At 62.1% G+C, this 454,209-nt stretch carries 430 protein-coding genes, 3 tRNA genes and 3 pseudogenes (1 of these 436 only partly in view); 208 read left to right on the forward strand and 228 right to left on the reverse strand.

Going from position 1 to position 454,209, the window contains the following annotated elements; translation table 11 throughout:
- Positions 1 to 974 (reverse strand): annotated as a pseudogene (locus tag V3C85_RS05885) (IS3 family transposase); the annotation flags it as partial.
- A gap of 356 nt (positions 975 to 1,330) precedes the next feature.
- Here V3C85_RS05885 and V3C85_RS05890 point away from each other — a divergent pair.
- Positions 1,331 to 1,879 carry a hypothetical protein gene (locus tag V3C85_RS05890; RefSeq protein ID WP_331794167.1) on the forward strand — a complete coding sequence of 183 codons (549 nt, stop codon included), beginning with the start codon at positions 1,331 to 1,333 and terminating at the stop codon, positions 1,877 to 1,879.
- Between the two features lie 363 nt (positions 1,880 to 2,242).
- Here V3C85_RS05890 and V3C85_RS05895 read toward each other — a convergent pair whose 3' ends face one another.
- Complete coding sequence (locus V3C85_RS05895) at positions 2,243 to 2,596, reverse strand: H-NS histone family protein (protein ID WP_331794168.1); 354 nt, start codon at positions 2,594 to 2,596, stop codon at positions 2,243 to 2,245.
- Between the two features lie 61 nt (positions 2,597 to 2,657).
- Here V3C85_RS05895 and V3C85_RS05900 point away from each other — a divergent pair, with 61 nt between their 5' ends.
- On the forward strand, positions 2,658 to 3,380 hold the full coding sequence (locus V3C85_RS05900; protein ID WP_331794169.1) for an ArdC family protein: 723 nt from the start codon (positions 2,658 to 2,660) through the stop codon (positions 3,378 to 3,380).
- Here the strand turns inward: V3C85_RS05900 and V3C85_RS05905 are convergent.
- Both V3C85_RS05905 and V3C85_RS05910 read right to left on the reverse strand, forming a co-directional pair.
- Positions 3,329 to 3,619: pseudogene (locus V3C85_RS05905) on the reverse strand (DUF3883 domain-containing protein); the annotation flags it as partial. The gene V3C85_RS05900 and the pseudogene V3C85_RS05905 sit on opposite strands and share 52 nt — an antisense overlap.
- Before the next feature lie 349 nt (positions 3,620 to 3,968).
- Positions 3,969 to 4,058, reverse strand: a tRNA-Ser gene (locus tag V3C85_RS05910).
- A gap of 195 nt (positions 4,059 to 4,253) precedes the next feature.
- Here V3C85_RS05910 and V3C85_RS05915 point away from each other — a divergent pair.
- The 7 genes from V3C85_RS05915 (at position 4,254) to V3C85_RS05945 (ending at position 12,464) form a co-directional block, all read left to right on the forward strand.
- Positions 4,254 to 5,126: a hypothetical protein gene (locus tag V3C85_RS05915; RefSeq protein ID WP_331794170.1), complete on the forward strand. Its 873-nt coding sequence runs from the start codon at positions 4,254 to 4,256 to the stop codon at positions 5,124 to 5,126.
- A 24-nt stretch (positions 5,127 to 5,150) separates the two neighbouring features.
- A complete protein-coding gene (locus tag V3C85_RS05920) occupies positions 5,151 to 6,272 on the forward strand; it encodes a hypothetical protein (protein WP_331794171.1) in 1,122 nt (373 codons plus the stop codon).
- Between the two features lie 263 nt (positions 6,273 to 6,535).
- The gene (locus tag V3C85_RS05925; RefSeq protein ID WP_331794172.1) at positions 6,536 to 8,638 is read left to right on the forward strand and encodes an ATP-binding protein; all 2,103 of its coding nucleotides are present in this window, start codon (positions 6,536 to 6,538) and stop codon (positions 8,636 to 8,638) included.
- Positions 8,639 to 9,011: 373 nt separating this feature from the next.
- Complete coding sequence (locus tag V3C85_RS05930) at positions 9,012 to 10,472, forward strand: PAS domain-containing sensor histidine kinase (protein WP_331794173.1); 1,461 nt, start codon at positions 9,012 to 9,014, stop codon at positions 10,470 to 10,472.
- Between the two features lie 93 nt (positions 10,473 to 10,565).
- Entirely contained in the window at positions 10,566 to 10,967 is a 402-nt protein-coding gene (locus V3C85_RS05935) for a response regulator (protein WP_331794174.1), read from the forward strand.
- A gap of 142 nt (positions 10,968 to 11,109) precedes the next feature.
- On the forward strand, positions 11,110 to 12,084 hold the full coding sequence (locus V3C85_RS05940) for a response regulator (protein WP_331794175.1): 975 nt from the start codon (positions 11,110 to 11,112) through the stop codon (positions 12,082 to 12,084).
- A 44-nt stretch (positions 12,085 to 12,128) separates the two neighbouring features.
- Positions 12,129 to 12,464, forward strand: coding sequence for an Hpt domain-containing protein (locus V3C85_RS05945; RefSeq protein WP_331794176.1), 336 nt, complete (start codon positions 12,129 to 12,131; stop codon positions 12,462 to 12,464).
- A 17-nt stretch (positions 12,465 to 12,481) separates the two neighbouring features.
- On the opposite strand, the gene crtB is transcribed toward V3C85_RS05945, so the two are convergent.
- Together crtB and V3C85_RS05955 are read right to left on the reverse strand one after the other, a co-directional pair.
- Positions 12,482 to 13,486, reverse strand: a complete 1,005-nt coding sequence (crtB, locus tag V3C85_RS05950; protein ID WP_331794177.1) for a 15-cis-phytoene synthase — start codon at positions 13,484 to 13,486, stop codon at positions 12,482 to 12,484.
- Complete coding sequence (locus tag V3C85_RS05955; RefSeq protein ID WP_331794610.1) at positions 13,483 to 15,033, reverse strand: phytoene desaturase; 1,551 nt, start codon at positions 15,031 to 15,033, stop codon at positions 13,483 to 13,485. The genes crtB and V3C85_RS05955 overlap by 4 nt, the downstream gene beginning before the upstream one ends.
- A 67-nt stretch (positions 15,034 to 15,100) precedes the next feature.
- Between V3C85_RS05955 and crtA the strand changes: the two genes are divergently transcribed.
- The 4 genes from crtA to bchO are packed head-to-tail and all read left to right on the forward strand — an operon-like array spanning position 15,101 to position 19,537.
- The gene (gene crtA / locus V3C85_RS05960; protein WP_445941983.1) at positions 15,101 to 15,901 is read left to right on the forward strand and encodes a spheroidene monooxygenase; all 801 of its coding nucleotides are present in this window, start codon (positions 15,101 to 15,103) and stop codon (positions 15,899 to 15,901) included.
- Positions 15,898 to 16,968 carry a magnesium chelatase ATPase subunit I gene (gene bchI / locus V3C85_RS05965; protein ID WP_331794179.1) on the forward strand — a complete coding sequence of 357 codons (1,071 nt, stop codon included), beginning with the start codon at positions 15,898 to 15,900 and terminating at the stop codon, positions 16,966 to 16,968. The genes crtA and bchI overlap by 4 nt, the downstream gene beginning before the upstream one ends.
- A gap of 1 nt (position 16,969) precedes the next feature.
- The gene (locus tag V3C85_RS05970) at positions 16,970 to 18,655 is read left to right on the forward strand and encodes a magnesium chelatase subunit D (RefSeq protein WP_331794180.1); all 1,686 of its coding nucleotides are present in this window, start codon (positions 16,970 to 16,972) and stop codon (positions 18,653 to 18,655) included.
- Between the two features lie 3 nt (positions 18,656 to 18,658).
- Positions 18,659 to 19,537: an alpha/beta fold hydrolase BchO gene (gene bchO / locus V3C85_RS05975; protein WP_331794181.1), complete on the forward strand. Its 879-nt coding sequence runs from the start codon at positions 18,659 to 18,661 to the stop codon at positions 19,535 to 19,537.
- Here bchO and idi read toward each other — a convergent pair.
- The 6 genes from idi to V3C85_RS06005 form a co-directional block, all read right to left on the reverse strand.
- Positions 19,504 to 20,037 carry an isopentenyl-diphosphate Delta-isomerase gene (gene idi, locus V3C85_RS05980; protein WP_331794182.1) on the reverse strand — a complete coding sequence of 178 codons (534 nt, stop codon included), beginning with the start codon at positions 20,035 to 20,037 and terminating at the stop codon, positions 19,504 to 19,506. The two genes, bchO and idi, sit on opposite strands and share 34 nt — an antisense overlap.
- Positions 20,034 to 21,215 (reverse strand): geranylgeranyl diphosphate reductase, encoded by a 1,182-nt coding sequence (locus V3C85_RS05985; RefSeq protein WP_331794183.1) that lies wholly within the window; start codon positions 21,213 to 21,215, stop codon positions 20,034 to 20,036. Before V3C85_RS05985 ends, idi begins: the two co-directional genes overlap by 4 nt.
- Position 21,216: 1 nt before the next feature.
- Complete coding sequence (locus V3C85_RS05990) at positions 21,217 to 22,515, reverse strand: BCD family MFS transporter (RefSeq protein ID WP_331794184.1); 1,299 nt, start codon at positions 22,513 to 22,515, stop codon at positions 21,217 to 21,219.
- Positions 22,512 to 23,411 carry a chlorophyll synthase ChlG gene (chlG, locus tag V3C85_RS05995; protein ID WP_331794185.1) on the reverse strand — a complete coding sequence of 300 codons (900 nt, stop codon included), beginning with the start codon at positions 23,409 to 23,411 and terminating at the stop codon, positions 22,512 to 22,514. The genes V3C85_RS05990 and chlG overlap by 4 nt, the downstream gene beginning before the upstream one ends.
- 164 nt (positions 23,412 to 23,575) lie before the next feature.
- A complete protein-coding gene (gene ppsR / locus V3C85_RS06000; RefSeq protein WP_331794186.1) occupies positions 23,576 to 24,952 on the reverse strand; it encodes a transcriptional regulator PpsR in 1,377 nt (458 codons plus the stop codon).
- A gap of 102 nt (positions 24,953 to 25,054) precedes the next feature.
- A complete protein-coding gene (locus V3C85_RS06005) occupies positions 25,055 to 25,807 on the reverse strand; it encodes a cobalamin-dependent protein (RefSeq protein WP_331794187.1) in 753 nt (250 codons plus the stop codon).
- Positions 25,808 to 26,133: 326 nt separating this feature from the next.
- On the opposite strand from V3C85_RS06005, the gene bchF reads away from it, so the two are divergent.
- From bchF to V3C85_RS06115, 22 genes are all read left to right on the forward strand, one after another.
- Positions 26,134 to 26,634: a 2-vinyl bacteriochlorophyllide hydratase gene (gene bchF, locus V3C85_RS06010; protein ID WP_331794188.1), complete on the forward strand. Its 501-nt coding sequence runs from the start codon at positions 26,134 to 26,136 to the stop codon at positions 26,632 to 26,634.
- Positions 26,631 to 27,911 (forward strand): ferredoxin:protochlorophyllide reductase (ATP-dependent) subunit N, encoded by a 1,281-nt coding sequence (locus V3C85_RS06015; RefSeq protein ID WP_331794189.1) that lies wholly within the window; start codon positions 26,631 to 26,633, stop codon positions 27,909 to 27,911. Before bchF ends, V3C85_RS06015 begins: the two co-directional genes overlap by 4 nt.
- Entirely contained in the window at positions 27,908 to 29,443 is a 1,536-nt protein-coding gene (gene bchB / locus V3C85_RS06020; protein ID WP_331794190.1) for a ferredoxin:protochlorophyllide reductase (ATP-dependent) subunit B, read from the forward strand. The genes V3C85_RS06015 and bchB overlap by 4 nt, the downstream gene beginning before the upstream one ends.
- Positions 29,433 to 33,020, forward strand: a complete 3,588-nt coding sequence (locus tag V3C85_RS06025) for a magnesium chelatase subunit H (RefSeq protein WP_445941984.1) — start codon at positions 29,433 to 29,435, stop codon at positions 33,018 to 33,020. The genes bchB and V3C85_RS06025 overlap by 11 nt, the downstream gene beginning before the upstream one ends.
- 91 nt (positions 33,021 to 33,111) lie before the next feature.
- Entirely contained in the window at positions 33,112 to 34,014 is a 903-nt protein-coding gene (bchL, locus tag V3C85_RS06030; RefSeq protein ID WP_331794191.1) for a ferredoxin:protochlorophyllide reductase (ATP-dependent) iron-sulfur ATP-binding protein, read from the forward strand.
- Positions 34,014 to 34,682, forward strand: coding sequence for a magnesium protoporphyrin IX methyltransferase (gene bchM, locus V3C85_RS06035; protein ID WP_331794192.1), 669 nt, complete (start codon positions 34,014 to 34,016; stop codon positions 34,680 to 34,682). The genes bchL and bchM overlap by 1 nt, the downstream gene beginning before the upstream one ends.
- Positions 34,679 to 36,112: a PucC family protein gene (locus tag V3C85_RS06040; RefSeq protein WP_331794193.1), complete on the forward strand. Its 1,434-nt coding sequence runs from the start codon at positions 34,679 to 34,681 to the stop codon at positions 36,110 to 36,112. Before bchM ends, V3C85_RS06040 begins: the two co-directional genes overlap by 4 nt.
- A 15-nt stretch (positions 36,113 to 36,127) precedes the next feature.
- Positions 36,128 to 36,895, forward strand: coding sequence for a photosynthetic reaction center subunit H (puhA, locus tag V3C85_RS06045; RefSeq protein WP_331794194.1), 768 nt, complete (start codon positions 36,128 to 36,130; stop codon positions 36,893 to 36,895).
- Positions 36,896 to 36,956: 61 nt separating this feature from the next.
- Positions 36,957 to 37,598, forward strand: a complete 642-nt coding sequence (gene puhB / locus V3C85_RS06050; RefSeq protein WP_331794195.1) for a photosynthetic complex putative assembly protein PuhB — start codon at positions 36,957 to 36,959, stop codon at positions 37,596 to 37,598.
- A gap of 12 nt (positions 37,599 to 37,610) precedes the next feature.
- Positions 37,611 to 38,078 carry a photosynthetic complex assembly protein PuhC gene (puhC, locus tag V3C85_RS06055; protein ID WP_331794196.1) on the forward strand — a complete coding sequence of 156 codons (468 nt, stop codon included), beginning with the start codon at positions 37,611 to 37,613 and terminating at the stop codon, positions 38,076 to 38,078.
- 12 nt (positions 38,079 to 38,090) lie between these two features.
- Entirely contained in the window at positions 38,091 to 38,387 is a 297-nt protein-coding gene (locus tag V3C85_RS06060) for a hypothetical protein (RefSeq protein ID WP_331794197.1), read from the forward strand.
- A gap of 71 nt (positions 38,388 to 38,458) precedes the next feature.
- Positions 38,459 to 39,484: a magnesium-protoporphyrin IX monomethyl ester (oxidative) cyclase gene (acsF, locus tag V3C85_RS06065; protein ID WP_445941991.1), complete on the forward strand. Its 1,026-nt coding sequence runs from the start codon at positions 38,459 to 38,461 to the stop codon at positions 39,482 to 39,484.
- Positions 39,485 to 39,584: 100 nt separating this feature from the next.
- Positions 39,585 to 40,406, forward strand: coding sequence for a putative photosynthetic complex assembly protein PuhE (puhE, locus tag V3C85_RS06070; RefSeq protein WP_331794199.1), 822 nt, complete (start codon positions 39,585 to 39,587; stop codon positions 40,404 to 40,406).
- Positions 40,407 to 40,411: 5 nt separating this feature from the next.
- Complete coding sequence (hemA, locus tag V3C85_RS06075) at positions 40,412 to 41,623, forward strand: 5-aminolevulinate synthase (protein ID WP_331794200.1); 1,212 nt, start codon at positions 40,412 to 40,414, stop codon at positions 41,621 to 41,623.
- A 62-nt stretch (positions 41,624 to 41,685) separates the two neighbouring features.
- Complete coding sequence (locus V3C85_RS06080) at positions 41,686 to 42,141, forward strand: c-type cytochrome (RefSeq protein ID WP_331794201.1); 456 nt, start codon at positions 41,686 to 41,688, stop codon at positions 42,139 to 42,141.
- Positions 42,142 to 42,396: 255 nt separating this feature from the next.
- The gene (locus tag V3C85_RS06085) at positions 42,397 to 43,986 is read left to right on the forward strand and encodes an ABC transporter substrate-binding protein (protein WP_331794202.1); all 1,590 of its coding nucleotides are present in this window, start codon (positions 42,397 to 42,399) and stop codon (positions 43,984 to 43,986) included.
- 59 nt (positions 43,987 to 44,045) lie between these two features.
- Positions 44,046 to 45,110 carry an ABC transporter permease gene (locus V3C85_RS06090; RefSeq protein WP_445941985.1) on the forward strand — a complete coding sequence of 355 codons (1,065 nt, stop codon included), beginning with the start codon at positions 44,046 to 44,048 and terminating at the stop codon, positions 45,108 to 45,110.
- On the forward strand, positions 45,107 to 46,012 hold the full coding sequence (gene nikC, locus V3C85_RS06095; RefSeq protein ID WP_331794204.1) for a nickel transporter permease: 906 nt from the start codon (positions 45,107 to 45,109) through the stop codon (positions 46,010 to 46,012). Before V3C85_RS06090 ends, nikC begins: the two co-directional genes overlap by 4 nt.
- Positions 46,009 to 46,842 carry an ABC transporter ATP-binding protein gene (locus tag V3C85_RS06100; RefSeq protein WP_331794205.1) on the forward strand — a complete coding sequence of 278 codons (834 nt, stop codon included), beginning with the start codon at positions 46,009 to 46,011 and terminating at the stop codon, positions 46,840 to 46,842. The genes nikC and V3C85_RS06100 overlap by 4 nt, the downstream gene beginning before the upstream one ends.
- Entirely contained in the window at positions 46,835 to 47,593 is a 759-nt protein-coding gene (locus V3C85_RS06105) for an ABC transporter ATP-binding protein (RefSeq protein ID WP_331794206.1), read from the forward strand. Before V3C85_RS06100 ends, V3C85_RS06105 begins: the two co-directional genes overlap by 8 nt.
- A gap of 96 nt (positions 47,594 to 47,689) precedes the next feature.
- Entirely contained in the window at positions 47,690 to 48,748 is a 1,059-nt protein-coding gene (locus V3C85_RS06110; RefSeq protein WP_331794207.1) for a dipeptidase, read from the forward strand.
- Positions 48,749 to 48,812: 64 nt separating this feature from the next.
- Positions 48,813 to 49,880 (forward strand): YeeE/YedE family protein, encoded by a 1,068-nt coding sequence (locus tag V3C85_RS06115; RefSeq protein WP_331794208.1) that lies wholly within the window; start codon positions 48,813 to 48,815, stop codon positions 49,878 to 49,880.
- 89 nt (positions 49,881 to 49,969) lie between these two features.
- Here V3C85_RS06115 and V3C85_RS06120 read toward each other — a convergent pair whose 3' ends face one another.
- The 13 genes from V3C85_RS06120 to V3C85_RS06180 all read right to left on the reverse strand — a co-directional run bounded on the left by V3C85_RS06120 (position 49,970) and on the right by V3C85_RS06180 (position 61,766).
- Positions 49,970 to 50,923 carry an MBL fold metallo-hydrolase gene (locus V3C85_RS06120; RefSeq protein WP_331794209.1) on the reverse strand — a complete coding sequence of 318 codons (954 nt, stop codon included), beginning with the start codon at positions 50,921 to 50,923 and terminating at the stop codon, positions 49,970 to 49,972.
- On the reverse strand, positions 50,920 to 51,831 hold the full coding sequence (locus V3C85_RS06125; RefSeq protein ID WP_331794210.1) for an MBL fold metallo-hydrolase: 912 nt from the start codon (positions 51,829 to 51,831) through the stop codon (positions 50,920 to 50,922). Before V3C85_RS06125 ends, V3C85_RS06120 begins: the two co-directional genes overlap by 4 nt.
- 63 nt (positions 51,832 to 51,894) lie before the next feature.
- Positions 51,895 to 53,157: an NAD(P)/FAD-dependent oxidoreductase gene (locus tag V3C85_RS06130; RefSeq protein ID WP_331794211.1), complete on the reverse strand. Its 1,263-nt coding sequence runs from the start codon at positions 53,155 to 53,157 to the stop codon at positions 51,895 to 51,897.
- A 54-nt stretch (positions 53,158 to 53,211) separates the two neighbouring features.
- Positions 53,212 to 53,922, reverse strand: coding sequence for a c-type cytochrome (locus V3C85_RS06135; RefSeq protein WP_331794212.1), 711 nt, complete (start codon positions 53,920 to 53,922; stop codon positions 53,212 to 53,214).
- Between the two features lies 1 nt (position 53,923).
- Complete coding sequence (locus tag V3C85_RS06140) at positions 53,924 to 55,063, reverse strand: c-type cytochrome (RefSeq protein WP_331794213.1); 1,140 nt, start codon at positions 55,061 to 55,063, stop codon at positions 53,924 to 53,926.
- Positions 55,047 to 56,318 (reverse strand): sulfite dehydrogenase, encoded by a 1,272-nt coding sequence (gene soxC / locus V3C85_RS06145; protein WP_331794214.1) that lies wholly within the window; start codon positions 56,316 to 56,318, stop codon positions 55,047 to 55,049. Before soxC ends, V3C85_RS06140 begins: the two co-directional genes overlap by 17 nt.
- A gap of 23 nt (positions 56,319 to 56,341) precedes the next feature.
- On the reverse strand, positions 56,342 to 58,036 hold the full coding sequence (soxB, locus tag V3C85_RS06150; protein ID WP_331794215.1) for a thiosulfohydrolase SoxB: 1,695 nt from the start codon (positions 58,034 to 58,036) through the stop codon (positions 56,342 to 56,344).
- A 126-nt stretch (positions 58,037 to 58,162) separates the two neighbouring features.
- On the reverse strand, positions 58,163 to 59,026 hold the full coding sequence (soxA, locus tag V3C85_RS06155; RefSeq protein WP_331794216.1) for a sulfur oxidation c-type cytochrome SoxA: 864 nt from the start codon (positions 59,024 to 59,026) through the stop codon (positions 58,163 to 58,165).
- Positions 59,027 to 59,057: 31 nt separating this feature from the next.
- The gene (gene soxZ / locus V3C85_RS06160) at positions 59,058 to 59,387 is read right to left on the reverse strand and encodes a thiosulfate oxidation carrier complex protein SoxZ (RefSeq protein ID WP_331794217.1); all 330 of its coding nucleotides are present in this window, start codon (positions 59,385 to 59,387) and stop codon (positions 59,058 to 59,060) included.
- 25 nt (positions 59,388 to 59,412) lie between these two features.
- Positions 59,413 to 59,832 carry a thiosulfate oxidation carrier protein SoxY gene (soxY, locus tag V3C85_RS06165; RefSeq protein ID WP_331794218.1) on the reverse strand — a complete coding sequence of 140 codons (420 nt, stop codon included), beginning with the start codon at positions 59,830 to 59,832 and terminating at the stop codon, positions 59,413 to 59,415.
- 28 nt (positions 59,833 to 59,860) lie between these two features.
- A complete protein-coding gene (gene soxX / locus V3C85_RS06170; protein WP_331794219.1) occupies positions 59,861 to 60,334 on the reverse strand; it encodes a sulfur oxidation c-type cytochrome SoxX in 474 nt (157 codons plus the stop codon).
- A gap of 119 nt (positions 60,335 to 60,453) precedes the next feature.
- On the reverse strand, positions 60,454 to 61,011 hold the full coding sequence (locus V3C85_RS06175) for a SoxW family protein (protein WP_331794220.1): 558 nt from the start codon (positions 61,009 to 61,011) through the stop codon (positions 60,454 to 60,456).
- Positions 61,012 to 61,028: 17 nt separating this feature from the next.
- A complete protein-coding gene (locus V3C85_RS06180) occupies positions 61,029 to 61,766 on the reverse strand; it encodes a cytochrome c biogenesis CcdA family protein (RefSeq protein WP_331794221.1) in 738 nt (245 codons plus the stop codon).
- Between the two features lie 89 nt (positions 61,767 to 61,855).
- Between V3C85_RS06180 and V3C85_RS06185 the strand changes: the two genes are divergently transcribed.
- From V3C85_RS06185 to V3C85_RS06195, 3 genes are all read left to right on the forward strand, one after another.
- Positions 61,856 to 62,206: a thioredoxin family protein gene (locus V3C85_RS06185; RefSeq protein WP_331794222.1), complete on the forward strand. Its 351-nt coding sequence runs from the start codon at positions 61,856 to 61,858 to the stop codon at positions 62,204 to 62,206.
- Positions 62,207 to 62,359: 153 nt separating this feature from the next.
- Positions 62,360 to 62,662 carry an ArsR/SmtB family transcription factor gene (locus V3C85_RS06190; protein ID WP_331794612.1) on the forward strand — a complete coding sequence of 101 codons (303 nt, stop codon included), beginning with the start codon at positions 62,360 to 62,362 and terminating at the stop codon, positions 62,660 to 62,662.
- A 42-nt stretch (positions 62,663 to 62,704) separates the two neighbouring features.
- Entirely contained in the window at positions 62,705 to 63,751 is a 1,047-nt protein-coding gene (locus tag V3C85_RS06195; protein ID WP_331794223.1) for a YeeE/YedE family protein, read from the forward strand.
- Positions 63,752 to 63,773: 22 nt separating this feature from the next.
- On the opposite strand, the gene V3C85_RS06200 is transcribed toward V3C85_RS06195, so the two are convergent.
- From V3C85_RS06200 to V3C85_RS06225, 6 genes are all read right to left on the reverse strand, one after another.
- Positions 63,774 to 64,793, reverse strand: coding sequence for a GGDEF domain-containing protein (locus V3C85_RS06200; RefSeq protein WP_331794224.1), 1,020 nt, complete (start codon positions 64,791 to 64,793; stop codon positions 63,774 to 63,776).
- The gene (locus V3C85_RS06205; RefSeq protein ID WP_331794225.1) at positions 64,790 to 65,362 is read right to left on the reverse strand and encodes a heme NO-binding domain-containing protein; all 573 of its coding nucleotides are present in this window, start codon (positions 65,360 to 65,362) and stop codon (positions 64,790 to 64,792) included. The genes V3C85_RS06200 and V3C85_RS06205 overlap by 4 nt, the downstream gene beginning before the upstream one ends.
- Before the next feature lie 90 nt (positions 65,363 to 65,452).
- Complete coding sequence (locus V3C85_RS06210; RefSeq protein WP_331794226.1) at positions 65,453 to 67,162, reverse strand: DUF4153 domain-containing protein; 1,710 nt, start codon at positions 67,160 to 67,162, stop codon at positions 65,453 to 65,455.
- Between the two features lie 114 nt (positions 67,163 to 67,276).
- Positions 67,277 to 68,833, reverse strand: coding sequence for a trimethylamine methyltransferase family protein (locus tag V3C85_RS06215; protein ID WP_331794227.1), 1,557 nt, complete (start codon positions 68,831 to 68,833; stop codon positions 67,277 to 67,279).
- A gap of 110 nt (positions 68,834 to 68,943) precedes the next feature.
- Positions 68,944 to 69,636 carry an HAD family hydrolase gene (locus tag V3C85_RS06220; protein WP_331794228.1) on the reverse strand — a complete coding sequence of 231 codons (693 nt, stop codon included), beginning with the start codon at positions 69,634 to 69,636 and terminating at the stop codon, positions 68,944 to 68,946.
- A gap of 52 nt (positions 69,637 to 69,688) precedes the next feature.
- Complete coding sequence (locus tag V3C85_RS06225; protein ID WP_331794229.1) at positions 69,689 to 69,970, reverse strand: DUF3572 domain-containing protein; 282 nt, start codon at positions 69,968 to 69,970, stop codon at positions 69,689 to 69,691.
- Positions 69,971 to 70,106: 136 nt separating this feature from the next.
- Here V3C85_RS06225 and V3C85_RS06230 point away from each other — a divergent pair, with 136 nt between their 5' ends.
- Complete coding sequence (locus V3C85_RS06230) at positions 70,107 to 71,513, forward strand: diguanylate cyclase (RefSeq protein ID WP_331794230.1); 1,407 nt, start codon at positions 70,107 to 70,109, stop codon at positions 71,511 to 71,513.
- Between the two features lie 35 nt (positions 71,514 to 71,548).
- On the opposite strand, the gene V3C85_RS06235 is transcribed toward V3C85_RS06230, so the two are convergent.
- The 4 genes from V3C85_RS06235 to V3C85_RS06250 form a co-directional block, all read right to left on the reverse strand.
- Positions 71,549 to 72,064 carry a periplasmic heavy metal sensor gene (locus V3C85_RS06235; protein WP_331794231.1) on the reverse strand — a complete coding sequence of 172 codons (516 nt, stop codon included), beginning with the start codon at positions 72,062 to 72,064 and terminating at the stop codon, positions 71,549 to 71,551.
- Entirely contained in the window at positions 72,061 to 72,438 is a 378-nt protein-coding gene (locus V3C85_RS06240; protein ID WP_331794232.1) for a dihydroorotate dehydrogenase, read from the reverse strand. Before V3C85_RS06240 ends, V3C85_RS06235 begins: the two co-directional genes overlap by 4 nt.
- 1 nt (position 72,439) lies before the next feature.
- On the reverse strand, positions 72,440 to 73,036 hold the full coding sequence (locus tag V3C85_RS06245) for an RNA polymerase sigma factor (RefSeq protein ID WP_331794233.1): 597 nt from the start codon (positions 73,034 to 73,036) through the stop codon (positions 72,440 to 72,442).
- A gap of 83 nt (positions 73,037 to 73,119) precedes the next feature.
- Positions 73,120 to 73,680, reverse strand: a complete 561-nt coding sequence (locus V3C85_RS06250) for an EF-hand domain-containing protein (RefSeq protein WP_331794234.1) — start codon at positions 73,678 to 73,680, stop codon at positions 73,120 to 73,122.
- Positions 73,681 to 73,888: 208 nt separating this feature from the next.
- Between V3C85_RS06250 and V3C85_RS06255 the strand changes: the two genes are divergently transcribed.
- Together V3C85_RS06255 and V3C85_RS06260 are read left to right on the forward strand one after the other, a co-directional pair.
- Positions 73,889 to 74,326, forward strand: coding sequence for a DUF983 domain-containing protein (locus tag V3C85_RS06255; protein ID WP_445941986.1), 438 nt, complete (start codon positions 73,889 to 73,891; stop codon positions 74,324 to 74,326).
- A gap of 7 nt (positions 74,327 to 74,333) precedes the next feature.
- A complete protein-coding gene (locus tag V3C85_RS06260; protein ID WP_331794235.1) occupies positions 74,334 to 74,939 on the forward strand; it encodes an NUDIX hydrolase in 606 nt (201 codons plus the stop codon).
- Between the two features lie 7 nt (positions 74,940 to 74,946).
- Here the strand turns inward: V3C85_RS06260 and V3C85_RS06265 are convergent, their stop codons facing one another.
- Positions 74,947 to 75,837, reverse strand: coding sequence for a fatty acid desaturase (locus V3C85_RS06265; RefSeq protein ID WP_331794614.1), 891 nt, complete (start codon positions 75,835 to 75,837; stop codon positions 74,947 to 74,949).
- Between the two features lie 181 nt (positions 75,838 to 76,018).
- Here V3C85_RS06265 and V3C85_RS06270 point away from each other — a divergent pair, with 181 nt between their 5' ends.
- The gene (locus V3C85_RS06270; protein ID WP_331794236.1) at positions 76,019 to 76,870 is read left to right on the forward strand and encodes a helix-turn-helix domain-containing protein; all 852 of its coding nucleotides are present in this window, start codon (positions 76,019 to 76,021) and stop codon (positions 76,868 to 76,870) included.
- Here the strand turns inward: V3C85_RS06270 and V3C85_RS06275 are convergent.
- The 3 genes from V3C85_RS06275 to V3C85_RS06285 all read right to left on the reverse strand — a co-directional run bounded on the left by V3C85_RS06275 (position 76,864) and on the right by V3C85_RS06285 (position 79,027).
- Entirely contained in the window at positions 76,864 to 77,367 is a 504-nt protein-coding gene (locus tag V3C85_RS06275; protein ID WP_331794237.1) for a lipocalin family protein, read from the reverse strand. The two genes, V3C85_RS06270 and V3C85_RS06275, sit on opposite strands and share 7 nt — an antisense overlap.
- Complete coding sequence (locus V3C85_RS06280; RefSeq protein ID WP_331794238.1) at positions 77,355 to 77,906, reverse strand: hypothetical protein; 552 nt, start codon at positions 77,904 to 77,906, stop codon at positions 77,355 to 77,357. The genes V3C85_RS06275 and V3C85_RS06280 overlap by 13 nt, the downstream gene beginning before the upstream one ends.
- Before the next feature lie 77 nt (positions 77,907 to 77,983).
- Entirely contained in the window at positions 77,984 to 79,027 is a 1,044-nt protein-coding gene (locus V3C85_RS06285) for an aldo/keto reductase (protein ID WP_331794239.1), read from the reverse strand.
- A gap of 108 nt (positions 79,028 to 79,135) precedes the next feature.
- Between V3C85_RS06285 and V3C85_RS06290 the strand changes: the two genes are divergently transcribed.
- From V3C85_RS06290 to V3C85_RS06300, 3 genes are all read left to right on the forward strand, one after another.
- Positions 79,136 to 79,762: an ImuA family protein gene (locus V3C85_RS06290; protein ID WP_331794240.1), complete on the forward strand. Its 627-nt coding sequence runs from the start codon at positions 79,136 to 79,138 to the stop codon at positions 79,760 to 79,762.
- An 88-nt stretch (positions 79,763 to 79,850) separates the two neighbouring features.
- Positions 79,851 to 81,569, forward strand: coding sequence for a methionine--tRNA ligase (gene metG / locus V3C85_RS06295; RefSeq protein WP_331794241.1), 1,719 nt, complete (start codon positions 79,851 to 79,853; stop codon positions 81,567 to 81,569).
- Positions 81,566 to 82,276: an acylneuraminate cytidylyltransferase family protein gene (locus tag V3C85_RS06300; RefSeq protein ID WP_331794242.1), complete on the forward strand. Its 711-nt coding sequence runs from the start codon at positions 81,566 to 81,568 to the stop codon at positions 82,274 to 82,276. The genes metG and V3C85_RS06300 overlap by 4 nt, the downstream gene beginning before the upstream one ends.
- Here the strand turns inward: V3C85_RS06300 and V3C85_RS06305 are convergent.
- The 8 genes from V3C85_RS06305 to V3C85_RS06340 form a co-directional block, all read right to left on the reverse strand.
- On the reverse strand, positions 82,263 to 83,588 hold the full coding sequence (locus V3C85_RS06305) for a 3-deoxy-D-manno-octulosonic acid transferase (RefSeq protein WP_331794243.1): 1,326 nt from the start codon (positions 83,586 to 83,588) through the stop codon (positions 82,263 to 82,265). The two genes, V3C85_RS06300 and V3C85_RS06305, sit on opposite strands and share 14 nt — an antisense overlap.
- Positions 83,585 to 84,817, reverse strand: a complete 1,233-nt coding sequence (locus V3C85_RS06310) for a 3-deoxy-D-manno-octulosonic acid transferase (protein ID WP_331794244.1) — start codon at positions 84,815 to 84,817, stop codon at positions 83,585 to 83,587. The genes V3C85_RS06305 and V3C85_RS06310 overlap by 4 nt, the downstream gene beginning before the upstream one ends.
- Positions 84,818 to 84,848: 31 nt before the next feature.
- Positions 84,849 to 85,970 carry a UDP-N-acetylglucosamine 2-epimerase gene (neuC, locus tag V3C85_RS06315; RefSeq protein ID WP_331794245.1) on the reverse strand — a complete coding sequence of 374 codons (1,122 nt, stop codon included), beginning with the start codon at positions 85,968 to 85,970 and terminating at the stop codon, positions 84,849 to 84,851.
- A gap of 42 nt (positions 85,971 to 86,012) precedes the next feature.
- Positions 86,013 to 86,786 (reverse strand): hypothetical protein, encoded by a 774-nt coding sequence (locus V3C85_RS06320; protein ID WP_331794246.1) that lies wholly within the window; start codon positions 86,784 to 86,786, stop codon positions 86,013 to 86,015.
- A 3-nt stretch (positions 86,787 to 86,789) separates the two neighbouring features.
- Complete coding sequence (locus tag V3C85_RS06325) at positions 86,790 to 88,268, reverse strand: capsular polysaccharide export protein, LipB/KpsS family (RefSeq protein ID WP_331794247.1); 1,479 nt, start codon at positions 88,266 to 88,268, stop codon at positions 86,790 to 86,792.
- Positions 88,269 to 88,272: 4 nt separating this feature from the next.
- Positions 88,273 to 89,070: a glycosyltransferase family 25 protein gene (locus tag V3C85_RS06330; RefSeq protein ID WP_331794248.1), complete on the reverse strand. Its 798-nt coding sequence runs from the start codon at positions 89,068 to 89,070 to the stop codon at positions 88,273 to 88,275.
- Positions 89,052 to 90,080, reverse strand: coding sequence for an N-acetylneuraminate synthase family protein (locus tag V3C85_RS06335; RefSeq protein ID WP_331794249.1), 1,029 nt, complete (start codon positions 90,078 to 90,080; stop codon positions 89,052 to 89,054). Before V3C85_RS06335 ends, V3C85_RS06330 begins: the two co-directional genes overlap by 19 nt.
- A 155-nt stretch (positions 90,081 to 90,235) precedes the next feature.
- Positions 90,236 to 90,697, reverse strand: a complete 462-nt coding sequence (locus V3C85_RS06340) for a nucleoside deaminase (protein WP_331794250.1) — start codon at positions 90,695 to 90,697, stop codon at positions 90,236 to 90,238.
- Positions 90,698 to 90,795: 98 nt separating this feature from the next.
- Between V3C85_RS06340 and V3C85_RS06345 the strand changes: the two genes are divergently transcribed.
- The 10 genes from V3C85_RS06345 (at position 90,796) to dtd (ending at position 101,392) form a co-directional block, all read left to right on the forward strand.
- Complete coding sequence (locus V3C85_RS06345) at positions 90,796 to 92,004, forward strand: pseudouridine synthase (RefSeq protein ID WP_331794251.1); 1,209 nt, start codon at positions 90,796 to 90,798, stop codon at positions 92,002 to 92,004.
- Between the two features lie 210 nt (positions 92,005 to 92,214).
- On the forward strand, positions 92,215 to 93,084 hold the full coding sequence (locus tag V3C85_RS06350; protein WP_331794252.1) for a 5-bromo-4-chloroindolyl phosphate hydrolysis family protein: 870 nt from the start codon (positions 92,215 to 92,217) through the stop codon (positions 93,082 to 93,084).
- A gap of 22 nt (positions 93,085 to 93,106) precedes the next feature.
- Positions 93,107 to 94,276: a toxic anion resistance protein gene (locus V3C85_RS06355; RefSeq protein ID WP_331794253.1), complete on the forward strand. Its 1,170-nt coding sequence runs from the start codon at positions 93,107 to 93,109 to the stop codon at positions 94,274 to 94,276.
- A 39-nt stretch (positions 94,277 to 94,315) separates the two neighbouring features.
- Complete coding sequence (locus V3C85_RS06360; RefSeq protein WP_445941987.1) at positions 94,316 to 95,233, forward strand: DUF2927 domain-containing protein; 918 nt, start codon at positions 94,316 to 94,318, stop codon at positions 95,231 to 95,233.
- A 29-nt stretch (positions 95,234 to 95,262) separates the two neighbouring features.
- Positions 95,263 to 96,363 carry an SPFH domain-containing protein gene (locus V3C85_RS06365; RefSeq protein ID WP_331794255.1) on the forward strand — a complete coding sequence of 367 codons (1,101 nt, stop codon included), beginning with the start codon at positions 95,263 to 95,265 and terminating at the stop codon, positions 96,361 to 96,363.
- A 125-nt stretch (positions 96,364 to 96,488) separates the two neighbouring features.
- Positions 96,489 to 97,589, forward strand: a complete 1,101-nt coding sequence (locus V3C85_RS06370; protein ID WP_331794256.1) for a primosomal protein N' (replication factor Y) - superfamily II helicase — start codon at positions 96,489 to 96,491, stop codon at positions 97,587 to 97,589.
- Between the two features lie 84 nt (positions 97,590 to 97,673).
- Positions 97,674 to 98,924 carry a lytic murein transglycosylase gene (locus tag V3C85_RS06375; protein WP_331794257.1) on the forward strand — a complete coding sequence of 417 codons (1,251 nt, stop codon included), beginning with the start codon at positions 97,674 to 97,676 and terminating at the stop codon, positions 98,922 to 98,924.
- A 66-nt stretch (positions 98,925 to 98,990) separates the two neighbouring features.
- Entirely contained in the window at positions 98,991 to 99,977 is a 987-nt protein-coding gene (locus tag V3C85_RS06380) for a phosphoribosylaminoimidazolesuccinocarboxamide synthase (RefSeq protein ID WP_331794258.1), read from the forward strand.
- Between the two features lie 60 nt (positions 99,978 to 100,037).
- Positions 100,038 to 100,961, forward strand: coding sequence for a carbohydrate kinase family protein (locus tag V3C85_RS06385; protein WP_331794259.1), 924 nt, complete (start codon positions 100,038 to 100,040; stop codon positions 100,959 to 100,961).
- Positions 100,958 to 101,392, forward strand: coding sequence for a D-aminoacyl-tRNA deacylase (dtd, locus tag V3C85_RS06390; RefSeq protein WP_331794260.1), 435 nt, complete (start codon positions 100,958 to 100,960; stop codon positions 101,390 to 101,392). The genes V3C85_RS06385 and dtd overlap by 4 nt, the downstream gene beginning before the upstream one ends.
- Before the next feature lie 12 nt (positions 101,393 to 101,404).
- Here the strand turns inward: dtd and V3C85_RS06395 are convergent, their stop codons facing one another.
- On the reverse strand, positions 101,405 to 101,851 hold the full coding sequence (locus V3C85_RS06395; RefSeq protein WP_331794261.1) for an NUDIX domain-containing protein: 447 nt from the start codon (positions 101,849 to 101,851) through the stop codon (positions 101,405 to 101,407).
- Positions 101,852 to 101,929: 78 nt separating this feature from the next.
- On the opposite strand from V3C85_RS06395, the gene V3C85_RS06400 reads away from it, so the two are divergent.
- From V3C85_RS06400 to V3C85_RS06420, 5 genes are all read left to right on the forward strand, one after another.
- Complete coding sequence (locus V3C85_RS06400; protein WP_331794262.1) at positions 101,930 to 102,697, forward strand: esterase/lipase family protein; 768 nt, start codon at positions 101,930 to 101,932, stop codon at positions 102,695 to 102,697.
- Between the two features lie 92 nt (positions 102,698 to 102,789).
- Positions 102,790 to 104,568 (forward strand): aspartate--tRNA ligase, encoded by a 1,779-nt coding sequence (gene aspS, locus V3C85_RS06405; protein WP_331794615.1) that lies wholly within the window; start codon positions 102,790 to 102,792, stop codon positions 104,566 to 104,568.
- Positions 104,569 to 104,685: 117 nt separating this feature from the next.
- Entirely contained in the window at positions 104,686 to 106,047 is a 1,362-nt protein-coding gene (locus tag V3C85_RS06410; RefSeq protein ID WP_331794263.1) for a DUF1800 domain-containing protein, read from the forward strand.
- Positions 106,048 to 106,051: 4 nt separating this feature from the next.
- Entirely contained in the window at positions 106,052 to 107,236 is a 1,185-nt protein-coding gene (locus tag V3C85_RS06415) for a DUF1501 domain-containing protein (RefSeq protein ID WP_331794264.1), read from the forward strand.
- Between the two features lie 76 nt (positions 107,237 to 107,312).
- Positions 107,313 to 108,026, forward strand: coding sequence for a GNAT family N-acetyltransferase (locus V3C85_RS06420; protein WP_331794265.1), 714 nt, complete (start codon positions 107,313 to 107,315; stop codon positions 108,024 to 108,026).
- A 9-nt stretch (positions 108,027 to 108,035) separates the two neighbouring features.
- Here V3C85_RS06420 and V3C85_RS06425 read toward each other — a convergent pair whose 3' ends face one another.
- Positions 108,036 to 108,752, reverse strand: coding sequence for a response regulator (locus V3C85_RS06425; protein WP_331794266.1), 717 nt, complete (start codon positions 108,750 to 108,752; stop codon positions 108,036 to 108,038).
- A gap of 147 nt (positions 108,753 to 108,899) precedes the next feature.
- Here V3C85_RS06425 and mce point away from each other — a divergent pair, with 147 nt between their 5' ends.
- The 3 genes from mce to V3C85_RS06440 are packed head-to-tail and all read left to right on the forward strand — an operon-like array spanning position 108,900 to position 110,091.
- Positions 108,900 to 109,304 carry a methylmalonyl-CoA epimerase gene (gene mce / locus V3C85_RS06430; RefSeq protein ID WP_331794267.1) on the forward strand — a complete coding sequence of 135 codons (405 nt, stop codon included), beginning with the start codon at positions 108,900 to 108,902 and terminating at the stop codon, positions 109,302 to 109,304.
- A complete protein-coding gene (locus V3C85_RS06435; protein ID WP_331794268.1) occupies positions 109,301 to 109,585 on the forward strand; it encodes a DUF1467 family protein in 285 nt (94 codons plus the stop codon). Before mce ends, V3C85_RS06435 begins: the two co-directional genes overlap by 4 nt.
- Positions 109,585 to 110,091 (forward strand): GNAT family N-acetyltransferase, encoded by a 507-nt coding sequence (locus V3C85_RS06440; RefSeq protein WP_331794269.1) that lies wholly within the window; start codon positions 109,585 to 109,587, stop codon positions 110,089 to 110,091. Before V3C85_RS06435 ends, V3C85_RS06440 begins: the two co-directional genes overlap by 1 nt.
- On the opposite strand, the gene V3C85_RS06445 is transcribed toward V3C85_RS06440, so the two are convergent.
- The 3 genes from V3C85_RS06445 to V3C85_RS06455 are packed head-to-tail and all read right to left on the reverse strand — an operon-like array spanning position 110,067 to position 112,689.
- Positions 110,067 to 110,927 (reverse strand): DMT family transporter, encoded by an 861-nt coding sequence (locus V3C85_RS06445; RefSeq protein WP_331794270.1) that lies wholly within the window; start codon positions 110,925 to 110,927, stop codon positions 110,067 to 110,069. The genes V3C85_RS06440 and V3C85_RS06445 overlap by 25 nt on opposite strands.
- A gap of 41 nt (positions 110,928 to 110,968) precedes the next feature.
- A complete protein-coding gene (locus V3C85_RS06450; protein ID WP_331794271.1) occupies positions 110,969 to 111,595 on the reverse strand; it encodes an aminotransferase class IV in 627 nt (208 codons plus the stop codon).
- A complete protein-coding gene (locus tag V3C85_RS06455) occupies positions 111,553 to 112,689 on the reverse strand; it encodes an aminodeoxychorismate synthase component I (protein WP_445941992.1) in 1,137 nt (378 codons plus the stop codon). Before V3C85_RS06455 ends, V3C85_RS06450 begins: the two co-directional genes overlap by 43 nt.
- 186 nt (positions 112,690 to 112,875) lie before the next feature.
- Here V3C85_RS06455 and carB point away from each other — a divergent pair, with 186 nt between their 5' ends.
- Positions 112,876 to 116,205 (forward strand): carbamoyl-phosphate synthase large subunit, encoded by a 3,330-nt coding sequence (gene carB, locus V3C85_RS06460; protein ID WP_331794273.1) that lies wholly within the window; start codon positions 112,876 to 112,878, stop codon positions 116,203 to 116,205.
- 50 nt (positions 116,206 to 116,255) lie between these two features.
- On the opposite strand, the gene V3C85_RS06465 is transcribed toward carB, so the two are convergent.
- Positions 116,256 to 116,726, reverse strand: coding sequence for a BrnA antitoxin family protein (locus V3C85_RS06465; protein WP_331794274.1), 471 nt, complete (start codon positions 116,724 to 116,726; stop codon positions 116,256 to 116,258).
- A 277-nt stretch (positions 116,727 to 117,003) separates the two neighbouring features.
- Between V3C85_RS06465 and V3C85_RS06470 the strand changes: the two genes are divergently transcribed.
- On the forward strand, positions 117,004 to 118,368 hold the full coding sequence (locus V3C85_RS06470) for a DEAD/DEAH box helicase (RefSeq protein WP_331794275.1): 1,365 nt from the start codon (positions 117,004 to 117,006) through the stop codon (positions 118,366 to 118,368).
- Here V3C85_RS06470 and V3C85_RS06475 read toward each other — a convergent pair.
- Positions 118,361 to 118,813: a hypothetical protein gene (locus tag V3C85_RS06475; protein ID WP_331794276.1), complete on the reverse strand. Its 453-nt coding sequence runs from the start codon at positions 118,811 to 118,813 to the stop codon at positions 118,361 to 118,363. The genes V3C85_RS06470 and V3C85_RS06475 overlap by 8 nt on opposite strands.
- Positions 118,814 to 119,173: 360 nt before the next feature.
- On the opposite strand from V3C85_RS06475, the gene V3C85_RS06480 reads away from it, so the two are divergent.
- Positions 119,174 to 119,752 (forward strand): thymidine kinase, encoded by a 579-nt coding sequence (locus V3C85_RS06480; RefSeq protein ID WP_331794277.1) that lies wholly within the window; start codon positions 119,174 to 119,176, stop codon positions 119,750 to 119,752.
- A 6-nt stretch (positions 119,753 to 119,758) separates the two neighbouring features.
- On the opposite strand, the gene V3C85_RS06485 is transcribed toward V3C85_RS06480, so the two are convergent.
- Positions 119,759 to 120,703, reverse strand: coding sequence for a DMT family transporter (locus V3C85_RS06485; protein ID WP_331794278.1), 945 nt, complete (start codon positions 120,701 to 120,703; stop codon positions 119,759 to 119,761).
- Positions 120,704 to 120,799: 96 nt separating this feature from the next.
- Here V3C85_RS06485 and V3C85_RS06490 point away from each other — a divergent pair, with 96 nt between their 5' ends.
- On the forward strand, positions 120,800 to 122,419 hold the full coding sequence (locus tag V3C85_RS06490) for an AMP-binding protein (RefSeq protein WP_331794279.1): 1,620 nt from the start codon (positions 120,800 to 120,802) through the stop codon (positions 122,417 to 122,419).
- A 52-nt stretch (positions 122,420 to 122,471) separates the two neighbouring features.
- On the forward strand, positions 122,472 to 123,518 hold the full coding sequence (locus V3C85_RS06495) for a hypothetical protein (protein WP_331794280.1): 1,047 nt from the start codon (positions 122,472 to 122,474) through the stop codon (positions 123,516 to 123,518).
- Positions 123,519 to 123,581: 63 nt separating this feature from the next.
- On the opposite strand, the gene V3C85_RS06500 is transcribed toward V3C85_RS06495, so the two are convergent.
- The 7 genes from V3C85_RS06500 to V3C85_RS06530 all read right to left on the reverse strand — a co-directional run bounded on the left by V3C85_RS06500 (position 123,582) and on the right by V3C85_RS06530 (position 130,599).
- Complete coding sequence (locus tag V3C85_RS06500; RefSeq protein WP_331794281.1) at positions 123,582 to 124,748, reverse strand: SPOR domain-containing protein; 1,167 nt, start codon at positions 124,746 to 124,748, stop codon at positions 123,582 to 123,584.
- 78 nt (positions 124,749 to 124,826) lie between these two features.
- Complete coding sequence (upp, locus tag V3C85_RS06505; RefSeq protein WP_331794282.1) at positions 124,827 to 125,459, reverse strand: uracil phosphoribosyltransferase; 633 nt, start codon at positions 125,457 to 125,459, stop codon at positions 124,827 to 124,829.
- A gap of 2 nt (positions 125,460 to 125,461) precedes the next feature.
- A complete protein-coding gene (locus V3C85_RS06510) occupies positions 125,462 to 126,439 on the reverse strand; it encodes an adenosine deaminase (protein ID WP_331794283.1) in 978 nt (325 codons plus the stop codon).
- Between the two features lie 51 nt (positions 126,440 to 126,490).
- On the reverse strand, positions 126,491 to 127,693 hold the full coding sequence (locus tag V3C85_RS06515) for a phosphopentomutase (RefSeq protein ID WP_331794284.1): 1,203 nt from the start codon (positions 127,691 to 127,693) through the stop codon (positions 126,491 to 126,493).
- The gene (locus tag V3C85_RS06520; RefSeq protein WP_331794285.1) at positions 127,690 to 129,000 is read right to left on the reverse strand and encodes a thymidine phosphorylase; all 1,311 of its coding nucleotides are present in this window, start codon (positions 128,998 to 129,000) and stop codon (positions 127,690 to 127,692) included. Before V3C85_RS06520 ends, V3C85_RS06515 begins: the two co-directional genes overlap by 4 nt.
- Positions 129,000 to 129,392, reverse strand: a complete 393-nt coding sequence (locus tag V3C85_RS06525; protein ID WP_331794286.1) for a cytidine deaminase — start codon at positions 129,390 to 129,392, stop codon at positions 129,000 to 129,002. Before V3C85_RS06525 ends, V3C85_RS06520 begins: the two co-directional genes overlap by 1 nt.
- A gap of 94 nt (positions 129,393 to 129,486) precedes the next feature.
- Positions 129,487 to 130,599, reverse strand: a complete 1,113-nt coding sequence (locus V3C85_RS06530; protein ID WP_331794287.1) for a cupin domain-containing protein — start codon at positions 130,597 to 130,599, stop codon at positions 129,487 to 129,489.
- A gap of 144 nt (positions 130,600 to 130,743) precedes the next feature.
- Between V3C85_RS06530 and V3C85_RS06535 the strand changes: the two genes are divergently transcribed.
- From V3C85_RS06535 to V3C85_RS06550, 4 genes are all read left to right on the forward strand, one after another.
- Positions 130,744 to 133,035, forward strand: coding sequence for an NADP-dependent malic enzyme (locus tag V3C85_RS06535; protein ID WP_331794288.1), 2,292 nt, complete (start codon positions 130,744 to 130,746; stop codon positions 133,033 to 133,035).
- A gap of 300 nt (positions 133,036 to 133,335) precedes the next feature.
- The gene (prpE, locus tag V3C85_RS06540) at positions 133,336 to 135,231 is read left to right on the forward strand and encodes a propionate-CoA ligase PrpE (RefSeq protein ID WP_331794289.1); all 1,896 of its coding nucleotides are present in this window, start codon (positions 133,336 to 133,338) and stop codon (positions 135,229 to 135,231) included.
- A 55-nt stretch (positions 135,232 to 135,286) separates the two neighbouring features.
- A complete protein-coding gene (locus tag V3C85_RS06545) occupies positions 135,287 to 135,829 on the forward strand; it encodes a hypothetical protein (RefSeq protein WP_331794290.1) in 543 nt (180 codons plus the stop codon).
- On the forward strand, positions 135,830 to 137,245 hold the full coding sequence (locus V3C85_RS06550) for a sigma-54-dependent transcriptional regulator (protein WP_331794291.1): 1,416 nt from the start codon (positions 135,830 to 135,832) through the stop codon (positions 137,243 to 137,245). It abuts the gene before it with no gap.
- On the opposite strand, the gene V3C85_RS06555 is transcribed toward V3C85_RS06550, so the two are convergent.
- Positions 137,242 to 138,006 carry an NAD kinase gene (locus tag V3C85_RS06555; protein ID WP_331794292.1) on the reverse strand — a complete coding sequence of 255 codons (765 nt, stop codon included), beginning with the start codon at positions 138,004 to 138,006 and terminating at the stop codon, positions 137,242 to 137,244. The two genes, V3C85_RS06550 and V3C85_RS06555, sit on opposite strands and share 4 nt — an antisense overlap.
- 203 nt (positions 138,007 to 138,209) lie before the next feature.
- Here V3C85_RS06555 and glyA point away from each other — a divergent pair, with 203 nt between their 5' ends.
- Positions 138,210 to 139,505 (forward strand): serine hydroxymethyltransferase, encoded by a 1,296-nt coding sequence (glyA, locus tag V3C85_RS06560; protein WP_331794293.1) that lies wholly within the window; start codon positions 138,210 to 138,212, stop codon positions 139,503 to 139,505.
- 81 nt (positions 139,506 to 139,586) lie between these two features.
- Here the strand turns inward: glyA and V3C85_RS06565 are convergent, their stop codons facing one another.
- Complete coding sequence (locus V3C85_RS06565; protein WP_331794294.1) at positions 139,587 to 139,958, reverse strand: hypothetical protein; 372 nt, start codon at positions 139,956 to 139,958, stop codon at positions 139,587 to 139,589.
- 91 nt (positions 139,959 to 140,049) lie between these two features.
- On the opposite strand from V3C85_RS06565, the gene V3C85_RS06570 reads away from it, so the two are divergent.
- A complete protein-coding gene (locus V3C85_RS06570; RefSeq protein WP_331794295.1) occupies positions 140,050 to 140,820 on the forward strand; it encodes an alpha/beta fold hydrolase in 771 nt (256 codons plus the stop codon).
- On the opposite strand, the gene V3C85_RS06575 is transcribed toward V3C85_RS06570, so the two are convergent.
- Together V3C85_RS06575 and V3C85_RS06580 are read right to left on the reverse strand one after the other, a co-directional pair.
- Positions 140,817 to 141,308, reverse strand: a complete 492-nt coding sequence (locus tag V3C85_RS06575) for a cytochrome b (RefSeq protein WP_331794296.1) — start codon at positions 141,306 to 141,308, stop codon at positions 140,817 to 140,819. The two genes, V3C85_RS06570 and V3C85_RS06575, sit on opposite strands and share 4 nt — an antisense overlap.
- A gap of 71 nt (positions 141,309 to 141,379) precedes the next feature.
- Positions 141,380 to 141,556 (reverse strand): CTP synthetase, encoded by a 177-nt coding sequence (locus tag V3C85_RS06580; RefSeq protein ID WP_331794297.1) that lies wholly within the window; start codon positions 141,554 to 141,556, stop codon positions 141,380 to 141,382.
- Between the two features lie 169 nt (positions 141,557 to 141,725).
- Between V3C85_RS06580 and pepT the strand changes: the two genes are divergently transcribed.
- The 11 genes and pseudogenes from pepT to lpdA all read left to right on the forward strand — a co-directional run bounded on the left by pepT (position 141,726) and on the right by lpdA (position 153,270).
- Positions 141,726 to 142,958 (forward strand): peptidase T, encoded by a 1,233-nt coding sequence (gene pepT, locus V3C85_RS06585; protein WP_331794298.1) that lies wholly within the window; start codon positions 141,726 to 141,728, stop codon positions 142,956 to 142,958.
- Positions 142,955 to 143,638, forward strand: a complete 684-nt coding sequence (locus V3C85_RS06590; RefSeq protein WP_331794299.1) for a class I SAM-dependent methyltransferase — start codon at positions 142,955 to 142,957, stop codon at positions 143,636 to 143,638. The genes pepT and V3C85_RS06590 overlap by 4 nt, the downstream gene beginning before the upstream one ends.
- Before the next feature lie 222 nt (positions 143,639 to 143,860).
- Positions 143,861 to 145,054, forward strand: a complete 1,194-nt coding sequence (gene sucC / locus V3C85_RS06595) for an ADP-forming succinate--CoA ligase subunit beta (RefSeq protein WP_331794300.1) — start codon at positions 143,861 to 143,863, stop codon at positions 145,052 to 145,054.
- Between the two features lie 5 nt (positions 145,055 to 145,059).
- Positions 145,060 to 145,260: a hypothetical protein gene (locus V3C85_RS06600; protein ID WP_331794301.1), complete on the forward strand. Its 201-nt coding sequence runs from the start codon at positions 145,060 to 145,062 to the stop codon at positions 145,258 to 145,260.
- 82 nt (positions 145,261 to 145,342) lie between these two features.
- Complete coding sequence (gene sucD / locus V3C85_RS06605; protein WP_331794302.1) at positions 145,343 to 146,227, forward strand: succinate--CoA ligase subunit alpha; 885 nt, start codon at positions 145,343 to 145,345, stop codon at positions 146,225 to 146,227.
- Positions 146,228 to 146,239: 12 nt separating this feature from the next.
- Entirely contained in the window at positions 146,240 to 146,392 is a 153-nt protein-coding gene (locus V3C85_RS06610; protein WP_331794303.1) for a hypothetical protein, read from the forward strand.
- Between the two features lie 70 nt (positions 146,393 to 146,462).
- Positions 146,463 to 149,420: a 2-oxoglutarate dehydrogenase E1 component gene (locus V3C85_RS06615; RefSeq protein WP_331794304.1), complete on the forward strand. Its 2,958-nt coding sequence runs from the start codon at positions 146,463 to 146,465 to the stop codon at positions 149,418 to 149,420.
- Between the two features lie 75 nt (positions 149,421 to 149,495).
- Positions 149,496 to 150,701, forward strand: a pseudogene (gene odhB / locus V3C85_RS06620) (2-oxoglutarate dehydrogenase complex dihydrolipoyllysine-residue succinyltransferase); the annotation flags it as partial.
- Positions 150,702 to 150,708: 7 nt separating this feature from the next.
- Positions 150,709 to 151,398, forward strand: coding sequence for a hypothetical protein (locus tag V3C85_RS06625; RefSeq protein WP_331794305.1), 690 nt, complete (start codon positions 150,709 to 150,711; stop codon positions 151,396 to 151,398).
- Between the two features lie 7 nt (positions 151,399 to 151,405).
- Positions 151,406 to 151,801: an MAPEG family protein gene (locus V3C85_RS06630; RefSeq protein WP_331794306.1), complete on the forward strand. Its 396-nt coding sequence runs from the start codon at positions 151,406 to 151,408 to the stop codon at positions 151,799 to 151,801.
- A gap of 80 nt (positions 151,802 to 151,881) precedes the next feature.
- Positions 151,882 to 153,270 carry a dihydrolipoyl dehydrogenase gene (gene lpdA, locus V3C85_RS06635; protein ID WP_331794307.1) on the forward strand — a complete coding sequence of 463 codons (1,389 nt, stop codon included), beginning with the start codon at positions 151,882 to 151,884 and terminating at the stop codon, positions 153,268 to 153,270.
- Between the two features lie 31 nt (positions 153,271 to 153,301).
- On the opposite strand, the gene V3C85_RS06640 is transcribed toward lpdA, so the two are convergent.
- The 4 genes from V3C85_RS06640 to V3C85_RS06655 all read right to left on the reverse strand — a co-directional run bounded on the left by V3C85_RS06640 (position 153,302) and on the right by V3C85_RS06655 (position 156,585).
- Positions 153,302 to 154,048, reverse strand: a complete 747-nt coding sequence (locus V3C85_RS06640; RefSeq protein WP_331794308.1) for a hypothetical protein — start codon at positions 154,046 to 154,048, stop codon at positions 153,302 to 153,304.
- A gap of 4 nt (positions 154,049 to 154,052) precedes the next feature.
- Complete coding sequence (locus V3C85_RS06645; protein ID WP_331794309.1) at positions 154,053 to 155,129, reverse strand: glycosyltransferase family 61 protein; 1,077 nt, start codon at positions 155,127 to 155,129, stop codon at positions 154,053 to 154,055.
- A gap of 67 nt (positions 155,130 to 155,196) precedes the next feature.
- Positions 155,197 to 155,847 carry a GntR family transcriptional regulator gene (locus V3C85_RS06650; protein ID WP_331794310.1) on the reverse strand — a complete coding sequence of 217 codons (651 nt, stop codon included), beginning with the start codon at positions 155,845 to 155,847 and terminating at the stop codon, positions 155,197 to 155,199.
- 33 nt (positions 155,848 to 155,880) lie between these two features.
- Positions 155,881 to 156,585, reverse strand: coding sequence for a M48 family metallopeptidase (locus V3C85_RS06655; RefSeq protein WP_331794311.1), 705 nt, complete (start codon positions 156,583 to 156,585; stop codon positions 155,881 to 155,883).
- Between the two features lie 135 nt (positions 156,586 to 156,720).
- Between V3C85_RS06655 and V3C85_RS06660 the strand changes: the two genes are divergently transcribed.
- Positions 156,721 to 157,053 carry a TIGR02300 family protein gene (locus V3C85_RS06660; protein ID WP_331794616.1) on the forward strand — a complete coding sequence of 111 codons (333 nt, stop codon included), beginning with the start codon at positions 156,721 to 156,723 and terminating at the stop codon, positions 157,051 to 157,053.
- A gap of 103 nt (positions 157,054 to 157,156) precedes the next feature.
- Positions 157,157 to 157,232: transfer RNA gene (locus tag V3C85_RS06665), tRNA-Ala, on the forward strand.
- A gap of 72 nt (positions 157,233 to 157,304) precedes the next feature.
- Here the strand turns inward: V3C85_RS06665 and V3C85_RS06670 are convergent.
- The 9 genes from V3C85_RS06670 to V3C85_RS06710 all read right to left on the reverse strand — a co-directional run bounded on the left by V3C85_RS06670 (position 157,305) and on the right by V3C85_RS06710 (position 168,957).
- Positions 157,305 to 159,380 (reverse strand): exonuclease domain-containing protein, encoded by a 2,076-nt coding sequence (locus tag V3C85_RS06670; protein WP_331794312.1) that lies wholly within the window; start codon positions 159,378 to 159,380, stop codon positions 157,305 to 157,307.
- An 18-nt stretch (positions 159,381 to 159,398) separates the two neighbouring features.
- Positions 159,399 to 159,788 carry a response regulator transcription factor gene (locus V3C85_RS06675; protein WP_331794313.1) on the reverse strand — a complete coding sequence of 130 codons (390 nt, stop codon included), beginning with the start codon at positions 159,786 to 159,788 and terminating at the stop codon, positions 159,399 to 159,401.
- A gap of 12 nt (positions 159,789 to 159,800) precedes the next feature.
- A complete protein-coding gene (locus V3C85_RS06680) occupies positions 159,801 to 160,322 on the reverse strand; it encodes a hypothetical protein (RefSeq protein ID WP_331794314.1) in 522 nt (173 codons plus the stop codon).
- A gap of 9 nt (positions 160,323 to 160,331) precedes the next feature.
- Entirely contained in the window at positions 160,332 to 162,158 is a 1,827-nt protein-coding gene (locus tag V3C85_RS06685) for a DUF294 nucleotidyltransferase-like domain-containing protein (protein WP_331794315.1), read from the reverse strand.
- A gap of 61 nt (positions 162,159 to 162,219) precedes the next feature.
- Positions 162,220 to 163,962 (reverse strand): sodium:solute symporter family protein, encoded by a 1,743-nt coding sequence (locus V3C85_RS06690; RefSeq protein ID WP_331794316.1) that lies wholly within the window; start codon positions 163,960 to 163,962, stop codon positions 162,220 to 162,222.
- A gap of 15 nt (positions 163,963 to 163,977) precedes the next feature.
- Positions 163,978 to 164,235, reverse strand: a complete 258-nt coding sequence (locus V3C85_RS06695) for a DUF4212 domain-containing protein (protein ID WP_331794317.1) — start codon at positions 164,233 to 164,235, stop codon at positions 163,978 to 163,980.
- 63 nt (positions 164,236 to 164,298) lie between these two features.
- Positions 164,299 to 164,967 (reverse strand): adenylate kinase, encoded by a 669-nt coding sequence (locus V3C85_RS06700; RefSeq protein WP_331794318.1) that lies wholly within the window; start codon positions 164,965 to 164,967, stop codon positions 164,299 to 164,301.
- Positions 164,968 to 164,983: 16 nt separating this feature from the next.
- On the reverse strand, positions 164,984 to 166,948 hold the full coding sequence (gene acs, locus V3C85_RS06705; protein WP_331794319.1) for an acetate--CoA ligase: 1,965 nt from the start codon (positions 166,946 to 166,948) through the stop codon (positions 164,984 to 164,986).
- 368 nt (positions 166,949 to 167,316) lie between these two features.
- On the reverse strand, positions 167,317 to 168,957 hold the full coding sequence (locus V3C85_RS06710; protein WP_331794320.1) for a SulP family inorganic anion transporter: 1,641 nt from the start codon (positions 168,955 to 168,957) through the stop codon (positions 167,317 to 167,319).
- Positions 168,958 to 169,032: 75 nt separating this feature from the next.
- Between V3C85_RS06710 and V3C85_RS06715 the strand changes: the two genes are divergently transcribed.
- On the forward strand, positions 169,033 to 169,524 hold the full coding sequence (locus tag V3C85_RS06715) for a pyridoxamine 5-phosphate oxidase (RefSeq protein ID WP_331794321.1): 492 nt from the start codon (positions 169,033 to 169,035) through the stop codon (positions 169,522 to 169,524).
- Between the two features lie 33 nt (positions 169,525 to 169,557).
- Here the strand turns inward: V3C85_RS06715 and V3C85_RS06720 are convergent, their stop codons facing one another.
- From V3C85_RS06720 to V3C85_RS06735, 4 genes are all read right to left on the reverse strand, one after another.
- Positions 169,558 to 171,846: a glycosyl hydrolase family 28-related protein gene (locus V3C85_RS06720; RefSeq protein ID WP_331794322.1), complete on the reverse strand. Its 2,289-nt coding sequence runs from the start codon at positions 171,844 to 171,846 to the stop codon at positions 169,558 to 169,560.
- 120 nt (positions 171,847 to 171,966) lie between these two features.
- Complete coding sequence (locus V3C85_RS06725) at positions 171,967 to 173,106, reverse strand: glycosyltransferase (RefSeq protein WP_331794323.1); 1,140 nt, start codon at positions 173,104 to 173,106, stop codon at positions 171,967 to 171,969.
- Between the two features lie 141 nt (positions 173,107 to 173,247).
- Positions 173,248 to 174,894, reverse strand: coding sequence for a chaperonin GroEL (gene groL / locus V3C85_RS06730; RefSeq protein ID WP_331794324.1), 1,647 nt, complete (start codon positions 174,892 to 174,894; stop codon positions 173,248 to 173,250).
- Between the two features lie 46 nt (positions 174,895 to 174,940).
- A complete protein-coding gene (locus V3C85_RS06735; RefSeq protein WP_331794325.1) occupies positions 174,941 to 175,228 on the reverse strand; it encodes a co-chaperone GroES in 288 nt (95 codons plus the stop codon).
- A gap of 237 nt (positions 175,229 to 175,465) precedes the next feature.
- Between V3C85_RS06735 and V3C85_RS06740 the strand changes: the two genes are divergently transcribed.
- The 7 genes from V3C85_RS06740 to V3C85_RS06770 all read left to right on the forward strand — a co-directional run bounded on the left by V3C85_RS06740 (position 175,466) and on the right by V3C85_RS06770 (position 181,551).
- Entirely contained in the window at positions 175,466 to 176,476 is a 1,011-nt protein-coding gene (locus tag V3C85_RS06740) for a TraB/GumN family protein (RefSeq protein WP_331794326.1), read from the forward strand.
- Positions 176,477 to 176,533: 57 nt separating this feature from the next.
- Positions 176,534 to 177,454, forward strand: a complete 921-nt coding sequence (locus V3C85_RS06745) for a manganese-dependent inorganic pyrophosphatase (RefSeq protein WP_331794327.1) — start codon at positions 176,534 to 176,536, stop codon at positions 177,452 to 177,454.
- A 178-nt stretch (positions 177,455 to 177,632) separates the two neighbouring features.
- Positions 177,633 to 178,508 (forward strand): TIGR01459 family HAD-type hydrolase, encoded by an 876-nt coding sequence (locus V3C85_RS06750; RefSeq protein WP_331794328.1) that lies wholly within the window; start codon positions 177,633 to 177,635, stop codon positions 178,506 to 178,508.
- Positions 178,509 to 178,637: 129 nt separating this feature from the next.
- A complete protein-coding gene (locus V3C85_RS06755) occupies positions 178,638 to 179,081 on the forward strand; it encodes a MaoC family dehydratase (RefSeq protein ID WP_331794617.1) in 444 nt (147 codons plus the stop codon).
- 29 nt (positions 179,082 to 179,110) lie between these two features.
- Positions 179,111 to 180,034, forward strand: coding sequence for a bifunctional riboflavin kinase/FAD synthetase (locus V3C85_RS06760; protein ID WP_331794329.1), 924 nt, complete (start codon positions 179,111 to 179,113; stop codon positions 180,032 to 180,034).
- 48 nt (positions 180,035 to 180,082) lie between these two features.
- On the forward strand, positions 180,083 to 180,526 hold the full coding sequence (locus V3C85_RS06765) for a YcgN family cysteine cluster protein (RefSeq protein WP_445941993.1): 444 nt from the start codon (positions 180,083 to 180,085) through the stop codon (positions 180,524 to 180,526).
- The gene (locus V3C85_RS06770; RefSeq protein ID WP_331794331.1) at positions 180,526 to 181,551 is read left to right on the forward strand and encodes a threonine aldolase family protein; all 1,026 of its coding nucleotides are present in this window, start codon (positions 180,526 to 180,528) and stop codon (positions 181,549 to 181,551) included. Before V3C85_RS06765 ends, V3C85_RS06770 begins: the two co-directional genes overlap by 1 nt.
- A gap of 8 nt (positions 181,552 to 181,559) precedes the next feature.
- Here V3C85_RS06770 and V3C85_RS06775 read toward each other — a convergent pair whose 3' ends face one another.
- Positions 181,560 to 182,156: a 2-hydroxychromene-2-carboxylate isomerase gene (locus V3C85_RS06775; RefSeq protein WP_331794332.1), complete on the reverse strand. Its 597-nt coding sequence runs from the start codon at positions 182,154 to 182,156 to the stop codon at positions 181,560 to 181,562.
- Positions 182,157 to 182,247: 91 nt separating this feature from the next.
- Here V3C85_RS06775 and V3C85_RS06780 point away from each other — a divergent pair, with 91 nt between their 5' ends.
- Positions 182,248 to 183,267, forward strand: a complete 1,020-nt coding sequence (locus V3C85_RS06780) for a ribose-phosphate pyrophosphokinase (RefSeq protein WP_331794333.1) — start codon at positions 182,248 to 182,250, stop codon at positions 183,265 to 183,267.
- 92 nt (positions 183,268 to 183,359) lie between these two features.
- Here the strand turns inward: V3C85_RS06780 and V3C85_RS06785 are convergent, their stop codons facing one another.
- The 7 genes from V3C85_RS06785 to V3C85_RS06815 form a co-directional block, all read right to left on the reverse strand.
- On the reverse strand, positions 183,360 to 183,710 hold the full coding sequence (locus tag V3C85_RS06785; RefSeq protein ID WP_331794334.1) for an H-type lectin domain-containing protein: 351 nt from the start codon (positions 183,708 to 183,710) through the stop codon (positions 183,360 to 183,362).
- Between the two features lie 106 nt (positions 183,711 to 183,816).
- On the reverse strand, positions 183,817 to 184,209 hold the full coding sequence (locus tag V3C85_RS06790; RefSeq protein ID WP_331794335.1) for a F0F1 ATP synthase subunit epsilon: 393 nt from the start codon (positions 184,207 to 184,209) through the stop codon (positions 183,817 to 183,819).
- Positions 184,210 to 184,218: 9 nt separating this feature from the next.
- Positions 184,219 to 185,661: a F0F1 ATP synthase subunit beta gene (atpD, locus tag V3C85_RS06795; protein ID WP_331794336.1), complete on the reverse strand. Its 1,443-nt coding sequence runs from the start codon at positions 185,659 to 185,661 to the stop codon at positions 184,219 to 184,221.
- Positions 185,662 to 185,679: 18 nt separating this feature from the next.
- A complete protein-coding gene (locus V3C85_RS06800) occupies positions 185,680 to 186,546 on the reverse strand; it encodes a F0F1 ATP synthase subunit gamma (protein ID WP_331794337.1) in 867 nt (288 codons plus the stop codon).
- 20 nt (positions 186,547 to 186,566) lie between these two features.
- Positions 186,567 to 188,105: a F0F1 ATP synthase subunit alpha gene (gene atpA, locus V3C85_RS06805; RefSeq protein WP_331794338.1), complete on the reverse strand. Its 1,539-nt coding sequence runs from the start codon at positions 188,103 to 188,105 to the stop codon at positions 186,567 to 186,569.
- A complete protein-coding gene (locus V3C85_RS06810) occupies positions 188,105 to 188,665 on the reverse strand; it encodes a F0F1 ATP synthase subunit delta (protein WP_331794339.1) in 561 nt (186 codons plus the stop codon). The genes atpA and V3C85_RS06810 overlap by 1 nt, the downstream gene beginning before the upstream one ends.
- A gap of 322 nt (positions 188,666 to 188,987) precedes the next feature.
- Positions 188,988 to 189,740: a class I SAM-dependent methyltransferase gene (locus V3C85_RS06815; RefSeq protein ID WP_331794618.1), complete on the reverse strand. Its 753-nt coding sequence runs from the start codon at positions 189,738 to 189,740 to the stop codon at positions 188,988 to 188,990.
- A gap of 61 nt (positions 189,741 to 189,801) precedes the next feature.
- Between V3C85_RS06815 and gloB the strand changes: the two genes are divergently transcribed.
- The 3 genes from gloB (at position 189,802) to V3C85_RS06830 (ending at position 194,017) form a co-directional block, all read left to right on the forward strand.
- Positions 189,802 to 190,569 carry a hydroxyacylglutathione hydrolase gene (gene gloB, locus V3C85_RS06820; protein ID WP_331794340.1) on the forward strand — a complete coding sequence of 256 codons (768 nt, stop codon included), beginning with the start codon at positions 189,802 to 189,804 and terminating at the stop codon, positions 190,567 to 190,569.
- 179 nt (positions 190,570 to 190,748) lie between these two features.
- Positions 190,749 to 193,067 carry an ATP-dependent Clp protease ATP-binding subunit ClpA gene (clpA, locus tag V3C85_RS06825; protein ID WP_331794341.1) on the forward strand — a complete coding sequence of 773 codons (2,319 nt, stop codon included), beginning with the start codon at positions 190,749 to 190,751 and terminating at the stop codon, positions 193,065 to 193,067.
- Positions 193,064 to 194,017, forward strand: a complete 954-nt coding sequence (locus V3C85_RS06830) for a M23 family metallopeptidase (protein WP_331794342.1) — start codon at positions 193,064 to 193,066, stop codon at positions 194,015 to 194,017. The genes clpA and V3C85_RS06830 overlap by 4 nt, the downstream gene beginning before the upstream one ends.
- Here V3C85_RS06830 and V3C85_RS06835 read toward each other — a convergent pair.
- The 3 genes from V3C85_RS06835 to V3C85_RS06845 form a co-directional block, all read right to left on the reverse strand.
- Positions 194,014 to 195,636 (reverse strand): peptidoglycan -binding protein, encoded by a 1,623-nt coding sequence (locus V3C85_RS06835; RefSeq protein WP_331794343.1) that lies wholly within the window; start codon positions 195,634 to 195,636, stop codon positions 194,014 to 194,016. The genes V3C85_RS06830 and V3C85_RS06835 overlap by 4 nt on opposite strands.
- A gap of 2 nt (positions 195,637 to 195,638) precedes the next feature.
- On the reverse strand, positions 195,639 to 196,832 hold the full coding sequence (locus V3C85_RS06840) for a biopolymer transporter ExbB (RefSeq protein WP_331794344.1): 1,194 nt from the start codon (positions 196,830 to 196,832) through the stop codon (positions 195,639 to 195,641).
- Between the two features lie 97 nt (positions 196,833 to 196,929).
- Positions 196,930 to 197,454 (reverse strand): gamma-glutamylcyclotransferase, encoded by a 525-nt coding sequence (locus V3C85_RS06845; protein WP_445941994.1) that lies wholly within the window; start codon positions 197,452 to 197,454, stop codon positions 196,930 to 196,932.
- A 94-nt stretch (positions 197,455 to 197,548) separates the two neighbouring features.
- Here V3C85_RS06845 and V3C85_RS06850 point away from each other — a divergent pair, with 94 nt between their 5' ends.
- The gene (locus V3C85_RS06850) at positions 197,549 to 198,526 is read left to right on the forward strand and encodes a DUF2125 domain-containing protein (RefSeq protein WP_331794345.1); all 978 of its coding nucleotides are present in this window, start codon (positions 197,549 to 197,551) and stop codon (positions 198,524 to 198,526) included.
- Here the strand turns inward: V3C85_RS06850 and V3C85_RS06855 are convergent.
- The 7 genes from V3C85_RS06855 to V3C85_RS06885 form a co-directional block, all read right to left on the reverse strand.
- On the reverse strand, positions 198,523 to 199,446 hold the full coding sequence (locus V3C85_RS06855; RefSeq protein WP_331794346.1) for an extensin-like domain-containing protein: 924 nt from the start codon (positions 199,444 to 199,446) through the stop codon (positions 198,523 to 198,525). The two genes, V3C85_RS06850 and V3C85_RS06855, sit on opposite strands and share 4 nt — an antisense overlap.
- Positions 199,446 to 200,387: a prephenate/arogenate dehydrogenase family protein gene (locus tag V3C85_RS06860; protein WP_331794347.1), complete on the reverse strand. Its 942-nt coding sequence runs from the start codon at positions 200,385 to 200,387 to the stop codon at positions 199,446 to 199,448. Before V3C85_RS06860 ends, V3C85_RS06855 begins: the two co-directional genes overlap by 1 nt.
- Positions 200,384 to 201,469, reverse strand: coding sequence for a histidinol-phosphate transaminase (gene hisC / locus V3C85_RS06865; protein ID WP_331794348.1), 1,086 nt, complete (start codon positions 201,467 to 201,469; stop codon positions 200,384 to 200,386). The genes V3C85_RS06860 and hisC overlap by 4 nt, the downstream gene beginning before the upstream one ends.
- Before the next feature lie 134 nt (positions 201,470 to 201,603).
- Positions 201,604 to 202,224: a 30S ribosomal protein S4 gene (gene rpsD, locus V3C85_RS06870; RefSeq protein WP_331794349.1), complete on the reverse strand. Its 621-nt coding sequence runs from the start codon at positions 202,222 to 202,224 to the stop codon at positions 201,604 to 201,606.
- A 191-nt stretch (positions 202,225 to 202,415) separates the two neighbouring features.
- A complete protein-coding gene (locus tag V3C85_RS06875; protein ID WP_331794350.1) occupies positions 202,416 to 203,489 on the reverse strand; it encodes a Hint domain-containing protein in 1,074 nt (357 codons plus the stop codon).
- 141 nt (positions 203,490 to 203,630) lie between these two features.
- A complete protein-coding gene (locus V3C85_RS06880) occupies positions 203,631 to 204,641 on the reverse strand; it encodes a GlxA family transcriptional regulator (protein WP_331794351.1) in 1,011 nt (336 codons plus the stop codon).
- Positions 204,642 to 204,759: 118 nt separating this feature from the next.
- On the reverse strand, positions 204,760 to 205,191 hold the full coding sequence (locus V3C85_RS06885; protein WP_331794352.1) for a DUF1489 family protein: 432 nt from the start codon (positions 205,189 to 205,191) through the stop codon (positions 204,760 to 204,762).
- Positions 205,192 to 205,318: 127 nt separating this feature from the next.
- On the opposite strand from V3C85_RS06885, the gene V3C85_RS06890 reads away from it, so the two are divergent.
- Entirely contained in the window at positions 205,319 to 207,595 is a 2,277-nt protein-coding gene (locus tag V3C85_RS06890) for an adenosylcobalamin-dependent ribonucleoside-diphosphate reductase (RefSeq protein WP_331794353.1), read from the forward strand.
- A gap of 225 nt (positions 207,596 to 207,820) precedes the next feature.
- Here the strand turns inward: V3C85_RS06890 and mprF are convergent, their stop codons facing one another.
- Entirely contained in the window at positions 207,821 to 210,415 is a 2,595-nt protein-coding gene (mprF, locus tag V3C85_RS06895) for a bifunctional lysylphosphatidylglycerol flippase/synthetase MprF (protein ID WP_331794354.1), read from the reverse strand.
- A 125-nt stretch (positions 210,416 to 210,540) separates the two neighbouring features.
- Positions 210,541 to 210,927 (reverse strand): tol-pal system-associated acyl-CoA thioesterase, encoded by a 387-nt coding sequence (ybgC, locus tag V3C85_RS06900; protein ID WP_331794620.1) that lies wholly within the window; start codon positions 210,925 to 210,927, stop codon positions 210,541 to 210,543.
- A 176-nt stretch (positions 210,928 to 211,103) separates the two neighbouring features.
- Between ybgC and V3C85_RS06905 the strand changes: the two genes are divergently transcribed.
- Positions 211,104 to 211,577 carry a CreA family protein gene (locus V3C85_RS06905; RefSeq protein ID WP_331794355.1) on the forward strand — a complete coding sequence of 158 codons (474 nt, stop codon included), beginning with the start codon at positions 211,104 to 211,106 and terminating at the stop codon, positions 211,575 to 211,577.
- Positions 211,578 to 211,583: 6 nt separating this feature from the next.
- Here V3C85_RS06905 and V3C85_RS06910 read toward each other — a convergent pair whose 3' ends face one another.
- Positions 211,584 to 212,207 (reverse strand): hypothetical protein, encoded by a 624-nt coding sequence (locus V3C85_RS06910; RefSeq protein ID WP_331794621.1) that lies wholly within the window; start codon positions 212,205 to 212,207, stop codon positions 211,584 to 211,586.
- A 138-nt stretch (positions 212,208 to 212,345) separates the two neighbouring features.
- Here V3C85_RS06910 and dnaG point away from each other — a divergent pair, with 138 nt between their 5' ends.
- The 4 genes from dnaG (at position 212,346) to V3C85_RS06930 (ending at position 217,771) form a co-directional block, all read left to right on the forward strand.
- Positions 212,346 to 214,322, forward strand: a complete 1,977-nt coding sequence (gene dnaG, locus V3C85_RS06915) for a DNA primase (protein ID WP_331794356.1) — start codon at positions 212,346 to 212,348, stop codon at positions 214,320 to 214,322.
- 144 nt (positions 214,323 to 214,466) lie between these two features.
- Positions 214,467 to 216,479, forward strand: a complete 2,013-nt coding sequence (gene rpoD / locus V3C85_RS06920) for an RNA polymerase sigma factor RpoD (protein ID WP_331794357.1) — start codon at positions 214,467 to 214,469, stop codon at positions 216,477 to 216,479.
- A gap of 473 nt (positions 216,480 to 216,952) precedes the next feature.
- On the forward strand, positions 216,953 to 217,423 hold the full coding sequence (locus V3C85_RS06925) for a DUF3592 domain-containing protein (protein ID WP_331794358.1): 471 nt from the start codon (positions 216,953 to 216,955) through the stop codon (positions 217,421 to 217,423).
- Positions 217,424 to 217,498: 75 nt separating this feature from the next.
- Positions 217,499 to 217,771 (forward strand): HlyU family transcriptional regulator, encoded by a 273-nt coding sequence (locus V3C85_RS06930; protein WP_331794359.1) that lies wholly within the window; start codon positions 217,499 to 217,501, stop codon positions 217,769 to 217,771.
- 299 nt (positions 217,772 to 218,070) lie between these two features.
- On the opposite strand, the gene V3C85_RS06935 is transcribed toward V3C85_RS06930, so the two are convergent.
- Positions 218,071 to 218,997 (reverse strand): LysR substrate-binding domain-containing protein, encoded by a 927-nt coding sequence (locus V3C85_RS06935; protein ID WP_331794360.1) that lies wholly within the window; start codon positions 218,995 to 218,997, stop codon positions 218,071 to 218,073.
- Positions 218,998 to 219,164: 167 nt separating this feature from the next.
- Between V3C85_RS06935 and V3C85_RS06940 the strand changes: the two genes are divergently transcribed.
- On the forward strand, positions 219,165 to 220,310 hold the full coding sequence (locus V3C85_RS06940; protein ID WP_331794361.1) for an aromatic ring-hydroxylating oxygenase subunit alpha: 1,146 nt from the start codon (positions 219,165 to 219,167) through the stop codon (positions 220,308 to 220,310).
- Between the two features lie 227 nt (positions 220,311 to 220,537).
- Here the strand turns inward: V3C85_RS06940 and V3C85_RS06945 are convergent.
- From V3C85_RS06945 to V3C85_RS07000, 12 genes are all read right to left on the reverse strand, one after another.
- A tRNA-Phe gene (locus V3C85_RS06945) sits at positions 220,538 to 220,613 on the reverse strand.
- A gap of 127 nt (positions 220,614 to 220,740) precedes the next feature.
- Positions 220,741 to 220,920 carry a DNA gyrase inhibitor YacG gene (locus tag V3C85_RS06950; RefSeq protein ID WP_331794362.1) on the reverse strand — a complete coding sequence of 60 codons (180 nt, stop codon included), beginning with the start codon at positions 220,918 to 220,920 and terminating at the stop codon, positions 220,741 to 220,743.
- On the reverse strand, positions 220,917 to 221,969 hold the full coding sequence (locus V3C85_RS06955) for a ribonuclease E/G (RefSeq protein ID WP_331794363.1): 1,053 nt from the start codon (positions 221,967 to 221,969) through the stop codon (positions 220,917 to 220,919). The genes V3C85_RS06950 and V3C85_RS06955 overlap by 4 nt, the downstream gene beginning before the upstream one ends.
- The gene (locus tag V3C85_RS06960) at positions 221,966 to 222,541 is read right to left on the reverse strand and encodes a Maf family protein (protein WP_331794364.1); all 576 of its coding nucleotides are present in this window, start codon (positions 222,539 to 222,541) and stop codon (positions 221,966 to 221,968) included. The genes V3C85_RS06955 and V3C85_RS06960 overlap by 4 nt, the downstream gene beginning before the upstream one ends.
- Positions 222,538 to 222,756, reverse strand: coding sequence for a translation initiation factor IF-1 (infA, locus tag V3C85_RS06965; protein ID WP_108434436.1), 219 nt, complete (start codon positions 222,754 to 222,756; stop codon positions 222,538 to 222,540). The genes V3C85_RS06960 and infA overlap by 4 nt, the downstream gene beginning before the upstream one ends.
- A gap of 117 nt (positions 222,757 to 222,873) precedes the next feature.
- On the reverse strand, positions 222,874 to 223,749 hold the full coding sequence (locus V3C85_RS06970) for a carbon-nitrogen hydrolase family protein (protein WP_331794365.1): 876 nt from the start codon (positions 223,747 to 223,749) through the stop codon (positions 222,874 to 222,876).
- On the reverse strand, positions 223,746 to 224,327 hold the full coding sequence (locus V3C85_RS06975; protein ID WP_331794622.1) for a GNAT family N-acetyltransferase: 582 nt from the start codon (positions 224,325 to 224,327) through the stop codon (positions 223,746 to 223,748). The genes V3C85_RS06970 and V3C85_RS06975 overlap by 4 nt, the downstream gene beginning before the upstream one ends.
- A 20-nt stretch (positions 224,328 to 224,347) precedes the next feature.
- Positions 224,348 to 224,785, reverse strand: a complete 438-nt coding sequence (locus tag V3C85_RS06980) for a ketosteroid isomerase-related protein (protein ID WP_331794366.1) — start codon at positions 224,783 to 224,785, stop codon at positions 224,348 to 224,350.
- Positions 224,786 to 224,884: 99 nt separating this feature from the next.
- Complete coding sequence (locus tag V3C85_RS06985) at positions 224,885 to 225,349, reverse strand: arsenate-mycothiol transferase ArsC (RefSeq protein ID WP_331794367.1); 465 nt, start codon at positions 225,347 to 225,349, stop codon at positions 224,885 to 224,887.
- Between the two features lie 4 nt (positions 225,350 to 225,353).
- The gene (locus V3C85_RS06990) at positions 225,354 to 225,833 is read right to left on the reverse strand and encodes a UPF0262 family protein (RefSeq protein WP_331794368.1); all 480 of its coding nucleotides are present in this window, start codon (positions 225,831 to 225,833) and stop codon (positions 225,354 to 225,356) included.
- A 74-nt stretch (positions 225,834 to 225,907) separates the two neighbouring features.
- Positions 225,908 to 227,209 carry a histidinol dehydrogenase gene (gene hisD / locus V3C85_RS06995; RefSeq protein WP_331794369.1) on the reverse strand — a complete coding sequence of 434 codons (1,302 nt, stop codon included), beginning with the start codon at positions 227,207 to 227,209 and terminating at the stop codon, positions 225,908 to 225,910.
- Positions 227,210 to 227,276: 67 nt separating this feature from the next.
- Entirely contained in the window at positions 227,277 to 227,933 is a 657-nt protein-coding gene (locus V3C85_RS07000) for a glutathione S-transferase family protein (RefSeq protein WP_331794370.1), read from the reverse strand.
- A gap of 385 nt (positions 227,934 to 228,318) precedes the next feature.
- On the opposite strand from V3C85_RS07000, the gene ppk2 reads away from it, so the two are divergent.
- From ppk2 to V3C85_RS07020, 4 genes are all read left to right on the forward strand, one after another.
- A complete protein-coding gene (gene ppk2 / locus V3C85_RS07005) occupies positions 228,319 to 229,245 on the forward strand; it encodes a polyphosphate kinase 2 (protein WP_331794623.1) in 927 nt (308 codons plus the stop codon).
- Between the two features lie 117 nt (positions 229,246 to 229,362).
- Positions 229,363 to 230,031: a DUF1007 family protein gene (locus V3C85_RS07010; RefSeq protein ID WP_331794371.1), complete on the forward strand. Its 669-nt coding sequence runs from the start codon at positions 229,363 to 229,365 to the stop codon at positions 230,029 to 230,031.
- The gene (locus tag V3C85_RS07015; RefSeq protein ID WP_331794372.1) at positions 230,016 to 230,927 is read left to right on the forward strand and encodes a nickel/cobalt transporter; all 912 of its coding nucleotides are present in this window, start codon (positions 230,016 to 230,018) and stop codon (positions 230,925 to 230,927) included. Before V3C85_RS07010 ends, V3C85_RS07015 begins: the two co-directional genes overlap by 16 nt.
- A 37-nt stretch (positions 230,928 to 230,964) precedes the next feature.
- Positions 230,965 to 232,335, forward strand: coding sequence for an MATE family efflux transporter (locus V3C85_RS07020; protein ID WP_331794373.1), 1,371 nt, complete (start codon positions 230,965 to 230,967; stop codon positions 232,333 to 232,335).
- Between the two features lie 6 nt (positions 232,336 to 232,341).
- Here V3C85_RS07020 and V3C85_RS07025 read toward each other — a convergent pair whose 3' ends face one another.
- Entirely contained in the window at positions 232,342 to 233,244 is a 903-nt protein-coding gene (locus V3C85_RS07025; protein ID WP_331794374.1) for an NAD-dependent epimerase/dehydratase family protein, read from the reverse strand.
- A gap of 149 nt (positions 233,245 to 233,393) precedes the next feature.
- On the opposite strand from V3C85_RS07025, the gene parE reads away from it, so the two are divergent.
- The 3 genes from parE to V3C85_RS07040 all read left to right on the forward strand — a co-directional run bounded on the left by parE (position 233,394) and on the right by V3C85_RS07040 (position 236,742).
- Positions 233,394 to 235,349 (forward strand): DNA topoisomerase IV subunit B, encoded by a 1,956-nt coding sequence (gene parE, locus V3C85_RS07030; protein ID WP_331794375.1) that lies wholly within the window; start codon positions 233,394 to 233,396, stop codon positions 235,347 to 235,349.
- An 8-nt stretch (positions 235,350 to 235,357) separates the two neighbouring features.
- Positions 235,358 to 236,116: a hypothetical protein gene (locus V3C85_RS07035; RefSeq protein ID WP_331794376.1), complete on the forward strand. Its 759-nt coding sequence runs from the start codon at positions 235,358 to 235,360 to the stop codon at positions 236,114 to 236,116.
- Between the two features lie 494 nt (positions 236,117 to 236,610).
- On the forward strand, positions 236,611 to 236,742 hold the full coding sequence (locus V3C85_RS07040; protein WP_331794377.1) for a hypothetical protein: 132 nt from the start codon (positions 236,611 to 236,613) through the stop codon (positions 236,740 to 236,742).
- Positions 236,743 to 236,850: 108 nt separating this feature from the next.
- Here the strand turns inward: V3C85_RS07040 and V3C85_RS07045 are convergent, their stop codons facing one another.
- The 8 genes from V3C85_RS07045 to V3C85_RS07080 form a co-directional block, all read right to left on the reverse strand.
- On the reverse strand, positions 236,851 to 237,258 hold the full coding sequence (locus V3C85_RS07045; protein ID WP_331794378.1) for a c-type cytochrome: 408 nt from the start codon (positions 237,256 to 237,258) through the stop codon (positions 236,851 to 236,853).
- A gap of 61 nt (positions 237,259 to 237,319) precedes the next feature.
- On the reverse strand, positions 237,320 to 237,997 hold the full coding sequence (locus tag V3C85_RS07050; RefSeq protein WP_331794379.1) for an ABC transporter ATP-binding protein: 678 nt from the start codon (positions 237,995 to 237,997) through the stop codon (positions 237,320 to 237,322).
- Positions 237,990 to 239,273: a lipoprotein-releasing ABC transporter permease subunit gene (locus V3C85_RS07055; protein WP_331794380.1), complete on the reverse strand. Its 1,284-nt coding sequence runs from the start codon at positions 239,271 to 239,273 to the stop codon at positions 237,990 to 237,992. Before V3C85_RS07055 ends, V3C85_RS07050 begins: the two co-directional genes overlap by 8 nt.
- Positions 239,274 to 239,369: 96 nt before the next feature.
- Positions 239,370 to 240,035: a PAQR family membrane homeostasis protein TrhA gene (gene trhA / locus V3C85_RS07060; protein ID WP_331794381.1), complete on the reverse strand. Its 666-nt coding sequence runs from the start codon at positions 240,033 to 240,035 to the stop codon at positions 239,370 to 239,372.
- Between the two features lie 142 nt (positions 240,036 to 240,177).
- Positions 240,178 to 241,518, reverse strand: a complete 1,341-nt coding sequence (proS, locus tag V3C85_RS07065; protein WP_331794382.1) for a proline--tRNA ligase — start codon at positions 241,516 to 241,518, stop codon at positions 240,178 to 240,180.
- A gap of 210 nt (positions 241,519 to 241,728) precedes the next feature.
- Entirely contained in the window at positions 241,729 to 242,238 is a 510-nt protein-coding gene (locus V3C85_RS07070; RefSeq protein WP_331794383.1) for a helix-turn-helix transcriptional regulator, read from the reverse strand.
- Positions 242,235 to 242,915, reverse strand: a complete 681-nt coding sequence (locus V3C85_RS07075) for a cytochrome b/b6 domain-containing protein (protein ID WP_331794384.1) — start codon at positions 242,913 to 242,915, stop codon at positions 242,235 to 242,237. The genes V3C85_RS07070 and V3C85_RS07075 overlap by 4 nt, the downstream gene beginning before the upstream one ends.
- A 1-nt stretch (position 242,916) precedes the next feature.
- The gene (locus tag V3C85_RS07080; RefSeq protein WP_331794385.1) at positions 242,917 to 243,180 is read right to left on the reverse strand and encodes a PepSY domain-containing protein; all 264 of its coding nucleotides are present in this window, start codon (positions 243,178 to 243,180) and stop codon (positions 242,917 to 242,919) included.
- A 204-nt stretch (positions 243,181 to 243,384) separates the two neighbouring features.
- Between V3C85_RS07080 and V3C85_RS07085 the strand changes: the two genes are divergently transcribed.
- The 9 genes from V3C85_RS07085 to V3C85_RS07125 all read left to right on the forward strand — a co-directional run bounded on the left by V3C85_RS07085 (position 243,385) and on the right by V3C85_RS07125 (position 252,309).
- Positions 243,385 to 244,467 carry an AI-2E family transporter gene (locus tag V3C85_RS07085; protein ID WP_331794624.1) on the forward strand — a complete coding sequence of 361 codons (1,083 nt, stop codon included), beginning with the start codon at positions 243,385 to 243,387 and terminating at the stop codon, positions 244,465 to 244,467.
- On the forward strand, positions 244,464 to 245,141 hold the full coding sequence (locus V3C85_RS07090; protein ID WP_331794386.1) for a chromosomal replication initiator DnaA: 678 nt from the start codon (positions 244,464 to 244,466) through the stop codon (positions 245,139 to 245,141). Before V3C85_RS07085 ends, V3C85_RS07090 begins: the two co-directional genes overlap by 4 nt.
- Before the next feature lie 43 nt (positions 245,142 to 245,184).
- Positions 245,185 to 247,365 (forward strand): RNA degradosome polyphosphate kinase, encoded by a 2,181-nt coding sequence (locus tag V3C85_RS07095; RefSeq protein WP_331794387.1) that lies wholly within the window; start codon positions 245,185 to 245,187, stop codon positions 247,363 to 247,365.
- 62 nt (positions 247,366 to 247,427) lie between these two features.
- Positions 247,428 to 248,993, forward strand: coding sequence for a Ppx/GppA family phosphatase (locus V3C85_RS07100; protein ID WP_331794388.1), 1,566 nt, complete (start codon positions 247,428 to 247,430; stop codon positions 248,991 to 248,993).
- Complete coding sequence (locus V3C85_RS07105; RefSeq protein WP_331794389.1) at positions 248,980 to 249,585, forward strand: VOC family protein; 606 nt, start codon at positions 248,980 to 248,982, stop codon at positions 249,583 to 249,585. Before V3C85_RS07100 ends, V3C85_RS07105 begins: the two co-directional genes overlap by 14 nt.
- Entirely contained in the window at positions 249,582 to 250,070 is a 489-nt protein-coding gene (locus tag V3C85_RS07110; protein ID WP_331794390.1) for a GNAT family N-acetyltransferase, read from the forward strand. Before V3C85_RS07105 ends, V3C85_RS07110 begins: the two co-directional genes overlap by 4 nt.
- A gap of 31 nt (positions 250,071 to 250,101) precedes the next feature.
- A complete protein-coding gene (locus V3C85_RS07115; RefSeq protein WP_331794391.1) occupies positions 250,102 to 250,818 on the forward strand; it encodes a molecular chaperone DjiA in 717 nt (238 codons plus the stop codon).
- Entirely contained in the window at positions 250,815 to 251,861 is a 1,047-nt protein-coding gene (locus V3C85_RS07120) for an endonuclease/exonuclease/phosphatase family protein (RefSeq protein ID WP_331794392.1), read from the forward strand. The genes V3C85_RS07115 and V3C85_RS07120 overlap by 4 nt, the downstream gene beginning before the upstream one ends.
- Before the next feature lie 43 nt (positions 251,862 to 251,904).
- Positions 251,905 to 252,309, forward strand: coding sequence for an AAA+ family ATPase (locus tag V3C85_RS07125; RefSeq protein WP_445941988.1), 405 nt, complete (start codon positions 251,905 to 251,907; stop codon positions 252,307 to 252,309).
- Between the two features lie 122 nt (positions 252,310 to 252,431).
- Here the strand turns inward: V3C85_RS07125 and scpA are convergent, their stop codons facing one another.
- Complete coding sequence (gene scpA / locus V3C85_RS07130) at positions 252,432 to 254,561, reverse strand: methylmalonyl-CoA mutase (protein ID WP_331794393.1); 2,130 nt, start codon at positions 254,559 to 254,561, stop codon at positions 252,432 to 252,434.
- Positions 254,562 to 254,629: 68 nt separating this feature from the next.
- On the opposite strand from scpA, the gene V3C85_RS07135 reads away from it, so the two are divergent.
- Complete coding sequence (locus V3C85_RS07135; protein ID WP_331794394.1) at positions 254,630 to 255,109, forward strand: DUF4174 domain-containing protein; 480 nt, start codon at positions 254,630 to 254,632, stop codon at positions 255,107 to 255,109.
- Between the two features lie 78 nt (positions 255,110 to 255,187).
- Here V3C85_RS07135 and V3C85_RS07140 read toward each other — a convergent pair whose 3' ends face one another.
- The 6 genes from V3C85_RS07140 to V3C85_RS07165 form a co-directional block, all read right to left on the reverse strand.
- Positions 255,188 to 257,188, reverse strand: coding sequence for an acetyl/propionyl/methylcrotonyl-CoA carboxylase subunit alpha (locus V3C85_RS07140; protein ID WP_331794395.1), 2,001 nt, complete (start codon positions 257,186 to 257,188; stop codon positions 255,188 to 255,190).
- Positions 257,189 to 257,376: 188 nt separating this feature from the next.
- Complete coding sequence (locus V3C85_RS07145; RefSeq protein WP_331794396.1) at positions 257,377 to 257,598, reverse strand: hypothetical protein; 222 nt, start codon at positions 257,596 to 257,598, stop codon at positions 257,377 to 257,379.
- Positions 257,599 to 257,914: 316 nt separating this feature from the next.
- Positions 257,915 to 258,316, reverse strand: coding sequence for a hypothetical protein (locus tag V3C85_RS07150; protein WP_331794397.1), 402 nt, complete (start codon positions 258,314 to 258,316; stop codon positions 257,915 to 257,917).
- Between the two features lie 81 nt (positions 258,317 to 258,397).
- Positions 258,398 to 258,535, reverse strand: coding sequence for a hypothetical protein (locus V3C85_RS07155; protein WP_331794398.1), 138 nt, complete (start codon positions 258,533 to 258,535; stop codon positions 258,398 to 258,400).
- Positions 258,536 to 258,749: 214 nt separating this feature from the next.
- A complete protein-coding gene (locus V3C85_RS07160) occupies positions 258,750 to 259,145 on the reverse strand; it encodes a DUF6497 family protein (protein ID WP_331794399.1) in 396 nt (131 codons plus the stop codon).
- Positions 259,146 to 259,208: 63 nt separating this feature from the next.
- Positions 259,209 to 260,741 carry an acyl-CoA carboxylase subunit beta gene (locus tag V3C85_RS07165; protein ID WP_331794400.1) on the reverse strand — a complete coding sequence of 511 codons (1,533 nt, stop codon included), beginning with the start codon at positions 260,739 to 260,741 and terminating at the stop codon, positions 259,209 to 259,211.
- 366 nt (positions 260,742 to 261,107) lie between these two features.
- On the opposite strand from V3C85_RS07165, the gene V3C85_RS07170 reads away from it, so the two are divergent.
- On the forward strand, positions 261,108 to 261,842 hold the full coding sequence (locus V3C85_RS07170; protein WP_331794401.1) for a hypothetical protein: 735 nt from the start codon (positions 261,108 to 261,110) through the stop codon (positions 261,840 to 261,842).
- 441 nt (positions 261,843 to 262,283) lie between these two features.
- Here the strand turns inward: V3C85_RS07170 and V3C85_RS07175 are convergent, their stop codons facing one another.
- Complete coding sequence (locus V3C85_RS07175; protein ID WP_331794402.1) at positions 262,284 to 263,018, reverse strand: pseudouridine synthase; 735 nt, start codon at positions 263,016 to 263,018, stop codon at positions 262,284 to 262,286.
- Positions 263,019 to 263,212: 194 nt separating this feature from the next.
- Between V3C85_RS07175 and V3C85_RS07180 the strand changes: the two genes are divergently transcribed.
- The gene (locus V3C85_RS07180; RefSeq protein ID WP_331794403.1) at positions 263,213 to 264,424 is read left to right on the forward strand and encodes a multidrug effflux MFS transporter; all 1,212 of its coding nucleotides are present in this window, start codon (positions 263,213 to 263,215) and stop codon (positions 264,422 to 264,424) included.
- Positions 264,425 to 264,519: 95 nt separating this feature from the next.
- Complete coding sequence (locus V3C85_RS07185) at positions 264,520 to 265,917, forward strand: helix-turn-helix domain-containing protein (RefSeq protein ID WP_331794404.1); 1,398 nt, start codon at positions 264,520 to 264,522, stop codon at positions 265,915 to 265,917.
- Positions 265,918 to 265,966: 49 nt separating this feature from the next.
- Here the strand turns inward: V3C85_RS07185 and V3C85_RS07190 are convergent, their stop codons facing one another.
- From V3C85_RS07190 to betI, 5 genes are all read right to left on the reverse strand, one after another.
- The gene (locus tag V3C85_RS07190) at positions 265,967 to 266,218 is read right to left on the reverse strand and encodes a YdcH family protein (RefSeq protein WP_331794405.1); all 252 of its coding nucleotides are present in this window, start codon (positions 266,216 to 266,218) and stop codon (positions 265,967 to 265,969) included.
- 82 nt (positions 266,219 to 266,300) lie between these two features.
- Complete coding sequence (locus tag V3C85_RS07195) at positions 266,301 to 266,978, reverse strand: thermonuclease family protein (RefSeq protein ID WP_331794406.1); 678 nt, start codon at positions 266,976 to 266,978, stop codon at positions 266,301 to 266,303.
- An 88-nt stretch (positions 266,979 to 267,066) separates the two neighbouring features.
- A complete protein-coding gene (betA, locus tag V3C85_RS07200) occupies positions 267,067 to 268,716 on the reverse strand; it encodes a choline dehydrogenase (RefSeq protein WP_331794407.1) in 1,650 nt (549 codons plus the stop codon).
- Positions 268,717 to 268,789: 73 nt separating this feature from the next.
- Complete coding sequence (betB, locus tag V3C85_RS07205; protein ID WP_331794408.1) at positions 268,790 to 270,244, reverse strand: betaine-aldehyde dehydrogenase; 1,455 nt, start codon at positions 270,242 to 270,244, stop codon at positions 268,790 to 268,792.
- Positions 270,241 to 270,825 carry a transcriptional regulator BetI gene (gene betI, locus V3C85_RS07210; protein ID WP_331794409.1) on the reverse strand — a complete coding sequence of 195 codons (585 nt, stop codon included), beginning with the start codon at positions 270,823 to 270,825 and terminating at the stop codon, positions 270,241 to 270,243. The genes betB and betI overlap by 4 nt, the downstream gene beginning before the upstream one ends.
- A gap of 84 nt (positions 270,826 to 270,909) precedes the next feature.
- Here betI and choX point away from each other — a divergent pair, with 84 nt between their 5' ends.
- The 4 genes from choX (at position 270,910) to V3C85_RS07230 (ending at position 274,407) form a co-directional block, all read left to right on the forward strand.
- A complete protein-coding gene (choX, locus tag V3C85_RS07215; protein WP_331794410.1) occupies positions 270,910 to 271,839 on the forward strand; it encodes a choline ABC transporter substrate-binding protein in 930 nt (309 codons plus the stop codon).
- A 92-nt stretch (positions 271,840 to 271,931) separates the two neighbouring features.
- On the forward strand, positions 271,932 to 272,768 hold the full coding sequence (gene choW, locus V3C85_RS07220) for a choline ABC transporter permease subunit (RefSeq protein WP_331794626.1): 837 nt from the start codon (positions 271,932 to 271,934) through the stop codon (positions 272,766 to 272,768).
- Positions 272,765 to 273,826: a choline ABC transporter ATP-binding protein gene (gene choV, locus V3C85_RS07225; RefSeq protein WP_331794411.1), complete on the forward strand. Its 1,062-nt coding sequence runs from the start codon at positions 272,765 to 272,767 to the stop codon at positions 273,824 to 273,826. The genes choW and choV overlap by 4 nt, the downstream gene beginning before the upstream one ends.
- Entirely contained in the window at positions 273,823 to 274,407 is a 585-nt protein-coding gene (locus V3C85_RS07230) for a peroxidase-related enzyme (protein WP_331794412.1), read from the forward strand. The genes choV and V3C85_RS07230 overlap by 4 nt, the downstream gene beginning before the upstream one ends.
- Here the strand turns inward: V3C85_RS07230 and topA are convergent.
- Together topA and dprA are read right to left on the reverse strand one after the other, a co-directional pair.
- Positions 274,404 to 277,154: a type I DNA topoisomerase gene (topA, locus tag V3C85_RS07235; RefSeq protein WP_331794413.1), complete on the reverse strand. Its 2,751-nt coding sequence runs from the start codon at positions 277,152 to 277,154 to the stop codon at positions 274,404 to 274,406. The two genes, V3C85_RS07230 and topA, sit on opposite strands and share 4 nt — an antisense overlap.
- A gap of 95 nt (positions 277,155 to 277,249) precedes the next feature.
- The gene (gene dprA, locus V3C85_RS07240; RefSeq protein ID WP_331794414.1) at positions 277,250 to 278,407 is read right to left on the reverse strand and encodes a DNA-processing protein DprA; all 1,158 of its coding nucleotides are present in this window, start codon (positions 278,405 to 278,407) and stop codon (positions 277,250 to 277,252) included.
- A 187-nt stretch (positions 278,408 to 278,594) separates the two neighbouring features.
- On the opposite strand from dprA, the gene V3C85_RS07245 reads away from it, so the two are divergent.
- The 5 genes from V3C85_RS07245 to V3C85_RS07265 all read left to right on the forward strand — a co-directional run bounded on the left by V3C85_RS07245 (position 278,595) and on the right by V3C85_RS07265 (position 282,268).
- Positions 278,595 to 279,869: a 4-aminobutyrate--2-oxoglutarate transaminase gene (locus V3C85_RS07245; protein ID WP_331794415.1), complete on the forward strand. Its 1,275-nt coding sequence runs from the start codon at positions 278,595 to 278,597 to the stop codon at positions 279,867 to 279,869.
- A gap of 134 nt (positions 279,870 to 280,003) precedes the next feature.
- A complete protein-coding gene (locus tag V3C85_RS07250; RefSeq protein WP_331794416.1) occupies positions 280,004 to 280,264 on the forward strand; it encodes a glycine zipper 2TM domain-containing protein in 261 nt (86 codons plus the stop codon).
- Between the two features lie 118 nt (positions 280,265 to 280,382).
- On the forward strand, positions 280,383 to 281,126 hold the full coding sequence (locus V3C85_RS07255; RefSeq protein WP_331794417.1) for an energy-coupling factor ABC transporter ATP-binding protein: 744 nt from the start codon (positions 280,383 to 280,385) through the stop codon (positions 281,124 to 281,126).
- Positions 281,101 to 281,697, forward strand: coding sequence for a CbiQ family ECF transporter T component (locus V3C85_RS07260; protein WP_331794418.1), 597 nt, complete (start codon positions 281,101 to 281,103; stop codon positions 281,695 to 281,697). Before V3C85_RS07255 ends, V3C85_RS07260 begins: the two co-directional genes overlap by 26 nt.
- Positions 281,698 to 281,725: 28 nt before the next feature.
- The gene (locus V3C85_RS07265) at positions 281,726 to 282,268 is read left to right on the forward strand and encodes a biotin transporter BioY (protein ID WP_331794419.1); all 543 of its coding nucleotides are present in this window, start codon (positions 281,726 to 281,728) and stop codon (positions 282,266 to 282,268) included.
- Here the strand turns inward: V3C85_RS07265 and V3C85_RS07270 are convergent.
- From V3C85_RS07270 to metF, 5 genes are all read right to left on the reverse strand, one after another.
- Positions 282,265 to 283,338: a thiolase family protein gene (locus V3C85_RS07270; RefSeq protein WP_331794420.1), complete on the reverse strand. Its 1,074-nt coding sequence runs from the start codon at positions 283,336 to 283,338 to the stop codon at positions 282,265 to 282,267. The genes V3C85_RS07265 and V3C85_RS07270 overlap by 4 nt on opposite strands.
- Positions 283,329 to 284,540 (reverse strand): AMP-binding protein, encoded by a 1,212-nt coding sequence (locus V3C85_RS07275; protein WP_331794421.1) that lies wholly within the window; start codon positions 284,538 to 284,540, stop codon positions 283,329 to 283,331. Before V3C85_RS07275 ends, V3C85_RS07270 begins: the two co-directional genes overlap by 10 nt.
- Positions 284,533 to 285,309: an HpcH/HpaI aldolase family protein gene (locus V3C85_RS07280; RefSeq protein WP_331794422.1), complete on the reverse strand. Its 777-nt coding sequence runs from the start codon at positions 285,307 to 285,309 to the stop codon at positions 284,533 to 284,535. The genes V3C85_RS07275 and V3C85_RS07280 overlap by 8 nt, the downstream gene beginning before the upstream one ends.
- Positions 285,306 to 285,746, reverse strand: a complete 441-nt coding sequence (aroQ, locus tag V3C85_RS07285; RefSeq protein ID WP_331794423.1) for a type II 3-dehydroquinate dehydratase — start codon at positions 285,744 to 285,746, stop codon at positions 285,306 to 285,308. The genes V3C85_RS07280 and aroQ overlap by 4 nt, the downstream gene beginning before the upstream one ends.
- 137 nt (positions 285,747 to 285,883) lie before the next feature.
- Positions 285,884 to 286,750 carry a methylenetetrahydrofolate reductase [NAD(P)H] gene (gene metF / locus V3C85_RS07290; protein WP_331794424.1) on the reverse strand — a complete coding sequence of 289 codons (867 nt, stop codon included), beginning with the start codon at positions 286,748 to 286,750 and terminating at the stop codon, positions 285,884 to 285,886.
- 86 nt (positions 286,751 to 286,836) lie between these two features.
- On the opposite strand from metF, the gene V3C85_RS07295 reads away from it, so the two are divergent.
- The 3 genes from V3C85_RS07295 (at position 286,837) to V3C85_RS07305 (ending at position 289,364) form a co-directional block, all read left to right on the forward strand.
- A complete protein-coding gene (locus tag V3C85_RS07295) occupies positions 286,837 to 287,745 on the forward strand; it encodes a LysR family transcriptional regulator (RefSeq protein ID WP_331794425.1) in 909 nt (302 codons plus the stop codon).
- A gap of 163 nt (positions 287,746 to 287,908) precedes the next feature.
- Positions 287,909 to 288,382, forward strand: a complete 474-nt coding sequence (locus V3C85_RS07300; protein WP_331794426.1) for a L,D-transpeptidase — start codon at positions 287,909 to 287,911, stop codon at positions 288,380 to 288,382.
- A 190-nt stretch (positions 288,383 to 288,572) separates the two neighbouring features.
- On the forward strand, positions 288,573 to 289,364 hold the full coding sequence (locus V3C85_RS07305; RefSeq protein WP_331794427.1) for an inositol monophosphatase family protein: 792 nt from the start codon (positions 288,573 to 288,575) through the stop codon (positions 289,362 to 289,364).
- 13 nt (positions 289,365 to 289,377) lie between these two features.
- Here V3C85_RS07305 and V3C85_RS07310 read toward each other — a convergent pair whose 3' ends face one another.
- Positions 289,378 to 290,118, reverse strand: a complete 741-nt coding sequence (locus V3C85_RS07310) for a rhomboid family intramembrane serine protease (RefSeq protein ID WP_331794428.1) — start codon at positions 290,116 to 290,118, stop codon at positions 289,378 to 289,380.
- A gap of 134 nt (positions 290,119 to 290,252) precedes the next feature.
- The gene (gene putA, locus V3C85_RS07315; RefSeq protein WP_331794429.1) at positions 290,253 to 293,699 is read right to left on the reverse strand and encodes a bifunctional proline dehydrogenase/L-glutamate gamma-semialdehyde dehydrogenase PutA; all 3,447 of its coding nucleotides are present in this window, start codon (positions 293,697 to 293,699) and stop codon (positions 290,253 to 290,255) included.
- 104 nt (positions 293,700 to 293,803) lie between these two features.
- Here putA and V3C85_RS07320 point away from each other — a divergent pair, with 104 nt between their 5' ends.
- Positions 293,804 to 294,265, forward strand: coding sequence for an Lrp/AsnC family transcriptional regulator (locus V3C85_RS07320; RefSeq protein ID WP_331794430.1), 462 nt, complete (start codon positions 293,804 to 293,806; stop codon positions 294,263 to 294,265).
- A 9-nt stretch (positions 294,266 to 294,274) separates the two neighbouring features.
- Here the strand turns inward: V3C85_RS07320 and lhgO are convergent, their stop codons facing one another.
- The 4 genes from lhgO to V3C85_RS07340 all read right to left on the reverse strand — a co-directional run bounded on the left by lhgO (position 294,275) and on the right by V3C85_RS07340 (position 298,929).
- Positions 294,275 to 295,471: an L-2-hydroxyglutarate oxidase gene (gene lhgO, locus V3C85_RS07325; protein WP_331794431.1), complete on the reverse strand. Its 1,197-nt coding sequence runs from the start codon at positions 295,469 to 295,471 to the stop codon at positions 294,275 to 294,277.
- Positions 295,468 to 295,812: a DUF1850 domain-containing protein gene (locus V3C85_RS07330; RefSeq protein ID WP_331794432.1), complete on the reverse strand. Its 345-nt coding sequence runs from the start codon at positions 295,810 to 295,812 to the stop codon at positions 295,468 to 295,470. Before V3C85_RS07330 ends, lhgO begins: the two co-directional genes overlap by 4 nt.
- A gap of 8 nt (positions 295,813 to 295,820) precedes the next feature.
- The gene (locus V3C85_RS07335; protein ID WP_331794433.1) at positions 295,821 to 297,896 is read right to left on the reverse strand and encodes a TRAP transporter permease; all 2,076 of its coding nucleotides are present in this window, start codon (positions 297,894 to 297,896) and stop codon (positions 295,821 to 295,823) included.
- 73 nt (positions 297,897 to 297,969) lie between these two features.
- Positions 297,970 to 298,929: a TAXI family TRAP transporter solute-binding subunit gene (locus tag V3C85_RS07340; protein WP_331794434.1), complete on the reverse strand. Its 960-nt coding sequence runs from the start codon at positions 298,927 to 298,929 to the stop codon at positions 297,970 to 297,972.
- A gap of 424 nt (positions 298,930 to 299,353) precedes the next feature.
- Here V3C85_RS07340 and V3C85_RS07345 point away from each other — a divergent pair, with 424 nt between their 5' ends.
- Positions 299,354 to 301,645, forward strand: a complete 2,292-nt coding sequence (locus tag V3C85_RS07345) for an arginine/lysine/ornithine decarboxylase (RefSeq protein ID WP_331794435.1) — start codon at positions 299,354 to 299,356, stop codon at positions 301,643 to 301,645.
- A 111-nt stretch (positions 301,646 to 301,756) separates the two neighbouring features.
- Here V3C85_RS07345 and V3C85_RS07350 read toward each other — a convergent pair whose 3' ends face one another.
- The 6 genes from V3C85_RS07350 to V3C85_RS07375 all read right to left on the reverse strand — a co-directional run bounded on the left by V3C85_RS07350 (position 301,757) and on the right by V3C85_RS07375 (position 307,228).
- On the reverse strand, positions 301,757 to 302,623 hold the full coding sequence (locus V3C85_RS07350; protein ID WP_331794436.1) for a dioxygenase family protein: 867 nt from the start codon (positions 302,621 to 302,623) through the stop codon (positions 301,757 to 301,759).
- 25 nt (positions 302,624 to 302,648) lie between these two features.
- Positions 302,649 to 303,968: a TRAP transporter large permease gene (locus V3C85_RS07355; RefSeq protein ID WP_331794437.1), complete on the reverse strand. Its 1,320-nt coding sequence runs from the start codon at positions 303,966 to 303,968 to the stop codon at positions 302,649 to 302,651.
- Entirely contained in the window at positions 303,965 to 304,528 is a 564-nt protein-coding gene (locus tag V3C85_RS07360) for a TRAP transporter small permease (RefSeq protein ID WP_331794438.1), read from the reverse strand. Before V3C85_RS07360 ends, V3C85_RS07355 begins: the two co-directional genes overlap by 4 nt.
- Before the next feature lie 6 nt (positions 304,529 to 304,534).
- Positions 304,535 to 305,611: a C4-dicarboxylate TRAP transporter substrate-binding protein gene (locus V3C85_RS07365; RefSeq protein WP_331794439.1), complete on the reverse strand. Its 1,077-nt coding sequence runs from the start codon at positions 305,609 to 305,611 to the stop codon at positions 304,535 to 304,537.
- A 76-nt stretch (positions 305,612 to 305,687) separates the two neighbouring features.
- A complete protein-coding gene (locus V3C85_RS07370) occupies positions 305,688 to 306,356 on the reverse strand; it encodes a malonic semialdehyde reductase (protein ID WP_331794440.1) in 669 nt (222 codons plus the stop codon).
- Positions 306,353 to 307,228: a fumarylacetoacetate hydrolase family protein gene (locus tag V3C85_RS07375; protein ID WP_331794441.1), complete on the reverse strand. Its 876-nt coding sequence runs from the start codon at positions 307,226 to 307,228 to the stop codon at positions 306,353 to 306,355. Before V3C85_RS07375 ends, V3C85_RS07370 begins: the two co-directional genes overlap by 4 nt.
- A gap of 102 nt (positions 307,229 to 307,330) precedes the next feature.
- Here V3C85_RS07375 and V3C85_RS07380 point away from each other — a divergent pair, with 102 nt between their 5' ends.
- Genes V3C85_RS07380 through V3C85_RS07390 form a run of 3 tightly spaced genes read left to right on the forward strand, consistent with a single transcriptional unit; the run spans position 307,331 to position 310,509 of the window.
- Positions 307,331 to 308,620: a malonyl-CoA decarboxylase domain-containing protein gene (locus V3C85_RS07380; RefSeq protein ID WP_331794442.1), complete on the forward strand. Its 1,290-nt coding sequence runs from the start codon at positions 307,331 to 307,333 to the stop codon at positions 308,618 to 308,620.
- The gene (locus V3C85_RS07385) at positions 308,617 to 310,089 is read left to right on the forward strand and encodes an AMP-binding protein (protein WP_331794443.1); all 1,473 of its coding nucleotides are present in this window, start codon (positions 308,617 to 308,619) and stop codon (positions 310,087 to 310,089) included. Before V3C85_RS07380 ends, V3C85_RS07385 begins: the two co-directional genes overlap by 4 nt.
- Before the next feature lie 21 nt (positions 310,090 to 310,110).
- A complete protein-coding gene (locus tag V3C85_RS07390) occupies positions 310,111 to 310,509 on the forward strand; it encodes a YciI family protein (protein ID WP_331794444.1) in 399 nt (132 codons plus the stop codon).
- A 154-nt stretch (positions 310,510 to 310,663) separates the two neighbouring features.
- Here V3C85_RS07390 and V3C85_RS07395 read toward each other — a convergent pair whose 3' ends face one another.
- The 5 genes from V3C85_RS07395 to V3C85_RS07415 all read right to left on the reverse strand — a co-directional run bounded on the left by V3C85_RS07395 (position 310,664) and on the right by V3C85_RS07415 (position 317,685).
- Positions 310,664 to 313,075: an FAD-dependent oxidoreductase gene (locus V3C85_RS07395; protein ID WP_331794445.1), complete on the reverse strand. Its 2,412-nt coding sequence runs from the start codon at positions 313,073 to 313,075 to the stop codon at positions 310,664 to 310,666.
- Positions 313,076 to 313,100: 25 nt separating this feature from the next.
- Complete coding sequence (locus V3C85_RS07400) at positions 313,101 to 314,654, reverse strand: trimethylamine methyltransferase family protein (RefSeq protein WP_331794446.1); 1,554 nt, start codon at positions 314,652 to 314,654, stop codon at positions 313,101 to 313,103.
- A 92-nt stretch (positions 314,655 to 314,746) separates the two neighbouring features.
- Positions 314,747 to 315,667, reverse strand: coding sequence for a LysR substrate-binding domain-containing protein (locus tag V3C85_RS07405; protein ID WP_331794447.1), 921 nt, complete (start codon positions 315,665 to 315,667; stop codon positions 314,747 to 314,749).
- A gap of 123 nt (positions 315,668 to 315,790) precedes the next feature.
- On the reverse strand, positions 315,791 to 316,555 hold the full coding sequence (locus V3C85_RS07410) for a class II aldolase/adducin family protein (protein ID WP_331794448.1): 765 nt from the start codon (positions 316,553 to 316,555) through the stop codon (positions 315,791 to 315,793).
- Complete coding sequence (locus V3C85_RS07415; protein ID WP_331794449.1) at positions 316,552 to 317,685, reverse strand: TauD/TfdA family dioxygenase; 1,134 nt, start codon at positions 317,683 to 317,685, stop codon at positions 316,552 to 316,554. Before V3C85_RS07415 ends, V3C85_RS07410 begins: the two co-directional genes overlap by 4 nt.
- A gap of 111 nt (positions 317,686 to 317,796) precedes the next feature.
- Here V3C85_RS07415 and V3C85_RS07420 point away from each other — a divergent pair, with 111 nt between their 5' ends.
- Positions 317,797 to 318,693, forward strand: coding sequence for a LysR substrate-binding domain-containing protein (locus V3C85_RS07420; protein ID WP_331794450.1), 897 nt, complete (start codon positions 317,797 to 317,799; stop codon positions 318,691 to 318,693).
- Positions 318,694 to 318,738: 45 nt separating this feature from the next.
- On the opposite strand, the gene V3C85_RS07425 is transcribed toward V3C85_RS07420, so the two are convergent.
- From V3C85_RS07425 to V3C85_RS07445, 5 genes are all read right to left on the reverse strand, one after another.
- Entirely contained in the window at positions 318,739 to 322,107 is a 3,369-nt protein-coding gene (locus V3C85_RS07425; RefSeq protein WP_331794451.1) for an ATP-binding protein, read from the reverse strand.
- On the reverse strand, positions 322,107 to 323,360 hold the full coding sequence (locus tag V3C85_RS07430; protein WP_331794452.1) for a metallophosphoesterase family protein: 1,254 nt from the start codon (positions 323,358 to 323,360) through the stop codon (positions 322,107 to 322,109). The genes V3C85_RS07425 and V3C85_RS07430 overlap by 1 nt, the downstream gene beginning before the upstream one ends.
- A gap of 218 nt (positions 323,361 to 323,578) precedes the next feature.
- Positions 323,579 to 323,806, reverse strand: coding sequence for a thioredoxin family protein (locus tag V3C85_RS07435; RefSeq protein ID WP_331794453.1), 228 nt, complete (start codon positions 323,804 to 323,806; stop codon positions 323,579 to 323,581).
- Positions 323,807 to 323,817: 11 nt separating this feature from the next.
- Positions 323,818 to 324,816, reverse strand: coding sequence for a permease (locus V3C85_RS07440; protein WP_331794454.1), 999 nt, complete (start codon positions 324,814 to 324,816; stop codon positions 323,818 to 323,820).
- Positions 324,813 to 325,088, reverse strand: a complete 276-nt coding sequence (locus tag V3C85_RS07445; RefSeq protein ID WP_331794455.1) for an ArsR/SmtB family transcription factor — start codon at positions 325,086 to 325,088, stop codon at positions 324,813 to 324,815. Before V3C85_RS07445 ends, V3C85_RS07440 begins: the two co-directional genes overlap by 4 nt.
- Before the next feature lie 227 nt (positions 325,089 to 325,315).
- Here V3C85_RS07445 and V3C85_RS07450 point away from each other — a divergent pair, with 227 nt between their 5' ends.
- Positions 325,316 to 326,299: an OmpA family protein gene (locus V3C85_RS07450; protein ID WP_331794456.1), complete on the forward strand. Its 984-nt coding sequence runs from the start codon at positions 325,316 to 325,318 to the stop codon at positions 326,297 to 326,299.
- A 78-nt stretch (positions 326,300 to 326,377) separates the two neighbouring features.
- Here the strand turns inward: V3C85_RS07450 and V3C85_RS07455 are convergent, their stop codons facing one another.
- The 15 genes from V3C85_RS07455 to V3C85_RS07525 all read right to left on the reverse strand — a co-directional run bounded on the left by V3C85_RS07455 (position 326,378) and on the right by V3C85_RS07525 (position 344,161).
- On the reverse strand, positions 326,378 to 327,130 hold the full coding sequence (locus V3C85_RS07455) for a DUF1028 domain-containing protein (protein ID WP_331794457.1): 753 nt from the start codon (positions 327,128 to 327,130) through the stop codon (positions 326,378 to 326,380).
- A 3-nt stretch (positions 327,131 to 327,133) separates the two neighbouring features.
- Positions 327,134 to 328,921, reverse strand: coding sequence for a gamma-glutamyltransferase family protein (locus V3C85_RS07460; protein WP_331794458.1), 1,788 nt, complete (start codon positions 328,919 to 328,921; stop codon positions 327,134 to 327,136).
- A gap of 17 nt (positions 328,922 to 328,938) precedes the next feature.
- Positions 328,939 to 329,799 (reverse strand): ABC transporter permease, encoded by an 861-nt coding sequence (locus V3C85_RS07465; protein WP_331794459.1) that lies wholly within the window; start codon positions 329,797 to 329,799, stop codon positions 328,939 to 328,941.
- Positions 329,796 to 330,743, reverse strand: coding sequence for an ABC transporter permease (locus tag V3C85_RS07470; protein WP_331794460.1), 948 nt, complete (start codon positions 330,741 to 330,743; stop codon positions 329,796 to 329,798). Before V3C85_RS07470 ends, V3C85_RS07465 begins: the two co-directional genes overlap by 4 nt.
- 105 nt (positions 330,744 to 330,848) lie before the next feature.
- Positions 330,849 to 332,354, reverse strand: a complete 1,506-nt coding sequence (locus tag V3C85_RS07475) for an ABC transporter substrate-binding protein (RefSeq protein ID WP_331794461.1) — start codon at positions 332,352 to 332,354, stop codon at positions 330,849 to 330,851.
- Positions 332,351 to 333,439, reverse strand: a complete 1,089-nt coding sequence (locus tag V3C85_RS07480) for an ABC transporter ATP-binding protein (RefSeq protein WP_331794462.1) — start codon at positions 333,437 to 333,439, stop codon at positions 332,351 to 332,353. The genes V3C85_RS07475 and V3C85_RS07480 overlap by 4 nt, the downstream gene beginning before the upstream one ends.
- Positions 333,436 to 334,428 (reverse strand): ABC transporter ATP-binding protein, encoded by a 993-nt coding sequence (locus V3C85_RS07485; RefSeq protein WP_331794463.1) that lies wholly within the window; start codon positions 334,426 to 334,428, stop codon positions 333,436 to 333,438. The genes V3C85_RS07480 and V3C85_RS07485 overlap by 4 nt, the downstream gene beginning before the upstream one ends.
- Positions 334,415 to 335,116, reverse strand: coding sequence for a FadR/GntR family transcriptional regulator (locus V3C85_RS07490; RefSeq protein ID WP_331794464.1), 702 nt, complete (start codon positions 335,114 to 335,116; stop codon positions 334,415 to 334,417). The genes V3C85_RS07485 and V3C85_RS07490 overlap by 14 nt, the downstream gene beginning before the upstream one ends.
- A 473-nt stretch (positions 335,117 to 335,589) precedes the next feature.
- Positions 335,590 to 336,483: an FAD:protein FMN transferase gene (locus V3C85_RS07495; RefSeq protein WP_331794465.1), complete on the reverse strand. Its 894-nt coding sequence runs from the start codon at positions 336,481 to 336,483 to the stop codon at positions 335,590 to 335,592.
- Between the two features lies 1 nt (position 336,484).
- Positions 336,485 to 337,042, reverse strand: a complete 558-nt coding sequence (locus V3C85_RS07500; RefSeq protein ID WP_331794466.1) for a nitrous oxide reductase accessory protein NosL — start codon at positions 337,040 to 337,042, stop codon at positions 336,485 to 336,487.
- The gene (locus tag V3C85_RS07505; protein ID WP_331794467.1) at positions 337,039 to 337,860 is read right to left on the reverse strand and encodes an ABC transporter permease; all 822 of its coding nucleotides are present in this window, start codon (positions 337,858 to 337,860) and stop codon (positions 337,039 to 337,041) included. The genes V3C85_RS07500 and V3C85_RS07505 overlap by 4 nt, the downstream gene beginning before the upstream one ends.
- Complete coding sequence (locus tag V3C85_RS07510) at positions 337,857 to 338,753, reverse strand: ABC transporter ATP-binding protein (RefSeq protein WP_331794468.1); 897 nt, start codon at positions 338,751 to 338,753, stop codon at positions 337,857 to 337,859. The genes V3C85_RS07505 and V3C85_RS07510 overlap by 4 nt, the downstream gene beginning before the upstream one ends.
- A complete protein-coding gene (locus V3C85_RS07515) occupies positions 338,719 to 340,050 on the reverse strand; it encodes a nitrous oxide reductase family maturation protein NosD (RefSeq protein WP_331794469.1) in 1,332 nt (443 codons plus the stop codon). The genes V3C85_RS07510 and V3C85_RS07515 overlap by 35 nt, the downstream gene beginning before the upstream one ends.
- A gap of 2 nt (positions 340,051 to 340,052) precedes the next feature.
- The gene (nosZ, locus tag V3C85_RS07520) at positions 340,053 to 341,984 is read right to left on the reverse strand and encodes a TAT-dependent nitrous-oxide reductase (RefSeq protein WP_331794470.1); all 1,932 of its coding nucleotides are present in this window, start codon (positions 341,982 to 341,984) and stop codon (positions 340,053 to 340,055) included.
- A gap of 11 nt (positions 341,985 to 341,995) precedes the next feature.
- On the reverse strand, positions 341,996 to 344,161 hold the full coding sequence (locus V3C85_RS07525) for a 4Fe-4S binding protein (RefSeq protein WP_331794471.1): 2,166 nt from the start codon (positions 344,159 to 344,161) through the stop codon (positions 341,996 to 341,998).
- A 752-nt stretch (positions 344,162 to 344,913) separates the two neighbouring features.
- On the opposite strand from V3C85_RS07525, the gene V3C85_RS07530 reads away from it, so the two are divergent.
- Entirely contained in the window at positions 344,914 to 345,675 is a 762-nt protein-coding gene (locus V3C85_RS07530) for a cyclic nucleotide-binding domain-containing protein (protein WP_331794472.1), read from the forward strand.
- A gap of 125 nt (positions 345,676 to 345,800) precedes the next feature.
- On the opposite strand, the gene V3C85_RS07535 is transcribed toward V3C85_RS07530, so the two are convergent.
- A complete protein-coding gene (locus tag V3C85_RS07535; protein WP_331794473.1) occupies positions 345,801 to 346,211 on the reverse strand; it encodes an RrF2 family transcriptional regulator in 411 nt (136 codons plus the stop codon).
- Between the two features lie 108 nt (positions 346,212 to 346,319).
- On the opposite strand from V3C85_RS07535, the gene V3C85_RS07540 reads away from it, so the two are divergent.
- From V3C85_RS07540 to V3C85_RS07575, 8 genes are all read left to right on the forward strand, one after another.
- A complete protein-coding gene (locus tag V3C85_RS07540; protein WP_331794474.1) occupies positions 346,320 to 346,802 on the forward strand; it encodes a hemerythrin domain-containing protein in 483 nt (160 codons plus the stop codon).
- 32 nt (positions 346,803 to 346,834) lie between these two features.
- Positions 346,835 to 347,485, forward strand: a complete 651-nt coding sequence (locus tag V3C85_RS07545) for a 5-formyltetrahydrofolate cyclo-ligase (RefSeq protein ID WP_331794475.1) — start codon at positions 346,835 to 346,837, stop codon at positions 347,483 to 347,485.
- On the forward strand, positions 347,482 to 348,009 hold the full coding sequence (gene ubiT, locus V3C85_RS07550) for a ubiquinone anaerobic biosynthesis accessory factor UbiT (protein ID WP_331794476.1): 528 nt from the start codon (positions 347,482 to 347,484) through the stop codon (positions 348,007 to 348,009). Before V3C85_RS07545 ends, ubiT begins: the two co-directional genes overlap by 4 nt.
- The gene (ubiU, locus tag V3C85_RS07555; RefSeq protein ID WP_331794477.1) at positions 348,006 to 349,004 is read left to right on the forward strand and encodes a ubiquinone anaerobic biosynthesis protein UbiU; all 999 of its coding nucleotides are present in this window, start codon (positions 348,006 to 348,008) and stop codon (positions 349,002 to 349,004) included. Before ubiT ends, ubiU begins: the two co-directional genes overlap by 4 nt.
- Positions 349,005 to 349,008: 4 nt before the next feature.
- Positions 349,009 to 349,920 (forward strand): ubiquinone anaerobic biosynthesis protein UbiV, encoded by a 912-nt coding sequence (gene ubiV, locus V3C85_RS07560; RefSeq protein WP_331794478.1) that lies wholly within the window; start codon positions 349,009 to 349,011, stop codon positions 349,918 to 349,920.
- A gap of 22 nt (positions 349,921 to 349,942) precedes the next feature.
- A complete protein-coding gene (locus V3C85_RS07565) occupies positions 349,943 to 351,151 on the forward strand; it encodes an NnrS family protein (protein ID WP_331794479.1) in 1,209 nt (402 codons plus the stop codon).
- 34 nt (positions 351,152 to 351,185) lie between these two features.
- On the forward strand, positions 351,186 to 351,584 hold the full coding sequence (locus V3C85_RS07570; RefSeq protein ID WP_331794480.1) for a hypothetical protein: 399 nt from the start codon (positions 351,186 to 351,188) through the stop codon (positions 351,582 to 351,584).
- A 125-nt stretch (positions 351,585 to 351,709) separates the two neighbouring features.
- The gene (locus V3C85_RS07575; protein ID WP_331794481.1) at positions 351,710 to 352,111 is read left to right on the forward strand and encodes a c-type cytochrome; all 402 of its coding nucleotides are present in this window, start codon (positions 351,710 to 351,712) and stop codon (positions 352,109 to 352,111) included.
- 35 nt (positions 352,112 to 352,146) lie between these two features.
- Here V3C85_RS07575 and V3C85_RS07580 read toward each other — a convergent pair whose 3' ends face one another.
- From V3C85_RS07580 to V3C85_RS07625, 10 genes are all read right to left on the reverse strand, one after another.
- Positions 352,147 to 352,338, reverse strand: a complete 192-nt coding sequence (locus V3C85_RS07580; RefSeq protein WP_331794482.1) for a hypothetical protein — start codon at positions 352,336 to 352,338, stop codon at positions 352,147 to 352,149.
- A 25-nt stretch (positions 352,339 to 352,363) separates the two neighbouring features.
- Positions 352,364 to 353,908 (reverse strand): cytochrome D1 domain-containing protein, encoded by a 1,545-nt coding sequence (locus V3C85_RS07585; protein ID WP_331794483.1) that lies wholly within the window; start codon positions 353,906 to 353,908, stop codon positions 352,364 to 352,366.
- Entirely contained in the window at positions 353,883 to 355,100 is a 1,218-nt protein-coding gene (gene nirJ / locus V3C85_RS07590; protein WP_331794484.1) for a heme d1 biosynthesis radical SAM protein NirJ, read from the reverse strand. Before nirJ ends, V3C85_RS07585 begins: the two co-directional genes overlap by 26 nt.
- Positions 355,100 to 355,588, reverse strand: coding sequence for a siroheme decarboxylase subunit beta (gene ahbB / locus V3C85_RS07595; RefSeq protein WP_331794485.1), 489 nt, complete (start codon positions 355,586 to 355,588; stop codon positions 355,100 to 355,102). The genes nirJ and ahbB (V3C85_RS07595) overlap by 1 nt, the downstream gene beginning before the upstream one ends.
- Complete coding sequence (locus V3C85_RS07600; RefSeq protein ID WP_331794486.1) at positions 355,585 to 356,064, reverse strand: Lrp/AsnC family transcriptional regulator; 480 nt, start codon at positions 356,062 to 356,064, stop codon at positions 355,585 to 355,587. Before V3C85_RS07600 ends, ahbB (V3C85_RS07595) begins: the two co-directional genes overlap by 4 nt.
- Positions 356,061 to 357,041, reverse strand: coding sequence for a siroheme decarboxylase subunit beta (ahbB, locus tag V3C85_RS07605; protein ID WP_331794487.1), 981 nt, complete (start codon positions 357,039 to 357,041; stop codon positions 356,061 to 356,063). Before ahbB (V3C85_RS07605) ends, V3C85_RS07600 begins: the two co-directional genes overlap by 4 nt.
- Positions 357,042 to 357,043: 2 nt before the next feature.
- Positions 357,044 to 358,201: a cytochrome D1 domain-containing protein gene (locus V3C85_RS07610; RefSeq protein ID WP_331794488.1), complete on the reverse strand. Its 1,158-nt coding sequence runs from the start codon at positions 358,199 to 358,201 to the stop codon at positions 357,044 to 357,046.
- Between the two features lie 3 nt (positions 358,202 to 358,204).
- Entirely contained in the window at positions 358,205 to 358,501 is a 297-nt protein-coding gene (locus V3C85_RS07615; RefSeq protein ID WP_331794489.1) for a c-type cytochrome, read from the reverse strand.
- On the reverse strand, positions 358,494 to 359,297 hold the full coding sequence (gene cobA / locus V3C85_RS07620; RefSeq protein ID WP_331794490.1) for a uroporphyrinogen-III C-methyltransferase: 804 nt from the start codon (positions 359,295 to 359,297) through the stop codon (positions 358,494 to 358,496). The genes V3C85_RS07615 and cobA (V3C85_RS07620) overlap by 8 nt, the downstream gene beginning before the upstream one ends.
- Before the next feature lie 124 nt (positions 359,298 to 359,421).
- Positions 359,422 to 361,182, reverse strand: coding sequence for a cytochrome D1 domain-containing protein (locus V3C85_RS07625; RefSeq protein WP_331794491.1), 1,761 nt, complete (start codon positions 361,180 to 361,182; stop codon positions 359,422 to 359,424).
- A 129-nt stretch (positions 361,183 to 361,311) separates the two neighbouring features.
- On the opposite strand from V3C85_RS07625, the gene V3C85_RS07630 reads away from it, so the two are divergent.
- The 9 genes from V3C85_RS07630 (at position 361,312) to V3C85_RS07670 (ending at position 370,433) form a co-directional block, all read left to right on the forward strand.
- Entirely contained in the window at positions 361,312 to 363,357 is a 2,046-nt protein-coding gene (locus tag V3C85_RS07630; RefSeq protein WP_331794492.1) for a 4Fe-4S binding protein, read from the forward strand.
- Positions 363,354 to 364,229 carry an FAD:protein FMN transferase gene (locus V3C85_RS07635; protein WP_331794493.1) on the forward strand — a complete coding sequence of 292 codons (876 nt, stop codon included), beginning with the start codon at positions 363,354 to 363,356 and terminating at the stop codon, positions 364,227 to 364,229. The genes V3C85_RS07630 and V3C85_RS07635 overlap by 4 nt, the downstream gene beginning before the upstream one ends.
- A 105-nt stretch (positions 364,230 to 364,334) precedes the next feature.
- Positions 364,335 to 364,787, forward strand: a complete 453-nt coding sequence (locus tag V3C85_RS07640) for a c-type cytochrome (RefSeq protein WP_331794494.1) — start codon at positions 364,335 to 364,337, stop codon at positions 364,785 to 364,787.
- Between the two features lie 10 nt (positions 364,788 to 364,797).
- Positions 364,798 to 366,162, forward strand: coding sequence for a cbb3-type cytochrome c oxidase subunit I (locus tag V3C85_RS07645; protein WP_331794495.1), 1,365 nt, complete (start codon positions 364,798 to 364,800; stop codon positions 366,160 to 366,162).
- Positions 366,163 to 366,167: 5 nt separating this feature from the next.
- Positions 366,168 to 366,974, forward strand: coding sequence for a CbbQ/NirQ/NorQ/GpvN family protein (locus V3C85_RS07650; protein WP_445941989.1), 807 nt, complete (start codon positions 366,168 to 366,170; stop codon positions 366,972 to 366,974).
- A gap of 8 nt (positions 366,975 to 366,982) precedes the next feature.
- Complete coding sequence (locus tag V3C85_RS07655; protein WP_331794497.1) at positions 366,983 to 368,938, forward strand: nitric oxide reductase activation protein NorD; 1,956 nt, start codon at positions 366,983 to 366,985, stop codon at positions 368,936 to 368,938.
- Entirely contained in the window at positions 368,935 to 369,492 is a 558-nt protein-coding gene (locus V3C85_RS07660) for a cytochrome c oxidase subunit 3 (RefSeq protein ID WP_331794498.1), read from the forward strand. The genes V3C85_RS07655 and V3C85_RS07660 overlap by 4 nt, the downstream gene beginning before the upstream one ends.
- Before the next feature lies 1 nt (position 369,493).
- The gene (locus tag V3C85_RS07665) at positions 369,494 to 369,745 is read left to right on the forward strand and encodes a hypothetical protein (RefSeq protein ID WP_331794499.1); all 252 of its coding nucleotides are present in this window, start codon (positions 369,494 to 369,496) and stop codon (positions 369,743 to 369,745) included.
- A gap of 4 nt (positions 369,746 to 369,749) precedes the next feature.
- Entirely contained in the window at positions 369,750 to 370,433 is a 684-nt protein-coding gene (locus tag V3C85_RS07670) for an NnrU family protein (protein WP_331794500.1), read from the forward strand.
- Positions 370,434 to 370,447: 14 nt separating this feature from the next.
- Here the strand turns inward: V3C85_RS07670 and V3C85_RS07675 are convergent, their stop codons facing one another.
- The 3 genes from V3C85_RS07675 to V3C85_RS07685 all read right to left on the reverse strand — a co-directional run bounded on the left by V3C85_RS07675 (position 370,448) and on the right by V3C85_RS07685 (position 372,687).
- The gene (locus V3C85_RS07675) at positions 370,448 to 371,146 is read right to left on the reverse strand and encodes a Crp/Fnr family transcriptional regulator (protein ID WP_331794501.1); all 699 of its coding nucleotides are present in this window, start codon (positions 371,144 to 371,146) and stop codon (positions 370,448 to 370,450) included.
- Positions 371,147 to 371,425: 279 nt separating this feature from the next.
- Complete coding sequence (locus V3C85_RS07680; protein ID WP_331794502.1) at positions 371,426 to 371,755, reverse strand: chaperone modulator CbpM; 330 nt, start codon at positions 371,753 to 371,755, stop codon at positions 371,426 to 371,428.
- Positions 371,752 to 372,687 carry a J domain-containing protein gene (locus tag V3C85_RS07685; protein ID WP_331794503.1) on the reverse strand — a complete coding sequence of 312 codons (936 nt, stop codon included), beginning with the start codon at positions 372,685 to 372,687 and terminating at the stop codon, positions 371,752 to 371,754. Before V3C85_RS07685 ends, V3C85_RS07680 begins: the two co-directional genes overlap by 4 nt.
- Before the next feature lie 206 nt (positions 372,688 to 372,893).
- Between V3C85_RS07685 and V3C85_RS07690 the strand changes: the two genes are divergently transcribed.
- From V3C85_RS07690 to V3C85_RS07700, 3 genes are read left to right on the forward strand one after another with little or no spacing between them, the layout of a single operon-like run.
- Positions 372,894 to 374,048: an efflux RND transporter periplasmic adaptor subunit gene (locus V3C85_RS07690; protein WP_331794504.1), complete on the forward strand. Its 1,155-nt coding sequence runs from the start codon at positions 372,894 to 372,896 to the stop codon at positions 374,046 to 374,048.
- Positions 374,048 to 375,253, forward strand: a complete 1,206-nt coding sequence (locus V3C85_RS07695) for an ABC transporter permease (RefSeq protein WP_331794505.1) — start codon at positions 374,048 to 374,050, stop codon at positions 375,251 to 375,253. The genes V3C85_RS07690 and V3C85_RS07695 overlap by 1 nt, the downstream gene beginning before the upstream one ends.
- Entirely contained in the window at positions 375,250 to 375,927 is a 678-nt protein-coding gene (locus V3C85_RS07700) for an ABC transporter ATP-binding protein (RefSeq protein WP_331794506.1), read from the forward strand. The genes V3C85_RS07695 and V3C85_RS07700 overlap by 4 nt, the downstream gene beginning before the upstream one ends.
- 233 nt (positions 375,928 to 376,160) lie before the next feature.
- On the opposite strand, the gene V3C85_RS07705 is transcribed toward V3C85_RS07700, so the two are convergent.
- The 7 genes from V3C85_RS07705 to V3C85_RS07735 form a co-directional block, all read right to left on the reverse strand.
- The gene (locus V3C85_RS07705; RefSeq protein WP_331794507.1) at positions 376,161 to 377,156 is read right to left on the reverse strand and encodes a C45 family peptidase; all 996 of its coding nucleotides are present in this window, start codon (positions 377,154 to 377,156) and stop codon (positions 376,161 to 376,163) included.
- 7 nt (positions 377,157 to 377,163) lie between these two features.
- Positions 377,164 to 378,624 (reverse strand): biotin carboxylase, encoded by a 1,461-nt coding sequence (locus V3C85_RS07710; protein WP_331794508.1) that lies wholly within the window; start codon positions 378,622 to 378,624, stop codon positions 377,164 to 377,166.
- A 14-nt stretch (positions 378,625 to 378,638) separates the two neighbouring features.
- Complete coding sequence (locus tag V3C85_RS07715) at positions 378,639 to 381,374, reverse strand: aminotransferase class I/II-fold pyridoxal phosphate-dependent enzyme (RefSeq protein ID WP_331794509.1); 2,736 nt, start codon at positions 381,372 to 381,374, stop codon at positions 378,639 to 378,641.
- Between the two features lie 79 nt (positions 381,375 to 381,453).
- Entirely contained in the window at positions 381,454 to 382,443 is a 990-nt protein-coding gene (locus tag V3C85_RS07720; protein ID WP_331794510.1) for a carbon-nitrogen hydrolase family protein, read from the reverse strand.
- A gap of 61 nt (positions 382,444 to 382,504) precedes the next feature.
- Positions 382,505 to 382,933, reverse strand: coding sequence for a universal stress protein (locus V3C85_RS07725; RefSeq protein ID WP_331794511.1), 429 nt, complete (start codon positions 382,931 to 382,933; stop codon positions 382,505 to 382,507).
- A 14-nt stretch (positions 382,934 to 382,947) separates the two neighbouring features.
- Positions 382,948 to 385,707: a TRAP transporter permease gene (locus tag V3C85_RS07730; protein ID WP_331794512.1), complete on the reverse strand. Its 2,760-nt coding sequence runs from the start codon at positions 385,705 to 385,707 to the stop codon at positions 382,948 to 382,950.
- A gap of 152 nt (positions 385,708 to 385,859) precedes the next feature.
- Positions 385,860 to 386,822, reverse strand: coding sequence for a TAXI family TRAP transporter solute-binding subunit (locus tag V3C85_RS07735; protein WP_331794627.1), 963 nt, complete (start codon positions 386,820 to 386,822; stop codon positions 385,860 to 385,862).
- Positions 386,823 to 387,207: 385 nt separating this feature from the next.
- Between V3C85_RS07735 and V3C85_RS07740 the strand changes: the two genes are divergently transcribed.
- Positions 387,208 to 387,852, forward strand: a complete 645-nt coding sequence (locus V3C85_RS07740) for a cupin domain-containing protein (protein WP_331794513.1) — start codon at positions 387,208 to 387,210, stop codon at positions 387,850 to 387,852.
- Between the two features lie 301 nt (positions 387,853 to 388,153).
- On the opposite strand, the gene cobA (V3C85_RS07745) is transcribed toward V3C85_RS07740, so the two are convergent.
- The 11 genes from cobA (V3C85_RS07745) to V3C85_RS07795 form a co-directional block, all read right to left on the reverse strand.
- Positions 388,154 to 388,945 (reverse strand): uroporphyrinogen-III C-methyltransferase, encoded by a 792-nt coding sequence (gene cobA / locus V3C85_RS07745; protein ID WP_331794514.1) that lies wholly within the window; start codon positions 388,943 to 388,945, stop codon positions 388,154 to 388,156.
- Positions 388,942 to 391,578 carry a molybdopterin-dependent oxidoreductase gene (locus V3C85_RS07750; RefSeq protein ID WP_331794515.1) on the reverse strand — a complete coding sequence of 879 codons (2,637 nt, stop codon included), beginning with the start codon at positions 391,576 to 391,578 and terminating at the stop codon, positions 388,942 to 388,944. The genes cobA (V3C85_RS07745) and V3C85_RS07750 overlap by 4 nt, the downstream gene beginning before the upstream one ends.
- A 5-nt stretch (positions 391,579 to 391,583) precedes the next feature.
- Positions 391,584 to 391,922 carry a nitrite reductase small subunit NirD gene (gene nirD, locus V3C85_RS07755; protein ID WP_331794516.1) on the reverse strand — a complete coding sequence of 113 codons (339 nt, stop codon included), beginning with the start codon at positions 391,920 to 391,922 and terminating at the stop codon, positions 391,584 to 391,586.
- The gene (nirB, locus tag V3C85_RS07760; protein WP_331794517.1) at positions 391,919 to 394,351 is read right to left on the reverse strand and encodes a nitrite reductase large subunit NirB; all 2,433 of its coding nucleotides are present in this window, start codon (positions 394,349 to 394,351) and stop codon (positions 391,919 to 391,921) included. The genes nirD and nirB overlap by 4 nt, the downstream gene beginning before the upstream one ends.
- Positions 394,351 to 395,997, reverse strand: a complete 1,647-nt coding sequence (locus V3C85_RS07765; protein WP_331794518.1) for an ABC transporter ATP-binding protein — start codon at positions 395,995 to 395,997, stop codon at positions 394,351 to 394,353. Before V3C85_RS07765 ends, nirB begins: the two co-directional genes overlap by 1 nt.
- A gap of 5 nt (positions 395,998 to 396,002) precedes the next feature.
- Positions 396,003 to 397,094, reverse strand: coding sequence for an ABC transporter permease (locus tag V3C85_RS07770; RefSeq protein ID WP_331794519.1), 1,092 nt, complete (start codon positions 397,092 to 397,094; stop codon positions 396,003 to 396,005).
- Between the two features lie 60 nt (positions 397,095 to 397,154).
- Positions 397,155 to 398,516, reverse strand: coding sequence for a CmpA/NrtA family ABC transporter substrate-binding protein (locus tag V3C85_RS07775; RefSeq protein WP_331794520.1), 1,362 nt, complete (start codon positions 398,514 to 398,516; stop codon positions 397,155 to 397,157).
- Positions 398,517 to 398,754: 238 nt separating this feature from the next.
- Entirely contained in the window at positions 398,755 to 399,900 is a 1,146-nt protein-coding gene (locus V3C85_RS07780; RefSeq protein WP_331794521.1) for an ABC transporter substrate-binding protein, read from the reverse strand.
- Positions 399,897 to 400,481 carry an ANTAR domain-containing response regulator gene (locus V3C85_RS07785; protein ID WP_331794522.1) on the reverse strand — a complete coding sequence of 195 codons (585 nt, stop codon included), beginning with the start codon at positions 400,479 to 400,481 and terminating at the stop codon, positions 399,897 to 399,899. The genes V3C85_RS07780 and V3C85_RS07785 overlap by 4 nt, the downstream gene beginning before the upstream one ends.
- Before the next feature lie 980 nt (positions 400,482 to 401,461).
- Positions 401,462 to 402,847, reverse strand: a complete 1,386-nt coding sequence (locus V3C85_RS07790; RefSeq protein ID WP_331794523.1) for a CBASS cGAMP synthase — start codon at positions 402,845 to 402,847, stop codon at positions 401,462 to 401,464.
- Positions 402,831 to 403,874: a CBASS cGAMP-activated phospholipase gene (locus tag V3C85_RS07795; RefSeq protein ID WP_331794524.1), complete on the reverse strand. Its 1,044-nt coding sequence runs from the start codon at positions 403,872 to 403,874 to the stop codon at positions 402,831 to 402,833. Before V3C85_RS07795 ends, V3C85_RS07790 begins: the two co-directional genes overlap by 17 nt.
- Positions 403,875 to 404,193: 319 nt before the next feature.
- Between V3C85_RS07795 and V3C85_RS07800 the strand changes: the two genes are divergently transcribed.
- Positions 404,194 to 405,450, forward strand: a complete 1,257-nt coding sequence (locus V3C85_RS07800) for a tyrosine-type recombinase/integrase (protein ID WP_331794525.1) — start codon at positions 404,194 to 404,196, stop codon at positions 405,448 to 405,450.
- Between the two features lie 17 nt (positions 405,451 to 405,467).
- Here V3C85_RS07800 and V3C85_RS07805 read toward each other — a convergent pair whose 3' ends face one another.
- Positions 405,468 to 406,064 carry a hypothetical protein gene (locus tag V3C85_RS07805; RefSeq protein WP_331794526.1) on the reverse strand — a complete coding sequence of 199 codons (597 nt, stop codon included), beginning with the start codon at positions 406,062 to 406,064 and terminating at the stop codon, positions 405,468 to 405,470.
- Between the two features lie 274 nt (positions 406,065 to 406,338).
- Between V3C85_RS07805 and V3C85_RS07810 the strand changes: the two genes are divergently transcribed.
- The 6 genes from V3C85_RS07810 (at position 406,339) to V3C85_RS07835 (ending at position 410,229) form a co-directional block, all read left to right on the forward strand.
- On the forward strand, positions 406,339 to 407,337 hold the full coding sequence (locus V3C85_RS07810) for a helix-turn-helix transcriptional regulator (protein WP_331794527.1): 999 nt from the start codon (positions 406,339 to 406,341) through the stop codon (positions 407,335 to 407,337).
- Between the two features lie 310 nt (positions 407,338 to 407,647).
- A complete protein-coding gene (locus V3C85_RS07815; protein WP_043133696.1) occupies positions 407,648 to 407,896 on the forward strand; it encodes a helix-turn-helix transcriptional regulator in 249 nt (82 codons plus the stop codon).
- A complete protein-coding gene (locus V3C85_RS07820) occupies positions 407,896 to 408,159 on the forward strand; it encodes a hypothetical protein (protein ID WP_331794528.1) in 264 nt (87 codons plus the stop codon). Before V3C85_RS07815 ends, V3C85_RS07820 begins: the two co-directional genes overlap by 1 nt.
- A complete protein-coding gene (locus V3C85_RS07825; protein ID WP_331794529.1) occupies positions 408,156 to 408,551 on the forward strand; it encodes a VRR-NUC domain-containing protein in 396 nt (131 codons plus the stop codon). Before V3C85_RS07820 ends, V3C85_RS07825 begins: the two co-directional genes overlap by 4 nt.
- Complete coding sequence (locus V3C85_RS07830) at positions 408,548 to 409,555, forward strand: helix-turn-helix domain-containing protein (RefSeq protein WP_331794530.1); 1,008 nt, start codon at positions 408,548 to 408,550, stop codon at positions 409,553 to 409,555. Before V3C85_RS07825 ends, V3C85_RS07830 begins: the two co-directional genes overlap by 4 nt.
- A complete protein-coding gene (locus V3C85_RS07835) occupies positions 409,552 to 410,229 on the forward strand; it encodes a hypothetical protein (protein WP_331794531.1) in 678 nt (225 codons plus the stop codon). The genes V3C85_RS07830 and V3C85_RS07835 overlap by 4 nt, the downstream gene beginning before the upstream one ends.
- A 58-nt stretch (positions 410,230 to 410,287) precedes the next feature.
- Here the strand turns inward: V3C85_RS07835 and V3C85_RS07840 are convergent, their stop codons facing one another.
- Positions 410,288 to 410,791 carry a very short patch repair endonuclease gene (locus V3C85_RS07840; RefSeq protein WP_331794532.1) on the reverse strand — a complete coding sequence of 168 codons (504 nt, stop codon included), beginning with the start codon at positions 410,789 to 410,791 and terminating at the stop codon, positions 410,288 to 410,290.
- 67 nt (positions 410,792 to 410,858) lie between these two features.
- Here V3C85_RS07840 and V3C85_RS07845 point away from each other — a divergent pair, with 67 nt between their 5' ends.
- The 7 genes from V3C85_RS07845 to V3C85_RS07875 all read left to right on the forward strand — a co-directional run bounded on the left by V3C85_RS07845 (position 410,859) and on the right by V3C85_RS07875 (position 422,795).
- Positions 410,859 to 412,412, forward strand: coding sequence for a DNA cytosine methyltransferase (locus tag V3C85_RS07845; RefSeq protein WP_331794628.1), 1,554 nt, complete (start codon positions 410,859 to 410,861; stop codon positions 412,410 to 412,412).
- A gap of 73 nt (positions 412,413 to 412,485) precedes the next feature.
- On the forward strand, positions 412,486 to 413,979 hold the full coding sequence (locus tag V3C85_RS07850; protein WP_331794533.1) for an ATP-binding protein: 1,494 nt from the start codon (positions 412,486 to 412,488) through the stop codon (positions 413,977 to 413,979).
- Entirely contained in the window at positions 413,976 to 416,711 is a 2,736-nt protein-coding gene (locus tag V3C85_RS07855; RefSeq protein ID WP_331794534.1) for a Z1 domain-containing protein, read from the forward strand. The genes V3C85_RS07850 and V3C85_RS07855 overlap by 4 nt, the downstream gene beginning before the upstream one ends.
- Complete coding sequence (locus V3C85_RS07860) at positions 416,698 to 417,672, forward strand: PD-(D/E)XK motif protein (RefSeq protein ID WP_331794535.1); 975 nt, start codon at positions 416,698 to 416,700, stop codon at positions 417,670 to 417,672. Before V3C85_RS07855 ends, V3C85_RS07860 begins: the two co-directional genes overlap by 14 nt.
- Positions 417,669 to 419,738, forward strand: a complete 2,070-nt coding sequence (locus V3C85_RS07865; protein WP_331794536.1) for an AIPR family protein — start codon at positions 417,669 to 417,671, stop codon at positions 419,736 to 419,738. Before V3C85_RS07860 ends, V3C85_RS07865 begins: the two co-directional genes overlap by 4 nt.
- A gap of 457 nt (positions 419,739 to 420,195) precedes the next feature.
- Positions 420,196 to 421,455: a site-specific DNA-methyltransferase gene (locus tag V3C85_RS07870; protein WP_331794537.1), complete on the forward strand. Its 1,260-nt coding sequence runs from the start codon at positions 420,196 to 420,198 to the stop codon at positions 421,453 to 421,455.
- Positions 421,452 to 422,795, forward strand: a complete 1,344-nt coding sequence (locus tag V3C85_RS07875) for a site-specific DNA-methyltransferase (protein WP_331794538.1) — start codon at positions 421,452 to 421,454, stop codon at positions 422,793 to 422,795. Before V3C85_RS07870 ends, V3C85_RS07875 begins: the two co-directional genes overlap by 4 nt.
- A gap of 53 nt (positions 422,796 to 422,848) precedes the next feature.
- Here the strand turns inward: V3C85_RS07875 and V3C85_RS07880 are convergent, their stop codons facing one another.
- From V3C85_RS07880 to V3C85_RS07905, 6 genes are all read right to left on the reverse strand, one after another.
- Positions 422,849 to 423,403, reverse strand: a complete 555-nt coding sequence (locus tag V3C85_RS07880) for a DUF3489 domain-containing protein (RefSeq protein WP_331794539.1) — start codon at positions 423,401 to 423,403, stop codon at positions 422,849 to 422,851.
- An 11-nt stretch (positions 423,404 to 423,414) separates the two neighbouring features.
- The gene (locus V3C85_RS07885; protein WP_331794540.1) at positions 423,415 to 423,555 is read right to left on the reverse strand and encodes a hypothetical protein; all 141 of its coding nucleotides are present in this window, start codon (positions 423,553 to 423,555) and stop codon (positions 423,415 to 423,417) included.
- Positions 423,545 to 423,772, reverse strand: a complete 228-nt coding sequence (locus tag V3C85_RS07890; RefSeq protein WP_331794541.1) for a hypothetical protein — start codon at positions 423,770 to 423,772, stop codon at positions 423,545 to 423,547. Before V3C85_RS07890 ends, V3C85_RS07885 begins: the two co-directional genes overlap by 11 nt.
- A gap of 102 nt (positions 423,773 to 423,874) precedes the next feature.
- The gene (locus tag V3C85_RS07895; protein WP_331794542.1) at positions 423,875 to 424,171 is read right to left on the reverse strand and encodes a hypothetical protein; all 297 of its coding nucleotides are present in this window, start codon (positions 424,169 to 424,171) and stop codon (positions 423,875 to 423,877) included.
- Between the two features lie 9 nt (positions 424,172 to 424,180).
- Positions 424,181 to 424,402, reverse strand: a complete 222-nt coding sequence (locus V3C85_RS07900) for a hypothetical protein (RefSeq protein WP_331794543.1) — start codon at positions 424,400 to 424,402, stop codon at positions 424,181 to 424,183.
- 14 nt (positions 424,403 to 424,416) lie between these two features.
- On the reverse strand, positions 424,417 to 424,617 hold the full coding sequence (locus tag V3C85_RS07905; RefSeq protein ID WP_331794544.1) for a DUF6900 domain-containing protein: 201 nt from the start codon (positions 424,615 to 424,617) through the stop codon (positions 424,417 to 424,419).
- 128 nt (positions 424,618 to 424,745) lie between these two features.
- Here V3C85_RS07905 and V3C85_RS07910 point away from each other — a divergent pair, with 128 nt between their 5' ends.
- Genes V3C85_RS07910 through V3C85_RS07950 form a run of 9 tightly spaced genes read left to right on the forward strand, consistent with a single transcriptional unit; the run spans position 424,746 to position 432,743 of the window.
- Complete coding sequence (locus tag V3C85_RS07910) at positions 424,746 to 425,282, forward strand: hypothetical protein (protein WP_331794545.1); 537 nt, start codon at positions 424,746 to 424,748, stop codon at positions 425,280 to 425,282.
- Entirely contained in the window at positions 425,230 to 427,272 is a 2,043-nt protein-coding gene (locus V3C85_RS07915; RefSeq protein WP_331794546.1) for a phage terminase large subunit family protein, read from the forward strand. Before V3C85_RS07910 ends, V3C85_RS07915 begins: the two co-directional genes overlap by 53 nt.
- Position 427,273: 1 nt before the next feature.
- Positions 427,274 to 427,489 (forward strand): phage head-tail joining protein, encoded by a 216-nt coding sequence (locus tag V3C85_RS07920; protein WP_074555978.1) that lies wholly within the window; start codon positions 427,274 to 427,276, stop codon positions 427,487 to 427,489.
- Positions 427,489 to 428,985: a phage portal protein gene (locus V3C85_RS07925; protein ID WP_331794547.1), complete on the forward strand. Its 1,497-nt coding sequence runs from the start codon at positions 427,489 to 427,491 to the stop codon at positions 428,983 to 428,985. Before V3C85_RS07920 ends, V3C85_RS07925 begins: the two co-directional genes overlap by 1 nt.
- A complete protein-coding gene (locus V3C85_RS07930) occupies positions 428,985 to 430,307 on the forward strand; it encodes a S49 family peptidase (RefSeq protein ID WP_331794629.1) in 1,323 nt (440 codons plus the stop codon). The genes V3C85_RS07925 and V3C85_RS07930 overlap by 1 nt, the downstream gene beginning before the upstream one ends.
- 43 nt (positions 430,308 to 430,350) lie before the next feature.
- Positions 430,351 to 430,731 carry a head decoration protein gene (locus V3C85_RS07935; RefSeq protein WP_331794548.1) on the forward strand — a complete coding sequence of 127 codons (381 nt, stop codon included), beginning with the start codon at positions 430,351 to 430,353 and terminating at the stop codon, positions 430,729 to 430,731.
- Between the two features lie 44 nt (positions 430,732 to 430,775).
- Positions 430,776 to 431,798 (forward strand): major capsid protein, encoded by a 1,023-nt coding sequence (locus tag V3C85_RS07940; protein WP_331794549.1) that lies wholly within the window; start codon positions 430,776 to 430,778, stop codon positions 431,796 to 431,798.
- Positions 431,799 to 431,808: 10 nt separating this feature from the next.
- Positions 431,809 to 432,123, forward strand: a complete 315-nt coding sequence (locus V3C85_RS07945; protein ID WP_331794550.1) for a head-tail joining protein — start codon at positions 431,809 to 431,811, stop codon at positions 432,121 to 432,123.
- Positions 432,120 to 432,743, forward strand: coding sequence for a DUF6441 family protein (locus V3C85_RS07950; protein WP_331794551.1), 624 nt, complete (start codon positions 432,120 to 432,122; stop codon positions 432,741 to 432,743). Before V3C85_RS07945 ends, V3C85_RS07950 begins: the two co-directional genes overlap by 4 nt.
- Before the next feature lie 21 nt (positions 432,744 to 432,764).
- On the opposite strand, the gene V3C85_RS07955 is transcribed toward V3C85_RS07950, so the two are convergent.
- Entirely contained in the window at positions 432,765 to 433,244 is a 480-nt protein-coding gene (locus V3C85_RS07955) for a hypothetical protein (RefSeq protein ID WP_331794552.1), read from the reverse strand.
- 3 nt (positions 433,245 to 433,247) lie between these two features.
- Positions 433,248 to 433,784, reverse strand: coding sequence for a hypothetical protein (locus V3C85_RS07960; RefSeq protein ID WP_331794553.1), 537 nt, complete (start codon positions 433,782 to 433,784; stop codon positions 433,248 to 433,250).
- Positions 433,785 to 433,869: 85 nt separating this feature from the next.
- Between V3C85_RS07960 and V3C85_RS07965 the strand changes: the two genes are divergently transcribed.
- From V3C85_RS07965 to V3C85_RS08025, 13 genes are all read left to right on the forward strand, one after another.
- Positions 433,870 to 434,292 carry an acyl-CoA transferase gene (locus V3C85_RS07965; protein ID WP_331794554.1) on the forward strand — a complete coding sequence of 141 codons (423 nt, stop codon included), beginning with the start codon at positions 433,870 to 433,872 and terminating at the stop codon, positions 434,290 to 434,292.
- Between the two features lie 25 nt (positions 434,293 to 434,317).
- A complete protein-coding gene (locus tag V3C85_RS07970; RefSeq protein ID WP_331794555.1) occupies positions 434,318 to 435,256 on the forward strand; it encodes a phage tail tube protein in 939 nt (312 codons plus the stop codon).
- 2 nt (positions 435,257 to 435,258) lie between these two features.
- Entirely contained in the window at positions 435,259 to 435,696 is a 438-nt protein-coding gene (locus V3C85_RS07975) for a hypothetical protein (RefSeq protein WP_331794556.1), read from the forward strand.
- Between the two features lie 83 nt (positions 435,697 to 435,779).
- The gene (locus V3C85_RS07980) at positions 435,780 to 435,926 is read left to right on the forward strand and encodes a DUF7697 family protein (protein WP_445941995.1); all 147 of its coding nucleotides are present in this window, start codon (positions 435,780 to 435,782) and stop codon (positions 435,924 to 435,926) included.
- A complete protein-coding gene (locus V3C85_RS07985; RefSeq protein ID WP_331794557.1) occupies positions 435,919 to 438,345 on the forward strand; it encodes a phage tail tape measure C-terminal domain-containing protein in 2,427 nt (808 codons plus the stop codon). The genes V3C85_RS07980 and V3C85_RS07985 overlap by 8 nt, the downstream gene beginning before the upstream one ends.
- The gene (locus tag V3C85_RS07990; RefSeq protein ID WP_331794558.1) at positions 438,345 to 438,971 is read left to right on the forward strand and encodes a DUF2460 domain-containing protein; all 627 of its coding nucleotides are present in this window, start codon (positions 438,345 to 438,347) and stop codon (positions 438,969 to 438,971) included. The genes V3C85_RS07985 and V3C85_RS07990 overlap by 1 nt, the downstream gene beginning before the upstream one ends.
- The gene (locus tag V3C85_RS07995) at positions 438,968 to 439,852 is read left to right on the forward strand and encodes a DUF2163 domain-containing protein (RefSeq protein WP_331794559.1); all 885 of its coding nucleotides are present in this window, start codon (positions 438,968 to 438,970) and stop codon (positions 439,850 to 439,852) included. Before V3C85_RS07990 ends, V3C85_RS07995 begins: the two co-directional genes overlap by 4 nt.
- Entirely contained in the window at positions 439,852 to 440,283 is a 432-nt protein-coding gene (locus V3C85_RS08000) for an NlpC/P60 family protein (RefSeq protein ID WP_445941996.1), read from the forward strand. The genes V3C85_RS07995 and V3C85_RS08000 overlap by 1 nt, the downstream gene beginning before the upstream one ends.
- Before the next feature lie 10 nt (positions 440,284 to 440,293).
- Positions 440,294 to 444,265, forward strand: coding sequence for a baseplate multidomain protein megatron (locus tag V3C85_RS08005; RefSeq protein ID WP_331794561.1), 3,972 nt, complete (start codon positions 440,294 to 440,296; stop codon positions 444,263 to 444,265).
- 26 nt (positions 444,266 to 444,291) lie between these two features.
- Positions 444,292 to 446,253 carry a DUF2793 domain-containing protein gene (locus V3C85_RS08010; RefSeq protein ID WP_165053979.1) on the forward strand — a complete coding sequence of 654 codons (1,962 nt, stop codon included), beginning with the start codon at positions 444,292 to 444,294 and terminating at the stop codon, positions 446,251 to 446,253.
- 11 nt (positions 446,254 to 446,264) lie between these two features.
- Positions 446,265 to 446,573, forward strand: coding sequence for a hypothetical protein (locus V3C85_RS08015; protein ID WP_165053976.1), 309 nt, complete (start codon positions 446,265 to 446,267; stop codon positions 446,571 to 446,573).
- A gap of 75 nt (positions 446,574 to 446,648) precedes the next feature.
- Positions 446,649 to 447,323: a YcbK family protein gene (locus V3C85_RS08020; protein ID WP_165053973.1), complete on the forward strand. Its 675-nt coding sequence runs from the start codon at positions 446,649 to 446,651 to the stop codon at positions 447,321 to 447,323.
- Positions 447,323 to 447,574, forward strand: coding sequence for a hypothetical protein (locus V3C85_RS08025; RefSeq protein ID WP_165053971.1), 252 nt, complete (start codon positions 447,323 to 447,325; stop codon positions 447,572 to 447,574). Before V3C85_RS08020 ends, V3C85_RS08025 begins: the two co-directional genes overlap by 1 nt.
- Positions 447,575 to 447,974: 400 nt before the next feature.
- Here the strand turns inward: V3C85_RS08025 and V3C85_RS08030 are convergent, their stop codons facing one another.
- Positions 447,975 to 448,349 (reverse strand): hypothetical protein, encoded by a 375-nt coding sequence (locus tag V3C85_RS08030; protein WP_165053968.1) that lies wholly within the window; start codon positions 448,347 to 448,349, stop codon positions 447,975 to 447,977.
- A gap of 2 nt (positions 448,350 to 448,351) precedes the next feature.
- Positions 448,352 to 448,954, reverse strand: coding sequence for a TetR/AcrR family transcriptional regulator (locus V3C85_RS08035; protein ID WP_331794562.1), 603 nt, complete (start codon positions 448,952 to 448,954; stop codon positions 448,352 to 448,354).
- Between the two features lie 80 nt (positions 448,955 to 449,034).
- On the opposite strand from V3C85_RS08035, the gene V3C85_RS08040 reads away from it, so the two are divergent.
- From V3C85_RS08040 to V3C85_RS08055, 4 genes are read left to right on the forward strand one after another with little or no spacing between them, the layout of a single operon-like run.
- A complete protein-coding gene (locus tag V3C85_RS08040; protein WP_331794563.1) occupies positions 449,035 to 449,523 on the forward strand; it encodes a cytochrome b in 489 nt (162 codons plus the stop codon).
- Positions 449,524 to 449,526: 3 nt separating this feature from the next.
- Positions 449,527 to 450,672, forward strand: a complete 1,146-nt coding sequence (locus V3C85_RS08045; protein WP_165053964.1) for an efflux RND transporter periplasmic adaptor subunit — start codon at positions 449,527 to 449,529, stop codon at positions 450,670 to 450,672.
- A complete protein-coding gene (locus tag V3C85_RS08050; RefSeq protein WP_028030780.1) occupies positions 450,669 to 451,802 on the forward strand; it encodes an ABC transporter permease in 1,134 nt (377 codons plus the stop codon). Before V3C85_RS08045 ends, V3C85_RS08050 begins: the two co-directional genes overlap by 4 nt.
- Positions 451,803 to 451,805: 3 nt before the next feature.
- Positions 451,806 to 452,498 (forward strand): ABC transporter ATP-binding protein, encoded by a 693-nt coding sequence (locus tag V3C85_RS08055; protein WP_165053962.1) that lies wholly within the window; start codon positions 451,806 to 451,808, stop codon positions 452,496 to 452,498.
- 619 nt (positions 452,499 to 453,117) lie between these two features.
- Here V3C85_RS08055 and V3C85_RS08060 read toward each other — a convergent pair.
- Positions 453,118 to 454,209, reverse strand: the 3' portion of a protein-coding gene (locus V3C85_RS08060; RefSeq protein ID WP_331794564.1) for a TrlF family AAA-like ATPase. The gene runs 1,728 nt beyond the window's last position; 1,092 of the gene's 2,820 nt are visible here — the last part of the coding sequence; its start codon lies beyond the right edge, outside the window — the gene reads right to left on this strand; the stop codon is at positions 453,118 to 453,120.

Consider the following 454,209-nt stretch of genomic DNA (forward strand, 5'->3'; position numbering starts at 1 on the left):
CCCTGGTCCGCTGCCCGGCAGCGGTTTGCCTTCAAACCGCGAGAGGGGGAGTGCACATAGACCTTGGTCTTTGGCTTGCGACGCCAGACGGCCATCAGCAGGGCTTGCAGCGGCAGATCGGTGTAGGCGCGGCCCTGCATCGACCAGCCGATGACCCTCCGAGAAAACAGGTCAATCACGACGGCCAGATATAGGAACCCTTCGTGGGTGCGGATATAGGTGATGTCGCTCGACCATTGTTCTCGAACCAATGGCGAACAAGGTCTCGCCCCAGAACTGGTCCGGAGCGTTGACATCGAACTCGCGGTTCAGCGTATTGTCGGCCACGACGGCGGGGCTGCCACCATAAGAGCCCGGCTTCTTTTTGTAACCAATCTGGGCCCTTATGCCCGCCAGACGGGCCAGACGCCAAGCCCGGTTGGGGCTGATGTCTTCGCCGAGATCACACAGATCATCGTGCAGCTTGCGGTATCCATACACCTCGCCGCTGTCATCCCAAGCCTGCTTTCAGCAGCACGGTTTGACGCTGATCCTCCAACGCTCGTTGGGAAAGGGGTTCACGCAGCCATGCATAGAACCCGCTCGGATGAACCAACAGCATCCGGCACATGGCCCGAACGGCAAACACCAGCCGGTTCTCGGCAATGAACGCATACCTCACGTTCGGCATGGCCCTCGAACCAGTGGCGGGCTCATGCCTCACCCCTGGCGAAGTATGCGGTCGCCTTTTTTAGGATATCCCGCTCCTCCGTCGCCCGCGCCAAATCGCGCTTGAGGCGACGGATCTCATCGGCCTGGGCATCGACCTCTTGGATCACTTTCACAGGGCGCGAAAACAGACGCTGCCATGTGTAGATCGACTTGGTGCTGATCCCCAAACGCTCAGCCACCTCGCGCACAGGGTATCCCCGATCAACAACCTGTGCGACCGCATCGCGCTTAAACTCGTCCGTAAACCAATCCTGCTTACCCATCTTGTGTCTCTCCTTGCTTCCAAAGTTACCAAGCAAGGCGTCTGCAAATCTAGGGGCTATTCAATGGCATACAAGACTGTTGTGCACCGCGCATCGAAGCTCTGGCCGCTCGCCATCCCGTCAGACGACGGGGAGGAGGAGTGGGAGCCCGAGACGCGCACGATACGTGACGTGACACCTGCCGCCGTGCCACGTGGGTGCGCTGCCGCACTTGATGCACTTGCTGACACTATGTGAAAGGAGGTGATCTAGTATCTGCGAAAGCCCCGCTCCGGCGGGGCTTTTTGCTGGTTAGGCCTTGGCCAGGCCGCTGACGCTGTGTAGGGTCGCACCAAACATAGACTTGTGAGGCGTCGATGACAGCAGATGTAGCGTTTAACGCGATTCAGGCACGGCGTGTCAGACCGTGGGTGAATGAGGAAGAGGTCCGTTTGGGCTGGATCTCTGCGCTGGAAAACGCACCGTATTTCGCCATTTACAATGTCGGACCATACACGTTCCAACCCTGGAAAGTGGTATGGCCGGAAATGTCGTCGAAATTCTTTGCCGCCGTCGCCGGATCTTCTGTTGTTCCAGGTGTTGGGTTGAGGCCGTTTGTGCCTGACCACAAAATCTATTTTGCGTCCTTCAACGACAGGGAGCCGGCTTACTATCTATGCGCACTTTTGAATGCGCCTATGGTGAAGGAGTGGATCGAGGCACACAATGTCTCTATCCAGGTTGGCGATGTGTTCAAACACATGAACTTGCCCGAATACGACCCGGCAGACCCGCTGCATATGCAGATGGCGCAGTTGTCGGAACAGGCACACCAGACGCACAATGCGGCACAGCGCGCTGCTATCGTGGCGCAGATCCTACCGCTCACAACGGCCGTTCTTACGGCATGGGTGAACCGTCCCTAACCTGACTACCCCATCGCCGCTGCTGGATACAGGCAGCGACGGAGGGGTGTCATGGAATGCGAGCGAGCGTGGCTAGAGTGGGTTTTCGAGCGAAAGGTGCCGCCCCCATCGATACAGGGCGAGGCCTTGGAGGGTGTGGGGCGGTTTCTTGAAAACCTGCCATCCAATCGATTGATACCGCTGATAACGCGGAACAGGGCCTTGCCAGATGTCTTCAGACTTTTGAGGGCATATCGATCGGAAGGGGTGGACGCCGAATTGGTCAGAGACTTCTTCACTCAGTCACCACGCGATGTGCGAGACGCGTTCGACCAGTTGAGACAGCAGAAATGAAGAGGCCGGGGTATTTCCCCGGCCTTTCTTTTATTCTTGAAAGCGGAAATCTTCCCGGTTCCGTCCTTCTGCTTCATAGACCGTGAGCCAGCGCGCCGTTCTGCCGATGCCCGTCCATGTGTTCTCTGGGTTGGCGGGGTCACGGTATTTCACTGATACAGGCGCGCGCTTGCCTTTTTCTTTTGCCGGCTTGACCGAAGAGATCGGAGGGGCTTGGTAGCGCGATGGGAAAATATCATCAACGCTGAAACCGGCGTCTTCGATCAGCTTGATCGCTTTTTCCTTTATTTCTACCCGTTCCTGCTTCCGCTTGTCTTCTGCGAACGAGCGAGCCTTTGCGGCGAGTTCGTCCAGTTCTTTGGCCGTGAGTTTAGAAAGATCCATTCAAGGGATCCTTACCTCTGTCTGTTTTTCGTTGCTGAAAACAGACAGAGGTCAAGAGAAAATGAGTGTCTATGATGACGTGACGCGTAAAATTGTTGAAGCCATTGAAAAAGGCGCAGCGACCGGCAACGGTTGGAAAATGCAGTGGCACAGCATGAGCAGCCGGCCTGAAAATGTGATGACCGGAAAAGCATACCAGGGCGTGAACACGCTACATTTGTGGATCGAGGCGCAGGCGCGGTGTTTTTCCGGTGCAAAGTGGGGCACCTTCAAACACTGGTCCGAGGTAGGGGCGAAGGTCAGGAAGGGCGAGCGCGGTAGTCTTGTGGTCTTCTTGAAGCCGATCATGAAGGCCGCTGAAGGTGAAGAGCAAGACGACAAGAAATTCATCTTGCGCACTTCGGTTGTTTTCAACGCTGAGCAGGTGGAAGGCTACAACCCGCCACTCGAATTCGTGCAGCCGGTTGAGCGGTTGGACGAGGTTGATATGTTCGTTCAGGCCGTGCCAGGTCTGCAAGTAAGGCACGGCGGCGATCGGGCGTTCTATCACACGACGCGCGATTACATTCAAATGCCTGAACGGGGCGATTTCTTCTCTATGCACGGCTACTACTCAACGTTGCTTCACGAGTGCGCGCATTGGACCGGCCACGAGTCGCGCCTGAACCGGGAATTCGGGAAGCGTTTTGGTGACCAGGCATACGCGTTGGAAGAGTTGGTCGCAGAACTGAGTGCAGCGTTCAGCGCTAGCCAACGCGCCACGGCATCCACCAGCGTCATCTGAAAATTGAAGGCAGGCTTGTAGCCCGTGATCCAATCCTCGCCGAGCCCCTTCAACACGGCGCTGATGTTCTGGTGCTTGAACTCGACCGATCCCTCGGACCGATCATTCAACAGCGGCAGAAGCCCGCGCCGATGCTCGGCCTTGTTGTAGGGGCGACCAGATACGTCGTCGGCCAGCATCGCGAAGTAATCCGCGACGATCAGGTCGTTCTCTTGATCGGTCCAGGCCCCGTTCGACATCGCGCCAGGCTAGGGGCGCAAACTGCGTTTGTCATCAGAGACTTCGCGCAAAACTACCAAGACATACCAACCACCACGCCGCCCGTGTCGCGCCTTCGTCTGTTTTGAGACAAGCCGGAACCAGCGAAACATGGGCGCAGCGCGATCCGGTCAGTTCTCTGAAATATATGGGGATTTTGAACCCGTCTCGCCGAGAGCGAGGGGCGGATGGAAAGAGTCGGTGGGCGTTTGGAGACCGATCTCGCGCAGTCGGCCAGTCTCCGAAGGGCGGATTGTTCCTGCAAACCCCTTTGGCACATAAAGAAAAAGGCCCCGCGAGGGACCTGTTTTCGGGTTAGCAATGTGCAAGTGGCGGAGAGGGTGGGATTCGAACCCACGGAACGCTTGCACGCTCAACGGTTTTCGAGACCGCCCCGATCGACCACTCCGGCACCTCTCCGCATTTGGTGTGGTCTTCGTGGCGCGGTTCCTATCCGCCCTGCGCGGCGCTTGCAAGTCCCCTCGAACAACTTTCTTGCGGTATTTCTTTCGGCAGTGTCCCGCCGTTCACGAGGGCGTGCGTCAATGTGGCTTGGCACAGGGCAGAGAAGCCCTTAGCTCTTAGGCAACGCCCTTCAGCGAACCGGAATTGTAAATGTTTTTGCCCCCCCTCGCCCGTTCTGTCCTGCTGGTCATCGGCCTGGCCTTGCCTGCAAGCGGTGCTTTGTCTGAAACACCGCAAGCGGTGCAGGTTCTGCCTGCAGATCCAGCCGTTGTGGCCTTGGCCGATACGATGCTGATGGATGACATCATCGCGGTGATGCGCGAGGAAGGCATCGCCTATGGCCAGACGCTGGAAGATGAGATGTTCCCCGGCAGCGGTGGCGCGCGGTGGGATGCGATCGTGGCCACAATCTACGACAGCGTTGCCATGCGCCAGGCGTTTGACGCCGCCCTGTCGCGTGAACTGTCCCAAGACCCTGCGATGCTGGGCCAGATTCAGTCGTTCTTCGCCTCGGCCCAAGGCCAGACGGCGCTAAAACTGGAAATCGAGGCCCGTCGCGCCCTGCTTGACCCGGCGGTGGAAGACGCAGCCAAAGTGGCCTGGCAGGATATGCAGGCCAATGATGACCCACGCGTGGCTCAATTGCAGCAATTCGCCCAGACGAATGATCTGATCGAGTCGAATGTGATGGGGGCGTTGAATGCCAATCTTGCCTTTTACAAAGGCATGGCCAGCACCGGCGCCTTTCCCGAAGACATGACCGAAGATCAAATGCTGTCGGACGTCTGGTCGCAAGAGGCCGATGTGCGGGCAGAAACCGAAGATTGGTTGTTCCCCTTCCTTGCGCTTGCCTATCAACCGCTCAGCGATAACGACCTGGCCGCCTATATCGCCTTTTCCGAAAGTGACGCCGGGCAAAGGATCAATGCAGCCCTTTTTGCGGCCTTTGACGATGTATTCACACGCATTTCCGGCTCTTTGGGGGCCGCGGCGGCGCGACAAATGCAGGGTGATGACATCTAAAGGGCGGCTCATTCCCGCTTTTGCATGGCCCATCGCTCGGGTGGTGCCTCAAAAGGGCCTGCTGTCAGGCCCTTCATCCTGCCCATTTACGGCGTGAATGAGATCAGGTTGGCCACCTTTGCCATGTTTCCGCCACATTTGTCTTTTATTTACCATAATGGGTGGCGGGCGTCCTCAAAGATGCCAGGTTCTGCAATGTCTAATTCGGTTCCCTTTGACCACACTGCCGGCCAGTTTGCCGCGGTGGATGAGTTGGCACATGCCTTATTTGAAAGCATGACCAAAACGCCGAAATCCGACGCCCAACTTTCCGTGCGCGTGAAAACGGGTCTGAAACCCATTGACGACGCCATGCTGGATCTTGCAAGTCGTGAGGACTTGGCCGAACCCATATCTGTGCCAACCATCGAGATGACGGTGCAGGATATCTCGTCGCTGCGCAGGATTGCGCTGACCAAGGGCAAAGACTCAGGCATCCTGATTGTCGATACAGGGCAAGAGCAACTGAAAGACGCGGTGTCGCATCCGTCTGCGCGGCGCACAATTACCCGCCCGCACAACTACTTCTCCCTTCCCGAAGGCATCGAACCCCTGCAAGGCAAGCCACATGACTATGTCGAGGCCGAGGTGATGGCCAATATTCGCCAGATTATGGTTGAACAAAAACGAGAACTCAGTCTGCGCGCGTTCCCAGCCATCAAAGAGATCGCTTCAGATCAAACAGCTCCTCCTCCATCGCCGTTGGACGCGCCGCCTGAATCTGCAGTAGAACTGCTGGTCAAAGAATGGCAATCGTTCTTCAAAGGCTTGGTGAAGGACAGAAAGGTTTCTGTCTATGCTTTCTGGGCAGCCTTTGTCCTGATCATCGCAGGGTTATTCAGCGCACATCTTGCACAGATCCTGATCATCTCGGCTGTGTGCTTTGTGTTCGGGCTTTGCGCCCATCTGGTGATCGAATTCCTGCGCGATGTGGCTGGGCTGATCTGGAACAACCTTCGGTCCCTGCCCAAGGCCCTGCCTCGAGCCGACGTAGCCGACGCGTTCAAAGCAAAAGCAAATGCCCTAACGGCGGTTGTCAGGCCGATTCTGGCGCCTATGGCCAACTTGGCACGGCTGAAGCGGCCTTTGTCGGCGCTGAAACGGTAGGCCCCCACCCTGCCCAGCCGTGCCGCTGTTCCCATTGAGCCAACGGTCAACTGGCCACACCCCCACCAGATTGGCCCAAGCAGTGGCATCTCGAGATGATGAATGATGTATTTTTGTTCCAAAATTCTTCTGTCTTCTGCCAAGGCAACCTGATTTTCCCCTAAAGGTTGCAATGCACCTCCGAAAAATGGCATGAAGCAGGGATTGACAGCATGAATTTGGGGGTGACCAAGACAAAACGATCGGCCTTTTGCTGACAGACCATGTCTTCGACACTTCCCGACAGCCTGCACGTCAATGCGACAAAAAGACGAATGCATGAGGGCAGTGTAGTGATGAAGAAGACGGGGCGCGCCAAGCTCTTTGGTCTTGATCTGTTGATCGTAACGATCGTGTTTACAGGTGCCTTTCTTTTCGAAGCCGAAGATCGCGAACATACAGTCGCCGACATCCATCAAAACCTGCTAGAGCGTGGCACGCTGCTTTCGGGTCAAATCAGCGCTGAACTGACCAAGCGCCGTATGATCGGCAGCACATTGGCCACCGCGCTGCAAGAATACCCTGACATGACAGACAGCCAGTATCAGTCTTTTGCTGCGTCCTTGCGCGAAGACATGCTGGATATCCGCAACATCGCTCTTGTCCAGAATCTGGTCGTTACGCGCATTTATCCCATTGCGGGCAATGAGACGGCCTTGGGGGTGGATTTTCAGAATAATCCGGACATGCGGTTTGGGATAGAACGGGCGCTGAACCAGCAGCGGACCACCTTTGTCGGGCCAATGGAACTGGTGCAAGGCGGGCAAGGATTGATTCTGCGCGTGCCGGTTCCGGGCGGGCGCGACAATGATATTGTCTCTATCGTGCTGGATGCCCCGGCATTTTTTACAGCATCGGGCCTGACAGCCAAGCTTGACGACCTGAAAATCGCCATTCGCCGGCAAGAGCAGGCGGCCGGCAGTCCGGCGCATATCTTGGGCGATCAGGCGATTTTTGATCAGGATGCCGTGACCCTGCCTTTTGGTGTCGAATCTGAAACCTGGGAATTGGGCTTGGTGCCCGTGGCGGGATGGCCGGCGGTTGGCAACAACCTTGTCGTGATCACCCTGTTGTCCACGCTTTTTGCCGGGCTTGCCATGATCGCAAACCATGTGCTGCATCACTTTCGCCACAAGGGTCAGGTGGCCCAGCAACAGCTTGCCGATGCCGTTGAAACCATTGACGGCGGTTTTGCCCTGTTTGATGCCGAAGACCGACTGGTCATGTGCAATTCGAAATATCGTGAGATTTACAAAAAGTCGGCCGATGTGTTGCAGCCGGGCCGCCCCTTTCGCGACATTCTGATCAGCGGTCTTGACCACGGGCAATACCCCGAGGCCGTCGGGCGCGAGGCAGATTGGCTGGAAGAGCGCCTGGCCGCCCACCAGCGTGCCGACAGGATCATCGAGCAAAAGCTGGATGATGGCACATGGCTGCGGGTGTCAGAAAGCAAGACCTCGGACGGTGGGATCGTGGGCTTTCGTGTCGATATCACCGATCTGAAACATGCCCGCGAAGAGGCCGAAGCGGCCAACCGCGCAACATCGGAATTCCTGACCAATATCAACCATGAAATCCGCACCCCGCTGTCATCTGTCATCGGCTTTGTCGCGTTTCTGGCGGCCCCCGGCAAACTGCCAAGCCACAAGGCGCTGATGAAAGCCCTGGATGACCCTGACATCCCAAAATCAGATCTGCGCCCCCGGATAGAGTCGTTTCTGAACGAAACCGAACAATATGCGCAGCGGGCGCAGGCCTCGGCCAAGCATCTGCTGGATCTGGTCAACGACACTTTGGATCTGGCCAAGATCCACAACGGTGGCTTGAACCTAGCCCCCGAGGCGGTCGAACTCTGCCCGATGATCAGAGAATGCCTGCTGCAATTCTCGACTCTGGCCAGTCAAAAGGGGCTGACACTGGTTGACGATTGCACGCCCAAGATGGTCTGGGTGGATCGGGTCCGCTTTCGGCAGGTCATGCTTAATCTGATCGGAAATGCGGTAAAATTCACCGACTCGGGTCATGTGCGCGTCAGCAGCCGCTGTGAAGGTGACAGGGTGCGGATCACCGTGGAAGACACCGGCCCCGGCATCGCCCCGAAATACCGCGACCGTATCTTTGACAGGTTCTGGCAGGCCGATGGCTCTGTCACGCGCAAGCATGGCGGATCGGGGCTTGGCCTTGCCATCACCCGAGAGTTGGTCGAACTGCACGGCGGCAAGATCGCCTGTGACACCGAAGAAAACCAAGGCAGCCGCTTTACGATTCTGCTTCCCACGACTGGGGCTGCAACGGGCTTTTCGGTGCAATCCAAACAGGTTGCCTGACGGCAGGCTTGGTTAAGAAACCTGCCGCCAAAACGCCACAAACACGACCCAAAGTTGTCTGGGTGCAAGGCTATACCCACAACGGGAAGACCATTGATGACCTTTCGGTCGGGCTTCTTGTGCATAGGGGCAATTCGCAATGCAACGTATTGGACACAACAGGACTTTTAGCGTCGCGATCATTTTGATCGCCGCCGCCACGACAATCGCAGCTTTCAGCGCAATCCTTTTTGGGGGGCCTGCGGCGTCTCAGATCAAGGTTTTGCTGGCAAACAATTCGACTGAACTTTTCGTTTTTTACTTTCTGCTCATCTCAACCCTTGGGCTGGCCTTGCGCCGCCGGACAGACATCCTGCGACTGCAAACCTCGTTGATGGAACATCAAGCTGTCGAATTTGATCTGCAAGATCGGGCTTTGCAGGCCCATGCGATCGTCAGCGTCACGGATCGCGATGGCATTTTGCTGATGGTGAACGAAAACTTTGAAAGCGCCTTCGGCAAAACACGCGACCAGTTGCTGGGCATGTCAGAGGCCGATTTGCACTGGGACGGGCGCGACGATCAGACCTTTCTCGACATGCAGCGCCAACTACAGTCAGGCCAAACCTGGACAGGCGAAAGCCGGGTTCGGGGGGCAGATGGCAGCATGCTGTGCATGCAGGGCACTGTTGTGCCATTTCACGACAAAAGTGGCCGCCTGATCAAGAATGTGGCGATCCGCACCGATGTTACAAACGCCCGCAAGGCCAAGGATGCGCGGTTTCTCAAGACGCTGTTCGACCAGTTGCATGATGAAGTCTATATCTACGACGTCGATACCCTGGCGATCCGCTATATGAATCTGCGGGCCATGGATCGGTGCAACATGTCGCCGGAAACCATCACCTCAAAGCGGATCTCGGATTGCGATCCGGCATTCGAGGAAGGCGCCTTCCGGGCCTATGTGGCCCCCCTGTTCACCAAAGAGACCGAGTCCGTAACGGTCGAAGTCGATCAGGCCAAAGGGCCGGTCGAAGTGAAAACCCGCATCTACACGGCCGACGACGGGCAAGAGCTGTTCGTTTCGGTGCTGCGCGATATTACCGAGCGCAAACGCATCGAACGCGCCCGACTGGAAACCGTGTCGGTGGTCAGCCATGAACTGCGCACGCCGCTGACGTCGATCAAGGGCGCGCTGCGGCTGTTGAAATCCGGGGTTCTGGGCCCGATCAGCGATGAGATGCGCCCCATTCTTGAAATCGCAGACCGCAACAGTGAACGGCTGTTGCTTGTGGTCAACGACATCCTGGATCTTGAGAAAATCCGCGCCGGAAAGATGGATTTCACGCCCAAGCCAACCGACCTTGTGGCCTTCTTGTCTGACGCTGTTTCGATGAACAAAGGCTATGGCGACGAACACAATGTGCGCTTTGCGCTTGAAACATCCCTGCAGTCTGCCACCGCAGACATCAATTACGATCGCATGATGCAGGTCATGTCGAACCTGATGTCCAATGCCGCGAAATTTTCACCCACGGGCGGCACCGTGCGGATCGGGTTGGAGCAGCGGAAAAACCGCTTTCGGGTGACGGTCAGCGATGATGGCCCCGGCATTCCGGAAAGCGCCCGCCAGGCTGTGTTCGAAAGCTTTGCCCAGTTGGATAATGTGGACACCAGCAAACGCAAAGGCACCGGGCTTGGCCTGACCATTTCCAAAACCATCGTCGATGCGCATCGGGGGAAACTTGATTTCCATAGCACCGTTGGCAAAGGCACCACCTTTTTTGTCGATCTTCCGATCAGTGTGGCATCACAACAGGATGACACCGGCAGCACCGCAATTGCTGCCGAATAAGGCACAGCTTTTGCCACATTGATTTCCTACTTTTGAACATATTCATTTCTATTGTTTTTTGATGCGGGCTTACCCCGCAGGGGAGTGAGAAGTATGAGAGAATTGTGTAAAGTCCTTCATGTCGATGATGACGATGATATCAGAATGATTGCCAGAATGGCGCTTGAGGTGGTCGGCTCGCTCGACGTTCATCAGTGCGCCTCTGGGCCGCAGGCCATTGCCGATGCCGCAGCCTTTGCCCCCGACCTCTTCCTGCTTGACTACATGATGCCCGAGATGAGCGGCGAAGACACGCTGCGCGCTTTGCGCAAGATCCCGGGGCTAGAGCATGTGCCAGCCATTTTCATGACAGCCCGCGTGCAGCCCGATATTGCCAAGGCGCTGTTGGACGATGGGGCCTTGGCCGTGATTCCAAAACCCTTTGACCCGATGGAACTTGGCACGCAATTGCACGCCGCCTGGCAATCGCAGCAGGTGGTCAGGCTGCGGGCCTGACCACGCAATTGCACCGCCCTTTCCGCATTCTTGCCACAATACGATGCAACCCTAAGAAGAAGCCGCCCAGAACACCGTGATCAATGATCGCAAACGGCATGGCGGTTCAGGCAATCGACGTGACGACGCAAGGATGACCGCGATGAGACTGCTGGCAGTAGACGACGACCACTTCGCCCGTGACCTGTTGTTCGGGGCCCTCGCCAGCTCTGGCTATGACGATCTGGTGATGGCGGCTTCGGGGCACGAGGCGCTTGATATTCTTGTCAAGACAAGCCGTCCCTTTGATGCCTTTCTTCTCGACATTCGGATGCCCGGCATGGACGGGATCGAGCTTTGCGCGCGCATTCGCGGCATGGATCAGTATCGCAATGCCCCGATCCTGATGATCACGGCGATGTCAGAACGCCACTATATCGACGGCGCCTTTGCCGCCGGTGCGTTGGACTACATCAGCAAACCGTTCGAGGCGCTTGAACTGGGCGCGCGTCTGCGGACGGTGGAACGGATCGTGCGCCAAAACCATCTGGTCGCCCAAGGCAATTGCGAAATCGATCGTCTGCGCTCGGCGCGCGAACCAGGCATGGCATTTGATGTCGATGGCCCGGTTGAGATCGTCGATGTGCCGCGCGTCGTGGGTCTGGTTGCGATGGAAAACTATCTGCTGCGCCTGACCCGCTGGATGACATGGCAAAGCGAATCCGTGGCCTTTACCATCGACGGTTTCGACACCATGACGCGCTTCGCCACACCGGTCGAAATCTATGACATCTTGTCAGATACCGCTGATGCCATCGTGCGCGGGCTCAAGCGCGACAATCACCTTGTCACCTATGTGGGCAACGGCACCTTTGTCGCGGTCTTGCACCGCAAATCCAGCGTCAGCGACCCCGACACGCTGATGACCATTCAAGCCCTTCTTGATATGGCCGAGCCCAGCCTGGACAGCGGCGTTCCCTGCCCACTGAACCTGCGGGTGGGGCCAGTGTATCGCCCCAGCCTGATCGCCGCGGGCAATCCGCTTGCCCTTTTGACCATGCCCGGCAAAACCCGTGCCACCACGCGGTCGCCAAGGGCTGATGCGGTGCAGCCCAAACTCGTGCGCGGCTTTGCATGACGATGGTGGACCACAGTCACCCCCCCCAGCCCCTGAACGACGCCATGGCCCGATCGGTGGCGGCCGTTCGCGGGCGCTTTGTCGCCAGTCTGGCCGACCGGGCCGCCGAACTGGATGCGCTGATGGTGCTTGCCGAAACCGAACCTGACGCGCGCAGGTTCTTTCTGCGGGCCGTCGAGATCGTGCACCGCATTGCCGGGGTGGCCCGAACGCTGGGTTTTTCCGATCTGGGCGATCTGGCCTTTGAGGCTGAACGCAGGCTTGGCACCGCCCTGCCCCCTGCTGCTGTCACCACGGCGGCAGAAACGGCCATCGAGGCCGTGGATCATGTGGTCAGTTGCATTGATCAGATCACCCTATCGGGCCAGACCGCCGGCTGACCTACGGCAGCGCCCGGCTACGCCAGACCGCGCGACCGGGCCTCAAGCTGGGCCAGAACGTCAAACAACGCCTCTGACCGGCCCCGCGCCGCCGTGCGGCGGGTGGCGGCCTCTACCAGAAAGGCGACCTCGGGTTCTGCCCGCGCATGCAACCGGGCCGAGGCTGGCATCACCAGACTGACGCCCACCTGCGCCATCGCAAGCGCCAAGAACCCCAGCTTTTGCGGGCGTGAGGTGCGCGCACGGTGGCTGATACTGTCAAAGCCCCTGTGCCCGATCTGCGCCCCGATCGCAGAATAGATATGGCCCGCCGCATAAATTGCCGCCCGGCAATCCAAAGGCAGCCGCGCCACCCCCGTGGCCGCGCGCCAATAAAGACCGTCTGCCCGCCGCAACAAACGCCTTGTGCAGCGGCGGATGCCTTCAGATGGCTGTGGGTCGCGCAAAAAGGCAGCCGGATCAATGCCTTCCGCATGCAGCCACTCCAGCGGCAAAAACAGCCGCCCGGCCCGCGCGTCCTCGCCCACATCCCGGGCGATATTCGTCAATTGCATCGCCAGGCCCAGATCGCAGGCCCGCGCCAGCGCATCCTCATCCCTGACCCGCATCAGCACACACATCATCGCCCCAACCGACCCCGCAACCCGCGCCGCATAGGCCTGCAACTGCGACAGGTCGTCATAGCGCCGCCCCAGCGAATCCCACGCCAAGCCCTCCAGCAAGGCCTCGGGCAATGCGCGCGGCATGTCAAAGGCATCAACCACCGCCGAAAATGCCCGATCCGATGGGGCATTGCGGGGCTTGCCCGCATAGATCAGGTCCAACCGGTCGCGCAGCCGCAACACGGCCCCCGCCTTGTCGTGGCCTTCATCCACCTCGTCATCCGCCACCCTGCAAAAGGCGTAAAGCGCAAGGGCAGGATCACGCACACGCGCCGGCAAAGCACGCGAGGCCGCATGAAACGACAGGCTGCCCGTGCGGATCATGGCCCGGCAGGCCTCTATGTCAGCGGCGGCAATCATTCGGCCGCCAGCCTTGGCGCGCTTGCCGCGTGGCGGGGGGCATCGGGCACCACCTGGCCCAGAATTTCGGCCGTGCCAATCACCCCCGGCACCCCGGCACCGGGATGCGTGCCCGCCCCAGCCAGATACAGGCCCGGCAGTTCCTCTGACACGTTATGCGGCCGAAACCATGCCGATTGCAGAATCCGCGGCTCGATCGAAAAGCCCGCACCAAAGGGCGAAAGATAGCGCGCACGAAACGTCTCGGGCGTGAAGACAAGGCTTTCGCTGACATGGGCAGACAACCCCGGCAGCAACCGGCTTTCCAGCATCGCCAGCATTTTCTGACGGTAAGGCTCGGCCTCGGTCTGCCAATCAACAGCCCCCGCATGGCCCAGATGGGGCACGGGCGACAGCACATAAAAGGTGTCATCCCCCGCCGGCGCACAGCTTGGGTCTGTGACGCTGGGTCGGTGGACATACAGGCTCATGTCATCGGCCAGACGCCCGCGGATGAAGATATCCTTGATGTGCTGGCGATAGCGCGGCCCCACAACAATCGAGTGATGACCGACATCGCGCCACTTCCGGCCTGTGCCCCTGGTGCCGAAATACCAGACAAACAACCCCATCGACCAGCGCGACCGCCGCAACCGGGCGGGGGTCCAGCGTTTGCGCGGGGCATTGCGCAACAGCCGGTCATAGGTGTGGCCCGCATCGGCGTTTGACACCACCACCTGCGCGGGCAGCACCGTGCCATCGACCAGCTTTGCCCCGCCCGCGCGACCATTGCGCAGCACGATCTCATCCACCTCGGCGCCTTGTAACACGCGCCCGCCCTGATCGGCGATCACCCGCACCATGGCCTCGGCAATCGCCTGCACGCCACCCATGGCGTAATGCACCCCAAAGGCCTTTTCCAGATGGCTGACAAGGATATACATCGACGTCACGTTGAACGGATCGCCCCCAATGAACAGCGGGTGGAACGACAGCGCAAAGCGCAGATGTTCATCGCGCACCCGCGCCGCCGCATGGCCATAAACCGACCGATCCGCCCGCAGCGCCGCAAAGCGCGGGATCACTTTCAACGTCTCCCACAGCTTGTCCATCGGGCGCTTGCCCAGATCTTCATAGCCAAAGTGATAGCGGGCCTCGCTGTCGCGCAAAAAGCGCTGATAGCCCTTGGCATCGCGCGGGCTGATCCGCGCCACCTCGGCCTGCATGGCGGCATCGTCTTGCCGCGCGGTAAAGGTTTGCCCATCGTGAAAGCGGATTTCATAGAACGGGTCCATCGGCACCAGCCGCACATCGCGGTCAAAATCGCGCCCGCAGGCCTGCCACAAATCGCGCAGGCCCTGCGGCACGGTCACGATGGTGGGCCCCAGATCAAACCGATGCCCGCCCTGGCTGATCGACGACCCGCGCCCGCCGGGGCGATCCAGCCGGTCAAGCACTGTCACCTGCCAGCCCTTTGCCCCCAGCCGCATGGCCGAGGCAAGCCCCCCCAACCCCGCACCGATCACGATGGCTTGGCCAGTTCCTGCGGGGTCTTTGATGGGGTGCATATGTGTCATTGCCCCACGATAAACCGTCTATTCAGATTTACAACTCTCCTTTTTATTGCCGCTTTGATTGGCTTTTCTTCTTTCTTCATGCGCCAATAAGTGTAACACTAAACTTACACATCCATGCGGAGGATCTCCCATCTCGCTCGCGACTCTCAGCCTGTTCCGCTTTCCCGACATGGCTTCGCGGCTGTGGGTGATCGGACAAATGGCCTTGGCGCGACGGCATTTGGGCCGTGAACCGGGCCTTGGCTTTTACAAGCTGTGCGGATCAGGCACGGGCGAAGGCTTTACCCCGCGCCCCAATTGGCAGGTCTGGGCGATTCTGGCGGTCTGGCAGGATCAGGCTGCCGCGCGCCGGGGCATCGCCGAAAGCCCGGTCTGGCACGGCTGGCGCAACCGCGCTGCCGAAAGCTGGACCCTGTTTCTGGACCCATGCTCTGCACGCGGCCACTGGGCGGGACAATCGCCCTTTGCCCCCAGCCTGCCCGCGGGGGGCAAAGGGGCCGATGGGCCGATGGCCTTTCTGACCCGCGCCACCGTGCGCCCCCGCCATGCGCTACGCTTTTGGCGCCGGGTGCCGCAGATTTCAAACGCCATCGGCTCAGACCCGAATGTGGTGTTCAAGATCGGCATTGGCGAGGTGCCCTTGTTGCATCAGGTCACCTTTTCCATCTGGCCCGATGCCAAGACCATGGCCAGCTTTGCCCATGCCGATGGCCCCCATGCGCAGGCCGTGCGGGCCGTGCGGGCGGGTGACTGGTTTTCCGAAGAACTTTACGCGCGGTTCCGGGTCATCGGCACCGCGGGCACATGGGGTGGCCATGATCGGCTGGCCCATGCCAACAGCAAAAGGGATGCCGCATGACCGCCGCCACCGCCGCCCCCCATTCGTCGCGCAGCCATCTGCGCCCCCTTGCCGAACGCCCCCGGCGCCAACCCTTTCCCTTTTCCGCCATCGTCGGGCAAGACGATATGAAGCTGGCCCTGATCCTGACGGCCATCGACCCCGGCATTGGCGGGGTTCTGGTCTTTGGTGACAGGGGCACCGGAAAATCCACCGCCGTGCGCGCCCTGGCCGCGCTGCTGCCCCCGATCGAGGCGGTTGAAGGCTGCCCCGTAAACTCAGCCCGGCCCGAGCATTGCCCCGACTGGGTCACCCTGCCCGCAACCACGCTGATTTCCAAACCCACGCCGATGGTCGATCTGCCCTTGGGGGCCAGTGAAGACCGGGTTGTGGGGGCGCTGGATATTGAACGCGCCATCGGGCGCGGTGAAAAGGCCTTTGAGCCGGGGCTGCTGGCCCGCGCCAACCGCGGTTATCTTTACATCGACGAAGTCAATCTGCTGGAAGATCACATCGTTGATCTGCTGCTGGATGTGGCCCAATCGGGCGAGAATGTGGTAGAGCGCGACGGCCTGTCGATCCGGCATCCGGCCCGGTTCGTGCTGGTCGGCTCGGGCAACCCCGAGGAAGGCGACCTGCGGCCCCAATTGCTTGATCGCTTTGGCCTGTCGGTCGAGGTGACCAGCCCCCGCGACATTGACACCCGCGTGGCGGTGATCCAGCGCCGCGATGCCTATGACACCGACCCCGACGCGTTTCTGGCCGAATGGCACCCGCAGGATGCCGCCTTGCGGGACAGCATTCTGTCGGGCCGGGCGGCCTTGGCCGGGGTCAAGACACCCAACACCATCTTGCACGATTGCGCCGCCCTGTGCATCGCGCTGGGGTCTGATGGGTTGCGCGGGGAACTGACGCTGCTGCGCGCCGCGCGGGCCTTGGCCGCCAGTGAAGGCGCGCCCGAGATCCTGCGCGCCCATTTGCGCCAGGTGGCGGGCATGGCCCTTGGGCACCGTCTGCGGCGCGACCCGCTGGACGAGGCCGGGGCCGGGGCCCGCGTGGCCCGCACTGTTGCAGAAACGCTTCCGTGATATGGAAGACACCCCCCTCTGGTCGGCGCTTTGTGTGCTGGCGGTGGACCCGGTTTCGGTTGGTGGCCTGTGGCTGCGGGGCCGGGCCGGGCCCGTGCGTCAACGCCTGACCGAGGCTTTGGCCGCCCTGCCCTTGCCGCTGCCGCTGCAAAAGCTGTCGCCCAACATCGGCGATGACGCACTTTATGCCAGCCTTGATACGGCCTCGAGCCTGCGCGCGGGCCGCCCCGTCCTGCGGCAGGGGCTGCTCGACAAAGCCTCGGTTCTGGTGCTGCCGATGGCGGAACGCTGCCAACCGGGGCTGTCGGCGCGCATCGCGCAGGCCATGGATCATCATCGCCATGCGCTGATTGCACTGGACGAAGCCGCCGATGACGGCGAAGGCCTGACGCCCTGCCTTGCCGATCGGCTGGGGCTGTTTGTCGATCTGGATCAGATCCGCCTGCCCGACCCGCTGCTGTTGCCCCCCGTCACCCAGATCGAGGCCGCGCGGCAACTGCTGCCGTCGGTCAAGGTGGCGCATCAAACGGTGACCGATGTGGTCAAGGCCTGTGCAGAACTGGCGATCATCAGCGCACGCGCGCCGATCCTGACCTTGGCGGTCTCGCGCTGTCTTGCGGCACTGGCAGGGCGGCAGGTGGTAGAACTGGCCGATCTGCAACGGGCTGCGGCCCTGACACTGGCGCATCGCGGCATCGCCCCGGCCGAAAGCCAGCCCACACCGCCCCCAGAAACCCCGCAAGACCCCCCGCAAGATCCAAGTCCGGGGGATCAGCCCGCAGATCCCCCCCCTGGCCCAAGCGACCCCCTGCCCGCCGAAGTGATCGTCGAGGCAGCCCGCGCCGCCTTGCCGCAAGACCTGCTGGAACGGCTTGCGCAGTCACGCGCCCAACGGGCGGCGCGGGGCGCATCGGGCAGCGGGGCTGCGCGCATCGGCAATCACCGGGGGCGACCGATCCCGTCGCGCAAGGGGCGCCCGCAATCGGGCAACCGGCTTGATCTGATCGCCACCCTGCGCGCGGCAGCGCCCTGGCAGGCCATCCGCCGACAGGCCAACCCGCAACGGGCGGCACAGGCGTTGCTGGTCGATCCGGGTGATCTGCACATTCGCCGCACCAAGACCCTGTCTGACCGGGTGCTGATCTTTGCCGTTGACACCTCGGGCTCTGCTGCCTTTTCCCGGTTGGCCGAGGCCAAGGGGGCGGTGGAACTGCTGCTGGCCCGCGCCTACAGCCGCCGCGACCATGTGGCCTTGCTTACCTTTCGCGGCCATCAGGCCGAGTTGGTGCTGCCCCCGACCCGCAGCCTTGTGCTGACCAAGAACCGCCTGCGCAGCATGCCCGGCGGCGGCGCGACACCTTTGGCCGGGGCGCTGAAGCTGGCCTATGTAACCGCCCTGCGCGCCAAGGCGCGCGGCATGACGCCCACCATCGCCATCCTGACCGACGGGCGCGGCAATATCGCGCTTGACGGCCAGCCGGACCGCACCTTGGCCGAACAGCAATCCGTGCAACTGGCCCGCGCGATCCGTGCTGCGGGCACCGCTGCGCTGGTGATCGACGTTGCACAACGCCCGCAGCCCCGGCTGGCCGAGCTTTCGCTTTGCATGGGCGCGCAGTATATTGCCCTGCCCCGCGCAAGTGCCGGGCGCCTTGCGCAGGTGCTTGAGGCCAGCTTGGAGAGTTAGGCCATGGACCCCCGCGACTTGCCCGAAACCTGGCCCTACCGGTCTGCTGGCAGATCGGTCAGGGTGGGGCCGCACCGCTGGTGGGTGGTTGATACCGGCCCTGCCACGGCCCCGTGCCTGCTGCTGTTGCATGGTTTGGGTGCCTCGGGGCACAGCTTTCGCAACCTGATGCCGCTGCTGGCGGCCCATTGGCGGCTGATTGTGCCCGACCTGCCCGGCCAAGGGGCCAGTCAGACCGGGGCGCGCCACCGTATTGCGCTTGCCCCGCTGGCCGCGGATCTGGGCCAGTTGTGCACCGCGTTGCAAATCCAGCCTGCCGCCGTGGTCGGCCATTCGGCGGGCGGGGCAATTGCGCTGCAAATGGCGCTGACCACGCCGGGCCTGCCCGTGATTGGCATCAATGCCGCCCTGGGCCATTTCGAGGGCGCAGCCGGGGTGCTGTTTCCGGTGATGGCGCAGGCCCTGTCCGCCATGCCCTTTGCCGCGACGGGCTTTTCCCGCCTGTGGGGCAATGCGCGCACCATCAACCGCCTGCTGGCGGGCACCGGATCGCAGATCGACGCCACAGGGCGCGAACAATATCTGCATCTGGTGCGCGACCCCAGCCATGTGCGGGGCGCGCTGGACATGATGGCGAACTGGCGGCTTGACCCGTTGTTGGCCGATCTGCCCAAGATCAACGCCCCGGTGCTGTTGCTGGCGGGGCAGGATGACAAGGCCGTTCCCCCCCGTGTATCACATGAGGCGGCACAGGCGATACCCGGCGCAACCTGTCAGCCGATTGTCGGCGGGCATCTGGTGCAGGAAGACAAGGCAGATCTTGTGGCCGCTGCCATCCAGAACTGGCTTCAGGCCAAGGGGGCCTCGGCAAAGATCAGGTGACGATAGTGGGCCATGTAGATCTGCATCCAGGGCGTATAAAGCTCGGGCCGGGCCGCAAGATCGGCCAGCAATTCCCCAATCCCCATCCAGGCCACGGCTGCCACCTCATCCGGGTTTGGCACGGGTTCCAGCCCTTGGGGGGCCTCGGCGATGAAAATATCCACCACCTCATGCTCGGTCAGCCCGCCAAACACATCGGCGCGATATTCCACGCCCCCTGCCCGCCGCAACACCAGACCCGCAAGGCCCATTTCCTGCCTCAGCCGCCGTGCCGCACAGTCATGGGGCGCTTCCCCCCAGAACGGATGGGTGCAGCAGGTGTTCGTCCACAGACCGGGCGTGTGGTATTTGCCAAGCGCGCGCTGCTGCATCAGCACCTGATCGCCGCGCATCACAAAAACCGAAACCGCCGGATGGCGCAGCCCGCGCTGGTGCACCTCCAGCTTGTCCACCGGGCACAACTGGCCCCCGACAAAGGCCGGGATCAGCGCCCCGGTCATGTCCACTCCGGGGCAACAAGGCCCAGCAGATGGGCAAGGTTCTTGACGCCGATCTTGACATGGGCCAAGGGCTTTGCCGCCACCAGACGCTTGTTCATATAGGCGTCAAAGGTCAGGCGCTGCACATCAAGGTCATGACACAGGCTGACAAAACGCTCGCGCCGGTCATCGCTGCGGTAATAGGCATCCTGCATTGATCGCAGCACCTTGAACACAGTGCCATGATCTTTCAGAAACAGCCGCCGCGCCAGTTTCAGATCGGCCGCCCGCCCGCTGCGCAGAAAGGCTTGGGCGGCGGTGGCGGCGACCCGGCCCCCGGCCATGGCATAATAAATCCCTTCGCCCGACGACGGCGCCACAACACCCGCCGCATCGCCCGCCAGAACCACATCGCGGCCATTGTCCCAACGGTCCAGCGGTTTCAGCGGGATCGGCGCGCCCTCTCGGCGCAGGGTTTTACAGCCTGTCAGCCCCGCCATATCGCGCAGGGCGGCAGTGGCCTGCTTCAGATCAATGCCATCCACCTCAGTTCCCATCCCAACGCTGGCACGCGTGCCATGCGGAAAGACCCAGCCATAGAAATCGGGCGAGATGCGGCCATCATAGATCACGTCGCACCGGTCTGGATCATAGCTGGCATTGGCGGCAGGGGCGGCGATGATCTCCTGATAAGCGATGACATAGGGAATGCTGGCCCCGCCCGGCACCTCGGCCCGCGCCACAGCCGAACGGGCCCCATCGGCCCCCACCACCAGCCGTGTCGGCGACCGGGTTTCCTGACCGCTGGTCTTGTCACGCCAGACGACATGGGTGCCACTGGCATCCCGCTCGACGCGCAGAAACGTGCCGGTCAACCGCGTGGCCCCATGCATGGCGGCACGGTCGCGCAGATATTCGTCAAAATCCTCGCGGTCCACCATGCCGACAAAGCCGCCCTCGATATGAATATCGACGGCCCGCCCTTTGGGAGAGATCATGCGCGCACAGCGGATCTTGGCGACGATCAGATGATCGGGGATGGCGAAATCAGCAATCATCCGGGGCGGCACCGCACCACCGCAGGGCTTGATCCGCCCTGCCCTGTCCAGCAGCGCCACGCGCAGGCCGGCGCGGGCCAGATCTTCGGCAGCCGTGGCCCCCGATGGGCCACCGCCCACAACAAAAGCATCATATTTCATGTCATTTCCCCCCTGTGGCCGCGGCACCCAACGGCGCAGGGCGGCTGACAACAACTTGCATCGCCATAGCGGCGGCACCCAAAAACAGCAGGGCTTCGGCCAGAAAGACCACGCCAAAGGCCGTGGCATCGGGCAGGAACAGCCGGAACAGATCGGCCGCGGCCGCCCCCAGCAACCCGCCAAAGCCGGCGGCCAGGGCCTGCGCGGCCCCCCAAAGGCCCATGCGCGTGCCCTCACGCGCTAATCGCCCCTCGCCCGCCAGTGCCATCATGGCCCCAATGGCCGCCACCGCAAAAACACCGTTGAAAAAGCCCAAGGCCACCACCGCGGGCACCAGCAGATCAAGGCCCAGCAGGCCCAGTTGCGTGATGGCCACCAAGGCCGCCGCAGATCCGACACAGCCCGTCACGACCCAGGCGCGCAAGGTGCCAAGGCCCAGCCAAGACAGCGCCGCCCCCACCACCAACATGCCCAGAAACACGCCGCCATTCTGCGCACCAGACAATTGGGTGGATTGGCCGGGGTTGAAGCCAAAGACCAGCCCCGCATAGGGCTCAAGGATCAGTTCTTGCAAGAAATAGGCCACCATCGACAGGAAGATGAAGATGGTGAAGTCCCGCGCGCGCCGCTCGGCCCAAACCTCTGCCAAGGCGGGGGCCAAGGCAAGGCGCTGGTGCCGGGGGGCGGCGTCGGCTGGCACGACAATCACCCGCCGCTCGACACCCCAGATGGCAAGCGTGGTCAGCACCACGGCCCCCGCGCCCAGACAGGCCACGATCAGCAAAAGACGCTCGGGCCGATAGGGTTGCAGCAGGCTGCCCACCACCCCCGCTGTCACGGCAATGCCAAAGATCATCATCAACCAGGTGATCGTGGCTGCCGCTGCCCGCCGCCTTGGCGCGGTTGCCGTGGCAATCAGCGCCAAAAGCGACGTGCCCGATGCGCCAACGCCCACCCCGATCAGCGCATAGGCCAAGATCGACAGCGCCAGCCCGGCCCAAAACTGCCCCGCCATCAGCGTCAGCGCGCAAGAGGCCAGAAAGGCCCCCAGGGCCAGCCCAGCCATGCCGCCGATGATGAACACACTGCGATTGCCTTGGGTATCTGACCGGTAACCCCAGGCCGGGCGGCTGATCTGAATGCCGTAATGCAGCGCAACCAAGGCACCCGGCAACACCGCCGGCAGCGCCAGCTCTACCGCCATCAACCGGTTCAACGTGCTGGTCGTCAGCACGACGATCGACCCAAGGCACAGTTGCACCAGCCCCAGCCGAAAGATCTGCCCCCAGCCCAGCATCATGCCATCCCCCGCAGCGCAAAGGCCGCAATCATCATGCCGCTGACATAGAAGACGACGCCCGTGCCGTTATACCACGGCGCCTTGGCCTTGGGGTCTTTCATCAAGACCCGCATGGCTAGCCCCTGCGCCACAACCAAGGCCAGCACCGCCAGCCCATGCACCGGCTTGCCCCAGATCAGCAGCAGCGCCACGATCAGAAGCTGCGCCAACACCATCACGGTGCAGGCAATGCGCGCCGCCACCTCGGGGCCCAGAACCACCGGCAAAGACCGCACACCATGCAGGCGGTCACCCTCTAGCGCTTTGAAATCATTCAGCGTCATGATCCCATGCGCGCCAAAGGCATAGAGCGCCGCAATCGCGATATTTTCAAAACCGGGGGGCCCGGCCAACAAGACCGCCGCGCCGGTAAACCACGGCAAGCCTTCGTAAGACAGGCCCACCAGCCCCGGCCCCCACCAGCCCGACCGCTTCAGCCTGACAGGCTCTGCCGAATAGGCCCAGGCCGCCAGCACCCCAACAACCGTTGCCCCAAGGCCCCAGGGCCCCAGCAGCGCCCCCACCCCAAGGGCAAGCGCCGTCATGGCCAGCGCAACCCACAGGCCCCAACGGCCCGGCACCCGGCCCGACGGGATGGGGCGGTCAGGTTCGTTCACCGCATCGACATGGCGATCGCACCAGTCATTCGCGGCCTGACTCATGCCGCAGACGACGGGGCCTGCCAGCACCATGCCCAGCCCGACGATGGCCGCATTTTCCCAGATTGGCACACCCGACGACACCGCCCCGCACAGATAGGCCCAGACCGGGGGAAACCAGGTGACGGGTTTGATCAACCGCAGCAAGGCACGCGGTTCGGGCAAGGTTCGGGGGGGAAGAAGGTCAAGGGCGCTCATGGCGCAAGTAAACAGAACAAACCAGAGTCGGGCAAGAAAAATGTAAACTTATGTTGACAGTCTTGGCGCAATTTACAGCTTACACACCCATGCAACGCCCCCCTTAACGCAAATGGCCGGGCCAAGGCCCAGCCATTGTCTATCGCGCCGAACAGGTCGTGGGGTCAGTCCACTTCCTTGCTCAGCAACCCGAATTTGCGCAGTTTGACATACAGCGACTGCCGCGACAGGCTTAGCAACTCGGCCGCCGCAACCCGGTTGTTCCCGGTCAGCTCAAGCGCGGTTTCGATGCACATCTTTTCAATGATCTCGGTGGTTTCCGCCACTATGTCGCGCAGGGTGGAATAGCCCACAAGCTGCATCACGTTTTTCAGACCTTCGTTCCCGGCCACATCTGCGGGCCAGCGTGTGGCTTCGGCCACGCTGGAATCGCGGATCACCAGTCCGATGCAGGGGCTGGCGCGGTCACCGAACCAGGTGGCCGACAACTCAACCGCCACCTGGCCCGAATAATCGGTGTTCAGGCGGGTTGCGAAATGCCGCAAGTGGCCCACGCGGCGCACGTTATCAATCAGCACCCGCAAATCGATGCTGCCCCGGGCCAGAAACTCGGCGAAAGAGCGGCCCTGCACCATGGCAAGGCTGCTGCTGTCGGTCAGGTTCAGAAAGGCGTCATTGGCCGTCTTGATCGCGCCATCGCCATCCAGAAAGACCACGGCATCAATGCCTTTGTAGAACAGGCGTTCCATCATGTCAGACAGATCGCTGACCTGCGCTTTCCCGGTTTCGCCAAGCGCGATCCGGCAAAGCAACAGACGGTCGCCCGCCGCGCGGAAAATGGTGCTGCTGACCGACACCTTGCGCTTGTTGCGCTTGACGGTCAGTTCCAGACTGCCGCTGGTCTCGGCGCCCGAAAGATTGGCCAGGCTGTCCAGCAATTCGCCCCGGCGACGGCCCTCAAACTCTTGCGCCAGGGGGGCGTCGATCAGATCAGACCGTGACAGGCCGATCAATTCCGCCGTTGCGGCATTCACGTCCACGATCTTGCCGCTGGACATTGAAATGATCATCACAGGCGTCGGATACAGTTCCATCAACACGCGATAGCGCGTTTCAAGCTCTCGCTGCGCCTCGTAATCACGCTCAAGCGACAGATGCGCCTTGACCAGTTGCTGCTGCAACTCGGCCAGGGGGCGCTGGTCGCGGCCACACATCAGGATCGAGCCATCGGCACTGGTGCGGGTGATGGCATAGCTGATCGGGAACTGGAAATTGGAATCATCCGCATGGGTCAGCTCGACAACCATGGGCCGATGCGTGTCAAGCTCGGTCCCGGCCAGCCGGGACTCAAGCTTTGACCAGCTTTCCGGGGCCAGCAGATCGGCCAGTCGGGCCCCCTGCCAATGTGCGACTTTTGCGCCAATTCCCATCTGGGGGTTGACCAAAACCGTTTCCACAACATGTTCGCGTGAGACAACCAAGGCAACATCACAAGACGACGTCACGATATCGACCAGCACGTCAGGAGGAACCTCTGGCAAGGTCCCCCTTCTTAGCAAAAATCGCCCATCTGAAGTCACAGCCAAACCTTTCATCGGTGCGTATACAGAACGCACCCGTCGCATTTCGCGCAGGGCCCTTTGTCAAAGCCCGAATTCTGTCACGACCATCGATATGTCGTTCGTTACCAAATCTGCTCCCGCGCCCACAAGCGCTTCGCGACATGTTTCGGCCACTGCCCCCCCGACAGCAACTTTCAAAGTCCCTTTCGTCATCTGTTTAAGGGTCTTTACCAGTTTTGCACACATTTCAAGCCTGTCGCGGCTTCCCAATGTGATCAAGGCGGCATCAAAGCGTTTCTCTGCCAGCAAGACCGTCAGGTCTGACAACCCCGGCGAGAATTTCATGCCCACCGACACCCCCCTGCGCCGAAACATCGAGGCCGCAACCATGATGCCCAAGGTGTGCTGCTCTGCCGGCGGCACGATCATCAGAACGGCGGCGGTGCTGTGGCGGTTGGCGGCCTCGGCGATCAGGCCATCCTGCACCAGATGCAACAATTCATGCAGCCGCGTCATGCCCACCGTCACATCGGCAAAGCTGGCCGTATCGTTCAGCCATGCCTCACCCAAAGACCGTGCTGCCTCAGGAATGTAGAAATCTATGATCTGCTCGGGTGCGATGCGCGCCGCGCGGAACTGGCCCAGCAACGCGGCAAGCGATGCGTCCTCCTTCGCCCTGGTGGCTTCGACCAACCGACTAAGCAATACCTGCTTCAGATGCCCGACTCCTTCGCTGCGCCGCGCGGCAAGACGCCCAATCACCTCGAAAGCAAGCCCGAAATGTCCACGCAAAGCGTCGCGGTCGTTTCTGGTTATGCTTCCGTCGTCACGCATCTTAGCACCATGGCAAGAGCGGTGAGCACCGGGCCATCCCTAGCACGCACAGCCGAGACTGAAAAGGGTCAGACTCCCCTATACACATCACACCCCGACTTGCCAAAAATGTCTAGGAAAATTGACACTTGATCGGATTTAATTGGAAATCGTCGGGCATATACCTGAAATTACGCCATTTTTCATATGCGGAACCAGGCGCAACAGGCGATCAAACCCCGAATCGGCCAGCAGAAAGCGCGCGTCAATGTGTAAGTTTATATTGACACTTTCGCCCCGACGTCTAACGTCAAACCCATCGCTCCTAAAGCAAAGCCCGCACCGCCATGCCGCATCCTTCTGCAAAATCAACACGCAAGGCGCTGTATACCCCGGCAGAGCGGGCACGCCGCGATGCGTCAGGGTGGACAGTTGTGCAAGGCATCCTTGCGCCGCTGCAATTTCTGGCCTTTGCCGTGTCCCTTGGGTTGGTGCTGCGCTTTCTGGTGACAGGCCAAGGTTACACTTTGGCCACCTTGTCCATTCTGGTGAAGACGGGCTTTTTGTTCGTGATCATGGTCACCGGTGCCATCTGGGAAAAAGTGGTCTTTGGCCAATACCTTTTCGCCCCCGCCTTCTTCTGGGAAGATGTGTTTTCCTTTGCCGTCATCGCCCTGCATATCGCCTATCTTGGGGCGCTTTGGGCGGGCAACCTGGCCCCGACCGGGCTGATGATTCTGGCACTGGCGGCCTATGCCACCTATGTGGTGAATGCGGGCCAGTTCTTGTGGAAACTGCGTCAGGCGCGGCTTGATATGGCCCGCACCGATCTGGGGGTTCCGGCATGAGCCTCGATCACCCCGCCACCGGCTGCACCTCGCCCCCCGTTCTAAAGCAGCGTGGCCAGCGCGAGGTGTTTTGCGGGCTGACCGGTATCATCTGGCTGCACCGCAAGATGCAAGACGCGTTCTTTCTGGTGGTGGGCAGCCGCACCTGCGCGCATCTGCTGCAATCGGCGGCGGGGGTGATGATCTTTGCCGAACCACGTTTCGGCACCGCCATTCTGGAAGAAAAAGATCTGGCCGGTCTGGCCGATGCCAATACCGAGCTGTTGCGCGAGGTAGAGCGCTTGCTGACTCGTCGCCCCGATATTCGCCAGTTGTTTCTGGTCGGGTCTTGCCCGTCCGAAGTGATCAAGCTGGATCTGGCCCGTGCGGCAGAGCTGCTGAATACCATCCATGCGCCGCATGTGCGGGTGTATAACTACTCTGGCTCGGGCATCGAGACGACCTTTACCCAAGGCGAGGACGCCTGCCTTGCCGCGATGGTGCCCAGCCTGCCGACGACCGAGGCAAAGGAGTTGCTGGTGGTCGGGGCCTTGCCGGATGTGGTTGAAGATCAGTGCCTGGCACTTTTGGCGGCCATGGGTGTTGGCCCGGTGCGGATGCTGCCGGCGCGTCGCGCCGCAGACATGCCCGCCGTGGGCCAGAACACCCGCTATATCCTGACCCAACCCTTTCTGGCCGACACCTCGGCCGCCCTTGCGGGGCGCGGGGCGCAGCGGATCGAGGCGCCCTTTCCCTTTGGCGAAGAGGGCACAACGCTGTGGCTGCAAGCCGTGGCCGATGCCTTTGGCGTCTCGGCGGCGCAATTTGATGCGGCAACCGCCGCGCCACGCGCCCGGGCCCGCAAGGCCGTGGCCGCCCATGCCGCCACCCTGTCGGGCAAAAGCCTGTTTCTGTTCCCCGACAGCCAGCTTGAAATCCCCCTCGCCCGGTTTTTGGCCCGCGAATGCGGCATGCGCCCGCTTGAGGTTGGCACCCCCTATTTGCACCGCGCCCTAAGCGCGCCGGATCTGGCCTTGCTGCCCGAAGGGCCGGTGATTTCCGAAGGCCAGGATGTGGATCTGCAACTTGATCGCCACGCAGCCCTTGCCCCCGATCTGACGGTTTGCGGCCTTGGCCTTGCCAACCCGCTAGAGGCGCAGGGCCATACCACGAAATGGGCCATCGAACTGGTGTTCACCCCGGTGCATTTCTACGAACAGGCCGGTGATCTGGCCGGGCTGTTCAGCCGCCCGCTGCGCCGCAAGGCCCTGCTGGCTGGCGGGGGGGCCGCAGCATGAAACTGACCCTGTGGACATATGAAGGCCCGCCCCATGTGGGGGCCATGCGCGTGGCCACGGCGATGAAGGGCCTGCATCTGGTGTTGCATGCGCCGCAGGGCGACACCTATGCCGATCTTCTGTTCACCATGATCGAACGGCGCGACCACCGCCCGCCCGTCACATTTACCACCTTTCAGGCCAGCGATCTGGGGGCCGATACGGCCAGCCTGTTCAAATCGGCAGCTCAGGCCGCCCATGCCCGGTTTCAACCACAGGCGATGATCGTCGGTGCGTCTTGCACGGCAGAACTGATCCAGGATGATCCGGGCGGGCTGGCACAGGCAATTGGCCTTGATTGCCCGGTGATTGCGCTGGATCTGCCGTCTTACAGTCGCAAGGAATGCTTTGGCGCAGATGAAACGCTGCATGCGCTGGTGCGTGCGCTGGCGGTGCCGATGCCACGAACCCAAGCCATCACCTGCAACCTGCTGGGGGCCACGGCTCTGGGCTTTCGCCACCGCGACGATGTGGCCGAGATCACCAAGCTGTTGGGCCAGATGGGCATTGCGGTCAATGTCTGCGCGCCGCTGGGGGCCAGCCCGGATGATCTGCGCCGCTTGGGGCAGGCCCATTTCAACGTGCTGCTTTACCCCGAAACCGGCGAAAGCGCCGCCCGGTATCTGGAGCGTGCCTGCGGCCAGCCCTATACCAAGACCGTGCCCATCGGCGTGGCCGCAACCCGTGATTTTCTGCGCGAAGTGGCCCAGATCACCGGGCTTTGCGCACAGGTTGACGAAACGGGCCTGCGCCTGCCGTGGTGGTCGGCCTCGGTTGACAGCACCTATCTGACCGGAAAGCGCGTTTTCCTGTTCGGCGACGCCACCCATGTGATCGCCGCAGCCCGCATCGCCGCCACCGAGATCGGTTTTACCGTCGTCGGCATGGGCTGCTATAACCGCGAACAGGCCCGCGCCCTGCGCACCGCCGCCGCCCTTTACGGCGTCACACCGCTGATCACCGATGACCATCTGGAGGTCGAGGCCGCCATCGCCGAGGCCGCGCCCGAACTGATCCTGGGCACCCAGATGGAGCGCCATATCGGCAAGCGTCTGGGCATTCCCTGCGCTGTCATCTCCTCGCCCGTCCATGTGCAGGACTTCCCCGCCCGCTATTCCCCGCAAATGGGGTTCGAGGGCGCGAATGTGATCTTTGACACTTGGGTGCATCCGCTGGTCATGGGGCTGGAGGAACATCTGCTGACGATGTTCCGCGAAGATTTTGAATTTCACGATGCCGCCGGGCCCAGCCATCACGGCGCCAAGGCCACGCCGCTGGACCCGGAAACGCCGACACCCGTGGCACAAGTGCCGGTCGTGCTGCCCTCGGGCGCAGTGCATTGGCTGCCCGAGGCCGAGCGTGAGTTGAAAAAGATCCCGTTCTTTGTGCGCGGCAAGGCCAAGCGCAACACCGAGCTTTATGCAACCGACAAGGGCGTTGCCGCCATTTCGGTCGAAACCCTTTACGAGGCAAAGGCCCATTATGCGCGATGATCGGTTTCCATCGCCCGACATGACAGCGCCCGCCAAGGCCGACGGGGTGTATCGGTTTGTGGTCATCACGCTGGATGCCCATGCGGCAGGCCCCGCCACGCGCGTCACCCCGCGCCTGGCCAAGGATTTTCCGGGCATCGAAATCTCGATCCATGCCGCCGCAGAATGGGCCGAAAACCCGGCCGCCCTGGCTGCGGCCAAGGCTGCGGTGGCCACGGCCGATATCGTGGTGGCCAATCTATTGTTCATCGAAGAGCATCTGACCGCCATTCTGCCCGAACTGACCGCCGCTCGGGCGCGGGTCGATGCCTTTGTCGGGCTGATCGCCGATCCTTCGGTGGTCAAGCTGACGCGGATGGGCGATCTGGATATGTCCAAGCCCGCCAGCGGGGCCATGGCGATGCTGAAAAAGCTGAAGCCTGCGAAAGAGAAATCCGGCTCGGGCAAGGACCAGATGGCGATGCTGCGCCGTCTGCCCAAGATCTTGCGGTTCATTCCCGGCAAGGCCCAAGACCTGCGGGCCTGGTTCTTGTCGATGCAATATTGGCTGGGCGGGTCTGACGACAATATCGAACAGATGATCCGCTTTCTGATCGGGCGCTATGCGCCGCGCGCCGGGTGGAAAGGGGCGCCCGCCAAGGCCCCCATTGATTACCCCGATGTCGGGCTGTATCACCCGGCCCTGCCCCAGCGCATCACCACCACGCTGGCCGATCTGCCCCGCCCGCCGCAGGCCAGGGGCACAGTCGGGCTGATGCTGCTGCGATCCTATATTCTGGCATCGGATTTCGCGCATTATGATGCCGTGATCGCGGCGCTGGAGGCACAGGGGCTTGCCGTCATTCCGGCCTTTGCCGGGGGCCTTGATGCCCGCCCGGCGGTCGATGCCTACTTCCACGATGCCACGGGCCCAAAGATTGACGCGCTGGTGTCGCTTTCGGGGTTTTCGATGGTGGGCGGGCCCGCCTATAACGACAGCCCGGCTGCCGTGGCCGCCCTGAGGGCGCTGAACGTGCCCTATATCGCGGCCCATCCGCTGGAGTTTCAGACCTTGGGCCAATGGGCGGCCTCGGGCACCGGGCTTGGCCCGGTGGAAACCACGATGCTGGTGGCCCTGCCCGAAATCGATGGCGCCACCAACCCCACGGTCTTTGCCGGCCGCCACGGGCAAGAGGGTTGCCAGGGATGCGCCCACAAGTGCCAGCCCAAGGCCGACTCCAAGGCTATGGCACCTTGCCATGAACGCATCACCTCTTTGGCCGAAAAGACCGCCCGCATGGTGCGCCTGCGTCGCACGGCCAATGCCGACAAGAAGGTGGGGGTGGTTCTGTTCGGCTTTCCGCCCAATGCCGGGGCGGCGGGAACGGCAGCCTATCTGAGTGTGTTTGAAAGCCTGCACAACACCCTGACTGCCCTGAGAGATGACGGGTATACCGTCACCGTGCCCAAAACGGTGGACGATTTGCGGGCCGCGGTTCTGAAGGGCAATGCCGCAACCTATGGTCAGCCTGCCAATGTGGCGGCCCTCGTTACGGCCGAACAGATTGTGCAGCACACGCCAAACCTGCAAGAGGTAGAGGCCGTCTGGGGCCCGGCCCCGGGGCGCGTGCAAAGTGACGGGCGCGGCGTCTTTGTGCTGGGCCAGCAGTTTGGCAATGTCTTTGTCGGGTTGCAGCCCCTGTTCGGCTATGAGGGCGATCCGATGCGCCTGCTGTTTGAACGCGGCTTTGCCCCCACCCATGCCTTCGTGCAGTTCTACCAGTGGCTGCGCAATACCTTTGCCGCCGATGTGCTGCTGCATTTCGGAATGCATGGGGCGCTGGAATTCATGCCGGGCAAGCAAACCGGCCTTGGCGCGCAGGATTGGCCCGATCGACTGATTGGCGAGATGCCCAATGTCTATCTTTACGCCGCCAACAACCCCTCAGAGGCGACGCTGGCCAAGCGCCGGTCCAATGCCATCACCATCACCCACCTGACCCCGCCCTTGGCGCAATCGGGCCTGTATAAGGGGCTGGTCGATCTGAAAGACAGCCTGACCCGCCTGCGCGCCCTGCCCCCTGATGCGCCCGAAGCGGTGGATCTGGCCGGGTTGATCGCGGATCAAGCCAAGGCTGTGGATCTGGAAACCGATGATCTGAACAGCCTGTGGCTGAAACTGCTGGAAACCGAAGGCGCCCTGATCACCGATGGCCTGCATGTCGTAGGCCGCCCCTATGCGCCCGCGGCCCGGGCCCAGTTGCTTGCGCTGCTGCCCCCCGATGCCGACCGCGCCCGCGCGGATGCCCTGCTGCAAGAAGATGCCGAGATCCCGGCCCTGTTGCGCGCCCTGTCGGGCAAGTTCATCGCGCCGGTGCCCGGTGGCGATCTGATCCGCAGCCCCGAGATCTTGCCAACGGGGCGCAACATTCATGCCTTTGATCCGTTCCGCATGCCAACCGCCTTTGCCTTGCAAGACGGCGCGGCCCAGGCCAAGCGACTGCTTGATGCCCATGCCAGCCTGCCCCATTGCGTGGCGCTGGTGCTGTGGGGGTCAGACAACATCAAATCCGATGGCGGGCCGATTGCACAGGCGCTGGCCCTGATCGGCGCGCGGCCCCGGTTCGACCATTACGGCCGGCTGTGCGGGGCCGACCTGATCCCCCTGGCCGAACTGGGCCGGCCGCGCATTGATGTGGTGATGACGCTGTCAGGCATCTTCCGCGATCTGTTGCCGCTGCAAACCCGCATGCTGGCCGAGGCCGCATGGAAGGCCGCCAGTGCCGAAGACGAGCCGCTGTCGCAAAACTTTATCCGCGCCCATGCGCTGGCCTATTCCCAAGAGATGGGCGTCGATCTGGAAACAGCGTCCTTGCGCGTGTTTTCCAATGCCGAAGGCGCCTATGGGTCGAATGTGAATGTGCTGGTCGGCTCTTCGGCCTTTGGGCAGGAAGACGAACTGGCCGATGCCTACGAGTCGCGCAAAAGCTTTGCCTATGGCCGCAACGGCAAACCCATCAAGAACGCTGCGCTGCTGCAAAAGGCGCTGAAAGACGTGGATCTGGCCTATCAGAACCTTGAGTCGGTCGAATTGGGCGTCACTTCGGTGGACCATTACTTTGACACACTGGGCGGCATTGCCCGGGCCGTCAAACGCGCGCGCGGCGGGCAGGATACGCCGGTTTATATCGGCGATCAGACCCGCGGCGGCGGCACGGTGCGCAGCTTGAAAGACCAGATCGCGCTGGAAACCCGGTCGCGCAGCCTGAATCCGAAATTCTATGAAGGGCTGCTGAAACACGGCGCCGAAGGCGTGCGCCAGATCGAGGCCCATGTGACCAATACCTTGGGCTGGTCCGCCACCACGGGCCATGTCGAGCCTTGGGTCTATCAGCGCCTGTCCGAAACCTTTGTGCTGGATGACGCCATGCGCAAACGGCTGGCCGGGCTGAACCCCGAGGCCAGCAACCGCATGGCCCAGAAACTGCTGGAAGCCTCTGACCGCAACTATTGGCAACCCGACGCGGACACCTTGGCCGCGCTGCAACAGGCTGCGGATGAACTGGAAGACCGGATGGAAGGGATCGCCGCCGAATGACCAACCCTTGCACCAGCTTGACCCGAAAGACCGGGGGGCCAGCCCCCCGGCCCCCCCGGGATATTTATGAACAGATGAAAGGGGCCACAGCATGAGCCCGCGTGACGAAATTCCCGACCTGCGAGGCCTTGATGGCGAAGGATCGGTTCAGGTCAGCCAAGACCCCAGTCTGAAGATCGAAGGGGCCAAGGTCTTTTCGGTTTATGGCAAGGGCGGGATCGGCAAATCCACCACCTCGTCCAACCTGTCAGCGGCCTTTTCCATGCTGGGCAAGCGGGTGCTGCAAATTGGCTGCGACCCCAAGCATGACAGCACATTTACCCTGACGGGCAAGTTGCAGCCCACGGTGATCGACATTCTGAAGGGGGTTGATTTCCACCCCGAAGAGCTGCGCCCCGAGGATTATGTGACCGAAGGCTTTAACGGTGTGAAATGCGTCGAGGCCGGCGGCCCCCCGGCAGGCACCGGCTGCGGCGGCTATGTCGTGGGCCAGACCGTCAAGCTGTTGAAGCAACATCACCTGCTGGAAGACACCGATGTGGTGATCTTTGACGTCTTGGGCGATGTGGTCTGCGGTGGCTTTGCCGCCCCCTTGCAGCATGCCGACCGCGCCGTGATCGTCACTGCCAATGATTTTGACAGCATCTATGCGATGAACCGCATCATCGCGGCGGTGCAGGCCAAATCGGGCAATTACAAGGTGCGGCTGGCCGGCTGCGTGGCCAACCGGTCGCGAGACACCGATGAGGTGGACCGCTACTGCGCGCGCGTCGGGTTCAACCGCATCGCCCATATGCCCGACATTGATGCCATCCGCCGCTCGCGTCTGAAGAAAAAGACGCTGTTCGAGATGGATGACAGCGAAGACATCGTGATGGCGCGGGCCGAATACATGCGGCTGGCCGAAAAGCTGTGGCGCTCGGTCGCCGAGGAAGGGCTGACGCCTGACCCGCTGCCTGACCGCGAAATCTTTGAATTGCTGGGGTTTGACTGATGCCCGATTACGCCATCACCCGCGACCGTGTCGAAGAATATTTCGACCGCACGGCCACCACGGCCTGGGCGCGGCTGACCACGGATGCCAAGGTCAGCCGGATCCGGCAGACGGTGCGCGCAGGCCGCGACCGGATGCGCGCCACCATGCTGGCGCGTCTGCCCGAGGATCTGACAGGGATGCGGGTGCTGGATGCCGGATGCGGCACCGGGGCCATGACGGTGGAACTGGCGCAGCGCGGCGCACAGGTGCTGGCGGTGGACATCTCGCCGCAACTGGTGCGGATCGCCCAAGACCGCCTGCCCGACACCTTGCGCGGCAATGTGCGGTTTCACGCGGGCGACATGACAGATGAGGCCCATGGCGCCTTTGACTTCGTTTTGGCGATGGACAGCATGATTTACTACACGGCCCCCGATATTGCCGCGATCCTGGCGCGCATGGCCCCGCGCACCGATCAGGCCATTGTCTTTACCCTTGCCCCGCGCACGGCGCTGCTGATGGCCTTTTGGGGCCTTGGCAAGCTGTTTCCCCGCTCTGACCGCTCGCCCGTGATGGTGCCCCATGCGCTGCCCGCCTTGCGGGCCCATGTCGGCAGCGGGCTGGACAGGGTCGCGCGGATCAGCAGCGGGTTCTACATCAGCGAATGCCTGGAGTATCGGCCATGATCCTGGGAAAGAACCAGATTGCCCGGCTGGGGGCGGAATGGATGCCCTTTGCGCAGGCCTCGTCCGCTGAGTTGCCGATGGCGCAATTGCTGCGCCTGTCGCTGTTCCAGATCTCGGTCGGGATGGCGCAGGTTCTGCTGTTGGGCACGCTGAACCGGGTGATGATTGTCGAGCTTTCGGTGCCCGCACTGATCGTGGCCAGCATGATTGCCATTCCGGTTCTGGTGGCCCCGTTCCGCGCGCTGCTGGGCCATCGGTCAGACACCCATGTCAGTGCGATCGGCTGGAAGCGCGTGCCTTATCTGTGGTTTGGCAGCCTGTGGCAGATGGGGGGGCTGGCGGTGATGCCCTTTGCGCTGATCGTGCTGTCGGGCGACCAGTATCACGGCCCGGCCTGGGCCGGAGAGGTCTTGGCGGCCCTGGCGTTTCTGATGGCAGGCTTGGGCATGCATATGACCCAGACGGCGGGTCTGGCCCTTGCCGCAGACCGCGCCAGTGATGAAACGCGGCCGCGTGTGGTGGCGTTGCTTTACGTCATGTATCTGGTGGGCATGGGCTTTTCGGCCATCGTCGTCGGCTGGCTGTTGCGCGACTATGATCCGCTGACGCTGGTGCGGGTGGTGCAGGGCTGTGGCCTTGCCACGCTGGTTCTGAACGTCATCGCCCTGTGGAAGCAGGAAAAGCTGAGCCCGATGACCGCCGCCGAGCGTGCGGCCCCGCGCCCGTCTTTTGGGGCAGCCTGGGCCGGGTTGATGGCTGAACCGGGGGTGCGGCGCCTGCTGTGCGTTGTGGGCTTTGGCACCCTCGCCTTCAACATGCAGGATGTGCTGCTGGAACCCTATGGCGGCCAGATTCTGGGCCTGTCGGTTGGGGCCACCACCTTGCTGACCGCAACATGGAGCGCGGGGGCCTTGCTGGGCTTTCTGATCTCGGCCCGCCAACTGGCCCAAGGGGCCGATCCGTGGCGGCTGGCGGCCAAGGGGGTGCTGTTCGGCATTGCGGCCTTTACCGCCGTGATCTTTGCCAGCCCGATGCAAAGCGCCCCCCTGTTCTATGCCGGGGCGGCCCTGATTGGCCTTGGCGGGGGCACCTTTGGCATTGCCACGCTGACGGCCGCCATGACCCTGCCCTGCCAGACGGCGGCGGGGCTGGCCCTGGGGGCTTGGGGGGCGGCGCAGGCCACGGCCGCGGGGCTGTCGATCTTTGCGGGCGGGGCCTTGCGCGACCTTGTCGATCATGGGGTGGGGCGCGGGCTGTTTGGCCTGATGCATGACCCGGCCCTTGGCTATTCGGTCGTCTATCACATCGAAATCGGACTGCTTTTTCTGACTCTTGTCGTGTTGGGCCCCCTGGTCCGGCTTGGCAAGATTGACCCAAACCAGACGGAACGCGGCGCTGCCCCTTCGGGCCTTGCCGAGTTCCCGACCTGACAGCGGAGGACCAAAATGGTCGGCGTCAACTTTTTCGGCAATTTCGATCTGGCCAGCCTTTCGATCTGGCTGTTCTGGGGCTTTTTCGCCCTGTTGATCTATTACCTGCAAACAGAAAACATGCGCGAAGGCTATCCTTTGGAAACCGAGGACGGGCTGCGCGCGCCCAATCAGGGGCCGTTCCCGGTGCCTGGCCCCAAGACCTTTGCCCTGCCGCATGGCCAAGGCACTGTGACCGTGCCCTCGGTCGAGAATGAAGACAGCCACCGCCGCACCGATCTGGCGATGGCGCGCACCGCCAAATCCGAAGGCTTTCCGCATCTGCCAACCGGGGACGCGATGAAAGACGGTGTTGGCCCGGCGTCCTGGGTGCCGCGCCGCGATGTGCCGGAACTGGATGGCCATGGCAAAGCCAAGATCATTCCGATGGCGCAGGCGGCAGATGTGCATGTTTCAGCCGGGCGTGACCCGCGCGGCATGCCGGTGCAGGCGGGCGATCTGGAAGTGGTGGGGCGCGTGGTGGATCTGTGGATCGACGCCCCCGAGCAACTGGTGCGCTATGTCGAGGTCGAGTTGAATTCAGGCTCGCGCCGCTTGATCCCGATGACCCTGTGCAAGATCTGGTCTGACAGGGTGCGGGTCGGTGCCCTGACGGCTGATCTGTTCGAGGCCATTCCGGCCACCAAATCCCTGACCCAGGTGACGAAACTGGAAGAAGACAAGATCTCTGGTTATGTGGCCAGCGGTTGGTTCTATGCCAAGGGCCGCAAGCGCGGCCTGTGACGGACGGGGATCGGCGCGCGCCCGCGCCGGTCTGACGTATATCCAACACGGAGGGTCTGCCATGTCAGACCGCGATTTCAACTTTGAATACAAGCCGGGCCTGCCCGCGCCGCTGCCTGCCGGAGAAGACATCCTGTGGCAAGGCAAGCCCGACACCGCCACCCTTGCGCGTGAGGCGTTCAAGATCCGCTGGATCACCGGCTATATGCTGGTGCTGGCCCTGTGGCAGGGCGGATCGGCCTATGCCGATGGCGGGGCGGGTTATGCGATCGCCCGGCTGATCCCTTATCTGGTGCTGGCCGTTGCAGCCTATGGCGTTGTCTATGGGTTGGCCTGGATGCAGGCACGGGCCGCGATCTATACCATCACCAATGCCCGCGTGATCTTGCGGGTGGGGGCGGCGCTGCCCATCACCTATACCCTGCCCTTTACCTGCATCGAGACGGCCTCTCTGGCCTCGGACGGGATCAAGGGCACCGGCACCTTGGCGCTGCAAACCAAGGGCAACATGCGGCTGTCTTATGCGGTGCTGTGGCCCCATGTGCGGCCCTGGCACATCCGCCTGCCACAACCGGCCCTGCGCGCCATTCCCGATGCCACGCAAGCTGCGCGCATTCTGGCCGATGCTGCCCAGGCCAAGATCAACGAGCCCCGCATCAGCCGCACCGCGCCGCAAGACGCCGGTCTTGTGGCCGCGGAATAGGGGGGAAAGGCCATGCCGCAGCATCCTGTAACCCCCGCTCTGCCCACCAACCGCGAGCGTGAGATGATCCCGCGCACCTTGCTGTGGGCCATGTTTGCGCTGGCCTTGGCCAGTCTGGCGCTGGCCAGCTTTTCGGTGGTGTCGAACCGCCCGCATGTGGGTGTGCCCGTGCCCGGCAAGATCGTGGCCCAGCGCAGCTTTATCCTCGAAGGGCTCAGCGCACAGGCCGTTGTGGTGCGCGATCCCGATGGCACGGTGCTGATGGACATGCCCCATGGCGGTTTCATCACGGTCATTCAATCGGCCATGGCCCGCGCGCGTGAGGTGGCCCGTGTGGACGGAAACCCACCGATGCAGGTGGTGAAATACGACAACGGCCGCCTTGTGGCCCAAGACCCCGTCACCGGCTGGAGCGCCGAGCTTTACGCCTTTGGCAATGACAACAAAGCCGCGTTTGAACGGCTGCTTGACACAAAATAGGGAACCAGAACCATGCCACTTTTTACCCGCACGAAAGAACAGGTGCCTTGCACCGTCGAAGTCTCGCATCGATTTGAAAGCCTGCATGCCCATGTCCGCTTTGACAATGGCGCCGTCATCCATCCGGGGGATGAGGTGCTGGTGCATGGCGCGCCCGTCATGGCGGCCTATGGCGAACTGATCGTCGAACACCGCGAAGCCACGATCACCCGCGCCAGCACCCTAGAACGCTGGTGGACCCGCCTGACCGGCGATCTGGAGTTCATGGAGCTTTGCGAATTTTCCTTCAGCGAGGAGTTGACGGTATGAAAGACCTGACCCACGACAGCAGCCATGACGAGTTGCACGCCGAAATCGCCGACCGGTTCGACACCACGGCGATGGCCACCGAAACCACCCTGCTGAACCCCCGGTTCTACACCACCGACTTTGACGAGATGGACAAGATCGACGTCACCCCGGTGCGTGAGGCCTGGGACAAATTGCTGGCGCAGATGAAGTCTGACCCGAACAAGGGCCATTTCAAGAAGAACGCCGATTGGGACAAGGTGGATTGGGAAGGCATGGACCCGGCCCTGCGCGCCGAGTTCATCGACTTTCTGGTGTCATCCTGCACGGCCGAATTCTCGGGCTGCGTGCTGTATAAGGAAATGAAGCGCCGCGGCAGCAACCCCGATATCTGCGAATTGTTCAGCTATATGAGCCGGGATGAGGCGCGCCACGCCGGTTTCATCAACGATGCGCTGCGAGAGGCCGGGGTGGCCGTGAACCTGGGCTTTCTGACCAAGGCCAAGAAATACACCTATTTCCGGCCCAAGTTCATCTATTACGCCACCTATCTGTCGGAAAAGATCGGCTATGCCCGTTACATCACCATCTTTCGCCACCTAGAGGCGCATCCCGAGCACCGGTTCCACCCGATTTTCAAATGGTTCCGCGAATGGTGCAATGACGAGTTCAGCCATGGCGAGGCCTTTGCCCTCTTGATGCGCACCGACCCCAAGCTGACCACCAGCTTTGCCAACAAGCTGTGGATCCGGTTCTTTCTGACGGCGGTCTATTCCACGATGTGGGTGCGCGACCATGCCCGCAAGGATTTTCACAACGCCCTTGGCGTGGATATCGACTGGTATGACCAAGAGGTGTATCGCAAGACCAGCATCATCGCGCGTCAGGTGTTCCCGATCGAGTTGGACATCGACCACCCGCGCTGGATCCCCAACCTGCGGCGCATGAACGATGGCATGATCGCCATGGAACAGGCCAACAAACAAGGCGGCCTTGCAGGCTGGCTGCGGCACAAGGCCGGGGCGGCACGGGCGCTGATGGCCTTTGCAACTCTCTATCTGATTCCGGTCAAAAAGACGGTGCCCCCCGCCAATGTGCGGCTGGAACCGTCGTTTTGATCCTGATCCCCCATACTGTCGCTGCGGCGATGGTTTGGACCGAAGCGATGGGCGCGTCCTTCGGTTCGGTGCGGCATCCCAAGCAATTGGGGTGCCGCACATGACCAATCCCTGGCTGGCCGTTCTGTCTGCGCTGTTCTTGTGGTGGTTTTCCACCGGGGCCATCCTGTGGCGCGTGCGCCGGGCCGATCAGGGTGGGCCAGATGCGCATATCTGGTCGGTTCTTCTGGGTCTGCCCCTGCTGCTGGGGGGCTTTCTGGGCCTGCACAGCACCAGCACTGACGCCAGTGTCACCGGGGTCTATCTGGCCTTTCTGTCTGCCTTGGCGGTCTGGGGCTGGATCGAACTGGCCTTTCTGTCTGGCCTGATCACCGGGCCTAATCTTGCGCCCTGCCCGGCCGACACGCCCTTGGGCGAACGCTTTGTGCGCGCCACCGGCACGGTGCTGTGGCATGAACTGCTGCTGTTGGCGGCCCTGCTGGTGATCGCCAAGATCACGCTGGGGCAGGCCAATGCCTTTGGCCTTTGGGCCTTTGGCGTGCTGTTCTTTGCCCGCATCTCGGCCAAGCTGAACCTGTTTCTGGGGGTGCCGCGCATCCATACCGAATTTCTGCCCAAGCCGCTGGCGCATCTGGCCAGCCATTTCCGCTTTGCCCCGATGAACGGCCTGTTTCCCCTGTCGATCACCGGGCTGACCTTTGCCTCGGCCTGCTGGCTGGAACGCGCAATTTCGGCCCCCGGCCCGGCCAGCCTGATCGGCCATGTGCTGCTGCTGACGCTGACCCTGCTGGCCCTGCTAGAGCATTGGTTCATGGTTTTGCCGCTGCCCGATGAAAGACTGTGGCGCTGGATGCTGCCAGCCCCCCCGCCCAAACCCGACCCGACCCTGCACAGCGGCCCTGCCCTGCAAGCCAGAAAGTGACTGCCATGGATTTCCAAACCTTTTTCGAAGACCGCCTGACCGCCCTGAAGTCCGAAGGGAATTACCGTGTCTTCGCCGATCTGGAACGCCGCTGTGGCACCTTTCCGCAAGCCGGGCGCCATAAGGCGGGCGCGGTGCAGGATGTGACCGTGTGGTGCAGCAATGATTATCTGGGCATGGGCCAGCACCCTGCCGTTGTCGCCGCCATGATCGACACGGTGCAAAGCTGCGGCACCGGGGCGGGCGGCACACGCAATATCGGCGGCAACACCGTGCACCATCTTCGGCTGGAACGTGAACTGGCCAGTCTGCACGGCAAGGAAGCCGCCTTGCTGTTCACCTCGGGCTATGTGTCGAACTGGGCTGCCCTGTCCACCCTTGGGTCCAAGATCCCGAATGCAGTGATCCTGTCCGATGAAATGAACCACGCCAGCATGATCGAAGGCATCCGCCACAGCCGCGCCGACAAGGTGGTGTGGAGGCATAACGATTGGCGCGATCTTGACCGCAAGCTGCATGCCGTGGGCGACCGGCCCAAGATCGTGGCCTTTGAATCGGTCTATTCGATGGATGGCGACATCGCCCCGATCCGCGAGATTGTCGAGGTCTGCAAGGCGCATGGCGCGCTGTCTTATATCGACGAGGTGCATGCCGTGGGCATGTATGGCGATCACGGCGGCGGCGTGACCGAGGCCTTGGGGCTGGCCGACCGCATTGACCTGATCGAAGGCACCTTGGGCAAGGCCTTTGGTGTGGTGGGGGGCTATATCACCGGCACCACTGCGATGGTCGATTTCATCCGCTCTTTCTCCAGCGGGTTCATCTTTACCACCGCCCTGCCGCCTGCCGTGGCTGCCGCCGCCACCGCCTCGATCGGGCACCTGCGGCAGTCGGGCGCCGAACGGGCTGCCCAGCGGGCCAATGTGGCGCGGGTGCGCGCGCGGCTGGACAAGGCCGGCATCCCGCATCTGGCCAATGACAGCCACATCATTCCCGTCATGATCGGCGATCCGGTGAAATGCCGGATGATCAGCGACATCCTGCTGGAGGACTGGAACATCTATGTCCAGCCCATCAACTACCCCACCGTGCCCAAAGGCACCGAGCGGTTGCGCATCACCCCCGGCCCGCTGCACAGCGAGGCTGATATCGACCGGTTGGTCAACGCCCTGTCTGCCCTGTGGCACAGATGCGCTTTGGCCCATGCAGTCGCATGACAGTGATTTGACTTTCTGTCTTGGCAAGACAAATGACTACCACACCAGAAAGGGAGGTTTCTATGAACCTGAAACTCGTGATTGCCGCCGTGCTGACCGCCTTTGTCGCCTTTCCTGCCCTTGCCCAAGACGCCACCGCCGCAGCCCCCACCGGGGATGCCGAAGCCGGCGCCAAGGTCTTTGCCAAATGCCAGACCTGCCATGTTGTCGCCAATGACGCTGGCGAAACCCTGGCCGGCAAGAATGCCAAAACCGGCCCCAACCTTTATGGTCTGGCTGGCCGCGCGGCAGGCACCTACCCCGAGTTCAAATATGGCGAGTCGATCGTTGCTCTGGGCGCAACCGGCTTTGTCTGGGATGAAGCCAGCTTTGTCGAATATGTGGCCGACCCGGCGAAATTCCTGAAAGCCAAGCTGGATGACAAGGGCGCCAAGTCGAAAATGAGCTTCAAGCTGGGCAAGGAAGAAGACGCCAAGAACGTCTGGGCCTTCCTTGTATCATTGGACCCGCAGACCTGATCCGGCCCAACTGCACCCACGGTCAGCGCACCGCGTGCAGATGAAACTGATCCAAGGCCACCCCGTATTCCGCCGGGTGGCCTTTGTTTTGGTCAAGCCTTTGTTTCTGAACTGCCTTTTCTTTTGGCGATCTGCCCTGCTGGCCCACCACAAAGGGCGGACTTGACCAAATGATCAAGTTTTCGCTTTCCAAGCCCCGCAACTGCGCTAAGCTGCCCGGAAAAACAGCAAACCAACCGGGAGCTTACCATGAAGATGACCCACGGACTGACCTCGGCGGCACTGGCCGCCTTGCTAAGCTGCACCGCCCCAGCCGCGCTGTTTGCCGAAACCCCGGCAGATACGTTGGTTGTGGCAGATGCGATTGATGACATCGTTTCGATCGACCCGCATGAAGCCTTTGAATTTTCGGGCGTTGATCTGAACAACAACCTTTACGACACGCTGGTCGAGCTTGACCCGACCAAAGAGGGCGAACTGGTGCCCGGCCTTGCCGAAAGCTGGTCGGTTGACGATGACGGCGTGACCTATCGCTTCAAGATTCGCCCCGGCGTGACGTTTTCCAGCGGCAATCCTGTAACGGCCGAAGATGCCGCAGGATCGCTGCGCCGCGTGGTCAAGCTGAACAAGACCCCGGCCTTTATCCTGACCCAGTTCGGCTTTACCCCCGAAAACGTCGATCAGCTGATCACCGTCGAAGGCGATACGATGGTGTTGAAGACCGACAAGCCCTATGCGCCGACCTTTGTGTATAACTGCCTGACTGCCGGTGTTGCCAATATCGTCGACATGACCACCGTCATGGCGAATGAAGTCAACGGCGACATGGGCAACGAATGGCTTAAGGCCAATTCCGCCGGCACCGGCGCCTATGTGCTGAAATCCTACAAGCCGAACGAAGGCTATATCCTTGAGGCGCGGGCTGGCCATTGGCGCGGGGATGCGCTGATCAAGAACGTGTTCATGCGCCACATTCCAGAACCCGCCACCCAGCGCCTGTTGCTGGAAAAAGGCGATATCGACATTGCCCGCGGCCTGACGCCGACTGATGTCGAAGGTCTGGCAGGCAATGCTGATGTGCGCATTCAAGATGATGTCGGCGGGCAGCTTTACTATCTGGCGATGAACCAGAAAAAGCCCGAACTGGCCAACCCCAAGGTGCTAGAGGCCATGCGGTGGGCCGTCGATTATCAGGGCATGGCCGACACCATCCTGAAAGGCCAGTGGGGCGTGCATCAGGCCTTCTTGCCCAAAGGCTTTCTGGGGGCGCTGACCGACACGCCCTACAGCCTTGATGTGGAAAAGGCCAAGGCGTTGCTGGCAGAATCGGGTGTGACCCTGCCGCTTGAGGTCAGCCTGACGGTGCGCAACGATCAGGAACGGATGGATATTGCCCAGTCGGTGCAAAACACCTTTGGCCAGATCGGCATCAACCTGACGTTGGATGTGGGCGACGGGTCAACCGTGCTGGGCAAATATCGCGCCCGCCAGCATGATATCACCCTGCAAACCTGGGGCCCGGATTACCCCGATCCGCATACCAATGCCTCGACCTTTGCGATGAACCCCGACAACAGCGACGAAGCAGGGGCCACCGGCTTTCTTGCATGGCGCACGGCATGGGATCCGGCCGAACTGGGCCCGATGACCGAGGCCGCGGTGGTTGAAAAAGACGGCGAAAAGCGCAAGGCGATGTATGAGGAAATTCAGCGCAAGCATCGCGACACCTCGGCCTTTGTGCTGATGTTCCAACAGCAAAGCCAGACCGGCCTGCGCAATGCCGTGCAGAACTTCTACACCGGTGGCGCGACCGACTCGGTCGTGTATTGGCTGGTCACGAAGTAAGGCCCAGCCGCCGCGCCAGGGGACACACCCTTGGCGCGGCGGCGCGCAATTTGCCCCGGATGCCCCCCGTGCCCCAAGCCCCCGCCACCGCGCACAGCCGCGTCCTTTTGCGTCAGATCGCAGGGGGGCTGGTCACGCTTGCCATCACCCTGTTGGGCCTGTTGCTGGTCACCTTTTTCATTGGCCGCGTGGTGCCGATCGACCCGGTGCTGTCGATCGTCGGTGAACGCGCCACCGCCGCCCAATACGAGGCCGCGCGTCAGGCGCTTGGGCTGGACGAACCGCTGTGGAAGCAGTTTGCCATCTATGTCTTCGATGCGATGCAGGGCGATCTGGGCACCTCTATCCGCACCGGCGCACCCATCGCGGGCGAAATCGCGCGGTATTTCCCGGCCACACTGGAACTGGCCACCCTTGGCACGATCATCGGTGTTCTGGTCGGCGTGCCCGCAGGCGTTCTGGCCGCCACCCGCCCCGGCAGCATCGCCGATCAGATCGTGCGGCTGGTCGGGCTGATGGGCTATTCCATGCCGGTGTTCTGGTTGGGGCTGATCGGCCTTTTGGTGTTCTACGGCCATCTGGGCTGGGTCGGCGGCCCCGGACGGCTGGACCCGGTCTATGAGATGATGCTGGAATTCTCGATGACGCAATATACCGGGGCCATCCTGATCGACACCGCCCTGAATGGCGCGTGGGATGTGTTTGCCAATGCCCTGTCGCATATCATCCTGCCGGCGGGCCTGCTGGGCTATGTCTCGATGGCCTATATCAGCCGCATGACCCGCAGTTTCATGATGAATGAACTGGGGCAGGAATATATCACCACCGCCCGCGTCAAGGGCATGCCGGAATGGCGGGTGATCTGGGTGCATGCGATGAAAAACGTGGCGGTGCCGCTGATCACGGTCATTGCCCTGTCTTATGCCTATCTGCTGGAAGGATCGGTCCTGACCGAGACGATCTTTGCCTGGCCCGGACTGGGCAGTTATATCACCGATGCCCTGTTCACCGCCGATATGCCCGCCGTGCTGGGGGGCACCATTGTGGTGGGGGTGGTCTTTGTGACCCTGAACATGCTGTCCGACATCCTTTACCGTCTGGTCGATCCAAGGGCCCGCACATGACCACGCTGACCCAATGGCTGACCAACCCCAACCCAACCTCTCGCCGTCAGGCCCGGCTGGGCCAGATGTGGCTGGCATGGCTGCGCCTGCGCCGCAACCCGCTGGCGATGACGGGGCTGACGATCATCACCGTTCTTCTGGCCATGGCCGCCTTTGCACCAATATTTGCGACCCATGACCCGATCACGCAAAACCTGTCGCAACGCCTGCTGCCCCCCGGCAGCCCCGGCCATTGGCTGGGCACCGACGATTTCGGCCGCGATATCTGGAGCAGGATCGTCTACGGCTCTCGCATCACCTTGTATATCGTGGCGCTTGTCGCGCTGACGGCCCCGGCCCTTGGCCTGCTGATCGGCACGGTGGCTGGCTATTTTGGCGGCTGGGTCGATACCGTGCTGATGCGGCTGACCGATATCTTTCTGGCCTTCCCCCGGCTGATCCTGGCGCTTGCCTTGGTGGCCGTGCTTGGCCCCGGCATCTTCAACGCCGTGCTGGCCATCGCGCTGACCGCCTGGCCCCCCTATGCCCGCGTCGCCCGCGCCGAAACGCTGACGGTGCGCAATTCCGACTATATCGCCGCCGTCCGCCTGCAAGGCGCCGGTGCCGGCCGGATCATCTGGGGACATGTGATGCCCATGTGCCTGCCTTCGGTCATCATCCGCGTCACGCTGGATATGGCGGGCGTGATCCTGATCGCGGCGGGCCTTGGCTTTCTGGGCCTTGGCGCGCAACCGCCGCTGCCCGAATGGGGGCTGATGATCAGCTCGGGCCGCAAGTTCCTGTTTGAACAATGGTGGGTCGCCACCATGCCGGGCCTTGCCATCTTCATCGTCTCGCTGGGCTTTAACCTGTTGGGCGACGGATTGCGCGATGTGCTTGACCCGCGGAGTGCAACGCGATGACCCTTTTGACCGTTGAAAACCTGCGCGTCACCTTTGAAACCGAGACAGGCCCGGTGCAGGCCGTGCGCGGTGTTTCGTTCAGCCTTGATCGTGAACGCCTTGGCATTGTCGGCGAAAGCGGATCGGGCAAGACCATGACTGGCCGTGCCGTGCTGCGGCTGATCCGACCGCCCGGCCATATCGCCGCCGACCGGATGCAGTTTGACGGCCAGAACCTGCTGACCGCCAGTGAAAAAGACATGCGCGCCCTGCGCGGGCGTCGCATCGCCATGGTCATGCAAGACCCGAAATATTCGCTGAATCCGGTGATGCGGGTGGGCGATCAACTGACCGAAGGCCTGCGCCAGCGTGACCGCCTTGGTGCCGCCGAGGCCCGGCGCAAAGCCATCGCGGCGCTGAACGCCGTTCAGATCCGCGACCCCGAGCGCGTGATGGAGGCCTATCCGCATGAGCTTTCGGGCGGCATGGGCCAGCGCGTGATGATCGCCATGATGCTGATCCCCGAACCTGATCTCTTGATCGCGGATGAACCCACCAGTGCGCTGGATGTCACCGTTCAGGCCGAGGTGCTGTCGATCCTTGACAGCCTTGTGCGCGAACGCGGCATGGGGCTGATCTTCATCAGCCACGATCTGCGCCTTGTCGCGCGCTTTTGTGACCGGGTTCTGGTGATGTATAAGGGCCGGGTGGTCGAGGAACTGGCCGCCCGCGACCTGATGGCCGCCAAACACCCCTATACGCAGGGCCTGTTGAACTGCCTGCCCCGCATCGGCGGCAACCGCCAGCCGCTGCCGGGGCTGGATCGCACAGGGGATTGGGCACATGACTGATCTGATCGAGATCGAAAACCTGTCTGTCACCTTTGATGCCAAAGGCCGCAAGGTCCGCGCTGTCGAAGAGGTCAGCCTGACCGTGCGCGCCCACGAAAGCTATGGACTTGTGGGCGAAAGCGGATCGGGCAAATCCACCATCCTGCGCGCGATCTGCGGCCTGGCCCCCGTGTCGGGCGGCACCATCCGCATCGGGGGGCAGGTGCTGCCCACACCGCGCGGCCGCGCCTTTTCGGCCCGTGTGCAAATGGTGTTCCAAGACCCCTATGCCAGCCTGCATCCCCGCCACACCATTGACCGCACCCTGTCCGAACCCCTGGCCATCCACGGCCAGACCGGATCTGACGCCCGCGTCATGCGCGCGCTTGAAGATGTCGGCCTGCCCACCAGCTTTCGCTTCCGCTATCCGCACCAACTCTCTGGTGGCCAGCGGCAGCGCGTGGCCATTGCCCGCGCCCTGATGCTCGAACCCGAAATCCTGCTGCTAGACGAACCGACCTCGGCCCTTGACGCATCGGTGCAGGCCGAGGTGCTGAACCTGCTGACCCGCCTGCGTGAAGACCGTGGCCTGACCTTTCTGATGGTCAGCCATGACCTTGCCGTGATCGACCATATGTGTGACCGCATCCTTGTCATGCAACATGGCCGCGCCGTAGAAGAACTGGCGCGCGCCGATCTTGCCTCGGCCAGCATGAAAACCGACTATGCCCGCAGCCTCTTTGATGCCTCCGCCGACAGGATGCTGGCATGACGCCCCTTCCCCCCTTCATCTGTTTCTAAATATCCCGGGGTCCGGGGCAGAGCCCCGGCGGCCGGCACACAGCACCACAACCGGATCACAGCACCCATGACCCCCATTTTCGACGGCCATAACGACATCCTCTTGCGCCTGCGTCTTGCCCCGGAAAAGCGCGACGAGATCTGGCTGACCGGCGAAGGCAAGGGCCATCTGGATCTGCCCCGGATGCAGGCGGGTGGGTTTGTGGGCGGGTTCTTCGCGATCTATCTGCCATCGCCCGTCGCACATGACTCGGCCAGCTATATGGCGGCGATGGAAACCCCGCCCTACAGCCTGCCCTTGCCTGATCTGATCACCGCCCAAGACGGCCTTGCCGATGCCTTCGCCGAGGCCAGCTTGCTTTTGTGGATGGAGCGCGCCGCGAACGGGGCCTTCAAGCTCTGCCGCACGGCGGCCGAGGTGCGGGCCTGCATCGCCCAAGGCGTGATTGCCGGCATCATGCATATGGAAGGCGCCGAAGCCATTGATGAAGGGCTGGACAGCCTGCATGCCTTTCATGCCATGGGCCTGCGCTCGCTTGGCCCGGTCTGGAGCCGCCCGACCATCTTCGGCCATGGCGTGCCCTTTGCCTATCCCGCCTCGCCCGATACCGGGCCGGGGCTGACGGATGCGGGCAAACGGCTGGTGCGCGAATGCAACCGGCTGAAGATCATGATTGACCTCAGCCATATGAACGAGGCCGGGTTCAACGATGTGGCGGCCTTGTCTGACGCGCCGCTGGTCGCCACCCATTCCAACGCCCATGCGCTTTGCCCTTCGTCGCGCAACCTGACCGACCGTCAGTTGGACATGATCCGCGACAGCGGCGGCATGGTGGGGCTGAATTATGCGGTCGGCTTTCTGAATGCCGATGGCCGCAAGACCACCGATTGCGGCTGGCAGCCGATGCTGCGCCATCTTGACTATCTGATCGACCGGCTGGGCGAAGATCATGTCGGCCTTGGCTCGGACTTTGACGGGGCCGAGATCCCGGATGTCTTGGGTGATGTGGCGGGCCTGCCGCGACTGGTCGCGGCGATGCAGGCCCATGGCTATGATCAGCCCCTGATCGCCAAGATCTGCCACGAAAACTGGCTGGCCACCCTTGATCGCAGCTGGGGCGGCTGACCCAGATCAAGGCACGCGCGGCGATCCTGCCCTATTGTCGCTGGCAATATGGGAGGACGCACGCATGGATCTGACAGGTCTGCTGGAATACCTTGACGAAGCCCCGCTGGCGGCGCTGTTCGGTTTGTTGACCGGGGCCGTCTTCGGCGTGGCGGCCCAACGGTCTTCGTTCTGTCTGCGGGCCGCGGCGGTTGAGTTCGCGCGGGGCAGTCTTGGGCCCAAGGTGGCGGTCTGGCTGCTGACCTTTTCAACGGCAGTGATCTGGGTGCAGGGCGCGCAGATGCTGGGCCTGTTCCGCGCAGGCGATGCGCGGATGATGGCAGTCACCGGATCGTGGTCTGGCGCGGTCATCGGGGGGCTGATGTTCGGCGTGGGCATGGTGCTGGCGCGGGGCTGCTCGGGGCGGCTTTTGGTGCTGGCGGCAACGGGGAACCTGCGCTCGCTGGTGTCGGGGCTGATCTTTGCCGTGGTCGCGCAGATGGCGCTGCATGGTTGGCTGGCACCAGTGCGGCAGTATCTGGCGGGGCTGTGGGTCACGCCGGGGGGGCAGAATGTCGATCTGCTGGCCGCGCTGTCCTTGCCGTCTCAGGCGGGCATCGTGATCGGCCTGATCTTTGCCGCCCTCGCCTTCGCGCTGTCGGCGCGGCATCAGATTGGCTGGACGAAACTTGTCTTTGCCTCGGGTGTCGGATTTGCCGTGGCCTTGGGATGGGTGTTGACCTTCCAGCTCAGCCTCGTGGCCTTTGAGCCGGTCAGCGTGACCTCGGCCACCTTTTCGGGGCCCTCGGCCAGCACGCTGATGTTCGTGCTGACAGAAAATCCGGTGCTTGATTTCGATATCGGGCTGGTGCCGGGGGTGGTGATCGGGGCGTTTGCGGCCTCTGTTTTGCGGCGCGAGTTTCAGTTTCAGGGCTTTGATGGCGAGAGCCAGATGCGGCGGTCGATGTTCGGGGCTGTCTTGATGGGCTTTGGGGCGATGCTGGCGGGGGGCTGTGCGATCGGGGCCGGGGTGACGGGCGGGTCGATCTTTGTGGGCACGGCCTGGTTGGCCCTGTTTTGCATGTGGGTCGGGGCGGCCGTGGCGGATGCCTTGATCGACCAGCGGGCAGCAGGGCAAGCGGCGGCGGTATAAGCCGCCCCTGTCTCTGGCAGAGACAGGGCGCCCGCCCAACAAAACCATGGCTTTGGGCGCGCGGAATAACCGCGCGTTAAGCTTTGGGCCTATTCAAACTCCATCTCGGCAAAGACGACACCGGCGTTCTTGGTTGCCAGTTCCTCGAATGTGTCAAGATGCGCCCAGTTTGACTGATCGACGTAATAGGCCCCAGCCAGATCGCCGCCTTCGTCGATATGCGCCCCGATCTTGGCCCGCAGATCGGCCACATAATCGCGGGTATAGCGTGTGACCTGCGCCAGATTGGTCGGGTGGCCATGGCCGGGGATCACATAGGTGGGATTCAGCGGCGCAAAGGCCGTTTCCCATGTCTCGATCCAGCAGCTTGTGCAGGTGCCTTCAAAAATCGGGGGCATCCGTTCGTGAAAGGCGATGTCGCCCGCGATCATCATCGACCATTCGGGAATCCAGACCTGGGTATCACCGGGGCTGTGGGCGGGGCCAAGGTGCAGAACCTCGACCGTCAGCCCCCCCATTTCGACCACCTTTCTGTCGGTAAAGGTTTCGGTCGGCGTGACCAGATCGGTGCCTTCGGCATTTTCGCGGGCATAGGCGCGCAACGCGATCAGGGAATTGTCGCCAGTCTGTTCAAATTCTGCCGCCGCATCGACATGGGCAAGGATCGGCACGCCCTGCGCCGCCCAATAGCTGTTGCCCAGCATCGAATGGCCCTGCCCGTTTTCATTGACGATCAGCTTGACCGGCTGATCTGTCACGGCTCGAATCTCGGCATGCAGCGCCTCGGCCAGTTTCCAGCTGGCCCCGCCATTGACAACGATCACCCCATCGCCGGTGACGATGAACGAGAGATTGTTGTTATGGCCCGCATTTTCATAGGTGGGCGGCGCGGTGGCCCCGATGGCCGAAAACACATGCGGGATCACCTCGACCGGTTTGGAATACAGCACCGATTGCGGGTATTGGTCAGGAATATCCTCGGACGCATGGGCCGGCAGGAGAAAGGCGGGGCTGGCGAGCAGCGCAAGGGCAAGCGTTTTCATGTTTCGATGAACCTGTAGCCGGTGTCCGATTTCTCGGCGCGGCCGATGCCGCCACCGGGCAAGTGATAGCCGATCAGCGCGATCTGTTCGGCGGCCAGACGATCCAACAGGCTGACACGGGTGGCGGCGGCCATATCCTTGTCTTGATCCGAGCCAGAGGCCCAGTCGGGCCGTTCAAAGGCCACATGGTGATTGCCGATGCTGTCGCCCACCACCATCACCGACTCGGAGCCCGAGCGGATTTCATAGGCCATATGCCCCGGTGTGTGGCCCGGCGTCAGATGGGCCGCGACGCCCGGCAAAACCTCGGCCCCGTCGGCGATGAATTCGATCTGTTCGGCAATCGCCTGAAGCCTGCGCTGTGCGCCCACGGCAAAGGTTGTGCGCGCCTCGCCGATGGTGTTCACCGTGTCGGGGTCCATCCAGTAGTCAAACTCGGCCTGCCCGATCATATAGGCGGCATTGGCGAACATCGGTTCGTCAAATTCATCCAGAAGGCCCCAGATATGATCAGGATGGGCATGGGTGAACAGAACATGGGTCACGTCATCGGGGGACAGGCCAAGGGCATCAAAGGCGTCAAGCAACTTGCCGGCCGATGGTTGAAAATCGGGGCCGGCGCCCACGTCGAACAGCACCGTGTTGGTGCCATCGCGCAAAAGCGTGACATTGCACGGCGGGGTCAATTGATCGGTGGGCAAGCCGTATTTGGCCACGATGGCCTGCATTTCCTGTTGCGGCATACCGCCAAGGATAAAGTCGCCGGGCAGCGTCAGCGTGCCATCTGACAGGGTGTCAATCTGGGTGCTGCCCATGGTGACACTGGCCCCGGCCCAAAGGCGGCGGGGCAACAACGGGCTGGCAAGGGCTGCGGTGGCGGTGGTCAGGATCTGGCGTCGGGTCAGCATGGCGGGCCTGTCTTGCAAAAGGGCGGCGGGCCCCCGAAAACCGGGCGCCCGCCGGGGGAAGGGTCAGCCGAACATGTCGGCGGTGATGCCGGCATACCAGCCCAGCGATTCCTCATAGGTGGCTTTGCGCAGGGCGGCATCTTCGCCCGTGGCGCTGACAAAGCTTTCGACGCTGGCGATCTTTTCGGGCGTGGGTTCATAGCTGGCGCCAACCTTGACGCCATCGTCGGGCGCGATCAGCGACCAGCAGGTGTTGGAATATTTGGCCGGGAACACCTTGGAGCCGGTCAATTCACCGCGAATGGCCATGGCCGCGACCTTGGCCTGACTGTTGGCCGAGAAGCCGGATTTCGGCATATCGCCCTGTGAGCTGGAATCGCCCAGAACGAAGATGTTTTCATCCAGTTTCGACTTCATGCTGTCGGGATGAACCGGGGCCCAGCCTGTGTCATCTGTCACCCCGGCGGTGGCGGCGATCTGGCCTGCGATCTGGCCGGGGATGACGTTGCAGCAATCAACCTTGGTCACTTCGCCGTCGATCACCACTTCCATCGTGGCCGGCCGCACCTCGGCCTTGTCGCCGCCGAAATCGGGGCCGACGCGTTCGATCATGGTGCCGTAATGCTTTTGCCAGCCTTCCTCGAACAAGGCCTGTTTGGAGTATTTGTCCTTGGGGTCCACCAGCAGGATCTTGGCCGTGGGGTTCATTTGCGTCAGCATATGGGCGATCATGCTGATCCGCTCATAGGGGCCGGGCGGGCAGCGATAGGGGTTGGGCGGTGCGATCATGGCAAAGGTGCCGCCTTGGGGCATCGCCTCGACCTGGGCTTTCAGAAGTTGGGTCTGGGGACCGGCCTTATAGGCATGGGGCATAATCTCCATATCGGCCAGCGACCAGCCGGGGACCGAGCCTTCCTTGAAGTCGATGCCGGGAGACAGCACCAGACGGTCATAGGCCAGCACCTGCCCGCCTGCGGTGGTGACGGTGCGGGCGGTCGTGTCGATGCCGGTGGCCATGTCGGTGACAACGCTGATGCCCATATCCGAAAGTTTGGCATAGCCATGTTGCAGGCTTTCAAAGTCGCGAAAGCCCCCGAGGTAGAGGTTGGAGAAAAAGCAGGTGGTGTAGATCGGGTTCATCTCGACCAATGTGATGTCAAGCGCCTGGCCCGCATCCTTGGCCAGATAGCGCGCCACAGTGGCGCCGCCTGCCCCGCCGCCGATGATGACGACGCGGGGTTTGGTCTGGCCCAGCAGCATGGGGGCCTGAAGGATCACCCCGGTGGCAAGCGTGGTTGAAATGAATGTGCGTCTGGTCAATGTCATGGCCATTCCTCCCTGAATTGGCGATGGGTGGGGCGGTTTGGCCGCCCTCTGGTCTTAGTCGATCGTCTCGAAATAGGCGGCAAGGGCGGCGATTTCGTCATCGGACAGGCGGCCCGCCATCATCTGCATCACCGGATGCGGGCGCAGTTTGCGTTTGTAGGCATGCATGGCGACGACGAAATCTTCGGCGGGCCAGTTGGTGATCGAGGGGATGCCCTGATCGGTGCCGTCGCGCTGATGGCAGGTGGTGCATTCGGATGAAAGGTAGGCACCATATTCGGGGTCGCCCTGAATGGCCAGGATCGCCGAGTCAAGATCGTGGTCGGTCTTGCGCGCGGTGGGTTCGGCCTCGGGGATGTCGCGCGGCTTGTCGGAATAGCTGCGCAGATAGGCCATCAGATCGGCGCGGGCCTGATCATCCTTCAGGCCGCGATAGTTCATCCGGGTGCCCGAGATCAGCGCCTTGGGATTTTCGATATAGGCGTCAAGGGTTTCCAGCGTCCAGGTCAGACCGTCGGCCCCCATGCGGGCCATGGATTTGGAATAGGTGAACCCGTCCACCGACCCGGCACGGCGACCGAACAGCCCGGTCAGGCGGGGGCCGACGCGGTTTTCGGCCTCGGGGCCGATGCGGTGGCAGGCGTAGCATTGCTTTTGAAACAGGTCAGCGCCGCGCTGGGCGTCGCCAATGGCCTCGGCCGCTGCCAGACCCGGTCCGGCAGCGATGAGGGCCAGCGTGGATGCGATCACACGCCAGCCCGTCATGTCACTCTCCAAAACTTGCCAGATAGGCAATCACGGCGGTGCGGTCTTCCTCGCTTTTCAGACCTGCGAACGACATCTTGGTGCCTTTCATAAAGCCGCGCGGATTTTCAAGGAAGGCATGCAGATTGGCGTCATCCCACACCAGCCCCCCAGCCGCCATGTCGGTCAGCACCTTGGAGTATTTGAACCCGTCGATGCTGCCCGCAGCCCGGCCCACGATGCCATTCATCATCGGGCCAACCGCGTTCTTGGCGCCTTCACCCACCTTGTGACAGGCGGCGCATTTCTTGAACACCTTTTCGCCCGCAGCAATCAGCGCAGGGTCGGCGGCCGCCAGTTCGGCGGCAGGTTCCGCAGCCGCGGCCTCGGCTGCCGGTTCTGCCACAGGTTCTGCCACAGGTTCTGCAACAGTTTCTGCGGCTGCCGTTTCGGTTGCGCCAGCCTCGGCCGGGGCTTCGGCTGATGCCTGGAACAGCGGCGGGATGGTGCCGGCAGGCTTGCCGTCGGCATCCTTGGGCGTCACGTTCAGCTCGATCGCGCGCTTGGTCACCTGAACCGGGCCGTCGATGCAATTCGACATGCAGGCCGCCGCACTGAACAGCGGATATTCGGTTTCGGCGCGGTCATCGGGGTAAAAGCCATCGACATTCGGCATGGTGATTTCGGTGAAATTGTCTTTCGACAACACGAAATCATCCTCAACCAGCCCGTTGGAATAGAGCAGGAAGGCCGCAATGGCATAGGCCTCGTCATTCGAGATGGTCTGCGCGCTGCCAAAGGGCATCGAGCGGTGCACATAATCGAAAACGGTTGAAAGATATGGCCAGTAGCTGCCGATGGTTTTCACCGGGCGCATGTCGCGCAGGGTGCCCTGCCCGCCCGCCAGCACAGGCCAGCTGTCCAGGCCTTCGGCAAAATCGCCATGGCACGAGGCGCAGGCGTCGGCGAACACCTCTTCGCCGGTCAGCACATCGCCCGACCCTTCGGGCAGGCCGGTGCCATCGGGCAGCACGGCCACATCCCAGGCCTCAATCTCTTCGGGCAGGGCCTCGCGGCCCAGACCCAGTTGTTCGGCCATGGCCGGGGCGGCCAGCACCGAGGCCAGCGCGGATGCGAGCAGCAGATTACGCGATTTCGACATTTTCGACCTCCCCATCGGCGTGAACCCACCAAGTCTGGATGCCGTTGTTGTGATAGACGTTGTTGTTGCCACGGATGGCCCGCAGCGCATCCTTGGTCGGCTGGACATAGCCGGTTTCATCGGTGGCGCGGGATTGCAGATACATCTCCTCGCCGTTCCAATCGATATCAAGGTGGAAGCGCGTCAGCGCCTTGGGCTTGGCATCGCCGGAAATCCGCGCCGGGGTCCAGTTGCGCCCGCCATCCAGCGAGACATCAACCTGGGTGATGCGGCCATTGCCCGACCATGCAAGGCCGGTGATGACCAGCGGGCCCTTGCCATGGTGAATCGGCACCTGCGGGCTGGGTGAGGTGATCACCGATTTGGCATCCATCACCCATGTCCATTTGCGGGCGCGGCCATCGGGCATCAGATCGGTGTATTTCGAGGTTTCCTCGCGGCTTTCCACCGCCTGGTCATAGACCCCGATGCGGCGGACCCATTTGACCCACATATTGCCCTCAAAGCCCGGCACGACCAGACGCACGGGGTAACCATGCTCTTTGCGCAGGGCCTCGCCATTGGCGTAAAAGGCCACCATGACATCATCCAGCGCCTTTTCCATCGGGATCGAGCGGCCATTCGACGAGGCATCGGCGCCTTCGACGTAAACCCATTTCCCCTCGGGCTGGACACCAGCCTCGGCCAGCAGGTCGCGCAGCATGACGCCGGTATATTCCATGTTGTGGATCATACCTTGGGTGAACTGGCAGCCTTCCAGCTGTGCGCCGCCCCATTCCATGCCGCCATTGGCCGCACATTCGCAGAAGGCGGTGGTCACATGGCGCGGAAAGCGCGTCAGGTCTTCGTAGGTAAAGACCAGCGGCTTATCGACCAGACCGTTGATCATCAGCCGGTAATCGGCTTTCGACAGCTCAATGGCGCCCGAATGGTGGCGTTCAAACGCGCAGCCCTGCGGGGTGATCGTGCCTTCCAGCGCGTGGATCGGCGTAAAGTTGATCGACGAGGCGGTGCTTTCGGTCAGCCATTCGACATTGCGGCGCACCACATGGTTTTCAAATTCGATGGGCATGCCGTAAGGCGTGGCATCGACCGCATCGCCGAATTCCGAGGCCCAAGGCTGAACTTCGGTGATCAGCGGATCGGGCGTTTGGGCGCGAGCGGCGGTGGCGGCCAGCATTCCGGCCCCTGCGGCGGCAGTGCCCCGCAGGAAAGCGCGGCGCGAATGGCCTTCTTTGACGGGTTCGTCGGTCATTTGGCGAACTCTCCTTGAGGTTATCAGATACCGGTCACTTTGACCGAATTGGTCGGGTCAACCTTCACGGTGCCCTGTTTCTTGATGTAACTTTCCACCACATCCCAGATTTGCGGGCCTTCGGTGCCTTCGTTGACCGAAGCCCAGCCTGCGACGGTGTAGGTTTTGGCCGCATCAATCGCCTCGCCCGTATCGACCAATGTCATCTCGGTGATGCGCTGGCCGATGGGTTTGGTCACATCAATGGCAAAGCCAAGGCCACCAAGGCGCACCATATCGCCGCCCTGCTGGTAATAGGGATCGGGGTTGAACAGGTTGTCAGCCACGTCTTCCAGAATGGTGTGGATGAATTCGCCTGTCATTTCCGTGCGATAGCACTGGCCGTAGGTCATCGAGGTGACGTTGTGGATGTCTTCGCGGGTGATCGCATCGCCCGGCATCAGGCTGGCGCCCCAGCGCACGCCCGGTGACATGGCGATCTGGGCATCGCGTTCGCTGCGGATGGCGTCGCAGATCAGGTCATCCCAGGTGCCCTGGAAATTGCCACGACGATACAGCAGCGATTCCGTGGTGCCGATTTTCTCTTCCAGCTGGTCCTTGAACGGCGCGCGTTCGGCGTCGATCAGGCTGGCCATATCGGCATCGGGGGTAATCACATCCGAGAAGATCGGGATCAGCTTGTGGCGGAAGCCCATCATCCGGCCATCGCGCACGTCAAGGTCAACCCGGCTGATGAACTTGCCGTGGCTGCCCGAGGCGATCAGGATGGTTTCGCCCACCAGCACCGGTTCGGGCACGGCGTCATGGGTGTGGCCGGTCAGGATCACGTCGATGCCCTTGACGCGGGACACCATCTTGCGGTCCACGTCAAAGCCGTTGTGCGACAGGCAGACCACCAGCTCGGCCCCTGCGGCGCGGACTTCATCCACCATTTCCTGCATGCGCTCTTCGCGGATGCCAAAGGAATATTCGGGGAACATCCAGCGCGGGTTGGCGATGGGCATATAGGGGAAGGCCTGGCCGATGACGGCAATCTTGATGCCGCCGCGTTCAAAGAACTGATAGGGTTCAAAGGCCGGCTCATCCCATTCGGCATCAAAGATATTCGCGCCGAGGAAGGGGAAATTCAGTTGCGTTTCAACGATTTCCTTGACGCGCTCGGTGCCATAGGTCCATTCCCAATGGCTGGTCATCGCCTCGACGCCCAGGGCATTCATCACATTGACCACATCCTGCCCCTTCGTCAGGAAGCTGGTCATCGACCCGTGCCAAGTGTCGCCGCCATCCAGCAGCAAAGCTTCGGGCCGGGCGGCGCGGATGGATTTGACGACGGTGGCCACCCGGTCCATGCCGCCCATCTTGCCATAGGTTTTGCCCAGCGACACAAAGTCTTCGTAGGTCAGCGCATAGGCATCGGGGGATTGCGGCGTCAGGTTGAACATCTTGATGAAGTCCTGCCCCACGACATGCGGCGGAACCCCCTTGGCCTCGCCCACACCGATGTTCCATTCGGGCTCGCGGAACCAGATCGGTTTCAACTGGGCATGGATATCGGTGATGTGGATCAGCGTGACATTGCCGAAATCATCAAACTGCAACAACTGGTCCTGGGTCAGCGCCTGTTGCGCGGCCAGTTTCGACCAGTTGCCAAAGCCTGAAACCCCATAGATCGCCGATGCGGCCACCGAGGCTTGCAGGAATTCGCGCCTGCTGATCATTCCGATACTCCTTGGTCTTCGGCAATGCAAAGCCAGTCGCGGAAATCCGCGTCAGGCCGACCGCCCATGGTAAGAAAAGTGACAAACGAATAGCGGTCGCCGCCAGTGGGGCGGCGACCGGTAAGATCAGTGACGGACGCCGACGCCTTCGATGGTCAGGCCGTTGCCGCGCGAGGCGACGTAAAGTTCAAGCGCCTTGAACTCATCCGAGCCTGCCTTGAAGGTTTCAGCCCGCGTGTCGCGGACACAGCCGACAAAACGCTGCTGCGCCGACACAAGACCTGCATCCTTGAGACGATAGACCGGGAAGCCCGAAAGCTGGCCCTGCGACAGGTGGTCTGCGCGGATGTAATTGCCATAATTGTCTTCGTGGCAATTGGCGCAAGACATCTCAAGCTGGCCATAGCGGGTGTAGTAGATCTCTTTGCCCTTGGCATAGTAATCCGCCGCAGGCCCGTCGATCGCCACATTCTGAACCTCGCCGCGCGATTGCATCGAGATCAGCGCCAGCATGTTCTTCATGTCATTCGAGGTCACACCCCAGGCTTCCTGACCCATACGCTCGGTCACGCAGCCGTTGATGTAATCTTCCATGATCATCAGCTTGCCGGTGGTGGCATCAACCCGCGGCAGCACCGCGCGCAGACCCGCCATCGACTCGGGGCCCTGATGGCACCCGGCGCAAGATTCGCCGTTTGACCCGAAGGCCTCGTTCCACTTGTCGGTGGCGACATCGACAAAGATCATGCCCGGATTGTCGAAATCATCCTTTTGCATGGCCCGCGTGTCGTCGTCGCGGAACAGCCAGCCCGAATAGATCTCGGTCAAGGCCCCGTCCAGATGGGCGGGGGCGGCGGCTGTGGTGGTCAGGGTGATTTCGCCATCATCGGTGGTGACCGTCAGCGTGTCTTCGGCCGGGTTGGCATAGGCCGCGCCCGCAAGGGCAAGGCCAAGGGCCGTGGCGGCCATGGTTTTCGTGATGCGTTGCATTCTGTCTCCTCCCTCGAGTTTCATGCCCCGCTCAGGCGATTTCGATCGGCTTGGAATCTTCGTAAACCGAGCCGTCGTCATCATACCAGGTGAACTTGAATTCACCGGCGGCATCTACCTTAGCGTCGAATTCGAAATAGGGGTTGGTCGAGATTGCGGGATCAAGCGCCACATCAATCACGTTCACACCGTTCAGATCGCAGGTGAAGCGGTTGATGATCGACCGCGGGATGATCTTGCCATCCTTGTCCTTGCGCTGACCGGATTCCATCTGGTGGCTGATCAGGGCCTTGATCGTGATCGATTCGCCGGCAGCAGCCGACTTCGGAACTTTCACGCGGGGTTTTGCGTCATTTGCCATTGTCGTATCTCCTGTTGCCTGTGGATCAGCCGCCGCAGCCGCCGATGGTGACCTTGACGGTGGTCGAGGCCTGAACGACCGACCCATCGGCCATCTTGGCGAGGGCGATCACATCCTGGGTGGTGGCCAGACGGATGCGGGTGGCGGCCATCTGGCTGCCTGCGGCCGGGCCGAAGTTGAAGGTGCAGACGGCCGGCGTCGGGTTGCCCGCGGCCAGCAGCATGATCGACACGGCACCGGGGGCGCTGACCGACACCGGAACGGTGTTGCCGTTTTCAGCGATTTCCGGCGCGGTCAGGGTGATCCCTTCGCTGCCCGGCGTGGCCCCACCGGTAAAGGTGGCCGACAGTTCTTCGACCGTCGCGGCGAACAGCGGGTTGGCAAGGGTGGCTGCGGCAATGCCGCCAAGCCCGGCCCAGAGGGCGTCTCTTCTGGAAAGTTTCATCGTCATCTCCTTGATCTCTTTGGGCCCATCACTCTTTGAGAGTGACAAGATAGGCCACGACATCTTCGATCTGCTGCGCCGTCAGCACCGGCGGCAGGTTTTCAGGGGCGGCCTTGCCGGTATAGGCATCACCGGGGCGGACAAAGCCGTCGGTCTTGTAAAAGGCCGGCATGAAGGTGCCTTCGAAGGTCATCTTTGCATTGGCCACAAGGCCGCGCAGTTGCGCTTCGTCGTAGCGGTCGGCCACACCGTCGAGCGGCGGGGCGATGTCGCCCTGAAACGGCACTTCGGGCATGGCGCCGATGGCGTGGCAGGCCACGCAGTTGCCCAAGGCATTCGTCGTCATGATCTTGGCGCCCGACGCGGCATCGCCCGGCGCACCGCTCAGCGACTCGGCCACTGCGCCTTCGACATAGACCACATCCGAGGGGGCCGTTTCACTGAATGCCGGCGTAACGGCGGCACAGGCCAATACCGAAGCCAGCCATAGGTGACGTGTCATTGCGATCCTCCCAAATCACTCCCTTTGGCAAACGATAACCCCGGCATGCCGCTGTACGCAATAGAAATATATGTATCCGTGAATATTCCTATACCTACAGTTTTTTCAAAGGCTTATGGTCAATTGTTCGCGTTCATGCGGCTGGCCAGATACTTTTGAAAGTGCTCGCCATTCTCATATCCGTGGTCACGAACCCAGGTCAAAAGCGCCTCGGTCGTGCCTTTGCCAAAGGCGCCCGGCATCATCGCAACCGCCGATTCTGCGGCCGTTTTGCCCGCGTCCACCTGCTCGGGCAAAAAGATCATGGTGGGGGTGAACATCACCCCCCAGCGGGTGGCCATTTCCTTTTCAGGCAGCACCGTGCCGTCGAAATCGGTCACTTCGACATCGCCGAAAAGGTTGATCTGCACCACGAAATAATGGTCGCGGATCAGTTGGTCGATGGCCGGATCGGGATACACCTCCTCGTGCATCTTGGTGCAATAGATGCAGCCGCGCTGTTCGACCATGATCAGCAGGCGCTTGCCCTCGGCATTGGCCTCGGCCAGATCCTCGCTCAGATCCTTGAAGGTTTCGCGCAGCCACTCGGGCTTGTGCAGGCCATCGTCGCCCAGTTGGGCCGCCTGCAACGGCAGGGCCAGCAACAGGGCGGCGGCGAAGGTGCGGATATGGAACATGACGTGACCCTCCCAAGTCATTTCAATGTGGCAGACCAGTCGAAATTGCGAATCATCCAATCGGCGATGATGTTGACGGAGTTGGTGGCGATCAACAGACCAAAGACGATCAGCATCACCCCCATCGCCTTTTCCACATGCCCCATCAGGGCGCGGTGGCGGGCGACCCAGCCCAAAAACGGGCCCGCGAAAAAGGCGGCAACGACAAAGGGCAAGGTCATTCCAAGGCCATAGACCAGCAAAAGCAGCCCGCCGCGCCACAACTCTCCCATGCCGCTGGCCACCATCAGAATCGCAGCCAAGGCAGGGCCAACGCAGGGCGTCCAGCCAAAACCGAAGGCCAGCCCCATGACATAGGCGCCCAGCAGGGTCGTGGGCTTCGACTCGGTCTGCACCCGTGCCTCGCGGTAGAACAGCCCGATCTTCAGCACCCCCAGGAAATGCAGGCCAAACAGGATAAGAACCCCGCCCGCCACCCAAGACAGCGTATCGCGCCATTGCAGGAACACCCGGCCCAGCGCCGTGGCCCCCATGCCCAAAAGCACAAAGATGGTGGTCACGCCCAGCGCAAAGGCCAGCGCCTGCACGATCAACCGCCGCTGTGCGCCCGGGGCCACGGCCCCGCCCTCGCGCAATTCCTTGACCGACAGGCCCGCCATATACGACAGGTAGAACGGCACCATCGGCAGGATGCAGGGCGACAAGAACGACAGCAGGCCCGCCAGCAGCGCGCCGCCAAAACTGATTTCCAGCATGAACCCCCTCCAGGGCGGACCGGCACAAATGCTTGCCGCTACGCTTCAATTATATTAGCATATTTCAATCTATCCATAAGGCTGTCAACATGGCTCGTCTCGCCCTTGCCCTGCTTACCGTTCTGGCGACTGCAAGCGCGGCCTTGGCCGAAGTGCAATTGCTGATGTTTGAACAGGCAGGCTGCATCTATTGCGCCCGCTGGCACGAAGAGGTGGGGCCGGAATATCCGCTGACTGACGAAGGCAAGGCCGCCCCGTTGCGCCCGCTGCAATTGCGTGCGCCCCTGCCCGACGATCTGACCATCGTCAGCCCGCCGATCTTTACCCCAACCTTTGTTCTGGTGCAGGACGGCCAAGAAAAAGGCCGGATCGAGGGCTATCCGGGCGAAGACTTCTTCTGGCCGTTGTTGGCAAATCTGCTAAAGACGCTGGAGGACTAGGCACAAGGGGCCAAGATGACCGACGGAACGCTCCCGCTACCATGGTTTCGCTTGTCGTCCGAAGGCAGGTCTTTCACAACTGATGCGCGCGCAAAGGGCGGGGATGATCGCTTGGCCGATGGGGTATCAGCACATGACGGTGACAGCGCCCCCGTGGGCCTGCCTGCGCTTGTGACCCATGCCAATGACGCTGCCACCTTTCTCAAGGCGCTGGGGCATGATGGCCGCCTGACCATTCTGTGCCATTTGCTGTCTGGCCCCAAAAGCGTGACCGAGCTGGAAAACCTGCTGTCGGCCCGGCAGGCCGTGGTCAGCCAGCAGCTTGCCCGCCTGCGGCTGGAAGGCATTGTCAGTGCCCGCCGCGAGGGCCAGGCCATCTTCTATTCAATCCTTGACCCGAAAGTGGTTGAAGTCTTGTCCGTTCTGTCGAAACTGTTTTGCAAGCCGACGGAATGATCGGCACCCCACCTGCGGGGGACAAGCAAAAAGGGGACTGCAATGGAGGAGCTGCCATATGGCCTGCTGGCGGCCTTGATTGGCCTGGTCGGCGGCATCGTGCTGGGGTTGGCTGCGCGTCTGGGCGAGTTTTGCACCTTGGGCGCGCTTGAATCTGCGATCTATGGCCAAGACCAAAAGCGGCTGCGGCTGTGGGGCATTGTGCTGGGGGTGGCCATTCTGGGCACCCAATTCGGGGCGCTGGGGGGCTGGGTCGATCTGTCGGCCAGCTTTTACCACGCACTGGCCTGGAGCCCGATGGCATCCATCTTTGGTGGGCTGATCTTTGGCTATGGCATGGCCTTGGCGGGCAATTGCGGCTTTGGTGCGCTGGTGCGCTTTGGGGGGGGCGACCTGCGGTCGCTGGTTGTGGTGGTGGTGATGGGCATTTTCGGCTTTGTCGCCCTGTCTGGCCCGCTGGCCCCGCTGCGCGTGGCGCTGTTCCCCCAGCCCGAGGCCACGGAGCCACAGGGCATTTTGCCCGACCTTATGGGCCTGACCGGCCTGCCTGCCCAAGTGCTGATTCTGGCCTTGGCGGCCATCGCCTTTGGCTGGGCGCTGTCTTACGGCCCCCTGCGCGCCCGGCGCGACATGATCGCCTGGGGCGTGGCGGCGGGGCTGGCCGTGGTCTGGTGCTTTGTCGGCACCACTTGGGTTTATGAACAAAGTTTCGGGGAAATCGGGGTCGAGGGGCCATCGTTCACCGCCCCCGTGGGCCGCACGCTGATCTTTTTGATGACGTCAACGGCCGGGGGCATCACCTTTTCGGTGGGGGCCGTGGTGGGCGTGATGGCCGGGGCCCTGCTGGGATCAACCATTCGCGGCCTGTTCCGCTGGGAGGCCTGCGAAGACCCGCGCGAGTTGGGCCGCCAGGTGGGCGGGGCCGCGCTGATGGGGATTGGCGGCGTGATCGCCATGGGCTGTTCGGTCGGCCAAGGTGTGACCGGCTTTGCCACGCTGGCCTGGTCGGGCCCAGTGACTCTGGCGGCGATTGGGCTGGGGGCCTATGTCGGGTTGCGGCAGTTGATCAGCGGCTTTCAGCCGGAATAGGCCGCCGGATCAGGCCACCGGATCAGGCCGCAGGCGTGGCTTGCGCGGGCGCACCCTCGGGCGGCATGCCATCGCTGGCTTGGGCCAGTCTGGCCTGCCCGCGCCCGGCGTTTTTCGCGGCATATAGGGCCAGATCGGCCTGATGCAGCAGGTGCGCGGGATCAGGCCGATCCTGCATCTGAGAGGATGTGATACCGATGCTGGCCCCGATCTGGCAGGGCGCACCGTCCCAGTCCATCGGGCGGCCCAAGCGCGCGACCAGTCGCCCCGCCAGCGCCATCAGCGCCGCCTGATCCGTCATCGCTGGCAACAGGATGACGAATTCATCCCCGCCCACCCGCGCCACGGTATCGCCAGCACGGGTTTCCGCGCGCAAGGTTTGCGCCACCTGACGCAGGATATGGTCGCCAGCAGCATGGCCCAAAGTGTCATTCACCTGTTTGAACTTGTCGAGATCCAGATGCATCAGGCCAAAGGCCTGCCGGCCGGCACAGGCGCGGCCCAGTGCCAGATCAAGTGCGCGGCGATTGCGCAGGCCGGTCAGCGGATCGGTCAGCGATTGCTCCTCTGCCTCAGAGCGCGCGCCTTCGAGACGCAGGCTAAGGCGGCGGAATTCATCAAGCACGGCATTCTTGGCCTCAACCAGATACAGCATTTCCACCGCCAGATCGGTGGGCGCGAAATCCGCCGCGGTCAGGGCGTGCTGGCGCACAGCCTCTATCACATTCAGACCGAACGACAGGTTCAGGATGGCGCCACCATCCTTGACCGGCACGATCTGGCCGCGCCAGGCGGCGGCGGGCTGCAGGCGGGGCGACAGGGTCAACTGCTCGCCCGCATGGCGCAGCAGGGCCGCCATCTGCATGAGGCCGGTTGGCCGCGTGATGTGGAACAGATCAAAGACCGACTGCCCTTTGATCTGGCCCAGAATATGGATCAGAGTTGGCCCGGCACGCCGGATCTGGCCCTGCGCATCCAGGTGCAGATGCAGCGGCATCAGCCGATCCAGCGCGCGGCCCGAAACGGTTATGTCGGCGGTCATGGGGCCCCCACCGCCAGATCGAACTGACGCGCCTCGGCATGGGTGGCATCCAGCAACTGAATGGTAATCGCGCCATCCCCCCCGTCGATCAGCACCAGCGCGCCGTAATCATCGGCCATTGCCCGCAAGATACCCATCACCAGATGATGTGCCCCGGCAAAGGGATCTTGCACTTGCAGGCAAAAAGCGCCCTCGCCCAGATCACGCAGGCGCATGTCGGGCAGTTGAAAGTCGGGCAGCGCCAGACGGGCGCGGCCGGGCAATTCTTCCAGCGAATGCAGAAAATCGAGAAAGCGCAAGCCACCAAAGCGCAGCAAGCGGCGCAATCGCCCGTCAGACCGGGGCGCCACCAGCCAGGTGCCTAGATCTTCCAGCACCGTATCGCGCGGGCGGTGCAGGATTTCGGCCGCTGCGGCAATCACCCGGTCAGTCAGATCGGGGGGATAATCCAGCAAGGGTTCGAACCGATCAAAGCCAAGGCCCGCGCGTTGGGCGATGGTTTGCCATTGCGCCGCGCCATAGGTGCTGCGCAAAAAGCCTTCCAAGGCGTAATTGACCAAACCATTCATCTGCCAGCCCCTGCCGCACCCCATCGGGCGACATTCGTGGCGATCAGCCTAGGGCCTGAGGGTTGAACAAACCCTTAACGGCGGCCTGCGCTATTCCAGAACCATGATCCCCGAGCCGACCAGCCGGTTCACGCGCGCGGGTTCAACGGCTGGCGGGGCGGCCTGCCAAGTGCGGATCAGTGCGGCGGCCTCATCGCCAAAGGGCAGCGTGCCGCTGGCCGCGCGCAGCACCGGGTCAAACCGGCCCCGGCCCTGCACAAGGCCCTCAAACTGGGCAAAGCCATAGCCCTGCCATTGCGCCAGCACCGCTTCCTCTCCGGGGGCATCGGGCAAGAGATCGGCCACCACCATGACACAGCCCTTGCCGCCCCCCGGCAAAACCGTTTCACAGGCCTGCAGCAGGCCTTGCAGGCCATAGACGTCAAATTCTGCCAAAAACAGATCGCGTGTGGCGGTGGCGGTTTCAGGCTGCAACGGCAAAGCGGCCTGCACCTGCGCCAGCAGATCGGCCGAAGGGGCCGGGCTGTCATAGGGGGCGGCCAGCCGGGCGGCCAAGGCCTCATTCCCCGGGGTCTTGGCGCGGTCGGTCAGGCTGGCCAAAGCCTCGGCCCCGGCAAGGCCCCAGCGGCCAAGGGCCCCGGGGTCCACCTGTTCGGGGGGCAAGGCCCCAGAGACATAGCGCGCCAGATGGCTGCGCGCGGAAATCGCCTCGGCATTCAGCAGCGGCGTCAGGCTGACGGCGGCCAGCACCATCAACGCCAGCGCCATGGTGATATTGGCCTGACGGATGCGCGCCATCCACCCTGCCCCACGCGCCACCGCCAGCGCATAAAGCGCCCCATAGCCAAGGCCCAGCGCGGCCACCTGCGCGGCAAACAGGCGGTCGGGTGTCCAGCCATGCTGGGCAATGCGCAGCCAGACCGCCCAAGCCCCGCCCCCCGCCAGAACCGGCACCAGCAAGGCCATGCCGCGCGCCGACCAGATCAGCACCGCGCTGTGGGTGGCCTGCGCCTCATCCTGATCGACAGCGGTGGTCACCAGCGTGGCCCCCACCCCAGCCATGGCCAGCATGACCAGCGCCACCGACAGGCCATCGAACAGGCCCGACACCCCTTGCAGGGGCAGGGCCACCAGAAAAACCAGCGTCACGGCCACAACCACCGGCAAGATCAGCCGCAGCATCCGCAGCAACAGATAGGGGCTGACGTAATCCTGCAACTCCTGCACGACCGACAGGCCAAGCCCCAGAATCGCGCCGGTGATCAGAAACGGCATCGCCCCCAGTTCCAGCAGATCGCCAATCGCGCTGACCCCGACAATTCCCAGCAGCGCATCTGACAGATAGATCACGGCCCAGACCACGGCGGCAAAGGTCCAGCCGATGGCATAGCGCACGACGATCGACCAGGATTCGGCAAAAAGCAGCGGATAATCGCGCCAGCGGCCAAGGGCGCGCGCGATCCAGAACGGCATCGGCACCGTGGCCAGCACCAGACCGGCCAGAATGATATGGGGCTGGCCCATGTCGTCCACATTGGCAAAGCGCAGCGAGGCCAGCATCAACAGCCCCGTGGTCAGCACCGCAATGCCCGCCGCGCCCAGCGCCGCCGACATCAGGCGCAAAGGCCCGGCCATGATCAAGAGCGCGCCAAAGAAAACACCCGTCAGCACAAAGACGGCCAGCAAAAGCCGCTGCGGCAGCAGATCTGTCTGCGCCAATTCAGTCAGACCATAAAGCGCAAGGCCCGCCAGCGCCCCAAGCAAAGACATGCTTACCCGCCGCGTCATCATCGCCGTCATCCCGCCCCCTTTGGCCCATCAGGCCCATGGTCTTGCGGGGCCAAGCTATGTCTTGCGCGCGCAAAGGACCAGAGGCTTGGCGCATCCCCCCACCCCGCGATCAAGGAGCCGCGTCTAGAAATCGGTGGGGGCGCCGCCCTCTTGCTTGCGGCGGGCGACAAAGCGCGTCAACTCCTCCAGATGGTCGCCGTTGATCGCCGGAGGTTCGAATTCCGCGATGATCTGTTTGTAGATGCGGTGCGCGCGTTCCGGCGTCCAGACCGCACCGTCGATCTGCCATGCCTCATAATTGCGCCAATCGCTGACAAACGGAGAGTAGAACGCGGTCTGATAGCGGTCTTGCGTGTGTTGGCAACCAAAGTAATGGCCCTGCGGCCCCACCTCGCGGATGGCATCCAGCGCGATGTCATCTTCGGTGGTGGCAAAGGTGGCTTCTTCAAAATAGCGCTGGATCATTTGCAGCACTTCGCAATCCATGATGAACTTTTCGGGGCTGGCGATCAGCCCGCCCTCAAGCCAGCCTGCCGCGTGATAGACCATGTTGGTGCCAGACTGCACCGCCGCCCAAAGGCTGTTCGAGGTTTCCCACATCGCCTGCCCATCCGGCACATTGGCCGCGCAAACGCCGGACGAGCGCATGGGCAGGCCGTAAAAGCGCACCAACTGGCCGGTCATCTGCGTGGCGCGCATATATTCGGGCGTGCCAAAGGCGGGGGCACCCGACTTCATATCGACATTGCTGGTAAAGGTGCCGATGGCGACGGGGCAGCCGGGATTGATATATTGCAGCAAGACCACGGCGGCCAAAGCCTCGGCAATCGACAGGGCCACGGCCCCCGCCATGGTCACCGGCGCCATGGCCCCCGCCAGCGTAAAGGGGGTGACGACGACGGGCTGGCCGCGCCGGGCCAGACGCATCGCGCCATCCAGCATCGGGTAGTCGTGTTTCAGCGGGCTGACCGAGTTGATGTTGGTATACATGCGCGGCTTGGCGTCGAATTCGTCCTGTGTCAGACCGGCGGCAAGGCGGGTCATCTCCATCACGTCTTCCACCCGCTCGGCCCCCAGCGAATAGGCGTGAACCACCTTGTCGGACAGGGTCAGCTTTTCAAACAGGCAATCCAGATGGCGCACGCTGGGGTGAATGTCGATCGGTTCAACCGGATAGCCGCCCGCGATATGGATGCAGTTGAAATACTGCGTCAGCTTGATGAATTCCTTGAAGGTTTCAAAGTCGCCCGACCGCTTGCCCCGCTCCAGATCCCAGGCGTTGGGGGGCGATGAGACGTTCACGAACAGCATGTGCTTGTCGCCCATGATCAGCTCGCGGTCGGGGTTGCGCGGGGTCATGGTAAAGCTGGCCGGAGCATGGCCCAGCATTTCCATCACAAAGGCCTCGTCCATGCGCACATTGGTGCCGTTGACGATGCAGCCCGCCTTGCGCAGGATCTCGGCCGCTTCGGGGTTCAGAAACTCGATCCCGATGTCGGACAGGATCTTCATCGCACCCTTGTGGATGCGCTGCACCCCATCGGCATCCAGCGGTTCGGTCGGGCGGTCGGGGTTGACGGGCACACGCCAGGGCATCTGGTCGATCACAGCCGTTCCTGCCCGTGCCTTGTTTCCGGCCCGCCCCCCGGCGCGGCGCTTGCGGCCCTGATCATCGTTCATGTGACACTCTCCTTCTCTGCCCCAAGGCAGCACCCTTGGCGGCAGGATGACGGAAAGCAGATGCGAATGGGCACCTTATTCGCGACGCAAATGTGTCGTTTTTGGCTGACCTAGCTGTCAAGCCACGCGGGAATGGCCCCGATATCGGGCAAAACCACATCAGCCGCGGGGGCCAGATCGGCGCGTTCGGCCACCCCGGTCAGCACGGCGATGGTCTGCATGCCAGCTGCCTTGCCCGCATGCAGATCATGCAGGCTGTCGCCCACCATGGCGCAGCGCGCCGCCGAAAGGCCGGTGTGATGGGCAAAGGCTCGGCACATGCCGGGGCCGGGTTTCGGGCCATGGCCAGAATCGTATCCGGCGATGAAATCGAACAGATCAATGATGCCATGGGCGTGCAGATGCGCCCGCGCCGGGGCCTCGGTGTCATTGGTGGCAAGGCCGATCTTTAGCCCGCGCGCCCGAAGTGCCATCAGCAAGGGGCGCAGAGGCACGGCGGGGGCCATGGGGGCCATCGCGGCGGCGGCATTGATATGACCGGTGATCTGCGACACCGTCTGCCCCGGCAGGTGACGCGACAGGGCAAGGGCGATATCGGCGGCGGTGGCGGCAATCACCGGGCTGTCGGGGGCGAATTCGCCCGTCGGCAGGTCATAGCCGATGGCTTGGCCCAACTGATGGGCATGGGCATCGTCCTGCGCCATCTGCACCAGCAGCCCCTTGGCCCAGCCCCCCCAGCTTTTGCGGAAATCGAACAGCGTGCCGTCCTTGTCGAAAACCAAACCGTCAATCGCGCGCGCCATACCGCCCCCCCCTGTTTCGCGGCATCGTGGCGAAAGCGCCGGGAAAGTGCAATCACGTCCAGTGGTGCTGCGCCCCCCCCGGAAAGGCCGCCCGGGCCGCCATGAGAGAGGGATAGGGCAGGCCTTGGGCATCGCAACAGGCAATGATCCACGAATCGTCCATCAGCAGAAAATCCAGAACCGAGGCCAGAAAGACCGGATCCCCCGCCCCCTTGGCCAGGTCCGACAGGTCTGCGCCGGTCGAGCCCAGAAAGACCGGCAACAACTCCTCGTTACCCACAAGCCAGGTCAAGGCCTGCAGCGCGACCATTTCAGCGTTTTCTTGCGCATGCATGACGTTCCCCCGGCGGATTGTCCCCGTTGACGATGTATTTAGGCAAATGAGCACGAATCTGTTATTGATTCAGCAACGTTTCTTTAACCAAATAGTCAGATCACGTTAAGGTAACTCGTAGCACAGGTTTGTGGTTATGGACGGCAGCATTCTTATCGTTGATGACGTCGCGACAAACCGTATTGTCCTGAAGGCCAAGCTCAGCGCGGCGCGATATCACCCCATTCTGGCCGCTTCGGGCAGCGATGGCCTGCGCATGGCCCGGCAAGACCCGCCCGATCTGATCATGCTGGATCTGCGCCTGCCCGACATGTCGGGGATCGAGGTGCTGACGACGCTTCGGGCAGATCCGCTGACGCGCAACATTCCGGTCATTGTGCTGTCGGCGACCACCAGCCTGCAAGACCGGCTGGATGCCTTTGCCGCTGGCGCGGATGAGGTGTTTCCAAAGCCGTGCCCGGATGGCATCTTGTTGGCGCGGGTGCGCAATCTGCTGCGCGGCCAGCAGGAATTGGCCGCGTTGAACGAAACCCGCCATGATGGCGTCTTTGGTCTGGCCGAAGAGGCCCCTGCCTTTCAGCCGCCCGGCGTGCTGGCCATCGTGACCGACCGCAAGGATGTGGCCTTGCGATTGCGCCGCGATCTGGCGCCGTTGATGCGCGACCAGATCATCAGCCTTGGCACCGCAGATGCCTTGGGCGACCCCGACACCCCGCAAGCAGTGCCCGATATCTATCTGGTGGATGGGGCAACCGACCCGGCCGGGGAATGGGGGCGGCGGCTGTTGTCAGATCTGCGCAGCCGTGGCCCCACCCGCAATGCCGCAATCTGCCTGATGGCGCGCCGCGACGGTGTGGGCGGCGAGGCCGGGATGGCCTTTGATTTAGGGGCAAATGACATCATTGATCCCAGCATGGGCCCGCCCGAGATGGTGGCGCGGTTGCGCACCATTCTGCGGCGCAAGCGTCTGGCCGACAAACGCCGCGAAACCGTGCAAGACGGCCTGCGGCTTGCGGTGATTGATCCGGTCACCGGCCTGCACAACCGCCGCTATGGTCTGGCACGGCTGACAACAATGGTGCAGGAACACGCCAACCGACAGCAACCGATTGCCGTGATCATCGCGGATCTTGATCATTTCAAACAGGTGAACGACCGCTTTGGCCATGCGGCGGGCGACCATGTTCTGGTCGAAGTGGCCCGCGCCCTGCAAGGCGATCTGCGTCAGCAGGATTTGCTGGCCCGCCTTGGCGGCGAGGAGTTTCTGATCGCCCTGCCCGATACCCGTCTGCAAGAGGCTGGGCTGATTGCCCAAAGGCTGCGCCTGCGGCTGGAACAGCACCCCATCCGCCTTGCCACCGGCAAGAACGTGCAGGTGACGGCCTCGTTCGGGCTGGCGGTTGTGGAGGAATCGACCGCCGCCACGCGGCACGAGGCCGAGCACCTGGCGCTGGAACTGATCGAAGAGGCCGATACCGCCCTGTTGTCGGCCAAGGCCACCGGGCGCAACATGGTGATCATCGCCCGAAAAGATGTGGCCTGAGCACAGGCTGCGCGCGGGCCGGGCGGTAGGGCGCGTCAGTCGCGGGGGGGGCGGCGCTTTTTGACCCGTTGTTCCAACTGCCGGGCAAAGTCTGCCCTCTCGGCATCCGACATGGCGGCCACCAGATCGACCAGCGCGCGGCGGCCATCGTCCACCCGGCGCGACAGGCGGTTGCTCTGGGCCTCTAGCGCGCGGCGAAAGCTGTCGGCGTCAAAGGGATCACTGCGCAGGGCCAGCAAGACAGCGTCAAGATCGGCCCGCAATTCTTGCTGAATTTCGCGCAGACCGGGGCCATCGGCTGTCATCTTGCGCATCATGTCGCGGCGCTGGTCGCGGCTCAGCGCCTCGGTATAGGGGCCAAAGGCCAGATCGCGAGAGGCCACACGATCCCCGCCATCGCGCCGGAATTTCAGGGCCGACCCCGCCACAACCCCGGCCACGCCCAGGTTGATCGCCAGCGACACGGCCAGTGCGATCTTGATCCAGCGCCCACTGCCGGGGGCCTTGTCCGCCGGTGGCGGGGGCGTCATGGGTTGGGTCGGGTCGGTCATTCTGAGGACTCCACTGACAGCAGGCTGTCGTATCCGGTCATAAGATCAAGGCTGGCGGTGCTGGCTGTGGCAAGGCCATAGCTGTCGGCAAGGGTCATCAACGGCTCGGGCTGGACATAGCCCAGCACCAGCCCAGCCATCGCAGCCGAACTGACACCCGCCACCGCCGCAGCCCCGCCCAAGGCCGCCATCAGACGCGCCACCAGCCCCACAGGGCGGGCGACCGCAGGCACCACAGGGCGCACAATCGGGGCCGGTTGCGGCTGATGGGCAGCGGCATCGGCCAGAACCCGGGCCATGAACTCGGGCGAAGGCGCCACAGGCTTGGCCTGTGCCTCGGCAAACAGATCATTCAGAAGATCGCGTTCGGTCATTTTACTCTCCTTCCCCATAGCCCAAATCCTGCCGACGTCCCGACAACAGCGCGGTCAGCGCCCGTTTGCCACGGGCCGTCAGACTTTCCACCGCCTCAACCCCCACCCCCAAAATCTGCGCGATCTCTGGGTTTGCAAGGCCTTCGATATGGCGCAAGACCACGGCCTGCCGTTGGCGTTCAGGCAAGGCATCCAGCGCGGCCTGAAGGGCGGTCATCCGGTCTGCCTCGATCATCGTTTGCAGCGCACCGGGCTGGCCATCGGCCACTTCGGGCGCATCATCCAGCGTTGTGGCCCGCCGCCGCCCCCGTTGGCGCACGCGGTCGGTGGCCAGATTGGTGGCCACTCGGTAAAGCCAGGTCGTGACCTGCGCTTCGCCGGGCCGCCAGTCGGGCGCCATACGCCACAGCCGCAGCATGGCCTCTTGCGCGACATCCTCGGCCTCGGCCCGGTCACCCAGCACCCGCTGGGCATAGGCCATGACCTTGGGGGCCAGACGCTCGGTCAGGTGACGTGCGGCATCGCGATCCCCATTGGCATAAAGGATCAGCAGCGCATCATCCGACAGGGGCGCAATGGTATCGCGGGGCATGTCCATCCTGTTGGGCTTATCGGCTTTTCACCACCTTCGAAAGGCCCGCGCCGCCATGACAGCGGCGCGGAAGCCGTCTTCTGCCGGGATCAGTTGTTGTCGCGGCCCCGACCATCGCGGTCACCACCGCGCTTGTGCTTGCGGCCGCCATCGGCCATCCGCTCTTTGGCGGCATCCAGCTCGGCTTGGCTGACAGCGCCATCATTGTCGGTATCCAGCCGGTCGATCAGACCCGTCGGCACCGGGCGCGAGGCCAGTTCGGCCGCCGAAAGCTTGCCGTCGCCATCGGTATCCATCCGTGCAACCATCTGGGCGGCGCGATCCTTGACGCGGGTCTCCATGGTTTTCATCTGCATGGCGGCCAGTTCCTCGGCATTCACAAAGCCATCGCCATCGGCATCCAGCGCCTTGGCCTGGGCGGCGCGCCAAGCGGTCATCTCGGCCTCGGTGATCTTGCCATCGGCATCGGCATCAACCGTGGCAAAGTCGAAATCCGCCATCGGGCCCATGCCCCGTTCCATCCCACGCTCCATACGGCCACCGTCGCCGCGGTTCATCGAATGGCCACGGTCGGCCAGTGCGGTGGTGGCAACCAAAGCGGTGGCCAGCGTTGCCATGGTCAGGGCGGTCAGTTTCATCGTGCGTGTCATCTGGTTCATCCTTCTGCTCTGACCCGACGCCTTGTGTCGGGCCTTGTGCATCTGATACGCAGCCTGCCCCGGCTTCCGTCGCAGATTTTTTTCGGCCTTGCGACAAAGGCGCACAAGGAAAAGATGCAGACTCCTAAACAGGGCCCGTTTGCGCTATCCGCTTTGCTCTGCGATATAGCACCCAGCAAACCGCCAAAGGCTGGCCGGAATGACCGCTGACGAACAAGAGGCAGGAATGACCACGATGGACAGTCACGCCATGGCAGATACCGAAGACCGCCCGCTGAAGCCCGCTCTGTTGCGCGGATGGCGGCGCAAATGCCCCAATTGCGGGGCAGGCCCGCTGCTGAGCGGTTATCTGAAGGTGCGCGACAACTGCACCGTCTGTGGGCAGGAACTGCACCACCACCGCGCCGATGATGGCCCCGCCTATCTGACCATCCTGATCGTGGGCCATCTGATGGCGCCGCTGATCCTGTATGTGTTCACCCATTTCCGGCCTGACCCGCTGGTGCTGGCATCGGTCTTTTCGGTGGGCACGGTGGCGCTGTCCTTGTGGCTGCTGCCCCGGCTCAAGGGGGCGGTGGTGGCGATTCAATGGGCCAAGCGGATGCATGGCTTTGCCGAACTGACCCCGGCGGCCTGACCCGCGCATGACCAACGCCCCGATCCGATCTGCCGCGACGGTGATCTTGTGGCGCCGTCACAGGGACGTGGTAGAGCTGCTGATGGGCCAGCGGGGGGCTGGTGCGGCCTTTATGCCATCGAAATATGTGTTTCCGGGCGGCGCGGTTGATCCGGGCGATGATCTGGCACAGGTGCCGATGTCGGAAACCTGCCTGCGCAGGCTGGGGCTGTGCTGCCCGGACGATGCACCCCGCCCTGCCGCCCTTGCCGGGGCGGCCTTGCGCGAATTGCGCGAAGAAACCGGGCTGCATCTGGCTGCCACCGACGCGCCCGCCTTGCGGTTCTTCTTTCGCGCCATCACCCCCCCCGGCCGGACGCGCCGCTTTGACGCGCGGTTTTTTCTGGCCGATGCGGCGGGGGTTGCGGGTGATCTGAACGATTTCTCAGAGGCCGAGGATGAGCTGAGCCATCTGCACTGGATCGGCCTGCCCGAGGCCAAGGCTCTGGACCTGCCCTTTATCACCGAGGTGGTTCTGGCCGAGGTAACGGCGCATTTTGCGGGCGCACCAGACCGGGGCGTGCCCTTCTTTGACAATTCGGGCGACACACCGCTGTTTCGTCGCCTGGTTTAGGGCCGGATCAGGGTTGCGCCACGCCCGGTGGGGCTGTTGGCAGGGGCGCTTGGCCCGCGGGCATCAGCGGATGTGGCACCGGATCTTTGGCGCGCAGCAGATAGGCGCGGATGATCTGGGCGTAAGAGCGATAGACATAGCCCTCATTGCGGTCCAGCACCTGGGCGCGTTGCGCCGCATAAAGGCCCGGCAGGCGATACCACGGCACATTCGGGTGACAGTGATGCACCGCATGGAAATTGTTGTTCAGAAACAGCAAGGCCAGCGGGCCACGATCCTCGATCACCACAGTGCGGGCGCGGGCCTGTTGATGGGCGCGGTGTTCCAGAAACGTGCGGATTTTCAGCAAGGCATGGCCCAGATAGGCCGCCAGCCCATAGGCCCACCACGGCATCGCGGCCCAACCAAGCCACAGGGCCACCAGACCAAGCCCCCCCAGATGCAGCAGCCAATCGCGCCGCACACCGGGGGTGCCCGCGATGATCAGCAGCGCCTCGGTCCGCAACCACAAAAGATTGCCCAGGATCGGGCCCAGAACCACCCGGCCCAACAACGTGTTATTGGCCCGCAGCAGCGCCTGAACGGCCCAAGGCAACCCGGCCCAGACCTGCGGATCAAGATAGTTCGACTCGGGGTCGTCATAGGGATCAGTCAGATTGGGGTCGTGGTGATGGGCCAGATGGGTATCGCGAAAGCGGCCATAGGGCACCGTCAGGCAGACAGCGGGAAAAACCAGCGCCTCATTCAGCCAGCGGCTGCGAAAGGGGTGGCCGTGCAGCGCCTCGTGTTGCAGGGATGAGAATTGGGCAATGGCAATCCCCGTCACGATCACGCCCAACAGCGGCAGCACATCATAAAGCCATGTCGTGCCAAGGCCCAAGGCCAGATAAGTGGCCAAGAGCAGCGCCAAGGTGGGCCATTCCAGCGCCGGGGTCGAACGATCAAAGGGGGCTGCGGTCACAAAGGCCTCGGCGCAAGGGGTTACAGGGTTGTGAATATCACTTGCCAGCGGGGCCGAGAATGCCAAGGATACGCACCATAAAGTCACCTTTGTTGAATTTATAAAACATAGGCAAGATATGATCGACAAACGCGACCGCGCCATTCTGTTTCGCACCCGTCTGGCCGATGCGATGGCAGACAGGGGTCTGTCGCAGGCTGATCTGGCGCGGGCCACGCGGGTGGATCGGTCCACCATCAGCCAATTGCTGCAAAGCGACAAACGCCTGCCCAATGCCCAGCTTGCCGCCGATTGTGCCAGCGCCTTGGGCGTGTCGGCCGATTGGCTGTTGGGCCTGTCGGGCCGGCCCGAGCCCTTGGCCGATCTGCTGGCCACACAACTGACCGAAACCGAGGCGCCACGCGCTTTGATTGACGAGGCGATCTTTGACTGGCACCGCGAGGCAGCGGGCTACAAGATCCGCCATGTGCCCGCCACCTTGCCCGACATGCTGAAAACCCGCCGCATGGTGCAATGGGAATATGCCCCCCAACTGGGGCGCACCGCCGATCAGGCGATTGGGGCCTTTGAAGACCGGCTGGCCTGGATGCGCGGGGCGCGGTCAGATTATGAAATGGCCCTGCCCCTGCATGAAGTGCAGGCCTTTGCCAGTGGCAGCGGCTATTACGCCGGCCTGCCGATCGACATCCGGCTGGACCAGATGGACCGGATGATCGAGCTGACCGAAACGCTGTATCCGTCGCTGCGGCTGTATCTGTTTGATGCACGGCGGGTGTTTTCGGCACCGATCACGGTTTTTGGCCCGATGCTGGCGGTGCTGTATCTGGGCCGCCATTACCTTGCGTTTCGTGACAGCGCGCGCGTCGAAAGCTTTGGCCGCCATTTCGACTGGCTGGTGCGCGAGGCCGATCTGGGCGCGCGCGACGTGCCCGGTCATTTGCGCAGCCTGCGGTCACGGATGGGTCAATAGGCGACCAGCCGCGACACGTCATAGCCGTTGAAATCAAAGATCTCACGCGCAGCCCGCAGCCGGTCGGGCGGCAGCGGCCCGCCCCGGTTCAGGATGAACCCATAGGCGCCCGAAGGCGTGGCGATGGCAAGGGTGCGATAATCGGTATCGACCCAGATCACCCACCATTCCTGCCCCGCCACGGCAAAGCGCCCCGGCCCGATAGGCTGCATCGGCCCGGCCAGCCGGGTTTCGGCCCCGCCCAGACACAGCCGGGCCGCCAGGGTCGGCGCGCTGGACGGGCCGGTGATCTCGGCCCCACCGGGACGGCAGGGTTCATCGCCCACCGGCGCAAAGCCCGCCGCTTGCTGCCAGCGGCCCGGCAGGCGCGACAGATCGAACTGCGCATTCGACCACATCGGCGCCCCGGCCTTGCGAAACGACTGCACCGGGGATGGCGTCTTGGCCGCACATCCCATCACCGCCAGCGCCGCCAGAAAGGGGATCAGTTGACGCATTGGGTCAGCATCCGGCCTGCTTCGTTCAAGATGTCCTGACAGCCGAACATCGGCGTCACCGGCGCGCAGGTCAGCGACCGGGCCAGACAATAGCCCTGACAATCGGTCGAGGCGCGGCAGGATTTTCCGCCATCGCGGGTGACGCTTTGGCAAAAGAAGGCCGAACCCGAGCCTGCCGTTGTCCAGACGCCCTTTTTCTTTTCGCAGGCCAGTTGCGCCGCTGATTTGACGACGACCGGCGCAGGGGCAGCCTGCGGCGGTTCTGCTGTGCCAGGGTCAGCTGCGGAAAGGTCTGCCGGGGCAGGTTCTGCGGCTGCGGGCGCGGCGTCTGGCGGGGCGGGTTCCGATGCGACGGGTTTCGTTGCAGCCGGCTTTGATGCGGCGGGTTTAGATGCGGCGGGGGCGTCCAGACTGGTCACCTCGACCGCGTCGCCGATGATGGGGTTGGCGGCCGCGGGCGCTGTATCCCGCCCCGGCAGTGCAATCTGGCACGCAGCCAGCATACCCACCCCCAGCAATGCCCCAATCAGCCTGCGCATGTCACCCCCGTTGGTTCCTGCCCCGCACAAGGCCTGAAACCGCCCCGCGATGCAAGCCCGGAAGCCGCCCCTTGCGATCAATAGGGCATCGGGAATTGCCGATGGGCCAGCGCAATATCCGACAGCACGGCCTCGCTCAGGTGCAGGTCGGCGGCACCGATGTTGATCTGCAATTGATCCAGACTGCTGGCCCCGATGATCGGGATGCAGGGAAAGGGCCGCGTCAGGCAAAAGGCGATGGCCATCTGGCACGGGTCCAGCCCGTGTTCGGCCGCAATGCCCAGATAGGCCGCCACTGCCGGAAACACCTGCGATGTGATCCGCCCACCCAGATCGGGGGTAAAGCTGCGCCTTGTGCCATCGGGGGTCACATCGCCCGCATATTTGCCCGACAACAGCCCCACCGCCAAAGGCGAAAAGGCCAGCAGGGGCATATCCTCGGCCATGCTGAATTCGCACCAATCGGTATCAAATTGGCGGCACAGCAGCGAATATTCGTTTTGCACACTGGCCATGCGCGGCAGGCCATGCACCTGCGCCAGATGCAGCCACAGCCCCGCACCCCAGACGCTTTCATTCGACAGGCCAATGGCACGGATCTTGCCCGCCTCAATCAGCGTCTGCGCGGCCTGCAACACCTCAATCATATGGGCCTCAACCTCGGCCCGATCCGTGACGCGCGGATGAAAGCGCCAAGCCTGACGAAAGTGATAGCTGCCACGGTTTGGCCAATGCAGTTGATACAGGTCGATGTAATCGGTGTTCAGCCGCTGCAAAGACGCCTCAACCGCCGCAATCAGGCCAGCCCCGGTGATCGGCGCGCCATCGCGCACCATTTTTTGCCCGGCCCCCGTGATCTTGGTGGCAATCTGCAACCGCGACCGCCCGCCCCGCGCTTTCAGCCAGCTGCCGATGATGCGCTCGGTATCGCCCACGGTTTCGGCCCGCACCGGATTGGTCGGATACATCTCGGCCGTGTCCCAAAAGGTGATGCCCTGCGCCAAGGCCAGATCGGCCTGGTCATGGCCCTCGGCCTCGGTGTTCTGGCTGCCCCATGTCATGGTGCCAAGGCACAGCTGCGAAACTTCGATGCCTGTGCGGCCCAAAAGCACCCGATCCATCGCCCGTCCTTTCGTCTTGTTGCTGGCACGCAACCTAACCGCTTGGGCCGTCGCGGCAAGGCCATCAAGAGGATTGAGAACGAAAAGTGAACGAATTACCCTGTGCCCATGATCTTGCCGATTCCCAACAGTCAGGGCCCCCGCGCCCTGCCCCCCCATCCGCTGCCCGGGCAAATTCTGCCGGGGCTGATCCGGGGACGGATTCACGAAATCTGCGGGCCTGCGCGGGTGGCCTTGGCGCTGATGACGCTGGCCCTGTCTGACGGGCCGGTGATCTGGGTGGCGCCGTCTTGGCTGCCCGAGCGGCTGTATACCTGCGGCATCCGCGATCATCTGCATCCGGGGCGGCTGGTTCTGGTGCAATGCCGCCGGGCCGAGGAAATTCAATGGGCAGCAGAAGAGGCGCTGCGGTCGGGCACGGCCCCGGCCGTGGTGGCCGAATACCCCAGCCCCCCCGGCCTGACCGCCGTGCGCCGTCTGCATCTGGCCGCCGAAACGCCGGGCCAGTCGGGCCACCCTGCCCCGCTGGGTCTGGTGCTGACCGCAGGCGATGGCGGCGCGCAGGGGGTGGAAAGCCGCTGGCAAGCCCATGCCCTGCCCTCGCCTTCGGGCCTGCGCGACGAGGCCGGGGTTGCCCTTGGCATCACCTTGCTGCGCGCCCGACAGGCGGCCCCGGCCCGCTGGCGCCTGATCCGGCCCGCCAAGGGCCCCACCAGCGCCACCCCCGCCCCTTGATGCCCCCCCCCCGCTGTCACACCCATGCCCCTTTGCACGGGCTGGAAAGACGCGCTAAAGGGGCAGAACACAGTCAGGAAGGCGCATCATGGCACGGATTCTCATCACCTCGGCCATTCCCTATATCAACGGGATCAAGCATCTGGGCAATCTTGTCGGCAGCCAGCTTCCGGCCGACCTGTTCGCCCGCTACATGCGCGCGCGTGGCCATGAGGTGATGTTCATCTGCGCCACCGATGAACATGGCACCCCGGCCGAACTGGCCGCGGCCAAGGCCGGCAAACCTGTGGCCGACTACTGTGCCGAAATGCACGACGTGCAGGCCGAAATCGCGCGCGGCTTTCGGCTGTCCTTCGATCATTTCGGCCGGTCCTCCAGCCAGCGCAATCATCACCTGACCCAGCATTTCGCAGGGCGGCTGGCCGATCAGGGCCTGATCCGGGAAGTCACGGAAAAGATGATCTTTTCCATCGACGACAACCGCTTTCTGCCCGATCGCTATATCGAAGGCACCTGCCCCAATTGCGGCTATGACAGCGCGCGCGGCGACCAGTGCGACAACTGCACCAAGCAGCTTGACCCGACCGATCTGATCAACCCGCATTCGACGATTTCGGGCAGCACCAATCTGGAACAGCGCGAGACAAAGCACCTGTATCTGATGCAGCGCGCCCTGCGCGACAAGCTGGAGGCCTGGATCGATTCAAAGACCGACTGGCCCGTGCTGACCACCTCGATCGCCAAGAAATGGCTGAACGACGGTGACGGGCTGCAAGACCGCGGCATCACCCGCGATCTGCATTGGGGCATTCCGGTGAAAAAGGGCGATCAGCCCTGGCCGGGGATGGAGGGCAAGGTTTTCTACGTCTGGTTCGATGCCCCCATCGAATATATCGCAGGCACCGCCGAATGGGCCGATGCCAACGGGCTGGATGATGCCGCGTGGGAACGCTGGTGGCGCACCGACAAGGGCGCGGATGACGTGACCTATTACCAGTTCATGGGCAAGGATAACGTGCCCTTCCACACCCTGTCCTTCCCCGCCACGATCCTCGGCTCGGGCGAGCCGTGGAAGCTGGTCGATTACCTCAAGTCCTTCAACTATCTGAATTATGACGGCGGCCAGTTCAGCACCTCTCGCGGGCGGGGGGTGTTCATGGATCAGGCGCTGTCGATCCTGCCCAGCGATTACTGGCGCTGGTGGCTGCTAAGCCATGCGCCGGAATCCTCGGATGCCGAATTCACCTGGGAAAACTTCCAGCAATCGGTGAACAAGGATCTGGCCGATGTCTTGGGCAATTTCGTCAGCCGTGTGACCAAATTCGCCAAGTCGAAACTGGGCGAAACCGTGCCCGCAGGCGGCGAATTCGGCCCGCAGGAAACCGCGCTGATTGCCGATCTGGGCGCGCGCATCCGCGACTATGAGGCGCTGATGCAGGCGATGGAGGTGCGCAAGGCCGCAGCCGAGTTGCGCGCGATCTGGGTGGCGGGCAATGAATATCTGCAAGCCGCTGCCCCTTGGGCCACGATCAAGACCGATCCGGCCCAGGCCGAGGCACAGATCCGTCTGGGCCTGAACCTGATCCGGCTTTACGCGATCTTGTCGCAGCCCTTTATCCCCGATGCCGCCGCCACGATGATGACGGCGATGGGCAGCGACGACTGGTCATGGCCCGAACATGCCAGCGACGCCCTGCGCGCCCTGCCGCCGGGCCATGGCTTTGCGGTGCCCGACAACCTGTTCCGCAAGATCACCGATGAAGAACGCACCGAATGGCAGGCGCGCTTTGCTGGGGTGCGGGCATGATCCTTGGGCATATCGGGGCACGCAAGGGGTCAAAGGGCGTGCCGGGCAAGAACTTTCGCCCCCTGTGCGGCAAGCCGCTGATCGACTGGTCGCTGGACCAATTGTTCGCCAATCCGCGCGTCGGGGCGGTGGTTGTCTCTACCGATGACGAGGCGATTTACGACCATGCCGTGAAACGCGGCGCGCTGGACATTGGTCTGCGCCCTGCCGAACTGGCCACCGATACCGCGCCGAAATGGGGGGTCTGGCAGCATGCGCTGGCGGCATCCGAGGCCAAGGCTGGGCCGGTTTCAGCCTTTCTCGATCTTGACTGCACCTCTCCTCTGCGCATTCCCGAAGATATCGACGGGGCGCTGGATCTTTTCATAAACGAACATCCAGACATGGTGATGAGTGTTTGTGAGGCCCGAAAGAATCCCTATTTCAACCTTGTCGAGCCTGATGCCGCCGGCGCGCTGCATGTATCAAAACCGCTGCCCGGCGGGGTTTGGGCGCGGCAGGATGCACCGGTGGTTTATGAACATGTGGGCGTGGTCTATGTGGTGGCCCCGGATTACCTGCGCAAGGCCAAGACCATTTATGAGGGCCGCGTCGTGCCCTATGTGCTGCCGTCAGACCGCTGCCACGACATCGACACGCCCTATGATTTCCGGCTGGTCGAATTCCTGCTGAATGAACAGCTGGCGGCGGGTGTCAGAAAGGTCTGACCGCCGCCAACAGCCGTGGAATGGCCGCAAGGGTGCGGTCAGTGGCCTGCACCTGGCTGGCCACAAAGGCCGCAATGGCCGCAGGGTCAGGCTGATGGTTGGCCACCAGCAGCCGGGTCAGATCATTCCCTCCAGTGGCCTTGATGGCCACCCCTGCCGCTTCGGCCTCGGCAAAGGGGAATTCGATGGTCTGCACATGCGGGCCGGTCATCACCGGCTTGCCCAGCACCAACGCCTCGGAAATGTTATGTGACCCTTTGGGGGTAAAGCCCCCACCCACCACGGCCTGATCGGCCATTGCAAGATAGCCATACATCTCGCCCAGACTGTCGCCCAGAAACACATCCGGCGTCGTTTCAACCCTGCCCCACTGCGCCGGATCAAACGCCGGGCCCAAAGCCGACCGGCGCAAAAGACGCAGGCCCGCGTCTTCCAGCGTGCGCGCCACCAGATCAAAGCGTTCAGGCCGACGCGGCACATAGACGACCAGCGGTGGCGGCAGATCATGGGCCGCATGATGCTGGCGCAGCGCCTTGATCGCCTGAATATAAAGCGCGTCCTCGCCCTCGATCGCGCTCGCAATGCAGATCACCCGCCTGTGTGTCGCACCGATCCACAGCCGCGCCGCCTGCCCCGCCACCACCTGCGCCTGCGGCACCGGCTGGTCAAACCGCAACTCGCCCGTCACGGCAATGTTGCGCACCCCCACCCCGGCAAAGCGCGTGGCCTGCAAATCGGATTTCACCAGCGCCCCGGCAAAGCCCTGCATCACCTGCTGACGCAACCGCAGCCCACGGGAATCGCGGGCCAGTGAATCCTGGGGGTATTGCGCATTGCACATGAACAACGGCACCCCCCGCGCCCGTGCGGCAAACACCATGCGCGGCCAGATCTCGATCTCCATCACCAGACCATAGGCCGGGCGAAAGGCGCGAAAGAACCCGGCAAAGGCCCAGCCGGTCTCCAATGGCACCCAGACCGCCTGCAATTGCCCCAAGGCAATCTCGGGGCCAAAGGCGCGCAAGGCCTCGGCCCGGCCTGCGGGGGTGAAATGCGTGGTCACAACCTGATGCCCTGCCGCCAGCAGCCCCCGGATCAGCGGCACGGCGGATCGCATCTCGCCCAGAGAAACCGCATGCACCCAGATGGCACCCGGCATGGGCCGGGCATAGCGGCCAAAGCGTTCCGGCAAAGCCGCCAGATAGGCCGGATCCTTGCGCCCGCGCCGCCACAGATACAGCAGCACCACTGGCAGACCCAGCGTCCAAAGCGCCGACCACGCCAGCAAGAACAGGCGCAACGCCAGGCTCATGGCGCGCCCTCGGCCAAGGCCAACAAGTGGCTTGCCAAGGGGGCAAGGCTGCCTTGGGCGTGGTCAGCCGCTGCCTTGGCACGGGCGCCCACCTGTGCCAGATCGGGCCGCACCACGGCCTTGGCCAACGCCCCCGGCGCCACGGCCACCGCCGCATCCTGACCGTCCAGCAGCGCGTAATCGGCCGCGAAATTCGCCGTATCGGGGCCATGCAGCACTGCGCAACCCAGAATTGCGGCCTCCCACGGGTTATGGCCGCCGATCTGATCAAAGCCGCCCCCCACCAGCGCCACCTTTGCCAGCCGATACCACAGCCCCAATTCGCCATAGCTGTCGGCCAGCCAGACCGGCACATCCGGCCCCGGCACCTGCCCCAGACTGCGGCGGGCAAAGGCGATACCGCGCGCGTCAAGGGCCTGGGCTATCGCGCCCGCCCGGCCCACATCGCGCGGCGCAAGGATCAGCAGATGGCCCGGCAGATCGGGCAGTGCCGCCAACACCTCGGCCTCATCGCCCGGATGGGTCGAGGCCGCGACCCAGACCCGGCGCGCGGCAAGGCTAAGGTGCAAGCGGGCCAGTTCATCCGCATCACAGCCCAAGGGCGGGGCAGCGGCCTTCAGCGCCCCCGTCACCTGCACATCGCGCGCCCCAAGCGCCGTCAGGCGGGTGGCGCTGGCCTGATCTTGTGCGGCGATCAGCGCAAACCGCGCCAAAAGATCGGCAAACAGACCCTGTGCCTTTTGCCGACGCGCGGCACTTGCCGCGGTGATCCGGGCATTGACCAAAGCCAGCGGAATGCCCCGCGCCTGCGTGGCCACAACAGCCCCCGGCCACAGCTCTTGCTCGGCCCAGACCGACAGGCAGGGCTGCCAATGATCCAGAAAGCGGGCCAGATAGCCCGGCGCATCCAGCGGCAAAAACTGATGCTGCGTGCGCGGCGGCAGGTTGGCCGTCATCACCTGGGCCGAAGAGCGCGCGGTCGAAGTGACCAGAAACGACAGATCGGGCGCCTGCCGGGCCATTTCGACGATCAGGCCGCGCAGGGCCAGCACCTCACCCAACCCCACGGCATGCATCCAGACCACAGGCCCCGGCGGGCGCACGGCCCCTGCAAAGCCCAACTTTTCGCGCCAGCGTGCCGGGTCTTCCTTGCCGCGCGCAAGCCTGCGCCGCAACACCAGCGGGGCAGCCAGCGGAATCAGGCGGCTGGCCAGCAAATAGGCGCGCAACGCGCCCCCCAAAGGCCCCTGATGCCGCCGCCTAGCCAATGTCTTGAAAGGCCTTTTGCAGCCCACGCGCCCAGAAATCCGCCTTGGCCAGTGTTTGGGCAAAGCGGTCGGCCGCCCGGCCCTCGCCAAAGCCCGTATGCGGCGGGTGGCGGTGCCCCCATTCGCGCGACAGGAAATCAGCAATCGCCCCGCCGTCACTGGCCGCGCAGGAATGAACCGAGGCCGCTTGCGCGCGGTTGGTTTGCCGCGTGCCGATATCCAGCGACGGGATGCCCAGAAACGGCGCCTCACGCACCCCGGCACTGGAATTGCCCACCATGCAGGCGGCGTTTTTCATCAGTTCGGAGAAATGCGAAAAGCGCATTGAGGGGATCAGGCGAAACCGGTCTTTCGGCAAGCGATCCAAGGCGGCAAAGATCGCCTCGGACCCCGGATCGTTGTTCGGCGCGATCACCACAAAATTGCGCCCCGAGCGGTCAAGCGCACCAAACAGCGCATCGGCCTGCGCGCCCATCGTGGCCTGTTCACTGGTCACGGGATGAAACACGGCGATGCCATAATCGGAAAAGCCGATGTCATAGCGCGCGCGCACATCATCCAGCGTAACCCCAGAGGCGGCCGCATGAAAATCAAGCTCGGGCGAGCCAATGACATGGATCGAACTTTCCGGCTCGCCCAGCGCCATCACACGCCGCGCGGCCTGATCAGAGGAAACAAAATGATGCGTGGCCAGCTTGGTGTTGCAGTGGCGAAACACCTCATCAATGGTGCCCGAAACCTCGCCGCCTTCGATATGGGCCGAGGGGATGTAATTTGTCGCCGCCACCAGCGCACCCGCCAAAGCCTCGATCCGGTCCCCATGGATCACGATCAGATCGGGGCGGTTTTCCATCACATAATCGGAAAAGCCCATCACCGTCTTGGCCAGCACCACATCCTGACCATCGCCCGCGCGCTGGTTCAAAAACTCATGCACACCCACGCCGGGCATGCGATGCACCTCTAGCTTGGTCAGCCCATAGCGCTGCATCACATGCATACCGGTGACAAAAAACGTCACACGATGCCCCGCATCACGCGCCGCAGCGGCCAAAGGCTCCAGCTTGCCGAAATCGGCACGGGTTCCGGTGAGGAAGAGAAGTGAACGGGTCATGATCCGCTCCTGATCATAAGATGGGCATTTAGACCTTCGGGATCATGGCAAGGTGCCGCCATTGTCAAGCCAATAGCGGGCCATCCATGAAACCCTGCCATGGCCCAAATGGGGAAATCGGTCCCAAAACAGTTTCTCGCGACTGATCAGGTCAATCGGGCGAGGTGTTCCGTGAAAGGCCAGCACCTTTGTGCCCTGCGGCGGAGCCTTGGGTTCAATTACCAGATCGATGCCGATCGGACGCCGCAGTTTTCGTTTGAAACTGATGACCCAATCATCGGGCCAATAGCTGATGTCTGGCAGGGTTGCGGCTGTATAATCCTGTTCGGTGCGAAATCTGTTCAGGATTTGCGGCTTGTTTGCGGTAAACTCTTCGGCCAATTGCGGCAAAGATCCTGCGTCAAAAGCGATAATCGCGGAGCAGAGTTTGGGCGCGCCCTTCGGATCACGCCCCCAAGCCGAGGTTTCGTTGATGCCAATGAAAGTGCCCGGCAGATCAAAAAACGCATCAAGATCGCTGACGATAACCATATCAAGGTCGATGAACAGGCAGCGTCCGGTCATGCCGTGCAGGCGGCGATCATAAATCCCCAATTTCGGCCAGATACCGCCGCGATACCATTCTTGTTGGGTAAGCCCGACATCCGGGATGGGCAATGCCTCGATCCCCTCGACCAGCCCCTTCGGATCATCGGTCAGACAAACAAACCGAAAACTGCCCCGCATGGCCTTGCGGCATGCGTTGTACAAGACATTCACATAATCGGCTGGGTAGCGTGTTCCATATTTCAGGCTGAGGATGATGCGTTCGGTCACGATTTACCCTTTCGCTCCAGAGCCGAAGGTGACGGGAACGCGATCCTCCAGCAAATCCAGAATGCCTTTCGCCGCGACCTGGGCATTGGCCTCTTCGTCCAACGCCTCTTTCATTCGGGAATACAGAAGTTCGATCACACCGTCATGGCAGCGGGCAATCAACTGACCAGCGGCATGCTCCAAACCTTCATGCTCAAAGGCCGTGTTGGCCACGGCTTGCAAGTCCACACCTTCATGAAACCGTGTGACGCCGGGAAAAGACTTCCACCACCCCCCCCCAAAGACCAGCGCTGGACGGCCCTTGATCAACGCCTCCCAGCCAGCGGTGCCCGCCACTGTCGCGGTCAACTGGGCGCGCGCCGTCAATTCATGGGTTGGTGCATGCGACGGCAAAATCTGCACATCCGGCAACCGCATCACCCGCTGCCAGAACAGCGGTCCGCGCGCAAAGGCGTTTTGTCGGGGGTTTTCCTTAACGTAGATTTTCCATCCCTCGGGCAAATGGCGCGCCACCGTTTCGATCACCAATGCCTGATCACGAAACACTCCGCCAAGGGCCGAAGTCGACATCTCAGGCTGATTGTGGAGCGGAAGATAGACAAACTTCGCCTCATAATCGACCTTTTGGCCTTCGCAACTTGCCAGCATTTCGTAATACGGCATTTCATTGCGGTGAAAAAACTTGGCAAAGGGGTCGCGCCATTCGGGCAAGGCACCGTAGATCCGCGCAATGCGACGCAAATCAGCCACCATGACATCGGGGCGCAGCAGTGATTTCGGGTCGCGCAGCACGATGTGCTTTAGGTAATTCTTGATTGCACCCGCAGTGATCCGCCCACGGGGGCCCTCTTTTTGCCAGCGATCATCCATATAAAACAGATCGGGCTGATCGCCCTTCTTGATTGGCAAAGGAGGCGCATGACCGACAGAGGGGTCGAAAACCCCCATATCCTCGATCCGCTGCATCGAAAAAAAGCGGTCAGAATAGGTGGTCTGGCACAGAACCAATGTTTTCAGGCCAAGGCTGCGGGCCACCTGATACAACATCGTATCATAGCCCAGATGTGGCATGTTCATGAACAGGGCATGTGTTGCCCCGGCTGCCGTGAGCTGATCGGCAAGGGCCTGTGTCACCACATGATAGTAATCAAGATAGTCCTGAAGGTTCACAAGGTTGTGCGCGCGGTAGTTGTAGTATTTTGATCCGCGATGCATCTGGTCGACCGCCGTCGCCATCAGGTTCTGGAAGTCGGGCGAGGCCAGCAAATGCATGTCAGCGCCTTTGGTCAGGTGGTCGCGCAGCAAATGCCCTTTCTTGCCGTTGCGCACTTCCATGCGTTGCAGGCAGGCGGCGTGGAAATCGGCATCGCGGTCGCCAAGATGCAACACCACTTCGACATTGCCGCCTGATTGCGCCACCAGCGCATCAAGGATACGACGACGCAAAGGGCCGCGACCGTCAACTGCCAAACGAATTGTCATCCACTCACCCTTTCTTTGACTGCAATCTTGGCATCAGCATCCCACGCCGCAACAGCCACCAAAAGCGCCGAAAATAATTTCCCGTCTTCAAGCGATAGTGCGGCAACCGGCGATACCACTTGAACTTTTTCACATCAGAAAAACCGGTGCCTGTGATTGTGCTGACCCCACCGTCATCAGGATGGCTAGACCACGGCTCGAGGCCCAATTGACGGAAATCATGCAGGAAAAAACGGTTCAATTCATGGTCCAGCGCACGGGTTTGCGGCCACAGCCTGGGCAATAGACGGGCAGCAACATCGCGATGAATCAGATAGGTTGCGTTGCCCGTGAACGGACCGACATAAGCGTTCAGGCGGTAGCGTCCCAACTGTGCCTGGGTCACAGGCATCTTGGCCCGGATGCAGTTGAAACGCACCAGATCCCAGGCGTCATCATGGGCCAAGGCTGTCTCAACCGCTGTCAGGAAGTCGTCATGGAACACGACATCATCTTCAAGGATGAGTGCGACCTTGCAAGGGCTGTCCAGAAAATCCTGCCAAACCGCCAGATGGCTGGCATAGACCCCCAGCTTGCCCGGAAGCAGCGGACTGCCCATGTTGCGGGCATAAGCTTCGGCATCCGCCCGAAGGCGAAGATCTGCTTCGTTCGCACGCCCGTCGATGGCCGGAAACAAGCGCCAAGACAGCCCCATGGCCGACAGCTGGCTTTCCATCCTTTGCCGCCGCTCTGTATCGCGCGGCAAGTTGATCAGCCAGATCCCAATGTCGGCCCGGCTCAGGGTCACGCCAAATCCCCCCATTTCAACTGCGTGTTGCGTGTCACGGCGCGGGTCAGGCGTTTGCCCACCACCTTGTCAAAGTCATAGGCCGCAATCTCGCCCGACCCCGGGCGGCGGGCCCAGATGTCGGCCTCGGTGATCAGATGGCCCTCGGGCAGATCAGCATCGGCCACGACAGACCCACGGGCAAAGCGATAGACGTCTTCTTCCGGCGCGCTGCGTTGCTTGGGGTTGTTCGCCGCGATCCAGATTTCGCGGCTGCGGTCGATCAGGAATTTCAGCTCGGCCGGGTCCATCGAGTTGATGATATCGGGGCCCTTGCGATAGCGGGTGTCGGTATAGTGCCGCTCAAGGATGCAGGCCCCCAAGGCCACACTGGCCAGCGCCATTTCAGGGCCGATGGAATGGTCGGAAAAGCCCACGACCGCACGCGGAAAGGCCTGTTTCAACTCGGTCACGCCCCGCAAAGACACGATCTCGGCAGGGCTGGGATACAGGTTGGTGCATTCCAGCAGCGCATAATCCACCCCGGCATGATCCAGAATTTCGACACTGGCGCGCAGCGTTTCAATCGTTTGCATCCCGGTGGACATGATCACCGGTTTTCCCTTGCGCGCGATATGGCGGATCAGCGGCAGGTTGTCGGCCTCGCCCGAGCCGATCTTGTAGGCCGGCACATCCAGCGTTTCCAGAAAATCAGCCGCCGCCCGGCTGAACGGGGTCGAGATCCAGATCATCCCCAGGTCTTCGGTGTAACGCTTGAGTTCCGCCTCATCCTCCAGCGACAGCGCGCAACGCTCCATCACATGCCAGATCGACACATCGGCATTGGGCGGGAAGATCGACTTCGCCTCATCCGTCATTTCGTCTTCCAGAATGTGGGTCTGATGCTTGATCAGCTCACAGCCCGCAAGGGCCGCCTGGCGCACCATTTCCTTGGCAACACCAAGGTCGCCCCCGTGGTTGATGCCGATCTCTGCGATCACCAATGGCGGATGCCCGGGCCCGATAGAGCGATTGCCGATTTTCATCATGACCCCCTTGATGGTCTAATCCAGCGATGTCGCCTGAAATACCCAGTGCCACGCCACAAGGAAAGCCGGAATTGCACCAAGGCCTTGCGCAGGCTGGGTTGGCCGGCTCTTTGCCCCCAGTCGGGATAAGGGTGATGGCCGAAACGCCCCGGTCAGCCGCCGCCATCGCGGCGGGCGCGAAAAAAGGCCAGCAGCAGTTGTTCGGCCTGCGCGGCGCCGATGCCGTCGTAAACCTCGGGCACATGGTGGCATTGCGGGTGCTGAAACACCCGCGCGCCCACGGCAACCCCCCCGCTTTTCGCATCCGCCGCACCGTAATACAGCCGCCCGATCCGTGCGTTCGAAATGGCGGCGGCGCACATCGGGCAGGGTTCCAGCGTGACATACAGATCATGGCCGACCAGCCGTTCGGTGCCAAGCGCCGCACAGGCCGCCCGGATCGCCACGATCTCGGCATGGGCGGTCGGGTCGTGCCATTCGCGCGTGCGGTTTCCGGCCTGCGCCACCACTTTGCCCGCGGGCGAAACGACCACCGCCCCCACCGGCACCTCGCCCCGATCCGCGGCGGCCCGCGCCTCTTGCAGCGCGATCTCCATGAACGACCGGAATGCCACCTTGCCCGCCACCTTGCTATGGACCCCGTTCCCAAATACTGTTCGGGGCCCGGGGCAATCTGCCCTTGGGTCTCTCTCTGCGCCAAAGGTCGCTTTCCATGCCCGAAAAGACAAGCCCCCGCAAAGGCGCAGCCGCCAAGCCCGCTGCCGTCAAACCTGATGCCGCGCAAACCCCCGAAGGCGACCGCATCGCCAAGGTGCTGTCGCGCGCCGGCATCGCCTCGCGGCGTGAGGCGGAACGGCTGATCGAGGCCGGAGAGGTCAAGGTGAATGGCAAGCTTGTCACTTCGCCCGCGCTGAATGTCACCGGCAGCGACAAGATCACCGTGTCGGGCCAGCCGGTTGGTGCGCCAGAACCAGCGCGACTGTGGCTGTATTACAAGCCCGAAGGCCTTGTCACCTCGGCCTCGGATGAAAAGGGCCGCGAGACGGTGTTTGATCACCTGCCCGAGGATATACCGCGCGTCATGTCGGTGGGCCGGCTTGACCTGAATTCCGAAGGCTTGCTGTTGCTGACCAATGACGGCGCGCTGAAACGCCAGCTTGAATTGCCTTCGACCGGCTGGCTGCGCAAGTATCGCGTCCGCGTCAAAGGCAATCCGACAGACCCCGAGCTTGACCCGCTGCGCAAGGGCATCACGGTCGAGGGAGAGCGGTTTCAGCCGATGGAGGTGGTGCTTGACCGCCATCAGGGGGCCAATGCCTGGCTGACGGTGGGCCTGCGAGAAGGCAAGAACCGCGAAATCCGTCGGGCAATGTCGGCCATCGGGGTGACGGTGAACCGGCTGATCCGCATCAGCTATGGCCCGTTCCGCCTGAATGATCTGAAACCCGGCGAGGTTGAGGAAATCCGCGCCCGCGTGCTGCGCGACCAGTTGGGCGCCCTGATCGAGGGCGGCGAGGCCGCCGAGGGCGCGCCAAAGGCAAAGCTGACGCGCGCGCCCCGCAAGCCGGGGCCTGCGAAAAGCACCGATGCCCCCGGTTTTGGCCAAAAGCGCATGGGCGCGGCCGACCGCCCGGATCACACCGCCGCCAAGCGCACAGGCCCCAAGCCTGCCAGCCGCTGGCGGTCAGATGACGCGGGGGCCGAGCCACGCGCGCGCCCTGCCCCAGCAGCCCGACGCGAGGCAGCCGAGACGGAAGCGCCGTCAAAACCGCGCGCGCCCCACAAACCCGGCCCCAGCCAAACCCGTAACAGCCCATCCCGCAACAGCCCAACCCGCAACGCCGGGCCCCAAAACGCAGGCCCAAAGGACGCCAAGCCCGGCCCACGCGGCCCGATGGGCGGCCCGAAACGCGGGCGCTAGGCCCGGATTTGGGGGGAAAGCCGTGTTCCGCTTCCCCCCAGCTTCTACTGGCAAGACCGCGCCCCATCACTTATAGTTGGGTGCAACAGGGGGCGCGCGTTGGGCCCCGACGCAAGAAAGGGCAAGAATGTCCGGTAAAGGGTTGCAGAACCTGTCATTTCTGATGCTGTTCTGCCTGACACTCTATGTGGCCTTTGGGGCGGGTCTGTAATGGCACAACGGTTTGGCGGCAAATACAGCCCCGATGCTGCGCAAACGCCCCCCCCGGCGGCGCATCGGTTTGACAATCTGCGCCCGGTCAAGGCGGGCGCCCGGTCTACCTTGCTGTTTTTTGTGGCACTTTTCTTTCTGCCCATGGCCTTTACCGGCTCTCCCCGCAGTCTGCTTCTGGGCCTTTGCGCCTCGGCGGTGATGCTGCTGGGCGCTTGGCTGACGCGCGAAGGCCTGCTGGCCCAAGCGGGCTATGAGGCGCGCGCCATCGCCCGCCGCCCGGCCATTCCGCGCAAGATCTTTGGCGCGGTGCTGACGGGCCTTGGCCTTGGGCTGGGGGCGCTGATGCATCATGACGGGCTGCTTTATCCGGTGTTGTTCGGAATTCTGGGCGCGGCGCTGCACTTGGGCAGCTTTGGCCTTGATCCGCTGCGCGACAAGGGGGCCGAGGGCATCGACAGCTTTCAGACCGACCGCGTGGCCCGCGCCGTGGATGAGGCGGAAAAGCATCTGTCGGCGATGCGCGACGCCATCCTGCGTGCCCGCGATCGCCAGCTTGAGGCCCGCGTCGATCGCTTTGCGGCCGCCGCACGCGGCCTGTTTCGCACGGTCGAGCAAGACCCGCGCGACCTGACAGCCGCGCGCAAATATCTGTCGGTCTATTTGATGGGCGCGCGCGACGCGACGGTGAAATTCGCCGATCTTTACGCCCAGACCCGCGATGCCAAGGCCCGCGCCGATTATGAAACCCTGCTGACCGATCTGGAAACCACCTTTGCCGACCGCTCGCGTCGCCTGCTGGATGACAATCGCAGCGATATGAATGTGGAAATCGACGTGCTGCGCGAACGCCTGCAGCGCGAAACCTGACCTTGCCAATTGTGAGAGTGCCATGACCCAGACCACCCGTGAACAGGCCGCCCAGACCCTTGCTCAGGTAGAGGCCGTAACGGCTGTCATTCTGCCCGAACCGGGCGGCGAGATCGTGCCGCTAGAGGCTGCGCCCACCGAAAAGGCCGCCGAAATCCGGCAGCGTATGGCCGAACTGGATATGGCCAACACCCAGTCGATCATTTCGTTCGGGTCAAAGGCGCAGGCGGAATTGCAGGTCATCAGCCAGGAAATGCTGGCCGATGTGAAGAACAAGGATGTCGGCCCCGCGGGTGACAGCCTGCGCCAGATCGTGACCACGATCCGGGGTTTTTCATCGTCAGAGCTTGATCTGCGGCGCGACCGCAGCTGGTGGGAAAAGCTGATTGGCCGGGCCGCCCCTTTTGCAAAATTCGTGGCGCAATACGAAGATGTGCAGGGCCAGATCGACAAGATCACCGAAAGCCTGTTGTCGCATGAACACAAGCTGCTGAAAGACATCAAGTCGCTGGATGTGCTTTACGCCAAGACGCTGGATTTCTACGACGAACTGGCCCTGTATATCGCCGCCGGAGAGGCCAAGCTGGCCGAAATCGACGCGCGCGACATTCCCGCCAAAGAGGCCGAGGTCAAGGCGGCCCCCGAAGCCGATCAGGTGATGAAGGCGCAGGAATTGCGCGATCTGCGCGCGGCCCGCGACGATCTGGAACGCCGGGTGCATGATCTGAAACTGACCCGTCAGGTCACCATGCAATCGCTGCCCTCGATCCGTCTGGTGCAGGAAAATGACAAATCCCTTGTCACCAAGATCAACTCGACCCTGGTGAACACCGTGCCGCTGTGGGAAACCCAGCTTGCCCAGGCCGTGACGATCCAACGCTCGCGTGAGGCGGCCGATGCGGTGCGCGATGCCAATGATCTGACCAATGATCTGCTGACCAAGAATGCCGACCATCTGCGCGAAACCAACCGGATCGTGCGCGAAGAGATGGAGCGCGGGGTGTTTGACATCAACAGCGTCAAACGCGCCAACGAACAGCTGATCGCCACCATCAACGACAGCCTGCAAATCGCCGACGAAGGCAAGGCGCGCCGGGCCGCGGCCGAAGCCGAATTGCAGCATATGGAGGCGGAACTGCGCGACACGCTGGCGTCGGCCAAGGCGCGCAATCCCGCCCCTGCGGCTGGCTGACCGGCTGTGCGGGGGGGCGTCTTTCCACGGCCTTTGGCCTTGATCCCGGCGCTGGCGCTGGCCCTGTCGGCCTGCGTCAGCCCACAGGCACCGCGCAGCTCGCCCCCCTCTGCCCCGCGCCCCGCCGTGCAAAGCCCGGCCCCGGCACCTTCGGCGGCCTCGGTGGCGGTGCGTCAGCATTTTGAACGCGTGCAGACCGAATTGCTGGCCATGGGCCTGCTGCGATCAGACGGTGGCGGGCGTGACACCCCGTTCAACGACCGCCAACTGGCCGAGAATTTCATCCGTATTGCGCTTTATGATGAATATGCGCGTGGCCCCAACGGCCCGGTGCAGCGCCAGACCGAAAGCCGCCTGCGCCGCTGGGAACAGCCCGTGCGCGTGGCGCTGCGCTTTGGGCCGGGGGTTTCGGCCACCTCTCGCGCTACAGATACGGCGCGCATCCGGTCTTACCTTGCCCGGCTGTCGCGCCTTACCGGCCACCCGATCACGCTGGCGGATCAATCGGCGAATTTCACCATCCACATTGTCAACGAAGACGAACGTCGCGCACTTGGCCCAGTCATCCAGCAATCGCTGCCCGGCCTGACCTCGGGCGAGGTGGCGGGCATCACCCAGATGCCGCTGTCCACCTATTGCCTGGTCTATGCGATGTCTGACGGCGATTCGGGCCGCTATACCCGCGCAGTGGCGGTGATCCGGGCCGAACATCCCGATCTGTTGCGGCTGTCGTGCATGCATGAAGAAATCGCCCAAGGCCTTGGCCTTGCCAATGACAGCCCCCGCGCCCGCCCCTCAATCTTTAACGACGATGAGGAATTCGCCCTGCTGACCGGGCAGGATGAATTGATGCTGCGCATGCTGTATTCCCCCGAACTGCGCCCCGGCATGACCGAGGCCGAGGCCCGCCCGATCATCCAAAGCCTTGCGAAACGCCTGATCGGCGGCGAAAGTTAACTGCCACCATTGGCATAAAGGAGAGGCCCATGGTCTTCGATTTTCTCAAAGGCGAATTCATTGATGTCATTTCCTGGCTGGATGATACGCGCGACACGATGGTCTGGCGGTTCGAACGGCGCGGGCAGGCGATCAAATACGGGGCCAAGCTGACGGTGCGCGAAGGTCAGGCGGCGGTCTTCGTGCACGAAGGGCAGTTGGCCGATGTCTTCGGCCCCGGCCTTTACATGCTTGAAACCAACAACATGCCGATCATGACCACCCTGCAACATTGGGATCATGGCTTTGACAGCCCGTTCAAATCGGAAATCTATTTCGTCAACACCACGCGGTTCAACGATCACAAATGGGGCACCAAGAACCCGATCATGTGCCGTGATCCCGAATTTGGCCCGGTGCGCATCCGCGCCTTTGGCAGCTATTCGATGCGGGTCAGCGATCCGGCCCTGTTTTTGCGCGAAATCGTGGGCACCGACGGCGAATTCACCGCAGATGAGGTTTCGGACCAGATCCGCAACATCATCGTGCAGGAATTCAGCCAGACCATCGCCAAATCGGGCATTCCGGTGCTGGATATGGCGGCAAACACCCGCGATCTGGGCCGCCTGATCACCGATGCGATCAACCCTGCCGTGGCCGCCTATGGGCTAAGCCTGCCAGAGTTTTACATCGAAAACATCAGCCTGCCTGAAGAGGTGGAAAAGGTGCTCGACAAGCGCACCTCGATGGGAATTGCGGGCGATCTGAACAAATACATGCAGTTCAACGCGGCCGAAGGTCTGGCCAATCCGGCCAGCGGCGCGGGCGCCATGATGGGCGCGGGCATGGCGGCGGGCATGGGCGCGGCCATGGCCCAGAATGTCGGGCCATGGGGTGCGGCCCCGCAGGCAGGCCCCACCCCGCCGCCCCCGCCACCGCCCCCCGCCGCCACGGTCTGGCATCTGGCCGAAAACGGCGCGACCAAAGGCCCGTTCGACGAGACGACGCTGGCGCAGATGGTGGCCTTGGGCCAGGTGTCGCGGGCCAGCATGGTCTGGACTGCCGGGCAAGACGGCTGGAAAATGGCCAGCGACACCGCGCTGAAGCGGCTGTTCGACCAAGTGCCGCCGCCGCCCCCGCCGGGTATCTGATCGCGCCGGGTGCCTGATCGCTTCGGGTATCTGATCGCTCTGGGTATCTGATCGCACTGGGTATCTGATCGCTCTGGGGGCCAGCAGCCCCCGCCCCCCCTGACCACGGCAACAAGAGAGCCCCCATGGCAGCCGAAGACCACCGCTGGCCCTGCGCGCAATGCGGCGCCGATCTGCGCTTTTCCCCCGGTGACACGGCGCTGAAATGTGACCATTGCGGCCATGTTCAGCCCCTGCCCGATGCCCCGCCCGCCCGGCAAAGCGCGTTGCGCGAACTGGATCTGGCCGATGCGCTGCAAGATGGCCTTGCCCCCAATGACATGGAGCAGGTGCGCATCACCCCCTGCCCCAATTGCGGCGCGCAGGTCGAATTCCAGGGCGCGACCCATGCCACCGAATGCCCCTTTTGCGCCACCCCCGTGGCCATCGGCACCGGGACCGAGCGCAAGATCAAACCGCAGGCCGTACTGCCCTTTGCCATTGACGAACGCCAGGGGCGCGAGGCGATGGTGAACTGGCTGGGCAATCTGTGGTTTGCCCCGGGGGGCTTGGTCGAATACGCCCGCAAGGGGCGGGCCTTGTCGGGCCTGTATGTGCCCTATTGGACCTTTGATGCCGCCACGCGCAGCCGCTATGCCGGGGCGCGGGGCGAGTATTATTACGAAACCCGCATGGTCACCGTGCAGGTCAATGGCCGCAACGAACGGCGGCAAGAACGGGTGCGCAAGACGCGCTGGCATGCGGCGGCAGGCTGGGTCAGCCGGCGGTTCGATGACCTGCTGGTGCTGGCCAGCCAATCGCTGCCCCGCCGCTATACCGATGCGCTGGCCCCGTGGGATCTGGGGGCTTTGCGCCCCTATTCGGCCGATTATCTGGCGGGCTTCACCGCCGAGGGCTATACCGTCAGCCTGTCCGACGGGCAGGTGATCGCGCGCCAGATCATGGCCGCCCAGATCAACCGCGATGTGCGGGCCGACATCGGCGGCGATGAACAAAGGGTTGATCGGATCGACACCGCCTATTCCGCCGAAACCTTCAAACACATCCTGCTGCCGATCTGGATGGCCGCCTATAAATACAACGGCAAGACCTATCGCTTTGTGGTCAACGGCCAGACCGGCAAGGTGCAGGGCGAGCGTCCCTATAGTGCATGGAAGATCGCCTTTGCCGTGCTGTTGGCCGCTGCGATTGGCGCGGCGGTGTTCTATATCAGTCAGAACAGCTAGGCCGTTTTCCCCACCCGACCTTTCGGATGGGGAAACAATCGTTTAGCATACCGAAACAATCGCCGCCGCAGCAGGAGCCTCAAGATGCCCATCACCCGACGTTCCTTTGGCCTTGGGCTGATCGCGCTTGCCTTGCCCGGCTGTGTCGGCGGGGGCGGTGGGGGCGGGCCTGTGCTGTCCTCGGGCCCCGGCCCCGGCATGTCGCCGGTGCCCGATGCAGGCTATGACGCCTGGGTGCAGGGCTTTCGCGCCCGCGCGGCGGCGCGCGGCATTTCGGGCAGCACGCTGGATGCCGCCTTTCGCGGCGCAGGCTTTCTTCCCGGCGTGATCGAGAGGGACCGCAACCAGACCGAATTCACCCGCACGCTGGAAGATTATCTGGCCATCGCGGCCAGCCCCGAGCGGGTCTCCAAGGGGCGCGCGGCCCTGGCCCGCCACAACGGCACCCTGCGCGCCATCGAGGCCCGCTATGGGGTTGAGGCCGAAGTGGTGACCGCCGTCTGGGGGCTTGAAAGCCAGTATGGCGAACGGCGCGGCGATATCAACGTGATCTCGGCCCTGTCCACCCTGGCCTATGAAGGGCGGCGCGGCGCGTTTTTCGAAAGCCAGTTGATCGCGGCCCTGCGCATTCTGGCCAATGGCGACACCGCCCCCCGCACGATGACGGGCAGTTGGGCGGGGGCGATGGGCCATACCCAGTTCATCCCCACCAGCTATCTGGAATTTGCGGTTGATTTCACCGGCGACGGCCGCCGCGACATCTGGTCAGACGACCCGACCGATGCGCTTGCCTCGACAGCGGCCTATCTGTCGCGCTCGGGCTGGCGCAAGGGCCAGCCCTGGGGCATCGAGGTGCGGCTTCCCTCGGGGTTCAACACCGGCCTTGCAGGGCGCGGCAAGGGCAAATCGGTGGATGCCTGGTCTGGCCTTGGCGTCACCACAGCCGATGGTGGCCGCCTGCCCAACCATGGCGCGGGCTCGATCCTGCTGCCGCAAGGGGCCAATGGCCCGGCCTTTCTGATCTTCAACAATTTCAATGCCATCGCCCGCTATAACAACGCGGTCAACTATGTCATCGGCGTTGGCCATCTGTCTGACCGGCTGCGTGGCGGCGGGCCGATCAAAGGCAGCTTTCCCCCCGATGCCCAGGGGCTGACACTGGCCGACCGGCAAGAGTTGCAGCGCCGCCTGACCGCCGCAGGCTTTGACACCGAAGGCGCCGATGGCGTGATCGGGGGCAAGACCCGCGCCGCTATCGAGGCGTTTCAGCGCGCCCGTGGCCTGCCCGTGACGGGCGAGCCCAGCCTGGCGCTTTTGCAGCTTCTGCGGCGCTGACGGGCCTTTTTCGTTGACTTGGCCCAGCCAAGGCGCGATAGCCCCCGCACCCGACCGGAGGCCAGAATGACCCGTCAGCTCGACCTGTCCCGCGTATTGCCCCACGCCCGCATCCCGGAACTGCCGAACCCCTATTTCGGCAAGGTCCGCGATTGCTATGACCTGCCCGCCACCGACCAGCACCCCGGCGGCACCCGTATTCTGGTGTCGTCCGACCGCATCAGCGCCTTTGACCGCATTCTGGCGGCCATCCCGTTCAAGGGCCAGGTGCTGACACAAACCGCGCGCTTCTGGTTCGACCAGACCGCCGATATCGTGCCAAACCATGTGGTCGCCTATCCTGATCCCAACGTGGTGATCGGCAAAAAGGTTGATATCCTTCCGGTCGAAATCGTCGTGCGCGGCTATCTGGCGGGCAGCACATCGACCTCGATCCTGACGCAATACAAGAACGGCGCGCGGCAGATGTATGGCCACAGCCTGCCCGATGGCCTGCGCGACAACCAGGCCCTGCCCAAGGCCATTCTGACCCCCACCTCCAAGGCCTTTGACGGCGGCCATGACGAACCGCTGACCCCGGCCGAAATTCTGGATCAGGGCCTTTTGACCGCCGCCCAATGGGACGAGGTTTCGGGCTATGCCTTGGCGCTGTTTGCGCGGGGGCAAAAAATGGCGGCCGAGCGGGGGTTGATTCTGGTCGATACCAAATATGAATTCGGTCTGGACGATCAGGGCCGGATCATCATCGCGGATGAAATCCACACCCCCGATTCCAGCCGCTATTGGCTGGCCGATGGCTATCAGGCCGCCTTTGAAACAGGCAGCCGCCCGCCCAGCTTTGACAAGGATGTGATCCGGTCCTGGGTCGTGGCGCGCTGCGACCCCTATCACGACCCCATCCCCGAAATCCCGGCCGAGATGATTGCCCAGACTGCAAATGTCTATATCGACGCCTATGAGGCGATCACCGGCCAGACATTCCGCCCCGATTTATCAGGGCCAACGCCGCTTGATCGCATCCGGGCAAACCTGTCGCCCTGGTTCGCGGCCTGACTGTTTGCGCTAACACCGCGCTTTCGGCTATAGTCCACGGCAAGGACGAGGGGGGTTACCATGATTCTCAGCTGCGGCGAAGCCTTGATCGACATGCTGCCACGCCTATCAACCCAAGGTGAGGCAGCCTTTGCCCCCTATGCGGGGGGGGCGGTGTTCAACACCGCGATTGCCCTTGGCAGGCTTGGCGCCCCTTCGGCGTTTTTCTCGGGTGTCTCGACCGACATGCTGGGTGATCTGCTGGCCGATACGCTGGCCGCGTCACATGTCGATACGCGATATATGGCGCGCTGCGACAGGCCGACAACCGTGGCCTTTGTCAAATTGGTGAACGGTCAGGCCACCTATGCGTTCTATGACGAAATGACCGCCGGGCGCATGCTGTCGGTGGATCAACTGCCCGATCTGCCGCCCGACGTGGATGCACTGTTCTTTGGCGGCATCAGCCTGGTGAACGACCCCGCCGCCAGCACCTATGAGGCGCTGCAAGCCCGCGAATGCGCCACGCGCGTCACCATGATCGACCCCAACATCCGCCCCGGTTTCATCGCCGGCAAAGAGGGCGAGTATCGGTCGCGGATCGAACGGATGATGGGGCGCGCCGATATCGTCAAACTGTCGGACGAAGATCTGCACTGGATGGAAGGCCCGGGCGATGTGGTCACGCTGGCGCGCAAGATCATTGCCGCCGGGCCGAAGCTGGTGTTCATCACCGAAGGGGCCAGCGGGGCCCGCGCCGTGACCGCCACGCAAGACTGCTTTGTGGCTGCCACCAAGGTCACGGTGGCCGATACCGTGGGGGCGGGCGATACCTTTAACGCGGGCGCCTTGGCCGCGCTGCATGACGCAGGCGTCTTGACCAAACACGCATTGTCGGCCCTGTCCGATCAGGTGTTGGATGCGGCCCTGTCGCTGGGCACCCGCGCCGCCGCCGTCACCGTCAGCCGCCCCGGCGCCAACCCGCCTTGGGCGCACGAATTGTGAGGGCCGTTCTGCAGCGCGTCAGCCGCGCGTCGGTAACGGTGAACGGGCAGATCACCGGCGAAATCGGGCCGGGCCTGCTGATTCTGGTCTGCGCCATGCAGGGCGATGACACCGCCAAGGCCGATCAACTGGCCGCCAAGATCGCCAAGATGCGCATCTTCAAGGATGACGCGGGCAAGATGAACCTTTCGGTCCGCGATATTGGCGGTGCGGCCCTGATCGTCAGCCAGTTCACCCTTGCCGCCGATCTGCGCGGCAACCGCCCCGGCTTTTCCACCGCCGCCGCCCCGGAGGACGGCAAAAGGCTGTATGAATACTTCACCACCCGCATGCAGGCCGAGGGCGTGCCCACAGCCAATGGCATCTTTGGCGCCGATATGGATGTGTCACTGAACAATGATGGCCCCGTGACCATCTGGATGGATGTCTGATCTGGCCCGCGCCTAGCGCACGATCACTTCCAGCGGATCATAGATGATCTCGTCGCCCCAGGCCGCGCGGATCAGCGAGGATGGCTTGAACCGGATCGTCGCCATTTCGGCGCGCGAAAAGAACCGCCGCCGCGTCACCACGCCTTCGGGGTCGCGCCAATCGGCCGTGACCTGACCAAAGGTGATCTCGGCCTTGAAAAACATCTCAACCTGATGAAATCCGGTTTTTGGGTCGTGAAATTCATTCACCAGACAGGGCAAGCCCACCTCGATGCCAAGGCCGGTTTCCTCTTGCACCTCGCGTTGCAAATTTTCGGTCAGGCTTGTCCCCGGCTCTACCCCGCCACCGGGCGCGCACCACAGATCAGACCGGGGGCCCGCATAGGCGTTGACCAGCAACAACCGGTCATCGGCCATGATCAACGCACGAACGGCAAGGCGGGGCATCGGGGATCTCATGCCTGTCAGACTGTGACGCAGCGGCGGATTTGTCCACCGCCTCTTTTCATCGGCGCGCGTCCACAGCACAGTGCAGCGATGATCCGCCCGCACCCCCACACCCTGCGCCAGCTTGCCCTTTTGCTGGCATCCGTCATGGCCCTGGGCCTGCCCGCCCCGGCCCGCGCCGATTGCGTGGTGCTGCTGCATGGGCTGGCCCGCAGCGACACCTCGCTTGCGATCATGGCCAAAACGCTGGCCGACCGGGGCTTTCGCACCGTCAATCAGGATTACCCCTCAACCGAGGAACCGATCGCCGATCTGGCGGGCTTTGTCGGCCGGGGCGAGCAGGCCTGTGCGGTGCAACCGGGCGAATCCTTGCATTTTGTCACCCATTCCATGGGCGGCATTCTGGTGCGCCTCTATCTCTCGCAGCACCGCCCGGCGCAGCTTGGCCGCGTGGTCATGCTAGCCCCGCCCAATCAGGGGTCGGAACTGGTGGATGCGCTGAAAGAGCTGGAGCCCTTTGCCTGGATCAACGGCCCCGCCGGGGCGGAACTGGGCACTGATCCCGCGTCAGTGCCGCATCAATTGCCGCCCGCAGACTATCCCTTGGGCATCATCGCAGGCGACCGGTCGCTGAACCCGGTCTATTCCGCCCTGATCCCCGGCCCCGATGATGGCAAGGTTTCCGTCGCCTCGACCAAGATGCCGGGCATGACCGCGCATCTGACCCTGCCGGTCACCCATACCTTTCTGATGCTGAACCCGATCGTGCTGGATCAGACCGCGCTGTTCCTGCGCACCGGCCGGTTTGACCCCGAGATGACCTATTATCAGGCCGTCCAAGACCTGTTCGCCCCCTGATCGGGCAGAACGGCTTGACTTCGCCCGCGCCAAGGGGTGTATCGGGCCGGATGAATTCTGCCCCGGAACGGGCCCCGACAAAGGGAAAGACGATGCACGCCTATCGCAGCCATACCTGCGCCGCCCTGAACAAGGCCCATGTGGGCGAAACCATCCGCCTTTCGGGCTGGGTGCATCGCGTCCGCGACCATGGTGGGGTGTTGTTCATCGACCTGCGCGATCATTACGGCATCACCCAAGTGCTGGCCGACAGCGACAGCCCGGCCTTTGCCGCGCTGGAAAAGGTGCGCGCCGAATGGGTCATCCGCATTGATGGCCGGGTCAAGGCCCGCGACGCCGCCCTTGTGAACCCGAAAATCCCGACCGGCGAGATCGAAGTTTACGCCACCGGCATGGATGTGCTGGGCGCCTCCGAAGAACTGCCGATGCCCGTGTTCGGCGAGGCGGACTATCCCGAAGAAACCCGCCTGACCTATCGCTTCCTCGATCTGCGCCGCGACACCATGCACCAGAACATGATGCTGCGGTCCAACGTGGTGCGCTGGCTGCGCGAGGCGATGTGGGGTCAGGGCTTTACCGAATTCCAGACGCCGATCATCACCGCCTCCAGCCCCGAAGGCGCGCGCGACTTTCTGGTGCCCTCGCGCCTGCATCCGGGCAAATTCTATGCCCTGCCGCAGGCCCCCCAGCAGTTCAAGCAGCTGATTCAGGTGGCGGGCTTTGACCGCTATTTCCAGATTGCGCCGTGCTTTCGCGACGAAGACCCGCGCGCCGACCGCAGCCCCACCGATTTCTACCAGCTTGATGTCGAGATGAGCTTTGTGACACAGGACGACGTCTTCGCCGCCGTCCAGCCCGTGTTGCAGGGCCTGTTTGAACATTTCGGCAAAGGCCGCAAGGTTTATGCCGACTGGCCGCGCATCGCCTATCGCGACGCCCTGAAATGGTATGGCAGCGACAAGCCCGATCTGCGCAACCCGATCAAGATGCAGGACGTGTCCGACCACTTCCGCGGCTCGGGCTTTGCCATCTTTGCCAAACTGCTGGAAACCGAAGGCACCGAGATTCGCGCCATCCCCGCCCCAACCGGCGGCAGCCGCAAGTTCTGCGACCGGATGAATGCCTTTGCCCAACAGCAGGGCCTGCCGGGCATGGGCTATATCTTCTGGCGCAAGGCCGAAGACGGCAGCATGGAGGCCGCAGGCCCCCTGGCCAAGAACATCGGCCCCGAACGCACCGAAGCAATCCGCACCCAGCTTGGCCTGAACGAAGGCGACGCCGCCTTCTTCCTGGGCGGCCGCGCCGAGCAGTTCGAGGCCGTCGCCGGACGCGCCCGCAATGTGATTGGCGAGGAACTGGGGCTGACCGAAAAGGATTGTTTCCGCTTCGCCTGGATCGTCGATTTCCCGATGTATGAGAAAACCGACGACGGCAAGATCGACTTCAGCCACAACCCCTTCTCGATGCCGCAAGGCGGGATGGAGGCGCTGCAAGGCGACCCGCTGCAGGTTTACGCCTATCAATACGACCTTGCCTGCAACGGCTATGAGGTGATCTCGGGCGGCATCCGCAACCACAAGCCCGAAATCATGTATCGCGCCTTTGAACTGGCCGGATACCCCAACAGCGAGGTGGACAAGCGCTTTGGTGGCATGGTCAAGGCATTCAAATACGGCGCGCCCCCCCACGGCGGCTGCGCAGCGGGCATCGACCGTCTGGTCATGCTTTTGGCCGATACCTCGAACATCCGCGAAGTCATCATGTTCCCGATGAACCAGCGCGCCGAAGATCTGCTGATGAACGCCCCGTCGGAACCGACGAACGAACAGCTGCGCGAATTGCGCCTGCGCGTCCTGCCCAAAGAGGCGTGATCCAGCCCCTTCCGCCCCCGTCTTGCATGGGGGCGGAAGATTGCCGATGCCCGCGCATTGTGATCTGACAAACCAACGGCTTGCCGCCATACTTTGGGCAACGCGGGGGGTGCGACCATGCCAGATCCTGTCATCGCTGCCTTCCGCTTTGGCTTTGGCCTGCCGCTGCCCGATGCAGCCCCGACCAGCCCGCAGACCATGCTGGCCGCCCTGTCCGGCCCCGACAGCCAGCTTCTGGCCCATCCCGGCCCCACAACGGCGCAGATCTTCCCGCTGATGGCCGCCGCCACGGCGGCGCAAAAGGCCCGCCGTCAGGCCCCGCCCGATCAGCAACCGGCCGCCACGGCCGCCTATCGCGCCGCGCTGGCCCCGATCAACGCACTGGCGCTGGGGGCGGCCAAGGGGGCCTTTGCCCGCGCCCTCGATGCGCCCGACGGGTTTCGCGAACGGCTTGCCCTGTTCTGGGCCGACCATTTCACCACCCGCGCCCGCGCCCGCGATCAGGCCGCCCTTCCCGCCGCCCTGATGGACGAGGCGATCCGCCCCCATCTGACCGGCCGCTTTGCCGATCTGCTCAGCGCCGCCATCCTGCACCCGGCCATGCTGGCCTATCTGGATCAGGGCGCCAGCATGGGCCCCAATTCCCGCGCAGGCCAGCGCCGGGGCCGGGGCCTGAACGAAAACCTTGCCCGCGAATTGCTGGAACTGCACACGCTGGGCGTCGGCGCAGGCTATGACCAGACCGATGTGCGCGAATTGGCCAAGGCGCTGACCGGCCTGATCATCGGCCCCGCGGGGCAAGATTTCTCTGCCGCCCGCGCAGAACCGGGGGCCGAGGTGGTGCTGGGCACCCGCTATGACGGCCCCGCGCTGGCCCCCATCCGCGCCGTGCTGCACGATCTGGCCGTGCATCCCCAAACCGCCCGCCACATCGCCCAAAAGCTGGCCGTGCATTTCGTCAGCGACAGCCCCGATGCCGATCTGGTCGCGGCACTGGAGCAGGCCTTTCTGACCACCCAAGGCGATCTGATGGCCGTCTATGGCGCCCTGCTGCACCACCCCGCCGCCTGGCGACCACAGGCGGCAAAAGTGCGCCAGCCCTTTGAATTCATGGTCGCCGCCCTGCGCGCCCTTGGGGTCAGCGGCCTGGATGTGATGCAGATGACCGACCGCCACTTTCGCCGCCGGCTGCACAACCCGCTGCGCGCCATGGGCCAGCCCTGGCAACAGGCCCCCGGCCCCGATGGCTGGCCCGAAGCGCCAGACCGCTGGATCACCCCGCCGCATCTGGCCGCGCGCATTCTCTGGGCGATGCAGGCTGCCACGATCTGGAACCACACGCCCGATCCGCAGGCGCTGCTGACCCGCGCCCTTGGCCCCCGCGCCAGCCCGGCGCTGGTCTGGGCCGTGCCCCGCGCCGAAACCACCGCTCAGGCGCGGGGTCTTGTGTTGGCCTCGGCCGAATTCAACCGAAGGTAGCCCAATGGACCGCCGCCACTTTCTGCGGGGCCTTGCCACCGCCGCCTGTTCCGCCGCAGCGCATCCCTGGCTGACCACCGTCACGCTGGCCGGGTCTGATGGCAGCGCGGTGCTGGGCGACAACCGCCTTGTCGTCGTCATCCTGCGCGGGGCGATGGATGGGCTTGATCTGTGCCGCCCCACCGCTGATCCGATGCTGGCCCGCCTGCGCCCCACCCTTGCCGATGGCGGTCTGCCCCTGGGTCAGGGCTTTGCCCTGCACCCCCAGCTTGCCGCCCTGATGCCGCTGTGGCAGGCACGCGAACTGGCCTTTGTGCAGGCCACCTCTACCCCCTACCGCGACAAACGCTCTCATTTCGATGGGCAAGATATTCTTGAGGCCGGCACCGGCCTTGACCTGCCCGATGCCGCCATTCGCGATGGCTGGCTGAACCGGATGCTGCGCGCACTGCCCGGCCTGACGGCGCAAACCGCCTATGCGGTCGGGCGCGATGCGATGCCCATTCTGGCCGGGCCCGCCCCCAGCGCCACATGGTCGCCCGAGGTGCAGCTGGATCTTTCGGCCCAAAGCCGCTTGCTGCTGGATCATATCTACCACGACGATGATCTGTTCCGCCAAGCCGCGGCCAATGCGCTGTCGCTGACCGCAAACCCCGCCCCCAACTCTGGCACCACGGCCAAGGGCGCGCTGGCGGGCATCGACCGTCTGGTTGATTTCGCCGCCAGCCGCCTGCATCAAGACACCCGCATCGCCACCTTTTCGCTGACCGGATGGGACAGCCACCGCAACCAGCCCAGCGCCCTGCGCGGGCCCCTGTCACAGCTGGAACGGGTGATCTTGCGCCTGCGCGATCAATTGGCCCCACCGATCTGGGGCAAGACGCTGCTGCTGGCCATGACGGAATTTGGCCGCACCGTGGCCGAAAATGGCAGCCGGGGCACCGACCACGGCACGGGCGGCGCCATGGTGCTGGCCGGTGGGGCGCTGAAGGGCGGGCGCATTTTGGGCCAGTGGCCGGGGCTGGACGAAGCCGCGCTTTATGCCCGGTGCGACCTGATGCCCACCTCTGACGTGCGCGATTGGGCGGCCTGGGCCATGCGGGGGCTGTTCGGGCTGGATCGCAGCCTGCTGGAAACCACCGTCTTTCCGGGCCTGACGCTCAGCCCCGACCCCGGCCTGTTGCGCTGATCCGCCCGGCGCAGTTGCCCCTTGCCCTTGGCCCCGGTTCAGGCACAAAGGCACAACAGGGTTTCAGGGGGCGATCATGGGCGACACCAACCGAATGGGCCAGCTGCTGCCCGCATGGCAGCCCCCGCCGCGCCCGCAGGCTGCGGTTCTGCAAGGCCAGCATTGCCGGCTGGAACCCCTGGATGCCGACACCCATGCGGCAGACCTGTTCCGCGCCTTTTCCGGCCATGATGGCCTGTGGGATTACATGCCCTACGGCCCGTTCTCCTCGGCCAGTGCCTATCATCGCTGGGTCAAGGACCATCAGGCCCGGCCCGACCCCATGTTTTACGCCATCCGCGCGCAGGCCACGGGCCATGCCGAAGGCGTGGCCAGCTTTTTGCGCATCACGCCCGAGGCAGGGTCGATCGAACTGGGCCACATCTGCCTGTCGCCCGCCCTGCAACACAGCATCGCCGCAACCGAGGCCATGGCCCTGATGATGGGCTGGGCCTTTGGCGCGGGCTATCGGCGCTTTGAATGGAAGTGCAACGCGCTGAACCTGCCGTCACGCCGGGCGGCGCAACGGCTGGGGTTCAGCTTTGAAGGCGTGTTTCGCCATCACATGGTGGTCAAGGGCCGCAACCGCGATTCGGCGTGGTTTTCGGTGATCGACAGCGAATGGCCCGCCCTGACCGAGGCGTTTTCGGCCTGGCTTGCGCCCAGCAATTTCGATGCACAAGGCCTGCAGAAAGAACGCCTGTCCGATCTGACGCGCCTTGTGCGGCAGGCCAGCGACCCCGCGCTTTAGCCCCTGCCCTCAGATCACATCCCCCTGGCCCAGACGCGCGCGCAACACCGCCCGCAACCGGCCCGCATCCCCCTGTTCGGCCATGTCGCGCGCCGCCTTGGCCAGCACCACATCGCCCGTGCTGCGCGCCAGCCCCGCCAGAAAGCCCATCAGATAGCGCCGCCCATCGCCCGCATCGGGCTGCGCCAACACCTCGGCCGCGTGGCGAAAATCATCGCGCAGTGCCAAAGGATCGGCCACCGCCCGCCCGCCATCGGTTGAAACCAGCGCAAACCGGCCCGGCAGATGCGACAGGATCAGCCGTTGAAACGCCGCCAGCCCCGGCAGCGGCTTGTCCATGAATTCATCCGCCCCCGCCCGCAGCGCCGCCGCGCGCCGGATCGGGTCGCCACTCATGGCCAGCACCACGCAATCCTTGCCCGCAAGCTGGCTGATCAGATCCTCGCCCCGCCCATCCGGCAGGCCCAGATCAACAATCACCACATCGGGCCGATAGGTGCGCAGATGCGCCCGCGCCCGCACCAGCGTTTCGGCCCGCCGCATCCGCGCGCCCGACCGCTGGCACAACAGGCGCAACGCATCCGATGTAAAGCGGCTGTCTTCCACCAACAGCACCGTCAGCCCCGACAACGGCAAGGCCCCCCGGTCAGGGGCCGCCATCCCCCGCGGCATATGCACAAAGCCCAGCACCGAACGCATCGAACCAACAGGCGGATCTGGCGGCATCATAACCCCTTTCGCATCCAAGGCTTTGCCCCATCACAGCCCGAAACCCGCTAATATCCGGTTAATCCCGCCCCCTGCGGCAGCCTGCCCCTTGCCGCGCGCGGCCCGGATGCCCATAACCCAGACGAAACCCAGCAGGAGAACCCCATGATCGGCCGCCTGAACCACGTCGCCATTGCCGTTCCCGACCTGACCGCCGCGTCCGAGCAATATCGCAACACCCTTGGTGCAAAGGTCGGCGCGCCGCAGGATGAACCCGATCACGGCGTGACGGTCGTTTTCATCGAATTGCCGAACACCAAGATCGAACTGCTGTATCCGCTGGGCGAAAACTCCCCCATCAAGGGCTTTCTCGACAAGAACCCCGCCGGCGGCATCCATCACATCTGCTATGAGGTGGACGACATTCTGGCCGCCCGCGACCATCTGCAAGCCTCGGGCGCCCGCGTTCTGGGCAGCGGAGAGCCGAAGATCGGCGCCCATGGCAAACCGGTGCTGTTCCTGCACCCCAAGGATTTCAACGGCTGTCTGGTGGAGCTTGAGCAAGTATGACCATCACCGCAGCCATCGTCCTTTATGCCGTCACCTGGTTCATGACCTTCTTCATCGTCCTGCCCCTGCGCCTGAAAACCCAAGGCGACATGGGCAGCGTCGTGCCGGGCACCCCGCGCGGCGCACCGCATGATGAACATGTGGGCCGCAAAGCCAAGATCACCACGGTGTTCGCCACCATCATCTGGGCGATTCTGGCCGGCATCATCATCTCGGGCGTCATTTCCGTGCGCGATTTCGATTGGCGGCACGTCATGCCCCCGGCCAGCGACAGCCAGTGATGCAGATCCGCGCGCTTGATCCGGTGGCCGACCGCGCCGATGTTGCGGCCCTGCTGACCAAGGCACAGGATTACTACCTGCTGTGGAAGGGCTATCCCCCCGGTGCCGAAGAGGTGGATGATGTCTTCATCGGCGGCCCACCGGGCTGCGATCCGGCGCAATCGCATCGGCTTGGCCTTTATCTCGATGATCCGTTGGCGGGACTGCAGCTTTCGGGCGTGGCCGAACTGTCCTTTGGCTTTCCCGAACCACAGGATGCCTATCTGGGCCTGATGATTCTGGCGCCCTCTGCCCGGTCAGGCGGCCATGGCGCGGCCTTCCTGGCCCATGTCGAAGGCCTGGCCCGCGCCCGCGCCGCCCGCACGCTTTATCTTGCGGTGCTCGAAAAGAACACGCGCGGCCATGCCTTCTGGACGCGCATGGGCTTTGGCCCCACCGGCGTGTCGCGCGACAGCACCGAAAACGGCCTGTCACACCGCATTCACCGCCTGAAAAAGCCGCTCTGAAGGCTGGCCAGCGCCACTCCGCCCAGAACCAGCACCGCCGCCACCGCAAAGCGCAGGCTGACGCCCTCGCCAATCAGCAGCGCGCCCCCGGCCGCGGCAATCAGAGGCACCGTCAACTGCGCCACCCCGGCCCGCGCGGCCCCCAGCTGCGGCACCACGCCATACCACAGCGCATATCCCAGCCCCGAGGTCACCGCCCCCGACACCACCGCCAGCCACAGCCCGCCGGGCGTGATCACCAGATGGTCGGCCCCCAGCACCAGCGCCACCCCAACCGCCACCGGCACGGCCAGCACGAAATTCCACGCCGTCGCCCCCAGGGCATCGCGTGCCCCGCGCCCGGCCAGCGAATAAATCCCCCAGCCCACGCCCGCCACCGCCATCGCCCCCCCGGCCAAAACCGAAGGCACCGCCGCACTGCCCGGCGCCATCAGCACCACCAGCCCCAGAAAGGCCAGCCCCGCCCCCAGCCACCGCTGGCGCGGCACCGCCTCGCGCGCCAGAACCGCACCGGCGAACATCGTCACCTGCACCGCCCCGAACAGGATCAGCGCCCCCACCCCCGCGTCCAGCGACAGATAGGCCAGCGAAAAGCCAAAGAGATAGACCAGCAACCCCGCCACGCCCGCGCCGCGCCCATGCCATCCGGCCCAGAGCGCGCCCCCCCGCGCCCCGCGCAAGGCCAGCACCAGCGCCAGCATCAGCGCCCCTGCCATCAGCCGCACCACCGCAAAGCCCACAGGGTCCATCAGCCCCGCCCCCACCGCCATGCGGTTCAGAACGGAATTGGCGGCAAAGGCCACCATGGCCACAGCGGTCAGCGCGATCAATTTCATGGCCGCCATCCTTGCGGCAGTTCACGGGCGTTGCCAAGCACCTAAGCCACCCAGACCGCCGGCATCAGGCCACGCAGGGCATTGCCCACCCACAGCCGCACCCGTGGCAGATCTTCAACCCGCAGCACTTCCTCGGGGCAGGCCATCTCGGCCCGCAAGACACCGGGCAACAGGCCACAGCGCAGCGGCGGCGTCCGCAATCCCTGCCCACGGTCAAAGAACAGCGTGGTGATCGTGCCGTCACAGACCTCGCCCAGCTCATTGGCAAAGACCAGCTCCTCCAGCCCCTCCGGCAGCGCCGCCCGCGCCCGGTCATAGGCCCCGCGCCGCGTCGATTTCACCCGCAACCACGGATCGCCCGAGTCCAGACGCTCGGCCGCCAGCCCCAGCCGCCATTCGGCGCGCGGCGCGGGCAAGGCCCCCACCTCGACCGCCACCACCCCCGCCGCATCCAGCGTCAGCCGCAACCGCGCAGGCCCGTCAGGCGCCAGCCCCGCCAGCGCCGCCCGCGCCGCCACCAGCGGTTCCGCCCAGCCCAGCGCCGCCGCCCCCTGCGTCAGCCGCGCCAGATGCAGCGCCAGCCGTGGCACGGCCCGCCCATCCCACAGCATCGTCTCGATCAGCTTCAGCCCCGGCGCAGCAGACGCTCGGCGTAACGCGCTTTCCACAGCGCCTCCTCCCATTCTCCGGCCTCGGTGGAATCATGCACCACCCCACCGCCCACATTCAGCAAGACCTCATCGCCAAACAGCCGGATCGTCCTGATCCCCACATTCCAGCCCTGCGCCCCATCCGGCCCGGCCCAACCGATCGCCCCGCAATACACCCCGCGCGGATGCGGCTCGACCTCGCGGATGATCTGCATGGCGCGGATCTTGGGCGCCCCGGTCACCGACCCGCAGGGAAACAGCGCCGTCATCACCTGCGCCAGCCCCGCCCCCTCCAGCAAGCGCCCCTGCACCCGGCTGCTCATCTGATGCACGGTCGCAAAACTCTCGACAGCATAAAGCTCGGGCACCTTGACCGATCCCACCGCACTCATCCGCGCGATGTCATTGCGCAAAAGATCGACGATCATCAGGTTTTCCGCCCGCACCTTGTCACTGGCGCGCAAGGATGCCTTCAGCATCGCATCTTCCACCGGATCATCCGACCGTGGGGCCGTGCCCTTCATCGGGCGGCTTTCGATCACACCGCCCTCGACTCTGAAAAACAACTCGGGGCTGCGCGACACCACCACCGGCCCCACGCCAATGTCGATGAACCCGCCGTAACCCACCGCCTGCCCCGCCCGCAGCGCCCCATAAAGCCCAAGGGCCGAGGCCCCCGACAGATGCGAGGACATGGGAAAGGTCAGGTTGATCTGATAGCAATCCCCCGCCGCGATATAGGCTTTGACCTGCGCAAAGGCCGCGCCATAGGCGGCCCGGCTGATCTGCGGCACCAAGGGGGCCAGCGCAGCACCCCGCCCCGCCTCTGCCGCCTGCGCAAAAACCGCCGCGGGGTCATCCACCGCCGCAAAGGCCGCCAGCGCCACCAACGGCTCACGCTGTGCCCCCGGCATCAGATCGGCCAGCGCCGGCTCCAGCGCATAGCCCGCCTCATAGCCCACCGATCCGGCCACCCACAGCCCACGCGCCCGCGCCGCCTCTGCCGCCTCCAGCGCCGGGCGCACCTCTTCGGCGCGCCATGCCGCAAACACCGCAACGGGGCGCGAAAACAGCGCCGCCTTGCCGCCCGGTCCATGCTCCAGAATGATCACCAACCGCACTCCCTTGCCTGATTGCCGATCTAGCACGCAGCCCCCCGGTCGAACAGATCGCATCCGACCCTTCCATGAAGGGTTGCGCCGCCCGGTTGATCCCCTTAAACCCCCGTCAATTTGCGAAAGCGACGAATCCACGACCCGCAGCCACAAGCCGCGGGTGCAGCCATGCGAGGGACGACCATGCCCAAAAGAACCGATATCAAATCCATCATGATCATCGGGGCGGGGCCCATCGTCATTGGGCAAGCCTGCGAATTCGACTATTCCGGCGCTCAGGCCTGCAAGGCCCTGCGCGAAGAAGGCTACCGGGTCATTCTGGTCAACTCGAACCCCGCCACGATCATGACAGATCCGGGCCTGGCCGACGCCACCTATATCGAACCGATCACCCCCGAAGTGGTCGCCAAGATCATCGAAAAAGAACGTCCCGATGCCCTGCTGCCCACCATGGGCGGGCAGACCGGCCTGAACACCTCGCTGGCGCTGGCCGATATGGGGGTGCTGGAAAAATTCAACGTAGAACTGATCGGCGCCAAGCGCGAGGCCATCGAAATGGCCGAAGATCGCAAATTGTTCCGCGAAGCGATGGATCGCATCGGTCTGGAAAACCCCAAGGCCACGATCATCGCCGCGCCGAAACTGGCGAATGGCAAATATGACATCAAGGCCGGCATCGCCGCCTGTATGGAGGCCATCGAATACGTCGGCCTGCCCGCCATCATCCGCCCCGCCTTTACCCTTGGCGGCACCGGCGGTGGCGTGGCCTATAACCGCGACGATTACGAAGCCATCTGCCGCAGCGGGCTCGAGGCCTCGCCGATGGCGCAGATCCTGATCGATGAATCGCTTTTGGGCTGGAAAGAATTCGAGATGGAGGTGGTGCGCGACAAGGCCGACAACGCCATCATCGTCTGCGCCATCGAAAACGTCGATCCGATGGGCGTGCATACCGGCGATTCCATCACCGTGGCCCCGGCGCTGACCCTGACCGACAAGGAATACCAGATCATGCGCAACGGCTCGATCGCCGTTCTGCGCGAAATCGGCGTCGAAACCGGCGGGTCGAACGTGCAATGGGCGATCAACCCCAAAGACGGCCGCATGGTGGTGATCGAGATGAACCCGCGCGTGTCGCGCTCCTCGGCCCTGGCCTCCAAGGCCACCGGTTTCCCGATTGCGAAAATCGCCGCCAAACTGGCCGTCGGCTACACGCTGGACGAACTGGATAACGACATCACCAAGGTCACGCCCGCCAGCTTTGAGCCGTCGATCGACTATGTCGTGACCAAGATCCCGCGCTTTGCCTTTGAAAAATTCCCCGGCTCTGAACCCTTCCTGACCACCGCGATGAAATCGGTGGGCGAGGCGATGGCGATTGGCCGCACCATCCACGAATCCCTGCAAAAGGCCTTGGCCAGCATGGAAACCGGCCTGACCGGCTTTGATGAGATCGACATCCCCGGCGCCCCCGACCGCGCCGCGATTTCCAAGGCGCTCAGCCTGGCCACGCCCGACCGGCTGCGCGTCATCGCCCAAGCCATGCGCGAAGGCTTCTCGAACGATGAGATTCAGGCCATCACCGCCTTTGACCCGTGGTTCCTGGCGCGCATCCGCGAAATCATCGACACCGAGGCACAGATCCGCAAAACCGGCCTGCCCACCAATGCCGATGACCTGCGCAAGCTGAAGATGATGGGCTTTACCGATGCCCGTCTGGCCAAACTGACCGGCCGCGACGAAGACAATGTCCGCCGCGCCCGCCGCAACCTTGGCGTCACCGCGGTGTTCAAGCGCATCGACACCTGCGCCGCCGAATTTGAGGCCCAGACCCCCTATATGTATTCCACCTACGAAGCCCCCGCGATGGGCGATGTGGAATGCGAGGCCCGGCCCTCGAATGCCAAGAAAGTCGTCATCCTTGGCGGCGGTCCCAACCGCATCGGTCAGGGCATCGAATTCGACTATTGCTGCTGCCACGCCTGTTTCGCCCTGACCGCACAGGGCTATGAAACCATCATGGTCAACTGCAACCCCGAAACCGTATCCACCGACTATGACACGTCAGACCGACTTTATTTCGAACCGCTGACGCTGGAACATGTGCTGGAAATCCTGCGGGTCGAGCAGGAAAACGGCACCCTGCATGGCGTGATCGTGCAGTTCGGCGGCCAGACCCCGCTGAAACTGGCGCAGGCGCTGGCCAATGAAAACATCCCGATCCTTGGCACCACCCCCGATGCCATTGATCTGGCCGAAGACCGCGAACGTTTCCAGAAACTGCTGAACGATCTGGGCCTGAAACAGCCCGTCAACGGCACCGCCCGGTCACGGGACGAGGCGTTTGCCGTCGCCGCTCAGGTGGGCTATCCGCTGGTCATCCGCCCCTCTTTCGTTCTGGGGGGCCGCGCGATGGAAATCATCCGCGATGACGCCCAGCTTGAACGCTATATCCGCGATGCCGTGCAGGTTTCGGGCAAGAACCCCGTGCTGCTGGACAGCTATCTGGCCGGCGCGATCGAGGTCGATGTCGATGCGCTGTGCGATGGTCAGAACGTCCATGTCGCCGGCATCATGGAACATATCGAAGAGGCCGGCGTGCATTCGGGCGATTCCGCCTGCTGCCTGCCGCCGCATTCGCTCTCGCCCGAGATCATCGAAGAACTCAAGCGCCAGACCGTGGTCATGGCCCGCGCGCTGCATGTCGTCGGCCTGATGAACGTGCAATTCGCCATCAAGGACGGCGTGATCTATGTGCTAGAGGTGAATCCCCGCGCCAGCCGCACCGTGCCCTTCGTCGCCAAAGCCACCGACAGCGCCATCGCCAGCATCGCCGCACGCCTGATGGCGGGCGAGCCGCTGTCAAATTTCCCCGAACGCGCACCCTATGCCGCCGATGTCGGCCCCGACTCGGTGCTGCCGCTGGCCGATGCCAACACCCTGGCCAACCCGATCACCCCATGGTTCAGCGTCAAAGAGGCCGTTCTGCCCTTTGCCCGCTTCCCCGGCGTCGATCCGCTGCTTGGCCCCGAAATGCGCTCGACGGGCGAGGTGATGGGCTGGGATCGTTCCTTCCCGCTGGCCTTCCTCAAGGCCCAGATGGGGGCGGGCACGCAACTGCCCACCGAAGGCCGCGTCTTCATCTCGATCAAGGATATGGACAAGACCGAGGCCATGGCCGCCGCCGCCCGCGACCTGATCGCCATGGGGTTTGAGCTGACCGCCACCAAAGGCACCGCCGATTGGCTGGGGGCCAACGGCGCGGCCGCCACACTGGTAAACAAGGTCTATGAAGGCCGCCCGAATGTGGTCGATGCGCTGAAAAACGGCGAAATCGCCCTGGTGATGAACACCACCGAAGGCGCCCAGTCGATCAACGACAGCCGCGACATCCGCCGCGTCGCCCTGATGGACAAGATCCCCTATTTCACCACCGCCGCCGCCTCTATCGCCGCTGTTGCCGCGATGAAGGCACGGGGTGAAGGCTATGGGGTCAGAACGCTCCAAGGCTAAAGCCCCAAGGCCTACCAAACCAACGCAGGTCGGGCTTCGGCCCGACCTCCCTACCCCCTTTCCTTGCCCAACCCATGCGCCCGCATGAATGCGCGCATCCGGTCTTGCCGGTCGCGAGCCTCGTCTTCTGCGGTCGGCTCTGCCATCCCCAACCCGACCCCGGTTTCGCCCCAAACCGGGCGCGCACCGTCGAACGCATCGCCTTTGCGGAACATCTCGGCCGTATCCGCGCCGCCAATCACCCCGGCCAGCCGCGCGTGCATATAGCTGCGCAACACCTCATTGATCCGCGGCCCATAACCCGCCCCCATGCTGCGAAAGAACTTCAGCACATCGCGGTCCAGCCGGATCGTCACCCGTTCCGTGGGTTGCGGATGCGCCCGCTGCGCGATCTCATGCCAGGCCTCGGGGATGCGGTTCGTCGCCTCGATCGTGTGGTGCAGATCCCATTCCAGCCGCCGCATCGCCTCGGACATGTAAAAGAAATTTTCCCGCGCCTTGGCGGTCATCTTGCGATCCATCCTTGCCTCCTGCCTTTGCGCCAAAGTCACGCAATTTGGTTAAAATCCGCTATAGTCAGCGTCTGCACGCAGGGCGCACAGGGGGTGCACGCAAGGTGACACTTGACTTTGCGGGGTTTTAGGCCCATCTGCACCCAGTCCGACCGCCCGTGCCGCGTGAGCACCGAAAGGCCCGGACAGAGGTTCCCACCATCACGCAGGGGCGCCGACGGCGCGCACGGCCACCCGGATAACCGGGGGGTGAGGGCCTGTCGTCCCTGACACTATGGACGAACCCATGACCACATTCGCAGATCTGGGGCTTAGCCCCAAGCTATTGAAAGCCCTTGAAAAAACCGAACTCAAGGCCCCTACCCCCATTCAGGAACAGGCGATCCCGCAGATCCTGAAAGGCCGCGACCTGATGGGTCTGGCGCAAACCGGCACCGGCAAGACGGCGGCCTTTGGCCTGCCCTTGCTGCACCGCCTGCTGGATCTGACCAACCCGCCCGGCCCGCGCAACATCCGCGCCCTGATCCTGGCACCCACTCGGGAATTGTCGTTGCAAATCAAGGACAACTTCGAAATCTTTACCAAAGGCACCCATCTGAAAGTGCTGATGGTGGTGGGCGGCCAATCGCTCAACCGCCAGTCCGAGGCGCTGAAACGCGGCGCCGATGTGCTGGTCGCCACCCCCGGCCGCCTGATCGACCTGATCGAACGCGGCGATGTCAGCCTTGAAAAGTGCGGCTATCTGGTGCTGGACGAAGCCGACCACATGCTGGACATGGGCTTTATCCATTCGCTGCGCCGGATTGCCAAGCATATCCCCTTGAAACGGCAGACTCTTTTGTTCTCGGCCACGATGCCCAAGGATATCGAGGAAGTGGCCGACACCTATCTGCGCGATCCGGTTCGGGTGCAGGTCGCCCCCCCCGGCAAGCCGGTGGAACGCATCACCCAAGGCGTGCATTTCCTGCCCAACGGCGACAAGGCCCGCCAGTTGGAAGAGTATCTGAAGAAACATGTGGGCGAACAGGCGCTGGTCTTTTGCCGCACCAAGCATGGTTCAGACAAACTTAACAAAATTCTGGCAGGCTGGGGTTTCCGCGTTGGTGCGATTCACGGCAATCGCAGTCAGAACCAGCGCGACAAGATCCTGTCGGAATTCAAGGCGGGTGAAGTTGATGTTCTGGTCGCCACAGATGTCGCCGCCCGCGGCATCGACATTCCGACCGTGCGCCATGTCTATAACTATGACATGCCCAATGTGCCCGAAAATTATGTCCACCGCATCGGCCGCACCGCGCGGGCCGGGGCCAGCGGTTCCAGCATCAGCTTTTGTTCACCCGCCGAAATGGGCGAACTGCAAGCCATTGAAAAGGTTTTGAAAAAACCACTTCCTGTGGTGGGTGGTGCGCCTTGGGCCGCCGATATCGTGGCCGCCAGCCCCAAGCCCGGCCAAGGCCGTGGCCGCAATGGGGGCGGTGGGGCGAAACCCGGTCATGGCCGGCCGCAGGGGGCCGCCAAGCCCGCAGGCCGTCCCCAAGGCAAATCCGGCGCGCGCCCGCAGGGCAAACCGGGCCAAGGCAAACCCGCAGTCCAGGCCCCCCGCCCCGGCGGCCAGTCGCCCCGGCGCAAGCCCGCCAACCGGCCTAGCTGACCTCGTCTTCCAGGTTCAGCTTCATCTCTAGCAGCACATGCTGAATCGCGAGTGTTTCGTGCAGCATGCGCTTTGCTTCGTTGACGCTGATTTTGCCGTCAGAAATGGCGGCGTTATACTCGCTCATCAGCATGGCAAAGCGCTGTGCCAGGGCGACCACATCCTGATTGACCCCCTTTGACGTGGCATTACGCTTTTCTGCATCATAAGACAGCGTAATGCCCTTCAAATCCGCCAGGGCCGAGGTGACATGCGGAAAGCGCGAGGCCGCCTCGAGCTGGGCCACCACGTCAATCGGCATGAACCGGTCGGCATGTTCGTCGGAATCCGAATAATAGCGCCCCAGCGTCGCTTTTGACTTGCCAGTCAACTGGCAGGCCGCCTCAACGCCCACATCCTTGACTAGGGCTTCGCTGTGCTTTTTCAAGTAAGACGCTATCGACATCGCACATACTCCTTCACCCCGCAGGCCGGGGAATTCCTTACATCTTTTCCCATTAATCACATGGAAAAGCTTTGTCATGAATAAAGGTGTTCCGGGCAACCGGAACGCGTAGTGAGTGGCCGGTGCCCCCAGCATCGGCATGGGTGGGGGTCCGCCGTGCATCAGCCCGGTTGGGGTGGTCGCAAGGCCGTTCGGCGGGCCCGTCAAATTGTGTAAGGGCGTTTTGCGCCGTGTAAGAGTGTTGACGGCTCGTCGTGGCCCCCGCCTCGTTTTCCGGTTGGTGCACCATCAGGCCACCACGGAAGGCGAACCCCTGCCCCTCACTTGCCTAAACCCCCATCCTTGGGCTAATGCCCGCCTATGGCAAAGCTGTATTTCAATTTCTCGACCATGAACGCGGGCAAATCGACCGCGCTGTTGCAGGCCGCGCATAACTACCGCGAAGGCGGCATGGTGCCCTATCTGATCACCGCCCGGCTGGACAATCGCGCGGGCAAGGGGCGCATCGGCAGCCGCATCGGCATTGGCCAGGATGCCGATACCTTCAGCCCGGAAGACGACATGTTTGCCAAAATACAGGCGCAGTTGGCGGCGGGCCCCGTGGCTTGTGTCTTCATCGACGAAGCGCAGTTCCTGTCCAAGGCGCAGGTCTGGCAACTGGCCCGCGCGGTCGATGATCTGGGGGTGCCGGTCATGTGCTATGGCCTGCGGGTCGATTTTCAGGGCAATCTCTTTCCCGGTTCCGCCGCCCTGCTGGCTTGGGCCGATGAAATGCGCGAGGTGCGCACGATCTGCCATTGCGGCCGCAAGGCCACCATGGTGGTGCGCAAGGGGCCAGACGGTGTCGCGCTGAAAGATGGCCAGCAAGTGGTGATCGGCGGCAATGAAACCTATCAAAGCCTGTGCCGCCGCCACTGGCGTCAGGCCGTGGGCGATTAAGGGCCGCTACTGGGCCGGGGCCATGGGCGGCGGCCCCTCTTGCACCTTGGCGCGCAGGGCGATCATGGCCCCCGCCACCACGATCAACGCCATGCCCACCCAGGCCAACGGGGCCAGCACCTCGCCCCAGATGATGTAAGACCACAGGGCCGAGGCAGGCAGAATGATGTATTCGATCACACTGGCGCGGCTGGCATCGGTGATCTGATAGGCTCGGATCATCAGGCCCACCCCGATCAGCGACCCTGCCGCCTGCACAAACGTCCAGAAGAAAAAGGTCTGCGACGGCCAGACCGGCCCCCGCATCAAGAACCCATCGGCCCCCGCCGGGGCCTGCACCGGCCAAAGCGTCAGCACCGCCATCCCAAGCGCCCCGATCAGCCCCAGGGCGACAAAGAACCCGGCCAGCAGGGTTTCCGCGCTTTCCTCGGGGCACCATTCGCGGGTGGCGATGTTCCCCAACGCATACAGCGCCCCCGCCGCCACCGGCAGCACCGCAACCCAAGACCCCGCCGCCAAAGCCTGGGGGCCCAGAACCAGCAACACCCCCAGAAAACCAATGGCCACAGCCGCCACCCGCACCGGGCCAATCGCATGGCCATAGAAGAACCGCGACAGCAACAGCACAAAAATCGGTGCCGAAAACAGCCCTGCCGCCACAATCGCCACCGGCAAAAAGGCCAAGGCACCGAAATAGATCACCATCGCGCCACCATGAATGGCACTGCGCGCCATCACCGCCCGCAGGTTGACCGGGCGCAGCCGCAACCGCAACACGGGCACCGCAAGCGCCAGCAGCACCATCGCCATGCAGGTGCGGATGAAGTGAAACTGCCACAGCCCCGCCTCTTGGGCGATGACGCGCACATAATTGTCGGTGAAGCCGATGGCCATGGCATAGCCACACAGCAGCCCCGCTGCCGCCAGTGTGCGATCCCCCTGTTGATCCATCGTCGTCCCTCCGCTTTTCTGCAGACATGCCGCCGGCTTGGCTTGCACGCGCGTCGAAAAGCGACATAACTGGATCAAATTCTGGGGAGGATCGGAATGGGCTGGCTGGCGGATGAAACAGGGCTGGACAAATGCGCGGCGAACTATGTGCCCCTCAGCCCCTTGTCGCATCTGAAACGCGCCGCCGATATCTTTGCCGGGCGCACCGCGCTGGTGTGGAAATCAACCCGCCTGACCTATGCCGACTATGCCACCCGCGTCACCCGCCTTGCCTCGGCCCTGCAACGGCGTGGCATTGCACCGGGTGATGTGGTGGCCACGCTGCTGCCCAACATCCCCGCCCAGGCCGAGGCGCATTTCGGCGTGCCCGCCTGCGGGGCCGTGCTGAACACGATCAACACCCGGCTAGATGCGGATACCGTGGCCTATATCTTTGGCCATGCCGGGGCCAAGATCGCGCTGGTCGATACGGCGCTGCTGCCCTTGGCCGAAGAGGCGATCCGCCGCATGGAAGGCCCCGCCCCCCAGATCATCGAAGTGGTGGACCACGGCTTTGACGCCAGCGGCCATTACCTGACCTATGAGTCACTGCTGGGCGAAGGCGATCCGGCCTTTGTCTGGATCACACCGCAGGATGAATGGGAAAGCATCGCCATCAACTATACTTCGGGCACCACAGGGCGGCCCAAGGGCGTGGTCACGCATCACCGTGGCGCCTATCTGGCCACCACCGCCAATGTCATCGCATGGCGGATGACGCTGTTTCCCGTCTATCTGACCATCGTGCCGCTGTTTCACTGCAACGCCTGGTGTCACCCTTGGATGATCCCGATGATGGGCGGCACCATCGTCTGCTGCCGCGACATCACGGCCAAGGCCATCTATGATGCCATCGCAGATGAAGGTGTGACGCATTTTGGCGGCGCGCCCATCGTGCTGAACACGATCATCAACGCCAAGCCCGCAGATCGCCGCAGCTTTTCGCATGTGGTGCAGGCCTTTACCGCTGGCGCCCCACCCCCGCCCGCCACGCTGGCCGCGATTGAACCCTTGGGCTTTAACGTCACGCAGGTTTACGGGCTGACCGAAACCTATGGCCCGGCGACCGAATGCCTGTGGCAACCAGAATGGGAAGACAGCACCGGCGACGACCGTGCCGCCCTCAAGGCGCGCACCGGGGTGGCCATGGCCATGCTGGAAGGGGCCGAGGTGCATGACACCCACCTTTCGCCCGTGCCCCGCGACGGGGCCCATCTGGGCGAGATCGCGATGCGCGGCAATATGGTGATGAAGGGCTATTACAAGAACCCCGAAGCCACGCGAGAGGCGTTCAAGGGGGGCTGGTTCCGGTCTGGCGACATCGCCTTTCAGCATCCCGACGGCTATCTGAAAATCACCGACCGCGCCAAGGACATCATCATTTCGGGCGGTGAGAATGTGTCCTCGGTCGAGGTTGAGGGCATCTTGATGAAACACCCCGCCGTCTCTCTCTGCGCCGTTGTCGCCAAACCCGATGACAAATGGGGCGAGGTGCCATGCGCCTTTGTCGAGCTGAAGGACAATGCCACAGCCACCGAGGCCGATCTGATTGCCCATTGCCGCAGCCATCTTGCCGGGTTCAAGACCCCCAAACATGTGGTGTTTTCCGAATTGCCGAAAACCTCGACCGGAAAGATCCAGAAATTCGAGCTGCGCGCCGTGGCAAAGCTGATCTGACACCGATGCGGGCGATTGTAGCGCACAGGCCCTTCGGTTATTCTGGCCCATGATGACAGGCAAGACACCCGGCGCGATTACGGCGCTTAAACAATATGCGCGGCTGGAAAGCACAGGCCTGTGGCGCGACCGCCCCGAGGCGCAGCGTCGTGAAGTCATTGTGGCCTTCCGCGAAGCGTCTTTGGTTTTGTCTGATCCGCGCAGCGAACAACCCTTGTCGCATTGGTCCCTGCCTGCTGTGCAGCGGTTGAACCCCGGTCAACTGCCCGCCCTGTTTGGCCCCGATGACAGCGGCACCGAAACGCTTGAAGTCAGCGACCGCGACATGATCGCCGCACTTGAACAGGTGCGTGGGGCGCTGGAAAGCCGGCGGCCAAAACCGGGGCGTCTGCGCGGCTTTCTCTGGGGCTCGGGCACCGTTCTGGTGCTGGCCGCCGCGATTTTCTGGCTGCCCGAGGCTTTGGTGAAACATACCGCGTCGGTTTTGCCCGCTGCCACCCGGGCCTCGATCGGGCAGGCCACTTTGGCCGATGTGCAGCGCCTGACCGGCTCTCCGTGCACGGCGCCCTTGGGCAGCTTTGCGCTGACGGCGCTGTCCGACAAACTGTTTGGCCCCCACCGCGCCCAGATTCACATCATGCGCGATGGCGTTGAAAAATCGGCGCATTTGCCCGGTGGCGTCATCCTGATCGACCGTCAGGTGGTCGAGCAAGCCAACGGCCCCGAAACGCTGGCCGGCCTTGCCTTGGCCGAACGCCTGCGGGCCGAGACGACAGACCCGATGCTGGCCGTTCTGCGCTATGCCGGGCTGGTCGCCACCTTCCGGCTGCTGACCACAGGCATCATGCCCGACAGCGCCCTGCAAGGCTATGGCGAAGCGGTGCTGAAATCTGACCCGGCCCCGGTTGACACCCAGGCCCTGCTGGCCCGGTTCGGCAGCGCCGGGGTCTCAAGCGCGCCCTATGCCTATGCGCTTGATCCCAGCGGCGAAACCGTCTTGCCCCTGATCGAGGCCGATCCGATGCGCGGTCTGGTGCCCCAAGCCCTGATGAGCGATGGCGACTGGGTCACCTTGCAAGACATTTGCAGTTCCGGCTGACCCGCCAAAGAAAAAGCCCCCCGTTGCCGGGGGGCCGTTTCATCCTGGGCGATCCACCCTGCATCAGCGCAGGAATGCGTCCCCAAATCCGGCCCGACGCGCGGCCTTCAGCGCAGCCTGCGCCTCAGACGACGAGGCAAACGGCCCCGCCATGACGATCTGCAACGCCTTGCCGGATTTCGCGGTTTTCGCCCGCGCCACTGGCAGGCCCAAGCCCTGCAACTGCGCCACGGCACGGCTGGCATTGGCGGGTTCGCCAAAGGTGCCCACCTGCACATAGGCTTTGCCCGAAGCCGCCTTGGCTGCGCGCGGCGCCGCAGGCTCTGCCGGAGAGGATTTCGACGACACCGTCACCCGGCGCACGATCACAACCCGCTTTCCCGCTTTCAGCGCATCTTGCACCGATTGCGCAGGCACATCACGCGTCCAGACCTGATCCTGATCCGCCCAACCCTGCGCCGTGCCCTTGCCCCGGTTCGGGTTCAGGCGATCATCCGTCCAGGCCTTTTTATAGCCCTTGGGTGGCACGCTGACATCTTGCGACGACAAGGTGCCCGTCGCACGCTCGGCATAACCAGACGGTGCCACCGCAGCAGCCCCGCCCGCCAGACGCGGGGCACGCGCCCCGGCAAGCTGGCCATCGCCCGCCGTGCACAAGCGCATGGTGCCCCCGCCGCGCACCTCAAATGTCTCAAGCACGGGCGCATCGGCATAACAGCCATTGCCCGGCTCTCCCTTGGCCTGCCGGACCACCCGCTTGGGCGCCGGGGCAGCCACGGGCGGCGCGGCCTTGACCACGCGCTGTGGGGCCGGGGCCACCCGAACAGGCGGCGCGGCATAGGTTTCGGCGGGCACCCGCGTGGCGGCCGGCGGCGGCGTTTGCCGGATGCGCGGCGGCGTGGTGGTGGTGGCCACCGTCTCGATCGGCCGGCGCCCGGTCACGGGCTGCGACGGCGCCCGCTGCGGCGCATCTTCGACCACATCAATCTTTTGCTTGGCAAAGGTCGGCGGATAGCCGCACAGCTGCTTGCGATCCTGCGTCACCCGCGGCACCCAATTGGTGCGCCCGGACAATCCGGCCCGCAAATACACGCAGCCCCGGCTGTCCACATATTGCTGACCGGAAAAGGAGGCCGGTGGCAATTCACGCGGCCCGCTGAAATCATTGACCGACTGGGCGTTTGCAGTGCCCAAGGCAGCCACAACCGCCAAAACGGCGGCTGGAACCATTTTCAAAACCATAACTACCCCCAAGTAGCGTTAAGGCAGTCTGGAATAAAACTGTTTCCGAGTAAAGGGCTTAACCCTTCATTTTGTGCCAAACATGCGGTCACCCGCATCACCTAGGCCCGGCACGATATATCCATGATCGTTCAAATGGCTATCGACCGAAGCTGTCACAATCGGCACATCGGGATGCGCCTCTTGCATCCGCTTGATCCCCTCGGGCGAGGCCAACAGGCACAGAAAACGGATCTGACGCGCCCCGGCCTTTTTCAACAGATCCACCGCCGCAACCGATGAATTGCCCGTGGCCAACATCGGATCGACCACAACGACCACCCGATCTTCAAGCTTTTCCGGCACCTTGAAGTAATACTGCACCGGCTCCAGCGTTTCGGGGTCGCGATACAGGCCCACAAATCCCACCCGCGCCGCCGGGATCAGTTCCAGAATACCATCCAGCAAACCATTGCCCGCCCGCAAGATGCTGATCAGGGCCAGCTTCTTGCCCTCGATCATCGGCGCATCCATCTCGCACAGCGGGGTTTCGATGCGCGTCGTGGTCATCGGCAGTTCGCGCGTCACCTCATAGGCCAGCAGCAGGCTGATTTCGCGCAAAAGCTGACGAAAACTGGCGGTCGAGGTGTCTTTCTGGCGCATCAGCGTCAGCTTGTGCTGGACCAGCGGGTGGGAAACGACGGTCAAATGGTCAAGCATGGTCAGGCCTCCAGCACCTTGGAAATTCGGCTTTTGGTATCGGCGTCACAGAAAGCGGCGTCAAGCGCGGTTCGGTTCAGCTGCGCAAAAACGCCTTCATCCCAGTCAAACGCCCGATGCAGCATCTCGAATTCCCGCGCCATGGTGGTGTGAAAAAACGGGGGATCATCGGTGCTGACCGTCACTTTCACGCCCCGGTCATACAATTGCCCGATCGGATGGGCGCGAAAATTCGGATACAGCCCCAGGGCAACATTCGACCCCGGACACACCTCCAGCACCACCCCACGCTCGGCCAATTCATCCACCAACGCCAGATCCTCGATCGCCCGCACCCCATGGCCGATCCGCTCGACCCCCAGATCATTCAGCGCGTCGCGCACAGACTGCGGCCCCCCCCATTCGCCAGCATGGGCCGTCAGCCGCAGCCCGGCCTCTCGCGCGCAATCGAACGACCAGCGAAAATCCTTCGGCTGGCCCGATGTCTCATCGCCCGCGATGCCAAAACCGACAATCCAATCCCCCGCCGTTTCCGCCGCACACAGCGCCGTCTCTCGCGCCTTCTCTGGCCCGAAATGGCGAATACAGGTGATGATGCCGCGCAACACAATGCCATCGCGCAGTTCGGCCTGCGCCGCAGCCTCTTGCATCGCGGCCAGATAGTCGCGCCACGCCCCCACATCACGGCCACCGCAAAAATCGGGCGACAGGAAGGTTTCTGAATAGATCACGCCACTTGCAGCACTTTCTTCCAGCACCGCTGTCACCAGTCGCGCATAATCCTCTGGCGTGGTCAGCACACTGGTCGCCGCCTCATAGACCTTCAGGAAATCCCAGAAATCCTTATAGCGATAGGCCCCGCGTTCATCGAAAATGCCGCCAATATCCACATGCTTTTCCTGCGCCAGCCCCCGGATAAAGGCCGGCGGCGCCGCCCCTTCCAGATGCAGATGCAATTCGATCTTTGCGTTCCGGCCCATTGCCTTACCCTTATCCCACTGTCTTGGGGCTGCCCCCATGCGCGCCCCGGCTTACAGGAACGACTGCCCCGGCCCTTGCGCCGCCAACCCCAGATGCGCCGCAACCGAGGCGCCCACATCCACAAACCCACGGATGCCGATGGGCCGCAGCCCCAGCCCGTGGCCGATCACCGGCACCCGCTCGCGGGTGTGTTCCGTGCCGCGAAAGGTGGGATCATTGCCATGATCGGCCGTGAAAACGGCCAGATCGCCGGGCCGCAACTGCGCCAGAAAACGGGGCAAAGCGGCATCAAAGCCTTCCAGCGCCCGCGCATAGCCTGCCACATCGCGCGGATGCCCATACAAAGAGTCAAACTCGACAAAGTTCGCAAAGGTCAAGGAACCGGGCTCTGCCTCGGCTCCCAACCGCACCAAATGTTCGAAAAGGTCAAGGTCAGACTTGCCCTTGTGCAGCTTTCCCACGCCCTTCATCGAAAAGATATCGCCGATCTTGCCAATCGCATGGGTCGCCCGACCCGCCCCCGCCACCCAGTCCAGCAGGGTGGGCGCGGGCGGGGCGATGGCAAAGTCGCGCCGGTTCGCCGTGCGCCGAAAATCCCCCGGGCCACCGGTAAAGGGCCGTGCAATCACCCGCCCCACCTTGCGCGCATGCAGCACGGGCGCCAGATCGGCGCACAGCTTCAGCAGGCACTCCAGCCCAAAGGCCTCTTCATGCGCCGCAATCTGAAACACGCTGTCGGCACTGGTATAGCAAATCGGCCACCCCGTCCGCAGATGTTCTTCGCAATGCGCGGCGATGATCGGCACACCCGAGGCATGGCAATTGCCCAAGATCCCCTCGGTGCCGGCCAGACGGCAGACCTCGGCCACGATATCCGCGGGAAAGGCCGGCACGGTATCGGGAAAATAGGTCCAGTCCCACGGCACCGGCACCCCGGCCAATTCCCAATGGCCCGAGGGTGTGTCCTTGCCCCGGCTGATCTCTTGCGCCGCCCCCCACAGCCCCTGTGGCACGGCCCCCAATCCCGGCGCATCCAAGCCCGAGGCAAGCCGGATCGCCGCCCCCAGCCCCAAGGCATCCAGATGCGGCATCCGCAATGGCCCGCTGCGCCCCACATCGGCCCGCCCCATGGCACAGGCCTGCGCGATATGGCCCAGCGTATTCGCGCCCTCATCGCCAAAATCGCGTGCATCAGGCGCGCCACCGCAGCCAACCGAATCCAGAACAACCAGAAAGGCCCGATTGCCGCTCATCCCGTAATCCTCTGCCTGATCAGGGGCATCTCATCGGGCACCGATGTGCCCACCCGATAAGCCGCCTGCACCGCCGCCACCGCGGCATCGGCCGCCGCATCCGATGCCGCATGCACCATGGCCAGCGGAACCCCTGCCCCGATTTCCTCGCCCAGCCCGATCAGATCAGACAGGCCAACCGAAGGGTTGACCTTGTCACCCGCGCGCAGCCGCCCGCCGCCCAGATGCACCACAGCATTGCCCAGCGCCTCGCAGTCGATGCGCGCGATATAGCCGTCGTCCAGTGCCGGCACCTCTCGGGTGATCGGGGCCGCAGGCAAGCGATCAGGCCAGCGTTCGACAAAATCGGCAGGCCCCCCCTGCAAGGCCACCATCTTGCCGAAATATTCCGCCGCCGCCCCGCTTTCCAACGCTTGCTCGATCCGCCCCGCCCCATCCTCGGCATCGGCGGCCAGCCCACCCAGCGCCAGGGCCTCGCCCCCCAGCGCACAGGTCAGATCCCACAAGGCCGCATTGACCGAACTGCCGGTCAGCGTCTCCATCACCTCGATCACCTCCAGCGCATTGCCTGCCGCCGTGGCCAGCGGCTGGTCCATATCGGTGATCAGCGCGCTGGTCATGCAGCCCGCCCCCTGCGCCGTCGCCACCAAGGCGCGCGCCAGCTCCTCGGCCCGTTCGGGCGTTTTCATAAAGGCGCCCGATCCGCATTTGACATCCAGCACCAGCCCCTCCAGCCCCGCCGCCAGCTTTTTCGACAGGATCGAGGCCGTGATCAGGTCAATCGACTCGACCGTGCCCGAAATATCGCGGATCGCATAAAGCCGCCGATCCGCCGGGGCCAGATCGGCGCTGGCCGCAACGATGGCACAGCGCACCTCGCCCAATTGCTTGCGCAAGGCCGTTTCGCCCAGCGCGGTGCGAAAGCCGGGGATGGCCTCCAGCTTGTCCAGTGTGCCCCCGGTATGGCCAAGGCCGCGGCCCGAAATCATCGGCACATAGGCCCCACAGGCCGCCAAGGCCGGGGCCAGCAACAGCGAGATGCAATCGCCGATGCCGCCGGTCGAATGCTTGTCCAGCACCGGGCCGGGCACATCCCAATCCAGCACATGGCCCGTGTCCCGCATGGCGCGGGTCAGCGCCACACGGCCCTCGGCCCCAAGGCCATTCAACAGCACCGCCATGGCAAAGGCCCCGGCCTGCGCATCGCCCACAGTGCCATCGGCAAGGCCTTGGGCAAACCATCCCAGTTCCGCCGCCGACGGCACCCGGCGGTCGCGGATCTTGGCGATGATCGCGCGGGCATCCATCAGGCTCTGTCCATATGGGCGGCGGTGAATGATCCGGGCAACAATTCGGCCACGGTCATGGTCTTTTGCGCCCCATCCGTGGTGCACAGCGTTACCTTGACATCCGGCGCGGCGAATTCAGCAATCTTTTGCCGGCACCCCCCACAGGGCGGCACCGGGCTTGGGCTGTCGGCGATCACGAAGACCTCCTCGATCCGGGCATCGCCGCCTGCGATCATCGCGGCAATCGCCCCGGCTTCGGCGCAGGTGCCCTCGGGATAGGCCACGTTTTCCACATTGCAGCCCACATATACCGTGCCCGAGGCCGCGCGCAGCGCCGCCCCCACCTGAAACCGGGAATAGGGCGCATAGGCGCGGCTGCGCACGTCAGTGGCGGCTTGAAGCAAAGTCATGAAGGCCCCCTTGGGCAAAGCTGAAATCTTGACCGTTTGGTCGGGAAGTTTGGCCCCCGCGCCGCAAAAGCGCAAGCCTTGCCAAAGCGGCGGCCTAAAGCACTTCCGTCACCGGATTGCCGGGCAGCGTCACCTCCAGCAATTCCAGATCAGGCGTTGCTTGGGTATAGCGTGTCGCCATGCCGGGCGGGATCACGAACGCATCCCCCGGTGACAGGCGGTAGGGCTCTTTGCCCTCGCCCTCCAGCACCATGCCGCCGGACATCACAAAGGTGAACAGAATATCGCCCCGATGCCGTGTCCAGGGTGCATCGGAGCCCAGGGGCCGCGCCACCATCACACTGGCCACCCCCTTGGTGGCCGCCTGAATGCCGGTGTCGCGCGCCTCAAACCCCGGAATGCGGAACGGGCCAAACCGGCCCTCGCGCCCCACATCATGCACAAAGCGCTGGCCGTCCCATTCGCGCTCGGGGCGAAAGTGGGGCGTGGGCAGCGTCATGTCATGGTCGATCTCGGTCACATGCTCGGCCGGCACCCCGATTTCCACAACCTGCACGCCTTCGGATTCCAGCACCCGATGCCGGATCCCCGGCGGCTGAATAAAGCAGTCGCCCGCATGAATCCGCCGCACCCCGCCCTGATCTTCGTAAAGCACGTCCACCCAGCCCGCGACGCAAAAGATCAGCTGAAAGCCGACCTTGTGAAAATGCACCATATCGGGCACCGGGCCATCGGGCACCCGGATGTGGCTGGCGATCATCGCGCCACCCAAGCGCGTCGGGATCAGATCCCGATACTCCATCCCCGCCCGGCCAATCACCCAAGGGGCCTGATCGGCCAGACGGCGCACCACAAAGGCATGTTCGGTGCGCGGCAAGATCATCGGTGGGTTCAGCTCGTCAATCTCGACCCGCGTGCCATTGGGCGCCATCAGCACCGCCGCGCCAAACCGCCCCGGATCATCCGTGAGCAGCCGGATCACCCCCGGCGCCGTGGCCGCGCCCTTTTGCAGGCGCAGTCGCAGCCCATGGCCCGACAGCACCGCCACTTCGGGGTTATCGGCCGGGTAGATCATATCCAGCCGCATCCCAAGCACCTTGGTGTAAAACGGCAGGTCATCGCGCAGCTCATCCGTCGGCAAGACAACCTCGGCCCGTGTTTCAACCGTTGGGTCGGCTTCAACCTTTGGTTTTGCGGCATCCATCATCATGGCAATCCTTTTGATTTGGCGGCATGGTGGGGCGGGCATCACCGATTTGCAAGATATGGCGACAGGTGTTGGCGCTCACAGCCAGTTGGCAGGCTGCGGCAGATGGTTTAATACTAAACGAATTCGCTGGGAGGGAAGATCATGGACGACACACGGCACGATGAGGCAAAGCAGGCAACCCGTCAGGCGGCGCTGGATTACCATGAATTCCCCAAGCCCGGAAAACTGGAAATCCGCGCCACCAAGCCTTTGGCCAATGGTCGCGATCTGGCCCGCGCCTATTCCCCCGGCGTGGCCGAAGCCTGCCTCGAGATCAAGGCCGACCCCAGCACCGCCACCCGCTACACCGCGCGCGGCAATCTTGTGGCCGTCGTCTCGAACGGCACCGCCGTTCTGGGCCTTGGCAATATCGGGGCCTTGGCGTCCAAGCCGGTGATGGAAGGCAAAGCCGTCCTGTTCAAGAAATTCGCCAATATCGATTGCTTTGACATCGAGTTGAATGAACCCGACCCTGTCAAACTGGCCGAAATCGTCTGCGCGCTGGAACCCACCTTTGGTGCGATCAACCTTGAAGACATCAAGGCCCCCGATTGTTTTATCGTTGAACAATTGTGCCGCGAAAAGATGAACATCCCGGTGTTTCATGATGACCAGCATGGCACGGCCATCGTCGTGGGGGCTGCGGCCACCAATGCGCTGATCGTCTCGGGCAAAAAGGCCCACGAGATCAAGGTCGTCTCGACCGGCGGCGGGGCGGCGGGCATCGCCTGCCTTGAAATGCTGGTGAAACTGGGCGTCAAACGCGAAAACATCTGGCTGTGCGATCTGGATGGCCTTGTCTACAACGGCCGCACCAGCCAGATGACCCCGCAAAAGCAGGCCTTTGCCCAAGGCACCGCGCCTGCCACCCTGTCCGATGTCATTCAGGATGCCGATCTGTTTCTTGGCCTGTCCGGCCCCGGCGTTCTGACGCAAGAGATGGTGGCCAAAATGGCCCCCACCCCGATCATTTTTGCGCTGGCCAACCCCACGCCCGAGATTTTGCCCGATCTGGCCCGCGCCGTGGCCCCCGATGCGATCATTGCCACGGGGCGGTCGGATTTTCCCAATCAGGTCAACAACGTGTTGTGCTTCCCCTTTATCTTCCGCGGCGCGTTGGATGTGGGGGCCAGCACCATCAATGACGAGATGAAAATCGCCTGTATCGAAGGCATTGCCGCGCTGGCCCGCGCCACCACCAGCGCCGAGGCCGCCGCCGCCTATCATGGCGAAACCCTGACCTTCGGGGCCGACTATCTGATCCCCAAGCCCTTTGACCCCCGCCTGATCGGCGTGGTTGCCAGTGCCGTGGCCAAGGCCGCGATGGAAACCGGCGTGGCCGCCCAGCCCATTGCCGATCTTGATGCCTACAAACGTAAGCTGGATGGCTCGGTGTTCAAATCGGCCCTGCTGATGCGCCCGGTGTTCGAGGCCGCGCGTCAGGCCGAACGCAAGATCGTCTTTGCCGAGGGCGAGGATGAACGCGTGCTGCGTGCGGCCAATGCGATGCTGGAAGAAACCACCGATCAGCCCATCCTGATCGGCCGCCCCGAGGTGATCGAGGCCCGCTGCGAACGCTATGGCCTGCCCATCCGTCCGGGCCGCGATTTCCAACTGGTCAACCCGGAAAACGATCCGCGCTATCGTGACTATTGGGAAACCTATCACGGCCTGATGGCCCGCCGTGGCGTGACCCCCGATATTGCCCGCGCCGTGATGCGCACCAACACCACCGCCATCGCCGCCGTCATGGTCCACCGGGGCGAGGCGGAAAGCATGATCTGCGGCACCTTTGGTCAGTTTCTGTGGCATCTGAATTATGTGCGGCAAGTGCTGGCGCGCGGCAGCCTGCACCCGGTGGCCGCGCTGTCGATGATGATCCTGGAAGACGGCCCCCTGTTCATCGCCGACACCCATGTTCACCCCGAACCCACGCCGCATCAGATCATGGAAACCGTGATCGGCGCCGCGCGCCATGTCCGCCGCTTTGGCCTGACGCCCAAGATCGCGCTGTGCACGCAAAGCCAGTTCGGCAATATGGATACCGACAACGCCCGCCGCATGCGTGACGCGCTGGAACTGCTTGACGCCCGCGAGCCTGACTTTTGCTATGAAGGCGAGATGAATGTCGATGCCGCCCTTGATCAGGCCATCCGGGATCGCCTGCTGCCGGGCGGGCGTCTGCAAGGCGCGGCCAATGTGCTGGTCTTTGCCTCGGCCGATGCCGCCTCGGGCGTGCGCAACATCCTCACGATGAAGGCTGGCGGGCTTGAGGTCGGGCCGATCCTGATGGGCATGGGCAACAAGGCCCATATCGTCACCCCGTCAATCACCGCACGGGGGCTGCTGAACATGTCGGCCATCGCCGGCACGCCGGTGGCGCATTACGGCTAGAGCCGGTTTTGAGGATCCGATCTGTGGGCACAGCCGTGCCCACAGATGAACCACACAAAAACCACGCCCCTCCCACAGAGTTGGCACAGAGATTCGCGGCGGCTGCGAGCAAACTTTGCAAAGTCGCGGCGCTTTCGCGGTGTTCCTCGCAAACTGCATGGGTTTGCAAAAATTTGCAGCCTCAAGCCGCGAAATTCTGCAAAGATTTCGTCGCGCGCCGCGATGTCACACGGTAACAGCGTTGCCTGATCGTAACCCAATGCCGTAACACCTTTGCAAGCGTCAGGAGGAGGTGCTGCGATGGGGTATGCGAACATCTATGCCAAGTGGAAAGCGGATCCAGAGGGGTTCTGGATGGACGCCGCAGGCGCGATTGACTGGGAGGTCAAACCCTCTCGCGCCCTGAATTCAGACAAAGCGCCGATTTACGAATGGTTTACCGATGGCATGGTCAACACCTGCTGGAATGCGGTGGATCGCCACGTTGCAGCCGGTCGCGGCAAACAGCCCGCGATCATTCATGACAGCCCGGTCACCGGCACCAAGCACACCATCACCTATGCCGAGTTGAAAGACCGCGTCGCCCGCCTGGCCGGTGCCTTGCGTGCCAAGGGCGTCACCAAAGGTGACCGCGTCATCATCTACATGCCCATGGTGCCCGAAGCGCTGGAGGCCATGCTGGCCTGCGCCCGGCTGGGGGCGATCCACTCGGTTGTCTTTGGCGGCTTTGCGGCCAACGAACTGGCTGTGCGCATCGACGATTGCAAACCCAAAGCCATCATCGCCGCCTCTTGCGGGATCGAGCCGAACCGGGTGGTGCATTACAAACCCTTGCTCGACGGCGCCATCGAACTGGCCCGGCACAAGCCCGATTTTTGCGTGATCTTCCAACGCGAACAAGAGGTTGCGCATCTGATTGATGGCCGCGATTACGCATGGCACAGCTTTCAATACGGCGTTGAACCCGCCGAATGTGTGCCCGTCGAGGGCAACCATCCGGCCTATATCCTGTATACATCGGGCACCACCGGCCAACCCAAGGGCGTTGTGCGCCCCACGGGCGGCCATCTGGTCGCGCTGAACTGGACGATGCGGGCGATCTATAACGTCGGCGTGGGCGATGTGTTCTGGGCGGCCTCGGATGTGGGTTGGGTCGTGGGCCACAGCTATATCTGCTATGGCCCGCTGATCGCTGGCTGCACCACGGTCGTTTACGAAGGCAAGCCGATCGGCACCCCCGATGCAGGGGCCTTTTGGCGGGTGATTTCGGAACATAAGGTCAAGTCCTTCTTCACGGCCCCGACCGCCATTCGTGCCGTCAAACGCGACGACCGCGAAGGCGCGTTCATTGGCAAATACGACCTGTCCTGCCTGCAAGCCCTGTATCTGGCGGGCGAGCGCGCCGACCCCGATACGATCCAATGGGCCAAGGATCACCTTGGCGTTCCGGTGATCGACCATTGGTGGCAAACCGAAACCGGCTGGGCCATTGCCGCCAATCCGCTGGGGCTGGAAGAACTGCCGGTCAAGATCGGCAGCCCTTCGGTCGCCATGCCCGGCTTTGACGTGCAGGTGCTGGATGAAGGCGGCCACCCGGTTGCCCCCGGCACCCTGGGCGCCATCGCCATCAAGCTGCCCCTGCCCCCCGGCACCCTGCCAACCCTTTGGAATGCCGAGGAAAGGTTCAAGAAATCCTATCTCAACCATTTCCCCGGCTATTACGAAACCGGCGATGCGGGCTATATGGATGAGGATGGCTATCTTTACATCATGGCGCGCACCGATGACGTGATCAACGTCGCGGGCCACCGGCTTTCCACCGGCGCGATGGAGGAAGTTCTGGCCGGTCACAAGGATGTCGCCGAATGCGCCGTGATCGGCATTGCCGATGATCTCAAGGGCCAGTCCCCGCTTGGCTTTTTGTGCCTGAACAAGGGCGCGAACCGCCCCCATGCCGAAGTGGTCAAGGAATGCGTGGCCCTGATGCGCGACAAGATCGGCCCGGTGGCCGATTTCAAACGCGCCGTGGTGGTGGACAGGCTGCCCAAGACACGGTCGGGCAAGATCTTGCGCGGCACCATGGTCTCGATCGCCGATTGCAAGCCGTGGAAAATGCCCGCAACCATCGACGATCCGACGATTCTGGATGAAATCACACAGGCCCTGAAATCGCTGGGGCTGGCACAGAATTCGTGAATTCGTTCCGGAAAAGGGGGTTTAACGCCATTCATGGCGGCGTTATCGTGGCGCCATGAGTGAACCTGTTTTATCACCGGTCGATGTTCTGGCCGCCAATCTGCAAAGGCTTTTGCAAGAAGTGCTGGATCAGCCCCTCTCTGCCGAAGCCCGGATTGCGGCCTCACAGGCTCATGCCCTTGCGATATCGCTATGTCAGCAACTGGTGCCTCAACCGGAACCAAGCCTGATTGACAGGACGGTTTTTGATGCCTTGCTGAAAGTCGCAGGTTCGGAAACGGCCCCAAAGTTGCTGGATCAGGTCTTGCTTGATCTTGGTTGTGTTCGTCAGGCGCTGGATCATGCGCTGCCAACGGCTGACTGGGCTGAATTGCGGCTGCAAAGCCACATCCTGATGTCGATCGCGGGGTCGTTCGGGGCCATGCAGCTGTGCCGCGATGCCGAAGCCTTGAATCGCCTGGCCCACGCCGGCGATGCCTCTGCGCTTTCTCCATTGGATCTGCGCTTGCAGCAAGGTCTTGTGGCCCTTATGCAGTTCTTGCAAGACGAGGCCAGATCTCTCCCCTCGCCTCAGCCCAAGGAAAGGCCATCTGCCTGAATGGCCCCACCAGCCAAACCATCGCCGCTGTTGCTGATCGAAGATACGGCCTCATTGCAACTGGTCTATCGCTCGGTGCTGGAAACGGCTGGTCATAGCGTCCTCTGCGCCAGCACATTGGCCGAAGGGCGCAAAGCCTTTCAGGCCAGCACCCCCCATATCGTCTTGCTGGATCTGCTGCTTCCCGATGGGGAAGGCCTTGGCCTGATGCATGAAATGCTGGCCGCACGGCCAGAAACGGCCATCATCGTGATCACGGCCAATGCCTCGATCAACAAGGCGGTCGAGGCGATGCGCGGTGGGGCCCATGATTTTCTGGTGAAACCCTTTGATGAAGTGCGCCTGCTGAATGCCGTCCGCAACGCCGGTCTGGGCAAATTGCCCCCGCCCAAGCCCAGCCAGACCAAAGACCGTGCCACCGCTGTGCAAGTCCATGCAGCCAGTGACGACAATTTGTTTCTGGGCAGTTCGCAGGTCATGCAACAGGTCCATCAAAAGATCCGCTCGGTGGCGCCCTCGATGGCCACGGTGTTCATCACCGGCGAAAGCGGCACCGGCAAGGAACTGTGCGCCCTTGCGATCCATGATCAAAGCCCGCGCGCCAATGGCCCGTTCATCGCGCTGAACTGCGGGGCAATTCCGCAAGATCTGCTTGAATCCGAAGTGTTCGGCCATATCAAAGGCAGCTTTACCGGCGCCATTTCCGACAAGCCGGGGGCCGCGGCGGCAGCCGATGGGGGCACGCTGTTTCTGGATGAAATCTGCGAAATGGCCCCGGCGCTGCAAACCAAATTGCTGCGCTTTTTGCAAACCTCGACCGTGCAGCCGGTGGGGGCGACCCGGCCTCGCAAGGTGAATGTACGCATCGTCTGCGCCACCAACCGCGACCCGATGGAGGCCGTGCGTCAGGGCGATTTCCGCGAAGACCTGTTCTACCGGCTGTTTGTTGTGCCCGTGCACATGCCCCCCCTGCGCGACCGCGGCGAAGACGTGCTGGAAATCGCCCAAGCCGCGCTGTCCAAGTTTTCACAAGAGGAAGGCCGCCAGTTCACCGGCCTCTCGCCCGAGGTGATGGCACTGTTCCGCGCCTATCCCTGGCCGGGCAACGTGCGGCAATTGCTGAACGTCATCCGCAACATCGTGGTGCTGAACTCGGGCGGCGCCGTAACGCTGCACATGCTGCCCGATATGCTGCGCGCGCGCCACCAGACTCCCGAAGCCCCGGCTCAGGCCAGCCCTGGTCTGATGCCACAGCTTTCGGCCCTGATCGGCAAGACCATGGGCGAGATCGAACAATTGGTCATCCTTGAAACCATCGCCGCGCACAGCGGCTCGGTCACCAAGGCCGCACGGGTGCTGGACCTCTCGCCCTCCACCATCTACCGCAAGCTGGAAAGCTGGGGCCGCAAGCCTTAGGCGAATTGCTCGACGATCAGCCGTTCTTCCAGACCATGGCCGGGGTCGAACAGAATGCGGTGGCGCACCGTCGGCTCTGACCGGATTTCAACCGAGATCACGTTTTCAACCGACCGGCTGTCGGCATCGGCCATGACCGGGCGCTTGACCGGGTCGATCACATCCAGCCGCACCACCGCCGTCTTGGGCAACAGGGCCCCCCGCCACCGCCGGGGCCGGAACGCCGCCACCGCCGTCAGCGCCAGCACATCCGACCCGATGGGCAAGATCGGGCCATGGGCCGAATAATTATAGGCGGTCGATCCCGCAGGCGTGCACAACAACGCCCCGTCGCACACCAATTCGTCCAACCGCAACTTGCCATCCACATGAATCGCCAGCTTGGCCGCCTGCGGGCCTGCGCGCAGCAGCGACACTTCGTTGATCGCCAAGGCCCGCACCACCGACCCATCGGCCTGCGTCGCCTTCATCTCCAGCGGGTTGATCACCGTTTCCTCGGCCGCCAGCACCCGTTCGGGCAGGCCATCGACATCATAGGCATTCATCAAAAAGCCCACCGTGCCGCAATTCATGCCATAAACCGGCAGGCCAAGGCCCTCGGTTTCGTGCAGGGTTTGCAGCATGAACCCATCCCCCCCAAGCGCCACCACAACCTCGGCCTCTTGCAAGGCCGTCTGGCCGTGGCGGGTGGTCAAGGTCGCCAGCGCCTCTTGCGCGGCGGGGGCCTGGCTGGCGCGAAAGGCGATACGGGTCTGTGACAAAAGCATTCTCCCTTGGCACCAGTCTTGACGACCCCGCCCGCCAAACTCAAGCCCTGCCGGGGGCAGAGATTTCCTTTCCACCCCAAAATTTCGCGCAAGACCCGCCGTGCGTCGTTTTACTGCCTTTCCCGAAGCCCCCCCATAGCGTAAATGAACGCCATCCCGATGACCCGGCCCAAAGTGGCCCTTGCAGGAGACGCGCCATGAACGCCCCGCACCGCGACAACGGATTTTTCACCGAAAGCCTGTCCAGCCGCGACCCCGAGCTTTTCGGTGCTGTCACCAAGGAATTGGGCCGCCAACGGCATGAGATCGAACTGATCGCCAGCGAAAACATCGTCAGCCGCGCCGTGATGGAGGCGCAAGGATCGGTTCTGACCAACAAATATGCCGAAGGCTATCCGGGCAAGCGCTATTACGGCGGCTGCGATTATGTGGACATTGCCGAAAATCTGGCGATCGAACGCGCCTGCAAACTGTTCAACTGCGCCTTCGCCAATGTGCAGCCGAACTCGGGCAGCCAGGCGAACCAGGGTGTGTTCCAGGCCCTGCTCAAGCCCGGCGACACCATTCTGGGCATGTCGCTGGATGCGGGCGGTCACCTGACCCACGGCGCAGCCCCGAACCAGTCGGGCAAATGGTTCAACGCCATCCAATACGGTGTGCGCAAGCAGGATCTGACGCTGGATTATGATCAGGTTCAGGCCCTTGCAACCGAGCATCAGCCCAAGATGATCATCGCCGGTGGCTCGGCCATTCCGCGCGTCATCGACTTTGCCCGCATGCGCGAAATCGCAGATTCGGTGGGCGCCTATTTCTTGGTCGATATGGCCCACTTTGCCGGCCTTGTGGCTGCGGGCCTTTACCCCTCGCCCTTCCCCCATGCCCATGTTGCCACCACCACCACGCATAAAACCCTGCGCGGCCCGCGCGGCGGCATGATCGTCACCAATGACGAAGCGATTGCGAAAAAGGTCAACTCGGCCATTTTCCCCGGCATTCAGGGCGGCCCCCTGATGCATGTGATCGCCGCCAAGGCCGTCGCCTTTGGCGAGGCGCTGCGCCCCGAATTCAAGGCCTATCAGGCGCAGGTCATCAAGAACGCGCAGGCACTGGCGGATGAGTTGATGAAGGGCGGGCTTGATATCGTCACCGGCGGCACCGACAGCCACCTGATGCTGGTCGATCTGCGCCCCAAGGGCGTCAAGGGCAATGCCACCGAGAAAGCCCTCGGCCGCGCCCATATCACTTGCAACAAGAACGGCATCCCCTTCGACACTGAAAAGCCGACGATCACCTCGGGTGTGCGACTGGGCACCCCCGCTGGCACCACCCGCGGCTTTGCCGAAGCCGAGTTCCGCCAGATTGGCGCCTGGATCACCGAAGTGGTCGATGGCCTTGCCGCCAATGGCGAAGAGGGCAATGCCGAGGTCGAAGCCAAGGTCCGCGCCGAAGTCGAGGAATTGTGCAAGCGCTTCCCGATCTATCCTGACCTCTAAGGCCGGTCCGGGCCCCAGATCAGAAACGGGCGCGGGATTACCCCCCGCGCCCGTTTTCTTTGCGCTTGCAACGCGTCGGCGCTACAGCACGCCCGCGTTATACTGAATATACACCCAGATCGCGCCCACAATCAGCAAACCCAAGGCGACAGAGGCCGCCACACTGATCATCAGTGGCTTCAGCCAGCCTTGCCGCGTGACGCTGGCCAGATGGCGCACACATTGGTCGTAATCGGCGGCAACCCTGGCCATGTCGATCTGCACCAGAAACTTGGGATTGCGCGCTTTTTCTGCCGCTTCGGCCAATCGCTCGGCCGCCAGGCGCACCTTGCGCGGCAGCAACCGGCCCCCCTTGCGCAGCTTGGCCTCCAGACCGCTGCCCCGGATGCGCAGCCGCTGCTCCATCATTTCCGCAACCCGATCGGCCATCTGCTGTATCGTCACTGCGCTCATGCTGCCCTCGCCATTTGCGCAACGGTAAACTGCGGCACAAGATTGCTCAACCACTCTGGCAGCCTGCTCACAGAACCGCTACATCATAACCATGCTCGCCCTGTCTCATTACCCCGCCGCCACACCTTCGGGTGCACCGCCCCTTGTCATCGTGCACGGGCTTTACGGCTCGGGCCGCAACTGGGGCGTGATCGCCCGGCGTCTGGCCGACATCCGGGATGTTTACGCCGTCGATCAGCGCAACCACGGCCACAGCCCGCAAAGCCCGGTGCATGACTACCCGGCCATGGCCGCCGATCTGGCCGAGGTGATTGCCAGCCTTGGGGGCCGCGCCGATGTTCTGGGCCATTCGATGGGCGGCAAGGCGGCGATGCAACTGGCGTTGACCCAGCCGCAGATGATCCGCCGCCTGATCGTGGCCGATATCGCCCCCGTGGCCTATGACCACGATCAAACCCGCCATGTCCATGCCATGCGCAACCTTGATCTGACTGGCCTGACCAGCCGCACCGAGGCCGATGCCCGCCTGTCGCAAACCATCGACGACCCCGGCCTGCGCGCCTTTTTCCTGCAATCGCTGGATCTGAAATCAAAGCCACCGCGCTGGCGGCTGAACCTTGATGTGCTCGAGGCTGAGATGCCCAAGATCGTGGGCTGGCCCGGCACCCAAGGCCAGTTTGACGGCCCCACCCTGTTTCTGACCGGGGCCGACAGCCATTATGTGCAGCCCCAGCACCGCGCGACGATCCGCAGCCTGTTTCCCGCGGCCCGTTTCGCGAAAATACCCGATACCGGCCATTGGCTGCATGCCGAAAAGCCGCGCGAATTCGAAGAAACCGCGCGGGTGTTCCTGACAGCTTAATCTTCGGCGCGCTTCATCCGCAGCATCAGCCCGTCTTTCAGCCAGAACTGGTGCCACAACGACGCCGCCACATGCACCGCAACCAGGATCAGCAGGGCAGGCTTCATCGCCTCATGCACCTCTGCGGCGAAATCAACCCCGCCAAACCATGCCGCAGCCCCCGACACCGGCATCAGGATCATCAGCGCATAAAGCGCCAGATGGCCAATCTGCGCGGCCATCTTCAACGGCGCAGGCTCGGCCGCGGGCGGGGGCGGCGCACCACGGGTCTTGCGCAAGGCCAATCGCCACAGGGCAAAGGCCAGCACCAGCACACCCCCAAAGACATGCACCGCCACCAGGGGTGAAAAATCCACCGCAAGCCCGTCTTTGACCTGATCCCAGGCATGGGCAATCGGTTCATGCAGCACGAATTGCAGCACGATCAGCACGGCAACCGCCCAATGCAGCGCAATCTGGGTTCGGGAATAGCCTTTGGGGCTGGGCATGATACTCTCCTGCGGTGGTTTGGCCGCTGATACGCCGCACCGACGCGGTTCCGTCGCAATGCGCGTGCGGGTCAGGCGATCTGGCGGGCGATGAACCAACTGACAGGAATGGCCACGACAAAGCCAATGGCCGCAGCCATCAGAATGGGCCGCAACGTATCCAACCCCATGGTCAGCGCCACCACGATGGCCGCCCCCATAAGCGAGGTCGAAACAATGGTGAACATCAGCATCATAAGCCGGGTCATCGGTAATCTCCGCATACCTGAATGAGTCGCATTTCCGAAATGACTCTAGGCCTGTCGCAAAGGCCGCGCCTTGATCCGCATCAAACGCATTCCCCTTTGCGCATGTATCGGTGGCATTGACATCCCTGCGCCCCCGCCCCCAGATCTGACCCGACCAAAGGAGAGCCAGATGCCCCGCTTTGACGCCGAACTTGAAACCCGCCTGATCCGCTATGCTGCGATCGACAGCCAAAGCGACGAAGACAGCGCCGCCGCGCCATCGACCGCGATCCAGTGGGATATCCTGCGCCTGCTGGAAACCGAGCTGAAGGACATTGGCGCCACGGATGTCACGCTCACCGACTATGGCACCGTTCTGGCAACGATTCCCGGCACAGCGCCGGGGCCGACCATCGGCTTTCTGGCCCATGTCGATACCGCCCCGCAATTCAACGCCACGGGCGTCAAACCTCGGGTGATCAAGGGCTGGAACGGTGGCGACATCACCTTTCCCGATGCGCCGGGGCTGACGCTGTCGCCCGTGGAATTCCCCTATCTGGCCGAAAAACAGGGCCATGACATCATCACCGCCTCGGGCACCACGCTGCTGGGGGCCGATGACAAGGCCGGTGTGGCCATCATCATGACCGCCGCGCGCCACCTGCTGGCCAGCCCCGAGGTGAAACGCCCCACCTTCCGCATCGCCTTTACCCCGGATGAAGAAATCGGCCGCGGCGTCGATCCCCGCCTGCCCAAGGATCTGGCCGCCGACTTCGCCTATACGTTCGATGGCGGTGCCGTGGGCGAGATCGAATATGAAAGCTTTTCCGCCGATGGGGCGGTCGTCACCATCAAGGGCGTCTCGATCCACCCCGGCCTTGCCAAGGGCAAGATGGTGAACGCGCTGCACCTTGCCGCCCGGATCATCGACACCCTGCCCCATGCCACGATGACGCCCGAAACCACCGATGGCCGTGACGGCTTTATCCATGTCACCGATCTGACTGGCGGCAGCGCCGAGGCGACGATGCGCTTCATCCTGCGCGATTTTGAGCGCGACGGGCTGGCCGCCAAGGGCGCGCTGCTGCAGGCCGTCTGTCAGGCCGTGCAACTGGGCGAACCCCGCGCCCAGATCACCTGCACCATCAAGCCGCAGTATCGCAACATGCGCTATTGGCTGGAAAATGACATGACCCCGGTCGATCTGGCCCGCAAGGCCGCGCAGAACCTGGGGATCGAACCGGTTTCGGTGCCGATCCGGGGCGGCACCGATGGGTCACGCCTGACCGAAATGGGCGTGCCATGCCCCAACCTGTTCACCGGCATGCAAAACATCCACGGCCCGCTGGAATGGGTTTCGGTGCAGGATATGGCCGTTGCAACCAATCTGATGCTGGAACTGGTGCAAGAGGCCGCGGGGTGAGCCGCCCCAATCCACCTGCTCCGGTCTCGCCCTATCTGGTTCCCGGCTTTTACGACACTGCCCTCGCAAAGGGCCGCCACCGCGACATCGTGGGGGGCCGCTGGGATGAAACCGGGCGGGTGCAGATGGCCATCTTGCGCGACGCGGGCTTGCAGCCGCACCACCGCTTGCTTGACATCGGCGCAGGCTCGATGCGGCTGGGCTGCAAAGCGGTGCCCTTTCTGAACCCCGGCCATTACTGGGCCACCGATGCCAGCCTTGCGCTGATGCAGCGGGGCCGCGCGCTGGAACTGCCCGACCCCGCGGCCCTGCCCGAAGATCACCTGATCGAAGATGCCGATTTCGCCCTGCCCGGCGTGCCCCCAGAGATCGACTTTGCCATCGCCTTTGGCGTCTTCACCCACCTGCCCGCCCCGATGCTGCGTCAGGCCTTGGTGCAGATGTCCCCCCGCCTGCCCCGGTTGCAGGCGCTGCTGATCACCGTCTTTCTGGCCCCCGAGGGCCACAGCGGCCCCTGGCGTCAGGCAGATGGTGTGGTCACCCACCCCGACCGTGCGCCGTGGCACTTGTCCCAGACCGACGTTCTGTCGATTGCCACAGACAGCGGCTGGTCCTTGTCGCGCAAACCGGCGCTTTTGCCACGCGGTCAGGCCTTGTTTTGCGGCCGCCAACAGCGTTAGCGCCACCACCGCCCCGGCGGCGAATCACCCCGCACCGGGCCAGGACGGTTTTCCCCAACCCCGGCCCGTGGGACAAAATGCCCCTGTGATCACACCCACAATTCCTGTGATCACAAATGTCGGATTTCCGCCGGAAATAGCGCATTCTCATGAAATGGGGTTTTGAACCCGCCCATTTACATGGCATCACGCGATAAATTTCGAACAGCCGAGGGACGACCGATGAACATCCACGAATATCAGGCCAAGGCGCTTTTGCGGTCCTATGGCGTTCCGGTCTCGGATGGCCGCATTGTCATGAAGGCCGAAGAGGCCAAGGCCGCCGCAGGTGAACTTGATGGCCCGCTTTGGGTCGTCAAGGCCCAGATCCACGCCGGTGGCCGTGGCAAAGGCCATTTCAAAGAGGCCGAGGCCGGTGAAAAAGGCGGCGTCCGTCTGGCCCGCTCGGTCGAGGAAGCCGATCAGTTCGCCCGCCAGATGCTGGGTCGCACCCTGGTCACCATCCAGACCGGCCCCGCTGGCAAGCAGGTCAACCGCATCTATATCGAAGATGGCTCGGATATCGAGCGTGAGCTGTATCTGGCCATGCTGATCGACCGTCAGACCAGCCGCATCTCTTTCGTCGCCTCAACCGAAGGCGGCATGTCGATCGAAGACGTGGCCCATGACACCCCCGAAAAGATCGTCAGCTTCACCGTCGATCCGGCCTCGGGCCTGTCTGATTTCCACGGCCGCCGCGTTGCCTTTGCCCTTGGCCTGCAAGGCGCCCAGGTCAAGCAATGCGTGGCTCTGGTCAAGAACCTGTATCGCCTGTTCGTCGAAAAAGACATGGACATGCTTGAAATCAACCCGCTGGTCGTCATGACCGACGGCAACCTGAAATGCCTTGACGCCAAGATGGGCTTTGATGGCAACGCGCTGTATCGCCACCCCGAAATCGCCGCCCTGCGCGACGAAACCGAGGAAGACCCGAAAGAACTGGCCGCGTCGAAATTCGATCTGAACTACATCGCGCTCGATGGCGAAATCGGCTGCATGGTCAACGGGGCCGGTCTGGCGATGGCCACGATGGACATCATCAAGCTGTACGGCGCCGAACCTGCCAACTTCCTCGACGTGGGCGGTGGCGCCACCAAGGAAAAGGTGACCGAGGCGTTCAAGATCATCACCTCTGACCCGAACGTCAAAGGCATCCTGGTCAACATCTTCGGCGGCATCATGCGCTGCGACATCATTGCCGAAGGCACCATTGCCGCCGTCAAGGAAGTCGGCCTGAAAGTGCCGCTGGTTGTCCGGCTTGAGGGCACGAATGTCGAACTTGGCAAAGAGATCATCAACAAATCCGGCCTGAACGTGATCGCCGCCGACAATCTGTCGGATGCCGCCCAGAAGATCGTCAAAGCGGTAAAAGGGTAATCTCCATGCGCAACACTCTCGTCCTTTGCCTGTCTGGCATGCTGCTTGCGGCCTGTTCGGGCGGCACTGGCAGCAATGTGCGTGGTGACGATGACCACGTCCTGACCTGCCAGGAACAATCCGACATGGCCCGCCTGGGCAAGGTTCCCACGGGCGAGATTGCAATTTCCTGCCCCGAGCATGGGATCGGCGACTACGGCTCCTAGGCCGCGCCGATCTCTGACCAGGCACACTGGCAACCGGTCGGCATGATCCGCCCGCAACGCGTTTTATCTTCAGGAGGCCCCGATGGCCGTACTCGTAAACGAAAACACCAAAGTGATCTGCCAGGGCTTTACCGGCAGCCAGGGCACTTTCCACTCGGAACAGGCCATTGCCTATGGCACCAAGATGGTCGGCGGCGTCACCCCGGGCAAAGGCGGCACCAGCCACCTGAACCTGCCCGTGTTCAACTCGGTGCATGAGGCAAAGGCCGTGACCGAGGCCAATGCCAGCGTGATCTACGTTCCGCCGCCCTTTGCCGCCGACTCGATCCTTGAGGCGATTGACGCCGAGATGGAACTGATCGTCTGCATCACCGAAGGCATCCCGGTGCTGGACATGATGCGCGTCAAGCGCGCCCTCGAAGGGTCGAAATCGCGCCTGATCGGGCCGAACTGCCCCGGCGTCATCACGCCCGACGCCTGCAAGATCGGCATCATGCCGGGCCACATCCACCGTCGCGGCAGCGTTGGCGTCGTGTCGCGCTCGGGCACCCTGACCTATGAGGCGGTCAAGCAGACCACCGATCTGGGTCTGGGCCAGTCCACCGCGGTTGGCATCGGTGGCGACCCGATCAAGGGCACCGAACATATCGACGTGCTGAACATGTTCCTCGACGACCCGGAAACGACGGCGATGATCATGATCGGTGAAATCGGTGGCAGCGCCGAAGAAGAAGCCGCAGCCTTCCTGGCCGAGCAAAAGAAAAAAGGCCGCTGGAAGCCCTGCGCCGGCTTTATCGCTGGTCGCACCGCCCCTCCCGGCCGCCGCATGGGCCATGCCGGCGCCATCGTGGCAGGTGGCAAGGGGGATGCCGAATCCAAGATCGAGGCGATGAAATCGGCCGGGATCGTGGTCGCCGACAGCCCCGCCACATTGGGCGAGGCCGTGATGAAAGCCATCGGCAAGTAACAGGGGGTTGGCATGAAAGAAGAGGTCATCGACAAGCGCAGCGTCTTGGGTTTGGCCTCGTTCTTCGGCCTGATCCTTGCCTTGGCCCTCAGCGTGCCCTTCACGCTGGACCGGGCGCAACCGAACCAGCCCCTGACCAGTGCGGTCGCGGCCTGGATGAACTGAACGTCGGGCGGAAAGGTGACACCCTTTCCGCCCGAAGCTGAATAAGCGCCACCCGAGGAGAGGTGCCAAAATGACCGAGCAATCCCCAAACAGCCAATTCCGCGCAGGCTCCTTTCTTGACGGGGCCAATGCCGACTATATCGACCAGTTGCAGGCCCGCTATGCCGCCGACCCCGCGTCGGTCGATGCGGCATGGGCCGACTTCTTTCGGTCGCTTGGTGAAAGCGAAGTCACGGCCAAACGCGCCGCCGAAGGCCCCAGCTGGGCGCGCGCCGACTGGCCGCCGCAGCCGGTCGATGATCTGACGGCCGCGCTGACCGGCGAATGGCCCGCCGCCCCGGTGAAAGAGGCCAAGGCCGCCGGGCAAAAGATCGCCGCCAAGGCCGCCGAGGCCGGTGTGTCGCTGTCTGACACCCAGGTTCAGCGCGCCGTGCTCGACTCGATCCGCGCCCTGATGATCATCCGCGCCTACCGGATTCGCGGCCACCTGATCGCCGATATCGATCCGCTGGGCATGCGTGACCAGACCCCGCACCCAGAGCTTGACCCCAAGTCCTACGGCTTTTCCGACGCCGATATGGATCGCCCGATCTTCATCGACAACGTGTTGGGCCTGCAAATCGCCTCGATGCGCCAGATCATGGATATCGTGAAGCGCACCTATTGCGGCACCTTTGCGCTGCAATACATGCATATCTCGAACCCCGAAGAGGCCAGCTGGCTGAAAGAGCGGATCGAGGGTTATGGCAAGGAAATCCAGTTCACCCGCGAAGGCCGCAAGGCCATTCTGAACAAGCTGGTCGAAGCCGAAGGCTTTGAAAAGTTCCTCCATGTCAAATACATGGGCACCAAGCGCTTTGGCCTTGATGGGGGCGAGGCCCTGATCCCCGCGATGGAGCAGATCATCAAGCGCGGCGGGCAACTGGGCCTGAAAGAGGTGGTGATCGGCATGCCGCACCGCGGCCGCCTGAACATCCTGGCCAATGTGATGTCCAAGCCCTACCGCGCCATTTTCCACGAATTCCAGGGCGGCAGCTATAAGCCCGAGGATGTGGACGGGTCGGGCGATGTGAAATACCACCTTGGCGCCTCGTCCGATCGTGAATTCGATGGCAACAAGGTGCACCTGTCGCTAACCGCCAACCCCAGCCACCTTGAGGCGGTGAACCCCGTCGTGCTGGGCAAGGTCCGCGCCAAGCAAGATCAATATGGCGACAGCGCGCGCACCGCGGTTCTGCCGATCCTGCTGCACGGCGACGCGGCCTTTGCCGGTCAGGGCGTCGTGGCCGAATGCTTTGGCCTGTCGGGGCTGAAAGGCCACCGCACGGGGGGCACGATTCACATCGTGGTCAACAACCAGATCGGCTTTACCACCGCGCCGCATTTCAGCCGCTCGTCGCCCTATCCCACCGACATCGCCCTGATGGTCGAAGCGCCGATCTTCCACGTCAACGGCGACGACCCCGAGGCCGTGGTGCATGCCGCCAAGGTGGCGATCGAATTCCGCCAGAAGTTCCACAAGGATGCCGTGATCGACATCTTCTGCTATCGCCGCTTTGGTCACAACGAAGGCGACGAGCCGATGTTCACCAACCCGGTGATGTATACCAACATCAAAAAGCACAAGACGACTCTGCAACTTTACACCGAACGTCTGGTCAAAGACGGCCTGATCCCCGAAGGTGAAATCGAGGATATGAAGGCCGCCTTCCAATCGCGCCTGAATGAGGATTTTGAAGCCGGCAAAAGCTTCAAGCCGAACAAAGCCGACTGGCTGGATGGCCGCTGGTCGGGCCTGGGCCGCGAGCGTGAGGAATATCAACCCGGCGAGACCGCGATCAAACCCGAAACCCTGGCCGAGGTGGGCAGCGCCCTGACCCGCGCGCCCGAGAATTTCGACCTGCACAAGACCGTGGGCCGCTTGTTGGAAAACAAGGCCAAAATGTTCGAAACTGGCAAGGGATTCGACTGGGCAACCGCCGAAGCCTTGGCTTTTGGTTCGCTTTTGACCGAAGGCTTCCCCGTTCGCCTGTCTGGCCAGGATTGCACCCGCGGCACGTTCAGTCAGCGTCACTCGGGCCTGATCGACCAAAGCAGCGAAGAACGCTATTACCCGCTGAACCACATCCGCGCCGGCCAGGCACGGTATGAGGTGATCGACAGCATGCTGTCGGAATATGCGGTGCTGGGCTTTGAATACGGCTATTCGCTGTCAGAACCCAATGCTTTGGTGATGTGGGAAGCGCAGTTTGGCGATTTCGCCAATGGCGCGCAGATCATGTTCGACCAGTTCGTGAACTCGGGCGAAAGCAAATGGCTGCGCATGTCGGGCCTCGTCTGCCTCTTGCCGCATGGCTACGAAGGTCAGGGGCCCGAGCACTCCTCGGCCCGGCCCGAGCGGTTCTTGCAGATGTCGGCCAATGACAACTGGATCGTGGCCAATTGCTCGACCCCGGCCAACTATTTCCACATCCTGCGCCGCCAGCTGCACCGCAGCTTCCGCAAGCCGCTGATCCTGATGACCCCGAAGTCCCTGTTGCGCCACCCGATGTGCATCAGCGATGCCGAGGATTTCACCACCGGCAGCCAATTCCACCGCGTGCTGTGGGATGATGCGCAAAAGGGCCATTCCGAGCTGAAGCTGCAGGCCGATGACAAGATCAAGCGCGTCGTCATGTGCTCGGGCAAGGTCTATTACGATCTCTTGGCCGAACGCGACAAGCGCGGGGCCGATGACATCTATCTGCTGCGTCTGGAACAGTTCTACCCCTTCCCGGTGCAGGCCCTGTCCAAGGAACTGGAACGCTTCAAGGGGGCCGAGATCATCTGGTGCCAGGAAGAGCCGAAGAACCAGGGCTACTGGACCTTTGTCGAGCCGAACATCGAATGGGTGCTGTCCAAGATCGGGGCCAAACATGGCCGCGCCCGCTATGTCGGCCGCGCCGCCTCGGCCTCGCCCGCCACTGGCCTTGCCTCCAAGCACAAGGCCGAACAAGAAGCTCTGGTCTCCGAGGCCCTGACGCTTTGATCCCTTGCCGCGGGGCCGCCAAAGGCCCCGCCCGACCCAGATTGACAGAACGCCGCACACGGCGTGGAGGACGATAAAATGACCGATGTAATGGTGCCCGCCCTTGGCGAATCCGTCAGCGAAGCCACCGTTTCCACCTGGTTCAAAAAGGTGGGCGATTTCGTAAAGCAGGACGAAATGCTGTGCGAACTGGAAACCGACAAGGTGTCGGTCGAGGTTCCGGCCCCGGTTGCGGGCGTGCTGGCTGAAATCATCGCAGCCGAAGGCGAAACCGTTGCCGCCAGTGCCCGTCTTGGCATCATCACCGAAGGTGCTGCTGGTGCCGCCGAGGCCCCCAAGGCCGACGCCAAGCCCACGGCCGCCCCCGCCGCCGCAGCCGCCCCGGCCAAGGCCGTGGAAGATGCACCTTCGGCCAAGAAAGCCATGGCCGAGGCCGGGCTTTCCCCCGATCAGGTGCAGGGCACGGGCCGCGATGGCCGCATCATGAAGGAAGACGTGGCCCGCGCCGTCGCCAGCCCCGCCCCGTCGGCCGCCCCCGCCCCGGCCGCCGTGCCGCGCGGCCCCGTCTCGGCCGACGATTCCAGCCGGGAAGAGCGCGTCAAGATGACCCGCCTGCGCGCCACCATCGCCCGCCGCCTGAAAGATGCCCAGAACACCGCCGCGATGCTGACCACCTATAACGAGGTGGACATGTCGGGCATCATGGCCCTGCGCAACGAATACAAAGACCAGTTCGAGAAAAAGCACGGCGTCAAGCTGGGCTTCATGTCCTTCTTCGTCAAAGCCTGCTGCCACGCGCTGAAAGAAGTGCCCGAGGTCAATGCCGAGATTGACGGCGGCGACATCATCTACAAGCACTATGTCCATATGGGTGTGGCCGTTGGCACGCCTTCGGGCCTTGTGGTGCCGGTGGTGCGCGATGCCGACCAGATGGGCTTTGCCGCGATCGAGAAAAAGATCGGCGAACTGGGTCTGCGCGCCCGTGATGGCAAGCTCAGCATGGCCGAAATGCAGGGCGGCAGCTTCACCATTTCGAACGGGGGCGTCTATGGCTCGCTGATGTCCTCGCCGATCCTGAACCCGCCGCAATCGGGTATCCTTGGCATGCACAAGATCCAGGATCGCCCCGTGGTCGTGAACGGCCAGATCGTCATCCGCCCGATGATGTATCTGGCGCTGTCCTACGATCACCGCATCGTCGATGGCAAAGGCGCCGTAACCTTCCTCGTCCGCGTCAAAGAGGCGCTGGAAGACCCGCGCCGCCTGCTGATGGATCTTTGAGGCTCAAATGGCTTTGATTCAAACCAGCGATTATGATGGGCTCCCACTGGAGCCCATTAGACGTTGGCTAAGGCTGAAGGACCTGCTGGACACTCGCCTACGCACATCTGGTGGCTATGATGACGCCTATGCCGATGATGACTTAATTGAATATTGCACTGTACTCGTGAATGCTGCAGTGGCACTGGAATTGGGCAAATTTACCGAATTTCATGTCAGTAATATCAGGGAAGACTTCTCATATATTCGGTCTGAAATAATTGCGTTAGCGACTAAACTAAGTATTAAGGGTGCGACTGCGTTTGCTGAGAACTCTGTTTCTCTGCCTAAATTAAAGAAAAAAAAGATTTTCAGCCAAATTGAACGTCTTCGGCAAGTGATTGCATCCTCGGAACTTTCCGAAAAGCAGAAGGTTAAGCTTTGCGCCAAGCTAGATGAGCTTCACTCCTTGGTGAATCGTGATAGAACGGATTTCGGTCAGGTAATGGCGATCTTTGCCTATCTTGCTGCGACGGTCGGCGGAACCGCTGCATTCCTTGCAGACGCTCCGGCAGCAATAACGACAATAGCTGCCGTCATTGGCGAAGCAAAACAAGAGGAAGAAGCGGAGCAACTCGCAATTGAAGCTGAGATTGCACCTAAGCAGTTAGAAGATCGTCGAGGCCAGTCAGAACCGCAAAATGATATTCCATTCTGAAATGACCATGCCCCCTGAACTCACCGCCCTTGCCCTTTGCGGCCTGCTCCAGATGGTGCAGTTCATCTTGTTCGCGGTCCCGGCCAATATCGAACTGGGCACGCGCTACACCTCGGGCCCGCGCGACACGGCGCCGAAAAGGCCACTGTCGGCCCTGACCGGGCGCCTGCAACGCGCCATGAACAACCATTTCGAAGGGTTGATCCTGTTCACCCTCGCCGTGGTCGTCGTCAGTTTGGGCGGCCAGTCCAGCGCCGTCACCCAAACCGCCGCCTGGGTTTTCCTTGCGGCCCGTCTCCTTTATGTTCCCGCCTATGCCCTTGGCCTGACCCCGTGGCGGTCGGTCATCTGGGGTGTGGGCTTCTTTGCCACCCTCACCATGATCGTGGCGGCCCTGATCTGAAATTTATATGCACAGGGGGTGTACGGGGGGTGCACAGCAGGTGACACCCGACATGCCCCGAAAACCAAAGGAAGTGACCCATGGCAGAGTTTGACGTCATCATCATCGGCGGGGGCCCCGGCGGCTATGTCTGCGCCATCCGCTGCGCGCAATTGGGCCTGAAGACCGCAGTGGTCGAAGGCCGCGACAGCCTTGGCGGCACCTGTCTGAACGTGGGCTGCATCCCGTCAAAGGCGCTGCTGAACGCCACCCACCATTTGCACGAAGTGCATGAAAACTTTGAAAAAATGGGCCTGATGGGGGCCAAGCCCAAGGTCGATTGGGCCAAGATGCAAGACTACAAACAGGGTGTGATCGACGGCAACACCAAGGGCATCGAGTTCCTGTTCAAAAAGAACAAGGTCACTTGGCTGAAAGGCTGGGGCAGCATCCCCGAGGCGGGCAAAGTCAAGGTCGGCGATGACGTTCACTCGGCAAAAAACATCGTGATTGCAACAGGTTCCGAGCCATCAAGCCTGCCGAATGTAACGGTGGACGAACAGGTGATCGTCACCTCAACCGGTGCCCTGACCCTGCCAAAGGTGCCGAAATCCATGGTGGTGATCGGGGCTGGCGTCATCGGGCTAGAGATGGGGTCGGTCTATGCCCGGCTTGGCACGCAGGTGACGGTGGTTGAATACTTGGATGCGATCACCCCCGGCATGGATGCCGAAGTGGCCAAGACCTTCCAGAAAATTCTGACGAAACAAGGCCTTAAATTCATCTTGGGCGCTGCCGTGCAGGGGGCCGAGGCCGGCAAATCCGGCGCCAAGGTCAGCTATAAACTGCGCAAGGACGACAGCGAGCATGTGCTGGAGGCCGAGGTGGTTCTGGTCGCCACGGGCCGCAAACCCTTTACCCAAGGTCTGGGGCTGGAGGCTTTGGGCACCGAGATGCTGCCCCGTGGCCAGATCAAGACCGACGACCATTTCCAGACCAATATCAAGGGCTTGTATGCCATTGGTGATGCGATTGTCGGGCCGATGCTGGCGCATAAGGCCGAAGACGAAGGCATGGCCATGGCCGAAATTCTGGCCGGTAAGCATGGGCATGTTAACTATGGGGTAATTCCCGGCGTGGTATACACCACCCCCGAGGTGGCCAGCGTTGGCGCCACGGAAGAGCAACTGAAAGACCAGGGCCGTGCGTATAAGGTTGGCAAGTTCAGCTTCATGGGCAACGGCCGCGCCAAGGCCGTGTTCCAGGCCGATGGTTTCGTGAAGATTCTGGCTGACAAGGAAACCGATCGTATTCTTGGTGCCCATATCATCGGCCCCATGGCCGGCGATCTGATCCACGAGGTGTGCGTCGCCATGGAATTTGGCGCCTCTGCCCAAGATCTTGCTCTGACGTGCCACGCCCACCCCACCTATAGCGAGGCCGTGCGCGAAGCTGCCCTTGCCTGCGGGGATGGCGCGATCCACGCCTGATCAACAAAGGGGGCCGTGAGGCCCCCTTTTTCTATGGTGTGATCCGTTCCGGCTTCAGGGCCTGATCGGGGTTCAGCAAGACCTTGGAAAACAACGGATATCCTGCCTCGGCAAAGGCCGCTGTCTCTTCGTAATCAAACAGCTGATTGAATGCCTCAACCCCGAAATCTTCCAGGCTGACATCCGTATAAGCCTTTACAATATCACGATATTTGCGCTCCAGCACCGTCGATTTCGGGTTCAGCCCCGACACCAGCACCAATCCCGTTGGGCTGGCGTCCAGCACGGTCACTTTCAGGTCGGGGCGATGTTCGGCCAGAATCGGAATCAACTTCCACACATCGCCCGTCCAGGCGTGACGCGGCAGGTTTTCCAGATCGCGCGTCGTCATCTCATGGCTAAAGGGGCAGCAATCGTGCAGGGCAATTACGCCTCTGGAATCGCTGGCTTTTTCGGTGGCGATAAAGTCACGCAGCAAATATTCGAACAGATGCATCCCATCCAGAAAGCTGAACGACAGCTTCACCTTCATCGCCTTGAGAAAGCCACCGGCAAAGAAATCATCGCTGGTTTGCTGAAACACATGCAACGCAGGCTTCACGCCGATGATGTTGCTTTCCGCCCGAAAGAACGGATCAACCGCAATCGTCTTGCCCCGCACAGGCGCGAAGGTCCGCCCCGTGCGGCAGCCGATCTCCATATACCAATTGAACAGGCACTCAGTATGGAGCATGTCCATAAAGCGGTTGTATTTCAGCCCCTTGGCTTCCTTGAACATCAGTTTACCCCTTCTTTTCACGCTTGGCCCGCAGCCATTCTGCGCGGTGCTCTGTTGTCATCACATCTTGTCCCGGCTCTAACCCCGCCCGCAGCGAGGCCGCAACAGCCGCCCCGTCGGGCGCAGACCAGCCCTGCCCCGTGATCAGCCCCGCAGCCTGCAAGGCCACCCGCAGCTGCGCAAAATCAAGAACGGACAGGCCCAAATGGTCGCCGCGCTGTGGGGGCCACCACAACTCGGTAATGGCGTTGATCGCCACCGTCGGCTGGCCCTGACGATCCACCATCTGCGCCTGCATGATTGCAGGCAGCGTGGGCCGGCGCTGAATCACCGCCGAGATCTGCCCGGGCTTGCGCAGCAGCGCAAACAGATGCAGCGCCGAGCTTTCGGCAAAGATCAGCTTTCCAGCCGCCTGAAAGGCCCGCACCTGCGCCTCTATCGGATGCGCCTCGGGCGCGAAAATCTGATAGCCTTCGGCCTGCAACAGCCGCTCTAGATGATCTTCGCAGGCAAAACGGCCCGCTTTCGGGCCAAGGCCGCTGCGGGTGACATACAGCCGCTGTTCCGGATCAGGCGGATGCGGCGCGGGCCAGCGACTGTCGATCCAATCGTAAAAGGCCGGCTTCCCCGTGCCCCCCAGGCTTTCCCCAAACAAATCGGGTGCGGTGTAAAGCTCTTGAAAATGCAGGGGATTTTCTGTCACCAGCACCGGGTTATGCACCCCAAGGCTGCGCAAGATGGGCGGCAAGATCGCGTAATCGGGCACCCGCGCCGTCGGTTTGGCGGCATAGACCAACGTGGTGTGTGGCGGAAGGCCTGCAAGCGCGGGCAGGCGGCCAAGCGCGTTCAACAGGATAAAGCCAAACTGTTTATCCACAGGCCCGGCAAACAGCGCAGGGCCAAACAGGCGCGAGCTGTCATGCGCAGGCCCGGCCTTTGGCGCAGGCTGCGCCTGCCAGGGCGTGGTTTCGATCTGTGCATGGGGCAGCAATACGCCATCCGCCCCATAAAGACCAAAGCGCGTGACGCGCCGATTGACCCTGTCTCCGGGCAGGCTAAAGGCATTGCGATAGGCGGTCATACAGGCTCGACTGTTTCTTTCTTGGGGACAATACCGCAATTCATTCGGCATTGTCACCGCAAAGCGATCAACCTGCCAAATGCCGCAAGCCTTGGGTCACATCTGTCCTGACCGCCAGCCGCAGCCCCGGTTCATCGCCGGCCTTCAGGGCGGCAAGAATCATGCGGTGATATTGGGGCGGCTCTTTGCGGCGCAGGCGCGAATACAAGGCCCGCATCGTTGGCCCCAGTTGCAGCCAGACGGTTTCGCACATCGCCAGCATCGCGGGGGCCTGGGCGCGCAGATACAGGGTGCGATGAAACTCAAGATTCGTGCGCACGTAGGCCACGGCATCCTGGCGCATCACGGCCTCGGCATTCAGGGTGTTGATCGCGGCCAGACGTTCGATCAGCGCAAAATGGGCGCGCGGCAAGGCGCGGGCGGCCATTTCCGGCTCAAGCAAAGCGCGGATCGAGGCCAGTTCTTCAATCCGTTCGGGGCTGAGTTCGGGCGTCGAGACACGGCCCGAAGACGAAATCGTCAGCGCCCCCTCGGCCACAAGGCGCCGGATCGCCTCTCGGGCCGGGGTCATCGACACGCCGTACTCCTTGGCCAGCCCGCGCAACGTCATCGGCTGGCCGGGGGCCACCTCGCCATGCATCACTTGCTGGCGCAGGCTGCGGTAAAGCCGTTCATGGGCGGCGGCATTCGGATCTGTCAGGCGGGGCGTGATCGGCATGGCACACAGGCAAGCACCACATTCGCGGCGCGGTCAATCCTTTGCAGCAGGCACGGGCCCAAAACGATAGCCATGCAGCGCCTGCCCGTGGTTGTGCAGCCAGTTGCGCTGCACCTGCCAGCCCGGAAAGACACGTTCGACCACCGCCCAATAAGCGGGGGAGTGGTTCATTTCGATCAGATGGGCCACCTCATGCGCGGCGACGTAATCCAGCACCGGCGGCGGCGCCATGATCAGGCGCCATGAAAACATCAACGCCCCGTCATGCGCGCAAGACCCCCAGCGGGACCGTGTGTCCCGCAAGGTCAGCCGGGTATAGCGTTGCCCCAGTCGGGCGGCATGGCGGTCACAGGCCGCGGCCAGACGATCACGCGCCAACACCTTGAGAAAGGCGCCGACCCGCGTGCCCGCCTGCTGCGGATCGCCGGGCACCAGCAGGGCATCCCCCTCGCACCGCACAGACCGCCCCTGCCCCGCCATCAGCCTGCACAGCCGCCCCTCAACCGGGATCTGATCACCAAGGCCCACCTGCTGCTGGCCCGGCATCTCGGCCAAGGTTTGGCGAATCCAGCCCTCTTGCTGTTGGGCAAAGCGCAGGGCCTCTGATTCCCGCGCGCGCAGCGGCATCGACAACGTCACCCGCCCATCAAGCCGCGAGATCCGCAACGAGAATCGCCGGGTCTGCGCCGAGCGGCGCAAGGTGATCTCGACGGGGGGGGAACCGGGAAGAAGGGGCATATATGGCCTTTGAACTGCAAAAGCAGAATAGCGAGGTTGACAATGGCCGCAATGGGCGCAAAAGCCTTTGACACCCGCGCGGCGCTGTGGCAAGCGACGCCGACTCTGCATATCCATAGCCTTAAGGGAACCACAATGCCCAAGGAAGAATGGGGTACAAAGCGCCTTTGCCCGACCACCGGGAAACGCTTTTACGACCTGAACCGCAGCCCGATCATCAGCCCCTATACCGGGGAAGTTGTCGATATCGAATCTGCACGGCGCAAACTTGCGTCTGCCGTCGTCAGCCGGCCCAAGCCCGACAAGGAAGAAGAAACCCTGGTCGATGATCTGGATACCGATGACGATCTGCTGGAAACGGCAACCGATGATTCGGATCTGGACGATGATCTGTTGGAAGACGACAGCGACGACAACGTTTCGCTGGACGATCTGGCCGACGTTGCAGGCGACGAAGAAGATAACTGAAAAACTGGCGACGGCGTGAAAAAAGGTGCAAATTTCCTCTTGCACCCCCCCGCGCCCTCGCCTAAACACCGCCCATCGAAACGGAAACGTAACGATACCCGGTGGGGTCATAGCTCAGATGGGAGAGCGCTTGAATGGCATTCAAGAGGTCGGGAGTTCGATCCTCCCTGGCTCCACCAAACTAACACAAAGCCGCCTTCGGGCGGCTTTTGTGTTTTTGGGCCAATGGCTTGGCAGTTGCGTTGCGGCGGTCAGTTCAGGTCTTTCAGCAGGCGGCCATGGCGGCGCACTTCGCCCACAACCTCGCCAAAGGTCTGCAATCCCAGCCCTGCCAGCATCGGCATCAGCTTTAGAAAAGCATCCGCCGTGGCCACAGTGTCGCCAATGGCGGTGTGCCGCGCTTCCTCGGGAATGGTGATGCCCAGACGATGCGTCAGCGCGTCCAGCGAATGCACCTCATGCTGGCCATAGACCACCGCCGACAGCAGCACCGTATCCAGCACCGGATGATCGAAACGCAGGCCCAGCTTGGGTTCCAGCCGGCGCAGGAATTCCATGTCAAAGGGGGCGTTATGGGCAATCAGCACCGCGCCTTCGGCAAATTTGTGAAACCGCGCGGCCACCTCTTCGACAAATGGCGCATCCTGCACCATGGCTTCGGTGATTCCATGCACCTCGGTTGATGACAGGGGAATCGGGCGGCGTGGGTTCACCAGCGTGTCAAACACCTCGCCATCAACGCGGCGGCCATTCACGATTCGCACCGCGGCAATCTGCACGATCTCATCCCCCTGCGCGGGCAGCAGGCCCGTCGTTTCGGTGTCGAACACCACATAGGTCAGATCATCCAGCCGGGCGTCCTGCACCTTGGCGTTGCGCGCCTTGGAAAGCAGATCAAAATCATAGACCACGGCCCGGGCAATCGGTGCCGGGCGACGCACCACACGGCGCGCCTGCGGAATGGGCAGGCACAGGCAGTAACGGCCATCAGGCAACGTTTCGGGCCAGATTTCGGTGGCATGCATCGCCAGAACCGATCGGCGCGCCACATCCGACAGGCCAGGTTCCAGCGGCCGTTCCAGCCATTGGTCCAGCAATGCCATGGGCAGCGAGGCCCCTGCCCAGATCAGCCGGATCAGCCCGCCCGTGCCATCCTCTTGCACCTGCAAATCAAAGTCGCGCGCCAAACCCTGCTTGCCCATCTCTTCGGCCAGACCCGAGATCAGGGCAATGATTTCAAAGCCATTGCAGCGCAGCAACAGATCGGCGGCAGTGGTGGTGACGCCAAGGCCATCCGCCTCGATCCGGGCGCGCAGGCCCTCGAGCAGGTCGAAATCGCGGGTCATGGTCAGCGGCCAGCCATCATCGCGGCTTTCGTCATGGCGGCGCGACAATTCGGTAACTGCCTGCGCCAGCTGCAACACCTCTTCGCGCAAGGCCGTATCCAGCCGGCCCGGTGCGGCACTGCCCTCTGGAATCACCTCTATCAACGTCGCCAGATTGGCGGCCGGGCGGCGCACGCGGTCGAACACTTCGGCCAACAGCGCCTCGCGCCGCGCCTGCGATGCCATGTCAGCCGTCACATCGCGCAGCGTCAGCACATAGCCGGGAATGGCACCGTTATCGCCCCCCATCAGACGCATCCGCGCCGCCATCACCCGCGCCCCGTTGACGGTGGTGCACAACAGATCCGATGCCGCATCGGGATCGCCCGTGGCCATCAACCGTTCATGCGCCAATTGGATCGGCCCCTGCCGCAGATAGTCAAACACCTGCCGATCAAGCCCGGGTGCCGCAGATCCTGCACCGATCAGGTCAACGGCCTGCCCATTATAGAACGCCAGGGCATGATCGCCCGAACACAGCAGCACCCCCACCGGCACATCTGACAGCAGCGCCTCGAGCCGGGCTTTTTCGTCGGTCAGGCGCGTTGTTTCGCGCGCCACTGCCTCGGCCAGGGCATTGCGGGTTTCAGACAATGACGCCGCAGCCGCCGTGGCCGCAGGCGCAAGATCCCCCAGATAGCGCGCAATGGCTGCGTTCATTTCGCCCGTCACATCGGCATGGGCGCGCGCGCGCAAGGCACCTGCCAGAATGTCGATCGGCTTGGCCACGTTCACATCGAACAGATACCAGACCCAAGCCACCAGCCCCACGATGGCAAAGGCCGCAACCACGCCCCCTTGCACAAAGGCATCCAGCGTCTCGGGGCTGCCAAGGCGGCGATAGCCCAACGTCAGCCCCACCCCAAGCGCAATCAGCGCCCCCACGGCAAGGGCCGCAAAGAACAGAAAGATCCGAACGCGCAGCGACAGCCGGTTCAGCATGGGCTGTCCTCCCCCTTTTTACGATGCGGCGCCCAACAGACGGCGCACCTCTTGGCGCAATTCCTGCAATTCGAACGGCTTTGAGATGAAGCCGTCGGCCCCAAGCGCCAGCCCCTTGCGCCGCTCGATGGCCGAGCCGCGCGCTGTCATCATCAGGATCTTCACATCGGCAAGATCAGGGTCCAGCCGCACGCCCTGACAGATTTCATAGCCCGAGACCTCGGGCAGCATCACATCCAGCAACACAAGGTCCGGGTGGGTGGTGCGGATGCGATCCATGGCCTCGGCGCCATTGGCGATGCGGTCATGGTCATAGCCTTCGCGCGTCATCAGATAATCCAGCGCGATGGCGATATTGTCTTCGTCCTCGACCACAAGGACGCGCCGCTTGCGTGCCACCTCGGCCATGTCTTCCCCCCTTCAGCTTTTGCCGCAAACGATGGATTGATAGCCATCGTCAGCAGGCACTGTGATCCAGTCAGCCCCCTGCAAGTCACCTTCTGCTGTGATTTCCATGCCTTCAACGACGGGCACCTGCCGCTGGCCTGCGCAATCAAAGACGATCAGACCGTCGCGCACCGGTTGCCAGCGGGCAAAGGAATAGACCTTGGCCATGACCAGATCCGCCGCCTGCGGATGCGCCACGATGGCGCGTGTATCCACCGCCGCAAAGCGGGTGGTGAACGGAAAGGCAAAGGTCCAGGGCCGCAGCGGCGTTGGCTCATCCGCCTTCCAGGCGACGACCACACCTTCGGGCAGGCCGGTGCTGACGCGGTTGAACCAGTCATATTCCGACCAGACGGCAAAGGCCAAAAGCCCCGCCCCGGCAAAAACCGGCACGATCCAGCTGGGCAGCCGTTGGCCCGATATCTTGCGCAACCCCATGGCAATACCCGCCATTGCAATGGCAGCCACGATGGCAGCGATCAGTTCAAGGGCCATAGCCCCTCCTTATCCTTTGGCGCCGCGGGCCTGACCCACGGCAGATTGCATCGTCCGCACCACCACAAAGGCATCGCGCAGATGGCTGCGCTCAAAATCCGAGAGATCGGATGGTGCAAGGAAATTGTCGGGCTTGCGCCCCGAGCGCACCAGCCGCGCCTGATTTTCCAGACGGGTTTCGGCGATCAGGTCATAGGCCTCGATCAGATCACGCGCGCCCGATTGGCTGATGACCCCGGCATTTTCTGCCGCCAGCAGCCGCGCCCGTGTGTTGGCAGGCTCTAGCTGGCCCACCAATGCGTAAACGCGCCCCAGATCAACAATCGGCACCACACCGTTATGCTTCATGTCGATGTGGTTCTTGTGCTCGCCCGAGCGGATGGTGGCAAAGCCGCGCAAAAGGCCAAGCGGCGGCGTGTGCTTCAGGCTGTTGGCCACCATATGCGCCACGAAAATCGAATTGCGCGCCGCCATATCCAGCGTTTCGTGCTGCAAGGTCTTGAACAGGCTGGCCTGCCCGCCAATCGGGCGCAGGTCAAACATCACGCTGGCCAGCATCTGTGCCATCGGGTCAGGCTTGGCGATCCAGCCGCGGAAATAGTCATGCCACACCCGCACAGGCTGGCACCACCGCGGGTTGGTCGCCATCATGTCGCCCGGACAATAGACATAGCCGCAGGCGTCCAGCCCGTCGCAAACGATTTTCGCAAGCGCATGGAAATAGGCCATGTCGGCCTCGGTCACCGCGTCATCCAGCATCAGGCAGTTGTCCTGATCGCTGACACCGGTCTGCTCCTGCCGCCCCTGACTGCCGCAGGCCAGCCAAAGATAGGGCACAGGCGCGGGGCCAAGCTGCGCCTCGGCCATTGCCAGCAGCCGCCGGGTGACGGTGTCGGCAATATCCGTGATCAGCCGCGTGACCACCTCATGCGCGTTGTTGCCGCCCACCAGTTGCACCAGCAGCTTTGGAATCCGCGCGGTGACAGCCGCCAGATCGGCCACACTGTCGGCCATCGACGCATCGCGCACCAGTTGCGCCGAACTGACAGCCTGAAACCGGGTCAGGTCGGTCTGCGTCACCATGCCAACCAGACGGCCCGCCTCGACCACCGGCAAATGGCCGATGCGCCGCTCTAGCATGATGTGCAGAATGTCTGATCCAAGCGATTCAGGTGAAAGGCTGATCGGATCTGGGGTCATGATCTCAGACACCGGCCCGGCAGGGTCCAGCCCGCCGGCCAGCACCTTGTTGGTCATATCGCGCGTCGTGACGATGCCCACGAACCGCTCGCCCTCTAGCACACCCAAGGATGACACCCGCGCATCGCGCATCTTTTGCGCCGCGACGCGAATGCTGTCCCCGGCGGCCACAGCAATCGGCTTGCGCGAGGCCATAAGGTCGCTGACCTTTTGCACCGTCAGATCACCGGTCTTGTTCTCGGTGCCCCGGCCCCGGCTGAAAAACCGCTCGAACGCTGGCAGGGTCGAGACAAGGTGCCGGTATTCCGCCACGGGCAGCATCAGCAGAACGGAATCCTCGGTCACCCGCGCCGTCGTCACCGCCAGACCATCACGCGCCAGACCACGCTCGCCAAAGCTGTTGCGCGGCCCCAAAAGCGAGATCACCTGCCCCGAAGGCTCCATCACCTCGACCGAGCCGCGCTTGATCAGATACAGGCCCTTCAGCGGTTCGCCCGCGTGATAGACCTCTTCGCCCGACTGGTATTCCCTGCGGCTGAAGGAACCGGCGACCCGCGCCAGTTCGTCCTGCGGCAGAGTATCATAGGGATGAACGGTTTGCAGAAAGGCGATGACGGGTTCAAGCGAAGGGTTCATAGCCTTGATCCACATTCAAAAGGAAACGCGCCCCCGGACAACCGGGGACGCGTCAAAGGTGTTAGTGAGCCTGAGCCGAGCCCGAACCACGGGGGATACGGATCGATTCAACCAGCTCTTGGATCTCTTCCGGCGGCTCTTTGGTCATCGACGAGACGACATAGGCCACAGCGAAGTTCACCAAGGCACCAACCGCACCGAACGAGGTCGATTTGATCGACAGCAGCAGCGGGTCAGCGTCCGAGAACGATGCCGTGTCTGCCACGAAGAACCAGCCCTTGTGCAGGAAGATGTAGATGATGGTCACGATCAGACCGGCCAGCATCCCTGCCACGGCGCCTGCGTTGTTGATGCGCTTTGAGAAGATGCCCATCATCAGCGCCGGGAAGATCGACGATGCTGCCAGACCGAAGGCCAAGGCCACCGTCTGCGCCGCAAAGCCGGGCGGGTTCAGACCCAGATAGGTGGCAACCGCAATGGCCACACCCATCGAAATCCGCGCCGCCAGCAGTTCGCCCTTTTCCGAGATGCCAGGGTTAAGCTGGCCCTTGATCAGGTCATGCGACACAGCCGACGAAATCGCCATCAGCAGGCCCGCAGCCGTGGACAAAGCAGCCGCCAGACCACCCGCTGCCACAAGGGCAATCACCCAACCCGGCAGGTTGGCGATTTCGGGGTTGGCCAGAACCATGATGTCGTTGTTCACGGTCAGTTCGTTTGCGTCCTTGTCACCGTTATAGGTGATCGCGCCGTCGCCGTTCTTGTCTTCGAACGCCAGCAGGCCGGTCTTGGCCCAGTTGCGCACCCACTGCAGCTCTTCCTTGCTGTCGATGTCAGCAATCGAAACCGGGGCTTCGGCAACACCATTCGGGTAGAAGGTGTTGATCAGGTTCAGACGCGCCATGGCAGCCACGGCCGGGGCCGTCAGATACAGCAGCGCGATGAACACCAGTGCCCAGCCAGCCGACGAACGGGCGTCTTTCACCGTGGGAACGGTAAAGAAGCGCACGATAACGTGCGGCAGACCGGCGGTGCCGATCATCAGCGACACGGTGAACAGGAACATGTTCAGCGTGGTGTCCGACTGGGTCAGGTAGGATTTGAACCCAAGATCAGTCACAAGACCTTCCAGCGTGGTCAGCAGCGGCTGGCCCGAGGATTTGGCATCCGCAAACAGGCCAAGGGCCGGGATCGGGTTGCCGGTCAGTTGCAGCGAGATGAAGATCGCCGGAATGGTGTAGGCGATGATCAGAACGATATACTGCGCCACCTGCGTATAGGTGATGCCCTTCATGCCGCCAAGAACGGCATAGGCGAACACGATGGCTGCACCGATATACAGACCGGTCGAGGTTTCCACCTCAAGGAAGCGGGCGAATGCCACGCCAACGCCGGTCATCTGGCCGATCACATAGGTCACCGAAGCGATGATCAGGCAGATCACGGCCACGGTGCGGGCACCTTGGCTGTAGAAACGGTCACCGATGAATTCCGGCACGGTGAACTTGCCGAACTTGCGCAGATAGGGGGCCAACAGCATGGCAAGCAGCACATAGCCGCCCGTCCAGCCCATCAGATAGGCCGAGGTGTCATAGCCGCCAAAGGCGATGATACCAGCCATCGAGATGAACGAGGCCGCAGACATCCAGTCGGCGCCGGTTGCCATGCCGTTCATCACCGGGTGAACACCCTGGCCCGCGGCATAGAATTCCGCCGTCGAACCCGCACGGGCCCAGATGGCGATACCGATGTAGAGCGCGAAGGTCGCGCCAACAACGATAAGGTTAAGTGTAAACTGATCCATTATCCCTCGCCTTCCTTATTCTTCCACGCCGTATTCGGCGTCGAGTTTGTTCATCCGCCATGCATAGGCAAAAATCAGAACGATGAAGACGATGATCGACCCTTGCTGCGCGAACCAGAAGCCGAGGTCGGTGCCACCAACCCCAATGCCTGCCAGCATCGGACGCAGAAGGATGCCAAAGCCGTAAGAACAGACAAACCAGATCACCAGCGAGATGGTGATGATCCGGATGTTGGCTGCCCAGTAGGCGTTTGTCGAAGACTTGTCCGCCATAGTGCTACTCCCTGAGTTTTTCTCTCCACACCCACGCCCCCTCTGTGGGGGCGCAAGCCTCCCCTATGCCGCCACGCCCTTGACGATGGCCCCAAGCGCGCCGCGGATATCGGCGATGGCACCCATCGCATCAATCCGTTGCAGCACGCCCTTGCCCTCGTAATAGGCAATCAGCGGCGCCGTCTGCGCGTGATAGGCCTTCAGCCTTTCGCGCACAGTTTCGGCATTGTCGTCGGCCCGGCGCTTGAACGCTGTGCCGCCGCATTTGTCACAAGTTCCCGCCACAGCGGGTTTCTTGAATTCGTCATGATAGCCTTCGCCACAGGTGCCGCAGGTGTAGCGGCCCGAAACCCGGCCCACCATCGCCTCGTCATCGACATCCAGGCTGATCGCCGCAGTCACCTTTTGGCCTGCCGCGTGCAACAAGCCATCCAGCGCCTCGGCCTGACCTGCCGTGCGGGGAAAGCCGTCAAGGATGATGCCCTTGGCCACATCGGGCTGGGCCATCCGGTCCTTCAAGATCGCCAGAACGATCTCATCCGACACCAGCTGGCCCGCCTCCATCACCGCTTTGGCGCGCTGACCGGCATCTGTGCCTGCGGCCACGGCTGCGCGCAACAAATCACCAGTTGAAAGCTGAACCAGACCGAAATCTTCCTCCAGCATCCGGGCTTGGGTGCCCTTGCCGGCCCCCGGGGGGCCTAGCAAGATCAGAACGGCGGGTTTTGTCATCACATCAACCACCCGCTTAGCCCCGGTTCATCCGGTTTTCGATCAACTGATCGACCACCGATGGGTCTGCCAGTGTCGAGGTATCGCCAAGGCTGCCAAAATCATTCTCGGCAATCTTGCGCAGAATGCGGCGCATGATCTTGCCCGAACGGGTTTTGGGCAGGCCGGGTGCCCATTGGATCAGATCGGGCTTGGCAATCGGGCCAATCTCGGTCCGCACCCACGCCTCCAGCTCCTTGCGCAGTTCTGGCGTGGGCTCTACGCCGTTCATCAGCGTGACATAGGCATAAATGCCCTGCCCCTTGATGTCATGCGGATAGCCAACCACAGCGGCCTCGGCCACCTTTTCATGCGCCACCAACGCGCTTTCCACCTCGGCCGTGCCCATCCGGTGGCCCGAGACGTTGATCACGTCATCAACGCGGCCCGTGATCCAGTAATAGCCATCTTCATCGCGACGGCAGCCGTCACCGGTAAAGTAATAGCCGCGATACTGGCCGAAATAGGCTTCTTCGAACCGCTCATGATCGCCCCACAGGGTCCGCATCATGCCCGGCCAGGAATCCTTGATGCACAAAACGCCATCAGCCTTGGTTTCGGCCTGCACCTCGGCATTGGCCGGGTCCAGAATGATGGGCTGCACGCCAAAGAATGGCTTGGTGGCCGAGCCGGGCTTTTGCGGAATGGCGCCGGGCAGCGGGGTGATCAGGTGACCACCGGTTTCGGTCTGCCAGAACGTATCGACAATCGGGCAACGGCCCTTACCAACATGGGTGTTATACCAGTTCCAGGCCTCGGGGTTGATCGGCTCGCCCACCGAACCCAGCAGTTTCAGCGACGACAGGTCGTGCTTTTCCACCCACTCGGTCCCCAGCCCCATCAGCGACCGGATCGCGGTCGGCGCGGTGTAGAACTGGTTGACCTTGTGCTTGGCGCAGACTTCCCAGAACCGTCCGGCATCGGGATAGGTCGGCACACCTTCGAACATGATGGTGGTCGCGCCATTGGCCAGCGGCCCATAGAGGATATAGCTGTGCCCGGTCACCCAACCCACATCGGCGGTGCACCAGAAGACATCGCCATCTTGATAGTCAAAGGTGTATTGGTGCGTCATCGAGGCATAGACCAGATAACCACCCGACGTGTGCACAACCCCTTTCGGACGCCCGGTCGAACCCGACGTATACAGGATGAACAGCGGGTCTTCGGCGCCCACTTCAACATAGGGGCAATAGGGCTTGGCTTCGGCCATTTCGGCCTTCAGATCAATGTCGCGGCCCTGAACCCAGGTGATCTGATCGCCGGTATGCTTGACGACAAGGCATTTCACCTTTTCCGAGCAATCAAACAGCGCCTTGTCGGTGTTCGACTTCAGCGCCGTCTTGCGGCCCCCACGCGGCGCATAATCGGCCGTGATCACAACTTTGGCTTCCGAGTCATTGATCCGGTTTGCCAGGGCATCGGGCGAAAAGCCCGCGAACACCACCGAGTGAATCGCCCCGATCCGCGCACAGGCCAGCATTGCATAGGCGGCCTCGGGGATCATCGGCAGATACAGCACCACCCGGTCACCCTTGGTCACACCATGCGCTTTCAGCACATTGGCCATACGGCTGGTGTTCTCCAAAAGCTGGGCATAGGTGATGTGCTGCGCCGGGGTCTTTGGATCATCGGGCTCCCAGATGATCGCCGTCTGGTTCGCGCGGGTCAGCATGTGGCGGTCAATGCAATTGGCGCTGACGTTCAGCGCACCATCCTCAAACCACTTGATCGACACCTTGCCGAATTCAAAGGTCGAGTCCTTCACCTTGGTGTAGGGCTTGATCCAGTCGATGCGCTGCCCATGCTCTGCCCAGAACGCCGCCGGATCCGCCACCGAGGCCGCATACATCGCCTCATAGTCGGCCGCCTTGATATGCGCATTTGCGATGAATTCATCCGGGGCAGAATATGTCCCCTGCGCTGCACCTTGATCCGACATGCTTTCCTCCTTCATGGTGGGCAGGCCAATGCCCACATCCCATCTTTGCCGCGAAACCGCCCGCAAAGAGCTCTATCCCGTGATCAGTGTAACCTTTCGTCAATCATATGATAACCCCTTTTAGATATTCATTTTTTCTGTAAATTCATTGACTTTTACAGTGTCAATTTGTAAATCTCTTTTGCGCTGCCCAAATTTTGACAAGGTTTTTCAACGCTCTGCCCATCACAGAACAGTGAACGAACCGCCAATCCTGACCAAGCGGTCAAAGCGCGGCGTCGCATGCCGCAACGTCGCCACTTGCACAATGCGCGCTATCCTTGGGGTGGGGGCGATTTGCGGCGATCACAAACCGAATCACGGTTGCGCTAACGCAACGCCTCGGCAGAATCGACCGCCCGGGCATCAGAAACAAAGCGCACCAGCGGCTCTGTCGCCCCCTGTGCCAGCAGGCTTTGGCGCACGTCGGGGCGCACACCCATCAGGTAAAGCTGCCCGCCCTTGCGCGCCACCTTATGGGCCAACAGTTCAAACGACCGCGCCCCGGTGGAATCGATGAACGGCACATCCGAGAAATCGACAACAAAGGCGCGCGGATGATCGGCGATCCGGTCCAGCACCGACCCCAACCGCGCCGCCGCCCCGAAAAAGTAAGGCCCCCGCAACCGATAGGTCACCCGGTTCTGATCCGCCGCCACGTCGGGCGGAAAGGCATCTGCCTCGCCCGGCTCTACCTGGGCCGCATCAGACATGCGCCGGATGAACACCAAACCACCAAGGGCAAAGCCCACGATGATGCCTTCGGTCAGGTCACGGAAGACCACCAGCAAAAAGGTGACCAAAACCACCATCGCATCGCCCTTTGACGACCTGACCAGCGCCCAGAACTCCTCCTTTTCGGCCATGTTCCAGGCCACCACCGCCAGAACACCCCCAAGTGCCGCCAAGGGAATATAGGCCGCCAAGGGGGCGGCCAGCAGCATGAACCCCAGCACGAACAGCGCATGCAGCATCCCCGATACCGGCCCCCGGCTGCCCGCCCGCACATTCGTCGCCGTGCGCGCAATGGTGCCGGTCACACAAAACCCGCCAAACAGCGCCGATCCGATATTGGCCGCCCCTTGCGCGACAAGTTCGGCATTGCTGCGATGCTGCCGCCCGCTCATCCCATCGGCCACCACGGCCGACAACAGCGATTCAATCGCCCCCAGCAGCGTGAAACTGACCGCAAAGGGCAAAGCCGCCCAAATCGCCTCGGCCGTCAGAACCGGCAAGGCCGGCGCGGGCGGCAGGCGCGGCAGCGCGCCAAACTTGGTGCCAATCGTCGCAACCGGCAGGCCCAACCCGACAACAAGCCCAGAGACGACCACAACCGCGATCAGCATATTGGGCCAACCCGGCCGCAGCCGCTTGACGCCCACCACCAGCGCAATCGTGGCCAGGGCCACCGCCAGTGCGGCCCAGGTGACCGTGCCCCGCACCGACCACAGCGCCTCAACTTTGGCAACAATCTCACCCGGCTCTGGCCCTGACAGCGTCAGGCCAAACAGATCCTTGATCTGGCTGGTAAAAATGATCACCGCAATGCCTGCGGTAAAGCCCACTGTCACCGGATAGGGAATGAATTTGATATAGGTGCCCAATCGCAGCACCCCCACCGCAATCAGCATGAAACCCGACAAGAACGTGGCCAGGATCAACCCCTCGACGCCCGTCGCCATCACGCACGAAGCGACCAGCACGATGAACGCCCCCGCCGGCCCCCCGATCTGAAACCGGCTGCCGCCAAGGGCCGAAACCAGAAACCCGCCGATGATGGTGGTGTAAAGCCCGCGTTCAGGCCCAACCCCGCTGGCAATGGCAATCGCCATCGACAGGGGCAGCGCCACAATCGCCACCGTCAGGCCCGCCAGGACATCGGCCCGCAGATCATCCCAGCCATAACCTTCGCGCAAAACCGTGAACAGTTTGGGCAAGAACTCGGGCGGGCGGGCGCTTGTATCGGTCATTCCGGGGCCATAACCATGTCTCAGTCCAGAAGACGCCTCTGACCCGCCCGCTGTCAACACAGGAAACACCGGCTGATGAGCACCCGCCCCGATCCCGTCGCCCCCGCTGATGCGGCGGCCCGCGCCCTTGCGCATGATCTGATGGCCCTGCCCCATGCAGCTCTGGCCTATACCGATCCCGAAACCGGCACCCCCGGCATCAGCCGCATTGCCTTTGGCCGCGCGCCCACGGGCCAACCGATGACGCTGATCTCGGCGCTTGCGCCGCATTTCGCGGCCCTGCACGCCGCCCCCGCCTGCGCGCTGTTGCTGGGCGAGCCGGGCGCCAAGGGCGATCCGCTGACCCACCCGCGCCTGATGCTGCGTGCCACGGCCCAGTTCATCACCCCGGATGACCCCTGCCGCCCCGGCCTGCGCAGTCACTGGCTGCAAAACCACCCGAAATCCAAGCTCTATATCGACTTTGCCGATTTCGCGCTTGTCCTGTTCACCCCGACCGAGGCAGTGCTGAACGGCGGGTTTGGTCGGGCCTTCCGGCTGGGCCCGGCCGATCTGCAACCAAGGTGACGGCCCCCCAAAAACCGGGGGGCCACACCAGCCTCAGGTCGGGTTGTCGCAGCGGATCGTGGCCAACATCTTGCCGCGCACGGCACTGGGCCACCGGATCTGCACCTGCGTCGCCCCGGCCCCCGTTTCATTGACCACATAGGGCATCACATATTGCGCCTGCCCTTGGCTGTTCAGCACCGCCCCCTCTGCCACAAGCGACGTCGTGTTGCGGGCCCGCGCACCAAAGGGCATGAACGGCCCCGCCTCAATCGTCCAGGTATCCGCCACCGCGTTTTGCGTGTGCAAAATGGTCAGCGGGCTCATCGCAATCTGGCTGACGCCGTTAAAGGCGTTGGTGGCAAAGGTCACATTGCGGAACCGGCCGTAATCCAGCGTGCCATGGGTGGTATCCACCGCATCCACCCGATCCACCGACCCGTTGATCGTGCGAAAGGTGTTGTCCGAAATGCTGACGCCAAACAGGAAATGCCCCGCCCCTTTCGGCGCCACCACCAGCCAGCGGAAATAGGGGGCCATATCGCTGGCAAAAAAGTGGTTGCCCACCACCGACATCCCGGCAAAGCTGAACCCGCTGGTGAAATCGGGATAGGCGTCATGCTCATTCGACCATTCCAGCCAGCAATTATCGACATAATTGCCGCTAAAGGTCAGGCGTGGCGTGGTCTGGGTGATCACAAACCCGGCCCGCCGCACCCCTTGGGCGGCATTGTCGCCCTGAAACACATGGTTGCCAAAGATCAGGTGCCCGCCCCCATTGGCCACCATGAAATGCGCAAACCGCACCACCCGATTGTCGCGGATCTTGGCATCATTGGCATTGATGTTCAGACCAATCGACACCCGGTTCTGCGCCACCATGGCCTGCTCGTTCGACCAGAACTGGCAGGCATCCACGATCAGCCCCTGACAGCCCGATCCGATCGAGGTGATGGCCCGGTTCTTGGGCGCATTGAACACGCAATCAGAAAAGGTCAGCGTCAGCCCCACTTGCGGCAACATCACCGCACTGCACTGGCCGTTGCAGTTGAAATCCATCCGGTCCACTTCAAACCGGCTCAGATCGCTGAACCCCGAGAAATCCAGCAGATATTTATAGCGCTCAAAGGTCAGCGTCCGTGTGCCCTCGCCACCCCAGATCGGCTGGCTCAGCGTCAGCGTGCCCGCCCCCACATTCTTGTCGCGCACATAAACCTCGCGGCCCACCCCGGTGCCGCTGACCCGCGCCCCCACCGGAACCGAGGCGACATTGACCACATTCGACAACCGCGTGGGGCTGCTGGGGGTATAGCTGGCGGTCGAGGTGACAACCACCGTATCCCATCCGGGGCCAGCCACGGCATTCAACTGCCCATTGGTCAGAAACCGGCGCTGCGCAAAGGTTGTCAGCCCGCAGATCGCGGCCACATCCAGGGGCTCGGTCAGATCTACCCGGCGGTCCGACAGATCCAGCGCCACATGGTCGGTGAAATAGAACAGCGCCTGCAAGGCCTTCTTGAACCCCAGCAATTCGCTGCCAAAGGCACTGGTATAGCTGTCCAGATCATAGTTGCGCATCAGCACGAATCGCACCGCATCGGGCTGCACGATGGTGCCCTGAAACCGGATCGGGTTCTCGATCGACAGGTTTCCCGCAATGCGATAGGTGCCCGCAGGCACCGTGATCGTGCGCCCCTGCGCGGCGGCATCGGCGGCATCAAAGGCGGCGGTGTCATCGGTCACACCATCGCCCCGCGCCCCAAAGTCGCGCACATCCACCGCATCAAAAATATCGCGCAGATAGACTCCGGTCACATCTTCGATCACCAGATCGTCGATCCGCACCACACCGCCATTCGGCCCGGTCAGATCCAACCCGATATGGCCATAAACCGCCGTCGCGCCCCACGCCATCGCCACACCACCGCGCAGGCCCGCACCGATGATCGCCGTCACCTCGACCACCTGGCCATATTGCGTCAACTGCACCGAAGGCCCGGCCTGCACCACCCCCGGCACATTGGTGCCGTTCGACCGCCCGGCCCAGCCTGCGATGCGAACCGCAGGCAGCGCGCCCGACAGGCATTTCACCCGCGCCGTCACCCGCAGATACAGGCCCGGCATCATCGGAATCTGCTGAAAACAGCGCAGCTTTTGCGTCGTCTGGGTCTTTTGCAGCTCCAGCGCGCCGCCGAAATCCTGATCCGCCGGAACAAAGGCCGCATTCGCCTGCCCGGCATAAGATCCCTGCCCCGGCAGCCCGTCTTCGCGCGACCACAGCGCCAGCCCCGCCTCAAATGCCGGCGGCATCAGCACCAGCCCGTCGGTAATCGCCTTGTTCATATCCTTAACCCTCGCTTGGCCAGATCGGTCACAGGGCCCGACACCGGCCCTTTGCAAGGGGCAGAGGTATCAATGAAATCTTAACGCCGGCTCAGGGCACCGTGCGCCGCCCCCCCCCGCCTACAGCTTTTGCTGCATCCGGCGGGTAAACTCGGTCTCAAAATCATGGCGGCGGGCAAAATCCAGCGCCCGGCTGGCATGGCTGGCCACCTCGGCCCGCGCCCCGGCCAGCCGCGCGATGTCGCGCGCCATCAGCGCCACCCGGCCCATGGGCACCACCCAACCCGCCCCGCAATCGGCCTGCATCGCGGCCCACATGGCATTGTCATAGCCGATCACCGGCACCCCACACCCCATGCTTTCCAGATAGGTGCACGACGGATCAGACTGGCGGTGACAGCTCAGGAACAGATCCGCATTGGCCCGCATCCACGGCACCAGACCCGTCTCGAAATCCACCGGATCATGCAGCCGCACGGCCCCGCCAAAGGCGGCCAGCCCGGCCCGGATGCCCTCGGCCAGACTGCCCGCCCCGAAAATATCCAGCGTGAACGGCACCCCCGCCGCCTGCAAGGCCCGCGCCACCGGCAGCAGGTCCTGCGCGCCCTTCATCGGCTCTAACCGCCCCGAATGAACCAGCCGCAATGGCCCGGCATAGCCCGCACGCGCCGCCATCTCGACAGGCGTGGCCATCATATCGGCCCGCATCCGGCCATCCAGATACAGCATCGTCGCCGCATTCAGCCCACGATAGGCCGCAAAGGCCGGATAGCCATTGGCCTGCACCGCCGTCGCGCGCCGAAAAGCCCGCCGCCGCCGCAGCTCCATCCGCACATTCCACAGCATCGACCACAGCTTGCGCGGCCAACTCAGGCCGCGGTCCAGCGCCACGATCTTCAGCCGCGTGCCAATCGTATATTCCACCGAATACACCACCGGCACCTGCCCCGCCCCCGCCAGATCCAACGCCTCTACCATATCGGCCGAGGCGAAAATGCGATCAAACCGCTGCAGCAACGCCGGATCAATCGGCTCGCCGGGCGACAGGATCACCACCTCAAATCCCAGATCGCCGCGCGCATATGCGGCGCCAAAGGGAATGGGCGCCCCATGATCCCACATGACCACGGCAATCGGGCCCTGCGACAACCGGCAATGCAGCCGCATGCCTTCAACGAATTTCACATCCAGCCGCAGCCGACCATCGGCCAACCGGGCCACCGGGGCGGGCACTATCATCAACATGCGCTGCACAGACATTTCCACTCCACCGGGCCAAGCCCAAAATGACGCCTTCGCCGCGTCACCGCAAACACTTTGCGCCAGAACAAAAAAGGGCGGCCCCAAAGGACCGCCCCCTGTCTGCATCGGCAGACGGATGATTGCATCATGCAAGCATGATTACATCATGCCGTCCATGCCGCCCATGCCGCCCATGCCGCCGCCAGCGCCAGCAGCGCCTTCTTTGGCCGGCTTGTCAGCGATCATGGCTTCGGTGGTGATCAGCAGCGACGCAACCGAGGCTGCATCTTCCAGCGCCGTCCGCACAACCTTGGCCGGGTCGATCACGCCGAACTTGAACATGTCGCCATATTCTTCGGTCTGCGCGTTAAAGCCAAAGGTCTTGTCGGTCGACTCGCGCACCTTGCCAGCCACAACCGAACCGTCAACGCCAGCGTTCTGGGCGATCTGGCGCAGCGGGGCTTCCAGGGCCTTGCGGACGATGTTGATGCCGTTGGTCTGGTCCGAGTTCGCGCCGGTCAGGCCTTCCAGAACCTTGCCAGCCTGGATCAGGGCCACACCACCGCCAACAACGATGCCTTCCTGCACGGCCGCACGGGTCGCGTTCAGGGCGTCATCAACGCGGTCCTTGCGCTCTTTCACTTCGACTTCGGTCATGCCGCCAACCTTGATCACGGCAACACCGCCAGCCAGCTTGGCCACGCGCTCTTGCAGCTTCTCACGGTCATAGTCGCTGGTGGTTTCTTCGATCTGGGCGCGGATCTGGGCCACACGGGCTTCGATCTCGGCCTTTTCGCCGCCGCCATCAACGATGGTGGTGGTGTCTTTGTTGATCGAGACTTTCTTGGCGCGGCCCAGCATTTCCAGGGTCACGTTTTCCAGCTTCATGCCCAGATCTTCGCTGATCACCTGACCACCGGTCAGAATGGCGATGTCTTGCAGCATGGCCTTGCGGCGATCACCAAAGCCCGGGGCTTTGACAGCAGCGATCTTCAGACCGCCGCGCAGCTTGTTGACGACCAGCGTGGCCAAAGCCTCGCCTTCCACGTCTTCGGCCACGATGATCAGCGGCTTTTGCGACTGGATCACCGATTCCAGCAGCGGAACCATCGGCTGCAGCGACGACAGCTTCTTCTCGTGCAGCAGGATATAGGCGTCTTCCAGATCGGCGATCATCTTGTCAGCATTGGTGACAAAATAGGGCGACAGATAGCCACGGTCGAACTGCATGCCTTCGACGACGGTGGTTTCGGTCTCCAGACCCTTGTTTTCTTCGACGGTGATCACACCCTCGTTGCCAACCTTCTGCATCGCATCGGCGATCTGACGACCGATTTCAGCTTCGCCATTGGCCGAGATGGTGCCGACCTGCGCCACTTCGGCCGAGTCGTTGACCGGACGGGCAGCAGCCTTGATCGCTTCGACAACCTTGGCCGTGGCCAGATCGATGCCGCGCTTCAGATCCATCGGGTTCATGCCAGCGGCAACCGACTTCAGGCCTTCCTTGATGATGGCCTGGGCCAGCACGGTGGCGGTGGTGGTGCCGTCGCCAGCTTCGTCATTGGTGCGGGAAGCAACTTCCTTCACCATCTGCGCGCCCATGTTCTCGAACTTGTCCGACAGCTCGATCTCTTTGGCAACCGACACACCGTCCTTGGTGATGCGCGGGGCACCGAACGATTTTTCGATCACAACATTGCGGCCTTTCGGGCCCAGCGTCACCTTGACGGCATCGGCCAGAACATTGACGCCACGCAGCATACGGTCGCGGGCATCGGTATCAAAACGAACGTCTTTAGCACCCATAGTGCAGACTCCTCAAATTTCGATTTCAGACAGAAGAAAGCTCAGCTCAGGCGATGATGCCGAGGATGTCGCTTTCTTTCATGATCAGCAGTTCTTCGCCGGCAACGGTCACTTCAGTGCCCGACCACTTGCCAAACAGAACACGGTCGCCAGCCTTCACCGACGGTGCGATCAGCTCGCCCGAGTCCTTGCGGGCGCCTTCGCCCACCGAGACGACTTCGCCCTCAGCGGGCTTTTCCTTGGCGGTATCGGGGATGATCAGGCCGCCCTTGGTCTTGTCTTCGCTTTGAATGCGGCGAACCAAAACACGGTCATGCAGCGGTTTGAATGCCATCTGAGAACACTCCCTAGGTTCCAGGTTGATACTTTTAGCACTCATTCACACTGAGTGCTAACGACGCCTGAAGTAGGCAAGCCGCAGCCCTGTGTCAACACCCCCCACCCAAGAAAAAAGCTCGCCTTTCGTCAAATTCGGCCAACCCCCCGCAATTTCACCCCCCATGCAACGGCACGCCTTTTCATCCGGGCCATCCAATGCCACCTTGGTGGCCTAACCGTCAGAAAGCCCCCCATGCGCGCTGCTCTTTTCGCCCTGTTCCTGCTTGCCTCTGCCACCGTCGCCGCTGCCGAGTGTCAGGGCAAGAACCTGATCGACCAGATGCCCGCCGCCGACCGGCAGGCCCTTCATGACAGTGCCGATGCCGCGCCCTATGCCTCGGGCAATTTCTTTACCGCCACCAAAGAGGACCAGACCATCACCCTGATCGGCACCTACCACCTTGGCGATCCGCGCCATCAGGCCACGATGGATGCCATCACCCCCCTGATCGACGCCGCCACCACAGTGCTGGTCGAGGCCGGGCCCGAAGAAGAACGCGCCCTGATCGACCATCTGGCGAAAAACCCCGCGCTGATGGTGCTGACCGACACCACCCTGCCCGAATTGCTGCCCGCCGCCGATTGGGCGCAACTTTCCGACGCCATGGCCCTGCGCGGCATTCCGGGCTTTATGGCAGCCAAGTTTCAGCCCTGGTATATCTCGATGATGCTGGCGACCCCGCCGTGCAGCCTGACATCGGGCGAACTGACCCAAGGGCTTGATGCCCGCATCATCGACCGCGCCCAGACCCGCGGCATCCCGCTGCGCGCGCTGGAACCCTTTGACACCGTGTTCGCCATCTTTGATCAACTGCCGATGGCCGATCAGATCGACATGATCCGCTACAGCCTTGGCATGGAAGATCGTGTCGAGGATTTCTCGACCACCATCGCCGACAGCTATTTCGCCGGCGACCCCCGGTTGATCTGGGAATTGATGCGCCACGAATCGCTGCGCACGCCGGGGGCCGATCCGGCCGCGGTGCAGGCCGATATGGCGCTGATGGAACAGGCCATGATGATCGGCCGCAATCAGGCCTGGATTCCCGTGATCACCGCCGCTGCCGCCGATGGCCCCACCCTTGCCGCCTTTGGCGCGTTGCACCTGTCGGGCGATCAGGGGGTGGTCAACCTTCTGGCCCGGCAGGGCTGGACGATCACCCCCCTGCCTCTTGCGCCCATAAGCAGCAGCCCAACCCCGTGACAAAGCGGGCCTCAGCCCCTATACCGGCGTAAAATGCTGCATTTGCACAGGTGACACATGACCACGCTTGTTTTCGGCCACAAATCCCCCGACACCGATTCCACCGGCTCGCCCATCATCTGGGCGTGGTATCTGAACGCCGTCAAAGGCACCAAGGCCGAGGCCGTTCTGCTGGGCGAACCCAACACCGAAGCCGCCTTTGTGATCAAGCGGTGGGATTGCCCCAAGCCGCGCATCGTGGCCGACATCGCCGATGGCACCAAGGCCGTGATCGTTGACACCAACAACCCCGCCGAACTGCCCGCCAATGTGAACGCGCTGGATGTGACCGCCATCATCGACCACCACAAGCTGGTGGGCGGTCTGGAAACCAAAGGCCCGATCGACATCACGATCCGCCCGCTGGCCTGCACCGCCACCATCCTGCACGATCTGATGGGGGCCGATGCCACGCAGATGCCCGACTGGGTCAAGGGCCTGATGCTGTCGTGCATCCTGTCTGACACGCTGGAATTCCGCAGCCCCACCACCACCGCCCATGACCGCGCCGTGGCCGAGAAACTGGCCACCGATCTGGGCATCAGCATCCCCGCCTATGCCGCCGAGCTGTTCGAGGCGAAATCCGACGTCGGGGCCTTTACCGATGCCGAACTCTTGCGCATGGATTCCAAGGAATACACCGTCGCGGGCAAGGATCTGCGCGTCAGCGTTCTGGAAACCACCGCCCCCAAGCTGATCCTTGATCGCAAAGACAGCCTGATGACCGCGATGGCCGGCGTCGCGCTGGAAGATGGCGCAGATCAGGTCTTGCTGTTCGTCGTCGATATTCTGCGCGAAGAGGCCACGCTTCTGGTGCCCAACGATCTGGTCAAGCAGATCGCCGAGGCCAGCTTTGGCTGCACCGTCACCGGCGACACCGTGGTGCTGCCCGGCGTCATGAGCCGCAAGAAACAGATCATCCCGGCATTGAAACTCTGATCGCTCTTGCGCGTTAGGCTTTGGGGGCCGGGGGGCAACCTCCGGCCCTTTCCATTTGCCCCGCCCCAAACCGGGGGCTAAACCCGCATCAAGGCCCGTGATACGGCTGTGACCACAGATGTGGCACGGATAAACCACGGATCGACCACGCCAAAACCACGCCCCGAAAGGCCGCCCCATGACCCGGATCATCAGCTCTCTTTCCGACATCGCCAGCCAATATGATGCGTTGTTCTGCGATCTCTGGGGCTGTCTGCACAATGGCGTGGCCCCCTTTCCCGCGGCTGTCGCGGCCCTGCAATCCTTTCGCGCCACGGGGGGCAAGGTGATCTTGCTGACCAATGCACCGCGCCCAAAATCAAGCGTTGTCAAACAGTTGCAGAAAATGGGCCTGCCGCGCGACACCTGGGATGATGTCGCCACCTCGGGCGATGCGGCGCAATTTGCCATGCTGATGGGCGCGGTCGGCCAGCAGGTGCACCACATCGGCGCGCCCAAGGATGAACCCTTCTTTACCGATTTCGAAGACGATATCGCCCATCTGGTTCAAGATGCGAACATCACCCGCGTTCCACTGGATCAAGCCCAAGGCATCGTCTGCACCGGGCTTGCCGACGACCTGACGGAAACGCCCGCCGATTATCGGGCCAAACTATTGATGGCAAAGGCAAAAGGCTTGAAATTCCTCTGCGCCAATCCTGACATCGTCGTTGATATGGGCGACAAACGGCTGTGGTGCGCCGGGGCCTTGGCGCAAGATTACGAACAGATGGGCGGCGAGTCGCTCTATTACGGCAAGCCGCACCCCCCGGTCTATGATCTGGCCCGCCGCCGCCTGGGGCTGGACGAGGCCCGCATCCTGTGCGTGGGCGACGGCATCGCCACCGATGTGCAGGGCGGCGTGGCCGAGGGGCTGGACACGCTGTTTATCACCGGCGGCATTGCAGCCAATCACTTCGGGCCGGATTCTAACAATCCAAACAAGGACTTACTAGAGGAATGGCTGTCCAGCCACCAGCTTTCGCCGACGTGGTCAATCGGCCATCTGCGCTGAAGACAACCGCTGCGGTTGTAACATTATTGCGCCTTTCGTCGCAGTTTTGCAAAATACTTGCGCAGCGGAATTGCGCCGCGATGCAGCATTTGCTAGGGTCAGCCCATCCAAAGTACAGGATTCGGGATGATGTTGGACAATATGCCCCGCGGAACGATCTGCATCGAAGATCTGGAAATCGGCATGTCACGCCACCTGACAAAGGTGGTGACGGACCGTGATATCGAACTTTTTGCCGAGGTTTCGACCGACCGCAACCCGGTCCACCTTGACGATTCCTATGCACAAGACACGATTTTTGAGGGCCGCATCGCCCATGGCATGCTGACCGCCGGGTTGATTTCGGCGGTGATCGGCGAACAACTTCCTGGCCATGGCACTGTTTATCTTGGACAAAATCTAAAGTTCATGGCCCCCGTCCGCCCCGGCGATACCGTCCGGGCCGAGGTGACGGTGCTGGCGATCGACCATGCAAAACGGCGGGTAACCCTTGAAACCCTCGCTTCGGTGGGTAAAACACTGGTATTGAAGGGTGAGGCCATCGTGCTGGCACCCAGCCGCAAGTTCGACTGACGGGGCCACCGCCCCAGACCCGGGGTAGGATGCAGATTCATCAATCTTGGCAAGGGCTTGACCCATCGGCCCGTGGTGCCTCCTGCGCCATGGGCAATTTTGATGGCGTCCACCTTGGCCACCGCGCCGTGATCGACCTTGCCCGCGGCCCTGCCCCTTTGGGCATCATCACCTTTGAACCGCATCCGCGCGAATATTTTGCCGCCGAACCGCACCCCTTTAGATTGATGAGTGCGGAGTCCCGCGCCAATCGGTTGGCGAAACTGGGAGTGCAGCATTTATACGAACTGCCCTTCGGCCCCGAGCTTTCCGCCCTGACCGCCGAGGATTTCGCCCGCGATGTGCTGGCCCAGGGCTTGGGTATTTCGCATGTGGTGGTGGGGGCCGATTTCTGCTTTGGCAAAGGTCGCAAGGGCAAGGTGGCCGACCTGCAAGCCCTTGGTATCAAATACGGTTTTCAGGTAACTGTCGCCGATCTTGTCACCCATGGCGACAAGGCCATCTCCTCGACCGCCATCCGCACTGCCCTGTCCGAAGGCCACCCCCGCGATGCCGCTGCCATGTTGGGCCACTGGCACCGCATCGACGGAGAGGTGATCCACGGCGAAAAACGCGGGCGCGAATTGGGCTATCCCACGGCCAATATGTCCGTAGCGGGCCTGCACCTGCCGCGCCTTGGGGTTTACGCTGTGCTGGTCGATGTGCTGACCGGCCCGCAAAAGGGCAGCTATCACGGCGCCGCCAGCCTGGGCGTGCGGCCGATGTTTGGCGAGAACACGCCAAATCTTGAAACCTATCTTTTTGATTTCAAAGGGGATCTCTACGGCCAGCATCTTTCGGTCGCCTTTGTCGATTTCCTGCGCCCCGAGTTGAAATTCACCGGCCTGCCCGCCCTGATCGACCAGATGGCCGCCGACTGCACCAAGGCCCGGCAGATTCTGACGGCACTTTGACCCCTTTTCTTTTCGCGCCGGAAACGCCACTTTCGCGCCATGGAAAAGATGCGCCCCCGGTTCTGGGAAACCGTTCCCCTAAAGCAAATGAACGCCACCGAATGGGAGGCGCTCTGTGATGGCTGCGGCAAATGCTGCCTGAACAAGATCGAATACGAAGACACGGGCGAGGTTGATTACACCCGCGTTGCCTGCAAGCTATTGGATTGCAGCACATGTCGGTGCAGCAATTATGAAAACCGGCGCAACTATGTGCCTGATTGCGTTCAGCTTTCGCCGCAATCCCTGCCCAAGATCGCCTATTGGATGCCCCGCACCTGCGCCTACCGCCTGCTGTTCAAGGGCGAACCGCTGCCCGACTGGCACCCATTGCTGACGGGCGACCCAGACAGCACCCACACGGCGGGTTTTTCGGCCAAGGGCTGGGTCGTGTCGGAAACCGAGGTCAGCGAGGACGATTGGGATGATTATATCATTGATGGCGGCCTGTGATGTTCTTTGCCTCTGACAACACCTCGGGCGCCTGCCCCGAAGTCATGCAGGCGCTGATCTGCGCCAATGATGGCTATGCCCGCGGCTATGGGGCCGATGAAATCACGGCCCGCGTCACCCGCCAATTGCGTCAGATTTTTGAGGCTCCAGAAGCGGTTATCCATCTGGTTGCCACTGGCACAGCGGCCAATTCCCTGGCCCTTGCCACGCTGTCGCAGCCTTGGCAGGGCATTTTCTGCCACCGCCATGCCCATATCGCCGAAGACGAATGCGGCGCCCCTGAGTTTTTCACCCATGGGGCCAAACTGGTGCTGGTTCAGGGCGACCATGGCAAGATGACACCCCAGACGCTGGAACAGGCGATCACCGGCATCCAGCAGGGTGGTGTGCATGGGGTGCAACGCGGGCCGGTTTCCATTACCAATGTCACCGAGGCGGGCACCGTCTATACCCCGGCGGAAATCGCAGCCTTGACCGCCCGCGCCAGGGTGTATGGCCTGCCCTGCCATCTGGATGGCGCACGCTTTGCCAATGCGCTTGCCGCCACCGGGGCCACAGCGGCCGAGATGACCTGGAAGGCCGGCATTGATGCCGTCAGCTTTGGCGGCACCAAGAACGGCTGTCTGGGTGTCGAGGCCGTGGTTCTGTTTGATCCCGCCAAAGACTGGGAGTTTCAGTTGCGCCGCAAGCGCGGCGGGCACCTTTTTTCAAAGAACCGCTTTCTGGCTGCGCAAATGGACGGCTATCTGCAAGACGGGGCATGGCTCCGCCATGCCGCCCATGCCAATGCCATGGCCGCACGTCTGGCCACAGGCCTGGCCACCAAGTCGGGCGTCACACAGTGGCACCCGGTGCAGGCCAATATGATGTTCCCCGAATGGCCCGAGGGCACCCATGCCCGACTAGAGGCGGCGGGCGCGGTCTATTACCCCTTCCCCGCCCCAATGCAGCGCGAGGCGGCGCGGCTTGTCACCTCATGGTCAACCACGGCCGAGGATGTCGATCGCTTTCTGGCCGCGATCTAGGGCAAGCATTACAGCTTGCCCGCCAGATACAGATCCAGATCATCCAGCCGATCCTGGCCCCAGAACCGTTCATCGCCAACGATGTAAAAGGGCGCGCCAAAGGCACCGCGCGACACGGCCTCTTCCAGATTGGCGGCATAGGTTTCGGCGGATGTCAGCAGACCGCTGTCAGCCAGCTTGGGGTCAAACCCATGCGCCGCCAGCAGATCCTTCACCACCTCGTCTTCAGCGATGTTCCGCTCTTCGGCCCAGCAGGCGCGGGTAAAGCCATGCACCAACCCCGCCAGATCGCCCCCACCTGCACGGGCGGCCGAGATGATCGCATAAGAAGACGGCGCCGGATTGGTGGGCCAGAACTTCGGCTGCATGTTCAGTTTCAGCCGGGCCTTGACCGATTGCCGCCGCAATTCCTGCAACCGGTAGTCCTTGCGGCTTTCGTGCCGCGCCGCAGGACGCACCCCGCCGGTGCGATCAAACAGGGTGATGATATCCAAGGGTTTATAGGCAATGGTCGCCCCATGCGCCGCAGCGATTTCTTCCAGCCGCGTGCCAGCCAGATAGGTATAGGGTGAAATCGTCGCAAAAAAGTAGTCGATATGCGGCATTTGCCACTTTCCCCTTTAGGTCAGGTTTGCAAGACCCTAACCGGGTGATAAGCGGTGTCAACGTATCGATTCCGCTGCCCCGGAGAGCCCCATGCCCGCCATCACCGAACCCAAGCTGATTTCCGGCAACGCAAACCTTGCGCTTGCCAAATCCATCGCCCGCCGCATGTCGGTGCACCGCGGCATGTCGGTCGGCCTAGTCGATGCCCGGATCGAGCGGTTCAACGATCAGGAAATCTTTGTCGAAGTGTTCGAGAATGTGCGCGGCGAGGATATGTATGTCATCCAGCCCACCTCAAACCCGGCCAATGACAACCTGATGGAATTGCTGATCATGGTCGATGCGTTGCGCCGGTCAAGTGCTGCCCGCATCACCGCCGTGATCCCCTATTTCGGTTATGCCCGCCAAGACCGCCGCGCCAAGGCCCGCACGCCGATTTCGGCCAAGCTGGTGGCGAACCTGATCGAAACGGCCGGAGTGGACCGCATCCTGACGCTTGATCTGCATGCCGCGCAGATTCAGGGCTTTTTCGACATCCCCGTCGATAACCTCTATGCCAGCCCGGTCTTTGCGCTGGATATCGAGCATCACTTTCGCGGCCAGATGGATGAATTGATGGTCGTCTCGCCCGATGTTGGCGGCGTGGCACGGGCGCGAGAACTGGCCAAGCGGATCGGCGCGCCGTTGTCGATCGTTGACAAGCGCCGCGAAAAGGCAGGCGAAGTGGCCGGGATGACGGTGATCGGCGATGTGTCGGGCAAGAAATGCATCATCGTGGACGACATCTGCGACACGGCGGGCACGCTGTGCAAGGCGGCAGAAGTGCTGATGGAAAACGGCGCGACCGAGGTTCATTCCTATATCACCCATGGGGTGCTGTCGGGGCCAGCGATTGAGCGGGTAAAGAATTCGGTGATGAAATCGCTTGTGATCACCGACTCGATTGATCAGGGCGAAAAGCTGAAGGGGGCGCCGAATATTCGTGTGGTTCCGACGGCCCCGATGTTTGCGCAGGCCATTCTGAATATCTGGAACGGGACCAGTGTTTCCAGCCTGTTTGAGACGGAAACCCTGGTTCCGATCTATGAAGGCATGTATCAGCGCGGCTGATCTGGTTGGGTGTCTCTGGCAGAGACGCCCTGCCCCACCACAGAAATCAATGGGTTAACCAGCCGCATTGGGACTGCGTTAACCTTTGCCCCCTAGTCCACATCCCAGTTGTCATCATCCTTGATCGCGCCGATCACCAGCCAGTCGGCGCGGACGCGGGCGATGCGGGTGTCGGACCAGGTGGTGAACACCAGGTGAAATCCTTCGGTCGTGATGTTTTCCGCCGACAGATCGACACGGGCATTGGCCTGATTGTCGGTATCCCACATCGTCAGCGACAGATGCACCACGGGCGGTTCGCGGTAAGGTTCCTTGAAGGTGACGACATGGCGGCTTTCACGGTCGCCCGAACCTGTCCACATCACACCATCATTCACGAAATCAGAAAACAGCACGCGCGATCCTTGCGTGATGCCAATACTACCCGACGAAAATTTCCGCATGCGCCCTGATCCTTTGCGCCACTGTGGCCGAAAAAATTGCAAAAAAACAAGCCCCAAGCAAAAGGCCCCCATCACTGGGGGCCTTTCAAATTCGTGTCGGCAAACCTTAGCGGCCTGCCTGTTCCCGCAGGGCGAGGACATCGGCGACCATCTTGTCGGCCATGTCCTTGTCTTCCGGCAGGGCCACAGAAGCCAGTTCTCGCGCCTCGGCGAGGATGGCGTCCATGATGGTGCCCGTGGCCTCTTCGACCGGAACCGCACGCTCGGCCAGAACGGTCACGCCCGTGGCGTTGATCTCGGCGAAACCGCCGGTCACAACATAGGACTTGGTGCCGTCCGAGGCGACCGCCCGCAGAATGCCGGGGCGCAGAGTGGTGATGGTGGGGGCATGCCCCTCCATCGCCGTCAGGTCGCCATCAGCGCCCGGGATCTGCACCTCGGTCGCTTGAACCGACGCAAGGCGCCGTTCTGGGCTGACGAGGTCGAACTGAACTGCCATGGTTCCTCCTTAGGCCGCAGCAGCGGCGAGTTTGGCGGCCTTGGCTTTCACTTCTTCGATGTCGCCAACCATGTAGAAGGCGGCTTCCGGCAGGTGATCATATTCGCCAGCCACAACCGCCTTGAACGAGGCGATGGTTTTTTCCAGCGGCACCTGAACGCCGTCAGAGCCGGTGAAGACCTTTGCCACGTCGAAGGGCTGCGACAGGAAACGTTCCAGTTTCCGGGCGCGGGCCACGGCCAGTTTGTCGTCTTCGCTCAGTTCGTCCATGCCAAGGATGGCGATGATGTCTTGCAGCGACTTGTAGCGCTGAAGCACCTTTTGCACATCGGTGGCGACCTTGTAATGCTCTTCGCCGATGATCAGCGGGTCAAGCAGGCGCGAGGTCGACCCCAGCGGGTCCACGGCCGGATAGATCCCCTTTTCCGAGATCGCACGATCAAGAACGGTCGTGGCGTCAAGGTGGGCGAAGGACGTTGCCGGCGCAGGGTCGGTAAGGTCATCGGCGGGAACATACACGGCCTGAACCGAAGTGATCGAGCCGTTCTTGGTCGAGGTGATGCGTTCCTGCATGGCACCCATGTCGGTGGCCAGCGTCGGCTGATACCCCACGGCCGAAGGAATACGGCCCAGAAGTGCCGACACTTCGGAACCGGCTTGGGTAAAGCGGAAGATGTTGTCGACGAAGAACAGAACGTCGGCGCCGGTTTCATCACGGAACTGTTCTGCAAGGGTCAGACCCGACAGAGCGATCCGCATACGCGCGCCCGGAGGCTCGTTCATCTGACCATAGACCAGGGCGATTTTCGACTTGGTCAGGTCTTCGATGTCGATAACGCCCGATTCGATCATCTCGTGATACAGGTCGTTGCCTTCGCGGGTCCGTTCACCCACACCGGCGAACACCGACACACCCGAGTGCACTTTGGCGATGTTGTTGATCAGTTCCATGATCAGAACGGTCTTGCCCACACCGGCACCACCGAACAGACCGATCTTGCCACCCTTGGTATAGGGGGCCAGCAGGTCGATCACCTTGATGCCCGTCACCAGGATCTGGCTTTCCGTCGCCTGTTCCGAGAAGGTCGGAGCGGGCTGGTGGATGGCGCGGGTCATCGTTGCCTCGACCGGGCCTTTTTCGTCCACCGGCTCGCCGATGACGTTCAGGATGCGGCCAAGGGTTGCCGACCCCACCGGCACCGAGATCGGGGCGCCAAGGTCAGCCACGGCAGCGCCGCGCACCAGACCTTCGGTGGCGTCCATCGCAACGGCGCGAACGGTGTTTTCGCCAAGGTGCTGGGCCACTTCAAGGACCAGACGCTTGCCATTGTTGTCAGTTTCCAGTGCGTTCAAAATCGCGGGAAGCGCGCCTTCGAACTGCACGTCCACGACCGCGCCGATGACCTGCGTCACCTTGCCGGTCGCGGCAGCTGCTTTCGGTGCTTTTGCCATTGTTCAGTCTCCGGTTCGTCAGAGCGCCTCGGCGCCCGAAATGATTTCGATAAGCTCTTTGGTGATCGCGGCCTGACGGCTGCGGTTATACTGGATGGTAAGCTTGTTGATCATGTCGCCCGCGTTGCGGGTGGCATTGTCCATCGCGCTCATCCGAGAGCCCTGTTCAGAGGCCCCGTTTTCCAGCAGAGCGGCAAAGATCTGCGTTGCCACACCGCGCGGCAGCAGGTCGGCCAGGATGGCCTCTTCCGACGGTTCGTAATCATACAGCGCGGGCGTGGCCGTGCTGTCGAACTGGGCCGGAATGATCTGCTGCGCCGTCGGGATCTGGCTGATCACCGACTGGAAGCGGTTGTAGAAGATGGTGGCAACGTCGAACTCACCCGCCTCGAACCGCGCGAGGACATCGCGCGCGATCCCTTGGGCATTCGCGTAACCGATGCGCTTGACTTCGGACAGGTCAACGTGACCCACGAAATATTGCGACAGGTCACGGCGGAGTTGTTCGCGGCCCTTTTTCCCGACGGTGAGGATTTTCACCGTCTTGCCAGCGGCCAGCAACTCATTCGCGCGGGCCTTGGCCAGACGCACGATGGTAGAGTTGAAGCCGCCGCACAGGCCACGCTCCGAGGTCATGACGACAAGCAGATGCACCTGATCATTGCCCGTGCCGGCCAGAAGGCGCGGCGCAGACGCAGATTGGCCGACACCCGAGGCCAGCCCCGCCATCACGGCATTCATCCGTTCGGCATAGGGGCGAGCGGCCTCGGCGGCCTCTTGCGCGCGGCGAAGTTTCGCCGCGGCAACCATTTGCATTGCCTTGGTGATCTTCCGCGTGTTTTTCACGCTTCCGATCCGGTTTTTCAGGTCCTTAAGGCTGGGCATATCCCTGTCCTTTCAGACAATTAAGCGAAGGTTTTGGCGAATTCAGCGATAGCCGATTTCAGCTTTTCTTCATCCGCGCCTTTGATCTTCGGATCAGCCGAGGTGATCCAGTCGAGGATATCCTTGCGCTGGTTGCGCAGGAACGACAGAAGACCTGCTTCGAACCGACCCACATCCTTGACGGCCACCTTGTCGAGGAAGCCTGCGGTGCCCGCGTAGATGACGCAAACGATTTCGGCGTTGGTCAGCGGCGAATACTGCGGCTGCTTCATCAACTCGGTCAGACGCGCGCCGCGGTTCAGCAGGGCTTGGGTCGAGGCGTCAAGGTCGGAACCGAACTGGGCGAAGGCCGCCATTTCGCGATACTGGGCCAGCGACAGTTTCACCGGACCGGCGACCGTTTTCATCGAATTGGTCTGGGCCGAGGAACCGACGCGCGACACCGACAGACCGGTGTTCACGGCGGGGCGGATGCCCTGATAGAACAGTTCGGTTTCCAGGAAGATCTGGCCGTCGGTGATCGAAATCACGTTGGTCGGGATAAAGGCCGACACGTCGCCGCCCTGGGTTTCGATGATCGGCAGAGCGGTCAGCGAACCGGCGCCGAAATCTTCGTTCAGTTTGGCCGAACGCTCCAGCAGGCGCGAGTGCAGGTAGAACACGTCGCCCGGATAGGCTTCGCGGCCCGGCGGGCGGCGCAGCAGAAGCGACATCTGACGATAGGCCACAGCCTGCTTTGACAGATCATCATAGATGATCAGGGCGTGACGGCCGTTGTCGCGGAAGAATTCCGCCATCGCCGTGGCCGAATAGGGGGCCAGGAACTGCATCGGGGCCGGGTCAGAGGCGGTGGCGGCCACGACGATCGTGTAGTCGATGGCGCCAGTCTCTTCCAGCTTTTTCACCAGCTGGGCCACGGTCGAGCGCTTTTGCCCGATGGCGACATAGATGCAATACAGCTTTTTCGATTCATCATCGCCAGCGGCGTCGTTATACGACTTCTGGTTCAGAATGGTGTCCAGCGCCACGGCGGTCTTGCCGGTCTGACGGTCGCCGATGATCAGTTCGCGCTGACCACGGCCAACCGGGATCATGGCGTCAACGGCTTTCAGGCCGGTTGCCATCGGCTCATGCACCGATTTGCGCGGGATGATGCCGGGGGCCTTGACGTCGGCCACGCGACGCTCGGTCGAGGCGATCGGGCCTTTGCCGTCGATCGGGTTGCCAAGGCCGTCAACGACGCGGCCCAGCAGGGCGTTGCCAGCGGGCACGTCCACGATGGACTTGGTGCGCTTGACGGTATCGCCTTCCTTGATGTCCTGGTCAGACCCGAAGATCACGACGCCGACGTTATCGACTTCGAGGTTCAGGGCCATCCCGCGGATACCGCCGGGGAATTCCACCATTTCACCGGCCTGAACATTGTCGAGCCCATGAACGCGGGCGATACCATCGCCAACGCTCAGCACCCGGCCAACTTCGGCCACTTCGGCGTCTTGGCCAAAGTTCTTGATCTGCTCCTTGAGGATCGCAGAGATCTCAGCAGCCTGGATTCCCATCACCCAACCTCTTTCATTGCATTCTGGAGAGCCGCGAGCCGCGCCTTGACCGACGTGTCGATCATGGTCGAGCCCAGCTTGACAACAAGACCGCCGATGAGGGTTTCATCGACGGTGGTTTTCAGTTTCACGTCCTTGCCGACACGCGCTTTCAGCGTCGCGGCGAGTTTCTTGGCCTGATCGGCCGACAGGGCAGCAGCCGAAGTCACTTCGGCCGTCATTTCACCCTTTTCATCTGCAATCCGCGCGGCCAGATCGGCCAGCATCTGCGGCAGCACGAACAGGCGGCGCTTGGAGGCCATCAGTTGCAGCGTGTTGGCCACAAGCGTTGACAGCTTCATCTTGGCGGCAATGGCGCCGATGGCGCGGCCCTGCTCTTCGCGGCTGACCACCGGCGAGGTGATCATGGCCTTGAATTCGGCCGAGCTTTCAAGGGCTGCCGACAGATTGGCGGCATCAGCCTCTAGGGATTTCAGAGCACCCGCGTCTTTGGCGAGATCGAAAACGGCGGCCGCGTAACGTGCAGCGATGCCGGAGGAGATCGAAGCTGGTTCGGACACGACAACCCTTCCGTAGTTTGTCCAGTTTTGCATGCAACCAGCCATCGGCCATGAAAGGTCGTGCGCAGGTGGATGCGTCTGGAATTCGGCGCGTCTCTAGCAGAGGTAGGCCTACCCCGCAACCGTAATGGTCAGCAAAACGTGAACAAGCTGCGCAAGTATTTGTCGCTGTTAGCGCTGCAGGCGCAAAGCTGCGACTCTTTGAAGCCGCGCGATGCCCGGCGGCAACACATTCTGGCAAGGAATCGCCCTGCCCCATCGGCTGTTGATTGGCCGCTGTGGCGTGGCAGCCGCCATCCGGCCTGTGCGGCGGTGTTTGGCCCTAACGCTGCTTGCGGGGGGTGGGCACGGCTTGGCCCACGCCTTCCAGAACGCGCAAGGGTTTGCGCACCGCCTGCGCCAGCCCCCCACGGGTGGGGGCGTAAACCTGTTTCGTCGCCTCGACCATCAGCACCCCGCCCACCAGCCACGGTGCATGTCGCCCGATCCTTTCCCAGAATTCGGCCGTGCGCAGCCAGAACCGGCCCGAGGCGGGCGGCGTGAACAGGGTGGCGACAGCCCGTTCGGGGGTGAAATCATGGCGCTTGAGCTGGGCTTCCAGCTGGCCAAGGCTGTAGGGGCGGCCAAAGCCAAAGGGGGTGCCATCGCGGCGCGACCACAGGCCCGATCGGTTGGGCACGATGAACATGGCCTTGCCTCCCGGCCCCAGCACGCGATGCGCCTCTTCAAGCACCGTGCTGGGCTGTTCCGAGGTTTCCAGCCCATGCATCAGCACCAGCCTGTCCACCAGCCCGGTGGGCAGCGGCCAAGCGGTTTCTTCACACAAGACACTGACGTTATCCATGCCCGCAGGCCAAGGCATCACCCCCTGCGGCCCCGGCATCAGGCCAACCACCCGGCGCGATGTGGCCAGATAGGGGCGCAGCAGCGGCACGGCAAAGCCAAAGCCCGCCACGGTATGCCCCGTCATCGGTTGCCACATCGACACCAGTTGATCGCGGATGGCGCGCTGAGCCACGCGCCCAAGCTGGGTGCGGTAGTAAAAGCTGCGCAGGTCAAGCACATCAAGGTGCATTGCAGTCGGGCCTTCCCTTGGTCCATGCTGGATCAGCATAGCCAATGAAACGCGAAAGACCATGCCAGTTGAACTTTTGACCATCCCCTGCCTGTCTGACAATTACGCCTATCTGATCCACGACACCGCCAGCGGCGCCACGGCCGTGGTGGATGTGCCCGAGGCCGCGCCCGTTCTGGCGGCGCTGGACAAGACAGGCTGGCGGCTGACCGACATCTTGCTGACCCATCACCACGATGATCATATCGGGGGTGTGGCAGCGGTTGTGGCCGCGACCGACGCGCAGGTGACGGGGGCCAAGGCCGATGCGCATCGGTTGCCCAAGCTGGACCGCGCCGTGGCCGAGGAAGATCGCTTTGCCATCGGCGGGGCAGAATGCGCGGTGCTGGATGTGTCAGGGCATACGGTTGGCCATATCGCCTATCACTTTCCGATTGCGGGTCTTGCCTTTACCGGCGACAGCCTGATGGCAGGGGGCTGCGGGCGATTGTTTGAAGGCACGCCCGATCAGATGTGGCACAGCCTGTCCAAACTGGCCGCCCTGCCGCCCGAAACGCTGATCTGTTCGGGCCATGAATATACCGCCTCGAATTTGCGGTTCGCGGCGACCCTTGAACCGGACAATCCGCATCTTATCTCTCGTATCGACCGGGTGGCACAGGCGCGCGCACAGAACCGCGCAACGGTGCCATCACAGCTTTCCGAGGAATTGGCGACAAACCCGTTCCTGCGCGCCAATCTGCCCACACTCAAGGCAGCACTTGGACTGACTGATGCATCCGATGCGGCCTGTTTTGCCGAAATGCGGTCCCGTAAAGACCGGTTCTAGGCGGGTTCTGCCCAAAGGCCGTTCACATTTGGGGCACGCGCCCAAACAATCGGAGGTTTCGCGATTATTTCCCTTGAAGTGCGGAGAATAAAACCGAACTTTAAGATTATGAGGCAACGGTTGGTCCGGCCCTCTCTGATGATGGCCGCACCTGCCCCGAAGAACAGGAGCACAAAACAGTGCCTTCGTTTTCGAATACGCTCGAGCAAGCCATCCATGGCGCCTTGGCCCTTGCCAATGCACGCCGCCATGAACTCGCAACCCTGGAACACCTTCTGCTGGCGCTGATCGACGAACCCGATGCAGCGCGGGTGATGAAAGCCTGTTCCGTCAACCTCGATGATCTGCGCAAGACGCTGTCAGAATTCATCGACGACGATCTGTCGACCCTCGTCACCGACGTAGAAGGGTCAGAGGCGGTGCCGACCGCAGCCTTTCAGCGTGTGATTCAGCGCGCGGCGATTCATGTGCAGTCTTCGGGCCGCAATGAGGTGACGGGGGCCAACGTGCTGGTCGCCATCTTTGCCGAGCGGGAATCGAATGCCGCCTATTTCCTGCAAGAACAGGATATGACGCGCTATGATGCGGTGAATTTCATCGCGCATGGGGTGGCCAAAGACCCGTCCTATGGCGAAAGCCGCCCGATCACCGGCGCCGAAGAGCATCAGGAAACCCCCAAGGCCGAGGCTGGTGAGGCCAAGGAATCGGCGCTGTCGAAATATTGCGTCGATCTGAACATCAAGGCCAAGAAGGGTGATGTTGACCCGCTGATCGGCCGCGAGTCAGAGGTGGAGCGCTGCATTCAGGTTCTGTGCCGCCGCCGCAAGAACAACCCGCTGCTGGTGGGCGACCCCGGCGTGGGCAAGACCGCGATTGCCGAAGGTCTGGCCTGGAAGATCATCAAGAAAGAGGTGCCGGACGTTCTGGCCGGGGCCACGATCTACAGCCTTGATATGGGCGCGCTGCTGGCTGGCACGCGCTATCGCGGCGACTTTGAGGAACGGCTGAAAGCCGTTGTCAAAGAGATGGAGGATCACCCCGACGCGATCCTGTTCATTGATGAAATCCACACCGTCATCGGTGCGGGGGCAACCAGTGGCGGGGCGATGGATGCGTCAAACCTGCTGAAACCTGCCTTGCAGGGCGGCAAGCTGCGCACCATGGGGTCAACCACCTATAAAGAGTTCCGTCAGCACTTTGAAAAAGACCGCGCGCTGAGCCGCCGGTTCCAGAAAATTGACGTGAACGAGCCGTCGATCCCCGATGCGATCAAGATCCTGCAAGGGTTGAAACCGCATTTTGAGGCACATCATGACCTGCGCTATACGGCTGATGCGATCAAATCGGCGGTGGAACTGGCGGCGCGCTATATCAACGACCGCAAACTGCCCGACAGCGCAATCGACGTGATCGACGAAGCGGGCGCCGCGCAGCATCTGGTGGCGGAATCCAAGCGTCGCAAGACGATTGGCACCAAAGAGATCGAGGCCGTGGTGGCCAAGATCGCCCGCATCCCGCCCAAGAATGTCTCGAAAGACGATGCAGAAACCCTGCGCGATCTGGAAAAGACGCTCAAGCGCGTGGTCTTTGGCCAGGATAACGCGGTTTCGGCCCTGTGCAGTGCCATCAAACTGGCGCGCGCCGGTCTGCGCGAACCCGAAAAGCCCATCGGCAACTATCTGTTCGCCGGGCCGACGGGTGTGGGCAAGACCGAGGTGGCCAAGCAACTGGCCTCATCGCTGGGGGTGGAACTGCTGCGCTTTGACATGTCGGAATACATGGAAAAGCACGCCGTCAGCCGCCTGATCGGCGCACCGCCCGGCTATGTCGGCTTTGATCAGGGCGGGATGCTGACCGATGGCATCGACCAGCATCCGCATTGCGTGCTGCTGTTGGATGAGATCGAGAAAGCCCATCCCGATGTCTATAACATCCTGTTGCAGGTGATGGATCACGGCAAGCTGACCGACCACAACGGCCGGACAGTCGATTTCCGCAATGTGATCCTGATCATGACCTCGAATGCCGGCGCTGCCGATATGCAGAAAGCCGCCATCGGCTTTGGCCGCGAACGGCGCACGGGCGAAGACACCGCAGCGATCGAGCGGACCTTTACCCCCGAATTCCGCAACCGTCTGGATGCGGTGATTTCCTTTGCCCCGCTGGCCAAGGAAACCATCTTCCAGGTGGTCGAGAAATTCGTTCTGCAGCTTGAGGCCCAGTTGATGGATCGGGGCGTTCACATCGAACTGTCGCCCGAAGCGGCAACCTGGCTGGGCGACAAGGGCTATGACGACAAGATGGGCGCGCGCCCCTTGGGCCGCGTGATTCAGGAACACATCAAGAAACCGCTGGCCGAGGAATTGCTGTTTGGTCGTCTGGTCAAGGGCGGTGTGGTTCTGGTGACGGTCAAGGATGATGCGATCGTGCTGGAGATCGAGGAACCGCAAAAGCCCCGGCTTTCGGGGTCTAAGCCGCCGCTTTTGACAGCCGAATGAAACCGCTGGTTCTTGTTGCACTGATGGCCCCCGCTTCGGCGGGGGCCTTTACACTTGATCTGCCTGTCGATTGCGTGGTGCCCGGGCAGTGTTTCATCCAGAATTACCAAGACCGTGATCCCGGTCCGGGTGCCGCAGACTATACCTGCGCGCCGCTAAGCTATGATGGGCATTCGGGCACCGACTTTGCCCTGCCCACCACTGCGGCCATGCAAAAGGGCGTGGCGGTGCTGGCCGCGGCGCCGGGTGTGGTTGCCGGCGTACGGGACGGGATGGAGGATCTGGCGCAAAACAGCCCGGATGCGCCCGATGTCCGTGGGCGCGAATGCGGCAACGGGCTGGTCATCGACCATGAGGGGGGCTGGCAGACCCAATATTGCCACATGGCGAAGGGGTCGCTGCGGGTCAGGTCGGGCCAAAGCGTTGCAGCGGGGACGCCGCTTGGCCTGATCGGCCTGTCAGGGCAGACGGAATTTCCGCATCTGCATTTGGCCGTGCGCCGCAACGGCGTCGAGATCGACCCCTTTGACCCGGATGGAGAGGCGGCATGTGGCCCCGGCCCGGTGGCGCCGCTGTGGTCGGCCCCCCTTGCCTATGCGCCCGGCGGCCTGATCGGCGCAGGCTTTGCGGCTGATGTGCCGTCATGGCCTGCGGTGCGGGCGGGCTTGCCGCAAGCGGGGCTGACCAGAACGGCCCCGGCCCTGGTGCTGTGGGTGCATTACTTTGGCAACCGACAGGGTGATGACCTGCACCTGACGATCACTGGCCCCGATGGCGTTGTGATCGAGGAAACACTGGTGCTGGACCGGACGCAGGCGCAGGCCTTTCGCGCCATCGGCAAACGGCTGCGCGCGCCGCAATGGGCGGCCGGGCGCTATGAGGGCACGGCCGTGCTGAAACGGGCGGGCGCAACGATCGGCACACTGACCGTGTCGATGGAGATGGATTAACGCTCGGTCAGCTTCAACTCGATCCGGCGGTTTTGGGCGCGCGCCGCTTCGGTATTGCCAGTGGCCACGGGACGGTATTCGCCAAATCCGGTGGCCGCCATGCGATCAGGGGGAAAGCCCAACTGGTTTTGCATGAACCGCACCACCGACAGCGCGCGGGCCTGAGACAATTCCCAGTTATCGCCAAACTCTCCGGTGCCCGAGAGTGGCACATTGTCGGTATGGCCATCGACGCGGATGATCCAATCCACACCTTCGGGGATCTGCGCGCGGACTTCGTTCAGGATTTCGACCACCCCGGCAATCTGGGCGCGGCCTTCGGGGGCAAGATCGGCAGCGCCGGGGTTGAACAGCACCTCGGACGAAAATACGAACCGGTCGCCCACCACGCGCACACCTTCACGCCCGGCCAGCAGCCGCGACAATTGCCCAAAGAATTCGCTGCGAAACTTCTCAAGATCGGCATTCTCGGCCTCAAGGCGCAGACGCTCGGCCTCTTCCAACTCGGCGCGGCGGCGTTGTTCCAGGGCAACCTGCGCAAGGGCCGCGTTCAACTGGCTGCCCAGAGAGTCAAGCTGCACCCGCGCCTCGGCATCGCGGTCGGCGGCGGCATCCAGCACAGCCTGAAGCGAACCAAGCTGGGCGCGCAGGGCGGCGATCTGTTCATTCAGCAGCGCCACCCGCTCGGCGGCCTCGATCCCCTTGGCCTGCTCTGCGGTCAGGGCGCGTTCGGCGGCGGCAAGGGCGGCGTCACGCCGCTCGGTTTCGGTCAGCGCCTGTGCGGCTTCGGTCTGGGCTGCCGCCAGCAGCAACAGGGTGTCTTCGGCCCTTTTGCGCTGCTCTTCCAGCGCAAGGGTCATGGCGGTCAACTCTTCATCCGCCGTTGCCAGTCGGGCGCGCAGGGCCTCAATCGCTGCGGCATCAACCAGACGGGCGGCTTCGGCCTCGGAAACGGCGGCTTTGGCAGCGGCCAGTTCGGCCTCACTGGCGGCATTGGCCTCGGCTTTGGCGCGCAGATCGGCCATCAGCGCCTCTAGCGCGTCGCTGCGGGCGGCGGCCAGCCGTGCGGCTTCGGCGGTGGCGTCGATCTCGTCCCGCGCCTTGGCAAGGGCCAGATCCAGCGCCTCTTTCTCGGTCAGCAGGCGGGCTTGCGCGGCCTCCAACTCGGCCACCGTTGCACTTAATCCGGCGTTCTGGGTCAGGGCGGCATCGCGCTCGGCCAAAAGGCTGGCCACCTGCGCCTCAAAGCTGGCGATCCGGCCCTGAGCCGCCGCCAGTTCGCCCTCGCGCGCTTCAAGCTGGCTGGTGAGGCTAGAGATGACGCTTTCTTGCCGCACTCCCTCGGCCTCGGCGGCGGCCAGCCCCGCCCGCAGCGATCCCACCTCATCGCGCAGCGCATCCACACGGCTGCGTTCCAGCCCCAGGGCATCGGCCAGACTGGCAACCTGCGCCGTCAGGCTGGACAACTCGCTGTCTTGGGTGGTGATCGTTTCTTGCAGCACAGATTGCATGACGGTGAAAATCGTCAGCACGAACATCAGCACCATCAACAGCGTGGTGACGGCATCGACAAAGCCCGGCCAGATGATCGAGGAATCGCGGCGGCGGGACAGTCCCATGGCTAGCGCCCGATGCCAGTGCGCGCCAACTGGCGCACAGCGGCGGTCAGCGCCGTCAGGTCGGCGCGCAGATCTGCGATGCTTTCCTGACGCCCGGCGGCGATTTCTTCCAGAATCCGCAGCAACTGCACATCAATCGAGCGCAGGCGCATCCGCGCCTCGGCATCGGATGACAGCCCGCCTTCGGCCCCGCCCATGGCTTGAATCAGCCGCTCTTGCCCCTCGGCGATGCGGGCCAGAACGGCGGTCTGGCCTGACTCGGCCTCTAGCTTGGCGCCGATGGTGGCAATGGCGGCGGTCAGATCGGCCAGACGCTGGTCAGACTGAACGCGCGCCTGTTCGGCCCCGCTATACAGGCTTTGCATCGCTTCCATCTGCTCGACCATCCGGTCTAGCACCGCAGCAACGCCCGCGCCTTCGCCCTCACCTTCTGCACCCGCATAGCCAAGGCGGGTGATCGACGACAGCCATTCTTCAAGCTCTCGGTAAAAGCGGTTCTGGCCATGGCCTGCGAACAGTTCCAAAAGCCCCACAACCAAAGACCCCGCCAAACCCAAAAGCGAGGAGGAAAAGGCCGTGCCCATGCCGCCCAACTGCGCCTCTAGCCCACCCATCAGCTTGGAAAACACCGCAAGCCCGCCCTCGCCCTCGGCCGGGGCCAAGGAGCGGATGGTTTCGACCACCGCCGGCACCGTGGTGGCAAGCCCATAAAACGTGCCCAAAAGCCCAAGGAAAATCAGCAGGTTGGCAAGGTAGCGGGTGATATCGCGGGCCTCATCTATCCGGGTGGCCACCGATTCAAGGATGGACCGCGATGACGAGGACGAGATATGTGAGTTTTGTGAGCCGCGCGACCGCAGCAGCGACGCCAAAGGCGCCAGCAAACGCGGCGGGCGCGTGATTTCATGGCCCGGCACATTGCGCACGAAACCTTCGATCCAGCTGACCGATTGCATCAGGATCAAGACCTGCCAAAAGCAGGTGGCAACGCCCAGAACGAAAACCACGCCGATAAAGCCGTTCAGCCACAGGTTGGCCGAAAACACCTCGGCCACCTGAGCATGGATCAACCAAGCCCCAGCCGCCACAAGGCCCGCCACCACCAACATGGTGACAATCTGCTGTATCGGCTGGCTGAATGTGGCAGCAACGCGCACGCGCCCTGCCCCCTTTGCCCCGGCCTTGAAGTTTTCCATCAGGCTTTGCCTGTTCATTGTTCTGCCCTGACAAACCATAAGCGAGAGTTGGACCAAAATCCAAGCACCGCATTTGCAGATGCAGTGAAATTTACTGTCATCTGGTCAGCAGCCGCACTCTGTCGGCAAGCCATGACAGATCAGGATCGGCAATGCCAAGGTCGGCCAGATGCGCGGCCGTGGCCCAAAGATAATCGCGGTTCGGCCCCCGCCCGCCAATGGCATGGGCGATGATCTGCGCCTGATCTTCCAGCGGCAGGCCACCACAATATTGATCATGCGCGGGGTCAATCACATAGCACAAGGCCCGCACCGAGGGGCCATCTGTCAGATCAACCGACAGCCAGGTTTCCAGATAGGCACTAGAAATCAGTTCACGTTCGCGCAGCAGTGCCAAGGTGGCCTCCTCGGCCCCCGGTGCGACGCGAAAGGCAACCCCGTGGCAGACCGCCCCTTCGGCGGCATCCAGCGCCAGCACCAAACCCGGCTCGGCCTCGGACCCGCGATGATGGATCGAGCGCATGCAAAAACTGCGGTGCCAACCCGAAACCCGCGCCACACGCGACTCCGCCACCGGGAATTCCGGGTTCCAGATCAGCGATCCATAGCCAAAAACCCACATTGTCTCGGTCAACTGCCTGGTATCGGTCAAGTGACTGGCCCTCCTGTGTTGGTCCCTCTAAACAACAGCGGCGGGAAAATGAAAAGGGCGCGAGATGCGGGCATTGCTGTGGATTTCGGTTTTGCTGGTTGGCCTGTGGTCGGGCTATTGGTTTGTGGGCAAAGCGGCGGTTGACCGGGCGGCGGTCGCGTTTTTCGAAACGGCCCCGCAGCAGGGGCTGCACGCCACGCATGGTGGCCTGTCGGTCGTGGGCTATCCCAGCCGGTTTGATCTGACAGTGACAGACCCGGTGCTGCGCGATCTGCGGTCGGGGGCCAGTTGGCAGGCGCCGTTCGTGCAGATCTTGTCACTGTCCTATCGGCCTTGGCATGTGATTGCCGCCTTTGCCCCCCGCCAAAGCATCGGCCTGCCGGGGCAAGACCTGACCCTGGTTTCCGAGAAATTGCAGGCCAGTGTGGTGGTGACACCGAACACCGCCCTGACGCTGGATCGCACAACATTGGTGGGCACCGGGCTTGGCCTGACCTCGACCGCCGGTTGGGCCCTGCGCACCGATGAGTTGCGCTTTGGCACAAGGGCCGATCCGTCGCGCAGCAATACGCAAGACATCGGGCTAGAGATTTTGGGCCTGACGCCCGATCCACAGCTTGCGGCGCTGTTGCCCGATCTGCCCCAGGTGGCAGAGCGCCTGTATGTAACCGGATTCGTCGGATTTTCGGCCCCATTTGACCGCTTTGCCGGGCAAACCCGCCCGACTGTGACAGGGGTCGAACTGAAAGAGGCCAGCCTGACCTGGGGGCCGCTGGCCGTGGTCGCCAAGGGCGATCTGGCGATAGATAATGGCATGCCCGAAGGCCGCATCGACATCAGGGTGCAGGGCTGGCGGACGATGATGCCGCTGATCGCAGCCACGGGCGTCGTCAAGCCCGAGGTGGTGCCCACCATCGAGCGGATGCTGGAAACCCTGGCCAGCCAGTCAGGCGAGGCTGAGATGTTGGACCTGCCGTTGATCTTTACCGGGGGCCAGATGCGCCTTGGGCCGCTGCCCCTTGGCCCGGCCCCAAGGTTTTAGCGGCAGTAGGGGCCACCGCGATAGCGCGCGATGTCGAAATGCAGGTGGTCTTCGTGAAACCCGTCAGACCCCGGCCCCAAAGTCGTGCCAAAGGTGCCACAGGCCGCTTTGTGGACTTTTCGCATGGTTTTGTCATAGTTGCGCAGCACGGAAACCGATTTTCCGTTCGAAAAGGTAAAGCCCGCAATATCAATTGCATTGCCGCGCGCATGTTCTGAAACCTTGGCACCGCGTTGATTGTTGCGCGACCGACAGGCATAGCTGGCAGCCACCTTCACCTCGACGATCTTGCCCTTGCCATAGGTCGGCTCGACCGCCTGCGTGATCCATTGGCGCAGGGCCTTAGCCGTGTCGCAGTTGATCGTGGCCGCATTCGACAGCCGCACGCCCGCCACGCTGGTCACCCGCACCGGGTTTTCAATGCCGCAGCCCCTGGTCTTGGCGGTGATCGGGGCCAAAGTCTCGCCCTTGATATCCGGGATGCCACAGACCGAGCCCTTTTTCGACACCACAGCCTGTTTGCCCGGCAGGGTCCGCACAGCGGCGGCCTGTTTGGCAACCAGCCCATCGGGGCGCTTGTTCGGGCGCAAAAAGCCGAACAGCCCTTTGGGGGCCGCTGCGGCGGCGGCAACCGGTTGGGCAACGGGTGCAGCCTGATGGGCGGCGGTGGCCAGCACGATTTCGGGGCGGGGACGCGGGCGGATAAGGGCAAGCCCGCCTGGGGCATCGGCAGTGACCTCGGCACCTGGCGCAAGCGCGCCGACTGGGGCAGTGACTGGGGCAGTGACTGGGGCGGGAGCAGTGGTCGCCGCCACGGGGCGCGGCTGCGGGCGCAGCGAGGTGTTCGGTGCCTCGGCCAGGGCGGCCCCGGCCAGAACAATGGTCAAACCGACCAGAACACCCACACGCACCGTCATCATTACCGCTTGTCCTCTTTCCCCCCTCCGGCGGCCGGGCTGGCGCGGCCGAAGTCTGGGGCAGAAGTATCCTGACCGGCCTCGATAATACCACGACGGATTGCACGGGTCCGGGTGAAATAGGCGTGAAGCTGCTCACCATCGCCCATACGGATCGCGCGTTGCAGCACAAACAACTCTTCGGCGAAACGGCCCAGAATATCCAGCACCGCATCCTTGTTGGTCAGAAACACATCGCGCCACATGGTCGGGTCGCTGGCCGCAATGCGGGTAAAGTCGCGAAAGCCCGAGGCCGAATATTTGATGACCTCTTGCTGCGAGACGCGGCGCATGTGATCGGCCACACCAACCATCGTATAGGCAATCAGATGCGGCGTGTGGCTGACCACAGCCAGAACCAGATCGTGATGTTCGATCTCCATCTCTTCGACATTGGCGCCGATGCCCTGCAACAGGTTGCGCAGGCGCAACAGCGCCCCGGCATCTGTCTCGGCAAGCGGGGTCAGCAGCCACCAGCGGTTCTGAAACAACGTGGCAAAGCCGGATCGCGGGCCCGAATATTCCGTGCCGGCAAGCGGGTGGCCGGGGATGAAATGCACGCCCTGCGGGATATGCGGGGCGATCGCCTCTACCACGGCGGCCTTGACCGAACCGACATCCGTCACCGTGGCGCCGGGGGCCAGATGGTCCGCGATTTCGGCCGCCAAAGGCCCCATCGCCCCCACCGGCACGCAAAACAACACCAGATCGGCCCCCTGCACGGCCTCGGCGGCGGTGTCACAGACCTTATCGCAAAACAACTCACGCGCGGCGGCGCGGGTTTCGGGGGATTTGGCATAGCCCACGATCTGCCCCACCAAGCCGTGCTGACGCATCGCATGGGCCATCGAACTTGCGATCAGGCCCAGGCCGATCAGGGCAACCCGCTGATAGACCATGCTCATTTCAGACCCTTGAACTGCCCCACGGCATAGGCCACGCGGCGGCATCCGGCTTCATCGCCCACCGTGATGCGCAGGCAGTTGGGCAGCTTGTAGCCCGCCACGCGCCGCACGATCAGGCCCTGCGCCTGCAAGAATTCGTCGCAGGCCTCGGCCTCTTCGGTGCTGGCAAAGCGGGCCAGAACGAAATTCGCCATGCTGGTGTCCGAGGGCACGCCGATTTCGGCCAAAGCCTCGGCCAGCCAATGCCGCATCCGGGCGTTTTCAGACCGGCATTTGTTGACAAAGTCCTGATCGCGCACAGCGGCTTCGGCGACCTCAAGCTGTGTGGTTGACAGGTTGAACGGCCCCCGAATGCGGTTCAGCACATCAATGATGTGGCGCGGGCCATAGCCCCAGCCAATGCGCAGGCCCCCAAGCCCGTAGATTTTGGAAAAGGTGCGGGTCATGAACACATTGTCGCGGCTGGTGGCCAGCCCTGCCCCACCATCATAGCCATCGACATATTCCGCATAGGCCCCGTCAATCACCAGAATGGCCTGTTTGGGCAGACCGGCGGCCAGACGCTCCATCTCGGCCGGGCTGATCATGGTGCCGGTCGGATTGTTGGGATTGGCGATGAACACCAGTTTGGTGCGGTTGTTGCAGGCCTTCAGGATGACATCGACATCCGCCATCCGCTCACGCTCTGGCACCTCGACCGGGGTGGCCCCGGCAGCAAGGGCGCTGATGCGATACATCAGAAAGCCGTGTTCGGTGAACACCACTTCATCGCGCGGGCCGGCATAGGCCTGGCACAGAAAGGTGATGATTTCATCCGACCCGACGCCACAGATGATGCGATCAGGATCCAGCCCATGCACATCGCCGATGGCGGTGCGCAGGCTGCGGTGATCGGTGTTGGGATAGCGGTGCAGGCTGTGAACCGTCTTGGCAAATGCCTCTTTTGCCTTGTCTGACGGGCCAAAGGGGTTTTCGTTCGACGACAGCTTGACCGCATTTGCCAGCCCCGCCACATGGGACTTGCCGCCTTCGTACAGCGCGATATCCAGAATACCGGGTTGCGGTCGAATGGTGTCGTTCATGGCAAAGCTCCAACTTACCTGCGCGTTCTAGCGGGCAAGGGCGCGCAAGACCAGTGCCATAATCGGCGCAGGGCCACCCGCCAAAGCAAAAGGACCGCCCCAAGGGACGGTCCTTTCCAAACCAAGGGCGAAGATCAGTTCTTCGCGTAATATTCGACGACCAGGTTCGGTTCCATCTGAACCGGATAGGGCACATCGCTGAGGCCCGGGGTGCGGACGAATTTGACGATCATCTTGTTGTGGTCAACTTCCAGATAATCCGGCACGTCACGCTCGGTCAGGGCAACGGCTTCCAGCACGATGGCCAGTTGCTTGGATTTCTGACGCACTTCCACAACATCGCCTTCACGAACGCGGTAGGACGCGATGTTGACGCGCTTGCCGTTCACCGTGACATGGCCGTGGTTGACGAACTGACGGGCGGCGAACACGGTCGGCACCAGCTTGGCGCGGTACACGACGGCGTCCAGGCGACGCTCCAGCAGGCCGATCAGGTTGGCACCGGTGTCGCCGGTCACACGGGCGGCTTCGGCATAGATCTTCTTGAACTGCTTTTCGGTCAGATCGCCGTAATAGCCCTTGAGCTTTTGCTTGGCGCGCAGCTGGGTGCCGAAATCCGACAGTTTGCCCTTGCGGCGCTGACCGTGCTGGCCGGGGCCATATTCACGCTTGTTGATGGGCGACTTGGCGCGGCCCCAGATGTTTTCGCCCATGCGGCGGTCGATCTTGTACTTGGCAGCTGTGCGTTTGGTCACGGCTGATCTCCTTCGTTCGTGGCGCCACCAGCGGGCTGGCAGCAAGGAAGGGCGTTGTCCTATTTCCCCAAGGGACGACAGGGTTCCGCTTGCGCGGTCCACCAACACCAATGAAAAGCCCCCGGGGGTTACCCGGGGACGTGGCGGCCTTATACAGGCGCAAAGGGCAGAGTCAACAGGCCCCGCAACGATCAGGCCGCCATGTCATGACGCAAGATCGCCGCTTCTGAAGATGACAGGTTGCGACGGGCATAATCACCGTATTTCGCCGGGTTGCGGTCGATGCCCGGCAACAGCGACAAAAGCGAACCACGCTGATCGCTGTCGATCGTTTCCAGCGCGCAGTTCGACGGGTGAAAACTCTCGGTTTCCAGCCCGTTGGCCCAGACAACATTGTGGGTATCCAGCAGGATATGAATATAGGTGACCTCGCGCAGGGCATGGTCGATGCAGATCGTGGCGTCGTTCATCAGATCTTCGGCCTTGACCAGCACCTCATCCGTGTTGAACAGCGCCCGCGCCGGCGCACCGCTCAGCAACATGCGGTGTTGCGGCGACACCAGCAGATCGTCATCGGGGCGGTCCACCCCAAGCGCGCCGGCCTTGAACCGGATCGGGCGCAGATGTGGCATCGCATACAGCCGGGCCCCGGTCATCCGACGGCTGCCCATCCACAGAATATCTTGCGACCCGTTGTCTTTGGTCAGGATACGGTCGCCGGGGCGCAGATCCTGAATCAGGCGGGGGCCTGCGGGTGTCAGAATACGGGTGCCCGGGGTAAAGCAGATCACGCCCCCCGCGCCTTTGGTGTTCGATCCGGTTTCCGTGCGATCAACCGCGGCCCGAACCACCCAAAGATCCTGCTCTGGTGGCGGTGCTTCGCCCACAAACATCAGCAGACGTGCCCCCGTATCGGGCACCGCCAGAATGGTAACGGGCCAGCTTTGGTGGCCATCTGTAACGATAAAGGCCTGATCAATGTCCTCATCTTCAGGCTCGGCCACGCCATCGGCCTGCTGCACGGCACCGGCCACAGCCGCGCCAATCAACCGACGCACCATGCGTGCCGCCCGGCGACGGATTTCCTGCACACCTTCGGCCCCGTCAAGGATCAACGGGCCACCGGCATTGTCAACCTGAACGGCCTGCCCGTGCCAACGCCAAGCGGCGCCAACGGCAAGCACATCAAGCGGAGCGGCCGGAAGGCCATCGATTTCTGTCTGGGACCAAGAGATGACAAACGTGCCTTTTGAGCGCGTCACCATGTCTTACTGTCCTTCGTCTGCTCGGTTTCTTCTTGGTTTTCCGGCCAGTGTAACCAGTTGTTAACCTTTGCGCTATGACGAAAGCGCAACACCTGCGCCATTCCCGCAAAATGCCGTTACGTCAGATGGCGCAAGACGGCCCTACTTGCCAAAATGCGAGAATCTATAGGGCGAAATCCCGTATTTCAGGCGGAAAGACTTGGAAAAATGCGATGTGCTGGCATAGCCGCAGGCGATCGACACATCGGTCACGCTCATATCGGTTTCGGCCAGCAGCGCCCGCCCGCGTTGCAGGCGCAGGTCGTTCATATAGCGCACCGGGGTGACGCCCAGATAACGGTTGAACAGCCGCTCGATCTGCCGCCGTGACAGTTTGAGTTGCGCGGCACAGGCATCAAGATCAAACGGCTCTTCGATGCGGCCCTCCAGAAAGGCAACGGCCTCGATCAGCTTTTCATGCCGTGTTCCCAGACGCGCCGCCAGCGAGGTGGTCTGTTCATCCGCCTCGGTGCGCCGCCCGGTCAGCAGGCACATGTTCATCACTTCTTGGCTCAGGGCCATGCCAAAGCGGTCGTTGATCAGCTTAAGCATCAGATCCGCCGCCGCAACGCCACCCGCACAGGTCATGATCCGGTCGTCGATGCAAAACACCTGACGGGCGGCAGCAAGATCGGGAAAGGTTTCGACAAAGCCTGCGATGTTTTCCCAGTGCAGGGTGAACCGACGATCCTTAAGGATGCCAGCCCGTGCCAAGGCATAGGCCCCGGTACACAGCCCCCCCACCACACGCCCCCGCCGCCACAGCCCACGCAGCCAGTCGGCCAGGGCAGCGGTCACCTGATCTTCCGGCTCGACCCCCGAACAGACAAACACCATGCCAGCGGGCTGTGTCGCCCCGAAAGCACCATCCACCATCACCGGCACCCCGTTGGAACAGGCCACAGGCTGCCCATCGGCGGACAGAACCTGCCAGCGGAACAGGATCTGGCCGGTCAGCTGGTTGGCAATCCGCATCGGCTCGATCGCCGAGGAAAAGGCCAGCATGGTAAACTTGGGCAACAGAACAAAGGTCACCTGCATGGGTTCGGGCACAGGTGGGATCACCACATGCGCCACACCCTTGGCCACGAACTTCTGTGTCTCTGCTGTCATGCCCCTACCTTGGCGCAAACTATGCCAGACCGGCCATCGCCACGCCAGAGGCAGGATGGCCCCGCGTGGTGCAGCGTAACAGGCCGTGCGGGGGGCCCGGGCGGGCGTGGATCTGCGGCTAGCGCAGGCCGAATTGCGCCATCGCCTCGGCCAGACCGGGCGGCAGGGCCTCTTCCGTGCTGCGCCCCTTGGGCAGATCGCGCGGGGCATCGGCGACATCCAGATAGCGCCAGCCCTGAAACGGGCGGCGCGGGGCGGCATCGGTGCGCACCACCTCGGCATCCAGAACGATGGCACAGCGGCTGATCCCGTCATCGCCCACCACCTGTTCCAGCCCGACGATCCGCTGACGGCACAGGATCACCCCCTTGATCACCCAAAACAACGATCCGCCATTCAGCACCTCGGCTTCGCGCTTTGGCCACATCCGGGTGACATGCACGGCGCAACCCGCGGGCCAACGACGCCGCTGGCTGTGCTGCCAGTCCAAGAGATCCTCGATGCTGTCGGCCCCGACGCAAAGTTTCAGAAGATGCACATGATCTGCCACGACTCACCCCTTGTCCTTGACCCGACAAGAATAGGCGTTCAGACGGTCAGGGCAAGTTGACCCTGCCCACACATGGGCCTATCTTGTGCCTTCCTTCCAAATCAGACACCAAACCAAGGATATGCCGATGTCCCGTTTTTCCGCGCCCATTGCCGAGCAGATCTGGGACATGAAGTATCGCCTGAAAGAGGCTGATGGCACGGCCATCGACGGTTCGGTTGAAGATACATGGCATCGTATCGCCCGCGCCCTGGCATCGGTCGAGAAAGACCCCGCGCATTGGGAAGCAAAATTCTACGCCGCCCTTGAAGATTTCAAATACCTGCCAGCAGGCCGCATCACCGCAGGTGCGGGCACCGGGCGCAGCGTGACGCTGTTCAACTGCTTTGTCATGGGCACCGTGCCCGACAGCATGGGCGGCATTTTTGACGGGCTGAAAGAGGCCGCGCTGACGATGCAGCAGGGCGGCGGGATCGGCTATGATTTCAGCACCATCCGCCCGCGCGGGGCCGAGGTGAAGGGCGTGGCGGCCGATGCCTCGGGGCCTTTGTCGTTCATGGATGTCTGGGATGCGATGTGCCGCACCATCATGTCGGCTGGCAGCCGGCGCGGTGCGATGATGGCCACCATGCGCTGCGACCACCCCGATGTGGAACAGTTCATCGAGGCCAAGAAAGACCCGGCCCGCCTGCGCATGTTCAACCTGTCGGTTCTGGTGACAGACCCGTTCATGGATGCGGTCAAGGCCGATGGCCCGTGGGAATTGGTGTTCGGCGGCAAGGTCTACAAGACGGTGCAGGCGCGCGATCTGTGGAACAAGATCATGCGCAACACCTATGATTTCGCCGAACCCGGCGTGATCTTCATCGACCGGATCAACGCCGCGAACAACCTGCGCTATTGCGAAACCATTGCCGCCACCAACCCCTGCGGCGAACAGCCGCTGCCGCCCTATGGTGCCTGCCTGTTGGGCAGCATCAACATGCCGACTTTGGTGAAAAACGCCTTTGAGGCCAATGCCGAACTGGATCTGGCGGCGCTGGACGATCTTGTGCGCACCGCCGTGCGGATGATGGACAATGTGGTGGATGCCAGCCGCTTCCCCCTACCCCAGCAAGAAGCCGAGGCGCAGAACAAGCGCCGCATTGGCCTTGGCGTGACCGGCCTTGCCGATGCGCTGCTGATGCTGGGCCTGCGCTATGGCAGCGAAGCCGCGGCCCGGCAGACCGAAGACTGGATGCACGCGATTGCCCGCGCCTCGTATCTCGCCTCGGTCGATCTGGCGCGCGAGAAAGGCGCCTTCCCGCTGTTTGATGCCGAAAAATATCTTGCCTCGGGGTCGCTGACCCATATGGATGCCGATGTGAAACAGGCCATCCGCACCCATGGCATCCGCAATGCCCTGCTGACCTCGATTGCCCCCACGGGCACGATCAGCCTTTATGCGGGCAATGTGTCGTCGGGCATCGAGCCGGTCTTTGCCTATGCCTATACCCGCAAGGTGCTGCAAAAAGACGGCTCGCGCACCGAAGAAGAGGTCGTCGATTACGCCGTTCGCCTGTGGCGCGAGAAAAAGGGCGACGCCCCCCTGCCCGATTACTTTGTCAACGCCCAGACCCTGCCCCCGCTGGATCATGTGCGTATGCAGGCCGCGGCCCAGAAATGGATCGACTCGTCGATTTCGAAAACCATCAACTGCCCCGAGGACATCAGCTTTGACGATTTCAAAGAGGTCTATATGGCCGCCTGGGATCAGGGCTGCAAAGGCTGCACCACCTATCGCCCGAATGATGTGACGGGCTCTGTGCTCAGCGTGTCGGAAACCACGGAAAAGACACCGTCCGAAGCCCCCGAAATGGCGCGCGAAGAGGGCGAAGTTGTCTATCTGTCGGAACCCCTTGACCGGCCTGCCGCCTTGGAAGGCCAGACCTACAAACTGAAATGGCCGGGCTCGGAACATGCGCTTTACATCACGATCAATGATATCGTGATCGCCGGTCACCGCCGCCCGTTTGAGGTCTTCATCAACTCGAAGAACATGGAGCATTACGCCTGGACCGTGGCGCTGACGCGCATGATCAGCGCCGTGTTCCGGCGGGGGGGCGATATTTCCTTTGTGGTGGAAGAGCTGAAAGCCGTGTTCGACCCACGCGGCGGCGCCTGGATGGAGCGCAAATATGTGCCTTCGATCCTTGCGGCCATCGGCGGGGTGATCGAACGCCACCTGATCGAGATCGGCTTTATCGAAGGGGAAGGCATGGGCCTGAAAACCGACCCCAAGGCCGAGGTCGTGGCCATCGGCATGCCCAAGGGCAAAGCCTGCTCCAGCTGCGGCAGCTATGACTTGCGAATGGTCGAAGGCTGCATGACCTGCGCCAGCTGCGGCCATTCCAAATGCGGCTAAGTCTGGGTGTCTAGGGAAATTGTAGAACCAACCATAAGAGATCCACTTTGACGGTTTTGTTTGCCCCACGCCAAGCATAACTTTGCCACGCCTGGCTAAGTCGTTGAAATCGCTAGGGGCCAAAGGTGCCGCCCTCAGATGGGCGGCACTTTTGTATTGGCTGTCCCAAGGCCCCCTCGCTTGACGACAGCAGGGTTAATCCGCCTATTGCCAGATCCGGCCCGATCAGCGGCCAAACAGGTTGCGCGAACTGCCCGCGATCAGCAGCGCCACATTCGTCATCGCCCGCGTCGGCGACAGGCCCGGCGGCACGGCGATGTAGCGCGGCTGCCAGTCGGGCCCAAAGCCCTGTTTATAGGCCCGCGCCCCCGCGAAACTGCCAAAGACGGCACTGTTGCGGTAAATAAAGCTGCCAAACCGGTTCCACAGCCGCTCGACCGACCGGGCCGCCAGCCCCTCGGGCGGGGCGACGCCCAGGCTAAAGCTGTGCGCGCCCTGATCGCGATAGCGTTCCATCACATACAGCGTCAGCACCGTCATCATGCCCGCGCCTGCCTCGGGGCGAAAGCGCAGCAGATCAAAGGCAACGTGATGGCCCGCACCGGGGGCCAGAACCGTGGCAAAGGCCAAGACCTTCCCGCCCTGCCTCACCACAGCCAGCGCAAAGCGCCCCAGCCAATCGGCATCGAAATGGCCAACGGAAAATCGCTTGTCGCGCCCCAGACCGGCCTGCAACCAGGCGTCCGACACGTCGGCCAATTCGGCCAGCAGGGCGGGCGCATGGGGCGGCAACGACAGATCACAGGTCGCGCCCTTGGCCTGCCATTGCGCGGCCTCTTCGCGCAGCGGAACAAAGGGCGCATCCCACAGACGCAAACCACGCAGCGCCACCTTGGCCTCATCGCCGATCCGGTGCAGCGAAAAGCCCATCTCGCCGTAAAGCGCCAGGCGGTCGGGGCCCAGGTCGTAAAACACCGCCTCGGCCCCCGAGCGCCGGGCCAGATCAAGGAAGGTCCAGCACAGATCGGCCACTTCTTCGGCCCGGCCCACCGGATCGCCCAGCGCCACCCAGGTCTTGCCCTGTTCGCGGAACATCAAAAAGGCCCCGCCCGGCTCTGATATCAGAAACCGCTTATCCCCGGTCAGCGCCAGACAGCCCCGCGGCTGGCCCGCCTGCGCCACAATCGCCTCAACCTGTGCCATCACCCCCGGCTGCGACCCATCCAGCGCCGCGGCCTGCTTGGGGCGCAAGGCCAGATAGATGGCAAACAGGAACAGCAGCGCCGAGGCCAGCAGCCCCGCCCGCAAGGCCTGCGGCACACCATTGCCGCCCTTCACCAAGGCGCGCAGATCCTCGGTGCCCTGTGGGGCGCTGTGGATGAAGAAGAAGAACACTCCGCCCCCCAGCAGCACCGCAAAGACCAGCGCAAACCACGACGGGCTGAACACACTGTCGGTCAGCTTGGCCTTGCGGTAAAAACTGCGCCGAAAGGGCCACAGCAACACCGCCCCCGCCGCCAGCAATCCCGCATTTTCATAGTCGAAATCGTTCAACAGCGACGTGACCACAGCCACGCCCAGCGCCGCCAGCATCAGCCAGAACGCCGCCTTGATGCGCCGCCCCAACCCATGCGACAAGATCAGCAAGGTCACACCCAGCATCGCCAGCAACAGCGTCCCACCTTCTCGCATCAAGGCAGCGATCAGGCGCAGCTCCTCTATCGCCTCGCCCCGCACCGACGGGATCAGCGACACCATCACCAGATAAACCCCAAAGCCGAACGACACCAACGCCGTCAGCGATGGCACCATGCCGTGCACAGCCTCCAGCGCCGGGCGCATTGGCGCGGGAATATTGCCAGTCAGGCGGCCGATCGCCCCCCCGGCCAGCCGCAATTCGTTCAGCGATACCAACGCAAAGCCCAGCACAAAGGGCAGCAGATAGTAGATGATGCGAAACATCAGCAACGCCGCCGCCACTTCGCTGACCGGCACATGCGGCGGCAGGGTGCTGATCACCACGGCCTCGAATACGCCCACACCGCCGGGCACATGGCTAAGAACCCCGGCCATCATCGCAATCGCATAAATCGCGACAAAGGATGCAAACGGCGGCGTGCCGGCGGGCATCAACACCCACAGCGTAAAGGCCGCCGCGACCACATCAACCAGCGTCACCACCGCCTGCCCCGCCAGATTGCGCGGCGACGGCAAACGCAACTCCAGCTTCCAGATCCGCAAAGACCGGTTGCCCCAGGAAATGAACAGGATCGCCGCAATCGACAGCACCACAACCGCGGTCGACCCCCAGCGGATCAGCTCGGGCGGCAAGGGCAGCAGCCCGCCCAGCACATAGGGGTGCAGTGCCAGCGCGGCAAAGCCCGCAAGCGTCAGCCCCGTGCCCAAGGCCACGGCGATATAGCCCGATACGGTCGCCACTTCAAAGGCGTTCAGCCCAAAGGCCGAATAGATGCGATAGCGGACCGCCCCCCCGGAAACGACGCTGACCCCGATGGTATTGCCGAAGGCATAGGCCAGAAAGCCCCCCAGGCTGACAACCCGCAACGGCAAGGTGCGGCCAATGAACCGCAGGGCCAGCACGTCATAGCCCACCAGCGCCGCATAGGCGATTGCCGTGGCCAGCACCGCCGCCACCAGCACCGGCTTGGGCGTCGCCCGCACATGGGCCAACACCGCCGCCGGATCGACAGGTTTCAGCAGATGGTGCAGCGCATAAAGGCCCAGGCCAAACAGCCCAAGGCCCAGCAAGACCGGAAACGCGCGCCACAGCGCCTTGATCAAAGCAGAAGAAGACGACACCAGGACACCCGTCAAAGCCGCGGACCGTGCCTAGCAGCTATGGGATGCACAGTCGCGTGTAAACACTGCCGCCAACAATTTCCCGGCACAGCCGTGACGTCAGCGCCACCCCCCCACATCCGGCCCTAGCTTAGCGCCGCCCGCACCTCGGCCGGCATCCGCACCGCACCCGTGGGGCCAAGGCAGACCAGCGTCACCCGCGCCTCGAACAGACGCTGATCGCCACGCATCACCGCCTGATCCAGCACAATCCGCGCACCGCCCAATTCCACCAGCGCCGTGGTCACCACCAACGCGTCATCAAAGACCGCCGGACGCAGGTAATCCGCCTCGACCCGCCGCACCGCAAAGACAATGCCCGCCTCGGTGCGCAACCTGCCCTGATCCACCCCCCGCGCACGCACCCACTCACTGCGCCCACGCTCGATGAATTTCAGGTAGTTGGCATAGTAAACGATACCCGCCAGATCAGTGTCTTCATAATAGACGCGAAGGGTGAATTCGTGCATCAGCTTATCCTCGGTTTACAGCTTGCCACACATCATGTCGCCACCCGGCCAATATCCGCAGGCTTTTGGGGGCGGGCATTGGTGACCGACAAAGATTTCAAGCCGGTGCAAAGGGATGTATCATCCCAAAGCTGTGGTGGTAAGGGCCGGTCCCGGTGCCACCCCGAAAAGGAGAAGCCATGACCCCCTGTCCATTCGTGAAATCCGTTCTGACGGCCTTTCTGTGCGCCGCCCTGCTTTGCACCGCCAGCCTGCCTGCCAATGCCGAGGAGGTGGGCCGCGTTGGTGTGGATTGGGTGGGCAATGACATCATCATCGACGCCTTTCCCGACCCCAAAGTGCAGGGCGTGACCTGCCATGTGGCCTATTTCGACCGCTCGCTGATCGACCGGCTGTCCAATGGCAACTGGTTCGAAGACCCCAGCTATTCCGCCGTGGATTGCACCCAGACCGGGCCGATCACTCTGGGCGATATCGACCGCAAAGAGGATGGCGAGGTCGTCTTTTCCGAACGCCAGTCGCTGATCCTGAAATCCCTGCGCGTGACCCGCATCTATGATGCGCGCAACAACGCCCTGATCTACCTGGCCCATGCCAGCGAACTGACCCAAGGCTCGGGCAAGATGTCGATCTCGGTGGTGCCACTGCCGTAACGGGCGTTACTGCACCGCCACCACACGGGCGGCCAGCCGCAAGGCATGGGCGGGCTCTTGGGCCATGGCGGGCAAGACCCGGTCATAGCCCGCCCGGATCACCCCGGCGATCTCGGGGCGCAGCACCACGGCTTCGCCCACCCGCGCCAGCGGCGACACGCCCTGAAACGCCTGATCGCTCCACAGCAAGATCGACTGCACCGCCTGGCTCAGCGCCACCGTCTCGGCAGGGGCGGCGGACAAATGCTCATCCATCCGCAGAAACACGAAACAGGCCTTGATCGCCCCCGCCGCATCAAAGCGGAAAATCCGGTATTGGTTTGCCTCGGCCGCCTCTAGCCGATCGACCAGGGGGCGCAGATCGGGCACCAGCCGGTCCAGCTTGGGCACATGGCGCAACTCATCCCAGTCGCGCACAAAGAACACCATCAGATTGGCCCCCAGCTCGGGGTCTGTCTCGGCCATCTGATGCCCGGCCAGCGCCACCACCGCCTCGAACGCCCCCTTGACGACAGGCAGCGTTGCATCATCGACGCCAAACACCACCGGCACGATGGGTCGCCCCCAGCGGGCGAACAGATAGGTCCCGTCGCTGCGGGTAAACAGGGCTTGCACGGCTTGCGCGTCCATCAGGGCCTCCGATCTGGTCGCCGCCGCAATACAGCGCCCCTGGCCTTCGGGCAACCCAAAGGCGCCCGCCGCAGACCACGGCATCATGGAAAGACATGGCATCTGGACTCGGGCCTGCACAGGCATGATATTCGCCCCATGTCCCTGCCCCCCGGTTTCCTTGATGAACTTCGCACCCGTGTGACGCTGTCACAAATCGTCGGGCGCAAGGTCACATGGGATATGCGCAAATCGAACATGGCCAAGGGCGACTGGTGGGCGCCCTGCCCGTTTCATCAGGAAAAGTCGGCCTCTTTCCATGTCGATGACCGCAAGGGCTTTTACTATTGCTTTGGCTGCCACGCCAAAGGCGATGTGCTGACCTTTGTGAAAGAGGCCGAGAACCTGCCCTTCATGGAGGCTGTCGAATCGCTGGCACGCGAGGCCGGGATGACAATGCCCGCCCGCGACCCCAAGGCCGCCGAACGCGCCGACCACCGCACGCAATTGGCGCAGGTGATGGAAGAGGCGGTCAAATGGTTCCGCCTGCAACTGAAAACCTCTGCCGCCGCCGAGGCCCGCGCCTATATCGCCAAACGCAGCCTGTCAGAGGCCGCACAAGACCGCTGGGAAATCGGCTTTGCGCCGGACCAGCGGCAAGCCCTTTTCCAATCCTTGCAGCAAAAGGGCCATTCCGCCGATTTGATCGTTGAAAGCGGGCTTTGTGCCAAAGCTGATGACGGCAGCATCTACGACCGCTTTCGGGGCCGCATCATCTTTCCCATTCGCGACGGGCGTGGCCGCGCCATCAGCCTTGGTGGCCGCGCGATGGACCCGAATGCCCGCGCCAAATACCTCAACGGCCCCGAAACCCCGCTGTTCGACAAGGGCCGCAACCTGTTCAATCAGGCCCCCGCGCGAGAGGCCGCGGGCAAGGGCCTGCCGCTGATCGTGGCCGAAGGCTATATGGATGTGATCGCCCTGTCCGAGGCAGGCTTTCGCGCCACCGTGGCCCCCTTGGGCACCGCCGTCACCGAAGATCAGCTGCGCCTGCTGTGGCGCATCGCAGATGAACCCATCATCGCGCTGGATGGCGATGCCGCGGGCATCCGCGCCGCCTTGCGGGTGGTCGATCTTGCCCTGCCCTTGCTAGAGGCAGGCAAGGGCCTGCGCTTTGCCGTGCTGCCCGCCGGGCTTGATCCTGATGACCTGATCAAACAGCAAGGCGCGCCCGCGATGCAAAAGGTGCTTGATGACGCACAGCCGATGGTGCGCCTGCTGTGGCAACGCGAAACCGAAGGCCGCGATTTCGACAGCCCCGAACGCAAGGCCGCACTCGACAAATCCCTGCGCGCGGCCCTTGCCCGCATTGCCGACCCCTTCATCCGCGACCATTATGCCGCCGAGATCAAAGACCTGCGCGCCGATCTGTTTGGCCGCAACCGCCGCAGCCAGGGCCCGGCACAGGGGTTTCAGCCACGCGGCCCCTTTGTGCCACGGGGCCGCTTTGGGGCGCCGTTTCAGCCGATTGCCCCGCTGTCATCCACCAAGCAAAGCCTGCTGGCCACCGCCCCCGATACCGCCCAGGACAGCCTGCGCGAGGCGGTGATCCTGGCGGGCTGCATCAACCATCCACATCTGATCCCGCGCTTTGAATCTGCCCTTGAACGGCTGGAATTCCATGGCCCCGGCCATGACGTGTTGCGCAATCTGATCCTTTATCACCAAACCGCGCCTGACCTTCTGGCCACCCTGATGGCCGAGGCCCCGCTGCCCACCGAAGCCGCACTCTTGCACCCCCATGTGCGCATCACCCAAGCCCTCAGCCCCAAGGCCGATCCGGTGCAGGCCGAAGGCTGTCTGGCCGAGGCCCTTGCCCGCCTGCAAGCCGACCGCGCGCACCGCCTTGAAATTCTCGATGCCGAAGACGATCTAGGGGGTGTGGCAGATGAAGGGCTGACATGGCGCCTGTCCAAGGCCGCCGAGGCCCGGCACACCGCCGCACGCGGCCCGCAAGACACCAAAGGGGATTCCGTGCTTGCCCCCAATGGCGTCGAGTTGGACCGTGACGAACTGGATCGGGCACGCAAACTGCACGATTCGATCGACTTCACACGCGGGGGACGCAAGCATTGACGCGCTTTTACCGGCATTTCTGCCAGCATCAGCCAAAGAAAATGCCCGGCAAGCCTTTAACCCGCTGTGATTCGCGTTATTGATTCGAGATTGGCGATCCGATTCGCCAACCGCCCCCGCGATTGCGCCCATCAAGGAGCAGACATGGCCCTGAAAGACACCGACGACGCCAAGCCCGAAGCCGAAGCCGAGGACGTTTCCTTCGACATGAGCCAGGCTGCCGTCAAGAAGATGATCGCCGACGCCCGCGAGCGTGGCTACATCACCTATGAACAGCTCAATCAGGTCATGCCCCCCGAACAGGTCTCGGGCGAGCAGATCGAAGATGTCATGGCGATGCTGTCGGAAATGGGCATCAACGTCATCGAGGATGACGAGGCCGAAGAGGGCGAACCCGCCCCCGCCGGTGGTGATCTGATCGAAACCTCGGGCAATCGCGAAGTCGCCGTGGTTGGCGCCACCTCGGAAACGCTGGATCGCACCGATGATCCGGTGCGCATGTATCTGCGCGAAATGGGCAGCGTCGAACTTCTCAGCCGCGAAGGCGAAATCGCCATCGCCAAGCGGATAGAAGCCGGGCGCAACACCATGATCCTCGGGCTGTGCGAAAGCCCGCTGACCTTTCAGGCCATCACCATCTGGCGCGACGAACTTCTGAACGAAGACATCCTGCTGCGCGATGTGATCGACCTCGAAGCCACCTTTGGCCGCAACCTCGATGGCGAAGACGATCTCGAAGGGGGCGACCTTGAGGGCGTGTCGGTTGACAGCGGCGACAGCAGCAGCAGCAGCCCGCGCCGCAGCGCCGGTTCAGAGCCCGAGCTTGACGCCGACGGCAACCCGATCTTGCAGCAAGATGACGATGACGAGGATGACGATGCCTCGAACATGTCTCTCGCCGCGATGGAGGCCGCGCTCAAGCCCAAGGTGCTTGATACCCTTGCCATGATCGCCCGCGATTACGGCAAGCTGTCTGATATGCAAGACGCCCGGATGAATGCCGCGCTGTCGAAAAAGCAGGTCTTCTCGGTCGAGGATGAGGCCGCCTATCAAAAGCTGCGGTCGGAAATCGTGACGCTGGTGAACGAACTTCACCTGCACAACAACCGGATCGAGGCCCTGATCGACCAGCTTTACGGCATCAACCGCCGGATCATGTCGATCAACTCGGGCATGGTCAAACTGGCCGATGCCGCCCGCATCAACCGTCAGGAATTCATCGCCGAATATCAGGGCTATGAACTCGACCCCCACTGGCTTGACCGCATGACCCAGAAATCGGGCCGCGGCTGGCAGGCGTTGATCGAAAAGTCACGCGACAAGGTCGAAGAGCTGCGCAACGATATGGCCCAGGTCGGCCAGTATATCGGCGTTGACATCGGCGAATTCCGCCGCATCGTGAATCAGGTGCAAAAGGGCGAAAAAGAGGCCCGTCAGGCGAAAAAGGAAATGGTCGAGGCCAACCTGCGCCTCGTGATCTCTATCGCCAAGAAATACACCAACCGCGGCCTGCAATTCCTTGACCTGATCCAAGAGGGCAACATCGGCCTGATGAAGGCCGTGGACAAATTCGAATACCGTCGCGGCTATAAATTCAGCACCTATGCAACCTGGTGGATCCGTCAGGCGATCACCCGGTCGATCGCCGATCAGGCCCGCACCATCCGTATTCCGGTGCATATGATCGAAACGATCAACAAGCTGGTCCGCACCGGCCGTCAGATGCTGCACGAAATCGGTCGCGAACCCACGCCCGAGGAACTGGCCGAAAAGCTGCAAATGCCGCTGGAAAAGGTTCGCAAGGTGATGAAGATCGCCAAGGAACCAATTTCGCTGGAAACGCCCATCGGCGACGAAGAAGACAGCCAGCTTGGCGACTTCATCGAAGACAAGAACGCGATCCTTCCCTTGGATTCAGCCATCCAAGAGAATCTCAAGGAAACCACCACCCGCGTTCTGGCCTCACTCACGCCCCGCGAAGAACGCGTGCTGCGCATGCGCTTTGGCATCGGCATGAACACCGACCACACGCTAGAGGAAGTCGGCCAGCAGTTCAGCGTCACCCGCGAACGTATCCGCCAGATCGAGGCGAAAGCCCTGCGCAAGCTGAAACACCCCAGCCGCAGCCGCAAACTGCGCAGCTTCCTCGACCAATAAACAAAAGCGCCCCACGGGGCGCTTTTTTCTTTTGTACAGCAAATGCGTTAACTCAGCTACGTCGTCTACAAGATCACCTTTCCCAACGGAAAATTCTATGTCGGCAAAGACATAGGCGAACCCGGGCATTCGCTGCGCTATTTCGGGTCATGGCATAATGAGACGGTCGAAGCAGACTTTGAAACAGAAGACCTACGCGACTTCACAGTGCGAAAAGAAATTCTCTTCGAAAGCGACGACAAAGCACTCGTCTCGCGTAAGGAAAGCGACCTGATCCGAGCGCTAAACTCGAACGATCCCGCTATCGGATACAACCGATCTCATCGAACGCGCAGCCGCCGCTAGGACAGTCTCCACCCGCGCAGGTCGGGCTTCAGCCCGACTCCTTCCCATCGCTTTTTCCTTGCCGAAATCCTGACACTTCCCAATACTGCCAAGCAAATCTGTGACGGTATTTTTTGAATTTGACTCCCTTGCCATCTTCCCTGCCCAACCCCAAGACAGTCCTTCTCCTCGGCGTCCTCTGCGGTGTGGCCCTGTTCCTTATCGGCTATGTGGCCTATACCCAAACCCAAATTCGCATCTTTGCGGCCCTTGGCCCCTTTGCCTTTGCCCTGATCGGCGGCGCAATGCTTTGGGGCCACCGGCTTGCGAAAAGAAACTGGCTGCGCGTCAGTGGAAAGATCCTTGCCAAGGAAGGCTTTGACCCGACCCGACTGACCCTTGCCTTTTCCTTGGGCCAAACCCAGCATATCGGCATCCTAGAGGAGGATACCACCCGCCGGGTGGGCGACACCATCGCGGCCTATGTCAACCCGACAAACCCCAAAGACATGTTTTCCGCCAGTTTCGTCTTCCCCATCATGGGCGCGGGCTTCCTGCTCATCGGGCTTTTCGCTGCCAGCCTGGTACTGTTCGGCGGGGCCCATATCTCCCTCGAATAGTGGCTCGGGTCTCATTGACACACCCGCCCTTTGCTTCATGCTAGGGGAAAATCTCAGCCTCACGGAAGCTTACCCATGTCTCTCCTCTCCAAACTCTTTGGCGCGCGCCCCAAGCCTGCCACGGCCGAGCCAAGCCACAAGGCCGAAGAGTATAACGGCTTTGCCATCACCCCCATGCCCATCAAAGACGGCCCCGGCTGGCGGCTTTCGGCCCTGATCCAGAAAGATGGCCGCAGCCATACCCTTGTGCGCGCCGATATCATCAACAACCTTGACGAAGCCGCCGCCGCCTCGGTGGCCAAGGCCAAGCGCATGATCGACGAACAGGGCGACCGGCTGTTTGGCTGACATGACACGCAAGCCCCTTCCGCACGACTGGTTTACCTCAAGACGCAGCAACATGCCGCCGCAGTCAATCGTTAGAGAACGGATCAACAACGGCAGGGCGCCGATCGTGGCCGGATAAGATACCTGCGTCAGGTCACATGTTTGTGGTGGAAGTAAGGGCCGGCATAAATGCCTGGCTTCATTTGCATCCGACCCCTTGGGCCTGCCAGACGGTTCAAGTAACATTCCGAAGTGAGGCGGAGCCAATCAAGGCCGTCAGATTGCCTTTTAGCTTTCCATGACCCCAAGTCTTGCTGCGATCACGCCTTGGGCAAGCTTGCCCTGATCTGCTCGAAATACCGCCCCGCAAACTGGGCAAAACGGCGTGCAACCGGGCCTTGGGCCACGGACTGTCGCGCCGCCAGAACCACCCGCAAGGGCCGCACGTCATCCAGAATCGGCAGAACCTTCACCCGTCGCCCGTCATATGTCAGATCGCTGGGCGGTCGCACGACCAAAAGGGTAAAGCCAAGATCCGCTGCCACGGCAGATCGCACCGCCTCAAGCGAGCTGGATGTAAAGACAATCTCGGGTGTCAGCTTGAGTTCCGCCAACACCTCCTCAAAATAGCCCCGGCTGCCCGGCCCATCCAGCATCACATAGGCCATGCCCCGCAGATCCGCGCTTTGAATGGCCGTCTTCCGGGCCAAGGGGTGATCTGCCGCCAAAACCACCGACGGGCGCAGACACAGCAGCTCGTGGCACTCCAGCCCCGCCATTACGGCCCCCCGATCATAGGTGATCGCGCATTCGATCAGGCCTTTGCGCAGATCTTCGGCCAAATCGGTCAATGACCTTTCCTGATGACGGATCAGAACGCCGGGGGCCTCGGCCCGAAAGCTGCGGATCAGATCTGCCGTATAAAAAGGCGACAGCGTCCAAAAAACGCCCAATCGCAATTCACCACTGGCTTCTGTCGCAATGGCCTCGGCTTCGCGCACCAGTTGGTCGGCCTGATCCAGCAGCCGTGTCACATGCTGCAAGAACATCCGCCCCGACGCCGTCAGCTTCAGGCCTCGGGCATGGTGCCTGGCGAACAGAACAAGGCCAGTCACCGCCTCTAGCTTGTCGATGGCTTGTGAAATCGAGGGCTGCGAGATGTTCAAAATCCGGGCCGCTTGGGCGATCCCGCCGCTTTCGGCCACCGTGCGAAAGTAGGCGCATTGCTTGAGAGTGTATCTGACCATATTTTTCCACGCCAATAGCTCGGATAATTAAGTTTTCATCTTTCTTCAAAGCACCGCAAGCTTGGTGAACCCATGCGGCTGTGGCCTTGGTGTTTGTTGGCACAAACAGGTGCTGTCACCCACCGATCCACGCCCAAACCTGACTGGCCCCAAGCAGTGGACTGACCATGATCAACGCAAAGATCGATGCAATGAATGAAACCCTGCGCCAGATCGCATCGCTGCCCGAGCATGAAGCGCACTGTCTTCCGGGGCGCTTTTACACCGACCCCGATTATTTCGACTATGAGGTCGAAAACGTGTTGAAAAAAGAATGGCATGTTCTGGGCCGTGCCGACGAGATCGCCAAGCCCGGCGATTACTTTGTAACCCAGCTGTTCAACGAAAACCTGCTGGTGGTGCGCGGCGAGGACGGCGAAGTCAGGGTCTTGTCAAACCTGTGCCGCCATCGCGGCATGCCGCTGATGGAGGGCAAGGGATCGACCCGCCGTTTCATCTGCTCTTACCACGCCTGGGCCTATGGCCGTTCGGGCGAGTTGCTCAATGCCCCGCGCATGCGCGACAAGGGTGTCAGCGCCGAGAATTGCTCGCTGCCCAGTTTTCGCAGCGAAATCTGGAACGGTTTCATCTATTGCAACCTTGACGATGCCGCCGCCCCCCTGTCTGCGCGTCTTGGCCAGCTTGGGGCGCTGCTGGCCAATTACCAACCGCAAGACTTTCGCATCGTGCGCGAATTCGAGGAGGAATGGCACACCAATTGGAAATGTCTGGTCGAGAATTTCATGGAGGCGTATCACCTCTCGATCGTTCACCCCGAGACCTTGCACCCCTACACGCCCACCGGACTCAGCCGCAAATCAATGTCGGATGACAGTTTCACCTCATACTGTGCCAACTATCCCGACTCGGCCCAATCGCGCGGCATGGGGGCACCGGGCTTGCCCGAGGATGAGCGCCGCCGTTCGACCCTGTTCAATCTGTTCCCGACCCAAATCGCCAGCCAGGCCGCGACGCTGCTTGTCTCGTTTGCGATCAAACCCATCAGCGTTGACAAAATTTGCGTGCGCTGGACCATGTCAACCTATGGAGATGAGTTGACCCAGGACGAATTGGAAGAGCGCATTGCGCTGTGGTTAGAGGTGAACCGAGAAGACCGGGAAAAGCTGGAAAAGATGCAAAAGGCGCTTTCTTCGCGCCACGCCCCATCGGGCCACCTTGCCCCGCGTGATTTTGAGGGCACGATCTGGGATTTCTACCGCTACCTCGGCCGCGCCATTCCGCAACCCAGCACCCCCCTGCGCGCCGCAATCTAAAGACGCGCCCCGCCACCCAAGGGTCGCCCCACCCAGGCATCTGGTTTCTGACGTCGATTTGCCCAAGCCCAAAGCCACCGCCGCGCAGATCCGCCAAACAGGCAAGATCACGTCCCCCTGCTGCGGCACCACGCAACCAACCCACGCCCCGCACCACAGCGCCACACAGCCGATACGACAACGCCCTTTGCAGGTGTTCGGCAAGCTTCTGTTCTGAAAGATAAAAGTGGTGCCCAGAGCCGGAATCGAACCAGCGACACGCGGATTTTCAATCCGCTGCTCTACCAACTGAGCTATCTGGGCACCGTGGTCCTTGGGGCGCTACCCTTCGGATGGGCGGGTGATACGTCAGGTCGGCGGGGCTGTCCAGAGACTTTTTGCGGATTTTTCACTCAATTCCACGATCCTGTTCTCAAAGCCTGTTCCCGGCCTAGTGGCGCGTCTCATCCGCCTCGGGTGGGGCTTCGGACGTGTCGGCATCGGGTGCCTCTTGGGCGGGAATCACATAGCTTTCGGTCAGCCAGCGCCCCAGATCGATGTCGGCGCAGCGGCGAGAGCAGAAGGGCCGGTATTTCGGATCGCTGGCCTTGGCGCAGATCGGGCAGGTCATGCAAACAGCCCCTCGGCCAGATCCTCCAATGGCAGGCGGTCGCGGCGGCGCGTCAACTCATACAGCCCCAGATTGGTCCATCCGGCCAGATGGGCATCGCCCTCGGCCTTGAACGCGGCCTTGATCACCTGATCCAGCACCGCCCGATCTTTCTTGGACATCGGCGCGAAATCAACCACCACCTGCCCGCCCAGGCCCCGCAGCCGCAACTGGCGGCCCAGATCACGGGCAGCGGCGATGTTCACCTTCAGGCTGGCCGCAGGCGAGGTATCGGGGCCGGTGTTCACATCAACGGCCACCAGGGCACGCGTGGCCTCGATCATCATATGGCCGCCGCCGGACAAATCGACCCGCGGTTCCAGCAGGGCCGCGACCAGATCGTCCACGCCCAGATCGGCAAATCCGCCCGGTTCGGTGATCACCTCATCAGGGGCGGGGTCCAGCCAGTCGCGAAAGGCGATGTCATGGGCAACCGCCCCATCAACCAGCAGTTCCGCATCGCCGGTAACGTCGGCCAGCACCGCTTGGGCCAGGTCGCGCATCGCGGCAATGTCTTCGGCAATCGCATCGGGTTCGGCCTCGGCACAGGCCGAGCGCAAGATCAGCCCCAACCGTGCTTCGGCCCCTGCCATCGCCTCGGTTGCCAGGGCCGACAGATCGGCGCGCAGATCTTCATCCTTGATCCGGCGGCTGATGTTCAACCCCGGCGCATCCGGGGTGACAATCGCAAAGCGCGATTTGAACAGCAGGCGCGTGGTGACCGGAAAGGCCTTGCCCGCCTCGGCCGGGCCAGACACCTGCACCAACAGCCGCTGGCCCGGCGCGATGCCACTGACTTGGCGCAAAAAGCCGGTCTGGCCATCGGGCAGCTTGACGAAGATGCCCCCCTGCCCCTTCATCGGACGATCCGCAATGGCGCGAAAGATGGCGCCAGGCAGCACACGGTCGCCCTCGGGGTCGATCGACAGTTCGTGCAACTGCCCATCCACGATCAGCGCCGCACATTGGCGGTCGGCGATTTCGTCCAATATGACGACGCGGCCCTTCATGCTTGTCTCCAGACAGGCCAGCCCGCTGCCGTCAGCAGGGCGGCGGTTTCGGCCACGGGCAGGCCCATGATGCCACTGTAACTGCCCGAGATCCAAGGAATAAAGGCACCCGCAGCGCCCTGAATGCCATAGCCGCCAGCCTTGCCCTGCCAGTCACCGCTGGCCAGATAGCTGTTCAACTCAGCGTCCGACAGCCGCTTCATCTTGACCGCACTCACCGACTCGCGCGTCCACATCCGGTCGCCCCGGCGCAGGGCCACGGCGGTGATCACCTCATGGCGGCGACCGCCCAGCAGGGTCAGAAAGGCCGCGGCCTCGCCGGCATCGGCTGGCTTGCCCAGAATGCGGCGGCCCAGGGCAACGGTCGTATCGGCACACAGCACCAGATCATCCGGCCCGGCCGCCACCGCCAAAGCCTTTTCACGCGCCAGCCTTGCGCAATAGGGGCGCGGCTGTTCGCGGGGCTTGGGGTCTTCGTTGATGTCGGGGGGCAGAATGGCATCGGGCACAATGCCCAAGCCCGCCAGAAGTTCCTTTCTGCGCGGGCTTCCCGATCCGAGGATCAGTCTCACTTGAACCGATAGTTGATGCGGCCCTTCGACAGGTCGTAGGGCGTCATTTCCACCTGCACCTTGTCACCAGCCAGAACACGGATGCGGTTCTTGCGCATCTTGCCCGCCATCACCGCGATCAATTCATGGCCATTGTCGAGTTCGACCCTGAATGTCGCGTTTGGCAGGAGTTCCTTGACGACGCCGGGGAATTCGAGAATGTCTTCCTTGGCCATGTTCACTCCAAAATAGGGACAGGCCCGCGAGAACCGCAGGCCCTTGATGGGCGGCATATGCGCCTGTTATGGGCGATTTTCAAGCAATTTCTTGCCTGCCCCCCGCCGGAATGCGGCTTAGCCCCTGCCTGCAACGCGTTGGTGCTGTTCTGGCCAGTGCAGATGGTTCAGCACCCCGCCATCACGCCGCACCTCACGCACGGCGGCCAAGGATACCGGCGCCACGGCCCAGCCTGCCACGTTCATCGGGGTTTCGGCCAGAATGCCCGTGGGCGGAAAGCCCCGGTCGGGCGGGCCGTAAATCGCAGCCGATCCCCAGTTTTCATCAACCGCAGGGCAAAAGTCGCAGGCCCCCACCGTGGGCGCATGCGCCACGATGCACTGGTTTTCCAAGGCCCGCGCCATGCTGCCCACCCGCACGCGGGTAAACCCTGCCAGACTGTCGGTGCAAGACGGGGCCAGCAAGACCTCGGCCCCCTGATCAACCAGATGCCGCGCCAACAGCGGAAACTCGCTGTCATAGCAGATCACCACCCCGATCTTGCCCAGATCGGTGTCAAAAGGGGCCAGCCCCTGCCCGGCCACCACATCCCAGGTTTCACGCTCGAACCGGGTCATGATCTGCTTGTCCTGATGCCCGATCACGCCATCGGGGCCATACAGCACCGCGCGGTTCACCGGGCGCGCGCCATCAAAAAAGGGGGCACTGGCGCCAAGCAGGATCATGTCATGCCGCCGCGCCAGCTCAACATGCAGCGCATCCACCGCAGGCCAGTGCCGCGCCACCTCATGCAGCCCCCGTTCCAGATCGGCCGCCACCGCGCGCCCGCCCAAAGACGTCAGCTCCATCGCGCCATATTCGGGGAATACCGCCAACTTGGCCCCCCGTGCCGCCGCCCCTGCCACCCAAGAGCCGATCTTGGCGGCATAATCGTCAAACCGATCAAACCACGACAAATCATAGGCCGCTGCGGCCAGAACAAACCCGCTCATAATGCCCTCATCCAGAATTGCAGCGGCTTTTGGCTTTCATCGCCATCGCCCAGATCGCGCCAAGAGAAACTTGCCACCACACCCGGCAACTGGCGATAGCCGCGCTTTTCCCAAAACGCATGGTTCGACCGATAGGCCGCAGGCCGCGCCGGATGGTCATCGGGCCGCATCACCGAACAAAAGGCCACATGGCTGCGCCCCAAGGCCCGCGCATGATCTTCGCGCAGATCAAAAAAGCGGTGCCCGATGCCAAGGCTGCGATAATCGGGCAGCAAAACCGACTCGGCACAGTAAAAGATCTGGCCCAGATCAACACCCGTGGCGGCAAAGGGGGCGGCAAAATCGGCGGCATGGTCTTCCATCGGGGTGCCTGTCGCAGCCCCCACCAGCCGATCCCCCGCAAAGGCCCCCACCAGCACCGCACCCTGGCTGTTGCGATAGGTTTGCAGATAGTCGCGTTCGTAATCCAGATCGCCGTCGTAAAGATAAGGCCAATCGCGAAACACGGTGATGCGCAACCCCGCCACCGCATCCAGCGCCGCATCCAGATCGGCGCCGGTCAGCACCCGCACCGACAGGCCATCAGGCAGGGCGCGGGTCACGCCGAAACCTGCGCGATCCAGTCGTTCAGATTGTAAAAGGTGGTCACCCGCGCAATCTTGCCGTCTTTCAGCGCAAAGAACGACCCCGCCGGCAGAACATAGGCCTGTCCGCGGGCCTCGGGCAGGCCGGGGTCGGTTTGCAGATAGGTGCCATGCACCACGAATTCCGCCGCCCCCCGCGTGCCATCGGGGCTGACGAAAATCACCATATCCTTCAGCTCTTCGCGATAGCTGACGCCCATATGCCCGCAGAATTCAGCGAATTTTTCGCGCCCCCACCGGATGCCACCTTCATTCACCCGATGTTCGACATCATCGGTGATACAGGCCAGCATGCCCGCCGCATCGCCTGCGTTAAAGGCCGCGTAATAGGCGGCCAGGGTGGCACGGGCCGTTTCGGCGGCTGTGGTATCGGTCGGGGTTTGGGCGGTCATGGCAAGGCTCCTTCTGATCGTGGCCAGCTTAGCCAAGCCTGCGGCGGGGAAAAGGCCAGTTCCGCCTTTTGACAGGGCGAAAGCGGCCGCCCCGTGCCGTCAGCCTTCGGTCTGCTCGGTTGCCGGGCCAAAACGGGCCACCATCCGCGCAATGATCTGATCGCGCGCCTGCCGATAGGCGGCCAGCTTGGCCTCACGCGTTTCGCCCAAGCCGGTCGGATCAAGGATCGGCCAGTATTCGATCTCAAGATGATAATGGCGCGTCAATTCCAGCGCCATGCGCTGACTGGCGGGCGACAGGGCCACGATCAGGTCAAACTGACTCAGATCATCGCCCCATTCCTGCATCTCGTCAAAGCTGCGCGACCGATGCCGGGCAAGTTCTACCCCCACCTCGCGGCAGACGGCCACTGAAAAGCCATCCACCTCCATGTCATTCTTGACCCCGGCCGACTGGACATAGGCCCGCTGGCCATACATCTTCTTCATCAAGGCCTCGGCCATGGGCGAACGCACGGCATTATGGTCGCAGCAGAACAGAACCGACTGGGGAAATTCGCCCAAGCCCCTACCCCCAGTGCAACACGCAAATCAGCGTGAACAGGCGCCGCGCCGTATCCAGATCAACCTCGGCCTTGCCCTCCAGCCGTTCTTGCAACACCCGCGCACCTTCGTTGTGAATGCCACGCCGCGCCATGTCGATCGCCTCGATCTGGCTGGGGGGCAGGCGCTTGACCGCGTCGAAATAGCTTTCGCAGATCTGGAAGTAATCCTTCACCACCTGCCGGAACGGGCCAAGGCTCAGATGAAACTCGCCCACCTTGGTTTCATCCTCGGTCGCCACGTCAAAGACCAGCCGCCCCTCGCGGATGGCCAGCCCAAGGCGATAGGGGCCCGGGGCCACGGCCCGGCCATCCCGCGCGGGCAGGCCAAAGCTGTTTTCTTCCAGCAGATCAAAGATCGCCACCCGGCGCTCTTGCTCGATCTCGGGCGTGGGGCGGACCAGCCCTTTCTCGTCAATCTCGATATGGCAAATGCGGTTCGTCATGCTCGGGCCTTACTCGGTAACCCGCCCGTGATGCCCGACGATCCCCCGCAACGCAAGGGCGTAGTGGCGCGCGCTCAGCCATTCAGCCGATCCAGCCGTGCCCGCACACTCAGCCCATGTGCCTCCAGGCTTTCCGAGATTGCCAGCCGTTCAGCACTGGGGCCAATCGCCTTCAACGCCTCGGGCGTCATGCGGGCCATGGTGGTTTTCTTCATGAAATCCAACACATTCAGGCCGCTGGAGAACCGCGCCGACCGCGCCGTTGGCAACACATGGTTCGGCCCCCCGACATAATCGCCGATCGCCTCGGGCGTCCAGGGGCCAAGGAAAATCGCCCCCGCATGCGGGATGCGGGCCGCCAGCGCCTCGGCATCCTCGACCATGATCTCCAGATGCTCGGGCGCGATGCGATTGGCCAGATCCGCCGCCTGTTCCAGCGTCTTCACCACGATCACCGCGCCATTGTCGCGCCAGCTTGCGCCCGCAATCGCCCGCCGCTCCAGCGTCTCCAGCCGCTTGTCCACCGCTGCCGCCACGGCCTGCCCCAGGGCCGCATCGGTGGTGATCAAAATGGCCTGCGCACTTGCATCATGTTCGGCCTGGCTCAGCAAATCCAGCGCGATCCAGTCGGGGTCATTTCCGGCATCGGCAATCACCAACACCTCCGACGGCCCCGCGATCATGTCGATCCCCACACGGCCAAAAACCCGCCGCTTGGCTGCCGCCACAAAGGCATTGCCCGGCCCGGTGATCTTGTCCACCGGCTGCACCGTTGCCGTGCCATAGGCCAGCGCCGCAATCGCCTGCGCGCCGCCCATCCGATACACCACATCCACCCCGGCCAGTTCGGCCGCCAGCAAGACCAGCGGGTTCACCACACCATCCGGTGTCGGGCAAGCAATCACCAACCGCCCCACCCCCGCCACCTTGGCCGGAATCGCATTCATCAGCACACTTGACGGATAGCTGGCCGTGCCCCCGGGCACATACAGGCCCGCCGCCGAAACCGGCGTCCAGCGCCAGCCAAGGGTGGCCCCCGCCGCATCGGTCCAACTGGCATCCTCGGGGCGCTGCCGTTCATGATAGGCGCGGATCCGATCCGCCGCCAATTCCAGCGCGGCGCGGTCCTCGGGCGTGACCTTGGCCACTTCGGCCGCCATTTCAGCTGGCGAAAAGGCCAACCGCTCGGCCGTCAGGTCCAGCCGGTCAAACCGCGCGGTCAGGTCCAGCACCGCCGCATCGCCACGCGCGCGCACATCGGCAATGATCGCCGCGACCGTCTGATCCACATCCTCGGCCTCTTCGCGCTTCATCGACAACAGCGCGGCAAAACGGGCCTCGAAATCGGCATCACGGCAGGACAGGAACATGGGCATCTGGGGTCTCCCTTGGCGTTGCCACCCAACTAGCGCAGCCCACGCCCCCTCTCAAGCCGCCATTGGCTTATTCCGGTTCGGCGTTGCGGGCCGCCCAGACCTGCTGAAACGCCGGGCGGGCCTGACAAGCGGCCATCCAGCGTGCCACATTGGGGAACGGGGCCAACAGGGGCGCATAGGGCTGGCCATAGCGCAAACATTCCTCAACCATCACATCGGCCACGCTAAAGCGGTCCAAAAGCCAGTTACGGCCCTGCAAATGCGCCTCAAGCCGGGCCAGGGGCCGGGCCAGCTTTTGCGCTGCGATTTTCACAATGCCCTCGCCCGTCGGCGTCTCGGCCAGTTTGTCCCGATAGACATACAGGATTTCAATCGACAAAGGCTCGATCGCCGTGGCCGCGAACAGCGCCCAGTTTTCCATCAGGCTGGCTTCATCCGCCGAGGCAGGGCCCAGCGCGCCGCCGAATTTGCGCGCGATATGCAGGCAGATCGCCAGACTTTCGGTCAGCAACAGCGGCCCGTCGCGCAGCGCCGGCACTTGCCCGATGGGGTTGATGGCCAGAAAGGCCGGGGTGGCCGTGTTCAGCGGGGCCGTCGCCGCCAAGGGTTCGGCCAACCGATAGGCCTGCGTCACCGGCACATGGGTAAAGGGAATTTCGGCTTCGGCCAAGACCCACAAGGGGCGCAAGGCGCGGGATCGGTAAACGCCGTAAAGGGTCAACATGTCGGGCTCTCCTGCTCTGCCGCCATGCTAACGCGCCCTCTGGCCCCCGCAATGACAGATTGCACCGGGGGCCGGGAATTTCGGTCGGGTCTTTTCTTGGCCAGTCTGGTTTCGGCCACTCTGGTTCTGGCCTGCCGCTGCCCGCGCCCAGAACCGGGGCTTTTTCAACGCCCACAAAGGGCCATCTGCGCCAAAAAGCCGCTTTTGTTGACACCAATCAAAGCGCCGCCCCCCGTATCGGCGTAAAATGCCCCAACATCAGCAGAAAGGGGACCGCATGCAGGACAGCGCCACACCAACACCCGCCACACCAACAACCGCCACACCAACAACCACCTCGGCGCCCGCCATCGTAAACGCCACGACCGAGGCCGCGCCAGAGCCGATGGCTGGGCCCCTTGCGCCTGTCGCAAACGACGCCGACACCCCGGCCAAACCGCATGGCCCGCGCCAGTTCCCCGTGACCGATGCCAGCATCGCCCGCGTTTTTGAAAGCGGCCGCTACCCCTATGCCCGCCCGATGGCCCGCAAAGCCTACGAAGCAGAAAAGGCCAGATTGCAGGCCGAACTGTTGAAGGTGCAGATCTGGGCACAAGAAACCGGCCAGAAATTCGTGGTCCTGATGGAAGGCCGTGATGCCGCAGGCAAGGGCGGCACGATCAAACGCTTCATGGAGCATCTGAACCCCCGCTATGCGCGTGTGGTGGCCCTGACCAAACCCACCGAAACCGAGAAAGGCCAGTGGTTCTTTCAGCGCTATATCAACCACCTGCCCACAGCGGGCGAAATGGTGTTCTACGACCGCAGTTGGTACAACCGCGCCGGGGTGGAACGGGTGATGGGCTTTTGCTCACCCTCGGAATATCTTGAATTCATGCGTGAAGTGCCGGAACTGGAACGCATGCTGGTGCGCTCGGGCATCCGGCTTTACAAATACTGGTTCTCGGTGACCCGTGACGAACAGGCCTCCCGTTTCAAATCGCGCGAAACCGACCCGCTGAAAATGTGGAAGCTTTCGCCCATCGACAAGGCCAGCCTGGACAAATGGGATGACTATACCGAGGCGAAAGAGGCGATGTTCTTTTACACCGACACCGCCGATGCGCCTTGGACCATTGTCAAATCGAATGACAAGAAACGCGCTCGCCTGAACTGCATGCGGCATTTCCTGTCGACCATCGACTATCCGGGCAAGGACAAGGCCGTGATCGGCGAGGTTGATCCCCTGATCGTCGGCCATGCAGCACAGGTGATCGGCGGGGCGGGTCATATCCTCGACACCGCCCAACATCCGGTTCTGCGCAAGACCTGATGACTTCGGGGCGGCGCGCGAAACCTTGCCCGCCCCAACCATCGGTGGCGATGGCCCTCTGGCCTTCGCCCGGCCTTGTGCCTAAGGTCGCGCATCCCTTTTGCCTTGGGCCAAGCCATGCCGTACCCCTGCCTTTCCGCCGCAGCCCTTGCCACCCTGACCTGCCTTGTCGCCCCCGGCGCGGCACTGGCGCATCCACATATCTTTATCGACACCTCGATCGAGGTCGTGTTCACCCCAACAGGTCAGGCCGGCGGCTTTCGCATCACCTGGGCCTATGACGATCTCTATTCGCTGGCCTATCTGGCCGAAAACGGCTTTGATCCCGATTTCGACGGCACCCTGACCGAGGAAGAACTGGCACGGCTGCAAGGCTTTGACATGGAATGGGACGCAGGCTTTCTAGGCGACAGCTATGCCTTTCTGGGCAAGACACCGCTGCCCCTGACCGGCCCGACCGAAACCACCGCCGGCTATCAAGACGGGCGCCTGATCAGCACCCATCTTCGCCCGCTTGCAGCCCCTGTCGATCTGGCGGGCAACGATCTGGTGCTGCGCGTCTATGACCCGTCTTTCTACACCGCCTATACCATCGCGGCCCAACCGGTGCTGACAGGCCGCGCCGATTGTCAGGCGCAGGTGTTCGAACCCGACCGCGAGAATGCCGACGCCCGCCTGCAAGCCGCCATCGCCGAACTGGCTGGCACCGCCGAGGCCGAGGGCGAATTCCCCGCCATCGGCGATGCCTATGCCGAAGAAATGGTGGTCACATGCCCCGCAGCCTGATGCTGGCCGCCTTTGGCCTTGTGCTGGCCCTTGGCCTGATCTGGATGACGCAGGCGCTGAACCCGCTGGCCGATTGGGCCGCCACCCAGCAACGTGCCGTGCAAGACAGCCTTGCCGCCGCAGTGCGCGCGATCAAGGCCGGGCATCCCGGCGCTTGGGGCACATTGCTGACCGTATGCTTTTCCTATGGCTTTTTCCACGCCATCGGCCCCGGACATGGCAAGGCAGTGATCGGCGCTTATGGCATCGCCCAGCGCGTGCCTTTGCGGCGGCTGGCGGGCCTTGCCCTTGCCTCGTCTCTGGCGCAATCGGCCGTGGCCGTGGTGCTGGTGGCAGGCGGGGCGGCCCTGCTGGGCTGGACCCGCCCGGAAATGGAAGACATCGCCGAAACCGCCATGCTGCCGCTGTCTTACGCCCTTGTCGCCGGGCTGGGGCTTTGGCTGTTGTGGCGGGGCGCCCGCAGGCTGGCCAGGCCCGGCGCAGCGCCCCCCGCCCACAACCACACCCATGACCACCCGCATCCCCACAGCGCCACTTGCGGCTGCGGCCATGCCCATGGCCCAACCCCCGCTCAGGCCGCACAAGTACACAGCCTGCGCGACGCCGCTTTGGTGATCAGCGCCATCGCCCTGCGTCCCTGCTCGGGGGCGCTGTTCCTGCTGGTGCTGACCTTTGCCCTTGGCATCGGGGCGGCAGGCATTGCGGGCACCTTTGCCATGGGCCTTGGAACCGCGGCAATCACCCTTGCCGTGGCCATCGGCACCACCACGATCCGAGAGGGCAGTCTGGCCGCCCTGCCCGCCGCCGCCATCGCCCGCACCCTGCCATGGGTCGAGCTGATCGCAGGTGCCATCATCGCGGCGCTGTCACTGCACATGCTGTCTGCTGCGCTCTAGGCTTGCGATGCCTGACGGGCGCGGCTAAGGCTGGCCCATGACCACAACCTCCGCCCCTCTGGCGGCGCTGCCCGCAACGGGCCATGCCCGCGCCATCCTGACGCTTGGCCTGCCGCTGATCGGCAGCCAACTGGCGCAATTTGGCCTGCATGTCACCGATACGATCATGCTGGGCTGGTATGGCATTCTGCCGCTGGCGGCAGGGGTGATCGGGTCATCCAGCTTTTTCGTAATCTTCATCCTTGGCTCGGGCTTTGCCAAGGCGGTCATGCCCATGGTCGCCAATGCCGAGGCGCGTGGCGACGAAGTGCAGGTGCGCCGCGTGGCGCGCATGGGGCTGTGGCTGTCCATCCTGTTCGGCATCCTGTGCTATCCGCTGTTCTGGTGGTCAGAACCCATCCTGCTGGCACTTGGCCAGAAACCCGATGTGGCGGCCTTGGCGCAAGATTACCTGCGCTTTGTCGGGCTTGGCATGATCCCCGCGCTGATGGTGATGGTGCTGAAAGGCTACCTTGCCGCGCTCGAGCGCACACAGGTGCAGCTTTGGGTCACGCTGGCCGCCGTGCCGCTGAACATCGCGCTGAACTGGATGCTGATCTTCGGCAACTGGGGCGCGCCCGAACTGGGGGTGCTTGGGTCGGCCCTTGCCACATTGATCGTGCAGGTGGCGTCGCTGCTGGCCCTGTGCCTTTATGCCGCCCTGCTGCCTGCCTTGCGCAAATACCAACTGTTCATCCGCTTTTGGCGGCCCGACTGGCCCGGTTTTGTCGCCGTGTTCCGACTGGGCACACCGATGGGCCTGACGGGCCTTGCCGAAAGTGGCCTGTTTCAGGCCAGCGCGCTGATGATGGGCTGGATCGGCACGGTCGAGCTGGCCGCCCATGGCATTGCGCTTGAAATCACGGCGCTGACCTTCATGGTGCATGTCGGGCTTGCCAATGCCATCACCGTGCGCACCGGCCGCTTTCACGGCGCAGGCAATCTGCCAGATCTGCGGCTGGGGGCCAAGGTCGCCATCGGCCTGTCGCTGGTCTTTGCCGGGCTGACCGTCGTGGTCTTTCTGACGCTGCCCACCCCGATGATCTCGGTGTTCATCGACCCCGCCTCGCCCGAGCGGATGACGATCATCGCCATCGGCACCACCCTGCTGGCCTGTGCGGCGCTGTTCCAACTGGCCGATTCCATGCAGGTGCTGGCCCTTGGCATGCTGGCGGGTGTGCAAGATACCAAAGTTCCGATGGTTCTGGCCTCGGTCAGCTATTGGCTGATCGGCATCCCGGCCAGTTACATTCTGGCCTTCCCCTTGGGCTTTGGCGCGGTCGGGCTGTGGCTTGGCCTTGTGATCGGCCTTGCCACCGCCGCCGCCAGCCTGATGGCCCGGTTCTGGCTGCGGGTTTCGCGGGCCTGACGCAGGCTAGGTCGTGCCATAGCCCGGCACATAGGCCCGCCAGTCGTGCTGATCGACAAAACCCAGCATCCGGCGCGCCTTTTCATTCGACATCAGGCTTTCCCATGGCGCCAGATTGCGCGTCACCGGCACCTTGGGGAAATAGCGCGCCAACAGCGTCTCATTGGGCAGGTTCATGCCATTGGTCGAATTGCAGGCATTGAACACCTGAAACCCCAACCCATCCTTTTTCAGGCACAGATCCACAATCTGCCCCAGATCGCGCGCATCAACATAGTTGAACGCATTTCTGCGCCGCAATTCAGGATCGGCGAAATAACCGGGGAAGTTCTGCGCATATTCATGCGGCTCTACCACATTGCCAATCCGCAACGCGTAAACATCGGCGCCTGATCGGCGGGCAAAGCTGCGCGCCGTCACCTCATTCACCTTCTTGCTGGTGCCATAGGTGTCCATCGGGTCGATGTCATAGTCTTCGGTCAACGGAAACTGATGCGGGTCGGCCCGGCCATCGGCAAAGCAAAAGCCATAGGTCGTCTCGCTTGAGGCCACCACGATCTTGGTGATGCCCATCTTCACCGCCGCCTCGATCACATTGTAGGTGCCCACCACATTCACCCGCCACGTCTCGGTATCGGGGCACATCAGCATCCGCGGCACGGCGGCGAAATGCACCACCGCATCAAAGGCCCGCGCGCCCTGCCCGGTTTCCAGCTCGTCATAGCCCGCATGGCCGTTCAGCGCCGAATAGACCTGCCCCGCATCGGTGATGTCACCCAGCAGATCATGGCAGCCCGCCGCCCCCAAAGGCACCTTGTCGAAATTCAGCACCCGATGCCCCTGCCCCAGCAGATAGGGGATCACATGCTTGCCAGCCTTGCCCGACCCGCCCGTAAAGAAAACCCGCATCGCTTACCTCCCTTGCCCTGCCGCAAACCTAGGCCGCACCGCGTGGCCCGGCAATGCCCCAACATCTTGCGGCAGCCGACCTTGCATCCACAGGCGCAAGGGTGATCTAATGCGCGCAACCCAAAGACCGAAAAGAATCCGAGCATCCCATGGCCAATGACCTCCTCTCCGGCGCCCCCGCCACCTATGACGCCAGCAGCATCGAAGTGCTCGAGGGGCTGGAACCCGTGCGCAAACGCCCCGGCATGTATATCGGCGGCACCGATGAACGCGCGCTGCACCACATGGTCGCCGAAATCCTGGACAACGCGATGGATGAGGCCGTGGCCGGCCATGCCACCCGGATCGAGGTGGAACTGCACACCGGCAACACCATCACCATCCGCGACAATGGCCGCGGCATCCCCGTCGATCCGCATCCGAAATTCCCCGGCAAATCCGCGCTCGAGGTCATCCTCTGCACCCTGCACGCAGGCGGCAAATTCGGCGGCGACGCCTATGCCACCTCGGGCGGCTTGCACGGCGTGGGTGCCAGCGTCGTCAACGCGCTGTCTGATCTGATGCGCGTCGAAGTGGCCCGCAACCGCGAACTTTTCGTGCAGGAATTTTCCCGCGGCATCCCCAAGGGCCCCGTCACCAAGGCCGGGCCCGCCCCCAACCGCCGCGGCACCACCGTCACCTTCCACCCCGACCCCGAGATTTTCGGCCAACAAACGCTGAAACCCGCGCGCCTGCTGAAAATGGCGCGCTCCAAGGCCTATCTGTTCTCGGGCGTCGAAATCCGCTGGAAATCGGCCATCCCCGATGGCGACACGCCGATGGAGGCCACGTTCCACTTCCCCGGCGGCCTTGCCGATTACCTGACCGAGGCGCTGGAAAAAGCCACCACCTATGCCGACCGCCCCTTTGCGGGCAAGGTCAGCTTTGTCGAAAAGTTCAACGTGCCCGGCAGCGTGGAATGGGCGATCAACTGGACGCCCTCGCGCGACGGCTTTATCCAATCCTATTGCAACACCGTGCCCACCCCCGAGGGCGGCACCCACGAATCCGGCTTTTGGGCGGCGGTGCTGAAAGGCATCCGCGCCTATGGTGAACGGGTCAAGAACCGCAAGGCCGACCAGATCACCCGCGATGATCTGTTGGCGGGGGGCTGCGCGCTGGTGTCGTGCTTTATCCGCGAACCGCAGTTCGTGGGCCAGACCAAAGACCGCCTCGCCACGGAAGAGGCCGCAAAATGGGTCGAAAACGCCGTGCGCGACCATTTCGACACCTGGCTGGCGGCCGATCCCAAATCTGCCGGGGCCATCCTCGATTTCCTGGTGCTGCGCGCCGAAGAACGCCTGCGCCGCCGTCAGGAAAAGGAAACCGCCCGCAAATCGGCCACCAAGAAACTGCGCCTGCCCGGCAAGCTGACCGATTGCACCGCGAAAAACCGCGAAGGCACTGAATTGTTCATCGTCGAGGGCGACAGCGCCGGCGGCAGCGCCAAGGGCGCACGGTCGCGCGAAACCCAGGCGCTGTTGCCGCTGAAAGGCAAGATCCTGAACGTGCTGGGGGCGGCCAGCAACAAGCTGAACGACAATTCCGAAATCCGCGACATCTGCGAGGCCCTTGGCGTGGGCATGGGCAGCAAGTTCAACCTTGATGACCTGCGCTATGACAAGATCATCATCATGACCGATGCCGATGTTGATGGCGCCCATATCGCCAGCCTGTTGATGACCTTTTTCTTCACCCAGATGCGCCCCCTGATCGACAAGGGCCATCTCTACCTCGCCTGCCCGCCGCTTTATCGCCTGACCCAAGGGCCCAAACGGCTTTATGTAGCGTCAGATGCCGAAAAGGAGCTTTGGATGGCCAAAGGTCTGGGCGGCAAGGGCAAGATCGACGTCCAGCGCTTCAAGGGCCTTGGCGAGATGGATGCCAAAGACCTGAAAGACACCACAATGAACCCCGCCACGCGGAAACTGATCCGCGTCAGCATTGATGAAGATGAGCCGGGCGATACTTCTGATCTGGTCGAACGCCTGATGGGGAAAAAGCCGGAACTGCGCTTCCAGTATATTCAGGAGAATGCGCGGTTTGTGGAGGAGTTGGATGTGTGAGGTAGCTTTTGATTAGCAAGATTGAAGGTCTTTTACCTAATCTATCGGGCGGCCTTGTCACTAAGGTTCTTGCTATAGAGTTATATTTTCTACTTACAGCGTCGAAATCACCAATCTATTTTACCTTGACTGATTTTCTGGACTCTCACTCGATAGAGCTTCTTTACATTTCAGTGACGATGTTTCTACTCGCACCTTGGATTATACCTTTAGCAATCGCCACGTATATCGTAGTCGGGGGCATACCAGCCTGGATTGGACGGAAAGCCGTGGGGGTTTTTAAATCAGGGGGCATACCAGTTTTCCGAATACTGCAAGATAGAAATCGAGAGAAGTCTGTTAGTCTATATATCGCAAAGGACTATGCTTTCAGAAACGATCTTTCTGAACTTGGCCAGAGAATCTCCGATTATGAAGGCAGGCATAGCAAAGCGATGGAAGGAGAAGCGATTGCCACCACAAACTTCTTGCTTCTTGTGGCAATCGTTCTTGTTAGCAGCCAAGTTGCACCGAACTTTCTTATGAAGGTGACACAGGTTTTGGACCCCTACACTGGCGGCAAAGCGTATGCGATTGTCGTAACTTTGCTCATGATACAGGGTATTGTCGGAAGGATCTCTGGATTTCATCTACTGAGGGACTCAGGTAGCCTTGGACCTGAATTCTTTCGGAATGAAAGCGAGCGTTCTGACGCAGCAAACTGGGTTAACTCGATGGTAGAGGGAAACCAACCCTACTTGCTTGAATGGCTTCAGCGAAATCGCTGAGGCAACGTTCAACATGCAAGACGGCGTTCGAATACACCAAACTTCGCCCCGTCAGATTTGCCCAAAGCAAATCTGACCGCGCCCGAACCGCCCCCACGGGGCGGGCGCGACGATGGTCGCACCCCAAGGGCCCCGTCGGTTCGGGCGCGGTCAGCTTTGCACCCCATCGGCAGGCTGTGGCATCGGGGGTGGAAAAGAGGTCTGCGGCATCGACAGCCCGGCCCTCCGCTTGCGCTCCGGGCGTTCGGGGCTGATCGACGAGGATCAGAAAACGATCCGGGGGATCGTTTTCCCGAGGAGGGGTCCACTGGACTGTTTTCGCGGGCCTGTGGCCCGCCGCCCCTCACCCCCTTGCCTTCCCAACGCCAAACCGCCATCGTCGCCGCACAGGCTCCGACCTCCGCAGCGATGCGCGCCGCCCCTGATGCCCCCGTTCCCGGGGCAGCGATCCCCCCGGCATGGGCCGGGCGGAAACACGGCACAAGGAACCGACCATGTCCAAGGAAAAGAGCAAAGGCAACAAAGAGGCCAAGAAGCCGAAAAAGGTTGTGCCCAAGGTGCTGGCCACGGCCAATGCCGGGCTTGCCAAAGATGGCACCACCATCGCCGGAAAGAAGATCAAATAGCACCACACAGGTCTTGGGGCCCGTGTCACGGATGTGACCACGGATGCACCACGGCCGTGATACGGGAAAACCACGCAAAACCCACGGTCGTTCGTGGCTTTTGCGGCCCTATTTGGCTTGCAGCGTTTTCAGATGCTCGGCGATCTGCACCAACCGCAGGGGGGTGGGCGTCATGATCCCGTCACCGCCATCATAGGGCACCAATTCGCTGTCCAAAAGCGGGCCGAAATTCGGCATCACCGCCGCGCCAGACTTGCCCCCCGTATAGCCCCAGATCTTGGCCATCACCTCGGTGGTCGGAAATTTGCCGTTATTCAAGGCACTTAGCTGCGTCAGATCGGCAGGCCGTTGCGCCAAGGTGGTGGCGATGCCGCCATCGCCCTTGCCGCTTGTGCCGTGGCAGGCGCTGCAATAATCGGCGAAATCTTCGGCGCCCGAGGGCACTTTCTCGGCCCCCAACATACAGGCGCCAAGGCCAACCATGGCGATCACCGGAAGAATACGAAGCGGGGTCATGGTGCCCTCTTTTCTGACTGCTGCCCCAAAGGTCGCACGCCCATCCCCGCCGCGCAACCCCTCACACCACCCGGCCCTGCTCCAGCCGGACAATTCTGTCCATCCTTGCCGCTAAGTCCATGTTATGCGTGGCAATTAAGGCCGCAAGGCCAGTGTCGCGCACCAGTGACATCAGCGCAGAAAACACCTGATCCGATGTGGCGGGATCAAGGTTTCCCGTCGGCTCATCGGCCAACAGCAGGCGCGGTGCATTGGCAAGGGCCCGGCAAAACGCTACCCGCTGCTGCTCTCCCCCTGACAAGGCCGCAGGGCGGTGCCCCGCCCGTTCCGCCACCCCAACCCGCGCCAGCAGATCCTTCGCCCGCGCCTGCGCCCTGGCCTCGCTTTGGCCATTGGCAAGTTGCGGGATGACGATGTTCTCTAATGCGGTGAATTCAGGCAGCAGATGGTGAAACTGATAGATAAAGCCGACATCCTCGCGCCGCGCCTCGGTCCGGTCACGGTCGGACAGCCCCACCATATCGCGGCCACCGTGGCGCACAGCCCCATCATCTGGGGTGTCAAGCAAGCCCGCAATATGCAGCAAGGTCGATTTCCCCGCACCAGACGGGGCCACAAGCGCCACCACCTCGCCGGGCTTGACTGCAAGACTGGCCCCCCGCAAGACGGCCACTTCACTGGGCCTGCCCTTGTTATAGGCTTTGGCGATCCCCCTTAGATCCAGCGCAAAGTCATTCATAACGCAACGCCTCGACCGGGTTCATCCGAGCCGCGCGACGGGCCGGAAAGATGGTGACAATGAACGACAGCCCCAAAGACAGCCCCACAGCCGACAGCACATCGCCCCATTGCAACTTGGCCGGCAGGGCATAGATGCCCCGGATCGACGGATCCCAGACCCCACCGCCGGCAAGGTAATTCACTGCGGAAAAGATCGGGTCGATATACAGCGCGAAAAGACAGCCCAGAACAACCCCCGCCACGGTGCCGACAATGCCGGTAAAGGCGCCGCACAGAAAGAAAATACGCAAGACCGCAGCTTCGGTCAGGCCGATCGTGCGCAGGATGCCGATGTCACGCCCCTTGTTCTTGACCAGCATGATCAGGCCGGAAACGATGTTCATCGTGGCGATCAGCACAAGGATCGACAGGATGATGAACATGATGTTGTCCTCAATATCCAGGGCCCGCAGAAAGGCCCCCGAACTGTCGCGCCATGTCCACAGAATGGCGTCATCGCCCGTGGCCTGAAACAACGGCAGGGTAAAGCGGTCAATCTGTTCCGGGTCATCCACCATCACCTCGAATTCATCGGCAAAGCCTTCACGGTTGAAGTAACTTTGCGCTTCGGCGAAGGGCATATAAAGCCGTGTCTTGTCAATGTCATAGCGGCCTGCGGTGAAGATATAGACCACCTCGTAGGCATTCACCCGCGGGCTGGTGCCAAAAGCGGTCTTCACGCCATTCGGGCTGATCACGCGCAGTTTGTCGCCCACAGTCACGCCCAGTTCCCGCGCCAGAACTGATCCGATGGCAATGCCCTGCTCATAGCGGTCAAGCGCGCCATAGGCATCGGCCCCTTCACCCACGCGCGGGATAGATCGCAATGCCTCGGGTGACAGGCCGAACACCTCGGCCCCATTGGTGGCCGAAGCACTGGACACCATCACCTGGCCCCGGATCATCGGGGCCGCGCGTGTCACCCCCGGAATGGCGGCAATCTGTTGCGCGATCTGATCATAGTTCTGAAAGCCCTTGATCTGCTGGCCATTTTCATCAAACCGCCCCGTCGAATAGACCGTGACATGGGCGTTTGCGCCCAGAATGGTATCAACGAATTCCGCCCGAAACCCGGCGCGAACCGAAAGCGTGGCGATCAAGGCAAAGACGGCAAGCGTGATCCCGATCAGGCTGATCCAGGTCATCACGCTTACCCCGCCCTCGGCCCGTTTGGCCCGCAGATAGCGCCAAGCGATCATCCGTTCAAAATGTGAAAAAGGGGCGGTTTGAGCCATGATGCCTCGGGGTCAAATGTCGGGCGGACCTTGGCCGCTGCGGCATGGCACGTCAAGGGCGGCTGGCGGCAGGCCCGCTCACATCGGCGGCAACCGTCAGGCGTTGACAGACAGGGCAATGGCCGCGAAATGCAGACCCGCCGCCAAAGCCACAAAGCCATGCCAAATGGCATTGTGAAACCGCAGGCCGTGCCATTTGTAAAAGCCCACCCCTGCCACATAGATCAGCCCGCCCGCCACGATCAGCCACAGCGATACCGATGGCAAAGAGGCACGCGCCGGGCCAATGGCCAGAATGCCCATCCAGCCAAGAGCCACATAGGCCAGCACCGCCAAACGGTCATACCGCCCCGGCAGCGCCACCTTGACAACCACCCCCAGGACAGCCCCGGCCCAGACCACGGCGCCCAGACCCCAAAGCCAGGGCGAGGGTTCGAACTGGGCCAAAATTGCCGTGTAAGTGCCTGCAATCATGACATAAATGGCCGAGTGATCAAACCGGCGCAGCAGCCATTTCAGGGCCGAAGGCGGGGTCATGTTATAGGCCAGCGAAAAGCCGAACATCATGAAAAAGCCAGCGGCATAGACGGCAAGGGCCGCAAATTCGGCCCAACGGGATTGCGACATGACATGATAAAGAAGCGCGGAAAACGCGATTGTGCCCACCAACAGCGCGACGGCATGCACCACGCCATCTGCCACCAGCTCGCCCATCGTGAAGGGGCGCTTTTTCAGGCGTGGGTGATCTTCGGGAAGGCTCATCTTTGCGGCTCCTGCGGGGTGGCAGGATAATGTCACGGCGGCGCCTTTGGTCAAAGCCGGACGGGGCGTGACGTGGCGTCACAGCGCCCTAAGGCCGCCGGGGGGCAAAAGGGGGGCGGCCAAGCCCCCCAACCCTCGGCACTCAGGGATGCGCTGCGTAGATCTCGGCAATGCGGGCCACAGCGGCCTCGGCCGTCATCTCTTCGGACTGGCCGGTGCGGCGGCTGGTCAATTCGACCACGCCATTGGCCAGACCACGCGGGCCAACGGTGATGCGCCACGGCAGGCCGATCAGATCCATCGTGGCGAATTTCGCGCCTGCGCGTTCGTCGCGGTCGTCATACAGCGCCTCCAGACCCTTGGCGGCCAGTGCCTTATACAGGCTGTCGCAGGCTGCGTCGGTTCCGGCATCCCCTTGTTTCAGATTGACAATCCCCACCGGGAAGGGGGTGACGCCCTCGGGCCAGATGATGCCCTTGTCGTCGTGGCTGGCCTCGATGATCGCGCCCAACAGGCGCGACACGCCGATGCCATGGCTGCCCATTTCCACCGGAACGCGTTCCCCCTTGTCATTCACGACCAAGGCACCCATCGACTCGGAATATTTGGTGCCGAAATAGAAGATCTGGCCCACTTCGATGCCGCGGCCCACTTTGCGATGCTGTTCGGGGATCTGGTCGAACAGCGCCGCATCATGGGTTTCGTCGGTTCGGGCATAGAGTGAGGTGAATTCTTTACAAACCCCTTCGACCGCCGCACGGTCGTCGTAATCCACCTCGCGCGCACCCAGTTTCAGCGCCGTCACGCGGTCATCATAAAAGACTTCAGATTCGCCCGTTTGCGCAAGTACCAGAAATTCATGGGTATTATCGCCACCGATCGGGCCAGAGGCGGCGCGCATGGGGATGGCGGTCAGGCCCATGCGTTCGTAGGTGCGCAGATAGCTGACCATGTGGCGGTTATAGGCATGCAGGGCGGCATCCTTGTCGATGTCAAAGTTATAGCCGTCTTTCATCAGGAATTCGCGGCCCCGCATCACGCCAAAGCGCGGGCGCACTTCGTCGCGGAACTTCCACTGGATGTGGTAGAGCGTCATCGGCAGATCTTTGTAGCTGCCGACATGGGCGCGGAAGATGTCGGTGATCATTTCCTCGTTGGTCGGGCCATAGAGCATATCCCGTTCATGCCGGTCCTTGATGCGCAGCATTTCCTGGCCGTAATCATCATAGCGGCCAGATTCGCGCCACAAATCAGCAGGTTGCAAGGTAGGCATCAAAAGCGGGATATGGCCCGCGCGCACCTGTTCCTCATGCACGATCTGCTCGATCCGCTTAAGCACGCGATAGCCAAGCGGCAGCCAGGAATAGATGCCGGCGGCCTGTTGCTTGATCATGCCCGCACGCAACATATAGCGATGCGAGACGATCTGCGCCTCGGACGGATTTTCTTTCAGAACGGGCAGAAAATAGCGGGACAGACGCATCGGCGGCCTCATGCTCAACAGGTTTGCCCGTTCCTAACCCTTTGCCCCAAGGCAGGCAAGCGGGCTGAAAACAGCATGTCACCCCGCGTGCACCCCCTGTGCACCCCCCGTGCAGACGCGCAGGCAAACGCGCGGGTGGGTCTGACCAACAGGAAAGCGCGGGACTACCCCCTTTTTCAGGAATGAAGGGATGCCGGGCAGAAGCCCGGCCTACGCGGGGGAGGAGGTGCCTTCGGCGAGAAGATCCTCGACAAACCAGGCGGCGAATTGGGCGCGGCCACTGACCCCGGCTTTGGCGTAGATTTTGGACAATTGCGCCCGCACCGTGCCCGGCGCGGCGGAGCGGGCCTGCGCGATTTCGGCCACATCAAGGCCCTTGAGCGCGAGCAGGCCCACGTCGCGTTCGGCCGGGGTCAGGCCCCAATCCTGGAACTGCTGCGCGATCACCTGGGCCAGGGCGCCGCGGGCGGCATCAAGGCTGCGTTCCTGGGCGCGCAGGGTTTCAAGTGTCTGGCGCAGCTGCCAGCCGCCAAAGAGAATGCCAAGGATCAGGGCAAAGGCCACCAGCGCCTCGAACACCGAATGGGGGGCGGTGGGATCAGACAGCATGTCAGAGGCGGCATCACCGACAAAAAAGACCGCCGCACTGGTTTGCACCAGCAAGAAGACGGCAAGGGCGGCAGAGTGGTGCCGCCCTTTGGGTCTGGATCGCGGGATCATGCGCCGCTGCCTTTGCGGGTGCGCTGTGGCCCCCGGATCATCGGGCGCACCAGATTGCGCCGCAGGGCCATGCTTTCCACCCCCACGCCGCCGACATGGATCAGCGCCAGGATCAGCATCAGATTGGCGGCCACTTCATGCACCTCTTTGGCAAGTTTGCCCCTGCTGTCGTGGTTGTCATCATCGCCTGCTTCGTCTGCGGTCACAAGCACCGACCAGTCGCCTGCGGCAACAGCGGCCTTTTCCTCGGCGATGGTGACGGGGCTTTTGCCTTCGGTCATCACAAGGCCGGTGATCGACACGGCGATCAGGCAGGCCCAGAGAGCATAGACCATCAAGGCCCCGGCCGGATTATGCGAGGCATGTTCGCGCGGTTTGCCCCGCAGCAGGCTGGCCAGATGCGCCCATGCTGCGCGGGGGTTGGGCGGAAAGGCGGAAAACCGCGCCTCGGCCGGGCCGAAAAAGCCCCAGGACAGCCGGGTGATCAGCAGGGCCATCACCGCCCAACCCACCCAGACATGCACCGTGCCACCGGGTTTGTTGATCAGGCCATTGGCAAGGACCGCAAGGGCGATGCCCCAGTGGCTGATGCGGATCAGCGGATCCCAAGGGTCGGGGGGCGACACTGCGCCCCCCTTTTGGTCACCCGTGCCTGCCGCAGAAATCGGCGGGGCCATCTTAGTCTTCCATCTTGATTTCAGTGACGGCACCGGTCTTTGGGTCGATATAGACCTCGTGTTTCTTGCCGGCCTCATCGGTGCATTTGGCCTCGATCTTGCCGCCTTCGGCCTCAAATTCGGTGACGGTGCAGCCGGCAGCGGCAAGGGCCGCGGTGGCATCGGTCGGGTTGGTGCCGACGATGTCGCCAACAGCGGGCATGGCCCAGGCGGCAAGGGGGGCGGCGGTCAGGGCAAGGGCCAGAAGAAGGGGAGATTTGGTCATGAAAAGACACCTTTCTTGTGCTTTGCGCCGCGGCGGAACTGCCGGGGCGGTGCAACGGATCTGGCCGCCTTTCGGGGCCCGGTCGATTGGCCATCTGCTGATATCGGGCCGGATAAGCGCGTGCTTATGGCAGGAATCCGCCGCCGCGCGCTTGCAACGCGGCGGACGCTCTGCCATCTGATGAACAAAGCAAGGGCGGGTGTGATGGCGTTACCGGTGCGAGATCAGGTGAAGGTCTGGGGCGTTGTCGCCCTGGTGTTCTTGTTGCTGCTGTGGTTTCTGGGCCATGTGCTGTTGCCGTTCCTGGTGGGGGGGGCGATTGCCTATTTCTTGGACCCGACAGCCGACAAGCTGGAACGGCTGGGCCTGAGCCGGGCGGCCTCGACCGCGGTGATCACCTTGGCCATGGCGATGATCATGGTGTTGCTGGTGCTGGCGGTGATTCCGACGCTGGTGAACCAGACGGCTGCCCTGGTGAATCAGGCCCCCGAAATCTCGCAGCGCATTCAGGCCTTTTTGATGGAGCGCTTTCCCGCCCTGACCGATGAGACCAGCATCTTGCGCCAGACGCTGGCCGATATTGCCGCGTTCATCCAGTCAAAGGGCGGTCAGGTGGCCCAAGGGGTGCTGTCCTCGATCAGCTCGGTTGTGTCGGCACTGGTGTTCATCGTCGTGGTGCCTGTCGTGTCTTTCTACATGCTGCTGGACTGGGACAAGATGGTTGCGCGGGTGGATGAATTGCTGCCGCGCGACCATGCGCCCGTGGTGCGGCATCTGGCCCGGCAGATTGATCAGGTGCTGGCCGGCTTTGTGCGCGGGCAGCTGAGCGTCTGTCTGGTTCTGGGCACCTATTATTCGGTTGCGCTGATGTTGGCGGGGCTGGACTTTGGGCTGGTGGTGGGGGCAATCGCCGGGGCGATCACGTTTATTCCCTATGTGGGGGCGATTGTCGGCGGCATTCTGGCCGTCGGTCTGGCGCTGTTCCAGTTCTGGGGCGATTGGGTGTCGATCGGGATTGTGGCGGCGATTTTCGCGGCGGGCCAGTTTCTGGAAGGCAATGTGCTGACGCCCAAGCTGGTGGGCAAATCCGTGGGTCTGCATCCGATCTGGCTGTTGCTGGCGCTGTCGGCCTTTGGGTCGGTCTTTGGCTTTGTCGGCATGCTGGTTGCCGTGCCGGTGGCGGCCAGCATCGGGGTGCTGACGCGCTTTGCCGCCGAGCGGTATCGGGCCAGCCTGCTGTATCGCGGCATCGAGGGGCGGCAGTTCGAGGATCAGGATCAGGCATGATCCGGCAACTGGCCTTTGATCTGCCCGCCCAAGAGGCGTGGCGGCGCGAGGATTTTTTCGTCTCGCCCGCGAATGCGGTGGCACTGGCTGCGGTTGATGGCTGGCGCGACTGGCCTTTGGGCAAGCTGGTGCTGGTGGGGCCGGAAGGATCGGGCAAGACGCATCTGGCGCGGATGTGGGCCGCAGCGGTGGGGGCCCGCATCGTGGCCGGGGCCGAACTGGCGGGGGCCGATATTGCGCACCTGGCCGCCGGGGGGCCGGTGGTGGTGGAAGATGCCGAGGCCGTGGCCGGAAACCGGCAGGCCGAGGAGGCGCTGTTTCACCTGCATAACATGGTGGTGCCGCAGGCGCCCTTGCTGCTGACGGCACGCCAGCCTGCCCGCGACTGGGGCATCACCCTGCCCGATCTGCGCAGCCGGATGGATGCTGCCAGCCTGGCCCGGCTGGAGCCGCCTGACGATGCGCTGTTGGCAGCCGTGCTGGTCAAGCTGTTTGGCGACCGTCAGGTGGTGGTGCCTGCCGCGCTGATCCCGTGGATGGTGACCCGGATGGAGCGGTCTTTGGCCGTGGCCCGCCGCCTTGTCGCGGCGCTGGATGCCCGCGCCTTGGCCGAGGGCAAGCCGATCAGCCGCGCGATGGCGGCCGCCCTGCTGGACAGCGGCGATGCAGAGTGAAAGGATGCGCTAATCCCGTTCGCCCGCAGCATAAGCCAAACGCATGACACAAGCCGATTTTCTGAAAGCCCCCTTTGCCCAACCCGTCGCTTTGCCACCGCAAGAGGTGGCAGGGGGGCGGCGGTTCTTTAACCGTGAAATGTCATGGCTGGCCTTTAACTGGCGCGTGCTGGACGAATCGAGCAACCCCAATATTCCACTGCTGGAGCGGCTGCGCTTCCTGTCGATCTCGGCCACCAACCTGGACGAATTCTTTACCGTGCGGGTGGCCGGTTTGCGGGCCCTTGCGCGCAGTGGCAATGCCACCCTGTCGGATGATGGCTGTAGCCCGGTGGAACAACTGGCGCTGATTCAGGCCGATGCGCGCAAACTGATGCACAAGCAGCAGACCGTGCTGAACCAGTTGAAGCGCGAGATGGAGGCCGAGGGCATTTCCATCGTCACAAGATCAAAGCTGACGGCGCGCGATCTGAAGCATCTGGCCGAGCATTTTCTGCACAAGGTGTTTCCGGTGCTGTCGCCCTTGGCGATTGATCCGGCGCATCCCTTTCCGTTCATCCCCAACACCGGCTTTTCGCTGGCGTTGGAGTTGGAACGGCTGTCAGACCATCGCAGCCTTAAGGCGCTGCTGCCCATTCCCCAGCAGATCGCGCGGTTTGTGCCGTTGCCCGCCAAAGAGGGCGAGAACCGGTTTTTGCCGCTGGAAGAGTTGCTGCTGTTGCATCTGAACATGCTGTTCCCCGGCTATACCGACCGCGGCCATTGCGCGTTTCGGGTGCTGCGCGACAGCGATCTGGAGGTAGAGGACGAGGCCGAAGATCTGGTGCGCGAATTTGAGGTGGCCCTGAAGCGCCGACGTCGCGGGCAGGTGATCCGGCTGAAGATGACGGCAGGCGCCCCCGATGATCTGCGCGCGCTGATCATGGAAGAACTGGGCGTGACCGAGGCCGAAGTGGTTGAGGTGAAGGGGCTGGTGGGGATTGCCGATCTGAAAGAGCTGGTTCTGCCCAGTCGTCCCGATCTCTTGTGGCCCAATTTCACCCCGCGCGTGCCCGAACGGGTGCAAGACAATGACGGCGATCTGTTTGCCGCGATCAAGCAGAAGGATATTCTGCTGCACCACCCCTATGAAACCTTTGATCTGGTGATCCGGTTTCTGGAACAGGCGGCGCGTGACCCGAATGTGCTGGCGATCAAGCAAACGCTGTATCGCACCAGTTCAGACAGCCCCATCGTTTCGGCCCTGTGCGAGGCGGCCGAGGCAGGCAAATCGGTGACGGCGCTGGTTGAGTTGAAGGCGCGGTTCGATGAGGCCGCCAACATCCGCCAAAGCCGGCGGTTGGAACGGGCGGGCGCGCATGTGGTTTACGGCTTTATGAACTACAAGACCCACGCCAAGATCAGCACCGTGGTGCGGCGTGAAGGCGAAAACCTGGTGACCTATACCCATTATGGCACCGGCAATTATCACCCGATCACCGCGCGCATTTATACCGATCTGTCGTTCTTTACCTGTGACGCGGCCCTTGGGCGCGATGCGACCAAGGTGTTCAACTATCTGTCGGGCTATGTGCAGCCCGAGGGACTGGAAAACCTTGCCATCTCGCCCATCTCGCTGAAACCCCGGCTGCTGGAACTGATCGCGGCCGAGGCCGAGCATGCGCGTGCCGGACGGCCTGCGGAAATCTGGGCCAAGATGAACAGCGTGGTCGAGGCCGATGTGATCGACGCGCTTTATGCGGCCAGTCAGGCGGGGGTGAAGATCAGCCTTGTGATCCGCGGCATCTGCGGGTTGCGCCCCGGCATCAAGGGACTGAGCGAGAACATCCGGGTCAAGTCGATCGTCGGGCGGTTTTTGGAACACAGCCGGATCGTCTGTTTCGGATCGGGCCACGGCCTGCCCAGCCAGCAGGCACGGGTGTTTTTGTCCAGCGCCGACTGGATGGGGCGCAATCTGACGCGGCGGGTGGAAACGCTGGTCGAGGTGAAGAACCAGACGGTCAAGGCGCAGATCGTCAGCCAGATCATGGCCGCCAATCTGGCGGATGAGGCGCAATCCTGGGTCTTGCAGCCCGACGGGCGCTATCTGCGCGAATTGCAGCCTGCCGATGGCAAGTTGTTCTCTTGTCATCGTTTTTTCATGGAAAATCCGTCACTGTCGGGGCGTGGCACGGCAGGCGACAAGGACGTGCCCAAGCTGGCCGCCCTGCGGGACGAGCGCTAGACTGACCATTGACCTTGGCGCATCGCTTGCGCCAAGGTCTGCCCAGCAAAGCAGGGGGTTTCATGGGCCAGAAAACAGATCGCGCCGAGCCGAGTGACGACGACGGCGGCCCCTTTGGCCGGCCCTTGTTCGAAGACCCTTCGGTGCGCGCCCTGTCGCGGGTTGGCGTGGTGGATGTCGGGTCAAACTCGGTTCGGATGGTGGTGTTTGATGGGGCCGCCCGCAGCCCGGCCTATTTCTACAACGAAAAGATCATGTGCGGTCTGGGCAAGGGGCTGGCCGAAACCGGGCGGCTGAACGAACAGGGCAAGGTCCGGGCTTTGGCCGCGCTCAAGCGATTTTCGCTGTTGGCCGAGGGCATGGGGGCCGCGCCGCTGACCGTGGTGGCCACGGCCGCCACCCGAGAGGCCGAGGACGGGCCAGAGTTTCAGGCCCAAGTTGCCCGGGAAACCGGGCTGAAGCTGCATGTGATCGATGGCGACGAAGAGGCGCGGCTGTCGGCCCAGGGCGTGCTGCTGGGGTGGCCCGAGGCCAGCGGGATTGTCTGCGACATTGGCGGCAACTCGATGGAATTGGCGCGGATCGGTGGCGGCAAGGTGGGCAAACGCATTTCCACCCAGCTTGGCCCGTTTCGTCTGCAACAGGTGCAGGGCGGGCCAGACAAACGGCGGGCGCTGATCGACCGGGTGCTGAAAACCGCGCAGGATCGGATCAAATCGGATGGCGAGCGGTTTTATCTGGTGGGCGGCAGTTGGCGGGTGATCGCGCGTCTGGATATGGAGCGTCGGAACTATCCGCTGACGGTGTTGCATGAATACCGGATGCAGGTGAAACCGCTGCTGGATACGCTGGACTGGATCGCCGCGAATGACCTGACGCTGCTGCGCGCCCGCACCGGCACCAGTGCCGAGCGGATGGAGCTTGTGCCCCTGGCCTGCGAGGTGCTGCGCGGGATCATCAAGACGTTCAAACCGTCGGAAATCGACATCTCGTCTTATGGGATACGCGAGGGCCTGCTGTATGAGCAGATGCCCGACAAGCTGCGCAGCCGCGACCCGTTGATCGAGGCGGCGCGGGCGGCCGAACTGTCTTCGGCGCGGCTGCCGGGCACCGGGAAAAAGCTGTATGAATTCCTGATGCCCCTGTTCAAATCGACGCCGGATGATCGTCTGCGGCTGGTCAAGGCGGCCTGCCTGCTGCACGACACGACATGGCGCGCGCATCCCGATTACCGGGCCGAGGTTTGTTTCGACAATGCCACCCGCGCCAATCTGGGCGGGCTGGATCATCCGGGCCGGGTGTTTCTGGGGCTGGCCTTGCTGCATCGCTACAAGAATTCGCGCTCTGGCTCTCGGCTTGAGACGTTGTTTCGCCTGCTGAGCGAGGATGAGATGCAAGAAGCCGAGGTTCTGGGCAAGGCGATGCGCTTTGGCGCGATGTTTGCCGCAGGCGATCCGGCGCAGGCGGGGCAGTTGCATTGGAAGGCGAAAAGCCGGGTGCTTGAATTGCGCCTGACGCCGACGGGCGTGGGCCTGTATGGAGAAGTGGCCAAAGCGCGCTTTGCCGCGCTTGCGCAGGCTTTGCGCGCAACGGCCAAGGTGGTGGTGCCCGAAGATGCTGAGGCTTGATCATCTGGCGGTGTCTGCCGCATCACTGGACGCGGGCGTCGCGGTGGTAGAGGCGGCCTTGGGGCTGGCCCTTGGGCCGGGGGGCAAGCACCCGCATATGGCAACGCACAACCGGCTGCTGGGGTTGGGCGAGCTGTATCTTGAGGTGATCTCGATCGACCCCGAGGCCCCTGCCCCGGCTTGGCCGCGCTGGTTCGATCTGGACCAGTTTCAAGGCCAGCCCCGGCTGACCAACTGGATCTGTGCCTGTGATGATCTGGAGACCGCCCTTGCACAGGCCCCCCAAGGCACCGGGGTGCCGGTTGATCTGGCCCGTGGCGATCTGCGGTGGCGCATGGCCGTGCCCGGCGATGGCAAACTGCCCTTTGGGGGCGGCTTTCCGGCGCTGATCCAATGGCAGGGGGCGCATCCGGCGGCGCGCCTGCCCGACAGCGGCGCAAGGCTGCGCAGGTTGGAAATTGTCAACCCAAGGGCTATGGATCTGCGCAACGCGGTGGCTTTGGATGACCCAAGGGTTGTGTTTGTGCAAGGCCCCGCCCCCGCCCTGCGGGCCGAGATTGACACCCCCCACGGCCTGCGCGTGCTGGAATGATCCGCCCCGCCACTGCCGCCGATGCGGCGGCCATTGCCGCAATCTGGAACCATGTGATCCGCGAGACGGTGGCCACGTTCAACAGCACCGAAAAGCCCGTGGCCGAAGTCGCGGCCCTGATCACCAGCCGCCCCAAGGCGGGCCATTGTTTTCTGGTGGCCGAAAGTGCAGCGGGTGTGGTGGGGTTTGTGACCTATGACCAGTTCCGCGGTGGCAGCGGCTATCGCCTGACGATGGAGCACACGATCCAACTGGCCCCCGAGGCGGCGGGGCATGGGCTTGGCCGGGCCTTGATGGCCGCAATGGAAGATCATGCCCGACAGGCGGGCGTGCATGTGATGATGGCGGGGGTTGCGGGGGAAAACACCGCTGGCAAGGCCTTTCATGCCGCGCTTGGTTATCAATTGGTGGGCAGCCTGCCACAGGTTGGCTATAAATTCGGCAGATACATGGACTTGTGGCTGATGCAGAAAATCCTGTCCTGACAAGGCCTGCTGCACGCGCTATCCTGCGCCCATGTCAATCTGGACCCGCATTGCCGATGCCTTGTCTGCCCTTGCCACCGGCGAAGGGCTGACCGTTGTTTTCGACCGCCTGCGCGGCGTGCAGACGACGCCAGAAAAATCGGTGGCCTTTACCATCGCCGTGATTGCCCTGGGGGCCAAGATGGCCAAGGCCGATGGCGAGGTGACGCGCGATGAGGTGACGGCCTTTCGGCGCATCTTTGCCATTCCCGAGGGCGAGGAAGAAAACGCTGCCCGCGTCTTCAATCTGGCGCGGCAAGATGTGGCGGGGTTTGATGCCTATGCCCGCAAGATTGCCGCGATGTTCCGGCCCGAGGGCGAAAAGCTGTGCGCCGATGACCGGTGCACGCTGATTGACCTGCTGGAAGGGCTGTTCCAGATTGCCCTGGCCGACGGGGCCTTTCATCCGGCCGAGGATGAGTTTTTGCACAATGTCGCGCTGATCTTTGGTCTGGACGAGGCATGCTACAAGATGATGCGCGCGCGGTTTGTCGAGGGCGCGCCGCGGGACCCCTATGATGTGCTGGGCATTGCGCGTGATGCGTCGATAACAGAGGCACGGGCCGCCTGGCGGCAAGCGGTCAAGGACAGCCATCCCGATGCGATGATCGCGCGTGGGGTGCCCGCCGAGGCGGTGAAACTGGCGGAACGGCGGCTGATCGCCATCAATGCGGCTTGGGATGAAATCTCGGGGCGCAGGGCGGCATGACCCCGGCCCCGCTGCGGATCGCCACCTATAACGTCGAATGGTTCAATGCGCTGTTTGATGACAATGGCCGTCTGCTGGCCGATGACCAGCTGTCGGCCCGTTATCAAATCAGCCGGGCCACCCAACTGGGGGCTTTGGGAATTGTGTTTTCGGCGATGAATGCCGATGCGGTGATGGTGATCGAGGCCCCCGACACCGGATCGCGCCGATCTACCGTGACAGCGCTTGAAAATTTTGCCCGCACCTTTGATCTGCGCACCCGGCGGGCGGTCACTGGCTTTGCCTCGGAAACCGAGCAGGAAATCGCGCTGCTGTATGACCCTGACCGGATGACGGTGACGCATGATCCGTTGGGCGACCCGGTGGGCAAGAAAGGCAGCCGCGATGCGCCGCGCTTTGACGGCACCTTTCGCTATGATCTGGATACCGATGCGACGCCTGATCTGATCCGCTATTCCAAACCGCCGCTGGAACTGGCCGTCACCACCAGCCGTGGCAAGACGCTGCGGATGATCGGTGTGCATATGAAATCAAAGGCCCCGCATGGCGTGTCGGGCCCCGAATTCGTGCGCTTGTCGATCGAAAACCGGCGCAAGCATCTGGCGCAGTGCATCTGGTTGCGCGCCCGGGTCGAAACCCATCTGGATGCGGGCGATGATCTGGTGGTTTTGGGCGATTTCAACGATGGTCCGGGCTTGGATGAATATGAAAAGCTGTTCGGCCATTCGGGCACCGAAGTGGTGATGGGGCTGGACGGCGCGGCGGAGCGGCGCTTGATCGACCCGCATGCCTGCATGGCCCTGCGCAGCCATATGGGGCTGACCCCGACGACAGCCCGGTTCTGGCACGGGCCGCAGAAACGCTATTTTGAGGCTTTGCTGGATTTCATCATGGTGTCGCCCGCTTTGGCCAGCCTGCCGCCTGACTGGCGGATCTGGCATCCGTGGAACGACCCGGCCTGTCTGGCGACGCCCGAACTGCATGAGGCGGTGTTGCAAGCCTCGGATCATTTTCCGGTGACGATGGATTTGCCGGGATATTGAGAGTTGATTTGCAATCGGCGACGCGGCTGCCCATATTCGCCCCATGATGCACAAGATCCTTGCCCTTTGCCTGATCCTGTCCACCCCGCTGGCCGCGCAAGAGGCCGAAGCGCCTGCGCCCGGCGCACCGGAAGACGGGGCGGAAGATGGCTTTAGCCTGATGGAGGAAGGCGCGAAGCTGTTGTTTCGGGGGCTGATGTCGGAAATGGAACCGGCGCTGGATGAGATGGGCAAGGCGCTGTCAGAGATGGAACCTGCGCTGAAAGAGTTGATGGCGCTGGTGGATGACATCCGCAACTATGACGCGCCGAGGGTGTTGGAGAATGGCGACATTCTGATCCCGCGCCGACCCGACGCGCCCCCCCCAAAACTGGCCCCTAAACTGGCCCCTCCGGCCGACCCATTGGTTGATCCTTTGGCGGGGCCGCAGGGTGAGATCGAGTTGTAAGGAAAGGGGGCGCTGCCCCCTTGTCGCGGTTTCCTGCGGAAACCGCTGACCCCCGGAGTATTTTGACAAGGTGAAACGGCAATGGCCCGCCCGCCTGTGCCGGGCGGGCCAATTCCGCAGGATCAGCGGGCGGCGTCGCCGATCAGGCCCAGAATTTCCTTGGCGGCGGCGGGGATATTGGTGCCGGGGCCGAAGATCGCCTTGACGCCTGCTTTTTTCAGGAAATCGTAATCCTGCTGGGGGATGACGCCGCCGCAGATCACGATGATGTCGTCAGCGCCCTTGGCGCGCAAAGCCTCGATCAGTTTGGGGGCGAGGGTCTTGTGCCCTGCTGCCTGACTGGAGATGCCGACGATATGCACATCGTTGTCAACGGCGTCTTGCGCAGCCTCTTCCGGGGTTTGGAACAAGGGGCCCACATCGACATCAAAGCCGATGTCGGCAAAGGCAGTGGCGATCACCTTGGCGCCGCGGTCGTGGCCGTCTTGCCCCATTTTCACAACCAGCATGCGCGGGCGGCGGCCTTCGGCTTCGGCAAAGGCTTCGACATCGCGTTGGATCTGGGCAAAGCCTTCATCCCCGTCATAGGCCGCGCCATAGACGCCGGCGAGGGTTTTGACTTCTGCACGGTGGCGGCCAAAGATCTTTTCCATGGCGTCTGAGATCTCTCCTACGGTGGCACGGGCGCGGGCCGCATCGACTGCGGCGGCCAGCAGGTTGCCCCCTTCGGCGGCGCGGCGGGTCAGTTCTGCCAAGGCGGCCTGCACGGCCGGTTCGTCACGGGCGGTGCGGGTGGCGTGCAGGCGGGCAATCTGGCTTTCGCGCACGGCCACATTGTCGATATCAAGGATATCGATCGGGTCTTCCTTATCCTTGCGGTATTTGTTGACGCCGACGATCACCTCTTCGCCGCGGTCGATCATGGCCTGACGGCGGGCCGCGCTTTCCTCGATGCGCAGTTTGGGCATGCCGGTGGCCACGGCCTTGGTCATGCCGCCCATTTCCTCGACTTCCTCGATCAGCTTCCATGCCTCTTCGGCCAGTTGATGCGTCAGCGCCTCGACGTAGTAGCTGCCGGCCAGCGGATCGACGACATGGGTGATGCCGGTTTCTTCTTGCAAGATCAGCTGTGTGTTGCGGGCGATGCGGGCCGAAAATTCCGTTGGCAAAGCAATGGCTTCGTCAAGCGCATTGGTGTGCAGGCTTTGCGTGCCGCCAAGGGCTGCTGCCATCGCCTCATAGGCGGTGCGGACGACGTTGTTGTAGGGGTCTTGTTCCTGGAGTGACACGCCAGAGGTTTGGCAATGGGTGCGCAGCATCAGGCTGCCGGGTTTCCTGGGGTTGAACTCGGTCATGATCCGATGCCACAGCAGGCGGGCGGCGCGAAGCTTGGCGACCTCCATGAAGAAGTTCATGCCGATGGCAAAGAAGAACGACAGGCGCCCGGCAAAGGCATCGACATCCATGCCCCGGTCAATGGCGGCGCGCACATATTCGCGACCATCGGCAAGGGTGAAGGCCAGTTCCTGCACCAGGTTCGCCCCGGCCTCTTGCATGTGATAGCCCGAGATCGAGATCGAGTTGAATTTGGGCATCTCGGCAGAGGTATATTCGATGATGTCGGCAATGATGCGCATCGACGGTTCGGGCGGATAGACATAGGTGTTGCGCACCATGAATTCCTTCAGAATGTCATTCTGAATGGTGCCGGAAAGCTGATCGCGCGGCACGCCCTGTTCTTCGCCGGTGACGATGAAATTGGCGAGGATCGGGATGACCGCGCCGTTCATCGTCATGGAAACGCTGACTTTTTCCAGCGGAATGCCATCAAAGAGGATCTTCATATCCTCGACCGAGTCGATGGCCACGCCGGCTTTGCCGACATCGCCCACCACGCGGGGATGATCGCTGTCATAGCCGCGGTGGGTGGCCAGATCGAAGGCGACCGAGACGCCTTGCTGACCGGCGGCAAGGGCCTTGCGGTAAAAGGCGTTCGACTCTTCTGCCGTGGAGAAACCCGCATATTGGCGGATGGTCCAGGGGCGGCCTGCATACATGGTGGCACGCACGCCGCGGGTGAAGGGGCCGATGCCGGGAAGTGTGCCCATATGGGGCAGATCGGCTGTGTCCTCGGCCGTATAAAGCGGTTTGACATCAATGCCTTCCAGGGTCTTCCAGATCAGGCTGTCGGGGCTTTTGCCCTTGAGTTCCTTGGTGGCAAGGGCTTCCCAGTCTGCGCGCTTTTGGGTCATCGTCTTTGTCCTCATCTACCCTTGGGTTTCGCCGGTATCCGCCCTACATTTGAAGAAAGGGGAACCGAATGAAACCACTTTACGTCCTTGTTCTGTCGGCACTATTGCCGTTGGCCGCTGCCGCCCAATCGGGGGCCGAAGCCTCTCAGTCCAGTGTTGCACAGGGCCAAGAAGCTGCCCCGTTCGCGCCAGTATCGGCGTCAGAGGTGGCGTTTGACAGCCTGCTTTACGTCGCACGTCCGATCGTTGTCTTTGCCGATTCCCCCAATGATCCCAACTACTTGCGACAGATGGAACTGTTGGCGGCGGATTACCCTTCGTTGCAGGACCGGGATGTGATCCTGATCACGGACACAGACCCTGCGGCCAAGGGAGAGTGGCGCGTGAAACTGCGCCCGCGCGGCTTTAGCCTTGTCTTGATGGACAAGGATCTGAAGCCGGTGATCCGCAAGCCGCTGCCGTGGGAAGTGCGCGAGATCACCCGCGCCATCGACAAGTTCCCGCTGCGCCGGCAAGAGGTGTTGGAGCGCAATCCGGCGGGGCGCTAGGGGGCTGTGCCGCCGGTACACCCCCCGTACACCCCCCGTGCAGACAATCTGTCTGCCGGTTTGCGCCCCCAGTGACACTTATTCGAACTCCATGATCACGTCATCGACCCGCAGGCTGGCCCCGGCGGCGGCGCTGATTTTCTTGACCACGCCTTTGCGTTCGGCCTTGAGGATGTTTTCCATCTTCATCGCCTCGACCGTGGCAAGCGCCTGGCCTTCCTGCACCTCTTCGCCTTCGGCCACGTTGATTTTCACCACCAGACCGGGCATCGGGCACAGCAGGAATTTCGACGTATCGGGCGGCAGCTTTTCGGGCATCAGGGCGTTCAGTTCTGCCTGACGGGGCGATTGCACCAGCACCTTGAGATCGGCGCCGCGCACCCGCAGGCGAAAGCCCATGGGCACCTTGCCGACCTTGAGCACAAGCGGAGTGCCATCGACGCGGAGCCGGGCCAGCGTGTCGCCGGGCACCCATTCGCTTTCCACCCGCAGGGCAGTGCCATCGGCGAAGGTGACGGTGCTGCCCGATTTATCGGCATCGATGGTGACGGGCAGGTTTTCGCCTTGCAGCGTGATCACCCAATCATCGCCAACCCGGCGCTGGTGATTGTCCATCGTGCCGGAAATGCGGGTGCGGCGAATTTCGGCCACGCGGTTCATGGCGGCGGCGGCAGCGGCGACGCGGTGCAGCATGCCGGTATCCAGCGTCACGCCCTGAAACCCATCGGGGTATTCTTCGGCAATGAAGGCGGTGGTGATATTGCCGCTGGTAAAGCGCGGGTGATCCATCACCGCCGAGCAGAACGGCAGGTTATGGCCGATGCCTTCGACCTCGAACGTATCAAGCGCCAGCCGCATCTCTTCAATGGCCCCGGCCCGCGTGGGCGCCCAGGTGCACAGCTTGGCGATCATCGGATCGTAGAACATGCTGATTTCGCCGCCCTCGAACACGCCGGTATCATTGCGGACGATCCCGCCATCGGTCTTGCCCTCGACCGGGGGGCGGTAGCGGGTGAGACGGCCAATCGACGGCAGAAAGCCGCGATAGGGATCTTCGGCGTAAAGGCGGCTTTCCATCGCCCAGCCGTTGATCTTGAGATCTTCCTGCCGGAAGGGCAGCGGTTCGCCATTGGCCACGCGGATCATCTGTTCGACCAGATCAACGCCGGTGATCAGTTCGGTGACGGGATGTTCCACCTGCAAACGGGTGTTCATCTCAAGGAAATAGAAGTTGCGGTCGCCATCGACGATGAATTCCACCGTGCCCGCGCTGGTATAGCCCACGGCCTTGGCCAGGGCGCAGGCCTGTTCGCCCATGGCTTTGCGGGTGGCTTCGTCCAGAAAGGGCGACGGGGCCTCTTCGATGACTTTCTGATTGCGGCGCTGGATGCTGCATTCACGTTCATGCAGATAGACGCAATTGCCATGCTGGTCGGCCAGCACCTGAATTTCGATGTGGCGCGGTTGGGTCACGAATTTTTCGATGAAGATGCGGTCATCGCCAAAGCTGTTGGCGGCCTCATTCTTGGACGACTGAAAGCCTTCGCGCGCCTCGGCATCGTTCCAGGCGATGCGCATGCCCTTGCCACCGCCCCCGGCGCTGGCCTTGATCATCACCGGATAGCCGATCTGGCCCGAGATTTTCACCGCCTCGTCCGCATCGGCGATCAGGCCCATATAGCCCGGAACGGTGCTGACCCCGGCCTCCATCGCGATTTTCTTCGAGGTGATCTTGTCCCCCATCGCTTCGATCGCGGGGCTGGGGGGGCCGACGAAGACCACGCCCTCTTTTTCCAAAGCCGCGGCGAAGTTCATGTTTTCAGACAAAAACCCATAGCCCGGATGCACGGCCTGGGCGCCGGTCTGGCGGATGGCCTGCATGATCTTGTCGATGACGATGTAAGACTGGTTGGCGGGCGGCGGGCCGATGTGCACGGCCTCATCCGCCATTTTCACATGCAGGGCATTGCGGTCGGCATCGGAATAGACGGCCACCGTCTTGATCCCCATTTTCCGCGCCGATTTGATGACGCGGCAGGCGATTTCGCCCCGGTTGGCGATCAGGATTTTCTCAAACATCGGCTCTCTCCCTTCGGTCCGTCCGGGCCGGGACGGATTGGCATGCGAAAAGGCCACCCCGGGCAGATGCCCGGAATGGCCTTGGTGTCAGATCGGGGCCGCGCGTGCGCGCGGCGGTGTTCCGCAAAAGGCCGCGCCGGGGCGCGGCGGGGTTCAGCGACAGGCCGCGCCGGGGCGCGGCGGGCCGCTTAGTAGCTGGACTGGCAGGGCGGCAGGCCCAGTTCGATGCCACAGGTGGCCGCGCCAGCAAGCGCGCCAAGCGCGGCGCCGGCAACCATGTTTTCATCGGTGGCATCGGCAATGGCCGCGCCGACAACGGCACCGGTAACGCCGCGCTGTGTGGGCGTTGACAGGCAGCCAGACAGGGCTGTGGCGACCAGAAGGGCTGCAAGAAGTTTGGTGTTGAACATGATGAACTGCCTCGGGTTAGGGTTTTTATTGACCGCGAGGATAAAGCATTTGCCACAGGGTAAAAGGGGAAAAATCCGCCAATTCGCCCATAGGCAAGGCTTTGCCGGTGGCAGAAGCCCGGCCCGACGGTGGAGACGCCGGGCCGGCAGTTTGGGGAAGGGAAGCGGTTTGGCAGGCTTGGCCTTGGGCCGATGCCTGCGCCAAACCTGCGACCAAAGCTACGGCCCTGCCCGCCAAAAGCAACGGCAAACCCCGGCAGGCCAAGGGCTTGCGCGGCGGATTGCCGGAACCGGGATGTGGCGGGCAGAAACACGCTCATGCGTCGTCATCCTCCCAGTCGTCTTCGTCGAAATCCGGCGCGTCGGCGTCGGAGGCAAAGACTTCGGGAAAGCTGATCTGGGCTTTCTTGACGTCGATCCGCAGCAGGGCGTCATAAGAGGCCGGGTCGAACGGATCTTCGGCGGCAATCACCTCGCGCCCGAACAGCCATGACAGCCGCCCGGCATCCAGATTGCCACGCTCAAAGGGTTCTTCGCCGAAATAGTGCCACAGCGCCTTCATAAAGCCGATGTCGGCCAGGCGGTCTGTGTGCTTGCGGTCTTTGTAACGCTCACGCTTGATGATCTTGGCGGCGCCGTCCTTGCGGTTTTCGCGCCGGATTGTGAACTGGAAATCGGTGCCGGTCAGACGGCTGGGGAATCCACGATGCTTGATCATGCTGCACCCCCGACACAAGGCTGAGGGGCAGAAAACCGGACGGGCCGGGCCGGAACGATGCCGGCGGCCCGTCCGAAGGTGTTATTTGTATTTGCCGGTGTAGGTCGGCTCAACCGAAACCGGTTCGTCAACATAGACGACTTCGGCTTCTTTTGCTGCACAAGCGGCAACAAAGGCGACCATGCAGAAAGCCAGCAAAGTTTTCGTGCTCTTAGACATCCTCTACTCCTGTATTCTTGGAGGGCTGTCGCCGGAACTGCCCGGCAAGCCAACCCCCGATGCGAGGCGAAGGCCGCTTGGGTTCGGCCTTTGGCAACAATAGCCCAAGTGCAACGGCATTGATATGTGTTCTTTGCCAAGTTTGCGCCCTGTGTCGCCGCTACATCAGCATCCCGGCGGGAATGCGCCACTGCCACTACATCTTGTGCGGACATCAATAGATATCCCAGATGCAGGTGCCGTTGTGAAAGCTGAAGGGCTGAAAGAACTGCGTCGCCTGGGGCGCTGTCTGGCCGAATGGCACGGGCTGATCGGACAGCGAAATGATGATCTGGCTGGGCTGCGGGCCGGTGTTCGGCACCCGTGGCAAGGCATAGCTTTGGCACAGATGCAGCATATCCACCGCAGCGGTTTCGTAATCCACCGTTCCGCCCTGGCGCGCGATCTGCGGCGCAAGAAAGCGGAAGCGAAAGGTCAGACCCTCGGGGCCCCTTTCGTTCCAGATCACATCCATCAGCGTGACGGGCTGGCCCGACGGCACCGAAATCGGCCCGTCTGTGCCCGGCACCGACTGTGCGCCCGCCGTTTGTGCGGCCATGGGGTCGGTCATTGCCCGCCCCCCTTTGGCCTGAACCATGCTGCCATTGAAACACCCCTGTTCCTCCTGTTCGCGTCAGAGGGGGATGTTATCGTGTTTCTTCCACGGGTTGGCCAGTTTCTTCGTGCGCAGGGCAGCAAAGGCGCGGGCCACGCGGCGGCGGGTGGAATGCGGGCGGATCACTTCGTCGATAAAGCCCTTTTCGGCGGCGACAAAGGGGTTGGCAAAGCGGGTTTCGTAATCCTTGGTGCGTTGCGCGATCTTGTCCTTGTCGCCCAATTCGCTGCGATACAGAATTTCGGTCGCCCCCTTGGCCCCCATCACCGCGATTTCCGCCGTGGGCCAGGCATAGTTGAAATCACCGCGCAGGTGTTTGGAGGCCATCACGTCATAGGCCCCGCCATAGGCCTTGCGGGTGATGACAGTCACCTTGGGCACCGTCGCCTCGCCATAGGCGAACAACAGTTTTGCGCCGTGTTTGATGACGCCGCCATATTCCTGACTGGTGCCGGGCAAGAAGCCGGGCACATCGACAAGGGTCAGGATCGGAATTTCAAAAGCATCGCAAAAGCGCACAAAGCGGGCGGCCTTGCGGCTGCTGTCGATGTCGAGGCATCCGGCCAGCACCATCGGCTGGTTGGCCACCACGCCAACAGATTGGCCTTCGATCCGAATGAAGCCGGTGATGATATTGCCGGCGAAATCCTTCTGGATTTCAAAGAAATCGCCCTCATCCGCCACTTTGGAGATCAGCTCTTTCATGTCATAGGGCTGGTTCGGATTGTCGGGGATCAGCGTATCAAGGCTTTCTTCGATGCGGGCCGGATCATCAAAGAACGGGCGCACGGGGGCCTTTTCGCGGTTGTTCAGCGGCAGAAAGTCGATCAGGCGGCGGGTTTCGGCAATCGCCTCGACATCATTTTCAAAGGCGCCATCGGCCACCGATGATTTGCGGGTATGGGTGCTGGCGCCGCCCAATTCCTCGGCCGTGACATGTTCATTGGTTACTGTTTTCACCACATCGGGGCCGGTGACGAACATGTAAGAGGTGTCTTTGACCATGAAGATGAAGTCGGTCATCGCGGGCGAATACACCGCCCCACCCGCGCAGGGCCCCATGATCAGCGAAATCTGCGGCACCACACCCGACGCCATGATGTTGCGCTGAAACACCTCGGCATAGCCGGCCAGAGAGGCGACGCCTTCTTGAATGCGCGCGCCCCCCGAATCGTTCATGCCGATCACCGGGGCGCCGTTTTGCATCGCCATATCCATGATCTTGCAGATTTTCTGCGCATGGGTTTCAGACAAGGAACCGCCGAACACGGTGAAATCCTGCGAGAAGACATAGACCATGCGGCCATTCACCGTGCCCCAACCGGTGACGACGCCGTCCCCTGCGGGGCGGTCGTTTTCCATGCCGAAATCGGTGCAGCGATGCGCCACGAACATGTCGAATTCTTCGAAAGAGCCTTCATCCAGCAAAAGGTCGATGCGCTCGCGTGCGGTCAGCTTGCCCTTGGCGTGCTGGGCATCGATGCGGCGCTGGCCGCCACCCTGACGGGCTGCCTCGCGGCGCGTTTCAAGCTGTTGCAGGATATCTTTCATGGCGGCTCCCTCCCCTTGCGGATGGCGCACAATAGGGCGCAGATCGCAGCGCGGGAAGCGATTTTCGGTAAATTTGCATAGTTATCTACGGCATGTGCATGCGAATTGCAAAGCTGCAAATATTGGGCAGCGGCGGCGGGTGGGTGTCAAACCCCAGAGGAAAGGCCTATGAGGTGGGGTTTTTGTCCAGCGCGGCATATGTTTATTGCACGCGGGCTGACAAGATTCAGGTTTAATTACTTAGAATCAATGACATGAAATGCGCCCGACGTCAGAGAGGCGAAACCATGGAATTCCAGGCAAACTTGACCTTATAGGGAATGCTACTTAGACGAATTCCACCAAGATGGATCGGAGGAGCATCCAATGCGGAAAATGGTGCAGCGTGCAGCAAACTACATCTGCAAGCGCAAAATTGACAGATTGCTGCCGGGCGTCATGGATGATTTGCAGGACTACAGAAAAAAATCCGGCACCACCGGCACGCAATTCATCACCCTTTGGATGTCGATCCAAACTATCCAAAAACATCGCCCCAACTGGATCTTGGAAAGCGGAACCGGCTCCTCGACCCTTGTTTTGGCTGCTCTCGTCAAGAAACTTCGGAAAGAGCATCCAGATTATCAAGGCAAAATTGTCAGTATGGAAAGCGTGCCGGAATGGTTTGACGTCGCGACGAAGAACCTGCCCGAGAAATACAGGGATGTGGTCGAAATAGTCCTTGGCCCAAGGCAAAAATTCGAGATGGCGATGTATCGCGGCTATATCCATTCAAACATTCCGAAACACGACTACTCTTTCGTTCTGATTGACGGACCAGCCTTTACCGACGAGGCGGGGGTTGCATTCTGCGCCGACATTTTCCATGCCATGGACATCTCCTCTGCCCCCGTGATGCACGGAGTGTCTGATGGCCGCGCCTCGACCGTTATGGTTATTCAGCATCTGTATGGTGTGCGCGCCGCGCGCTATTGGCATGGCCTTTATGCCGCGCGTTTCTCGTTGCCGCGCATCGACTTTCGCAATCCGGATTTCATCACCGCCAAAGACTTTGCGACTTCGTTTTTGGGCCGATTGGATTTCGTCAAGTTTCGGCGCTAATGTCCTGCGGCCATCTTTTCGGGATTGGGCTTTCAAGGTCGGACCCCAAAAGGTTTTGCGCCCCAGCGGACGCAAAGGGCCAGGGTCAAACCTCATGGATGATCATGCCTGCAAATGATGGTCGCGGCGCTGTGCGATACGACCCAAATGCTGCCTCAGTGCGGCATTTCTTTTGACCGTTTCAATGAACATCAAATGCCTGCAAGATGAAGATCAGGGCTGACAAACAGAAACGGCAGGGATTATTCGTATTTTTTCAGTGACTTGCAACAGGCGCACCCGGTTGATTGGGCCGTATATGCTGGTTCGACATCTGCCCAACGCTCGGATTGCCAGGGATGTTGGGCGCATTCGCTCTTGTGCGCAGGCCGCAATGACATGCCTTGGACCGACGAACCGCCTGCGCCTGTCGTGCGTAGGTCTGGCACAAAACAGACGGCCTTACTGAAAGATCAGGGCGATCTCTTCCTGATCCAACAGCTTCCACTCGCCAAAGGCCATGCCCTCTGGCAGGGACAGACCGCCAAGGCGTTCGCGGTGCAATGCCTCGACATGGTTGCCTGTGGCCGCGAACATGCGACGCACTTGATGGTATCGGCCCTCGGTCACGCTCAGCAAGGCCTCGGTTTCCGAAATCACTTCCAGTTCGGCAGGCGCCAGTGGTTTGTCCTCGCCCTCCAGCATCAATTGCCCCGCGGCAAACAGTTCGCCTTCGGTGCCAGTCAGTGGGCGGGCCAGTTTGGCGCGATAGGTTTTCTTGACGTGGCGCCTGGGGCTGATGACACGGTGCAAAAGATCGCCATCGTCGGTCAGCAACAGCAGGCCGGAAGTCTGTTTGTCCAAGCGGCCAATGGTCGAGATCGCCGGATCACGCCGCTTCCAGCGCTGGGGCAGAATATCATAAACCAGCGCGCCATCTTCCTTGTGTGAGCAAGTCATGCCCAAGGGCTTGTTCAGCAAAATGACCATACCCAAAAGGGGATCCAGCGACTCGCCGTCAATTTTCATACGGTTCGGCAAATCAGGGGTGACAGAAATTCGCTTGGTCGCATCGCTGATCTCGTCCGCGTCCAGTGTGATGCCACCAGCCTTTGCCATCCGCGCCATTTCGCTGCGCGATCCATACCCCATAGAGGATAGCAGCCGATCGACGCGGGAGGTGGGGGTCTTGGTCATTGCGCTTTATCACTTGTAGATTTTCCGCTGCATTCAGAAATCAGGTTGAAAGGGACGCTTGGTGGAACCATTTCCCCGATTGTGTCTTCATCCAGTTCAGTGCGGGTTTCATCTTTCACAATTGGACATGGACGCACAAGTCAGTCTGCCCAAACGGCGTGGACAAGCCATGCGCCGAGACATAGGTCATCTTTATGACAAAAAGCCGTTTTCTCGACCGGACCACCCCGCCCCATATTGCGACGCTGATCCTGATGGCGGGGCTTTCAGCATTGGCGATGAATATCTTTCTGCCATCGCTGCCCGGCATGGCGGCGTGGTTCGACGCACCCTATGCGCTGATGCAGTTATCGGTCGCGCTTTATCTTGGCCTGTCGGCGGTGTTGCAGATCTTGATCGGGCCGATTTCGGATCGCTATGGCCGCCGCAAGACGATGCTGGGGGCGGTGATCCTGTTCCTGATCGCGACTTGTGGCACCCTGATCGCGCCAAATGCCACGGTATTCCTGGTGTTTCGCATGGCGCAGGCGGTGATTGCCGCGGGCATGGTTCTAAGCCGTGCCATCGTGCGCGACATGGTGTCAGACGCCGAGGCCGCCAGCATGATCGGCTATGTCACCATGGGGATGAGCATCGTGCCGATGATCGGGCCGGTGTTGGGCGGCGTTCTGGATGAATGGATCGGATGGCAGGCGAATTTCGCCCTGCTGCTGATCCTTGGGCTGGTGGTGCTGTGGCTGATCTGGGCCGATCTGGGCGAAACCGCCACGTTGCGCCGGGTGTCTTTTGCCCAGCAGGTGCGGCAATATCCGCAACTGCTCGGCTCGCAACGGTTCTGGGGTTATGTGCTTTGTGCCGGCTTCACCTCGGGCACCTTCTTTGCCTATCTGGGCGGCGCCCCCTTTGTGGGAACCGAGGTCTTTGGCCTGTCATCATCCGAGGTGGGGGCGCTGTTCGCCCTGACAGCCGTTGGCTATGCGGCGGGCAATTTCGTGGCCGGGCGCTTTTCGGTGCGGCTGGGGTTGAACAGAATGATCCTGATCGGGGCCTTGGTCTGCGCCTTTGGCCTGTCGTTGCTGACGCTGCTGACCTTGGCCGGGGTGCATTCGCCGCTGGTATTCTTTGGCTTTACCGTCTTTGTGGGGTTGGGCAATGGCATGACCTTGCCCAATGCCAATGCCGGAATGCTGTCGATCCGGCCCGAATTGGCGGGCACGGCATCGGGCCTTGGCGGCGCGATTCAGATTGGCAGTGGTGCGGTTTTGGCGGCTTTTGCCGGAACGCTGCTGGGGCCGGGCTCCAGCGAATTGCCGTTGGTCTTGCTGATGCTGTCGTCGGCTTTGCTGTCGGTGGTGTCAATCCTGTGGGTGCGTCGGCGGGCGCGGGCCTTGGGGTTGGGCAGCTAGCTTTGCAAATCCGCGCCGTGCAAAGCGGCCATGACAGGATGACTTGACGTTGGCTTTGCAAAGTCCAGAATGCCCCGCAAGTGTGCGGGGGGATCATGGCGGTTCAAAAACTTTATGCCGGGGCCAAGCTGCGCGAAATGCGCACAAGGCTGGGGCTGACGCAAAAGGCATTTTCCGACAAACTGTCGGTCAGCCTGCCCTATCTGAACCAGATGGAAAACAATCATCGCCCGGTTTCGGCGGCGGTTGTGCTGGCCTTGGCACAGGAATTCGGTCTGGACGTGACAGAGCTGACCGTGGGCGAAAGCGAGCGTCTGGTCAGCGATATGAAAGAGGCCTTGGCCGACCCTGTCTTTGCCGCAACGGCCCCGCCTCTGGCAGATCTGCGGCTGGCCGCCTCGAATGCCCCTGCCCTTGCGCGCGCCTTTCTGGATCTGCACCGCGCCTATCGTCAGACGCATGAACGGCTGGCCAGTCTGGATGAAGCCTTGGGCCGCGATGACGCCGCCCTGCGCCCCAGCCCGTGGGAGGAGGTGCGCGATTTCTTTCACTATTGCGACAATTACATTGATGCGGTGGACCGCGCTGCCGAAAGGTTCATGACAGATTCGAACGGGCGGCGCGATCTGCTGGGGGCCGTGCGAGAGGCCTTGGATCGGCGCGGGATCAGCCTGCATTTCACCGACACCCCCACCATACGGCGCTTTGATCCGCAGGCGCGGCGGCTGGATATTTCTTCACGCGTGGCCAGCGCGACCCAACGGTTTCAACTGCTGTATCAGGTGGCCCTGATCACCCAGAACGATCTGTTCGATGCCACGCTGGATCTGGCACGGTTCCACACGCCCGAGGCGCGCGACATCGCCAAAAGCGGCCTTGCCAATTACTTTGCCGGGGCGGCGCTGCTGCCCTATCGTGACTTTCTGTCTGCCGCGCAAGACACACGGCATGATCTGGAACGGCTGGCCGATCTGTTCGGCGCCAGTATCGAGCAGGTTGCCCATCGGCTGTCCACGCTGCAACGGCCCGGTGCAAAGGGCATTCCCTTTTTCTTTGTGCGTGTCGATCAGGCCGGAACCATCACCAAGCGCCATTCGGCCACGCGGCTGCAATTTGCGCGCTTTGGTGGGGCCTGCCCGTTGTGGAATGTGCATCGGGCCTTTGAAACGCCGGGCCATTTTCTACGCCAACTGGCCGAAACACCCGATGGTGTGCGCTATCTTTCCTTGGCGCGCGATGTGTCGAAACCGGGGGGGTCATTTCATGCGCCAACGCGGCGCTATGCCATTGGTCTGGGCTGCGAGGTGCAGCATGCCGAGGCATTGGTCTATGCCGACGGGATGGACCTGAAGGGCCGGTTTGAGCCGATCGGCATTTCCTGCCGCATCTGCGAGCGCCCCGATTGCCACCAAAGATCAGTGCCCCCGTTGGAAAGACGGCTGCGGGTTGACCCTGACCAGCGCGGGGTGCTGCCCTATGAGATTGCCCCGTAACGGCAAAGGGCGGCCCATGGGCCGCCCTTTTCATTTTGATGTCAACGCCTTAGCCGTGGGCCGCTCCATGGGTCAGATGGTGGGCGATATGGTCTTTCAGATGGCTGCGCTTGCGGCGCAGATCGGCCTCGGCCTCTTCTGAAATCGCCTCGACCCGCGTTTCGGCGCGATGCACGGCACGGTTCACCTCGTGATACTGTTCGACCAGTTTCGCGAAATGCGCATCAGACTGCTTCAGTTCTGAAATCTGCGCTGCATGCTCGGGGAATTCCTCGGCCAGTTCATGCGGGGTGTTCGACATAAGCGTCTCCTGTTCCTTGTTTGCTGACCAAGTCTACCGGATGCGCGGCTGCGCTTCCTTGACCCTGATCAAACAGAACGGTTCAGCGACGGGCGCGGCGAAAGCCGGCAGCGCGGGCCTCGGCTTCGGTGCAGAACCAGGCTTCCCCCTTGCCGGGGTTGATCTTGGTCGCGTCATAGTCGCGCTGACCCGGCAGGTGATAGATCTTGCCAGAACTGCCGATATTGCCCTTGATCGCACAGGCCCCCGGTGCAGGGGCGGGCGCGGTCTTTTGTTCCGCGCGAAAATCCTCGGGGCGTTGCAGATCACCGGCCCAGATGCCCAAACCATCTGCCTTGGCGGCATTTTCCTGCGCGACATAACGGGCAGAGTAGCGGCGAAACGCGGTGGCAGCCCCGTTGCGCACCAGTATCTCTGCCACATCCTGCCCACCCACGCGGCAGGTGGCCACGATGCGGCCATAGCGGTCGATATCTTCGGGCTGACAAGTGACACGGGCCTTGCCCACGATCTGCCCCAGCATCTGGGTGGACCAAGCCCCACAGGCCCAAGGGCGGTTGGCGCGGGTGCAGCTTTGGTCGCGCTCTGGCGCATCAATGCCAAACAGTCGGATGGTCTGACCGCCCACCTTAAGCCCGTCGCCATCAATCACCCGGGCCACCCCGGTGATTTCGGCCTGTTGCGGGCCATCAAGCGCCGCAACAGAGGTGGCCAAGGCCGCCAGCACAACCAGAACAAGAGTGGAACGAAAGGTTAACATACATTCCTAGATCAACCGAATCGCCACTTCGATCAAGCAGGAAGTTAATTAAGTATTAACCTTCGTTAACCGTGCCAGCCGGTCTGTGTCAGCGTTGCGACGTGCGCCATGCCGGATTGATCCACGGCTGCTGGTTCGACGGGGCCAGTGGTGCCCGGCCCAGAATATGGTCGGCGGCCTTTTCCCCCACCATGATGCTGGGCCCGTTCAGATTGCCGTTGGTGATTTGCGGAAACACCGAACTGTCGGCCAGACGCAAACCATCCACGCCAATCACACGGCACTCAGGGTCAACCACTGCCATCGGATCGCTGGCGCGGCCCATGCGGGCCGTGCCGCAGGGGTGATAGGCGCTTTCGGCATGGTCGCGCAAAAAGCTGTCGATCTCCTCATCGCTTTGCAGGGCCGCACCAGGCTGGATTTCATGCTTGACGAACTCTTGCATCGGCTCTTGCGCAAAGATTTCGCGCGTCAGGCGGATCGTGGTGCGAAAATCGACCCAATCCTGCGGATCAGACATATAGTTGAACCGGATCACCGGGGCGGCCTTGGGATCGGCCGAGCGCAGGGTGACAGACCCGCGCGACTTGGCCCGCATCGGCCCGGTATGCACCTGAAAGCCATGGCCCTCGGCGGTGGCTTTGCCATCATAGCGCACGGCAATCGGCAGGAAGTGATACTGAATATCGGGATATTCCACCCCGGCGCGCGACCGGATGAAGCCGCAGGCCTCAAACTGGTTCGATGCCCCCAGCCCCTTGCCCGTGAACAGCCATTGCGCCCCGATCATCGCCTTGCCCAAAAGGTTCCAATATTTGAACAGGGTGATCGGCTTTTTTGAGGCAAATTGCATATAGACTTCAAGGTGATCTTGCAGATTGGCCCCCACGCCGGGCCGGTCGGCCACCACCGGAATGCCATGTTCGGCCAGATGCGCCGCAGGCCCGATGCCCGACAGCATCAGCAATTTCGGCGAATTCAGCGACGACGCCGCAAGGATCACCTCGGATTTGGCAGGAATGACAAAGGGCGCGCCGCCCTGATCCAACTCTACCCCCGTGGCCCGGCCGTTTTCGAGGATGATGCGGCGGGCAAAGCCGCGCACGATCTGAAGATTGCCGGTCTTGAGCGCAGGTTTCAGATAGGCATTGGCAGCAGACCAGCGGCGGCCCTTGTAGATGGTGGCCTCCATCGGGCCAAAGCCCTCTTGCTGCTCGCCGTTATAATCCTGGGTAACGGGATAGCCTGCCGCACGCCCCGAATCGATAAAGGCGTTGAACAACGGGTTGCTGCGCGGGCCGCGCGTCACATGCAGCGGGCCGCTTTGGCCGCGCCACTCGGCCCCCTGCCCGCCGTGGCTGTGCTCCATCCGTTTGAAATAGGGCAGCACATCGGCATAGGCCCAGCCATCTGCCCCCATCCCGGCCCAGGTGTCATAGTCACAGGCATGGCCGCGCACATAAACCATGCCGTTGATGCTGGATGATCCGCCAATCACCTTGCCGCGCGGCGTCACAAGCTGACGCCCGCCCAGATGCGGCTCTGGCTCGGACTTATAGCCCCAATCATACATCGCCATATTCATCGGATAAGACAAAGCCGCAGGCATCTGGATAAAGGGGCCGGCATCGCTGCCGCCATGTTCGATGATGATCACGCGCTTGCCCGCCTCGGTCAGGCGATAAGCCATGGCACAACCGGCGGAACCCGCCCCGATAATCACATAATCCGCATGCATCTTGCGACGCCTTTCTTCTGTGGGTCAGTCCGGGCCGATGGCCGCGGGGCGCTTGGGGGTTTGATGGTGGGGGTTAATAGGGGGCGTCAACCGGCCCCATCCCGACATAAACCGATTTGATCTGGGTATAATGCTCGACCGCCGCATGACCGTTTTCGCGGCCCACACCCGACATCTTGACCCCACCAAAGGGTGACTCGACGGGCGTCAGGTTATAGGCGTTGATCCAGCAGGTGCCCGCCTGCAACTGGGCCACAACCCGGTGGGCGCGGGCCAGATCAGCGGTGAATACCCCCGCAGCAAGGCCAAATTCCGTGGCATTGGCGCGGGCGATCACCTCGGCCTCATCCTCAAAATCCAGCACCGCCATCACGGGGCCGAACACCTCTTCACAGGCCAGGGTCATGTCATCGGTCACATCGGCGAAAACCGTGGGCTGAATGTAAAACCCATCCTTGATCGGCGCGCGGTTGCCACCCGTCACCACCCTGCCGCCCTGATCACGGGCCTGTGCGACATAGCCCATGACCTTGTCCAGCTGTGCTGCGCTGACCAGCGGGCCAAGCTGGGTGTCATCTTTGCGCGGGTCGCCCAGCACGATCGCCTCGGTCCGCGCCTTGAGCCGATCAAGAAAGCGCGTCTTGATGCCCTTTTGCACAAAGACACGGGTGCCGTTGGAACAGATCTGCCCGGTTGAATAGAAATTCGCCAGCAGCGCTGCGCCAACGGCATCTTCGACATTGGCATCATCAAAGATGATCAAGGGCGACTTGCCGCCAAGTTCCATGGTGACATGACGCACCCCGGCGGCAGCGGCGGCATATACCTTTTGGCCCGTGGGCACGCTGCCTGTCAGCGACACTTTATCAACCCGCGGATCGGTGACCAAAGCCGCCCCGACCGCACCGCGCCCCTGCACCACGTTGAACAGACCCGCAGGCAGGCCCGCTTGCACCAAGATCTCGGCCAGCTTCAGCGCCCCAAGCGGTGTCACCTCGGACGGTTTGAACACCATGGCATTGCCCAGCGCCAGTGCAGGCGCAGATTTCCAGCAGGCAATCTGGCTGGGATAGTTCCAGGCCCCAATCCCCAAGCAAACCCCCACCGGTTCGCGCAAAGTATAGACGAAATCCTGCCCCAAGGGGATGGTTTGCCCCGTCACCGTGGGGGCAAGGCCCGCGAAATATTCCAGCGCATCAGCGCCCGAAGGCCAGTCAGCCACGCGGGTTTCCTGGATGGGCTTTCCGGTATCAAGCGTTTCAAGCTGCGCCAGGTCCTCGGCCTGCGCATGGATCAGATCAACGGCACGGCGCAGGATGCGCGCACGATCCACCGGGCGGGTGCGCGCCCAGTCACCTTGGGCGCGCCGCGCACTGGCAAGGGCACGGTCGAGGATGGCGGGGGTGGCTTCGTGAACGCGGGCAATCACTTCGCCTGTGGCAGGAAAGATCACGTCAATGGCCGCCCCGGCCACGTCTTCGACATAGGCGCCATCAACGAAATGGCTGGCTTTGGGTTGGGCAATCATGCGCGACCCTCCTTTAATTGAGACTTCAGATAGTCTGACAACAAAGCAACCGACGCCGCCGGATCAGGCGGCCCGGATTTCAGCACTTCGCGCAGATAAAGACCGTCGATCAACGCCCCCAGGCCGTCGGCAATCACCGTGGCGCGGGCACCTGCCAAGGGGCGCAGGCAGATCAGCAGATTTGATCGCAATCGGCGCTGATACACCGCCAGCAGGCGTCGGGCCTGCGGCACGGTCTGCGCCAGGACCCAGAAGTTCAGCCATGCACTTACGGCCTCACGCCGGAAGTTGCCGGGGCTGAAACTGGCATGCAAAATCGCCATCAACCGCGCCTCTGGCCCCTTGGCCGTGCAAAGCGCCCCACGCACCTCGGCCCCGTAAATCGTCAGGATATGGCGCATGGCCGCAAGGAAGATTTCTTCCTTCGAGCCGAAGTAGTGATGGGCCAAGGCCGAAGACATGCCAGCGCGCCGGGCAATCTGGCTGACCGTCACGTCAAGCGAGCCAATGCGACCGATCTCTACGATCGTCGCTTTGACCAAGGCCTCCTTTCGGATAGGCTCCATCCCAAGCTTCGGCATCCTAAAAATCCAACAAATGGGTTGCTTTTTGGTGGTAGCTTGAAGTTTATTGACTCGTCAATCAACAAAAAAGAGGGAGTGACCATGTCCAAACGTTCTGCCCTGCTGGCATCCGCCGTGACTTTTGCCATGGCCGGTTCGGCCTTTGCCGAAGGCTGTGACACGATCGTCTTTTCCGATGTCGGCTGGACCGACATCACCGCCACCACCGCCGCGACCACGGTGGTGCTGGAAGCCTTGGGCTATGACACCGAAATCAAGGTGCTGTCGGTGCCTGTCACCTATGCCGGGCTGGCGGGGGGCGATATCGACGTGTTCCTGGGCAACTGGATGCCCACGATGGAAGGCGACATTGCCAAATACCGCGATGAAGGCAGTGTCGAAACAGTGCGCACCAATCTGGAAGGTGCGAAATACACGCTGGCGACCAATGCCGCCGGGGCCGCGCTGGGGATCAGCGATTTCGGCAATATCAAAGATCACAAAGAGGCGCTGGACAGCAACATCTATGGGATCGAGCCGGGCAATGACGGCAATCGCCTGATCATCGACATGATCGCCTCGGGGCCCTTTGGCCTTGATGGGTTTGAAATCGTCGAATCCTCGGAGCAGGGGATGCTGGCCGCCGTGGCGCGGGCCGAAAAGGCAGGCGAGCCCATCGTTTTTCTGGGCTGGGAACCGCATCCGATGAATGCCAATTTCGACCTGACCTATCTGACCGGGGGCGATGACTATTTCGGCCCCAATCTGGGTGGCGCCATCGTCGCGACCAACACCCGCAAGGGCTATGTCAGTGAATGCCCGAACACCGGCAAGCTGTTGCAAAACCTTGAATTCACGCTGCCCATGGAAAACCAGATCATGGGGGCCATTCTGGACAACGGCGACGACCCGGCCGATGCAGCACGCGCATGGCTGGCCGCCAATCCCGGCACCTGGGAGGCTTGGCTGGACGGGGTAACCACCAAAGATGGCGGAGATGCAAAGGCCGCCGTGGTGGCTGCGCTGAACTGAGCGCGCCACAGTTATGACCGGACGGAGCGGGGGTTTCACACCCCCGCACCCCCGTTTGATAGGTAGACCAAAGCAATAGGGGGGGTGTCGTGCTGGAGTGGCTGACCGAAACCAAAATCCCGGTGGGCAAAGCGGCCAAGGCCGTTTTTGACGGGATGAATACGCATCTGGGTGGGCTGTTTGATGCAATTGCCGCCATTATGGAGGCGATGATCGACGCTATCCTGTGGTGTCTTGAAACGCCCCATCCCCTCGCCCTTGTCGCGGCGTTCGTGGCCGCAAGCTGGTGGCTGCACCGCAGTTGGAAGCTGTGTCTGGGCGTCACCTTGGGCTTTTTGTTCATCCTGAACCAAGGCTATTGGGATGAGACGATGGAGAGCCTGACGCTGATCTTGTCGGCCTGCGTTGTCTGCATGGGGTTGGGTGTGCCGATTGGCATCGCCGCTGCGCATCGACCACGGCTGTATTCGTGGCTGTCGCCCGTGCTGGATCTGATGCAAACGCTGCCGACCTTTGTCTATCTTATTCCCGCGATTGTCTTTTTTGGCTTGGGAATGGTGCCTGGGTTGATTGCCACGGTGATTTTCGTGCTGCCCGCGCCGATCCGGCTGACCTATCTGGGGGTCAGTGCAACGCCTGTGGCGCTGACCGAGGCTGCCACGGCCTTTGGCGCCACACCGCGACAATTGCTTTGGAAGGTCGAACTGCCCTATGCCTTTCCGCAAATCATGGCCGGGCTGAACCAGACCATCATGCTGTCTTTGTCGATGGTGGTGATCGCGGCGCTGGTCGGGGCCAATGGTCTGGGCGTTCCGGTTGTGCGCGCGCTGAACAGCGTGAACACTGCCCTTGGCTTTGAATCGGGCTTTATCATCGTGGTCGTTGCCATCTTGCTGGACCGGATGCTGCGCGTGGGGGGCAAGGCATGAGCGATACGTCCAAACCCAACCGACAGGCCGGGCTGGCTGTGCGATTTGACCGGGTGTCGATCGTTTTTGGCGACCACCCCGACCGCGCCCTGCCGCTGATGGACAAGGGCCAAAGCCGATCCGAGATTCAGGCGGCAACCGGGCAGGTTCTGGGGGTGCATGATTGCTCGCTTGAGGTGCAAGAGGGCGAAATCCTTGTGCTGATGGGGCTGTCGGGGTCGGGCAAATCCACGCTGTTGCGCGCGGTAAACGGGCTGAACCCGGTTTGCCGGGGGGCTGTGCATGTCAGCGATGGCGATGGGATGGTGGATGTCACCCACGCCGATGCCACCACCTTGCGCCGCATGCGCCTGCATCGGATCGCCATGGTGTTTCAGCAGTTTGGCCTGCTGCCCTGGCGCACAGTGCGCGAGAATGTGGGGCTGGGGCTGGAACTGGCCGGGATGGCCAAGGCCGAATGGCGCGCGCGGGTGGATGCGCAGCTAGAGTTGGTGGGCCTGAGCCAATGGGCCGAACGCAAGGTGGGTGATCTGTCAGGCGGTATGCAACAGCGTGTGGGTCTGGCCCGCGCCTTTGCCACCGAAGCGCCAATCCTGCTGATGGATGAGCCGTTCAGCGCGCTGGACCCGTTGATCCGGGCCAAGTTGCAGGACGAGTTGCTGGAATTGCAGGCCAAGCTGAAACGGACGATCATCTTTGTCAGCCACGATCTGGATGAGGCGTTCAAGATCGGCAACCGGATCGCCCTTATGGAAGGCGGGCGGATCGTGCAATGCGGCTCGGCGCGCGATATCATCGCCAACCCGATCAACGGCTATGTGCAGGATTTCGTGGCCCATATGAACCCGCTGACCGTGCTGACCGCGCGCGACGTGATGGAACCGGGCCAGTCTGATGCCCCCGCGGTTGGGGCCGAAACGCCGGTGAAGGAGATCATGGCCCGGATGCGCGACGGGGCAAGCGAATTGGCGGTGGTCGAGGCCGGGCAAACGATTGGGGTGCTGCACATCGCCTCGGTCATGGGGCGGCTGATCGATCCGCAAAGGGGGGCACAATGACCAAAGACATCAGCCGCTTTCCGGTGGTCGGGCTGGAAAACCTGCCAACCGATCTGGCAGACCGGATCGCAACCATTGCCGAAAAGTCGGGCTTTGTGCCCAATGTCTTTCTGGCCATGGCCCATCGCCCCGACGAATTGCGCGCGTTCATGGATTACCATGATGCCCTGATGGAAAAGCCCGGCGGGCTGACCAAGGCCGAGCGCGAGATGATTGTGGTGGCGACCAGTGCGGCGAATGATTGCCAGTATTGCGTCGTGGCGCATGGGGCCATTCTGCGCATCCGGGCCAAGAACCCGCTGATTGCCGATCAGGTGGCGGTCAACTGGCGCAAGGCCGATCTGACCCCGCGAGAAGCCGCGATGTTGCGCTATGCGCTGAAAGTGGCCTTGCGCGCGCAAGAGATTGAGCCCGCTGACCATAGCGCACTCGCTGAGGCCGGCTTTACGCAAGATGAAATCTGGGACATCGGCGCAATTACCGCGTTTTTCGGCCTGTCGAACCGGATCGTGAACATGGCCACGATCCGGCCGAATGACGAATTCTACAGCCTTGGCCGAAACCTGCCGATCAAGGATTAACCTTCGTCGGCGGGCTTTGCGGCCTTTTTGGCGGCGGGTTTCTTGGCCGCTGTCGTTTTGGCCGCTGTCGTTTTTGCTGCTGTCGTTTTGGCCGGGGCTTTCTTGGGTGCGGCCTTCTTTTCGGTGGCCTTGGCCGCTGCCTTTTTGGGCGCGGCTTTCTTCTTGCCACCCTTTGCGCCGGCCTTGGCTGCGATCAGTTCCAGGGCCTGCTCGACCGTCACATCTTCGGGGGTGATGTCCTTGGGCAGGGTCGCGTTGACCTTTTCCCATTTCACATAAGGGCCATAGCGCCCCGACATCACCTGAATCGCGCCGCCATCAGGGTGGTCGCCCAGACTGCGCAAAGGTTCGGGGGCAGCAGCCCCCCTGCCCCGGCTGGCCTTTTGGGCCAGAACCTCAACCGCGCGGTTCATGCCAATCGTGAAAACTTCTTCGACATCGGGCAAATTGGCATAGGTGCTGTTGTGTTTGACAAAGGGGCCATAGCGGCCAATGCCTGCCTCAACCAGCACACCATCCTCGGGGTGCGGGCCAATGGGGCGGGGCAGCGACAACAGATCCAGCGCCCGCTCCAGCGTCAGGCTGTCGGGGGCCCACCCTTTGGGCAGGCTGGCGCGGTCGGGTTTGGGGATCTCGGCCGTGGCCTCTCCGCGCTGAACATAGGGGCCAAACCGGCCCGAGCGGACCGAAATGTCATTGCCCGCGTCATCCTGCCCCAGCACCTTGCCATCAGCAGACACGCCATCTTCGGCGCCTGAAATCGGGCGCGTATACCGGCATTCAGGATAATTGCCACAGCCGATAAACGCCCCACCCGAGCGGGCAGTTTTCAGATGCAACCGCCCACTGCCACAGGTGGGGCAAAGGCGCGGATCACTGCCATCGGGGCGCGGAGGATACAGATGCGGCGACAGGAAGTCGTCGATCTTGTCCAGCACTTCGCTGATGCGCAGATCGGCCGTATCGGCCACCGCAGCGGAAAAATCACGCCAGAACCGGGCCAGAACTTCCTTGTATTCACGGTCACCTGCCGACACATCATCCAGCTCGGTTTCCAGATCGGCGGTAAAATCATACTCGACATAGCGGCGGAAGAAGTTGGTCAGAAAGGCCGTGACCAGGCGGCCTTTATCCTCGGGGATCAGGCGGTTCTTGTCTTTGCGCACATATTCACGATCCTGAATCGTGGACAGCACCGAGGCATAGGTCGAGGGCCGACCGATTCCCAATTCTTCCATCCGCTTGACCAAGGTGGCCTCGGTATAACGGGGGGGCGGTTGGGTAAAGCTTTGGCTGCCCAGCACGGCCGCATCGGGGCTGATCACAGCCGAAGCAACGCGGTGATCGGATGATGTGTCCAGCACGTCGCCTTCGGCTGCCTCTTTGCGGGCCTTGGCAAAGGCCGCCTGAAACGCTGCCGCCTGCGGCTTGGCCGGTTCGCCGGTCATGATCTGTGGCAGGCGGCCACCTTCTTCATCCTCATCGTCGCGGCCTTCATCATAGACCTTGAGAAAGCCGTCAAACATCACGACCTGCCCGGTGGCGCGCAGCCCCACCTGACCATCGCTGCTGCCAATTTCAACGGTCGTCCGCTCTAGTCGCGCGGCAGACATCTGGCTGGCAATGGTGCGCTTCCAGATCAGATCATATAGACGGGCCTGATCTGCCTCGGACAGCTTCAGCTTTTCGGGGGCCTTGGCCATGTCGGTCGGGCGGATACATTCATGCGCTTCCTGCGCGTTCTTGGCCTTGTTCTTATAAATGCGCGGTGCATCGGGCACATAGGCGGCGCCGAACCGGTCCTTGATCGCATCCCGCGCCTCGGCCACGGCTTCGGGGGCCATGTCGATGCCATCGGTCCGCATATAGGTGATGTGCCCTGCCTCATAGAGACGTTGCGCCGCACTCATGCATTGCTTGGCGCCCATACCAAATTTACGGCTAGCCTCTTGCTGCAAAGTTGATGTCATAAAGGGCGGATGCGGGTTGCGGGTGGCCGGGCGCGCCTCAACGCTTTGCACCGTCAGTGTTCGGGAAGTGACAGCCTTGACCGCCAATTCCGCGGCCTCCACCGTCGGAATGTCGAATTTATCCAGCTTCTTGCCACCCAGAACCGTCAGCTTGGCCTGATATTCTTGGCCGCGTGGCGTGGTAAAGGCGGCCGTAACCGACCAGTATTCGCGGGCGCGAAAGGCCTCGATCTCCATCTCGCGCTCAACAATCAGACGCAGGCAAACAGACTGCACGCGGCCCGCACTGCGCGCACCGGGCAATTTGCGCCACAAAACCGGCGACAGGGTAAAGCCCACCAGATAATCCAACGCGCGGCGGGCCAGATAGGCCTCGACCAGCGGTGTATCGATCTCGCGCGGCTCTTTCATCGCCTTGGTGACGGCATCTTTGGTGATGGCGTTAAAGGTGACGCGGCTGACCTTCTTGCCCTTCTTCAGGCTCGAGGCCAGGGCCTCGCGCAGGTGCCAACTGATCGCCTCTCCCTCGCGATCGGGGTCAGTGGCAAGGATCAGTGTATCATCGGTCTTCAACGCCTCGGTGATGGCGCGGATGTGCTTTTTCGACTCGGGCGCCACTTCCCATGTCATTTCAAAATCGTGTTCGGTATCGACCGATCCATCCTTGGCGGGCAGATCACGCACATGGCCGTACGAGGCAAGCACCGTATAGTCTGAACCAAGATATTTGTTGATTGTCTTGGCCTTAGCGGGCGACTCTACAACGACGACTGGCATGAAATTCCCTTTTCCACGATGCCCAAGGGGCGCGGCAAGATGTGAGGGAACCGAAGGGAATGTCAATGCAGCAATCTGAACGGGCCCGTTTCAGGTCAGTCAATGCGGTTGATCAGACCACCGGGCGCGCGATGCACCCTGCCCTCCAACTCCAGCGTGACAAGTTGCGCGACCACCGTCGCCGGGGGAAGTGACAGGTCACGGATCAACTGGTCCTCGGCCAGTGGGCTGGGCCCCAAGCGGGCCAGAATCTGGCTGTGCACTGCGGCCATATCCGACAACGGGCGCCGGGCAGGCACCGGGCCGGGCAGCACGGCAGGTTGCATGGCAGGCTGTGGGGCCACCTCTGCCTCGGGGAAAGAAACGACTTGGCCGCCCACAACCTCCAGCACATCTTGCGGGCCACGCACCAACAATGCGCCGTCGCGGATCAGCATATTGCATCCCGAGGCGCGGGCATCAAACGGGTGGCCGGGCACAGCCAGCACATCCCGCCCCTGATCAAGCGCATTCCTTGCCGTGATCAAACTGCCCGATCGGGCCGCCGCCTCGACCACAACAACGGCACGGGACAGGCCCGAAACGATGCGGTTGCGCTGTGGAAAATGTCGGGCCTGCGGGATCAGGCCGGGGCAATGTTCAGATACAAGACAACCCTTTTCGGCAATCTCGGCCGCAAGGCGTGCGTTTTCTTCGGGGTAGATCACATCAACACCGCCGGCTTGCACCGCAACGGTGCCGGTGGCAAGCGTGGCCTGATGTGCCTCGGCATCGATGCCACGCGCCAGGCCCGAGACGATAACACATCCCGCCTGCCCCAAACCTTCGGCCAGCCGCCGGGCCATACGCAACCCAAGGCTAGAGGCGTTCCGTGCCCCCACAAGCGCCACCATAGGCCGCGCCAACAAGGACACATCGCCCTTTACCCAAAGTGCGGGCGGCGCATCCGGCAGATCGGTCAGCGCCTGCGGATAACGGGGATCGCCCCATAAAATCAGCTGTGCCCCGGCAAGGCGGCCATCGGCCAGTTCCTTGCGCACGACTTCAATCGGGCAAATGCTGTAATTCTCAACCCCGGCGGCAAGGGCGACCTCGGGCAAGGCCCGCAGCGCCGCCGCCGCCGACCCATGTTCCGCCATCAACCGATGCCAGGTGACAGCCCCAACCCTGCGGGAGCGAATGAGACGTAAGCAATCCACCGGGTCATCGTCCAGGGGTGTGGGGTGGGGTGTGGGTTTGGATGTCTGTCCCATGTCCGCCTCGCCTCATTCGCGAATCCCTTTTGCACCATCCACGGTTAACAGGTGATGAATCACAGCCAGCCTCTGCCGAAATGACCAAAAACACATCTTCCTGGTCGTTCTGGTGATTGATTGCGCCCGGATTTTTTGATCAAATATAAAAGATGCGCCCTATCGGGGCCGAACCGGAGCCAAAGCCATGAAGAACGCCGAAGTAGCCATTCGCCGCGATGATGCCATCTCTCGCGGCGTTGGGATGATGACCCAGATCTATGCCGACCGGGCGTTGAATGCCGAAATCTGGGATATTGAGGGCAACCGTTACATCGATTTTGCCGCGGGCATCGCCGTGGTCAACACCGGGCACTGCCACCCCAAGGTGATGGCGGCGGTCGAGGCCCAGATGAAAAAGTTCACGCATACCTGCCATCAGGTCATGCCTTATGAACCCTATATTCGTCTGGCCGAGCGTCTGAACGCCGCTGTGCCGGGCGATTTCGCCAAGAAGACGATCTTTGTCACCACCGGGGCCGAGGCCTGTGAAAACGCGGTCAAGATTGCCCGCATCGCCACGGGGCGTGATGCCGTGATCGCCTTTGGGGGCGGTTTCCATGGCCGCACCTTTATGGGCATGACGCTGACCGGCAAGGTCGAGCCCTACAAGAAGGGCTTTGGCAGCATGATGCCGAATGTCTTTCATGTGCCTTTCCCGATGGATGTGCACGGCATTTCGACCAAGGATTCGATGGCGGGCATTGAAAAGCTGTTCAAGGCCGATCTGGACCCAGCCCGTGTGGCCGCGATCATCTTTGAACCGGTGCAGGGCGAAGGCGGCTTTTACCCCGCGCCCGCCGATCTGGTGCGCGCCTTGCGGGCCCTGTGTGACAAGCACGGCATCGTCATGATCGCGGATGAGGTGCAGACCGGCTTTGCCCGCACCGGCAATCTGTTCGCGATGGATGCCTATGACGTGGCCGCTGACCTGACCACCATGGCCAAGGGTCTGGCGGGTGGCCTGCCCTTGGCGGCGGTCACCGGCAAGGCCGAGTTGATGGATGCCGCCAACCCAGGTGGCCTTGGGGGCACCTATGCGGGCAACCCCTTGGGCATTGCGGCCAGCCATGCGGTGCTGGATGTGATCGAGGAAGAAAACCTCTGCGCCCGCGCCAATGAACTGGGCAGCCGGCTTAAGCAAAAGCTGGAATCGCTGCGCCCCACCACGCCAGAGATCAGTGATATTCGCGGCCCCGGCTTCATGGTCGCCGTCGAATTTGCGAACCCCACCACGAAAGAGCCGGATGCAGGCTTTACCGGCCGCGTGCGGATGGAGGCCCAAAAGCGGGGTCTGATTCTCCTGACCTGTGGCGTCTATGGCAACGTGGTACGCTTTCTTGCGCCGATCACCATTCCCGATGCCCATTTCGCCGAAGCGATGGACATTCTGGAAGCCTCGGTGGCGGCAGCGCGCGTGTGATCGGGCCTGGGCCAGCGGGAAACCGCTGACAGGGCCACAGATCACGGTGCAACGAATAAAAGGCGTGGAACTTTTTCGCTGTCGGGGCGTTGATAGATCATCTGCAATGCCGCCGCGCACGATCGGAGACGGAAATGAACATCAAACTACTCGCCCTGCCGCTGTTGGCCCTTCCCCTTGCCGGGTGCCAGACGCCCGGACAAAACGCTGCCCTTGGTGGCATCACCGGGGCTGCCGTTGGCGCCGCTGTTTCGTCGGATTCGGATCGGACGAAAGGCGCGCTGATTGGTGCCGCAGTGGGCGTGGCCGCCTCGACGCTGATCGGGCCGGCCAACACGCCCGGCCAGTGCTATTACCGCGACGCCAACGGCAACCGCTTTATCGCAGCCTGCTGATCAGGCACAGAACGTCAAAGGCCGCCCCCAACCGGGCGGCCTTTTTCTTTGCCTTGGCAGGTCGGGCTGCGACAGGTAAGACGCGGGCCAGACCATTCGCGCAACACCAAGGCCCGATATGCCCGCACCCGCCCTCCCTGCTGATCAGGGCCTGTTGTTGCAACGGGCCTCTGTGGTGTTGGGTGGTGCGCGGGTGCTGCATGACATCACGCTGCACCTGACCGAGCGGCGGATCGGCATCATCGGGCGCAATGGATCGGGCAAATCCACGCTGCTGCGGTTGATGGCGGGGCTGGTGCCGGCAGACAGTGGCACGGTCAATGTGGATGGCATTGATCCGATGGCCGATCGCAAAGCCCTGTTGTCGCGTCTGGGTATCCTGTTTCAAAACCCCGACCATCAGATCCTGTTCCCCACCGTGCAGGAAGAACTGGCCTTTGGCCTGATCCAGATGGGCCAGCCCAAGGCCCTGGCCATGGCCAGGGTGCAGTCCCGGCTGGCCACGGCAGGCCGGGCCGATTGGGCGGGGCGATCAGTGGCAACCCTTAGTCAGGGCCAGCGGCAATGGCTGTGCCTGCAGGCGGTTCTGTTGATGGGGCCGCAGACCATCTTGCTGGATGAACCCTTGGCCGGGCTGGACCTGCCAACCCAAGCCCGCCTGACGCGAAGCTTTGACGCCTTGGCCCAGCGACTGATCACCATCACCCACGACCCGGCCTTTGTGCAGGCCGCTGATCGGGTGATCTGGCTTGAGCGCGGGCGCATTCAGGCCGACGGGCCGCCCGCACAGGTCTTGCCCGGCTTTGTGGCGGCCATGCAGCACCTGGGGGCAAGCGATGCTGACGCTGACCTCTCCGATTGAAACGCCGCTGCACGAACTGCCGGCCGCGGCCAAGCTGGCGGCACTGGCGGGGTTCACCTTTGCGCTGTTCCTGACCGGCTCGCCCCTGTGGCTTGGCGCGGCTTTGCTGCTGGTGGCGGCGCTGCACCTGACGGGGGGGCCGCGCTTTGCCCGCCACGGATTGGCGATGCTGCGCCCGCTGTGGCCCTTTGTGGCAGTTGTGGCCCTGTGGCATCTGTGGGTGGGCAGCCCGGCAGCGGGGCTGGCGGTGATCTTGCGCATGCTGGCGGCGGTGGCGGCGGCCAATCTGGTCACGATGACCACCCGCCTGTCTGACATGATCAGCGTGGTCGAGCGTCTGGCCGCGCCCCTTGCCCCCATTCTGCCGCCGCGCCGACTGGCCTTGGCCATCGCGCTGGTGATCCGCTTTGTTCCGGTGCTGTCGGGCCGGATCGATCAGATCGCCCTGGCCTTTCGCGCCCGCAGTGCGCGCCGCGTCAGCTGGCGCATTCTGGCCCCCGCCGCGCTTGCCGCACTGGACGATGCCGAGCATGTGGCCGAGGCCTTGCGCGCAAGAGGCGGCGCAGGCTAAAAGGCGCAACCATTTTGCGGAGATGTCCATGGAACGCAGCCTTGCCCATATCGCCTTGTTCGCCGCCCTGATCGCGGTGCTGGGGCTTGTGCCCAAGATCGACCTTGCCGCAGGCATTCCGATCACCGCGCAATCGCTGGGCATCATGTTGTGCGGCACAGTCTTGGGCGCGCGGCGCGGGGGCCTTGCCGTGCTGTTGTTTCTGCTGCTGGTGGCGCTTGGTCTGCCCTTGCTGTCGGGCGGGCGCGGCGGGCTGGGGGTTTTTGCCGGGCCGTCGGTCGGCTTTCTCATCGGCTTTCCCGTCGCCGCCTTTGTCGCAGGCTGGGTGGTCGAGCGCACGACGCTGGCCCCGCTTTGGGCGGCGATGTGCGGTGCGGTTCTGGGTGGCATCGGGGTGCTTTACGCCTTTGGCATTCCGGGCATGGCGCTGATGCTGGACAAATCCCTGACCGAGGCAAGCTATCTGGCCATGGCCTTTCTGCCCGGTGATCTGATCAAGGCTGTGCTGGCAGGGTTTGCCACCCAAGCCATCGCCAAGGCCCGCCCCGGCGCGCTGTTGTCGCGCGCCTAATCGCGCCGAACCACCAGCGCCGACCCGATCCCCCCAGCCGAGGCGATGGCCGCAAGGCCAGCACCTTGGTGCAGGTCGTGAAACAGCCGCACCGCCAGGATCGCACCCGAGGCGCCAATCGGATGCCCCCGCGACAGCGCCCCGCCACCGGGGTTCACAATCGCGGCGGGCAGACCTGCCCGCGTGATGCAGGCCATGGCCTGCGCGGCATAGGCTTCCATCACCTCGGCCTGCCGAAGGTCGTCGGGGGCAAGACCCGCTGTCGCAAGGGCCGCGCCAATGGCGGCCACCGGGGCCAGGCCCGGCTGGGTCGGCTGCCCCCCCAAGGTCGCCCCTGACAGAAGGCGCAAGGCCCCGCTGCGCCACAGATCATCTGCCGCCACGATGCAAAATGCGGCCGCATCGGCGGCAACCGCTGCATTGGCCGCGGTGATCGGCCCACAGATCGGCTTTGCCCGCGCGGCCAAGGCCGGGGTCAGGTGCCGGGCAAAGGCATCTCTGCCTTGCCCTGCCACGGGCACAATCTCGGGCCACGTCTTACGCATCGCGCGTGCATGGCTTGCCACGGCATAGGCATCCATATCGGTTTGGCTCAGCCCCTCGGCCTGCGCCAGGGCCGCTGCTGCCTCGGCCATGCCCGGATCACGGTCGGGCCAGGGGGTAAAGGGCGCCTGATCATAGGGCTGCGGCTGCGCCCCGTCTGGATCGGTCGTTAGCCGCAGGGGGCGGCGAGAATAGCTTTCGGCCCCCCCCGCCAGCACCAGCCGCGCCTGCCCGCTGTCAACCAGCGCCCGCGCCAGCAAAATCGCATCAAGGCCCCCCGCACATTGGCGATCAATCGTCAGCCCTGCCACCTGCAACGGCAAGCCAGCCGCCAGCGCAATGCGACGCGCCGGGTTGCCACCGGGGCCGATGGCATTGGCGCAGATCACCTCATCCACCGCCGTCAGCCCCGCATCTACAAGGCAGGCACGCACCACGGGCACGGCCAACTGCTCTAGCGACAGGCGCGCAAAGGCCCCGCCGCGCGGCACAACCGCCGTGCGCCGGGCCGACAGGATCACCGCCATGACGCAACCTCGGCCTGCAAGTGCACTAGATCGGTCTTGCCCGATGCCAGCAGCGGCCAGTCTTGCCGCCAGATCAGCGTCTTTGGGGCAAGGGTTGGCCCCAACTTCTGCCGCAACGCCCGCAAGATGTTGTCTTCTTGCGCAGCATCACCGGTTAGAACCGCCAGCAGCACATGGCCACGCGCCGCATCGGCCACCGGCAAGACAGCCGCGCGCTGCACACCGGGCAGGGTCAGCAAGAACTGCTCGATCTCTTCGGGAAAGACGTTCCGGTCTGCCACCGAGACCATACGCCCCGCCCGCCCGCGCAAGATCAGGCCCTGTGGCGTCATCTGGCCCATTTCGCCCACCGTCAGCCAGTCCCCCTGCCACTGGGCGCTGCCATGATCGGCCCCCGCATAGCCCTGAAACACATAGGGGCTGCGCACCCAGACAAGGCCTTGGCCGTCAACCTGCAGCTGAACCCCCGAATAGGCATGCCCCACACAACCCGCCGCATCGCCCGCCAAAGACCCCGAGGCCAAGGTGACGAAACTGGTTTCCGCCGCCCCGTAAAATTCATGCACAACCGCATGCGGCGCAAGGGCCTGCACGGCACTGCGCAACGCTTTGTCCAGCGTGGCGCCGCCCACAACCACATGGCGCAGTGCGGGCAAATGCCCCGCCGCCGACACCACCGGGCGCAGTTGTGCGGGTGTGGCATAAACCACCTGCACCGCCCGCATCGCCAGGGCCTGGGCCTGACGGTCAGGCCGCATCGGGGCCAGCAGATGCAGATCAGCGCCCAGATGCAGCGCCTCGATCGCGGCATAAAGCGCCAGCGAATGCACCAGCCCCCCCAGCACGGCCACCCCCGTGCCGGGGCCAATGCCAAACAAGCCTGCATTGACGGCAAAGCTGGCGCACCAACTGGCCTGACTGCGGATCACCCGGCGCGGCTGGCCCAATGACCCTCCGGTCAAGCTCTCAAACGTGCCAGGCCCCGCCTGCAAATCGCCACTGCCACCGATACGAAAGGCCGCACCGCCCCCGGCCAGAACCATCGGCAAAACCTGCGCTCCGCCATCTGGGTCGGGCAAGGCACGAAAGGCCGCAGCGCGGGGCACCTCTGCACCGGTCAGGTCGAACAGGCGCGCTGCCTTGTGCCACCGAAACACCTGCGCCGCATCTGTTTGCCCCGCGGTGCCCAAAGACCTAGGCACCACCGCCCGGCGCAACGGCGGCGCGGGCTGCCTTGGCCGCTTGCGTCAACAACAAGACATCCACCCCGACAGCCGTAAAGCTGGTGCCCCAGCCGATGCATTGGCGCGCAAACTCCGGGTCCAGCGCCAGAATGCCCGCAGGCTTGCCTGCGGCCACGATGCGCTTGATTGCAGCTTCGATGGCCGCAACCACCTGCGGATGGCGCGGGTTGCCACCATGGCCCATGCTGGCCGCAAGATCGGCGGGCCCGATGAACAGCCCGTCAACGCCGTCAACAGCGGCAATCGCCTCGATCTGATCAAGCGCGGTGGCGGTTTCCACCTGCACCAGCAGGCACAATTCCTGCTCTGCCCGCTGCGTGTAATCGGCCACCTGCCCATAGCGGCTGGCGCGCGTCATGCCAGCAACCCCGCGCACGCCGCGCGGTGGATAGCGCATGGCGGCCACAGCGGCGCGTGCCTCGTCGGCGTTTTGCACATAGGGGATCAACAGGGTCTGCGCCCCCAGATCCAAAAGCCGCTTGATCAGCACCACATCATTGCTGGCAGGCCGCACCACCGGCGTCACCGGATACGGCGCCATGGCCTGCATCATGCCCAAAGTGTCAGGCACATCGGTCAGCGCATGTTCTGTATCAATCACCAGCCAGTCATAACCGGTCGTGGCCAAAGCCTCGGCCACCACAGGGCCGGTGATCGCATTCCACAGCCCGATCTGCTGCTGGCCCGCCGCAATGGCCCGCTTGAACCGGTTCTCGGGCAGGTTCATTGCGCCACCAGCGTTTTCATCCGGCGCAGCGCCAGCAGATAGCCTTCGGTGCCGAAACCCGCGATCACCCCATCTGCGCGAAGGCTGACATATGAGTGATGGCGAAAGGTCTCACGCTTGTGGATGTTTGAAATATGCACCTCAAGCACCGGGCCATCAAAGGCGTTCAGCGCATCAAGGATGGCGACCGAAGTATGCGTAAATGCGCCGGGATTGATGATGATGCCAGCCCCATCGTCACGGGCCTGATGCACCCAGTCAATGATCTGACCTTCCCAGTTTGACTGATGGCAGCGCAACTCCAGCCCGAGGTCTGCAGCCAGAACTTCGACCCGTGCCTGCACATCGGCCAAGGTTTCAGCACCGTAGATTTCAGGTTGTCGCCTGCCCAGCAGGTTCAGGTTCGGCCCGTTCAGCAGGTAAATGGGTTTTGGCACGCGGCAAGGCTCCTGTGATTTGCGGGCAGGATAGGGCCACGCTGCGCAACTGAAAACCACCAAATCATCGAAGCCGCCCAAGAAAAAAGGCCCCAACCAGCGTGGCGGGGGCCCAGGGAGACGCGGTAAGCCTGTGATCAGGCAACTTTTTCCAGAACCACCTCGGGATGGATGCCAAGCGCGCGCACAACCTCGCGCGTCAGGTGGGGGCGGTTCAGGGTATAGAAGTGCAGATCCTCGACCCCACCCTCGATCAGCTTGTCACAAAGCTGGGTGCAATGGGCCAGGGCATACAGGTCTTCGCGGCCATCGCGGATGGCGGTCTGGAAGGCATCATCCAGACGGGCGGGCACATCCGTGCCGCAGCGTGCCGCGAATTTCTTGGCCCCGTCCCAGCTGGTGATCGGCAGAATGCCCGGAATGATGGGGGCGGTGATCCCCTCTTTGGCGCACAGATCGCGGAAGCGAAAGAAGGTGTCGGCGTCAAAGAAGAACTGCGTAATAGCACTGGTGGCACCGGCGTCAATCTTGCGCTTAAGCCAGCGCACATCGGCAAGTGTATCGGCGGCATCGGGGTGCGGCTCGGGATAGGCGCCGACGCGGATCTTGAACTTGCCGGTTTCGGCCAAGGCCTCGATCAACTCGACCGACGACGCAAAGCCATCGGGATGGGCGGTAAACCGCTGCGCCCCCTTGGGTGCATCGCCGCGCAGGGCCACGATCTCGGTCACACCGGCATCGGCATAGGCCTGGGCGATTTCCAGGGTTTCGGCCCGGGTGGCATCCACACAGGTCAGATGCGCCGCGACATTCAAGCCATAATTGCGATGAATGGTGCCAACCGCGTCATGCGTCAGCTTGCGGGTGGTTCCACCCGCGCCATAGGTGACCGAGACGAACTCGGGGCGCATCGGGGCCAGCGTCTGCACCGTGTCCCACAGACGGAACGAGGCGTCCAACGTCTGGGGCGGGAAGAACTCAAAGCTGATGCGGGGCGTGTTCATGGTGATCTCCTTCATTGCCCCCTTGTCGCAGATTTGCGTTTGTGAGACCAATTCATAATCCTCACCATCATCTTGTGGTTCACCTCATGTATATCGAGCTTCGCCATCTACGCACGATCCGCGCCATTCATCAGGCCGGGGGGCTGGCCCGCGCTGCTGAAATGCTGAACATGACCCAATCTGCCCTGTCACATCAGGTTGCAGGCCTAGAGGATCAGGCGGGAATGGAACTGTTCGTGCGCCGGTCCAAGCCGATGCGGCTGTCGGCGGCGGGGCATCGGATGCTGAAGGCCGCAGAGCGGATCTTGCCCGAGATCGAATTGATGGAAGAAGAATTCCGCGCCTTGCGGTCGGGCAAAACCGGCCGTTTGCACATCGCCATCCAATGTCACGCCTGTTTCGACTGGCTGTTTCCGGTGCTGGAATTGTTCCGCCACGCCTGGCCCGAGGTGGATGTCGATATTCGTGCCGGGCTGGCCTTTGACAGCTTTCCCGCCTTGCAGCGCGAGGATGTGGATCTGGTGATCTCGTCCAATCCAGAACCCCTGCCGGGCGTCACCTTCAACCCTTTGTTCGACTATCATCCCACCTTTGTCGCCTCGTCGCAAAACCCGTTGGCGCAAAAAGACATGATCGAGGCCGAGGATTTTCGCGATCAGGTGCTGCTGACCTATCCGGTCGGGCGCGACAAGCTGGATGTGTTCACCGAACTATTGACGCCCGCCAAGGTAGAACCCCGCGCGCAAAGGCCGGTGGAACTGACAGCCGTGATCTTGATGCTGGTCGGGTCAAACCGGGGAGTTGCGGTTTTGCCCGATTGGGTGATCCGCGATGTCAAACTGAACGCCGATTACGTCACGCGCCGCCTTGGCCCGCAGACCGTGACCAAGCGCCTGTTTGCAGCCACCCGCGAGGATGATGTGGCCAAGCCCTATATGGCGCATTTCCTGCGCCTGGCCCGGTCAGAGCCGGTCAAGCTGCAACGCGCGGTGTAACCAGTGCCGCGCGAGCGGGCATTTCGTTTCGCAAATGGCAACAATGCCCGCACAACCCTTTGTCTGGGCAGGAAAACCCGACCCCCGTGGCCGGAATAAAAGGTTGACTCGCTCCTCACATGGCCAAAGGCTGAACCAAGGATCAGAACCGGGAAAAGCAACCATGCGGATCGTTCTTCTTGCCTTGGCACTTGCCTTTTTTGGGCTGATCGCGCCCCCCGCCCGTGCGACCCAGGCCCTGCCACAGATGGCCAGCGGCGCAGAATGGGAACCCTCTCGCATCGTCGTGCAGGTGTCTTTGTCGCGCCAACGCATGCAAGTCTTTCACGAGGGGCGAAAACTGTTTGACTGGCCCGTGTCAACGGCGCGGGCTGGAAAGATCACCCCCACAGGCACATGGATCGGGGCGCAATGGCTGTCGCGCAACCACCGCTCTAGCCTGTATAACGGGGCACCAATGCCGTTTTCCATCTTTTTCAACGGAAATTACGCCATCCACGGCACCAATCAGATCCGCAAATTGGGCAGCCCGGCCAGTGCGGGCTGCATCCGCCTGCATCCCGAACAGGCCCGCATCTTGTTCAACATGGTGCGCGATGAAGGCAAACCCAACCTGCGGGTCGAGATCTATCGCTGACCGCTTACCGTGATGCCCGGTGAGCCTTGCTGGCAGGGTATCCCCCCAGCAAAGGACTGCAAGCATCTGCCCCCCGCCGTAAAGCAATAGCAGCGAAATCAGGCCAAAGGCCGACAGCCCCCTTCCCTTCGCACCCTCTGCCGTGTAAGGCAGCGCCTTTGAGACGACCGGACCGGATGGAGATACCGCGATGCAGGGCAGCGCCAACCTGAATCTGATGATCAAGGCCGCACGCCGTGCAGGCCGCAGCCTTGTCAAGGATTTCCGTGAAGTCGAAAACCTTCAGGTTTCGACCAAGGGGCCGGGCGACTTCGTCTCGAAAGCTGACCAAGAGGCCGAGCGTCTGATCAAGGCCGAGTTGATGGGCGGACGCCCCACCTATGGCTGGCTGGGGGAAGAAACCGGCGCCGCCGCCGGGGCCGACCCCACCCGCCGCTGGATCGTTGATCCGCTGGACGGCACCACCAATTTTTTGCACGGCATGCCGCATTGGGCCGTTTCAATCGCGCTGGAGCATAAGGGCGAGATTGTCTCGGCCGTCGTTTATGACCCCGCCAAGGACGAGATGTTCTGGGCCGAAAAGGGCGCGGGCGCCTGGTTGAACGATACTCGCCGTATCCGCGTTTCTGGCCGCCGCCAGATGGCCGATGCCGTCTTTGCCACCGGGGTGCCCTTTGGTGCCAAGAAGACCCTGCCCGCAACGATGAAAGATCTGGCCAATCTGATGCCGGTCTGCGCCGGTGTGCGTCGCTGGGGGGCAGCTGCGCTTGACCTCGCCTATGTCGCCGCTGGTCGCTACGAAGGCTATTGGGAGCGTGAGCTGCACGCTTGGGACGTCGCTGCCGGTGTTTTGTTGGTCAAAGAGGCCGGCGGCATGGTGTCGGGCCTGCGCGATGGGCAAGACCCGGTCGAAGATGGCGCGCTGATTGCCGGCAACGAAGGGTTGTTTGAACCTTTCCGCAAGATCATTCGCGGCGCGTAAAGGGCCGGCCCCGCTATCTGCGGGGCACCTTTGGGATCGACGACCTGCCGATTTTATAGTCCGTCTCGGGATGTGGCGGATGCCCTTGGTTTCGCGCCCAATAGGCAGGCCCCCCAAGGCGCAGCCATGTTTTCACCGTCAGCACCAGCCCGGCCACAAAGCCCCCCGCATGTGCCCAATAGGCCACGCCACCGCCATCGGTGGGCGTGATCGCCCCGTTGAACAGTTGCAGGCCGAACCAGACCCCCAGCACGATCCACGCCGGGATCGGAAAAATGCGGAAAAAGATCACGATGATCAGCAGCACATCAACCTTGGCGCGCGGGAACAGCAGCAGATAGCCCCCCATCACCCCGGCAATGGCCCCTGACGCGCCCACCATCGGCACCTCGGACCACGGGGCTGCCGCATATTGCAGCCCGGCCGCCGCGAAGCCGCACAAAAGATAAAAGACGGCAAAGCCGAAATGGCCCATCTCGTCTTCCATATTGTCGCCAAAGATGAACAGAAACAGCATGTTGCCCAGCAGGTGCATCCAGCCGCCATGCAGAAACATATGGGTTATCAGGCCATGCAGGCCGATGCCTTCCGAGATGTAGCGGGGCACCATGCCCCAATCGTAGAAGAAATAGGTCAACTGCGGTTCAGGCAGTGACATCCCATACGACAAAAAGACCCCCACATTGATGGCGATCAGCAGATAGGTGACGATGGCCGTGCGGCCCGAGGGGTTATGGTCGCGGATCGGAAACATGGCCCCACGGTTTCCGATCCGCCGCCAAGTTGCAAGCCCCAAGACAGCGCCGCGGCATCACGCACCGCCCTGCCCCGTCCGGGCCGTGGCAACGCCGTCTTGAGGGCCTCGATGGCCCGCAAGACGGCAGCCCCCTATCCGGCCACTTCGGCCAGCAGTTGGGCATTGCCGCCCGATGCTGTGGTATCAACACAGCAATGCCGCTCTTGCACCGCATGGCCCGTATCAGGGCGGTCGGTGATCAGCGGCAGAATGGGGCCTGCGCGCCGCGCAAGCGCCTGGGCATAGGCACGCGCCTGCGCGCCCTCGCCCCACCAGATCACGCCAGACACCCCCGCTGCATCGGTCAGTGCTGCGGGTTCCAGCCCCGGGGCCTCGATCGCAACGCCACCCAGGGCGCGCACGGCCTCGGCCTGTTCCAGTGCTGCGGCGACCGTCGGGCCAAGGCACAGGATCGGGTCACGCGCCACAAGCGTCAGCCGGTTCGACTCTCCGGTTGGCCCCGGCAGATCCAGCACGCGCGGCGCGGGCACCGCATGGGGGGCGCGCAGGCGGCGGTCCAGTTCGGCTTGGGCCAGTGGCGCATCCTGGCCAACAATCTGGGGCGCGGCATTGCGGGTAAAGCGCGCCAGATAGTGCGGGCCACCCGCTTTGGGGCCAGTGCCAGACAAGCCCTCCCCGCCAAAGGGCTGACTGCCGACGACGGCGCCAATCTGGTTGCGGTTGACATAGATGTTGCCGGCTTCGACCGCCTCGACCACATCTTGCACACGGTCGTCTATACGGGTGTGCAGGCCAAAGGTCAGGCCGTATCCGGTTGCATTCACCGCCCGCACAATCGCCCCAATCTGCGAGGATTTGAACCGCGCCACATGCAGCACCGGGCCAAAGATTTCGCGCGGCATATCTTCGATGCCCCGCACTCGCACAACGGTGGGGCCAATAAAGGTGCCTTGAACGGGTGCAGCCAGTTCTTTCAGCACCCGCCCTTCGGCCCGTGCGGCATCAACATAGGCCCTGATGCCCTGCTGCGCCTCGGCATCGATCACCGGGCCCAGATCGGTGGCCAGTTCCCACGGATCACCCAGCTCCAGATCATCCATCGCACCGAACAGCATTTCGGTCACCGCATCGGCAATATCTTCTTGCACATAAAGGCAGCGCAGGGCCGAACACCGCTGCCCTGCCGACTGGAAGGATGAGGCAAGGATATCGCGCACGGCCTGTTCGGGCAGCGCGGTAGAATCGACGATCATCGCGTTCAGGCCACCAGTTTCGGCAATCAGGGGCGCGCCAGGGGTCAGATTTTCGGCCATATTCGCCCGGATTTTCAGCGCCGTCTCGGTGCCGCCGGTAAAGGCCACACCTGCCACCCGCGCATCCCCCGTCAGCATCGCCCCCACAGCCCCATCGCCCGGCAGCAGTTGCACCGCCGTTGCGGGCACCCCGGCCCGGTGCATCAGGCCCACGGCAAAGGCCGCGATCAGGGGCGTTTGCTCGGCTGGTTTTGCCACCACCGCATTGCCCGCCGCCAGCGCCGCTGCAATCTGGCCCGTGAAAATGGCCAGTGGAAAGTTCCAAGGAGAGATACAGGCAAAAACCCCGCGCGCCGGGTGCTTAAGGCCCAGGCCTTCGGCCGCGTAATAGCGCAGGAAATCCACGGCCTCGCGCAGTTCGGCCACGGCATCGGCTTGCGTCTTGCCCGCCTCGCGCGCCAGCAGGGCAAAAATCTGGCCGAATTCGGCCTCATACAGATCTGCCACCCGGTTCAAAAGTTCGGCGCGGATGTCGGGCGCAGCAGCCCAGGGTTCTGCCAGCCGCAGTGCTGTATCGACATCAGCGGCCGAGGAATCGGTCACAAACCCAACCCGCGCGCCCGTGGCCGGGTTCGTCACCTCATGCCGCAGGGCACCCACAGCGCGGCCCGCCAGCAGGGGCGCGGCCTCGAACACTGTGTCGGCATGGGGGGCGCGCGCGGCGGCAATCTGCGCCAGATCGGCAGCATCTGTCAGATCCCAGCCGCGCGAATTGGGGCGCGATCCGAACAGATCGGGGCCGGACAGCAACGCCTTGTTCGGCAGTTGCAGCCCATCCAGCGCCGTCAGCGGGCAAGCCGCAACCCGCGCAGGCGGCACATCTTCATCAACGATCTGGTTCACAAAACTGGAATTGGCCCCGTTCTCCAACAGCCGCCGCACCAGATAGGCAAGCAGGTCGCGATGCGCCCCCACGGGGGCGTAAATCCGGCAGCGTGTGCCACGATCCGCCAGCACGATCTCATGCAGCCGCTCTCCCATGCCATGCAGGCGCTGGAATTCAAAGGCCATCCTGTCCACGCCCAACTGTTCGGCCAGATGCAGGACAGCGGCCACAGTATGGGCGTTGTGCGTGGCAAATTGCGGATAAATGCGGTCGCTCTTTTCCAGCAGCTTTCTGGCATTGGCGATATAGGAGACATCGGTCGCCTCTTTGCGGGTGAAAACCGGGAAAGACGTCAGCCCCAGCACTTGTGCGCGCTTGACCTCGGCATCCCAATAGGCGCCCTTGACCAGACGGATCATGATCTTGCGATTCAGCCGCACCGACAGGTCATGCAGCCAGTCGATCACTGCCCCTGCGCGGCGACCATAGGCCTGCACCACGACGCCAAAGCCATCCCAGCCCTTCAGCGCCGGGTCTTTCAGCACCTCTTCGATCACCTCCAGCGACAGGGCCAGCCGATCTGCCTCTTCGGCATCAATGTTGAACCCAAGGCCCGCCGCCCGCGCCAACCCCGCCAGCGCCCGCACGCGGGGCACCAGCTCCTCCATCACGCGGGCGCGCTTGGCCACCTCATAGCGCGGATGCAGCGCCGACAGTTTCACCGAAATGCCGGGGTTCGAGCGGATGTCATTGCCTTTGGCAGCCGCTGCGATTGCCGTGATCGCCTTGGAATAGCTCAGGTGATAGCGCCGGGCATCGGCTTCGGTGCGCGCGGCCTCACCCAGCATGTCATAGCTATAGGTATAGCCCTTGGCCTCCAGCTCGCTGGCGCGTGTCATCGCCTTTTCGATCGTCTCTCCCAGCACGAACTGCCGGCCCATTTCCTTCATCGCGCGGGACACGGCGGTGCGGATCACCGGTTCGCCCAGCCGTTTGACCGCCGCCCGCAGATGGCCCACCACCCCCGGCTCACGTTCATCCAGCACCTTGCCCGTCAGCATCAGGGCCCAGGTCGAGGCATTGACAAGGCTAGAGGCGGAATGGCCCAAATGGCGGCCCCAGTCGCTGGGGGCGATCTTGTCTTCGATCAGCGCATCCATGGTTTCTGCATCCGGCACCCGCAGCAGGGCTTCGGCCAGGCACATCAACGAGATGCCTTCATCGGTCGACAGCCCGTATTCGGCCAGAAACACCTCCATCAACCCCGGTTTGGCCGAATTGCGGATGCGCTGCACCAGATCAGCGCCAGCCGTTGCAATCGCCTTGCGGGCGTCGGCTGACAGATCCGCCTCGGCGATCAGCGATTGCACCAAGGCCCCCTCATCGCGCAGGCTTTCCGTTTCAATCGTTGTCCAGGGCGTGCGGGAATCATGGGGCATGGCGGGATCTCCTGTTCAGCCCATCATACGCCGCTGTTGAAAGTTCGTTTTCCTGATTATAGGCAGAATGTCAGCCTGTCCGCCTGCAAACAACGGATTCCACGATGCAAGATGCCCCTCACGATCTTGACCGCTTTGACCATGCCATCTTGCGTGCCCTGGCCACCGAAGGCCGCGTCAGCGCCACCGAACTGGCCCGCCGCATCGGGCTGTCGAAAAGCCCCACCCAGGCACGCATGAAACGGCTTGAGGAAAGCGGTGTGATCACCGGCTATCGCGCCAATCTTGATCCGATCAAGATGGGCCTGGCCCATGTCGCCTTTGTCGAGGTGCGGCTGTCAGACACGCGCGAGGCGGCGTTGCAGGCCTTTAACCGCGCGGTCATGACCATTCCCGAGGTCGAGCAATGCCACATGATCGCCAGCCGCTTTGACTATCTGCTAAAGGTGCGCACAAGTGACATTCAGGATTATCGCCGCGTTCTGGCCGAACAGATCAGCGCCCTGCCACATGTGGCGGGCACTTCGACCTATGTCGCGATGGAGGCGGTGAAAGAGGTTTTCTGACAAAAGGCGTCAGCCCTGCCCCAGCAGACGGTCGGCAATATGGGCGGCGATCGGCATGGCCGCGGTGGCCGCGGGCGACGGGGCATTGCAGACATGCAGCATATGGTCGCTTTCCAGAAACAGGAAATCATCGATCAGCCGGCCATTGCGCGCCACCGCCTGCGCCCTTACCCCGGCCCGGTAGGGGGCCAGATCATCGGCCCTGATCTGGGGGCAATAGCGCTGCACCTTTTTCAGATACAGCCCACGCAGGGCCGAGGCCGCCAGTTCACCCGCCGCAGGGCGGGCATTGCGCGCCAGCATTTTCCAAAACCCCGGCCACGACAGGCTGTCGGCCAGATCACGCGCCGAGACATCGGTCTTGGCATATCCTTCGCGTTTGCCCGCCAGCACTGCATTCGGCCCCACCGTAAACCCGCCCCCCATCTTGCGGGTCAGATGCACGCCCAGAAAGGGACGCTCAGAATCGGGCACCGGATAGATCAGGCTTTTGACCAGATCCTCAGGCTGGTTCAGCAGCCGGAAATACTCGCCCCGAAACGGGATGATGCGGAAATCAACAGGCAGCCCCATGGCGCGTGCCATCCGGTCGGCCTGCAGGCCCGCGCAGACCACCACTTTTGCAGCGGAAATGGCGCCCGATGTCGTGTGCAACTGAACCCCAGATGCGCTTTCATGCCCTGACAGCACCCTTGCGCCCAGCATCACCTGCCCGCCCTGATCGGCAAAAAGCTGTGCCATGGTGCGGGCCACTTGCGCGTAATCAACGATGCCCGTTGCAGGCGACCACAGCGCCGCAATCGCAGCGATCGCAGGTTCGCGCGCCCGGGCCTCTGCCCCCGACAGACGCTCGATGGCGATGCCATTGGCTTGGGCGCGCTGAAACAGGGCCTCCATCCGCGGCACTTCGTCTTCATCCGTGGCCACGATCAGCTTGCCGCAAGTGTCATGCGCAAGGCCATGCGCAACACAAAAGGCGCGGGTTGCGGCCGCGCCTTCACGGCAAAACCGGGCCTTCAGGCTGTTGGGGGGATAGTAGACCCCGGCATGGATCACGCCCGAATTGCGCCCGGTCTGGTGCAGGGCAACGGTCTGCTCTTTTTCCACGATCAGCACTTTGGCACCAGGTTGGCGGCGCTGCATCTCTTGCCCGGTGGCAAGGCCAACGATACCGCCGCCGACGATGACCAGATCTGCCGTGATCATGGCGCACAGGGCGCGATCACCAGCGCCTTACCCGCCGTCGCCCCAAGTTCATGGCATTCAGGGCCATCACACAGCCGCCAGCCCGCACCCGTAGCGCCCGATGCCGCCAGATGCAGATCCGCTACCCACAGATCGGGCGACCAGACCCACCAGCCGTCGCGCAGAACCGCGCCCGCGCCCGGCTCCATCCCCGCGCCCGAGCCTTTGACGCGGGCCTGCACAAGGCGCAGGCCGCTGCCCTCGATCATCCAATCCTCGGCCCATTCGACACGTTCAACCGAATGGGTCCAGTGCAACGAGAAGGCAGGCCCCGACAGGGCCAAAGTCACTGCGCCCACCATCAGGCAACTCACAACCGCACACGGCGCAGCAGCAGATGCTGGGCCGCAAAGGCCGCGACCAGCGCAAAGCCCAAGGCATCCGAGATCGGTGCTGCCACCACCAGCGCAAAGGCCGCACCCATGGCAAGCGCCCGTTGCCAGACTGTCAGTGGCCGCCCCAACCACCCAATGACCGCAACACCCCAAAGCCCGATCGCCAACAGGGTTTTGCTGACGATATAGATCACAGCCGGACCATAGCCGATGCTTTGCGCAAGCGGCCCGCCGTCTTGCAACATCAGCGCCGGGGTATAGACCGCCATGAAGGGGATCACGAAGCCCGCCGCCGCGATCTTGACCGCCTGAATCGAGATGGTCAGCCCACGCTCTTTTGCGATGGGGGCCGCGGCAAAGCAGGCTAAGGCCACAGGGGGCGTCAGGTCAGCAAGGATGCCGAAGTAAAAGACGAACATGTGGCTGACGATCAGCGGCACCCCCAGCTCTAGCAGCGCAGGCCCGGCAATAGAGGAGGTGATGATGTAATTGGGGATGGTGGGAATGCCCATGCCCAGCACGATACAGGTGATCATCGTCAGGATCAGTGACAGAAACAAGCTTTTCTCGCCCACGCCCACGATGAACTGGCCAAAGGTATTGGCCGCCCCGGTCAGTGTCATCGTGCCGATGATGATGCCGACCAAGGCACAGGCAAGGCCAACCGGCAGCGCGGTTTTGGCCCCGTCGGCCAGTGCGTCGCGGCACATCAGAATGGTTGCCCGCCCGCCCTTGGACAGGGCATTCACCGCCACCAGCGCAGCCACGGCCCCGGCCACAACCCAGATACCCCATTGCAAAAAGGCGCCGGCCACCAGCCCCAGCCCCACCCAGAAGATCACCCGAATGGCCCCCGCAGGCAGGCCCAGCGCCACCGATGCCCCAAGGATCAGCATCAGCGTCAGCCCAAGGCCCACCGTGCCCGCGAACAGTGGCGTATAGCCCGAGAACAGCAGCCAGACGAGCACAGCCAGTGGCAGGATAAGATGCCAACCCTCTTTCAGCGCGGCCATAGGTGAGGGCAGTTCGGCCTTTGTCAGCCCGCGCAGGTTCATCCGCCCTGCCTCTAGGTGAACCATCCAGAACGCGGCAGCGAAATACAGGATCGCGGGGATGATCGCAGCCTGCACCACCTCAATATACTCAACGCCCAAAGTTTCGGCCATGATAAAGGCCACCGCCCCCATCACCGGCGGCATGATCTGCCCGCCCATACTGGCCGTCGCCTCGACCCCACCGGCAAAGGCGGGCCGGTAGCCAAACTTTTTCATCAAGGGGATGGTGAATTGCCCCGTCGTCACCACATTGGCAACGCCCGACCCCGAAATCGTGCCCATCAGCCCCGAAGACAGAACCGAAACCTTGGCCGCCCCACCCATCTTGTGGCCGACCAACCCAAGGCTGACATCGGTGAACAGCTTGATCATCCCGGCCTTTTCCAGAAAGGCCCCGAACAGGATGAACAAGAAGATAAAGGTCGAAGACACATAGGTGGGAATGCCGTAGATGCCTTCGGTGCCGTAGGCCATGTGGTCGATCACCTGACTGAAATCATAGCCGCGGTGGTTCAGCGGGCTGGGCAGGTATTCGCCCCACAGGCAATAGGCCAGAAACGCGCCCGCAATGATTGGCAAGGCTGGCCCCATCATCGCCCAGGCGGCGGCAAAGGTCAGGCCCAAAGCCACCACCCCAAAGACGATATCGCGCGACAGCGGATCGCCTGCCCGCATCAGCAGCGGCACATATTCCCAGTATTGATACAGCGCCACAGTCACACCCGCCAAGGCCGCAGCCCAGGCCACAGCGCGCACGGGCGCACCCGCGCCCTTCATCAGGGCCAGCAGCGGAAAGCCCAAGAGCATCAGAAAACCAACGTGAAAGGCCCGTGTGATCTGACTGGCGAAATCCACCAGATGTGCGGCCGTCAGAATCTGAAAGATGGAAAAGACCACCGCAATCCAGAACAGCAGCCGCCCTTCAAGGCTGGGGGGGAAGCCCTCGGCCAATGGGTCATGCTGATTGGGCGCCGCTTTGGCGGTGGCGTCGGTCATTCTGTTCCCCTCCCCAGGTCGAAAACGGGGCCGGGCCGTTACAGCCCGCGCCCCTTGGCTTTATGCCTTGCGCTTACTTGATCAGGCCAACTTCGCGGTAATACCGCTCGGCCCCCGGATGCAGCGGCACGGGCATGCCGTTCAGGGCGCTGTCCAAGGTGATGGCACTGGCCGCCTGATGCGCGGCCACCAGTTCGGGCAGGTTTTCAAACAGCAGTTTGGTCATCTGATAGGCCGTTTCTTCATCCACGCCTTCGTGGGTCAGGAAGAAATTGCCGACAGCAAGGGTCGGGATGTCGGCGGTCTGGCCCTCATAGGTACCGGCCGGAATGGTGGCCGCCAGATACGGCGCCCCCAGCTTTTCCGCCACTTCCGCCGGAATTGACACGATGGTCGTCGGCACCGAGGTCGCCAGATCTTTCAGCGAGGCCACACCCAGACCTGCCGATTGCAGCGTGGCATCCAGTTGGCGGTTCTTCATCAACTCGACCGATTCCGCAAAAGGCAGATACTCGACCTTTGAGAAATCCTCATAGGTCATGCCCAGTGCCTCCATGATGGCCCGCGCGTTCAGTTCGGTGCCCGATTTGGCGGCCCCGACCGAAATCGCCTTGCCCTTGAAGTCTGCAACCGTGGTGATGCCCGAGTCGGCACTGGCCGCAACCTGAATGAAATTCGGATAGGCCGCTGCGATCCCACGGATTTTGTCCAGCGGGGCAGCAAAGCCCACATCGGCATTGCCTTCCCAGGCGTATTTCACGGAATCACCCAGCGCGATGGCAAATTCGCCCTTGCCCTGCTGCAACAGGTTCAGGTTCTCGACCGAGGCTTTGGTCGATTGCACCTGCGTGCGCGCGCCTTCGATGCCGTCGGCATATATTTTCGACAGGCCTACACCGATAGGGTAATATACCCCAGAGGTGCCGCCGGTCAGGATGTTGATGAATTGCTCGGCCTGTGCGGCAACGGGTGTCGCTGCGATGGCCGTGCAGGCGATCAGGGCGCGAAAGCCGCGCGGCAATGTCTTGGTCATATGATCCTCCAGTTGAACAGCGCGCCCAAGGGCGCACACGTTTCCCGTCTCTTCCCTGCGGGATGACATAGTGTGGCAAGGAAATCCTTGCTTGTGAACCGCACACGCACACACAAGGCGCAATTTAATTCTCTGAGAAAATACAAGTTTACACCATGCGACGAACAACAGCCGCAAGCAGCCTTGCACCTGCCCAAGCAGTCCGGCGCCAGGTCTTGGGCGGCAGCAGGGTTGATCCTTGTCTCTGTAAAACAGGCCACCGGTGCAGCAGATGCCAGAAACCTTGGGGGCCAGGTTCACCATGTCTTGACTAGGTGCTGATCAGCAGAAAGAAACAAGGTCCGAACGGAAGTGGTCCAAAGCAGGGTCGGGCCAATTCCCAGATAACGCGTCATCCTGCCGTTTTCCTTGGAAGGAAAGCTCTATGAAGTTTCACTTCCCCATTGTGATCATCGACGAAGATTTTCGGTCTGAAAACTCGTCTGGTCTGGGCATTCGCGCTGTGGCCGAGGCCATTGAAGCCGAGGGTTTCGAAGTGCTGGGCGTGACCAGCTACGGCGACCTGTCACAATTTGCGCAACAACAATCGCGGGCCAGTGCCTTTATTCTGTCGGTTGACGACGAAGAGTTCAGCCCGGGCCCTGACATTGACCCGGTGATCACCAACCTGCGCAGCTTTGTGCAAGAGGTGCGGCGCAAGAATGCCGATGTGCCGATCTATATCTACGGCGAGACCAAGACCAGCCGCCACTTGCCGAACGATATTCTGCGAGAGCTGCACGGTTTTATCCACATGTTCGAGGATACGCCTGAGTTTGTGGCGCGGCATATCATCCGCGAGGCCAAACTTTATCTGGAGAGCATCCAGCCGCCGTTCTTCAAGGCGCTGCTCGACTATGCCGAGGATGGATCCTATTCGTGGCATTGTCCGGGGCATTCGGGGGGTGTGGCCTTTCTGAAAAGCCCGATTGGCCAGATGTATCACCAGTTCTATGGCGAAAACATGCTGCGGGCCGATGTCTGCAACTCGGTCGAAGAATTGGGCCAGTTGCTGGATCATAATGGGGCCATTGGCGCGTCCGAACGCAATGCGGCACGGATCTTTAATGCCGATCACTGCTTTTTTGTGACCAACGGCACCTCAACGTCAAACAAGATGGTCTGGCACCATACGGTTGCGCCCGGTGATGTGGTGGTGGTGGACCGGAACTGCCACAAATCCATTTTGCACAGCATCATCATGACGGGGGCCATCCCTGTCTTTCTGCGCCCCACGCGCAACCATTTCGGCATCATCGGCCCGATTCCGCGGGGCGAGTTTGATATTGATGCGATCAAGGCGAAAATCCGTGCCAACCCGCTGCTGGCGGGCGTCGATCCGGATACTGTTCAGCCCCGGATCATGACGATCACGCAATCAACCTATGACGGCGTGTTGTACAACACCGAGACGATCAAGGATCTGCTCGATGGTTATGTCGAGAACTTCCACTTTGATGAGGCATGGTTGCCACATGCCAGCTTTCATCCCTTTTACGGCAGTTTCCATGCCATGGGGCGCAAGCGTGATCGGCCAAAAAAGTCGGTCACCTATGTGACGCAATCCATCCACAAACTGCTGGCAGGCATCAGCCAGGCCAGCCATGTGCTGGTACAAGACAGCCAGGAAACCAAGTTGGACCGCCACCTGTTCAACGAAGCCTATTTGATGCACACCTCGACCAGCCCGCAATACAGCATCATCGCCAGTTGCGATGTGGCCGCAGCGATGATGGAGCCGCCGGGCGGCACCGCGCTTGTCGAGGAAAGCATCGCCGAAGCCTTGGATTTCCGCCGTGCCATGCGCAAGGTCGAGGACGAGTTTGGCGCCGATGACTGGTGGTTCAAGGTCTGGGGCCCGGAAGTGCTGAGCGATGAAGGTATTGGCAGCGCAAGCGATTGGGTTCTGAAAAAGACCGATGCCGAAGGTGTGCAGCCCTCGGACGGGCAGGATTCATGGCATGATTTCGGTGATATGGCGCCGGGGTTCAACATGCTTGACCCGATCAAGGCCACGATCATCACGCCCGGCCTGAACATCGACGGTCGCTTTGATCCGACGGGTATTCCGGCGTCTATCGTCACCAAATATCTGGCCGAACATGGCGTCGTGGTGGAAAAGACCGGGCTTTACAGCTTTTTCGTCATGTTCACGATCGGCATCACCAAGGGCCGCTGGAATACGTTGCTGACGGCGCTGCAGCAATTCAAGGATGACTACGCCAAGAACCAGCCGATGTGGCGCGCGATGCCCGATTTCTGCGCCAAGCAACCGCGGTATGAGCAGATGGGGCTGCAAGACCTGTGCCAGCATGTGCACACCCTGTATGCCAAATATGACGTGGCGATCCTGTCAACCGACATGTATCTCAGCGATCTGACCCCAGCGATGAAGCCGACAGATGCCTTTTCGCATATTGCGCGGCGGGCAACGCAGCGTGTGCCGATTGATGAGTTGGAAGGCCGGGTCACAACCAGTCTTGTCACCCCCTATCCGCCCGGAATTCCGCTGCTGATCCCCGGCGAGGTCTTTAACGCCAAGATCGTGCGCTATCTGAAGTTCAACCGCGAATTCGCGCGCGAATGCCCCGGCTTTGAAACCGATATCCACGGGTTGGTGCAAGAGGTGGGCCCCGACGGTTCGATCCACTACTTCGCCGATTGCGTGGCAGAGTGACATGAGCCGAGGCTGAGACCAAACCAAACGCCCATGGACAGCTCTTTGGGCGTTTGGTTTTTGTGATCGCGTAAAACAACGGCACTGCGCATGTGCCAGTCTGCCACCAAGTCAGCCAGGGGGCAGCACAAAATCGAAATCGACTTTGCTGAAGCTATCGTTCAATCGATCCCGTGCGACGATATCTTGGGCAAGTTCTGCCCGGTTGCCAGGGCGGTATTCCATCACCAGATCACTGCGCACGCCAAAGACCGCATCTTCGTCAAGATAGGGGTCATCACTGGGGAACACTTCGGTCACAAGGGTGCGAAACCCCTTGGCCTGCACTATGAAATGCAGATGCGACGGCCGCCACGCATGGCGGCCCGTGGCGCGCAATATGTCGCCCACCGGGCCATCGGTCGGCACCATATAGGGCGCCGGGCGAACGGTGGAAACTGCATAGCGGCCATCGGCACCCGTGGTCATCGACATGCGCAGATTGTAATGCTCTTGCCTTGGATCCTGCCCAGAATACAGGCCGTTTTCCGCGGTCTGCCACAGCTCGATCACCGCGCCCGAGATGGGGGCACCAGACTGGTCACGAACGGTGCCTTCCACCACAACCTGATCGCCCTCATTTGTGCCGATCAAATCCCCACCAACCGGAACCTCGGGCGCGCCAAGCTGGTGAAAGGGCCCCAGAACCGAGGAACTGGTGCAACCGGCCGGAGAGTTGATCATATCAACCAGTGAACTCAGCCCCAGCACATCCGAGAACAGCACAAACTCATTGCGGTCGTCATCGGTGATTTCGCCAGCGCGTGTCAGCAACTCCAGCCCTTTGCGCCACTCGGCATGGGTCAGCCCCACCTCTTTGGCAAAGGCATGCAAATGGCGTACCAATGCGCCTAAAACCTCTTGGACGCGCGGGTCGGTATCGGCCGACGACAGCCCCAAAAGTGTTTCGGTCAGGGTAGAGGGAGAAACAGTGCGCATTCGGATACCTCGTGCGGAAAGGACGTTATGGCAACAAGGCCGTCGATAAAATGGGAAACTCGATCAGGATGATCAGCACGACCAGCATCACGGCCGCGAAAGGCAGGGCGCCCATGAACACATCCTTCAAAGTGATGGACGGATCATTGATCGTGCTTTTGATCACAAAGCATGAGATCCCAAGCGGTGGTGTCAGCAGACCGATTTCAGCCCCAACCACCACGATGATGCCAAACCAGGCCAAGTTCACCCCCAGCGGTTCAACTATCGGCAGGAACAGCGGCACGACGATCAGGATGATCGACGCCGTATCCAGCAAGGTGCCCAGAAACAACATCAGGAACACCAGAATGATCATGACGCCGACAAAGCCCAATTGGTAGGTTTCAAGGAAACTGCCCAAAGCGTTGGGAATACCCGCGATGCCCAACATGCGGCTATAGATCGACGCCGCAGTGATCAGAAACAGGATGGCTGCCGTGATATGGCCCGTTTCCAGCAACGCCGACCAAAAGCCCTTTAGATCGATCTTGCCCCGCAAAACCGCAATCACCAGCCCCAAAGCGGCCCCTGCGGCCCCCGCCTCGACCGGCGTCAGCCAACCGGTGTAAATACCCCCCAGCACCGTCAGAACCAGTGCGGCCAAAGGCAGGCAAAGCAGCAGCATCTGACCCGCACCAAGGTGTTCTTGATCCTGCGGCTCCACCATCTTGCCGTCTTGCATCACGAACCTGGGCCAGACTTTCGACATCACCCAAATCGCAAGGATATAGGCAAAGGCCAGCATCACCCCCGGAATAACCCCTGCCAAAAACATATGGCCTACCGATTGCTCGGCCACGATGGCATAGATGATCAGCATCGCCGATGGCGGGATGATCATCCCCAGTACCGAAGATCCGGCCACCACACCAACCGCGAAGCGTTTGTTGTAGTTCAGCTTGATCATTTCGGGCACCGCGACTTTGGTAAAGACCGAGGCCGAGGCGATCGAACTGCCAGTGACTGCCGCAAATAGCGCATTCGCCCCAACCGTCGCCATGCCGACCCCACCCATGATCTTGCGGAACATGGCGTTCATCACACGATACACATCCTCACCCAAACCCGCCTTTGAAACGATCAGCCCCATAAAGGTGAACAGCGGAATCGTGGCAAAGGAATATTCGGTGACACTGTCGCCCACGGCCACTTTCAAGAGGGCCAGCGGCAGTTCGAAGTTGTCGCGGATGATCCAGATCGTGACGAAAGATACCACGCCCAGCGCAATCGGAATATAGACGCCCAGATAGATCATGGCGACCATCGCGACGACCGAGATCAGGCCAATTTCAAACGGGCTCATGCGCCCGACTCCTCTAGATGCAGACGCTCGGGTCGGCGGCGCCCGGTGACGGCCTTGGTCACAAAAATCGCAGACGACAGGGCGCAAGACAGGATGATGACAAGATGAATGGGCCAATAGGGCGCTGTGAATATGCCCGGTGTGCCAAAAAAGGCGCCACTTTCCCAGGATCGCAGCAGTTCGGGCCAGACGGCATAGGAAATCAATCCCATGAACACTGCCGACATGAGGTCAATCAAACGGGCAAAGAACCGGGCGATCTTGGGCTTGCTCTCTGCAAGCACTGCCAGAAAACCGTCTGACCGAGTCAGCCGGTTGATCCTGACAACATCCGGCAATTGCAGGAACACGATCATCACCATCAGGAACTTGACCATCTCATAGGTGCCCGACAGCGGCGCATTCAGCAGATTGCGCGACACGACATCGACGTTGATCAACACGACCAGCGCCAGAACGACAAGGGTTCCACTGGCATTCGCAATCATGGCAAGGCCAGAGAGCCCCCGCGCCACCATATTGATGGCGCGGGGAATATCCGACAACTTCTGGCTATCCATCCGGGATCAGGCCTCGGTGGCCCAATTGCGGGCCGGGGTTTCACCCGCGGCAATCAGCTTGTCGATATAGGCCGACAGCATGGCCGATCCGTTCTTGCCCGCTGCATCCAGACCATCGGCCCATTCCTTGGCAATATTTGGCATTTTTTGCGCCCATGCCACCCGATCTTCGGCAGAAAGATCAACAATGGTGCCGCCCGCCGCCACATAGGCGGCCTCGGATTCCGCGGCGCGCGACATGGCGATCTCTGCAAGACGATCGCGATAGGCGACCGCAACCTCTTGGAAGATCACCTGCACTTCGGGGGCGAGCGTGTTCCAGATGTCGGCATTCATCGTTACGGTCTTGGTATTGACCGCCCCCAGATTGGCACGCAGCATATGCGGGGCAACCTCGGCGATAGCAAAGGTGTTGGCTGCTTCGGGCCACAGCATCGCGCCTTCGGTCACGCCGGTCTGGATCATGTTGTAGAAATCAGTCAGGCCACCGCGCACACCGACCGCGCCATCCGTGCCTTCCAGATAGCGCAGGTTATACCCCGCGCCTGCTACTTTCATGCCCGCCAGATCAGCCAGCCCTGCCATCGGACGATTGGCAAAAACCTGATAGGTATCCAGAACCACACCGGTGGCCAGATAGACCTGATTTTCGGCTGCGAATTCTGCCTTCATATCGGGGAATTCTGTGGCAATTTCATCAATCGCTCTGGCCACGATCCCGGCATTCGAAGAAATGAAGGGCGTGACTGCTGCAATCGCCTGCGACGGCAACTCCGAGGCATGGAAGATGGTCGTGACCACGCCCATATCACCCAACCCCAGACGGATGCCTTCCAGAACGCCAGTCGGCTTTACGATGGATGACCCATAGCTTTCCTGAAAGCTGATCTGATCCAGCCCAGCCTCGGCCAAACGACGGTTGACTTCGGGCAGGTAGAAATTCGTCATCTCTTGCAACCACATCGAACGGTCAGGATAACCGTCAATCACCGTCATCGAACGCCCCTGCGCCACGGCTGGCAAACCAAAGCCTGCCAAGCCAAAAGCCGCAGTCGTGCCTGCAAGAAATCCGCGTCTGTCCATTTTCTGTGTCATTGTCTGGCCCTCCCGTTCCAGTGATGAAATCCCAAGACCAGATCCGGCCTTGACGCCCCCCTTTTCAGGCAAAGCTGCACGCCTCCTCAAACGGCAGCCGAGGCAATTTTGGAAAGATCGCTGTTTCATCGGCATAGCCGATGTTCAGCAAGAAATTCGACCGCAGGTTGGTGCCTGCAAAGTAGGCCTCATCCACCGCAGCATTGTCAAACCCTGACATCGGCCCGCAATCGAGACCCATCGCCCGTGCCGCAATCATCATCCACGCCCCTTGCAACGTGGCGTTGCGCGCCGCCGTCTCGCGGATGTAATCGGGCTTACCGCGGAACAGGGGCTTGCGGTCTTCATGGGGGAACAGGAAATCCAGCCGCTCCCAAAAGGCCAGATCTTCCGCGATGATCACAGTCACCGGTGCGCTCAGAACCTTGTCCACATTCTTTGGCTTCAGCGCAGGCTTCAGCTTTTGCTTGCCCGCCTCTGACGTCACAAAAACAAACCGCGCGGGCGAGCTGTTCATGCTGGTCGCGCCCTGCCGGGTGATGTCATAAAGGCGGCGCAACTGCGCCTCGCTTACAGGCCGATCCGTCCAAGCGTAATGTGAACGCGCACCCGTCAGAATCAGATCAAGGCTATCCTCGCTCAGCGCCGAGATCCGCTGGCGCAGGTCACGAATTTCGGCCTGCGCTGCAGATCGCGGATCTGAATCTGGGCTGTTTTGGGTGCGGGCATTCATTCTGCCGCCACGCCCTTGGCACCGGCGACTTCGGCAACGATCGGGTTCTTGCAGGTGCCGATGCCTTCGATCTCCACCTCGACCACATCACCATCCTTCATCCAGACCTGAGGCTTGCGCGCGTGGCCCACACCGGGCGGCGTGCCAAAGGCAATCATGTCGCCGGGTTCCAGCGTCATGACTTCGGACACGATGGCAATCGTGCGCGCAACGGTGAAGATCATGTCAGAGGTATTGCTGTCTTGCAGCGTCGCGCCGTTCAGCCGCGTGCTGATGCGCAACCCATGCGCCCCTGGGGGCAGATCTTCGGGCGTGACCACGATCGGGCCAATTGCGCCCGTGCCGTCAAAATTCTTTCCCGCCGTCCATTGATGCGTCTTGCGCTGATACTCTCGCACCGACCCGTCGTTGAACGTGGTATAGCCGAACACATGGCCCAGCGCATCGGCCTCGGCAATATGGCGGCCACCCTTGCCGATGATCACCATCAACTCGGTCTCATAATCAAAGGTATGCGAGGCCAAGGGCAAGACCATCGGCGCTTCGGCTGCGATCAGCGAGGTTGCGGCACGCAGAAACATCGCCGGATAATCAGGCACGTCATAGCCACCCTCGCGGGCATGTTCGGCAAAGTTCAGGCCAAGACAAACCGTCTTGCCCGGTCGCGCCACGGGCAAGGCGGGGGTGATATCAGCCACATCATAAACCGGCGCATTCGCTGCAGGCTGTGGCAAGGATTGGCCCGCAGCCACTTGGGCGATGATCCCTGACAGGTCGCCCGCGCCGTCAGACAGCAAGGTCGCCCGCCCCTCGTCAACTACAAAAACAGATGGCGTGGTCTGGGTAGAAGTGGTGCCAGTCAACAATTTCATCGAAGATTCCTCTGCTCTGCGCCCCTAGATTGGCCGAATAAAACGAGTTGTCAAATAAAAAACGATTTTTTATGATAGCGCATGAAAGTGGGGGCAATACCGATGCCAAAGGACGCATCCTTCTCCAAACTCGTCATGGGCCTGATCGGGCCGGGCCTGTTGCCACGCCTTTGGGGGCAGAAACTGAATGCAGCCCAGAACGATCCGATCAAGCTGAGCCACATGTTGCTGACGACGCGCGGCGAAGTCTCGGGCACCGCGATCGCTGACCATATACTGACCCTGCTGGAGGGCCTGAGCAACGCCAAGCTGTTGGCCTTTTTTGCCGCCCTTCGGGACGATTTCGAAGTGGATCAAGAGGCGGTTCAGGCCGCCCTTGATCGCGTAAAGATCAATGACCCAAAGGGGTTGCAAGCCCTGCAGATGGCGGCAGAGCCGCCAAGGCAAGAGTTGTTTCGACGCCTGAATGCAGCGCCGGGGGGCACCGGACGGCTGGTGGCCTTGCGCTGCAAGCTGCTGAAGGCCCTGCGCGATGACCCAAGTTTATCCCCGATTGACTTCGATCTGCGCCACCTGTTGCGCAGTTGGTTCAACCGGGGCTTTTTGATGCCGGCCCGGATCGACTGGAACACACCAGCCGCGATCCTCGAAAAGATCATCGCCTACGAGGCCGTTCACGCCATCGATACATGGGATGAATTGCGCACCCGCCTTGCCCCACAGGACAGACGCTGCTTTGCGTTTTTCCACCCGGCAATGCCGAATGAACCGTTGATCTTTGTCGAGGTCGCCCTGACGCAGGGCGTGACAGGAAACATCCAGGAAATACTCAAACCAGCCCGATCGGCACTGGCGGCAGAGGCTGCTGATACAGCCATCTTTTATTCAATCTCGAATTGTCAGGCCGGGCTGGCGGGGGTGTCGTTCGGGGCCTTTCTGATCAAGCAGGTGGCTGCGGATTTGAAAGCCGAACTTCCCGGGCTTAAGACTTTTTGCACCTTGTCGCCGGTGCCGGGCCTTGCACGTTGGGCAAAGTCGCAAGGCTATCTGCCCGAAGGAAAGCGCCCCGCACCAGAGACCCTCAGCTCCTTGGCGGCTGACTATCTGGTCAACGCAAAGGACAGCGCAGGCCGCCCCCTTGACCCTGTGGCACGCTTTCATCTTGGCAACGGTGCCGAATTGCATCGGATTAATCTGGATGCAGATTCGTCAGCCAAGGGAGAGACTCAAAGTCTGGGCGTCATGGTCAACTATCTCTACGATCTCGACACCGTAGAAGCCCGCCACGAAGCTTTTGCGGCCTCAGGAACACTCGCCGTCGCCCGGGCCATCCGCAGCCAATCCGCCCGCGCAAAGCCGCACAAACCCGAACCAAGGACCCAACCCGAATGACCCTAAACCCGATCCACGCCGCTTTGCTCAGTGCCCAGCCAGATGCAGCCGTCTTCCTGACCAGCCCGGATGGTGCGCAGATCTCCTATGGCGCATTGCGTACCCTGGTCGCGCAGCGGGCGGCGGCGCTTGTCAGCGCTGGCGTAACGCCGGGTGATCGCGTGCTTTGTCAAATCGAGAAATCGCCCGAGGGACTGATCTTGTATCTGGCGACGGTCTGGGCTGGCGGTGTCTTTGTTCCACTGAACACAGCTTACACGGCAGCCGAGTTAGAATATTTCCTGTCAGATGCCACCCCTGCCCTGCTGATCCTGGACGATGGTGCCACGGCGGCCCGGTCGGTTGCCGAAAAGGCCAATGTTACGGTGGCAACGCCCGGCGTATTGGCAAAGGGCGGGCATGACCCCCTGATGCCGGTTTCTCGTGGCTACGATGATCTGGCCGCAATCCTCTACACCTCGGGCACGACGGGGCGGTCAAAAGGGGCGATGCTGACACATGGCAACCTGATTTCAAATGCACAGGCCTTGCAAACCTGCTGGCACTTCACCGCGCAAGATGTGCTGATTCACGCTCTGCCCATTTTTCACACCCATGGGCTGTTCGTGGCAACAAATGTAACGCTCGTCTCGGGGGCGCAGATGCTGTTTCTGCCGGCATTTGATCTGACAGCCATCGCCAATCTTTTGCCGCGAGCCACCACGATCATGGGGGTGCCCACCTTCTATTCGCGGATGGTGGGTGATGCGCGGTTCGACAAAGCCGCATTCGCTGGGATGCGTCTGGTCATCTCGGGGTCGGCACCGCTTTTGGCAGAAACCCACAAGGCATTTGCCCAACAGACCGGTCATGCCATCCTTGAACGCTATGGCATGACCGAAACCAACATGATCACCTCCAATCCCTATGATGGCGCTCGCAAGGCGGGAACCGTTGGTCACCCCCTGCCCGGCGTCGCGTTGCGCATCGCCAAGCCAGACGAGGCCGGGATCGGTGGGATTGAGGTCAAGGGCCCCAACGTCACGCCGGGCTATTGGCAAAACCCTGAAAAGACCAAGGAAAGCTTTACCGCAGATGGCTGGTTCATCACGGGGGATCTGGGTCAGCTTGATGACGAGGGCTATGTCTCTATCGTTGGGCGGGAAAAAGATCTGGTAATTTCAGGGGGCTTCAACATCTATCCCAAAGAGGTTGAAGTTGAGATCGATGCGATCGAAGGCGTCGTGGAAAGCGCAGTCTTTGGTCTGCCGCATCCCGATCTGGGCGAACAGGTTGCCGCTGCAATCGTTCTGAAAAAGGGGGCCTCCTTGACGCAGGCCGATGTGCTGGAGGCATTGGCCCCGCGCCTCGCCCGGTTCAAGATCCCACGCAGCATTCAATTCCTGTCAGAACTACCCAGAAATACGATGGGCAAGGTGCAAAAAGCCGAGTTGCGCAAGACCGGGGCGGCTTTGGCCAGCTCGAACTGAACCACTGAAAGGATACAGGCAATGACCGCATCGATGACGTGGCACGATTATGGCGACATCTGTCGGACACGCGGGTCACTGGCGATGGAGGTGTTTGCTTGCATCACCAGCCCTTTGGCCGATGGTCCGCCCTCTGCTGATCTGCTAGCCGAGCATCTTGCCTATCAGGCCAAGCTGGAGGCCGAGGGCAAGCTGTTTTTGGCAGGGCCTTTGTCCGACCCGTCTGGCCAGGCGATGAGCGGATCTGGCCTGATCATCTATCGTGCCGACACGATTGTAGAGGCCCGAGAGTTGGCCGCAGCAGACCCGATGCATTCATCTGGACATCGGTGTTTTAGCCTGCAAGCCTGGCGACTGAACGAAGGCCAACCCTTCGGCCTGCCCGCCCTTTCAACACGGCGTAAGGCCGAGACGGCATGACCATAAAAAGGCCCGTCGGCGACGGGCCAAATGCCCAAGTCACCCTTTGCCGACTTTCGCCAACGCGAAGACCGTCAGAGAGCGTCACGTCGAACACACCAAAAAAAGGCGATATGGGTTTGGCCGGGAGATGACCCGGCCAAGATCTGCCGACTTAGGCTTTTTGCCGAGCGTTCGTCGGATCCCACACGGGTTCCGCAAGTAGCGTCAGGGCGCGGCGCTGCCCCATGATGACCACTTCCAATGCACCCGTAGCATCGGGGTTCAGATAAGCAAAGGTCAGGCTTTTGCCTGTCGCATGGCCGAACCCTCCCGAGGTACAAACACCCACCACCTTGTCACCCTGCATCACGGGCTCGCCACCGTAAATGTCGCAATCGGTGGCAGCCACCTCGGCATAGACAAGACGGGTGGCGATGCCGTTCGCGCGCGCGGCCAGGGTGGCGTCGCGGCCCTTGAACGGCCCCTTGTCTGGCGCGAAAAAGCGCTCACTATCCGCCTCGATCAAGGTGATTTCATTTGTCAATTCGGCCCCAAAGCCTCGATAAGCCTTTTCGATACGCAGGGAATTGACCGCATGGCTGCCGAAATCGGCGATCCCATGCGCCTGTCCCTCTGCCCAGATCGCAGCATAAAGCTTGGCAAGCTCTGCCATTGGTGCGTGCAATTCCCACCCCAACTCGCCCACGTAATTGACGCGCAGCGCACGGACAGGGACGCCCGCAATCATGATCTCTTGCCCCGACAGCCATCGAAACGACGGATTGCTCAGGTCTGCGTCGGACAGGGGGGCCAGCACATCACGCGCCTTGGGACCGGCCAGCACAAGCATACCAAAAACATCGGTGACATTGGCGATGGTGACATCATCGCCAGCGGCTGCGGTCAGATGGTCCAGAGCCTGACGTTCACTGCCCGCCCCCGACAACACATAGAACCGATCAGCCCCCAATCGGGTGATGGTCCACTCGCCTTCGATCCGACCAGCGTCAGACAAGACATGGGTCAGATTGATGCCACCTGCCTTTTTCGGCAACTTGTTTGCCGTCAGGCGGTCCAGCAGCGCCTCGGCCCCGGGGCCTGTGACGTCAAATTTGGCAAAGCTTGACAGGTCCATCACCACAACCCTTTCGCGTACAGCGCGGCATTCGGCGGCGACCAGATCAAAGGTATTGGTGCGACGGTGTTGCAGCTTTTCGGCAAAGCCTGCAGGGGCAAAATATTTGGGCCGCTCCCAGCCATAGACTTCGGTAAAGACGGCCCCTTTGGCTTTCAACGTCTCATAAAGCGGGGTGACGCGACTTGGCCGACCAGCCAGAATTTCCCGTCCGGGCAGAGGAGTTTCGAACATGTTGTGATAGTCGTCAAAGCTTTTGGCGCGCGTATAGTCCGCCGTGGCATAGGCCCCGAACCGGCGCGGATCGACGCTAGCCATGTTGATCTCGGCATCGCCATGCACCATCCATTGCGCAAGATACTTGCCACAGCCTGCACCTTGCGCGATCCCGATGGATGACCCGCAGCATTGCCAGAAGTTCGGCACGCCATGCGCCGGGCCGACCAGAGGGTTACCGTCTGGTGTATGAGGAATGGCCCCGTTGATGATGCGCTTGATCCCAGCATTTGCAAAGATCGGCATCCGTTCCAGCGCCTTTTCCAACCAAGGTGAGATGCGGTCGATGTCGCCCTCGAACAGCTCGTTTTCGCTTTGCCATTCGGGAAAACCCCCGCGCGCAGCCCAAGCCTCTTTGGCGCCGAAGTGTTCATAGATGCCCACCAGCCCTGCCTTTTGTTCCTGCCGGTAATAACCCGCAGTGGCCGGGTCGCGCATGACCGGCAATTCAGTATCGATACCCTGAAAGGCCGTCAGCGGTTCTGTCACCAGATACTGGTGTTCCATATTGGTGATCGGTGTTTCAACCCCAAGCCAGGCGCCCACTTCGCGCGCATAGCAGCCACCTGCGTTGACAACATGTTCGCAGATGACATTGCCCTGCTCGGTCATCACCTCGAACTCCCCCGAGGGCAGACGGTTGATGCCAGTCACCCGATTGTGGCGCACGATGGTAGCGCCAAGCTGGCGGGCCCCGACGGCCATCGCGTTGCAAGCACTTGCCGGGTCAACATGGCCATCCATCGTGGTATGCGCCCCTGCCAGCACGCCTGTAATATCCAGCCAGGGGTTCAATTCCTTGATGCGGTCAGGGCCGATGATCTCCATCTGAAAGCCGACATTTGCCGCAAAGCCCGAGACATAGCGGAACCAATCCACCTCTTCCTCTGTTGTTGCCAAACGAACGCCCCCGCATCCATGCCAGCCTGTCGGATGGCCTGTCAGTTCCTCGAGTCGCGGATAGAGGGTGTTCGAATAGTGGTGGATTTTCGCCATGTTGTAATTGCCGATGAACGACGGGCATTGGCCCGCAGCATGCCAGGTCGAACCGCTGGTCAGTTCGCCCTTTTCGATCAGCAGCACATCTTTCCAGCCTTCCTCGGCCAAGTGGTAGGCAAGACCCACCCCCATCATGCCACCACCGACGATCACCACTTTTGCATGGGACTGCATGGTGCGCTCCTTCTTGTTTAACGGATTACCAGATGCCATTTCCCGCCCGCATGCGGTTCTTGGGCAAGATGATGTTATAGGCACCGCGCAGCGCGTCATCGACGCTGTCGCTGATGTGGCGAGGATAGTGGCTCGTCAGGATCTTGCGAACCCGGTCGCGTGCCATCTCGCGGGCATCGCGGGCACCGGCATCTGCCCATTCACTGATGCTGCGACGATCAGCAATTTCGGGATAAAGGTAATCGGTCTTCATCCGGCTAAAGGTTTGCGGGTGCCCCAGATAATGCCCTGCCCCCATCACCACATCGCGCACCACGTCAAAATCCAGCGTGTCTTCGCTGACCTCGACCCCCTTGACCGTGCGCAGGATCGCGCCCAGCAGGTCGTTGTCCAGCACATAGCTTTCCAACACAGTGCCCATCAGGCTGCCCTGCATGCCTGCGCATTCGTGGATCATCGTCGCCCCCGCATGGGCTGCCAGCGAGATTGTGTAACCCTTCTCGCCTCCGGCTTGGGCATCGGGCAGCTTGCTGTCGGTCATCCCGGCCGGCACCGAATTGGGCAGATCGTAAAACCCGGCCATCTGCGCGCAGGCTGCCGACAGCAGCGCCTGCTCACCAGACCCACCAGACATGGCCCCCGTGCGCAGATCAGAGACAAAGGGCCAAGCCGCAAAAATGCCCCGGCAGTCGGGATCAATGATGTTGCACAAGATCAACCCCGCCAGCACCTCGGCGCAGGCCTGAGCCACCGCACCGGCAAGGGCGGCGGGTGCCGTTGCGCCAGCTTGCCCCGCCGAAACCAGCAGAATCGGCATCCCGGCCAGAACTGCGGCCTCTAGCGCATCACAGCTTTCGGTGGCAAAGCGCATCGGGGGCACAACATGGCAGCACACGGCCGTACAGAACGGCCGTTCCCGATGCTTGCCCTCGCCCCCGGCGACCATATCCAGCATAGGCTGGACGGCCCGCACACTGTTGCCATCGGTATAGCTGACGGCAATCGACTTGGTGGTGCCGGAAAGGCAGGCATAAGTGGTGTTGATATCAAGGTCGAGAATCGTATCAGTATCCCGTGCCACGACAGAGCGATGATACCAATGGATATTGTCCAGCCGATCGACCAACCGGGCAATGTCATAAAGATCGGCCACCGTGCTTTCACGATATTTGCCGCTGTCGAAATCCATGATCGTCGGGGCGGCACCACCTGTCCCGGTGTGAACGCGCCGGCCACCGATTTCCATATCGTGGATCGGATCAATGCCGTGCAGCGTGAACTTGCGTCTGGTGCGGGCAATCACATCTTCGACCAGGGCACGGGGAAACCGCAGACGACCGTCATCGTCAACCCGGCATCCGGCCTCGACGGCGCGCCGCTCAAGGCTGGGGGTAACCTGTGAAAGACCAAGATCTTCCAACAGTCGCAGGACAAGTTGATGGACACGCATCATCTCGGCCGATGTCAGCGGTTGATACCGCCCGCCGACCATGCCCGGCGTTATGGGGGGCAGCATCGGCACCGTTTCGACGCCCCCACGCCCACGACGACTGGAACGACGCAGCAAAAGATCGGACATGGCGGCCCCCAAGAGGTGTTTTCATCACTCAGTTGAGACGGAGTCGGGCCGCAGTTCAAACGATCAATTTGAATGCGTGGCATTCATCCAAATCATGCCAAACTGACACTGCCTGCCACCTCATCGCGGATCCACTCCATAAAACCCGCGATAGCCGGCACAGCTGCGCTACCCTCCAATGCACCAGCGTAATACCCCTCGCGTGTTTCAAGGCATTTATCAACGGGACAGACCAGCCGACCATCGGCCAGCATCGCATCGGTGATATAGCTCCAGCCCAGCGCCACCCCCCGCCCGGCCTCAGCAGCCTGCAAGATCATCGGGTAGCTGTTCAGACGCACGCAACGGCGGACCGGCTGCCCCGTCACACCCTGCGTTGCCAGCCATACCGGCCAATCGACCCCGCCCCAGATATTGCCCCCCCCATCCAGATGCAAAAGCGTCTGGTCCAGCATGTCAGAAGGGGTGCGCAACGCAGGATGATTGCGCAGATAGGTCGGGCTGCAAACGGGATAGACCTTCTCTCCGAACAGTAGATGCGTTTGCGCACCCTCCCACTGGCCCCGGCCGTAAAGGATTGCGACATCCACCCCCTCCTGACGCAAATCCATCTTTTGATCGGTGGCCAGAATGCGAAGGTCAATATCTGGGTGGCGGGCACTGAACCTCTCGATCCGGGGCATCAGCCAGAAATAAGAAAAGGCGACAGAAGCAGAGACGGTGATTTGCGGGTTCTCGGCTGAGGCACGCAGGCCGGCAACACATCCACCAATCTCTTGCAGCCCCTGTGTCACCGACGCAAACAATCGCCTTCCCTCAGCGGTCAACTCGATCTCTCGGTGCAGGCGCCGGAACAGCAACAGGCCCAAGTCGTCTTCCAATGACTTGATCTGTCGGCTGACGGCGCTTTGCGTCAGGCATAACTCATTTGCCGCCAGCGTAAAGCTGCTGCGTCGGGCCACCACCTCAAAGGTCTGGAACAGCGACAAGGACGGCAGTCTGGGCTTTTTCAAACAATCCTCCCACAGCGCAATCCACCCCACGGAACAGTAGGGGGGGCACCCGCACAAAGGCAAGGTTGCGTTCATGCGGTGTAGCCGCTGAGAGGCTGGGCCTGATTGCCTATCCTTGGACGCTTAGTCGCGATAGGACGGATCGACGCGATCCAACTGTCGCTTCAAATGGGAAAAATGCTCTTGCGCCATTCCGTTATAGGCGATCCAGCCCTCGGCGGTTTTCTGCGCCACGTCATCAGATAACACGTTCAACGGCTGCCCCGTGGAATAAGCCAGCACCATGGTTTGTGCCGCCTTCTCGAAAAAATAAAGCTTTTCAAAAGCCAGTGCGACGGTTGGAGCCGTAACCGTCACCCCATGGTTGCCCATCATCAAGCAACTGTTCTGGCCCAAGGCATCTGCCAGACGCTCGCCTTCCTCTGCTGCATCGGCAATTCCGCCAAATCCCAGATCAATGCCCACATCGCCCCAGAACCGCGCGGTGTTGTTGTCCAGCGGCTTAAGACTGGGGTCTTTCAGCGTAGACAGTGCCGTTGCATAGGGCGTATGCGCATGCAGCACCACCCGCACATCCGGGCGCAGGCGGTGGATCGTGCCATGCACCGCCCAAGCAGACGCATCAGGCGCGTCTGACCCTTGCATCACACTGTTGTCGGTCGCACCCAGCAACAACAGGTCGCTGGCCCTGATCGAGGCGAAATGCTGCCATTTCCGATTCATCAGAAACGATTTTCCATCGGCACTGACCGCTGCACTAAAGTGGTTGCCCACCGACTCGTGCCAATTCATTTGCGCACATATCCGGAAGGCGGCTGCAAGATCTATGCGCAAGTTGCACAGATCTTCGTCACGAACATCTTGCGCGTAAGGCGCCATCTGGTTCATTTGAAGCGGCCTTTGCTGACCAGTGCGCGATAGGTGGAACGCATCTCGGCGCGGTCGGCATAACACCCACGCAGATACCGCTCGCCGCTTGTGGCGGAATAGGCGGCGCGGCCGTGAACAATACGGTGATTATCAAACACGATACATTCGCCGGCCTTCAGCGTGAACTGCATGATGTATTTATCATTTTGCAGCAGTGTGCCAAAGCGGCAAAAGGCCGGATAGTAATCATCCAGAACGGCCTGCGGCAGATCGATCAGGTCCAGCATGTGCTGGCTGATGGTAAGGCCCGACACTTCGCCATGTTGATCCAGTTCGATGACCCGCTGATACGACCGCATATCGTAGGTGTCATGCTCGCAATAAAACGGGATCTCAACTGTGGACAGCAACTTGAACCCCTCGGGGTCGATGCTGCGAAAATCATTGGCCGCGGCCACGCCGTCTCCAAACAGGTTCAAGCCGCCCTGCACCGAATTGCGACGCATGTGCAGGAACTGCACTCCCGGCGCATGTTCTTCGGCAGGGGTGTCGGTGTGCAGTTCAAGCGCGGCCGAGGTATATGCGGTATTGGTTGGGTTGATATGGGTTCTCACATCAAAGTAATCGCCGAAAAAGGTTGGCCGCACCTGCCCCATGACATTGACCAGCTGCGTCAGCGCCGCATCGGTTTCGGGCATGTTGTCCACAATCGACACACCTTCCACAATCAACGCTTCCAGCCAATCCTTGACCTTGGCCCTATCCGACATCAATTCGGCATGAGTAAAGCGCGCCAATTTTGGGTAGTGATCACCGAACCAGGCGCGGCGCGGCAGATCAGCCGGATCGCGGCGGCGCTGCCCCGTGGCATGGTCCATCAACCACGACAGCGGCATACGAGTGACATGATCCTCTGCCTGCCAACTGATGACCAGTGCCTCGCCCTCGACAAAGGCCTGTTTCGCACAGGGAGGCCGCTCCAAGTGAAAAATGTCAAAAGTCCGCTCGCGCGTCTTGCTGTTGAACGACGTCGGATCATTGTCTCGCAGCCAGTAGTAATTGAAATAGGCGTCGCCACCGGCCAGCGACAGGGTCAATCCCTTGGCACCCAGCGTTACTGCGCTTGGGGTTTGGGTCATCACGTTCATTTCGCATATCCATTTCAACAAGGAAGAGGAGATCTGCGCGGAGAAAAGACCAGCTGGCGGATTCAGAAAAGAGCAGTAAAACTAATCATAACTTTAGCCATAGATTAACTTATGATCCACCTCCCCCCACTTCGGCTTTTGGTGACCTTTGACAGTGTTGCACGACTGCGGTCCATGCAACGCGCGGCCGATGAGTTGAACGTCACTCCCCCAGCTGTGACGCAGGCCATTCGTGCGCTCGAAGATCATATTGGGGTGCCTCTGTTGGACCGCAGCACCAAACCTGCCCGCCTGAATGCAGCGGGAGAGCGGTTGGCCCAGGCCACCCGCGGTGGCATGGGCACCATCGCCGAGATGATCGAAGAGCTCCGGTTCATGGCCGGCCTGACTGGTCAGCATCTGACGGTGTCATGCACCATCGGCATGGCGACCTATTGGCTGATGCCGCGGTTGCCAGATTTCTATGCGAAATTCGATGGCATCACGGTCAACGTGCAGGCCCCACCGTCTGATTTGCCATCTCTGGCTGGCGGCATTGATGTGGCTCTGCGCTACGGCACCAATATCTGGGCAGATGGCGACACAGAGAAGCTGTTTGACGAGATCGTGTGCCCGGTTGGCATTCCGCCCCTGATCAAGCGGATTGAGACAAACCCGGCGCAGTTGTCCACCTCTCCCCTGATCCATGTGCGCACCGGCGCGGCCCGCCATTGGGCCGGGTGGTCAGACTACCTGGCAGCGCGCGCTTTGCCAAAGCCGACGGGCCCATCCCATCAGTTTGACAATTACATCCACGCCGTTCAAGCCGCACTTGACGGTCGTGGCATCATGTTGGGCTTGCAATCCATCACCCAAAGATTTGTGACTGATGGCGCCTTGGTCGAACTGAAGCAAGGCCAGCATAGTTTTGGCACGTCGTATTTTGTGACGACATCGCACAATAGCAAAAGGCGCAAACCCGTAGCCCAGTTTGTCTCTTGGCTGCAAACAATGGCCTCTGTGGCCTAAATTCCTGCTGTGGCTCTGGCAGGCAGGGCGCAGCAACAGCGCCAGTTAAAGCTCTCGCAGGTCAATCAGCCGTGCCCCTGGGCAGGCGCGCAAGGCGATGTCGCACAGATGCTGGTGGTGGGTCAGATAGATCACCTGACCGCTGCGCGACATCTCGGCCAGCAGGGCAAAGGCCTGTTCGGCGCGGGCATCATCAAAGGTTTCCATGATGTCATCGGCAATGAACGGCACCGGGGGGCGCGATTTCGCCAATTCGTGATAGCCCGCGATCCGCAGGGCAAGATACAACTGAAATCGCGTGCCCTTGGACAGATCGGTGGCCAGCTTTGCCCCGCCGTTTGCGGGCAGCGCCACCAGCACTTCGGATGTGTCCTGAGGTTGTGCGGCAAGGCCGGTATAGGCCCCCCGGCTGAGTTGGCGAAAGGCATCCGAGGCGCGGGACAGCATGGCACTGCGATGACTGTCGCGATAGCGGTGCAGCGCCTGTTCAAAGGCCATCAGGCCAAAGCGCTGCGCCAGATGGGTGCGGGCCTGTTCTTTCAACGCGTTCAGCAGATTGGCCCGTTCGCCCGCCAGCCTTGCCACGGCATCATCGCCGCCAATGGCCCGCAAGGCGCGCTGTGCCTCGGTCAGTTCGGCAAAGCGGGTCTCAGACTCGGTGCGCGCCAGTGCTTGGGCGTTTTGCAGACGGGTGGCCTCGGCCTCTAGTGCGGTGGTGTCGCCTTGGGGGGCTGGATGGTGGGCAAGCTCGGCCTCCAACTCGGCAATGTCGTGGCGCAGGTGGCTGGCGCGCAGACATGCGGCCAGATGGTCGGCCAAGCTGCCATCGCCTGACCAGCCCAGCCTGTCACCCAAAGCCTTGCGCTGGCTTTGCTGCGCCTTTGCCTTGGCCTGATCGGTCTCTTGCGCGGCAAGGTCACGGGCCAGATCGGAAGTGATCCGGGCCAACTCGCGCTCGGCCTCTTGCGCGGCGGTCTGGCGGGAAAGAAGATCTGTCCAGGATGTGTCTGTGGGCAGAGACAACGCGCCAAGGATGCTGGCAAGGGCCTGCTGGAAGGCATGGCTGTTGGCTTGCATCTTGGCAATGCGATTGGCCAGATCGGCGCGTTCTGTTTCGGCCTGCCCAAGGTGATCCAGATCGTCGAGCAGGGTGGCAAGACCGCTGTCATCTTCGGCCACGGCCGCAAGGGCGGTGCCGGTGCGGGCCTTGTGCCAAGCCAGACGCCAGTCGGCCAGCGCCTGTTCGGCAGTTGCCAGTTGCGCCTTGCGGTCTGTCAGTTCGGCTTGCAGGTCTGCCAGGTGCCGCGCGGCCTCTTGCCTTTGGGTGGCGGTGTCCAGCCGGGTCAGCGCCTCGGCCCAAAGCCGGGAAAAGCCGGTGTCGGCGGGTATGGCCAGTGCTGCGGCCAGCAGGGTGCCGGCGTCACGCAGCATGTCTTTGGCCTGGCCCAGATTGGCCTCGGCCTCGGTGCGCGCGGCAAGGGCCGTCAGCGCCCGTTGGCGCAGGCCAAGCCAAGGGCCAAGATCGCCGACCCCGGCCCCGGCAAGCCCAAGGCGTGTTGCGCAGTCAGCGATGGTTTGCTCGAACGCCTGTCGGTCGGCTTGGCAGGCGCGCAGCTTGGCTTCGGCCTCGGCCAGGGCGCTGCCAAGGCGCGAAAGCTCGGCCTCGGCGCTGGCTGCGCGCCGCGTTTCGGCCATGGCCTCGGCCAATTGCAGCGTGATCTGATCATCCAGCCGCAGGGCGGTTTCAAAGCTGCGGGCGGTTTCCGGGGTCAGCTTGGCCAGATGGCTGGCCCAGGCCGCTTCGCGCTGTTGGCGCACCTTGGCGGCGTCGGCCAGCGTGGGGGTGCCAGCCGTCTGTGTCTGCGCCTTCAGCTGCGCCGCCGCCAGATCGCTGCGGCGACGATCCAGCATGTCGCAGGCGTCGCGCAGGGCGCGGGCTGTGGCTTGGTCGGTTTGGTCCCAGGCTGCGATTTGCCAAGGTGCGGGCGGGGAAAGGGCCTGAAGGTCTTCGGCAGTGCCGCGCCATGGGGCAAGGGCCAGCAGGGCCTGGGCCAGATCGGCGTTGGCGCGCGAGGCGTCTTGCGTGGCCCGCGTCACGCGGGCCTCGGGGTCGGATTGGCGCAGGCGCGTGATCAGATGCGACAGGCTTTGCAGATCATCGGCGGGGGCGACATCGCCCTGTCTGGCCTGTGCGGTGGCCAGGCGGGTTGCGGCCTTGGCAGCCTCGGCCTGTGCCGCGCCAAGGGCCTGCATCGCCACATCGCGCCGCAGGACAAGGGCGCGCAACTGCGCCATCAGCGGCGGGGCAATCATGTGATCTGCCGCAGCGCCGGTCAGCCCCAGCGCCCGCATCTTGCGATTCTGGCTTGCCGTGATTTCGGCCAGGCGATCATGGCGGCGGGGCAAGTCTTCCAGCGCAGACAGATGCAGCGGATGCAGACCCGCAGCCGCGGCCATCTGGTCTGCCATGGCCAAGATCGCCGGATCGCGGGGCACGGCGGCCTTGCGCCCTTGCAACGCCTCCAACGCCTCGGCGCGGGTGGCAATGCGGCCCTTCAACTCTTGCAAAGCGTGGTCAATCGCCTGCAAGGCGCGGTCATCGGCCTCTGTCGCCGGGGGCAGATGGGCAATCGGGGCAAGCTGGTCGCGCAGCCGTGCCAGCCGCGCCTGTTGTGGCAGAACGGCCAAGGCATCTGTGATCTGTTTCAGCGCGGCATTGGCGCGGGTTTCGGCCTGGCGCGCGGTTTCCCATGCTGTTTCTGCCGCCTTGGCATCGCGTTGCAGCTTTTGCGCGGCACTGGCCGATACGTCCAGATCCCGGCGCATCTTGTCCAGTTCGTGCAGCCGGTCCTTGGCCTGTTTAAGGATGGTGTTGCGCGCCCGTGGTTTGTGAAAGGCGTCGATCTCTTTGCGGATGCTGTCCAACTGGGGCCCAAGGCCCGCCAGCCCGGCACTGGCCGCAAACAGCATTTCGCCCAGATCGCCGCGGCTGGCAAGGATCGAGTCGCCGCCCTGTTCCAGCGTGTCATCATCCAGGGAAAACATCGCGGCATAGCCATCGCGGCCAAGGCCCGAGAGGGCGGATTGCATCACCGCCTCGGGCAGGGCCTGACCATTGGCATCTTGCAGGCTGGGGCCATTGCGCTTGATCCGCACGGCCTCGAGCACGCCGCCGGCATGGGTCAGCCGGGCGCCGATCTGCATTGTGGGGCCGGGGTGCAGAAAGTCATATCCCGTGCGCAAGGGGATGCCATAAAGCAGATCAAGCCAAGCCGAAAACAGCGTGGATTTCCCGGCCTCGTTCGGGCCAAAGATCACATGCAGATCAGGGCCATCCGTGGCGGGGGGCGGAAAGTCAACCCGCGCTTCGGTAAAGCGGCCATAGCGTGTCAGGTCAAGCCGATCCAGCCGCATCAGGCACTCTCGGCCAAGGTCAGCCGCGACAGCAGATCAGCCGTGCCTTCGGCCAGAAGCGATGCACATTCTGCGCGCAAGGCCGTGTCATCATGGCCCAAGAGGTCACGCAATTCGGGCGGCAAGTCTTGCAGCAGGGTGGTTGCCAGATCAGCCAGCGCCGCCATCAGGGCCGGGTCATCTGGCAGGTCGGCGGTCACAAGGGCCACCAGATCTGCGGGCAGCCGCATCTCGGCTGTGTTTGTTGTGTTGGTGGTGTTTTCAACCTTGTCGATCCACAGCCCCGGCATCGCCTCGGCGCAGGCCACGGCCTCTTGGTGCAGTTGATCAAGATCACGCGCAAGGCGAAAGGCCAGCGGTGTGGTGCCGGTCAGATGGGGGCGCAAGACAAGATGATCTTCGGCCCGCGGTTGCCCCCCCGCCCTGCGGATGGCGCCTGTCAGCGCCGAGATGGCCTGCGCCCAATCATCTGCCCCGGTCAGATCAATTCGCAGTCTGTCAAACCGCAACGCGGCCACAGTGTGCTGTTCCAGCGCCAGCCGCCCGTCATCGCCCAGAGTGGCAAGGGTGACCGAAGTGGCCCCGGCCTCGCCAATGTCGCGCCCTTGGGGAATGCCGGGCATGACCACCGTGGCCCGGCCCCGGCATTCGGCGCGTTTGTGAATATGGCCCAGCGCCCAATAATCATAGCCATGCGCGTCGAGGTCGCCGATACTGCACGGGGCATAGACATCGTGCCCCGCCGTGCCGTTCAGGCTGGTGTGCATCATCCCAAGGTTAAAGGCCCCCGCCACCGGGGCAGGATAGCGCGGCAACAGGCTTTCCGGCACGGCGCCTTCGGCAAAGGAAACCCCATGCACGGCGATGCTGTGACCGCCTGCCTCGAACTGTTCGGTCGTGGGTTTGGTGCCAAAGACATGGCACAGGGGCGGTGGCACCAGCTCTTTGCTGATTTTTGAGGCGGCGTCGTGGTTGCCGCGCAAGATAAAGCTGCGAATGCCTGCATCAGACAGGCGGGTCAGTTCCTGTTTCAAAAAGCGCGGCGTCTTGGCCGATGTCTGTGACCCATCCCACAGATCACCGGCAATCACCAAGGCATCGACCGATTGCGCCAGACACAGATCGACGATCCGCGTCAGGGCGGTGCGGCTGGCCACCCCAACCTCGGCCGCCAATGCCGGATCGCGCAGCGCAAGCGACACAAGCGGCGAGTCCAGATGCACATCTGCGGTATGAACGAAACGAAACGCCACTTGCGCGCCACCCAACCCCTGCAACTGCCATCAAAAAATTGACGTTGTCAGATGCTTGCAGGCCCTCAGGTGAAATACAAGGGCCCGCAGGTGGCTTTGACCCGCAAAGCGCGCGGCCCTCACCTCGCTTGGCCCGGCGGGATCAACACCTATGACCAATCTGTCCCTGACTGCACCAGTGCGGCCGCAGGCGCGACTTGCAAAGGCGCCAGAAAGGATCAGAGCAAACGGCCAATTTCTTCCGCGCTGAGGACCTTGCCTGCCGACAGCACTTTTTCATCCACCACCAAGCCGGGCGTAGACATGACCCCATAGGCAGCGATTTCGGCGAAATCAGTGATCTTGACGATTTCAGCCTGTTTGCCTGCCGCCTCTGCGGCGACCTTTGCGTTTTCGCCCAAAGCCACGCATTTCTTACAGCCAGAGCCAAGTATCTTGATGATCATAGTCGTTCCTTTCAGATGAACCAATGTGTGATGACGTTGAAAGTAAAGCCGATTGCGAGGATCCCGGCGGTGACGACACCGGCAAAAGTCGCCAGCAGCGGCAGTTTGACGACGCGTTTCAGCAAGATCAGCGAGGGAAGCGACAATGCAGTGACCGCCATCATGAAAGCCAGAACAGTGCCAAGGCCAACGCCCCTAGCCACCAGCGCCTCTGCAATCGGCAATGTGCCGAAGATGTCGGCATACATCGGGATGCCCAATACCGTTGCAATCGGCACCGCCCACCATTTGTCCTGGCCCAGGAGGGTCGAAATAGCCTCGGCGGGCACCCAGTTATGTATGGCCGCCCCGATGCCGACGCCAATCAGCACATAGGGCCAGACTTTGCGGACAATATCCAGAACCTGATCGCGGGCAAAGATCACCCGCTCAGCCCTAGCCATCGGTTCATCCGAATCCGTGACGGGAACATTGCGCACAAAGGCCGCAACTTGGCTTTCCATCCCCAGCTTGCCGATCAAAGTGCCCCCGACGATCGCAACCAAGAGCCCAACCGCGACATAGGCCAGCGCAATCGGCCAGCTGAAGATCGAGGCCAACAGGATGACAGAAGCCATATCGACCAAGGGGGAAGAGATCAGGAACGAGAACGTCACCCCAAGCGGCAGCCCAGCAGCGGTAAAGCCAATAAACAGCGGAATCGACGAACAAGAACAAAACGGGGTAATGGTTCCCAGAAGTGCGCCAAGGGTGTTTGCGCCAATACCAGACCGCCCCCCCAGAATGCGACGGGTTCGCTCGGGCGGAAAATAGCTTTGCACATAAGAAATCGAGAAGATCAGGACAGACAGCAAGATAAATATCTTGATGACGTCATAGACGAAAAACTGCACTGAAGCGCCGATGCGTGACGCAGGGTCAAGGCCCGCAGCGGCAACCCCTGCCCCGACAGCATCGTTCAGCCATTGCATCCGCAAAAGCTGATCGTTCATCCATGTAAAGATATTCACACGCCCACCTCATCCACCAAGGCTGCGGTCACAAGCGCCCGGACATGCGGCGGCAGGTCTGGCCGCAACCGATAGCGCACCCACTGCGCGTCTCGCCTGTCTGAAACCAGCCCTGCCTGCTTCAATATCTGCATGTGCCGCGACATCCGGCTTTGTGTGGCATCAAGACGGCGCATCAAATCGCAAACACAATGCTCCCCTCCATCGTCAAGAATACGCATCGCCGCAAGTCTTGTGGGTTCGGCAAGTGCGGACAGAACAGTTAGAACCATTGGGTCACCTCAGCTTTTGCGCATTTGCGCATAGGCTGATCAAGGGTGCTTTGATATAGATCAGCACAGCAACAGAAAAACCTAAAAAAGATCGACCAGCCCCTTGGACCATCAGCGAAAATGCAACTTGGGCCAACGCGAGTGGCATGACTTGGATCAATACCGGCAGCAATCAGCCAGTTTAGGCTGTCTGCAAGATCAGGTCGGCAAGCAAAGACGAGGTCATCATGAATGCTTTTGTTCGAATGCTATTTGCGGCGGCCTTGTTGGCCCAACCCCTTGCCGCGCAGCAGCTTTCCGATGTTGCTGGGGCAAGCGATCCGGAGGGTTTGCCCCGAATAGTGGGGGCTGCAATCATCGGCTATGACCAATCAGGCTTCGATGCGTTCGACTTGCCACTGGGGCCGGTTACGTTCAGCGGCGCCGAGCAGTTGCGCACCATTGAAGGCCCACGCACCCGTATCATCTATGTTGTGCCGGGTGACCGCTCCCCACTTGAGGTCATTCGGAATTACCAAGCCGAGTTGGACGATCAGGGGTTCGAGACGGTTTACACTTGCGCCAAACTGGCCTGCGGCCCCGTTTCAGCCATGGTTCGCCATTTCTACCCGCTGGACGGTCGGCTTGAGAACATGGGCCGGATCACACGCAACGCGTTCTCATCGCCACGTGACGATCAACAATACTACGCAGCCAGCAATCCAGAAACGGGGCGGGTCGTCTCTGTCTATGCTGCCTTCGAAACCTTTGACATGCACCCAGAAACCGAAGGCAGGGTGCTGGTACTGCTTGATGTGGTCGAAGGTGCGCCGTTGCAACGGCGGATGGAAACTATCACGGCCCAACAAATGGCCAGCGCACTGGGCGTCGATGGGCGGGTGTCGCTCTATGGCATCCTGTTCGAATATGACAGTGATCGCCTGACCCCATCTTCCGAGCCAACTCTGGCGGAAATCGCGGCTCTGCTTTTGGAGGACCCTGCTTTGATGCTGTTTGTCGTGGGGCACACCGATATGACGGGCAGTTACGAGTACAACATGGATCTCTCGCGTCGCCGTGCAGCAGCCGTGGTGGCGGCGCTGACCAAGAGGTTCGGCGTAGATATGGTTCGCCTCCAGTCGGCTGGGGTTGGCCCGCTTTCCCCTGTCAGCGACAACTTCACCGAAGACGGGCGCGCTCTGAACCGGCGGGTCGAATTGGTGCAACGATAAGCAACGCCCAGTCCCTTGGGCCCAAAACCCTGCAACTGCTGCTCAGGGCAGGGAGGGGACCCTGCCCCGCTTGCCGCTTCAGCCCTTGTTCACCATCTGTGACGCACTCGTGCGCCCTGCTGCGATCCGCTCGGCCTCAAGCGCGGCGATCTTTTCGTCAATATGACGACGATCGGTCATACCATGCGGGTTTTCGCGTGTGGCCATCGTTTCGGCCACATGCAGGAACCGCTCTTGCGCCACAGCATACAGGCGGCGCAATTCGGCCAATGGATCGGAATGGTCATCGGCGCGGATGTCCAGCCAAGCGTAATCCTGATCACGGTAAAGCATAAGGCAAGCCGATTGCTTGCCTCGCTTGTCGCCACCTGCATCTTCTCCGGCCTGCATGGCAATCAGCAAACGTTCGGCCAATGGCTTGTCCATCGCAGCCTGATAGGCGGCCAGCGTGTCGCCAATCACAGCGGGGCCTTCCAGCATATTGCCTGCAACCGAAACACCATCTGCAATCAGATGCCCGCACCAATCCACGCACTTGGCCCCGGTGAAGGCCGCATTGCGCCCCTGTGCGTCGATCAGATGGAACTGGCGGTTGGAGTGACCATCATCGCGATCGGTCAGGATGGGAATGATGGCTTCCGGCGGCGCGCCTGCCTCTAAGAGCCGCAATCCATCCGGGCCATAAGTTGGGTTCACAAATGCCTGTGTTGCAACAGCCCCAACCCGCCCCTTGATGAATGGCACAGCACACCCAACAGCGAAAAAGCGGCTGGCGACAGCAATGCCCAAATGCCCGGTTTGCGGATCGCGCGCGACGATAGAATAGGTCATGGCTTACCGTCCGACAGCATAGGCTTGCATCAAACGAGGCGTGGCGGCGGCACGCAGCAACCCATCGGGGTCACGCCGCGCTGCCGTCATCCGGCCCACCGTCCATGGCTCGGCTTCGGTAATGCGGTGACCGCGCGCACGCAGATCTTTCAGCACCTCGGCTGGAAAGCTTGTCTCTGCCATAATCATCCCTGGCTCGCGTGAGCGCGGGAAAAAGCTGGATGGGAAATGCGAGGAGTGGAACAAGGGCGCGTCAATCGCCTCTTGCAGATTCATGTTATGGTGCACATAGCGCAAGAAAAACACCAGCTGCCATTGGTCTTGCTGATCGCCCCCGGGCGTTCCGAACGACAACTGCGGCACTCCGTCTTTCAGCGCCAGAGAAGGCGTCAGCGTTGTGCGCGGCCGCTTGCCCGGCTCAAGCGATGTTGGAAGACCCGGCTCCAACCAAAACATCTGGGCGCGGCTGTTCAGACAAAAGCCCAGCCCCGGAATGCTTGGTGACGACTGCAACCACCCGCCTGACGGCGTGACCGACACCATGTTCCCCTCATTGTCGATCACATCAATATGGACGGTGTCGCCCTTCTTTTCCGACAGATGCGCCATCGTCGGCTCATACACCGCCTGATCGGTCCGACTGAGCGAATCAAGCAAAGCCATAGTGCGCGCGGCTTGATCCTCATAACCCGGCACGATACCGGGGCGCAGGTCCATGCTGGCAGTTGTTCCGATCAACTTGCGCCGGGCGTCGTTGTAGTCATCCGACAACAATACATCCATCGGGACAGTCGCAAAGTTCGGATCGCCATAATAAACCTCGCGGTCGGCATAGGCCAGTTTCTTGGCTTCGACCACATGGTGAATGAAGTCCGCGCCCATCGGGTCCATCGCTCCAAGGTCAAAACCTTTCAACAGCGCCAGAGCCTGAAGAAAAACAGGCCCTTGGTTCCACGGCCCGCATTTGGCAACCGTCCAGCCCTGATAATCATAGGTCAGCGGCTCCTCGACATGCGCCGCATATCCGGCCAGATCATCGGCCGTCAGTACCGCACGATGGCGCTTGCCCGAGGCATCCATGACCTCGGCTGTCTCCAGATACCCGGCGATCTTTTCCGCCACAAACCCGCGATAGAACGCGTCGCGCGCCGCATCAATCTGGGCTTCGCGCCCATCTTTCGACTCGGCCTCGGCCAAAATGCGGGTCCATGTCCGGGCCAAATCGGGGTTGGTCACATTAGACCACGGGGCGGGTGCCACGCCACCTGGCAGCCATGTGGCATATGAGGTAGGCCATTCTGCGCGGAAGAACTCTGCCAGCCCTGCAATCGTGGCCGCTACGCGCGGCAATACGGGATGTCCTTGTTCAGCATAGTAAATCGCGGGTTCCAGAACCTCGCGCAGGGTCAGGCGACCGTAGTCACGCAGCATCAGCATCCACCCGTCCCAGGCACCGGGGATGACGGTGGCCAGCAGCCCGTCTCCTGGGATCACATCCAAGCCCTCGGCCTTGTAGTGCTCGATCGTGGCCCCGGCGGGCGTGGGCGCTTGGGCGCAGATGACTTCGACCTTGTTCTTGGCCCTGGAGTAGATGATCGCAGGCATATCACCACCCGGGCCGTTCAGGTGCGGCTCGACCACCTGCAAAACAAGCCCTGTGGCCACAGCCGCATCAAAGGCATTCCCCCCCTGTTCAAGGATTTTCATACCAACTGCCGAGGCAATCCAGTGCGTTGAGGTCACAACCCCGAACCGTCCCAGAATTTCGGGGCGTGTGGTGAAAGCTGACATTAGAATCCTCCAGAAACTCAGTGCTCGCGCGGGTCAAGCGCATCGCGCAGCCCGTCGCCCATAAGGTTAAAGCCAATCACCACAAGGAAAATCGCGGCCCCCGGCCAGATGGCCATCCATGGGGCTTGCGACAGAAAGTTTTTTGCGGTGTTCAACATCGATCCCCAGCTTGGCGCAGGCGGTTGCTGGCCCAGCCCAAGGAAGGAAAGCGACGCCTCGGCGATGATTGCCGTGGCAATGGTCAGCGTGGCCTGCACAAGGATCGGCGGCACCACGTTGGGCAGGATATAGCGCAGCATGATCGGGATATGGCCCAATCCAATGGCGCGCGCGCCTTCAACATAATCTTCGGTCTTGACAGCGAGGACCTGGCCACGGGTCAGTCGGATAAAAACCGGAACGGCAGAAAGGCCGATTGCAATCATCGCATTGGTTAGTGACGGGCCGAGAAAGGCCGCCAGGGCAATGGCGAGGATCAGAAACGGCATAGCCAGCAGGGCCTCGGTGCAGCGACTGATGATGGTGTCGGTCCAGCCGCCGAAATACCCGGCAACCAAGCCGAACGGCACCCCGACCACCACGGCGATCAGCACCGAAACAACCCCTGCCAAAAGCGATGCCTGCGCGCCCCAGATCATCCGCGAAAGAATATCGCGCCCGATCTCGTCCGTTCCCATCCAGGCACCAAGAGACGGAGGCTTGCGGATCGCGCCCCAGTCTGTGCCGGCAGGATCAGCTATTGGTAAAACCGGGGCCAAGAGTGCCAGCACCCCAAAAACCAGAACGATACAGGCCCCGACCAGTGCCGATTTGTTTGCGCGCAGCTTTTTCCAGGCGCGGCTTTGGCTTCTTGCCGGAGTGGCAGCTACAGCAGTCATGACGCCGTCCTCAGCTTTGGGTTCAGCAGCACATAAAGCACGTCGGCAAAAAGGTTCATCAGGATAAAGCCAACCGCGGTGCACAAGACAACGCCTTGAACGACGGCGTAGTCGCGGTTGAACACAGCATCGACGATCAACTTGCCAAATCCCGGGATTGTGAAAATCTGTTCCGTCAGGACGGCCCCGGCGAGCAACTCGCCGAACAAAAGCGCTGTCAAGGTGACGACAGGCAACACTGCGTTACGAAACGCATGCTTCAAGACAACCGTCTTCCGGCGCAGACCCTTGGCTTCTGCCGTGCGCACATAATCGGCCTGCAAGACGCCCAGCATCGCCGATCGGGTATGCCTCATCAAGGTGGCCGCAAGTCCAGTTCCCAGCACGAATGCTGGCATGATCATGGTGGTCAGCGATTTGACCGGGTCAACAAACGGGCTTTCATAGCCCGAAGCGGGCAGCCAACCAAGGTTCACCGAGACCAGCAAGATCAGCATGATCCCAAGCCAGAAATTCGGAATGGACAGACCAGACAGCGCCACCACATTGGCAAGCCAATCGACCCAAGTCCCCTTGCGGACAGCCGAAAGTATTCCCGTTGGTATCCCGATCAGCAGCGCGAATAGCATCGACATGATCGCAAGCTGAATCGTCACCGGCAGTTTTTCCGCGATCAACTCCAGAACCGGCTGGTTGGTGCGCAACGAAATACCAAGATCGCCCCGAAGCACATCCCCCGCCCAGTACAAATACTGCATAAGGATCGGATCGTTCATTCGGTACTTCTCGCGCAGGAATGCGATCACCTGCGGATCACGATCTTCGCCAGCCATCACAAGGATCGGATCACCTGGCAGCAGCTTCTGCAGGCTGAACACAAAGATCGACACAAGAACCAGTGTTGGGATCGCAATCAGAATACGGCGCAGGATGAAGGCGAGCATCGAGCCAATCCAGTCACATAAATGAGGGGCAGGATACATGGGGCCGCAGGACCCCATGTGATTTTATCGAGAGCCCGACAGCCAATCGTGCCGGGCGCCAATCGATCATTCCATCGTCACACCGGCCAAGCGGATCATGCCGTCGGGATAGGCCGTGAACCCTTTGACCTTGTTCGACATCGCCCACAGCCAGGTCTGATGGTAGAGGTAGATGATCGGCAGCTCTTCGCGCAAAATGGCATTGGCGGCATCATAGCTAGCCTTACGCTCTGCTTGATCGGTGGACGTACGGGCCTTGTTCAGCAGGGCGTCCACTTCTTCCGAGCAAAACTTGGCGTCGTTCAAGCCACCGCTACAGGTCATGAAGGAATGGATGTTGCCGTCTGGGTCCGTCCGGCCCGACCAGCCCACCTGCGTTGCTTCGTAGTTGCCTGCCGATTGTTCATTCAGCATCGTTGCGAATTCGGTCGCTTGCAGCGAGATGTCGATCCCGGCTTCAGCAGCCATCGCCTGAACCACCTGCATCAGTTGCAGCTGCACCGGGTTATTGGCCACTTGAATTTCCATCTTGATGCCGTCAAGCCCGGCTTCTTTCAGCAACGCCTTGGCGGCTTCGACATCGCGCGCCTGGATCGGGTTGGTCTGGTCATACCACGGCGAGGTGGGCGGAAACGGCTGGTTGCCCGGTGCATACACCCCCTCGAACACCACCTGATTGATCACGTCACGGTCAATTGCAAGCGACAGGGCCTGACGTACGCGCTTGTCCTTGCCAAACGGAGTTTCCGACCGCGCGCCATTATTCACGTTCACGGTGATGCCCTGATAGCCAAGGCTGGTAGCTGCGGAAAAAGCAAGGCCACCATCCGCTTTCACTGCAGCAACGTCAGAGGGCGCAAGCCGCTCTAGCATATCCAGATCACCCGAGCGCAGGTTTGCGAGGCGCACAGTGGTATCGGGAATGGGCAGGAAGATGAGCCGATCAAAACTGTAATTGGCGGCATCATAATGCTCGGCAAACTTCTCAAGAACGATACGGTCCTGCGCAATACGCTCGACGAACTTGTAAGGGCCAGAACAGACAGGGCTATTCGCCAGTTCAAGACCTTGCGCAGCGGCAGCCGTTGGCGAGATCATCATGCCGGCGCGATCCGAAAGCTGCGCGATCAGCGTGGCGTCGGGCGAGGACAGTGTAAAGGTCACCTCATGCGGGCCAGTTGCCTCAACCGTTTCAACCGAGGCCAGTTCTGACTGACGGCGGCTTTCCGGCAGCGTTTTCGACCGCTCGATATTTGCAACCACGGCGGCTGCGTCGAACGGCGTGCCATCATGGAAGGTGGCGTCGGTCCGCAGTTGCATGGTCAGGGTCTTGCCCTCATTCGACCACTCCCACGCGGTTGCAAGCTCGGGCACGAAGTCAAGCTCTGGCGTGATGTTCACCAGCTTGTCGCACAGCGACTCAAACACAATCCGGCCTACAAAGGTGCGGGCCTGATCAGTATCCAAGGCATCCGGATCTTCCTGAAGGCCGATCCGAAGGTCGGCCGCATGGGCCGACGTCGTCAATGCGACCGACGCCAAAAGCGCCGTCATCAGCTTTTTGATCGTCATGGGGTGGTCTCCTTGTTGATGGTCTTGTTATGGATTTCCGTCGCGGCGCGATACATCGCAAAGCGCTTCTCGGCGGCAGGGCTGCGAGACCCGGTATTTGCCATCGGCAAAACAGGGCGGGGCAGATCTTCGGCGTGGTGACAGGCCACCTGATGTCCGGCGCCTTTCAGTACCGGGGCCGTTGTCCGGCACAGATCGGTCACATAGGGGCAACGGGTATGGAATTTGCAGCCCGCCGGTGGGTTGGCCGGCGAAGGAATATCACCGCCCAAAACAGTGCGATCACTGCTTTGGCCGGGCACAGGAACGGGAATCGCCGCCAAGAGCGCCTGAGTATAGGGGTGCTTTGGGGTCGTGAACAAAGCCTCTGTATCGGCCTGCTCGACCACCTCACCCAGATACATGACGGCAATTCGGTCGCTCATGTGACGGATCACAGCCAGATCATGCGCAATGATCACCAACGTCAAGCCAAGATCACGCTTGAGGTCTTCTAGCAAATTGACAATCTGCGCTTGTACCGAGACATCCAGCGCAGAAACAGGCTCATCCCCGACCAAGAGTTTCGGGCCCGAGGCCAGGGCACGCGCGATGCAGATCCGCTGCCGCTGCCCACCAGAAAACTCGTGCGGGTAGCGATCTGCCATTTCCGGGCGCAAGCCTACCCGGGTCATCAGATCGGCCACTTTCTGTCGGCGCTCAGCCGCAGTCATCGTGCTGTGCACTCGCAACGGCTCGCCAATGATCGCCTCAACGCTCATGCGTGGGTTCAGCGACGAGAACGGGTCTTGAAAGACGAATTGCAGGTCACACCGCAAGGCGCGCAGGCTGGCTGCATTCAGCGTGGTCAGGTCTTGTCCTTCGTAGATCACCTGCCCTTCGCTGGCATCAATCAGGCGCAACAACAGTCGGGCAAGGGTGGATTTCCCACATCCGGATTCACCAACGACCGCAAAGGTTTCACCACGCCGTACAGACAGCGAAACACCGTTCACGGCATGAATGGTCGAGCTTTTGGCAAACAAACCGCCGCCAATCGTGAAACGACGGTGCAGGCCACGAGCTTCAAGGATGATCTCTCTCATGCAGCCCCCACCATCGCCTCTAGGGGCGCGCGCAGGCAGGCAACAGACTGCCCATCTGCGACCAGCCTCAATTCAGGCCGGATCGTGCTGCAAGCAGCCTCGGCAAAGGGGCAGCGCGTGGCGAAGCGGCAACCCGCAGGCATGGCTGTTGGCAAAGGCACCGACCCGGGAATCGTCAGCAATCGACCCTGGCGCCCAGCGAGGGCCGGCATCGACCCCATCAACCCCAAGGTATAGGGATGCTGTGGCTCTGAAAAAACCTGCCCAACAGGCCCGCTTTCCACAATGCGGCCTGCATACATCACGGCCACATCATCCGCGATTTCGGCCACCACGCCCAAATCATGCGTAATCATCAGCAACGCCGCGCCGGTTTCGTCTTGCAATTCGCGCATCAGATCAAGGATTTGCGCCTGAATGGTCACATCAAGCGCAGTCGTCGGCTCATCGGCAATCAACAGGGCTGGATCATTCGCCAAAGCCATCGCAATCATCACACGTTGGCGCATCCCCCCCGAAAGCTGGTGCGGATATTCATCCAACCGCTTTTCAGCCGCAGGCATCCGCACCTTGCGGAACATCTCCAGCGCACGGTCACGGGCTTCGGCCTCGCTGCACGGCTTGTGCCGCCTTACGGTTTCGGTCACTTGATGACCCACAGTGAAAGCCGGGTTCAGACTTGTCATCGGTTCCTGAAAGATCATCGCGATACGGTCACCGCGCAGATCTTCCATGTCGTGGCGTTGCAGCGCCAACAAATCCTGGCCCCGAAACAGCACAGAGCCCCGCGTGATAGTGGCCGCACGTTTGGACAACAGCCCCATGATCGCCATTGAGGTCACCGACTTGCCACAGCCGGACTCCCCAACAAGGCACATGGTCTTGCCCGGTGCGATCGAAAAGCTGACATTGTCGATCAGATCAACTGGCTGCCCCCGAAACCGGATAGACAGATCCTGAACATCAAGGATGGGCTCAGCAGGCGTCATCAAGGGCCTCCGAGGATGTCAGCCGCAACATGCCATCGTTCAATGCGCCGATGTGGGCCCGCATGGCCCGCCCTGCGCGAACTGGGTCATGTGCGGCGATCGCATCAACAAGATCACGATGCTGTTGCGCATAGAGGGCAAGGTTCGCACGGCTCCGCGCCCGTTCGCGCAGCGACCGCCAGGCATCATCAAGACGGGCACGATCAATCGAGTCGAAAATGATCATGAAGAACCGGTTGCCCGCGGCCCGCGCGATTTCGCGATGCAGGGCGGAATCCCACAATTCGCGACCGTCAGCATCGTCTGTGGCCTCTAGCCGGACAAGGATGTCACGCATCCGCGCCACTGCCGCCGATGACGCCCGCAGCGCTGCAAGCTGTGCCAATTGCGGTTCAATCCGCAATCTCACCTCCATGACCTCGGAGAAATTCGCCTCCGGGGCCTCTGTCTCGCCCAGCGTATCTGGGCGCGGGCCAGCAAAGGTGCCCGCGCCCTGTCGCCGCCAAACCAGCCCTTCCGCCTCCAGCACCTCAAGCGCACGCCGCACTGAACGCCGACTGATACCCAGCGTTTCTGCCAAACTCCGCTCGGTCGGGATCTTGGTGTCTCCAGTCGCCGGGATATCGCGCAACATCGCCCGCAGCCGTTCTAGCGCAAGCGAAGAGTTGTCTTGACCACGATCGATCATGCCGGACCTTTTGAACCAATTAATGGTTATCCAACTAATGGTTCGCAGCGTCATCCTGACAAGATAGAAAATTCAAATCAGATCAAATCAAAGATAAACACGGGGTAGCGTCACAGTTTTTGCCTACTTTTTAGGCATACTCATGTTTCCCCGAGGCGCTCCTCCTCTCAAATACTGCGCCAGAATGGAATCGAACATTCGAATTGGTCCGCATCTGCGCGGCAGCATACGAAGGGGTTGCAGCCGGGTGGCTTGCGAAGACACTGATACCGACCCAACCAAAAGGCTTGAAAAGCGGCACGCCCCTTTTGCGCCCCGCCAAGGATCCGCAACCCGTAATCACGTCTTGCCCAGGATCACCTGCTCGGTCTTAGCGGGGCCGATATCAGCCTGAAAACGTGCCACATCTTCAGCGGTTGCGCCCGTCACAGCCGTTCAGCAGATTGCCACCAACACCGCATCTCAACTTGCGATCATGCGCGGATGGCGGCTTCCAGTTCCACGCCGGGAAAGCCTTGGCACAGCGCCAGCACCTGATCTTCTGACGCCATCAGGCATGCGGCCGTCGAAAGCGCATCGGCAAGCGCGGCCGAGGGCGCGCTGATGCTGATCGTATGCCAGTGGAACCCGGCCGACCTGCCCGCGGCCGGATCGAAGATATGGCTGTGGGCCTGTCCGGGCCCAAAGGTCATGCCAAAGGGCGACGACGTGGCGAGCGCGCGGCCCCGCAGGTTCACGCGGCCTGCGCCCTGCACTTTGACAGGCCAGGCACGCCCCGGCAGGGCAACCATTTCGCCCGTGTCGATCAAGGCGTCGGTCAGGCCGTTTTCGGCCAGAAGCTGGGCCGTGCGATCCGCGATATAGCCCTGGGCAATGCCATTCAGCGTCAGCGCCTGGCCCGCGCGCAGGGTGATGGCCTGCGATGCGACCGCCACATCGTGCCACCCGATCAACGCAATGGCATCTGCCCTTTCGCGGTCGGTCAACGGGGTTGCACGTTGGGCGGCGGCGGCTTCGGCGGCCCAAAGCGGCTGGATGGTCGGATCAAACCGCCCCGCACTGGCGCGATAAACACGGTCAACCTGAGACAGGCATTCCAGCAGCTCAAAGGGTGGCGCGTCCAGCCTTGCCCGCGCATTCAGCTGTGACAGGGACGAGTCGGGCAGATAGAGGCTGAAAATCCTTTCAAGCCTGCGGATTTCGGCCAGCGCAAGGGCAGCAAGGGCCGGCGCATCCGGATGCGTCAGCCGCAGCGTGACCTTGGCCCCCAGTGCCACGGCTGTTTCAACATGGGTCTGGGCCAGCGCGGCCCCCGGCAACAGGGTTGCCACAGCGGAAATCGTCAGAAAACGACGGCGGGACAGCATTTCAACCTCCGGTCTTTTGAGACAGCGCCCGAAGGCGCCGTGTGTATTCGGCATCATCCCCGCCCGCATCTGACAGCGGCGCGATCACGGCCTCGTCTGGAATGGCATCCAGCGACATGACGCTGCCGCCGTTCTGTGCGACAAAGGCAAGGGCTGCGTCGATCTGGGCAAAGGGCACCACTTCGGGCGCGCCCATCCCGCCCTGGCTGGCAGAGCCCACCACGAAATGCGCCGTTGCCGCATCAACCCAGTTGTCGGCGCCCGGATCATCCCATGTGACGCCCGATGCCCCCATGTCATTGACCCAGACCGCAAGGATCGGATGGCTTTGTTCAGGCAGGCGCATATAGGCGATGGCATCGCTGACCTGGCTGAAGAACAGCGGGGCGCCTGGCAGGCCTTCCAGATGGATCTGCGCCTTGGGGCCTGGATGTTCCAGCAGGTTCATCTGGCAAAAATGCCCCACGGCCTCGGCCGTCAGCGCAACCGGGGCCAGCGATTGCTGGGACTCGGGCTGGCAGGCACACAAGAGAAAAGCCATCAGGATGGTGCGTTTCATGGTGTCACCCTTTGGAACGCGGCCCGCGCGGCCAAAAGGGCGGCAAGGGGCCACAGCAGAATGGACAGCAGCGATTGCCACAGCGGGATCGCCCCGGCGGCCCCCCCGATCCCCGAGGCGGCGCTGGCCGCAGCAGAGGCCGAGAGATTATAGAGGCGGAAGGCATCGGCCGGGTTGGCCAGCAAGGCAACGGGAAACGCCCGGGTGGTGAACCAGCCCCCGTTATCGGCCACGATCACGGCCAGCAGGCCCAGATCATAAAGCACGACAAAGCCCAGCCACAGGCCGATGGCCAGCCCCGCAGCACCAGAGGGGCGGCGCGACAGGCTGGACAGGGCATAGCCCGCGCCGATGAAGGTTGCGCCCAGCAGCACCGATGTCCAGGACAGGCGCCACAGCGCAGGCAGCCCCGCGACAGACCCGGACTCGGCCAAGATCGACACCGCTGCCGCCATGCCGTGCCCCAGCACAACGGCCAGCGCCAAAATGCCCAGATGCGCCAGCAGCTTGCCCAGCAACACCTCTTCGCGCCGGATCGGATAGGTCAGCAACAAGGGCAAGGTGCCCCGCTCGGCCTCTCCGGCGATGGCATCAAAGCTCATCAACAGGGCCAACAGGGGCACCAGATACACCGACAGCGACGTCAACGAGGCCACCGTGACAGAGAGTCGGTCCACCCCAAGCCCGCCGGTGGGGGCCGATCCGGCCAATGTCAGCACCAGCGAAAACCCCACCATCAGAACGACGGAAATCGCCACCCACCGATTGCGCAAGGCGATGCGAAATTCCGTTGCGGCAGTTGTCAGGATACGGATCATTGCATCGCCCTTGTGCTGAAGTGGCTGTAGATGTCTTCCAGGCTGGGGGGCAGAACCTCAAGATCGGCGACCTTGTCGCCAAGATTGGCAATCTGGCCAAACACGGCCAGCTTTTCTGTTTGCGGGCAGGTCAGGTGCAGGGCCGCGCCCACCTGAATGGCCGCGGGCAGCGCCTTGGCAATCTCGGGCGCATAGCCGTTGCGGGCCGTGACATGCAGCATCACCGGCAAATCGGCGCTGCGGCGCAGATCGCCCAAGGTGCCCTCGGCCACCATGCGGCCCTTGGACAGGATCACGATCCGGTCGGTGCGGGCCTCGACCTCGGTCAGGGCATGGCTGGACAGCAGGATGGATGCGCCCTGTTTTGTCAGATCGGCCAGCAGGGCATAGAATTCGCGCCGGGAAACAGGATCAAGGCCCGACGTGGGTTCATCCAGCACCAAAAGGCGTGGCGTTCCGATCAAGGCCTGCGCAAGACCCACGCGTTGCCGCATGCCTTTGGAATAGGTGCCGATGCGCCGCCGCGCCGCATCGCCCAAGCCGACGCGCGCCAAAAGGGGCAGCGCCTGTTTCGCATCCTGGCCCCGCAGACGCAGGTAGTGGCGCAGCTGTTCCTCGCCGGTCAGGGCTGGGTGAAAGGCGACGTTTTCGGGCAGATACGCCACCTGATTGCGTGCCGACGCCGACCCCGGACTGGCCCCGCAGACCAGCACCTGGCCCGATGTGGCAGGGATCAGGCCAAGGATGATCTTCATCATCGTCGATTTGCCCGCACCATTATGCCCCAGCAGCGCCACGCATTCGCCGGGGGCGACGGTCAGGCTGACATCCGTCAGGGCATCAACGCCGGCAAAGTGTTTAGTGAGACGAGAGATCGTCAAGGTCGAGGTCATCGGACAGGCCTTTCGTCCAACGCCCGGCAACACCGACTTCTTCGGCGGCCAAGGCATCGGGCACAGTGATCTTGAGCGGCTGCATCAGGGGGTGACTGTCGGTCACGCCCCCCGGCAGGATCGCGGGGAATGAAGATTGCGACCACCGCACAAGCTGCACGGCGGGCGAGCCAACCAGAAGGGCGGCGGCGGGTTGCGACCACAGGATGTGATCCATCAGATCATTGGGGCGAAAAACGCCATCGGCGACGCCATCGCCGTTCAGGTCAAAGGCGGGATGGTCGGACCAGAAATTGCCCCGGCCCTCGAAACTCCATTCCATATGCCGGGTGCCGACATATTTGACCTGCTCTTGGTTGCCGACAAAGGCATTGCCCGTCAGCACGTTGCGTTCTGACCCTGCGGTAAAGTGAATGCCGATGCCGCAGCCTTCGAACCGGTTGTCGAAGATCAGGTTCTTGTGGGCATTATAGATGAACAGGCATTTCACCGGCCCCCCGCGCACAAGATTGCCCGACACATCGCCACCATTCGCAAAGTTCAGCATGATGCCGTTCGAGCGATCGCCGAGGCTGAGGTTGTCCTGGATCGTCACCCGATCGGAAAACATGATGGCAAAGCCAAGATGGTTGCCGATCGACACATTGCCGATCACCTGCGAGTCATTGGTATACATGTAGTGCACCGCAAAACGCAGATCCCGGAACGTGTTGTTGCGAAACGTGTTCTTGCGCGAGGCATTGGCAAAGATGCCATCCCGGCCAAAGCGCACCTGATTGCCTTCGATCAGCGCGCCGGGGCTGTTCCAGACATAGATGCCGTTGCCCCTGTCGTTCATCTTGGGGTTTTGCGTGCCTTCGATCCGGTTGTCGCGCACCTGCGCGTCACGTCCGCCGTGGATGTCGATGCCATGCAGGTTGCCCCGCAGATCGTTGTCTTGCACCACGGCGCGGTCGGCGCCTTTCAGCACCTTGATGCCTGCATCCAGATCAGGGCTGCTGAGGCCCGAGCCGGTGATCACCAGCCCCTTGATGGTGACATCCGGGGCATCGACCGTCAGCACCGTGCCTGTGCCACCGCCATCGACCACGGCGCCTTGGGTGCTGGCAATGGTCAGGCTGCGGTCGATGACCACGGGGCCGTCATGCCTGCCTGACAACAGGGTCAGCACATCGCCGGGATTTGCCCCGGCGATGGCCGATTGCAAGGCGCCCGGCCCGGGTGCCACTGTGATTTCGGCGGCCCAAGCGGGCACCGAAAGCAGCAGGCAAAGAACAAGGGCCGGACGCAGGATCATGGCTATGCGCCTTTCGGTTCAACAAACATCCGGCCGCGCATCTCCATATGCAGGGCATGGCAGAACCACTGGCAGTAATACCAGTAAACCCCTGGCTGAGCCGCCTTGAACGTGACCGAACTGGTCGCCTGCGGGCCGATCTCCATCGCGACGCCGTGGTTGCCCATGGTAAAGCCATGGGTCAGGTCGTCGATGTCATCCAGATTGGTGACAATCACCGTGACTTCATCGCCTTCGGTCACCGTAAAGGTTTCGATGGCGAATTGCGGGGCCTGACTGGACATATAGACCCGCACCTTGTTGCCATCGCGGATCACCGTGTCCTGGTAGTCGTCCAGATTGACGCCATCAGCTTCGGCCTGTTTGCGGGTTTCGGCCCACATCGGGTCTTGCCGGTTCCAGACCGACAGCGGGTTCACCTTCGAGGCATGGACAAGGATGCTGTCGTGGGGTTCGGCAAAGGTTGGGCCATCATGCACCAGCGTCAGCTTGTCGCCTTCGATCAGGAACACCTGCTCGTTTTCAGGCTTCAACGGCCCCACGTTCAGGAAGCGGTCCTTCGAGAACTTGTTCATCGTGATGTAATATTTGGCCGACGCATCCAGCGTTTCGCCTTCGGCGGTCGAGTTGTGGCCGGGCTGGTAATGCACATCCGTCTTCGAGATGATCGGATCTACCGCCTCGCCCGCAAAGGCCCTTACCGCCTTTTCGATATCCCAGACCACAACCTGGCTGTCGAGGAACAGCGTGGTATAGGCGCGGCCGGTGCCGTCAAAGCAGGTGTGCAACGGGCCAAGGCCCAGTTCCGGCTCGGCCACGACGACGCTGCGCGGGTCGGCCCCGTTGTAGAACACATCATCCAGCTTGCGCACGTCGATCACAGACACCGTGGGCGACAGCTTGCCCCCGATGCACAGGTGGATCTTGTCGGGCGCCATGTTGCAACCATGCGGGTTGTTCGGGATCGGGATATAGCGGGTGTAGTTCTTGTTGGCCCCTTTGCGCCCGTCGATCACCTTGACGCCATTCAGTTCGATGAAGTCACCCTCGGCAAGGCCCTTTTCGATCTCGGCGATGTTATAGACCACCACATGGTCCATGTCTGCGGCCGTCATATCGGCCAGCGTCATCCCCATTTCCGAGTTGTAAGAGGTGGAGAAGGCGTATTTGCCGTCATAATCGGCATCGGTATTGTCCAGGTTGCCCGAGACCATCACCTGCCAGGCCACCGTCATGTCATCGGCATTCAGGGCGGTGTAGAAGTTTACATATTCCTCGGGCTTGTCGAGGATCTTGCCATCATTGACCATCGGCACCTCATCTTCGCCATTGGCAAAGACATAGTTGGTGCGCGGCCATCTTTGCGGGCGCAGACCATGAATGCCCTTGGCATTCGGGATCTCGATGATCTTGTCGCATTTCATCACGTCACACCGCACGCGGGCGACGCGGGTGTTGGCCTTGTCGTTCATGAACAGATAGCGACCGTCATATTTGCCTTCGGTGAAAGACATATGGACGTGGTGCAAATCGCCGTTGCGCGGGAATTCCAGCCCATTGGCGGCCAGAAAGTTCTTGGTCTTTTCGGTTAGACCCTCGGTCAGGATCTTTTTGGATTCGTTGGTGATGCCCCAACCCGTGGCCGAACAGGTGTTGAAGACGGGCACCCGCATCAACTCTCGCATCGACGGGATGCCCAGAATGCGCATCTCGCCAGTCTGGCCAGAGGACCAGAAGCCGTAATATTCGTCCAGTTGGCCGGGTGCCACCTCGATCGAGGCGCGGGCGGCCGTGGTGCCGGCCAAAGTGGCGGCGCCGACGACACCGCCGGTCAGTGCGGCGCGGCCGCCAAGTGCCCCGGCAAGCGCGGCGCCGGTGGCCGTGGCGCCAAGCAGCCCGCGGCGGGTCATCCCCGTTTTCTGTCCATCAGACATGATGTGTCCTTTCATTCAGCAGGTTGGGGTTTCAAGTGATTTGGGTGACCGGTCAGGTCGCGCGGCACGGCATCGCCGACCGCCTCGCGCCGTTTCATCTTTTTGATGACGACCGGGCAGATGGTTTTGGACTGATACAACACCTGGCAATGCAGGCAGTTGACACATTCGTTCGGGTTGATCTCACCCGTCGGGTGGATCGCCTGAACGGGGCATTGGTTGGCACAAGACTGGCAGGGGTTGCCGCACTCTTTATAGCGCTTGAGCCAGTCGAACATGCGCATCCGGGCCGGAATGGCCAGCGCAGCCCCCAGCGGGCACAGGTAGCGGCAATAAAACCGCTCGACAAACAGCCCCGCCATCAACAGCGCCACGGCATAGGCCACAAAAGGCCAAGCGCGGACAAATTTCAGAATGATCGCTGTCTTGAACGGTTCGACTTCGGCCAGATGCTCGGCTTGCTCGATGCTCATCAAACTGACACCGAAAAGGCCAAGGAAGATCATGTATTTGATCGGCCACAGGCGTTCGTGCAGGCCCCAGGGCAGGGTCCATTGCGGAACGTGCAGCGCACGCGCAATGCGGTTGGTGATCTCTTGCAAGGCGCCAAAGGGGCACAGCCAGCCGCAATAGGCCCCCCGCCCCCAGAACAGCAGCGCCGCGGCAACGGCAAACCAAAGCAAGAAGGTCAGCGGGTCAAGCAGAAAGGCCTGCCAGGAAAAGCCGTTCACCAAGGCCCCAAACAGCGCCATCAGGTTCACGACCGACAATTGCGCATTGGCATACCAGCCAAGGAACACCAGCACAAAGGTCAGAAAGCCCATGCGGAACCAGAAGAAGGCACGCGCATTTCTGGTGGCGAGTGACTGGAAGAAAAAGACAAGGGTCAACAGCATCAGCAACCCGCCCGTGATCACGATCTGGGGTGTCTTTTCTGTCCAGATGCGTTTCCACAGCATCTGCTGCGCGGCGTTTTCTTCGGGGATCGCGATATCGGTTGCGGCAACGGGCGGGGGCGCGATGGACCGCAGATATTGCGGCGGCAATTGATAGCCCAGGTCAAAGGTGGTGAAGACCTTTTCAATCGCCCCGACTTCACGCTGAACCAAAAGCTGAATACGGAACGGCTTGGTCGGGTCAAATCCGGTATCGGCGGGTATCTTGAACAGATCGGCCTCGGTGAATTGCGGGGCATCTTCGGGGGCAAGGCCGGAAATCCGTTTGTGCATCCGATCACGAAAGCGCACCGAGATATCGTCTTGAATCAGCACGATCCGGTCAAAAATCCCCCCGCGCACATAGCCCGAACCCTTGAAGCTGTAGAGGCCGCGCCCCACCACCGCGATGGCATGATCGCCCGGTTCCAGCCAGGTTTTCACATTTGCGGCCTCGGCGTCGCCCAGAATGGCCGCAGCGATTGCAGGGTGCGAAACCAGCGCCGCCTGCATTTCGATAAAGGTGGTTTCCGGGGCTTCGGTCAGGGCGCGTGCGGCGGCACGAGGATCGTTCATCGCGGCAAAGGCGGCGTTGATCTGCCCAACATCCAGCGACAGGCGCCGCAGCGTGCCATCGCCCTCCATCGTCATCCAGTCGGCAGGGGCCGTTGCATCAGGGTTCAGTTCGAATTGCGGGGCCTGATTCTCAGACGTGGCGGCCAGCCCCCCAAGGCCAAGCGCGCGGGCCACCTTCAGCCCGGCCCTGACGATGGAATCGTCGATCACCATGACGGTGACGGTGGCACCCGAGATGATATCAAGCTCATGTGCTGTGCCGCCAGATTGCGCCTCGGCCACCAGATCAAGGCCAACATAGCCCGCAACGGTTGCCTTCATCTTGGCATCGGGAATGCCAATCAGAACAATCGGCTCCGAATGTTTGACCAGCGCCGCGCCGACAACATGCGCATCGGCATCGATGGCCACCAAGGTGTGGATCGGCTTGCCCGAATAGCCCGTGGTCGACACAAAATCAGAGGTGTTGAACACCCAAGCGACGGTTTCACCCGCCTTCAGCACGGGGGCGACGTTCGGGTCGGTTTGCGGGGGGCCATAGGCATCTGCACCCGCGACCAGTTGCCCCGCAGGGACTTCGGCCAGAAACTTGGGCAGCAGGGACTCGGCCATGGCGGGAGCCGCGGTGGCGAGTGCACAGACAAAGGCAAGTATGCGGATCAGCATCTTCAAAGGGCGTCCTTGATTGGCTGCCCTGCGGCTTGATGGGCCAGGCTGATTTTGGGTTGATAAATATCAACATTGATCAGCGTGGCCACGGCATCAAACCGGTCACTCGCGCGGCGTGTTCCGAGACTGGAACACACTTTCGCGGCAGGTGGGGCGCGTGGATTGGCAAAGACATGGGCCCGCGCCAAGACCCTGACCCCTGGGCCAACGCAAAGCGAGGCTGGCACAAGAGGGGCAAAGGGCAACAACTGGGCGCGGTCCGGCATGGCACCGGGGATGTCACTTGCAAGGCATTTTGGGCACTTAAGGCAGTCTTGAACCGGATTTCCGGGGTTTCCCTGCTCATCCAGCCAAACAGTCGTGGGCCCATCAGCGCCGCAAATCACCATCTGCATGACGGCCGGGTTGCCCATGGATGCCATGGCGCCCCCCTGCCCTGACAGGGCAAGCGCAAGGGCCATCAACAGGCCAGCAAGATGAGTGAGGATCGGTCGCATGGCCCGTGCCTATCGCAGCGGGGCGGGGTCGCTCCTTGATCAAGATCAATTCAAGATTTTGCATTTGTAGGTCATGCATCAGCAGTGCAGCGGTTCATCCAACTATTTCAGATCATTACCAGCGCACCCCGGCACCTTGGGCCACTTGTTTTATTTGCCACCTTGCCATCACTGACGACGGAATTTGCCAATACGATTGACATATATCACCCCAAGCCCCAAACATTCTCCATTCAGTTCCAGGGAATTTTCATGCGTCCAGAAGATCTTGCCGAAGTGCGTTCGCTGTCTTTGTTCCGCAATATGCTGCAAGGCAATTTTCAAGCCCTGATGGAAGGGGCCTATGCCCAGAAGTTCCCGGCCGGGCTGGAATTGATTCGTGAGGGCGATCAGGCGGATTTCTTCCATGTGGTTGTCGAAGGCAAAGTCGAGCAATATGCCCATTGGCAGGGCCGCAGCACGACGATGTCGGTGATCGAACCGGTGGGCACATTCATTCTGGCCGCCTGCATTCGCGACCTTCCCTATCTGATGTCAGCGCGCACCCTTGAACCGTCGCGCCTGTTGCTGATCCCGGCCTCTGATCTGCGATCGGTGTTCCGCCGCGATCCTGAATTCGCAATCTCGGTGGTTGAAGAACTGGCGGGGGCTTTTCGTGCGATGGCGCGACACGCCAAGAACCTGAAACTGCGCAACTCACGCGAAAGGATTGTCTGCTATCTCTTGACCCAGTCCCGTCTGGCCGGCGGCGCCGACCACTTTCCGCTGCCCATCGAAAAGCGGCTTGTCGCCTCGTATCTGGGGATGACACCCGAGAACCTGTCACGCGCCCTGAAAAGCCTGGAGGGTGATGGTGTGCAGATCAAAGGCAACATGGTGTCCATTACAGATCGCCGGGCGCTTATGGCGACCTCGCCGCCTGATATGTTGATTGACGGGCCAGATCCTGACAGATTCACACGCGCACCCGCAGGCTTGCGGGCACCGTTACACACGCCCCCAAAGGCTGAGTGATCCAAGGCGCTTGACCACCATCCCGGACGGCGCGGTTTTGTGCGCAGGGATAAAGCGGTGCGGAATGATCGTCGTAAGACACGGACGCACAGCATTGCGCGGCGACCCCCCCGTTTCGCGGCCCGTTACAGAAAGCTGGGCTGGAAAATGCAATCGGCCAAGGTGCTTTGATTCAGATCGGCAATAAACGATGCCTCGGCGCGCGACAGACGGGCCTTCAACCTGCACTGCGGGGTCAGCGTACACATATTGCCGGGCGTAAAGCACTCGACCAGGGCCTGATCTGCCTCGAGCAAGGCCACGACATCGCCAAGGCGGATATCCTTGGGCGACCGGGCCAGAACAGCCCCACCCCCGCCCCCCCGCCGCGTTTGCAGCAGGCCTGCGGTGGCCAGGGCCGAGATCACTTTGGCCAGATGGTTGCGTGAGACCTGAAATTCATCCGCCAGTTCCGCAGTTGTAAAGGCGCGGTCCGGATCGCCCGCCATCCGCATCAAGACACGCAATCCGTAGTCGGTAAAAGAAGTGAGGCGCAAGGTCGCGGTCCTGATTTGGCATTTACAATGCGCATTAAGAGGGCATAATACGCAAATGAAACGCTAATTCGTTTGCGCCAGACGAACAACCGCAAAAGGAAATGCATGATGCCTTCTGATCGCATCGACCTGCCCAAAGAAACGGGGGCCCTGATCGACCACATCCTGCTGCGGTTTCATCAGCAGCATCGCACCGATCTGGCCCATCTGATCGCGCTGGCCGAAAAGGTTGAGCATGTGCATGACGCCGATCCCGACGCCCCCAAGGGGCTTGCATCGGCCCTGACCCGGCTGGCCCATGAGATGGAGGCCCATATGACCAAAGAAGAGCGCGTTCTGTTCCCGGCCTTGCGGCAGGGCGGTGGCGCAGGGGTCGAAAACCCGATTGCGGTCATGCGTGCGGACCATGACGATCATGTCACGGGCATCGCAAATATTCGCCAGATCACAAACGACCTGACACCCCCTGACCACGCCTGCGGTTCGTGGCGGGCGCTTTACGGCGGCACCGCAGAGCTTTTGCACGATCTTGAAACGCATATTGCCATCGAAAACGATGTGCTTTTCCCAAGGTTTGAGCGGCAGGCATGAGCGGGTCGGGAACATATGCCTCGCCCCCCTGCATGGCAGCAGAGGTCGATCCCACCTATTTCGACCCGTTGGCCACAGATCCGCAGCAGGCAGCGGATGTCGCGCGATGGCGACGGGCAGAGCGCAAAAGGCTTTTCGATCTGCGCAACAATCTGGGCCAAATGGGGCGCACCGACAAAGCCCAGGCAATTTCGCGCCATTTGCCAAATGCGCTGACTCGGTATGGATTGCGCGTGGGCACGATCCTGTCTGGCTATTGGCCGATCAAAGGCGAACCCGACCTGCGCCCGATCTTGTCAAGGCTGCACGACCAAGGGGTGATCATTGCTTTGCCCGTCGTCGAAACGCGCGCTGCCCCGCTGATCTTTCGCCGCTGGACGCCGCAGACGCGCATGGTGCGAGGAGACTGGAACATTCCTGTCCCCCCGCCCGAGGCAGAACGCCTGATACCCGACATCGCCCTGGCCCCCTGCCTTGGGTGGGACGAGGGCTGTTTCCGGTTGGGCTGGGGCGGTGGATATTTTGACCGCACCTTGGCCGCCCTGTCGCCCTCGCCCGTCACCATTGGCATTGCCCTGACAGCCGCGCGCCTTGGCACGATCTTCCCCCAACCTCATGACATTGCCCTGTCGGCAATCGTCACCGAAGACGGGCTTGTCGCACAAAGAAGGGGCAAAGCATGAGTTTTGCCGCCACCCCGGTTTCTGCCCCCAAAATCGGCGGCAAGCTTGCCAGCCGATTGGCCTGCGTGATTGTTCAGCCGATCCTTACACGTCTTGTGCACAAGATTGCCCACCAACATCCCTCACTTTTTGCGCGTCTTGGCGGCCATCAGGCGACGGATTACCTGATTGATCCTGTTGACCTGCCCTTTGCATTGCACCTGCGGCCTGACCCCACGGCGCTGATCCTGCGGGCCGTGCCACGCGATACACCGCCGCAGGCCAATGCCGTGATCCGGGGCCGCTTTATGCTTTTGCTAGAGCTGGTGGATTCCGAGACAGATGGCGACGCTGCCTTTTTCTCGCGCGCGTTGGACATCAGCGGCGACACCGAAGCCGTGGTGCGGCTGCGCAATGCGCTGGATGATATGGATGGGTCGGTTGTCGAAGAAACCGCCAACATGTTCGGCCCCGCCGGGCGCGCGATCTTGGCCCGGCTGCGCCGATCTTATGCGCAGGGCGCGAAAGGATTTGGTGCGCGATGACCTTGGCCGAACTGATCTGCCCCGCAGGCACCCCCGCAGCCCTGCGCACCGCTGTCGAGGCGGGGGCCGATGCGGTGTATTGTGGCTTTCAGAATGCCACCAACGCCCGCAACTTCCCCGGCTTGAATTTCACGCCTGATGAACTGGCCGAGGCCGTGGCCCATGCCCATCGCCATGGCACCAAGGTCTTGCTGGCACTGAACACCTATCCGCCCGCCGGAAAGTTCGATCTGTGGCGTGACGCCGCCGATCTGGGGGCGCGGCTGGGGGTTGATGCCATGATTGTGGCCGATATGGGGGTCGCAGATTACATCGCCCGCCATCATCCGCAGATGCGCTTGCACCTGTCGGTGCAGGCGGCCGCATCCTCGCCCGAGGCGATCCGGTATTACTGCGAACACTTTGGGGTCAAGCGCGTTGTCCTGCCGCGTATTCTGACAATTCCAGAAATCCGTCAGATCCGCACCGAAATTCCGTGCGAGATTGAGACGTTCATATTTGGCAACCACGGCCTGATGGTCGAAGGGCGGTGCAGCCTGACGAATTATCTGACCGGGCAATCGACCAATATGGATGGCGTCTGCTCTCCGGCCTCGGATGTTGAATATATCCGCTCGGCCGATGGGTCGATGGCGTCGCGGCTGGCGGGTTTTACCATCGACACCTTTGGCCCGCAGGAAATGGCGGGCTATCCCACGATCTGCAAGGGCCGCTATATCGCGCCATCACAGCCCGATGGCTATTACGCCTTTGAAGAACCTGTCAGCCTGAACCTGTCGCGCCTGTTGCCCGAGTTGATTGATGCGGGGGTGCATGCGTTCAAGATCGAGGGGCGGCAACGATCAAAAAGCTATGTGCGCAATGTGGTGCGCGCCTTTCGGCAGGCGGTGGATGACATCCGCGCCGGCAGACACGCCAATATGGCGGATCTGATCGCCCTGACCGAGGGCCAAAAGCAGACGCAAGGCGCCTTCGAGACCAAGAAATGGCGGTGAACGGATGACAAAACTCACGCTGGGGCCCGTCGCCTATCATTGGTCAGCAGACATGCGGCGCGACTTTTATGCCCGGATCGCCGATGAGGCCCCGATTGATGACGTTTATCTTGGCGAGGTGATCTGTTCGAAACGCGCGCCCTTTCAGGATCATGACTTGCCCGCCACGATCGAGCGGCTGCAACGCGCCGGAAAGACTGTGGTCATCTCAACCTTGGCCGAGGTGATGCTAAAGCGCGAACGCACCGCGACATCCGATCTGGCCCAGATGGACAGTGCCGAAATAGAGGTGAACAACGCCGCCGGGCTTTATGCCCGTGGTCAGCGCCCACACCGGGTTGGGCCCTTTATGAATGCCTATAACGAGGCCACCATCGCCTGGATGGCAGGGCAAGGGGCGACCCATATCTGCTTGCCACCCGAACTTCCGGCCCCATCGATTGCAATTGCGGCCCAAACGGCGCAGGCGCTGGGTCTGGGGGTAGAGGTGCAGGTGTTTGGGCGCGTCTCGCTGGCGGTGTCAGCCCGCTGCTATCACGCCCGCGCCCATGGGCGCAGCAAGGACAACTGCCAGTTCGTTTGTGAAAACGACCCCGACGGGATGCCCCTGCGCACACGCGATGATGCGCCGATTTTGCGCGTGAACGGCATTCAGACCCAATCCGAAAGCTATCTGAGCCTTTTGCCCGAAACCACCCCGCTGGCAGCCGATGGCGTTTCGCACCTGCGGTTGATGCCGCAAATGGTGGATATGGTGGCTGTCGCCGGTCTGTTCCGGGCGGTTCTTGATCAGCATCTGCCGCTGACCGAGGCTGAGCACCGACTGAAAACCCTGTGCCCGGACACCGGTTTCAGCAATGGCTTTTACCATGGGCAGGCCGGCTATCGCCGGATCGCCAATGCCCTGACCGCTTGATGGCATCAGAAAGAGGCTTCCCATGCCCGCAACGACAGCCCAACAAATGCGCGCCTGGACAGGCCCGGCCCTGCTGACCTATGGGTTCCGCCCGTTCTTTTTCGGGGCCGCGGTCTGGGCCGCGTTGGCAATGGGCCTGTGGGTTCTGATGCTAAGCGGGAGAGTGACGATACCCACCGCGTTTGACCCGGTCAGTTGGCACGCGCATGAGTTTCTCTTTGGCTATCTTGGGGCCGTCATCGCCGGCTTTTTGCTGACGGCTGTGCCCAACTGGACAGGCCGTCTGCCGATTGTGGGCTGGCCATTGGGGGCCTTGGCGGGGCTGTGGCTGCTGGGGCGGATTGCCGTTCTGGCGTCATCCCACCTTTCGCCCGGTGTTGTGGGGGCGATTGATCTGGGGTTTCCGGTGGTCTTTGCGCTGGCCATCGGGCGCGAGATCGTGGCGGGCCGGAACTGGCGCAACCTGATTGTTCTGGGCATGCTGGCTGTCTTTGCCTTTGGGAATGCCGTGTTTCACTGGCAGGCGGCACAGGGGGGCTTTGCCGCGCGGGGTGTTGGGCTTCGGATCGGGCTTGGGGCCGTCATCCTGATGATTGCGGTGATCGGTGGGCGGATCGTGCCATCCTTTACCCGCAACTGGCTGGTGAAGCGCGCGAAAGGCCGCCTGCCGGTGCCACCGATGCAGTCCTTTGACAAGCTTGCGTTGGTGGCCCTGGTCGCAGCCCTTGGCCTGTGGATTGCGGCCCCCGATCATCAGGCAACGGGCATCGCCCTGCTGCTTGCCGGGGTGTTGCATCTTCTGCGCCTTTTGCGTTGGGCGGGGCACCGCACCGCGGCCGAGCCACTGCTTGCCGTCTTGCATCTGGGATATCTCTGCCTGCCTTTGGGCGCGCTGACCCTTGGGGGCGAAATTCTGGCACCGGGCATCTTGGGCATGGCGGCGGCACAGCATTTATGGATGGCCGGGGCAACGGGGCTGATGACATTGGCCGTGATGACCCGCGCCACATTGGGCCACACAGGGCAAATGCTGACAGCCAGCCGCGGAACGGTTGCCATCTATCTGGCCCTGATCCTGTCTGTGCTGGCCCGGCTTGCCGCTGGTGTCTGGCCAGCTTTTTCGGGGCCGCTGCACAGCCTAGCAGGCGTTTTCTGGATCGCGGCCTTCGCAGGCTTTGCCATTGGCTACGGCGCAGTTTTGCTGCGCCAGCCTGCCGCCAAACATCTGTAACGCCACTGCCGGTTTGCAAAGAGGGAGAGGGCAAATGACACAGACCAAGGAACGACCCATAGGGCGCTGGGTGGTCGCGGGCATTGCGCTGGTCTTTGGCGGGCTAACGATCCTATCGGGCGGCACGATGCTGTTTGGCGGGCCTGATGCCCAGGCGGTCGCCGGAGATGCGGTGCCCTTCGTGCTGTGGTTCAACTTCCTGTCGGGTTTTATTTATGTTCTCACCGGAGCCGCAATCTTGTTGCGCAAGGTTTGGGCGGCCACTCTGGCGCTGGCTTTGGCTATGGCGATCGTCGCGGTCTTTGCCATGTTTGGCCTGCATATCATGGGGGGCGGCGCCTATGAATTGCGCACCGTTGGCGCCATGACCCTGCGCGCGCTGGTCTGGATCGGAATTGCGGCCTTTTTGCTTTGGCCCCGCAGCCGGGCCTAGCCTGACTGCGGGTCTTTCGGCCGCATGATCTGGCTGACAAAAGTCAAGGAACTGCACGGGCTGCGCCATATTATCTTGCCAAGAAAGTTCAACCGCCGGACCCCCGGCCCAAGAAAGGAACCGTCATGACGTTTCGCCTGATCCTCGCCATCGCCCTTTTGTCGTCACCCGCCTTTGCGGGGGATGCCGCAAAAGGAGAGGCTGACTTCAAGAAATGCAAAGCCTGTCACGGCATTACAGCCGCCGATGGCAGCGACATCGTGAAAGGTGGCAAGACCGGGCCAAACCTTTTCGGGTTGATTGGCCGCCAGATCGGCAGCTATCCCGACTTCAAATACGGCGACTCGATCGTGGCAGCCGGTGCCGATGGGTCTGTCTGGGATGAAGCCAGTCTGGCCGCCTATCTGGTCGATCCGACGGCTTGGCTGAAAGACAAGACGGGCGATGCAGGTGCCAAATCAAAGATGACCTTCAAATTGACAAAGGGCAGCGAGGATATGGCGGCCTATCTGGCAACGCTGAACTGACCGCAAGGCAAGGGCCTTTTCGGCCCTTGCCCCTTTCAGGCCTCGGCCTGCTTTAGCAGGCCGCGCAGCCACCGCGCCGCCGCCCATGTCGCGGGCAGCCCCAACGGCAACGACAGCCAGACGGCGGTTGTCGGCGGCAGCACCGTCAGGCCGATGGCCTGCCACAACAAGCCAAGCATGAACAGGTTGATCGCCACCGCCGAGGTGGCAAAGGGCCAAACCAACAACCCCAGCTTCCAAAGACTGTGGCCCTTAGTGACTGGTGCCGTCTTCGAAGGTGATCTTGTTCCAGACATTGTATTTTCCCGCTGGCTTGCTCATCGGCAGGCGCGTGATTTCTTCCAAGGTTGCCGCGTCATAGACGATCACAGCACCATCCATTTCCCAGATCGACACCAACGCATAACGGCCATCCCGCGTGAATTCGGTATGGGCCACCGTCTTGCCAGGCTCTGGGATCAAGGTGCGGATGATCTCAAGCGATTGCTTGTCGATGATATGGATATGCCCCTTGTTTTCGCCCGTGAAAACATCGGCCCAGAGATAGGGGGTGCTGTCATGACTGCGCAGGAAAAATCCGGGGCCGTCGGTGGGAATGGACGTGATCAGTGACCAGTCGTTCATGTCGATCACCGACAACATGCCTTCGGTCAGATGCGGCGTGGCCATCACCTTATGGCCGTTCCTGTCCCAGGTGATGCCCGATCCCAGATGCGGCATGCCCGGCAATGGCAGTTCGGCAATCTCACGCCCGACATCCAGATTGACGACCACCCCGGTTTGCGACTCGCGGTTGGAGCCGATCAGATTGCGATAATCGGGGCTGAAAAAGAAATCATCCAAAGGGGCCGAAAGCGCAATGCGGCGCCGCGCGAACAGGCCCCGCTCAACTCCGACCGCTTCCTCCATGCCATTCTCGTTTGAATGCACCAGCCCTTCGGAATATGGGCCCCCGTCTTCATCCGTGGCGATTTCCCAAATCTCTGGCAGGTCTTTCAGCGCCAGAACAAAGGTTTCGCGTTGCGGGGCCTGATAGACAGCAGACACCCGGCTGGGCCGATGATCGCGGCCGGTGATTTCCACCACCTTTTTCACTGTCATATCTTCGGTTGACAGGATCGTCAGCGTGTTGGGCAGGTAATTCGCCACGGCCAGCCATTTGCCATCCGCACTCATTGCGATGTTGCGGCTGTTCAGACCTGCGCGAATCCGGCCCACCTCGGACAGGGACCAGATATCATATTTCTGCACCCAGCCGTCACGCGACATGATGAAAACAAAGCGCCCATCCGGGCTGAACTTTGGCCCCCCATGCACGGCGACCGGGGTCTCAAACCGATCAAGAACGGCAAGGCTGTCGCCATCCAGCACGGAAACATGGTGATCGCCCGTTTCAACCACCAGCGTGATATTCAACGGATCACCCGAGAAGACAGGCGCTGCGGCGGGCTGATAATCCGTCATCTGCCGGGTGGCGGAAATTTCGGTCGTGGTCCAGACCGGCAGCGTGGCCAATGGGGCAGAGACATAGGCTGCAACAGCCGCAATTTCCGCAGCCGACAACGTCGATGCAAAAGAGGGCATCTGTGTCGCCGGGCGCCCCGCCGCGATGACAGCCGCCAACTTTTCACCTTGCAACCGGCCCAGGCTTTCCGGGATCAGCGCGGGGCCAGTGCCCCCCAACCGCGTTTCGGCATGGCAACTGGCACAAAGATCGGCATAGATGGCGGCCCCATCGGGGGCGGCCAGCACCGGGCTGGCCAAGGCAAGGCTAGATAAAACGATGTGCCGGATCATGGCTTTTCCCCCGGAAAGGCGTAACGGTCAGGCGGGCAGAGTCACCTGTGCCGATTTCAGCATTGGTCAGGTAGCAGGCCGGATCCTCGGCCCAAGGGTCGCCCGTGACTTGCAGGGCGCGGATGCGGGTGTTGCCCCCACAGACCGCCTGATAAGCACAATCGCCACAGCGCCCTTTCAGCGGACGCGGGCGTTGGCGCAGGGTGGCCAGCATGGCGTCTTCGCCCGTCCAGAGGGCCGAGAACAAGTCGTTCTTCACCGATCCCACTGTGTAATCCGACCAATAGGTATCTGGGTGAACCTTGCCCTGAGGATCGATATTGGCGACGCCCAACCCGCTGGAATTGCCGCCCCATGCCTCTAGATGGCTGCGCACATGGCGGGCCTTTTCGGGGCCAAAATTCTGCTCGACCCATCGCAGGAAATAGACGGCATCGGCGTCGTTATTGCCGGTGACGATTTCCAGCGGCTGGTCTTGTGACACGGCTTTCCAGGCCCGCGCGATCAGCAGATCCATCGCGGCGCGGGTGCGGGCGTGTTCGGTGTCATCGCCGCGATGTTTGTCACCCCGGCCGGCATAGACAAGATGCGACAGATAGAACTTGTCCACCCCTTCGGCATCGCACAGCGCAAGCATATCTGGCAGCATCGCGGCATTGTCTTCGGTGATGGTAAACCGCAGCCCCACCTTGACACCCCGCGCCTTGCAGGCCCGCACACCGGCCAGCGCATCGGCAAAGGCCCCGTCCACCCCACGAAACCAGTCGTTCATCGCGCCGATACCATCCAGCGAGATGCCCACATAGTCAAAGCCCAGCGCGGCCACGCGATCTGCATTAGCGCCCGTCAGTTTGGTGCCATTGGTCGAAAGGCTGAGATGCCGAAAGTTCAGCGCCCGCGCCCGCTCGGCCAGCGCCCAGAAGTCGGGGCGGCTTAGCGGCTCGCCGCCCGACAGGATCAGCGCCGGAATGCCAAAGTCTGACAGATCAGCCAAAACACCCAAGGCCTGGGCATGGCTAAGTTCCCCCGGAAACGGCACATCGGCGCTGGTCGTGTAGCAATGGCGGCATTTCAGGTTGCAGGTGCGCGTCAGGTTCCAGATCACCACCGGCTTGATACTGCCTGCCGCACTGCGCCGACGGGGCAGCGTGGGTGTCAGCAGTTCTTGCATATATTGGGTCAGTCGAAACATCATTGGCCCCCTTGGGTCAGCCGCAACCCGGTCTTTTTCAGAATGCGGGTCGAATACAGAATATCCTGCCCCCGGCAGGCCGGGCCCAGCAGGGCGGCAATCTGCTGGCGCAGGTCTTCAACCTCGGCGCGGCTGTGGCCGTGGATCATCGCAAAAAGGTTATAAGGCCAGCCGTCAGCCCTTGGGCGCAGATAACAATGGGAAACGAATTCCAGCCGGCCGATCTGCGCGCCCAGATCAACGGCGCGGTCGTCTTCGATGTCCCAGACACTCATGCCATTGGCAACCAGACCCAAGGCATAGTGATTGGGCGCCAGTGCCACACGCCGGATGATGCCCGCAGCCTGCATGGCCTCCATACGGTCGATCACCTGCGCTTCGGTCAGGCCCAGCCAGCCAGCCACCTCGGCAAAAGGGGCGGGCGTCAGCGGCAGGCCGCCTTGGGTGGCGGCGATGATCCGGCGATCAATGGCAGAAAGGGTGGTCATGCGGTTACCCGGAAGCCTATGAAAAACTCGTGCTCTTTCGGAAACAGCAGCACCGGCAACCCGGTTTCCTGCGTGATCCGTGCCGCCGTCTGTTCAATCTGTTCGGGCCGTTCACAGGCCAAGACGAACCACATGTTCAAACGGTGGGTGCGTTCATAATTATGCGCCACCTCGGGATGCGCATTGACTAAAGTCATGACGGTTTCAAATCGGGCCGCTGGCACCTCGATCGCGCACAGGCAGAACGCGCCGCCCATGGCCTCGGCATCAAAAAACGGGCCAAAGCGGGTGATCGCCCCGATTTCGCGCAGCGTTTGCAAACGGCCAATCACCGCATCTTCCGTCAGCCCCAGGTCATCTGCCAAAGCCGCAAACGGATGCGGGCATAGCGGCAAACCGTCTTGCATGCGGTTCAAAAGAGCGCGGTCTGTTGCATCCAACGTATCCGGTGGCAGGGGATTGCGGCGTGGGGTCATGCGGCGGCCCTTTCCAACAAGGCCCCTGTTTGCTTGAAACAGCGGGTTGAAAACAGAATACGATGGTCTGCCAAGGCAAGTTCAGGCAAGGCACGGGCCTTGGTCACAACGGCCAAGGCCTCGGCCCGGCTTTGCCCATGCACCATGGCAAACAACCCATAACGCCAAAGGCCAGGATGGGTCTGGCGCTGATAACACAGCGTCACCCCCGGAACGGATGCCAAGGCGTGACCGGCCACTTCCATTCTGTCGGGCGCAATATCCCACACCACCATCGCATTGGCCGCCCATCCGATGGCCCTGTGCCGCACGATCACGCCAATGCGGGTCAGAATGCGCGCCGCCGACAGGGTCGCCAGCCTGTCCAGCACTTGCCTTTCGGCCCAGCCCAGATCGCTGGCGACCGCGGCAAAGGGCCGTGCCACCAGCGGCAGCCCGGCGGCCATCGCCTGCAACAAAGGCCGATCTTCGGGCATCAAGGCGGCAGCATCAACAGGCCCGTCGCTGCGCAGCGCAGCGCGCTGCCCCGACAGGCGAAAGCCAAGGTCGATGTTAAAGGCACGCAGCAACGGCAGGGTCAGCACCTGCAACCCGCTGCGCGCGGAAATCCGGTGCAAGCATGCGTCCAGCGCGACGGCGTCAGGGGCTGTCGCCACGAACCACAGGTTCCAGTCGTCTTCGCGCAGATAGGAATGATTGACGCCCGGTTCAGCGCCCACAAGGGCCGCGACCGTCTCGATCTGGTCATCCGGCACAGCCAGTGCCGCAAGGGTCGAGGCCCCCGCCGTGTTTGGCCGCACGGTGCCGCCGACCCGTGCAACGGTGCCATTGGCCTGCAACCGCGCCAGCCGTGCGATCACCTCGGCCTCGGTCAGCGCCAAGGACTGTGCCACTTGCGCAAAAGGCTGCGGCACCAGGGGGAAATCACGCTGAAATTCATCCAGCAGGCGGTGATCAAGGGGGTCAAGCCGATGCATGTTCACAGCCCCGTCTGATGTGCGCGGGCGGTGAAGAAAATGCCTGATGGGCTGTTCGCAGGCACTTCGGCCAAGACGTCAAAGCTGCGGGTGTCATAGACCATCAGCTTGTTGTCATCGCGCGACGAGATCCAGACCTCGGCGCCACGCGGGGCAAATTCCATGTGCAGCACGGCCTTGCCCGGCGTCAGCGTTTTCACCACCTGATGCGTGCGGCTATCCACCACCTGCACCGTATCATTCAACGGGGTGGCGAAATTCACCCAGACATAGGGGCTGCCCGGCTGGGCGATGATGAACACGGGCTGGCCATGCATGGGGGTGCGCGCCACCTCGGCATAGCTGTCGCGATCGACCCACAGCAATTCGTGCTGGCCAACGGCGGGCAGCACATATTGGCCTTCGGTGAAAGCCCAGCCTTGCAGATGCGGCATCTTGTAAACGGGCAGATCTTCTTCGGTCTTGCCATAATCTTGCAAGAAACGCAGCGGTTTGGGATCTGCATCCCACAGATCAATCGCGGTGACGCCCTTTTCCCCGAACAGACCGATCAGATAGGTGTGCCCATCATCGGTCAGCACCGCATCAAACGGGTTCTTGCCAACATCACCCAACTTGGTCAGCACAGGCTCTGCCCCGGAAAAATCGGCCATGAAGGCCTCGCCACTGTCCCATGTCGCCCAGGCAAAGCGGCGGCCCGGCACATCGACCAGACCAATCGTCTTGGACGTGCCCGGAATATCGGCCACCAGCGCCAATGTGTCGGCGTCAAACACCTTGACCCCTCCGGGTTCGTAGTTTGACACGGCAATCAGCCGACCGTCGTCGGAAATGGCCCCGCCGATGGAATTGCCCGCCTGCAAGGTGCGGGCCACGATCTGCCGGGTCAGCATATCCACCTTTGTCAGCCCGCCGTCGCGCCCAAAGACAAAGGCAAAGCGTTCATCCGGGCTGTAGGTCAGGCTGGCGTGGCTCAGGTCACCCAAACCCTCGATGCGGCCAATGCTGGCACGGTCAGACCGGTCGATGACCAGCAGACTGCCGGTGGCGCGTTCAACGACAAGGCCCAGATCACCCGTCGCACAACAGGGGGTTTCGGCACGGGCTGGCAGGGCCAAAGTGCAAGCCATCAGCGCAGCCATCAAGAGAGAGGTTTTCATCGGTCAGTCTTTCTTCAGATAGCGGGCAATCCACATCGCCTCGTCTTCGGTCAGCAACGGGCGCCATGCGGGCATCGCCGTGCCCGGCACCCCGTCCAGAATGATCAGGGCCAGCCCTTCAGGCTCGGCATGGGCCAGTGCCTCGGCCGTCAGCGGGCGCCCCAGCCCGCCCTTCATCGTCAGCCCATGACAAGACCCGCAATCTTGCTGCACCATATGTTGCAAGGCCTGCGCCCGTTGCGGGGCAACCTCGGCCGCGCAGGGCAGGGCCAACATCAAAAGGGCAATGACACTACGCATAGACCGCCAGCCCCAATCCCGCGCACAGCGTTGCAGAGGTTTGCCCAGGCGCGACATACAGCGAAACCACATGCCCGATGACGAACAACACCGGCGCATCGGGCTGCACTTGGGCCACATCACGGGCAATGGCAGAAAGCGACGAAAGGATGCGCACTTCGCGCGGCGTGGTGGCAGCAGACACCGCCATGACGGGCAGGCTGGGCGGCAGACCATGCCGCATCAACTGCACCGCAATCTCGGCGATGTTCTGCACGCCCATGTAAACAACCAGCGTCGTCGTTTCCGAGGCAAGCGACGCCCAATCCAGATCAAGGGCCGCGTCTTTGGCGCGATGCCCCGTGACATAACGCACCCCTGTCGCAAGGCCCCGGTGGGTCAGCGGAACACCGGTGCTGGCAGCCATGCCCTGCGCCGCCGTGATGCCGGGCACATGATCGACCACGATACCGGCATTGCGCAGCACAGCGGCCTCTTCGCTGCCCCGGCCAAAAATCAGCGGATCCCCCCCCTTGAGCCGGGCCACGATCAGACCCTGACTGGCCAGATCGACCAGCAGCGCATTGATGGCCTCTTGCGGTAACTTATGACATTTGGGCAATTTGCCGACGTCGATCAGACGAGTGGCTGACGGGATCAGGGCCATGATCTCGGGCGAGACGAGGCGATCATAAACCACTACATCCGCAGATTGGATCAGCCGCAGCGCACGAAGGGTCAGCAACTCGGGATCGCCAGGGCCCGCGCCGATCAGATGGACCCGGCCGCATGGCGAAGGAATGGAAAGGTCTTTCATGGCTCTCGGTCCCGAATGAATGGTTGCGCGGAAGGAATTTCGCAGGCGCGAAGGCGGGCAAGTGCAACGGCGCCCTGCCCGCCAGAGCGCCTTCGGGGAAGCCCCCGAAGGCATGGGCGCAGGGTCAGTAAACGTCGCCCCGGGTGTTGAAGACGTTGAACTTGCCGGTGGGCGTGACAAGGCGCGGATCCTTGATCACCTTTTTCAGTTCCAGCGTTTTGTCATCGACAACCACAATCGCTGATTCCTTGTCTTTCGCATTCCAGACGCTGAACCAGACCTCGGTGCCTTCCTTGTTGAATTCAGGTTGCACCACACGCGGCTGACCATCGGTGATCCCGGCCCATTCCCCGATCGGCAGGGTAATGATTTCGGGGTCTTCGTCGGGGGCGCCCATCGCGTCGATATTGAACACCGCCACCGAAGCCGACGTTTCGGCATCAGGGTTCAGCGTCGCATCGACATACAGGTGGTTCGAGTTCGGATGCGTCTTGATGAACAGCGATCCACCGCCCAGCGCATAGAAGCTGTCCACGATTTTCCACGCCTGATCGGGATGTCCCTCGGGATCGGTGCCGATCAGCGCAACCGATTCATCGCCCAGGTGACTGGTGGCCCAGACCGGCCCGTGGATCGGGTGAACAAAGTTCGCCCCGCGCCCGGGATGCGGTGTCTGCCCGCCAGTTTCGGTGATGGCGGCCAGCTTGCTTTCCTTGGTGTCGATCACCACCAGCTTGCCCCGCGCATTTGCCGCAGTGATGAAATAGCGGTGCGTGCTGTCCAACCCGCCATCATGCAAGAAGCGTTCGGCTTCGATCTCGACCGTCTTCAGGTTCTTCAGGTCGGTGTAATCGACCATGATGATCTTGCCGGTTTCCTTGACGTTCACGATGAACTCTGGCTTGTAGTGGCTGGCCAGAATTGCCGCGACGCGGGGTTCGGGGTGATAGACCTGCTCGTCATAGATGTTGCCGCGGGTCGAAACGATCTTCTTCGGCTCCAGCGTATCGCCATCCATGATCACATATTGCGGCGGCCAATAGGCCCCTGCGATCGCCAGCTTGTCTTCCCAGCCCTCGAATTTCGACGTTTCGATCGAGCGTGCCTCAGCCCCGATCTTGATCTCGGCCACCGGGCCGGGGGTTTCCATCCAAAGGTCGATCATCACGATCTTGGCGTCGCGGCCAATCACGAAAAGATAGCGGCCACTGGCCGAAATGCGGCTGATATGCACCGCATAACCTGTGTCGATGATGGCCTTGATTTCATAGGTCGCCCCATCAATCAGCGCCACCTGACCCGCATCGCGCAGCGTGGTCGAGAACAGGTTGTCGATGTCGATGTCGTTCATCTTCTCGGTTGGGCGATCCTCGGGTTTGACGATCACCTTCCAGCTTGCCAGCATTTCCGGCATACCGAATTCGGGCGGGGCTGGCGGCTCGAGCAGCAGATAGCGCGCCATCAGATCCACATCGCCTTCACTCAACTCACCCGACGTGCCCCAGTTCGGCATCCCGGCCGGAGAGCCATAGGTGATGAAGCTCTGCAGATAGTCATAGCCATGTTCGCGGGTGATGTCGGGCGTCAGGGCCTTGCCCGTAGCGCCTTTGCGCAGCACGCCATGGCAGCCTGCGCAGCGTTCAAAGTAGATCTGTGTGCCGCGCTGGAATTCTTCCTGCGTCATCACGGGGTCGCCGTCTTTGCGACCGGGGATCTCGACCTGGATCTGGCCCAGAGTCGTCATCGACGGCTCATAGGCGGCGGCGGGGCCGTCGGTATGGTCTTTGGGTTTTTCCTGGGCCATGGCAGTGCCGGCGCACAGGGCAAACGCCACTGCGACGCTGGACAGCAGCACGGTCCTCGCGGTGAAAGCTCGGGGGGTCATCGAATATCTCCGTTCAGCTGGTGAGGCTCACCGAAGCGTGACCCAAGACGCGCATCCTTTCCTTGACTTTTGTTAAGGCGCGAAACCGATGCGCGGCGCAGGCTTTGGGCAGAACCGCTGGGGGCTGTGATGCGATGTCTTGTTCTGCTTGCGCTTGTCCTTGCGCTGCTTGGCCCGGTGGCGGCGCAGCCTTTGCACGCAGACTCGGCTGGCTTTGCCGCGATCAGCACCAGTGACCCCACACCAGACCTTGCCGCGCGTCTGCTGGGCCTGACGGGCCCGCTGGTTCTGGTGCGCCAAGAGGCGGGCGTGCCGGGTTGGGATGCAACGGCACAAGGCAAGATCGTCGGTTATCTGGCCTCGACCTGGCAGGTGGCCGGGTCTGTGGGCTATTCGGGCCGCCCTTTGGATGTCTTGGTGGCGATTTCGCCCGAGGGGCGGATCACCGGGGCGCAAGTGATGCAGCACAATGAACCCGTGCTGACCTTGGGCATATCCGATGCCGATATCGCCACCTATGTTGGCGGCTTTGCCGGGTATGATCTGACCGCCCCCGCCGGAACCGGGCTGCGCCAGCCCGGTGTTCCCGATGTCATCAGCCGCGCAACCGTTTCGACCGGTGTGATCCGTGACGGCATTTTGCGCACGGCGCGCACTCTTGCGATCGGGCGCGGGGTCATCGCAGCGGGTGGGGGAATCGACCGCATCACCTTTCAACAGCTTGACTGGGCGGGGCTGGTGGCAATGGGGGCGCTGGCCGAAACGCGGGTATCCATGACCCAAGCCGCCGCCAGCCTGAGCACGGCCAAAATCCCGCTAGACCCCGGCGATGGCACGTTTTTGCAACTGTGGGCCGGGCTGATCGATCCCCCCAGCGTGGGCCAAAACCTGCTGGGCCAGCAGGTCTTTACCAGCGCCATTGGCAATCTTGGCCCCGGAGAAACGGCGCTTGTCATCATCAGCAAGGGCCTACATTCGCACCGCGGCACGGATTGGCGGCGCAGCGGGCTGTTTGATCGGATCACGATCATTCAGGGCGCAACGCGGCTGCACCCGACCGAAACCAGCTATCAGATGGTAAAACGACTGGCGGTTGCCGATGCGCCGGATGTGAAAGAGATCAGCCTGTTTCGCCTGCCCCCAGACATTGACCCGTTGCAGCCCATCCGCATCGAAGTCACGGCCAGTCGCGCCACCGAAACCGATGCGGTTTCAATGACCATGGCCGTTGATTACAGCCTGCCCGCAGCCTTTCGCCTGCCGCCCGAGACGGCGCCGTCCGCCCTGTGGCGCGATATCTGGGCTGCGAAACGGCTGGAAACGGCCTTTGTGGCCTGCATGGTCGCGGTTCTGACGCTGATCTTGTTCGCCCAGGAATGGATCACCCGCCGCCCCCGTTTGTGGCGCAGCAGTCGGATCGGGTTTTTGCTGACCACCTTGTTTGTTCTGGGGTGGGGTCTGAACGGGCAGCTTTCGGTCGTGCAGGTCATCGCTTTTATCCATTCACTGCTGACTGGCTTTCGCTGGGAAACCTTTCTGATCGAACCGGTGATCTTTCTGCTTTGGGCCTTTACCGCGCTTGGCATGCTGTTCTGGGGGCGCGGTGTCTATTGCGGATGGCTGTGCCCCTTTGGCGCGTTGCAAGAGTTGACAAATACAGCCGCCGTCGCGCTTGGCATCCGTCAGATTGCCGTGCCCCAAGCCGTGCATGAACGCCTGTGGGTGATCAAATACACCGCCTTTGTCGGCATTCTGGCGCTGTCTTTCTATTCGCTGCACGACGCCCTGATCCTGGCCGAGGTCGAACCGTTCAAGACGGCCATTTCGCTGCGCATGATCCGGGCTTGGCCTTTCGTTCTGTTCGTTCTGGCCTTGCTGGCCGCCAGCCTGTTCATCGAGCGGTTCTATTGCCGCTATCTTTGCCCCCTGGGGGCTGGCTTGGCCCTGCCCGCAAAACTCAAGGTGTTTGACTGGCTAAAGCGTCGTCCGCAATGCGGGCGCGAATGCCGGCTTTGCGAGACGAAATGCACCGTTGGCGCCATCGACCCGTTGGGCCGGATCAATGCCAATGAATGCGTGCTGTGCCTGCGCTGTCAGGTGATCATGAATGATGGAACGCAATGTCCGGTGCTCAAGCGCCGCGCCCGCAGCACGGCCGAGGGGGCAAGCCAATGAACATCACCCGTCGTCGCTTTCTGACTGTGTCTGCTGCCGCCCTGGCCACCCCAGGCCGGGCAGCGACCCGGCATGATTGGTCGGGGCTGGCCCTTGGCACGGCCGTGCGGCTGCGTTTGTCGGGTGCATCTGACCATCAGGCACAGCGGGTCTTTCGCCGTGTCGCGGCGGTTCTGACGCAGGTTGAGGCCGATTTCTCGCTGCACCGGGATTCGGCCCTGGCCCGGCTGAACCGCGATGGGCGGCTTGCCTTTCCTGGCGAGCAGATGCTGCGCCTGTGTGCGCTGGCCGATCGCGTCCATCGGGCCACGGGCGGGGCGTTTGACCCAAGCGTTCAACCTTTGTGGCTGGCCATGGCACTGGGCCATGATCCGGCCAAGGCACGGGCGGCGCTGGGGTGGTCGCGGGTGCGCGTGGCAACACAGGAAATCCGGCTGGATCATGGCATGGCGTTAACCTTTAACGGAATCGCCCAAGGCCACGCAGCTGACCGTATCGCCGATCTGATGCGCGACGAAGGGCTGGAAAACGTGCTGATCGACATGGGCGAGGTGCAGGCCCTGGGCCATGCACCCGGCGGTGTGCCGTGGCGCGCCCGCATTGCCGGGCCGGATGGCACAGGGCTGGCAGAACTTGGCCTCAGCAACCGGGCCTTGGCCACGTCATCGCCCTTTGGCACCACGATCGGCAACGGCCACAGCCATATATTGCACCCCCTTGGCCTGCCGGTTCTCTGGCAAACGGCCTCGGTGAGCGCGGCACAGGCTGCTGTTGCCGATGCGCTGTCAACGGCCGCCTGCCTGATGAACCGCACCGCGATTGACAGCGCGCTGGCCGAGTTTCCTGAGGCGCGGCTGGAAGCCCTGTCCTGATCAGATTTTTCACCCCCAAGCCATCGGCTTGACTTTTGTTAAGGCTGAAACGCGGCCCAAAGCTCACAACAGCGTGACCTGAAACCGCTCCGGGAAGGATTCGCAATGCGCGAAATCATGACCAAGAGCATGGCCCGCAACATCTTTTACGGCGGCTCCCTGTTCTTCATACTCATCTTCATCGGTCTGGCTTGGAACAGCCACCGCTATATCGTGACCACCTCGACAGATGCTGCCGCGCTGACACCTTCGGTCGCGGCAGGCAAACACCTTTGGGAAAAGCACGCCTGCATCAACTGCCACACCATCTTGGGGGAAGGTGCCTATTTCGCACCTGAGCTGGGCAATGTGATGACACGCTGGGGCGTGCAGGATGACCCTGATCTGGCCATGGACAGCCTGAAAGGCTGGATGGATGCCATGCCCACAGGCATCGAGGGCCGCCGCCAGATGCCGCAGTTCAATCTGTCAGACGAAGACTATCGCAACCTCGCCGACTTCCTGCTGTGGACAAACAAGATCCGCACGCAGAACTGGCCCCCGAATGATGCGGGTTAAGGAGGAAATCATGAAATATCAAAGCCAGAAGATCGCACTGATCTATTTTTCCGTCGCCATGGCCTTGTTCGCCGTGCAGGTCAGCCTTGGGCTGATCATGGGATGGATCTATGTCGATGGCACCTTCCTGTCTGAAATCCTGCCCTTCAACATCGCCCGCATGTTGCATACCAATTCGCTGATCGTCTGGCTGTTGGTTGGCTTTTTCGGTGCGGCCTATTACCTGATCCCCGAGGAATCCGAGCGCGAGATTCATTCGACCAAGATCGCCTATCTGCAACTGGGCATCTTGGTGCTGGGCACTGCTGGCGTGGTGGTGACCTATTTCTTCAACCTGTTTGAAGGCAACTACCTGCTGGGCAAACAAGGGCGCGAATTTCTGGAACAGCCCACCTGGGTCAAGGCCGGGATCGTCGTTGCGGCGCTGCTGTTCTTGTATAACGTCACCATGACGGTGCTTGCGGGCAAGAAAACGGCCATCACCAACATCCTGCTGCTTGGCCTTTGGGGCTTGGCGCTGCTGTTCCTCTTTGCCTTTTACAACCCCGAGAACCTTGGCCTTGACAAGATGTATTGGTGGTTTGTCGTCCACCTGTGGGTCGAAGGCGTCTGGGAACTGATCATGGCCGCCATTCTGGCCTTCCTGATGCTGAAGCTGACCGGGGTTGACCGCGAAGTTGTCGAGAAATGGCTGTATGTCATTGTCGCGACCGCCCTGTTTTCTGGCATCCTGGGCACCGGCCACCATTATTTCTGGATCGGCACACCGGGCTATTGGCAGTGGATCGGGTCGCTGTTCTCCAGCCTCGAAATCATCCCCTTCTTTGCGATGATGTCCTTTGCCTTCATCATGGTCTGGAAGGGCCGTCGGGACCATCCGAACAAGGCTGCCCTGCTCTGGAGCCTTGGCTGCGCTGTGCTGGCCTTCTTTGGCGCGGGCGTCTGGGGCTTTCTGCACACCTTGCACGGGGTGAACTATTACACCCACGGCACGCAGATCACCGCCGCCCATGGCCACCTTGCCTTTTACGGCGCCTATGTCTGCGTGAACCTGGCCATCATCACCTATGCGATGCCGAACCTGTTGGGGCGTGACCCGTTCAACCAAGTGCTGAACATGGCGTCGTTCTGGCTGATGTCGTCTGGCATGGTGTTCATGACCGTGACGCTGACCTTTGCCGGTGCGCTGCAAACCCACCTGCAGCGGGTGAATGGCGACAGCTTCATGAATGTGCAGGATCAGCTTTGGTTGTTCTATGCCATGCGCTTTGGCTCTGGCGTTGCTGTGGTGCTGGGGGCGGTGCTGTTCATCTACTCGGTCATGGTGCCGCGCCGCGAGATCATTCAACCCGGCGTCAACGCCCCTGCGGAGTGATGGATATGGATGGATCTCAAACCCTGAAGGGGGCGGCGCAAGCCCCCTTCTACCTGCCGCAGGGCGATGAATGTGCCGTTTTTCGTGCGGCCTATGACAATCGCCTTCCGGTTCTGCTCAAGGGGCCGACGGGCTGTGGCAAAACGCGTTTTGTGGCGCATATGGCCGCTGAACTGGGGCGCCCGCTTTATACCGTGGCCTGCCACGACGACCTTTCCGCCGCAGATCTGATCGGGCGGTATCTGCTGAAAGGCGGCGAAACCGTCTGGGTCGATGGCCCGCTGACCCGCGCGGTGCGGGAAGGTGCGATCTGCTATCTGGACGAAGTGGTCGAGGCCCGCAAGGACGTGACCGTGGTGCTGCATCCGCTGACCGATGACCGCCGCATTCTGCCCATCGACCGCACCTCCGAGGAGTTGGAGGCAGCGCCCGGCTTTATGCTGGTGGCAAGTTACAACCCTGGCTATCAGAACATCCTCAAAACGCTGAAACCCTCTACCCGTCAGCGCTTTGTCAGCCTTGAATTCACCTTTCCCCGCCCCGAGCATGAAATTCCGGTCGTGGCGCGCGAAAGCGGTCTGGCCGAAGACCGTGTCAAACCGCTGGTTCGACTGGCCGGCAAGTTGCGCGCAATGAAGGGGCAGGATCTGGAGGAAGGCATCTCGACCCGACTGGTGATCTATGCCGCGACCCTGATCGCACAGGGCATGCCTGTCGAACGCGCCATCTTGGCGACGATGATCGAGCCTTTGACAGATGATGACGATACCAAACGCGGGCTCCTCGATCTTGTTCAGGCCGTTTTCGGGTGAGGCCGGTCATGAACACGCTCGATCTGGAACCATGGGAACCCGAAGAAACCATCGGGAAACTGTGGCATGCCTACGCCAGCCGCCTTGACGCACCTTGCGTCCACGACGGAGCCCGTGTTGACCTGTCTCAGGTCAGCGGGCGGTTGGCTGTTCTGTTCCGGGGCCTTGGCGGCGACCCATCCGTGCAGATCAAGGCGGTGGGGGATGAACACAGCCCGCACCGCCTGTCACTGCGCCGGTTTCTGGGAACCGCAGCCGAGACTACCCCGCGCGCCAGCTTTGATGGCGCCGCCCTGCGCTTGCCGCAATCGCTGGCGGTGTTTCCGGCGGCCGAGGCGAATGCAGCCCTGTATCTGTGGCTTACCGCTGCTGCCGCCCATGCCCCGGCCCATACCCCCGACACCGATCCGCTGCGCGCTGATCTTTGGGCCCTGCACGCAGCACGGGCCATTTGTGCCACAACACTGGCCGAGGCACCGGGGCTTCGCGCCCTTTATGCCGATCTTTGCGCGGCAACGCTGGCGCTGCGGCACACGCCGCATCTGCCCGATGCCGAACGCTGTGTCGACTCTGTCATCTGTCATCTGCTGGGCGATCCGGCCCCCCTGCGGCCCAAAGCGGCGCGCATGCTGGCGGCCATCGAAAGTGGGGATTTGTCGGCTTATCGCGCCCCGCGCGGTTATCGCCCGTTTCGCCCCGTGCCGCTGTGGCCAGATCTGCGCGCACCCGACCGGTCCGAGACAACCGCCGTCGAAACCCGCGCCACCGATGGCACCCCCGAGGAAGCGATTGGCAACAAGACCCACCGCGCGCGCCGCCGCAAGGCCGACCAGGCCGAACGCAGCGACAGTTTCATCCTGCACAAGTTTGAGGCGATCTTGTCTTGGGCCGAATTCATCAACCTGAACCGCAGGGTCGAGGATGATGAAAACCACGATGCCCAAAAGGCGGCAGAGGATGCCGATGACATTGGCCTTGGGCAAATCTCCAAGGCACCCGCAACGCGCCTGAAACTGCACCTCGATCTCGCCCCCGAAGATGTGGACCGCGAGGCCCTGTCAGGCACCGAAACCTATCCCGAATGGGATGTGCGAACCGGCAGCTATCTGAAAGACCACGTCAAGGTTCTGACCTCTGACATCACGCCAGTTCTGACCACACCCCCATTTCGGGACGATCCGCGCGCGCAAGCCCGTATCCGCGCCGTCAAACGTCAGTTCGAGGCTCTGCGTCCCAGCCGAATTTCGACCACTGGCCACCCTGATGGCGATGAACTGGATACGGATCGTGCCGTGCGCGCGCGGGTCGATTTTTATGCAACTGGTCAGGGCGATGACCGCATCTGGCGTCAGACCAGGCCGCAGAAACGCGACCTTGCGGTGTCGATTTTGCTGGATGTGTCGCGCTCGACGGAAAGTGCCATACCCGGCCACGGGCATGGCGGGCGCGCGGTGATCGATGTCGAGCGCGAGGCCCTTACGGCCCTGTCCTGGGGGCTTTCGGCCTGCGGCGACGATTTCGCCATTCACGCCTTTTCCAGCCTGAAACGCGATCGCGTCTACATCCAATGCGCCAAACACTTTGGCGAGCCGATGTCCCAAAGTGTCGAGGCCCGCATCGCGGCACTTAGACCGGGGTTTTATACCCGCCTTGGTGCCGCCATTCGCCATTCCAGCGCCGGCCTTGCCGAACAGGCCCGCAAACGCCGCCTTTTGCTTGTGATCACTGATGGCAAGCCCAATGATCTTGATCATTACGAAGGCCGCCACGGCATCGAAGACAGCCACAAGGCCGTGATCGAGGCGCGGCGCGCAGGTCATGCCGTCTTTGGTATCACCGTGGACCGCGAGGGCAAAAGCTGGTTTCCCCGCATCTTTGGTCAGGGCGGCTTTGCCCTGATCCCGCATCCTGAAAAACTTACGCAAGCCCTGCCTGAAATCTATCGGCATCTGGTCGGCGCATGAACGCCCCTCACTCGCACGGCCTGCTGGATGAACTGCCCGGTGATCTGATGATCTGGGTTCTGATCGTATCCGAACTGCTGGTTTTTGGCGCAGGTCTGCTGACGTTTCTGGCTGTGCGATTGGGTGATCCGGTGGGTTTTGCGCTGGCGCAAGATCAGTTGCACCGGGTTGGGGCCGGTGTGAACACGCTGGTTCTGGTCACCTCTGGTTGGCTTGCCGCACGCGGGGCCGCCGCTGCCGACGCTGCGCGCCTGGCCATGGCACGGGCACATCTGGCAGCCGCCGCTGCTTTGGGCGTGGTGTTTCTGATCATCAAGGCATCAGAGTTCACCGCGCTTGCCGCACAGGGGATTGGCACCGAGACCCACCCCTTTTTTACCTTCTACTTCTTGCTGACCGGGTTTCATGCCGCCCATGTTGTCGCCGGGGTGGTGATCTTCGGCCTGCTTATCTGGCGCCCCACCCCCTATGCCACGGAAAACGGTGCCGCCTTTTGGCATATGGTCGATCTGGTCTGGGTCATCCTGTTTCCCGTTCTCTATCTGGTGCGCTGAGATGGGCCTGACCGCAACCTGGGCTGTGCTTGTCGGGCTGTCGCTTGTATCCACCGGCCTGGCCGGGCAGATCGGCGCGGGCCACGGCGGGCGGGCGGTTCTGGCCGTGATCCTGCTGCTGGCCTGGCTTAAGGCGCACCTGATCTTGAAACACTATCTGGGCCTTGCGCGCTGCCCCCCGGTGCTGCGTGGGTTTGACATTGTTCTGGCGCTGACCATGATGGCCCTGCTGGGGCTGGCGCTTGTGGGGTAACGCGATGGACTGGGTAGAATTTGCCTTGGCGATGGCGCTGTTTCTGGCGTCGCATCGCATTCCTGCGCTGATCGGGGTCAAGGCCCCCTTGACCCGCGCTTTGGGGCCGCACGGCTATACCGTTGCCTTCAGCCTGATCTCAACCCTGCTGTTGGCTTGGGTGATCGTGGCAGCCGGGCGCGCGCCCTATGTGGCGCTGTGGGACCACGCGCTGTGGCACCGTTGGGCGCTGAACCTGATCATGCCTGTTGCGCTTGGTCTGATCGTCTTTGGCCTTGCCGCGCCCAACCCCTTTGCCTTTGAAGGCAAGGCCAGCGGCTTTGATCCGGTCCGACCGGGGATTGTGGGCCTGACACGTCAGCCGCTGTTGTGGGGGCTGACGCTTTGGGCGGCAGGGCATCTGCTGGCCAATGGCGATCTGGCCCATGGGCTGCTGTTCGGCAGCTTTGCCCTGTTCTCGCTGTTGGGCATGGGTATGGTCGAACGCCGCCGGGCACAATCCATGGGGCTGGCCACTTGGCAGCGAGTGACGGCAAAGACCAGCCTTGTGCCCGGCGCGGCCCTGCTGACCGGGCGCTGGCGACCAGCCACGTTTCCTTCTGTGCGGCGCGGCATGATCTGGGTGCTGGTCTGGGCAGGGCTGTGGATGCTGCATATGCCGGTGATCGGCGTGTCGCCTGCCCCCTAGCACACACCCGGGCCCTATCGCGCCCAAGCAGTGGCAGGGTCTTCTTCTGAAAAGGCACGCAGGGCCGAAATATCGGCAATGGCCGCATTGTTCTGCCGCACGGTGACGCCGTGTTCGCGCAATTTGACAAAGGCGCGGCTCAGGCTTTCGGGCTTCATGCCCAGTCGGCCAGCGATCAGAAACTTGTCATAGGGCAGAACGACTTCACAGGCGCCCTCGCTGCATGGCGCAAGTTCCAGCAGGAATTCTGCCACCCGCTGCGCCCCTGTCTGAGCCTTCAGCGCCTCGACCTGCATGACCAGGGATTGCAGATGCACATGGGTAGCCGACAGCATCAGGATCGCCACCTCCGGGTTGTCCCGCAGCAGGCGAAGGAATGTTTCGGCTTCTATGCGGATCAGGCTGCAATCCGTGACCGCCTCGGCCGCAACGGGATAAGTGTCGTGACGAAAGGCGACGGCCTCGCCAAAGCTGCGGCCCTTGGTAAACACCCCCACAACCGCCTCGGCCCCATTTGGCGCAATGCGATACAGCTTAACCCAGCCTTCGGCCACGATATAAATGGCCGAGGCACGTTCGCCTTGCATGAAGATCGTCGCGCCCCGATCAAAATCGCGCAGTCGGGCCGACCCCAAAACGTGCTGCAAGACAGCCTCGGGTGCCGCAGAAAGCAAAAGGCAATTGCGGGCGACGGCAATATGCTCGGGTTTCAAGGGCGTTCTCCAATAGCGGTTTGGGCAGTGTAGTCCGGCCAGCTTGGCATTAAAACCTGGAAAGCATGCAATGGGCGTGTTCAACGCCCGTGCGTTGCGTGATCAGATAGCAGGCTTGGTGCACCCAAGCGAGCAGGCACGGGGCACAGTATAGATACCTGAACAGGACCTATCGCCCCCATAAAGTTGCCGGAGGCAACCTTACAGCATCGGCCAGATCTATGCCTTGGGTCGTCCACGGCCGCTTGCCTGACCTGCGAATGCATCAACCAAGTCAGCTCAGGGTCGGTTGATTTCAGCCATGATCCGGGCTTGCACATCTGGTGGCAGGGCATCAACGGCGCGCGCCATCATTGCAAGCTCTTGTCGCGCGGCATGCAACTGATCGATGAGAGAAATCACGATAGCCACGCCAGTCTCATCCATCTCAAGATCTTCGGACAGGTCACACAAGAGTTCCAGCCGCGCAATATCGACGCGGCGAAAGACATAGCCATCATCGCTACGTTCAGGGCGGACAAGTTCGCCTTCGACAAAACGGAAAAGCTGGCTTCGGGTCAGCCGGGTGACGGCGGCGACAACATCATTTTCGGAAAGCCTTTCGGTCATATCCCAGCCCCTTTCATCAGATCGGCCCGAGGGTCGTGGGCGTGGGTCTTGCGCCAGTTCTCAAAAAAATCACGCAGCCCCTGATCCGGTTCGGGCGGTGCGACGATCCTGAGTTCTACCATCTGATCGCCTTTCGCCGAATGCCCGGCATGGGCGATCCCCCGCCCCCGCAAGCGCAAAACCTGCCCCGAACTCGCACCCGCTGGAATTGTCAGGCCCACAGGGCCATCGATGGTCGGGGCTGCGACCTTGCCCCCCAGAATGGCCTCGTCAATCGTGATGGGGAGCGTCAGCAGGATATTATCTCCGTCACGACGGAATATCGGATGGGGCCGCACCAAAACGGTGATCAGGGCATCGCCGGCTTTTCCGCCACCAAAACCGGGCGCGCCTTTGCCACGCAACCGCAACGTCTGGCCATCTTCGGTGCCTTGTGGGATCTTGACGGCAAGACTTTGGCCATCAGGCAGTGTAATCCGCGTTTCAGCGCCCCGCGCAGCATCAAGAAACGGCACCTCAAGTGAATAGCGAGCATCCGGGCCCGGGGCTGCAAATCCTCGGCCACCTTCGGCTGACCGGGCACGGTTGCGCAGGATTTCGGCAAAAATATCCCCCGGATCAGCAGACAACCCGTAATCGTGCCGTTGCTGATAGGTGTTCTCGGCAGAACCCGCAAAATCGCGGTAGTATTGCCGCTGCGGGCGCTCGGCGCCAAGGGCGTCGATTTCGCCGGCATCATAGCGGGCGCGGGTTTCCGGGTCTTTCAGAAGATCGTAGGCAGCCGAGATGGCCTTGAATCGCGCTTCGGCCCCGGCATCGTCGGGATGGAGGTCGGGGTGACTTGTGCGAACCAGCTTGCGATAGGCTTTTTTGATGTCATCTGCTGTGGCGGCCTTGGTAAGGCCCAGCGTGTCGTATGGAGTGTTGGACATCCAAGTTCCCTCTTCGGCAACCGGCACTAGCTGTGACGCAAAGCGCCGCTCCGTCGCTTTACCCTGTTCAAGATGCCATACCGGGGCCAGATGCGTCGCTGATCTATATCAAGGCGAGACGCCCATTGGGTCTTATGCTTGCCCGATTGCGGTTGGATTGGTGTCAGCCCCACCCATGCAGAATTGATTGCACCAAAGGACAATAGTTGATCGTAGAAAAGCAGAAACAGCCAAGCCCCGGCCCTGCGCCAGCGGATGCAGCAGGGGTGGCACGGGTTCCGGCGCTGCGCCCGGCGGCGCCCCCGCCTGCCAGAAAGCGTCGTCTTTGGGCTTGGGCCTTGGCCGGGGTGCTGGGTCTGGGGGGCGCGGGCTTTGGCATCTGGCAGCTGTGGATGGGGCAGCCCCTGCCCGTTTTGGTCGAGATCCTGGCCCCTGCCCCGGTCACCCGCGTGCTGGCTGTCAACGGGCGGATGGCGGCGCTGCAATCGGTTGATGTCAGATCCGTGGTGATCGGCAGCCTGACGGCCCTGCCCGTGGCCGAAGGCGACCTGGTGGCCAAGGATCAGATCCTGGCACAGGTTGATGCCGCAACCCAGAACGCCGTGGTCCGGCAGGCCATGGCCGCGCTGGATACCGCCATTCTGGTGCAGCAACAGGCGTCAGAAACCTATGACCGGTCCGTTTCGCTGGGCGGGAATGTGACGCGAACGGCGCTGGAGGCAGATGCCTATGCGCTGCAATCGGCCGAGCGAGAGGTGGCGCGGCTGACGGCCCTGCTGGAACAGGCGCAGACCGTGCTTGAAACCTATACGACCCGCGCGCCGGTGGCGGGCACAGTGCTGACGCTGGATGCCGAATTGGGCCAGATCGTCGGGCCTTCGACCGCATTGCTGACCTTGGCCGACCTTGGCACACTGGTCGTCGAGGCCGATGTGGACGAGGCCTATGCAACGCAGATCCGCATGGGCCAACAGGCGGTGCTGCAACTGGCGGGCGAAAGCGCCACGCATCAGGGCCATGTCAGCTTTGTGTCGAACCGCGTCGATGCGGCCACGGGGGGGCTGGCCATCAAGATCGGGTTTGACAGCCCGGTTTCGGCGCCTGTCGGCCTGAGCGTGGCCGCGAATATCATCGTGGAGGAACGCAGCGCCGCACTGACGGTGCCGCGCACCGCTTTGGTTGACGGCGGCGGGGCCGTTCTGGTGGTCAGCGATGGTGTTGCCGAACGGCGCCCGGTGACGGTGGTGGACTGGCCTGCCGCGCGTCTGATCGTCACCTCGGGGCTGAACGCGGGCGACACGGTGATCGTCGATGTTGCCGGCATGGCCGAAGGTCAGACCGTTGTCGTGGATCACCCCTGATGCTGTATGCCCTTAAGATCGCAACCCGCTATCTGACCGCAAACAAGGCACAAACCGCCCTGTTGGTGACGGGCGTTGCGGTGGGTGTGTTCATCTTCATTTTCATGTCGGCGCTGATTGGTGGGCTGGCGGAATTCATCCTGTCGCGCACGGTGGGCGATATGTCCCATATCACCATCGAGGCCGAGGCCGAAGCCCCCCCCCTGCTGATCACGCCCAAGGGGCATGCGCTGGTTGTGACCGAACAGGGGCAGCTGCGCACGGCCACCCTGCCCGAGGCTGCAACCTGGGTGCCCCTGATCGAGGCTGTGCCGGGTGTGCGGGCGGTATCGCCGCAAATCAACGGCGCGGGGTTTCTGACACGCGGCGCGCAGGTGGCACAGGTCAGCGTGACCGGGCTGGAGCCGGGGCGGGAATCCGCGATCCTGGATCTTGCGGGCTATATGGTTGCGGGCGATGTTCGGCTTGGCACCGGGCTGGTGGTGCTGGGCCGCCCCCTGGCCGATGATCTGAACCTGACGATCGGCCAGACGGTGCGGTTGCAAAGCGCAAACGGGGTGACGGCCACGCTGACCCTGAGCGGCGTTTTCAAGACCGGCAATGGTGCGCTGGACGAGGCCCGCGCCTTTGTCAGCCTGTCAACGGCCCGCACCTTGTTTGCACTGCCACAGGGGGCGACCCGGATCGAAATCAAACTGGAGGATCTGAACGCCGCAGATGCCACCGCGCTGCGCATCGGGGCGCTGACGGGGCTGGATGCCGTGCCATGGACCGATGGCGCCGAACAACTGATGGAGGCCTTGGACGCTCAGGCCCAGACCGGCTATTTTCTGAAGACCTTTGCCCTGATCACCATTGTGATCGGCGTTGCCTCGGCCTTGTTGCTGTCAACCTATCGCCGCCGCCCCGAAATCGGGATCATGCGGGCGATGGGGGCGCGGCGTGGCTTTGTGATTTTTGTATTTGTCGCACAAGGCGCGCTGATCGGGCTGATGGGCGGGGTGATGGGGGCGGCCTTGGGCTATCTGGCGCTGTTGCCATTCCCCCCGCGCGATGCCTTTCGTCCGGGCACCTTGCCGATGGACATCACCCAAGGCTCTTACGGGCTGGCCATCACCCTGACGGTGCTGGGGGCGATCCTTGCCTCGATCCTGCCCGCCCGGTCGGCGGCCCGGGTTGATCCGGTGACGGCGATCGGCCAATGAGCACGCTGTTGGACGTTCGCGATCTGGTCAAGACCTATGGCAGCGGAGAGGCCGCGACGCGGGTCTTGCGTGGCCTGTCGTTGCATCTTGACGTGGGTGAGGTTGCGGCACTTTTGGGCGCATCCGGGTCGGGCAAAAGCACGTTGCTGACCATTCTGGGCACCTTGATGAAGCCGACCTCGGGGCGCTATTCGATGTTGGGCCAAGACATGATTGCCGCAGATGACGCCGCCGTCACCCGGTTTCGCAACGCCCATATCGGCTTTGTCTTTCAGTTTCACAATCTGCTGCCCGACTTTACCGCGCTGGAAAACGTGATCTTTCCAACCGCTGTGCAGGCCGGGCGTGAAACGGCCGCCGCACGCGACAGGGGCCGCGATCTGCTCAGACGCATGGGGCTGGCGGATCGGATCGACTTTCCCACGGCGAATTTGTCGGGCGGCCAGAAACAACGGGTGGCCGTGGCGCGCGCGCTGATGAACAACCCCGAACTGGTGCTGGCCGATGAACCGACGGGCAATCTGGACCGCGAGTCGGCCATGCAGGTGATGGAGTTGATCGGGCAGATGAACCGCGAGGAAGGGACGACCTTTCTGATCTCGACCCACGATGAAAAGATCGCAAACCTGTGTCAGCGCCAGATCGTGGTCAGCGATGGCGTTGTGACGGGCTAGCCCCAGACCCTTTGATCTGCAAAACCAAAACAAGACGGTTGCGACGCGCCGCCAGTTCTTCTAACGGCACCACGCTTTTTCACCCGTAAGATCTATGACAGGCACTGTGCCTGTACATACCTCGTATCGATCAAGTCGGTTTTGCGCTTTATGCTCTTGTTAGCCAAACCCACAATGATCCGAGCACAGATGAAGATGTGTTCACCCTGCCCGGCTCGCACGCCGAGATTGCCTCAAACCGGAAACCGTGTTGTTTCCGGTTCTGGGGTCTGGATCGCGAGTGAACCTTCGGTAAAGCTGTCAAGCCTGAGCGGCCACAGGGCACCCGGCCAACGTAATTCAGCCGCGCCCAGACGCGGACGATAGACGGCTGTATAGAGCGTTCCGAACCCGCGGTCGAAGGCGGTGGAATAGATCGGGGGCTTCAGAAATGCCCCAATGAATTTCTCTTCTGGCTCGACATGCAGCGTCAGGCGTTGCAGCAGGAATCGCTCTCGCTCGACGGTGGCTGTCATGCGGGCATGGGCATCCCATTCCACCCGCTCTTGGTGGTTGGTGGCGACAGCCACATGTTGTACCGAGGCTGGCCTGTCCGGCGCCATATAAACCGTGCAGAAAGCGCGGCTTCGGTCCAGCAGCGTGACGTTATAGCTCATATGCGTGGGAATGCGGGCCAAGGCTTGCGCAGCCTCGGCTGTGGTCGTGCATGTCTGCAAAACATAGCGCAAGATCAGCGGCACGCCAAAGCCATCGCCCACGACGCGCCGCCCACCAAAGGTCAGAGACACAGCAAGCCCCGCGTCATTCACCCCGTCCACCAACCCCCACAGCCCGTCAGAGGTGCCCATCACCGCCCTGCCTTGCCATTCACTGCGCAGAAACAGGCAATCAAAGGCGTTTGGGTTGTAATCGTAATTGCGCACCAGAACTGGCTCTTTGCCGGGCCAGATCGCCTGAGAGCAACCAGACAAATAGGGCGGCGGGCGATAAAACGACAGAAACCGCGCCGCAACATCGCCTCCGCCCGCCAGATCACAAAGCTGATCATAAAGCGGCATCAGTTCTGGCATGAATTCGGCCAGAGCGGAGCGGCATTCTCGATAGGTCGGGCGCGCATCACCACCTTCGCGCAACCACCATGCCCGATAGGCTGGCCAATATTCCGCGAAAAGCCCAGCCCATTTGGGGCCGGGCTGAGCTTCATTCACTGCGCGCCAAATCAGCTGCATAGCCGCCTTACATGATTTTGAACGCCGGATCAGCAAAGGCCGGGCCCGCATTGGCCACAGGCAGAGGCCGCGCCTGAAACTGCGACTTGATCCCGTGGATCCACTTTTTCGCCCGTTCATTCAGGTGGAAATTATTGGTCATTGATCGGCCACGCGTGACCAGAATGCCAAGGTCGGCGCCTTCATAGCGGTAGTCGCCCGGTCTTTGAATGCGCAGGAAGAAGGCTTCGTTCTCATCCTCAACCGCCCGACGGTGATAATCAAAGCGGTCAAAGACCACCCGACCATCTTCCAGCATCTTGTAGATGCCGGTTTGAGGGGCCGCGGTGATGATATCAACATTGTCATCAGTATATTTGATGACCATCTGGCTCCAACTATCGATCATGTCGGGGTCTGCCCAACGAGCGTTCAACTCGTCCACATCCAGTTGGAACTTGGCCTTGGAAAACTCCAGCAGATGGAACAGGAACAGCGGCGCGTCGGCATGGGCAAAGGCCGCATGATTGGTCATGGAGCTGGCGCCGGTGATACGCGGGTTCAATTCGCCCAACCACAGATCGCCCGTCTTCTTGTCGATCAGGAAATCCAGCTCAAAATAACCGCGATACCCCTCTTTGCGCAATTGCTCGCCAAATTTGAAAGTCAGGTCACGGGCCTGCTGACGCACTTTTGGCGGAAATGCTGTTGCGAGAATTTCGTTGCCGCACCAACCGCCACGATAGGGGGTCAAGTCCTTGAAACCGACAAGCTCGGTCATCAACGGGCCAACAATCGTGCCCTGCGAGGTGCAGCAAGCCTCAATCGCAGACCCCCGACAGTCAATCCGCTTCATGATCTTGATCTCACCCTGACCGATGATCTCATGCTCGTATTTGCGGAAATCAGCTTCAGATTTGATGAAAAAGGTGGTGTGGCCGCTGTCGCCAAACGCCGATTGCAATACAAGATCATGGCCGATGCCTGCCTTGTCACAAGTTTTTTTCAGGTTTTCATAGGACTTTACCTCGGCCAGAACATTGGGCACCGAAGGCACACCTGCCTTGTTGCCTACGCGAACCGTTTCAATCTTGTTGTCCATCTTCGTGCGCAGATTGGCTTTGGGGAACCAGACTTCCCCACCCAGTTCCTTGGCCAGACGCTCGGTTTCTTCGTCAAACATCAGGAAGACAAATTTGGGCTTACCCCCGCGGCGTTTGACCAGATCGATCACCTCTTTATGCTGCAAGAGATAATTGTTGATCTCTTCGATCGACTGGAATTCCGCATGCGGCTGCTCGGACGGACAGAACACGTTGGGGTGGCGCCCATCGTAGCAATCGATATAGCAGATGTATTTGAAATTCTTGCACCATTCATCAATCCCCAAAAGATTGAAGTTCGTGGCCGAAACAAAATAGACCGGATCTTCATTGCGATGAAAGAAGCGACGGATTTCGGAGATGTTCTTGAGATTACTCTTGGACATTTGTGCCCCCCTGTTTATTTGGCTGCTTTGGCGAATTTGGAAGATTGGCTGGCCAGCGCTTCGTCGGTGAAGACACGCAGGCCCAGATCGGCGCGGTAGCCGTGGATTTCATTCACATCGAGTGCGCGCATGAAAGCAAGGATTTCACGGCTAACCACCTGACCCGGCACCAAGATCGGGAAACCCGGCGGATAGGGGATGATGAAAGAGGCCGAAACCACTTCGCGCCCGGCGTCCATGGCCGCGTCAATGCCACCGTTCAGTTCCAGATAATCGCAGTTGTTCTCGTCATAGGCCAGGAAGAACGGTGTGCGGATATCGCCTTCGCCGGTTTCCGGATCGGCGCAGAAAGCGTCGTGAAAGCGGCTGAAATCTGGCAACGGCGGCAGTTCTTGCAACAAGTTCTTGACCCGGCGATCAAAGGCCAGACGCTCCATTTTTGAGGCATCGTCCAGACGATCATCCAGTTCTTTGGCAATTTCGACCAGCACTTCGATCAGATAGGCTACCGAAGACCGAGTTGTGCCGATGTTGGTCATGAACAGCACAGTATTGCGGGAGGTCTTGTTGATCTGGATGCCGTATTTATCCATCAAGATCTGAGTTTTGAACGTATCGCCATCCCAGCCAGTTCCGCCGACCGCCAGAGTCACGCGGGTAGCATCCAAGACGAATTCATCCTTTTCCCAGCAGTTCCAAATATCGGTCCAGCCCTGCTCGGGGTCATAATAACTACTGACGCCGCTTTCGCGGTATTCGTCGGGGATCATATCTCCGGCGGTCAGAACCTTGAAATACTTCTGCAAGAGCGGATGCGTCGAAATCGCACGGCGCATCGACATGGCGGCTTCGACCTGACGCTGAACGAATTCGAACCCTTCCAGTTCAACCTGACGCCGCCCGACATCCAGACTGGCGATGATCTGATAGTTCGGACTGGTCGAGGTGTGAGTCATGTAAGCTTCGTGGAAGCTGGCCTCGACTTCGCCTTTGAAATCCTGATCGTTCACATGGATCATCGAGCCCTGCCGCAACGATGTCAGGGTCTTGTGCGTTGACTGGGTGGTATAGACCCGTACCCGCGCCTTGGGGGGCGGGATCAACCGGGTTTTCAGCAGTGTCGCTTCATCAGCGTCCTTCAGCTTTTCCTGCTGCCGCTCATAGGCCTTGGCATGAGCAGGAGAACGCAATTTCTCGCGCAGGTGGTTTGCAGCGTTCATGCCCGTTCGTTGCCGATAGGTTGGGCCGAAACGGGCAAAGGCAAACCATGCCTCGTCCCAAAGGAAGATCAGGTCAGGCTTGATGGCAAGACATTCTTCCATCACCCGCTCGACATTATAGACGATGCCATCAAAGGTGCAGTTGGTCAGCAGCAGCATCCGCACCTGATCCAATTTGCCTGCCGCTTTCAGCTTCAGCAACTGATGCTTGATCTCGTTCAGCGGCACGGCACCATACATCGAATATTCGTTCAGCGGATAGCTGTCGAGGTAACACACCTGCGCGCCCGAAAGAACCATTCCGTAGTGATGGGATTTATGGCAGTCCCGATCCACCAAAACGATGTCGCCGGGCCTGACCAAGGCCTGCACGACGATCTTGTTGCAGGTCGAGGTGCCATTGGTCGCAAAGAAAGTCTGTTTTGACCCAAAAGCGCGCGCCGCCAACTCCTGAGCTTCCTTGATCGGTCCATGTGGTTCCAGCAGGCTGTCCAGCCCGCCGCTGGTGGCCGAGGTTTCGGCCAGAAAGATATTGGGGCCATAGAAGGCGCCCATATCCTGAATCCAATGGCTGCGACTGATGGATTTGCCGCGGCTGATCGGCATTGCATGAAAAACGCCGGTAGGCTGTTTGGAATATTCCTTCAATGCCGTAAAGAACGGGGTCTTATAGCGCGATTGCACACCGCGCAGAATGTTCAGGTGCAACTCCATGAAGTCTTCTTGATTGTAAAAGACCCGGCGGCAAATTCCCAAATCGAGTCCGGCAATATCTTCGACCGAACGATCGGTGACCAGATAGGCGTCCAGTTCCGGTCGCACCTTGGCTACAAGGCGGCAAAGTTCGGGACCATAATCCTCGGGCGCGATGTCATCCATCGCGTTTTCTCCTCCGGCGCGGCTGAGATAGCGCGTCAGGATCGGTAACGAGACTTTGGATTCAAGCTTCAGCCCCGGCCGCACGACGATTGCCTGAATGTTGTGGTTGAACAGCACCCCAATCAGCGCATCTTGCAACGAGGGCACAACGACCGCTTCATAGATAAAATTGTCTTCTGGGCGCCGCATTGCGGAAATCGATTGCTTCAGGAACCGTTCCTGATGCTCGTTCACGTCATCGACAATCAGCACTTCGAAATAAGGCTTGGAGAGCGCGCGGGCCTCGGGCGACAGGATCGCCTCATCCTCATGCTCATCATTGTCCATCGAGTCGCGTTCCAGCGGGATGGATCGCCGGCGGTATGCCCCTGTTGTAAGCGCGCGGGTGACCCGACGCACGGAATAGGCAACATCGGTCAGATTGCCATGCTCGAACTGCCGGCGCATGTGTTCGAAAACTGCCGTGCCAGGAAAGGCCCAATAGGTCTCGATCAGTGACAGGGCCTTGAACAGATCAGCAATCTTGGCCGTCGTCTTGGCGGCATTCTTGCCATGCGGGTCACGGGTCAGTTGCTCCAGCGACTCGCGAAGAGCGCTCCACCGGTCAGACCGAAGCTGGACGGCCGAATAGTAGTCACTCATAGACTGCATGCACAGGCTCCTCTCTTTTCCCCGCCCTGCGACTGCAAGGCGGGAGATTTTGGGTGAAAGGCCCCGCGCGTCGCGCGAATTAGCCAATCACCGACTTTGGCTTCATCGGCACCGTTGCCAAGGGATCAGCCCCTTTGAGGGCGGGTTCAATCCGATGTTCACGCGCCCCGATGAGGGATGTATCGCGCAGGTCTTGCACCGGATGCGTTCCAGCGCCCTGACGCGGCATCTGCAACGGTCCCAGTTGATGCAGATAAGCATCTGACCCGCTGGCCCGGTCATAGACCGTGAATTCCACGTCACGGTCGCGGAAGCTCTTCAAAACCTGCCCCAGCCCCTTGATCCCAAATTCGCGCTGACGGCGCACCTGATCAAGGTCAAGCTCAATCGGGAACATGTCTTCCTGACCGGCCGATTGGTGCAACACCTGAGCCGATGGATCGACCACGCAAGAGCGACCATTGCCGCCGGCCCCAAGGCCGTTGACATCAAACACATAGCACTGGAATTGCGCCGCCGTGGCCCGCGCGATCGCCAGTTCGGCATCGCGGTCGGTGGTTCCGGTCAGAACCGGGTGCAGCAGCACCTCGACCCCCTGAGCAGTCAAGTGCCGTGTCGTTTCAGGGAACCAGATGTCATAGCAGATCGACAAGCCAAAACGGCCAACGCCCGGCACATCGAAAATGCAAAACTCAGTGCCCGCCGCAACATCGGCCTCATAGGGGCGGAACGGAAACATCTTCCGGTAGTGAGTGACGATCTCACCCTGGGGGTTGATCACTGTCGTGGTGTTGAAAATGCGGCCATCCTCGGCGCGCTCAAACATAGACCCCGGGATGAGCCAGACATTATGACGGTTCGCGGCTTCTTGAAAGCGCGAGATCGCGTCATTGTGAAGCGGCAAGGCATGGCGGGGCAGCGGACCAAAGGGCGCAAGTTCAGAAAACAAGACCATCTGGGTCCATGGAAAGCGCGCCATCAAGATATCAAGGCGCTGCAGCATACCCTCGACATTGGGCTGCAACGCATTGACATACATCTGAATTCCGGCAATCGCGAAGGGGGTCATATCAGTTTGGTCCTTTATTCCAAGCCCGCAAGACAGGGCCCGGAGCCTTATGCGTGGATTTTCAGCGCACCACCAGAACGGATACGGGCGAGCGGCGAACGACACGATCAGCCTGACTGCCCACCAGAAACTCTCGGATACGATCAGGAGCATGGCTTGCCATTACCACAAGATCTGCCCCCAACTCGTCAATCGCTGCGACAATCTCGGAATGGACAGTTCCGTAACGCACATGCTCGCGCACCTCAGGTGGCCAGTTTGCCGCCGTCTTCCTCAGGGCTTTCAGATCTGCCAAAGCATCAGCCATGGCCTTTTTCACAAAACCTTCCCCCAGATCCTGCACCACCAGAACAGATCCGATCTCGGGCACGATGGTCAGCAGATGCAACTCTCCACTCCCTTGCGTGGCCAGATCGGCTGCAACGGGCAATGCCTTCTTCCACGATGCCTCGTGGCTCAGATCAACGGTCAGCAGAACCTTCGTGAACATCAGCATGTCCCCCTTTAAACAGGTTTGGTTTGCGGGGTGGCGCGACGACGCTGCAAAACCACGACGCCGGCCAGAAGCAGCAGGGCAGGCAAGAACATCCAGTATTTCGACGGCACATCAATCGGGCGCAGCACGCGCAAAACTTCCTGATCCCAGTCCAGTCCGGCCTTTTGCGCAGCCGAGTCATAGGATGCATCATCGATGATGGTCTTGTCGCCATCCTGACGCAAGGCAAGTCCGGCATTCGCAAGCTTTTCCTCACCGTTGGCACCGTCTGGAAGCTCTAACAAGGCTACGAACTCGATGGGGTCGCCCAAATCGTTGACACCCTTGACGCGAATACGCAGCTTTTCCCCCGCCGGGGTCGCCTCGGCTGCGGCCGCGATTTCCGACGGCGGTGCCTCTTGATAGGGCGGAAACACCATGTCCATCCAAAAGCCTGGGCGGAACAGGGTGAAAGCGATCAGCAACAAGGCGATTGTCTCATGAATGCGGTTCCTTGCCAAAAACCAGCCCTGTGTCGCGGCAGCGAACAGCAGCATCGCCACCGTAGCAATACAAAAGACAAAGACCCCCTGAGCCCAAGTGACATTGATCAGCAAAAGCTCGGTGTTGAAAATGAACAGGAACGGCAGCGCGGCCGTGCGCAGTGAATAGAAGAAGGCCACAACGCCTGTCTTGATCGGATCACCGCCTGAAACGGCAGCGGCGGCAAAGCTGGCCAGACCCACCGGCGGTGTCACATCGGCCATGATGCCAAAGTAGAACACGAACAGATGGACAGCGATCAGCGGCACGATCAGACCGTTTTGCTGACCAAGGGTGACGATAACTGGGGCCAGCAATGCCGAAACCACAATGTAGTTTGCGGTGGTCGGCAGGCCCATGCCAAGGATCAGCGACAAGATCGCAGTCAGCACCAGAATGGCCAGGATATTGCCGCCGGACAGCACCTCGACCACATCCGCAAGGGCAGAGCCGACTCCTGTCTGGCTGACCGCACCAACAATAATACCCGCAGTAGCCGTAGCGATCCCGATACCGATCATGTTGCGCGCACCGATCACAAGGCCATCGCGCAGATCAATGGCACCGGCCTTGGCCTCGGCCAACACATCACCCTTCACTCGGAGAACAGCAAGGATAGGGCGCTGGGTCAAAAGGATGAAGACCATGAACATCGTGGCCCAGAAGGCCGACAGACCGGGCGACAACCGGTCAACCATCAGCGCCCAGACCAAGACCACGACGGGCAGGATGTAGTGAAAGCCAGACCGCAAGGTTGGCCCCGGCAGCGGTAATTTGGTCACCGGCGCATTCGGGTCGTCCAGATGCAGCGGCTCTTCCTTTGCCGCAATCCGCAAAAGGCCTACATAAACGGCCACCAAAAGCGCAAAGACGATATAGCCCGCAGTGGCCGGGAATGCCGGGCGGATCCAACCCATGCCATAATAGACGGCCAGCGAGACGGCACAAATCGCAGCAATGGTGAAGGCAATGCCGATCAAACGCTGCACGATCGGCTTGGGCGTGTAGGCCCGCGGCAGCCCCTGCATCCCCGCCTTCAACGCCTCCAAATGCACGATATAGACCAGTGCGATGTAGGAAATCACCGCTGGCAGAAAGGCATGGCGCACCACGTCAAAATAGGGAATGCCGACATATTCCACCATGAGAAAGGCCGCAGCCCCCATGACAGGCGGCATGATCTGGCCGTTGACGGAAGAGGCCACCTCGACCGCACCGGCCTTTTCGCTGGAAAAGCCAACCTTTTTCATCAACGGAATCGTAAAAGTGCCGGTGGTCACGACATTCGCAATGGAAGAGCCCGAGATCAGCCCGGTCATGGCAGAGGAGACCACAGCTGCCTTGGCCGGCCCGCCGCGCATGTGTCCCATCAGACTGAAAGCCACCTGAATAAAGTAATTGCCAGCCCCGGCCTTATCCAGCAGCGATCCGAACAGAACGAAAAGGAAAACAAACGAGGTCGAGACGCCAAGCGCGATACCAAAGACACCTTCGGTGGTGATCCACTGGTGGTTCACGATTTCCGAAAGGTTGTTACCCTTGTGCGCGATGATGCTGGGCATGTTGGGGCCAAGGATCGTATAGACCAGAAAAACCGATGCCACGATCATCAGCGCCGGGCCCAAGGCGCGGCGCGTTGCCTCCAACAGCAACAGAATGCCGACGACCGCCACCACGAAATCCTGCAAGATCGGGGCGCCCACGCGGCTGGAGATATCTTTGTAATAGACGTAGAGATACAGCGATGCTGCGGCGGCAATGGCAGCCATTGCCCATTCCCAAGCCGGGATCTTGTCCTTCGGGGACCCGATCAAAACCGCTGCGGCAATGATCACGCCAACAAGCGGAATCCACCAGACAACAGTGCCGTCCTTTGCCGACACCATGAACAATGCGGCAAGACCGATGGGGACGGCCAGCCCAAGACCAAGCTGCACCTTGCTGCGGGCTGCCGGAAAGGCGGCAAAGGCAAGGAAAATCGCAAAGGCCAGATGGATGGACCGCGCCTCGGTATCGTTAAATACCCCAAAGCCAAGGATAAAAGGGATCGGCGAAGCGATCCAAATCTGGAACAGCGACCAAGTCAGGGCCACAAGCATAAGAAAGACGCCGACGCCACCCTTGGTTCCGCGCGCCCCAGTGTCAGAGGACGCAACGAGTTCGTCAAGTTCCGCCTGACTCAGGCCAGCCTGGTCAGACGCCGTGGCTGTGGCCGTGGTAGAGTGCTGGTGATCTGATCCGGTCATGGCATCCCCTTGAAGCCCGCAAACGGGCCGATTGTCCGCGCACGGTTTTGGCGCTTTGTGGCAAATGGCAGGGGCACCGGGTCGAACGCGCCCCTGCAAAGTTCATATGAAATCATGGGCAGTTGGCGGGAAGACGCCCCCCGCCGCAGAGATCATTGGATCCAGCCACGCTCTTTGTAGTACTTTTCGGCACCGGGATGCAGCGGTGCAGAAAGGCCGTCCGAAATCATGTCAGCTTCGACAAGGTTGGCGAAGGCCGGGTGCAGGCCCTTGAAGCGGTCAAAGTTGTCAAAAACTGCTTTCACGACCTCATAGACGACATCATCGGCCACGTCAGAAGATGTGACGAACGTTGCCTTCACGCCAAAGGTCTCAACATCGGAATCCGTGCCCGCATACATGCCGCCGGGAATAACAGCTTTGGCATAATAGGGGTTTTCCGAAACCAACTTGTCGATGGCTTCTCCCGTGACCGGCAGCAGCACAGCGTCAACGGTTGACGTGGCTTCCTGAATCGAACCGTTCGGATGGCCCACTGTGTAAACAATGGCATCAACCTTGTTATCGCCAAGCGCTGCAGCCTGTTCGGCAGGCTTCAACTCTGATGCCAAAGCAAAATCAGCAGTCGACTTGCCCATTGCCGCCAGAACGACATCCATAGTGGCGCGCTGGCCTGAGCCTGGGTTGCCCACGTTCACACGCTTGCCAAACAAGGCCTCGAACGAATCTACGCCGGAATCCTTGCGGGCAACAACGGTAAAGGGCTCGCCATGCACAGAAAACACGGCGCGCAGCTTGTCGACTTTCTTGCCTTCAAATTCCGACGTTCCGTTATAGGCATGGAACTGCCAGTCGGACTGGGCCACGCCCATATCCATATCACCTGCCGAGATTGCGTTGATATTGGCAATCGACCCGCCAGTTGACGGAGCGGTGCACTTCAGGCCAGTGGTTTCAGTATTGCGATTGACCAAGCGGCAAATCGATTGGCCGACCACGAAATAGACGCCGGTTTGGCCACCCGTTCCGATGGTGATGAACCGCTCTTCCGCCGTTGCCATACCGGCAAGTGCGCTCATTGTTGCGGCCATCGTGAGTGTCTTAAAGTGCTTCATCACAAGCTCTCCCTTTGTATGTTTTTTTAGCGCGACCCCGGATCTGTGTCCGGTTGGGTCGCAACCCAAGCCCGCAGGCTGTTTGGGTCACCTCCTGTTGTCTCAAACCGATCAGCGCCTGTGCGACAAGTCTGGCCCGGTTTCGGGCACCCTCTTGCCGCCTGATGCGACCAACTTCAAACGTCTGGCATGGATCATTCCATGCCCTCGTCCAAACGGCCAATACATCAGCAACAACCCGTGCCTTCTGGCGCCGTCAGGGACATTCTTCGAAACCGAATATGCGCGGCTTCCATCGTCTAACTGCGCCTTAATTACTACCACTGTTAAAAATATTTATCAACACTGTTCAATGAACCGAAAATGACTACCCTATATAAGGAGCTTGGAAGCGCGCGATGCGCACGGGCCCTTCAAGGAGAAAGCTGTGTCTGCTCAAAGAAGTCCATCAGATCTGAACATCGGTGGTCGCCTGCGCGAAATACGACTGGCGCGGCGCCTGTCTCAGCGCGAACTTGCCCGGCAATCGGGGGTGACTAACGCCCTGATTAGTCAGATTGAACAGAATCATTCCTCGCCTTCAGTGGCATCCCTGAAACGCATCCTCGATGCTGTACCGATGTCGCTTGCCGAGTTCTTCTCCGACAGTGATGGTAGCGGCGACCCGAGCAAGGTGTTCTTCTCTGCGTCAGAGCTGCGTGAGATCAACCCTTTGAAAATATTTCACAAGGGGACCGATATAAAAGGCATCTCGTTGCGACAGGTCGGCGACAGCTCGGAACGCCGTATTCAGATGATGCACGAAACCTATCCGCCAGGTGCCGACACCGGTGCAGAGTTATATGCCCACGAAGCGGAAGAAGCCGGAATTGTGGTGTCTGGGCGCATTGAAGTGACAGTCGGCAGTGAGACGCGGGAACTGAAAGCCGGCGACGGCTATATCTTTGACAGCCGCATCCCGCATCGTTTCCACAACCGCTCGGATGCGGCTTGCATCATTGTCTCAGCCTGCACGCCCCCGTCATTTTGACGCCTGCACATGTCTTGTCAGCCGCAGCCGAGAGTGGTCCGACGCCACAGAAAGACAAAAGGGGGGCATTGGACTTCGGATTCATGGCCTCTTGATCAGACCGGCACCACGCCCGATCCTTTGCAAGAGCAGGGATTGCGCATCCTAGCCCGGAATGGCCACCCCGACGCCCCCGCACGGAACTTCTCGGATGCCGACTATCCAGCTATCTCAGCCAGATCTCGGCAACAGCATCAACCGAAATACGCCCGCATTGATGTTCAAAGTTTCGGCGAAAACCCGGCGTGGTTCTGGGTGAGATTCAACTCCTCAGCAACAATTTTTGCGCTGTCTGTACGTCTTGATCTACAAGAGCCTCGCAATCGACAAAGATGACAGCCGGGTTGCGAACGCCGTGGTCGGCAACGGTCTGAACCAGTTGGTCAAGGGTTGTGTGCAGATGGCGCTCGGCCGGGGTTGAGACATTTTGCGAAATCGTCACTTGGGCCGTGTGCGAAAGACCGGCGGCCAGCAGGCGTGACTGAAGCGTTTGCACCAGATGCACGCCCATATAGATCGCCAGACGCGTTCCCGGTGCGATGGCGCGTGCGAAATCCTCGGGAATGGTGCCCTGCAACGAGGTGGCCGTCAGCATCATGAACCGGTCAAACCGACCGCGTTCTGTCAGCGGCAACAGCGATGAGGCCGCGGCAGCCGATGCCGCCGTGACACCGGGAATGATCTCGACCTCGATACCATGGGCGCGGGCGGCGGCGATTTCTTCGGCGGCGCGGCCAAAGACCGAAGGATCGCCCGATTTCAACCTGACCACCTGCAAGCCGCGCAAAGCCGCCATCACGATGGCCGCATCAATCCGATCCTGTGGCCATTTGCAGCGGCCCACCTCTTTGCCGACGTTCACCTGCTGGGCCTGTGGCGGGATCAGCGCCAGCACCTGGGCATCAATCAGACGGTCAAAGAACACGATATCCGCCCCTTGCAGCCGGTTCAGCGCGCGCATGGTCAACAGATCAGCGGCCCCCGGCCCTGCCCCGACCAGGCTGATCCGCCCCGGGGCACAGTCAAAGGCGGTTGCGTTGGGCAGGTGGGTCATTCTGCGGCCTCTTGCAAGGCAGGACGGAATTGAGCGATCAGGGCGGCCAGTTCGGGCTTGCACGAGCCGCAGTTGGTGCCAGCCTGCAACGCGGTGCCAAGGGCGGCCACGCTGTGACAGCCGCCTTCGGCAATGGCGGCCGCCAATGTGTTGCGCCCCACGCCAAAACAGGCGCAGACCACGGGGCCGGGATCGGGGCGGTCTTTGGCCGGGCGGCCCGACAGCACGTTCGGCAAGACAGGCTGGCCCAGCAAGGCTTCGACCGTTGGGCGCGACAGGGCCACTGGCGTGGGGGCCACGAACAGGGCCGCGATCACCCGGTCGTCGGCCACAAAGGCCAGACGCAGATGGCCGCGCGCCGCATCTTCATAGACCATGACCTGCGCCTCGGCCGGAACGGTCAAGACATCGCGGGCCCAAGCCTGCCAATCTGCTGGCGCGTCCAAAGCGGCAAGTTCAACCTTGTGCCCACCGGGGATGGCCGACAGCGCCCAGTAATCGGTCTTTGGCTGCACGGCCTGGGCCGAAACGGCAAAGCCATACCATTTCGCCCGGAACGGGCGCAGCGCCACGGCGGCAGATTTGCTTTCGGGTTGGCCCGAGATCGGATCGGTCAGCCCCGGCACGATGGCGTCAACGCGCCCGGTCGGTGCCGTCTGACCCGTCCAGTGCATCGGAGCAAAGGGGTGCCCCTTGGCCACACGGTCGGTGACCAGCACCCGAAACACCGTGCGCCCCAAGGGATTGCTGACCTCGACCAGATCGGCTGTGGCCAGGTCCAGCCCCTTGGCATCGTCGGGGTGCAGTTCGAGGAAGGGCTCTGCCAGATGCTGGTTCAGACGCGGGGCAAGGGCCGTGCGTGTCATTGTGTGCCACTGGTCACGGATGCGCCCGGTGTTCAGACGGAACGGCAAATCCGGGCTGAGGGTTTGCGGCGCGCGCGGGGTGACGGCCATCATCCGGCCCCGGCCATCGGGGGTGTGAAAGCGGCCATCCGCGAAAAAGCGCCCGGCGGTCTTGCGCGCAGAGGCAGGCCAGACAAAGGGGGCAAGGGCGTTGTAATCCTTGGCCGAAATCGCGGCATGGGCCGAGATGTCGAAATCGCTGCCCAGGCTACCGGCAACCCCGGACAGGCCAGCATATTCGGCAAAAATCTGGTCCGGGCCGTGCCAGTCAAACCCCGAAAAGCCCATGCGCTGCGCGACCTGGGCCAGATGCCACCAATCGGGCCGGGCCTGTCCGGGGGCGGGGAGAAAGGCGCGCTGACGGCTGATGCAGCGTTCGGAATTGGTGACGGTGCCATCCTTTTCGCCCCAGCCGGTTGCGGGCAGCAGAACCTGCGCCAGTTGGGCGGTATCGGTGGCGGCGGTGATGTCGCTGACCACGGTAAAGTCGCATCGGGCGATTGCACGGGCGACGCGGTCTGCCTCGGGCATCGAGACGGCGGGGTTGGTGTGGATGATCCACAGCGCCTTGATGCGGCCATCTTCCACCGCGCGAAACATGTCAACGGCCTTGAGGCCCGGCTTTTCGGCCATGGCGGGGCTGGACCAATAGGCCTGCACGGCTGCCCGGTGTGCGGGGGCTTCGATATCAAGGTGGCAGGCCAGCATATTGGCCAGCCCCCCTACTTCGCGCCCGCCCATGGCATTGGGCTGGCCCGTCACGCTGAACGGCCCCATGCCCGGCTTGCCGATGCGCCCGGTGGCCAGGTGGCAGTTCAGGATGGCATTCACCTTGTCGGTGCCGCTGGTGGATTGGTTGATGCCTTGGGAATAGACGGTGACCACCTTTTGGGTGGCGATCCACAGATCGAAAAAGCGGGCCAGATCAGCGCTGTCGAGACCGGTTGCCGCGGGATCGCTGGCATGGGCGGCGGCGATGGCGGCCTCGGCCCCGGTGACATGGGTCAGAAAGGCGGCATCCTGCGCGCCCCGGGCGTCGATCTGGGCCAACAGGGCGTTGAACAGGGCCGCATCGGCGCCGGGGGCCACGGCCAGATGCAGGTCGGCCAGATCGCAGGTCGCGGTGCGGCGCGGGTCGATCACCACCACCTTCAGGCTGGGACGTGCCTCTTTGGCGGCGGCCAGGCGCTGATACAGCACCGGATGGCACCAGGCGAGGTTCGAGCCCACCAGAACCAACAGATCGGCCTGTTCCAGATCTTCGTATTGGCCGGGGACGGTATCGGTGCCAAAGGCGCGCCGGTGCCCGGCCACCGACGAGGCCATGCACAGCCGCGAATTGGTGTCGATATTGGCGCTGCCGATATAGCCCTTCATCAGCTTGTTGGCGACGTAGTAATCTTCGGTCAGCAATTGGCCAGAGACATAAAAGGCGACCGCATCCGGGCCGTGATCGCGGATCGTTTGCGAAAACCGGTCGGCCACCAGCGTCAGGGCGCTGTCCCAATCGGCCTCGGCTCCGTTGATCCTTGGGGTCAGAAGGCGCCCCTTGGGGCCCAGAGTTTCGGCCAGGGCCGAGCCTTTGGAGCACAGCCTGCCGCGGTTGGCGGGGTGATCGGGATCACCCTGCACAGTCAAATGGCCGGGCACCTGGCCCACCGTGCCAGCGGTCACCAGCACCCCGCAGCCCACGCCGCAATAGGGACAGGTCGAGCGCACTGCTGCCATCACCCCTACCCCCGTGCCAATTCTGCGCCGTCGATCAGAATCCGGCCCTTGGATACCCGCACGGGATAGGTGCCCACCTGCCCACTGTCGGCGCCCTGCGCCTGACCCGAGTTCATGTCGAACACCCAGTTGTGCAGGGGGCAGGTGACCGAATGGCCATGCACGATGCCTTCGGACAGCGGCCCGCCCTTGTGGGGGCAACGGTCATCAAGGGCAAAGACATGGTCATCGGCCGCCCGAAACACCGCCACACAGCCGCGCGGGGTTTTCACCACCCGCGCGCCCTGGCGCGGGATGTCTTCAAGCGCGCCGATATCCAGCCAGTTTTCCGAGATCATGTTCATTCTGCGGCCTCCCGGCTCAGGTCCATCATGGGGGCGAAATCTGCGCGCAGCTTTGGCTCTTCGGCCCAGGGGTCTTTCTGATAGACCGACTGGCTGAGCATGAAGCGGTCATAAAGGGCGCGGCGATTGACCGTATCCTCCACCACCTGCGCCTTGCACCAATCCAGCCCCACCTTGGCCACCCATTTGTAAATGCGGTGCAGATAGCGGCTGTTTTCGCGGTAAAGCTGAACAAAGGCCGCGATCACCTCCATCGCTTCGTCTTCGGTGGCGACCTGACACAGCAGTTCGGTTTCGCGCACATCCATGCCCGCCGCACCCGCGACACTGATCTGATAGCCGCTGTCAACGCAGATCACGCCCACGTCCTTGCAGGTGGCCTCGGCGCAGTTGCGTGGGCAACCCGACACGCCCAGCTTGACCTTGGCGGGTGTCCATGACCCCCACAGCAGCTTTTCCAGCTTGATGCCCAGGCCGGTGCTGTCCTGGGTGCCAAAGCGGCAGAATTCAGAGCCGACACAGGTTTTCACCGTGCGCAGACCTTTGGAATAGGCATGGCCCGACACCATGCCCGCATCATTCAGATCGGCCCAGATGGCGGGCAGATCCTCTTTCTTGACGCCCAGAAGGTCGATGCGCTGCCCGCCCGTCACCTTGACCATCGGCACGGCATATTTGTCGGCGGCATCGGCAATGGCCCGCAATTCGGCCGGGGTGGTCACCCCGCCCCACATGCGCGGCACCACTGAATAGGTGCCGTCTTTCTGGATATTGGCGTGGTTGCGTTCGTTCACAAAGCGGCTTTGACGATCGTCAACATAATCCAGCGGCCAGTCGGACAGCAGGTAATAGTTCAGCGCAGGTCGGCACGAGGCACAGCCCCCCACCGTTTTCCAGCCCAGTTCCTGCATGACGGCGGGGATGGATTTCAGCCCCAGTGTCTTGATCATCCGCCGCACATCTTCATGCGTGTGATCGGTGCATTTGCACATCGGCGGGTTGGCATTGGCGGCAAAACCATCACCCAGCGTCAGCGCCATCACCTGTTCCACCAGCCCGGTGCAGGTGCCGCAGGATGAGCTGGCCTTGGTCTGGCTGCGCACCAGATCAAGCGTGGTTGCGCCCCCCTCGATGGCCTGAACGATCTTGCCTTTGCACACGCCGTTGCAGCCACAGATTTCCGCCTCAGGCGGCAAGGCTGCAACGGCTGCCAAAGGGTCCGCTTTGGGCCCTCCTGCAAAGCCGGGGCCAAAGATCAACGTCTCGCGCAGATCGGTGATGTCGGTGCTATCCTTGATCTGGCTGAAGAACCACGCGCCATCGGCGGTGTCGCCATACATCACCGCACCGATCAGCTTTTCGCCCTCGATGATCAGGCGTTTGTAGATGCCGCGCCCCGGATCGCGGAAGACGATATCCTCGCGCCCTGGCGCTTCGGCAAAATCACCTGCGCTGAACAGATCAACGCCCGTCACCTTGAGCTTGGTGGCCGTCTGCACCGGCTGGAAAGCCGCCCCCTGCCCGATCAGGGTCTGTGCCAGCACCTTGGCCTGATCATAAAGCGGGGCCACAAGGCCAAAGAGTTGCTTGTTGTGTTCGACGCATTCGCCCAGCGCATAGATTGCAGGATCACTGGTTTGCATCTGGTCATTGACGACCACGCCGCGCGCCACTTCCAGATGGGCATCGGTGGCCAGCCGCGTTTCCGGGCGGATGCCAACGGCCATGCAGACCAGATCGGCGGGATAGACCGTGCCGTCCTCCAACAGCACGGCCTCGACACGATCCTTGCCCAGAATGGCCTTGGTCGCGCCTTTGCAGTGAACCTTGATCCCCCGCCGTTCCAGATCTTTTTGCAGCAGATAGCCCGCCGCCGGGTCAAGCTGACGTTCCATCAGATGGCCCATCAGGTGAATGACCGTCACCTCGGCCCCGCGGGCGGCCATGCCTGCCGCGGCCTCCAGCCCCAGCAGGCCGCCGCCGATGACCACGGCCTTTGCACCGGGCTGCGAGGCCGCGATCATGGCGTTGGTGTCCTCCAGATCGCGGTAGGTGACCACGCCCGGCAAATCCTTGCCCGCCACCGGAATGATGAAGGGGGCCGATCCGGTGGCAATCACCAGCTTGTCATAGGGTGTCTCGCCAGACTTTGAGATCACCACTTTCCGGTCGCGGTCAATTTTGGTGACATGATCGCCGAACCGGCAGGTCACGCCATGGGCGCCATACCAGGCATCGTCATGGGTGACGATTTCGGCATAGGTCTTTTCGCCCGACAAGACCGGAGACAGCATCAGGCGGTTATAGTTTCCGCGCGGCTCGCCGTTGAACAGCGTGACCTCATAGGCGCCGGGGGCTGTGTCGAACAGGTGCTCCAGCATCCGGCCCGAGGCCATTCCGGCCCCGATGACAACAAGTTTCTGTCCCATCACGCTGCATCCTTCTTATGCGCGCCGTGTTCGTATTCCTCTAGGAAGTCGAGCACTTGCTGGCGGTAGTGGTAATAATCGGGGTGGTCGAGCAGCGCGCGGCGGGTGCGCGGGCGCGGCAGGTTTACCTCGGTGATCTTGCCGATGGTGGCGCGGGGGCCGTTCGTCATCATCACCACGCGATCGGCCAAAAGGATGGCCTCATCGACATCATGGGTAACGCAGATCGCCGTCACCTTGGTGCGCGACCAGACCTCCATCAGCACTTCCTGCAATTCCCAGCGGGTCAGGCTGTCCAGCATGCCAAAGGGTTCATCCAGCAGCAGCAGTTTGGGCGACAGCGCAAAGGCCCGCGCGATGCCCACCCGCTGGCGCATACCGTTCGACATTTCCAACGCGGGCTTGTCCATCGCATCGGCCAGACCGACGCGTTCCAGATAGTATTCTACAACCTCTTGCCGTTCGGTCCGGGTCGATTTCGGATAAACCTTGTCCACCCCGATCGAGACATTTTCCTTGGCCGTCAGCCATGGGAACAGGTTGGGCGACTGGAATACCACCGCGCGTTCCGGGTCGGCCCCTTCGACGTGATAGCCGTCCAGTTTGATCGCGCCCTTGGAAATGCCGTTCAGCCCGGCGGTCATGGTCAGCACCGTGGATTTGCCACAGCCCGAATGCCCGATCAGGCTGACGAATTCGCCCTTTTTCAGGGTCAGGTTGAAATCCTCGACCACGGTCAGCGGCCCTTTGGGGGTGGGATAGACCTTGTGCAATTGCGAGAATTGCAGATAGCGGTCGTCAATCTGGCTGACCGCGGCCTCGGCATAGGCCTTTGGCATGGCGTGGCGCGGGGTCACTTGCGGCAGGCGACGTGTTTCGGTGGCTTTGGCGGCCATGCCGACATCCATCAGATAGGCGGTGATGGCGGCGCGCAGTTCTTTGTAAGCGGCGTTTTCACCCATCTTGCTGCGGTCGCGCGGGCGTGACAGGCCCACCTTGAACACATCGCCAAGGCTGCCATCGGGGTTCAGACACAGGATGCGGTCGGCCAGAACCAGCGCCTCATCCACATCATTGGTGATCAGAACAGCCGTGCGGCGGTCAGCTTCCCAGATCGCCTCGATTTCGGCGGCAACATTGCCACGGGTCAGGGCATCCAGCGCCGACAGGGGTTCGTCCATCAGCAGCACTTCGGGCGCCATCGCCAGGGCGCGCGCCACCGCCACCCGCTGCCGCATGCCCCCCGACAACTCGGCCGGGCGGCGGTCGGCGGCATGTGCCAGACCCACCATGCCGATATACCTGGCCACCAGCGCGGCCCGTTCGGCCCTTGATGTGCCGCCGTGCACCGCATCGACCGCCAGAGCGATATTGCCCTGCACCGTCAGCCAGGGCATCAACGCATAGGATTGAAACACCAACCCCCGGTCTGGCCCCGGCCCGGTGACGGGCTGGCCCTTGAACAAGACCTGCCCCTGATCGGGCAATTCCAACCCCGCCATCAGGTTCATCAGCGTGGTCTTGCCAGAGCCCGAAAAGCCAAGGATCGCCAGAAACTCGCCGTCTTCAACCGTGAAATCAAGCTGGCGCAACACCGGGTGATCGCCATAACTTTTCGAGACTTTCCTGAATTCGATAAGTGCCATGGGGATCACCGATTGTTCGAGAAGGTGAAGGCGGATTGCAGGGCGAACATCACGCGGTCCAGCAAGAAGCCGATCACACCGATGGTCAGCACCGCCACCATGATCCGGGCCAGACTGTCCGATGAGCCGTTCTGGAATTCATCCCAGACGAATTTGCCAAGGCCGGGGTTCTGCGCCAGCATTTCAGCCGCGATCAGCACCATCCAACCCACGCCCAGCGACAGCCGCAGGCCGGTAAAGATCAGCGGCAGCGCCGACGGCAGCACAAGCCGGGTGATCTTCTTCCAGGCGCTGAGTTTCAACACGCGGCTGACCGAGACCAGATCCTTGTCGATCGACGCCACGCCAAGGGCCGTGTTGATCAACGTGGGCCAGAGCGAGCACAGCGTGACCGTGACGGCCGAGATCAGAAACGATTTCGACATCGAGCCTTCGCCCCCCACATAGACGGCCGAAATCACCATGGTGACGATCGGCAACCATGCCAGTGGCGACACCGGTTTGAAGATCTGCACCAGCGGGTTGATCGCGGCATTGGCGGTAGGGGACAGGCCCGACACGATGCCCAAGGGAACAGCAACCGCCGTGGCAATCAGAAAGCCGAAGAAGACGGTCTGAATGCTGGTCCAGATCTGCTGATAATAGGTGGGCTTGCCGGTATAGCTGCGCAGTTTCACCTCATCCGCCTTGCCTTCGGCAATCAGGGCGGCGTTGCGTTCTTCTTGGCGGGCAAAGAAGTCAGCTTCCTTGGCCTTTTCCGCCTTTGCGTCGTTGTGCAGAACGACAACCTGGGCCAGCACCTCTTTCGGCCCGGGGATGGCCCCAAGCGAGGTTTGCACCATCGGGGCCAATTGTGCCCAAAGGCCCACGAACACGACAAGCGACAGCACAGGCACGCCCAACAGGCGCCAGATGTCTTTCAGATGGGCCTTTGGCGGATCACCTGCCGCGATTTTCAGAACCGGGGTCAGAAAGGGCAGGCCAAGGGCCTTGAGCCACCCGTCCATCTTGTTGATCCGGGCGAAACGGCGGGCCTTTGCGGCTTCGTCAGCTTTTGATTTGGCGTTGGAAAGCGACGTTGGGTCGATGGCGGTCATGGGGTGGTCCTTGTGCTGGCCAAAGGGGGCCCCGCCCGACAGGCGAGGCCGCGGGTCAGATCAGTTTGCGATCAGGGTCTCGACGGTCTGCCCCGTCTTCAGCCCGATGGTCAGGCTTTCCAGATAGCTGTTCGGCTTGGTGCCGTCGTAGGGGATGCCATCAAGAAAGGCGCTGGTCGGCTCGCGGTAGCCATCGGCATCGAAATCGAACATATCGGCCGTAGCCTTGCCTTCGGCGATCAGTTCTTCGGCGGCCAGCTTGTAGATATCGGGGCGATAGACCGATTTGGCGGCTTCGTCATACCAGCTGTCCGGCTTATCCTCGGCGATCTGGCCCCAGCGGCGCATCTGGGTCAGATACCAGACCGCATCCGAATAATAGGGATAGGTCGCGTTATAGCGGAAGAACACGTTGAAATCGGGGGCGGGCCGCTTGTCGCCGGGTTCAAATTCAAAGGTGCCGGTCATGGAATTGGCAATCACCGCCGCATCTGCGCCCACATATTCGGATTTCGCCAGGATCTCGACCGCTTCGGGACGGTTGGAATTGTCGTTTTCATCCAGCCAGATCGCCGCACGGATCAGCGCCTTGGTCAGGGCGATCATCGTCTGGGGGTTTTCCTCGGCAAAGGCTTTGGTCACGCCAAAAACCTTTTCGGGGTTGTGGTTCCAGATGTCATGATCGGTAATGACGGGAACGCCAATGCCTTTGGCCACCGCGGCCTGGTTCCACGGCTCGCCCACGGCATAGCCAAGGATGGTGCCTGCCTCCATCGTTGCGGGCATTTGTGGCGGGGGGGTGACGCTGATCAGCACATCACCGGCAATCTGGCCCGAGACATCCTCGGGCGTGTAAAAGCCCGGATTGATGCCGCCCTCCGCCAGCCAATAGCGCAGTTCGTAGTTATGGGTTGAGACCGGGAACACCATGCCCAGATTGAACGGCTGGCCCCGGTCGGCATAGCTTTCGATAACGGGCTTGAGCGCGGCGGCAGAAATCGGGTGGATCGGCTTGCCGTCGGCATCTGCCGGCACATGGGGTTTCATCTCATCCCAAACGGCATTGGAAACCGTGATGGCATTGCCGTTCAGATCCATCGAAAACGGCGTGATGACATCGCCTTGGGTGCCATAACCGATGGTTGCGGCCAGCGGCTGCCCGGCCAGCATATGCGCGCCGTCCAACTCGCCCGAGATCACCCGATCAAGCAGAACCTTCCAGTTCGATTGGGCTTCCAGCGTGACATACAGGCCTTCGTCTTCGAAATACCGCTTTTCCTTGGCAACCGCCAAAGGGGCCATATCGGTCAGCTTGATAAAGCCAAGGGTCAGTTCATCTTTTTCAGGGGTAGCCGCAAACAGGGGGTGGGCCACCAAGGCAGATGACAGGCCAAGTGCGGTCAGCAGGGTGCGCGAGATCATTCTGAATCCTCATAAGAGCTGGAAATGCGAAAAAGGCCGCTGACGGCGCCGCAATAGGATGCAACGCGGTCAGGCGGCCTTGCCTGTGGTCCCGGACTTTCGGGGAAGCGAACGGAACGCCATTGCTCCGTGTTGGGTTAACGATGCGGGCCGGTGCAGACCAAGTCAAGCTTGCAGGGGCTGTCTGGAGCAAGAATGCTGCACCCGCATTCTGCATTGCAGCAAGTTGCCCGTTTTTTCAGCCTTCTGCAAAGACCGGATCAAAAATCTGGCCGTCGAAGAAGCGATTTCTGGCAAGAATCAGGCTGCCATGTGTTGCCGGCATCGCCTCCTCACGCTCGAGCGCGCCCTCGGCCCTGTCCGAGGCGCGGGGCAAGACCTCGCCCATTTCGCTGATATGGTCACGGTAGATATCACTGCGAAACACGGCGCGGGCCTTGCTGGCCGCAAGGTTTGCATCCATCGCAAAGCGCTTGGCCAGACGTTCCCCGATCCAGGCGGCCTGGCTGCGCCACGGAAAATTGGCAACCCCGTGATGAAAGCTTTGAAACTGCGGCACATGCATTTCTGGCCCCAGGGCCGAAATCAACAGACGATGCGACAGCGTTCGGTCCACCAGCTCTGCGGGCACGTCAAGATAGGCTGGCCGGGACAAGACCTCGGCCAGCGTGCCCCGGTTGCCCGGCATTTCAATCCACCGGGCCGCGCGCCACAAGGCGCGCATCACCTTGCCCGCCACCGCCGGGTTTTCACTGGCCCAGCCGGCACGCACCGCCAGAACCTTTTCCGGCGCCTGTGACCAGATGGCAGAGCCCGGCAAGACCAGCCGGGCACCCGCCTGCTCGACCGCGTGACTGCCCCAGGGTTCGCCGACGCAAAAACCGTCGATCTCTCCGGCTTGCATCGTTTCGGCCATGCGCGACGGGGGCACGGTGCGGATATCGACCTTGGCCGAGCTTGCCGCGCGTTCAAGCCAATAGGCAAGAAGTTCGGCCTGCATCGAAAAGGGAAAGGGCACGCCAATGCGCAATGGGCCTGGCAGATCAGCCAAGGCGCGCGCGGCGGCATAGGGATCACCAAAGGGCACAGCGGGGATTTGCGGCGACAGGCCGAAAATCTGCCCGTTCAAAGACAGAACCATCAAGGCTTCCAGCGCCTGCGACCCACCACCCAGACCCAAGGCCCGCGCCACAGGCATGACAGACAGCATATGGGCGGCATCGACCTGCCCGAAATCCAACAGATCGCGCAGCATCGACCACCCCGACGCCCGCACCAGATCGAAACTGACGCCCTCTTCCTTGGCAAAGCCGAATTCCCTGGCCACGATCAACGGGGCGGCATCGACAAGCGGAATATAGCCAAGGCGCAGGGTGACCGTCATTTCAAAACCTCGGCCGCAACAACAATGGCATGGGCGACATCCAACAGCTTTTTGCCTTGGTCCATCGCCGTCTTGCGCATCAAGGCATAGGCCTGCTCTTCACTCAAGCCTTTGGCCCGCATGACAAACCCCTTTGCGCGATCAATCACCTTGCGTTCTTCAAGGGCGGCTTTGGTGGCCGCCAGTTCGCTGCGCATGCGGCTGACCATGTGAAAGCGCGCAATGGCCGCATCCAGCACGGGCCGGATGCGTTCGGCCCGCAAACCGTCCACAACATAGGCGCTGACCCCTGCCTCGATGGCCGCGCGGGTCAGGCCTGGGTCAGAGCGATCGACAAACATGGCCACCGCGCGCTCGGTCGGGCGCGAGGCGAGGGTCAGTTCTTCCAGCATATCGCGCGAGGGATTGGCAACATCGATCAACACCAGATGCGGCTGGATTTCGGCAACCCGCCGCGCCAACCCCGCACCATCCCCCAGCACCTGAACGCGGTGATCACCCGACGCCCGGATCGCATCAACGATCTCAAGCGCCCGCTGCCGGTCGGCCTCTACCACGATAATGGTCAGCGGACTGTCCATCAAAGCCCCCCTTTGATGGGGCGACACTGCTGCTACAATCCTGGAATTGACAGCCAGCGACCCAAACAAAAAAGATGCTCACGTCACTACCGATCGTTTTTTATGCGATATCTGGTTTTCAGAGCAATTTTTGAGCGCTATCAGCATCCCGCAAAGGCGCTTGGGCTGAATAGCACCTGGATTTGTAGACGCCTCGCTTGGTATTTCTGAAAGCAAGGAGGACGAGATGTCCGCAAACAAATTCACAGACAAGTTCAAGCGCGATGCCGTTACTCAGGTTGAGGATCGCGGTGGCTGTGTCGCATGAATCCTGTGAGCGATTCTTTTCGTGAATTCGGCGTGGCGGCTGGAGGACATGAGAAGACGGAACAGACCGGCCTGCGGGACCCTGAACTGTCTCAATTTTAACAAAGCTCTCAAGGGCCGTGGGGCACTGACGAATTGGTTCCGATCCAGAAATGTTCCGAGCGGTGAAGCCTGCTTGCAAGTCACCGGGTGTTGACAAGAATTTGGGATGACAAAAGCCAAGCAATTTGCGCGGCCTTTAAGGCTCAAATAATACGGTATTTTTTGACTGCAGTGACATGCAGCAGCCGCAAGTCACCAGAGCTTGTAGCACTGACTTGATAAGCGACCTTCAGGTTATGAGCCGGGCTCAGCTGAACATCGTGAATACAGACAATTCAATGATTTACTCAAAAAGCGTCGATAATCCAACGTGATGGCCACGTCCTAATCGACCACATTCAGCGGGGCAAGATGGATCCTGAGTTGAAAGAGCCACACGAAACCGCATACGACGGTTGAGGTGGCGTTGAGGTAAAGAACAATCGATCAATCGGGTCAAGTTAATCGGCCATCGCGAGGGAGGATATACCCCAAGGCATCCACTTCACCGGCTCCTTAGCGAATTTGCCTAATGGCCAAGTTCATCATTTTTGCGCCATGACCGAAGAAACCCTGAACGGGCTGATACGCAGCTATCGAAGCCTGGTCCACGCGGGCCTAGGACTGTTTCTCTTCGGAATGCCCAACCCCGATACATGCACTATTACTCTGCGGCGCCCGATGATCCGACCGTTCAGCTTGACTACGACATCCATAAAATGACTGCCGCGATAGGCACTGCTTTCATCTTTAACAAAACCTGTCCCGGAGACATGACCAAGATCATTGATCGCCTCAGCCTCCGCACCTTCATTTCGAACAGTCCAGTAGACTATTGCTCCATTCGGAAACCTCTCAGGGCTCAAAACGGCGAAGTGGACATCGCATCCTTTTGGGATGGGCCCGACAGCATTGATTCCCTCCCACCGCCTCCCCCCCGAAGTCGCAGTTATCTTTACATCGGGGTCATAGCGAATGACGGACAACATACCGTTCTCGTGATAGGAGGATTTTGCAACGGCCTGCTCCTCAACCTTCGGCAGTGGGAAGAAGTGTTTGAAAGCTTCCGACCAGATATCCGCACTGTCAAACTGATCCGCTGCGCCAAGAGCTCGGTCAGCGATGTTACGAAGACTCGCCAATTGGTCTACAAATTTTGCGCAATCCTCAGCAGAAAGCCGGTTAAGATTCTCCGAACTATTCACAGGGTTCTTCACTACAGCAGAGCGCCTCATTCGCGCTTCTACCTTCTCCACCACAGCGCGAAAGTACTCGTCATCCCCCGAAACTGATTCAGAGTCTATCGTGGCCATCGACTGCGCGACAAGAACCGTAATCAGAATTGAAGACGGACGGGATGAAATCTGAAACTCGAGTGCCGCCCACATCTTAAGGTAGCGGACCATTCTTCGTGCCCTGTCACGCTCCGCGCCCTCAAACTGATCTTTCCACCAAACGTAAATTGCTTTTGGATCGCTAAATTCCCACTCATCGTCTTCAGTGGCAAGATCCCGAACATCAGCATCTCGGTCCAGGTGATAGCTCGGAATATCAATATGGAAGTCGTTATCAAAGCATATTCTATTGCATCTCGTCTTCGGCTCTGCAGTACCAGTAGCATCGTTGGCGTCATCAGCAGCATAATCGTCTAGTATCGACTGCACTTCCCGCTTTAGCTCCAGAGGCGATACATCCCCAGCATCTGCATCTCCTGGCCATTCGAGATATACGCCCAAGTCGATGTCAAAGTCTTCACCGGTTCGCGCTGGGCGGATTTGAGTGCCGAACTTGTACGACCCTTGAAGCCATGAGGATACCGGCAAACCAAATGCTGAACCTAAGCGTTCCCTGATGAAAGTTGCCAGATCGTTCCAACGTTCTTGCTGTTCTTCGACCTGAACATCGGACGGTCGAACTCGGTACGCTAATGTGTTTTCCCGGTCCTCGGGATTGTAAAATAGCTTAGCCGCAAGGCCCATCTGCACCCCTTAACTTGCGAAAATATTTTGCGATCTCTTCTCTTTGCATGAAGTCTTCTTCCTGCACCTCGTGCGCGAAGAAGGCTCGTGCTTTAAGTTTGGGAAGATGATCCCTCAGCGATGCCTCGGCCAGCCCCTTCAGATCTTCTGTCGCACCTGGCTTTGCATTGTCCAAGCGCATGTCAGGAATCTGGCTAGCAGACGGAAAGGCGTCCACTCGGACATATCGTTCTGCAAATCGATGTTTCATCATGAAATCTGTATTCATCTGCTGGGCGCCAATCATCACCGACATCAGTCTCTGATCGGTAAACCAGTCTTTCAGACCCATGTCGCTTACTAGATTCCCAGAGAAGCTGAACCTTGCTGTCGTTGTTCCAACGCTTAGGATTTCTATTTCGTCATGCTTTATGCCAAGAAAATGCAATGCCTCATGCACGGCAAGTTCATCGGGACTATTCGCGTACACACCACCGTCTACAAAACGCTCGCTCCCGATCTTGTGCAACGGGAAATAGGTGGGGGCAGCGGCAGTTGCGAGCGCCACATCGACAAGCGGAACTTTCCAATCTCTTTCATAAGTTGGATGGTGCGGAGTCTTAAATATCTGCGGACTACCCTTGGTGACATTCACAGTTGGAACAATTGTCTTCTGCTTTAGATCACCGATGCAGGTATCGGCCCCAACGATCTTTTCTATCAGTTCCCGCAATGGCCGCGCAGAGTATCTTGCCTTTGCGCGATGATTAAATAGGTCGAGGGCTACGCCAACCTGAGATTTCGGTGGGTCCTTTTGCCCGAATATTTTGATGCCCTGCTCTGCCATCAAGTTAGCCACGGCTTGCATCGTAGTCTTACCCGACGCCAGCGACAGAGCTAAAATACCCCCGATTGATGTGCCTGCGATCAAATCGAAGCGCTTGTGCAGAGGAACATCGCCGCTTTCCGCTTCAAGGCCAGCGAGGACCTGAGCGGTGTAGAGGCCTTTGTAGCCACCTCCGGATAGTGACAGAATCCTAAACGTCATGGACACAGGATAATGCGGCAGTCGCGCGATGCAACACACCATGTGGGCGTCGTTCCGCGGACAGAGCTGTTTGACCTCGGGTGGCAGAGTTCTCGTTGGTCAGCTTTACATCCAAATGGGCTGCTGGACGATTTTGATCGAGAGGCGAAGTAACCTCTACTCTGAAGCGTTGAGCAGTCACGCTGAATTCCCGTCCTCCGGAACACCCATCCCCACTCCACTTCCGGTCTCCGCCTCCTTTCCGGTCCTCCGTCCATGCTTGCCTTGATCCAGGCGCGAATCCACGCCTCATGTCGAGACGAGCAAGACGGAGCGATGCATGGTCAAGAGGCTGAAACTGAATGAGAAAACCGTCCGCGAGGCAGCGAACCTGGGGCGGGACTACCAGATCTTCGACACGGATGTGCGGGGGTTCTCGGTCACCATCTACCCTTCCGGAAACCGGGCCTTCACGCTGGACTACCGGGTCGCGGGGCGTCAGAGGCGGATGACCATCGGGCGTTGGCCGGAATGGACCGCGACGGCCGCCCGCGAACGCGCCAAGCAGCTGCGGCGCGAGATCGATGAGGGCGGTGATCCCCTGAGCCAGCGCCAGGCGGCGCGGGAGGCGCCGCGGATCAGCGATCTGATCGAACGGTATCTGGCGGAACACACGCCTAACCTCGCGCCCCGCAGCGCGGCCGACCATCACACCATCATGCACAAGCTGGTCGGCCCCGACTGGAACAAGAAGCTGGTGACGGAGATCACCAAGGCCGACGTCGAGAAGCTCTTGAACAAGATCGCCGCGGGCCGGGCCCGGCCCTCGAAGGCGAAGCCCAACAACCGGGCGCGCAAGCTGCAGGGGCCGAAGCCCACGCCAGTGCGCGCCAACCGGGTGGGCGAGGTGCTGCGCAAGATGTTCTCGCTCGCAATCGAATGGGGCATGCGCACGGACAACCCGGCCAGTGGCTTTCGCCGCCGGATCGAGACGGAGCGCGAACGGTTCCTGTCGCCCGAGGAGATCGCCCGTCTGGCCAAGGTGCTGGACGCGGCCGAGGACCAGCGCGCGGCCGGGATCATCCGGCTCTGCATGCTGACTGGCGCCCGGGTGGGCGAGGTGCGGCAAGCACGGTTCGAACGGTTCAATCTCGACCTGCTGAGCTGGTCGAAACCGGCCAGCACGACCAAGCAGCGCAAGATCCACCGCATCCCGATTTCCGACGATGTCGCAGCCATCGTGCGTCAGCGCAGCCTGCTGGTACCACGGGGCAATCCGTGGCTCTTTCCCGGCGACACGCCCGGCCAGCCGGTCAAGGAAATCCGCCGGTTCTGGGTCGGGATCCAGAAGCAGGCCAACCTGCCCGGTGTCCGGATCCACGACCTGCGCCACACCTTCGCGTCACTCCTTGTCAGTGGCGGGGCCTCACTCGAGATGATCGGCAAGCTGCTGGGCCATTCGCAGATGACGACGACCCAGCGGTACGCGCATCTGATGGACTCGCCCCTCCGACATGGGGTGAATGTCGTCGCCAGCATCTTCCGGCCGCGGCCGCAGCTCGTCCATGACGCCGACCAGGAACAGAAAAGCGCCTGATCACGCCGCGCCGCCGGTCAATCCCGCTCGCGCAGCACCCGCCAGATCGGCGCGATCTTCTTGCGGGTGGTGCTTTCCTCGGGGATGTCCCCGTTGGGCGAGTTCTGGGCGAACCAATCCTGCACCTCGTTGATCAGTTCGCCCTGCGTCGCGGGAAGGCCGCGTTCGTTGATGCGGCGGAACAGCATCAGGTTTACCCCATCCCAATCGTAGCGCGGCGCGGATCCCGGCGGTGACGCGGGGCGCCGCAGCAGATCGCGCTCGTCCTCGAACTTGTGGACCTCGTCGGCCAAGAGCAGCAGGTCGGTGATCTTCACCAGCACCCCATCGGTCGGGTCGGTGATGAACTGCCACTCGGTGGTTCCTGGAAGCCGGATCCGATAGACGCGGCATTCCTCATCGCTCGGCCCATGGCGACGGAACATCCGCATCATGTCGGCCGCGCTCACCTGCACGATTCCCGCCACGGGCTGCCTGCCGCAGATGACCGAGGCGATGCTGGTGTTCAGCGAAAGAAGGCCGGTCGCGGACCACCCGGCGACATCGGCAGCATTACAACCCCAGCGAGCAGAAATCTCGGTCAGGGAATAGAACGGGCGGGGCGGCAGGTTCATCGCGGCGGTCTCCTTTCTGCAATCGATAAAACCCAGGTCAGAAAGGCATGCGGCAGGGATGCTGTTTGCAAACAGAGACTTGTCGGCGCGTGTTTGGATGTCGGCACCATTTCCCCGCCCCTCCCACAGGCGTGCGTTATTGTCCGGGCTGATTGCCCGTCATTGGCCGTCGGGGATCATGGGAATCGCCTTGATCTGACAGGTTCAGGCTACTCGCCTTTCGCGCGAATTTGCACTATCTCACCCTGACAGGTTCGGTCAGGGATCAAGAAGTGTGAACAAGCGTCTGGGCAAGGCCATCGACATCATGCGGCTGGCAGAAGTGGCCGCCGCTCAGGCGGACGGCATCAGCCTCGTGCAGATCACCGAGACCTTCGGCGTGAACCTGCGCACCGCGCAGCGCATGTCGAAGGCGCTGGAGGCGGCCTTCCCCATGGTCGAGATCCGCATCGACAAGGACCGGCGCAAATGGTGGAAACTGAACGAACAGAAACTGCTCCATGGGCAGGGCATTCGGGACAGTGAATTGTCGGCGCTGGAGATGGGCATTCGCCGCGCCGAGCGCGACGGAGCCCTGACCGAGGTTTCGGCGCTGACCTCGCTGCGGGACCGGCTTCTTGCCACCATGCCGTCCTCCCACGCACGCCGCGCCGAGGCGGATGCTGAGGCGGTCCTGGAAGCCCGTGGCCATGCCTGCCGCCCCGGCCCCCGGGCCAAGTACGATCCCCTGATCCTCGGAGCCATCGAAACGGCTCTGAAGGGCCCGTTCACGATGCAGATCGATTATGCCGGAGCACAGGATGCCTGCCCGCGGACGCGGCAGATCGAACCCTATGGCGTGCTGTTCGGCATGCGCGGCTATCTGATCGCCCGAGAAATCGGGAACGGGTCAAGCTTCCGGCATTTCCGACTGGACCGGATCCGCAAGGCCCAGCTGCTGCCATCGTCTTTCAAGCGCGATCCGGATTTCGACCTGCGGGTCCACGCCTCCCGCGCCTTTGGGTCGTTCCATTCGGAGGCGGAGCTTGCACCGGTCGAATGGAGGTTCTCCCCCGCGGCGGCGCCGGTCGCGCGTGACTTCCTGTTTCATCCCGACCAGGAGGTGACGACCGAGGCCGACGGCAGCCTGACCGTCCGCTTCACCGCCGGAGGGTGGCTGGAGATGGCCTGGCACCTCTACCAGTGGGGCGACACCGTCGAGGTGATCTCGCCTCCCGAACTGCGGGCCATGGTCGAGGCGCACCGTCGACCGGACTTTCCCGCGCTGCCCTGACACCGCATCGCAGGAACGGCAGCGTCCCTGTTCCGGCCCACCGTCGCAGACATGTGTCGATGAATGCGGATCGGCGCGGCGATCCGCGTTGATCCGCAGAATCAACGCGCCCACCATCACCGGAAATGGCGGAATGGCGCTGGGCGCATCTGCAATTCCGGTTTCCGGGCAGGCCAGCAATCCCCAATGAAACTTGGGCTGGAATGGCCCTTGGCCTGTCCGTTCCGGTCTCCGCCTAGGTTCCGGTCCCACCGCTCTGCTTGCCTCGCCCCGTCTCCGGCATCGACCGGGATCTGGATGGGAGTACGAGATGCAAACCACGACCGCTGCCCCCGAGGGCCAACCCCTGAACCTTTTGGCGGATTGGATCAGCCGCGACCAGCTTGCGGGTGAGCTGGGCGTTGCCAGCGACACCCTCGCCCGGTGGGAAGCCCGTCACGAAGGCCCGCCCTGCACCCGGATCGGGCGCAAGGTGTTCTATCGGCGCACCTCGGTTGAGGCGTGGATCCGCGCGCAGGAACAGGTCCGCCCCGCGCCGAAGACCCGGGGGCGGCGCTGATGACCGCCCCGCATCGCCCCGCCCGACGCCCTGCCGTCGATCCCGCCTGGCGTGCGCAGCGTCTGGCCGAGGCGCGCACCGTCGTCGCCAACGTCGCGCGTCATTCCGATCATCTCGTCCGCCTCGCCTGTCAGGTGCTGACCACCCACGGCCAATCGGAGCGCGAACGCCGCGATGCGCGCGCCCTGCTCTTTGCGATCGAGGCCCGATGCCCGGCCCGCCATCGCCGCGCGCAGGCCCTCGATCCCGAGGTCCGCCGATGAAGCGCCGTGGCACCCCCGAGGCCGATTTGCAGCGTTCCGTCGTGCAGGCGCTGCGCATCGCCCTGCCCCGCTCGGCCATCATCCATCACTGCGCCAACGAGGTGACGGAGGCTGGGCCACGAGGGGCCAAGCGCCAGGCGATCCTTGTCGGCATGGGCGTCCATGCCGGATTCGCGGATCTGATGGTGCTCTGCGACGGTCGCGTGCTGTTCCTCGAACTGAAGGCGCCGAAGGGGCGGCTGCGGCCGGAACAGGAAGCGTTCCGCGTTGCGGTGCAGGCGCAGGGGTTCGGCTGGGCGCTGGTGCGCAGTCTCGACGATGCGCTGGGCGCGCTGGCCGGACACGGGTTCACCACGCGCATCGCCCTTGCCCCTCGGAGGCCCGCGCCATGAGCCACGAGGCCACCAACTGGGCCATCAAGCAGCGCGGGTTGAAGCCGACGACCAAGATCGTGCTCTGGCACCTCTGCGACCGTTTCAACCCCGACTACGGCTGCTTCCCCTCGCAGGACCGGCTGGCGCATGACTGCGAGATCAGCCGTTCCACGCTGAACGATCACCTTGGGCAACTCGAGGCGGTGGGCCTGCTGCGGCGTGTGCCGCGGCTGGATCCCATCACCAAGCGCCAGCTGCCGACCCGCTACATCTTGGGGTTTGAGCCGGGCTTCACACCTTTGGCTGTGGTGCCGTGTCCGGAAATCGGACACGGGGAGCACGAGGACGCAGAAACGCTCGACGTTGCCGATGGTTGTGAAGGCAATGGGACGGCTGATGCCCTGCCGTGTCCGGATTTCGGACACGGGGATGGCGCTAGGCCCGTGTCCGATTTTCCGGCCGAGCCGTGTCCGGAAAATGCCGAAAGCCGTGTCCGGATTTCGGACACTAACCCTGTAAGGGAACCTCTAAGTAAACCAGTAAAGGAGGAGGAGGGCGCGCAGGCGCGCGATGCGATTTCCGATGAGGTTTTCGGGGACCTGCTCGACGCGCTGGGCCTCGACACCGCCGCCCTGCCCGGCTGGTGGCAAGGCTGGCCGCCCCGGCTGCACGTCCAGCGCTGGCGCGACGAGCTGGGGCTGACCGAGGCGGAGATCATCGCTGCCGCCGAGGCCAGCCGCCAGGAACACCCCGAACCGCCCGATGGACCGAAGGCGCTGGACCGCGCCATGCAGCGTGCAGCAGGGCGCAAGGTCGAGGATGCGGGACGGAAGCGCAGAAAGCCCAAGGCGGCCCCCGCCCCAACGGCAAAGCCGATCACCGACTTGCCCGCCTTCTACGCCGATCTGGTCAACTCCGACCGCTACCTGCCGGTCAGCGCGATCAGCAACACGATGCGCGACGCCATGCTGGCCCGGGGCCTAGTGACAGCCGAACGCCTGCGCGAGCGAGGTGTTCGATGACACTGCAACGGCCGATCGGCCGTGCGGGCGGTCGAGCCATTCAACGTGCGCTGGGCGTGCAGGCGGCGCTGGAATGGGCGTTCCGGGTGGAACAGGCGCAGCTCGAGCTGCCCCCGCCCCCGGACGTCACCGAGGAAGGCTTCGGCTTCGGCCTCGAATACGTGCTGCTGCAACGGGCCGTGCTGGGCTGCAAGATCGACGGCGGACAGCACAAGATCGGCGCCTACACCCACGAGGATGCCGAGGTGATCGCCGCCACCGTCGCCGGAATCCCCGACAGCCTCGGCGGCAAGCGCATGGCGATCCGCGTCGCCGAACTGGCCCGCGCCGGGCTGACCCCGGACTGGATGCCAGGCGCCGTTCCACGCTGCGTGCCGACCATCGTCAAGCAGAACCAGCACGGCACGCATGCTGGCACCATCGTCGTGGGCATAGAACGCATCCGCGTGCGTGGCGTGGGATCGCGCGCCACATGGAAAACCATCGACATCCTGGCATGCCCGGTCACCTTCTCCCCCCACCCGCAGCAGATCGAGGCCGCCCGGCGTGGCTATGACGACTGGTGGCAGGCGCTGAGCTGGGTTCGGGACGGGCTGATTGCGGGCGGGATGTTGCGAGAGGTTGAGGTGACAGGGGCGATGCCGAAGGCGCGGCCGTGGGAGGGGAGCCGGTGACATGTCAGACGGACCGTCATATCGCAGCTCCGGACTGTCCGACCCACGCTCGGACCTTTCATGTCAGTTCAGACCCTACCGGGCCGCTTCTTCGGTCTTTGGGCGCCCCAATATCCGCCTCTCCGACTTCAAGCTCTCGACCATCACCTTGAAGCCATCCCGAAACGACGTCCCGGACGGCTGCAACACCAGCCTCGGTTCGCAAGGCGCATTCCCAGATTGTCGCAACCCTCCAACCGGCCAGCAACAGCGCCGATCTAACGGCACTGTCCCGCGCCACATTCGAGCTGAACTTCGACGCCCAGAATTCCGGGCGTGTTGCCGGAGTGCTTGCATAACGGCAGCCCAGGTGCCGGTGCCAGAAGCACCCGTGCACGAAGATGACGGCCTTGTATTTCGGCAGCACAAGATCCGGTTTGCCGGGTATGCCCTTGGCATGGAGCCGATAGCGAAAGCCCAGCGCATGCAAGGACCGCCGGAGGGCCAGCTCCGGCTTCGTATCCTTTCCGCGGATGCCGGCCATCATCCGGGAACGGGTCTGGCTGTCGACGATGTCGGTCATTTGCCTCCTGGCCTCGGCCGGTGGACCTGGTATACAGCCAATGATCCGAATTCGAGAGGTCTCTGATTTGCCAGCCACTTTCGGCATTGTCGATCTGTTCGCAGGTCCGGGAGGCCTTGGAGAGGGGTTCGCCTCGCTGGAGGCTGGCGGCCAGCACCCGTTCCATATCGGCATTTCCGTGGAGAAGGAGGCATCGGCACATCGGACACTTCGGCTCCGCGCCTTTCTGCGTGACCATGTCTCGCGACACGGCGCCCTGCCGGAAGCCTTCGTGAAGTTCCATGCCGGTCTGACGGACGAACCGGACTGGTCCGGGGTGGATGCCGCCGCATGGGCAGAGGCGACAGCCGAAGCTCGCTGTCTCGAGCTGGGCAGTGAAGCAGCCGCAGCAGCCATCGACGAGGCTATAGGTCGGCAGCGACAGCGCTTCGACGACACGATCCTGATCGGGGGGCCGCCATGCCAGGCCTATTCGCTGGTCGGGCGGGCCCGTTCGCGCGGCAAGACGGACTACGTCCCAGAGGAAGACCACCGGCATTACCTTTTCCGCGAGTACATCCGGGTGCTCGACCGGTTAAGACCTGCCGCCTTCGTCATGGAAAACGTCAAGGGCATGCTGTCCTCGACCGTCGAAAGTCGACTGGTCTTCGAGATGCTGATGGAAGACCTCGCTTCCCTGGGCACAGGTCACGGCCATCACTACGAGCTTCGGGCGATCCGACTTATCGATGGAATGGCCACCCTGCAAGAGGCGGCACAGCCTTCCGACTTCATCGTGCGTGCCGAACAGTTCGGTGTTCCGCAGCGCCGCCATCGCGTCATCATCGTCGGCATCAGGTCCGATCTGGCGGCCCGGGCGGTCGGCGCAAGCATTTCGGTATCGGGCCCAACCCGCACGGTCGAGGACACCATCGGCAACATGCCATTTCTGCGCAGCGGCATCAGCCGCGCGTCAGACACCGCCGAGGCATGGAGAAAGGAGGTCGCAGGGTTCGCCAGCCTGCTCGCGAAGATTTCCAAGAGCGACGAAGACGGTACCCTCGCGTCGGAATTCAGCGAGATACGGGAAGTCCTGAAGCACGGCGCCGAAACCCGCCGCTCCTCCTCCATGCTTCCTGCCGCCTATGGAACTTCGAATGACGACCTGATGCGCTGGCTGGAGCGTCCAGGCTTGCACGCACTGGCCCAGCACGAAACCAGGGGTCACATGGCCACGGACCTCGGCCGCTACCTGTTTGCCGCAGTCTTCGGCAAGGTGCGTGGCTATAGCCCGAAGGCCACCGACTTCCCGCTGGCCCTCAGCCCGGATCATCGGAACTGGCACAGCGGCGTCTTCAACGACCGCTTTCGCGTCCAGCTTGCGCATGAGCCTTCGACAACGGTGACCAGTCACATCTCGAAGGACGGGCACTATTTCATCCACCCGGACCCGCTCCAGTGCCGCAGCCTGACGGTGCGCGAAGCTGCCCGGTTGCAGACCTTCCCAGACGACTATCTCTTCCTCGGTAACCGGACACAGCAGTATGTCCAGGTTGGAAATGCGGTCCCGCCTTTCCTAGCAAGGCAGATTGCAGCGCTCGTCCATGCATCCCTGACAAAACCGGACACCCTCAACCTCTGAGGCACCTCCTGCACCTTGTAACAACGATCCGTTCGCGCCAGAGTAGATCCTGATCGTACTGCCAAGGGTTCGCATGCAGGAAATTGTTGTTTCAAGACGGGCAGATGCCACGCCTCACGCCGCGGCATTGATCGAGGGCCTGAGGGATATCGGTTATTCCCTAGAAACGGCCATTTCAGACATTATCGACAACTCGATCACCGCGGGCGCCCATCGGATCGAGATTGTCACGGAGACCTATTCGGACGAGCCCTATATCGCGATCATCGACGATGGCCTGGGCATGACCGAAGACGAACTTGTCGCAGCAATGCGACCCGGCAGCAGAAACCCGCTGGCCACACGTGATGAACCGGACCTCGGTCGGTTCGGCCTTGGCCTGAAGAGCGCCAGCTTCTCCCAGTGCCGTCGGCTCACGGTCGTGTCCCGGCGTTCCGGACAAACCAGCGCAGCAATCTGGGATCTTGATGATGTCGCCGAACGGAACGAATGGGCGGTGCAATTACCCGATCATTTCGATCTCATCCCCGGCATCGAGAAGCTGGGGCAGCAGGGTACGCTTGTGCTCTGGCAGAAACTTGACCGACTGACTGGCGGTTATTCCCACAATGCGGCCAAGCGCGCGGAGGTCATCAACCAGAGGATCGCTGAAACAGAGCGCCACCTGCGCCTCGTGTTTCATCGGTTCATGGAGGATGCCAAACCGCTGCGCATTCTCCTGAACGGGCGACTGCTTCGTCCCCTTGATCCGTTTGCCCGAAAGAACCCCGCGACCATTTCAGACCCGGAAGAAAAGCTGAGCCTTATCAGGGGTGATGTGGAGATCCAGAGCTTCACGCTTCCCCATCACAAGCAGATGGGAAAGACGGAATGGGAGGATATCGGCGGGCCGGAGGGTCACCTGAAATCACAGGGCTTCTATCTCTATCGCGGCAAGCGCCTGATCCTGCATGGCACATGGTTTGGTCTGTGCCGCCAGTCCGAACTGACCAAACTGTCCCGGGTCAGGATCGACATTCCCAACAGCATGGACGCGGACTGGAAAATCGACGTCAAGAAATCCTCGGCACAGCTTCCGCCAGTCGTGCGCGATCGACTGAAAAAGGTCATCGAACGCATTCTTGCCGGTTCGAAGCGCACCTACAGCAAGCGGGGACAGAAGCTCGTCGATCATGAACGGCTGCCCATGTGGCACCGGATTCAGGCAGATGGGCAGATCCGCTACCGCCCGAACATCGAACATCCCGCATTTGCCGATTTCGCCGAAAGCCTGCCCCCGGACTTGCGGCGCGGCTTCTTCAACTGCATTGCACTGGTCGGGGCGTCATTGCCCATCGAAACGTTGCACGCAGACATGGCTGGCACAGCCGAGCAAATCGTCCCGGATCGGGTGGACGAAGACACGCTTGCCCAAGCCGTGCAGGCAACCCTCTCCGTCCTTCTGGGCGCGCGCAAGGACATCAAGGAAATCAAGTCGCTGATGAAGGACGTCGATCCGTTCAGATCGGCTTGGGAAGACACGGAACGCATCATCGCTGCGACGATTGAGACCAAGGAAACCGAATGAATCCTTTGCTCCGCGCTCTTGAAGGCATCGTTCAGATTGACATCGGATTGCTGCCCAAACCGCTGACGGCGGAGAAGATTCGTTCAGCAATAGCTGAGCAGCTCAAGAATCAAACATTCAATGGAAAGGTCAGTGCGGACGAAGCTGAGCAGGTGGCACGCCTGCTTGAAGAAAAGCATGGCATCAGCATGGGCCTCGGCGCGATCGTCGATGCCAAGGAATTTGAACCGTGGCTGAACGACGCCAAGATCAATGACGAAGTCGGCGACTTCTACTGGGGTCGATATCGACAGTTGCTCTTCAAAAAGGGACTGCCGAAATCGGTTATCGATGCCACGGACACCGTCACTGACAAGGTCTTGGATAGACTTGGTAATCCACGCGACATGAGCCCCTGGAGCCGCCGCGGCATGGTCGTGGGCCATGTGCAAAGCGGCAAGACCGCCAACTACACGGGGCTGATCTGCAAGGCGGCGGATGCGGGCTATCGCCTGATCGTCGTGATCGCGGGCATCCACAACAACCTGCGCAACCAGACCCAGGCCCGCATCGACGAGGGCTTCATCGGCCGGGATACCGGACGGCTGGCTCATGCCAACAAGGCGCAGCGTCAGAAGATCATCGGGGTCGGCCAGTTCGATCAGCGCGAGTTTCCGGTCTCTCTCACCAACACGCTGCGCGATTTCAACAAGGCGACGGCGACAACGAACACCAGCCAGATCGGGCAATACAACGTGCCCGTCGTCCTGGTGATCAAGAAGAACTCAAGCACGCTGAAAAACCTGCTGGAATGGCTGAAGGAACATTCTGTCCACCAGGGCACGCAGATGGTCAGCCAGCCCATGCTGCTGATCGACGACGAGGCCGACAATGCCTCGATCAACACGGCGTATGCGCGCGATGAAGTGACCCGCATCAATGGCCAGATTCGCGAGCTGCTTTCGCTGTTCCACCGCAGTTGCTACGTCGGCTACACGGCCACTCCCTTCGCCAACATTTTCATCGATCCGGATACCGACGACGAAACGCTGAAGCAGGATCTGTTCCCGCGGCACTTCATCATCGGCCTCGACGCGCCGTCCAACTACTTCGGGGCGCAGAAGGTGTTCCTCGATGCCCGCGAGCGGCATGTCCGTCTGATCGACGACAACGAGGACATCCTGCCGATGAAGCACAAGATCGACCATCCGGTCGATGTGCTGCCGGAAAGCCTCATCCGAGCCGTGCGCGCATTCATCGTCGCGCGGGCGATCCGGAATGCCCGGGGCCAGCAAGCAGCGCATGCCTCAATGCTGATCAACGCCTCGCGCTTCACTGATGTCCAGGGGCGGTTGCGTTCCCGCGTGGCCGATGTGGTCGACAGGATACGAGCCGCGGTTGCGGTCGATGGGGCCAAAGGGACGGCAGCGCTGCGCAATCCTGAGATTGCCGCGCTGCATGCGGTCTGGGAGGCGGAGTTTGCCGCGGCAGAAGGCGCGGACTGGCCCACCGTCCAGGCTCGCCTGCATGAGGTTCTGGTTGCCGCGCGTGTTGTCGAAGTCAACGCTTCGAAGCGGTCGCAGCCGCTCGACTATGACCAGGCCGGGGAACATGGCGTGACGGTGGTTGCCGTCGGCGGTTTCTCCCTCTCGCGCGGCCTGACGCTGGAAGGGCTGACCATCAGCTACTTCCTGCGAAACTCCATGATGTATGACACCCTGATGCAGATGGGCCGGTGGTTCGGCTACCGGCCGGGCTACGAGGATCTGTGCCGGATCTGGATCCCCGCTGACGGTGTGGGCTGGTATGCCCATATCCACGAGGCGATGGACGATCTGCAGACACAGCTGAAGCGCATGGAACTGGCCAAGGCCACGCCAGAGCAGTTCGGTCTCGCCGTGCGCAGTCATCCGGAATCGCTGATCGTGACGGCCCGAAACAAGATGGGCACTGGGCGCGAGTTCCCTATGAAAGTCGGCCTCGCTGGCAAGCTGGTCGAAACGACACGCATCCGCACGGATCGCGATCAGCTGGACCGAAACCGACAGGCCGGGCAAGCCCTGGCGGCGGCAATCAAGGCCAGCGGGCTGGCACCGCAACACCCTTCCCGCGGAACCCTTTTCAGCGGCGTCTCTGTCGATCTGATCCGCGATTTCCTGCGTGCATTCCGCGCCGATGCCTCTGACCCCCTAACCGATCCGAGGCTGATGGCAGATTACATAGATGCGCGCGCCGACACCGAGCTCAGGGAATGGGATGTCCTCTTCGCCAGTGCACAGAAGGCAGATGCGACACCCGCCGATCTGTCCGGGATCGACATGCGGGCCTTCGGTCGATCAGTCGGCGAGCCGGATCTCCGGCAGGGCGTCCTCGCAATCAGCGGCACCAGCAGACGCGTCGGTTCGCCCGGCGACGAGCGTGTCGGGCTGACCAAGGAACAGATCGACGCAGCCACCAATGCCTTTCGCGAAGAACGGATCAGAGACGGAAAGCCCGTTCCGGAAACCCTTCCGCCCCGCATTTTCTGCGAGGTCAGGGGGCGCCGCCCGTTGATCATCCTCCGGTTCGTCGAACCCGTGGTTCCAGAAGAGCTGAAGGCGAAATCGCCAGATCTGGTCTTGGCATGGAGCATCTGCTTCCCGCCATCAGAGGTTCAGGGCGGCACCGTGGAATACATCGTCAACACCATCCGGATGCGCGAGATGTTCGGCGAGGAAGAGATCGAGGAGGAGGCGCTCGGTGATACCGACTGACACACCTTGGTCCGGCCTCGAGGCTGGGAAAGTGGACACGCGCCGGGTTTCGGCATCGGCACGGTGGAACTGGTTCTGGGCGGTGATGCCGCGTGCCGATGTGGCACTTGTCCTGCAACTAGCGGACCTTCCGAAACCCGCCCCCGACCTGCCTAAGCTGCGTAACCTCGAAATCCGGTTTCAGACACTTCCCGGTGGCCCGATTCTCTACATCCGGCTCAAGGACAGCGCGCAACTCGAACTGTTCGAGACCCTCTGCCGCGATGTGATGGCGGCTGGCGAGCTTGCCGAGACGGAGGCCGAGGCTCTCGAACGCGCCATAGGCCGCACTTTCCGCTGGCACTATCTGCTGCGTGGCGGAAAGCTCGAGGTCTTGTCGGAAGAAGCCCAGAAGGGGCTGATCGGCGAGATCGAGGTGTTGAAGCTGCTGATTTCCACGCTCGGTGCCAAACCGGCGCTGACCGCCTGGACCGGGCCTTCTGGCGCACCAAAGGATTTCGAGCTGAAGGCCGACTGCATCGAGGTCAAGGCGCGGCGCGGGGCCTCGCAGCCCTTCGTGAAGATCACGAACGAGTTCCAGCTGGCAGATGTGCCGGAACGTCGCCTATGGCTGGCAGTGCTGGCCGTCGACAAGGTGCAGCCGCCGCACGGCCGGACGCTGACCGAGTATGTCTCGGAAGTCACCGAGCTTCTGGAGCGAACCGAACCTTCGGCCATCATGGATTGGGACCTGCACCTTGCTGATGCCGGTTTCGACATCCTGCACGACTATTCGTCCTGGCGCTGGATCGTGTCGTCCCCCGATTTCCACGCCGTGACCGAGGACTTCCCTCGGATTGCCGCACCAGTGCCGCTCGGAGTCTCGGTTGTTTCCTACGCCCTCGCCCTTTCTGCCTGCACGCCATTCCGGACGGAGTGGATCACGGTGCAGGAAAAACTGAACGAAGCAGAGCAGCCATGAGCGAACTCGACGAATATCACCAGAACCTGATGGCCGATATCCGCCGCGAAGCGGATGCCAGTGGCATATTCCCTGTGGAAGCTTTTTTCGACCGTATGACCGAACGGCTGACTGAGGCCGGTGAACTGGAAGTCGCAGATCGCGCCTACTACCAGAGCGGGGAAGGTGCCCAGAAACTGCGGATTGACGGATATGCAGGTGACCCGCGCGACAGCGAAGGTGTTCTAGGGCTGATCGTCTGCGACTTTGCCGACAGCGACACTGTCCAGACCTTTGGCAAGGGGGATGTGCCCCCGATCCTGAATCCTCTGATCCGCTTTCTGAAGAAGGCAAAGACCGAAGAATTCCGCGACTCGCTGAACGAGGCCAACCCCGCCTTCCAAGTCTCGGACCTGATTATCACGACTTGGTCGCAGGTTACGAAGGTCAAGTTGATCCTCATTTCCAACCGGCAGTACATCGGCCGCGACGATACGGTAAAACTGGCAGAAATCGGCGACGTGCCGATCACATGGTCAGTCTGGGATCTGGCGCGCTTCGAACGGTTCGACAGGTCGGGACAGGCCCGCGAGGACATGGTCATCGACTTTGCCCAAGATTTCGGGGCGCCCCTTCCGGCGCTCAAGGCGTCGCAGACGGGAGCTGCCCTCGAAAGCTACCTCCTGATCGTGCCGGGGGAGCAGTTGGCCAAAATCTACGACAAGTGGGGCGCACGCCTTCTCGAGGCCAACGTCCGGTCTTTCCTTCAGGCAAGGGCCAAGACCAACAAGGGCATCCAGAAGACCATCAAGGACGAACCTGAACTCTTCTTCCCCTACAACAACGGGCTGTCGGCCACCGCCGATGCCGTTTCGTGCGTGCGGACGGATGACGGGCTGGCGGTTGCGTCGATCAGCAACTTGCAGATCGTCAATGGCGCTCAGACAACCGGGTCAATCCACGCTGGGCTGAAGTCTGCGAAGGAACAGCTCCCGCAAGTCTTCGTGCAGATGAAACTGACTGTCGTTCCTTCCGACAGGTCTGAGGACATCGTGCCGAAGATCTCGGAATACGCGAACACCCAGAACAAGGTGAACGCTGCCGACTTCTTCTCGAACCATCCCTTCCATATCCGGATGGAACAGTTTTCGCGCAGCGTTCTCTTTCCGGCGCGTGCTGGCGAGCGTCATGATACCAAGTGGTTCTACGAGCGTTCCCGAGGTCAGTTCGTCAACGCGCGGCCGAAGGTGAAAGGGAAAGCCCAGACTGATTTCGACATCCAGTTCCCAAAATCACAGCTCTTCAGCAAGACCGATCTCGCCAAGTTCGAGTTCTCGGCGGCCGGCCAGCCGCACATCGTTTCGCGCGGGGCCCAGAAGAACTTCGCCGAATTCGCCAAGGACATCGGTGAATCATGGTCCAGGAGCGACGCCAAGTATGACGAGCTCTGGTACAAGCGGCTTGTCTCGAAGGCGATCGTGTTTCGCTGGCTCGAGACCGAGGTTCCGAAGCAGCCGTGGTACGAGGGTGGCTATCGCGCCAACATCGTCACCTACTCCATGGCCAAGGTGTTTCACGATGCCAACGGCGAGAAGCAGGTCCTCGACCTCGACGCGATCTGGAGACGGCAGTCTGTACCGGAGGCCCTCCAGCGCGCTCTGCTTCTGGCCGCAGCAGAGGCACATGACGTCATCACCCACCCTCCCGCAGGTGTCCGCAACATGTCGGAGTGGGCGAAGCAACAGGCCTGCTGGAACGGGATGAAGGGTCGGACGCTGAACTATGGCGATGACTTCGAGACCTGCCTGACCCTCGTGGATACCGCCAAGGCGGCAAAGCGCGACGAGAAGGCAAAGAAGGCAATGACCGAGGGCATAAATGCCCAGGCGGAGGTCGTGACCTTGGGCGCCGAATTCTGGAGCGGAGTCTTGGCTTGGGGGCGCGAGCGGAAACGCCTTACGCCCAAGGACATGCAGATCCTCGAAGTTTGCGCATCCATGCCGCGCCGGATTCCCTCGGACCTGCAGGCACGCCATGCCCTCGATGTGCTCGGACGCATGAGAGACCAGGGGTTCGGCGAGTCCTAGGCTGCAACCCCCTCCTCTGGTTCCTCCCCGGCCCTGAACGTATGCGGGGGGGCGCAGCGCGGCGTTTCGCTAGCGACAGGCATTTTCACCGGGGAATCCAGGCGGAAGCCACCTGCCCGATGACCTCGGGAAAAGAGACTCATTATCAAAGGCTTGCGGAATCACGATCTTGACGCGCTGGATTCTTTGCGGAATCCAGGGAAGCCAGTTTGCAGAGGCCACCACGCCGGAAGCCAACCAGCGGAAGCCACTTGCAGGGAAGCCATTGAATCCGCGTGCATTTTTCATTTGACAAAGCTGCCCCCCTTGACCTACCACTTGATCATCGAAGAATTGCGCCCGGAGGAAACCCCTCGCGGGCGTTTCTCATTTCCCGACATCGCGGATCCTGATCGTGACGCTGGCAGCGCCCAGCGCGCATCGGCGTGTCCGCCCTGCCCCAGATGAAAGCCACCCGATGGACCTGGTCTTTGCGCCGAGCCAGATTGAAACTTGGCCTCTCGACCGGCTGCGCCCCTATGCCCGCAATGCAAAGATCCACGGCACGGACCAGGTCGCCAAGATCGCAGCCAGCATGGCCAAGTTCGGCTGGACCGTGCCCTGCTTGGTGGCCGACGATGGCGAGCTGATCGCTGGGCATGGCCGGGTGCTGGCGGCCGCGATGCTGGGGCTGACCGACGTGCCGGTGATCCGGCTCGGCCATCTGGATGAAGCCGAGCGCCGGGCCTACCGGATCGCCGACAACAAGCTGACCGAGCTGGGCGAGTGGGACGAGGCCATGCTGCGCGATGAAATCGCGGGGCTGCTGGCCGAAGATTTCGACCTAACGCTGCTTGGTATCCCAGACGAGGATCTAGACGCGCTGCTGCGCGATCCGGATCAGGCGGAAGGCGGCGCGGTCGAGGGCGAAGATGACATTCCCGAGCCGCCGGTCACGCCGGTGTCCATGGCGGGCGACCTCTGGCAGCTCGGGTCGCATCGGCTGATCTGCGGCGACAGCACCGCCGCCGATGTGGTCGTGCGGCTGCTCGGCGATGTGCGCCCGCTGCTGATGGTCACCGACCCGCCCTATGGGGTGGAGTACGACCCAAGCTGGCGCAACCAGGCAGGAGCGGCCAAGACCAAACGCACCGGCAAGGTGCTGAACGACGATAGGGCCGATTGGCGCGAGGCTTGGGCGCTGTTCCCCGGCGACGTGGCCTATGTCTGGCACGGCGCGCTGCACTCCTCGACCGTTGCCGAGAGCCTGGTGGCGGCAGGTTTCGCAGTGCGGTCGCAGATCATCTGGGCCAAGGACCGCCTCGTCCTCAGCCGCGGCGATTACCACTGGCAGCATGAACCTTGCTGGTATGCCGTCAAAAAGACCGGCAAGGGTCATTGGGCAGGCGACCGGAAGCAGACGACGCTCTGGCACATTTCCGGCAAGGACCAGGATGCCGCCACCGTGCACGGCACACAGAAGCCGGTGGAATGCATGCGCCGCCCGATCTTGAACAACTCCAGCCCGGGTCAAGCAGTGTTCGAACCCTTCATGGGATCCGGCACCACCCTGATCGCGGCCGAAACCACGGCGCGCGTCTGCTTCGGCATCGAGTTGAACCCGGCCTATGTCGATGTGGCCATCGAGCGCTGGCAGCAATTTACCGGCGCCAATGCCGTGCTGGCGGACACCGGCGAGACCTTCGCCGACCTGAAGGCCAAGAGGCTGGCGGCATGAATGCGCCCCTCTTGCCGGGCAGGATCGAACACTGGCCTCTCGCCCGGCTGAAGCCCTACGCCCGCAACGCCAAGACCCACGACGCCGATCAGGTGGCCAAGATCGCGGCCAGTATGGCCGAGTTTGGCTGGACGGTGCCGGTGCTAGTGGCGGCCGACGGCGAGTTGATCGCTGGTCATGGTCGCATCTTGGCCGCCGCCCAACTCGGCCTGTCCGAGGCCCCGGTGATCGTGCTCGGCCATCTGACTGAAGCCCAGCGCCGGGCGTATCGCATCGCCGACAACAAGCTGACCGAGTTGGGCGGCTGGGACGAGGCGCTTCTGCTGCAAGAACTGCAGGCGCTACTGGCCGAGGATTTCGACCTCGGGCTGATCGGGATCCCCGAGGATGAACTGGACGCGCTGTTGGCCGATCCCGACGAGCGCCCATCGATTTCTGATGATGCGGCCGATGCGATCCCGGCCCCGCCCGCTGATCCGATCACCAAGCCGGGCGACATCTGGGCGCTTGGCAAGCACCGGCTATGTTGCGGCGACGCGACCGATCCTGCCGCTGTCGCCAGACTGATGCAGGGCGAACAGGCCACGCTGATGTTCACCTCACCGCCCTACGCCCAGCAGCGCGACTATGGTGCCGCCAAGGAAAAGGTCGGCGATTGGGATGCGCTGATGCAATGCGTGTTCGGGGCGGCGCCAGTCACGGCCGACGCACAGCTGCTGGTCAATCTCGGCCTCGTGCACCGCGACAGCGAATGGCAGCCCTATTGGGAAGGATGGGTGGAATGGATGCGCGCCTCTGGCTGGCGGCGGTTTGGCTGGTATGTCTGGGACCAGGGGCCGGGCTTGCCGGGCGATTGGAACGGCCGCCTGGCCCCGTCGCACGAGTTCATTTTCCACTTCAACCGCGCGCCCCGCAAACCGCACAAGACCGTCCCGTCCAAGCACGCGGGCGAAACCCTAGGCGGCGGTGGGCTGCGCGGGGCCGACGGCACGGTCCACGCCAAAACCGGAACCGGCAACGCGATCCAGAGCCACCGTATTCCGGACTCTGTGTTCCGCATCATGCGCAACAAGGGCGGGTTGGGTGCGGCCGGGTCGCATCCGGCCGTGTTTCCGGTTGCGCTGGTCGAGGCCGTGCTGACGGCATACTCGGAACCGGGTGACCTGATCTACGAGCCGTTTTGCGGCTCCGGCACCCAGATCGTCGCCGCCGAACGCACTGGGCGGCGGTGCTTCGCGATGGAACTGGACCCGGTCTATTGCGACGTTGCAGTGCGGCGTTGGGAGTTGGCAACAGGCAAGACCGCGCAAAGATCCTCAGTTGATGAAGCCACTGTATGAACGCCGCCGCCCGAGTTGGGCGGCGGTCATGTCGAAGTCAAAGAGGAAGCTGGTCATGCTGCAGGCAATCGATACACCCTTCCCCGCGCATCGTCCTTTTCCGAGCTGACCTCGAGGCCCAGCTTCTTTTTCAGTGCCCCGGCCATCGCGCCGCGAACCGTGTGCGACTGCCAGCCAGTGGCCGTCATGATCTCTTCAATCGTAGCGCCATCGGGATTGCGCAGCATGGAAATCAGAGTGGCTTGTTTGGTGCCTGTGCGCAGCTTCGGCTGACTTGCAGCAGGCAATATGGGCGCAGGCATTTCAGCCGCATGTTTGCGGATGGCGACAACGGTCTTGACCACCACCGGTTCGATCCCGATGGCCAGCAACCCGGCGTCCGTCACCACCAGCGTGGTGCCATGGCCATCGCCGGTTTCGCGCCAGAGCGGCTCATTGCGCCGCAGGTTGGCATCGACCTCCTGCAGCCAGCCGTGTTCGATCATTTTGGTGACGGCCATCTTCGCCGCCGCCCCGGCCAGCCCCTTGGGCAACGGCAGGGCGATGTTGTCGGGGCGCTGGGCCCCGGCGCTGAGGATGATGGTCTGGGTTTCTGTCAGCTTGGTCATCGCGTGGTCCTCTACAGGTCGTGGGTGGCAAGGAAGGCGGTGATGCGCAGCAGGGCGATTGCGGCATCGCAGACGGCGATGCGTTCGGCCTCCCATGCAGCGGTGATGGCATCCTGTTCGATCTGGTGGCGCTGGGCGGGATCAAGCAGCATGTTCGCCCTCCTTGAAGGCGGCGTCAGTGATCTGGCGCAGCAGGCTGGCATAGTGATTGAGGGTGCCCACATCGCCCCAGTTGATTTCGTCGGGGTGGGTGTCGAAATGGTCGTCGCTCAGGGCCTTCAGGCGCTCCAGCATCGCGTCGATCTGGAACTTGGTGGTCATGAAGGCGTCGAGGGCTTTGGCATTGTCGGTAGCACGGCGGGTGGTCATGGCGTGGTCTCCGGGGGTGAGTTGCATCGTTCTGGTGTAATCACCATCGCTCTGGCGGGGCGGCTAGTGTAGGCAAATCCAAGCAATATCAGTGCGTTCTGATTACACTTCGGGCGCATCGGCCTGCGGCACCACATGCACCCACTGGCATCCGATCCACATGTAGAGATGGGCAAACTCCCGAGTCGGGCGGGGCAGGATGCGCGGCGCACGGGGCGGGCTGAAGCAATCCAGCGCCTCCGGCGTGACCTGCCGGATTTCCCGGGCCGCGATGATGTTCTCGGGCTTCCAGCGTGCCAGCGCAGGCAGCATGTGGGCGGGATAGCCGTCGAAATGGACGTAGACATGCGCCCATTCCTCAGGGCCGAGTTGGATAGCGATCTGTGCGCGGGTGCTCATGGTGCCGCCTCAGATCAGCTGCAGATCGGCCAGCACCGCGCTGGCTGCCGCCAGCTGCGCGGTCGGCAGGTCGATCTTGATGTGCGAGAAGAGGTCCGAGCAGTCGGCCTTGATCCCGGCCTCGCGCAGCGCGGCCTCGATCACTTCCGCCAACACGCTGGGGCGGCTGCGGTCGAGATGTTCCGGCAGCGTATCGATGTCGATGCGGACGGTGGTGGTGGCCATGGTCATGTCCCTGCCGTCCTTCAGCGTTTCGCAGCGGCGGCGACGCCAGCGGCGTAGGCCGCTTCCAGCGCCGCGCGGATCGCCCAGACCGCCACATCGTGGAAGTCGAGCCGGTCGCTGTTCTGGGTCTCCAGCGTCTCGATGCTGTGGAAGTGCTTCGTCGCGATCTCCAGCAGCAGGGCGTCGCTGGGGGCGTTGGCGGGGGCAGTCTTGGTGGTCATGGCGTCGTCTCCGGGGGTGAGTTGCATCGTTTTCCTGCAGCCAGAATCGCTCTACGCGGGAGTGTAATCAACTGAATAAGCAGATCATTTCTGTTTAAATTCAATATCTTGAGGACAATCCAATAGCCATGGAAGGTATGTCCGAGCGGGAATATTCCGCCCATTCCGGCCTCTCGCGCGGGGCGATCCAGAAGGCCCGAAAAGCCAGTCGGCTGGTGGTTTACAGCGACGGGTCGATCAACGCGGCTGCTTCTGATGTACGCCGCGCCGACATGACCGACCCGGACCAGCAGCGCCGCAGCACCGGCGGCGACAGCGGGTTCAGCGGTCCCGCAGACAGCTCGTCCTACCTGAAGGCTCGCACCGCGCTGACCGTCTACCAGGCGCAGGACAAGCAGCTTGGCATTCAGAAGAAGAAGGGCACGCTGGTCGACCGGGCGCGCGCAGAAGCGATGGTGTTCCGGTTGGCCCGACAGGAACGCGATACTTGGGTCACCTGGCCCAACAGAGTGGCAGCGCTGATGGCGGCTGAAGTGGCCTTGGGGGTGGAGAAACAGACCGGAACGCCGGTGATCATCGAGGCCGCGATCCTGCAGAGGGTGTTGGAAGCCCATGTCAGACAGCACCTCGACGCCCTCGCCGATCTCAGGGTCTCGCTTGGATGAAGGAGAAGAACACGACCTGACCGCCGATCTCGACCTTGGCTTTGACGGGGCCGAGGACATTCTGCGCTCCTGGCGCAAGGGGATGCGTCCCGACCCAGACTTGACCGTGTCGGAATGGGCGGATGAACATCGCTGGCTGTCGTCTCGCGGTGCGGCCGAACCGGGGCGCTATCGCACCGCCCGCGCGCCCTACCTGCGCGAGATCATGGATGCGCTGTCGCCGCGTCACCCGGCGCAGCGTGTGACCTTCATGAAGGCGGCACAGGTCGGCGCGACCGAGGCTGGCAACAACTGGATCGGCTTCGTCATTCATCATGCGCCGGGGCCGATGCTGGCGGTGTTGCCATCGCTTGAACTCGCCAAACGCACGTCGCGGGGCCGTCTTGATCCCTTGATCGCGGACAGCGCGGCTCTGCGCGAACGGGTCAACCCTGCCAGGTCCCGCGACGCGGGCAATTCGATGCTGTCGAAGGAATTCCCCGGCGGTATCCTGGTACTGACCGGTGCCAACAGCGCCACCGGCCTGCGGTCTATGCCTGCGCGCTACATTTTCCTCGACGAAGTAGACGCCTATCCAGCTTCTGCTGACGAGGAAGGTGATCCGGTCACGCTGGCCGAAGCGCGGACTACCACCTTCTCGCACCGGCGCAAGGTGTTCTTGGTCTCGACCCCGACGATCCGGGGGTTATCGAGGATCGAGCGCGAGTTTGATGCCTCGGACCAGCGCAGGTATTTCGTGCCCTGCCCGCATTGTGGCCACATGCAATGGCTGCAGTTTGAACGCCTGCGTTGGGACAAAGGGCGGCCCGACACGGCCGCCTACCACTGCGAAGGCTGCGAACGCCCCATCGCCGAGCATCACAAGACGCAGATGCTGGAACGGGGCGAATGGCGGGCGACCGCCGTTTCTGCCGATCCATACTCGATCGGCTTCCACATCTCGGCGCTTTATTCGCCGCTGGGCTGGAAAAGCTGGCAGCAGATCGCGCGCGAGTGGCTGGCGGCGCAAGGCTCGGAAGAGATGCTGCGCGTCGCGCGCAACACGCTTCTGGGCGAGACGTGGGTCGAAAGCGGCGACGCGCCCGAATGGCAACGGCTGGCGGAACGTCGCGAAAGTTACGCTGGCGTGCAAATCCCCGTCGGCGGGTTGTTCCTGACCGCTGGCGTCGATGTGCAGAAAGACCGGATCGAGGTCGATGTCTGGGCCTGGGGCCGGAGCTTGGAGTCCTGGCTAATCGATCACATCGTGATTGCCGGCGGCCCGGACGATCCGGCCTGCTGGGACAAGCTGACGGCATTGCTCGGTCGGACGTGGGCCTGCGCCAATGGCGCGGTGATGGTGATCGGCAAGATGGCCATCGACACCGGCTATGAAGCCCCAGCGGTTTACGCTTGGGCGCGGAAACAGGGCTTTGACCAGGTCGCGCCGATCAAGGGTTTGGAAGGCTTCAACCGCGCCACGCCGGTGTCGGGCCCCACTTTTGTCGACGCCACCATCGGCGGCAAGCGCCTGCGCCGGGGCGCGCGGCTGTGGTCCGTGGCCACGGCGACCTTCAAGACCGAGACCTATCGCTTCCTGCGGCTGGAACGCCCCTCGGACGAGGACCGCGCGCTGGGCGTGCTCGACGCCCCCGGCACCGTGCATCTGCCCGACTGGATCGACACCGAATGGCTGAAGCAGCTCGTGGCCGAACAGCTGGTCACCGTGCGCAACAAGCGCGGCTATGCCCACCCCGAATGGCAGAAGATGCGCGAACGCAACGAGGCGCTCGACGCCCGCGTCTATGCCCGGGCGGCGGCCTGGATCATGGGCGCGGATCGGTGGGACGAGGCGACCTGGCGGCGGCTCGAGGCGCAGGCCGGGGTGGAAACCCGACAAGCAGCGCCCGTCACCACTGAACCGGCTGCTCCGACCACACCCAAGGCCGGAACACCGACCACGCCACGGCGCAAACGCCGGGCCTACACACCGAACTTCATGAGGGACTGAGATGGATCTGGAACGGATGCGCGCCCTGCTGGCCGCGCTGCAGGAGGCCCGTTACGCGGGCGTCCGGTCGGTCAGCTATGACGGCAAGTCGATCAACTATGGCTCAGACGCCGAACTGGCCAACGCCATCAGCGATCTGGAAACCCGGATCGCCACAGCCACGACCGGCACCCCGCGTCGTCGGCGCTGGGGCACAGTCGCCTCTAAGGGTCTGTGATGGCGTTCGAGGCGTTCCGCCAGCGGCTGGGGTCAATCATCGGTGGCTTCGATGCAGCACAGGCCCACCGTCGCCTGCGCGGGTTCCGTGCCAGCCGCGCCCATGTGAACACGCTGATCGCGGCCTCGGGCGAAACGATCACCGCCCGCGCCCGTTGGCTGGTCCGGAACAACGGCTATGCGGCAAACGCGGTGGAAAGCTTCGCCAGCAATGTGGTGGGCGATGGCATCAAACCCTCTTCGACCATGCCGGATGCGGCCAAGAAGGAAGAGCTGCAGGCACTCTGGCTCGCGTGGACAGACGATTCTGACGCCGAAGGGCTGACGGATTTCTACGGGCTGCAGCGGCGCGCTGCGCGCGAGGTCTTCCTGTCGGGCGAGGTCTTCATCCGCATCCGTCCGCGCCGGGCCGAGGACGGCCTGACGGTGCCGCTCCAGCTGCAGATGCTACCCGCCGAGATGCTGCCGCTCGACATGAACCGCCCCCTTACCGGTGCGGGACTGATCCGTCAGGGCATCGAGTTTGACGGCATCGGTCGCCGTGTCGCCTATCACTTCCTGCGCCGTCATCCGGGTGATCTGACCGATCCCGGCCTTGCGGGTGAAACCGTCCGCGTCCCTGCTGGCGATGTGATCCATGTTCTCGACCCGGTCGAGGCGGGGCAATTGCGCGGAGTCTCGCGGTTCGCCGCCGCCATCGTCAAGCTGTTCACCCTCGATCTTTACGATGACGCCGAGCTGGAGCGGAAGAAAATCGCGGCGATGTTCGCGATGTTCATTACGTCGCCCGCCCCGGAAACACCGCTGGAACCGACCGAAGAGGATCTGGAGGTTGAACCCGGCCAAGTGGTGCGGCTGGATCCGGGCGAAGATGTCTCGACACCCGCGACGCCAGACTCGGGCGGAACCTACGAGCCGTTCCAGTACCGCACGCTGCTGCAAATCGCGGCGGCGCTGGGCGTGCCCTATGGCTATCTGACCGGTGACACGGCGAAGGGGAACTTCTCGAACACGCGGATTTCCCTCATCGAATTCCGCCGTCGGATATCCGCCTGGCAGCATGGCGTGCTGGTCTATCAGCTTTGTCGGGCGGTTTGGGTGCGCTGGATGGACACCGCCGTGCTGTCGGGTGCGCTGGACCTGCCCGGCTATGACAGCAAGCGCCGCCAATATCAGGCCTGCGCCTGGCTGCCCACGAAATGGGACTGGATCGACCCGATGAAGGACACTTCGGCCGAGATCCTGCAGATCGAAGCCGGGTTGAAATCCCGCACCCAAGCGCTGGCCGAACGAGGATACGACGCCGAACAGGTGGATCGGGAGATCGCCGCTGAACGAAAACGCGAGGCGGCGCTGGGCCTCGACTTCCGGCGGCCGGGATCCCCGGCGCAGGGGCCGGGTGGAAGCGGCAAGACGGATGAAGATCCCAACGCAGAAAAGGACGACGAGGACGACGACACCGGCGACGAGAAACCCGACCCCAAGGAGGGCGCATGATGCATCACGCGCAAATCGCCCAGCGCGCTTTCAACACGCCGTTGATGGTGGACCCGGCCAAGGCGCTGGCCTTCCTGTCCGGGCTGGGCCCTCGCCTCACAGGGCAGGAGATCACCTTTCAAGGGCTGGAGGTGGAAGCCACTGATCAAACTGCCGCCAGCTTACCCGCCCGGGCTTCGCTCTTCGGGAACGATCTCGCCCAGCGCCATCAGCGCAACGGCACCCAGCCCTTTGCTGTGGTCGATGGCATCGCCGTGATCGAAATCGCGGGCACACTTGTGCATCGCGGTGCCTGGATCGGGCAATCCTCGGGCCTGACCTCATACGAGGGCATTGCTGCCCAGCTGCAGGCGGCAGTCGCCGATCCCGGCGTGCGCGGCATCGCGCTCGACATCGACAGCTTTGGCGGCGAAGTAGCCGGGGCCTTCGATCTGGCGGATCGCATCCGCGCTGCCCGGGCGCAGAAGCCCGTACACGCATTCGTCGCTGAACATGCGCTGTCGGCTGGCTATGTCCTGGCGTCCCAGGCTGACCGGATCGTCCTGCCCCGCACCGGCGCTGTCGGCAGCATCGGCGTCGTGGCGCTGCACACAGACATGAGTGGGGCCCTCGATCAAAAGGGCATCGCCGTCACGCTGATCCACGCGGGATCGCACAAGGTCGATGCAAACCCGTATCAGCCGCTGCCCGAGGCGGTGCACGACCAAATGCAGCGCGAGCTGGAGGTGGTACGCTTCCTCTTTGCAGAAACCGTCGCCGCAGGTCGTGGTGATCGGCTGACCCATGCAGCCGCGGTGGCCACCGAAGCTGCGGTCTTCCGCGGTGCCGACGCCATTACCGCCGGTCTGGCCGACGAACTCGCCGATCCTGTCACCGCCTTCCACGCCTTCGCCGCCGCACCCCGCGGCTCCAGTTCCTCCAACAGAAAGGGTCCACAGATGACCACCACGCCCACAGAAACCACGAACCCGGCTCCGATTGCCGCACTTCCTGCCGCAATGCCAGCGGTCGCGGCAGCGCCAGAGCCGCCCGCTGCAGCGGCCACTGCTTCGCCCAATGCCATGACCGCCGAGGCCATTCGCGCCGAGGCCGCCGAGGTGGCGCAGGTTTGCGCGCAGGCTGCGCGGCTCGGCGTGACCATCGACGCGGCGGACGCCGTCACGCGCGGGTTGAAGCCCGAGGCCCTGCGCGCTCGGGTCTTGGCCGATCTCGCCGCGCGCAGCGACGCCGCTGGCATCATCGCCACCGCTCCGGCCGCTTCGGCCAAGGAAAGCCCCATAGTGGCCGCAGCCAAAAAGACTGCGACCGACTCCAAGCGCTGAACCAGCGCCTCTTCCCCATCCCCCAAGACATGGAGACTGACCAATGCCCGTCCTGACGGAACCGCCCAGCATGGGCGACGTCCTCAAATATGAGGTCAACCCGAACTACACCCGCGAAGTGATCACGCTGCTGATCGGTACCAACTATCCCTCTGGTGCCGTCCTCGGCCGCATCACCGCAAGCGGGAAATACACCCTGTCAGCCGCCACCGGCGCGGATGGCGCACAGGTCGCCGTTGCGGTCCTGCTTTACCCGGTGAACGCCACGCTGGCTGACGCCGTTGGCATCGTAGTGGCCCGTGGCCCTTCGATCGTCTCCCGCGCGGGCCTGGCCTACGAGGGCACCGTCAACGACGCAGCCAAGATCACTGCCAAAATCAGCCAGCTTGCCGCCGTCGGCATCATCGCCCGCGACGGCGTCTGACGCGCGACGTCGGCATCCCTTTCCCCAAATCCCCGGAGCACCCCATGACCCTTGTCCGCAATCCCTTTGACGCTGGCGGTTACTCGCTGGCCGAGATGACGCAGGCCATCAACATCCTGCCCAACCTTTACACCCGCCTCGGCCAGATCGGCCTGTTCCGTTTCGAAGGCGTCACCCAGCGTTCGGTGATCATCGAGCAATACGAGGGTGTCCTGAACCTGCTGCCTTCGGTTCCGCTGGGCGGGCCTGCAACCGTCGGCACCCGGGAAGGCCGCTCGATGCGCAGCTTCGCCCTGCCGTGGATCCCGCATGATGACGTCATCTTGCCCGGTGACATTCAGGGCCAGCCCGCGCTGGGCGTCTTCGATGGTGCCGATCCGCTGGTCGAGGTGATGAACCGCAAGCTGCAGCTGATGCGCCGCAAGCATGCCCAGACCCGCGAATACATGGAGATGAATGCGCTCCGCGGCATCGTGAAGGATGGCGCTGGGACGACCCTTTACAACTACTTCACCGAATTCGGGCTGGCGCAGATCTCGGTCGACTTCGTCCTCGGCACAGCTGGCACCAATGTGCAGGGCAAGGTACGCGAGGTCTTGCGGGCAATCGAGGACAACCTCCTTGGCGAAAGCATGACGGACGTGCATGCCCTCGTCAGCCGGGAATTCTTCGACAAGCTGATCGCGCACCCCAAAACCGAGGAGGCGTACAAGTTCTATGCCGCAACTGGCGCGCAGCCGTTGCGCCAGGACGTGCGCCGCAATTTTCCCTTCGCGGGCATCGTGTTCGAGGAATATGCGGGCACGGTCACCCTCTCGACCAAGGCAACCGAACGGCTGGTTCCGGCCAACGAAGGCATCGCGTTCCCCTTGGGCACGATGGACACCTTCACAACCTATGGCGGCCCGGCCAACCTGCTGGAGGCGGCGAATACCGTGGGCCTGCCGCTCTACGCCCGCCAGCACCTCGACGAAAAGGGCCGCTGGATCGACCTGATGACCGAGGCCTCGATCCTGCCAGTGAACAAGCGGCCGCGCATCGCGATCCGCATTCACACCTCGAACTGACGGTCGGGGCATGACCGTCTTCGCCGCTGCCATGGACAGAATCTACGCCAACCCGACCATGGCGGCGGCCGCTGTCTGGATTTCTGCCATCACCTCGGAGGAACGTCCCATCCGCGTCATCCGCCGCGCCCCGGATCGCATCACCGAATTCGGCGCTGGGCGGTTTGTCAGTGACACAATGATGGTGGACGTCCGCGTATCCGACCTGCCCGATCCACGCACGGGCGATCTGATCGTGATCGGCACCGACAGCTTCACCATCCAAGGCGAACCGGTGCGCGACCGCGAACGCCTGATCTGGACACTGGACCTGCGGCCATCATGAAATTGAAAATCGCCTTCGATCCCGACCTCGTCGCCCTGATGCAGGCCGAAATCGCCGCCGGGGAAAAGGCCATGTCCGCAGCCATGCGCGAAGCGGGCACCTCCCTGAAGTCCGCATGGCGCGGCCAAATCACCGGCGCAGGGCTTGGCACCCGGCTTGGCAACTCCATCCGCCTGGCCAGCTTCCCGAAATCCGGCGAAAGCCTGAACGCGGCGGCCCTCGTCTGGTCCAACGCTCCGGTCATCATCGGTGCGCATGACACCGGGCCGCTGATCCGGTCCAAGGATGGGTTCTGGCTGGCAATCCCCACCCCGGCTGCAGGGAAAAGCACGAAAGGTGGCCGCATCACCCCCGGCGAATGGGAACGCCGCACTGGGTTGCGCCTGCGGTTCATCTATCGCCGCCGGGGGCCTAGCCTGCTCGTAGCGGAGGGACGACTGAATTCGAAAGGCCGGGCCGTGGCATCGAAATCCAAAACCGGACGCGGCGTGGCCACAGTGCCAATCTTCCTGCTCGTGCCTCAGGTCAAATTGCGCAAACGGCTGGATCTGGCGCGGGATGCCGAACGGGCGGTGGACGGCGTGCCGGGGCTTGTCGTGGCGATGTGGAAAACGCCCTAAAGCCAGTCAATGCTCAAGCAATCAGGACTGAGGCCATAGCTTTGATGTATCAACCCCGGCACCCTCCAATCTGGACTTGGCTGCTTCCAACACCGCAGGTTCAAAGTGGCCGCTGTGTTTGAGAACAAGTGCTTCTCCGGTGAGTTCCGGCAATCCGCGCTCGATCAGCATGTTGAAACCGTCCGTAGGTGCCTTGCTCACTGCAAAATCGATCAGTGTCCGCATCACACCGACCCGGTCGATCTTTTGCCGAGTGCGCGAAAGCCTCACTGTCTTGCCGCGTTCATCTCGCAAGATTTCTTCGAAGGCATGGATGGTCTTCCAGAAGTCGTGCTCGATGCTGCCGGGAGCCTCTTCAGGCAGGATTTCGACCAACCGTCTGAATGCCGCCTCATCCACTTCGGGAACTCCAAGTCGCTGTGCGTTTTCCCGAAGGGTCCGAAGTTTCGTTGGATCGGTCGCAACAGCAATCGATGCGAGGACTTTCTTGTGGTCGGCCATGGTTCAGTTCCTCGAAATGCGTAATGCAGCGCTGCCCGACGCGGCGGATTTCGTCGACTTCAAGAGCGTGTAGCTCTTGATGGGCTGATCCTTGACGAATGCCCTTCGCGGCTTCCCGGCATCGTCCAACAATGGCTCAGCGTCGATTGCGTTCTTGATGTACCAACCGAGATACATGTTCAGCGGCGTCTTCTTGGGAGCGCCATCGGTATAGGCGTCAGCACCGATGACCTCCTCGTAAAGCGTGCGGGCCTTCGGATCGGTCATCAACTCGCCAAACACAGTCAGCGTAAAGTGTTCATCGAACCGACCAGAATTGAAAACCTCGCGGGCCTTCTGTTGCGCTACCGCATAGAGCGCTTCGGTATCATCCAGTTCCTTTTGCCGCTCAGGTGGAAGATGCGCATAGACCGCCCGTTCGAGAGCGCGTTGCATGAACGCGGAGGGATCAATGCCTGCATCGGCCGAAAGCTTCTGAATCAGATCATGGATGTCGTTTTTCAGCCGGAATGAAACCCGGGTCGTATTTTCGGAAACCATAGCGAATCTCCACAAGGTGCGAACACTTGTGAAGATAGCGCATCATAACGCACCCGTCAACAGGGTGCGGACACCTGTGAGAGCGATGTCCACCACCCGCGAAACCATCCTCGCCGCGCTGCACGCGCGGTTGCAGCCGCTTGCCGCCCTTGTCCTGCGCGATGAGGTGCTGCCTGAGCGGATCCCGACGTCCGGGCTGATCATTCTGCGTGATGGCCAACCCGGAGAGCCAGAGGTCACGCTGTCACCGCTACGCTACCATTTCCAGCATCGCGCCGAGTTGGAGGTCGTCGTCCAAACGGGCACCGGGAGGGCCAGCGCCTTCGACATACTGATCGCCGCCATCGGCACGGCGATGGAAGCCGATCGCACCCTTGGCGGCCTTTGCGATTGGGTCGAACCCGAAGCACCGGCGTCGGTCGATCTGCCCATCGAGGGCGCGGCGGCGCTGAAGGCGGCGGTGATCACCGTCGTCTTGCACTACACCACCACCGGCCCTCTGGCCTGACACCCCCAACATCGAGGAGAAACCCATGGCACGTGCGCAAGGCGCGCGGGCGCAGATGGCGCTTGCGTATGAGACGGTTTACGGCACCCCGCCGGTCAGTGGGTTCCGGCTGATGCCCTTTGCCCGGACGACGCTCGGGTTGGAACAGCCGCTGCTGGAATCCGAACTGCTGGGCTATGGCCGCGATCCCCTGGCCCCGATCAAGGATGCGGTCACCGCCGACGGCGAGGTGGTGATCCCCATTGATGTGGAGGCTTTCGGGTTCTGGCTGAAGGCAGCTTTCGGCCAGCCGGTCACCAGCGGGACGACGCCCAAGACCCACACCTTCCAGTCAGGCAACTGGACGCTGCCCAGCATGGCGATTGAAACTGCCATGCCTGAGGTACCCCGCTTCGCGATGTATTCCGGCTGTGTGCTGGATCAGCTGACATGGCAGATGCAGCGGTCGGGTCTGTTGACTGCGACGGCCCGGCTGGTGGCCCAAGGCGAAACCATCGCTGCTGCCACGGCGGCTGGCACGCCAACGGCGCTGGGCCTGCAGCGGTTTGGCCACTTCAACGGCACGGTGAAAAGGAATGGCTCGGCCTTGGGCAATGTGGTTTCGGCCGAGATCACCTATTCCAACAACCTCGACCGGATCGAAACCATCCGTGGCGACGGGCGCATCGATGGTGCCGACCCCGCTATGGCCGCCCTGTCGGGCCGGATTGAGGTGCGTTTCTCCGACACCACGCTGATCACGCAAGCCATCGACGGCACGCCCTGCGAGCTGGAGTTCAACTACAGCCTCGGGGCCAACGCCAGCTTCACCTTCACAGCTCATGCCGTCTATCTGCCCCGCCCGCGCATCGAAATCGCTGGGCCACAAGGCGTGCAGGCGACCTTCGACTGGATGGCGGCCAAAGCAACCAGCCCTGCCCGAATGTGCACCGCAGTTCTCGTCAACACCCTCGCAGGATACTGATCATGATCCGACTGAACCTCACTGCCACGCCGCAATGGCTGGACCTCGCCCCCGGCCTGCGCCTGCTCGTCGGACCCCTGACCACCGCCCTGATGGTGTCCGCACGCGCCGATCCGGCGATTGAAGCCTTGTCCGATGGAGCGTCGCAGGAGGCGTTGGCCCTCGCCATGGCCAAAGCCGTAGCCCGTCGTGCGGTACTTGATTGGGAGGGGGTCGGCGACGACGCAGGCAGTATCGTGCCCGTCACGCCCGAAGGCATCGACGCCCTCTTGGAAATCTGGCCGGTCTTCGAGGCGTTCCAGACCCGATACGTCGCGAAGGGTCTGATCCTGGACGCGGAAAAAAACGTCTCCGCGCCCTCGCCGACTGGTCCTTCGGCGGTGGCGAGCGGTACTGTGCGGCCTGCGAAGCTTCCTGCCCCGACTGCCCTGCAAGACTGAACCGGCCCCAGACCGAAGAAGGCTGGCAGGTCTGGGATCTGGTCGGCCGCCTTGGTGGGCAACTGCGCGTGAACCCAGGCGCGGTGCTGGGCTGGGACATGGGCGCGGCCCTCGCGCTCGCTGCGGCACTGGGCATCGACACCCTGATCGCCGCAGAACTGCTGCCCGAGATCGAGGCGGTGATGGTGCGCAAACTGAACGAACAGATGGAAGGAGGCCGCGATGGCTGAAAAACGCGTGTCCGTCCGCCTCGTGGCGGAGGGCGGCCGCCAGGTGCGCGCGGAACTCGAAGGTATCGGTGATGCTGGCGCGCGGGGCTTTGGCCGCCTGTCGACCGAGATGGAACTGGCCAACACCCGGCTGGCCGGTTTTGGCCGCAAGGCCGGGATCGCGCTTGCGGCCGTGACGGTTGCAGCTGCGGCAGCGGGCGTGGCGATGGTGCGGTCGGGCCTTGAGACCATCGGTGCGCAAGCCGACATGGCGGCGTCACTGAAGACCACGGTCGAAAGCCTGCAAGTGCTGACATGGGCGGGTGAGCTTGCCGGGGTTTCCATGGGCGAGATCGAACAGGCGACCAAGAAACTCACCACCCGGTTGTCGGAAGCGGCCTCTGGTTCCGGATCGGCCGTCGGCGCGCTGGAACGGCTGAACCTGACGGCCGCTGAGCTTCAGGCGCTGCCGCTCGACCAGCGCATCGTCGCCATTCAAGAAGCCCTGAACCGGTTTGTGCCGGAAGCAGAAAGGGCGGCCGTCGCGTCTGACCTCTTCGGCGACAAGGCGGCGCTGGCGTTTCTGCGGATTGACCCGGCCACGTTGCACGAGGCGGCGCAGGACGTGCGCGACTTCGGCGTGGCCGTCAGCGCGGCTGATGCCGCCCAGATAGAACGCACTGGCGATGCCATCGCCAAGCTCAGCCTGATCTGGCTGGGGCTGACCAACCGATTGACCGCAGCGGTCGCCCCAGCGCTGGAAACCATCGCCAACACGCTAGCCGACATGGCGCGTAGTACCGGGCCGATTGGCATCGCGATAAACGCCCTCTTCGACAACATTGGTCGCCTCACCACCTACGCTGCCACCTTTGCCACGCTGATGGTCGGGCGCTGGGTGGCGGGGCTGGCGGCTGCGGCCCTTTCGGTGCGGGGTCTGGCCACCGGCCTCGTCATCCTGCGCGGCGCGCTGATCCGCACCGGCATCGGGGCGTTGATCGTTGGAGCGGGGGAGCTGGTGTTCCAGTTCACCCGGCTGGTCGCGGGCGCGGGCGGGTTCGGCGCGGCGATTGGCCTCCTGAAAGATCTGGCGCTGGAGGTCTGGGATCGCATCGGTCTTGGCGCGGCCTCGGCCTGGTCGAAGATCGAGGCCAGCTGGGCGGGGCTGCAGGCCACGATCTATGGCGCGATGCAGTCCTCAGTGGAAGCCGTGACCAGCTTCGGCAATTCTGCGGCGGGCATTTTCAAAGGCGCCTATGATGCGGTGAAAGCGATCTGGGGCCAGCTGCCGAGTGCCATCGGCGATTTCGCCTTCCAGGCCGCCAACGGTCTGATCGGCGGCGTCGAGGCCATGCTGAACGGCGTCGTCACCCGGATAAACAATTTCATCAACGGGTTGAATGCCGCACTGGACCTCTTGCCCGATTGGGCGGTGGGAGAAGGCGGGGTGCGGATCGGCACGCTGGACCCCGTGGCGCTGGGCAGGATCGACAACCCCTTCGCGGGATCAGCGGCGGCGGCTGGAACCGCTGCAGCCGAAGCCTTTTCGGCCGCGATGGCGCAGACCTATGTTACAACGCCCGACCTTGGCCTCGCCGGAATGGCCGAAGAGGCGACAGCCCGGGCCGATGCCTATCGCGAGGCCTCTGGCGTGCTGGCCGACGCTGCCGCACGTCCGATGCAAAGCTGGCAGGCGCTGAGGGATGCAGTGGCCGGGGCAGGAACCGAAGGCGAGGCTGCGCTCGACGGGGCAGCGGATGCTGCCGACCGGTTGGACGAGTCGATGAACGAGGCAGGGCGCGCTGCTGGTGGCGCTGGGGCAGCAGCAGCGGCTGGGGCCGAAGTGGCCAAGACCGGGTGGGAAGCCGCCTTGGCCACGCTCGCCGACTATGCCGCTAAGGCCCGCGACATCGGTGGCGATATCGGCAATGCACTGGTCTCGGCCTTTACCTCGGCCGAGAACGCCGTGGGTGAGTTCGTGAAAACCGGCAAGCTGGATTTCCGCGACCTCGTCACCTCGATGATCGCCGATCTGGCCAAACTGGCGGCACGACGCTTCATCCTCGGCCCCATCGCCAACGCGCTGTCGGGCGCACTGAGCGGCGCGGGTGGTATCTTCGCTAATATCCTGCATGCGGGTGGGATGGTCGGATCGCCAGGCCCGGGCCGGATGGTCCCGGCCACGGCCTTTGCCGGTGCCCCGCGCATGCACGCGGGCGGCTGGGCCGGGATCAAGCCCGATGAAGTTCCGGCCATCCTGCAACGGGGAGAGCGGGTTCTGTCGCGCAGGGAAGCTGCTGGTTATGGCCAAGGGCAAGGCTCTGCCCCGAACATCTCCGTCACGATCAACGCCCGTGACGCCGAAAGCTTCCGCCAATCCCGCACACAGGTCGCAGCCGATATCGCCCGGGCCGTGTCCCTCGGCCGGAGGGGCATGTGATGGCGTTTCACGAGGTGCGCTTCCCCGACAATATCAGCCGCGGGGCGAGGGGCGGGCCGGAGCGGCGCACGCAAATCGTGGAACTGGCCAGCGGCGACGAGGAACGCAACGCCAGCTGGGCCAACTCGCGCCGCCGCTATGACGTCGCCTATGGCATTCGCCGAGCCGATGATCTGGCGGCAGTCGTCGCCTTCTTCGAAGCGCGCAACGGCCGCTTGCACGGCTTCCGCTACAAGGATTGGGCCGACTATAAATCTGCCCTGCCGTCGCAGGCAATCACCGCGACAGACCAGCAGATTGGCACCGGCACCGGTAGCCTGCAAACCTTCCAACTGGCGAAACGCTACACCTCCGGCGCGCAGACTTGGGTCAGGACCATCGCCAAGCCCGTCGCCGGGACCGTCCGCGTCGCGCTGGGCATGGTGGAACAGATGTCGGGCTGGACCGTGGACACGACGACTGGCGTCGTCACCTTCACCACTGCCCCTGCTGGCGGTGTCGCCGTCCGCGCTGGCTTCGAATTCGATGTGCCGGTCCGCTTCGACAGCGACACCCTCGACGTGACCCTCGACTTTGAGCGGCTGGGGTCGATCACCGCCATCCCCCTGCTGGAGATCCGCAGATGAAAAGCCTCTCCCCTGCACTGCAGACCCATCTCGATGACGGCACGACCACCTTATCCTGGTGCTGGCGGATCAGCCGTACCGACGGCGTGGCGCTGGGATTTACCGATCATGATCGCGCGCTGACCTTCGATGGCACCAGCTTTGAGCCGGAAAGCGGATTCGCTGCCTCGGAAATTCGCGCTGGCTCCGATCTCGCCGTCGATGCGCAGGATGCCACCGGCGTGCTGACCTCGGATCGTATCACCGAAACCGACATCCTCGACGGGCGCTGGGACAATGCGGCGGTGGAGCTGTGGCGGGTGAACTGGGCCGATACCAGCCAGCGCGTGCTCTTGCGCCGGGGTGCTGTCGGGCAAATCCGCCGTGGCCGCATGGCCTTTGTCGCCGAGGTGCGCAGCCTTGCGCATGTTCTGGGTCAGACGGTCGGACGAACGTTTCAGTCGGGGTGCGATGCCCGCTTGGGCGATGCGCGCTGCGGAATCGATCTGGAGAACGAGATCTACAAGGGCACCGGCCTTGTCACCGACGTGCTGCGCGACCGGGCGTTCATGGCCACGGGGCTGTCCGGGTTTGATGCGGGCTGGTTCACCTCTGGTACCCTGACTTGGACCAGCGGGGCAAATGCCGGGCGCGTCACCGAGGTGCTGGCGCATGGGCTGGATGGCAGCATCGCCACCCTGACCCTGCTGGAGGCACCGGTGCGCGCCGTCGCCGAGGGCGACGGCTTCATCGCGCGGGCGGGCTGCGACAAGCGCATCGCGACCTGCAGTGCCAAGTTCGCCAACACGGCTAACTTCCGAGGCTTTCCCAACATCCCAGGCCAGGATGCGGTCCTGCGCTATGCCAGTCAGGACGGCGGCCATGAAGGAAACGTGCTGTGATCACCGCCGATCCTGCCGTGGTCATCGCGACTGCCCGGCGCTGGCTCGGAACGCCCTATCACGATCAAGCCAGCCTGCGCGGGGTCGGCTGCGATTGCCTTGGGCTGGCGCGCGGCGTCTGGCGTGAGGTTGTCGGCGACGAGCCTTTCCCCATTCCGCCTTACAGCCGGGATTGGGGTGAGACCGGCCCGCGCGAGGTGCTGGCAGACGGTGCGCGCCAGATGATGCCGGAAATCATGCCAGCCGAGGCCAGACCCGGCACACTGATCCTGTTTCGCATGTCACCGCGCGCCATCGCCAAGCACGTCGGCATCCTGACCGCCCCTGACCGTTTCATCCACGCCTATGAACGGCTGGGCGTTGTCGAGCAAATCCTGACCACGGCATGGGCGCGCAAGGTCGCCTTCGCCTTCCTGTTCCCAAGAGACTAAGACCCCACACATGGCAACTTTGGTTCTCGGCGCCGTCGGCTCCGCGATTGGCGGCGCATTTGGCGGAGCAATCCTCGGCTTTTCCGGCGCGGCCATCGGGGGCTTCATTGGCTCGACCATTGGGTCTGTGGTCGACAACTGGATCGTATCATCCCTCGCCCCCGCCCAACGGATCGAAGGCGCGCGGCTCGACAGCCTGCGCATCACCTCCTCGACCGAAGGGGCCGTGATCCCGCGCTTGTTCGGCCGGATGCGGATCGGCGGCAACATCATCTGGGCCACGGATTTCCGTGAAGAGGTGAACACAACCAGCCAGGGCGGCGGCAAGGGCAGCGGGCCAAAGGTCACGACGACCGAATATCTCTACTTCGCCAGCTTCGCTGTCGCCTTGTGCGAAGGCGAGATCACCGGCATCGGTCGGGTCTGGGCCGACGGCAAGGCCATGGACATGACCGGCGTCACCTGGCGCTGGTATCCGGGCGATGAGGCACAGGCCCCTGACCCGTTCATTTCCGCCAAGATGGGTGCCGCCAGCACCCCGGCCTATCGTGGCACCGCCTATGTTGTCTTCGAAGAACTGAACCTCAGCGCGTTCGGCAATCGTCTGCCGCAGATCAGTTTCGAGGTGTTCCGCCCGCTGGCCGATCCCGACACCGCCGAAGGGCTGGTGAAGGCTGTGACGATGATCCCGGCATCCGGCGAATTCACCTATGCGACCGCCCCGGTCAAAAAATCCACCGGCTCCGGCGGCGCGACAGTGGCCGAGAACCTGAATGCCATCACCGACACCGCCGACATCGTTGTGGCGCTGGACCGGCTGCAGTCGCTCGCTCCGTCTGTGGAAAGCGTCAGCCTGGTTGTCGCGTGGTTCGGTGATGATCTGCGGGCCGGGAACTGCAAGGTGCGGCCGGGCGTCGAGGTGGACACCAAGACCACGACACCGTCCGCTTGGATCGTGAACGGTGTCGCACGTGCTGATGCGTTTCTTGTCAGTCGCGATGCTGAAGACCGTCCTGTTTATGGCGGCACGCCCGCCGACTTCGCAGTGGTGCAGGCAATTCAGGAGATGAAGGCGCGCGGGTTGCGGGTGACCTTCTATCCGTTCCTGCTGCCGGACGTGCCACCCGGAAACACCAAGCCCAATCCCTACAGCGCCAATGCCGCCACCTCGGGCCAGCCCACGTTCCCCTGGCGAGGACGGATCACCTGTTCCCCGGCTGCGGGTTTTGCAGGATCGGTGGACAAGACCGCGACCGCTGCCACGCAGGTCGCTGCGCTGTTCGGCACGGCCACACCAGCCAACTTCAGCGTGTCGGGGACCACTGTCAGCTGGACCGGCACGGTCGGTGAATGGTCCCTGCGCCGGATGATCCTGCACTATGCGCATCTCTGCAAAGCGGCAGGCGGCGTCGATGCCTTCCTGATCGGCTCGGAAATGCCCGGCCTGACAACCATCCGCTCGGGCGCCAGCACCTATCCTGCCGTCACCGCCTTCAAGTCCCTCGCAGCCGATGTCCGTGCCATCCTGGGCGCTGGACCCAAGATCGGCTATGCGGCCGACTGGTCGGAATATTTCGGCCATCACCCCGCTGATGGCTCGGGCGATGTGTTCTTCCACCTCGATCCGCTCTGGTCGGACGCCAACATCAACTTCATCGGCATTGATAACTACATGCCGCTATCGGACTGGCGCGATGGCTTTGACCATGCAGATGCCGCGCTGGCGCCTGCGATTTACGACCGGGATTATCTGCAATCGAACATCATCAGCGGCGAAGGCTTCGACTGGTTCTATGGCAGCGCCCTTGATCGCGCCGCGCAAAACCGCACGCCGATCACAGATGGCGCGGCGGCCAAACCATGGGTCTTTCGCTTCAAGGATCTGCGAGCCTGGTGGCAAAACCCGCATTTCAACCGGCCCGGCGGAGTGGAAAGCGGCACGCCGACGGCATGGGTGCCGCAGTCGAAACCGATCTGGTTCACCGAACTTGGGTGCCCGGCGATTGACCGGGGTGCCAACCAGCCGAACGTATTCTTCGACCCGAAATCGTCGGAGAGTTTCAACCCCTACTTCTCGCGCGGCTGGCGCGACGATGCGATCCAGCGGGCATATCTGGAGGCAACCTATCAGTTCTGGGGTGTTGCGGCGAACAACCCGACTTCCTCGGTCTATGGCGCGCGTATGGTGCATGTGCCGGAATGCGCCGCCTGGACGTGGGACGCGCGGCCCTATCCGTTCTTTCCACAACTGACCGATGTCTGGACCGATGGCCCGAACTGGCGGCTCGGGCATTGGCTGACCGGGCGGCTGGGCGCGGTATCCCTCGCTGCCCTTGTCCGTCACCTCTGCCTGCGCGCTGGCATGCCGGAGGAATTGATCGACGTCTCCGGCCTCTGGGGCGCAGTTGAAGGCTACGTCGTCTCCGCTCTGGAAGCCCCGCGCGCCTCGATTTCCACGCTTGCCCGGCATTTCGGCTTCGATGCTGTCGAAAGCGAGGGCCGCATCCGCTTCCTGATGCGCGGCCGCATTGCCGGTCTGACCATCACGCCCGACAGCATGGTCGCGCCCGCCTCGGCGCAAGGCGACGTGATGGAACTAACCCGGGCGCAGGAAACCGAATTGCCGCAGGCCTTGAAGTGGCAGGTCGCCCGCGCCGACGAGGACTATGACGCGGCACAGGTCGAGGCGCGGCGCATCACCGTCGACACCACGCGTATCGCGTCCGAGTCGTTTCCAATGGCCATCCCGCCAGAGGAGGCCGAACGCCGCTGCCGCCGCGCGCTGATGGAAGCTTGGGTGGGTCGGGAGAGTGCGGCGTTTCGCCTGCCGCCTTCGCGTCTGGCACTGGATCCTTGCGACGTCATCCTGCTCGACCACGATGGCCGCCTGACGGAAATGCGGCTTGTGTCCATCGCCGACTCCGATCTTCGCAGCGTCGACGCCGTGCGCCAGGACAGGGCGGTCTATGACCTGCCGCCCGGAGAGCCTCGACCGGCCACGCTGTCGACGCCGACGGTTTTCGGCGCGCCGGATGTTCTGCTGCTGGACCTGCCACAATTGCGCGAAGATCAGCCTGCGCATCGGCCCATAGTCGCGGCGCATGCCAAGCCATGGCCCGGCGAAATCGCCGTCTACCGCAGCGCAGCGACTGATGGCTTTGCCCTGCTGACGACCTTCAGCTCTCGGGCGCGCATGGGTGTGCTGGCGGCAGATTTTTACGCGGGGCCAGTGTCGCGCTTCGATCTGGGCAATGCGCTGGTGGTAGATCTCTATTCCGGCACGCTGGAAAGCGTCACGGACATCACCTTGCTCGGTGGGGCCAATGCGCTGGCCGTCGACACTGGCGCCGGGCAATGGGAAATCGTCCAAGCAGGGTCAGCTGAACTGATCGCGCCGGGGCGCTATCGGCTGACCCGATTGCTGCGCGGCCAGCGTGGGACAGAATGGGCCATGGTTGCAATGGTACCGACCGGCGCGCGGTTTGTTGTGCTGGACACTGCCGTGGCACCTTTGCCCATTGCTGAAGCCGATCTGGGCCTGCCGTGGAACTGGCGCATCGGCCCTGCGTCCAAGCCTGTCAGCGACGAGACCTTTGTCGCCACCAGCTTCACCCCGGACGGCGCTGGGTTGCGGCCGTTTTCGGTCGCGCATGTCGAACAGCCTTGGCGCACGGCACGCAGCCTCGGCGATCTGACGATCCGTTGGACGCGCAGGTCGCGATCACTTGCCGCTGACACCTGGGGCGCGGGCGATGTGCCTTTGGCCGAAGACAGTGAAGCCTACGAGGTGGAAATCCGTGATGGCAGTACGGTCAAGCGCACGCTGACCACGACCACAACCAGCGTCCTCTACACCGCCGCGCAGCAGACCGCAGACTGGGGCGCACCCCTCGGCCCCGGCCAATCCCTCGCCATCCGCATCTACCAGCTCTCGGCCCTGATCGGCCGGGGCGCTGGGCGTTCCGTCACACTCAGCATCTGAAAGCGCACACCCAGAAAGACCGAAAAATGTCCGACATCACCACCCACCTCCTGCTGCCCTACATCCTGGCATCGCAGGCCCAGAAGCATGTCACCCACAACGAGGCGCTGCGCCTGCTGGATGCGATGGTTCAGCTGTCGGTGCTGGATCGCAACCGCGCCGCCCCACCCGTCAGCCCGACCGATGGCGACCGGCATATCGTCGCATCGGGCGCGACAGGTCTCTGGGCAGGCTGGGACTTGAACGTGGCCTTTTGGGTCGATGGCGTCTGGATGCGGCTGGTGCCGCGCCCGGGCTGGTTATCATGGATCGCGGCGGAACAGGCCATTGTCGTCTGGAACGGGTCGGCCTGGGATTTGGTCGGCGAACCGGTGGATGTGTCGGATGCTGTCTTCAGCTTGGTGAACGATGCCGACCCGACAAAGAAGGCGGTGTTCTCGCTGTCGGGGATCGGCACTGGCACGACCCGAACCTTCGCGTTGCCGAACACATCGTCAGAACTGGCAATTCTCGCAGGCACCCAGACCTTCACTGGCAACAAGACCTTCTCGGGTTCGCTGACAGCGTCGGGTGCTGTGTCGATCACCGGCACGCTGACCGCCTCGGGGACGGTCACGGTTTCGGCGGCGGCGGCCTCGATCGGCACAGCGATCACGACTGCAACCTATGGAATGGGGACTGGGGTCAATCCGACCGGCGTGACCAAGACCCTGAACCTTGGCACGGGTGGCGCATCCGGATCGACAACGGTCGTCAACATCGGGTCGGCGACCGCAGGCGCTGGCGGCACGACGGTCGTCAACACACCCACGGTGACGTTCGCAAATGCCGTCACGCAAGTCGGCATGCCCCAGGCCAACCTGACGGCGCAGCTATTGGGCCTTGGTGGCGCAACGGCAGACAGCTACAACCGGGTTTCGGTCAACACCCCGGCGCTCCTGTTCAACAACGCCGGGGCCGGGATCGAGGCCACCGTCAACAAGGCAGCGGCCGGAAACGATGCGGCCTTCGCCTTCAAGACCGGATTCTCGGCGCGGGCGCTGATCGGCCTGCTTGCCAGTGACGATTTCAGCGTCAAGGTCAGCCCGAATGGCTCGGACTTCTTCGATGCCGTGAAAATCGACCGCACCAATGGCAGGGTCGAACTGCCTGAACCGCTGTTGCTGCCCGCGCATGACGCAGCCCCCGCGCCACCGCCAGCGGGGCGGATCGCGCTTTATGGCCGCAATCGTGCCGGAACGGGCTGGGTCGATGTGCAGCGCCCGTCCGGCCGTCACTTTCCGCTGCAACCGCATTTCGGGGTCAACCGGGTCGCCACCTGGTCGCCGTCGGTCAGCACCACCGTGACGACGGATGGCATGCCGCGCACGGCCGTCGGCACGGTGGCCACGCCAACCCTTGCCACCACCGGCCTTGCCGCCAGCATACGCCGCTGGCGCGTCACCAGTGCCGCCACCGCCAATGCCGCCGCCGAGGAACGCTCCGCGGGCTGGGTTTGCTGGCGCGGGAATGCAGAGGGCCTTGGCGGCTGGAACTACGTCAACCGGCTGTCGCTGACCACGCTGCAGGCGACGGGGATGGGGTTCTTCGGCCTCTATGGATCGGTGGCGGCGCTGGCAACGACCCTGACGCTGTCCACTGTGGTGAACTGCATCGGCATCGGGTTCCAGCGCGGCACACATGCCAACTGGCAGCTGGTGCACAATGACGGCACCGGCGCGCCGACGCTGATCGACCTTGGGGCCAGTTTCCCGGTGGCGAGCCTGACGAATGTGCTGACGCTCTACATCGCCGCCACGCCGAACGGGGCCGACATCGGCGTGCGTTTGGTCGAGGAGGTCAGCGGCGCGGCGGTCGAGTTCACCATCACCACCGACATGCCCGCTGCCACCCAACTGCTCAGCCCGCGCAACTACATGAACAACGGCGCCACAGCGGCGGCCGTCGCCTACGACTGCGCGGGCGTTTACCTCGAGACAGATTACTAAAGGATATCAACATGACAGAACGAACGTCCCTCCTGCAGGAAGTCGGCCAGGCCTTCCGCGACAACGGCATGACCGCTGCCATCACGGCGCTGGTCGGTGGTTCTCTTGCCATCGCCGCCACCGTCACCCGCAAGGCATTCACCAACGAGGCGATGCTGGAGCGGCTGGACCGGGAACTGCATCTCGAACGCGAGCGCACCGACAAGCAGCGCGCCGATGACCGCAAGGCCGATGCCGACCGGCTGGAACGCATCGAAACCGACATCCGTGCCATGCGCGACGTGATGTTCGAAGCTTTTCAGCGCGGCCGTACCGACTGACGCGCCCCCAAGACCATCACTGAACCTGTCCCCCACCCGCCCCAGAGGCGGGTTTTGCATTTCTGGAGACCAACCATGCCGACCACGACCTATGCCCATTTCCGCGACGTGCCCGAAAGCGCCTGGCGCTGGCCCAGTTTCTCCCCGGCCGAGATCGCCTGCCGCGGCACCGGCGCAATCAAGATCAACACCGAGGCCATGGACAAGCTGCAGTCCCTGCGCAACCGCCTCGGCAAGCCGCTGATCGTCCGCTCGGGTTATCGCAGCCCGAGCCACAACCGCGCCGTCGGTGGGGCCCCGGCCTCGAAGCACATGCTGGGCACGGCCTTCGACATCGCCATGTCGAACCATGATCCGGTCACCTTTGCAGAGGCTGCCCGCGCCGTTGGCTTTCTCGGTTTCGGCACCTATCCGCGCTCGGGCTTTATGCATATCGACCTCGGGCCTGCGCGCAGCTGGGGCGAACCCTTCGCTCCCCGTGCGACGCCCTTCGTGCCGGAAACCCAGCCTGCCCGCGAAGTGCTGGCCGATAGCCGCACCCTGAAAGGCGGCGGGACAGCGGGCATCGCCACTGTCGGCGCTGCCGGTGTCGAAGTCGCGCAAGATGTCCTGGCAGAAACCCAATCCGCGATCCTGCCCCTGGTGCCTTACCTCGACACCCTGCGCTGGGTGTTCATCGCCGTGGCGCTGATCGGCATTGCGATCGCGATCCACGCCCGGATCGATGACTGGAAGCGGGGCCAGCGCTGATGGGCTGGATCACCGTCCTCCTCGCCAGCGGCCCGGCGCGCAAAGCGCTGGGCCTGCTGCTGGCCGCCCTCACCATCGCCCTGTTCCTGATGAACTTGCGCCGCGCCGGTGAACGGACCGGTCGGCTGGCAGAACGCCTTTCAACATCGGAGAAAACCCATGAAGTCCAACGCCAGATGCTGGACGCCGCCAGCCGCCGCCCCGCTGATCGTGATGCTCTGGCTCAGCGCATGCGCGATGGGCGATTTTGACGGACCTGCCGCTTGCCCGCCTGTCGTCAAATACACCAAAGTCGATCAGTTGCGAGCCGCTATCGAGGTCGAAGCATTGCCTGAGGATGCGGTCGTCTTGCGGATGCTAAGTGACTACGCGGTCCTGCGTGATCAGTCGGAGGCGTGCAGGTGAAATCTACACCGGGTACCAGCCCACGGGTACCGCCGTCCGCGTGAACTTCGGCACATCGCCTGGTCCGGTTTACGGACGCATGACTCGACAAAGCTCGGGTATGTCTGTCACGCTAGAACTTACAGGATTGCAGCCCTGATCCTTTTGCCAGAGTTGTTCGTTCATTATGGCTCCGTCGATGTGTCAGTACCGTGGATGAAACGGTAGAGGTTTGAATCGAAGACGCACCAGGAGCGGTTGACGCCGCTACAGGCGACTTTTCCTGCCCCGTGCCTTCATGGCAACCCACACCATCGCGGCCCAGAACAATGTCCGCAGTGTCATGGCCCCGACAGTGCGCATCTCGAAGGCATCTCCTGCGAAAACCCGCCAGCCGAACACGGCAAAGACCGTTGCGGTCGCGATCAGGATGGTCAGCGCCACGGGCAACGCAAGCCGATGCCCGGTCATCAGAAGCAGGCCGCCAATGACATAGGCGAAGCCTGCGAGGAAGTTGAACCACAGGACGAAGGGCACGACGGCCCCCATGTCAACCGCGCCGAACAGGGCCGATCCACCCGAGATCAGCGTCAACAACCCAAAGGCGATGGCCGCAGCACCGGCGATGTGATGAGTTTTCATGTCTACCCCTCCTTGCAGGCAAACAGGACCAATTGCACCTCCAGCAGGCGCATCCCCTCGGGTACGATGTCAAAGCTGCGCGAGCCAAGGCTCCACCTTATGGCGATGCCCTGAACAAGTGATGTCAGCAGTACGGCGGCATCCTTTGGTTGAACGCCCGCCCCCATCATTCCGGCTTCGGCCATGGCCTGTAGGTGTGCCACCAGATGCGCCTGGTACTGCATCAGAACCCCGCGAAACCGGTCGCGCAGGGCGGCATTATCCACATTCAATTCGCGGGAATGCAGGATGGCGGGGAGCGCGGGGGTTTCCGCGATCTGCTGCAACTGGGCGGCGATCAGCGCCCGCAGCCTTGTCATTGGACTTGCATTGCCGTCCATGGCCTGCTGCCAAGCAACTTCCAGCCGGTCCGCGATAGCGTCACCGACGGCCGTCCAGAGTTCCGCCTTTGTTGGGAAATGCCGGAATATCGCGGCTTGGGTGACGCCTACCTCTTGCGCGATGTCATTGGTCGTCAGCCGGTCAGGGCCGATACGGTCGGACAAGTCCAGAACGGCGGCAATGATTTCGGTCTTGCGATCCTCGGCTGATTTGCGACGCAACATGGGACACCTCTTGTAAGTAAGTAATCACTAACATAATCTGCCAAACAAGCAAGCTGATTCGCCAGACCGAAAGGACCGCCATGCCCAGCCCCAAGGGATACACCCGCCGGCAGATCGCCCTTCACTGGGGCGCAGCCCTGCTGATCGTGCAGCAATACCTGTTTAAAGATGCCATTGCAGCCGCGTGGGACGCTGCGGCAAAGGGGGTGGAAACCGCCTTTAATCCGCTGGTTCTGGCCCATGTCGCAGGCGGGGCGCTGGTCATGCTGTTTGCGCTGTGGCGGCTGTCGATCCGGGCGCGGCGCGGCGCGCCTGCCATGGTCGGTGACAGTGCCGCGCAGCGCGCCTTGGCAAAGGCCGCCCATGTCGGCCTTTACGCGCTGATGATCCTGATGCCGCTCAGCGGGTCGATGGCCTGGTTCGGCGGGGTCGATCTGGCGGCACAGGGCCATAACGTGCTGAAGATCGTGCTGCTGGCGCTGGTGGCGCTGCATGTTTTGGGTGCGCTCTATCATCAGTTTGTGCTGAAAGACGGCCTGATCAACCGCATGCGCCGGGCCGAGGGCTGAGCGATGCGCAGAAGCTGGATCCTTGGCGCGGTTGCGCTGGTTGGGCTGGCGGCGGCGGGTTGGTTTCTGACCGAACGGCCCCTGACTGTGACGGTTGTCGCGGCTGAAACCGGGGTGCCCTTGCGCCTTTACGGCCTTGGTTCCGTCGAGGCCCGGGTTTTGTCGCGCGTCGGGTTCGAAGTTGGCGCGGCACTGGTGTCGGTCTCGGCAGATGCAGGGGATGCGGTGAAGGCCGGACAGGAACTCGCCGCCTTGCATCCGGCAGAACAGGAAGCGCGTGTCGCGCGGGCGCAGGCGGCTGTTGCGGCCAATGCCGCCGGTCAGTCCAAGGCTGACGCCGCAGTGGCGCGGGCGCAGGCAGTTCTGGCGCAGCGCATCGCAGCAAATGATCGGCAAAAGGAACTGGCGCGGCAGGATGTCGCCTCGGTTCAGCGGGCCGAGGAAGCGCTGCGCGACGAAGATGTGGCGCGGGCCGAACTGGCGCTGGCCGAGGCCGATCTGGCGGTGATCCGCGCGCAGGGCGCAGATGCAGCGGCCGCCTTGCAACTGGAACAAACATTGCTCGCCCATCACCGGCTGGTCGCACCCTATGATGCGGTTGTCGTGGCTCGCCACGTCGAGCCGGGCACGGTGGTCAAGGCCGGTGATCCAATCTTCACCCTGATTGATCCGGCAACGATTTGGGTTCAGGCCTTTATCGACGAAGAACGCGCCGGCCAACTGGCGCTTGGACAAGAGGGTGTCATCCGCCTGCGGTCACAGCCTGCGGCAGAGTTCCACGGCACCGTCGCCCGGATCGGGCTGGAAAGTGACCGCGTTAACGAAGAGCGCCGCGTCTGGCTGACCTGTTCCGACTGCCCCGAAGCGATGTTCCTTGGCGAACAGGCCGAAGTACGCATCCTGACCGGCATACGCGACAACGCGCTGATGGTGCCCGAGGTGGCGATCACCGGCTTTGACGGCTTTCGCGGCATAGTCTGGCTGGTGCAGGATGGTCGGCTACGCCGCGCCGAGCTGACCTTTGGCGCACGCGACGACCGGGGCCGGGTCGAGGTGACAGGCGGCCTGCCCGAGGGCGCCGCGATTGTCGCCATGCCGCCGAAAGGTGCCGACGAAGGCAGACTGGCCCGGATCGGGGACGCGCCATGAATCTGGCGCTGAAAGACATCCGGCATGGCCTGTTCCGCTTTGTGCTGACCTGTTTCGGGTTGGGCCTGCTGATGACGGTCGTTCTGGCGATGATCGGCATCTACAATGGCCTTGTGGCCGATGCGTTGGCGGTGGTCGAGGCCCCCGCGGCGGACGTCTGGGTGGTCGAGGCGGGCACCAAGGGGCCTTTTGCCGAAGCCTCGTCCATTCCCGCCGACAGCCGCGACACCGTGGCCCGCATGCCCGGCGTGGCCGAAGCCGGGGCCATCAATTACCAGACCATCGAGGCCCCCTTCCTTGACCGCGCCTTGCGGCTTTATATCATCGGCTATGAAACCGGACGTCCGGGTGGCCCGCAGATCATCGCCGAAGGGCGCGGCATCGGCACCAGCCATTTCGAACTGGTGGCCGACCGCAAGACTGGCCTTGTGCTGGGTGATACCATCCGCCTTGGCCGCAACCGCTTTACCGTGGTCGGGCTCGTCGAAGGGGCGATGAACTCGGGCGGCGATCCGGCGGTTTACATGACGCTTGCCGATGCGATGGCGCTGCAAACGGAACTTGCTCCGGCAGATCAACGGGTGCAGGCCGCGCGCGGGGCGGGGGCGGTCAAGTCGGCCTCGGTCGCGGCAGTGATCGTGCGCGTGACGCCCGGCGCGGATGTCGATCTGCTGACCGCAACCTTGCGGCAATGGAAGCATCTGGCTGCCCTAAGCCAGACCGAACAGGAAAACATCCTGCTGGCCTCGGTTGTGGACAAGGCGCGCCGTCAGATCGGGCTGTTTCTGGGAATCCTCCTGGCGGTGTCGGCCGTGGTGATCGCGCTGATCATCTACACCATGACCATGGAAAAGCTGAAGCAGATCGCAACGCTAAAGCTGATCGGCGCCCCAGACCGCACCATCATCGGGCTGATCGTACAGCAATCGCTGATCCTTGGGACCGCAGGTTGGGGCATCGGTCTGGTTCTGATCCTGCTTGTCAAGGATGTCTTTCCGCGCCGCGTGGTGCTGGAACCGTTTAACGTGGCCGTTCTGGCCGGGATCATCGTCGTGGTCTGTCTGGCCGCCAGCGGTCTGGGCGTGCGCGCGGCCCTGAAGGTGGACCCCGCCACCGCGCTGGGAGGCTGAGCAATGGCCATCGGTGATATTCTGGTCGATGTGCAAGCCGTGGCCAAGCACTATGGCGAAGGCGAGACCCGCGTCGATGCCCTCCGCCAAGTTGACCTGCAGGTGCGTGCAGGTGAGGTGATCGCACTCCTGGGGCCGTCAGGGTCTGGCAAGACGACGCTTCTGAACATCATCGGCTGCATCCTTGACCCATCCTCGGGTCGGGTGGTGCTGGATGGTGATCCGGTCTTTGACGGCAAATGGCTGCGCAGCGATCTGCGTCGTCTGCGGCTGGACAAGATTGGCTTCATCTTTCAGGCGCACAACCTGCTGCCCTTCCTGACGGCGGCAGAAAATGTATCCCTCGTCCTCGACCTTGCCGGTTGGGCGCCCGAAAAGGGAAAGGAGCGGGCAAAAGAGCTTCTCGATTATCTCGAGGTCGGCCACCGCGCCCCGGTTAAGCCCGCGCTGTTATCAGGGGGCGAGGCGCAACGCGTGGCTATCGCACGCGCGCTGGCCAACCGCCCGCGGATCATCCTTGCGGACGAGCCGACCGCGGCATTGGACAGCAAACGCGCACAACTGGTCATGGACCTGCTGCGAAAGCTTGCCGCCGAGCAGGAAGCCTGCATCCTGACAGTGACCCATGACGAGAAAATCTTCGACCGTTTCGACCGGTTGATCCACCTGCGCGACGGGCGGTTGACCGATGACTAGCTCCGCCAAGCCTGCAACCTCGCCTGCATCGCGCGAAGCCGTCGCGTTATCTCGTATCCAGCGCCACGCTTGGGGCCATCAATTCTGCGGTTTCGTCCTACGGCCAATCAGCATGCGAAGTGCCGATCAGTCGAGCGTCCCTTGGCAATCGTCATACGCCAGAGCTAGAATTGACCATAGCGTGGCGCAGCCACAGCTTTACTCCGCCGCCACAAAACGCAAAAAGTCCCCGCTTTTCAGGGGGGGCTCGTCAAACGTTGAGGTGGCGTTGAGGTAAAACGCTGGTGTCTATACACAAGTGTTTTTGTCGGATTTCAAGTCTTTGTTATCCAAAGGTTTTTTGGTTGCGGGGGCAGGATTTGAACCTGCGGCCTTCAGGTTATGAGCCGAACCTATTGATTTTTAAGCCTCCCTTTATTTCAGATACTTAGCGGGCAAGCCTTTGGAATAGCTGATTCTTTTGCGAACTCTCAACGTTTCTCGCCGGATTTGGGCGGATCGACGTGCGCTTAGGAACGCATTCGCGGGTTGACCAGACGTTGACAAGCGCACGAACAGACCAACGACGATCATAATCGACACCGGAAAAGGAAATGCAGAGAATACACGAGATGTTCCATCAGAAGCCGTACTTCTCTCTTCGAAGGTTAAATGCGGCCTCGCCGCCTTCCATAATTCGCTTGATGGCTTCTCGAACATTTGGAATGTCGATAGCACCCTCACCCGCAATCTTGCCGCCGGATTGATCTCCCGCCTTTCGATACTCGCACCATGCTACCAACTCGGCGTCACCGTTGACTACCAAGTTCGCATTGTGGCTCACGAAAATGATCTGACGACGCTTCTTTGCCGCCCATATCTGTTCGACTATTTCTTGCATAACAGGATTGTCCAAGTCTTCTTCTGGCTGGTCAATCAGCAGAGGAGGGCCTGCCTGGTTCAGTAGGGTCCGAAGAAGTGCTGTTGCTTGTTGGCCGGAAGAAGCGTTCGAAAAATGAATGTATTCCCCTTCCCGCGAGCGATATTCAAAATGCGGCTCACTCGCGATCTCTGTCAGGGATAGCGCTAACCAATCGCTTGGAGAAAGTTTGCGTGCGAGCTTATCACAGTCACCTTTGGTCGCACCGGCGCCTGTCAGAAAAGGCGTGTCGGGCAGGTGCTCGGCCGAATCCTTTTCTGGGTCGAAGTTCGCAAGAACTTCAAGGTCTTGAAGGGTCCCAAGCCATGTGCGATGGGGATCCTCGGCCTCAAGAATAGCTCCGGCGATCTGCTCTATCCTATCCCTTCGAATTCCCGACCCGCTCAGACGCTCTTTCAGCAGCTCACTGAATGCGTCGGCGTTCGAAAATCGACGAACGGTCGCGCGGATAGCCCCACCGGACCTTTCGGTCAGGGCGTCACATTGTCCCTGGATCAACTCATCACGCTGGCGTCTCTGTTCGAGCAGATTTGCCTGTTCGGTTTGATAGGCTTCACCCGCCTTTTGCAGCGATGTAAGTTCGTCCGACAGCCTAGTGCGCTCCTTTTGAAGCGAAGTGACCTTGGCCTCCAGCGATTTCAACTGCTCCATTCTGTCTATGTGTGCCGACGATCTGTTAAGAGCGTCCGAATAGGCGTTGCGGTAAGCCTCGAGCCGTGTGCGCCACAGAGACCACTTACTGTCTTCGCTCGCTAGCAGGGCTTGATCAATATTGGACTTCGCCAAGCGTAG

Origin of the sequence: Pseudotabrizicola sp. L79, assembly GCF_036553525.1 — a bacterium.
Lineage (GTDB): Bacteria > Pseudomonadota > Alphaproteobacteria > Rhodobacterales > Rhodobacteraceae > Pseudotabrizicola.

Excerpts from the sequence above, each read along its gene's own strand:
- V3C85_RS05890 (WP_331794167.1), top strand. The coding sequence starts at position 1,331 with ATGACAGCAGATGTAGCGTTTAACGCGATTCAGGCACGGCGTGTCAGA.
- V3C85_RS05895 (WP_331794168.1), bottom strand. The coding sequence starts at position 2,596 with ATGGATCTTTCTAAACTCACGGCCAAAGAACTGGACGAACTCGCCGCA.
- V3C85_RS05900 (WP_331794169.1), top strand. The coding sequence starts at position 2,658 with ATGAGTGTCTATGATGACGTGACGCGTAAAATTGTTGAAGCCATTGAA.
- V3C85_RS05915 (WP_331794170.1), top strand. The coding sequence starts at position 4,254 with ATGTTTTTGCCCCCCCTCGCCCGTTCTGTCCTGCTGGTCATCGGCCTG.
- V3C85_RS05920 (WP_331794171.1), top strand. The coding sequence starts at position 5,151 with ATGGCCCATCGCTCGGGTGGTGCCTCAAAAGGGCCTGCTGTCAGGCCC.
- V3C85_RS05925 (WP_331794172.1), top strand. The coding sequence starts at position 6,536 with ATGTCTTCGACACTTCCCGACAGCCTGCACGTCAATGCGACAAAAAGA.
- V3C85_RS05930 (WP_331794173.1), top strand. The coding sequence starts at position 9,012 with ATGGAACATCAAGCTGTCGAATTTGATCTGCAAGATCGGGCTTTGCAG.
- V3C85_RS05935 (WP_331794174.1), top strand. The coding sequence starts at position 10,566 with ATGAGAGAATTGTGTAAAGTCCTTCATGTCGATGATGACGATGATATC.
- V3C85_RS05940 (WP_331794175.1), top strand. The coding sequence starts at position 11,110 with ATGAGACTGCTGGCAGTAGACGACGACCACTTCGCCCGTGACCTGTTG.
- V3C85_RS05945 (WP_331794176.1), top strand. The coding sequence starts at position 12,129 with ATGGCCCGATCGGTGGCGGCCGTTCGCGGGCGCTTTGTCGCCAGTCTG.
- crtB (WP_331794177.1), bottom strand. The coding sequence starts at position 13,486 with ATGATTGCCGCCGCTGACATAGAGGCCTGCCGGGCCATGATCCGCACG.
- V3C85_RS05955 (WP_331794610.1), bottom strand. The coding sequence starts at position 15,033 with ATGCACCCCATCAAAGACCCCGCAGGAACTGGCCAAGCCATCGTGATC.
- bchI (WP_331794179.1), top strand. The coding sequence starts at position 15,898 with ATGACCGCCGCCACCGCCGCCCCCCATTCGTCGCGCAGCCATCTGCGC.
- V3C85_RS05970 (WP_331794180.1), top strand. The coding sequence starts at position 16,970 with ATGGAAGACACCCCCCTCTGGTCGGCGCTTTGTGTGCTGGCGGTGGAC.
- bchO (WP_331794181.1), top strand. The coding sequence starts at position 18,659 with ATGGACCCCCGCGACTTGCCCGAAACCTGGCCCTACCGGTCTGCTGGC.
- idi (WP_331794182.1), bottom strand. The coding sequence starts at position 20,037 with ATGACCGGGGCGCTGATCCCGGCCTTTGTCGGGGGCCAGTTGTGCCCG.
- V3C85_RS05985 (WP_331794183.1), bottom strand. The coding sequence starts at position 21,215 with ATGAAATATGATGCTTTTGTTGTGGGCGGTGGCCCATCGGGGGCCACG.
- V3C85_RS05990 (WP_331794184.1), bottom strand. The coding sequence starts at position 22,515 with ATGATGCTGGGCTGGGGGCAGATCTTTCGGCTGGGGCTGGTGCAACTG.
- chlG (WP_331794185.1), bottom strand. The coding sequence starts at position 23,411 with ATGAGCGCCCTTGACCTTCTTCCCCCCCGAACCTTGCCCGAACCGCGT.
- V3C85_RS06005 (WP_331794187.1), bottom strand. The coding sequence starts at position 25,807 with ATGCGTGACGACGGAAGCATAACCAGAAACGACCGCGACGCTTTGCGT.
- bchF (WP_331794188.1), top strand. The coding sequence starts at position 26,134 with ATGCCGCATCCTTCTGCAAAATCAACACGCAAGGCGCTGTATACCCCG.
- V3C85_RS06015 (WP_331794189.1), top strand. The coding sequence starts at position 26,631 with ATGAGCCTCGATCACCCCGCCACCGGCTGCACCTCGCCCCCCGTTCTA.
- bchB (WP_331794190.1), top strand. The coding sequence starts at position 27,908 with ATGAAACTGACCCTGTGGACATATGAAGGCCCGCCCCATGTGGGGGCC.
- V3C85_RS06025 (WP_445941984.1), top strand. The coding sequence starts at position 29,433 with ATGCGCGATGATCGGTTTCCATCGCCCGACATGACAGCGCCCGCCAAG.
- bchL (WP_331794191.1), top strand. The coding sequence starts at position 33,112 with ATGAGCCCGCGTGACGAAATTCCCGACCTGCGAGGCCTTGATGGCGAA.
- bchM (WP_331794192.1), top strand. The coding sequence starts at position 34,014 with ATGCCCGATTACGCCATCACCCGCGACCGTGTCGAAGAATATTTCGAC.
- V3C85_RS06040 (WP_331794193.1), top strand. The coding sequence starts at position 34,679 with ATGATCCTGGGAAAGAACCAGATTGCCCGGCTGGGGGCGGAATGGATG.
- puhA (WP_331794194.1), top strand. The coding sequence starts at position 36,128 with ATGGTCGGCGTCAACTTTTTCGGCAATTTCGATCTGGCCAGCCTTTCG.
- puhB (WP_331794195.1), top strand. The coding sequence starts at position 36,957 with ATGTCAGACCGCGATTTCAACTTTGAATACAAGCCGGGCCTGCCCGCG.
- puhC (WP_331794196.1), top strand. The coding sequence starts at position 37,611 with ATGCCGCAGCATCCTGTAACCCCCGCTCTGCCCACCAACCGCGAGCGT.
- V3C85_RS06060 (WP_331794197.1), top strand. The coding sequence starts at position 38,091 with ATGCCACTTTTTACCCGCACGAAAGAACAGGTGCCTTGCACCGTCGAA.
- acsF (WP_445941991.1), top strand. The coding sequence starts at position 38,459 with ATGGCCACCGAAACCACCCTGCTGAACCCCCGGTTCTACACCACCGAC.
- puhE (WP_331794199.1), top strand. The coding sequence starts at position 39,585 with ATGACCAATCCCTGGCTGGCCGTTCTGTCTGCGCTGTTCTTGTGGTGG.
- hemA (WP_331794200.1), top strand. The coding sequence starts at position 40,412 with ATGGATTTCCAAACCTTTTTCGAAGACCGCCTGACCGCCCTGAAGTCC.
- V3C85_RS06080 (WP_331794201.1), top strand. The coding sequence starts at position 41,686 with ATGAACCTGAAACTCGTGATTGCCGCCGTGCTGACCGCCTTTGTCGCC.
- V3C85_RS06085 (WP_331794202.1), top strand. The coding sequence starts at position 42,397 with ATGACCCACGGACTGACCTCGGCGGCACTGGCCGCCTTGCTAAGCTGC.
- V3C85_RS06090 (WP_445941985.1), top strand. The coding sequence starts at position 44,046 with ATGCCCCCCGTGCCCCAAGCCCCCGCCACCGCGCACAGCCGCGTCCTT.
- nikC (WP_331794204.1), top strand. The coding sequence starts at position 45,107 with ATGACCACGCTGACCCAATGGCTGACCAACCCCAACCCAACCTCTCGC.
- V3C85_RS06100 (WP_331794205.1), top strand. The coding sequence starts at position 46,009 with ATGACCCTTTTGACCGTTGAAAACCTGCGCGTCACCTTTGAAACCGAG.
- V3C85_RS06105 (WP_331794206.1), top strand. The coding sequence starts at position 46,835 with ATGACTGATCTGATCGAGATCGAAAACCTGTCTGTCACCTTTGATGCC.
- V3C85_RS06110 (WP_331794207.1), top strand. The coding sequence starts at position 47,690 with ATGACCCCCATTTTCGACGGCCATAACGACATCCTCTTGCGCCTGCGT.
- V3C85_RS06115 (WP_331794208.1), top strand. The coding sequence starts at position 48,813 with ATGGATCTGACAGGTCTGCTGGAATACCTTGACGAAGCCCCGCTGGCG.
- V3C85_RS06120 (WP_331794209.1), bottom strand. The coding sequence starts at position 50,923 with ATGAAAACGCTTGCCCTTGCGCTGCTCGCCAGCCCCGCCTTTCTCCTG.
- V3C85_RS06125 (WP_331794210.1), bottom strand. The coding sequence starts at position 51,831 with ATGCTGACCCGACGCCAGATCCTGACCACCGCCACCGCAGCCCTTGCC.
- V3C85_RS06130 (WP_331794211.1), bottom strand. The coding sequence starts at position 53,157 with ATGACATTGACCAGACGCACATTCATTTCAACCACGCTTGCCACCGGG.
- V3C85_RS06135 (WP_331794212.1), bottom strand. The coding sequence starts at position 53,922 with ATGACGGGCTGGCGTGTGATCGCATCCACGCTGGCCCTCATCGCTGCC.
- V3C85_RS06140 (WP_331794213.1), bottom strand. The coding sequence starts at position 55,063 with ATGTCGAAATCGCGTAATCTGCTGCTCGCATCCGCGCTGGCCTCGGTG.
- soxC (WP_331794214.1), bottom strand. The coding sequence starts at position 56,318 with ATGACCGACGAACCCGTCAAAGAAGGCCATTCGCGCCGCGCTTTCCTG.
- soxB (WP_331794215.1), bottom strand. The coding sequence starts at position 58,036 with ATGATCAGCAGGCGCGAATTCCTGCAAGCCTCGGTGGCCGCATCGGCG.
- soxA (WP_331794216.1), bottom strand. The coding sequence starts at position 59,026 with ATGCAACGCATCACGAAAACCATGGCCGCCACGGCCCTTGGCCTTGCC.
- soxZ (WP_331794217.1), bottom strand. The coding sequence starts at position 59,387 with ATGGCAAATGACGCAAAACCCCGCGTGAAAGTTCCGAAGTCGGCTGCT.
- soxY (WP_331794218.1), bottom strand. The coding sequence starts at position 59,832 with ATGAAACTTTCCAGAAGAGACGCCCTCTGGGCCGGGCTTGGCGGCATT.
- soxX (WP_331794219.1), bottom strand. The coding sequence starts at position 60,334 with ATGACACGTCACCTATGGCTGGCTTCGGTATTGGCCTGTGCCGCCGTT.
- V3C85_RS06175 (WP_331794220.1), bottom strand. The coding sequence starts at position 61,011 with ATGTTCCATATCCGCACCTTCGCCGCCGCCCTGTTGCTGGCCCTGCCG.
- V3C85_RS06180 (WP_331794221.1), bottom strand. The coding sequence starts at position 61,766 with ATGCTGGAAATCAGTTTTGGCGGCGCGCTGCTGGCGGGCCTGCTGTCG.
- V3C85_RS06185 (WP_331794222.1), top strand. The coding sequence starts at position 61,856 with ATGGCTCGTCTCGCCCTTGCCCTGCTTACCGTTCTGGCGACTGCAAGC.
- V3C85_RS06195 (WP_331794223.1), top strand. The coding sequence starts at position 62,705 with ATGGAGGAGCTGCCATATGGCCTGCTGGCGGCCTTGATTGGCCTGGTC.
- V3C85_RS06200 (WP_331794224.1), bottom strand. The coding sequence starts at position 64,793 with ATGACCGCCGACATAACCGTTTCGGGCCGCGCGCTGGATCGGCTGATG.
- V3C85_RS06205 (WP_331794225.1), bottom strand. The coding sequence starts at position 65,362 with ATGAATGGTTTGGTCAATTACGCCTTGGAAGGCTTTTTGCGCAGCACC.
- V3C85_RS06210 (WP_331794226.1), bottom strand. The coding sequence starts at position 67,162 with ATGACGGCGATGATGACGCGGCGGGTAAGCATGTCTTTGCTTGGGGCG.
- V3C85_RS06215 (WP_331794227.1), bottom strand. The coding sequence starts at position 68,833 with ATGAACGATGATCAGGGCCGCAAGCGCCGCGCCGGGGGGCGGGCCGGA.
- V3C85_RS06220 (WP_331794228.1), bottom strand. The coding sequence starts at position 69,636 with ATGGCGCGCGCGATTGACGGTTTGGTTTTCGACAAGGACGGCACGCTG.
- V3C85_RS06225 (WP_331794229.1), bottom strand. The coding sequence starts at position 69,970 with ATGCATGCGCAAGAAAACGCTGAAATGGTCGCGCTGCAGGCCTTGACC.
- V3C85_RS06230 (WP_331794230.1), top strand. The coding sequence starts at position 70,107 with ATGGACGGCAGCATTCTTATCGTTGATGACGTCGCGACAAACCGTATT.
- V3C85_RS06235 (WP_331794231.1), bottom strand. The coding sequence starts at position 72,064 with ATGACCGACCCGACCCAACCCATGACGCCCCCGCCACCGGCGGACAAG.
- V3C85_RS06240 (WP_331794232.1), bottom strand. The coding sequence starts at position 72,438 with ATGACCGAACGCGATCTTCTGAATGATCTGTTTGCCGAGGCACAGGCC.
- V3C85_RS06245 (WP_331794233.1), bottom strand. The coding sequence starts at position 73,036 with ATGGACATGCCCCGCGATACCATTGCGCCCCTGTCGGATGATGCGCTG.
- V3C85_RS06250 (WP_331794234.1), bottom strand. The coding sequence starts at position 73,680 with ATGACACGCACGATGAAACTGACCGCCCTGACCATGGCAACGCTGGCC.
- V3C85_RS06255 (WP_445941986.1), top strand. The coding sequence starts at position 73,889 with ATGACCGCTGACGAACAAGAGGCAGGAATGACCACGATGGACAGTCAC.
- V3C85_RS06260 (WP_331794235.1), top strand. The coding sequence starts at position 74,334 with ATGACCAACGCCCCGATCCGATCTGCCGCGACGGTGATCTTGTGGCGC.
- V3C85_RS06270 (WP_331794236.1), top strand. The coding sequence starts at position 76,019 with ATGATCGACAAACGCGACCGCGCCATTCTGTTTCGCACCCGTCTGGCC.
- V3C85_RS06275 (WP_331794237.1), bottom strand. The coding sequence starts at position 77,367 with ATGCGTCAACTGATCCCCTTTCTGGCGGCGCTGGCGGTGATGGGATGT.
- V3C85_RS06280 (WP_331794238.1), bottom strand. The coding sequence starts at position 77,906 with ATGCGCAGGCTGATTGGGGCATTGCTGGGGGTGGGTATGCTGGCTGCG.
- V3C85_RS06285 (WP_331794239.1), bottom strand. The coding sequence starts at position 79,027 with ATGGATCGGGTGCTTTTGGGCCGCACAGGCATCGAAGTTTCGCAGCTG.
- V3C85_RS06290 (WP_331794240.1), top strand. The coding sequence starts at position 79,136 with ATGATCTTGCCGATTCCCAACAGTCAGGGCCCCCGCGCCCTGCCCCCC.
- metG (WP_331794241.1), top strand. The coding sequence starts at position 79,851 with ATGGCACGGATTCTCATCACCTCGGCCATTCCCTATATCAACGGGATC.
- V3C85_RS06300 (WP_331794242.1), top strand. The coding sequence starts at position 81,566 with ATGATCCTTGGGCATATCGGGGCACGCAAGGGGTCAAAGGGCGTGCCG.
- V3C85_RS06305 (WP_331794243.1), bottom strand. The coding sequence starts at position 83,588 with ATGAGCCTGGCGTTGCGCCTGTTCTTGCTGGCGTGGTCGGCGCTTTGG.
- neuC (WP_331794245.1), bottom strand. The coding sequence starts at position 85,970 with ATGACCCGTTCACTTCTCTTCCTCACCGGAACCCGTGCCGATTTCGGC.
- V3C85_RS06325 (WP_331794247.1), bottom strand. The coding sequence starts at position 88,268 with ATGACAATTCGTTTGGCAGTTGACGGTCGCGGCCCTTTGCGTCGTCGT.
- V3C85_RS06330 (WP_331794248.1), bottom strand. The coding sequence starts at position 89,070 with ATGGGGGGATTTGGCGTGACCCTGAGCCGGGCCGACATTGGGATCTGG.
- V3C85_RS06335 (WP_331794249.1), bottom strand. The coding sequence starts at position 90,080 with ATGAAAATCGGCAATCGCTCTATCGGGCCCGGGCATCCGCCATTGGTG.
- V3C85_RS06345 (WP_331794251.1), top strand. The coding sequence starts at position 90,796 with ATGCCCGAAAAGACAAGCCCCCGCAAAGGCGCAGCCGCCAAGCCCGCT.
- V3C85_RS06350 (WP_331794252.1), top strand. The coding sequence starts at position 92,215 with ATGGCACAACGGTTTGGCGGCAAATACAGCCCCGATGCTGCGCAAACG.
- V3C85_RS06355 (WP_331794253.1), top strand. The coding sequence starts at position 93,107 with ATGACCCAGACCACCCGTGAACAGGCCGCCCAGACCCTTGCTCAGGTA.
- V3C85_RS06365 (WP_331794255.1), top strand. The coding sequence starts at position 95,263 with ATGGTCTTCGATTTTCTCAAAGGCGAATTCATTGATGTCATTTCCTGG.
- V3C85_RS06370 (WP_331794256.1), top strand. The coding sequence starts at position 96,489 with ATGGCAGCCGAAGACCACCGCTGGCCCTGCGCGCAATGCGGCGCCGAT.
- V3C85_RS06375 (WP_331794257.1), top strand. The coding sequence starts at position 97,674 with ATGCCCATCACCCGACGTTCCTTTGGCCTTGGGCTGATCGCGCTTGCC.
- V3C85_RS06380 (WP_331794258.1), top strand. The coding sequence starts at position 98,991 with ATGACCCGTCAGCTCGACCTGTCCCGCGTATTGCCCCACGCCCGCATC.
- V3C85_RS06385 (WP_331794259.1), top strand. The coding sequence starts at position 100,038 with ATGATTCTCAGCTGCGGCGAAGCCTTGATCGACATGCTGCCACGCCTA.
- V3C85_RS06395 (WP_331794261.1), bottom strand. The coding sequence starts at position 101,851 with ATGAGATCCCCGATGCCCCGCCTTGCCGTTCGTGCGTTGATCATGGCC.
- V3C85_RS06400 (WP_331794262.1), top strand. The coding sequence starts at position 101,930 with ATGATCCGCCCGCACCCCCACACCCTGCGCCAGCTTGCCCTTTTGCTG.
- aspS (WP_331794615.1), top strand. The coding sequence starts at position 102,790 with ATGCACGCCTATCGCAGCCATACCTGCGCCGCCCTGAACAAGGCCCAT.
- V3C85_RS06410 (WP_331794263.1), top strand. The coding sequence starts at position 104,686 with ATGCCAGATCCTGTCATCGCTGCCTTCCGCTTTGGCTTTGGCCTGCCG.
- V3C85_RS06415 (WP_331794264.1), top strand. The coding sequence starts at position 106,052 with ATGGACCGCCGCCACTTTCTGCGGGGCCTTGCCACCGCCGCCTGTTCC.
- V3C85_RS06420 (WP_331794265.1), top strand. The coding sequence starts at position 107,313 with ATGGGCGACACCAACCGAATGGGCCAGCTGCTGCCCGCATGGCAGCCC.
- V3C85_RS06425 (WP_331794266.1), bottom strand. The coding sequence starts at position 108,752 with ATGCCGCCAGATCCGCCTGTTGGTTCGATGCGTTCGGTGCTGGGCTTT.
- mce (WP_331794267.1), top strand. The coding sequence starts at position 108,900 with ATGATCGGCCGCCTGAACCACGTCGCCATTGCCGTTCCCGACCTGACC.
- V3C85_RS06435 (WP_331794268.1), top strand. The coding sequence starts at position 109,301 with ATGACCATCACCGCAGCCATCGTCCTTTATGCCGTCACCTGGTTCATG.
- V3C85_RS06440 (WP_331794269.1), top strand. The coding sequence starts at position 109,585 with ATGCAGATCCGCGCGCTTGATCCGGTGGCCGACCGCGCCGATGTTGCG.
- V3C85_RS06445 (WP_331794270.1), bottom strand. The coding sequence starts at position 110,927 with ATGAAATTGATCGCGCTGACCGCTGTGGCCATGGTGGCCTTTGCCGCC.
- carB (WP_331794273.1), top strand. The coding sequence starts at position 112,876 with ATGCCCAAAAGAACCGATATCAAATCCATCATGATCATCGGGGCGGGG.
- V3C85_RS06465 (WP_331794274.1), bottom strand. The coding sequence starts at position 116,726 with ATGGATCGCAAGATGACCGCCAAGGCGCGGGAAAATTTCTTTTACATG.
- V3C85_RS06470 (WP_331794275.1), top strand. The coding sequence starts at position 117,004 with ATGACCACATTCGCAGATCTGGGGCTTAGCCCCAAGCTATTGAAAGCC.
- V3C85_RS06475 (WP_331794276.1), bottom strand. The coding sequence starts at position 118,813 with ATGTCGATAGCGTCTTACTTGAAAAAGCACAGCGAAGCCCTAGTCAAG.
- V3C85_RS06480 (WP_331794277.1), top strand. The coding sequence starts at position 119,174 with ATGGCAAAGCTGTATTTCAATTTCTCGACCATGAACGCGGGCAAATCG.
- V3C85_RS06485 (WP_331794278.1), bottom strand. The coding sequence starts at position 120,703 with ATGGATCAACAGGGGGATCGCACACTGGCGGCAGCGGGGCTGCTGTGT.
- V3C85_RS06490 (WP_331794279.1), top strand. The coding sequence starts at position 120,800 with ATGGGCTGGCTGGCGGATGAAACAGGGCTGGACAAATGCGCGGCGAAC.
- V3C85_RS06495 (WP_331794280.1), top strand. The coding sequence starts at position 122,472 with ATGACAGGCAAGACACCCGGCGCGATTACGGCGCTTAAACAATATGCG.
- V3C85_RS06500 (WP_331794281.1), bottom strand. The coding sequence starts at position 124,748 with ATGGTTCCAGCCGCCGTTTTGGCGGTTGTGGCTGCCTTGGGCACTGCA.
- upp (WP_331794282.1), bottom strand. The coding sequence starts at position 125,459 with ATGCTTGACCATTTGACCGTCGTTTCCCACCCGCTGGTCCAGCACAAG.
- V3C85_RS06510 (WP_331794283.1), bottom strand. The coding sequence starts at position 126,439 with ATGGGCCGGAACGCAAAGATCGAATTGCATCTGCATCTGGAAGGGGCG.
- V3C85_RS06515 (WP_331794284.1), bottom strand. The coding sequence starts at position 127,693 with ATGAGCGGCAATCGGGCCTTTCTGGTTGTTCTGGATTCGGTTGGCTGC.
- V3C85_RS06520 (WP_331794285.1), bottom strand. The coding sequence starts at position 129,000 with ATGGATGCCCGCGCGATCATCGCCAAGATCCGCGACCGCCGGGTGCCG.
- V3C85_RS06525 (WP_331794286.1), bottom strand. The coding sequence starts at position 129,392 with ATGACTTTGCTTCAAGCCGCCACTGACGTGCGCAGCCGCGCCTATGCG.
- V3C85_RS06530 (WP_331794287.1), bottom strand. The coding sequence starts at position 130,599 with ATGATGGATGCCGCAAAACCAAAGGTTGAAGCCGACCCAACGGTTGAA.
- V3C85_RS06535 (WP_331794288.1), top strand. The coding sequence starts at position 130,744 with ATGGACGACACACGGCACGATGAGGCAAAGCAGGCAACCCGTCAGGCG.
- prpE (WP_331794289.1), top strand. The coding sequence starts at position 133,336 with ATGGGGTATGCGAACATCTATGCCAAGTGGAAAGCGGATCCAGAGGGG.
- V3C85_RS06545 (WP_331794290.1), top strand. The coding sequence starts at position 135,287 with ATGAGTGAACCTGTTTTATCACCGGTCGATGTTCTGGCCGCCAATCTG.
- V3C85_RS06550 (WP_331794291.1), top strand. The coding sequence starts at position 135,830 with ATGGCCCCACCAGCCAAACCATCGCCGCTGTTGCTGATCGAAGATACG.
- glyA (WP_331794293.1), top strand. The coding sequence starts at position 138,210 with ATGAACGCCCCGCACCGCGACAACGGATTTTTCACCGAAAGCCTGTCC.
- V3C85_RS06565 (WP_331794294.1), bottom strand. The coding sequence starts at position 139,958 with ATGAGCGCAGTGACGATACAGCAGATGGCCGATCGGGTTGCGGAAATG.
- V3C85_RS06570 (WP_331794295.1), top strand. The coding sequence starts at position 140,050 with ATGCTCGCCCTGTCTCATTACCCCGCCGCCACACCTTCGGGTGCACCG.
- V3C85_RS06575 (WP_331794296.1), bottom strand. The coding sequence starts at position 141,308 with ATGCCCAGCCCCAAAGGCTATTCCCGAACCCAGATTGCGCTGCATTGG.
- V3C85_RS06580 (WP_331794297.1), bottom strand. The coding sequence starts at position 141,556 with ATGACCCGGCTTATGATGCTGATGTTCACCATTGTTTCGACCTCGCTT.
- pepT (WP_331794298.1), top strand. The coding sequence starts at position 141,726 with ATGCCCCGCTTTGACGCCGAACTTGAAACCCGCCTGATCCGCTATGCT.
- sucC (WP_331794300.1), top strand. The coding sequence starts at position 143,861 with ATGAACATCCACGAATATCAGGCCAAGGCGCTTTTGCGGTCCTATGGC.
- V3C85_RS06600 (WP_331794301.1), top strand. The coding sequence starts at position 145,060 with ATGCGCAACACTCTCGTCCTTTGCCTGTCTGGCATGCTGCTTGCGGCC.
- sucD (WP_331794302.1), top strand. The coding sequence starts at position 145,343 with ATGGCCGTACTCGTAAACGAAAACACCAAAGTGATCTGCCAGGGCTTT.
- V3C85_RS06610 (WP_331794303.1), top strand. The coding sequence starts at position 146,240 with ATGAAAGAAGAGGTCATCGACAAGCGCAGCGTCTTGGGTTTGGCCTCG.
- V3C85_RS06615 (WP_331794304.1), top strand. The coding sequence starts at position 146,463 with ATGACCGAGCAATCCCCAAACAGCCAATTCCGCGCAGGCTCCTTTCTT.
- V3C85_RS06625 (WP_331794305.1), top strand. The coding sequence starts at position 150,709 with ATGGCTTTGATTCAAACCAGCGATTATGATGGGCTCCCACTGGAGCCC.
- V3C85_RS06630 (WP_331794306.1), top strand. The coding sequence starts at position 151,406 with ATGCCCCCTGAACTCACCGCCCTTGCCCTTTGCGGCCTGCTCCAGATG.
- lpdA (WP_331794307.1), top strand. The coding sequence starts at position 151,882 with ATGGCAGAGTTTGACGTCATCATCATCGGCGGGGGCCCCGGCGGCTAT.
- V3C85_RS06640 (WP_331794308.1), bottom strand. The coding sequence starts at position 154,048 with ATGTTCAAGGAAGCCAAGGGGCTGAAATACAACCGCTTTATGGACATG.
- V3C85_RS06645 (WP_331794309.1), bottom strand. The coding sequence starts at position 155,129 with ATGACCGCCTATCGCAATGCCTTTAGCCTGCCCGGAGACAGGGTCAAT.
- V3C85_RS06650 (WP_331794310.1), bottom strand. The coding sequence starts at position 155,847 with ATGCCGATCACGCCCCGCCTGACAGATCCGAATGCCGCCGCCCATGAA.
- V3C85_RS06655 (WP_331794311.1), bottom strand. The coding sequence starts at position 156,585 with ATGCCCCTTCTTCCCGGTTCCCCCCCCGTCGAGATCACCTTGCGCCGC.
- V3C85_RS06660 (WP_331794616.1), top strand. The coding sequence starts at position 156,721 with ATGCCCAAGGAAGAATGGGGTACAAAGCGCCTTTGCCCGACCACCGGG.
- V3C85_RS06670 (WP_331794312.1), bottom strand. The coding sequence starts at position 159,380 with ATGCTGAACCGGCTGTCGCTGCGCGTTCGGATCTTTCTGTTCTTTGCG.
- V3C85_RS06675 (WP_331794313.1), bottom strand. The coding sequence starts at position 159,788 with ATGGCCGAGGTGGCACGCAAGCGGCGCGTCCTTGTGGTCGAGGACGAA.
- V3C85_RS06680 (WP_331794314.1), bottom strand. The coding sequence starts at position 160,322 with ATGGCCCTTGAACTGATCGCTGCCATCGTGGCTGCCATTGCAATGGCG.
- V3C85_RS06685 (WP_331794315.1), bottom strand. The coding sequence starts at position 162,158 with ATGAACCCTTCGCTTGAACCCGTCATCGCCTTTCTGCAAACCGTTCAT.
- V3C85_RS06690 (WP_331794316.1), bottom strand. The coding sequence starts at position 163,962 with ATGGATCAGTTTACACTTAACCTTATCGTTGTTGGCGCGACCTTCGCG.
- V3C85_RS06695 (WP_331794317.1), bottom strand. The coding sequence starts at position 164,235 with ATGGCGGACAAGTCTTCGACAAACGCCTACTGGGCAGCCAACATCCGG.
- V3C85_RS06700 (WP_331794318.1), bottom strand. The coding sequence starts at position 164,967 with ATGACAAAACCCGCCGTTCTGATCTTGCTAGGCCCCCCGGGGGCCGGC.
- acs (WP_331794319.1), bottom strand. The coding sequence starts at position 166,948 with ATGTCGGATCAAGGTGCAGCGCAGGGGACATATTCTGCCCCGGATGAA.
- V3C85_RS06710 (WP_331794320.1), bottom strand. The coding sequence starts at position 168,957 with ATGACCGATACAAGCGCCCGCCCGCCCGAGTTCTTGCCCAAACTGTTC.
- V3C85_RS06715 (WP_331794321.1), top strand. The coding sequence starts at position 169,033 with ATGAGCACCCGCCCCGATCCCGTCGCCCCCGCTGATGCGGCGGCCCGC.
- V3C85_RS06720 (WP_331794322.1), bottom strand. The coding sequence starts at position 171,846 with ATGAACAAGGCGATTACCGACGGGCTGGTGCTGATGCCGCCGGCATTT.
- V3C85_RS06725 (WP_331794323.1), bottom strand. The coding sequence starts at position 173,106 with ATGTCTGTGCAGCGCATGTTGATGATAGTGCCCGCCCCGGTGGCCCGG.
- groL (WP_331794324.1), bottom strand. The coding sequence starts at position 174,894 with ATGGGTGCTAAAGACGTTCGTTTTGATACCGATGCCCGCGACCGTATG.
- V3C85_RS06735 (WP_331794325.1), bottom strand. The coding sequence starts at position 175,228 with ATGGCATTCAAACCGCTGCATGACCGTGTTTTGGTTCGCCGCATTCAA.
- V3C85_RS06740 (WP_331794326.1), top strand. The coding sequence starts at position 175,466 with ATGCGCGCTGCTCTTTTCGCCCTGTTCCTGCTTGCCTCTGCCACCGTC.
- V3C85_RS06745 (WP_331794327.1), top strand. The coding sequence starts at position 176,534 with ATGACCACGCTTGTTTTCGGCCACAAATCCCCCGACACCGATTCCACC.
- V3C85_RS06750 (WP_331794328.1), top strand. The coding sequence starts at position 177,633 with ATGACCCGGATCATCAGCTCTCTTTCCGACATCGCCAGCCAATATGAT.
- V3C85_RS06755 (WP_331794617.1), top strand. The coding sequence starts at position 178,638 with ATGTTGGACAATATGCCCCGCGGAACGATCTGCATCGAAGATCTGGAA.
- V3C85_RS06760 (WP_331794329.1), top strand. The coding sequence starts at position 179,111 with ATGCAGATTCATCAATCTTGGCAAGGGCTTGACCCATCGGCCCGTGGT.
- V3C85_RS06765 (WP_445941993.1), top strand. The coding sequence starts at position 180,083 with ATGCGCCCCCGGTTCTGGGAAACCGTTCCCCTAAAGCAAATGAACGCC.
- V3C85_RS06770 (WP_331794331.1), top strand. The coding sequence starts at position 180,526 with ATGTTCTTTGCCTCTGACAACACCTCGGGCGCCTGCCCCGAAGTCATG.
- V3C85_RS06775 (WP_331794332.1), bottom strand. The coding sequence starts at position 182,156 with ATGCCGCATATCGACTACTTTTTTGCGACGATTTCACCCTATACCTAT.
- V3C85_RS06780 (WP_331794333.1), top strand. The coding sequence starts at position 182,248 with ATGCCCGCCATCACCGAACCCAAGCTGATTTCCGGCAACGCAAACCTT.
- V3C85_RS06785 (WP_331794334.1), bottom strand. The coding sequence starts at position 183,710 with ATGCGGAAATTTTCGTCGGGTAGTATTGGCATCACGCAAGGATCGCGC.
- V3C85_RS06790 (WP_331794335.1), bottom strand. The coding sequence starts at position 184,209 with ATGGCAGTTCAGTTCGACCTCGTCAGCCCAGAACGGCGCCTTGCGTCG.
- atpD (WP_331794336.1), bottom strand. The coding sequence starts at position 185,661 with ATGGCAAAAGCACCGAAAGCAGCTGCCGCGACCGGCAAGGTGACGCAG.
- V3C85_RS06800 (WP_331794337.1), bottom strand. The coding sequence starts at position 186,546 with ATGCCCAGCCTTAAGGACCTGAAAAACCGGATCGGAAGCGTGAAAAAC.
- atpA (WP_331794338.1), bottom strand. The coding sequence starts at position 188,105 with ATGGGAATCCAGGCTGCTGAGATCTCTGCGATCCTCAAGGAGCAGATC.
- V3C85_RS06815 (WP_331794618.1), bottom strand. The coding sequence starts at position 189,740 with ATGCACCTTGATGTGCTTGACCTGCGCAGCTTTTACTACCGCACCCAG.
- gloB (WP_331794340.1), top strand. The coding sequence starts at position 189,802 with ATGCCAGTTGAACTTTTGACCATCCCCTGCCTGTCTGACAATTACGCC.
- V3C85_RS06830 (WP_331794342.1), top strand. The coding sequence starts at position 193,064 with ATGAAACCGCTGGTTCTTGTTGCACTGATGGCCCCCGCTTCGGCGGGG.
- V3C85_RS06835 (WP_331794343.1), bottom strand. The coding sequence starts at position 195,636 with ATGGGACTGTCCCGCCGCCGCGATTCCTCGATCATCTGGCCGGGCTTT.
- V3C85_RS06840 (WP_331794344.1), bottom strand. The coding sequence starts at position 196,832 with ATGGAAAACTTCAAGGCCGGGGCAAAGGGGGCAGGGCGCGTGCGCGTT.
- V3C85_RS06845 (WP_445941994.1), bottom strand. The coding sequence starts at position 197,454 with ATGTGGGTTTTTGGCTATGGATCGCTGATCTGGAACCCGGAATTCCCG.
- V3C85_RS06850 (WP_331794345.1), top strand. The coding sequence starts at position 197,549 with ATGCGGGCATTGCTGTGGATTTCGGTTTTGCTGGTTGGCCTGTGGTCG.
- V3C85_RS06855 (WP_331794346.1), bottom strand. The coding sequence starts at position 199,446 with ATGATGACGGTGCGTGTGGGTGTTCTGGTCGGTTTGACCATTGTTCTG.
- V3C85_RS06860 (WP_331794347.1), bottom strand. The coding sequence starts at position 200,387 with ATGAGCATGGTCTATCAGCGGGTTGCCCTGATCGGCCTGGGCCTGATC.
- hisC (WP_331794348.1), bottom strand. The coding sequence starts at position 201,469 with ATGAACGACACCATTCGACCGCAACCCGGTATTCTGGATATCGCGCTG.
- V3C85_RS06875 (WP_331794350.1), bottom strand. The coding sequence starts at position 203,489 with ATGGTGACGCGCTCAAAAGGCACGTTTGTCATCTCTTGGTCCCAGACA.
- V3C85_RS06880 (WP_331794351.1), bottom strand. The coding sequence starts at position 204,641 with ATGACAGCAGAGACACAGAAGTTCGTGGCCAAGGGTGTGGCGCATGTG.
- V3C85_RS06890 (WP_331794353.1), top strand. The coding sequence starts at position 205,319 with ATGTCCCGTTTTTCCGCGCCCATTGCCGAGCAGATCTGGGACATGAAG.
- V3C85_RS06905 (WP_331794355.1), top strand. The coding sequence starts at position 211,104 with ATGACCCCCTGTCCATTCGTGAAATCCGTTCTGACGGCCTTTCTGTGC.
- V3C85_RS06910 (WP_331794621.1), bottom strand. The coding sequence starts at position 212,207 with ATGGACGCGCAAGCCGTGCAAGCCCTGTTTACCCGCAGCGACGGGACC.
- dnaG (WP_331794356.1), top strand. The coding sequence starts at position 212,346 with ATGTCCCTGCCCCCCGGTTTCCTTGATGAACTTCGCACCCGTGTGACG.
- rpoD (WP_331794357.1), top strand. The coding sequence starts at position 214,467 with ATGGCCCTGAAAGACACCGACGACGCCAAGCCCGAAGCCGAAGCCGAG.
- V3C85_RS06930 (WP_331794359.1), top strand. The coding sequence starts at position 217,499 with ATGTCTCTCCTCTCCAAACTCTTTGGCGCGCGCCCCAAGCCTGCCACG.
- V3C85_RS06935 (WP_331794360.1), bottom strand. The coding sequence starts at position 218,997 with ATGGTCAGATACACTCTCAAGCAATGCGCCTACTTTCGCACGGTGGCC.
- V3C85_RS06940 (WP_331794361.1), top strand. The coding sequence starts at position 219,165 with ATGATCAACGCAAAGATCGATGCAATGAATGAAACCCTGCGCCAGATC.
- V3C85_RS06950 (WP_331794362.1), bottom strand. The coding sequence starts at position 220,920 with ATGACCTGCCCGATCTGCGCCAAGGCCAGCGATCCGAAATACCGGCCC.
- V3C85_RS06955 (WP_331794363.1), bottom strand. The coding sequence starts at position 221,969 with ATGAAGGGCCGCGTCGTCATATTGGACGAAATCGCCGACCGCCAATGT.
- infA (WP_108434436.1), bottom strand. The coding sequence starts at position 222,756 with ATGGCCAAGGAAGACATTCTCGAATTCCCCGGCGTCGTCAAGGAACTC.
- V3C85_RS06970 (WP_331794365.1), bottom strand. The coding sequence starts at position 223,749 with ATGAGCGGGTTTGTTCTGGCCGCAGCGGCCTATGATTTGTCGTGGTTT.
- V3C85_RS06980 (WP_331794366.1), bottom strand. The coding sequence starts at position 224,785 with ATGACCGCCCAAACCCCGACCGATACCACAGCCGCCGAAACGGCCCGT.
- V3C85_RS06990 (WP_331794368.1), bottom strand. The coding sequence starts at position 225,833 with ATGACGAACCGCATTTGCCATATCGAGATTGACGAGAAAGGGCTGGTC.
- hisD (WP_331794369.1), bottom strand. The coding sequence starts at position 227,209 with ATGCCCATGTTCCTGTCCTGCCGTGATGCCGATTTCGAGGCCCGTTTT.
- V3C85_RS07000 (WP_331794370.1), bottom strand. The coding sequence starts at position 227,933 with ATGTTGACCCTTTACGGCGTTTACCGATCCCGCGCCTTGCGCCCCTTG.
- ppk2 (WP_331794623.1), top strand. The coding sequence starts at position 228,319 with ATGGCTGGGCCCCTTGCGCCTGTCGCAAACGACGCCGACACCCCGGCC.
- V3C85_RS07010 (WP_331794371.1), top strand. The coding sequence starts at position 229,363 with ATGCCGTACCCCTGCCTTTCCGCCGCAGCCCTTGCCACCCTGACCTGC.
- V3C85_RS07015 (WP_331794372.1), top strand. The coding sequence starts at position 230,016 with ATGCCCCGCAGCCTGATGCTGGCCGCCTTTGGCCTTGTGCTGGCCCTT.
- V3C85_RS07020 (WP_331794373.1), top strand. The coding sequence starts at position 230,965 with ATGACCACAACCTCCGCCCCTCTGGCGGCGCTGCCCGCAACGGGCCAT.
- V3C85_RS07025 (WP_331794374.1), bottom strand. The coding sequence starts at position 233,244 with ATGCGGGTTTTCTTTACGGGCGGGTCGGGCAAGGCTGGCAAGCATGTG.
- parE (WP_331794375.1), top strand. The coding sequence starts at position 233,394 with ATGGCCAATGACCTCCTCTCCGGCGCCCCCGCCACCTATGACGCCAGC.
- V3C85_RS07040 (WP_331794377.1), top strand. The coding sequence starts at position 236,611 with ATGTCCAAGGAAAAGAGCAAAGGCAACAAAGAGGCCAAGAAGCCGAAA.
- V3C85_RS07045 (WP_331794378.1), bottom strand. The coding sequence starts at position 237,258 with ATGACCCCGCTTCGTATTCTTCCGGTGATCGCCATGGTTGGCCTTGGC.
- V3C85_RS07050 (WP_331794379.1), bottom strand. The coding sequence starts at position 237,997 with ATGAATGACTTTGCGCTGGATCTAAGGGGGATCGCCAAAGCCTATAAC.
- V3C85_RS07055 (WP_331794380.1), bottom strand. The coding sequence starts at position 239,273 with ATGGCTCAAACCGCCCCTTTTTCACATTTTGAACGGATGATCGCTTGG.
- trhA (WP_331794381.1), bottom strand. The coding sequence starts at position 240,035 with ATGAGCCTTCCCGAAGATCACCCACGCCTGAAAAAGCGCCCCTTCACG.
- proS (WP_331794382.1), bottom strand. The coding sequence starts at position 241,518 with ATGCGTCTGTCCCGCTATTTTCTGCCCGTTCTGAAAGAAAATCCGTCC.
- V3C85_RS07070 (WP_331794383.1), bottom strand. The coding sequence starts at position 242,238 with ATGATCCCGCGATCCAGACCCAAAGGGCGGCACCACTCTGCCGCCCTT.
- V3C85_RS07075 (WP_331794384.1), bottom strand. The coding sequence starts at position 242,915 with ATGGCCCCGCCGATTTCTGCGGCAGGCACGGGTGACCAAAAGGGGGGC.
- V3C85_RS07080 (WP_331794385.1), bottom strand. The coding sequence starts at position 243,180 with ATGACCAAATCTCCCCTTCTTCTGGCCCTTGCCCTGACCGCCGCCCCC.
- V3C85_RS07085 (WP_331794624.1), top strand. The coding sequence starts at position 243,385 with ATGGCGTTACCGGTGCGAGATCAGGTGAAGGTCTGGGGCGTTGTCGCC.
- V3C85_RS07090 (WP_331794386.1), top strand. The coding sequence starts at position 244,464 with ATGATCCGGCAACTGGCCTTTGATCTGCCCGCCCAAGAGGCGTGGCGG.
- V3C85_RS07095 (WP_331794387.1), top strand. The coding sequence starts at position 245,185 with ATGACACAAGCCGATTTTCTGAAAGCCCCCTTTGCCCAACCCGTCGCT.
- V3C85_RS07100 (WP_331794388.1), top strand. The coding sequence starts at position 247,428 with ATGGGCCAGAAAACAGATCGCGCCGAGCCGAGTGACGACGACGGCGGC.
- V3C85_RS07105 (WP_331794389.1), top strand. The coding sequence starts at position 248,980 with ATGCTGAGGCTTGATCATCTGGCGGTGTCTGCCGCATCACTGGACGCG.
- V3C85_RS07110 (WP_331794390.1), top strand. The coding sequence starts at position 249,582 with ATGATCCGCCCCGCCACTGCCGCCGATGCGGCGGCCATTGCCGCAATC.
- V3C85_RS07115 (WP_331794391.1), top strand. The coding sequence starts at position 250,102 with ATGTCAATCTGGACCCGCATTGCCGATGCCTTGTCTGCCCTTGCCACC.
- V3C85_RS07120 (WP_331794392.1), top strand. The coding sequence starts at position 250,815 with ATGACCCCGGCCCCGCTGCGGATCGCCACCTATAACGTCGAATGGTTC.
- V3C85_RS07125 (WP_445941988.1), top strand. The coding sequence starts at position 251,905 with ATGATGCACAAGATCCTTGCCCTTTGCCTGATCCTGTCCACCCCGCTG.
- scpA (WP_331794393.1), bottom strand. The coding sequence starts at position 254,561 with ATGACCCAAAAGCGCGCAGACTGGGAAGCCCTTGCCACCAAGGAACTC.
- V3C85_RS07135 (WP_331794394.1), top strand. The coding sequence starts at position 254,630 with ATGAAACCACTTTACGTCCTTGTTCTGTCGGCACTATTGCCGTTGGCC.
- V3C85_RS07140 (WP_331794395.1), bottom strand. The coding sequence starts at position 257,188 with ATGTTTGAGAAAATCCTGATCGCCAACCGGGGCGAAATCGCCTGCCGC.
- V3C85_RS07145 (WP_331794396.1), bottom strand. The coding sequence starts at position 257,598 with ATGTTCAACACCAAACTTCTTGCAGCCCTTCTGGTCGCCACAGCCCTG.
- V3C85_RS07150 (WP_331794397.1), bottom strand. The coding sequence starts at position 258,316 with ATGATCAAGCATCGTGGATTCCCCAGCCGTCTGACCGGCACCGATTTC.
- V3C85_RS07155 (WP_331794398.1), bottom strand. The coding sequence starts at position 258,535 with ATGTCTAAGAGCACGAAAACTTTGCTGGCTTTCTGCATGGTCGCCTTT.
- V3C85_RS07160 (WP_331794399.1), bottom strand. The coding sequence starts at position 259,145 with ATGACCGACCCCATGGCCGCACAAACGGCGGGCGCACAGTCGGTGCCG.
- V3C85_RS07165 (WP_331794400.1), bottom strand. The coding sequence starts at position 260,741 with ATGAAAGATATCCTGCAACAGCTTGAAACGCGCCGCGAGGCAGCCCGT.
- V3C85_RS07170 (WP_331794401.1), top strand. The coding sequence starts at position 261,108 with ATGCGGAAAATGGTGCAGCGTGCAGCAAACTACATCTGCAAGCGCAAA.
- V3C85_RS07175 (WP_331794402.1), bottom strand. The coding sequence starts at position 263,018 with ATGACCAAGACCCCCACCTCCCGCGTCGATCGGCTGCTATCCTCTATG.
- V3C85_RS07180 (WP_331794403.1), top strand. The coding sequence starts at position 263,213 with ATGACAAAAAGCCGTTTTCTCGACCGGACCACCCCGCCCCATATTGCG.
- V3C85_RS07185 (WP_331794404.1), top strand. The coding sequence starts at position 264,520 with ATGGCGGTTCAAAAACTTTATGCCGGGGCCAAGCTGCGCGAAATGCGC.
- V3C85_RS07190 (WP_331794405.1), bottom strand. The coding sequence starts at position 266,218 with ATGTCGAACACCCCGCATGAACTGGCCGAGGAATTCCCCGAGCATGCA.
- V3C85_RS07195 (WP_331794406.1), bottom strand. The coding sequence starts at position 266,978 with ATGTTAACCTTTCGTTCCACTCTTGTTCTGGTTGTGCTGGCGGCCTTG.
- betA (WP_331794407.1), bottom strand. The coding sequence starts at position 268,716 with ATGCATGCGGATTATGTGATTATCGGGGCGGGTTCCGCCGGTTGTGCC.
- betB (WP_331794408.1), bottom strand. The coding sequence starts at position 270,244 with ATGATTGCCCAACCCAAAGCCAGCCATTTCGTTGATGGCGCCTATGTC.
- betI (WP_331794409.1), bottom strand. The coding sequence starts at position 270,825 with ATGCCGAAGCTTGGGATGGAGCCTATCCGAAAGGAGGCCTTGGTCAAA.
- choX (WP_331794410.1), top strand. The coding sequence starts at position 270,910 with ATGTCCAAACGTTCTGCCCTGCTGGCATCCGCCGTGACTTTTGCCATG.
- choV (WP_331794411.1), top strand. The coding sequence starts at position 272,765 with ATGAGCGATACGTCCAAACCCAACCGACAGGCCGGGCTGGCTGTGCGA.
- V3C85_RS07230 (WP_331794412.1), top strand. The coding sequence starts at position 273,823 with ATGACCAAAGACATCAGCCGCTTTCCGGTGGTCGGGCTGGAAAACCTG.
- topA (WP_331794413.1), bottom strand. The coding sequence starts at position 277,154 with ATGCCAGTCGTCGTTGTAGAGTCGCCCGCTAAGGCCAAGACAATCAAC.
- dprA (WP_331794414.1), bottom strand. The coding sequence starts at position 278,407 with ATGGGACAGACATCCAAACCCACACCCCACCCCACACCCCTGGACGAT.
- V3C85_RS07245 (WP_331794415.1), top strand. The coding sequence starts at position 278,595 with ATGAAGAACGCCGAAGTAGCCATTCGCCGCGATGATGCCATCTCTCGC.
- V3C85_RS07250 (WP_331794416.1), top strand. The coding sequence starts at position 280,004 with ATGAACATCAAACTACTCGCCCTGCCGCTGTTGGCCCTTCCCCTTGCC.
- V3C85_RS07255 (WP_331794417.1), top strand. The coding sequence starts at position 280,383 with ATGCCCGCACCCGCCCTCCCTGCTGATCAGGGCCTGTTGTTGCAACGG.
- V3C85_RS07260 (WP_331794418.1), top strand. The coding sequence starts at position 281,101 with ATGCTGACGCTGACCTCTCCGATTGAAACGCCGCTGCACGAACTGCCG.
- V3C85_RS07265 (WP_331794419.1), top strand. The coding sequence starts at position 281,726 with ATGGAACGCAGCCTTGCCCATATCGCCTTGTTCGCCGCCCTGATCGCG.
- V3C85_RS07270 (WP_331794420.1), bottom strand. The coding sequence starts at position 283,338 with ATGGCGGTGATCCTGTCGGCCCGGCGCACGGCGGTTGTGCCGCGCGGC.
- V3C85_RS07280 (WP_331794422.1), bottom strand. The coding sequence starts at position 285,309 with ATGAACCTGCCCGAGAACCGGTTCAAGCGGGCCATTGCGGCGGGCCAG.
- metF (WP_331794424.1), bottom strand. The coding sequence starts at position 286,750 with ATGAACACGCCCCGCATCAGCTTTGAGTTCTTCCCGCCCCAGACGTTG.
- V3C85_RS07295 (WP_331794425.1), top strand. The coding sequence starts at position 286,837 with ATGTATATCGAGCTTCGCCATCTACGCACGATCCGCGCCATTCATCAG.
- V3C85_RS07300 (WP_331794426.1), top strand. The coding sequence starts at position 287,909 with ATGCGGATCGTTCTTCTTGCCTTGGCACTTGCCTTTTTTGGGCTGATC.
- V3C85_RS07305 (WP_331794427.1), top strand. The coding sequence starts at position 288,573 with ATGCAGGGCAGCGCCAACCTGAATCTGATGATCAAGGCCGCACGCCGT.
- V3C85_RS07310 (WP_331794428.1), bottom strand. The coding sequence starts at position 290,118 with ATGTTTCCGATCCGCGACCATAACCCCTCGGGCCGCACGGCCATCGTC.
- putA (WP_331794429.1), bottom strand. The coding sequence starts at position 293,699 with ATGCCCCATGATTCCCGCACGCCCTGGACAACGATTGAAACGGAAAGC.
- V3C85_RS07320 (WP_331794430.1), top strand. The coding sequence starts at position 293,804 with ATGCAAGATGCCCCTCACGATCTTGACCGCTTTGACCATGCCATCTTG.
- lhgO (WP_331794431.1), bottom strand. The coding sequence starts at position 295,471 with ATGATCACGGCAGATCTGGTCATCGTCGGCGGCGGTATCGTTGGCCTT.
- V3C85_RS07330 (WP_331794432.1), bottom strand. The coding sequence starts at position 295,812 with ATGGTGGGCGCAGTGACTTTGGCCCTGTCGGGGCCTGCCTTCTCGTTG.
- V3C85_RS07335 (WP_331794433.1), bottom strand. The coding sequence starts at position 297,896 with ATGACCGACGCCACCGCCAAAGCGGCGCCCAATCAGCATGACCCATTG.
- V3C85_RS07340 (WP_331794434.1), bottom strand. The coding sequence starts at position 298,929 with ATGACCAAGACATTGCCGCGCGGCTTTCGCGCCCTGATCGCCTGCACG.
- V3C85_RS07345 (WP_331794435.1), top strand. The coding sequence starts at position 299,354 with ATGAAGTTTCACTTCCCCATTGTGATCATCGACGAAGATTTTCGGTCT.
- V3C85_RS07350 (WP_331794436.1), bottom strand. The coding sequence starts at position 302,623 with ATGCGCACTGTTTCTCCCTCTACCCTGACCGAAACACTTTTGGGGCTG.
- V3C85_RS07355 (WP_331794437.1), bottom strand. The coding sequence starts at position 303,968 with ATGAGCCCGTTTGAAATTGGCCTGATCTCGGTCGTCGCGATGGTCGCC.
- V3C85_RS07360 (WP_331794438.1), bottom strand. The coding sequence starts at position 304,528 with ATGGATAGCCAGAAGTTGTCGGATATTCCCCGCGCCATCAATATGGTG.
- V3C85_RS07365 (WP_331794439.1), bottom strand. The coding sequence starts at position 305,611 with ATGGACAGACGCGGATTTCTTGCAGGCACGACTGCGGCTTTTGGCTTG.
- V3C85_RS07370 (WP_331794440.1), bottom strand. The coding sequence starts at position 306,356 with ATGAATGCCCGCACCCAAAACAGCCCAGATTCAGATCCGCGATCTGCA.
- V3C85_RS07375 (WP_331794441.1), bottom strand. The coding sequence starts at position 307,228 with ATGAAATTGTTGACTGGCACCACTTCTACCCAGACCACGCCATCTGTT.
- V3C85_RS07380 (WP_331794442.1), top strand. The coding sequence starts at position 307,331 with ATGCCAAAGGACGCATCCTTCTCCAAACTCGTCATGGGCCTGATCGGG.
- V3C85_RS07385 (WP_331794443.1), top strand. The coding sequence starts at position 308,617 with ATGACCCTAAACCCGATCCACGCCGCTTTGCTCAGTGCCCAGCCAGAT.
- V3C85_RS07390 (WP_331794444.1), top strand. The coding sequence starts at position 310,111 with ATGACCGCATCGATGACGTGGCACGATTATGGCGACATCTGTCGGACA.
- V3C85_RS07395 (WP_331794445.1), bottom strand. The coding sequence starts at position 313,075 with ATGCAGTCCCATGCAAAAGTGGTGATCGTCGGTGGTGGCATGATGGGG.
- V3C85_RS07400 (WP_331794446.1), bottom strand. The coding sequence starts at position 314,654 with ATGTCCGATCTTTTGCTGCGTCGTTCCAGTCGTCGTGGGCGTGGGGGC.
- V3C85_RS07410 (WP_331794448.1), bottom strand. The coding sequence starts at position 316,555 with ATGAACCAGATGGCGCCTTACGCGCAAGATGTTCGTGACGAAGATCTG.
- V3C85_RS07415 (WP_331794449.1), bottom strand. The coding sequence starts at position 317,685 with ATGAACGTGATGACCCAAACCCCAAGCGCAGTAACGCTGGGTGCCAAG.
- V3C85_RS07420 (WP_331794450.1), top strand. The coding sequence starts at position 317,797 with ATGATCCACCTCCCCCCACTTCGGCTTTTGGTGACCTTTGACAGTGTT.
- V3C85_RS07425 (WP_331794451.1), bottom strand. The coding sequence starts at position 322,107 with ATGCGGCTGGATCGGCTTGACCTGACACGCTATGGCCGCTTTACCGAA.
- V3C85_RS07435 (WP_331794453.1), bottom strand. The coding sequence starts at position 323,806 with ATGATCATCAAGATACTTGGCTCTGGCTGTAAGAAATGCGTGGCTTTG.
- V3C85_RS07445 (WP_331794455.1), bottom strand. The coding sequence starts at position 325,088 with ATGGTTCTAACTGTTCTGTCCGCACTTGCCGAACCCACAAGACTTGCG.
- V3C85_RS07450 (WP_331794456.1), top strand. The coding sequence starts at position 325,316 with ATGAATGCTTTTGTTCGAATGCTATTTGCGGCGGCCTTGTTGGCCCAA.
- V3C85_RS07455 (WP_331794457.1), bottom strand. The coding sequence starts at position 327,130 with ATGACCTATTCTATCGTCGCGCGCGATCCGCAAACCGGGCATTTGGGC.
- V3C85_RS07460 (WP_331794458.1), bottom strand. The coding sequence starts at position 328,921 with ATGTCAGCTTTCACCACACGCCCCGAAATTCTGGGACGGTTCGGGGTT.
- V3C85_RS07465 (WP_331794459.1), bottom strand. The coding sequence starts at position 329,799 with ATGACTGCTGTAGCTGCCACTCCGGCAAGAAGCCAAAGCCGCGCCTGG.
- V3C85_RS07470 (WP_331794460.1), bottom strand. The coding sequence starts at position 330,743 with ATGCTCGCCTTCATCCTGCGCCGTATTCTGATTGCGATCCCAACACTG.
- V3C85_RS07475 (WP_331794461.1), bottom strand. The coding sequence starts at position 332,354 with ATGACGATCAAAAAGCTGATGACGGCGCTTTTGGCGTCGGTCGCATTG.
- V3C85_RS07480 (WP_331794462.1), bottom strand. The coding sequence starts at position 333,439 with ATGAGAGAGATCATCCTTGAAGCTCGTGGCCTGCACCGTCGTTTCACG.
- V3C85_RS07485 (WP_331794463.1), bottom strand. The coding sequence starts at position 334,428 with ATGACGCCTGCTGAGCCCATCCTTGATGTTCAGGATCTGTCTATCCGG.
- V3C85_RS07490 (WP_331794464.1), bottom strand. The coding sequence starts at position 335,116 with ATGATCGATCGTGGTCAAGACAACTCTTCGCTTGCGCTAGAACGGCTG.
- V3C85_RS07495 (WP_331794465.1), bottom strand. The coding sequence starts at position 336,483 with ATGCTGTCCCGCCGTCGTTTTCTGACGATTTCCGCTGTGGCAACCCTG.
- V3C85_RS07500 (WP_331794466.1), bottom strand. The coding sequence starts at position 337,042 with ATGAAACGCACCATCCTGATGGCTTTTCTCTTGTGTGCCTGCCAGCCC.
- V3C85_RS07505 (WP_331794467.1), bottom strand. The coding sequence starts at position 337,860 with ATGATCCGTATCCTGACAACTGCCGCAACGGAATTTCGCATCGCCTTG.
- V3C85_RS07510 (WP_331794468.1), bottom strand. The coding sequence starts at position 338,753 with ATGACCTCGACCTTGACGATCTCTCGTCTCACTAAACACTTTGCCGGC.
- V3C85_RS07515 (WP_331794469.1), bottom strand. The coding sequence starts at position 340,050 with ATGATCCTGCGTCCGGCCCTTGTTCTTTGCCTGCTGCTTTCGGTGCCC.
- nosZ (WP_331794470.1), bottom strand. The coding sequence starts at position 341,984 with ATGTCTGATGGACAGAAAACGGGGATGACCCGCCGCGGGCTGCTTGGC.
- V3C85_RS07525 (WP_331794471.1), bottom strand. The coding sequence starts at position 344,161 with ATGCTGATCCGCATACTTGCCTTTGTCTGTGCACTCGCCACCGCGGCT.
- V3C85_RS07530 (WP_331794472.1), top strand. The coding sequence starts at position 344,914 with ATGCGTCCAGAAGATCTTGCCGAAGTGCGTTCGCTGTCTTTGTTCCGC.
- V3C85_RS07540 (WP_331794474.1), top strand. The coding sequence starts at position 346,320 with ATGCCTTCTGATCGCATCGACCTGCCCAAAGAAACGGGGGCCCTGATC.
- V3C85_RS07545 (WP_331794475.1), top strand. The coding sequence starts at position 346,835 with ATGGCAGCAGAGGTCGATCCCACCTATTTCGACCCGTTGGCCACAGAT.
- ubiT (WP_331794476.1), top strand. The coding sequence starts at position 347,482 with ATGAGTTTTGCCGCCACCCCGGTTTCTGCCCCCAAAATCGGCGGCAAG.
- ubiU (WP_331794477.1), top strand. The coding sequence starts at position 348,006 with ATGACCTTGGCCGAACTGATCTGCCCCGCAGGCACCCCCGCAGCCCTG.
- ubiV (WP_331794478.1), top strand. The coding sequence starts at position 349,009 with ATGACAAAACTCACGCTGGGGCCCGTCGCCTATCATTGGTCAGCAGAC.
- V3C85_RS07565 (WP_331794479.1), top strand. The coding sequence starts at position 349,943 with ATGCCCGCAACGACAGCCCAACAAATGCGCGCCTGGACAGGCCCGGCC.
- V3C85_RS07570 (WP_331794480.1), top strand. The coding sequence starts at position 351,186 with ATGACACAGACCAAGGAACGACCCATAGGGCGCTGGGTGGTCGCGGGC.
- V3C85_RS07575 (WP_331794481.1), top strand. The coding sequence starts at position 351,710 with ATGACGTTTCGCCTGATCCTCGCCATCGCCCTTTTGTCGTCACCCGCC.
- V3C85_RS07585 (WP_331794483.1), bottom strand. The coding sequence starts at position 353,908 with ATGATCCGGCACATCGTTTTATCTAGCCTTGCCTTGGCCAGCCCGGTG.
- nirJ (WP_331794484.1), bottom strand. The coding sequence starts at position 355,100 with ATGTTTCGACTGACCCAATATATGCAAGAACTGCTGACACCCACGCTG.
- ahbB (WP_331794485.1), bottom strand. The coding sequence starts at position 355,588 with ATGACCACCCTTTCTGCCATTGATCGCCGGATCATCGCCGCCACCCAA.
- V3C85_RS07600 (WP_331794486.1), bottom strand. The coding sequence starts at position 356,064 with ATGACCCCACGCCGCAATCCCCTGCCACCGGATACGTTGGATGCAACA.
- ahbB (WP_331794487.1), bottom strand. The coding sequence starts at position 357,041 with ATGCATCGGCTTGACCCCCTTGATCACCGCCTGCTGGATGAATTTCAG.
- V3C85_RS07610 (WP_331794488.1), bottom strand. The coding sequence starts at position 358,201 with ATGAAAACCTCTCTCTTGATGGCTGCGCTGATGGCTTGCACTTTGGCC.
- V3C85_RS07615 (WP_331794489.1), bottom strand. The coding sequence starts at position 358,501 with ATGCGTAGTGTCATTGCCCTTTTGATGTTGGCCCTGCCCTGCGCGGCC.
- cobA (WP_331794490.1), bottom strand. The coding sequence starts at position 359,297 with ATGAAAGACCTTTCCATTCCTTCGCCATGCGGCCGGGTCCATCTGATC.
- V3C85_RS07625 (WP_331794491.1), bottom strand. The coding sequence starts at position 361,182 with ATGACCCCCCGAGCTTTCACCGCGAGGACCGTGCTGCTGTCCAGCGTC.
- V3C85_RS07630 (WP_331794492.1), top strand. The coding sequence starts at position 361,312 with ATGCGATGTCTTGTTCTGCTTGCGCTTGTCCTTGCGCTGCTTGGCCCG.
- V3C85_RS07635 (WP_331794493.1), top strand. The coding sequence starts at position 363,354 with ATGAACATCACCCGTCGTCGCTTTCTGACTGTGTCTGCTGCCGCCCTG.
- V3C85_RS07640 (WP_331794494.1), top strand. The coding sequence starts at position 364,335 with ATGCGCGAAATCATGACCAAGAGCATGGCCCGCAACATCTTTTACGGC.
- V3C85_RS07645 (WP_331794495.1), top strand. The coding sequence starts at position 364,798 with ATGAAATATCAAAGCCAGAAGATCGCACTGATCTATTTTTCCGTCGCC.
- V3C85_RS07650 (WP_445941989.1), top strand. The coding sequence starts at position 366,168 with ATGGATGGATCTCAAACCCTGAAGGGGGCGGCGCAAGCCCCCTTCTAC.
- V3C85_RS07655 (WP_331794497.1), top strand. The coding sequence starts at position 366,983 with ATGAACACGCTCGATCTGGAACCATGGGAACCCGAAGAAACCATCGGG.
- V3C85_RS07660 (WP_331794498.1), top strand. The coding sequence starts at position 368,935 with ATGAACGCCCCTCACTCGCACGGCCTGCTGGATGAACTGCCCGGTGAT.
- V3C85_RS07665 (WP_331794499.1), top strand. The coding sequence starts at position 369,494 with ATGGGCCTGACCGCAACCTGGGCTGTGCTTGTCGGGCTGTCGCTTGTA.
- V3C85_RS07670 (WP_331794500.1), top strand. The coding sequence starts at position 369,750 with ATGGACTGGGTAGAATTTGCCTTGGCGATGGCGCTGTTTCTGGCGTCG.
- V3C85_RS07680 (WP_331794502.1), bottom strand. The coding sequence starts at position 371,755 with ATGACCGAAAGGCTTTCCGAAAATGATGTTGTCGCCGCCGTCACCCGG.
- V3C85_RS07685 (WP_331794503.1), bottom strand. The coding sequence starts at position 372,687 with ATGTCCAACACTCCATACGACACGCTGGGCCTTACCAAGGCCGCCACA.
- V3C85_RS07695 (WP_331794505.1), top strand. The coding sequence starts at position 374,048 with ATGCTGTATGCCCTTAAGATCGCAACCCGCTATCTGACCGCAAACAAG.
- V3C85_RS07700 (WP_331794506.1), top strand. The coding sequence starts at position 375,250 with ATGAGCACGCTGTTGGACGTTCGCGATCTGGTCAAGACCTATGGCAGC.
- V3C85_RS07705 (WP_331794507.1), bottom strand. The coding sequence starts at position 377,156 with ATGCAGCTGATTTGGCGCGCAGTGAATGAAGCTCAGCCCGGCCCCAAA.
- V3C85_RS07710 (WP_331794508.1), bottom strand. The coding sequence starts at position 378,624 with ATGTCCAAGAGTAATCTCAAGAACATCTCCGAAATCCGTCGCTTCTTT.
- V3C85_RS07715 (WP_331794509.1), bottom strand. The coding sequence starts at position 381,374 with ATGCAGTCTATGAGTGACTACTATTCGGCCGTCCAGCTTCGGTCTGAC.
- V3C85_RS07720 (WP_331794510.1), bottom strand. The coding sequence starts at position 382,443 with ATGACCCCCTTCGCGATTGCCGGAATTCAGATGTATGTCAATGCGTTG.
- V3C85_RS07725 (WP_331794511.1), bottom strand. The coding sequence starts at position 382,933 with ATGTTCACGAAGGTTCTGCTGACCGTTGATCTGAGCCACGAGGCATCG.
- V3C85_RS07730 (WP_331794512.1), bottom strand. The coding sequence starts at position 385,707 with ATGACCGGATCAGATCACCAGCACTCTACCACGGCCACAGCCACGGCG.
- V3C85_RS07735 (WP_331794627.1), bottom strand. The coding sequence starts at position 386,822 with ATGAAGCACTTTAAGACACTCACGATGGCCGCAACAATGAGCGCACTT.
- cobA (WP_331794514.1), bottom strand. The coding sequence starts at position 388,945 with ATGACCCACCTGCCCAACGCAACCGCCTTTGACTGTGCCCCGGGGCGG.
- V3C85_RS07750 (WP_331794515.1), bottom strand. The coding sequence starts at position 391,578 with ATGGCAGCAGTGCGCTCGACCTGTCCCTATTGCGGCGTGGGCTGCGGG.
- nirD (WP_331794516.1), bottom strand. The coding sequence starts at position 391,922 with ATGAACATGATCTCGGAAAACTGGCTGGATATCGGCGCGCTTGAAGAC.
- nirB (WP_331794517.1), bottom strand. The coding sequence starts at position 394,351 with ATGGGACAGAAACTTGTTGTCATCGGGGCCGGAATGGCCTCGGGCCGG.
- V3C85_RS07765 (WP_331794518.1), bottom strand. The coding sequence starts at position 395,997 with ATGGCACTTATCGAATTCAGGAAAGTCTCGAAAAGTTATGGCGATCAC.
- V3C85_RS07770 (WP_331794519.1), bottom strand. The coding sequence starts at position 397,094 with ATGACCGCCATCGACCCAACGTCGCTTTCCAACGCCAAATCAAAAGCT.
- V3C85_RS07775 (WP_331794520.1), bottom strand. The coding sequence starts at position 398,516 with ATGATCTCGCGCACCCTGCTGACCGCACTTGGCCTGTCATCTGCCTTG.
- V3C85_RS07780 (WP_331794521.1), bottom strand. The coding sequence starts at position 399,900 with ATGACGGTCACCCTGCGCCTTGGCTATATTCCGCTTGTCGATGCCGCC.
- V3C85_RS07785 (WP_331794522.1), bottom strand. The coding sequence starts at position 400,481 with ATGGACAGTCCGCTGACCATTATCGTGGTAGAGGCCGACCGGCAGCGG.
- V3C85_RS07790 (WP_331794523.1), bottom strand. The coding sequence starts at position 402,847 with ATGGGCCTTGCGGCTAAGCTATTTTACAATCCCGAGGACCGGGAAAAC.
- V3C85_RS07795 (WP_331794524.1), bottom strand. The coding sequence starts at position 403,874 with ATGACGTTTAGGATTCTGTCACTATCCGGAGGTGGCTACAAAGGCCTC.
- V3C85_RS07800 (WP_331794525.1), top strand. The coding sequence starts at position 404,194 with ATGGTCAAGAGGCTGAAACTGAATGAGAAAACCGTCCGCGAGGCAGCG.
- V3C85_RS07805 (WP_331794526.1), bottom strand. The coding sequence starts at position 406,064 with ATGAACCTGCCGCCCCGCCCGTTCTATTCCCTGACCGAGATTTCTGCT.
- V3C85_RS07815 (WP_043133696.1), top strand. The coding sequence starts at position 407,648 with ATGCAAACCACGACCGCTGCCCCCGAGGGCCAACCCCTGAACCTTTTG.
- V3C85_RS07820 (WP_331794528.1), top strand. The coding sequence starts at position 407,896 with ATGACCGCCCCGCATCGCCCCGCCCGACGCCCTGCCGTCGATCCCGCC.
- V3C85_RS07825 (WP_331794529.1), top strand. The coding sequence starts at position 408,156 with ATGAAGCGCCGTGGCACCCCCGAGGCCGATTTGCAGCGTTCCGTCGTG.
- V3C85_RS07830 (WP_331794530.1), top strand. The coding sequence starts at position 408,548 with ATGAGCCACGAGGCCACCAACTGGGCCATCAAGCAGCGCGGGTTGAAG.
- V3C85_RS07835 (WP_331794531.1), top strand. The coding sequence starts at position 409,552 with ATGACACTGCAACGGCCGATCGGCCGTGCGGGCGGTCGAGCCATTCAA.
- V3C85_RS07840 (WP_331794532.1), bottom strand. The coding sequence starts at position 410,791 with ATGACCGACATCGTCGACAGCCAGACCCGTTCCCGGATGATGGCCGGC.
- V3C85_RS07850 (WP_331794533.1), top strand. The coding sequence starts at position 412,486 with ATGCAGGAAATTGTTGTTTCAAGACGGGCAGATGCCACGCCTCACGCC.
- V3C85_RS07855 (WP_331794534.1), top strand. The coding sequence starts at position 413,976 with ATGAATCCTTTGCTCCGCGCTCTTGAAGGCATCGTTCAGATTGACATC.
- V3C85_RS07865 (WP_331794536.1), top strand. The coding sequence starts at position 417,669 with ATGAGCGAACTCGACGAATATCACCAGAACCTGATGGCCGATATCCGC.
- V3C85_RS07870 (WP_331794537.1), top strand. The coding sequence starts at position 420,196 with ATGGACCTGGTCTTTGCGCCGAGCCAGATTGAAACTTGGCCTCTCGAC.
- V3C85_RS07875 (WP_331794538.1), top strand. The coding sequence starts at position 421,452 with ATGAATGCGCCCCTCTTGCCGGGCAGGATCGAACACTGGCCTCTCGCC.
- V3C85_RS07880 (WP_331794539.1), bottom strand. The coding sequence starts at position 423,403 with ATGACCAAGCTGACAGAAACCCAGACCATCATCCTCAGCGCCGGGGCC.
- V3C85_RS07885 (WP_331794540.1), bottom strand. The coding sequence starts at position 423,555 with ATGCTGCTTGATCCCGCCCAGCGCCACCAGATCGAACAGGATGCCATC.
- V3C85_RS07890 (WP_331794541.1), bottom strand. The coding sequence starts at position 423,772 with ATGACCACCCGCCGTGCTACCGACAATGCCAAAGCCCTCGACGCCTTC.
- V3C85_RS07895 (WP_331794542.1), bottom strand. The coding sequence starts at position 424,171 with ATGAGCACCCGCGCACAGATCGCTATCCAACTCGGCCCTGAGGAATGG.
- V3C85_RS07900 (WP_331794543.1), bottom strand. The coding sequence starts at position 424,402 with ATGACCATGGCCACCACCACCGTCCGCATCGACATCGATACGCTGCCG.
- V3C85_RS07905 (WP_331794544.1), bottom strand. The coding sequence starts at position 424,617 with ATGACCACCAAGACTGCCCCCGCCAACGCCCCCAGCGACGCCCTGCTG.
- V3C85_RS07910 (WP_331794545.1), top strand. The coding sequence starts at position 424,746 with ATGGAAGGTATGTCCGAGCGGGAATATTCCGCCCATTCCGGCCTCTCG.
- V3C85_RS07915 (WP_331794546.1), top strand. The coding sequence starts at position 425,230 with ATGTCAGACAGCACCTCGACGCCCTCGCCGATCTCAGGGTCTCGCTTG.
- V3C85_RS07920 (WP_074555978.1), top strand. The coding sequence starts at position 427,274 with ATGGATCTGGAACGGATGCGCGCCCTGCTGGCCGCGCTGCAGGAGGCC.
- V3C85_RS07925 (WP_331794547.1), top strand. The coding sequence starts at position 427,489 with ATGGCGTTCGAGGCGTTCCGCCAGCGGCTGGGGTCAATCATCGGTGGC.
- V3C85_RS07930 (WP_331794629.1), top strand. The coding sequence starts at position 428,985 with ATGCATCACGCGCAAATCGCCCAGCGCGCTTTCAACACGCCGTTGATG.
- V3C85_RS07935 (WP_331794548.1), top strand. The coding sequence starts at position 430,351 with ATGCCCGTCCTGACGGAACCGCCCAGCATGGGCGACGTCCTCAAATAT.
- V3C85_RS07940 (WP_331794549.1), top strand. The coding sequence starts at position 430,776 with ATGACCCTTGTCCGCAATCCCTTTGACGCTGGCGGTTACTCGCTGGCC.
- V3C85_RS07945 (WP_331794550.1), top strand. The coding sequence starts at position 431,809 with ATGACCGTCTTCGCCGCTGCCATGGACAGAATCTACGCCAACCCGACC.
- V3C85_RS07950 (WP_331794551.1), top strand. The coding sequence starts at position 432,120 with ATGAAATTGAAAATCGCCTTCGATCCCGACCTCGTCGCCCTGATGCAG.
- V3C85_RS07955 (WP_331794552.1), bottom strand. The coding sequence starts at position 433,244 with ATGGCCGACCACAAGAAAGTCCTCGCATCGATTGCTGTTGCGACCGAT.
- V3C85_RS07960 (WP_331794553.1), bottom strand. The coding sequence starts at position 433,784 with ATGGTTTCCGAAAATACGACCCGGGTTTCATTCCGGCTGAAAAACGAC.
- V3C85_RS07965 (WP_331794554.1), top strand. The coding sequence starts at position 433,870 with ATGTCCACCACCCGCGAAACCATCCTCGCCGCGCTGCACGCGCGGTTG.
- V3C85_RS07970 (WP_331794555.1), top strand. The coding sequence starts at position 434,318 with ATGGCACGTGCGCAAGGCGCGCGGGCGCAGATGGCGCTTGCGTATGAG.
- V3C85_RS07975 (WP_331794556.1), top strand. The coding sequence starts at position 435,259 with ATGATCCGACTGAACCTCACTGCCACGCCGCAATGGCTGGACCTCGCC.
- V3C85_RS07985 (WP_331794557.1), top strand. The coding sequence starts at position 435,919 with ATGGCTGAAAAACGCGTGTCCGTCCGCCTCGTGGCGGAGGGCGGCCGC.
- V3C85_RS07990 (WP_331794558.1), top strand. The coding sequence starts at position 438,345 with ATGGCGTTTCACGAGGTGCGCTTCCCCGACAATATCAGCCGCGGGGCG.
- V3C85_RS07995 (WP_331794559.1), top strand. The coding sequence starts at position 438,968 with ATGAAAAGCCTCTCCCCTGCACTGCAGACCCATCTCGATGACGGCACG.
- V3C85_RS08005 (WP_331794561.1), top strand. The coding sequence starts at position 440,294 with ATGGCAACTTTGGTTCTCGGCGCCGTCGGCTCCGCGATTGGCGGCGCA.
- V3C85_RS08010 (WP_165053979.1), top strand. The coding sequence starts at position 444,292 with ATGTCCGACATCACCACCCACCTCCTGCTGCCCTACATCCTGGCATCG.
- V3C85_RS08015 (WP_165053976.1), top strand. The coding sequence starts at position 446,265 with ATGACAGAACGAACGTCCCTCCTGCAGGAAGTCGGCCAGGCCTTCCGC.
- V3C85_RS08020 (WP_165053973.1), top strand. The coding sequence starts at position 446,649 with ATGCCGACCACGACCTATGCCCATTTCCGCGACGTGCCCGAAAGCGCC.
- V3C85_RS08025 (WP_165053971.1), top strand. The coding sequence starts at position 447,323 with ATGGGCTGGATCACCGTCCTCCTCGCCAGCGGCCCGGCGCGCAAAGCG.
- V3C85_RS08030 (WP_165053968.1), bottom strand. The coding sequence starts at position 448,349 with ATGAAAACTCATCACATCGCCGGTGCTGCGGCCATCGCCTTTGGGTTG.
- V3C85_RS08035 (WP_331794562.1), bottom strand. The coding sequence starts at position 448,954 with ATGTTGCGTCGCAAATCAGCCGAGGATCGCAAGACCGAAATCATTGCC.
- V3C85_RS08040 (WP_331794563.1), top strand. The coding sequence starts at position 449,035 with ATGCCCAGCCCCAAGGGATACACCCGCCGGCAGATCGCCCTTCACTGG.
- V3C85_RS08045 (WP_165053964.1), top strand. The coding sequence starts at position 449,527 with ATGCGCAGAAGCTGGATCCTTGGCGCGGTTGCGCTGGTTGGGCTGGCG.
- V3C85_RS08050 (WP_028030780.1), top strand. The coding sequence starts at position 450,669 with ATGAATCTGGCGCTGAAAGACATCCGGCATGGCCTGTTCCGCTTTGTG.
- V3C85_RS08055 (WP_165053962.1), top strand. The coding sequence starts at position 451,806 with ATGGCCATCGGTGATATTCTGGTCGATGTGCAAGCCGTGGCCAAGCAC.